Source organism: Paenibacillus sp. NPDC056933, from assembly GCF_042674385.1.
In the GTDB taxonomy this organism is placed as follows: Bacteria; Bacillota; Bacilli; order Paenibacillales; family Paenibacillaceae; genus Paenibacillus.
In genome coordinates, this window is sequence record NZ_JBHUQN010000001.1 from 1,279,441 (window position 1) to 1,740,813 (window position 461,373).

The 461,373-nt window shown below is 46.9% G+C and carries 404 protein-coding genes, 2 tRNA genes, 1 other RNA gene, 4 pseudogenes and 1 riboswitch (2 of these 412 cut by a window edge); of the genes and pseudogenes, 325 read left to right on the top strand and 86 right to left on the bottom strand.

Annotated features, from left to right (window positions below; all coding sequences use genetic code 11):
• The 3 genes and pseudogenes from ACFTRD_RS05885 to ACFTRD_RS05895 form a co-directional block, all read right to left on the bottom strand.
• Positions 1-478, bottom strand: a pseudogene (locus ACFTRD_RS05885) (MDR/zinc-dependent alcohol dehydrogenase-like family protein) (its annotated part extends 255 nt beyond the left edge of the window); the annotation flags it as partial.
• Positions 479-500: 22 nt separating this feature from the next.
• The gene (locus ACFTRD_RS05890) at positions 501-1,664 is read right to left on the bottom strand and encodes an oxalate decarboxylase family bicupin (RefSeq protein WP_379378129.1); all 1,164 of its coding nucleotides are present in this window, start codon (positions 1,662-1,664) and stop codon (positions 501-503) included.
• Between the two features lie 110 nt (positions 1,665-1,774).
• Positions 1,775-2,644 carry an SDR family NAD(P)-dependent oxidoreductase gene (locus tag ACFTRD_RS05895; RefSeq protein WP_379378130.1) on the bottom strand — a complete coding sequence of 290 codons (870 nt, stop codon included), beginning with the start codon at positions 2,642-2,644 and terminating at the stop codon, positions 1,775-1,777.
• A gap of 205 nt (positions 2,645-2,849) precedes the next feature.
• Here ACFTRD_RS05895 and ACFTRD_RS05900 point away from each other — a divergent pair, with 205 nt between their 5' ends.
• Complete coding sequence (locus ACFTRD_RS05900) at positions 2,850-3,287, top strand: MerR family transcriptional regulator (protein WP_379378131.1); 438 nt, start codon at positions 2,850-2,852, stop codon at positions 3,285-3,287.
• 64 nt (positions 3,288-3,351) lie between these two features.
• Here the strand turns inward: ACFTRD_RS05900 and ACFTRD_RS05905 are convergent, their stop codons facing one another.
• Complete coding sequence (locus ACFTRD_RS05905; protein ID WP_379378132.1) at positions 3,352-4,284, bottom strand: AraC family transcriptional regulator; 933 nt, start codon at positions 4,282-4,284, stop codon at positions 3,352-3,354.
• A 166-nt stretch (positions 4,285-4,450) separates the two neighbouring features.
• Here ACFTRD_RS05905 and ACFTRD_RS05910 point away from each other — a divergent pair, with 166 nt between their 5' ends.
• The 5 genes from ACFTRD_RS05910 to ACFTRD_RS05930 all read left to right on the top strand — a co-directional run bounded on the left by ACFTRD_RS05910 (position 4,451) and on the right by ACFTRD_RS05930 (position 9,139).
• Positions 4,451-4,726 (top strand): Atu4866 domain-containing protein, encoded by a 276-nt coding sequence (locus ACFTRD_RS05910; RefSeq protein ID WP_192265861.1) that lies wholly within the window; start codon positions 4,451-4,453, stop codon positions 4,724-4,726.
• A 25-nt stretch (positions 4,727-4,751) separates the two neighbouring features.
• The gene (locus ACFTRD_RS05915; protein WP_379378133.1) at positions 4,752-5,489 is read left to right on the top strand and encodes an SDR family oxidoreductase; all 738 of its coding nucleotides are present in this window, start codon (positions 4,752-4,754) and stop codon (positions 5,487-5,489) included.
• A 147-nt stretch (positions 5,490-5,636) separates the two neighbouring features.
• On the top strand, positions 5,637-6,539 hold the full coding sequence (locus tag ACFTRD_RS05920) for a LysR family transcriptional regulator (protein WP_062322223.1): 903 nt from the start codon (positions 5,637-5,639) through the stop codon (positions 6,537-6,539).
• 49 nt (positions 6,540-6,588) lie between these two features.
• On the top strand, positions 6,589-7,332 hold the full coding sequence (locus ACFTRD_RS05925; protein ID WP_379378134.1) for a spermidine synthase: 744 nt from the start codon (positions 6,589-6,591) through the stop codon (positions 7,330-7,332).
• Between the two features lie 190 nt (positions 7,333-7,522).
• Positions 7,523-9,139 carry a sensor domain-containing diguanylate cyclase gene (locus tag ACFTRD_RS05930; protein ID WP_379378135.1) on the top strand — a complete coding sequence of 539 codons (1,617 nt, stop codon included), beginning with the start codon at positions 7,523-7,525 and terminating at the stop codon, positions 9,137-9,139.
• A gap of 80 nt (positions 9,140-9,219) precedes the next feature.
• On the opposite strand, the gene ACFTRD_RS05935 is transcribed toward ACFTRD_RS05930, so the two are convergent.
• From ACFTRD_RS05935 to ACFTRD_RS05950, 4 genes are all read right to left on the bottom strand, one after another.
• Positions 9,220-9,579, bottom strand: coding sequence for a winged helix-turn-helix transcriptional regulator (locus tag ACFTRD_RS05935; protein ID WP_379378136.1), 360 nt, complete (start codon positions 9,577-9,579; stop codon positions 9,220-9,222).
• 200 nt (positions 9,580-9,779) lie between these two features.
• The gene (locus ACFTRD_RS05940; RefSeq protein WP_379378137.1) at positions 9,780-10,175 is read right to left on the bottom strand and encodes a DoxX family protein; all 396 of its coding nucleotides are present in this window, start codon (positions 10,173-10,175) and stop codon (positions 9,780-9,782) included.
• A gap of 63 nt (positions 10,176-10,238) precedes the next feature.
• Entirely contained in the window at positions 10,239-11,231 is a 993-nt protein-coding gene (locus ACFTRD_RS05945) for a Gfo/Idh/MocA family protein (protein ID WP_379378138.1), read from the bottom strand.
• Between the two features lie 34 nt (positions 11,232-11,265).
• Complete coding sequence (locus tag ACFTRD_RS05950) at positions 11,266-12,450, bottom strand: adenosylhomocysteinase (RefSeq protein ID WP_192265870.1); 1,185 nt, start codon at positions 12,448-12,450, stop codon at positions 11,266-11,268.
• A 232-nt stretch (positions 12,451-12,682) separates the two neighbouring features.
• On the opposite strand from ACFTRD_RS05950, the gene ACFTRD_RS05955 reads away from it, so the two are divergent.
• Positions 12,683-12,766, top strand: a tRNA-Leu gene (locus ACFTRD_RS05955).
• Positions 12,767-13,021: 255 nt separating this feature from the next.
• Here ACFTRD_RS05955 and ACFTRD_RS05960 read toward each other — a convergent pair.
• Together ACFTRD_RS05960 and ACFTRD_RS05965 are read right to left on the bottom strand one after the other, a co-directional pair.
• Positions 13,022-13,333: a type 1 glutamine amidotransferase family protein gene (locus tag ACFTRD_RS05960; RefSeq protein WP_379378139.1), complete on the bottom strand. Its 312-nt coding sequence runs from the start codon at positions 13,331-13,333 to the stop codon at positions 13,022-13,024.
• Complete coding sequence (locus ACFTRD_RS05965; protein WP_379378140.1) at positions 13,294-13,794, bottom strand: type 1 glutamine amidotransferase family protein; 501 nt, start codon at positions 13,792-13,794, stop codon at positions 13,294-13,296. The genes ACFTRD_RS05960 and ACFTRD_RS05965 overlap by 40 nt, the downstream gene beginning before the upstream one ends.
• Positions 13,795-14,343: 549 nt before the next feature.
• Between ACFTRD_RS05965 and ACFTRD_RS05970 the strand changes: the two genes are divergently transcribed.
• Positions 14,344-15,186 (top strand): sialate O-acetylesterase, encoded by an 843-nt coding sequence (locus ACFTRD_RS05970; RefSeq protein ID WP_379378141.1) that lies wholly within the window; start codon positions 14,344-14,346, stop codon positions 15,184-15,186.
• Positions 15,183-15,722: a PadR family transcriptional regulator gene (locus ACFTRD_RS05975; protein WP_192265876.1), complete on the top strand. Its 540-nt coding sequence runs from the start codon at positions 15,183-15,185 to the stop codon at positions 15,720-15,722. The genes ACFTRD_RS05970 and ACFTRD_RS05975 overlap by 4 nt, the downstream gene beginning before the upstream one ends.
• Positions 15,723-15,832: 110 nt before the next feature.
• Here the strand turns inward: ACFTRD_RS05975 and ACFTRD_RS05980 are convergent, their stop codons facing one another.
• Complete coding sequence (locus ACFTRD_RS05980) at positions 15,833-16,039, bottom strand: hypothetical protein (RefSeq protein WP_192265878.1); 207 nt, start codon at positions 16,037-16,039, stop codon at positions 15,833-15,835.
• A gap of 157 nt (positions 16,040-16,196) precedes the next feature.
• Here ACFTRD_RS05980 and ACFTRD_RS05985 point away from each other — a divergent pair, with 157 nt between their 5' ends.
• The gene (locus ACFTRD_RS05985) at positions 16,197-17,351 is read left to right on the top strand and encodes a sn-glycerol-1-phosphate dehydrogenase (protein WP_379378142.1); all 1,155 of its coding nucleotides are present in this window, start codon (positions 16,197-16,199) and stop codon (positions 17,349-17,351) included.
• A gap of 379 nt (positions 17,352-17,730) precedes the next feature.
• Here the strand turns inward: ACFTRD_RS05985 and ACFTRD_RS05990 are convergent, their stop codons facing one another.
• On the bottom strand, positions 17,731-18,327 hold the full coding sequence (locus ACFTRD_RS05990; RefSeq protein ID WP_192265883.1) for a helix-turn-helix domain-containing protein: 597 nt from the start codon (positions 18,325-18,327) through the stop codon (positions 17,731-17,733).
• Positions 18,328-18,752: 425 nt separating this feature from the next.
• On the opposite strand from ACFTRD_RS05990, the pseudogene ACFTRD_RS05995 reads away from it, so the two are divergent.
• The 10 genes and pseudogenes from ACFTRD_RS05995 to ACFTRD_RS06040 all read left to right on the top strand — a co-directional run.
• Positions 18,753-19,157: pseudogene (locus ACFTRD_RS05995) on the top strand (phage holin family protein); the annotation flags it as partial.
• A 285-nt stretch (positions 19,158-19,442) separates the two neighbouring features.
• A complete protein-coding gene (locus ACFTRD_RS06000; protein WP_192265887.1) occupies positions 19,443-19,730 on the top strand; it encodes a Dabb family protein in 288 nt (95 codons plus the stop codon).
• A gap of 173 nt (positions 19,731-19,903) precedes the next feature.
• Positions 19,904-20,365 carry a DUF86 domain-containing protein gene (locus ACFTRD_RS06005; protein WP_192265889.1) on the top strand — a complete coding sequence of 154 codons (462 nt, stop codon included), beginning with the start codon at positions 19,904-19,906 and terminating at the stop codon, positions 20,363-20,365.
• Positions 20,366-20,376: 11 nt separating this feature from the next.
• Positions 20,377-21,282 (top strand): DUF4261 domain-containing protein, encoded by a 906-nt coding sequence (locus tag ACFTRD_RS06010; RefSeq protein WP_192265891.1) that lies wholly within the window; start codon positions 20,377-20,379, stop codon positions 21,280-21,282.
• A 187-nt stretch (positions 21,283-21,469) separates the two neighbouring features.
• Positions 21,470-21,856: a YtxH domain-containing protein gene (locus tag ACFTRD_RS06015; RefSeq protein ID WP_192265893.1), complete on the top strand. Its 387-nt coding sequence runs from the start codon at positions 21,470-21,472 to the stop codon at positions 21,854-21,856.
• 223 nt (positions 21,857-22,079) lie between these two features.
• Entirely contained in the window at positions 22,080-22,889 is an 810-nt protein-coding gene (gene racE / locus ACFTRD_RS06020; RefSeq protein WP_282189460.1) for a glutamate racemase, read from the top strand.
• Between the two features lie 223 nt (positions 22,890-23,112).
• Positions 23,113-24,327: a M14 family metallopeptidase gene (locus tag ACFTRD_RS06025; protein WP_379378143.1), complete on the top strand. Its 1,215-nt coding sequence runs from the start codon at positions 23,113-23,115 to the stop codon at positions 24,325-24,327.
• Between the two features lie 229 nt (positions 24,328-24,556).
• Positions 24,557-24,814: a hypothetical protein gene (locus ACFTRD_RS06030; RefSeq protein ID WP_062322197.1), complete on the top strand. Its 258-nt coding sequence runs from the start codon at positions 24,557-24,559 to the stop codon at positions 24,812-24,814.
• Between the two features lie 142 nt (positions 24,815-24,956).
• On the top strand, positions 24,957-25,259 hold the full coding sequence (locus ACFTRD_RS06035; RefSeq protein ID WP_192265894.1) for an iron-sulfur cluster assembly accessory protein: 303 nt from the start codon (positions 24,957-24,959) through the stop codon (positions 25,257-25,259).
• A gap of 20 nt (positions 25,260-25,279) precedes the next feature.
• A complete protein-coding gene (locus ACFTRD_RS06040) occupies positions 25,280-25,501 on the top strand; it encodes a YuzB family protein (protein ID WP_379378144.1) in 222 nt (73 codons plus the stop codon).
• A gap of 61 nt (positions 25,502-25,562) precedes the next feature.
• Here the strand turns inward: ACFTRD_RS06040 and ACFTRD_RS06045 are convergent, their stop codons facing one another.
• Positions 25,563-25,961 carry a hypothetical protein gene (locus tag ACFTRD_RS06045; RefSeq protein ID WP_379378145.1) on the bottom strand — a complete coding sequence of 133 codons (399 nt, stop codon included), beginning with the start codon at positions 25,959-25,961 and terminating at the stop codon, positions 25,563-25,565.
• 205 nt (positions 25,962-26,166) lie between these two features.
• On the opposite strand from ACFTRD_RS06045, the gene ACFTRD_RS06050 reads away from it, so the two are divergent.
• Together ACFTRD_RS06050 and ACFTRD_RS06055 are read left to right on the top strand one after the other, a co-directional pair.
• Positions 26,167-26,448: a hypothetical protein gene (locus ACFTRD_RS06050; protein ID WP_379378146.1), complete on the top strand. Its 282-nt coding sequence runs from the start codon at positions 26,167-26,169 to the stop codon at positions 26,446-26,448.
• A 173-nt stretch (positions 26,449-26,621) separates the two neighbouring features.
• Positions 26,622-27,452, top strand: coding sequence for an aldo/keto reductase (locus ACFTRD_RS06055; protein WP_379378147.1), 831 nt, complete (start codon positions 26,622-26,624; stop codon positions 27,450-27,452).
• 289 nt (positions 27,453-27,741) lie between these two features.
• On the opposite strand, the gene ACFTRD_RS06060 is transcribed toward ACFTRD_RS06055, so the two are convergent.
• Entirely contained in the window at positions 27,742-28,476 is a 735-nt protein-coding gene (locus ACFTRD_RS06060) for a DsbA family oxidoreductase (protein WP_379378148.1), read from the bottom strand.
• A gap of 253 nt (positions 28,477-28,729) precedes the next feature.
• On the opposite strand from ACFTRD_RS06060, the gene ACFTRD_RS06065 reads away from it, so the two are divergent.
• Positions 28,730-28,870: a hypothetical protein gene (locus tag ACFTRD_RS06065; RefSeq protein ID WP_379381199.1), complete on the top strand. Its 141-nt coding sequence runs from the start codon at positions 28,730-28,732 to the stop codon at positions 28,868-28,870.
• 524 nt (positions 28,871-29,394) lie between these two features.
• Here the strand turns inward: ACFTRD_RS06065 and ACFTRD_RS06070 are convergent.
• The 7 genes from ACFTRD_RS06070 to ACFTRD_RS06100 all read right to left on the bottom strand — a co-directional run bounded on the left by ACFTRD_RS06070 (position 29,395) and on the right by ACFTRD_RS06100 (position 37,802).
• Complete coding sequence (locus tag ACFTRD_RS06070; RefSeq protein ID WP_379378149.1) at positions 29,395-30,660, bottom strand: alpha/beta hydrolase; 1,266 nt, start codon at positions 30,658-30,660, stop codon at positions 29,395-29,397.
• A 115-nt stretch (positions 30,661-30,775) separates the two neighbouring features.
• Positions 30,776-31,423 carry a response regulator gene (locus ACFTRD_RS06075; protein WP_379378150.1) on the bottom strand — a complete coding sequence of 216 codons (648 nt, stop codon included), beginning with the start codon at positions 31,421-31,423 and terminating at the stop codon, positions 30,776-30,778.
• Positions 31,420-32,643, bottom strand: coding sequence for a sensor histidine kinase (locus ACFTRD_RS06080; protein WP_379378151.1), 1,224 nt, complete (start codon positions 32,641-32,643; stop codon positions 31,420-31,422). Before ACFTRD_RS06080 ends, ACFTRD_RS06075 begins: the two co-directional genes overlap by 4 nt.
• 985 nt (positions 32,644-33,628) lie before the next feature.
• Positions 33,629-33,847, bottom strand: coding sequence for a GNAT family N-acetyltransferase (locus ACFTRD_RS06085; RefSeq protein ID WP_379378152.1), 219 nt, complete (start codon positions 33,845-33,847; stop codon positions 33,629-33,631).
• Positions 33,848-33,900: 53 nt separating this feature from the next.
• A complete protein-coding gene (locus ACFTRD_RS06090) occupies positions 33,901-34,326 on the bottom strand; it encodes a cytidine deaminase (RefSeq protein ID WP_379381201.1) in 426 nt (141 codons plus the stop codon).
• Positions 34,327-34,414: 88 nt separating this feature from the next.
• Entirely contained in the window at positions 34,415-36,415 is a 2,001-nt protein-coding gene (locus ACFTRD_RS06095) for an LTA synthase family protein (protein ID WP_379378153.1), read from the bottom strand.
• A 235-nt stretch (positions 36,416-36,650) separates the two neighbouring features.
• Complete coding sequence (locus ACFTRD_RS06100) at positions 36,651-37,802, bottom strand: THUMP domain-containing class I SAM-dependent RNA methyltransferase (protein WP_379378154.1); 1,152 nt, start codon at positions 37,800-37,802, stop codon at positions 36,651-36,653.
• 240 nt (positions 37,803-38,042) lie between these two features.
• Here ACFTRD_RS06100 and ACFTRD_RS06105 point away from each other — a divergent pair, with 240 nt between their 5' ends.
• Entirely contained in the window at positions 38,043-38,675 is a 633-nt protein-coding gene (locus tag ACFTRD_RS06105; protein WP_379378155.1) for an O-methyltransferase, read from the top strand.
• A gap of 236 nt (positions 38,676-38,911) precedes the next feature.
• Here the strand turns inward: ACFTRD_RS06105 and ACFTRD_RS06110 are convergent, their stop codons facing one another.
• The gene (locus ACFTRD_RS06110; protein ID WP_379378156.1) at positions 38,912-40,123 is read right to left on the bottom strand and encodes an asparaginase; all 1,212 of its coding nucleotides are present in this window, start codon (positions 40,121-40,123) and stop codon (positions 38,912-38,914) included.
• 505 nt (positions 40,124-40,628) lie between these two features.
• Here ACFTRD_RS06110 and ACFTRD_RS06115 point away from each other — a divergent pair.
• Complete coding sequence (locus ACFTRD_RS06115) at positions 40,629-41,858, top strand: cytochrome P450 (RefSeq protein WP_379378157.1); 1,230 nt, start codon at positions 40,629-40,631, stop codon at positions 41,856-41,858.
• Positions 41,859-41,952: 94 nt separating this feature from the next.
• Here ACFTRD_RS06115 and ACFTRD_RS06120 read toward each other — a convergent pair whose 3' ends face one another.
• A complete protein-coding gene (locus ACFTRD_RS06120; RefSeq protein ID WP_379378158.1) occupies positions 41,953-43,164 on the bottom strand; it encodes an MFS transporter in 1,212 nt (403 codons plus the stop codon).
• 204 nt (positions 43,165-43,368) lie between these two features.
• Here ACFTRD_RS06120 and hemE point away from each other — a divergent pair, with 204 nt between their 5' ends.
• The 6 genes from hemE (at position 43,369) to ACFTRD_RS06150 (ending at position 49,917) form a co-directional block, all read left to right on the top strand.
• Complete coding sequence (gene hemE / locus ACFTRD_RS06125; protein WP_379378159.1) at positions 43,369-44,433, top strand: uroporphyrinogen decarboxylase; 1,065 nt, start codon at positions 43,369-43,371, stop codon at positions 44,431-44,433.
• Positions 44,426-45,376, top strand: coding sequence for a ferrochelatase (hemH, locus tag ACFTRD_RS06130; protein ID WP_379378160.1), 951 nt, complete (start codon positions 44,426-44,428; stop codon positions 45,374-45,376). The genes hemE and hemH overlap by 8 nt, the downstream gene beginning before the upstream one ends.
• The gene (gene hemY, locus ACFTRD_RS06135; RefSeq protein WP_379378161.1) at positions 45,376-46,800 is read left to right on the top strand and encodes a protoporphyrinogen oxidase; all 1,425 of its coding nucleotides are present in this window, start codon (positions 45,376-45,378) and stop codon (positions 46,798-46,800) included. Before hemH ends, hemY begins: the two co-directional genes overlap by 1 nt.
• A gap of 184 nt (positions 46,801-46,984) precedes the next feature.
• Positions 46,985-48,403: a CapA family protein gene (locus ACFTRD_RS06140; RefSeq protein ID WP_379378162.1), complete on the top strand. Its 1,419-nt coding sequence runs from the start codon at positions 46,985-46,987 to the stop codon at positions 48,401-48,403.
• A gap of 24 nt (positions 48,404-48,427) precedes the next feature.
• A complete protein-coding gene (locus tag ACFTRD_RS06145; protein ID WP_379378163.1) occupies positions 48,428-49,180 on the top strand; it encodes a glycerophosphodiester phosphodiesterase in 753 nt (250 codons plus the stop codon).
• A gap of 104 nt (positions 49,181-49,284) precedes the next feature.
• Entirely contained in the window at positions 49,285-49,917 is a 633-nt protein-coding gene (locus ACFTRD_RS06150) for a fumarylacetoacetate hydrolase family protein (protein ID WP_379378164.1), read from the top strand.
• 112 nt (positions 49,918-50,029) lie between these two features.
• Here the strand turns inward: ACFTRD_RS06150 and ACFTRD_RS06155 are convergent, their stop codons facing one another.
• The gene (locus tag ACFTRD_RS06155; RefSeq protein ID WP_379378165.1) at positions 50,030-50,437 is read right to left on the bottom strand and encodes a hypothetical protein; all 408 of its coding nucleotides are present in this window, start codon (positions 50,435-50,437) and stop codon (positions 50,030-50,032) included.
• Between the two features lie 321 nt (positions 50,438-50,758).
• Here ACFTRD_RS06155 and ACFTRD_RS06160 point away from each other — a divergent pair, with 321 nt between their 5' ends.
• From ACFTRD_RS06160 to ACFTRD_RS06195, 8 genes are all read left to right on the top strand, one after another.
• Positions 50,759-51,316, top strand: a complete 558-nt coding sequence (locus ACFTRD_RS06160; protein WP_379378166.1) for a MarR family winged helix-turn-helix transcriptional regulator — start codon at positions 50,759-50,761, stop codon at positions 51,314-51,316.
• Positions 51,317-51,363: 47 nt separating this feature from the next.
• Complete coding sequence (locus ACFTRD_RS06165) at positions 51,364-52,812, top strand: aryl-sulfate sulfotransferase (RefSeq protein WP_379378167.1); 1,449 nt, start codon at positions 51,364-51,366, stop codon at positions 52,810-52,812.
• 12 nt (positions 52,813-52,824) lie between these two features.
• Positions 52,825-53,880 carry an ABC transporter substrate-binding protein gene (locus ACFTRD_RS06170; RefSeq protein ID WP_379378168.1) on the top strand — a complete coding sequence of 352 codons (1,056 nt, stop codon included), beginning with the start codon at positions 52,825-52,827 and terminating at the stop codon, positions 53,878-53,880.
• A 27-nt stretch (positions 53,881-53,907) separates the two neighbouring features.
• On the top strand, positions 53,908-54,684 hold the full coding sequence (locus tag ACFTRD_RS06175) for an ABC transporter ATP-binding protein (protein ID WP_379378169.1): 777 nt from the start codon (positions 53,908-53,910) through the stop codon (positions 54,682-54,684).
• Between the two features lie 53 nt (positions 54,685-54,737).
• A complete protein-coding gene (locus tag ACFTRD_RS06180; RefSeq protein WP_379381203.1) occupies positions 54,738-55,475 on the top strand; it encodes an ABC transporter permease in 738 nt (245 codons plus the stop codon).
• 238 nt (positions 55,476-55,713) lie between these two features.
• Positions 55,714-56,523 carry a DUF92 domain-containing protein gene (locus ACFTRD_RS06185; RefSeq protein ID WP_379378170.1) on the top strand — a complete coding sequence of 270 codons (810 nt, stop codon included), beginning with the start codon at positions 55,714-55,716 and terminating at the stop codon, positions 56,521-56,523.
• 14 nt (positions 56,524-56,537) lie between these two features.
• On the top strand, positions 56,538-57,116 hold the full coding sequence (locus ACFTRD_RS06190) for a TetR/AcrR family transcriptional regulator (RefSeq protein WP_192265928.1): 579 nt from the start codon (positions 56,538-56,540) through the stop codon (positions 57,114-57,116).
• A 63-nt stretch (positions 57,117-57,179) separates the two neighbouring features.
• A complete protein-coding gene (locus ACFTRD_RS06195; RefSeq protein ID WP_379378171.1) occupies positions 57,180-59,117 on the top strand; it encodes an ABC-F family ATP-binding cassette domain-containing protein in 1,938 nt (645 codons plus the stop codon).
• A 386-nt stretch (positions 59,118-59,503) separates the two neighbouring features.
• Here the strand turns inward: ACFTRD_RS06195 and ACFTRD_RS06200 are convergent, their stop codons facing one another.
• From ACFTRD_RS06200 to ACFTRD_RS06220, 5 genes are all read right to left on the bottom strand, one after another.
• Positions 59,504-60,544 (bottom strand): M42 family metallopeptidase, encoded by a 1,041-nt coding sequence (locus ACFTRD_RS06200; protein ID WP_379378172.1) that lies wholly within the window; start codon positions 60,542-60,544, stop codon positions 59,504-59,506.
• Positions 60,545-60,664: 120 nt separating this feature from the next.
• Positions 60,665-61,048, bottom strand: a complete 384-nt coding sequence (locus ACFTRD_RS06205; protein WP_379378173.1) for a LapA family protein — start codon at positions 61,046-61,048, stop codon at positions 60,665-60,667.
• Between the two features lie 136 nt (positions 61,049-61,184).
• Positions 61,185-62,975 (bottom strand): oligoendopeptidase F, encoded by a 1,791-nt coding sequence (pepF, locus tag ACFTRD_RS06210; RefSeq protein WP_192265935.1) that lies wholly within the window; start codon positions 62,973-62,975, stop codon positions 61,185-61,187.
• Between the two features lie 200 nt (positions 62,976-63,175).
• Complete coding sequence (locus tag ACFTRD_RS06215; protein ID WP_062322137.1) at positions 63,176-63,361, bottom strand: hypothetical protein; 186 nt, start codon at positions 63,359-63,361, stop codon at positions 63,176-63,178.
• Positions 63,362-63,364: 3 nt separating this feature from the next.
• A complete protein-coding gene (locus ACFTRD_RS06220) occupies positions 63,365-63,598 on the bottom strand; it encodes a hypothetical protein (protein WP_017689395.1) in 234 nt (77 codons plus the stop codon).
• Between the two features lie 163 nt (positions 63,599-63,761).
• On the opposite strand from ACFTRD_RS06220, the gene ACFTRD_RS06225 reads away from it, so the two are divergent.
• Entirely contained in the window at positions 63,762-63,959 is a 198-nt protein-coding gene (locus ACFTRD_RS06225; RefSeq protein WP_017689394.1) for a cold shock domain-containing protein, read from the top strand.
• A 137-nt stretch (positions 63,960-64,096) separates the two neighbouring features.
• Here the strand turns inward: ACFTRD_RS06225 and ACFTRD_RS06230 are convergent, their stop codons facing one another.
• The 6 genes from ACFTRD_RS06230 to ACFTRD_RS06255 form a co-directional block, all read right to left on the bottom strand.
• Positions 64,097-65,266, bottom strand: a complete 1,170-nt coding sequence (locus ACFTRD_RS06230; protein WP_379378174.1) for an MFS transporter — start codon at positions 65,264-65,266, stop codon at positions 64,097-64,099.
• A gap of 35 nt (positions 65,267-65,301) precedes the next feature.
• On the bottom strand, positions 65,302-66,642 hold the full coding sequence (locus tag ACFTRD_RS06235; RefSeq protein WP_192265940.1) for a multi antimicrobial extrusion protein MatE: 1,341 nt from the start codon (positions 66,640-66,642) through the stop codon (positions 65,302-65,304).
• A gap of 213 nt (positions 66,643-66,855) precedes the next feature.
• Positions 66,856-68,349 carry an oligosaccharide flippase family protein gene (locus ACFTRD_RS06240; RefSeq protein ID WP_379378175.1) on the bottom strand — a complete coding sequence of 498 codons (1,494 nt, stop codon included), beginning with the start codon at positions 68,347-68,349 and terminating at the stop codon, positions 66,856-66,858.
• 80 nt (positions 68,350-68,429) lie between these two features.
• Positions 68,430-69,530 (bottom strand): amidase domain-containing protein, encoded by a 1,101-nt coding sequence (locus tag ACFTRD_RS06245; RefSeq protein WP_379378176.1) that lies wholly within the window; start codon positions 69,528-69,530, stop codon positions 68,430-68,432.
• Between the two features lie 20 nt (positions 69,531-69,550).
• Positions 69,551-70,165 (bottom strand): class F sortase, encoded by a 615-nt coding sequence (locus ACFTRD_RS06250; RefSeq protein ID WP_379378177.1) that lies wholly within the window; start codon positions 70,163-70,165, stop codon positions 69,551-69,553.
• A 76-nt stretch (positions 70,166-70,241) separates the two neighbouring features.
• The gene (locus tag ACFTRD_RS06255) at positions 70,242-70,514 is read right to left on the bottom strand and encodes a hypothetical protein (RefSeq protein WP_379378178.1); all 273 of its coding nucleotides are present in this window, start codon (positions 70,512-70,514) and stop codon (positions 70,242-70,244) included.
• A 302-nt stretch (positions 70,515-70,816) separates the two neighbouring features.
• On the opposite strand from ACFTRD_RS06255, the gene ACFTRD_RS06260 reads away from it, so the two are divergent.
• Together ACFTRD_RS06260 and pfkA are read left to right on the top strand one after the other, a co-directional pair.
• Entirely contained in the window at positions 70,817-71,896 is a 1,080-nt protein-coding gene (locus tag ACFTRD_RS06260) for a tetraprenyl-beta-curcumene synthase family protein (RefSeq protein WP_192265950.1), read from the top strand.
• Between the two features lie 54 nt (positions 71,897-71,950).
• Positions 71,951-72,922, top strand: coding sequence for a 6-phosphofructokinase (gene pfkA, locus ACFTRD_RS06265; protein WP_379378179.1), 972 nt, complete (start codon positions 71,951-71,953; stop codon positions 72,920-72,922).
• 80 nt (positions 72,923-73,002) lie between these two features.
• Here pfkA and ACFTRD_RS06270 read toward each other — a convergent pair whose 3' ends face one another.
• The 4 genes from ACFTRD_RS06270 to ACFTRD_RS06285 all read right to left on the bottom strand — a co-directional run bounded on the left by ACFTRD_RS06270 (position 73,003) and on the right by ACFTRD_RS06285 (position 77,101).
• The gene (locus ACFTRD_RS06270; protein WP_379381205.1) at positions 73,003-74,364 is read right to left on the bottom strand and encodes an MATE family efflux transporter; all 1,362 of its coding nucleotides are present in this window, start codon (positions 74,362-74,364) and stop codon (positions 73,003-73,005) included.
• Positions 74,365-74,581: 217 nt separating this feature from the next.
• Entirely contained in the window at positions 74,582-75,763 is a 1,182-nt protein-coding gene (locus ACFTRD_RS06275) for a putative glycoside hydrolase (protein ID WP_379378180.1), read from the bottom strand.
• Positions 75,764-75,924: 161 nt separating this feature from the next.
• Entirely contained in the window at positions 75,925-76,113 is a 189-nt protein-coding gene (locus ACFTRD_RS06280; RefSeq protein WP_029880762.1) for a hypothetical protein, read from the bottom strand.
• A 175-nt stretch (positions 76,114-76,288) separates the two neighbouring features.
• A complete protein-coding gene (locus ACFTRD_RS06285) occupies positions 76,289-77,101 on the bottom strand; it encodes a YitT family protein (protein ID WP_379381208.1) in 813 nt (270 codons plus the stop codon).
• A gap of 312 nt (positions 77,102-77,413) precedes the next feature.
• On the opposite strand from ACFTRD_RS06285, the gene cshA reads away from it, so the two are divergent.
• From cshA to ACFTRD_RS06305, 4 genes are all read left to right on the top strand, one after another.
• Positions 77,414-79,003, top strand: a complete 1,590-nt coding sequence (gene cshA / locus ACFTRD_RS06290; RefSeq protein WP_379378181.1) for a degradosome RNA helicase CshA — start codon at positions 77,414-77,416, stop codon at positions 79,001-79,003.
• A 184-nt stretch (positions 79,004-79,187) separates the two neighbouring features.
• A complete protein-coding gene (locus ACFTRD_RS06295) occupies positions 79,188-80,024 on the top strand; it encodes a YesL family protein (protein WP_379378182.1) in 837 nt (278 codons plus the stop codon).
• Between the two features lie 51 nt (positions 80,025-80,075).
• Positions 80,076-80,267, top strand: a non-coding RNA gene (gene ssrS, locus ACFTRD_RS06300) — 6S RNA.
• A gap of 185 nt (positions 80,268-80,452) precedes the next feature.
• The gene (locus ACFTRD_RS06305) at positions 80,453-80,845 is read left to right on the top strand and encodes a DUF1499 domain-containing protein (RefSeq protein ID WP_024629239.1); all 393 of its coding nucleotides are present in this window, start codon (positions 80,453-80,455) and stop codon (positions 80,843-80,845) included.
• 74 nt (positions 80,846-80,919) lie between these two features.
• Here ACFTRD_RS06305 and tpx read toward each other — a convergent pair whose 3' ends face one another.
• Positions 80,920-81,438, bottom strand: a complete 519-nt coding sequence (tpx, locus tag ACFTRD_RS06310) for a thiol peroxidase (protein WP_192265959.1) — start codon at positions 81,436-81,438, stop codon at positions 80,920-80,922.
• A 148-nt stretch (positions 81,439-81,586) separates the two neighbouring features.
• Here tpx and ACFTRD_RS06315 point away from each other — a divergent pair, with 148 nt between their 5' ends.
• Both ACFTRD_RS06315 and gltC read left to right on the top strand, forming a co-directional pair.
• Positions 81,587-82,213, top strand: coding sequence for a rhomboid family intramembrane serine protease (locus ACFTRD_RS06315; protein ID WP_379378183.1), 627 nt, complete (start codon positions 81,587-81,589; stop codon positions 82,211-82,213).
• A 75-nt stretch (positions 82,214-82,288) separates the two neighbouring features.
• A complete protein-coding gene (gltC, locus tag ACFTRD_RS06320; protein ID WP_379378184.1) occupies positions 82,289-83,200 on the top strand; it encodes a glutamate biosynthesis transcriptional regulator GltC in 912 nt (303 codons plus the stop codon).
• A 30-nt stretch (positions 83,201-83,230) separates the two neighbouring features.
• Here gltC and ACFTRD_RS06325 read toward each other — a convergent pair whose 3' ends face one another.
• Both ACFTRD_RS06325 and ACFTRD_RS06330 read right to left on the bottom strand, forming a co-directional pair.
• Entirely contained in the window at positions 83,231-83,911 is a 681-nt protein-coding gene (locus ACFTRD_RS06325; RefSeq protein WP_062322116.1) for a zinc metallopeptidase, read from the bottom strand.
• A 28-nt stretch (positions 83,912-83,939) separates the two neighbouring features.
• Entirely contained in the window at positions 83,940-84,368 is a 429-nt protein-coding gene (locus ACFTRD_RS06330; RefSeq protein WP_062322299.1) for a MerR family transcriptional regulator, read from the bottom strand.
• A gap of 350 nt (positions 84,369-84,718) precedes the next feature.
• On the opposite strand from ACFTRD_RS06330, the gene ACFTRD_RS06335 reads away from it, so the two are divergent.
• From ACFTRD_RS06335 to ACFTRD_RS06345, 3 genes are read left to right on the top strand one after another with little or no spacing between them, the layout of a single operon-like run.
• A complete protein-coding gene (locus ACFTRD_RS06335; protein ID WP_379378185.1) occupies positions 84,719-86,119 on the top strand; it encodes an ammonium transporter in 1,401 nt (466 codons plus the stop codon).
• A gap of 33 nt (positions 86,120-86,152) precedes the next feature.
• Positions 86,153-87,247, top strand: a complete 1,095-nt coding sequence (locus ACFTRD_RS06340; protein WP_379378186.1) for a DUF294 nucleotidyltransferase-like domain-containing protein — start codon at positions 86,153-86,155, stop codon at positions 87,245-87,247.
• Positions 87,244-87,981 carry an exonuclease domain-containing protein gene (locus ACFTRD_RS06345; RefSeq protein ID WP_379378187.1) on the top strand — a complete coding sequence of 246 codons (738 nt, stop codon included), beginning with the start codon at positions 87,244-87,246 and terminating at the stop codon, positions 87,979-87,981. Before ACFTRD_RS06340 ends, ACFTRD_RS06345 begins: the two co-directional genes overlap by 4 nt.
• Here ACFTRD_RS06345 and ACFTRD_RS06350 read toward each other — a convergent pair.
• Positions 87,967-88,455 carry a M67 family metallopeptidase gene (locus ACFTRD_RS06350; protein WP_379378188.1) on the bottom strand — a complete coding sequence of 163 codons (489 nt, stop codon included), beginning with the start codon at positions 88,453-88,455 and terminating at the stop codon, positions 87,967-87,969. The two genes, ACFTRD_RS06345 and ACFTRD_RS06350, sit on opposite strands and share 15 nt — an antisense overlap.
• Positions 88,456-88,750: 295 nt before the next feature.
• Here ACFTRD_RS06350 and ACFTRD_RS06355 point away from each other — a divergent pair, with 295 nt between their 5' ends.
• Positions 88,751-89,302, top strand: coding sequence for a TlpA family protein disulfide reductase (locus tag ACFTRD_RS06355; protein ID WP_379378189.1), 552 nt, complete (start codon positions 88,751-88,753; stop codon positions 89,300-89,302).
• A gap of 78 nt (positions 89,303-89,380) precedes the next feature.
• On the opposite strand, the gene cimA is transcribed toward ACFTRD_RS06355, so the two are convergent.
• A complete protein-coding gene (gene cimA, locus ACFTRD_RS06360) occupies positions 89,381-91,000 on the bottom strand; it encodes a citramalate synthase (protein ID WP_379378190.1) in 1,620 nt (539 codons plus the stop codon).
• 545 nt (positions 91,001-91,545) lie between these two features.
• Here cimA and ACFTRD_RS06365 point away from each other — a divergent pair.
• From ACFTRD_RS06365 to ACFTRD_RS06375, 3 genes are all read left to right on the top strand, one after another.
• Positions 91,546-92,850, top strand: coding sequence for a DNA polymerase IV (locus ACFTRD_RS06365; RefSeq protein ID WP_379378191.1), 1,305 nt, complete (start codon positions 91,546-91,548; stop codon positions 92,848-92,850).
• Positions 92,851-92,968: 118 nt separating this feature from the next.
• Positions 92,969-93,211 (top strand): ferredoxin, encoded by a 243-nt coding sequence (locus ACFTRD_RS06370; protein ID WP_062322102.1) that lies wholly within the window; start codon positions 92,969-92,971, stop codon positions 93,209-93,211.
• Positions 93,212-93,376: 165 nt separating this feature from the next.
• Positions 93,377-94,816, top strand: coding sequence for a L,D-transpeptidase family protein (locus tag ACFTRD_RS06375; protein WP_379378192.1), 1,440 nt, complete (start codon positions 93,377-93,379; stop codon positions 94,814-94,816).
• An 87-nt stretch (positions 94,817-94,903) separates the two neighbouring features.
• On the opposite strand, the gene ACFTRD_RS06380 is transcribed toward ACFTRD_RS06375, so the two are convergent.
• Positions 94,904-95,041, bottom strand: coding sequence for a hypothetical protein (locus ACFTRD_RS06380; protein WP_162842436.1), 138 nt, complete (start codon positions 95,039-95,041; stop codon positions 94,904-94,906).
• 282 nt (positions 95,042-95,323) lie between these two features.
• On the opposite strand from ACFTRD_RS06380, the gene ACFTRD_RS06385 reads away from it, so the two are divergent.
• The 3 genes from ACFTRD_RS06385 (at position 95,324) to ACFTRD_RS06395 (ending at position 97,852) form a co-directional block, all read left to right on the top strand.
• Complete coding sequence (locus ACFTRD_RS06385; RefSeq protein WP_192265970.1) at positions 95,324-96,421, top strand: quinone-dependent dihydroorotate dehydrogenase; 1,098 nt, start codon at positions 95,324-95,326, stop codon at positions 96,419-96,421.
• A 134-nt stretch (positions 96,422-96,555) separates the two neighbouring features.
• Positions 96,556-97,371 (top strand): GTP diphosphokinase, encoded by an 816-nt coding sequence (gene yjbM, locus ACFTRD_RS06390; RefSeq protein ID WP_192265972.1) that lies wholly within the window; start codon positions 96,556-96,558, stop codon positions 97,369-97,371.
• Complete coding sequence (locus ACFTRD_RS06395) at positions 97,358-97,852, top strand: DUF309 domain-containing protein (protein ID WP_379378193.1); 495 nt, start codon at positions 97,358-97,360, stop codon at positions 97,850-97,852. The genes yjbM and ACFTRD_RS06395 overlap by 14 nt, the downstream gene beginning before the upstream one ends.
• A gap of 209 nt (positions 97,853-98,061) precedes the next feature.
• Here the strand turns inward: ACFTRD_RS06395 and ACFTRD_RS06400 are convergent, their stop codons facing one another.
• Positions 98,062-98,610: a thioredoxin family protein gene (locus tag ACFTRD_RS06400; RefSeq protein WP_192265975.1), complete on the bottom strand. Its 549-nt coding sequence runs from the start codon at positions 98,608-98,610 to the stop codon at positions 98,062-98,064.
• Between the two features lie 221 nt (positions 98,611-98,831).
• Between ACFTRD_RS06400 and ACFTRD_RS06405 the strand changes: the two genes are divergently transcribed.
• From ACFTRD_RS06405 to ACFTRD_RS06430, 6 genes are all read left to right on the top strand, one after another.
• Positions 98,832-100,520, top strand: coding sequence for an RsmB/NOP family class I SAM-dependent RNA methyltransferase (locus tag ACFTRD_RS06405; protein WP_379378194.1), 1,689 nt, complete (start codon positions 98,832-98,834; stop codon positions 100,518-100,520).
• On the top strand, positions 100,517-101,263 hold the full coding sequence (locus ACFTRD_RS06410; protein WP_379378195.1) for a pseudouridine synthase: 747 nt from the start codon (positions 100,517-100,519) through the stop codon (positions 101,261-101,263). The genes ACFTRD_RS06405 and ACFTRD_RS06410 overlap by 4 nt, the downstream gene beginning before the upstream one ends.
• A gap of 497 nt (positions 101,264-101,760) precedes the next feature.
• The gene (locus ACFTRD_RS06415) at positions 101,761-102,567 is read left to right on the top strand and encodes a Cof-type HAD-IIB family hydrolase (RefSeq protein ID WP_379378196.1); all 807 of its coding nucleotides are present in this window, start codon (positions 101,761-101,763) and stop codon (positions 102,565-102,567) included.
• Between the two features lie 97 nt (positions 102,568-102,664).
• Positions 102,665-103,720: a hypothetical protein gene (locus ACFTRD_RS06420; RefSeq protein ID WP_379378197.1), complete on the top strand. Its 1,056-nt coding sequence runs from the start codon at positions 102,665-102,667 to the stop codon at positions 103,718-103,720.
• 103 nt (positions 103,721-103,823) lie between these two features.
• Positions 103,824-104,372: a GNAT family N-acetyltransferase gene (locus tag ACFTRD_RS06425; RefSeq protein WP_379378198.1), complete on the top strand. Its 549-nt coding sequence runs from the start codon at positions 103,824-103,826 to the stop codon at positions 104,370-104,372.
• A gap of 327 nt (positions 104,373-104,699) precedes the next feature.
• Complete coding sequence (locus ACFTRD_RS06430; protein WP_379378199.1) at positions 104,700-105,830, top strand: glycosyltransferase family 4 protein; 1,131 nt, start codon at positions 104,700-104,702, stop codon at positions 105,828-105,830.
• 92 nt (positions 105,831-105,922) lie between these two features.
• Here ACFTRD_RS06430 and ACFTRD_RS06435 read toward each other — a convergent pair whose 3' ends face one another.
• Positions 105,923-106,981 (bottom strand): YkvI family membrane protein, encoded by a 1,059-nt coding sequence (locus tag ACFTRD_RS06435; RefSeq protein WP_379378200.1) that lies wholly within the window; start codon positions 106,979-106,981, stop codon positions 105,923-105,925.
• A gap of 205 nt (positions 106,982-107,186) precedes the next feature.
• Between ACFTRD_RS06435 and ACFTRD_RS06440 the strand changes: the two genes are divergently transcribed.
• The 4 genes from ACFTRD_RS06440 to ACFTRD_RS06455 all read left to right on the top strand — a co-directional run bounded on the left by ACFTRD_RS06440 (position 107,187) and on the right by ACFTRD_RS06455 (position 108,982).
• A complete protein-coding gene (locus tag ACFTRD_RS06440; protein ID WP_379378201.1) occupies positions 107,187-107,768 on the top strand; it encodes a xanthine phosphoribosyltransferase in 582 nt (193 codons plus the stop codon).
• A gap of 97 nt (positions 107,769-107,865) precedes the next feature.
• Positions 107,866-108,195: a hypothetical protein gene (locus ACFTRD_RS06445; protein WP_024629266.1), complete on the top strand. Its 330-nt coding sequence runs from the start codon at positions 107,866-107,868 to the stop codon at positions 108,193-108,195.
• 121 nt (positions 108,196-108,316) lie between these two features.
• Positions 108,317-108,535 (top strand): hypothetical protein, encoded by a 219-nt coding sequence (locus tag ACFTRD_RS06450; protein ID WP_062322076.1) that lies wholly within the window; start codon positions 108,317-108,319, stop codon positions 108,533-108,535.
• 117 nt (positions 108,536-108,652) lie between these two features.
• On the top strand, positions 108,653-108,982 hold the full coding sequence (locus tag ACFTRD_RS06455; RefSeq protein ID WP_379378202.1) for a carboxymuconolactone decarboxylase family protein: 330 nt from the start codon (positions 108,653-108,655) through the stop codon (positions 108,980-108,982).
• Between the two features lie 108 nt (positions 108,983-109,090).
• On the opposite strand, the gene ACFTRD_RS06460 is transcribed toward ACFTRD_RS06455, so the two are convergent.
• Positions 109,091-109,555 (bottom strand): C40 family peptidase, encoded by a 465-nt coding sequence (locus ACFTRD_RS06460; protein ID WP_379378203.1) that lies wholly within the window; start codon positions 109,553-109,555, stop codon positions 109,091-109,093.
• A 5-nt stretch (positions 109,556-109,560) separates the two neighbouring features.
• Positions 109,561-109,692: riboswitch (cyclic di-AMP (ydaO/yuaA leader) on the bottom strand.
• A gap of 407 nt (positions 109,693-110,099) precedes the next feature.
• Between ACFTRD_RS06460 and pelA the strand changes: the two genes are divergently transcribed.
• From pelA to ACFTRD_RS06530, 14 genes are all read left to right on the top strand, one after another.
• The gene (pelA, locus tag ACFTRD_RS06465; RefSeq protein WP_379378204.1) at positions 110,100-111,059 is read left to right on the top strand and encodes a pectate lyase; all 960 of its coding nucleotides are present in this window, start codon (positions 110,100-110,102) and stop codon (positions 111,057-111,059) included.
• A gap of 266 nt (positions 111,060-111,325) precedes the next feature.
• Positions 111,326-111,409, top strand: a tRNA-Leu gene (locus tag ACFTRD_RS06470).
• A 329-nt stretch (positions 111,410-111,738) separates the two neighbouring features.
• Complete coding sequence (locus ACFTRD_RS06475; protein WP_379378205.1) at positions 111,739-115,665, top strand: X2-like carbohydrate binding domain-containing protein; 3,927 nt, start codon at positions 111,739-111,741, stop codon at positions 115,663-115,665.
• Between the two features lie 370 nt (positions 115,666-116,035).
• A complete protein-coding gene (locus ACFTRD_RS06480; RefSeq protein WP_379378206.1) occupies positions 116,036-118,246 on the top strand; it encodes a helix-turn-helix domain-containing protein in 2,211 nt (736 codons plus the stop codon).
• Between the two features lie 325 nt (positions 118,247-118,571).
• Positions 118,572-119,456, top strand: coding sequence for an ABC transporter permease (locus ACFTRD_RS06485; RefSeq protein WP_143805411.1), 885 nt, complete (start codon positions 118,572-118,574; stop codon positions 119,454-119,456).
• Positions 119,457-119,471: 15 nt separating this feature from the next.
• Entirely contained in the window at positions 119,472-120,371 is a 900-nt protein-coding gene (locus ACFTRD_RS06490; RefSeq protein ID WP_379378207.1) for a carbohydrate ABC transporter permease, read from the top strand.
• Between the two features lie 96 nt (positions 120,372-120,467).
• The gene (locus ACFTRD_RS06495; protein WP_379378208.1) at positions 120,468-122,111 is read left to right on the top strand and encodes an extracellular solute-binding protein; all 1,644 of its coding nucleotides are present in this window, start codon (positions 120,468-120,470) and stop codon (positions 122,109-122,111) included.
• 113 nt (positions 122,112-122,224) lie between these two features.
• The gene (locus ACFTRD_RS06500) at positions 122,225-123,988 is read left to right on the top strand and encodes a right-handed parallel beta-helix repeat-containing protein (protein WP_379378209.1); all 1,764 of its coding nucleotides are present in this window, start codon (positions 122,225-122,227) and stop codon (positions 123,986-123,988) included.
• Between the two features lie 30 nt (positions 123,989-124,018).
• A complete protein-coding gene (locus ACFTRD_RS06505) occupies positions 124,019-126,397 on the top strand; it encodes a glycoside hydrolase family 95 protein (protein WP_379378210.1) in 2,379 nt (792 codons plus the stop codon).
• Positions 126,398-126,526: 129 nt separating this feature from the next.
• The gene (locus ACFTRD_RS06510) at positions 126,527-128,584 is read left to right on the top strand and encodes an alpha-amylase family protein (protein ID WP_379378211.1); all 2,058 of its coding nucleotides are present in this window, start codon (positions 126,527-126,529) and stop codon (positions 128,582-128,584) included.
• Between the two features lie 129 nt (positions 128,585-128,713).
• Positions 128,714-131,044, top strand: coding sequence for a glycoside hydrolase family 95 protein (locus tag ACFTRD_RS06515; protein WP_379378212.1), 2,331 nt, complete (start codon positions 128,714-128,716; stop codon positions 131,042-131,044).
• Between the two features lie 100 nt (positions 131,045-131,144).
• On the top strand, positions 131,145-132,677 hold the full coding sequence (locus ACFTRD_RS06520) for a response regulator (protein WP_379378213.1): 1,533 nt from the start codon (positions 131,145-131,147) through the stop codon (positions 132,675-132,677).
• Positions 132,678-132,990: 313 nt separating this feature from the next.
• Complete coding sequence (locus ACFTRD_RS06525) at positions 132,991-137,526, top strand: S-layer homology domain-containing protein (RefSeq protein WP_379378214.1); 4,536 nt, start codon at positions 132,991-132,993, stop codon at positions 137,524-137,526.
• Between the two features lie 176 nt (positions 137,527-137,702).
• Positions 137,703-139,814: an alpha-galactosidase gene (locus ACFTRD_RS06530; RefSeq protein ID WP_379378215.1), complete on the top strand. Its 2,112-nt coding sequence runs from the start codon at positions 137,703-137,705 to the stop codon at positions 139,812-139,814.
• A gap of 66 nt (positions 139,815-139,880) precedes the next feature.
• On the opposite strand, the gene ACFTRD_RS06535 is transcribed toward ACFTRD_RS06530, so the two are convergent.
• Complete coding sequence (locus ACFTRD_RS06535; protein ID WP_379378216.1) at positions 139,881-141,638, bottom strand: cache domain-containing sensor histidine kinase; 1,758 nt, start codon at positions 141,636-141,638, stop codon at positions 139,881-139,883.
• Between the two features lie 224 nt (positions 141,639-141,862).
• Here ACFTRD_RS06535 and ACFTRD_RS06540 point away from each other — a divergent pair, with 224 nt between their 5' ends.
• The 3 genes from ACFTRD_RS06540 to ACFTRD_RS06550 all read left to right on the top strand — a co-directional run bounded on the left by ACFTRD_RS06540 (position 141,863) and on the right by ACFTRD_RS06550 (position 145,475).
• Positions 141,863-142,819, top strand: a complete 957-nt coding sequence (locus tag ACFTRD_RS06540; protein WP_379378217.1) for an ABC transporter permease — start codon at positions 141,863-141,865, stop codon at positions 142,817-142,819.
• A gap of 28 nt (positions 142,820-142,847) precedes the next feature.
• Positions 142,848-143,738 carry a carbohydrate ABC transporter permease gene (locus ACFTRD_RS06545; RefSeq protein ID WP_379378218.1) on the top strand — a complete coding sequence of 297 codons (891 nt, stop codon included), beginning with the start codon at positions 142,848-142,850 and terminating at the stop codon, positions 143,736-143,738.
• Positions 143,739-143,870: 132 nt separating this feature from the next.
• Positions 143,871-145,475, top strand: a complete 1,605-nt coding sequence (locus ACFTRD_RS06550) for an extracellular solute-binding protein (RefSeq protein ID WP_379378219.1) — start codon at positions 143,871-143,873, stop codon at positions 145,473-145,475.
• A gap of 82 nt (positions 145,476-145,557) precedes the next feature.
• Here the strand turns inward: ACFTRD_RS06550 and ACFTRD_RS06555 are convergent, their stop codons facing one another.
• Positions 145,558-147,996 carry a glycosyl hydrolase family 95 catalytic domain-containing protein gene (locus ACFTRD_RS06555; RefSeq protein WP_379378220.1) on the bottom strand — a complete coding sequence of 813 codons (2,439 nt, stop codon included), beginning with the start codon at positions 147,994-147,996 and terminating at the stop codon, positions 145,558-145,560.
• 209 nt (positions 147,997-148,205) lie between these two features.
• Here ACFTRD_RS06555 and ACFTRD_RS06560 point away from each other — a divergent pair, with 209 nt between their 5' ends.
• Both ACFTRD_RS06560 and ACFTRD_RS06565 read left to right on the top strand, forming a co-directional pair.
• Positions 148,206-149,093: an AraC family transcriptional regulator gene (locus ACFTRD_RS06560; protein WP_379378221.1), complete on the top strand. Its 888-nt coding sequence runs from the start codon at positions 148,206-148,208 to the stop codon at positions 149,091-149,093.
• 141 nt (positions 149,094-149,234) lie between these two features.
• Positions 149,235-150,074, top strand: a complete 840-nt coding sequence (locus tag ACFTRD_RS06565; RefSeq protein WP_379378222.1) for a divergent polysaccharide deacetylase family protein — start codon at positions 149,235-149,237, stop codon at positions 150,072-150,074.
• Here ACFTRD_RS06565 and ACFTRD_RS06570 read toward each other — a convergent pair.
• Entirely contained in the window at positions 150,049-150,807 is a 759-nt protein-coding gene (locus ACFTRD_RS06570; RefSeq protein WP_379378223.1) for an N-acetylmuramoyl-L-alanine amidase, read from the bottom strand. The genes ACFTRD_RS06565 and ACFTRD_RS06570 overlap by 26 nt on opposite strands.
• Positions 150,808-151,001: 194 nt before the next feature.
• Here ACFTRD_RS06570 and ACFTRD_RS06575 point away from each other — a divergent pair, with 194 nt between their 5' ends.
• On the top strand, positions 151,002-151,226 hold the full coding sequence (locus ACFTRD_RS06575; protein ID WP_379378224.1) for a YqzE family protein: 225 nt from the start codon (positions 151,002-151,004) through the stop codon (positions 151,224-151,226).
• A 95-nt stretch (positions 151,227-151,321) separates the two neighbouring features.
• Here the strand turns inward: ACFTRD_RS06575 and ACFTRD_RS06580 are convergent, their stop codons facing one another.
• From ACFTRD_RS06580 to ACFTRD_RS06590, 3 genes are all read right to left on the bottom strand, one after another.
• The gene (locus ACFTRD_RS06580) at positions 151,322-152,377 is read right to left on the bottom strand and encodes a hypothetical protein (RefSeq protein WP_379378225.1); all 1,056 of its coding nucleotides are present in this window, start codon (positions 152,375-152,377) and stop codon (positions 151,322-151,324) included.
• Between the two features lie 182 nt (positions 152,378-152,559).
• Positions 152,560-153,768, bottom strand: coding sequence for a YqhG family protein (locus ACFTRD_RS06585; protein WP_379378226.1), 1,209 nt, complete (start codon positions 153,766-153,768; stop codon positions 152,560-152,562).
• 2 nt (positions 153,769-153,770) lie between these two features.
• The gene (locus ACFTRD_RS06590; RefSeq protein ID WP_379378227.1) at positions 153,771-155,531 is read right to left on the bottom strand and encodes a DEAD/DEAH box helicase; all 1,761 of its coding nucleotides are present in this window, start codon (positions 155,529-155,531) and stop codon (positions 153,771-153,773) included.
• 816 nt (positions 155,532-156,347) lie between these two features.
• Between ACFTRD_RS06590 and ACFTRD_RS06595 the strand changes: the two are divergent.
• From ACFTRD_RS06595 to ACFTRD_RS06715, 25 genes and pseudogenes are all read left to right on the top strand, one after another.
• A pseudogene (locus ACFTRD_RS06595) lies at positions 156,348-156,667 on the top strand (GrpB family protein).
• 153 nt (positions 156,668-156,820) lie between these two features.
• Positions 156,821-157,624, top strand: a complete 804-nt coding sequence (locus ACFTRD_RS06600; protein WP_379378228.1) for an inositol monophosphatase family protein — start codon at positions 156,821-156,823, stop codon at positions 157,622-157,624.
• Between the two features lie 225 nt (positions 157,625-157,849).
• Positions 157,850-158,638 carry a DeoR/GlpR family DNA-binding transcription regulator gene (locus tag ACFTRD_RS06605; RefSeq protein WP_379378229.1) on the top strand — a complete coding sequence of 263 codons (789 nt, stop codon included), beginning with the start codon at positions 157,850-157,852 and terminating at the stop codon, positions 158,636-158,638.
• 185 nt (positions 158,639-158,823) lie between these two features.
• Positions 158,824-160,041: a pyridoxal phosphate-dependent aminotransferase gene (locus tag ACFTRD_RS06610; RefSeq protein ID WP_379378230.1), complete on the top strand. Its 1,218-nt coding sequence runs from the start codon at positions 158,824-158,826 to the stop codon at positions 160,039-160,041.
• Positions 160,042-160,129: 88 nt separating this feature from the next.
• On the top strand, positions 160,130-161,041 hold the full coding sequence (locus ACFTRD_RS06615) for a carbohydrate ABC transporter permease (RefSeq protein ID WP_379378231.1): 912 nt from the start codon (positions 160,130-160,132) through the stop codon (positions 161,039-161,041).
• Positions 161,038-161,877 (top strand): carbohydrate ABC transporter permease, encoded by an 840-nt coding sequence (locus ACFTRD_RS06620; protein WP_379378232.1) that lies wholly within the window; start codon positions 161,038-161,040, stop codon positions 161,875-161,877. Before ACFTRD_RS06615 ends, ACFTRD_RS06620 begins: the two co-directional genes overlap by 4 nt.
• A gap of 24 nt (positions 161,878-161,901) precedes the next feature.
• Positions 161,902-163,227, top strand: coding sequence for an ABC transporter substrate-binding protein (locus ACFTRD_RS06625; RefSeq protein WP_379378233.1), 1,326 nt, complete (start codon positions 161,902-161,904; stop codon positions 163,225-163,227).
• A gap of 50 nt (positions 163,228-163,277) precedes the next feature.
• On the top strand, positions 163,278-164,786 hold the full coding sequence (locus ACFTRD_RS06630) for an alkaline phosphatase family protein (protein WP_379378234.1): 1,509 nt from the start codon (positions 163,278-163,280) through the stop codon (positions 164,784-164,786).
• A 6-nt stretch (positions 164,787-164,792) separates the two neighbouring features.
• Positions 164,793-165,932 (top strand): M20 family metallopeptidase, encoded by a 1,140-nt coding sequence (locus tag ACFTRD_RS06635; RefSeq protein ID WP_379378235.1) that lies wholly within the window; start codon positions 164,793-164,795, stop codon positions 165,930-165,932.
• A gap of 57 nt (positions 165,933-165,989) precedes the next feature.
• Positions 165,990-166,748 carry an HpcH/HpaI aldolase family protein gene (locus ACFTRD_RS06640; RefSeq protein WP_379378236.1) on the top strand — a complete coding sequence of 253 codons (759 nt, stop codon included), beginning with the start codon at positions 165,990-165,992 and terminating at the stop codon, positions 166,746-166,748.
• Positions 166,735-167,055: a PhnD/SsuA/transferrin family substrate-binding protein gene (locus ACFTRD_RS06645; RefSeq protein WP_379378237.1), complete on the top strand. Its 321-nt coding sequence runs from the start codon at positions 166,735-166,737 to the stop codon at positions 167,053-167,055. The genes ACFTRD_RS06640 and ACFTRD_RS06645 overlap by 14 nt, the downstream gene beginning before the upstream one ends.
• A complete protein-coding gene (locus ACFTRD_RS06650; RefSeq protein WP_379378238.1) occupies positions 167,030-167,200 on the top strand; it encodes a hypothetical protein in 171 nt (56 codons plus the stop codon). The genes ACFTRD_RS06645 and ACFTRD_RS06650 overlap by 26 nt, the downstream gene beginning before the upstream one ends.
• Positions 167,197-168,012 (top strand): phosphonate ABC transporter, permease protein PhnE, encoded by an 816-nt coding sequence (phnE, locus tag ACFTRD_RS06655; protein WP_379378239.1) that lies wholly within the window; start codon positions 167,197-167,199, stop codon positions 168,010-168,012. The genes ACFTRD_RS06650 and phnE overlap by 4 nt, the downstream gene beginning before the upstream one ends.
• A 289-nt stretch (positions 168,013-168,301) precedes the next feature.
• Positions 168,302-169,432 carry an ROK family transcriptional regulator gene (locus ACFTRD_RS06660; RefSeq protein WP_379378240.1) on the top strand — a complete coding sequence of 377 codons (1,131 nt, stop codon included), beginning with the start codon at positions 168,302-168,304 and terminating at the stop codon, positions 169,430-169,432.
• Between the two features lie 12 nt (positions 169,433-169,444).
• Entirely contained in the window at positions 169,445-170,155 is a 711-nt protein-coding gene (locus ACFTRD_RS06665; protein WP_379378241.1) for a 6-phosphogluconolactonase, read from the top strand.
• 25 nt (positions 170,156-170,180) lie between these two features.
• Positions 170,181-171,092 carry an ROK family protein gene (locus ACFTRD_RS06670; protein ID WP_379378242.1) on the top strand — a complete coding sequence of 304 codons (912 nt, stop codon included), beginning with the start codon at positions 170,181-170,183 and terminating at the stop codon, positions 171,090-171,092.
• A 5-nt stretch (positions 171,093-171,097) separates the two neighbouring features.
• The gene (locus tag ACFTRD_RS06675; protein ID WP_379378243.1) at positions 171,098-172,483 is read left to right on the top strand and encodes a family 4 glycosyl hydrolase; all 1,386 of its coding nucleotides are present in this window, start codon (positions 171,098-171,100) and stop codon (positions 172,481-172,483) included.
• Between the two features lie 10 nt (positions 172,484-172,493).
• Positions 172,494-174,617, top strand: a complete 2,124-nt coding sequence (locus ACFTRD_RS06680; protein ID WP_379378244.1) for a glycoside hydrolase family 3 N-terminal domain-containing protein — start codon at positions 172,494-172,496, stop codon at positions 174,615-174,617.
• Between the two features lie 192 nt (positions 174,618-174,809).
• Complete coding sequence (locus ACFTRD_RS06685) at positions 174,810-175,721, top strand: ABC transporter permease (protein ID WP_379378245.1); 912 nt, start codon at positions 174,810-174,812, stop codon at positions 175,719-175,721.
• Between the two features lie 15 nt (positions 175,722-175,736).
• The gene (locus ACFTRD_RS06690) at positions 175,737-176,609 is read left to right on the top strand and encodes a carbohydrate ABC transporter permease (RefSeq protein ID WP_379378246.1); all 873 of its coding nucleotides are present in this window, start codon (positions 175,737-175,739) and stop codon (positions 176,607-176,609) included.
• Positions 176,609-178,255: a type 2 periplasmic-binding domain-containing protein gene (locus ACFTRD_RS06695; RefSeq protein WP_379378247.1), complete on the top strand. Its 1,647-nt coding sequence runs from the start codon at positions 176,609-176,611 to the stop codon at positions 178,253-178,255. The genes ACFTRD_RS06690 and ACFTRD_RS06695 overlap by 1 nt, the downstream gene beginning before the upstream one ends.
• Positions 178,256-178,567: 312 nt before the next feature.
• Positions 178,568-180,103, top strand: coding sequence for a spore germination protein (locus tag ACFTRD_RS06700; protein ID WP_379378248.1), 1,536 nt, complete (start codon positions 178,568-178,570; stop codon positions 180,101-180,103).
• Positions 180,104-180,109: 6 nt separating this feature from the next.
• Complete coding sequence (locus ACFTRD_RS06705) at positions 180,110-181,294, top strand: Ger(x)C family spore germination protein (RefSeq protein ID WP_379378249.1); 1,185 nt, start codon at positions 180,110-180,112, stop codon at positions 181,292-181,294.
• A gap of 18 nt (positions 181,295-181,312) precedes the next feature.
• Positions 181,313-181,531 carry a hypothetical protein gene (locus tag ACFTRD_RS06710; RefSeq protein ID WP_379378250.1) on the top strand — a complete coding sequence of 73 codons (219 nt, stop codon included), beginning with the start codon at positions 181,313-181,315 and terminating at the stop codon, positions 181,529-181,531.
• 18 nt (positions 181,532-181,549) lie between these two features.
• Positions 181,550-182,638 (top strand): GerAB/ArcD/ProY family transporter, encoded by a 1,089-nt coding sequence (locus ACFTRD_RS06715; RefSeq protein WP_379378251.1) that lies wholly within the window; start codon positions 181,550-181,552, stop codon positions 182,636-182,638.
• Here the strand turns inward: ACFTRD_RS06715 and ACFTRD_RS06720 are convergent.
• Together ACFTRD_RS06720 and ACFTRD_RS06725 are read right to left on the bottom strand one after the other, a co-directional pair.
• Complete coding sequence (locus ACFTRD_RS06720) at positions 182,601-183,443, bottom strand: acyl-CoA dehydrogenase family protein (RefSeq protein WP_379378252.1); 843 nt, start codon at positions 183,441-183,443, stop codon at positions 182,601-182,603. The genes ACFTRD_RS06715 and ACFTRD_RS06720 overlap by 38 nt on opposite strands.
• 244 nt (positions 183,444-183,687) lie before the next feature.
• Positions 183,688-183,948, bottom strand: a pseudogene (locus ACFTRD_RS06725) (CatA-like O-acetyltransferase); the annotation flags it as partial.
• Positions 183,949-184,104: 156 nt separating this feature from the next.
• Here ACFTRD_RS06725 and ACFTRD_RS06730 point away from each other — a divergent pair.
• From ACFTRD_RS06730 to ACFTRD_RS06765, 8 genes are all read left to right on the top strand, one after another.
• A complete protein-coding gene (locus tag ACFTRD_RS06730; protein WP_379378253.1) occupies positions 184,105-184,665 on the top strand; it encodes a flavin reductase family protein in 561 nt (186 codons plus the stop codon).
• 505 nt (positions 184,666-185,170) lie between these two features.
• Positions 185,171-187,270, top strand: a complete 2,100-nt coding sequence (locus ACFTRD_RS06735; protein WP_379378254.1) for an acyltransferase family protein — start codon at positions 185,171-185,173, stop codon at positions 187,268-187,270.
• A 191-nt stretch (positions 187,271-187,461) separates the two neighbouring features.
• Complete coding sequence (locus ACFTRD_RS06740) at positions 187,462-188,778, top strand: extracellular solute-binding protein (RefSeq protein ID WP_379378255.1); 1,317 nt, start codon at positions 187,462-187,464, stop codon at positions 188,776-188,778.
• A 162-nt stretch (positions 188,779-188,940) separates the two neighbouring features.
• The gene (locus ACFTRD_RS06745; RefSeq protein WP_062322023.1) at positions 188,941-189,819 is read left to right on the top strand and encodes a carbohydrate ABC transporter permease; all 879 of its coding nucleotides are present in this window, start codon (positions 188,941-188,943) and stop codon (positions 189,817-189,819) included.
• A 39-nt stretch (positions 189,820-189,858) separates the two neighbouring features.
• A complete protein-coding gene (locus tag ACFTRD_RS06750) occupies positions 189,859-190,713 on the top strand; it encodes a carbohydrate ABC transporter permease (RefSeq protein ID WP_379381210.1) in 855 nt (284 codons plus the stop codon).
• Between the two features lie 30 nt (positions 190,714-190,743).
• Entirely contained in the window at positions 190,744-192,549 is a 1,806-nt protein-coding gene (locus ACFTRD_RS06755; RefSeq protein WP_379378256.1) for a cache domain-containing sensor histidine kinase, read from the top strand.
• Positions 192,546-194,123 carry a helix-turn-helix domain-containing protein gene (locus tag ACFTRD_RS06760; RefSeq protein WP_379378257.1) on the top strand — a complete coding sequence of 526 codons (1,578 nt, stop codon included), beginning with the start codon at positions 192,546-192,548 and terminating at the stop codon, positions 194,121-194,123. Before ACFTRD_RS06755 ends, ACFTRD_RS06760 begins: the two co-directional genes overlap by 4 nt.
• An 86-nt stretch (positions 194,124-194,209) precedes the next feature.
• Positions 194,210-196,786: a beta-mannosidase gene (locus tag ACFTRD_RS06765; RefSeq protein ID WP_379378258.1), complete on the top strand. Its 2,577-nt coding sequence runs from the start codon at positions 194,210-194,212 to the stop codon at positions 196,784-196,786.
• A 114-nt stretch (positions 196,787-196,900) separates the two neighbouring features.
• On the opposite strand, the gene ACFTRD_RS06770 is transcribed toward ACFTRD_RS06765, so the two are convergent.
• A complete protein-coding gene (locus ACFTRD_RS06770; protein WP_379378260.1) occupies positions 196,901-198,007 on the bottom strand; it encodes an FAD-dependent monooxygenase in 1,107 nt (368 codons plus the stop codon).
• Between the two features lie 253 nt (positions 198,008-198,260).
• The gene (locus ACFTRD_RS06775; protein WP_379378262.1) at positions 198,261-198,785 is read right to left on the bottom strand and encodes an NAD(P)H-dependent oxidoreductase; all 525 of its coding nucleotides are present in this window, start codon (positions 198,783-198,785) and stop codon (positions 198,261-198,263) included.
• A 189-nt stretch (positions 198,786-198,974) separates the two neighbouring features.
• Between ACFTRD_RS06775 and ACFTRD_RS06780 the strand changes: the two genes are divergently transcribed.
• Positions 198,975-199,457, top strand: a complete 483-nt coding sequence (locus ACFTRD_RS06780) for a MarR family winged helix-turn-helix transcriptional regulator (RefSeq protein ID WP_192266095.1) — start codon at positions 198,975-198,977, stop codon at positions 199,455-199,457.
• 84 nt (positions 199,458-199,541) lie between these two features.
• On the opposite strand, the gene ACFTRD_RS06785 is transcribed toward ACFTRD_RS06780, so the two are convergent.
• Positions 199,542-199,841 carry a hypothetical protein gene (locus ACFTRD_RS06785; protein WP_192266097.1) on the bottom strand — a complete coding sequence of 100 codons (300 nt, stop codon included), beginning with the start codon at positions 199,839-199,841 and terminating at the stop codon, positions 199,542-199,544.
• A 219-nt stretch (positions 199,842-200,060) separates the two neighbouring features.
• Here ACFTRD_RS06785 and ACFTRD_RS06790 point away from each other — a divergent pair, with 219 nt between their 5' ends.
• From ACFTRD_RS06790 to ACFTRD_RS06800, 3 genes are all read left to right on the top strand, one after another.
• Positions 200,061-202,085 (top strand): Na+/H+ antiporter, encoded by a 2,025-nt coding sequence (locus tag ACFTRD_RS06790; protein ID WP_379378265.1) that lies wholly within the window; start codon positions 200,061-200,063, stop codon positions 202,083-202,085.
• Positions 202,086-202,224: 139 nt separating this feature from the next.
• Positions 202,225-203,163, top strand: a complete 939-nt coding sequence (locus ACFTRD_RS06795) for an aldo/keto reductase (RefSeq protein ID WP_379378267.1) — start codon at positions 202,225-202,227, stop codon at positions 203,161-203,163.
• Between the two features lie 67 nt (positions 203,164-203,230).
• On the top strand, positions 203,231-204,007 hold the full coding sequence (locus ACFTRD_RS06800; protein WP_379378269.1) for a polysaccharide deacetylase family protein: 777 nt from the start codon (positions 203,231-203,233) through the stop codon (positions 204,005-204,007).
• A 98-nt stretch (positions 204,008-204,105) separates the two neighbouring features.
• Here ACFTRD_RS06800 and ACFTRD_RS06805 read toward each other — a convergent pair whose 3' ends face one another.
• The gene (locus ACFTRD_RS06805) at positions 204,106-205,656 is read right to left on the bottom strand and encodes a DHA2 family efflux MFS transporter permease subunit (RefSeq protein ID WP_379378271.1); all 1,551 of its coding nucleotides are present in this window, start codon (positions 205,654-205,656) and stop codon (positions 204,106-204,108) included.
• 8 nt (positions 205,657-205,664) lie between these two features.
• The gene (locus ACFTRD_RS06810; protein WP_379378275.1) at positions 205,665-206,300 is read right to left on the bottom strand and encodes a biotin/lipoyl-containing protein; all 636 of its coding nucleotides are present in this window, start codon (positions 206,298-206,300) and stop codon (positions 205,665-205,667) included.
• A 197-nt stretch (positions 206,301-206,497) separates the two neighbouring features.
• On the opposite strand from ACFTRD_RS06810, the gene ACFTRD_RS06815 reads away from it, so the two are divergent.
• From ACFTRD_RS06815 to ACFTRD_RS06825, 3 genes are all read left to right on the top strand, one after another.
• Positions 206,498-206,968, top strand: coding sequence for a hypothetical protein (locus ACFTRD_RS06815; RefSeq protein ID WP_379378276.1), 471 nt, complete (start codon positions 206,498-206,500; stop codon positions 206,966-206,968).
• Positions 206,969-207,094: 126 nt separating this feature from the next.
• Positions 207,095-207,301 (top strand): YwbE family protein, encoded by a 207-nt coding sequence (locus tag ACFTRD_RS06820; RefSeq protein ID WP_062321983.1) that lies wholly within the window; start codon positions 207,095-207,097, stop codon positions 207,299-207,301.
• Positions 207,302-207,322: 21 nt separating this feature from the next.
• Positions 207,323-207,913, top strand: a complete 591-nt coding sequence (locus tag ACFTRD_RS06825) for a DUF4269 domain-containing protein (RefSeq protein WP_379378279.1) — start codon at positions 207,323-207,325, stop codon at positions 207,911-207,913.
• A gap of 14 nt (positions 207,914-207,927) precedes the next feature.
• Here ACFTRD_RS06825 and ACFTRD_RS06830 read toward each other — a convergent pair whose 3' ends face one another.
• Positions 207,928-209,367, bottom strand: a complete 1,440-nt coding sequence (locus tag ACFTRD_RS06830; protein WP_379378281.1) for a hypothetical protein — start codon at positions 209,365-209,367, stop codon at positions 207,928-207,930.
• A gap of 420 nt (positions 209,368-209,787) precedes the next feature.
• On the opposite strand from ACFTRD_RS06830, the gene ACFTRD_RS06835 reads away from it, so the two are divergent.
• The 20 genes from ACFTRD_RS06835 (at position 209,788) to ACFTRD_RS06930 (ending at position 239,182) form a co-directional block, all read left to right on the top strand.
• On the top strand, positions 209,788-211,605 hold the full coding sequence (locus ACFTRD_RS06835; protein ID WP_379378283.1) for a sensor histidine kinase: 1,818 nt from the start codon (positions 209,788-209,790) through the stop codon (positions 211,603-211,605).
• On the top strand, positions 211,580-213,199 hold the full coding sequence (locus ACFTRD_RS06840; RefSeq protein ID WP_379378285.1) for a response regulator transcription factor: 1,620 nt from the start codon (positions 211,580-211,582) through the stop codon (positions 213,197-213,199). The genes ACFTRD_RS06835 and ACFTRD_RS06840 overlap by 26 nt, the downstream gene beginning before the upstream one ends.
• 174 nt (positions 213,200-213,373) lie before the next feature.
• Complete coding sequence (locus tag ACFTRD_RS06845) at positions 213,374-214,369, top strand: ABC transporter permease (protein ID WP_379378287.1); 996 nt, start codon at positions 213,374-213,376, stop codon at positions 214,367-214,369.
• Between the two features lie 17 nt (positions 214,370-214,386).
• Positions 214,387-215,295 carry a carbohydrate ABC transporter permease gene (locus ACFTRD_RS06850; protein WP_379378289.1) on the top strand — a complete coding sequence of 303 codons (909 nt, stop codon included), beginning with the start codon at positions 214,387-214,389 and terminating at the stop codon, positions 215,293-215,295.
• Between the two features lie 190 nt (positions 215,296-215,485).
• Positions 215,486-217,003: an ABC transporter substrate-binding protein gene (locus ACFTRD_RS06855; protein WP_379381212.1), complete on the top strand. Its 1,518-nt coding sequence runs from the start codon at positions 215,486-215,488 to the stop codon at positions 217,001-217,003.
• A 120-nt stretch (positions 217,004-217,123) separates the two neighbouring features.
• Complete coding sequence (locus ACFTRD_RS06860; RefSeq protein ID WP_192266120.1) at positions 217,124-217,822, top strand: hypothetical protein; 699 nt, start codon at positions 217,124-217,126, stop codon at positions 217,820-217,822.
• A 326-nt stretch (positions 217,823-218,148) separates the two neighbouring features.
• Positions 218,149-219,906, top strand: coding sequence for a sensor histidine kinase (locus tag ACFTRD_RS06865; RefSeq protein ID WP_379378292.1), 1,758 nt, complete (start codon positions 218,149-218,151; stop codon positions 219,904-219,906).
• Positions 219,907-220,026: 120 nt separating this feature from the next.
• A complete protein-coding gene (locus ACFTRD_RS06870; protein ID WP_379378294.1) occupies positions 220,027-221,652 on the top strand; it encodes a response regulator in 1,626 nt (541 codons plus the stop codon).
• A gap of 124 nt (positions 221,653-221,776) precedes the next feature.
• Positions 221,777-223,468, top strand: a complete 1,692-nt coding sequence (locus ACFTRD_RS06875; protein ID WP_379378296.1) for a type 2 periplasmic-binding domain-containing protein — start codon at positions 221,777-221,779, stop codon at positions 223,466-223,468.
• A 246-nt stretch (positions 223,469-223,714) separates the two neighbouring features.
• Positions 223,715-224,605 carry an ABC transporter permease gene (locus tag ACFTRD_RS06880; protein WP_192266129.1) on the top strand — a complete coding sequence of 297 codons (891 nt, stop codon included), beginning with the start codon at positions 223,715-223,717 and terminating at the stop codon, positions 224,603-224,605.
• Between the two features lie 30 nt (positions 224,606-224,635).
• Positions 224,636-225,514, top strand: a complete 879-nt coding sequence (locus ACFTRD_RS06885; RefSeq protein ID WP_192266131.1) for a carbohydrate ABC transporter permease — start codon at positions 224,636-224,638, stop codon at positions 225,512-225,514.
• A gap of 34 nt (positions 225,515-225,548) precedes the next feature.
• Entirely contained in the window at positions 225,549-226,658 is a 1,110-nt protein-coding gene (locus ACFTRD_RS06890; RefSeq protein ID WP_379378299.1) for a glycoside hydrolase family 53 protein, read from the top strand.
• 35 nt (positions 226,659-226,693) lie between these two features.
• A complete protein-coding gene (locus ACFTRD_RS06895; protein ID WP_379378301.1) occupies positions 226,694-228,766 on the top strand; it encodes a beta-galactosidase in 2,073 nt (690 codons plus the stop codon).
• 214 nt (positions 228,767-228,980) lie between these two features.
• A complete protein-coding gene (locus ACFTRD_RS06900) occupies positions 228,981-230,420 on the top strand; it encodes an NAD-dependent malic enzyme (protein WP_192266133.1) in 1,440 nt (479 codons plus the stop codon).
• 1 nt (position 230,421) lies between these two features.
• Entirely contained in the window at positions 230,422-231,147 is a 726-nt protein-coding gene (locus ACFTRD_RS06905; protein WP_379378303.1) for an HD domain-containing protein, read from the top strand.
• A gap of 253 nt (positions 231,148-231,400) precedes the next feature.
• The gene (locus ACFTRD_RS06910; protein ID WP_379378305.1) at positions 231,401-232,468 is read left to right on the top strand and encodes an FUSC family protein; all 1,068 of its coding nucleotides are present in this window, start codon (positions 231,401-231,403) and stop codon (positions 232,466-232,468) included.
• A 146-nt stretch (positions 232,469-232,614) separates the two neighbouring features.
• Positions 232,615-233,076 carry a pyridoxamine 5'-phosphate oxidase family protein gene (locus ACFTRD_RS06915; RefSeq protein WP_379378307.1) on the top strand — a complete coding sequence of 154 codons (462 nt, stop codon included), beginning with the start codon at positions 232,615-232,617 and terminating at the stop codon, positions 233,074-233,076.
• Positions 233,077-233,358: 282 nt separating this feature from the next.
• Positions 233,359-235,734: an RNA polymerase recycling motor HelD gene (helD, locus tag ACFTRD_RS06920; protein ID WP_379378309.1), complete on the top strand. Its 2,376-nt coding sequence runs from the start codon at positions 233,359-233,361 to the stop codon at positions 235,732-235,734.
• Positions 235,735-236,008: 274 nt separating this feature from the next.
• Positions 236,009-237,865 carry an adenine deaminase gene (locus ACFTRD_RS06925; protein WP_379378311.1) on the top strand — a complete coding sequence of 619 codons (1,857 nt, stop codon included), beginning with the start codon at positions 236,009-236,011 and terminating at the stop codon, positions 237,863-237,865.
• A 396-nt stretch (positions 237,866-238,261) separates the two neighbouring features.
• Positions 238,262-239,182 (top strand): hypothetical protein, encoded by a 921-nt coding sequence (locus ACFTRD_RS06930; protein WP_379378313.1) that lies wholly within the window; start codon positions 238,262-238,264, stop codon positions 239,180-239,182.
• A gap of 176 nt (positions 239,183-239,358) precedes the next feature.
• Here ACFTRD_RS06930 and ACFTRD_RS06935 read toward each other — a convergent pair whose 3' ends face one another.
• The gene (locus ACFTRD_RS06935; RefSeq protein WP_379378315.1) at positions 239,359-240,273 is read right to left on the bottom strand and encodes an AraC family transcriptional regulator; all 915 of its coding nucleotides are present in this window, start codon (positions 240,271-240,273) and stop codon (positions 239,359-239,361) included.
• A 172-nt stretch (positions 240,274-240,445) separates the two neighbouring features.
• Here ACFTRD_RS06935 and yicI point away from each other — a divergent pair, with 172 nt between their 5' ends.
• From yicI to bcbE, 4 genes are all read left to right on the top strand, one after another.
• Positions 240,446-242,764 carry an alpha-xylosidase gene (yicI, locus tag ACFTRD_RS06940; protein ID WP_379378317.1) on the top strand — a complete coding sequence of 773 codons (2,319 nt, stop codon included), beginning with the start codon at positions 240,446-240,448 and terminating at the stop codon, positions 242,762-242,764.
• 141 nt (positions 242,765-242,905) lie between these two features.
• Entirely contained in the window at positions 242,906-243,916 is a 1,011-nt protein-coding gene (locus tag ACFTRD_RS06945; protein ID WP_379378319.1) for a phosphotransferase family protein, read from the top strand.
• Between the two features lie 18 nt (positions 243,917-243,934).
• Entirely contained in the window at positions 243,935-246,844 is a 2,910-nt protein-coding gene (locus tag ACFTRD_RS06950) for a glycoside hydrolase family 3 C-terminal domain-containing protein (RefSeq protein WP_379378321.1), read from the top strand.
• A 184-nt stretch (positions 246,845-247,028) separates the two neighbouring features.
• Positions 247,029-248,330, top strand: a complete 1,302-nt coding sequence (gene bcbE, locus ACFTRD_RS06955; protein WP_379378323.1) for a bacillibactin exporter BcbE — start codon at positions 247,029-247,031, stop codon at positions 248,328-248,330.
• A gap of 79 nt (positions 248,331-248,409) precedes the next feature.
• On the opposite strand, the gene ACFTRD_RS06960 is transcribed toward bcbE, so the two are convergent.
• Together ACFTRD_RS06960 and ACFTRD_RS06965 are read right to left on the bottom strand one after the other, a co-directional pair.
• On the bottom strand, positions 248,410-249,744 hold the full coding sequence (locus ACFTRD_RS06960; protein ID WP_379378325.1) for an MFS transporter: 1,335 nt from the start codon (positions 249,742-249,744) through the stop codon (positions 248,410-248,412).
• Positions 249,745-249,776: 32 nt separating this feature from the next.
• Complete coding sequence (locus tag ACFTRD_RS06965; RefSeq protein ID WP_062322280.1) at positions 249,777-250,199, bottom strand: MarR family winged helix-turn-helix transcriptional regulator; 423 nt, start codon at positions 250,197-250,199, stop codon at positions 249,777-249,779.
• A gap of 240 nt (positions 250,200-250,439) precedes the next feature.
• Between ACFTRD_RS06965 and ACFTRD_RS06970 the strand changes: the two genes are divergently transcribed.
• Positions 250,440-250,910, top strand: coding sequence for an RbsD/FucU family protein (locus tag ACFTRD_RS06970; protein ID WP_379378327.1), 471 nt, complete (start codon positions 250,440-250,442; stop codon positions 250,908-250,910).
• Between the two features lie 7 nt (positions 250,911-250,917).
• On the opposite strand, the gene ACFTRD_RS06975 is transcribed toward ACFTRD_RS06970, so the two are convergent.
• Genes ACFTRD_RS06975 through ACFTRD_RS06990 form a run of 4 tightly spaced genes read right to left on the bottom strand, consistent with a single transcriptional unit; the run spans position 250,918 to position 254,902 of the window.
• Positions 250,918-252,036: a GerAB/ArcD/ProY family transporter gene (locus ACFTRD_RS06975; RefSeq protein WP_379378329.1), complete on the bottom strand. Its 1,119-nt coding sequence runs from the start codon at positions 252,034-252,036 to the stop codon at positions 250,918-250,920.
• A gap of 15 nt (positions 252,037-252,051) precedes the next feature.
• Positions 252,052-252,258, bottom strand: coding sequence for a hypothetical protein (locus tag ACFTRD_RS06980; protein WP_192266164.1), 207 nt, complete (start codon positions 252,256-252,258; stop codon positions 252,052-252,054).
• Positions 252,259-252,305: 47 nt separating this feature from the next.
• On the bottom strand, positions 252,306-253,457 hold the full coding sequence (locus ACFTRD_RS06985) for a Ger(x)C family spore germination protein (RefSeq protein ID WP_379378331.1): 1,152 nt from the start codon (positions 253,455-253,457) through the stop codon (positions 252,306-252,308).
• Entirely contained in the window at positions 253,457-254,902 is a 1,446-nt protein-coding gene (locus ACFTRD_RS06990) for a spore germination protein (RefSeq protein ID WP_379378333.1), read from the bottom strand. Before ACFTRD_RS06990 ends, ACFTRD_RS06985 begins: the two co-directional genes overlap by 1 nt.
• 211 nt (positions 254,903-255,113) lie before the next feature.
• Between ACFTRD_RS06990 and ACFTRD_RS06995 the strand changes: the two genes are divergently transcribed.
• Together ACFTRD_RS06995 and ACFTRD_RS07000 are read left to right on the top strand one after the other, a co-directional pair.
• The gene (locus tag ACFTRD_RS06995; protein ID WP_379378335.1) at positions 255,114-255,611 is read left to right on the top strand and encodes a GNAT family N-acetyltransferase; all 498 of its coding nucleotides are present in this window, start codon (positions 255,114-255,116) and stop codon (positions 255,609-255,611) included.
• A gap of 49 nt (positions 255,612-255,660) precedes the next feature.
• Positions 255,661-256,281 (top strand): TraX family protein, encoded by a 621-nt coding sequence (locus ACFTRD_RS07000; RefSeq protein ID WP_379378337.1) that lies wholly within the window; start codon positions 255,661-255,663, stop codon positions 256,279-256,281.
• Between the two features lie 101 nt (positions 256,282-256,382).
• Here the strand turns inward: ACFTRD_RS07000 and ACFTRD_RS07005 are convergent, their stop codons facing one another.
• Both ACFTRD_RS07005 and ACFTRD_RS07010 read right to left on the bottom strand, forming a co-directional pair.
• On the bottom strand, positions 256,383-260,090 hold the full coding sequence (locus tag ACFTRD_RS07005; RefSeq protein ID WP_379378339.1) for a non-ribosomal peptide synthetase family protein: 3,708 nt from the start codon (positions 260,088-260,090) through the stop codon (positions 256,383-256,385).
• Between the two features lie 45 nt (positions 260,091-260,135).
• Positions 260,136-261,878: a methyl-accepting chemotaxis protein gene (locus ACFTRD_RS07010; protein WP_379381214.1), complete on the bottom strand. Its 1,743-nt coding sequence runs from the start codon at positions 261,876-261,878 to the stop codon at positions 260,136-260,138.
• Positions 261,879-262,497: 619 nt separating this feature from the next.
• Between ACFTRD_RS07010 and rpiA the strand changes: the two genes are divergently transcribed.
• The 13 genes from rpiA (at position 262,498) to ACFTRD_RS07075 (ending at position 276,725) form a co-directional block, all read left to right on the top strand.
• On the top strand, positions 262,498-263,169 hold the full coding sequence (gene rpiA / locus ACFTRD_RS07015) for a ribose-5-phosphate isomerase RpiA (RefSeq protein WP_379378342.1): 672 nt from the start codon (positions 262,498-262,500) through the stop codon (positions 263,167-263,169).
• Positions 263,170-263,193: 24 nt separating this feature from the next.
• Positions 263,194-263,793, top strand: coding sequence for a GNAT family N-acetyltransferase (locus ACFTRD_RS07020; protein WP_379378344.1), 600 nt, complete (start codon positions 263,194-263,196; stop codon positions 263,791-263,793).
• A gap of 15 nt (positions 263,794-263,808) precedes the next feature.
• On the top strand, positions 263,809-264,270 hold the full coding sequence (locus ACFTRD_RS07025; RefSeq protein WP_062321916.1) for a MarR family winged helix-turn-helix transcriptional regulator: 462 nt from the start codon (positions 263,809-263,811) through the stop codon (positions 264,268-264,270).
• A gap of 257 nt (positions 264,271-264,527) precedes the next feature.
• Positions 264,528-265,616, top strand: a complete 1,089-nt coding sequence (locus ACFTRD_RS07030; protein WP_379378347.1) for a cobalamin B12-binding domain-containing protein — start codon at positions 264,528-264,530, stop codon at positions 265,614-265,616.
• 13 nt (positions 265,617-265,629) lie between these two features.
• Positions 265,630-267,348: an ATP-binding protein gene (locus ACFTRD_RS07035; RefSeq protein ID WP_379378349.1), complete on the top strand. Its 1,719-nt coding sequence runs from the start codon at positions 265,630-265,632 to the stop codon at positions 267,346-267,348.
• 176 nt (positions 267,349-267,524) lie between these two features.
• Positions 267,525-268,490 (top strand): alpha/beta hydrolase, encoded by a 966-nt coding sequence (locus tag ACFTRD_RS07040; protein WP_379378351.1) that lies wholly within the window; start codon positions 267,525-267,527, stop codon positions 268,488-268,490.
• A 64-nt stretch (positions 268,491-268,554) separates the two neighbouring features.
• The gene (locus ACFTRD_RS07045) at positions 268,555-269,268 is read left to right on the top strand and encodes a class I SAM-dependent methyltransferase (protein WP_379378353.1); all 714 of its coding nucleotides are present in this window, start codon (positions 268,555-268,557) and stop codon (positions 269,266-269,268) included.
• A gap of 121 nt (positions 269,269-269,389) precedes the next feature.
• Entirely contained in the window at positions 269,390-270,376 is a 987-nt protein-coding gene (locus ACFTRD_RS07050) for an N-acetylglucosamine kinase (protein ID WP_379378355.1), read from the top strand.
• Between the two features lie 64 nt (positions 270,377-270,440).
• Complete coding sequence (locus tag ACFTRD_RS07055) at positions 270,441-270,878, top strand: GNAT family N-acetyltransferase (protein WP_379378357.1); 438 nt, start codon at positions 270,441-270,443, stop codon at positions 270,876-270,878.
• A gap of 217 nt (positions 270,879-271,095) precedes the next feature.
• Positions 271,096-271,554, top strand: a complete 459-nt coding sequence (locus ACFTRD_RS07060; RefSeq protein WP_192266194.1) for a MarR family winged helix-turn-helix transcriptional regulator — start codon at positions 271,096-271,098, stop codon at positions 271,552-271,554.
• The gene (locus ACFTRD_RS07065) at positions 271,551-274,718 is read left to right on the top strand and encodes an MMPL family transporter (RefSeq protein WP_379378360.1); all 3,168 of its coding nucleotides are present in this window, start codon (positions 271,551-271,553) and stop codon (positions 274,716-274,718) included. Before ACFTRD_RS07060 ends, ACFTRD_RS07065 begins: the two co-directional genes overlap by 4 nt.
• Before the next feature lie 195 nt (positions 274,719-274,913).
• Positions 274,914-275,540: an SGNH/GDSL hydrolase family protein gene (locus tag ACFTRD_RS07070; RefSeq protein WP_379378361.1), complete on the top strand. Its 627-nt coding sequence runs from the start codon at positions 274,914-274,916 to the stop codon at positions 275,538-275,540.
• 129 nt (positions 275,541-275,669) lie between these two features.
• Positions 275,670-276,725: a phosphotransferase gene (locus ACFTRD_RS07075; protein ID WP_379378363.1), complete on the top strand. Its 1,056-nt coding sequence runs from the start codon at positions 275,670-275,672 to the stop codon at positions 276,723-276,725.
• Between the two features lie 183 nt (positions 276,726-276,908).
• On the opposite strand, the gene ACFTRD_RS07080 is transcribed toward ACFTRD_RS07075, so the two are convergent.
• The 3 genes from ACFTRD_RS07080 to ACFTRD_RS07090 all read right to left on the bottom strand — a co-directional run bounded on the left by ACFTRD_RS07080 (position 276,909) and on the right by ACFTRD_RS07090 (position 280,611).
• The gene (locus ACFTRD_RS07080) at positions 276,909-277,586 is read right to left on the bottom strand and encodes a tetratricopeptide repeat protein (RefSeq protein ID WP_379378365.1); all 678 of its coding nucleotides are present in this window, start codon (positions 277,584-277,586) and stop codon (positions 276,909-276,911) included.
• Between the two features lie 17 nt (positions 277,587-277,603).
• Positions 277,604-279,592, bottom strand: a complete 1,989-nt coding sequence (locus ACFTRD_RS07085; RefSeq protein WP_379378367.1) for a GTP-binding protein — start codon at positions 279,590-279,592, stop codon at positions 277,604-277,606.
• A gap of 137 nt (positions 279,593-279,729) precedes the next feature.
• Positions 279,730-280,611, bottom strand: a complete 882-nt coding sequence (locus ACFTRD_RS07090) for a helix-turn-helix domain-containing protein (RefSeq protein WP_379378369.1) — start codon at positions 280,609-280,611, stop codon at positions 279,730-279,732.
• A gap of 202 nt (positions 280,612-280,813) precedes the next feature.
• On the opposite strand from ACFTRD_RS07090, the gene ACFTRD_RS07095 reads away from it, so the two are divergent.
• Together ACFTRD_RS07095 and ACFTRD_RS07100 are read left to right on the top strand one after the other, a co-directional pair.
• Positions 280,814-282,328, top strand: a complete 1,515-nt coding sequence (locus ACFTRD_RS07095; protein WP_379378371.1) for a tagaturonate reductase — start codon at positions 280,814-280,816, stop codon at positions 282,326-282,328.
• Positions 282,328-283,842, top strand: a complete 1,515-nt coding sequence (locus ACFTRD_RS07100; protein WP_379378373.1) for a UxaA family hydrolase — start codon at positions 282,328-282,330, stop codon at positions 283,840-283,842. The genes ACFTRD_RS07095 and ACFTRD_RS07100 overlap by 1 nt, the downstream gene beginning before the upstream one ends.
• Positions 283,843-283,968: 126 nt before the next feature.
• On the opposite strand, the gene ACFTRD_RS07105 is transcribed toward ACFTRD_RS07100, so the two are convergent.
• From ACFTRD_RS07105 to ACFTRD_RS07115, 3 genes are all read right to left on the bottom strand, one after another.
• Positions 283,969-284,649 (bottom strand): AlkZ-related protein, encoded by a 681-nt coding sequence (locus ACFTRD_RS07105; protein WP_379378375.1) that lies wholly within the window; start codon positions 284,647-284,649, stop codon positions 283,969-283,971.
• Positions 284,650-284,669: 20 nt separating this feature from the next.
• Complete coding sequence (locus ACFTRD_RS07110) at positions 284,670-285,641, bottom strand: helix-turn-helix transcriptional regulator (RefSeq protein ID WP_379378377.1); 972 nt, start codon at positions 285,639-285,641, stop codon at positions 284,670-284,672.
• 409 nt (positions 285,642-286,050) lie between these two features.
• The gene (locus ACFTRD_RS07115) at positions 286,051-288,078 is read right to left on the bottom strand and encodes a beta-galactosidase (RefSeq protein WP_379378379.1); all 2,028 of its coding nucleotides are present in this window, start codon (positions 288,076-288,078) and stop codon (positions 286,051-286,053) included.
• 132 nt (positions 288,079-288,210) lie between these two features.
• Between ACFTRD_RS07115 and ACFTRD_RS07120 the strand changes: the two genes are divergently transcribed.
• The 15 genes from ACFTRD_RS07120 to coaD all read left to right on the top strand — a co-directional run bounded on the left by ACFTRD_RS07120 (position 288,211) and on the right by coaD (position 308,080).
• Positions 288,211-289,044, top strand: coding sequence for an AraC family transcriptional regulator (locus tag ACFTRD_RS07120; protein ID WP_379378381.1), 834 nt, complete (start codon positions 288,211-288,213; stop codon positions 289,042-289,044).
• A gap of 203 nt (positions 289,045-289,247) precedes the next feature.
• Entirely contained in the window at positions 289,248-290,036 is a 789-nt protein-coding gene (locus tag ACFTRD_RS07125) for an alpha/beta hydrolase (RefSeq protein ID WP_379378383.1), read from the top strand.
• A 98-nt stretch (positions 290,037-290,134) separates the two neighbouring features.
• Entirely contained in the window at positions 290,135-290,797 is a 663-nt protein-coding gene (locus tag ACFTRD_RS07130) for an SGNH/GDSL hydrolase family protein (RefSeq protein WP_379378385.1), read from the top strand.
• A 14-nt stretch (positions 290,798-290,811) separates the two neighbouring features.
• Entirely contained in the window at positions 290,812-291,708 is an 897-nt protein-coding gene (locus tag ACFTRD_RS07135) for an SMP-30/gluconolactonase/LRE family protein (protein ID WP_379378387.1), read from the top strand.
• Between the two features lie 378 nt (positions 291,709-292,086).
• A complete protein-coding gene (locus ACFTRD_RS07140) occupies positions 292,087-295,167 on the top strand; it encodes a X2-like carbohydrate binding domain-containing protein (RefSeq protein ID WP_379378389.1) in 3,081 nt (1,026 codons plus the stop codon).
• Positions 295,168-295,569: 402 nt separating this feature from the next.
• Positions 295,570-297,117 (top strand): response regulator, encoded by a 1,548-nt coding sequence (locus ACFTRD_RS07145; protein ID WP_379378391.1) that lies wholly within the window; start codon positions 295,570-295,572, stop codon positions 297,115-297,117.
• 18 nt (positions 297,118-297,135) lie between these two features.
• Positions 297,136-298,905, top strand: a complete 1,770-nt coding sequence (locus ACFTRD_RS07150) for a cache domain-containing sensor histidine kinase (RefSeq protein ID WP_379378393.1) — start codon at positions 297,136-297,138, stop codon at positions 298,903-298,905.
• Between the two features lie 361 nt (positions 298,906-299,266).
• On the top strand, positions 299,267-300,559 hold the full coding sequence (locus ACFTRD_RS07155; protein ID WP_379381216.1) for an ABC transporter substrate-binding protein: 1,293 nt from the start codon (positions 299,267-299,269) through the stop codon (positions 300,557-300,559).
• Positions 300,560-300,691: 132 nt separating this feature from the next.
• A complete protein-coding gene (locus tag ACFTRD_RS07160; RefSeq protein ID WP_111619183.1) occupies positions 300,692-301,591 on the top strand; it encodes a carbohydrate ABC transporter permease in 900 nt (299 codons plus the stop codon).
• Positions 301,584-302,414, top strand: a complete 831-nt coding sequence (locus ACFTRD_RS07165; RefSeq protein ID WP_247902118.1) for a carbohydrate ABC transporter permease — start codon at positions 301,584-301,586, stop codon at positions 302,412-302,414. The genes ACFTRD_RS07160 and ACFTRD_RS07165 overlap by 8 nt, the downstream gene beginning before the upstream one ends.
• Positions 302,415-302,589: 175 nt before the next feature.
• Complete coding sequence (lacZ, locus tag ACFTRD_RS07170) at positions 302,590-305,652, top strand: beta-galactosidase, LacZ type (RefSeq protein ID WP_379378396.1); 3,063 nt, start codon at positions 302,590-302,592, stop codon at positions 305,650-305,652.
• Positions 305,653-305,791: 139 nt separating this feature from the next.
• Positions 305,792-306,097 (top strand): hypothetical protein, encoded by a 306-nt coding sequence (locus ACFTRD_RS07175; RefSeq protein ID WP_053783757.1) that lies wholly within the window; start codon positions 305,792-305,794, stop codon positions 306,095-306,097.
• 101 nt (positions 306,098-306,198) lie between these two features.
• Positions 306,199-306,489 carry a hypothetical protein gene (locus ACFTRD_RS07180; RefSeq protein WP_379378399.1) on the top strand — a complete coding sequence of 97 codons (291 nt, stop codon included), beginning with the start codon at positions 306,199-306,201 and terminating at the stop codon, positions 306,487-306,489.
• 471 nt (positions 306,490-306,960) lie between these two features.
• Complete coding sequence (gene rsmD, locus ACFTRD_RS07185) at positions 306,961-307,572, top strand: 16S rRNA (guanine(966)-N(2))-methyltransferase RsmD (protein WP_379378401.1); 612 nt, start codon at positions 306,961-306,963, stop codon at positions 307,570-307,572.
• A 1-nt stretch (position 307,573) separates the two neighbouring features.
• Positions 307,574-308,080 carry a pantetheine-phosphate adenylyltransferase gene (coaD, locus tag ACFTRD_RS07190; RefSeq protein ID WP_379381218.1) on the top strand — a complete coding sequence of 169 codons (507 nt, stop codon included), beginning with the start codon at positions 307,574-307,576 and terminating at the stop codon, positions 308,078-308,080.
• On the opposite strand, the gene ACFTRD_RS07195 is transcribed toward coaD, so the two are convergent.
• On the bottom strand, positions 308,058-309,374 hold the full coding sequence (locus ACFTRD_RS07195) for a nucleoside recognition domain-containing protein (protein WP_379378403.1): 1,317 nt from the start codon (positions 309,372-309,374) through the stop codon (positions 308,058-308,060). The two genes, coaD and ACFTRD_RS07195, sit on opposite strands and share 23 nt — an antisense overlap.
• A gap of 207 nt (positions 309,375-309,581) precedes the next feature.
• Between ACFTRD_RS07195 and ACFTRD_RS07200 the strand changes: the two genes are divergently transcribed.
• Entirely contained in the window at positions 309,582-310,622 is a 1,041-nt protein-coding gene (locus ACFTRD_RS07200; protein WP_379378405.1) for a SepM family pheromone-processing serine protease, read from the top strand.
• Between the two features lie 334 nt (positions 310,623-310,956).
• Here ACFTRD_RS07200 and ACFTRD_RS07205 read toward each other — a convergent pair whose 3' ends face one another.
• Positions 310,957-312,189, bottom strand: coding sequence for a nucleotidyltransferase (locus ACFTRD_RS07205; RefSeq protein ID WP_379378407.1), 1,233 nt, complete (start codon positions 312,187-312,189; stop codon positions 310,957-310,959).
• A gap of 338 nt (positions 312,190-312,527) precedes the next feature.
• The gene (hmpA, locus tag ACFTRD_RS07210; RefSeq protein WP_379378409.1) at positions 312,528-313,763 is read right to left on the bottom strand and encodes an NO-inducible flavohemoprotein; all 1,236 of its coding nucleotides are present in this window, start codon (positions 313,761-313,763) and stop codon (positions 312,528-312,530) included.
• 449 nt (positions 313,764-314,212) lie between these two features.
• Between hmpA and ACFTRD_RS07215 the strand changes: the two genes are divergently transcribed.
• The 19 genes from ACFTRD_RS07215 (at position 314,213) to trmD (ending at position 332,044) form a co-directional block, all read left to right on the top strand.
• Positions 314,213-314,719 carry a YceD family protein gene (locus ACFTRD_RS07215; RefSeq protein WP_379378411.1) on the top strand — a complete coding sequence of 169 codons (507 nt, stop codon included), beginning with the start codon at positions 314,213-314,215 and terminating at the stop codon, positions 314,717-314,719.
• Between the two features lie 65 nt (positions 314,720-314,784).
• Positions 314,785-314,958: a 50S ribosomal protein L32 gene (gene rpmF, locus ACFTRD_RS07220; protein ID WP_017689233.1), complete on the top strand. Its 174-nt coding sequence runs from the start codon at positions 314,785-314,787 to the stop codon at positions 314,956-314,958.
• Positions 314,959-315,406: 448 nt separating this feature from the next.
• The gene (gene fapR, locus ACFTRD_RS07225) at positions 315,407-315,955 is read left to right on the top strand and encodes a transcription factor FapR (protein ID WP_267132530.1); all 549 of its coding nucleotides are present in this window, start codon (positions 315,407-315,409) and stop codon (positions 315,953-315,955) included.
• Positions 315,952-316,947 carry a phosphate acyltransferase PlsX gene (plsX, locus tag ACFTRD_RS07230; RefSeq protein ID WP_192266235.1) on the top strand — a complete coding sequence of 332 codons (996 nt, stop codon included), beginning with the start codon at positions 315,952-315,954 and terminating at the stop codon, positions 316,945-316,947. The genes fapR and plsX overlap by 4 nt, the downstream gene beginning before the upstream one ends.
• Positions 316,948-316,955: 8 nt before the next feature.
• Entirely contained in the window at positions 316,956-317,945 is a 990-nt protein-coding gene (locus ACFTRD_RS07235) for a beta-ketoacyl-ACP synthase III (RefSeq protein WP_192266236.1), read from the top strand.
• Between the two features lie 27 nt (positions 317,946-317,972).
• The gene (fabD, locus tag ACFTRD_RS07240) at positions 317,973-318,905 is read left to right on the top strand and encodes an ACP S-malonyltransferase (RefSeq protein WP_379378415.1); all 933 of its coding nucleotides are present in this window, start codon (positions 317,973-317,975) and stop codon (positions 318,903-318,905) included.
• A gap of 37 nt (positions 318,906-318,942) precedes the next feature.
• Positions 318,943-319,692, top strand: coding sequence for a 3-oxoacyl-[acyl-carrier-protein] reductase (gene fabG / locus ACFTRD_RS07245; RefSeq protein ID WP_192266238.1), 750 nt, complete (start codon positions 318,943-318,945; stop codon positions 319,690-319,692).
• Positions 319,693-319,844: 152 nt separating this feature from the next.
• Positions 319,845-320,078: an acyl carrier protein gene (gene acpP, locus ACFTRD_RS07250; RefSeq protein WP_024630176.1), complete on the top strand. Its 234-nt coding sequence runs from the start codon at positions 319,845-319,847 to the stop codon at positions 320,076-320,078.
• Positions 320,079-320,258: 180 nt separating this feature from the next.
• A complete protein-coding gene (gene fabF, locus ACFTRD_RS07255; RefSeq protein ID WP_379378418.1) occupies positions 320,259-321,497 on the top strand; it encodes a beta-ketoacyl-ACP synthase II in 1,239 nt (412 codons plus the stop codon).
• Positions 321,498-321,510: 13 nt separating this feature from the next.
• Positions 321,511-322,209, top strand: a complete 699-nt coding sequence (rnc, locus tag ACFTRD_RS07260) for a ribonuclease III (protein ID WP_192266239.1) — start codon at positions 321,511-321,513, stop codon at positions 322,207-322,209.
• A 190-nt stretch (positions 322,210-322,399) separates the two neighbouring features.
• Complete coding sequence (gene smc, locus ACFTRD_RS07265) at positions 322,400-325,969, top strand: chromosome segregation protein SMC (protein ID WP_379378421.1); 3,570 nt, start codon at positions 322,400-322,402, stop codon at positions 325,967-325,969.
• A 74-nt stretch (positions 325,970-326,043) separates the two neighbouring features.
• The gene (gene ftsY, locus ACFTRD_RS07270; protein WP_379378423.1) at positions 326,044-327,057 is read left to right on the top strand and encodes a signal recognition particle-docking protein FtsY; all 1,014 of its coding nucleotides are present in this window, start codon (positions 326,044-326,046) and stop codon (positions 327,055-327,057) included.
• 134 nt (positions 327,058-327,191) lie between these two features.
• Positions 327,192-327,839, top strand: coding sequence for a PAQR family membrane homeostasis protein TrhA (trhA, locus tag ACFTRD_RS07275; protein WP_053783770.1), 648 nt, complete (start codon positions 327,192-327,194; stop codon positions 327,837-327,839).
• Positions 327,840-328,102: 263 nt separating this feature from the next.
• Entirely contained in the window at positions 328,103-328,453 is a 351-nt protein-coding gene (locus ACFTRD_RS07280; RefSeq protein ID WP_192266244.1) for a putative DNA-binding protein, read from the top strand.
• A 65-nt stretch (positions 328,454-328,518) separates the two neighbouring features.
• On the top strand, positions 328,519-329,895 hold the full coding sequence (gene ffh / locus ACFTRD_RS07285; RefSeq protein ID WP_024630183.1) for a signal recognition particle protein: 1,377 nt from the start codon (positions 328,519-328,521) through the stop codon (positions 329,893-329,895).
• Positions 329,896-329,949: 54 nt separating this feature from the next.
• Entirely contained in the window at positions 329,950-330,222 is a 273-nt protein-coding gene (gene rpsP, locus ACFTRD_RS07290; RefSeq protein ID WP_024630184.1) for a 30S ribosomal protein S16, read from the top strand.
• Positions 330,223-330,245: 23 nt separating this feature from the next.
• Positions 330,246-330,476: a KH domain-containing protein gene (locus ACFTRD_RS07295; RefSeq protein WP_024630185.1), complete on the top strand. Its 231-nt coding sequence runs from the start codon at positions 330,246-330,248 to the stop codon at positions 330,474-330,476.
• Positions 330,477-330,762: 286 nt separating this feature from the next.
• The gene (gene rimM / locus ACFTRD_RS07300; protein ID WP_192266246.1) at positions 330,763-331,275 is read left to right on the top strand and encodes a ribosome maturation factor RimM; all 513 of its coding nucleotides are present in this window, start codon (positions 330,763-330,765) and stop codon (positions 331,273-331,275) included.
• 1 nt (position 331,276) lies between these two features.
• Positions 331,277-332,044 carry a tRNA (guanosine(37)-N1)-methyltransferase TrmD gene (gene trmD, locus ACFTRD_RS07305; RefSeq protein ID WP_379378427.1) on the top strand — a complete coding sequence of 256 codons (768 nt, stop codon included), beginning with the start codon at positions 331,277-331,279 and terminating at the stop codon, positions 332,042-332,044.
• A 402-nt stretch (positions 332,045-332,446) separates the two neighbouring features.
• Here the strand turns inward: trmD and ACFTRD_RS07310 are convergent, their stop codons facing one another.
• On the bottom strand, positions 332,447-333,412 hold the full coding sequence (locus ACFTRD_RS07310) for a polysaccharide deacetylase family protein (RefSeq protein ID WP_379378429.1): 966 nt from the start codon (positions 333,410-333,412) through the stop codon (positions 332,447-332,449).
• Between the two features lie 490 nt (positions 333,413-333,902).
• Between ACFTRD_RS07310 and rplS the strand changes: the two genes are divergently transcribed.
• From rplS to ACFTRD_RS07360, 10 genes are all read left to right on the top strand, one after another.
• Complete coding sequence (rplS, locus tag ACFTRD_RS07315; RefSeq protein ID WP_024630190.1) at positions 333,903-334,244, top strand: 50S ribosomal protein L19; 342 nt, start codon at positions 333,903-333,905, stop codon at positions 334,242-334,244.
• 256 nt (positions 334,245-334,500) lie between these two features.
• The gene (lepB, locus tag ACFTRD_RS07320; protein ID WP_379378431.1) at positions 334,501-335,121 is read left to right on the top strand and encodes a signal peptidase I; all 621 of its coding nucleotides are present in this window, start codon (positions 334,501-334,503) and stop codon (positions 335,119-335,121) included.
• 180 nt (positions 335,122-335,301) lie between these two features.
• Positions 335,302-336,165, top strand: coding sequence for a ribosome biogenesis GTPase YlqF (gene ylqF / locus ACFTRD_RS07325; RefSeq protein ID WP_379378434.1), 864 nt, complete (start codon positions 335,302-335,304; stop codon positions 336,163-336,165).
• A 427-nt stretch (positions 336,166-336,592) separates the two neighbouring features.
• Positions 336,593-337,264: a ribonuclease HII gene (locus tag ACFTRD_RS07330; RefSeq protein WP_379381221.1), complete on the top strand. Its 672-nt coding sequence runs from the start codon at positions 336,593-336,595 to the stop codon at positions 337,262-337,264.
• Positions 337,265-337,286: 22 nt separating this feature from the next.
• Entirely contained in the window at positions 337,287-339,338 is a 2,052-nt protein-coding gene (locus ACFTRD_RS07335) for a TrbL/VirB6 family protein (protein WP_379378436.1), read from the top strand.
• Positions 339,335-339,643, top strand: coding sequence for an EscU/YscU/HrcU family type III secretion system export apparatus switch protein (locus ACFTRD_RS07340; RefSeq protein WP_064639081.1), 309 nt, complete (start codon positions 339,335-339,337; stop codon positions 339,641-339,643). The genes ACFTRD_RS07335 and ACFTRD_RS07340 overlap by 4 nt, the downstream gene beginning before the upstream one ends.
• Complete coding sequence (locus ACFTRD_RS07345; protein ID WP_379378438.1) at positions 339,637-339,933, top strand: YraN family protein; 297 nt, start codon at positions 339,637-339,639, stop codon at positions 339,931-339,933. Before ACFTRD_RS07340 ends, ACFTRD_RS07345 begins: the two co-directional genes overlap by 7 nt.
• A 599-nt stretch (positions 339,934-340,532) precedes the next feature.
• Positions 340,533-340,694, top strand: coding sequence for a paeninodin family lasso peptide (locus ACFTRD_RS07350; protein ID WP_379378440.1), 162 nt, complete (start codon positions 340,533-340,535; stop codon positions 340,692-340,694).
• Between the two features lie 141 nt (positions 340,695-340,835).
• Positions 340,836-341,984: a carboxypeptidase-like regulatory domain-containing protein gene (locus ACFTRD_RS07355; protein WP_379378442.1), complete on the top strand. Its 1,149-nt coding sequence runs from the start codon at positions 340,836-340,838 to the stop codon at positions 341,982-341,984.
• A gap of 272 nt (positions 341,985-342,256) precedes the next feature.
• On the top strand, positions 342,257-342,808 hold the full coding sequence (locus tag ACFTRD_RS07360) for a nitroreductase family protein (protein WP_192266266.1): 552 nt from the start codon (positions 342,257-342,259) through the stop codon (positions 342,806-342,808).
• Between the two features lie 221 nt (positions 342,809-343,029).
• Here ACFTRD_RS07360 and ACFTRD_RS07365 read toward each other — a convergent pair whose 3' ends face one another.
• A complete protein-coding gene (locus ACFTRD_RS07365) occupies positions 343,030-344,634 on the bottom strand; it encodes a YifB family Mg chelatase-like AAA ATPase (protein WP_379378444.1) in 1,605 nt (534 codons plus the stop codon).
• A gap of 437 nt (positions 344,635-345,071) precedes the next feature.
• On the opposite strand from ACFTRD_RS07365, the gene ACFTRD_RS07370 reads away from it, so the two are divergent.
• The 103 genes from ACFTRD_RS07370 (at position 345,072) to ACFTRD_RS07880 (ending at position 452,232) form a co-directional block, all read left to right on the top strand.
• Positions 345,072-345,527: a MarR family winged helix-turn-helix transcriptional regulator gene (locus tag ACFTRD_RS07370; protein ID WP_192266270.1), complete on the top strand. Its 456-nt coding sequence runs from the start codon at positions 345,072-345,074 to the stop codon at positions 345,525-345,527.
• 246 nt (positions 345,528-345,773) lie between these two features.
• The gene (gene sucC / locus ACFTRD_RS07375; RefSeq protein WP_379378446.1) at positions 345,774-346,934 is read left to right on the top strand and encodes an ADP-forming succinate--CoA ligase subunit beta; all 1,161 of its coding nucleotides are present in this window, start codon (positions 345,774-345,776) and stop codon (positions 346,932-346,934) included.
• Between the two features lie 79 nt (positions 346,935-347,013).
• Positions 347,014-347,943, top strand: a complete 930-nt coding sequence (gene sucD, locus ACFTRD_RS07380; protein ID WP_076289497.1) for a succinate--CoA ligase subunit alpha — start codon at positions 347,014-347,016, stop codon at positions 347,941-347,943.
• Positions 347,944-348,187: 244 nt separating this feature from the next.
• A complete protein-coding gene (gene dprA, locus ACFTRD_RS07385; RefSeq protein WP_379378449.1) occupies positions 348,188-349,318 on the top strand; it encodes a DNA-processing protein DprA in 1,131 nt (376 codons plus the stop codon).
• A gap of 119 nt (positions 349,319-349,437) precedes the next feature.
• On the top strand, positions 349,438-351,528 hold the full coding sequence (topA, locus tag ACFTRD_RS07390; protein WP_192266274.1) for a type I DNA topoisomerase: 2,091 nt from the start codon (positions 349,438-349,440) through the stop codon (positions 351,526-351,528).
• A gap of 32 nt (positions 351,529-351,560) precedes the next feature.
• On the top strand, positions 351,561-352,895 hold the full coding sequence (gene trmFO / locus ACFTRD_RS07395; protein WP_379378451.1) for an FADH(2)-oxidizing methylenetetrahydrofolate--tRNA-(uracil(54)-C(5))-methyltransferase TrmFO: 1,335 nt from the start codon (positions 351,561-351,563) through the stop codon (positions 352,893-352,895).
• Positions 352,896-352,921: 26 nt separating this feature from the next.
• Positions 352,922-353,464, top strand: a complete 543-nt coding sequence (gene hslV, locus ACFTRD_RS07400) for an ATP-dependent protease subunit HslV (protein ID WP_062326042.1) — start codon at positions 352,922-352,924, stop codon at positions 353,462-353,464.
• Positions 353,465-353,603: 139 nt separating this feature from the next.
• Entirely contained in the window at positions 353,604-355,004 is a 1,401-nt protein-coding gene (gene hslU / locus ACFTRD_RS07405; RefSeq protein WP_379378454.1) for an ATP-dependent protease ATPase subunit HslU, read from the top strand.
• 984 nt (positions 355,005-355,988) lie between these two features.
• Positions 355,989-356,396 carry a flagellar basal body rod protein FlgB gene (gene flgB, locus ACFTRD_RS07410; RefSeq protein ID WP_192266280.1) on the top strand — a complete coding sequence of 136 codons (408 nt, stop codon included), beginning with the start codon at positions 355,989-355,991 and terminating at the stop codon, positions 356,394-356,396.
• 5 nt (positions 356,397-356,401) lie between these two features.
• A complete protein-coding gene (flgC, locus tag ACFTRD_RS07415; protein ID WP_379378456.1) occupies positions 356,402-356,854 on the top strand; it encodes a flagellar basal body rod protein FlgC in 453 nt (150 codons plus the stop codon).
• 59 nt (positions 356,855-356,913) lie between these two features.
• A complete protein-coding gene (gene fliE, locus ACFTRD_RS07420; protein WP_192266283.1) occupies positions 356,914-357,225 on the top strand; it encodes a flagellar hook-basal body complex protein FliE in 312 nt (103 codons plus the stop codon).
• A 138-nt stretch (positions 357,226-357,363) separates the two neighbouring features.
• Positions 357,364-358,947 (top strand): flagellar basal-body MS-ring/collar protein FliF, encoded by a 1,584-nt coding sequence (gene fliF / locus ACFTRD_RS07425; RefSeq protein WP_379378459.1) that lies wholly within the window; start codon positions 357,364-357,366, stop codon positions 358,945-358,947.
• An 11-nt stretch (positions 358,948-358,958) separates the two neighbouring features.
• Positions 358,959-359,975 carry a flagellar motor switch protein FliG gene (fliG, locus tag ACFTRD_RS07430; protein WP_062326048.1) on the top strand — a complete coding sequence of 339 codons (1,017 nt, stop codon included), beginning with the start codon at positions 358,959-358,961 and terminating at the stop codon, positions 359,973-359,975.
• Positions 359,968-360,828: a FliH/SctL family protein gene (locus tag ACFTRD_RS07435; protein ID WP_379378461.1), complete on the top strand. Its 861-nt coding sequence runs from the start codon at positions 359,968-359,970 to the stop codon at positions 360,826-360,828. Before fliG ends, ACFTRD_RS07435 begins: the two co-directional genes overlap by 8 nt.
• Positions 360,815-362,134 carry a flagellar protein export ATPase FliI gene (fliI, locus tag ACFTRD_RS07440; protein WP_192266286.1) on the top strand — a complete coding sequence of 440 codons (1,320 nt, stop codon included), beginning with the start codon at positions 360,815-360,817 and terminating at the stop codon, positions 362,132-362,134. Before ACFTRD_RS07435 ends, fliI begins: the two co-directional genes overlap by 14 nt.
• A gap of 11 nt (positions 362,135-362,145) precedes the next feature.
• Positions 362,146-362,598, top strand: coding sequence for a flagellar export protein FliJ (gene fliJ / locus ACFTRD_RS07445; protein WP_192266287.1), 453 nt, complete (start codon positions 362,146-362,148; stop codon positions 362,596-362,598).
• Between the two features lie 42 nt (positions 362,599-362,640).
• A complete protein-coding gene (locus ACFTRD_RS07450; protein WP_192266288.1) occupies positions 362,641-363,579 on the top strand; it encodes a MotE family protein in 939 nt (312 codons plus the stop codon).
• Positions 363,580-363,620: 41 nt separating this feature from the next.
• Complete coding sequence (locus ACFTRD_RS07455) at positions 363,621-365,003, top strand: flagellar hook-length control protein FliK (RefSeq protein WP_379378464.1); 1,383 nt, start codon at positions 363,621-363,623, stop codon at positions 365,001-365,003.
• Positions 365,004-365,023: 20 nt separating this feature from the next.
• Positions 365,024-365,581 (top strand): flagellar hook capping FlgD N-terminal domain-containing protein, encoded by a 558-nt coding sequence (locus tag ACFTRD_RS07460; protein ID WP_379378466.1) that lies wholly within the window; start codon positions 365,024-365,026, stop codon positions 365,579-365,581.
• On the top strand, positions 365,578-365,961 hold the full coding sequence (locus ACFTRD_RS07465; RefSeq protein WP_192266293.1) for a TIGR02530 family flagellar biosynthesis protein: 384 nt from the start codon (positions 365,578-365,580) through the stop codon (positions 365,959-365,961). The genes ACFTRD_RS07460 and ACFTRD_RS07465 overlap by 4 nt, the downstream gene beginning before the upstream one ends.
• An 81-nt stretch (positions 365,962-366,042) precedes the next feature.
• On the top strand, positions 366,043-366,861 hold the full coding sequence (gene flgG, locus ACFTRD_RS07470; RefSeq protein ID WP_192266295.1) for a flagellar basal body rod protein FlgG: 819 nt from the start codon (positions 366,043-366,045) through the stop codon (positions 366,859-366,861).
• Between the two features lie 66 nt (positions 366,862-366,927).
• A complete protein-coding gene (locus tag ACFTRD_RS07475; protein WP_056700597.1) occupies positions 366,928-367,149 on the top strand; it encodes a flagellar FlbD family protein in 222 nt (73 codons plus the stop codon).
• A complete protein-coding gene (locus ACFTRD_RS07480; RefSeq protein WP_379378469.1) occupies positions 367,149-367,610 on the top strand; it encodes a flagellar basal body-associated FliL family protein in 462 nt (153 codons plus the stop codon). The genes ACFTRD_RS07475 and ACFTRD_RS07480 overlap by 1 nt, the downstream gene beginning before the upstream one ends.
• A 39-nt stretch (positions 367,611-367,649) precedes the next feature.
• Positions 367,650-368,648 (top strand): flagellar motor switch protein FliM, encoded by a 999-nt coding sequence (gene fliM / locus ACFTRD_RS07485; RefSeq protein WP_379378471.1) that lies wholly within the window; start codon positions 367,650-367,652, stop codon positions 368,646-368,648.
• Complete coding sequence (fliY, locus tag ACFTRD_RS07490; protein ID WP_379378473.1) at positions 368,638-369,912, top strand: flagellar motor switch phosphatase FliY; 1,275 nt, start codon at positions 368,638-368,640, stop codon at positions 369,910-369,912. The genes fliM and fliY overlap by 11 nt, the downstream gene beginning before the upstream one ends.
• Before the next feature lie 28 nt (positions 369,913-369,940).
• Positions 369,941-370,306 (top strand): response regulator, encoded by a 366-nt coding sequence (locus ACFTRD_RS07495; RefSeq protein ID WP_017689175.1) that lies wholly within the window; start codon positions 369,941-369,943, stop codon positions 370,304-370,306.
• An 11-nt stretch (positions 370,307-370,317) separates the two neighbouring features.
• On the top strand, positions 370,318-370,854 hold the full coding sequence (locus tag ACFTRD_RS07500; RefSeq protein ID WP_192273372.1) for a flagellar biosynthetic protein FliO: 537 nt from the start codon (positions 370,318-370,320) through the stop codon (positions 370,852-370,854).
• On the top strand, positions 370,851-371,606 hold the full coding sequence (fliP, locus tag ACFTRD_RS07505) for a flagellar type III secretion system pore protein FliP (RefSeq protein WP_192266304.1): 756 nt from the start codon (positions 370,851-370,853) through the stop codon (positions 371,604-371,606). The genes ACFTRD_RS07500 and fliP overlap by 4 nt, the downstream gene beginning before the upstream one ends.
• A 25-nt stretch (positions 371,607-371,631) precedes the next feature.
• Positions 371,632-371,901, top strand: a complete 270-nt coding sequence (gene fliQ / locus ACFTRD_RS07510) for a flagellar biosynthesis protein FliQ (protein ID WP_024630226.1) — start codon at positions 371,632-371,634, stop codon at positions 371,899-371,901.
• Between the two features lie 10 nt (positions 371,902-371,911).
• Positions 371,912-372,700, top strand: a complete 789-nt coding sequence (gene fliR, locus ACFTRD_RS07515) for a flagellar biosynthetic protein FliR (protein ID WP_379378477.1) — start codon at positions 371,912-371,914, stop codon at positions 372,698-372,700.
• A 23-nt stretch (positions 372,701-372,723) separates the two neighbouring features.
• The gene (gene flhB / locus ACFTRD_RS07520; protein ID WP_192266308.1) at positions 372,724-373,806 is read left to right on the top strand and encodes a flagellar biosynthesis protein FlhB; all 1,083 of its coding nucleotides are present in this window, start codon (positions 372,724-372,726) and stop codon (positions 373,804-373,806) included.
• 25 nt (positions 373,807-373,831) lie between these two features.
• Positions 373,832-375,865: a flagellar biosynthesis protein FlhA gene (gene flhA, locus ACFTRD_RS07525; RefSeq protein ID WP_379378479.1), complete on the top strand. Its 2,034-nt coding sequence runs from the start codon at positions 373,832-373,834 to the stop codon at positions 375,863-375,865.
• The gene (gene flhF / locus ACFTRD_RS07530; RefSeq protein ID WP_379378481.1) at positions 375,862-377,208 is read left to right on the top strand and encodes a flagellar biosynthesis GTPase FlhF; all 1,347 of its coding nucleotides are present in this window, start codon (positions 375,862-375,864) and stop codon (positions 377,206-377,208) included. The genes flhA and flhF overlap by 4 nt, the downstream gene beginning before the upstream one ends.
• Positions 377,205-378,092 carry a MinD/ParA family protein gene (locus ACFTRD_RS07535; protein ID WP_192266314.1) on the top strand — a complete coding sequence of 296 codons (888 nt, stop codon included), beginning with the start codon at positions 377,205-377,207 and terminating at the stop codon, positions 378,090-378,092. Before flhF ends, ACFTRD_RS07535 begins: the two co-directional genes overlap by 4 nt.
• A gap of 33 nt (positions 378,093-378,125) precedes the next feature.
• Entirely contained in the window at positions 378,126-379,565 is a 1,440-nt protein-coding gene (locus tag ACFTRD_RS07540) for a chemotaxis protein CheB (RefSeq protein ID WP_379378484.1), read from the top strand.
• A gap of 33 nt (positions 379,566-379,598) precedes the next feature.
• The gene (locus ACFTRD_RS07545; protein WP_379378486.1) at positions 379,599-381,674 is read left to right on the top strand and encodes a chemotaxis protein CheW; all 2,076 of its coding nucleotides are present in this window, start codon (positions 379,599-379,601) and stop codon (positions 381,672-381,674) included.
• Positions 381,675-381,716: 42 nt separating this feature from the next.
• Positions 381,717-382,178 (top strand): chemotaxis protein CheW, encoded by a 462-nt coding sequence (locus ACFTRD_RS07550; protein ID WP_192266321.1) that lies wholly within the window; start codon positions 381,717-381,719, stop codon positions 382,176-382,178.
• A gap of 37 nt (positions 382,179-382,215) precedes the next feature.
• Positions 382,216-382,809: a chemotaxis protein CheC gene (locus tag ACFTRD_RS07555; RefSeq protein ID WP_157284312.1), complete on the top strand. Its 594-nt coding sequence runs from the start codon at positions 382,216-382,218 to the stop codon at positions 382,807-382,809.
• Positions 382,802-383,299: a chemotaxis protein CheD gene (locus tag ACFTRD_RS07560; RefSeq protein WP_192266323.1), complete on the top strand. Its 498-nt coding sequence runs from the start codon at positions 382,802-382,804 to the stop codon at positions 383,297-383,299. Before ACFTRD_RS07555 ends, ACFTRD_RS07560 begins: the two co-directional genes overlap by 8 nt.
• 4 nt (positions 383,300-383,303) lie before the next feature.
• Positions 383,304-383,747, top strand: coding sequence for a hypothetical protein (locus tag ACFTRD_RS07565; protein WP_192266325.1), 444 nt, complete (start codon positions 383,304-383,306; stop codon positions 383,745-383,747).
• A gap of 15 nt (positions 383,748-383,762) precedes the next feature.
• Positions 383,763-384,551, top strand: a complete 789-nt coding sequence (locus ACFTRD_RS07570; RefSeq protein WP_192266328.1) for a FliA/WhiG family RNA polymerase sigma factor — start codon at positions 383,763-383,765, stop codon at positions 384,549-384,551.
• A gap of 67 nt (positions 384,552-384,618) precedes the next feature.
• The gene (locus ACFTRD_RS07575) at positions 384,619-386,025 is read left to right on the top strand and encodes a flagellar assembly protein A (RefSeq protein WP_379378489.1); all 1,407 of its coding nucleotides are present in this window, start codon (positions 384,619-384,621) and stop codon (positions 386,023-386,025) included.
• A gap of 52 nt (positions 386,026-386,077) precedes the next feature.
• Positions 386,078-386,392: a hypothetical protein gene (locus tag ACFTRD_RS07580; RefSeq protein ID WP_192266332.1), complete on the top strand. Its 315-nt coding sequence runs from the start codon at positions 386,078-386,080 to the stop codon at positions 386,390-386,392.
• Between the two features lie 64 nt (positions 386,393-386,456).
• A complete protein-coding gene (locus tag ACFTRD_RS07585) occupies positions 386,457-387,029 on the top strand; it encodes a hypothetical protein (protein ID WP_379378491.1) in 573 nt (190 codons plus the stop codon).
• A 3-nt stretch (positions 387,030-387,032) separates the two neighbouring features.
• A complete protein-coding gene (locus ACFTRD_RS07590; RefSeq protein ID WP_379378493.1) occupies positions 387,033-387,662 on the top strand; it encodes a hypothetical protein in 630 nt (209 codons plus the stop codon).
• 275 nt (positions 387,663-387,937) lie between these two features.
• Positions 387,938-388,636: a 30S ribosomal protein S2 gene (gene rpsB / locus ACFTRD_RS07595; RefSeq protein WP_047842496.1), complete on the top strand. Its 699-nt coding sequence runs from the start codon at positions 387,938-387,940 to the stop codon at positions 388,634-388,636.
• 118 nt (positions 388,637-388,754) lie between these two features.
• Positions 388,755-389,405, top strand: a complete 651-nt coding sequence (tsf, locus tag ACFTRD_RS07600; protein ID WP_062326078.1) for a translation elongation factor Ts — start codon at positions 388,755-388,757, stop codon at positions 389,403-389,405.
• Between the two features lie 229 nt (positions 389,406-389,634).
• Positions 389,635-390,363 carry a UMP kinase gene (pyrH, locus tag ACFTRD_RS07605; protein ID WP_024630245.1) on the top strand — a complete coding sequence of 243 codons (729 nt, stop codon included), beginning with the start codon at positions 389,635-389,637 and terminating at the stop codon, positions 390,361-390,363.
• A complete protein-coding gene (frr, locus tag ACFTRD_RS07610; protein WP_192266339.1) occupies positions 390,363-390,917 on the top strand; it encodes a ribosome recycling factor in 555 nt (184 codons plus the stop codon). Before pyrH ends, frr begins: the two co-directional genes overlap by 1 nt.
• Positions 390,918-391,005: 88 nt before the next feature.
• Complete coding sequence (locus ACFTRD_RS07615; RefSeq protein WP_192266341.1) at positions 391,006-391,773, top strand: undecaprenyl pyrophosphate synthase; 768 nt, start codon at positions 391,006-391,008, stop codon at positions 391,771-391,773.
• Between the two features lie 16 nt (positions 391,774-391,789).
• Complete coding sequence (locus ACFTRD_RS07620; protein ID WP_379378497.1) at positions 391,790-392,584, top strand: phosphatidate cytidylyltransferase; 795 nt, start codon at positions 391,790-391,792, stop codon at positions 392,582-392,584.
• 67 nt (positions 392,585-392,651) lie between these two features.
• The gene (locus ACFTRD_RS07625; protein WP_379378499.1) at positions 392,652-393,791 is read left to right on the top strand and encodes a 1-deoxy-D-xylulose-5-phosphate reductoisomerase; all 1,140 of its coding nucleotides are present in this window, start codon (positions 392,652-392,654) and stop codon (positions 393,789-393,791) included.
• A gap of 113 nt (positions 393,792-393,904) precedes the next feature.
• Positions 393,905-395,176, top strand: a complete 1,272-nt coding sequence (gene rseP / locus ACFTRD_RS07630) for an RIP metalloprotease RseP (RefSeq protein ID WP_379378501.1) — start codon at positions 393,905-393,907, stop codon at positions 395,174-395,176.
• A gap of 62 nt (positions 395,177-395,238) precedes the next feature.
• Positions 395,239-396,693, top strand: coding sequence for a proline--tRNA ligase (gene proS, locus ACFTRD_RS07635; RefSeq protein WP_379378503.1), 1,455 nt, complete (start codon positions 395,239-395,241; stop codon positions 396,691-396,693).
• A gap of 153 nt (positions 396,694-396,846) precedes the next feature.
• Positions 396,847-401,166 carry a PolC-type DNA polymerase III gene (locus ACFTRD_RS07640; protein ID WP_379378505.1) on the top strand — a complete coding sequence of 1,440 codons (4,320 nt, stop codon included), beginning with the start codon at positions 396,847-396,849 and terminating at the stop codon, positions 401,164-401,166.
• A gap of 258 nt (positions 401,167-401,424) precedes the next feature.
• Entirely contained in the window at positions 401,425-401,886 is a 462-nt protein-coding gene (gene rimP, locus ACFTRD_RS07645; RefSeq protein WP_062326086.1) for a ribosome maturation factor RimP, read from the top strand.
• 123 nt (positions 401,887-402,009) lie between these two features.
• Positions 402,010-403,107, top strand: a complete 1,098-nt coding sequence (gene nusA / locus ACFTRD_RS07650; RefSeq protein ID WP_062326087.1) for a transcription termination factor NusA — start codon at positions 402,010-402,012, stop codon at positions 403,105-403,107.
• A gap of 25 nt (positions 403,108-403,132) precedes the next feature.
• Positions 403,133-403,441 carry an RNase P modulator RnpM gene (gene rnpM / locus ACFTRD_RS07655; RefSeq protein ID WP_379378508.1) on the top strand — a complete coding sequence of 103 codons (309 nt, stop codon included), beginning with the start codon at positions 403,133-403,135 and terminating at the stop codon, positions 403,439-403,441.
• Positions 403,431-403,760, top strand: a complete 330-nt coding sequence (locus tag ACFTRD_RS07660; protein ID WP_379378510.1) for a L7Ae/L30e/S12e/Gadd45 family ribosomal protein — start codon at positions 403,431-403,433, stop codon at positions 403,758-403,760. Before rnpM ends, ACFTRD_RS07660 begins: the two co-directional genes overlap by 11 nt.
• Positions 403,753-406,335 carry a translation initiation factor IF-2 gene (infB, locus tag ACFTRD_RS07665; RefSeq protein WP_379378512.1) on the top strand — a complete coding sequence of 861 codons (2,583 nt, stop codon included), beginning with the start codon at positions 403,753-403,755 and terminating at the stop codon, positions 406,333-406,335. Before ACFTRD_RS07660 ends, infB begins: the two co-directional genes overlap by 8 nt.
• 25 nt (positions 406,336-406,360) lie before the next feature.
• Positions 406,361-406,720 carry a 30S ribosome-binding factor RbfA gene (rbfA, locus tag ACFTRD_RS07670; protein WP_079346932.1) on the top strand — a complete coding sequence of 120 codons (360 nt, stop codon included), beginning with the start codon at positions 406,361-406,363 and terminating at the stop codon, positions 406,718-406,720.
• 19 nt (positions 406,721-406,739) lie between these two features.
• Positions 406,740-407,717 carry a DHH family phosphoesterase gene (locus ACFTRD_RS07675; protein WP_379378515.1) on the top strand — a complete coding sequence of 326 codons (978 nt, stop codon included), beginning with the start codon at positions 406,740-406,742 and terminating at the stop codon, positions 407,715-407,717.
• On the top strand, positions 407,711-408,634 hold the full coding sequence (gene truB / locus ACFTRD_RS07680) for a tRNA pseudouridine(55) synthase TruB (protein WP_379378516.1): 924 nt from the start codon (positions 407,711-407,713) through the stop codon (positions 408,632-408,634). Before ACFTRD_RS07675 ends, truB begins: the two co-directional genes overlap by 7 nt.
• Positions 408,635-408,702: 68 nt before the next feature.
• The gene (locus tag ACFTRD_RS07685; protein WP_379378518.1) at positions 408,703-409,641 is read left to right on the top strand and encodes a bifunctional riboflavin kinase/FAD synthetase; all 939 of its coding nucleotides are present in this window, start codon (positions 408,703-408,705) and stop codon (positions 409,639-409,641) included.
• Positions 409,642-409,800: 159 nt separating this feature from the next.
• Complete coding sequence (gene rpsO, locus ACFTRD_RS07690) at positions 409,801-410,070, top strand: 30S ribosomal protein S15 (protein WP_056700672.1); 270 nt, start codon at positions 409,801-409,803, stop codon at positions 410,068-410,070.
• 255 nt (positions 410,071-410,325) lie between these two features.
• Positions 410,326-412,428 carry a polyribonucleotide nucleotidyltransferase gene (pnp, locus tag ACFTRD_RS07695; protein WP_379378521.1) on the top strand — a complete coding sequence of 701 codons (2,103 nt, stop codon included), beginning with the start codon at positions 410,326-410,328 and terminating at the stop codon, positions 412,426-412,428.
• Between the two features lie 222 nt (positions 412,429-412,650).
• The gene (locus ACFTRD_RS07700) at positions 412,651-413,646 is read left to right on the top strand and encodes a polysaccharide deacetylase family protein (RefSeq protein ID WP_379378523.1); all 996 of its coding nucleotides are present in this window, start codon (positions 412,651-412,653) and stop codon (positions 413,644-413,646) included.
• Between the two features lie 98 nt (positions 413,647-413,744).
• Positions 413,745-415,028, top strand: a complete 1,284-nt coding sequence (locus ACFTRD_RS07705; RefSeq protein ID WP_379378525.1) for a M16 family metallopeptidase — start codon at positions 413,745-413,747, stop codon at positions 415,026-415,028.
• Complete coding sequence (gene dut, locus ACFTRD_RS07710; RefSeq protein ID WP_192266371.1) at positions 414,988-415,434, top strand: dUTP diphosphatase; 447 nt, start codon at positions 414,988-414,990, stop codon at positions 415,432-415,434. The genes ACFTRD_RS07705 and dut overlap by 41 nt, the downstream gene beginning before the upstream one ends.
• 231 nt (positions 415,435-415,665) lie before the next feature.
• Positions 415,666-416,565 (top strand): dipicolinate synthase subunit DpsA, encoded by a 900-nt coding sequence (gene dpsA / locus ACFTRD_RS07715; protein WP_379378527.1) that lies wholly within the window; start codon positions 415,666-415,668, stop codon positions 416,563-416,565.
• Complete coding sequence (locus ACFTRD_RS07720) at positions 416,562-417,158, top strand: dipicolinate synthase subunit B (protein ID WP_192266375.1); 597 nt, start codon at positions 416,562-416,564, stop codon at positions 417,156-417,158. The genes dpsA and ACFTRD_RS07720 overlap by 4 nt, the downstream gene beginning before the upstream one ends.
• A gap of 418 nt (positions 417,159-417,576) precedes the next feature.
• The gene (gene dapG / locus ACFTRD_RS07725) at positions 417,577-418,794 is read left to right on the top strand and encodes an aspartate kinase (protein WP_379378530.1); all 1,218 of its coding nucleotides are present in this window, start codon (positions 417,577-417,579) and stop codon (positions 418,792-418,794) included.
• Between the two features lie 47 nt (positions 418,795-418,841).
• Positions 418,842-419,717, top strand: a complete 876-nt coding sequence (gene dapA / locus ACFTRD_RS07730; protein WP_192266380.1) for a 4-hydroxy-tetrahydrodipicolinate synthase — start codon at positions 418,842-418,844, stop codon at positions 419,715-419,717.
• A gap of 476 nt (positions 419,718-420,193) precedes the next feature.
• Positions 420,194-421,873: a ribonuclease J gene (locus ACFTRD_RS07735; protein ID WP_379378532.1), complete on the top strand. Its 1,680-nt coding sequence runs from the start codon at positions 420,194-420,196 to the stop codon at positions 421,871-421,873.
• Positions 421,874-422,097: 224 nt separating this feature from the next.
• On the top strand, positions 422,098-422,859 hold the full coding sequence (locus ACFTRD_RS07740; RefSeq protein ID WP_379381224.1) for a ClpP family protease: 762 nt from the start codon (positions 422,098-422,100) through the stop codon (positions 422,857-422,859).
• Positions 422,856-423,086 (top strand): YlzJ-like family protein, encoded by a 231-nt coding sequence (locus ACFTRD_RS07745; RefSeq protein WP_379378534.1) that lies wholly within the window; start codon positions 422,856-422,858, stop codon positions 423,084-423,086. The genes ACFTRD_RS07740 and ACFTRD_RS07745 overlap by 4 nt, the downstream gene beginning before the upstream one ends.
• Positions 423,087-423,176: 90 nt before the next feature.
• Positions 423,177-425,912: an FtsK/SpoIIIE family DNA translocase gene (locus tag ACFTRD_RS07750; protein ID WP_379378536.1), complete on the top strand. Its 2,736-nt coding sequence runs from the start codon at positions 423,177-423,179 to the stop codon at positions 425,910-425,912.
• Positions 425,913-426,100: 188 nt separating this feature from the next.
• A complete protein-coding gene (sleB, locus tag ACFTRD_RS07755) occupies positions 426,101-426,931 on the top strand; it encodes a spore cortex-lytic enzyme (protein WP_379378538.1) in 831 nt (276 codons plus the stop codon).
• 128 nt (positions 426,932-427,059) lie between these two features.
• Positions 427,060-428,343, top strand: coding sequence for an EF-P 5-aminopentanol modification-associated protein YfmF (gene yfmF / locus ACFTRD_RS07760; protein ID WP_379378540.1), 1,284 nt, complete (start codon positions 427,060-427,062; stop codon positions 428,341-428,343).
• Positions 428,344-428,346: 3 nt separating this feature from the next.
• A complete protein-coding gene (yfmH, locus tag ACFTRD_RS07765; RefSeq protein WP_379378542.1) occupies positions 428,347-429,627 on the top strand; it encodes an EF-P 5-aminopentanol modification-associated protein YfmH in 1,281 nt (426 codons plus the stop codon).
• 1 nt (position 429,628) lies between these two features.
• Complete coding sequence (gene ymfI / locus ACFTRD_RS07770) at positions 429,629-430,399, top strand: elongation factor P 5-aminopentanone reductase (protein ID WP_379378544.1); 771 nt, start codon at positions 429,629-429,631, stop codon at positions 430,397-430,399.
• 174 nt (positions 430,400-430,573) lie between these two features.
• Entirely contained in the window at positions 430,574-430,837 is a 264-nt protein-coding gene (locus tag ACFTRD_RS07775) for a DUF3243 domain-containing protein (protein WP_379378546.1), read from the top strand.
• A gap of 197 nt (positions 430,838-431,034) precedes the next feature.
• Entirely contained in the window at positions 431,035-431,802 is a 768-nt protein-coding gene (locus tag ACFTRD_RS07780; protein ID WP_247902207.1) for a DUF3388 domain-containing protein, read from the top strand.
• A 66-nt stretch (positions 431,803-431,868) separates the two neighbouring features.
• The gene (locus tag ACFTRD_RS07785; RefSeq protein ID WP_379378549.1) at positions 431,869-432,942 is read left to right on the top strand and encodes a RodZ domain-containing protein; all 1,074 of its coding nucleotides are present in this window, start codon (positions 431,869-431,871) and stop codon (positions 432,940-432,942) included.
• Positions 432,943-433,015: 73 nt separating this feature from the next.
• On the top strand, positions 433,016-433,180 hold the full coding sequence (locus tag ACFTRD_RS07790; RefSeq protein WP_379378551.1) for a hypothetical protein: 165 nt from the start codon (positions 433,016-433,018) through the stop codon (positions 433,178-433,180).
• A 153-nt stretch (positions 433,181-433,333) separates the two neighbouring features.
• Positions 433,334-433,825: a YajQ family cyclic di-GMP-binding protein gene (locus ACFTRD_RS07795; RefSeq protein WP_253433904.1), complete on the top strand. Its 492-nt coding sequence runs from the start codon at positions 433,334-433,336 to the stop codon at positions 433,823-433,825.
• Between the two features lie 323 nt (positions 433,826-434,148).
• Positions 434,149-434,736, top strand: a complete 588-nt coding sequence (gene pgsA / locus ACFTRD_RS07800) for a CDP-diacylglycerol--glycerol-3-phosphate 3-phosphatidyltransferase (RefSeq protein WP_379378554.1) — start codon at positions 434,149-434,151, stop codon at positions 434,734-434,736.
• A gap of 107 nt (positions 434,737-434,843) precedes the next feature.
• On the top strand, positions 434,844-436,100 hold the full coding sequence (locus ACFTRD_RS07805; RefSeq protein ID WP_379378556.1) for a competence/damage-inducible protein A: 1,257 nt from the start codon (positions 434,844-434,846) through the stop codon (positions 436,098-436,100).
• A 236-nt stretch (positions 436,101-436,336) separates the two neighbouring features.
• Positions 436,337-437,401 carry a recombinase RecA gene (gene recA / locus ACFTRD_RS07810; protein WP_062326113.1) on the top strand — a complete coding sequence of 355 codons (1,065 nt, stop codon included), beginning with the start codon at positions 436,337-436,339 and terminating at the stop codon, positions 437,399-437,401.
• A 324-nt stretch (positions 437,402-437,725) separates the two neighbouring features.
• On the top strand, positions 437,726-438,463 hold the full coding sequence (locus ACFTRD_RS07815) for a regulatory protein RecX (RefSeq protein ID WP_379378558.1): 738 nt from the start codon (positions 437,726-437,728) through the stop codon (positions 438,461-438,463).
• A 310-nt stretch (positions 438,464-438,773) separates the two neighbouring features.
• Positions 438,774-440,315 (top strand): ribonuclease Y, encoded by a 1,542-nt coding sequence (gene rny / locus ACFTRD_RS07820; protein WP_062326115.1) that lies wholly within the window; start codon positions 438,774-438,776, stop codon positions 440,313-440,315.
• Positions 440,316-440,484: 169 nt separating this feature from the next.
• Positions 440,485-441,279, top strand: coding sequence for a TIGR00282 family metallophosphoesterase (locus ACFTRD_RS07825; RefSeq protein ID WP_024630289.1), 795 nt, complete (start codon positions 440,485-440,487; stop codon positions 441,277-441,279).
• A gap of 117 nt (positions 441,280-441,396) precedes the next feature.
• Positions 441,397-441,657 carry a stage V sporulation protein S gene (locus ACFTRD_RS07830; protein WP_019005392.1) on the top strand — a complete coding sequence of 87 codons (261 nt, stop codon included), beginning with the start codon at positions 441,397-441,399 and terminating at the stop codon, positions 441,655-441,657.
• A gap of 94 nt (positions 441,658-441,751) precedes the next feature.
• A complete protein-coding gene (locus tag ACFTRD_RS07835; RefSeq protein WP_379378561.1) occupies positions 441,752-442,738 on the top strand; it encodes a dipeptidase in 987 nt (328 codons plus the stop codon).
• Positions 442,739-442,963: 225 nt separating this feature from the next.
• Entirely contained in the window at positions 442,964-443,536 is a 573-nt protein-coding gene (gene pduL / locus ACFTRD_RS07840; RefSeq protein WP_062326117.1) for a phosphate propanoyltransferase, read from the top strand.
• 309 nt (positions 443,537-443,845) lie between these two features.
• Entirely contained in the window at positions 443,846-445,402 is a 1,557-nt protein-coding gene (gene miaB, locus ACFTRD_RS07845; protein ID WP_379378564.1) for a tRNA (N6-isopentenyl adenosine(37)-C2)-methylthiotransferase MiaB, read from the top strand.
• Between the two features lie 253 nt (positions 445,403-445,655).
• Complete coding sequence (locus ACFTRD_RS07850; protein ID WP_379378566.1) at positions 445,656-446,120, top strand: YlbF/YmcA family competence regulator; 465 nt, start codon at positions 445,656-445,658, stop codon at positions 446,118-446,120.
• 413 nt (positions 446,121-446,533) lie between these two features.
• The gene (locus ACFTRD_RS07855; RefSeq protein ID WP_379378568.1) at positions 446,534-446,959 is read left to right on the top strand and encodes a PaaI family thioesterase; all 426 of its coding nucleotides are present in this window, start codon (positions 446,534-446,536) and stop codon (positions 446,957-446,959) included.
• A 58-nt stretch (positions 446,960-447,017) separates the two neighbouring features.
• Positions 447,018-447,821 carry an NUDIX hydrolase gene (locus tag ACFTRD_RS07860; protein WP_192266401.1) on the top strand — a complete coding sequence of 268 codons (804 nt, stop codon included), beginning with the start codon at positions 447,018-447,020 and terminating at the stop codon, positions 447,819-447,821.
• A 63-nt stretch (positions 447,822-447,884) separates the two neighbouring features.
• Positions 447,885-448,454 carry a cysteine hydrolase family protein gene (locus ACFTRD_RS07865; protein ID WP_379378571.1) on the top strand — a complete coding sequence of 190 codons (570 nt, stop codon included), beginning with the start codon at positions 447,885-447,887 and terminating at the stop codon, positions 448,452-448,454.
• Positions 448,455-448,648: 194 nt separating this feature from the next.
• Positions 448,649-450,103 (top strand): nicotinate phosphoribosyltransferase, encoded by a 1,455-nt coding sequence (locus ACFTRD_RS07870; RefSeq protein ID WP_192266406.1) that lies wholly within the window; start codon positions 448,649-448,651, stop codon positions 450,101-450,103.
• Positions 450,104-450,583: 480 nt separating this feature from the next.
• Positions 450,584-451,603: an acrylyl-CoA reductase family protein gene (locus ACFTRD_RS07875; RefSeq protein WP_379378574.1), complete on the top strand. Its 1,020-nt coding sequence runs from the start codon at positions 450,584-450,586 to the stop codon at positions 451,601-451,603.
• A gap of 74 nt (positions 451,604-451,677) precedes the next feature.
• The gene (locus ACFTRD_RS07880) at positions 451,678-452,232 is read left to right on the top strand and encodes a hypothetical protein (RefSeq protein ID WP_379378576.1); all 555 of its coding nucleotides are present in this window, start codon (positions 451,678-451,680) and stop codon (positions 452,230-452,232) included.
• Positions 452,233-452,273: 41 nt separating this feature from the next.
• Here ACFTRD_RS07880 and ACFTRD_RS07885 read toward each other — a convergent pair whose 3' ends face one another.
• Complete coding sequence (locus tag ACFTRD_RS07885; RefSeq protein WP_379378578.1) at positions 452,274-452,792, bottom strand: MogA/MoaB family molybdenum cofactor biosynthesis protein; 519 nt, start codon at positions 452,790-452,792, stop codon at positions 452,274-452,276.
• Between the two features lie 169 nt (positions 452,793-452,961).
• On the opposite strand from ACFTRD_RS07885, the gene ACFTRD_RS07890 reads away from it, so the two are divergent.
• The 7 genes from ACFTRD_RS07890 to ACFTRD_RS07920 all read left to right on the top strand — a co-directional run bounded on the left by ACFTRD_RS07890 (position 452,962) and on the right by ACFTRD_RS07920 (position 459,949).
• On the top strand, positions 452,962-454,101 hold the full coding sequence (locus ACFTRD_RS07890; RefSeq protein ID WP_379381226.1) for a CobW family GTP-binding protein: 1,140 nt from the start codon (positions 452,962-452,964) through the stop codon (positions 454,099-454,101).
• 68 nt (positions 454,102-454,169) lie between these two features.
• Positions 454,170-454,505: a four-helix bundle copper-binding protein gene (locus ACFTRD_RS07895; protein ID WP_192266416.1), complete on the top strand. Its 336-nt coding sequence runs from the start codon at positions 454,170-454,172 to the stop codon at positions 454,503-454,505.
• Positions 454,506-455,140: 635 nt separating this feature from the next.
• On the top strand, positions 455,141-456,871 hold the full coding sequence (argS, locus tag ACFTRD_RS07900; RefSeq protein WP_379378581.1) for an arginine--tRNA ligase: 1,731 nt from the start codon (positions 455,141-455,143) through the stop codon (positions 456,869-456,871).
• 4 nt (positions 456,872-456,875) lie between these two features.
• Positions 456,876-457,940: an ATP-binding cassette domain-containing protein gene (locus ACFTRD_RS07905; RefSeq protein ID WP_379378583.1), complete on the top strand. Its 1,065-nt coding sequence runs from the start codon at positions 456,876-456,878 to the stop codon at positions 457,938-457,940.
• Positions 457,937-458,647, top strand: coding sequence for a hypothetical protein (locus ACFTRD_RS07910; RefSeq protein ID WP_379378585.1), 711 nt, complete (start codon positions 457,937-457,939; stop codon positions 458,645-458,647). The genes ACFTRD_RS07905 and ACFTRD_RS07910 overlap by 4 nt, the downstream gene beginning before the upstream one ends.
• Positions 458,648-458,750: 103 nt before the next feature.
• Entirely contained in the window at positions 458,751-459,302 is a 552-nt protein-coding gene (locus ACFTRD_RS07915; RefSeq protein WP_379378587.1) for a hypothetical protein, read from the top strand.
• Entirely contained in the window at positions 459,302-459,949 is a 648-nt protein-coding gene (locus tag ACFTRD_RS07920) for a YdcF family protein (protein ID WP_379381228.1), read from the top strand. Before ACFTRD_RS07915 ends, ACFTRD_RS07920 begins: the two co-directional genes overlap by 1 nt.
• A 46-nt stretch (positions 459,950-459,995) precedes the next feature.
• Here ACFTRD_RS07920 and ACFTRD_RS07925 read toward each other — a convergent pair whose 3' ends face one another.
• The 3 genes in view from ACFTRD_RS07925 to ACFTRD_RS07935 are tightly spaced (at most 25 nt apart) and all read right to left on the bottom strand, a layout consistent with a single transcriptional unit that may run on beyond the window.
• On the bottom strand, positions 459,996-460,169 hold the full coding sequence (locus ACFTRD_RS07925; RefSeq protein ID WP_379378589.1) for a hypothetical protein: 174 nt from the start codon (positions 460,167-460,169) through the stop codon (positions 459,996-459,998).
• Between the two features lie 25 nt (positions 460,170-460,194).
• Positions 460,195-460,977, bottom strand: coding sequence for a DUF4097 family beta strand repeat-containing protein (locus ACFTRD_RS07930; RefSeq protein WP_379378591.1), 783 nt, complete (start codon positions 460,975-460,977; stop codon positions 460,195-460,197).
• Positions 460,978-460,982: 5 nt separating this feature from the next.
• A protein-coding gene (locus ACFTRD_RS07935; protein ID WP_379378593.1) for a TetR/AcrR family transcriptional regulator crosses the window boundary here: on the bottom strand, positions 460,983-461,373 show its 3' portion. Its footprint extends 296 nt past the window's final position; 391 of the gene's 687 nt are visible here — the last part of the coding sequence; the start codon falls outside the window, past its right edge; the stop codon is at positions 460,983-460,985.

Here is a 461,373-nt window from a genome sequence, read left to right on the forward strand (position 1 = left end):
CATCGTTCCGAATTTACGTACAGCCTTGATACCGATTTCGATTGCACTAAACAGAGTTATTCATTCGTTTGGCTTTCTCCAGTCGATACGGAAGACGATCTACTGCAATGACCCGTTTGGCTCCTTTCAATCAGGCAAATTTCTGTGCCATAAGCCCGATGGGGCCACTTCCCAGCACGGTTACGGTATCTCCTGGCTTCATCCCGGCATTCTCAACACTCCAGTAAGCGGTAGGAAGAACATCGCACAGGAACAATAGGGCTTCATCCTCCAGCTCACATGATTCGGGGATAACAAACGGCATGAAATTCCCATAAGGAACACGCAAAAATTCAGCCTGACCACCTGGATAATTGCCATAACGTTCTGTAAAGCCGAAATAACCGCCAGTATGAATCTCCGGATTGCGGTTCGAGTTATCGCACTGGCTTTCCATCTCGTGATTGCAATAAAAGCACTCTCCGCAGGAGATGTTAAAGGCAACACCGAGGTGCATACGATTAAACGACAGGCCATTTTTCTTTACGCAATGCATGAAGCAGTTCGGGAGAAGCATTCAGATTCTCGCGCACCAGTGCTTCCGGGGTTAATGCCATCCATTGATTTAGAGAAATATCTTCAAAGCGGTCACTTCTGAAAATTTCCAAAAACCATAATGTGTCTGTGCCTGTATTCTCAATATAATGCCCCATGGCTACAGGTACGTATCCAACATCTCCCGCCCGATAGTCGAAAGTGCGCGCAATGCCGTTCCCTCCAAAAACCGTCATTCGTCCTTGACCAGTCAAATAGTATTGCCACTCATCCGCATGGGGATGCCAGTGCAGCTCACGCATGCCTCCAGGTTTAATTTCCACCAGGGCTGCGGCAACCGTTGTAGAGATCGGGAAGTTGGTGGAGTCCACAATGCGCACACTTCCTCCTGGTGTAATGGTCGGTTTCTGGGCTAGTAGTCGATGCTTGAAGGAGAGAGGCACCGTACCGTAGGGGGACTGGACTTCCTGACTTGCAAGGGAACCAGGGACTTGATCCTGAAAAATGTAAACCTGTTCCGTTGGCATGGATTGGAATGCAGATTCGGGTATGCCAAAATTGACTGAAAGTACTTCCGGTGGTGTATGAGCGAACCAATCGGAAATGGACAACGTATTCAGATCGGAGAAAGACCCGTCATCAAATACAAGCAAGAACTCACATCCATCGGCAAGTCCCTGAATGGAATGGGGCAAACCTTTGGGGAAGAACCACAGATCACCCGGTCCTACATCTGCAATAAAATTGCGACCCTGCTGATCTACGGACGTAATACGTGCCGTACCCCAGATCATATACGCCCATTCGGATTGCTGATGCCAGTGCAGTTCACGCACGCCTCCTGGTGTAAGGCTCATATTCACCCCAGCAAGTGTTGTGGCGATGGGCAGATCCCGTACTGTGATTTCGCGGGACCAACCTCCATGGTTCAACTGCATATGTGTATCGGAAAAAGACATTCTCAGGTTGGGTAATAACCCGTTGTCGGTTACTGGAGGTACCAGCATATCTGGATTTTGTAAATCTCTCATCACGTCACGAGGTCCGAGATCGGGTCCGCCAGCACCGTCTTTTCGGATCGGTTGGGGAATAATTAACGGTTTGCCATTATTGGTGTTTTCATTTTTCATATGTAGACTCCTCCAATTCATCACTTCATCCTATAACTGAAGTCGATATAGAGAAGATTATGAACCAGAGCCTGACCATTATGAGGGACAGGAAAGACAAACGTGATCCTTCACAATGGGGCGACCTTGGAGTCAAGTTGCAAAAACTGCTGCTCATAGATCTCATGTACTCTGCGCAGAATGGCGGGTCCTTGCTCCGTAAACCGAAGTTTGTTTGCTTTATTTTTAATCAGAAACGTACCGGATTTAAAACGGGTTTGGGAAAACGCGGCTTTGTAAAGCAGAGAAGCCCCGTGACTTGGAGGCGGGAAGAACATTCTCATGACCGGCTTTATATAAAACGGCAGTCCAGATTGTTTATTGCCTCGGAGTGTGTTATTGCCCCCGGGATCCACACTCAGCAGCCGAATTCCTTCAGCTCCAGGGCCAGAAGCAACTTCGTATGTCCATAAGGAGAGTGCGAGCTTCGAAGTGGCATAAGGACCGAACAGCTTTTTGAACTTGGCTGGGTGTTCCAAGATGTCCAGGTTAAACTGTTTGACCATATTCAACGCGCTCGTGGACGTGTTAATAACCGTTTTGAGGGTACCATTATGGAGAAGATCCTGTAGTTCCATATAAATGATATACGGCACCACAGTCTGTAATTCAAAGTGCATCTCATGCCCCTGATCCGACCACTGAAGATTGTAACCGCTGCCTCCGGCGTTATTAAATAATACATCGATGGCATCTGTTTCGGCCTTAATCTGATTCAAGGCTTTTCTCAGACTGTCATACTGGGTAAGATTAGCCTGGACCCAGCGGAGTTGACCGGAGCGCAGAGCGTTCTGAATACCATTATCCTCCTCTGGAAAAGCGGAACGGTTAAGACCGATGACTTGCCACCCTTCGGCTAACAAGGTGCGGGTTAGTTCAAGGCCAATTCCCGAGGTTGAACCTGTAATTAATGCTGTACGAAGTGTATGATTTGAATGCATATAAATACCTCCTGGGTGAATGGATTGACAGAACCAATCTGTCTAATGCGCTCATTCTATAATTTGGAGTCGACTCCAAGTCAAGCGTACTGATGACGTAAATTTTATTTTTTAGTAAGAGGAGTATTTAAACCCATGACAATCTTGACTTGGAGCTGACTCCAAGTTGTAAGATAGAGTTCAATGAAAGCGGAGGAGGTCGACGATGATGAATGATACTGAGGTGTTCTCCATTAAAGAGACGTCAGAACAGGCCGGTCTATCGGAAGATACCATTCGTTATTATGAGAAGATTGGACTTCTCCCCCGGGCTGAACGCAAGGCCAATCGCCATCGAGTATACCGACCGGAGGATATCCAGACGATGAAGCTCATTACGTGTCTGAAAAAAACAGGCATGTCTCTGGATGAGATGAAGCCTTATCTGCAGATGTCGATGGATTCCGACCTGGATGATTTCCCGGATGAGCGTGAAATGCTGATCAATCATCGGAAGAAGATCGAAGCACAGATCGCATCTTTGCAACAGATTGTCGATTTTATCGATGAGAAGATGGAGAAACGAAGTATGTTCCCGGATGAATGTCCGATAATCGAAGAGAACCAGATGTCTGTTTTTGAAAAAAAGAACATGTTCTCCTGATCATTAGAGGAATGAGTTGAACTGAATAACCCACGTCCATATGACGTGGGTTATTCGCTTCTAATCAGCATTCGATATGGAGTGTATGGCGAAGTCGTTTGATGTCACTTTTTGGGGGGAGACCATACATACGAGCATATTCCCGGCTGAATTGGGAGGGACTCTCATAGCCAACCTGGAATGCCGCATCGGCTGCATCGGTTGACCCTGCAAGCAGCAATCGCCTTGCTTCCTGCAATCGAATCTGTTTTTGATATTGCAATGGGCTCATCGCCGTAACAGCTTTGAAATGATGATGTAATGAGGAAGTGCTCATGTTAATCATGTCAGCGAGCTGCTGAATACGAAGTGGGTGGGCATAATCTGATTGAATCACTTCAATGACCTGTGCGATGTGCTGAGCGTGACTGTTCTGAACGGCAAACTGCCGGATGGAATGTCCGTGTTCATCCTGAATCATGCGATAGAGGATCTCGCGAATCATGAGCGGAGCAAGAACAGGGATATCTTCTGGTGTATCCAGGAGTCGAACCAATCGGATGACGGCTTCAAGAAGAGGCAGCTTGGTTGAACTTACAAACAATCCCCTTCGCGTGGAAGGTTCAGGTTTGATATGTGTGGAAGGAAGATTTTGAATCAGATCGAAAATCTGCCCTGAATTAAAATCAAGTCGCAGACATAGATAGGGCCGCTCTGCTGTTGCTTGAACAACCTGCCCTGAAATAGGCAAGTTTATGGAAGCAACTAAATATTGGGAAGGGTCATAGGTATAGCTCTCCTGTCCAAGAGTAACCAGCTTGGACCCCTGGGCAACAATGCAAAGTGCGGGTTCATGCACGGCATGAATGGGCTGGGAAACCTGGGAAGCACGAATAAATGCAAGCGAAGGAATCGCTGTGGGATAGGACCCCTCTTCGGGGGTAAAACGCTCGATCAACCGGGCCAATTCCTGCTGCTGCTGAATAATGGTTAGGTCCGGTTCCATTTTTGAAAGCATGGATACAAGATCCTCCTTTCATCGTACTGGTGTAACCATTTTAGAATGTGTTGGACAAATAGGCAAGAATACTGTGGGATTCTTCTATCGTATAGAGACAGATCCCCTACATAATGAGGGTAAGCCATTGAATCATATGGACAACAGAAAGGAGCTTGGTGGATATATGGAACGGAATATAACAGATGGCAGACAAGGGGGGCAGCACCCTTATGTAGGAATGTGGGTGACGAAGGATGGGTACATCAGGCATGAGCTTCTCCCTGACGGTCGATATGATGAAGCGCGAGGGAAAAGGCAAAGTGCATATCAAGGTCACTATGTAGTCGATGGAGACCATATTGAATATGTGGATGATACGGGCTTTACAGCAGATGGTGATTTTAAGGACGGCGTTCTGTACCATGCAGGCATGGTGTTGCACAGAGTGAATACACGTTAAAAAAACAAGAGGGAGCGAATTTAACATGTCTAACGTAAAAGGAAAAGTGGTTATGATTACCGGCGCAAGCAGCGGAATTGGGGAGGCAACGGCCCGTGTGTTAGCAGAGCAGGGTGCACATGTTGTCATTGGCGCAAGACGTCTGGAGCGTCTGGAAGCACTGGCGACTGCTATTCGTTCGGAGGGTGGTTCGGTCGAGTATCAATCGCTTGATGTTACAGAACTGGAAGAGATGAAAGCGATCGTGGAGTTAGCGCTTACTCGTTTTGGACGTCTGGACGTTATTTTAAATAATGCCGGAGTTATGCCGCTTTCTCCCCTAGAGTCATTAAAAGTGGATGAGTGGAACCGGATGATTGATGTTAACATTCGTGGTGTTCTGCACGGTATTGCAGCTGGGTTACCAGTCATGAAAAAGCAGGGGTTCGGTCAGTTTATTAATATCGCCTCAATTGGAGCTTACGCTGTGTCACCCACCGCAGCGGTATATTGTGCAACAAAATACGCAGTCCGTGCGATCTCGGAGGGTCTGCGGCAGGAAGTAGGCGGTGACATCCGTGTAACCCTCGTATCTCCTGGTGTGACTGAATCGGAACTGGCCGAATCCATCACTGATGATGAAGCACGCGAGCTAATGAAAGATTATCGAAGCATATCCATCCCGGCTTCTGCTATTGCCCAAAGTATCTTGTATGCCATCAGCCAGCCAGCCGAGGTGGATGTAAATGAAATCGTAGTGCGACCGACGGCAAGCATGGCTTAGATCGGGGTAATAGACTTAAATGATGTTCCCAACCATTTATTCGGGTTGGGTTTCTTTTTGTATTCTGAAATGGAACTCGCCCAGGTTGCAATATGGTATAGTAATGATCAAAGTAGTGTAGTGTACCAGAGAGAGGGGAATCATGCTTTGACGCTGCAACAGTTAAAATATGTGATTGAGGTCGCCACCCGTGGCTCGATGAATGAGGCAGCCAAACGGCTGTTTATTTCTCAGCCCAGTCTGTCGAATGCCATCCGGGACCTGGAGCAGGAACTGCGTATTACTATTTTTGAGCGTACGAATAAAGGAATTACATTGTCCAAGGAAGGCGTCGAATTTCTGAGTTATGCGCGTCAGGTGGTGGAACAGGCGGAATTGCTGGAGAACCGTTACTTGAATGCGAAGCCGTCCCCACAGCATTTCTCCGTCTCCACACAGCACTATGCTTTTGCCGTGAATGCCTTTGTGAAGCTTGTGCAGCAATATGGACAGGATGAGTATGAATTGGCCTTGCGGGAAACGAAGACGTATGAGATTATCCAGGATGTAAAAAGTCTGCGCAGTGAAATCGGCATTCTTTATCTGAACGAATTTAATGCCAAGGTTATTAATAAGCTGCTCAAGGATGCGGGTCTGGTGTTTAACAGTTTGTTTATCGCCAAGCCGCATATCTTCATTAGTGTGCAAAATCCGCTCGCGAAGCAGGAGTCGGTTGCCATTGAACAGCTTCAGGATTATCCGTACCTCTCCTTTGACCAGGGAGAATATAACTCCTTTCATTTTTCCGAGGAGATTCTCAGCACACTTTCTCATCCCAAAAGCATACAGGTTAATGACCGGGCAACGCTGTTTAATCTGCTGATCGGTTTGAACGGATATACCATCTCCACAGGTGTGCTTAGTGCTGACCTGAATGGGAACGAGATTATCCCTGTCCCGCTGGAGTGTGAGGAGTCCATTAATGTCGGCTGGATCAGCCATAAAAATGCTTCGCTTTCCAATCTGGGCATGGAGTATATTGAGGCCCTGCAAGAGGCCATTCAATCATAAATGGATCAAATATATCATTTTGCGTAAAAGTACGAAGGGAGAACAGTTATTGCGAGTTTTATACCGAAATAAAAGTGAGCAGCATGAATTGACGATATATGACACATCCAGGCTTTATGGGGAAAAGGGCCGATTTCGCGTACTGGAGTTCTCAAACGCAGCTGTTCAGGGAGCAATGGATCTGGACGAACCCTCCCGCATGGTGCTGGAGTATCCGAGAGCGATGGTTCACCTGATGGAACGAAATCATCCCGATTACGAATCGGTTTTTGTGATAGGACACGGCATTGGAACTTTATCGACTTACCTGTCTAACCGTCAATTAAAAGTCGCCGAACTCGATGCGGAAGTCGTTGAGCTGAGCCGAACTTTTTTTGGATATAGTGGAGGTGAGGTACTGATTGGTGACGGTCGTGAACGATTGCAGCTGGAAGCCCTTGGATCATACGATTATATAATTGTGGATGCTTTTACGGCTACGGGCACACCTTCACAGTTTACATCCAGTACCTTTTTTGCGATGGTGAAAGAAAGGCTGCGGGCTGGTGGAGCGGTACTGTTAAATGTATTCGGGCGTGCGGGCAACGACAGACTTGTGAATGCAATTCACACCACGTTACAGGAGCAATTCACGTACACACGTTCATTCGCTCTGCCCACCGCAACCGAAGCTGTGGATGAGGTTCAGAATCGTATCCTTGTCGGGAGTGACAGACCAGTTTTAGCTCAAACGCGTCATATGGCAGGTTTTGTAGAACAGCAGCCTGAAGCTGGGTATGTTATTGTGGATTAGTTGAAACGGATGTTAAAAAGCGATTCTGATACCAGTCTAAAAAAGTACCATTTCATGTGAGTAATTGTCATCAAATCGTCAATCTTCCGATTTATTTTTCTTAACTTCATAAACTATTTATTTTTTCTTAACAAATTTCGTATAAAATAGAAGGAATATGCCTTGTCATGAAAAACCGGGGGAAGCAATAATGATCGCAGAGAATAAAACATCCAGAGTAAGAAGAAAAGTAAGGGAGATCAAAAAAATCAGCCTTACCGCTCTGTTGAGTGGATTGGTCACCATTGCCGTTTTGATGACATTGACCATCATGTTTATTTCATCTTATACATCCCAGAAGCAATCGCTGATTGATAAAACGCTCTCACTTAATTATTCGAGTGCAGTGCAGGTGAGCCAAACGCTGGATTCGTTGTTTCAATCCATGCAGGGTAGTTTGAAATATTCTGCCGACTATTTTCGTGATATGGACTATTCAGACACCAATAAACTGGGCTCCACACTGAATTTGATTCGTAACAGCAGTAATTATTTCAATGCAGTTACTCTGGTCGATGCATCAGGAATCATTCGAGGCTCTTCGCCTTATTCGGAGAAAAGTCTGGGTCAGCCTATAACTTCCGATGCAGCCAAAAAAGCGTTTCAATCCAGAGAATCCTACATCTCCGAAGCGTACCGCGGACCTTATTCGAAACGAAGAATCGTTTTTGTGAGTGAACCGATCTTCAGTCAATCTGGTGAATTTAAAGGTTTGGTTAGCGGGGGAATCTATCTACAGGAAAACAACGTCTTGAATCTGTCATTTGGCAGTCAGTTGAAGACGAGTAATGGTTCTTATTTTTTCATTGTGGATGCCAAGGGAACACTGTTATTTCACCCAGACACGCAACGAATCGGTGAAAATATATCCAAAAACAAGGTTGTGCAGAAGTTGCTAAACGACCAGACGGGGAAGGAACAATATAAAAATCTGGCTGGTGTGGATTCACTTGCAGGTTATTACAAGGTGCCGACAACAGATTGGGGAGTTGTCGTTGTATCTCCCGCGCAGATCGTATACGATCAGTTGAATCAACATATTCGCATGCTGCTGCTGTACACCTCTGTCCCGTTTATCATCCTGACGCTTATTGTCATCCGCGTAGCGCGGAAGCTGGCCAGTCCGTTTGTTTACCTTGCGGATTTGGTTAACCAGGTGAATCAGGGCAAAGTGGACCTGCCGGTAATGAAGCCGCATTGGAACAGGGAAGCTGACTTGTTGACGCGCACCGTGCTGAGTGCTTTGGCCAACTTTCGAAGGCAAACAGACCAGCTTACCTATGACGCCAGAACGGATGTATTGACCGGAATGACCAATCGAAGAACGTTTGAAGAAGTCATTGAGCAATGGATTGAAGAAGAAGTTCCTTTTTCCATCGTGGTGCTGGATATTGACCGTTTCAAATCCATAAACGATACGTATGGGCATCACGCAGGCGATCAGGTTCTGAAGCATATCGCGAACATTATCAAGTTGTCGGTTCGTACGCAGGATATATGCTCCCGATTTGGCGGCGAGGAATTTGTCGTGTTATTGAGACATACTGAATCCAAAAAAGCGTATCAGATTGCCGAGCATATCCGTGTATCCGTAGAGGAAAGCGTACTGCCCATTGATCGTTCCGTAACCATCTCAGCAGGTGTTGCCGAGTATCCGTTGCATTCTACAACTGCGACAGAGTTGTTTCATTTGGCGGATAATGCGTTATACCAAGCAAAGGAAGAAGGGCGCAATCGTACCGTTACGATTCAAACTGTTATGAAATAAAGAGGTTTACGTGTCTTCTATATGAAATAAAAAGAAGCTAATCCCGTCTGAGGAAGGGATTAGCTTCTTTGGTCTTTTGTTCAGACCTCTTGTGATCTGGCCAACACCTCATTGGTATACTGTTCTCCCCAGTCACGCATGCTGTAGATAATGGGACGCAGGGTTTCGCCAAATGGGGTAAGAGAGTATTCCACTTTAGGCGGAACCTGAGGATATATTTCCCTGTGTACAATTCCGCTGCTCTCCAGCTCTCTTAGTTGGAGAGTAAGCATTCGCTGGGTGATGTCAGGGAATAATTTTCTGAGCTCATTAAATCTTAATGAACCAGAGAACAAGTGATATAGAATGGCGCCTTTCCATTTGCCTCCGATGACACTAAGGGTTACTTCTACGGAACAGCCATAAGGCGCGGGACATGCGTCGGTCGAAATCTTTTTCAATATAGGTGCACCTCCAGTCGTGGTGGTTAGTCATGGTATCGAATAGAATACTACATTCCATAAATGTACGTATGGTTATCTACGAGCATATCACTTCTCATGCAGATTATAAACCCCTATACACCGAGGTGATGTTAAGAACAAAGAACCCCGGTTTCATTTTCCGAAACGTCGAGGTTCTGATGACTGAAATAGTTTAGTTATATCAAGGCGTCCAAGGAGTATGCTCCTGCACCAGCAAGTGCAACACCGATTAATGATCCGAGCATAACCAGATTGTATTCAAATCCACCGTTCATATTCCAAAGTCCCTTATCTGCATGGACTTTTGCTATAGCAACGAGCAACAAGATGACGAGCAAAATGGCCCCAACAATAGTCCATAGACCTACCCCAAAAAGAAATCCGCCGATTAATTCGATAAGCCCCCCGCTGACGGCCATAACTCGTGCAGGCTTCAGACCCATCGCTCCAAAAAATTCGGCTGTTCCTGATAACCCCTCTCCGCCAAACCAGCCAAACAGTTTCTTGCATGCATGACCCATCATTATGAAACCAATAACAAGTCGAATGATAAGTAATCCGGTGTCCAGCATTGTGTTATTTCCTCTTCTCTGGATTATATAAATGGTGGAACCTATATTGTATTCGTAGTTGCGTCAGATCAGTGAAGCTAGGATGGTATCACATAACGCCATGGTTCCGATATTATCCTTGCCGCTGGAATGTGGAACAGACTTGTTCTTGCAGCATTCCATGAAATGAGCCATCTCGCCTACGAAACCACGCAGATAAAGGTCTCGATAAGCGCCTGACATGGGTGAACCGGAAGGGGTATACACCGTGTCTCGTTCCTCAAGAGATTTCCAAGGGAGGCTATTCCCTGTACGAGAATGATGAATTGTAAGTGTATTAATCTCATCCGCAGACGCAAATCCGTCGTCAAAGGTGACCAGTACACTTTCGCTTTCCCGTGACCATGCGCTCATACCAGCAAAGTACGCACTGCCAACCACACCCTGCTCGAATTTCAGGGAAATGCTCTGGTTAATATGTTCTCCGTTCTTAACCGTAGTGCCTGTGACCTGCACGGCTTCCCCAAATAGAAAGCGCATCAGATCGACCATATGAATGGCAGCAAGCTTCATGAATTGTTCCTCATCTTTGCAGAACGGTGTGCTGTCTACAGCGAATTTCATTTGGAAAGAACGTACTTTACCCATTGATCCGCCCTCAATCAGTTCCTTGAGCTTCATGTAGACTGGAGCATAACGTTTCATGAATCCAACCATGACGAACACACCTGCCTTCTCGGCAGCTTCGGCTACAGCAGCAGCTTCATCAGCATTCCATCCGAGAGGTTTATCTACATATACATTTTTGCCAGCCTGAATACATTCAAGGACAAGGGCTGTCTGGTCTTGTGGTTGCGCCACAACAACGATGCCATCACAGTCTTCATTCTGCAACATCCGTTGTGCATTGTCATACGCTTTTCCTTTGCTGCCAAAACGCGTGAGGGCTGCTTCGGATCGCTCAATACTGCGAGTAGTGATGGCCTGAATTTCTGCTCCGGCTTCAACAGCAGACGGGTATATATTCGTGGATGCATGGAATCCAGCACCGATAAAACATAGTTTGACTTGACTCAAGAGGATCTCTCCCTTTATTCATAATTAGCAGAAATTAGATGGTGTAGCTCAAATGCTTCAGCATCTGTCCGGCTATAGTGTTGTTAACGGTTTGAGGAACCGGCTGAGGCCCAAGTACGAGATGTTGACGTTGCTGCACCAGATAGAGCAGGGAAGCCGCTTGCAGGGACAAGCCCAGATCCATCGTTTCAACGGGGTTGCCGCTGCCGCCAGCCAGGTTCAGCATCTCGCCCTGGGTAAGCAGCATAAGTCGACGTCCGTTAGATAGTGTGAACTGTTCGATGTCCGCTGTCAGTTGTTCCGTATGTTTCGCATCCTGGCGGAGATGTTCCAAATCCATTTCCCATGAGAAATGTCCGGCATTGGCGAGAATCGTTCCATCATTCATTTGGTTAAAATGTTCCTTTAAAATGGCATTGGGACGTCCGGTGACGGTAATGAATACTTGGGCAAATGCGAATGTATCCTCCAATCGTGCCACTCTGAACCCATCCAGAGCCGCTTCCAGGCCCGCGATCGGATCAGCTTCAACAACGACGACCTGGCTGCCCAGATTACGCAAATATCTGGCAATGCCTCGTCCGCAGGTTCCATAACCAACGATGACGAAGCGCCGGGTAGGCAAAATCAGGTTCGTGGTACGCATGAAGCCTTCAATAATGGTCTGTCCGACACCGTGTTCATTTTCCATGATTCGTTTGAGTGGACTGTCATTAATGACAATGATCGGAAAAGGAATATTCTCTCCTGTCTCTTCACGCAGCAGATTGGCCCCCGTCGTCGTTTCCTCCGTACCCCCAATCAGAGAGTTATTGTCATAATGTTGGATGAGGGTGCGCGCCAGATCAGCTCCATTATCCATGAGCAGATGGGGGTGGTGCTGGAGTACACTATGGATATTTTGCAGGTGCTGATTGCGCCTGTCTGCACGTTGGCCATAAACGATGATGCCTTCTTCTTGCAGGGCTGCAGCGACGGTGTCTTTCGTTGTGCCAGGGCTGCCAGTCAATACAACCTTGGCTCCACCGGCCTGAAGTGTTCGGCATAGAACAGCAGTTTTGGGCTCTACATGAATACAGATACCGATGGTTAAACCAGCAAAAGGCAACTCTTTGGCAAACTGGGATTTTAATTCGCCAAGCAGGGGCATATGCAATTCGGTCCAGTGAATGCTTCGTTTTCCTTGTTCAATACTCTCGTGTGTTGAGTTGAGAATCATACAAAACTCCCTTTCTGTGCAAGGTAGAGCGTATCCCGAAGGACGCTTGGTCAGCTTCTTATCTACCATAGGGAGTTTAAATGCGCTAAAAAAGGACATATGTCCTTTTTGTTTAAAGTTACAAAAAAATAGTTGCAATCATATTTTAGAGCATGTATACTCTTAATTACGGTAAAACTAGCAATTGCTTGACCGAAATGCTTTTCATCCATGATGAGAAGATACATATCATGCGGTCGTGGCGGAATTGGCAGACGCGCACGGTTCAGGTCCGTGTGGGCTAACCCCCGTGGAGGTTCGAGTCCTCTCGACCGCATCACTTTTATAAAGAAGCTCTTGAATTGTCCTCGTGACGGTTCAGGAGCTTCTTTTATTTTGAGATTTACAAGGTGTTCTACAACATAATTCCAAGGAGATAGCGATAACACTTATTGGAATGAGCATTAAAAGCAACAGCGGCCTGGCTAGGTCTTTCGCATCCAGGTCCTTTGCTGTTGCTTATATGGGATTGTTCTTTCACTTTTCGATATTGTTTATTGAAATGGCAGAGGGTTGCTTTTTTTTCAGTAGCCTATGGATTCGTATTAAAGTCGACTGGCACAATGCCTTCAGCTTTCCACACTGTGCCTCTCTTCTCATACTCAAACAACTTTTCTACGGAATTCGCGACTTGGGGTCCTAATTCACGGTCGACCAAATACAAGGCCACGTCAAGTCCCGAAGTCACGCCTCCCCCGCTCACGAAACGAGGACTATCTTCAACGACTCTTGCCTCAATCGGAATTGCACCGAGAGCTCCTAACGCAGCCATGCCCATATGATTGGTAACAGCATGTCTATCTTTTAATAAACCTTCATTGCAGGCAGTAATGTACCTCCACATACGGTAGCCACAGTAATTTCCTTATTGTTAAAAGCTTGTTTTAACATATCCGGTAAGCCTGTCTTCATGGCTTGCCTTAATATATCCGGAATGGCATCTTCCGAATCTCCAGCGGGCTTGCCCGAAGCGCCAGGGACCAAAATAATTCCCGGGCGCTTCGGGTCTAATACGGTTTGCGCTTCGAGTGCAGGTCCGTTCAGACCACTCGGTACAGAACGTTTGCCTTCTGCGGATACCAATTCTACAGTAATTGCTCCTTTGGAGTACATTCCGGCAGCAGCGAATACTTCGTATGGCGCTAAAGCGTCCATTAAATCGAAACCATCGAATAATACGATTTGAACATGCGTACTTTTGTCTTTGAATGTATCATTACTTTCTTTTATTTTCGCACTTGCTGCAGGAGCAACTAGACAAAGAACCAGTGCAAAAGGCATAAGCAATCCCCATATTTTTTTCATCTTTATCCCTGTTCCTTTCGTATAGCTTAAGGCAAAAAACGGAATTGAATCCGTTTGCTTTAAGCGATTTTTTGGAGTTCTTTTTTTAGCAGTCCCGGCGCCATGACGTTAGCAGATCTTTAAGCCTGTGTCATCCTCCTTCATCCGTTTTTGCGTAGAACGACCCCTCACTCAACTTATTTGCCGTCCGTGTCCGCAAGAAGGATCATAACAAACGTGTATCTCAAACGACGTTGTAAAAAAGTCACAAAACAATAAATAATTCATCACAAATCAGGGGGACCGTTCGTTTCTTGAGGAAAGATGATAATCTGCATCGGCATTTTTTGCGGCCATTACTTTATTTCATTAAAAAAACAGCTTTAGGCACGTGGTCGGACCCGTGTCAATTCTGGGGGAGAGTTTATTTGTTTGCTATAGTACGTTTTTTAATATGTTTGTTAGATGGAATGGGGCGCTCTAATGTAGTTGACCATAGTCTAATTAGACTATATAATATTTTTTAGTCTAATTAGACCATAACAGTAATGTAAAGGAATGAAGACTAGAATGATAAAGTCATTTTTAATGTTGGGTCAGTCTAATATGGCCGGCCGTGGATTATTGCAGGATGTCGATCCTATCTATAATGAAAAAATAAAAATGCTGCGCAATGGACAGTGGCAGATGATGACAGAGCCAATTAATTACGACCGTCCGGTTTCCGGTGTGAGCCTGGCGGCATCCTTTGCCGATGCCTGGTCGAAAGCGAATCCTGAGGAAGAAATTGGTTTGATTCCTTGTGCGGAAGGCGGTAGTTCTTTGGATGACTGGCATCCGGAACGTATTCTGTTTCAGCATGCGTTATCCGAAGCCCGCTTCGCCCTGCGGTCCAGTCAAATCTGCGGAATCCTTTGGCACCAGGGTGAGAGTGACAGTTATCGTTCGCTGCATGAAACCTATTACGAGAAATTAACCCATATTATCGAGACCCTAAGAAACGAATTGCATCTTCATGAGGTGCCGTTGATCATTGGCGGACTTGGTGATTTCCTTGGGAAGACCGGTTTTGGACAGCAAGCGACAGAGTATCGACAGGTCAATGAACAATTGCAGCACTTCGCTAACGAACAGCACAATTGTTATTTTGTCACAGCGGCAGATTTGACGGCGAATCCGGATGGCATTCATATAGACGCGGTATCGCAACGTAAATTCGGCTACCGTTATTTCGAGGCTTTTTCGAAAAGATGTCATATCATGAAACCCATCCCTGGGGAGAAGCAGTCACTGAATGTGGAGCGCGAGTATTCGAAAACAGAACAGATTTACCTTCATAGCATGGATTTGGCTTCGGGTAAAATCACGTACGCAGAATTCGAGGCGCAAATGGCGAAGGTGATGCAGCCTTGATCCCTTTGCTCATTCTTGGACTGCTCATCCAAAACCCCGGCGCTCACGGCTATGAGCTGCTGTCCTTAATGGAAAAACGCCATTATAAATACATTGTAAACTTCACCAAAGGCTCGTTTTATTACAATCTGCAGCAGCTCGAAGAAAAGGGGTGGATAGAACAGATTCAGCAGAATCCTTTAACCGGTGGACGCGAAATTCGGAACTTTAAAATCACCGAATCGGGAATGGCTGAATTCGAAGAATTAATGGTCAAATACGGCACCAAATCGGAATATGTGAACCTGCAATTTTATGGGGCGCTGCTTTTTGCCGATGAATACGACAAAAACAAATTGCAGGAACTGATTCAATCACAGATAGACCAGACGAAAACCCGAATCGCCCTCCTTGATGAGTACCTGTCTGACACACAAGAACTTCCAGGGGCAATCAATTACTACCGCCGCATGAACGAAAATTCCCGTTCCCATCACTTGGTTAACTTAGCGTGGTTTGAACAATTGAGAGCGGATATAGAAGGACATAATGCATAATAAAAAACAGCTAATAGGATACCATCTCAAGCTTTTGAAAGTGTATGCCAACCCCCGTGGTTGTTCGGGAACTCTTGAGTGCAACGAAAAAAAGGCTCGCGAAATTGCTCTTAAGGCAAATCGCGAGCTTTTTTGTTTGGTTTATTGAATATGAAATGCTGCACACATAGGCCTGCAATCGCTCCGACAATACCAAAAAGCCCAACACTGGCCATGACTTCATTTGCCTGAAAGCGGAATAAAAAAGCGATGCCGCTCCCCAATGTCGTTCCTGCGAGAAATCCGAGAGAGATCCCTGTTTCTTTGGCTAATTTCATAGGTTCACCTGCTTCGAAATGTGAGTTTAGGATTTGCAAATGTTTGAAACAGGAGGTAAAGTGTGATCAGGAAAAAACTCACAGTTTCCTTCCTTTTTTCATTTTGTGGTTTTATCCGTATTATTATGCATGACATTCTTAAGGGAGGTTGAGGCGAATGAATATGAACGAGCGAATTGCCGCATGGAACGAAGAAGCTCAGAAATGTACTTGTGGGCATGAACACCGTTTGGTGCAAATGCGGGTGTATTTGGAGCATGGGGCGATTCAGCGGTTATCTGGCTATTTGTCGGAGCAAGGGTACAGACATGTGACCGTTGTATATGATAGAAATACGGGTCCGGCAGCGGGTTACGAAGTGGTAAAGAACATTCGGGAAGCAGGCGTTCATGTGGATGAGATATGCATGCCAGGGAACAAAGCGGGGGACGTTATTGCTGATGAGGCGGCAATTGTGCAAGTCTTGCTTGGTGTAAAACAGGAAAGCCAGGCCATTATTGCTGCGGGTTCAGGAACCATTCATGATCTGGTGCGATTCGTTTGCTCCAAAATGAACAAGCCGTTTCTGTCTGTACCCACAGCGGCTTCGGTCGACGGATTTACTTCGGCAGGTGCACCTCTTATTGTAAGCAGCGTCAAGCAGACGATCCAGGCGGTACCACCTGAAGCCATTTTTGCCGATATTAATATATTGGAGCAAGCCCCCCAAGAAATGAATGCAGCCGGATTTGGAGACATGCTTGGCAAATATACATCACTGGCAGACTGGATGGTTTCCAGGGATCTTGGCGGCGAACCGTTCTGCCCCGTTGCTTATCGCATGACGGAAGAAGCGTTGAGGAACTGTGTCGATCATGTGCAGGAGATCGCCGAAGGACGGGCTGACGGGGTGACTGAATTGATGGATGCGCTGATCGTTTCAGGCATTTCCATGCTCATTATTGATCATTCTCGTCCTGCATCCGGTGGTGAACATCATCTCTCCCATCGATGGGAGATGGATCTGATGGAAGCGGGTCACCGACCCGTTCTGCATGGTGCCAAGGTGGGCGTGGCCTGTTCCCTGCTTACCGTAAAATACAAAGATCTTGCACAAAAATCCGATGAGCCGGCTTTCCGCATTTACAATTATCTGCCGGATGCATCTCAGCTTACAGCATGGCTAGGACGCGTAGGAGGCCCTACTACAACAGAACAACTAGGTGTAACCGCAGAGATGGTTGAGCATGCTTGGACCACAGCACATTTGCTTCGCGATCGGTATACAGGATTGAAATACATCAATGAGGTTCTTCATGCGGGTTTAAAATAAAGTTAAAATCATAGGGACGAATTCCATGTTACGCTCTTTGTTGTACGTACAAATTATGGGTGGTTCTGTATCATGTATAAGACAAGTTTAGTTTGTTCGGAGAGCTGGGTTTATGATGCGAGATTCTAAGTAGCATATCGTGACGAATGGTCAATCTCTTGTTATACAAGGCATTCAATGGATTAGGGCAATCGTTGTACAAGCTGAAATAGAGGATCGTTTTCAGCCTTTTCCTTTTGGGGAAGAGGTTTTTCTCGTTTGCAGGCAGAGTATTTAAACAACTTGTTCGTACAAATATCTCATAAAGATGAAGCATGTTAGAAAGGCTCTGTCTTTCCCTTGGGAATGGACAGAGCCTTTTGGTTGTTCGCTCATGTAGTTAGTTATTGTGACGATCTTTCAAGATGACATCTGCGAACAAAATAGTTTTCGGGATGCGGAAAAATTGTTCCGCTTGTTCCTGAAACGTTGCGGAAGGCAGCGTTCCCTGATGCAGCCATTTGCGGAAAGTGCCGGGGTGAACCCCGATCCAGTGGCTGACATCTGTCACCGACAAATCATGGACCATACACAAGCCTGTCAGAATACGGTTGCTAACCGGAGAACGGGTCACCGTACGCTTCATGAAACGGGAAGGCTCGGGCTGACAAATGACCGGGCTTTGACGAACCACTTCTTCATTGAAAAGAATGTGGCGCGGGTAGCCAAGCAGTTGACATGCCTTGTCCAAATTGGTACTGCCGGGTATCCGTCCTTCATACACCCACGCACTGACACTGCGTGAAGAGATGGATAGGTCTTCGGCGAGCTGGGACAACTTGATATCATTGGCCATCAGCACGGCTAGAAGAACACGGTTACGGATTTGACAGCGTGTCGGCTTTCGGAATCGTTTGACACGGACGCCTTTCCCCAAATATTTACGGTTGATCAGAGACCACGCCTGGATGGAATGTTGTTCTGGTTGATTAGGCATATTTCCTCCGATTTTTTTAACCAAATACTACAATAAGTACGGGGGTACTTTCAAGTGCCGGGTGTACCTGATTCAAACAAGCTGGTGCGCGAATCCGCTGCAAAGGAGGAGTTATGAACTAGACTAAACGAAATTCACATCCTAGTATATTCCTAGATTACAATGATTCACTAAATTTAAGGGATCAAATAGATGATGAACAAAAATAAATTAAGTCTAATTACCTATGAATAGGACTATAGTACTTTTCTGCAATTTTTGTTGATATGATGCGGTTTATTTCCCTGTTTTACCCATAAAAAATTCATTTTTGTTAATGGGATAATATTACAATATGCACAAATCTGAAATTAGAAATCCGCGAGTTCAGTCTGATATATGTCCTGTCAAAATCTCTTACTATTGCATAACTTGTATGGAGACAAATGAGAGAAGAGGTGAGTAACGTGAATCCATCGGTAAGTACCTTTGCTGCCATTTCAGGGGCAATCATGACATTTGCTTTTGGTGGATGGGATCAGTTGCTTAGCCTGCTGGCGGTTGCAATGGCTGTGGATTACATTACGGGTCTCGCGGCAGCAGTAAGATCGGGGGACGGATTGAATAGTAATATCGGATTTTGGGGGCTTGCGCGCAAAGGTCTGATGCTGACAGTTATTCTGCTTGCCCACCGAATTGACATGCTGATGGGGACTGACATTATCAAAGGGGGAGCCATCTATTTCTATCTTGTGAATGAGCTTATATCCATTACCGAAAATTATGCCCGCATCGGGCTTCCGTTGCCAAACAAGCTCAGACAGGCTATAGCAGTGCTTAAGAAACAGGAAGATTTATCTGATCGGGAATGGCCCCAACCACAGCCGGATGCGGAGAATAAGAAGTCGGAAGAACAACCGGCCGGTGCGGATAAGAAAAAGCAGTCAGACCCGACTGAACAGGGGAATGACAAGCTTCAGTAGAAACCCGGGGCGAATAAAAGTAGCTCTAATTAAATTGTCGTTGAAGAGAACGTTTCCAAGTATCCTTTCGTAATAGAGGACGTTATGATATATTTTGGATACACGAAAATTCATTCCTACCAATTAATTATACTTAAATGAGGTGCTTGTCTAATGATTAAACATATTGTGCTGTTTAAAATGAAAGATCGTTCGCCTGAAAGTATTGAAGCGGCTGCCAATGTTCTTCGCAATCTGCAAGGGAAAATTGATGTTCTTATTTCGCTTGAAGTGGGTGTGGACGTGCTTCGTTCGGAGAGATCCTTCGACATTTCACTTACGGCGGAATTTGCATCTCTGGAGGATCTCCAGGCATACCAGGTGCATCCACTACATCAGGAAGTGATCCAATATATGAACCAAGTCAGAGAGCAGTCGATTGCGGTGGACTACGAAATCTAATCTGTTACTCATTTTATTTTGGTTAAAGGGGACTGTGCATGAGCGATTTAAGAGACGTTATGGAATTTTTATATATTTTTATCGTGTTTCTGATCGCTTGTCCTGTGATATTATTTTGGCTTAAGCGAAGAGGAAAACGGAACCGATAATTCAGTGAACGGGACGTGAACAGATTGTATTATGTAAACAGGGAACAAATTGCACGCCGGCTTGCTGCCATTCCGGATGTGGCCGAGGGCCTTCGTAGCGTGTCAAAAACCTGGGATGGCAGTCTCATGCTGGGTATGGTTCAGGAACGTTGTCTTCATCTGGCCATCGAGATTGTTACCGATGTGGGGAGTTACCTCATAGACGGCTTCATCATGCGTGATGCGAGCAGTTATGACGACATTATACAGATTAACCATGAAGAGAAGGTTTTTGATGATGCAACCTATGAGGTGCTTAGTCGCCTCGTATTGTTGCGCAAGCCGCTGGTACAGGACTATTACAACTGGGAACGTGCTGAACTGCACCCGCTGAGCAGTGACTTGTCAGACGTGCTTGAACGTTTTTCCGAACAGGTCAGTACCTATGTGGAAAAAGAACTCGGGCCATTCCAAACTGCACAGGCCGAGGGACAGAGCAAGGAATGAGGGGAAACAGCATGACGAGCGAATGGAAAGAAGATAGAGAAGGAAAACAAGAAACGAATGACACACCTTCCGGATTTCATCCGGTATATATGATTGAACTTTTATTTCAGGAACGTCCCGAAGTAGACCGTGCACGTTTGCAGGAGGCACTGAATCGTCATACCGGACAAGTCCGGCTTGACGTGAAACAAGGAAATGCAGAGCATACTCCTGAGATGCTGGTTTTCTACCATTTGAACCATAAAGTCTCTTTTCAGGAAGGTGACATTCCCGCACAGACTTGTATGCTTCCGGTTACTGAAATTGCAGATCGTGCCCGTTTTGGAGGGGCTTTGCAGCAAGCCTGGCATTGGCCAGAAGCAGGACAAGCTATGAAAACGATCCAATATTCCATCCGGCTTCATGATATGTTCACGGCTGCCATGCCACGCAAACAGCGGCTTGAATTGTTCCAAAAGACGATTCAGGCGGTCATGGAAGTGTTGCCTTGTGAGGCGTTGTATTGGTATGGCAGTGACAAATTGGTTGAACCGGAAGCCTATATGCAGTCACAGGAACGTGAAGAACATCTCTATGCTGCGATGAATGTGCGTATGTACCAGGCGGGAGGCACTGAGGAACAGCGTCAGCTTGTTATGGACACGGTTGGTCTGTCAGCGCTGGGTGTGCCTGATGTTCAGTGTCATTTCATTGGGCTTGATCCAGATACGGTAGCCCAGACATTATTGGGTGCGGCATATTACATATTTGATCAGGGGGATGTTCTGCAGGACGGACAGACGCTGGGATCTTCCGGCGGACGTCGTTGGCGTTGTGAGCATCAAGCGGCACTGATTGCACCAGGACGATATGTGATTGATCTGGACCCGGGAGAAGAACATACCGCTGCTCCTCTTGAGCCAGCCCGGCAAACCTAGGGTTATTATGCTGTCGTCAGAAGGTGCGGATAAGGAGCCTAGAATTTTTTTTGCTACCCGGAGTGTCAGGTCAAGCCCTTGCTGCTTATACTGCATCAACAGAGTAGGCATTCGCCCGGATTGACGAGCAACAGAGTGTGTTGCTTGGTTAATCGGTACTTCATTAAGGTAAAGGGAGAGATGTGACGTGAAGGATTCAAACAAAAGTTTGTTGTGGGGCGCATTAATCGGTTCAGTTGTAGGTTCGGTGACAGCTCTGTTGCTGGCGCCAAAATCCGGACGTGAGTTGCGTCAGGACATTTCGGAAGGTGCACGCCAGGTGAGTGAGAAAGGTCAGGAACTGGCCAGCAAGGTGGGCGAACAAAGCTCACAGATCGTATCCAAAGTAAAAGAGACGGCAGATGTGGTCATCCAGGATATCCAATCCTGGCGCAATTGCGCTGAAGGGAAAGAAGTGCGCGTATCTGCAGTCATCAGTGATACCGATTCTTCCATTAATTCAGATGCATCGAATGAGTCGGGTATTGAAGTTGTCGCAAAGCTTCCTGTGGATGATTCCAAAGATAACATCTAAAGCAAAGCTTGAAGCGAGCAGGCTTTCCTCCATCTGGGAGGGGAGCCTGCTTTGTTGTGTGTGGTAGCGTGAAACTGCTTGCAAGGCATTTTTGTTTGAACCCTGTGATGAAATCGGGTAAGATGTAGGTACCTTTTTGCCGGAAAGTTCATACGGTAGGAAGAAAGCTCTGGAAACCAATCGTTATCAGAACCAATTCAATAAAGAAGGAAGCGGTGTGTTCGTGCAGCAAGCAATCGCTATATTAGACTCCGGTGTAGGGGGATTAACTGTCGCAAAGGAAGTCATGCGTCAACTCCCGCGGGAAAAGATCATCTATTTTGGAGATACTGCCCGGACACCGTACGGACCCCGTTCGTCCGAACAAGTTAAACAATTTACGGAACAAATCGTTGATTTCTTGATCCAGTTCAATCCGAAGGTTATTGTTATCGCCTGTAATACGGCTACTGCAGCAGCGCTCGACTATATTCGAGCCAAGGTGAATGTGCCTGTCATCGGTGTTATTCATCCAGGAGCGCGAGCAGCCATCACAGCCACACGCACAGGACGAATCGGTGTCATTGGCACCGTGGGAACGATTGGAAGTGGTGCGTATACGTCTGCACTCAAACAGTTGTCTCCCTATATTGATGTGGTCAGTCAGGCTTGTCCGGCACTTGTGCCGTTGGTGGAGCAAGGCGAATTCCGTTCCGAGCAAACGACAAGTACGGTGGAGCAATCTTTAGGCCAGATAAAACAGCAGCCGATTGATTGTCTCATTCTGGGTTGTACGCACTATCCTTTTCTCATGGATACCATTCAGGAGGTTATGGGACAGGAAGTGAAGCTGATCAGTTCGGCAGATGAAACGGCGAGGGAGATCAGCACGATTTTGTATGATAAACGAAAATTGGCCAGTGGGGATGAGACACCAGTTCATCAGTTTTTTTGCACAGGGGACCCACGCATGTTCCAGAATATTACTCGCCAATGGTTGGGAGAGCAAATCTCCAAGACGCCAGTTGTATGGCAGGTTACGAAATTATCATAGCTTCATCCTTAAATTCATTTTTTTTGGTGAGCCCGGAACTGTTAGCGTTCCGGGATTTTTTGATATCTCAGAACGTACAGGCTGCGGAGTTATGCTGGAATAATTCGCGCGATTCGTGTCACATGACGGACAACCCGATCCGCATACATATTATATACAATAAGTGCACACGTAAGAAAAGGACAGGAGATTACACCGTTTCCTACAGGGAAAGGAGAAGAACATGGAACTGCAATGGATTATTGTTCATCAGGGAGATACCTTGTCGCGTATTGCGGCAGCACACCATATGACCAAGGAGTTACTGGCTGCTCTCAACCCGGAAGCCGCGTCCCAGCCCTATTTGTTGTCAGGACAAATGCTGCGTATTACACCGGGAACCGGGCGCAGGTATGCAGTGCAGCCTGGGGAGAAGGCAGCCAGGATTGCATTGCGTTTTGGGCTGAGTGAAAAAGAATTGCGCGAAGCCAACCCTGAAATTGCGAACGTTTCGGACTGGTGCGGGCGATGTATTCATATTCCGGACTCCAATGGAAAAACTATTGTGAACATGCAAGGAGAGTATGGTTACCGTGAAATGTGCCGTGATATCCATCTGCTGGAAAAGAATTATTCTTTTATTGCTACAGGTTCGATTGGCACCAGTGTCATGGGTAAGGCATTGCCTTATTTGCGTATGGGCCAAGGTCCCCGACATATTCATGTCAACGCTTCGGTCCATGCCAATGAGTGGCTGACGACGGCAGTGCTGATGCGATTCGTTGAACAGTATGCGATAGCATATAGCACCCATACGCCATGGCATCGATTTCAGACAGAGCGTTGGATGCAAGAAACAACGTTGTGGGCAGTCCCCATGGTCAATCCGGATGGGGTTGAGCTGGTTCAGGAGGGTGTGGTTAACGAGCATCCCCATGCAGAGAAGTTGCTGGAATGGAATAGCGGGCGCTCTCATTTTACCCATTGGAAGGCCAATATACGCGGGGTAGACCTGAACGATCAGTTTCCGGCGCATTGGGAGGAAGAAGCGGCAAGAAGAGGGATAACATCACCAGGGCCAAGAGACTATGCAGGAACAGCCCCATTATCCGAACCGGAGGCGTTGGCTCTTGCACAGTGGACTGAACAGCACAACTTTGACGCTGTCGTTTCACTGCATAGTCAGGGACAGGAGATCTATTGGAACTACCGAGATTTGGAGCCCAAGGAGAGTGCGCCACTGTCTCGCAGGTTGGCAAGGGCGTCGGGGTACAAGGCAGTCAAGCTTGGGGGCAGTGATGCCGGATACAAGGATTGGTTTATACAGAAATTTCGAAAGCCGGGCTTCACGGTAGAAGTTGGGTTAGGCGTTAATCCACTCCCCGTTGAACAGTTCGATGACATCTGTGTGGAAGTCGGTATGCTGCTGGCTGAGTTGTTATCAGACGGTGAACAATAACCGCAGTCTTTAGTATATTGTTGATCTGTGTTTTTACATGATCTGGATGAGTAGAGATGAAACTTAATGCTGGTCCACTCGTATAACAGGAACGGGCGCTGTTACCGGCGTTCGTTTTTTGATCTGTACTTTGCAGCAGAGGTTCTTGATCACTCTGAATCGGGTAATGATGGGTATGAATAACGTTTATTGATCCATTACGGTGCATTTATAATACGGAGGGGTTCATATGAAGTGGAGAAGACTGCTGTCGTTCAAACGATGGACACAAGTATTCAAACGGCTGCCCCGTCTGTTGCGGGCTCCGCAAATCCCTTTGGGAGAAAAGCTGCTGTTCATCATCCCGGCGCTGCTTTACTGGGTGCTGCCTGACGTGATGCCGTTTATGCCTATAGATGATATTGGTGTGACGTTGTTGCTGATGAACTGGTTTGTGAGTCGTGCGGAGCGCAAGTATCCGGTGCTTACAGCGGGTGCGTCGTCTTGATCTGATGTAAAATGGGTGGTTTTAACATCGATTTTGCATCAATGTTATTGCGAAGCGCAGTAACTTTCTTTACAATAGATGCTGGAGTTTAGAAATGCTGAAATTGTTGGAACCAGCAATTACGATATAGGAGATGAATGGAATGAACTGCAAAATTACACGTAATGCCGCGAAAGTATTGAAGCTTGAGTTGGACAAGCCTGAGAACGAAGGTAAAAAACTGCGCGTTGTAATCACGCATGCACACGGTGATCATGCTCACTACGGACTCGATATCGATACACCTAAAGAAAATGATACGGTTGTATCTACCGATAAAGAGATTGACGTCATTCTTGAAAATGACCAGCCTTTGCTGGATGGCGTGAAAATTGATTACCTTTACTTCCCTGAAGAAGGATTCGTTATTACGAACCCATCCAAAGGCAACAACGGCGACCACTAAGGGAGCGAAGAGGGGAACTCATGGCTAACGATATCCGTGTATGCGAAAAATGTAATCATATCAGACTAAAATCGATTGTAGCCAAGTTGGAGAAAATGGCTCCGGATACGGAGATCAAGATTGGTTGCAAATCCTATTGCGGTCCTTGTGCAAAGCGTGCTTTTGTCTTCATCAACGGTCGGTATATCAGTGCTCCGTCGGAAGAAGAAGTGCTTGAAAAAGTCGCGAAATTCGTGAAGTAGGAAAAGGGAAAAGAGAGGCCATGGCCTCTCTTTTTTAGTTGTGGTTGGTAATGGCACAGGATTAAAAGGTGAAGCCCGGCATCATTTCAATAATTTCGAAGGTATGCTCTTGAAACACAATGGCAATGACCGTATCGCTTTTTTTCAAAAAATGAACATGCCCCATACGCTCTTCTTCCACCTCAACCCATCCGGCTTCGGATAACTTCTCAAAATAATCGGATGGTACATATAATCCCTGTTCTCCTCCGATATGTTTCAATTCATATGTAATGCCTGTTTTAAAGTTTGGATTGTCTGAATATGCCTTTAGGCTCATCTGCTTTGCATTCACGGGAACCGGGATCTCCTCATTAATGGAGGAGCTTGTATATCCCGTTATTTCATACGTCGCAGGTGTACAGCCGCTGCTAAATAGCAATAAAGGTAAAAGAATGGAAAGAATCAAATAGTTCTTCATACACATATCTCCTTGTGAAAAAGGTACTTATCAAATAAACGCAGTTAGACCGCAAAAGGTTATACACATCATTCATATTCATCTTTAAATTTTACATAGGAATATCAGAATAATCCGTCATTGTTTTAGCAAAAGAAGAATAAGGATGGCTGTCGTCAACCATCCTAAAGGGGTAACAGGAACATGATCCCAAGGAGGAATACTCATGCCGAAGCGTTATGATTCCAGTTTGCAAGCCGATACAACCGTATCCCAGGCGCAGAATGCAGTGAACAAACTTCATTTTGCCGTTTCTCAGGCAATGTCACATCCAACAGATCAAACCATTGAACAGGCAGAACGCCGTTTGGCGCATACCGAGCAGGCCATGCGTCAAGCCGAACGTTCGCTTGGAGGTCAGGGCGTTGAGTTGGCAGAAGAGATGTTCATTGAGGAGAAGAGAAGATTGAACTCGATCCAGAGTCAGAATGGGCAAGGGGATCAATAGGTGTTCCTGTCACATCGAACCCGCAGAGCAGCAGTGCTTTGCGGGTTATTCTTGTCTTTTTTGAACTAGTCCAGTGAAGTGGGTCCGCCCATATGGAATGTCATGTACCGCTTGAATTTCTGTGAGAAGGTTAATAGACCATAAGCAGGCAAATTTCACACAGGAGGTACAGAATGACAAAACATATTTCGGATTGTACGATTCTGAACAACGGCGTGACGATGCCGTGGCTGGGATTTGGAACCTATCGGGCAAAGGGCAAAGAAGTACAGCAAGCGGTGGAGACAGCATTGGAAGTTGGGTACAGGAGTATTGATACCGCTTCGATTTACGGAAATGAAGAAGAAGTTGGGCAAGCCATTGCGAGCAGTGGTATTGCCCGTAATGAACTGTTTGTGACTACCAAGCTGTGGAATGAGGATCAAGGGTTTGATTCGACCTTGAGAGCATTTGAGGCCAGTCAGAAGGCGCTTGGATTGAATGTGATTGATCTATACTTAATTCACTGGCCTGGCAGAGACCAGTATAAGGAGACGTGGAGAGCATTTGAACGTCTATATAGTGAAGGGAGCGTACGTGCCATTGGTGTAAGTAATTTTGAAGTACACCATCTGCGCGATATCATAGATGAAGGTGGAACGGTACCTGCGGTAAATCAGGTGGAACTGCATCCGGGTCTGATTCAACAGGAGCTGCAGGATTTCTGCGGGGAGCAGGGCATTCAGTTGGAGGCATGGAGCCCCATTATGAGAGGTAAACTGAACAAGGAATCGACTTTGAAAAGTCTGGCTCAGAAATACGGAAAAACGCCGGCACAGGTTATTCTGCGCTGGGATATCCAGAACCAGATTGTGACGATTCCAAAGTCGGTTACACCAGAGCGGATTCGGGAGAATGCAGACATTTTTGATTTTGAATTGACCCCGGATGAGCTGAAATTGATTGATGCGCTGGATTCGGATAAACGGACGGGACCGCATCCGGATCAGCTGTTCTGGGATTGAGCGTGCAGCTGTTCCGGTGACGGATCGTTCTTCGTGATATAAAATGAAAGCATAATCCTTTACACTAGGCCACTACGTGTGCAGAACAATCTTTCGATCGCCGTTATCCCCGGATTTTTGGAATTCCCTCTCTTCAAAGGGTAAAATCCAGTGATAAATGCGAACGCGCTGCTTCTCCAGATTTGTTCTGCCCTCTCCGTTATAGTGTAAATTATGAGTTCATCTTATGTGGATGGATTTAAAAAAGCAGCAGGATTAAGGGATAACCCTTGATCCTGCTGCTTTTGTGTTATTTGGATGAATCGGGTTGTGGAACCTCACAGCCGTCTTCGGTACATACTCCACTGCCATCTGCGTCAGTGGTGTTGGACTCCACCATGGTGAAAGGGGAGCGCTCGTCCCAAGCTTTCTGGATGGCATCAAGGAACACCTCATCCGGTTGAGCACCAGATACAGCGAACTTACGATCAAATACGAAGAACGGTACACCCTGGATACCTAACTGTGCGCCTTCTGCCTGATCGGCACGCACTTGGTCTGCGAATTGATTGCTTGACAACACTTCTGCTGCGGCATTGCGATCCAGACCCACTTCTTCAGCCAACTCGATCAGTACATCGGTATTGCCGACATGTTTGCCTTCTATGAAGATCGCTTGAAATAGCCGTTCGCTCAGCTCAAGCATTTTTCCTTGTGTTTCTGCCCAATGGGTGAGGCGGTGAGCAGAGAAGGAGTTGGTAGGAATCATCTCATCGATGTTGTATTCCAGTCCGGCCGTGCGAGCATTGGCATTCATCTGGGCATTCATGCCGCGTGCCTGCTCGACACTCATATTGTATTTGGCAGCCAGATATTCCGCGTTGGTTTTGCCGCTGTTCAGTTCAGCATTTGGATCGAGTTCAAAACTTTTAAACTGTAATTTCACATCATTGCGATGTGGGAATTGTGCCAATACATTCTCCAGACGACGTTTGCCAATATAACAGAAAGGACACATAAAGTCGGACCATATTTCAATATTCATCGATTAAAACCTCCATCATTTACAAACAAATGAAACCAGTACAGTTACAATTATATAGCGACTTTCCATCATTCGCAAGGTTGTGGTTATTACCAGCCTCCAAAAAAAGAAGTGCTGAAGCATTGCTCCGAATCACCATTGAAAGTAGCATATACGGAACGTCCTAAATAAAGTGGGACTTCTAACATATTCATATTTGGCATAGTCCATCCATCTATTTCTATAAATTTTTCTTCATAGTACTATAAAAGATATTACGGATGAAGCAACTGTTACTCGTGCAACTCTTTATTCCCATTTTATCGATAAGTATGATTTATTGGATGTCGTCATTAAAGAAACTGTAGTAGACAACACTATTAAAAGCTTAGATCATTTCGATAAAATTCACTAAAGAAACTTATGTAAACATTTTTCTTGCGTTAACTAATTTTCATGCAGAAACGATCAAAAATTCAAATTTAAACACCCAATGTAGAGGGAGCTATGAATCATTCAGCACAATAGTTAAACAAAAAATGAAAATAGATCTGGAAAACTTATTTTATTCTCTACTATTAAAACAACAGTCTATTCTTGATTCCGAAGCTTTAAAGGTGGGGGCAGTCCTATTAAGTTCTGGCATTTACGCAGCATCAGAAGATTGGATAAATAATGGGTCTTCTTCGGCAGAACAATATATTGAAAAAGCCTTGCCGTTTATAGTGACCGAAATAGATAATCTAAACAGCTCAACTTTGGCACCTTGAAAAATAGTCTAAATCCTCTAATCCAATAAGAGGAATAGAATTGAAAGTAATTTCTTCTGACGTATGTTAACTCTTAGTCATAGAATATTGCTTACCGAAAAAAGGAGCCACCTCTGTAGGTGACTCTTTTTTCTAACATCTATCCAATGCAACTGTTGCTGTATTATTGTTATCTGTGAGGCTTCTTAATCATTTCTACGCCGTCAAAGGAAAGGCTTTCAATCTCCGTTTCCTTTTTCAACATATATTTATCAAAAAACGCCTTTGTATACGAGGTAATAATGTTGCGCTGTTCCATCGCATCCCGGGTTCCTCTGGATGCTTTATCCGTAGTAGTAAACAAGGAATCAGAGAAGTCACCATGAGTCACATTATCAATTATGGCAAAGTAGGTGTCTTCGCTGTTGGATTCAAGAAGGAATGCATTCGTATTATAGGCAAGCACGGTGCTGAGTTGCATAAAGGGTTTCTTAAGGTCGCTATCCAGAGCACCTAGCATATTGCCGTCAAGATTTACAGCACCGACAAACCGATCATCGTCACGGCTAACAATTGCCGCTGTTGTTCCTCCAAAAGAATGTCCGAACACACCCATACCAATTTCAAGCTGCAATCTGCCTTTAAACATGGATTCAATATCACCTGTATTCATTTTGTACAGATTATCTGCGACATAACTAATATCCTCTCTTTGTAAAACGGCATATTTTGCAAACTTCACTGCTTCAGGCGCCGAAGTCAATTTGCGAGAAATCTTTATTGCTTCTTCTTCCTCGAGCTTCTCTGTTACAATTTGAGGCGGAGTTAGGGCGGCCGCTTCCATTCCGTATTTCGTTAAATCGTCCATAAACTCCTCTGACATACCAACAGTTCGTCCATCCTTGAGTTTGTACACACCACTTTCGGCATGGCCGATCGATACTACAATATAGCCGGCGCTTGCCAGGTCTTGAGAGAACAAAGTGCCTTGCTGTGGGTAAGCGCCTGCGCCATGAACAAAGAATAAAACCGGATATTGTTTCTCCTTTTCAGACAAGGCCAGATCGTCGTAAGACCATGTCTTAAAATTGGAGTCAAAAAGCTGCTCATCCCCCGCTGTACCCCCTAGCCTAACCAGAAGCTTATCTCTCAGTGAATGAAACTCAGGAAATGCATATTCTGCCGTTGACTTGCCTTCACTGCTGTCGGACGGATAGAAAAAAAACGCCGTCAGTTCCCTTTCTGAATTATCTGATGCTTTGTACTTGAAGTCCATCTGTGTACGCCCAACCGTATAACTTCCGATCGGTTTCGGAAATTCATTCTGTGCGGAAGTTTCGCTATTTTCCGATTTCGGAATTTCCTCCTGTATGGAAGTTCCGCTATTTTTGCCGCAGGCGGAGAGCGTGGTCAGTGCGATAACAATTGCCAGAATCGTAGTCAGTCGTTTTTTCATTATTTTTCCTCCAATTTTTATTCATGCATTCATCATAAATGGAGGAGGAAAATAAAAAATCGTACAAAAGGGCAAGCCCCAAAGGTACGATCGGGCAAATCTATAAAATGTTCGATCATAAATGCAGGATTCCACGCTCTGCCGCGACAGCGACGGCCTGCGACCTCGAATCTACACCCAATTTATTGTATATACTAGTTAAATGAGTCTTTACTGTACGTTCGGATATTCCCATATCGAAGCCGATCTCTTTACTTCGAGATCCACGGGCAATCGCTTGAAGCACGATCAGCTCTTTTTCTGTAAGAGATGTCTTTGCCGAGGATGACTCTTTCGCCTTTCCTAACATCTTGTTAGCAAATACTTTCTCGGTGATCTCCGGAAGTAGCAACGTTTCCCCCCTCAGCGCTGCATCAATTGAGCGAAATATCATCTCCCTTCCCGTGTCCTTAAGCAAATACCCTTTGGCACCTAACACCAGTCCGCGGATCATCATTTCATCCTCATTATAGGTAGTCAAAATAATGACAGGAATATCGAGTCCTTTGGCTTTGATCGCTGTCATGGTGTCTAATCCGCCCATTACAGGCATGTTTAAATCCAATAGGATAATGTCCGGTTTGTATGCGTCCAGCAGTCGGATCGCTTCCATCCCGTTGGATGCTTCTGCGACTACCGCGTACCTTTGATTGGTTTCCAGGATCAGCTTAAGCCCCTCACGAACGACTAGGTGGTCATCCACGATCAGAATCCTAATTGTCATAAATTGATGTCCTCCTGTTGTAATGGAATGCGAACAGAAACTTTGGTTCCTTGCTTTCCGCTTTCAATTTCCATATCCCCTCCAATAATTCTGGCTCGTTCATATAAGCCGATTAAACCATAGCTACCAGATTGTTTCTCGATCAGCTTGGTATCGAACCCTATTCCGTTATCCGTAATTCTTAGCTCGATTACGTTTTCGTGTGCTGCAAGCACAATTTCTACATTCGTAGCATTAGCATATTTTGCTGTATTGGCCAAGCATTCTCGTATGATATGTAAGCTATGTTCGAAGATCAACTTCGGTACCATCGAATGGGGGATCAATAATTGAGTAGAAATACGAATCCCTGTCATATGTGAGAAATGTTCAGCCTCATCCTGTACCGCTTTAGTAATATCTATGACCTCTGCAGAATACGAACGCAAGTCTTCAATTGCGCTTCTCGCCTCTGAAAGCGTGCGCTTTGCTTGGTCTTTCGACAGCTGAACAATCTCGTGGGCACGATTGATATTATCGCTCTCTATATGTGCATCCACGGCATCAAGCTGCATGATGAGACCTGCCAGCCCTTGAGCCAAGGTATCATGTAAATCACGGGCCATCCGTTGACGTTCGTTCGCAATGGTTAGATCCTCCACTTTCCTGTGCGCTCGTTCCAATTCAACTAAGAAAGACTGGGTCCGCAATTTAGCACGAACTTGTTTATAGAACAAAGAAGCATAACCGGTCACGAAAAACATGACGAAGAAGAGAGAGGGCAATGTTGATGGCAAATCCTCGGTCGTCCCGCGCCAAACCAGTGAAACAGAAAACAAAGTACAATACAAGGTATAAACCAAAAGCACCTTCATCCGTTGAGAGTATACGCCAATACTTTGGCCTGCCAAAGCCGTCAGTAGACTTACAAAGATGAGAGAATGAGCATTAGGAATGAATAGTGCAGCCCCCCAGACGATACATCCTTGCGTCACAAAATAAATCCAGGGCCGTTTATCGACAACGGACCCGGCATACCAATGCAGCAAAATGTGGATCAAAATGAGACCTGTAAAAATATTGAATTCGAACCATGTGGGAATCATAGGAAGCTGGAAGAACAATGCAGAAAAATAAACCAGAATGACCCAGATTAAAGCAGGCAGACGAGACTCCCGCAGAACATTTTGGATATCAGTTCGGGAGCTTTTATACGGTTTGTTTTTCGAATAATCACTCATTGATGATTACCTCTATCAATGACCCTCTCCAATTGAACTTGAACCGTGTCTCTAGTTACAGTCATAATTAGAATACCAAGCAACAAGTAATGACAAAAATGAAGCGAGAATATGCTCCAGTCCATGAGAGCAATAATTTTCTTCATTCTTGCTCCTATATAGCGAGAATCATTTGAGTATGACTGTTCCGAATACACAAAAATATCTTTTCACTCCTCAACAAGCTTTATATGTTATCACTATCTAAAAACAAATCTTAGATTATTTCGAAAGAGAAATACCAGCACTAACCTATAAAAAGGCTTTTGCTGAGGTCTTGCCTGCCCAACCATGATCAGTATTTTAATAATGCATAAACCAAGAAGAGAAGAACTTAACTCTATTCTCGATATTTATTCTTTTATCTAACTTAGGTATAGAGGAGTAAAGTATGCAGAGGATATTTAAATGATCTCCTCTGCACATCCCTCCACATCGTGTAGAGAGGAGCCAAGATAATATTGACTATCGATCGGATCATATTCTTTTTTTTAAAACAACTATCTCATCTAAGATCCATATTTCGCATCATGAGCACTTGCTCAACATTTGTTGTGAAACCTAATTTTATCAATAGATCGTTCAATAGTTGATTGGATTTACGCAGGTTAGCTGTCGCTCGTCTGCAAACATAGTCTAATGGGGCGAACAGTTCACTGAGAGCAAGTTATAAATCTCCTCTGTATCTTCCCGCCCAGGAAGGACCTCACATTAATAGAGCGAAATGGTTACCAATTTACCCTCTTGATCAATTGTACGCTTAACAATGCATAGCATACAGGCTCGCTATCTTGTCTAATGATTACAGATTCACCCTCCCTCATGCTAGGCCATTGTGTCTGCCAATCAGATAAGCCTCGATAGAAGCCTAGCGCATATACATCACGGGGCAATCCTTTGGTGATAGAAGAGGGATGCACAACAGATCCCTTCAGTAATTGGGGATCTATGGTACCCATATGTTGTAAAACATTAATCGATCCGTAATTTCATAGCCCACATACTGATATAGCTTTATCGCATTCTCATTCTGGGCGAGTGCTTCAAGTATCGCAATCTCCACGCCATGTTCTCGGCACAACTCTAGACTTCTTAACATGAGCACTCTGCCAATGCCCTGCCCTCTAAATGCAGGCGCAATACCTGTCCCGCCGTTCCATGCCACTTTCTTTCCGTCTACGCAACGGAGTGCAGCCTCAACACTTATAGTTTAACTTCTTACTTATCCCGGTATGCCTTGGTCCAATGGTAAGGCTGAATTTCGTCCAATCTCTTGTAAATTAAAGTCCCGTCAGGATCGTATACGGCAGCCTTCACGTCTTCTCCCCAGAAAAATAATCGCTCCTGGCACACACCACAAGGGGTGAGAACCTTGAATTCCGTGTGCTCATCGTCGCGTGCCACACAGATCGAGTGGGTGACCCGCTCGTTTAATTTGTGGGCTTCCAAATAGGCTCCTGTTTCCATACATAGATGGGTGGCGTCATTAATCACTTCTGGAGCTACGCTGATTAACAGCGAACCGGCTTCGGTATAAACGGCAGCTGCGCCGCCCCAGCCTTGGGGATAGCGATGTTTGACAAAGTTAGCAGCTTCTTCGAACAGTTTTTGTTCAATATTGAATGGATCTGTATGTGATGTCATGGTCATGCATTAGCTCCATTTCATTGTAGTCTTTAATTATCTTTTGAAAATAGGAATATACAGCCTTGTCCGTGCCGCTCACTATCTGTCAGGAAGCAGGTTTAGACGCTTGCTCCTCGCGAAAACGTGAGATCAGGTCAAATGTATTGACCGTATCGGACACATGCAATCGATTGGTTGCCTCCTCATGACCGGATCGGCAAGCATTAATATCCGTTTTGGCACGTGTTGACAGATCATAACAGGAGCCCCTTTCATACAGGTAATCATCCGAAGGGATATAGAACACGGAGCCATCCGTGAATGCACCACTGCGCAATACCACCATGCGTGAGGAACCGTTGTACACATCGTTGCCCATATGGTAGTAGGTTTGATCTGATATACCGAGCAGATGCAGCACGGAAGGTGTGATATCCAGCTGTCCAGCAGGCTCGTCAATCGTTCCAGCTGCGGCTCCGTCGGGCAGATGCACCAGCAAAGGCACCTCGTTCATGATTTGCTCCATATCCAGATCGTTCAGCGAGCGTCCGAGAAATTTCTCGTATTGGGGCTGTTCCTTAATGGAATTATCGTGGTCTCCGTAGAACATAAAGATTGTTTTGTCCCATAATCCCCGATTTTTCAGGTCTTCCACCATGCTGCCGAGAGCAGAATCCACGTAATGAACGGATTGCAGATAGTTTCCGAACATCGTTCCTTTGAATTGCCCGACATCCAGCTGCTGTTTATCTTGGGGTAACGCGTATGGATGATGACTGCTAAGTGTAATCAGGAATGAATAGAACGGCGCTGTAACCTCACTGCTCATTTTCTCAACCGATTGGCGGAAAAAGGACTCATCCGACAGGGACCAGCCAAGCGGGTCATCCTGTTCAAAATCATTTTTACTGTAAAACTTGTCATACTTCATATTCTGATACATCGTATAGCGATTCCAAAATCCGCTCTCATAGGCATGAAATACATTCGTACTATAACCATTATCCTTCAAGATCGAAGGCAGGGAATCGTAACTGTGGTCTGCGTAACGGACAAACGCGGATCCAACCGACAGTGGATGCAATGAAATATTGGCTCCAAAGTCAGCATCCGATGTTCGCCCCTGACCTGTCTGGTGATAAAAGTGACTGTAGTACTGGCTTTCCTTCATCAGCTCGTTAAAATGAGGCGTAATTTCCTGACCGCCAATGCTCTGACCAATCATAAAATTCATGAAGGCCTCACCTTGGACGATGATCACATTGCTGTCTTTATACTTGCCAAACATCGCATCCTTCAGTGGCTCAGCCTGTTGTCTGCTCGCAAAATAAGCTTCCGCCTGTTCCAGATCGCCAGGATCGACCTCTGGTCCGGAGCCTAACTGGTCTTTGGCATAGTTGTACAGATCATAGCCATGAAAAGCAAGAAGCCCGGTAACGTTGTACATGGACACGTTCCACCAGTTGTTATCGAACAAGCCTTTTGCCCAGGTTTTACTATAAAAATAAATTGGACCTACCGCGAGCCCCAGACCTAATACCAAGGCGATGCTGCCTGCGGTGAGTCGACGATGCATGCTTGTTTTGCCGGAGTGTGACGAGTGAGAGTTCAATTCACTCGTATATGCACTGTAACGTCCACTACGGCGGTGACGTTTACTGAACAGCAGAATAGCTGCATAGGGGATGATCACAAGCCAATCGACAAAGAACAACAGATCGCTGGCATAGATGAGTGTAGCAATGCTTTCCCCCAACGCGTCGACCTGTCTGGCTTGCATCAACACTGGAATCGTTAGAAAATCCTGAAAGTAGCGATAATAAACCATATCGGCATAAATCAGTGCAGTGAGCAGCAGATTGAGCATAACAAGTGATAGGATCATCCCTCGACGAGGCAGCCACCAGGTCCAGAAGGACAGAATCAGCAGCGAGCCGATGGCGATCACTTTGTCCAGAAGCCCCATTGTGATGTTGTAAGCGTGCAGATTGTGATGGAGCCACATTAATTTAAGGAGCATGAGTACAAGGAAAATAAGATATAACGTAAGTGGATGATTCAGAAGCCCGCGCGGCGTAAGGCTGCGTGTTGGCTTATTGACAAGCATATGTCTCCCCCCAGGTGATTGGTTTTGTTAACGGAATGTAAAATAGGGCTTCATTCATTATAGCGCGGTGTCATGGCTTTTCAACTATGCCCAAGGGAGAAAAACCCATGCGGAAGAAGCATCATCAGCAGCCGCTCGCGGTCCGGAAAAGATCAATCATATGACTCCCGGAACATATACCCAAAAAAAGCGCCCCAGCCGTGAAAGGCCGGGGCACTCTAGTTGTACAACGTTATTATTGTTGTGGTGATTGATTCCGTGGAGGCAGTGGGCCCAGATACTGATAGTATTGGGTCTCGATTCGTCCATTGAACAGCTTGCGGCGCTTGTCTGCCTTGCGGCCGAAAGCATCTTCGAAGGATTTGGTCGAGGTGATGGCAAAAAAGGACCATGTCGGCATTTCAAGGTAACTGCGTCCTAATGAACGGATCAGCTTCTGAACTTCTTTCTCTTCGCTCAAGCGTTCACCGTATGGCGGATTGGTAATGATTACACCATATTCACCCTGTGGTCTGGCACGATGAGCAGGCAGTACACTTACTTCAATATCTTTGGCGAAACCGGCACTTTTAATTGCTGCCTGTGCTACCTCAATGGCTTCCGGATCGATGTCGCTGCCTGAAATCTGTAATGGGATATCATCGCGCACAGCATCAAATGCTTCTTCACGCGCTTGTTCCCATAATTCTTCTGGAATGACAGCCCAGTTCTCTGAGTTGAAGGTCCGACGAAGTCCGGGTGCAATGTTCCAGCCGATCATGGCGGCTTCGATCAGCATTGTGCCTGATCCGCAGCATGGATCATAGAAGGGGCGGGATACATTCCAGCGACTGAGCTGAATAAGAGCCGCTGCAAGTGTTTCTTTGAGCGGAGCTTCGGTGACGAGTTTACGGTAACCCCGTTTGTGCAGACCTGGTCCGGTCGTATCCAAAGTAAGCAGGGCGCGATCGTTCAGCAAAATGACTTCAATCACATAACGAGACCCATCTTCGGGGAACCACTCGGTGTGGTGAGTCAGCTTCAGTTTCTCTACGATCGCTTTTTTCACGATTCCCTGTGATGCGGGCACGCTGCTTAGCTGGGATTTGTGGGAGCGACCTTCAACCGGAAATTCGCCATCAGCTGGAATCCATTCCTCCCAAGGTAATGCTTTGGTACCTTCAAACAATTCATCGAAAGTTGTCGCCGGGAATTCACCCATTTTGACCAATACGCGATCGGAACTTCTCAGCCACAGATTACACCGGCAAATATCAATATAATCTCCAGTGAAGAAAACCCGGCCATTGTCGATCGTAACATCCTCATACCCCAGCTGCTTCAGTTCCCGGGCGACAACAGCCTCGAGTCCCATCGCCGAGGTCGCAATCAGTTGCAATTGAGCCATGTGATTCATTTCAACTCCATTTCAAGCGGGAGTAGGGATGTCCTTCTCTCCGCTGTATAGTGACGGTGCGGCCTTGCCGCTTTCCGTGAAAAAACTTACAATGAGAAATGCGGTGAGCTTATGCATTCACCTTTAGAGGCGATGCAGCAGTCAACCGCCTGTGTTTGACAACAAACATTTATTATAGAACATTGGCATCCATATGGAAAGCAGTCCAAGTGTCCAAGGAGGATTTTAGCGGTGAATCTGACCCCTGACGAATATGTAAATCAATTATTTCAAGAGGATGATCTCTTGTTGAAGGTAAAAGAAGCCATCCGATCGAATGGAATGCCGGAAGTTTCGGTTGCAGCGGCCTATGGCCGTTTGCTTACTTTTCTTGCAAAGACATCCAAAGCGGAAGCGGTACTCGAAATCGGCGTGCTGGGCGGATACAGCGGTATCTGTCTTGCTCGCGGTTTGAGTGAAGGGGGGACCCTGACTTCGCTGGAATTGAAAGAGGAATACGCAGCGATGGCTCGCGGTCATCTGGAGGAAGGAGGCTTCGGGGACAAGGTCGAATATCGAATTGGCCCCGCAGCGGACAGTCTGGAACAATTGGCCCAGGAAGGACGCACCTTCGATTTCTTCTTCATCGATGCAGACAAGGAAAATTACCCCGTTTATCTCGATTATGCCATTAAGCTCGCGCGGCCCGGGGCGGTCATCGTGGGAGATAACTGTTTCCTGCGTGGCCGTACGCTGAATCCGGACAAGCAGGGGCCGGCAGTCCTCGCAGTTCGACGTTTCAACGAGCAGATGGCAAGTGACCCAAGGCTCGTTACAACGATGCTGCCGGACTATGATGGTCTGGCTCTGGCCTGGGTGAAGTAAGAATATCAGCTCACAAGGCAAAAGCTCTGATGAACCGGCATTAAAGAGGCTTGTCCATCTCTGCCATCGATCCAATGAAATGAACGGTATATAAATGAAACGATGCCCATGTTGCATCCTGGATCTTGCATGCAGGAGATTGAAAGGCATCAGACAAAAATAAGAGACGACCAGACCCTGGGTACGAGGGGATGTCGTCTCTTATTTTTTGCAAGATATAAAGTGATTAGTCCTTCTTAAACTTCCGGCGTTCCGTAAGTCTCAAACCATTTTTTGATTGTATCAAAATCATCACTGAAGGACAGTCCAAGCATCAACAAAATGCGTGCTTGCTGAGGGCTGAGGTTGTCCCCCGCAATAACGCCCTTTCCTCCACCATAGACACTGCCTGAACCTGTCCGAGTGGTAGTTACGAAGATCACGCCGTCCTCCACGGCTTTGGTTCGTGCTTGTCCCATCGCTCTGGAGATCCCGCCTGCTCCGGTACCGGAGGTGACGATTCCCTTGGCGCCGCCTTTCACAAATCCTTCAATGGCTTCGCCTCCAGCTTCCTGATAGGAGATGGCTATTTCCACTTTGGCGAGATCTGCTTTTGAGATTTTGCTCAGATCAAATGCCGGTTTCGCTGTACCTTCAGGCTTCAAGGCGCGTGCAGGGGCGCGATAAATTCGAATGTTCTCTTCATCAATATATCCTACTGCACCGAGCATTGGTGTTTCGAACGTATCCGTACGATAATCATTCGTTTTGGTCACGCCGCGTGCCAGTTGAATGGTATCGTTCAACATCAGCACTGTGCCAAATGATGTGGTACGACCACTGCCTGCGAGTTTAATGGCATTGTACAGATTGGCTTGTGCATCCGAGCCGATAACTGTCCAAGGGCGCATGGACCCAGTGATGACAACGGGTTTATCACTTTGTACTGTCATGTCAAGGAAGTAGGCGATCTCCTCCATGGTATCTGTACCGGTAGTGACCACAACGCTGTCATATTGAGCCAGCGCCTTGTCTACGGTTTGGGACAAATCATAGAGATCAGCCATGGTATAAGAGCCTGAACCTGAATTTCCGAATTGGAGTGTGCTAACATCTGCAATCTTCTGTTTGTCCGGTAAGGCGTCAACCATTTCTCCAATCGGAAGTGTACCTGCCTTATAGTTCTGGAAGCTGGTCGCATCCTCGGATTGACCTGCGATCGTACCGCCTGTTCCAATGACCAGAACATTAGGCAGGGCGGATTGTTTGAACGATGCCGATATGGCAGGGACGGTCGTATTGCGAGCCGGGGTGGATGATGCAGTCTGAACTGCACTGGTTGTACCGCTCACTTCTACCGTAGCAGCCTGAGCTGCATAGGTTCCGATTGGGGACAGGGAGATGGTCAGGGCTGTCAACGCGGCTGTGCTCCATACAGCCCAAGGACGAAGATGTGGAGTTTTTTTCATGAATAGCACTCTCCTTCAGGTTAGTTTCGTGTGATGTTTTTTGAGGATGATATGTATTGAATTCAAATTGATTGTATTTCATGTTAATTAATATGACAATAGTGTATATAGGTAGGGTAAACGGTTACATTGATAGATATATAGAGTATACCTTGTATTTATGAGGTTTTATGGATGAAAATAAGGAGTTGTGAAAGAGGGCGAGGAATATAAAATCATGATATTTGGATTTTTACGTCATATTTTATAACATATGAGGCTTTTGTCCTGATAGAGTATAGATAGATTTTGGGGAAAAGTGTTGCAGGACAATCAATAGCAGAATTGATCTTGTCACAACGGATATTAGAAGTGCAAGTTAGCAAGTTTTGACGATTTTTGTAATACGTTCTAGGAAAAGAGGCTCAATTATTGCCAAAAATTTGTATGCTCATCGCGTTGAGTCTATAATATATGGTGATTTCAATATGTAAATAAATATATATTAATGATTGGAGGAGAAACGATGAACCGAGCACCCAGAAAGTATGCCAATTACATTCCGATCCGGGAACTGGAGGCGGTGGAGCAACAATTATTTCCCTTCCCGGTGTACGCTGAACTTCGTGACAACACTCCAGTCCGCTATGACAACCATCGAGAATGCTGGGATGTTTTCCGTTATGAAGACGTGCAATATGTGTTGAAAAACCCAAAACTGTTCTCTTCCGAACGTGATCGCGCAAACGCCAGCATGCTTACTACAGATCCGCCGAAGCACAAGCAATTACGGGATCTGGTTAATCAGGCGTTCACGCCTAAAGCGATCGAAGCGTTAGCTCCGCGTATTCAGGAAATCGCCGATGAGTTACTTGCTCCGCATCTGTCAGAAGGTCGTATGCGGCTAATCGATGATCTCGCCACACCACTTCCGGTTATCGTGATCGCCGAATTGATTGGAGTCCCTGCTGCCGATCGCCAGAAATTTAAAGACTGGTCTGATGCACTCGTGAAAGGCGCGCGGGATGACAGTGATGAAGCTTTCCAGGAATTGATGGAAGAAAAGAAGCGGAATCAACAGGAGCTGGCGAGCTACTTCACGGCCATTATGGAAGAAAGAAGTCAGCAGCCCAAGGATGATCTGATCTCTTTGCTGCTTGCTGCAGAGATTGAAGGGGAGAAGCTTACCTCAGAGGAAGTGATCGGATTCTGCATCTTGTTACTTGCTGCCGGTAATGAAACCACTACCAATCTGATTACCAATGCCGTCCGGGTTCTGTCAGAGCAACCCGAGCTTCAGCAGCAGCTGAGAGATCACCCCGAACTCATTCCGTCAGTGGTAGAGGAAACGTTGCGTTACTATCCGCCAATTGTGGCTATTGGGCGTATTGCCAAAGAAAACGTAGAATTGAACGGACAAACGATTCAGCCGGGAGAACAGGTGATTTCCTGGGTAGGATCGGCCAACCGGGACAGCGCTCAATTCGATCAGGCAGAGAAGTTTGTGCCTGACCGCAAACCGAACAGACATATGGGTTTTGGTTTTGGAATTCACTTTTGTCTCGGTGCGCCGCTTGCACGGCTCGAGGCGAGGGTTGTACTTCAGACCATGCTTCGGCAAATGAAAGACATTCAGCTTTTGCCGGAAACGGTTTTGCAGCCAATTCAAAGTGCTTTTGTATTTGGCGTTAAAGAATATCCGATTCAATTCACGAGTTTAATTCACAAGCCATCTGACACAATGAATCAATGTTAAGGTTTGAACAAATGAATGCCAAAAGCCGCTTTCATGCCTGATAGGCGCTGAAAGCGGCTTTTTCATAAGAACAAATATCATTTGAATCCAAGCGTCATAATTCTCTAATCAGAGGGGGCTTTTTATACAGCTTGAGCCTCACCCACACCATATTGAGCAGCAACAGCCCACCAGAGACGATGAACAGTCCTTCGATGCCGATGAACCCGGCCATAAAGCCTCCGATGACGGCTCCAAGCATGTTACCCAACGCGAGTGTGCTCGTATTGAAGCTGAATGCCCGGCTAATCATGCTATCTGGCGTATAGGATCGAATAAGCGCATTGACACTCGGAAGCAGGCCGCCCATGAACACACCCATCATGAAACGGACGATAATGAGCTGCCATACCGTCTGCACGAATGCTTGAGGGATAATCATGAGGCCTGTTCCTATAAGGGAGAACGTAAGTACCTTGTGTGAACCTATCCTGTCACTGAGCTTCCCGAGAATCGGGGACATGGCCATGTTGGATAATCCCGTGACTGCACCCACCAATCCTGCCCAGAAGGCCACATTGACGTCAGAACCATGTAATTTTTGCACATATAGCGGGAGGAGTGACATCGGGCTGATCATGGCAAATTGCAGCAGGAATGTTACAGCGAACAACGCAGGCAATTGCGATGACTTGTTCAGCTCCTTCAGACCGGACAATACGGATTGTTCCGGCAGTTTGGCTGCTTCCTTACGGTCAAACTTCTCTCTAACCAGGAACATGGCGAGCATGGAAGCTGCGAAAATCAGTCCGCCTGTAATATAAAAGATAGGCCGGAAGCCGACCGCATCAGCGAGTAAGCCGCCAATCAATGGACCGAGAATCGTACCTGCAACCTGACCGGACTGGCTGATCCCCATGGCAAACCCCATACGATCTTTCGGTGTTGTGCCTGATATTAAGGCTACGGCTGCCGGGTTGAACCCGGAAATTGTACCGTTGAGCAGGCGTAATAAAAGAAGCTGCCATGGGCTCTGTGCAAAACCCATCAGGGCGATAACAATCGCCATTCCGAATCCGGAACGCAGCAACATAATTTTTCGACCGTATTTGTCAGACAATTTGCCCCACAAGGGCTGGAACAAAAATGAGGTGAGGAAGTTGGCAGCAAATATAAATCCCGCCCAAATGCCAATCTCGTGCTCACCGACCACGCCCAGATCCTTGGCAAGATAAAGGGACAAAAATGGGGTGATCATGGTCATGCCCGAGTTGACCAGAAATTGTCCAAACCAAAGCACAATGAGGTTTACTTTCCACGTTTTCAAAGTGCTTTCACTTCCTTTCCGATCGTTTCTGCAACGTTTGAAAAAAACACGATTCTTTCATTATAACATAATTGGCATATGGATGAGGGGATGTAAGGAATGTCATAGTATTGTCATTGGAACAGAACGACACGTGGTTGTTACCGCTCTTCAAAAAGGGCATAATGTTAATTATGAGTCCAAAAACTATTGGAGGCTTCTTACATGAGCTATAATGATCGTCTGATTCAAGCCAGTTTCAAACAGCAGGTAGACCGTGTACCTGTGTGGTACATGCGTCAGGCTGGGCGTTATGATCCCGAATATCGCAAGATTAAGGAAAAGTATTCTTTGCTCGAAATTTGCCGTCAACCTGAGCTAGCAGCTGAAGTTACACTCATGCCGGTACGTAAACTCGGTGTGGATGCGGCTATTTTGTATTCCGATATTATGAATCCGGTTGCTTCCATCGGTATCGATTTTGATATTGTTAAAAATATTGGACCTGTTATAGACAATCCAATCCGCACAGCGGCCGATGTGGATCGTTTGCGTCCGATTGATGTTGAAGGTGATCTTTCACACATACTGGAGACCATTCGAATTCTGGACAAGGAACTGGATGTACCGCTGATTACGTTTGCTGGTGCTCCTTTCACCATCGCCAGCTATTTGATAGAAGGCCGACCATCCAAAGGGTACATACGGACCAAAACGATGATGTACAGCGAACCGGAAGTGTGGCATAAGTTGATGCAAAAACTGGGCGATATGGTGATTACATATGTCCGTGCACACATTGCGAACGGCGGCAAGGCATTTCAACTGTTCGACAGCTGGGTAGGTGCGCTTTCGCCAAACGACTTTAGAGCGTATGTGTTGCCGACGATTACTCGTATCTTTACCGAATTATCGGATTTGAATGTACCGAAAATTTATTTTCCGGGTGTGGCTTCTGGTGAATTGCTGCCAACCCTTCATGATCTTCAAGCTGATGTGATTGGGCTCGATTGGAGAGTGTCGATCTCCGAGGGACGCAGACGATTGGGTGGGAAATTTGCCGTGCAAGGCAATCTGGATCCATATGTGCTGACTGCGCCGATGGATCTGATCAAGCAGCAGGCCAAAGTGATAATTGACGAAGGCATCAGGGAGCCGGGTTATATTTTTAATCTGGGGCATGGGTTATTTCCTGAAGCGTCCCTGGATAAATTGAGAGAACTTACGGCGTATATTCATGAATATTCTGCTGAAGCTTTGAAGACTGGGGTGACGGTTACTAATGACTGATACAGTAGGTGTACTGGTGATGTCGTATGGCACACCTGAGAACATGGAAAGTATTGAAGCGTACTACACACATATCCGGAGAGGCCGTCCGCCTGAGCCGGAACAACTGAAAGAACTGACTGACCGTTATGAGGCGATCGTTGGGGGTGTATTCCCTCTACGGGAAAACACGGATAATCAGGTTAAGGCTCTTCAGGAGACGTTAAACAGGGATGAACGTTCCAATGAGGTTGAATTCCGTTGTTATCAAGGGCTGAAGCATGCGTATCCGTTCATTGAGGATGGCGTGGAACAGATGGCGAAGGATGGAATTCAGACCGCAATAGGTATCGTGCTTGCACCGCATTTCTCCACAATGAGTGTAGGCAGCTACATCAAGCGTGCTCGCGAGAAAGCGGAAGAAATGGGTATTCAGATGTCCTTCATTGAGAGTTACCATTTGCATCCAAAATTGATTCAGGCTTTATCCACTCGTGTCAGTGCCAAATTGGATGAGTTCGAGGAAGCGGGAGCCAAACGCGGGGATGTACGAGTACTTTTCAGTGCACACAGTCTGCCAGCGCGAATTGTGGATATCGGTGATCCATATCCGCAGCAACTGCTGGAGACGTCGGAAGTTATTGCTTCCCGTCTAGGGATTACGAACTGGCAATTCACTTGGCAAAGTGCGGGGCGGACAGCGGAGCCATGGCTGGGTCCCGATATTCTGGACACGCTTCAGGATCTTGCTCGTGAACAGGTGGAAGATGTGCTTGTAGCACCGATTGGATTCGTATCGGATCATCTGGAAGTGCTCTATGATCTGGATATTGAAGCCAAAGCGATTGCCAAAGAGATCGACATGCGCCTCATGCGTATCGATTCTCTCAATAGCGATCCTCTTTACATGGAAACGTTAAGTGATGTCATCATTGGCCAATGGCAGCAAGGAACGGATGTATAATGGAAGACCCTAAACGTCGTGTTGTTGTTGTCGGCGGAGGTCTGACCGGCCTGAGCGCGGCATTTTATATTCGGAAGCACTACCGTGAAGCGGGGATTGAACCCGTAATTACCCTGGTTGAGAAAAGTTCTTCCATGGGTGGCATGATTGAGACGCTGCATCGGGATGGATTTGTTATTGAGAAAGGACCGGATTCTTTCCTTGCCCGCAAAACGGCGATGATTGACTTGGCTAAAGAGCTGGAAATGGATCATGAACTGGTCAGTCAGAATCCCGAATCCAAAAAAACATACATCATGCAGCGTGGCAAGTTACATCCCATGCCAGCAGGACTCGTTCTTGGTATTCCGACAGAGTTGAGACCGTTTCTGAGAAGCGGCCTTGTATCTCCGGCAGGCAAGCTGCGAGCATTAATGGATTTTGTCATTCCTCCACGTCGTACAACGGAGGATGAATCGCTTGGCTACATGATTGAACGCCGTCTTGGAGCGGAAGTGCTGGAAAACTTGACTGAGCCGTTGCTTGCGGGTATCTATGCAGGTGATATGCGCCGATTGAGTCTTCAGGCAACCTTTCCACAATTCGGGGAAGTGGAGCGGGATTACGGCAGTTTGATTCGAGGGATGATGACAGGCCGTAAACCGGCGGAGACCCATACGGGAACGAAGAGAAGTGCTTTTCTGAACTTCCGTCAAGGATTGCAGAGCCTGGTTCACGCGCTTGTTCATGAATTGCAGGATGTGGATCAACGACTGAATACTTCGGTGCAATCGCTGGAGGTCCTGTCTGGAGATCAGGCCAGATACAACATTCAACTGAATAACGGAGAGCAGCTTGAGGCGGATGATGTCGTCATTACGGTGCCTACGTATGTTGCATCCGAACTGCTGCAACCCCATGTGGACACAGCGGCTCTGGATGCAATCAATTACGTATCGGTAGCGAATGTGGTGCTTGCTTTTGAGAAAAAGGATATCGAACACGTATTTGACGGATCAGGTTTCCTCGTTCCGCGCAAGGAAGGCCGCAATATTACGGCATGTACCTGGACATCAACCAAATGGCTGCATACCAGCCCGGATGACAAGGTGCTGCTGCGTTGCTATGTTGGCCGTTCGGGAGACGAACAAAATGTGGAGCTCCCGGATGATGTACTGACGGATCTGGTGCTTAAGGACTTGCGTGAAACGATGGGCGTAGAGGCAGTTCCGATCTTCTCGGAAATCACCCGGCTTCGCAAATCGATGCCGCAATATCCGGTAGGTCATCTGCAGCACATTGCAGCACTCCGGGAGGAACTGGGCAGCAAATTGCCGGGTGTATATATTGCTGGCGCTGGTTATGAGGGTGTTGGGTTGCCTGACTGTATTAGACAGGCGAAGGACATGTCGGTTCAAGCGACACAACGGATTATTGCACAATAATGAAGTACATGGCTGTCTCGATCGTAGAGTTTTTCTACAGGATAGACGGCCTTTTTTCCACCATAAAGCATAAAATCGGGAAGAAGTCGTACTCTTCAATACTTGCAGTTCAAAGGAATCATGGAAATCCAGAATATGCCTGATATAATATGATGAGGATTGCCGTGAAGAAGAGGAGTTGCCTATGTATCCCCCAAGATCAAAACGAAGTGTGCAGAAGAAAAAAGAAAAACGCATTCGCAAACGCCGGATATGGATCATTAATCTGGTATTGATTGCAGCCATTGGACTCGTCGGTATCTATTATGCAGTGGGCATGCAGGAACAGCAGACGGACCCGGCGGACCAAGAAACGGTTATGAGTCAGGAGCCCGTGAATGAAGATGATTCCAAAGGCGGAGACCAGCTTCACTCCCCTGACCCGAATTCGGAGCCAGACCATACTTCCGATGAAGATTCGAGCGGTTCTAATGAACAGCCAACCGGAAATTCCGATGATGAGTCGGATGTGAACACACCGGATGCAACAGGTTCTGAGACTACAGGGAAAACGGATTCAGGAACGAAAAAACCGGTAGAAAATGCGACTTCTTCCAGTACAAAGGAAAACGACGGTGCCGAAGCAGGGGCAACGAAACCATCGAAACCATCGGATTCTGCAAAAGGTGTAACCATTAACTTTGTTGGGGATATCCAATTTTCGGGCAAAGTGGCTGAATTGTTGGATAAGAAAGGGTATGAGTATCCCTTCGAGAAGCTTGGCAGCCTGTTCAAGGACGATGATCTCACGATCGGTAACCTTGAAACGCCTGTAACCTTTGGCGGGACGGATGCAGCTGATAAAACCTATGTGTATAAATCTTCGCCCAAAGCGCTCGCAGCGATGGCTTCAGCGGGTTTTGATGCTGTAAATCTGGCCAACAATCATATCCTGGATCAGGGCGTTGAAGGTCTGGTCGATACACTGGCGTATCTCAAGGAATACGGGATTGCACATACGGGTGCGGGAATGAACCAGGATGAGGCTTATGCACCTGCCTATCTGGAGCGCAAAGGCATGAAGATTGCATTGCTAGGCTTCAGTCGGGTAGTGCCGAAAGCAAGCTGGAAAGCGAATGGAAATCGGGCAGGTGTTGCGGAAGCTTACGATTCCACAGGTGCGGTCAAGGCGATTCAGGATGCCCGTCAAAAGGCTGACCTCGTCATTGTTGTTGCACACTGGGGAGAGGAACGGGTCAGCACGCCGAATAATGACCAGACCCGACTGGCTCATGAATTTGTAGATGCCGGGGCCGATTTGGTCGTTGGCGGGCATCCCCATGTTCTGCAAGGTGTGGAGTATTACAAGGGCAAGTGGATTGCATATAGTACAGGCAACTTTATTTTCTCAAAATCAACGACAGAGGAAACGTGGAAGACTGCGGTATTTCAGGCGAACTGCAGTAAGGATGCCAAATGCAGCATGAAGGTTATTCCGTATGAGGCTGGACTAGGTCAAGCGGTTCCGATGCTGGATGAAGCCAACAAACTGTTGCTGGAGCAGATGACGCAGCTCTCTCCAGGTATTCGTTTTGATGCGAATGGAGTTGCGTCGCCAAGTTAAGAACTATTTTGAGGAGGGGATGAAATGAACAACCTTTGTGTAGCACACCGCGGATTTTCGTCCATTGCACCAGAAAATACGATGGCTGCATTTTTGCTTGCTATGGAACAGCCTGAAGTTCAGTGGATGGAGCTGGATGTACAGTTATCACGTGATGGTGTTCCGGTGGTTATTCATGACTTTACTTTTGATCGGACTACCAATGGAAAAGGACTCGTTCGGGAGACAGACTGGTCAGATATACAGCAGCTGGATGCGGGATCTTGGAAAGGAAAAGCCTATAAAGGCGAGCGAGTTCCCGCTCTTAGCGAAGTGTTGGATCGTTGCTGTGGCAAAGTTCGCTTGAATATTGAACTGAAAACGCAAGGAAACATGTACCCTGGTCTGCCGGCAGCGGTTATTCATGAAGTAAGGAAGAGACATATGCAGCATGACGTGGTAATCACTTCGTTTGAACCTGCGGCTCTGGTTGAAGTTAAGAAACTGGCCCCGGAATTCAAAACAGGGTTGATTATTGATGCACGGCCAGGTGATCTGGCAGCAGTGCTGCGACAAATGAATTGCAGTTTTCTTTCGATTGGATACACAAATGTAGACAAATCGCTGATGCGGGAAATGCGTAATGAGGGTATTCAGGTGATGGCCTGGACCGTTGATGACAAAACTATTATGAAGCGGCTTGCGGCCATTGACCCGGAGCTGATGTTATGTACGAACCGGCCTGATGTATGGGAACAGGCTTTTCAGGAAACGAGCAGCCGATTTTTCCGGCCGTAACTCCAATTTTTTTGCATACCAGAAATATGATATGTACTTATATAATAAGAAAATGACGATGCTCCATATACGCTAATGAATCCGATAAAGGTGGTCGTAAATTGATGCTGACAAACATTCGCAATGTATACTGTGTAGGACGAAATTATAAACTTCATGCAGAAGAATTGGGCAACGCCATTCCGGATGAACCGATGATCTTTATGAAGCCTTCTCATGCAGTTGTGCCTTTGAACGGTGAAATGCTTCAATTGCCTGCTACAAAGGGCGAAGTTCATTATGAGGCTGAACTGGTCGTTCAAATCGGCCGAGGTTATGAGCCGGGTATGGCTGTGGATGAATTGGTTGATGCGTATGCGTTCGGCATTGATTTTACATTACGTGATGTACAGACGGTTATCAAGAAAAAGGGCCATCCGTGGACAGCAGCCAAAGGGTTCAAGAACTCGGCTCCGGTTACTGCATTCCAGGCATTTCCGGGGGCTCAGGCACTTCTTGAGAAAGACTTTACACTCACCAAGAATGGTGCCGAAGTCCAACGGGGGAACATTCGTAACATGATCTTCAGCCTTCAGGACATTGTGGATTATGTAGGTTATCATTACGGTCTGGGCCCTGGAGATGTTATCTTCACAGGGACACCAGAAGGCGTAGGACCAACAACAGCAGGAGATGTGCTCGAATTGGCTTGGGGCGGCGAATCCCTAAGTAAATGCACCATTGGGGCAGCACAATAAGCATTATACATGCAACCAACTTACAGTAAATATGAAATCGGCGAAGGGGCGTATGTACGCTCCGTTTTGCTATGTCGTCTTTTCAGCCAAATGACATGCCGGTGTGTGCAGCTTACACCAAGCTGTAGGCTGCATTGGCGCTCTCCGTTACCAACTCTTCCAGTTCAGCGGTCTGTACCGCGTGTTGCTCCGGGCTGATACTTCCACTTGCGAGACGCTGGTCCAATTGCTCTCTAAGTTGCCTTACCTGTAGAGAGATGACCTCATTGATATCCCCACCATTCTCCTCCGCAATCATTCTCAATGATTTTCCAACGTACAGATCCTGAACCAAATCGTCTTCTGACGCTTGATTAAGAGCACTTAATAATTCGTCTCCACTTCCGTCCTTGGTATCTAAATTAACGATGGACCATTTAGCCAGAGGTATGGGAGAGATGGCCGATTTACCCCAGGCTGTCCCAGCGAAAGACATGGTGACAATCATCGTTCCTACGATCATTACGCGTTTCATGTTCATTTGTGCATCCTCATTTCATATGTCGTTCTGAGAATAGTGTAACCGGGAAAGCTGAAGTGAAACTTAAAACCGGATAAGTAATTCCAATCCTCATTGGCATGGTCGGTAAAATAATATTTTAATCCACACTTGACAGGTTGGGTTAGTAGGTTATATGATGAACTCAATTATTTTAACACTCATTAAATGAACAGTGAAATAAATTGAACTGAAGCGAGCTGATTGGACCACCAAAGGCTCCCGGGACTACTCCACTATGGAATGTCCTCGGGAGCCTTTTTTTCGTATGGTTATGACGTTTCAGACGACAAGGAGGAAGGAATGAGCGATAGAGACTGGGAAGCGCTGGAGAAGACAGATTGGTTATTTCGCAAAATGGTTAGACGATTCGTAAAAGAGCGAGATCGAATATCCGTGGAAGGCATAAGCCTGCCCGGTATGCTCATTCTGCACAAAATCATTCGTGAAGGGGAACAGCGTTTGGGAGATTTGGCTGAACAACTGGATTTCACTTCAGGTGCCATCACAGCCTTAACCGACAAGCTGGAGAAAAAGGGACTTACAATCCGCAGACGCAAGGAAGATGATCGACGGACCGTTTTGCTGGACATTACTGCCAGTGGGCGGGAGATGTATGCTCGGAACAGCAATATCGGTGCCCGATGTATCACGCTTCTGTTTGAGGGTTTTTCGACGGAGGAGCTGGAGCAGCAAAGCCAATTCTATGTGCGGGTACTAGCGAATCTGGAGGGCTTCTCGGATACCCTGCTGGAATTGGCAGAGAACAACGGGATGCAGGAACACGATCCGTCCACCAAAAGTGACCCTGAACAGAAGCAGAGGGAAAATACCGGGAAGAGTAATTATCTCAGTTATTAACGTTTGATCAGATAGTGAAACCAAACAATCCAAGGGAGAGATGATCAATGGGGCATTCAACAATATATCCAACCGGGGCAACCGTATATAACCCGGATAAGGCTTGGGGCGGTTATACCGTCTATCAGGCAGGCGAGGAAGGTGTTGTACTAATTGATATGAATGGTAAAGAGGTCCACCTGTGGAAAGGGCTGCTGGGCTTTCCGGCCAAAGTGTTCCCTGGCGGCTTTGTATTGGGCAGCACGGGTCGAAGAGATCCGAAGTTCGGTATCCAGGACAATGTCGACTTGGTTCAAGTGGATTGGGAAGGCAATATTGTATGGAAGTACAACAGCTACGAACACATTGAAGATCCGGGATATGACCCGCTATGGTACGCCCGCCAGCATCACGATTTCCAGCGGGAGGGCAATCCGGTCGGGTATTACGCTCCTGGGCTTGCACCGAAGACACAGGGCGGGAAGACTCTGATCCTCGCGCATAAAAATGTGAGCAATCCGTCCATTTCGGATAAGCCTTTGCTTGATGATGCGATTATAGAAGTTGACTGGGAGGGAAATGTATTATGGGAATGGCTGCCGAACGAGCACTTTGAGGAACTGGGATTCGATGAGGCAGCCCGTAATGTTCTGTTCCGTGACCCGAACACACGCTCATTTGGACATCTCGGTGGTGGGGTGGGCGACTGGCTACATATTAATTCAGCTTCTTATGTGGGTCCAAACCATTTCTATGAAAATGGAGACGAGCGGTTCCATCCCGATAATGTGATCTGGGATGCCAGAGAAGCGAATATTATCGCAATTACCGACAGACAGAGCGGTAAAATTGTATGGAAATTGGGGCCCGATTATTCTTTGCCTGAAGTGAAGCATATCGACACCATTATTGGACAGCATCATGCACATATCATTCCTCAAGGTCTGCCTGGAGAGGGGAATCTGCTGGTATTCGACAATGGAGGTTGGGCTGGTTACGGCCTTCCCAACCCAGCTTCTCCCTATGGATTGAAACATGCGGTGCGCGATCACTCGCGTGTGCTTGAGATTAATCCGGTGACCTTGGAAATGGTATGGCAGTATACATCGGCGGAAGCAGGCTTCTCTGTCCCCACCGATTCCTATAAGTTTTACAGCCCATACATCAGTTCGGCCCAGCGCCTGCCTAACGGAAACACGCTGATTACCGAGGGCTCCAATGGCAGATTGTTCGAAGTTACATCGGAGCATGAGCTGGTTTGGGAGTATGTCTCCCCTTATAAGGACGTACGGAATACCAATATGGTCTATCGTTCGTATCGCGTGCCTTATCACTGGGTGCCGCAGCTGGAGAAACCGCAGGAGGTTGCCATTGAAGCCATTGATGTCTCTACCTACAGGGTGCCGGGAGCGGCTCCCAAAGGCTCTGTATCCGTTGTGACCGTCGAGGTAACACTGCCGTTTGTTGAAGGTGCTGCCTGTGTAGCCACGTCAGATGAAGGCAAGCAGGGCAGCTAAGAGCGAGGAACAATGAATAGAACGAATGGGGTGCATATTGTGAGAAAACCAGCCATCCTAAATGGTGCATTATTAACGCTCTTATCCATGATATTGATATTATCGGGTTGCTCTTCCAACGGAACGGTATCCGAAGCAAAAGGCGCCACCGGCAAAGATGCCAAAAACGTAAAAATTCGGATTGCAGATACAAGTACCAACCCAATGTTCAGGATCGCTATCGCCAAAGGTTTTTTTGAAAGCCGTGGTATTGATGCAGAAAGTATTACGTTCGGCTCACCGGCTGAAGGTGTAAATGCGTTATTTATCAAGCAGGTGGATATTGCCTATGGGGCTGATTTTCCTGTATTGAACGCGTTGGCCAAAGGAGAATATTCTGTCATTGCATCCGCAGGTCAGGCGACGGATGAAGCAGCAGCTGCCTGGAAGCTGTATGCCAAGAACGAAATTCAGAGCGGAGCAGATTTGAAAGGCAAGAAAGTGAGCTTCATCCGAGGCACATTTATCCCCTATCTGTGGGATGAATATCTGAAAGATCAGGGATTGGTGCTGAGTGATGTGACCCAGGTTGGTCAGGGCGCTTTTGATGAGTCCTACATCGCACTGAAACAGGGGGAGTTGGACGCCACCTGGGTGATCGGGTCTGCTTTGACCGATAAATTCGATACGCTTGAAGGGGTGCATCAGCTGACCGATATGTCCCAGACGCCTGTACGCCTTGGTATGGGGGTTGTTGCAAGCAATGAATTCATTCAGGCGAACCCGGAAACGGTGAGTGCGTTCCTTGCAGGGCTGGATGAGGCTTCCGCGTATGCTCAGGCGCATCCTGAAGAGGTTGCAGACTTAATGTATAAGGAAACCAAACAGCCCAAGGAGGCCACTTTGAAGGATCTGCCCATCAATCCATGGGAGGTCGGATTCACACAGGCGGCCTATGACAGCTTGGCAGGGCAGAAGAAGTATATGGTAGAGAACGGAATCATTGAACAGGATTTTGATCTGGATAGCAAGCTCAATCTGGGACCCCTTAAGCAGGTGCTTCCGGATAAAGTGACTTACATGCAATAACTTTCCCAAAGGAATGGAGGAATCTTTATGTCCTTACCCGCAGATCAGCATACCATTCGTATTGAGCAGCTTCGAAAAACGTACAATGCCCCAAGCCGTGGGGATGTGCACTATATTATCAAGGATGTCGATCTGGTCATCAAGGGAGGAGAATTCTTTGTTCTCCTTGGTCCCAGCGGCTGCGGCAAATCCACACTTCTGAATATGATAGCAGGTTTTATTTCAAAGTCGGGTGGACAGCTTAAGGTGGATAACAAGGAGATTGAAAGGCCAGGCAGGGATCGGGCAATGGTATTCCAGCAGGCAGACTCTTCTCTCTTCCCGTGGCTCACCGTCAGGGAGAATGTTGAATTTGGGCTTCGGATGTCCAACATGCCGAAGTCTCAGCGGCGTACGATTTCAGACCGGTATATCCAGCTTGTTGGACTGGGTGGTCATGAGGCCAAGTTTCCGAAGGAACTGTCGGGTGGTATGAAGCAGCGGGTTCAATTGGCCCGGGTACTCGCGAATGATTCGGCTATTTTGCTTATGGATGAACCATTCGGTGCGCTGGATGCCATGACCAGGCGGACGATGCAAAAAGAGCTGGTGAACATTTGGCAGGAAACCCACAAGACCGTTATTTTTGTCACCCATGATATTCAGGAAGCATTGCTTCTGGGCGAGCGGATCGGGATTATGTCGGTAGGGCCATCTTCCAATATAACGGATCTGTACCATAATACGCTGCCTTACCCTAGGAATATTGCTTCATCGGAGTTCAATAGCCTGTACAATCAAATTCAAAGCCACTTTGAAGAATAACTGAGGTGATTTGCAAGATGCGATGGTTGGAGAAAAAATGGGTGTCCATCCCGATGCTGTGGGTAACGGTTATTCTGATCTGGCAGCTCGGCGCCATTCTCTATGGACCTGATGTAATCCCAGGTCCTTGGGATACGGTCCAGGGAGCTCGAGAATTGATTGCTGACGGTACGCTGATGCAGTATATTGGAATCAGCTTCACTCGTGTGCTAGCGGGATGGGTACTCGGAAGCGTAATCGCCATTCCGATAGGACTCATCATCGGCAAGGTGCATATGATTCGGTTGTTCGTTGAACCTTTCCTTAATTTTATCCGTTTTATCCCGCCGATTGCGTTTATTACTTTATTTCTGGTCTGGTTCGGCATTGGAGAACAGTCGAAGATTGCCCTTATCATGTATGCAACATTCTTCATTGTTGTGCTGAACACACTAACAGGTGTGCTCTCCATTGAAGAAGACAAAATCCGTTCGGCCCGCAGTATGGGGGCAAACGAATGGCAGATTTTGCTGCATGTGATTGTTCCGGCGACGACCCCTTATATTTTCACCGGTGTGCGATTGGCAATGGGTACGTCCTATATGGCCATTATCGGTGCAGAGATGATTGCTTCGAATGAAGGGGTAGGTTATCTGATTTGGAATTCCCGCTTATTCTTTCGGACGGATTGGATTTTTGTCGGCCTGATTTCTCTGGGCTTTATGGGATTTCTCACTGATCGGCTGTTTAACTGGTTTGGTCGCAGAGTGCTCCATCGTTATGCTGTAATTAGTAGTGCAAAACGGGTCTGAACGGGAGAGTAACCATGATAAATACCTGGGGTCATGCAGTAAAATGCGTGCCTGATTAATCCTAATTTGACGATTCAATTTAAACTTGATTTGGCAGCTTTTCACGTTGCCGAATCAGGTTTTTTGTTTGCTGAATTCAGGGGTTTCGGCATTGGGATCAAACCGTGGTATAATTAAAATTCAAAAATACAATAAAACGTCATGTGGGCCATTTATACTGCCACATGGAGGAGAACTTATGGACTGGATGATTGGCGCCGTATGCGCTTTTATTGTGGCGGGTGCTGCCTATGCGAAGAAGTCGCTAACTCTGTCTGGCTGTCTGGCAGCGATCTTAATGGGAACCATATATTACGGAGCGGGCAACCTGTTCTGGTTTGGAACACTGCTGTTGTTTTTCATTACCTCAACGCTGTTCTCCAAATTTCGCAAGGATCGCAAGCAGGAGCTTGAGAAATCGTATGCCAAGACAGGCAATCGTGATGCTGGACAAGTCATGGCTAACGGTGGAATCGGCATGTTTCTTGTTCTGGGGAACTGGATTCTTCCACACCCCGCCTGGATGTATGCTTTTATTGGTGTCATGGCTACCGTTACATCAGATACATGGGCGACCGAGTGGGGGAGTCTCAGCCGCAAGCCGCCACGCTCTGTCGTGACGTGGAAGGTACTGACTCCAGGTACTTCTGGAGGAGTTTCTCTGCTTGGAACACTGGCTGCTGCAATAGGCGGAGCTTTGATAGGCGCGGGTGCGTTCTTCTTTTCCTGGATTGCCGGGATCGGAGGTCTCGGTCTGCTCAGCTGGACGTGTGTCGGTCTTGTGGGCGGATTGGCTGGAGCTTTTGCCGATTCTTATCTGGGAGCAACGGTTCAGTATATGTATCGTTGCACGGTGTGCGGGCGCGAGGTTGAGGTAAGCGAACATTGTGGACATCCAACGGTCCGTTCACGTGGCTGGACATGGATGAGTAATGACTTGGTGAACGTTCTCAGTTCGGTTATCGGTGGATGTTTGGCAATCGGTCTGGGGATCATTTTGGCGTTGTAGGGAGGGAGTGCATTTTGAGCACTGTGCACGGAGACAAATCGGAGGCTATTTTGGATGCGGCTTACGGTATTTTCGGTTCAAAAGGATTCTATGAAACGAAAATGTCCGATATTGCAGATGAAGCGGGCATCGCAAAAGGCACTATTTATTTATATTTTAAAAGCAAGGAACAATTATTTATCGCGGTTTCCATGCGGGACTGCAACAGTTTTATCAGCAGGCTTGACTATGCTCTGAAATCACATGAGAATACAGGAGATAAACTTGCTGCGATTGCCAAGACTCATCTTACGTATTATTACGAGCGTCGCAATCATACCAAGCTGTTTTTTATGGCCCCGAATAACGATCCGGATCTGATGAAATTTATGAAAGCATTTATGAACGAATATATGAGCATGGTGTGTGCGGTACTGCAAAGTGCAAATGTACCTGAGCCTGTGCTCTTGGCGGAAGCTTACATCGGAATTCTCGACCGGCTGAAGATGGATATCATGCTGAATCCGGAGTTTAACGAGGAAGATCTGAACAAACGAATTGCTTTTGCAGCAGCTCTGTTTCTGGACGGATGCCGTTCCTTTTTGCAAGTATAACCTGAATTTAGCAAGTGAAGCTTGATATTGAATTTCATTTTACAGAGAAGTAGGTAACGAGCAATGAACATAATGACGGTAGAGCAAGTTGCGAAAAGTTATGGTGAGAAAATATTGTTTAAAGATGCCTCATTCGGCATGGGCGACCAGGACAAGATTGGTGTCGTTGGAGTCAACGGAACCGGGAAGTCCACATTTTTGCGCGTCATTGCAGGCATGGAGCCACCGGATGAAGGGCAGATCTCGATTGGGAATGATGTACGTATACAGTTCCTGGCACAGAATCCGCAGTTTAACCCGGATAATACCGTACTGCAACAAGTTTTCGAGGGCGACAGCCTGGAGATGAAAACGGTACGTGAATATACGGAAACGATGGAGCTATTAGAGCTCAATCCTTCCGATCCTGCTTTGCAAGAGCGTTTGTTGCGTTTGAATCAGCAGATGGAGCAGCTTCAGGTTTGGCAGATGGAAAGTGAAGCGAAAAGCATTCTGTCCAAATTGGGCATCCGTCAATTCGATGCCTTGATGGGCACGTTGTCTGGTGGACAACGTAAACGTGTGGCGCTTGCCTCTGCGCTGATTCATCCTTGCGAGCTGCTCATTCTGGATGAGCCTACGAACCATATCGATAATGATTCCGTGGTTTGGCTGGAACAATATTTGCAAAAACGGCGCGGCGCCCTGCTCATGATTACGCATGATCGTTATTTCCTGGATCGTGTAGCGAATGTGATGCTGGAGCTGGATCATGGCCGTTTATTCCGATATGAGGCCAACTATACCCGCTTTCTGGAATTGAAGGCTGAGCGGGAGGAACGTGAATCCGCATCGGAACAAAAGCGGCAAAACCTGCTGCGTACAGAGCTTGCATGGATTCGTCGCGGTGCCAAAGCGCGGACAACGAAGCAAAAGGCGAGAATTGATCGCTTCGAACAGTTGAAAGACCAACAGGGACCCAATCGCTCAGGCTCATTGGAAGTATCCGTCGGTTCCACTCGTTTGGGCAAAAAAATACTGGAGATCGAACATCTGTCCAAATCGGCGGATGGTCGTAAACTGATTGAAGATCTGAGTTACATTGCGGTACCTGGTGACCGCGTAGGCATCGTTGGTCCAAATGGCAGTGGTAAATCGACCTTGCTGCAGATGATCTCCGGGAAGCTTGAACCGGATTCAGGTGAGGTAGTTGTAGGTCCTACGGTTAACCTGGGTTACTTCACACAGGAACACCAGGAGATGAATGAATCTTTGCGGGTCATTGAATACATCAAGGAAGTGGCCGAGAATGTGAAAACGGCTGACGGTTCTCTCATTACGGCAGCACAAATGCTGGAACGTTTCCTTTTCACCCCTGCGTCACAGTGGACACCTATCTCCCGTCTGTCTGGTGGAGAGAAGCGTCGTCTGTATCTGCTGCGCGTATTGATGGCAGCGCCCAATGTGCTGCTGCTGGATGAGCCGACGAATGACTTGGACATCCAGACACTCGCTGTGCTCGAAGATTACCTGGATGATTTTCCGGGTGTGGTATTTGTCGTATCCCATGACCGCTACTTCCTCGACCGGACCGTGGATAAAGTGCTGTCTTTTGAAGGCGACGGTGTTGTACGCGTGCATGTTGGCGACTACAGCGAGTACGCGGAATGGATGCTGAAGAATGCACCAGGATCTTCTGCGGAGAATGATGCGGGTGGGGCAGCGACCAAGGCGAAGCCAGCTGCGGAGGAAAGCAAGCCTGCTGTATCAGCAGCCAAGCCGAAGCTGAAGTTCAGCTTCAAGGAACAGCGTGAATATGATCAGATCGATGAGAATATTGAGAAGGCCGAAGCCAATCTCGCCCGAATTAACAAAGAGATGGAAGAATCATTCAGCGATTCTGCCCGTCTGCAGGAGTTAATGGCAGAACAGGCTGAGGCAGAGAGCCATCTGGAGGAACTGATGGAACGCTGGACCGTTTTGAATGAGCTCGCTGAACAGATTGAGAAAAGCAAGTCTTAACATATCCCAATGAATCGTCCTCTCTTCAAAAAGTGACTTGTAGTTGCTTTTTGGGAGTAGGGCTATTTTTTTGTGATGAAGTAAAGACGTATCGTTCGAAAGACGCTGCATGTATTGAAAAATGAAATGCGTGAACACAAGGCACAGTTAGAGCTGTTGGAACGTAGGTATCGTGAATATGTTGAACGAGCGGATTGAGATATTTCAAAGAAAAAGGACACTTTCAGCGCACCGAAACGATGCTGCCAGAAGTGTCCTTTTTTTACTTGATAGTGATTAACTACACATGATTATAGTCGGCATACCGAACAAGATCGTCATTACTACGTGAATCATTCATTCAAACGATGTATTGCCACATCACTTCAGTTGACCGCATTCAAAATTTACTTGGTCGTAATATAAGCGGCAAGCAGTCTCGCTGTATTCAAGACGGCATCTTTATGCGTACGTTCCATGGAATGGGAAGCATGAACTCCTGGACCAATCAACGCTGCACGGATGTTATTTCCTCCACGCAATGCAGCGCTGCCATCGGAACCGTATTGGGGATAAATATCAACCACATAGTCAAGGTTCGCTTGTTTGGCTAGTTCAATCAAACGGGTCGTCATGTCATAATCATATGGGCCGGATGAATCTTTGGCACAGATGGAGACATCCGTTTCTTTACAGCTGAGGTCATCACCCATAGCGCCCATGTCTACAGCGATCAATTCGCTGATTTCTGCAGGAATATAAGACGCGCCGTGTCCAACTTCTTCGTAGTTCGAAATGAGCAGCGAAACGTTATGTAGCGGTTTCCAGCCTTCCCGATGTGCAGATTCCAGAATACCGAACAGGGCAGCTACACTAGCCTTATCATCGAGATGACGCGATTTGATATATCCGCTAGGCGTAATGACCGCACGCGCATCGAAGGAAATAAAGTCCCCGACAGAGATACCCAGTTCCAGAACATCTTCCTTGGATGAAACTACTTCATCAATGCGAACTTCCATATGGTTCTCGCTTCGCTCAAACGTACGTGCATCCGGGTAGACGTGTACAGACGGATGAAGGGAGAGAATGGTGCCTGTATAGGTCTTTCCATCACGTGTATGAATGATGCAATACTCATTCTCAATACTGTTCATCGTAAATCCACCAACAGAAGTCAGCTTTAATGTACCGTAAGACGTAATGGAACGCACCATGGCTCCCAGCGTGTCCACATGTGCGCTGAGTCCGATTGTTCTGGATGAATCCTGTCCGGGCAAAGTGAGTATAACTCCGCCTTTGTTGTTCAATTCACAAGTGATATTCAGTGATTCGGCTTCCTTGCGGATCATCTCGATAATATGGTGGGTATAACCGCTCGGGCTGGGAGTATCCAGTAATTTTTTTAGAAAAGACAGGACATAAGATTCATCAATGATAAAATTCATGCTGAAATTTCCTCCTCGTTTATATGGGTATGTAAAAAGGTGCTCAAAAAAAAGAATAAAGCCTGCCTAGCGGAATGCACAAGTTCCATTCCTGATTGCCAGCAGGCTGCCTCTGATGTGTTACAACGTACCTTTCGGGTTACCTTTGCGTTGACTCTGAATGGAGTCTGGCTCTGCAGAAACACTATCCGATTCGGTGGTTCCGAACGAATCCTTCGTTTTAAAAGAGTCCAGCGAAGCGCTGTTTGTTGTGGAGCTTTCCAATTCGGATACACGTAATTTCAATTGCTTGTTCTCGCGTTGCAGACGATATTGGCGGAAGATGCCATAAGACCCTACAATGATTCCCCCGATTAAGGTACAGCCCAGAATCAGCAGGATCAGTGGGATTTGAACCGTATTGAACAGCAGGTTAACTTGTACGGAATCGACATTAATAACGGCAAAGATTCCCGTAAGCAATGCAAAAACAAGACCCGCAATGAGTGCCCATTGCATTTTCATGGTGGTGCCTCCTTGTTGAACAATTCAGGACTATGTATGCAGTTACCCTAATTCAAAGGCCTTGCATCTTGCTTGATTATAAAATCCCTTGCCCGTTGGGGCAAGGGATTCAGGTCACATGGACGAAAAAGTAACCTTATTTGGTTAATTGCTCCATTTGTTCGATCAGTTCCTTGAATACACTCATCGCTTCGCGAATTGGCTCTGGCGTCGACATATCCACTCCTGCTTTTTTCAGAATATTGATGGAGTAGTCACTGCCACCGCTCTTGAGGAATCCAAGATAACGGTCCACAGCAGGTTGTCCTTCTTCCAGAATTTGCTTGGAGAAACTGGTCGCTGCCGAGAAGCCAGTCGCATATTTGTACACGTAGAAGCTGTTATAGAAGTGGGGGATACGTGCCCATTCCATCTCGATGTCTTTGTCTACAACCATGCTGTCCCCATGGTATTTGACATTAAGGTCATAATAAATTTCGGAAAGCAGCTGTGGTGTCAGGGCCTCGCCTTGTTCAGCACGCTCATGAATGATTTTTTCGAATTCTGCAAACATGGTTTGACGGAATACGGTTGTACGGAACTGATCTGCATAATATGTGAGCAGGTACAGTTTTTCCTTAGGATCAGTTGATTTGTTGAGCAGATAATCCATCAGCAAAGCTTCATTGGTTGTGGATGCGACTTCTGCCAGGAAAATGGTGTACTGTGCATCACGATACGGAAGCGTAGTGTCCGAATAGTGGGAATGCAGAGCGTGACCCATTTCATGAGCCAGCGTAAACATGCTATTCAGGTTGTCTTTGTGATTCAGCAGGACGTAAGGGTGCGTGCCATAGGCACCCCAGCTGTATGCGCCTGAACGTTTATTTTCATTTTCGTATACATCAATCCAGCGGTCATCATAACCTGCTTGCAGTGCATCTGCATAATCCTTGCCAAGCGGTTTCAAACCATCTTTAACGGTTTGTTTCGCTTCTTCGTAGGTGATATCCATTTTGTACTCATCCACCAGCGGGGCAAAAAGGTCATACATATGCAATTGGTCTACACCGAGCAATTTTTTGCGCAAGTCCATATAACGGTGCAGCAGCGGTAGGCTCTCATGAATGGTATCGACAAGATTGGTATAGACATCCTTTGGAATGTTATCACCGTAGAGAGACATTTCCATGACAGAAGGGTATTTCCGAACATTGGCATAGAACATGTTTTTGGTTACATTGGCGTTCAGGGATGCAGCAATGGTGTTCTTCTGTTTGGCATACGTCTCGTATACCGCCTTGAAGGCACGTTCACGGACTTCACGATTCGGATTTTCAAGAAATTGAATATAGCTGCCATGGGTGAGCTCAACCTCTTTACCCGTTTCATCCTTGATTTTGGGGAATTTGAGATCAGCATTGTTCAACATGCTAAAGATGGTCTGTGGCGCCTGGGACAGATTGCCCACCTGTGCAAGCAGCGCTTCTTCCGCCTGGCTCAGTACATGCGCCTTTTCCCGCTTCATCTCTTCCAGTGTGAATTTATAGGCAGAGAGTTTCTCGTTAGAAATAAGAGCGTCCAACTGGTCATCGGGAAGGGAAAGGATCTCAGGTGTGACATAGGAAAGGGCTTCACCGACCCGCACACTTAATTTTTGTGCTTTTTGGGACAGATTTTGATATGTAGGATTCGCTGTGTCTTCATCTTGATGCATCCTTGCGTACACAAAGAGGCGTTCGGTTTTGAGGCTGATCTCATCTTCGAGTTCGAAGCAGCTCTTAAGGGCCTCAGGTTTGTTTAATTTACCTTGAAATTCGGAGGCTTTCTTGGTCAAAGACGATACTTCTTCATATTCCTGATCCCAAGCTTTCTGATCAGCAAACAAATCTTCCAATTTCCAGGTTTGTTCAGTTGGTACCTCGGAACGTTTCAATAATTGACTCATGGGAATCCTCCTTTGATGAAGTGATGAGTATATAGACGAAGCTGCCTTCGTCCCACTCGCTTGTGCGGAAAGGGACGAAGGAATCAGACTAAGTACCAGCAAAATGAACAGCGATTTTCGGTATTTCAAAGGTCCTCCTCCTCACTATACGAATAATCCCGTATAGTATGACCGGAGAAGCATTGAAATATTTGACGAAGCTAGGCTCCCATGTTGTAAAGGAAGTAAACAATCAGGAAGAAAGCAAAACAAATCAGAAGGGTGGCGGTCAGAGCCATGCCCCGTCTCAGACGATCAGGGATGGAGTTGCGCCCCAAAATTAATGCAATTCCCAAGCAGAAAGCGAGAATGATGAAGATGACGACATTACTTGAATCAAGCTGCATCGATCAGACCCCTTTGAAGGCAGCCATCAGTTGACGCCATTCATCCTCACGGTTCTCAAAGTCAGCTTTCGGGAAGCGACGTTCAGCCCAGTGCATCAATGCAGGTCGGCTGAGGAAGGTATGGCATTCCTCGCCCCATTCTTCGGAAATTTCACGAAGCACAAGATATTTGCCTTGTACTTCAACGGTCATCATATTCCACTTGTCTGTTTTGTATATTTCATGTTTTTTTATCATAGGTAGTCTCCAAACTAACGGTTTTGGTAAAATGATACCGTACCCTACGATTCAAAGCAAATTTTTTCGGCTTTTAATGAAAAGATAAATTGCAAATTGGAAATTCATACAGTATAATGAGGGTATTCGCCATAGATGGCGATATTTTTAGGAGGTTGTTCATTTGAAAGGTACAGTTAAATGGTTTAACGCAGAAAAAGGCTATGGCTTTATTTCAGTTGAAGGCGGCGAGGACGTATTCGTACATTTCTCCGCAATCCAAGGCGACGGCTTTAAAACATTGGAAGAAGGTCAAGCGGTAGAATTCGAAATCACTGATGGAAACCGTGGTCCTCAAGCAGCTAACGTAAACAAATTGTAAGAATATTTCCGGTCAAACGGATTTCTTATAAATGATTGGCTTTCAGCTGAATATAAGAACCCAAGCACAGTCCCCACATGGGAGGCTGTGCTTTTTTTGATTGCATCAGTTCCAGGTTAATTTGTTTTTTCAATCGACTAATTTCGATTCATCATGCCAGGCCAGAGCTTCATTGAAAATCCGACAAGGGCAGCAAGACAGAAGGACATCGCAGTGAGATAAAACGTTTGTCTGCCTGCGTATTCGAGCAGCAATCCTCCCAGTGTTCCGCCCAGCAGACCAGAAACGCTGGACCATACAATGGTGAATAAGGCCATTCCGGTAGCGCGGTAGTCATCCGGAACTAAGCGGGTGATATAGCGAACTGCAGTGACGTAGAAAATGCCGAATGTCACGCTGTGCATCGTTTGAATGGCAACAACGGCAGCAGGCGTATCCGAGATGGACATCAACAATAATCGAATCGTATACATGAGGGCGGCGATAGCGAGTAAGGGAAGTTCCTTGTAGCGATTGCCGTATTTGCTGAGCAGCAAAAATACCGGGATTTCACTTACGGATGAAATTAGAAGTGACCAGCCGATCAGTCCTTCACTGGCCCCCAACTCCTTAAGCGTTAGGGTAAGAAAGGCCTCGTTCATCCGATGCCCCAATGCAAGCAAAAAGACGCAGCCAAAAAAGGTGAGCACATCCCTGCGCTTCAAAATCGCCCATAACCCCGAAAGGTCCATTTTACTACTACTGTTCGAAGGTTGCTCTTTTAACTGAAGGCTGATCAGCAGTGTCGTTGCAGCTAAGCCAATGCAGACCCACATGGTCCATCCCGGACCAAAAGAGCCAAGAAAATAACCGATGCTTAATGCAAAGAAAGCATATCCGATGGAGCCGAAAACCCGAATGGAAGTAAAGTTGCGGCCATACTTGTTCGCTGTAGTGATCGCCATCGTATCGGATAGTGGATACACCGGATAGTAGAAAAAGTAAAACAGGGTCACCAGCACAAAAACCTGACCAAACGTTGTCGCATTGGCGAGCATCACCCCAGTTATCAGTTGCCCGGCAAGCAGGATAATCATGACTTTGCGTACGGTTTTGTATCGGTCGCTGGCCATGCTCCAGAACATATTAGAAAATACGGAAACGAGAGGACCAATTCCGTACAGGTAACCGATCTCGGCCCGGCTGAATCCCAGATGACTAAAATAAAGCTGGAAATACGATACTACCAGTACGGTGGAACCGAAGATGGTGAACATGAGTGCCCGCAGCCAGGTTTGATCCGGCCGGGCGGTGTGACTTGATTTCATGATGAAAGACTCCATTCCTTGATAACGTTTAATTTTTATCCTTTAAGGGAAGATGATTTCCCGGATGAGGGTACAGACATCGTAGGCTCCTTCTGTGTGCGCCGGATGACAAGCCAGACAATGACAAGCTCGGCGAGCAGGCCGAGAGACTGAGCCACCGCACCGATCATACCATTCCACGCCGGGAAAATGCTGACCAAAATAAGCAAAACGATAACAGTACAGATCGCATTGGCGGTCTGGGAACGAAACATCGTTTTGGTCTGTCCGCGCAGCAGAATCAGGCCGTTGCTGAAGTCAAGAAAAGGTGAAATCAGCGGAAACAATACAAAAGCACGCAGTGTCCACAAGCTTTGCTGTAGCAGATTACCCTGAACGCTCATTACATTTTCAAGAACCCACGGACCAAGTGGGGTGTAGGCAATGGATACGGTCATCGCAAAGGGTACAAACCCCGTTATTAGTGCAAACTTCTTCACGAGTTTGGCATCAATCAGATAGAAATTCAGTACGATCTGGTGGATGTATGTAAAAAAGCTTAGCATCAGCTGCATCAGGCTGCTTGCCACGGCGAATGACGAAATGGCCAGAGCAATCCCGGTTGTCTTGCCAAGGACGATATTAATGACGGGTCCGATGAACAAAGCGACAAAACTGGATAATAGCAGGGGCTTATAAAAGCGGAAAACGTCTCCCTTATGTTCAACAGGATGATCCTCGAGTTTGGCTGGCATCTTGCGCTTGATACTGTTTCCTTCGAGAAAGCTGACCAATGCCTCAATCATCATGCCGGCAGCAAAGATGATAGCGCCTACACGTCCACTGTCAATACTGTCAGTATATATGAAATACAGGGACAGGCCGTACATGCCGGCAAGTCGGAATAACATGCCGATGGTCAGCCATTTGGTCCGATTATTCGTTATAATGATGCCTTGGTAAATGTTGCGAATAACCGAAAAAATACTGACGTACATCAGAATCTCGTAAACGTCGATTACTTTGGATAACAGATCAGGGCTTACACCAAACAAATATTTGAAAACACCTGTACCAACTGGAGAGTAAACGATGAGAAAACCGATCAGCAGCACACAGGCTAGAAATATTTTGGTCACAAATGTGAGGGCTTGAAAGGAAAGACGGTCCCGGACCAGCGCCGAACAGGTCTGACGCAGCAGGGTGGAGGGGCGTTCCGTGAGTGTCAGCAGGCTACCAGCGATGGCATAACTGGCGATTACCGTCTCCGGATGAGCGGAACGTGCGAGCGTGCTGTTAATGATAACGTGAGAAATGGTGACGAGAGAGGCGGAAATGCCAAGCGGCACAAAAAAAGAAAATAACCGTCTCCACGAAAGTGATTCACTTGACGACATGTCAACGACTCCTTTGATGGACGAAATAAGATGCCCGCCAGCAACTGAATGCCGACGGGTCCGCGAGCGATCCGATTCTTTTGGAAGAATAAAAACATTATATTCTTGAAGGGATATGATGTAAATAGATGGGGGTGCGTGGTTTGCGAGTGAAGTGGCTGTTCAGCCTGATTTTCTGCAAGCGTTTTCCGAACGGAGACGAAGAAATGCATGTCAGCTTCTGAAGCGATAGTGGATCATCAGATAGACTCCATTCAACAAGAAAAATAGCAACATGTTTGGAAGAATGGAATAGTTTCCCCAGTTCACAGGCAGGATGATCCAATCTCCCAATCCAATTACAAGGGCCGAGATCGCTGCTATGACCAGAGTATGAACAGCCAGACTGCCCATGTGAATTTCTTTTAGCACGTTTCTCAACCCAATCAGATTGCCAGCCATGATGGTTAATTCCATCAGCAATACACCGGCAACGGCACCCATAAGATGAAATCCATCAAGAGGGATCAGATAATAATGGGAGAGGGTAGCCACCGTGATGCCGATTGTTGTTCCGATCAAACTGACTTTTTTGTTCTCCTGTGCCCACAATATACTGGTAGATACCTCACGGATACCAACAAGCAGAGGAATGAGGCTCAAACAGCGAATCAGCTCAGCGGTTTGTGTAGAATTAAAAAAGAGTTGTGACAGGCCCCGATTGTATATCCACAAAAAGGAGCTAGAGATGATCCCTGAAATCCACACCAATTCCATAGCTTTACGGCTGTTCTTCACAAAATAAACAAAACGCTGCTCTTGCCAGGCGAGAACAAGTTTCATGGTCAAGGTATGTGAGATGGCCGCGGTTACAGTAGTGGGCATGTACACAACGAGCAAGGCCATCCCCGTAAGCAGACCGTACATTGCTGTGGCTTGTGTGGAGGTATATCCTGCGGTTTGCAATCTTAACGGGATAATGATCGCATCAAGCATATCGGAAAAAGGAATCAGCAGTCGGGTGACAGATATGACCAATGAGCTCTTGATGAGCCAAAGGCCGTCCGAAGCCCCTGTAGGAGTCAAAGGTTGTATTCCATTTTTTTGCCCGACATGACGCAAAAAAAGGAGCAGTACCACAAATGCAGCAATTCCGCCGAGTGCCGTCCCAATCAAACTTCTTCCCACAGCAAACATTACACCCTTAGGCAGCCACAACCAGGTAACGCCCAGCATAATCCCGATACGAACAGCCTGTTCCATCAGCTCCGAGACAGCAATGACACCATAGTGCTCAAGACCCTGCAAATATCCCCGAAGTAAGTTTAACAGGGGTACGACAAATATGGCCAGGGACAGGGAGCGTATAAACGGCTCCAGAACAGGATTCCCCAGCCACCTGGAAATGCTTGAAGAGTATGCGAGTGTAAGCAAACAGAGCGTTCCGCCAATGAACACCAGCAAGACGGACAAACGCTTGAACCAGATCCAGCCAAGTGCTGGCTGCCTGGCCGTGTACATGGCCAGGGAGGTGGGAAGCCCTCCCGTAATCAGCATGAGCATGAAACCGAAATAAGAATAGGCAATCTGGAACAAACCTATTCCTTCCGGCCCCGCCATGCGGGTAAGTATAATACGTCCAATCAGACCCATCGCTTTGACCAGGGAGACAGCACCAATACGGATGCCTGTCTGCTTCAGACCAGGAGGGATGTTCATCCAGTTCATCCACTTCACTCCATCCAACACGAACATCTTGTCCATGATCTATATGATCCAAAGGAGTCAAGTATGTGCGTTTCGGGTGATCAGTCCTGAATATGGATGAGGATATAGGTCGTCTTATTGTCCCAACCCAGATCAAAAGGTGCCTGAAATCGGTCAGCTGTATGGGAATTGACGAGAGGATAACCGCGCTGATCAAATCCGGTAACAATAGAAAAATGATCCACATCATTATTCATAACATGGGCGATAAGGTCCCCAGCCTCTAACTCTCCTATGGCTCCATACGGGTGTGTGGCTGTTTTTGCGACCAGCTTCGAAAAGGAATCCTTCGCGATTGTTTTGCCATACCCGGAGTACAGCAGGAAGTTTTTGAGTGCATCCGTCTGTACCCACGTCCTGGTGCCGCCTTTGGGAAAATGGTATCTCCATGGCCCTCTCATGGGAAGTCTTCCGCCTTCCGTCGGGTCACCGAGAGCTTGTGAAGCAAAATTGGTACAGTCGCCGCCCAGATTATTATAGTTTTTATATTTGGCATTGTACCGGACCTTGTCGTTGGTTCCCCCGGCCATCCCGGCATATTTGTTTGCATAGGCTACCGCTTGCTTTCTTTTATATCTCTTGCCGTCCTTCAGTTCAGGACGATGGGGCGGCGAGAGGGGAAGTCCCTCCGAAATGCGATGAGGATTCTCTTCAAGCGGATCAAGATACCATTCCTTCCAAACGATCCACTGGCCATTAACTTTTTTCAGGGTGGCGGCGTGCCATGTTCCGAGTCCGAACGAATGGGGTTCGGAGAGTTGATCTTTATAGGCGTATGTGATTTGCTGCGAATGACCTAATGAAACGGTAGCCGTTTGGTCCCTGATAAGGATTCGGGAAATATGGATTTTGGAATTACTATCGATAATTTTCATATTACGGTGTTCAGCCCATGCATGGAGATATGTTTTACGATTGACTTCCATTGTGTAGGCGTGACGGCTCAAAGTGGACTTCAGATCATAATAGCGATCCATATCATGTTGCTGTTCTGCTAAGTACTTCGATCTCTGCAAAAAAATATCTTCCAGATTTGTTTTGATCTCTTGTTCCGTTATTGTGGAAGAAGCCTCTACAGGTCTCGAATGAGGTATCTCCAGAAACAAACAGCAAACCAGGAGCATCGTTATCCATTTATACATTGTTTTCTCCTCTTTACATGTTATTCAACCAATCGGGTGAACACGATCAGGCGTTTTTCGTGTTCCTTTTTTTTACGATCGTACTTTCCTGTACATGTAATCAGGTTTAATTGCTTTTCCGGGGTATCGCCGAATATTTTATCCAAAGGTGCTTGTTCTGTGTAATAGGATTGAACCTGTATTACCTCGTATTTGAGATAATGGTTATCCTGGTCAAACAGCAAAACAAAAGAACCTGGCTTCAGATGCTTAAGCGGGTAGAAAATGGCTGGCCCTGTGTAGTTATCCACATGACCGGCAACAATGGCATTTCCTTTTTCTCCTGGCAAAATTCCATCCACATATAATCCTGCGACTTCACTGGACTTGGGTACTTGCAGATGTCCATCCTCTGATAGATGAATGGGCGTAATTGAAGTGCTCAAATGTACCGAAGGAATACACAAACGAACAGGTTTCTTCATAATTCTTACATTTTGAAGCCCAGTTTTGGACTCCATCGGAGTACCGAGAACAGCTTGTGGAGCTGTTGTTTCAAAAGCGAAATGATTCGCAGTGCTCCCCATAGGAGACAGAATCAGGGAAACAATCATAAGGTAAATTACAATAGCGGATAATGGGAGGTTGTTTTTCATCCAATTCTCATCCTTAATGATTTAATAGAAAGACAAGAGAAAAGAAAAAGCTCTTCTTTTCTCTTGTTGCTTTTTTTTACTCGCTTACTCCGCCATATCCTGTTTTGGGAAGAGCTTTTGGTTTAACGCTTTTTGCATGGATTTTGTGCTCTTTTTTGGCGGATTCTTGATGCAGCTTGTGTTCTTTGCCTTTATGCGATTTGGTGTGCATTTTGTGCTCTGCTTTGTGTTCTGCTTTGTGTGTGGATTTCTCCATTTTGTGCATCGGTTCAGTTGCAGCGGATGCAGAAGCACCGGAAACAGCCAGCATCAGGCAAGCAGATAGTGAAACAATGGTTGCTTTATTCATACTTGAATTCCTCCCTGTGGGTAATTTGCATTGCAGAATATAATATCTCCAAGCCTTACATGATTATTGATTGTATTTTTTGCCAGCGATTGTGATGGTTGCCAATGATGTAGTGCATTTTGATAAGTTGAGTTACAAGTGACGCCAATGGTTGGGATTATTTTGCAGAAAGTGGTCAGCAGATGTGATTTTATGTGCGGATTATGAGGTAGATCATTTGTACAATTAAGGGGATCATATTATAATGAGATTGGTTAAAAATCGCTCTAATACGTATTCAACCAAGTGGAGGCACATTTATTTTGAGCCAATCAAATCGAAATCGTCATCAATATCCGCGTGGACCGCTGGCATTGATGAGAGGGGTGTATAAGTACACCATTCCGGAAACGCGAAAGGAACTGAATGGATGGCGTGCCCAGGCCGAGAAAATTCCGAATGAGGAATTGCGTAATCAGGCACTTGCCAGTCTCCGGGACAAGCAATTCCACTGTGAAGGTGGAACCGTATACGCTTTACCTGATTTGCCGAACAGGCACATTCTGATTCCGCTGATCGTTTCATATCAGACTATTAGTGATTATTTGGACAATCTTTGTGATCGCAGTACATCGATGGACCCGAATGATTTTCGGCTTCTCCATCAATCCATGCTTGATGCGGTAGATCCCGAGGCAACTCCTGTCAATTATTATGCGCTCCGTGAGGAGCAGGATGACGGTGGATACCTGCGGAATCTGGTGACTACATGTCAGGAACTGACTCGTCAGCTGCCTGGCTATGCATCCGCCAAGCCTCAAATTCAGGATCTGGCAGGCCTATACACGGACCTGCAGGTATATAAGCACATCAAGCCGGAACTGAGGGAAACGGCATTGCTCGAATGGTGGTCGGAGCATCGCCACCGTACACCTCAGTTCCGCTGGAACGAATTTGCTGCCGCTACGGGCTCTACGCTGGGCGTATTCATGCTGTTTCTGGCTGCAAGTGACGGTCATCTGACGGAAGAAGAGGCGGCTTCAATCCATACTGCCTATTTTCCTCATGTATGTGCATTGCACATTATGCTCGATTACTTAATTGATCAGGATGAGGATCGGATCGGGGGAGATCTCAACTTCTGCAATTATTATGAGAATGTAGAGACAATGCTGGACCGAATTGCTTTTATTGTGGAAATGGCCCGCAGTGATGTGCAGAAGATTCCGGGAAGTTCGTTCCACCGAATGATTATTGAGGGATTGCTTGCCATTTACCTGTCTGATCCCAAAGTCAGCGAACAGCAGGAAGTTCGCGTCGTTTCCAAGCGTCTGATGAAAAATAGTCCGATGACACGAGTATTTTTCTTTATCTTCAGCCGCTGGATCCGAAAGCATATGTAAGTCAGGCATATTGTGGTGGGGGCCTGAAGTGAAACTAGAGGAGGAAGAAACATCATGACAGCAGTAAAGAAAATCGCAGTTTTAACGAGCGGTGGTGATTCGCAGGGGATGAACGCGGCTGTTCGTGCGGTTGTTCGCAGCGGACTGTTTCACGGTCTCGAAGTATACGGTGTTCAACGTGGCTACCAGGGTCTTTTGAATAACGATATTTTCCCAATGGATCTCCGGAGTGTAGGGGATATCATCCAGCGTGGGGGAACGGTTCTGCAGTCTGCGCGCTGCAAAGAGTTCTATACCGCTGAAGGTCAGCAAAAAGGCGCAGACATTCTGCGTGCACGCGGCATTGATGGTCTCGTTGTTATTGGTGGAGACGGTTCATACAATGGCGCCAACAAACTGAGCAAGCTGGGCATTAACACGATGGGCCTTCCAGGAACAATTGATAATGACGTTTCTTTCACCGATTACACCATCGGATTCGATACGGCAGTAAGCGTAGTGGTAGATGCGGTTAACAAATTGCGCGATACGATGTCTTCACACGAACGTTCTTCCATTGTTGAAGTTATGGGTCGTCACTGCGGCGATATTGCATTGCATGCAGGGCTTGCATCGGGTGCAGAGACCATTCTTGTACCGGAAGTTCCGTTTGACATGGACGAAGTGGCTGACCGTATGAAAGCCAACTTTGCACATGGTAAACGTCACAGTATCGTCATCGTTGCTGAGGGTGTGGGCAAAGGTGAAGATGTAGCAAAAGAACTGATGGAGCGTTGTCCTACGTATGAGCCGCGAGTAACTGTACTCGGTCACATTCAGCGTGGTGGAACGCCAACTCCGTTTGACCGTAACCTCGCCAGCCGTCTGGGAGACTTCGCCGTTCGCAGTCTGATTGCGGGTGAGACGGACAAAGGTTGCGGTATTATCAAAGGTGAACTGACCTTGACCGATATCGATAAAGTGGTTAACACGAAAAAAGACTTCGATATGGAGACTTACCAGCTTGCACAGCGTTTGTCCCAATAATCAAGTCATCACCAAAAATTCATATCAAAAGAGCACAGTCCCGTTTTATCGTGGGCTGTGCTCTTTTTGTTATATTTCCATTATTTATTTTCAGCCAAACGTACCGATGCTTGTTGCTGCACAAGGAACAATCTCCAGAGAAGTGCCGTTGCTCCAACAGCCAGACCGGAGATTAAGCCCACCCAGTACCCAAAGGCTCCAAGTGAGGTATACGTGGCTGTGACATATCCAACCGGCAATCCGATGATCCAATACGCGACAAACGTGATGATCAGGGCTGGATTCACGTCTTTATAACCCCGAAGTGCACCCTGCGTCGGGGTAGCAATCGCATCAGAGATTTGGAAGAAGATGGCGTATATCAGGAAGTGTTGGGTCAAAGCAATAACCTCGCGATCATTGGAATACACCCCCGCAATTTGTTCCCCGAATACCAGTAATACCACAGCTGTCAACAGAGAGAGCCCGATGGCACCTCCGATGCCCAGGAGACTGTATTGTCTAGCGTCTCTCACACGGCCTGCACCGGCCTCATAGCCCACAAGAATCGTGAGGGCCATACATATACTCACCGGCAGCATATACAGCGTAGAGGCGAAATTCAGGGCCGACTGGTGGGCTGCAATCGTAATGGTGTCGAACCGGCTCATTAATAATGTGACTGCTGCAAAGATGGAGGTTTCAAAAAAAGTAGCGAAACCGATAGGGACACCGATCTTGAGCAGCTCTTTCCATTTGCTCAATGAAATTTTGGGCATTTGCCGAAAGATTCCATACTTGGAAAAGGGCTCAACCCGGTGTACAAAAAAGAGGCTGATGAGAAAAATAAGCCAATATGTACTTGCTGTAGCCACACCTGCTCCGACACCTCCCAGTTGGGGAAAGCCCCAGCGTCCAAAGATGAGCAAATAGTTCAGGAAGATGTTTACTGGCAACGAGACCAAAGTGATCATCATGGTGATCCGCGTCTGTCCCAATGCATCCATAAAGCTGCGAAGCACCGTGTAGCCGAAGAGTGGAATAACCCCAAAAGCCAGTGCACAAAGGAAATAGAAAGCGACTTGGCCAACCCGTGGCTCCAGCGGCATGCCGTTCAGAATGGGTTTGAGCAGCATAGTTCCTGCTGCAAGGACGACGATACCTACCGCAACACCGAGGTATAACGCCTGTACAACGCTGCTACCAATCTTGTCGTTGCGCTTCGAACCAAGCAGATGGGAGACAACAGGGGTGATTCCGATCAGAATACCACTAAGGCCTGTCTGCACCGGCATCCACAGACTTGTGCCAATGGCCACACCCGCGAGATCAGCAGGGGAGAATTTGCCTGACATATTGGTATCGAAAAATGACATCGCTGAGAGCGCGATTTGTGTGGTGAAAATGGGTAGAAATATAATCAGGAATTGTTTTACTTTCTGAGAAAAGCTTGTGGTAGTCATGTTCACTGGCGGTGCCTCGCTATTCTTTAAGAGTTATCACTAAACTGTCATATACGGACAGCTATTTATTGTAGTGGATTTTGCCCGATTTGAATAGGGAAGGATCATGTAGTGCGGAAGTTTAAATGGAGAGCAATGAGGCCTGAGGGCCATATTAAAAACCTCGTTCCGTCTCAGACGGAACGAGGTCGTTGGATGAAATGAGAAGAAGAGTGCATTATTTATAGTTTACATCTGGCGTATATCGATTGGAGGCATTCCAGAGCAAATACTCATCCACATCCATGTCTTTCATTGCACGAATTTGGTCCTCCACCTGTTTTTTGCCGTATTTGATATAATGTCCGCTACCCAGCCAACTTGCGGTAAAGTCCTGAATCCACGGGCGAATAACGGGTTTGAGTTCCTTGGTTGGGTCCAGTTTCTTGTGCGTGTCTTCCATCGAGCCTTTAATCGTGGTGTACGGATCTTTATCAGGGTCTTTCACACCATACCAGCCGGTGGAGTAATGACTTGGATAAACCATCGGCGAGATGACATCCACGTTTTCGGATATTTTAACAAAATCCTGTCCAATGCCTTCCGCTGCGGGCACAGAGGCTGCATAGCCGAAGATATCGACTGAGACCCGAACACCAAGCGGAGCAAGTTCTTTACGTGCATACTGTACGAATTCGGCTACGATATCCACTCGGGACTTGTCGGATTTGATGTACTTCAGTTTGTCTGCACGCGTTTCGAAACCTTCCGGGAACCGAACATAATCGAACTGGATTTCCTTGAATCCCAGTTTGGCGGCTTCCTTGGCAATCTCTATATTGTAATCCCAGACTTCCTTGCTGTAGGGATTAACGAAGCTGTCTCCCTTTCCGTTGGCCCATATGGAACCGTCCTTATTGCGGAAAGAGAGCTCCGGATTTTTCTTGGCCAAAATCGTATCCTTGAAGACGACAACACGGGCAATCGGGTAAACCTCATGTTTTTTCAGACGTTTCATCAACGCATTAATATCGCGAATAAAGGGTTGGGATTTGCCCATCTGCTGCAGGGTTTTGTTTTCCGTAGGGAAGGTTATGTATCCGAGATCGTCCTTAATATCAATGACCATGGAATTGAGTTCTGTATCATCCATCAGATCAAGCAATTGTGTCATACGGGCACCACCCGCGCTGTAGGCCGTTACATAAATGCCTTTGACAACAGGTGCGTCGGGTTGTGGGTCAATTTTGGCAGGCGGGTTATCTGCATCAATAACGACCTGATCTTTTTGAGATTGAATGATGGCGGTGGTAAAACTGTTTGTTATTGATTGAAGGGGTTGAGTCCCTTGATCGACTGTAACGGGTACAGTACTAAAGCTTCCCCAGGCCATAGCCAGTAAAGCCCATAACATGTTCATTCATTTTCACTCCCTTATGTGCATTCCATGTTTGAATTATACAATAAAGCCTCTGGGCTTTTAACCATATTCATCAAGTAATGAAACACACATGGAAAAAATGAAAACCGCTTCCTGTTGAGGATAACCTCACAAGAAGCGGCGTGACCAATCGGAAAAAATTATTGAATGTAAATCTCATTTTGATGCTCACAAATACTGTACTGAATGATTTCCATTGCGTCTCCCTGTTCAAGGATGCCCAGCCCATCCCGGAGAACGATCAGTGAGTCGAGCTCATTCGGTTTTAAGAAAGGGAGCATTTCCGGGCACCATCTGTTGACGATTTCAAACAGTTTTACCGTTTCCATATCCACAATAATCACCCTTTCCTACTCGAATTCCAAAATGGTAAGTCATTCGGCGCGAATCGGAAAAGCACATGGTTCTGTGAAATTGAAGGGCACATCCTGCTATACAACATATTTAGGAGCCGTACACCGTTATTATACCACAATGTTTTGAATTGTTAACCGTACATCTGTCTCAACTTCTGCGGAAAGAGCCCATAACACCAACCGTTTCCACAATGTTAACAAAGGCGTTCGGATCTGTTTCCTTGATAATACGTTTGATTTCAACAAGCTCGTAGCGAGTAGTCACTGTCATTAACATGTCCTTTTCGATGTCGGTGTATGCCCCTTGGGTTTTGATTTTGGTAACCCCGCGAGGGCGAATAAGCAATTTTTTTAACATCGCTTCCGTTTCATTCGTAATGATGTACAGTGTTACTTTGACATGGCTGATATGGATCAGATCCAGTACTTTGCCCGTGATGTAGATCGACACCATGGAAGCAAGCGCAATGTTCCAGTTGTTATTCAGATAACCTGCCAGCATGATAATCGAACCATTCATCCCGGCCATCACCGTACCAATCGGGAAGTCGCGATGACGAGTGAAAATGGAACCAACGATGTCGAGTCCGCCCGTTGAGCCACCGACTCTGAAGGATATTCCGGTTCCCAATCCTACAAGCACACCTCCGAAAACGCAGCTTAGAAGGGGGTCTGTAGCCACAACAAAAACAGGCAGAAGCGCAATGAACCAGGAAGTGGCTGCTACCGAGAGAATACTTAATGTAATGAAGCGTCGTCCAAGAATAAACCAACCTGCAACGAGCAGGGGAATGTTAAGAACAAAATACATTATACTAAGATTCAATTTAGTGAAATAACCCAAAAGCATGGAAATACCGGATACCCCGCCGCTAAGAAGCTGATGGGGAACCAAAAACCAATTGAAGCCGCAAGCAATAGCTGCAGCACCCAATACAATCACTGAAAAGTGCCAAATCATTTTGGGCAATTTAATCACCTCATTTATATTTAAAACCAGATTGCTGGTAATCTTGATTTGTTTTGTGATATAATGATTTGTGGATATTCTTGAGTAGGAAACTTTTTCCAAATGGAACGATAAAATTTGAAATGTTTCAAACGCATGTATGTAGTTTTAGTCTTATGTTGGGGACCCATTCACGAATTATGACGGTTTATGAAAATAATTCGACCTGATGGGATAACCTATAAATATTAACGCTACTTAAGAATACAGACAACAAAGTGGATTGTCCACCATGTCCACCATATAGAAGGAGTATGAATAATTTTGACAAATTTAAATTTCACAGACTTCAATCTTGAACCACTGGTGCTTCAAGCGATCACCGAACTTGGTTTTGAAGAGGCAACTCCGATTCAATCCAAATCAATCCCTCTTGCTCTTGAAGGCAGAGACTTGATCGGTCAAGCTCAAACAGGTACTGGTAAAACTGCTGCATTTGGTATTCCATTGATCAGCAAAATCTCCAAAAGCGATGAAAAAATCCGCGCCCTCATTATGGCACCTACGCGTGAACTTGCGATCCAAGTTGCCGAAGAAATCGAAAAACTTACCCGCTTCAAAGGTTTGCGTTCCCTGCCTATTTACGGAGGACAAGATATCGTTCGTCAAATCCGTGCTCTGAAAAGAAAACCACAGATCATCATTGGTACACCAGGACGTCTTCTGGACCATATCAACCGTAAAACAATCAAACTTGATGATGTACAAACTGTTGTATTGGATGAAGCAGATGAAATGCTCGACATGGGTTTCATGGAGGATATTCAATCCATCCTGAAACAAGTTCCGGACGAGCGTCAAACCATGCTGTTCTCAGCTACAATGCCTCCTAACATTCAAAAATTGGCTCAACAATTTTTGAACAACCCTGAGCACGTATCCGTAATCCCTAAACAAGTTAGTGCACCTTTGATTGACCAAGCTTATATCGAAGTGCCTGAGCGTCAAAAATTCGAAGCACTCAGCCGTTTGCTTGATATGGAATCCCCTGAACTGGCGATTGTATTCGGACGTACCAAACGTCGTGTTGACGAGTTGGCTGAAGCGCTGCAAAAACGTGGTTACTCGGCTGACGGACTCCATGGTGACTTGTCTCAAAACCAACGTGACACTGTAATGCGTAAGTTCCGTGACGGCAGCATTGATGTTCTCGTTGCAACAGACGTAGCTGCACGTGGTCTCGACGTATCCGGCGTAACTCACGTTGTGAACTTTGACCTTCCACAAGATCCGGAGAGCTATGTTCACCGTATCGGTCGTACAGGTCGTGCAGGTAAAGAGGGTGCTGCATGGTCTTTCGTTACACCGCGTGAGATCGACCATCTGCACTTTATCGAGCGTGTAACACGTCATCGTATTCCACGTAAACCACTGCCAACAATGGCGGAAGCAGTTGAAGGCAAACAACGCTTGACAGCTGAGCGTCTGCTCGAAATCGTACAATCTGGTGAACTGAACGAATACAAAGGTATCGCGATTCAAATGCTTGAACAATATGATTCTGTTCAACTCTTGTCGGCTGCACTGAAGCTCCTGACGGGCGATAAAAAAGATGCTCAAGTTGATCTGACTCCTGAAGATCCGATCCGTGCGAAGCGTCGCAAACCGGATGTTCGCTCTGGCGGACGTAAACCATCGGGTTACAGCGGAAACCGCAGCAGCGGTAGCGGCGGCGGTGGTTACAACCGTGATCGCAACAGCAGTGGCGGCGGACGTGGTGGCTACAACCGTGATCGTAACAGCAGCAGCGGCAGTGGAAGTGGAAGCAGAGAAGGTGGTTACAACCGTGACCGCAAACCGCGTCCAAGTAACACTGAAGGACGTCGTCCTGCCAAAGATTCTTCTTTCGAATAATATACAAGATTGAATTGGGAAAATGGGGCGGGTGACCGCTCCATTTTTTTATATGCGTATTAACGCATGGAAAGGTTCGGTTTGATCTCTTTTCGGGAAGGGCTGGCTTTTCCTATCTATAATAAGGTATATTAATATTATTAGACTTCAGGTTAGACGCAAGGCTGCGGAGGAGGAGAAATGTTTGGAATTTAAAGGAGCTATGGGTGGGATCTACCGGCTTACAGAGTGGATTACGAGACTGGCCGCAACCAATCTGTTGTGGGCTATTTGTTCGTCTCCGTTCTTGTTTTTCTTGATTATGAAGCTGCTCGTGATGCAGCAGAACCTCGCCAACGAATCACTGCAAATGAACTGGGCTATAGCCATTGTGGCACCGCTTACACTATTCCCGGCCACATCGGCCTTATTTACGGTTGTGCGTAAATGGAATATGGGTGATACGGACGTACCAATCTTCCGTACTTTTTTTGTAGGCTACAAAGAGAATTACAAACAAAGTTTAATTGGGGGCATTTTCTACACCCTGCTGTTCGCCATCATGTATCTGGATTATACAGTCTACATGACACAATTCCGTAATATGCAGCTGGTTGGAATTATTATGCTAGTACTGCTGCTGTTGCTATTTGTCTCGCTCTTTAATTTTTTCTCAATGGTTGTTCATTATCATATGTCCATCGGATTGATTATCAAAAATGCGGTTCTGTTGACGCTGATCAGACCATTCCGTGTATTCTCCACATTGCTGGGAAGCGGGCTGTTGTTCTACATTGGTTTTCGTTATCCGGTCTTGTTCATTTTCTTCATTATTAGTATCATTGCCTGGTTCGCTTTCTTCAACTTCTATGCAACGTTCAACAAGATGCAGGAACAGATGGAGAAGATGCAACTGAAGAAGGAAGAAGAGGAAGCTGCAAAAGCTGCAGAACAGGCGGATGGCTCAGTTGAGACGATTGAAGCTGTTGAACAAGCTGAACCGAAATCATCTGACGAAAAACACGATAATCTTCACAAATAAAACATGAACGGGCACCATTTACTTTTTACACAGTTAGGGATATAATAATTGTACATCCTGCGATGTACGTTTCGGTTATTCGTTGTTTTGAACCAATGATGATGTCTTCGGGAGATCAATACAGAATGTTGCTGAAACGCCCTGTCTATATGACATGGGGACTTCAAAAAACATTTTTGCGGCCACCCACCTGCTAAGCAGGTTCATAAGACAATGTAGCCGGACGGCATAGGCGGGTTCCTTTTTTATCATGTACAGCACCCTGACTTTTCCTCTAATCCAGGAATGTTGGGGTGCTTTTTAGTTGGATTTTTTGTTGAGTTGACTGTATTTTTGTTAAAAGTGCTGCATACCCTTTTGTTACTACAAGAACAATGTTACACTAGACTACATAAATGGAACGGTTACATTCAAAAGGAGGAAGGGTCTTGACCTTAAAGAGAACGCTCGTCGGTATCATCCGCAGCATGGAGGGAACCAGCGATCGAGCCAAGGATCCCAAATTAAAAACGCGATATTATAACTTATCCAAAGACAGAGCCTGGGAAGAAGTGTCTTCGACACTAAAAAAAATTCCGGGTTATAAAGTGTTGCATGAAGTACCTTCTGTAGGAGAGGTTATACTGGAGAAGCGGACTACCTTTGGACGGACGATGGATATTACGGTTTCTATTATATCGGTAAGTCCTGTACGTAGTGCGGTCGATATGTATTCGGCTTCACGTGGTTCACTCGGAGACCTGGGTTCCAATTATCGCACGATCATGAACTTGTTCTCCGTACTGGATAAGAAGCTGAGTAAGTATAAGTCCAATGATTGAAATAGATGGCTGCATAACAAAAAGCGAGAGAAGGTGAGCCTTCCTCGCTTTTGTTCTGAACGTAGGGTTACCTTCTACAGCAAAGCTTTGACAGCAGCAATGGCTTGTTCGAAGTTAGGGGAGTCTGTCATTTCAGGCAGATATTCCACGTATGTAATTCGATCTTCGGTATCAAGCACAAAGATGGAGCGCATGTCCAATTGGAATTCTTTGATCAGAACACCATAGTCTTCACCGAATGAACGTGTTTTGTAATCGGAAAGGGTTACAACGCGATCGACTCCAGCTGCTCCGCACCAACGTGCTTGTGCAAATGGAAGGTCAACGCTGACTGTCAATACGACAACATTGTCACCAAGGTCGCCAGCTTCAACATTGAAGCGACGGGTTTGGGCATCGCATACGCCTGTGTCCAATGAAGGAACAACGCTGATTAATTTGATTTTACCTGCGAAGTCTTTCAGTGATGCATCTTCAACCAGATTTTTACTCAATGTAAAATCGGGTGCTTGATCGCCCACTTTCAACTCGGGTCCGATCAATGTAATAGGGTTGCCTTTAAATGTGGCTGCGCCTGTACGTTCTTGTGCCATAATAATGTTCCTCCTTATAAGTTGGTGATCCGTGCCAAAATCCATTATAATCTTTTATGAAAGGCATTGTCCAATTCGGGCGAAGGATCATTAGAGTGGATCGGACTGATAGGCCGATCTGAACAGGGTGGAGTGAAAGCAGAAACGTATGATATTTATAAGGTATGAGAACTGGAAAAGTTATTTGAAATTTTTCCCTTTGACGTCGATTCTTTTAATTGCCAATGTTGTTATGTTTATCGTGTTAAGTTTTAATGGTGGTTCGACAAACAGTATGACCTTGCTTAAATTTGGGGCACTTACAAATCACGAGTTATTCGCAGGAGAATGGTGGCGTTACATTACGTCCATGTTTTTGCACGCTGGCTTCAGTCATTTGTTATTTAACAGCTTTGCGCTCATTGTATTTGCACCCCCGATGGAACGATTGCTTGGAACAGTTAGATATGGAGTGCTGTACCTGGGTGGAGGCGTTCTGGGAAACATTTTGGCTGTAGCATGGTATAACTCAGGGGGAGTGCCTACCATTTCCGTTGGTGCTTCAGGAGCAATTTATGCGATATATGGCGCATTTCTGTATGTAGCCTTGTTCCAGCGGACGATGATGGATGAGGCGTCGCGTAAAACATTGTACACATTGCTCGTATTCGGAATTATTTTTTCGTTTGCCATGTCGGGCATCAACTGGATGGCTCATTTGGGCGGATTGTTAGGTGGTTTCTTCATTTATGGACTTCTCATCCGGTTATGGAAACCTCGAAGCTTTAAGCGGTAGCAGGAATGGTCTGAAGACGGAATATGCAGCAATCAAGGATAAGTAGGGTATAGCAGATTGGAGAGATCAGGGGCAGTGGAATTAAGACAGTTGCATTACTTTTTGAAAGTGGCTCAGAAGGAGCATGTTACGCAGGCGGCGGAGGAATTGCACGTGGCGCAGTCTGCGGTGAGTCGTCAGATTCATCAGCTGGAGGAAGAACTGGGAGTGGACCTCTTTATGCAAAAAGGGAGAAATCTGCAGTTGACCGCAGTGGGGCAGCTCTTTTGTAAACGAATCGAAGGTATATTGAAAGATCTGGACAAGGCAGTTGGGGAAGTTCATGAGTTCCTCGATCCGGAACATGGTGAAATCCGTATCGGTTTTCCTCACAGTCTTGGTATTCACTTGATTCCTTCGGTTGTAGCAGCGTTCCGTCAGCGTTATCCTAACGTGAAATTCAGATTCAAGCAAGGCATGTACCCGACGCTCATTCGTGATGTGTTATCGGCTGAAGTGGACTTGGCGTTTATATCTCCGTTTCCGGAAAAGCACGACCAGGTGGGTGGTGACATTGTCCTCACGGAAGAACTGCATGCAATCCTTCCTCCGAATCATCCATTGGCCGGTGAAGAGAGTATTGCGCTGGAACAACTTAAAGATGATAAGTTTGTTTTATTCAGTAAAGGCTACTCTCTGCGTCCGATTGTTTGGCATGCGTGTCTCGAAGCTGGGTTTACGCCTAAGATTGCTTTTGAGGGTGAAGAAACGGATACTATTCGCGGATTGGTTGCGGCTGGCATGGGTGTGAGTTTACTGCCGGAAATGGCACTTTTCCAGACAAATCCGCTGCAACCGGCGCATGTGGCCATTTCTCATCCAAAAGTGACACGTACGATTGGGTTAATCCACCGTGCGGACGATAAGCTCCCGCTTGTTGCGCAGTCGTTTCGTTCATTCTTGCTTAATTATTTTGGTTTACAGCAAAACAATACCCCATCCGAGTAACGGTGGGGTATTGTTTTTGTTTGTTTTCAGTTAGTCACGACTATTGAAAATTCCGATGTAACGAATCAGTTCCAGTAACGAGATTAATGCTGCGGCAACATAGGTCAATGCTGCGGCATTGAGCACTTTGGCGACGCCTCTCTCTTCTTCATTCCGGATATAACCTTCCGATACCATAATTTCTCTTGCGCGGTTACTTGCATTGAACTCAACCGGCAACGTAATGAGTTGGAATGCAACGGTTACGGAGAAGAAAATGATACCAATACCGACCAGGTTCATTGCATTAAAGATAAATCCGGCAATGAGCAAGAAAGGAGCGAGCCCGGAAGCGAAGTTAACAATCGGGAAAATCCGGTGACGCAGTGCCAACATTGGATAACTTTCCTTGTGCTGGATTGCATGGCCAACTTCGTGGCACGCAACCGAGACGGCGGAAATTGAGTTTTCATAATATACAGGTTCAGATAACCTCACAACCCGATTAATCGGATCATAGTGATCGGAGAGAGCTCCGCGCACGGGTTCAATGGGAACATCATGCAATCCATTGGAGTCGAGCATGTGACGGGCTGCATCGTAACCGGTCATTCCATTCAGGTTTTTGACATCAGACCAACGGTTGAATGTACTTTTAACGCGAAATTGCGCCCATAAAGAGAGCAAAAAGGCGATAATGATCAAAACGAACATACCGTTATTAAAACTCATATTCATACCTCCGCTTTCTGATAATAAGCTACATCATGGTGTTCTCAAGCAAGATTTTCAGTGCTTCCATCGTACCGGCGCTCTTGGTAAGGAGTCCTGCCATCATTTTACGTGCTTGTACAGGTTTCATCTCGCCAAGCAGCGGTTTGAGTTCGTTCACTTCGCGCTCAAGCTGTTGTACATGAAGCTCTAATGTTGTCAGCTTGCTGGCAACCTGTTCTTCTGTACTCACCAGACTCCACTTCTCAAGAGAATGTTTAATCTCGTCGAGACTATATTTCTCTTGTTTCATCTGTACAATACGTTCAAGCCTGGTTAAAGTTTCATTACTATAGAGACGATAGTTTTTTTGTGTACGCTCTTCAGGGGCAATAAGTCCAAGCTTCGTATAATAATCAATCGTCCGCTCGCTCACACCTGCGGTTTTGGCAAGTTCGCCAATCCGAAACAGCTTCATATCCCCAATGGTATTCACCTCGCTTGCAAGTTCAAATGTAGGGAATTGCAGATTTTATCTGCGGTTGTGCACCTTCTGCCCAATTTCTAACTAATAGTAATGATACATGATTTTTAACCGTACAGTCAAACGTTATGCTTTGGTGAGTTGTATACAGCATTTCTATATCTATGTACTCATTCCATATGATTATGTACTTATGTGCAAGAAAAAGACGCATGACTTTATTCCCAGAAATATTTTTCAGTTTTGATGAAAATACTCTTGTCAACTTTCCTGTCTTCTGCTTATAATGACATTAAGAGTTTCACGATATGTGAAGAAACTTAACATAAGAGGGAGTGGGGTATATGAGAAAGAAATGGATGGTGTCGGTGTTAATAATGCTTACGTTACTGGCTTTCCCAGTCAGCGCATTTGCAGCTGCGGAGGGGCCGACTAATATCGAACTCCAAAGCGGTCTGAACTCAGCTTTTACGTTTCTGGCTGTAGTGCTGGTTTTCCTGATGCAAGGGGGATTTGCTTTACTTGAAGCAGGTTCGACTCGTATGAAAAATGCAGGACATATTGCAGGTAAAACGATCCTGACATTGGGGATTTCGGTTATTGCCTTCTGGGCTTTGGGCTTCGGTCTTGGCTTCGGTAATGGTAACAGTTTCTTCGGAACAACCGGATTCTTCCTGAGTGGTGACGGAATGGCTGCTTCCTTCGAATCATTGGCCTTCTCGGATGTCCCACTCACGATCAAATTTGTATTCCATCTCGCCTTTGCAGCGGTATCTCTGGCGATTGCCTGCGGTGGTATGGCAGAACGTGCAAAGATGAGTGTATATATTGTGTTCGGTACGCTATATACCATTATAATGTATCCGGTTGTTGCTCACTGGGTATGGGGCGGCGGCTGGTTGGCTGAACTGGGCATGCAAGACTTTGCAGGTTCGACGGTTGTCCACTTGACAGGTGCGACTGCAGCCTTGGTAGCTACCATTCTGTTGAAACCGCGTATCGGTAAATATAACAAGGATGGTAAACCTAACATCATTCCAGGTCACAACCAAGTTTATTCCGTACTGGGTGTAATCATCCTCTGGATCGGTTGGTTCGGCTTCAACCCAGGTAGTACATTGTCTGCGATGGGAGACGGATTCTTCGGTTATGTCGCATTGACTACAAATGTGGCTGCAGCTGCTGGTGGTGTTGCTGCACTGTTGATTTCATGGGCTGTATTGGGTAAATCCGATATCCCTAGCATGCTGAATGGTGTGCTTGCGGCACTCGTTGCCATTACAGGTGCTTGTGCTTTCGTTGAACCATGGGCAGCTCTGGTCATTGGTGCTCTGGCAGGTGTTATCACATTCTTCACAGCTCAATTCTTTGAGCGTAAAGGAATCGACGATCCAATCTATGCTTTCTCTGTACACGGTATTGCAGGTATGTGGGGAGCGATCTCCACAGGTTTGTTCGCAACACCGGAACTTGCTGAGAATGCAGGCGTAGGTCAAGCGGGCCTGTTCTACGGAGGCGGTTTCCACCAACTGGGCGTTCAGCTTCTGGGTCTGGCAGGCGCATTTGCCTTCGTACTGGTCATGTCCTTCATTATTCTCGGTGGTATGAAAGCTATCATGGGAATCCGTGTTACGGAAGAAGAGGAAACGATGGGTCTGGATTTAAGTGAGCATGGTACTTACGGGTACCCTGAACAAATGAAAAATGGTGAAACGAAATCCAATAGCGGTACGTTCAGCTCCTAAGAGGAATGATTGCTGAATCATGCTTCAAGGAGGTTGGACATGATGGAACCCATCCCGTATATAAATCAATCCTGGACCTATCAGGGAATAGATGGTGCGGCATCTACTCAAGAACTGCGGCAGGCGCGTGTGAACTTGCAGAATGAGCTTCAGGAATGGTTGTCCGCTTCCTTGTCGCCGATGGAATGGTACCAGACGGTAAATGAATTGCATGACCGGATTGCCCGGCGAGCAGTAGAGTTATGCATCCAGGGGATGGTAGAGGAAGGCCTAGGCCGGCCTCCCGTCCCCTATGCCTTTATCGTTTTTGGCAGTTCTGGCAGGGAAGAAGCGACATTATGGAGCGATCAGGACAATGGCATGATTATTAGTGATATCCCACATGAGGGAAAAGAACCCTATTTTGCCGAACTCGGACTTCGAATGACCGATACGCTTGAGGAACTCGGTTATGCCAAATGTGAAGGCAAGGTGATGTGTTCTGAGTCACTGTGGAGGAAAACGCTGCAAGCATGGAAACAACAACTGAAAGAGTGGGGCTCGGATCTGTCATGGGAGCCGGTTCGGAATCTGATTATTGCTTCTGACATGCGTTTTGTTGCAGGAGAAGAAGATTTGGCACACGAATGGATTACAGCTTTTTATGAAGGATTCAGATCCGTTCCTGAACTTTCGGATGCTGTGCTGCGCAATACTGTTAAACATAAGGCGACGCTGAACATCCTTGGAAGAGTGGTGACTGAGCGATTCGGTGAGCATGCAGGCGGATTTGATGTCAAATATGGCTTGTATATCCCGCTGGTGAACAGTGCGCGTTTTCTGGCATTGCAGCATGGGATCAAAGAAACCTCTACGCTTAAACGAATCCAGAGGTTGGTTTCACTCGAAGCCGTGCCGTTGACTTTACTGGATGCTACACAGCGTGCATTTATGACAGCTTTGAAGCTGCGATGCAGTACACCGGTTGTGATCAAGAAAGGGTTGCAGCAGAGCGGTGGTTTCCTGAATGAGAAACAATTGAAGGAAAAACAGATGCTTTATGAACTCCGGAATACGTTAGGGTTGGTGCGGCGAGTGCATCGTGCGCTGCAAAGACAACTTCGTTTTGCAGAAAGGAGACGTCCATGAGAGAGCCGGCAAGGGGCAATACAGGATTCTGGAATTCGCTGCGCCAGGGAGGGGTTCCTTCCGCCATCGCTTCCATAATGGGAGCCCCTACGGCGCAACATATGGCGTTTATCCGTTCGATGATGAGAGAACAACGCAGACCCGAGGTGCTGCACACACCCTTGAATGAATTGAATGCCGTCGTATTTGATTTGGAAACGACAGGTTTCTCTCCCCAACATGGGGATGAGATCCTTTCCTTTGGAGCGGTGCGGATCAGTGGCGGTGTTGTGCTGGAGAAAGAGCAATTCTATACGTTGGTTCAGTCCAAGGCTGTCGTTCCGGAACACATTACCGAACTAACGGGAATTACACAGCAAATGACACTGGAAGCGCCCTCGTTACTGGAAGGTTTGCATGATTTCATGTCTTTTGTAGGTGGGAGTGTGCTGGTGGCTCATGCAAGTGCGCATGACCGGGCCTTTCTGAATGCGGCTTTATGGCGGACGTCCAAAGTAAGGCTTACGCATCGGCTCATCGATACGATGATGCTGGCACGTTGGCTCGAACCGAGCAGACCGGGGTATGGTCTGGATGAGTTGCTGGAATCCAGAGGCATACCAATCTATGGAAGGCACCATGCCTTGGAAGATGCAAAGATGACGGCACAGTTATGGTCCTGTTATCTGGAGGACATGACTCGTAAAAATGTAAATACATTGGGGGATCTGTATACCCAGTTAAGTCACGCATAGCTGAACGGGATGTAGGTTGTATGCTGCGATTGGTTTCGATTCACTGGATCGATCGTTACCTGTGTGAATCTGATAACCGTTCAGCATCATCTGTGGTTGTGTTTCAGGTGTAAGCTTGGGTGAACCTATAAGATATGCCTGAAGTAATCCGGCGAACATCGGAAGACTACGCAGATCTTCGATGGAAGGTACGGGAGCGGTACGGGGGTGGGAATGAAAGAGTCCGATAAGCTGCGGCTCATTGAATACACACCGAATCCATTCTGCATCTTCCAGTGAGAAATGGTGCAGCGGGTCAGGCGCTACGTTACGAATGGGCTGAAACCGACTGATTCGTATGCCGCCCGCTGCAGCTTCACCCAGCACAACCCCGCAGGCTTCCATTGGCAGTGAAGCGAACATATGCTTAGACATCTCTTGCTCTACGGAGTGGGGGATGTAGAGGCGGTTCTGCTGCCCGTGAAGTGCTGCCATTTGTATTCACCCCTCTCTCTTTGGCTCCTGCTTCGGCAGGAGTCCTTTTTTTTGATAATAACAGGAAATTAGGATACACTCCAAACCAATGTGGTGTTCCTGATACTGGAGTTGCAGCTTGCTTATAAACGCAGTATGGCTTCTTTGTGGTACGCCGATAGAGTTTTCCCATTTTATTTTGTTCCAGATTGTAAAATTTTAAGGGAAAGGGGTACAATATGAAAGGAGGGATTGAACATTTCGCATGTACGAGCGTGAGTCTCCATATGCTGATCATACAAAAGGGTGGCTGGTCATGAAACGAAACATATACATACTGCTGGGTGTTGTACTGCTTGTTGGCATTGCAATGGCTCAAAATGCAGATAACGGCATTGCAGCCGTGTTTAAGCAAGAAGAACCGATGCCCACAGAGACCGGACCCAAAGCTGGACTATTGGCACCGGCATTTTCATTGAGGGCAATGGATGGCAAAACCTATACGGCAGGTGGCGCTAAAGAAAAGGCCATATTCGTCAGTTTTTGGGCTTCCTGGTGTGAACCGTGCAAGCAGGAAGCACCTGCGCTCAACACATTGGCAGCAAAATACAAGGATAAACTGGATCTTTACGGTGTAAATGTAACGAAGTACGATAAAATCAGGGACGCCAAAGCTTTTGTGGATGAATACAAACTGACGTTCCCTATTTTATTGGATGAGGACGGAACAGCGTATGCCAAGTATAACGGTATAGCTTTTCCGACAAATGTATTGATTGATTCCAGAGGTGTCGTTCAGGAAATCATTCTTGGGATTTTACCTGAGGAGGAGCTTGAGCGCAAAATCAAGGATTTAATTGCGGATTAACCAAATGAGACCCAAAAGCGCCTGTCTCCGAATGTTTTTTGGAGACAGGCGCTTTTTTTATTTTCCGGGAAATATGCATTAGTGGTTGCTTAGTCCGTGAGCAGGAACATGGACTACACCAGGCTCGTCCTGCAATTTTTCCTGAAGAAGGGCATAACGGAAACTGTGTACAAGGGCTTCCCAGCTCGCTTCAATAACGTTCTCGGATACGCCGACCGTATTCCACGTATTCTCCGTGTTTTTGGACTCGATTAGTACACGTACTTTCGCGGCGGTAGCATCCTTTTCATCCAACACACGTACTTTGTAGTCAGAGAGATGCATATTGGCAAGTGAAGGGAAGTATTGCACAAGCGCTTTACGAAGTGCATTATCCAAAGCGTTGACCGGACCATTACCTTCAGCTGCTGTATATGCGCTTGTTCCACCAACGTTAAGTTTTACAAAAGCTTCCGAAACAACAGACTTGCCAGCCGCTTTTTCAACAAGCATTTTGAACGATTCAAAGGTAAACAATTCTTTCATGTCACCGTTGGCTTCACGAATCAACAATTCAAGGGAGGCGTCCGCTCCTTCAAACTGATAACCCTGATGTTCCAAATCTTTGATTTTCTCAATAATCTGACGTGAGTTGGCACTGCTCGGATCGAATTCGAGACCCAGTTCCTGTGCTTTGGACACAATGTTGCTCTGTCCCGCCAGTTCGGAGACGAGTACACGCTGCTTGTTACCAACAAGCTCAGGTACGATATGCTCGTAAGTTCTGGAATCACGCAAAATGGCAGAGACGTGAATGCCGCCCTTGTGGGCAAAAGCTGCGTTGCCCACATAAGGCTGATTGATTGGCATGTTTACGTTGGCAATCTCACTGACATAACGGGCAACATTCGTGAGCTGTCTCATCGAATCCTCAGACACGCATTCATACCCAAGTTTCAGTTGCAAATTAGGGATAATGGAAGCCAGATTGGCATTGCCACATCTCTCTCCATAACCGTTCATTGTACCTTGAACCTGTCTGGCCCCGGCTTGTACTGCGCTTAAAGTATTGGCGACAGCAAGCTCGCAGTCATTATGTGTATGAATACCTAATTGAGCCTGGGGCAGACGTTCCGCGACTGTGGATACGATCTCATGAACTTCATGTGGCATCGTTCCACCGTTCGTATCACACATGACAAGCCAGTCCGCTCCGGCTTCATGGGCTTTGGTTAATACGGCTTGTGCGTATTCCGGGTTGTGCTTGAATCCGTCGAAGAAATGCTCTGCATCAAAGATTACTTCCATGCCGTTTTGTTTGAGATAGGCAATGGAGTCGTAGATCATGGACAGGTTTTCTTCCAAAGTGGTTTGCAAAGCTGTGTGTACATGGAAATCCCATGATTTCCCAACGAGAGTTGCTGCCTGCGCACCAGATTCAATCATGCGTTTCAAGTTGGCGTCTTCACTCGCGCTGCTGCCTTTGCGACGTGTACTGCCAAAAGCGACAATTTTGGCGTTCAGGTTTAATTCCTTGACTCTTTTGAAAAACTCAATGTCCTTGGTGTTACTGCCTGGAATCCCGCCTTCAATATAATGAACACCGAGGTCATCGAGCTTCTTGGCAATTTTGAGCTTGTCATCTGCCGATAAGCTGACTCCCTCCCCTTGTGTGCCGTCACGTAAAGTTGTATCGAAGATGGAGATGGCCTTTGACATGAAGATCCTCCTTTAAGATGAAGCGCTTTTTTGGAAAGTTAGTTGGTGTGTTTGAAAAAACGATTGAACATGTTGGTGACGAATCCTTCGATTCTGTAACGCTACACTGTATTAAATTCAAAGTGTAGATTTGTCCTAAAATCGTGAATTTGTATAATGAATTATTATAGCACCATTATGGCCAAATGCTACATCGAATTCACTGCTGCGTGTAACAAATGCTGGATCATGGATTGAATTCCGATATAAACGGGGCTGTGTAATATGTTATGCTTCATCTATATGTATCTATTCCGGGCCTGAATGAGAGTTTGCATCATTCCTTTGAAAATGGGGGGAGAGAATGAGCTTTGTGTGGGAGAATATAATTATTTCGTTCATTTTGATCGCCATTTTCGTCATTGCTATATGGGCTGTTATTCGATTGATTGTTAAATCTCTCCGAAAATAAGGGAGTGTGCATGATTTTTACATAAGGGATTTTGATATAATAGATAAAAGAGTACGTTTTAAGGGATAGTGTATACGAAAGGACGGTGGTGGACATGTCTTCAGACCAAACGCATAACAACATCAATGTAGATCGATATTATCCTGCCGCCGGACGAGTGATTTTGCATGTCGATATGAATGCTTTTTATTGCTCTGTACATGAAGCCGAGGAACCGGAATTATATAGAGGAAAAGCGACGGCGGTTGCTGGCAGCAGTGAAGTGCGCAAAGGTGTCATTGTCACTTGTTCGTACACGGCTCGAAGCAGGGGCATATCCACAGGCATGGTTGTTCATCAAGCGTTGAAGAAGTGTCCTGACTTAATTGTGATTCGTCCGGATTTTCATCTGTATCGAAAGTATTCGAGAGAATTCATGAAAATAGCCTACAGTTATACGCCGCTGCTCGAAGCGACCTCCATCGATGAATGTTACCTCGATATTACAGGCTCCAGACAGTTCGGTACGCCGCTGGAAATTGCGGAGAGTATTCAGAACAGAATCCGGGACGAACTGGGGTTGCCTTGTTCCATCGGAATTGCACCCAATAAGCTGCTGGCCAAGATGGCCTCTGATTTAAAGAAACCGAACGGCATTTCGATTTTGCGGATGAGAGATGTGCCAGAGATTTTGTGGAAGAGACCTTGTAACGAGATGTTCGGAATTGGCAAGAAGACAGCCGAAAAGCTGAAGAAGCTGGGGATTGAAACGATCGGGCAATTGGCCAAATCAGACGAGCGGATGTTAACGGATGTATTTGGAATCAATGGCTCCTGGCTGAAAAATTCAGCTAATGGCATTAATCATTCGGAAGTTCAGGCTGAACGTGAAGCGAACAAATCGATTGGACATACAACCACACTGCCTGCGGACATATCTGAAATGCATGATGTACACCGGGTCTTGCTGAATATAAGTGACCAGGTTGCCAGACGACTGCGCAAGCACGAAATGCTCAGTCAGGGCATTCAGATTACGATTCGTACACCAGATATGAAGACGATTACCAGATCACGGATGCTGGAAGTGCCTACCGAAGATGCGTCGATTATATATCGGGAAGCCTGTGCTTTGTTTGCAAAGCATTGGGGCGGGGGCAAGCCGGTTCGTATGCTGGGCGTTACCCTGCAAACCCTAATTCCACGCGAGGAATCGGCGGTACAGCTTGATCTGTTCGAATATGAACAGAAACCCAAAAAGGAAAATCTGATTCGTATTATGGATCAGTTGCGAGACAAATTTGGTGAGAATGCAGTCGTTACAGCTGGTATGCTGGGGGATGATCCTTCCGTGTTACTTCGCAATCACAAAGTTCGGGGGACCTCTCTGCAAAAAGATAATTTGCAAAGTCTCGATTAAATAGGGCATAATGAAGTCTTGAGGTTGTAAAATAATTTGTAATAACTTTTACTTTGTATTAATATGTTCCTAGATAAAAATACTGTGCGTTCTTGAATAATAGGAGGAGAGATTGGTAATGAGTAAATATACTTGGGTTGAAAAGGATACATGTATTGCGTGCGGAGCTTGCGGAGCTACGGCACCTGACATTTATGACTATGATGATGAAGGTTTGGCAGAAGTGATTTTCGATGGGGATGCCAACCAAGGGATCAAAGCAATTCCAGACGACTTGTTCGACGATATGCAGGATGCTTGCGACGGCTGCCCTACAGACTCCATTAAAGTAGCGGATGAACCTTTCAACAAAGAAGGCTAATTCCTTTTATATGAAAAGCACATTCTTCTGTCATTGCGGCAGCGGGATGTGCTTTTTTGTCGAATGTTGTGGGATTGATCCGGGTACTCAAGTCCTATGGATTTCTTGTCTTCATTTGCCGATATATAGAGAAACGGAAAAAAAGGCGAAATGATGGAGGATCGGATGCAAAATACTCATCTAAGAACATATGTAAAGAAACATCCCGATAATAAAATGGCATGGTATTTGCTTGGTAAGGAGTATTTGGGTGAAGGACAGGAGGCCAAGGCGAACTATTGTTTTCAGCAGGCGGGTGAAGTCTACGAGGCTTTCGAGCGAAGCAAGGCACCGGCAGATATATGGGTAGATTATCAGGAAAAGCTAGTCGAGATGGCGGAGCAAAAGGAGAAGAAACACCGTGTTCGCAAAATGTGGCTGACCCTCTTGATGCTGCTTGTCCTCGCAGGGTTACCGCCTGCCGATGCTCCGGGTTTCAACCGTGATGCAGCGGATGCTCTGGCTTCGGCGTTGGAATCTACGGATGAAGCCACGGAGAACGGATCAGGAAATAGCGGGGGAGATTCGACTCCTGTTACGGATTCCAATGTGTTTACTGCGGGTTCATTTGGTAGAGGTGACCAGGGCGAAGCAGCACTTGCAGCAGCGTGGTCTGGCTCGGGTTCGAACGTGCAGACATCGGCAGTGCTCGAAATGCAAGTCGCGGGTAACTGGTCATTATGGAAGCGTAATATGCCTGTAAAATACATCGTTCAGACAAACCACAGTGGTAAATTAACTGCACAGAGTTATGATGCCAAGCAGTGTAACTGTGAACCACCGACCCTATCACCGGAGATCAAGCGACTGGCATATGTATGGACAGCCAAACAGGAATCAGCGGCAGCTCTGTCGAGTGCAATCATTACATATAAAAAACAAAAAGGAACCTGGCCCAAAAGCGTAGGGCAGCTTGCACAGCCGTTTCCAAACAATATTCTGGGAGAGACTGCTCCAGGCATGACCCAGATGTTTCCGACACTATTAGCGATGCATCAACAAGAGGGGAAGGGAAAAGGGGAAAATACAGCTGCTGGAACAACAGGTGTGAATTCAGACCCGCCGTCAGGAAAAAATGCTGCGTTTATGGATACTTTAGGCGGACAGCCTTTTTTGGAAGATCGGCTTGAGATTATCGTCGACAAGAGCGAACATAAACTTGCGCTGATTAGTGGCAACACCATTATTCGGAATTACGAGGTGGGGCTTGGTGGAGATCGTACTCCAGAGGGCTCATTTGTGATTTCAGACAAGGTTGTGAATCCAAATGGTCGTTCCAATGGCGAGTTTGGGAGTAGAGGGATGCAGCTCTCTGATACGAACTATGCCATCCATGGGACCAACGAGCCGAACAGTATTGGGCTGGATGAATCCCTTGGATGTGTGAGAATGAGTACTGAAGATGTGGAAGAACTGTTTGCTCTCGCTCCTCAGGGAACTCCGGTACGCATCGGTAAAGATCTGCTGCCAGAAACAACGCTTGTTCCGGAAGCGAAGGATCGCTACCGGAATACACTTGTTCCCAAGCAAAATAATCCGAATAAAACGTATCACTGGTTGAATTAGACGGAAAAGAAGTGATCCGGGCCAAAGAAACGTTAAAATCTCATGCTGGGTGTGGGTATGTAGATGCAGGGCAGTAGGTTGGACTCTTTACAGATTGGCGATAATAATAAGTGCGCCAATAATAATAATCAGTCCACCAACACTGGCTGCCGTCCATATAATGGCTTTCCGATTGACCTCATCTTTCTTTTGCTGCAATGTAGGTGGTTTGCGTTTGGGAGCCATGGGCTGTTCCTCCTTCAGGAAATAGGGCTAATATCGAAGTAGCCATGCTCCCATTGTAAAGAATTCAACTCGTCATTTCCAGTAGGCGGGTTGATTTCTTGTGAGCATTTTGCATCATTCGATTTTTGTTGCTTGTAGGGGTATGCAAAATGCTTCTGTCTATGCTCAAACTACTTTCCTTTTGAAGAAGAAACGGATAGACTTGTGTATAGAGTGTTTTTTTACATATGAAAAGACGGAAAGCAGTTTTTTAGCGTACCGGAACAGAACGGAGTGATTGATTTGTTATACAGAAGTCTTGCTAAACCCTTGTTGTTCAAAATGGACCCTGAGCAGGCCCATCATTTAATTATCGGCGGCTTAAGCGGAATGGGGAGCATCCGCCCGGTTCCTTCCGGGTTACGTGTCATGTATGGCGTGCGTGAAACCTCCGATCTGGCTGTGGACATGTTTGGATGCCACTTTCCTACTCCTGTAGGACTTGCTGCCGGTTTGGACAAAAACGGACAGGCTGTAACGGGCTTTTCTTCCATCGGGTTTGGCTTTATGGAAGTGGGCACAGTCACACCGCTTGCACAGCCAGGCAACGACCAGCCGCGGTTATTTCGTTTGCCTCCCGATGAGGCTTTGGTGAATCGGATGGGCTTCAATAACCTCGGAGCCGAAGCGATGGCGGGTGAATTGGCAAGCCTCAAGGAGCGCCGAATTCCAGTGGCCGTGAATATAGGTAAGAACAAGGCGACACCGAATGAAGAAGCGCATTTGGATTATGCAAAATGTATTCGGGCCCTATATGATTATGCGGACCTGTTCGTGGTGAATATCAGTTCACCAAATACACCGGATTTGCGTAATCTGCAACATGGGAATGAATTAAAGGAATTGCTTGCTGCTGTCATGAATGAGATGGAGACGCAGCGTAAAAGAGCGGGTGGCCCAGTTAAATCGGTATTGGTCAAAATTGCACCGGATGTCAACGATCAAGAGCTTGAATATATGGTAAGTACCATCGCGGATAGTGGTGTTGCCGGCATCATCGCAACCAACACAACGATTAGCCGTGAGGGTCTGTCCCATCAACATGCCAAGGAAACGGGGGGACTAAGTGGCAAGCCGCTGCGTGACCGTTCCACGGAGATCATTCGCCAAATCTATCGTCATACTGAAGGCAAACTGCCGATCATCGGTTCAGGTGGTATTTTCACAAGCGAAGATGCCTACGAAAAGATTAAAGCGGGAGCAAGCCTGGTGGAAATATATACAGCATTGATCTATGAAGGTCCTGAAGTGAACCGACGCATTCATGCCGGACTGCGTGAATTGCTGCGCAAAGACGGTTACAGCCATATTACGGAAGCTGTCGGTGCAGAGCATCGTTAAGCATGGTTTCAGAGTTACCCGGATTGAAAATAGAAGCGTGGAAGAGGGTAATATCGCACGGGACTCTTCCCCCCGTCTAACATCATGTATAATGGATAGGAACAGGGGAAGCTATAGAGACAGGAGGCATGAGCATGGACGGTAGAGACTGGGGTACATTTTTACTTCCTTATGAACAAGCGGTAGAGGAATTGAAAGTCAAGTTTAAAACGATGCGGGCAGAGCTTAAGAAAAGGGAAGAATACGCCCCGATCGAGTTCGTTACCGGTCGTGTCAAAAAAATATCCAGTATTCTGGAGAAATCCAGACGCCTGAATGTGCCGCTTGATCAGGTAGAAACGGGTATTGAGGATATTGCAGGTATCCGCATTATGTGCCAGTTTGTGGATGACATTCGTCGGGTAGCCGAGTATATACGCGGGCGCAAGGATTTGACGGTATTAATCGAGAAGGATTATATCACCAACTTCAAAGAGAGCGGCTACCGCAGTTTTCATATGATTATTGAGTATCCTGTTCAGACGGCACTTGGACAGAAGAACGTGCTGGCCGAGATACAAATTCGGACGCTGGCGATGAACTTCTGGGCCACAATTGAGCACTCCCTGAGTTACAAGTTCCGGGAGAGCCTGCCGGATGACATGCGGGCAAGACTGAAAAAGACGGCAGAGGCCGCTTTTGTACTCGACAATGAGATGTCGGCCATCCGTCTGCAAATTCTGGAGGCACAGAAGGCCTTCGAGGATGATTCCAACATTGTGTCAAGAACACTGAACATCATACATCAATTGTATTTCTATCATCTTGTGAACGAAGCGATTGAAGCACAGAAACGTTTCAATGATTGCTGGGAGCGTCATGATATGGAAGGCCTGAAAGACCTGCTGGATGATGTGAAAGCACTTCTGAATGCGGCCAGAAAGGGCGAAAACCCCGATGAGCCGCTATGAGCCGCTGTATATTGACTATCTGATCTATTTTAATCGCGATCAGGACTATTTTGAGTGCCATGAGGTTCTGGAAGAACTATGGCTTGAACGGGATCGGGATTCGATGTACAAAGGGCTATTGCAGATTGCAGTGGGGCTGTACCATTTCAGAAATGCTAATCTTCGCGGAGGACGCATGATGTTACAGAGTTCGGTAGATCTGTTAAAGTCATATCCGGAAACTTCGCGAGGCATTGCTCTTAGACCGTTAGTGCAGGAAGTACAGGAGTTGGTTCATGGACTTTCGGGTCCTGAGCCACAGAAATTCCCTTACAGAGACCTGTACATTCAGATTGAGGATGAGGAACTGGTACAGAAGGTTCGAGAACGAGCTCTTGAACTGAAGCCCAATATTCCCCAACGTCGAAGTCCTACACGTGGACGAATCTATGAAGAGAAGATGAAGGCATTACAGCAGGAACAGAACATGCAGAGCGAGTAAGCATATAATGGAAAGTCATCATCCACTTCATCATTAACATATGTCAGACATATAATCTATAAAAAAACACCCCGACTGTTCCTATAGAGGAGCGTCGGGGTGTTCGATATTAAATGACATCAATACGTTTTGGAATGATTCCAGAGCTTGTCCATGCAAGGGCAATATGATTCCTGAGGGTCCATCGCATCCACGATGGGGTAAAACGATTAGCTTGCCGACGGAGTGGTACTGCCTTTATATTTCTCGAAAAATTGCTTGTAGTCATCCAGTGTATAACCGTTGTCACTGCCATTTTCCTGCAGCCCGCCAACCATGCGATCTTTCTCTACACCATCCTGATAGTATACCAGAGTCGGTGTGTATTCAATGTTATAGTCTGACCAACCGGAATCAAATTCGCGCAGATTGAACTGAGGCAGTTGAATACCTTCCTCATCGACCAGCGGCATCAGCTGAGGTGTTGTTGCACGGCAGTGTGAGCAATCGGAGGCAAAGAAATATACAAAGAAGCTGTCTTTGTTATCAATTCTGGCTTTTAGATCATCAGGCAAAATAATTTGTTGGTAGTTCGGATCGTCCAGCAGTTCGCGGGTTGCGGGATTAAGCTTGGAAGCGGCGATACCATAAGCATTCCCCACAGCGTCCATTTGTTTCTTGGATTGCTGATTCACCAGGACAAGTGCTGCAATCAATACGACGAAAATACCCAGGAAAATAAGGATTGCAGCGCTTTTCTTTTTCTTCTTGGATTTCATTAAGACATCCCCCATCGATCATATCGAAATATAGTTTGGCAAAAACACAGGATGGGATAATATGCATAAACACCCGTATTTTTGCACATCCATCAATCTACTTGCCATTATACTACATTACACGCTGTAGTGGAATATGTAATGAATCAATAGGAAAGCCATGCCTGGATATGATAACATAGAACTATATGCAATTTTAACAAGACAGGATGAGTGCAATTATGGCTGTACAGCTGCCTTCGATATTTGCCGAGCGAATGAAAAGCTTGTTAGGCGATGAATTTGAACAATTTATGAAATCTTATGAGCAGTCGCCACATGCGGGACTGAGAGTGAATACGTTGAAAATATCAATGGAACAATTCGGAGAAATGGCTCCATTCGATATGAGACCCATTCCGTGGTGCGGAACGGGTTTTTATGTGCCTCACGGAGTTAAGCCAGGTTTACATCCTTATTATCATGCGGGTTTGTATTATATTCAGGAACCCAGTGCCATGGCCCCGGTTGAATTATTGGATGTGCAGCCCGGGGAACGTGTGCTTGATCTGTGCGCAGCTCCTGGCGGGAAAACAACCCAGATCGCAGCCAAGCTTCAGGGGAAAGGTGTACTCGTTACGAATGATATCCATGCGGAACGTACGAAAGCCCTCGCCAAAAACGTGGAATTGTATGGGGTACGCAATGCTGTTGTATTGAATGAATCCCCGGAACGGATTGCGAATGCATTTCCTCATTATTTTGACAAAATCTTAATCGATGCGCCTTGCTCGGGTGAGGGCATGTTCCGCAAAGATGAGGACATGGTGAAATCCTGGGAACATCATTCTGTTGAAAAATGTGTGCTCATGCAGCGCGATATTCTGGAGACTGCCGCCAGGTTACTGGCTCATGGGGGAACAATTGTATATTCCACATGTACGTTTGCACCGGAGGAAAATGAAGCGATGATCGCGGAATTTCTGAACATCAATCCAGACTTCATAGTAAAAGACATCCCGGAAAGTGCCGGATTTGCCCCAGGGAGACCCGAATGGGTCCGTCAGATGCTGCCCGAGACAGTACAGAAGACAGAATCCGTCCTGGACCAGACTCGTGGAACTGCAAGGTTGTGGCCTCACCTGTTGGAGGGAGAAGGGCATTATGTTGCTATATTGAAGCATCGTGTTGAATCTCTCAGAGAAGATAACGGAGGTCAAGAAGAAAGCAGGGCGTTACAGACTGGACAGGCAGCAGATGGGGACGTTATCAATTCGATTGAATCGGTAGATCAATCCATCCGTGCATCTGCACCAATCAGTAAAGAAGAGCGTAAAAGGGAACGTCTCATGAGAACCGAATCCAGAGAACGTAATGACAGACATGCCCGCAGTGGTAAGGCACAGGGAAAACAGGGCAAAGAAAACGAACGTGGTGGCCGCAAAAACGAACGGAGTCAGGCACGAGGAGCCGATCAATCAAGTTTCGATCCAGGAGCAGTGTACACGTCATTTTTACGAGATAATCTGGAGATGGAGACTGCTGGAGAAACGGTCTTTTACGGCGATCGGGTGTATCAATCTTCTGTGGGTGCTGCCCGCCTGGAAGGGCTTAAGGTGATACGTCCAGGGTGGTTTATGGGGACCTTGAAAAATGGACGATTTGTCCCATCTCACCCGCTGGCATGCGCTTTGAATGCAGCGGAGGCTCTGCGATCCGTAAATCTGTCTTCGACTGACGGCGAAGCAGTGAGATATCTCAAAGGCGAGACGTTGAACATCGAAGAAGCCCGCGTTAAACGCAACACGGGTACAGCCGCCAAAGGCTATGTCCTGGTATGTGTGGATGGTTTCGCTGCGGGCTGGGGGAAATGGCTGGATGGTGTATTGAAAAATGAATATCCGGCAGGCTGGAGGTGGACATCGGTATGAGTGGAAAAGGCAAGTCAACGCTCCGTCTGGATAAAATATTGAGTCATATGGGTGTGGGATCACGAAGTGAACTCAAAAAGATGGTGAAGCAGGGCAGAATTTATGTGGATGGGAAGCCGGTAAAAGATAGCGGCGTGCAGGTCAATCCCGATGTAAACGTAATTGAAGCGGACGGTGAGCGGGTTGTTTATCGGGAGATGATCTACCTGATGCTGCATAAACCGCCTGGCGTGGTGTCCGCAACTGAAGATAACCGGGATAAAACGGTGATTGATCTGCTGCGCAAAGAGGATCGTGTCTTCAATCCGTTCCCTGTGGGACGACTTGATAAGGATACGGAGGGCTTGCTTATTCTAACCAATGACGGCCCACTTGCTCATGATCTGTTATCTCCGCGTAAACATGTGCCCAAGACATATGAAGCCCGTGTACTGGGGAATGTTGATGAGGAAGATATTGAACGATTCAAAGCCGGCATTCAGCTGGATGATGGGTATGAGACGTTGCCTGCGGAGCTGACTGTACTTCATCGTGAGGAGACCGAAGAGGGCGTGCTCTCTTCCATTTCACTAATCATTCATGAGGGCAAGTTCCACCAGGTAAAAAGAATGTTCCAGGCCGTTGGCAAACGTGTGGTTTATTTGAAACGTGTAGCCATGGGTGAACTAAAGCTGGATGCTGATTTGAATATCGGCAGCTATCGCGAGTTAACCGCAGACGAGTTAAATCTTCTGCGGAAATAACAGCTCCCGCCCTTCGCGAAGCGGAGCAGGGAGCCGGGCAGGGGGCGAAGCCCTGCCCTCGGCGCCAGAGGCGCAAGAGCTCCCGTCCTTCGCGAAGCGGAGCAGGGAGTCGGGCAGGGGGCGAAGCCCTGCCCTCGGCGCCAAAGGCGCACCAGCTCCCGTCCTTCGCGAAGCGAAGCAGGGAGCCGGGCAGGGGGCGAAGCCCTGCCCTCGGCGCCAAAGGCGCACCAGCTCCCGTCCTTCGCGAAGCGAAGCAGGGAGCCTGGGCAGTGGGCCAAGCCCTGCCCGCAAGGGTCCCGCTTAAGCTTGGGCGGGACCGCCGCTGTCAAGCTGAGGACCTGGCAACCAAGCGCTCCCACACCGACCGTCACATAGCAAGATCCCACCAGCCGCCGGTTAACGAGGCGGGAGTCCAGAGGGCAGAGTCCTCTGGGGCCCTCCCTCGGAAGGGAGGGTTTGGGTGGGTGCGACTCTTTTACAGATAAGGAATGAAGATAATGACAATCAAATTAATCGCACTGGATGTAGATGGAACGTTGCTTAATGATCATCATGAACTCACCGAAATGACGCAAGAGACTTTAATGCGTGCTTCCCGGCAGGGAGCAGAGATTGTCCTGTGTTCAGGCAGAGGCCCGGCGAATACAATTCCGTTTATGGAGCAGATGGGACTTGACGGATATGTCATTACACATAATGGGGCAGTAACTGCACAGGTGCAGACTCGTGAAGTAGTACACCATTTTGCGATGGATGGACAAGGACTTGAGCCTTTCATCTCTTATTGCCGAACGCAGGGCGTGCATTTCGATATTAACACGGCGTTTGGCCTCTATGTGGATCAGCCGGAAGGATTGGAGCTGCAGGTGCGCGAGATGTATCAGAACTTTATGGCAGAGCCGCTGAAGCTCCCACAATGGGCGGATATGACAGAGCCGCTTGCCAAATTCACGGCGTTTGGACCCATCGAGCAGATGAATGCGGTGCAACAGGAGTGGTCAACCTGGAACCTGCCTTATTATATGACGCGCAGCGGTGACTTTTTCATTGATCTGATGCACCCCGAGGCTTCCAAAGGTGCAGCGCTAAAAAGACTGGCTGAGGCAAAGGGAATCCTTCCTTCCGAGATTATGGCAGTGGGTAATTATTACAATGACATCACCATGTTAACTTTTGCAGGTAAAGGGGTAGCCATGGATAATTCCCCGGAGGAAGTCAAAGCTGCTGCGGATGAAGTTACGCTTTCGAACAATGACCACGGTGTGGCACATGCTATTCAAAAATATGTGTTATCCGTCCAATGATAGCATTCTTAAATCTGAAAAGATGTTGTACCTTATAAACTCTCGCTCTCAAGGGTAACCTAACAGAATAACGTTAGGAACTGAGGGGGGCAGGTACATGAAACTGAAAATAGAGCTGATTCCTGATCTTCGAACATCAGGTGGCGAAGTGCAGGATATTATGGTGGATGGTCAATATGCGGGTTCGCTCCTGCTTGTGTTCAGGGAAGGAGATCGGGTGTCCGGTAGTCTTCAGATGGAACAAGATTCGCTACCTGACGAGACAGAACATGTGATTGTAGAGCAGGTACACAAATATATTCGCTCTCTCGCGGATGCGGTAAGTGCTGCAGAATATGAGGTGCTCGTAAGCTGCGGTACATTATATTCTGTGTTACAGAAGCCAGATACCCACACAGATGGGCTAAATGAGTCGACGCATTCGGAAGACTTGTATTACAACGATCGAGAGAATGATCGGTTTGATTCAAGTGAAGTACATGTGTTACCCGGTTCACAAGCCGAATCATTTATATATGAAGACCCGGGACATATGTTGGAGATGGAGATGGTAAGTGCCGGACGAAGCATATCCACCTATCTATTCAATGACGCTAGTGGACAAGAACTCGCCGAAGCATCTTTGAAACAATATGGTGCCGATGTGCAGGGCGAGATACACTGGTACGATGAACCTTCGGAGAGTTATCAGGATGCAGCGGCAGAGCTGCTGATCCGAGAACTGGATGAAGAAACTATCGATACAATTACGATTCGCATGTGGCATCAAGGGTATGAGCTGGACTCCGTGGAATGGGTGCACCGGGATTTTGCAGATGACTTTGAGGTGCAGGAGGACGGAGATCTCGATGAGATTGAAGCAGCTGAAGAAGCTTGTTATGTGATGTTAGCACGCAAAGATCGGGAGTTCCGGGTGTATGAACTGTTTCTTCAAGAACGCGGAGGGTTACCTGTCGGTACGGCAACGATTGACACCTCTAGTCCGGATTTGTCAGGCTATATGGAGTATCAGGTTCCTGGTACAAGCGCTCAGCGGAAGAGTCTGGTGGAAGTTCTGATGCGCGAGCTTGACAAAGAGCTTGAATTTGATACTTTACATCTTACGATGTTATATCGAAATGAAATTATTGATGAAGCGAAGATTGATGGGTAAGAGGCAGCAGCCTCTTGCCTTTTTTGTTTACGTTTTGACGAAAAAGTCATTTCCCGGTATAGTACCATTAGTTTAAGAGAGACCTGGGAAGTGGAGGAGAATTATGAAGCATTCATTCAGGATCCGTACAGATTACATTAATGATGAATTTAAAGCTTTACAGGCTCAGCCGGAAGACACGGAAGAGGTAAGGTCTTTGCTCATGGAAACCGCCGAATGGCTGCGGAGTCAAGGGTCTTCCCAATGGAACGCGTTGTTAAAAGGTGAGGATTCCCATAATACGGCAGAGGCAATTCTGCGTGGAGACGTATTTGTATTTAAGAAGAGTTCTGACATAGCTGGCATGGTCATTTTGATGAGTCAGCCCAGTGCGTGGGATGCACATCTGTGGGGAAGCAAAGCGCATCCCGGGGATGGTGCACTTTATTTGCACCGATTAGCGATTCGCAGGAAGTATGCTCAAGGTGGATTGGGACGTGCGATTTTGCAATGGTCCAGCAGCGGCATCCAATTCGAGGATAAATACATCGTTCGATTGGATTGTGGAGCAGACAATGCCACATTGAATGCTTTTTACGCCCGCAATGGCTATACCTTCGTCGCGGAGGTAGGCGGTTTCAGTACATATGAAAAAGCAGTCAACCCTGGTTAGCTGGTTAACGATTGTTCCCGCTTCTTAGTCAAGCTTCACTCGAATATGCTGTATATACGACTCAAGGATTGCAGGCTGCAAGCTTCAATCTCTGAGCGGTGTAATGTCCAAGCTGCCAGACTAGATACCTGCGTTTGTTGACCTACGATTGGACCCAGGAAAAAGATAAACGCATAGTAAAAAAGGGAGTCGGGGAATGATCAGGCGGATGGGTCACCTCCAACGAATTATAGATGTTCAAGCCTCCATATGTCATAATATATAGGAGAGACTTATCATCATTGAAGATGTACTGAAAGACTTATGCAAGAAAGGGGGAAACTAACGGTGAGATTGCTGCAGGCGCTTTTCTTTCCTCCGGAGCAGCCCGGAGGTGTATCCTCTATGATTCCTTATATGCAAGAGAGGTTTACAACCCCGAGGTGGGAGATGGATCTGTTCTCGTTGCCGAAGCGAATTCGTAACAAGGGCAGAGAAGATATCCAGTTCGAGACGTTCGATTGGACACAGTATCAGGACAGTTCTGTCGTGCAAAAATATATGCAAACCTACCGGGATTATTTGTGGTGGACCAAGCTGCGTATTCAGAAGCCTTACGATCTGATTCATGCCCATCACCCTATAGCCGGACTTGCGATGAAGAACGTTTTCCCGGATGTTCCCCTCATTCAAACGATCCACTCCAGTTATGAGCGAGAGCTGATTCTGAATGGACGCATTGAGCCGGACGGACCGGAGCATCAATTCCTGTTGGCCATCTATGGTGAACTGGAGCATCAGGCAGAGCGTCTGTTGACCGTGTCGGATTCTTTCCGTCGTTATCTGGTACCTTATGTGCAGCATCCCGATGTCATCGGTGTAATACCCAATGGATTTGATGAGAAACGGTTTAAGCCGATTCCTCATGACAATGCTATTCCACAACTGGTCACTGTATGTCGGCTGGTTCCGGCGAAAGGGCTGGATATTCTGTTCAAAGCCTGTGCCGAGCTGAAAGCTCGGGGACATGATTACGTGCTTCATATTATCGGAGATGGACCGATACGTCCAGATTTGGAAGAGTTGGCCCAGCGGCTGGGCATTTATAATGAAACTATTTTTTACGGATACACGCTTCACCCTGAGGAATTCATGCCTTTCTTTGATATCTTCGTTCTTCCTTCGCGGGCAGAGGCGTTTGGGTCCGTTTTTGCTGAAGCGGCTCTTAGCTGTCTCGCCCTTGTAGGTACAGATGTTGGCGGTATCCCTGAGCAGATCGAGAATGGCAGTAATGGCTTGCTGGTCCCCTCAGAAGATCCGTCTGCATTGGCAGAAGCGCTGGAGAAGGTTATGCTTGACCCGGCGTACCGTTATGAGCTGGCCCGCTCGGCATGTGAGAAGGCCAAGACTCATTATTCTTTGGGCAGATCGGTCAATGAACTAAAAAAAATATATTTGCAATTTCCGAGCCAGGGCTAAGCGCTGGGGTGGGAAAGAAAGAAGCCGCTGTGCGAACAGCGGCTTTTGATATATTTAGGAAAAATTCCTTCCGTATCATCAGGATGTGTTATTTACAGGTTTTTGTTGCGTCCGCGAAAGCTCCCCCATCGATCCATTATCAATTTTGCCCCCCAGATCAGTGCCAAACTTCCGAAAATGGGGTAAAGGATAGAGAGCAGGGAACTGAAACCAAACTGGCTGAGCGAATAACATAACAGCATGATGGCCAGTGTGATTATTTTGGGATGTACTTCGACATGCTGTCTGAGTTGGAGGGTCATTCCATAAATGTCGGCTACAAACGTACTGAAGATTTCCATGAAAATCAGAGATACATACACAGATTGCACTACCCATCCAAGCTGAAAGGCAATACTGCCCATTGGAATCTCAAACTGCATGATACCAGGCATCTGTGCCGACATGGCGAAGTGGGCGGCCATCAGCATGAATCCTACCCCTATTCCGCCCAGAACACCGCCCCATTTCAGTACCTTCCGGCTGCGAATCTGATTCCCTACCGGAACGAGTACAGCCTGAGCAAGTGCCAGGTTGAATGAACTATACAACAGGGGAGATAACCAGACCTGGATTGGATGGCTGTCAGTGGTTAACGTAATAAATCGGTCTGCGCCGGGATGATGTATGGTGCTTGTAATCATAAGCAGGGAGAGCAGCAGCATCATCGGTACCACGATGCTGTTCATTTGCAGAATGGCCTGGATACCCCGTCCAAGCAGCAGATATGTACCGACAAGCGTTACAATCAGACCGGTCTGGTAATGCATACCCAGATGTTCTACAAAGACCGAACCGGCTCCAGCCAGCATGACACTGTTTACTCCAATGAGAACCAGGAGGGTAACCCACGTAATCCATTTTCCTGCTTTCTGACCGAACAAATGCTTGTTGAGATCTTCATAAGAACGTGAGCCTGTATCGTGAGCAATCAGCATCATTTTCGTACCTAACCAGACAAATAGCATGGTGGATAAGCCGATGGTCATGGTGGCCCATTTGCCATACTGGGTAAAAAACTGCAATATCTCCTGACCTGTAGCGAAGCCGGCCCCTACGACCGTTCCAATGTATGTAAATGCGATCTGCAGCACCCGAAATGCCTGTTTCATGCGCTTCCCCTCTCAGGCCCCTGAATAGTTTGGACATGCGGGTGCCATGGTACAAGGTATGCTTGACCCATCAAAGTCATGACAATCGATGTGCATCTTTGGGGGCATTTGCATGCTCCAGACAAGGGGATAGTCAATTTCGCTTGAACTGATAGCCAGATATATGATACTTTTACGTCATAGGATAGGCTTGGGAGGTCAAATTATGGAAGTATTGAAACAACGAATTTTACAAGAAGGTGTAGTCATCTCGGATCAGGTGCTTAAGCTGGATGGTCTGCTAAATCATCAGATTGATCCTGAATTGACAATGGAGATGGGGCGTGAGTTTGCTGCTCGTTTCCGAGAAAGTGGTGTAACCCGGGTCCTTACAGTGGAGTCTTCCGGGATTCCGGTCGCCTTTGCTGCTGCGTATGAGCTGGGTGTTCCGCTCGTATTTGCCCGTCGCAAAAAAACACTTTTGGCTGACCCCGACGCCTACTGTGAAAGAGTGCCTTCCTTTACCAAAGGAATCGTAACGGATATCATGGTATCCCGTGAATACATTCATGAGAATGACCGTATTTTGTTCATTGACGATATCATTGCCAATGGAGATGCCGCTCGTGGTGTCATCAAAATTATTGAACGTTCGGGTGCGGAACTGGTTGGATTTGGTGTCGTGGTCGAGAAATGTTTTCAGGCCGGAGCACGTACCATTCGAGAACAGGGCATCCCGGTTGAAGCGTTGGTACGCATTCGTTCACTGAATGACGGTACCGTGCAATTTGATGATAATGAAATGTGACATTTTAAAGGAATAGGGCCTAATTTTTGAACAATGCCTTTGCATGACTGCCGATTTCATTTATAATGGGGTTATGTTAGGGAGAGGAGGCAACACCATGGGGAACCAACCGGCAACAGAACAATTTTTTATTGATAAGCTGGCGGAATCGAAAGTTCATTTTGAACGTGCCCTGGATTGTAAACATACGGAATTCGATGACCTTTATCCCTATATGATTGAACATCCTCAATTTTTCTGGTACAAACGCTACGTTGCCTGGTCAGAATTGCTGACGATTGTAGGCTTGTGCGAAGAGTTGTCCTTCTCTTGGAAAGAACAATTTACACCGCATCAAGTGGAGTACCTTGAAGAACGTGTGATGTCCGCCAAAGTGCTTGATTTTTGGTTCGAGAAGAACGACAGCAAAGAGCACGCGCAGCGGTAACTTTCAGTCGGGACATACTTTCGAATGACATGACAGTCCAATACAGTCACGTGAGACCTAAATGACTTTTCATTTAGGTCTCTTTTTGTAAATAATTTTTTGGAAAGTAGGCGCCGGGAATATGATCAGTGATGCAGAATTGGATGCACTGCGTTTATCGGGTGAAAAAGTAAGAGTGGTACGAGACGAGATTCAGTCGAATGATGTGACGGGCATTGTCGTAGCCTGGGACGGGGAGCAGGTGCTCATTCGCCGTCAGAATCGTCGTGTGGTCAAACTCGACCGGAATTATCGGTATCAATTGTTCAGCGAACCACGCAAGAGTCTGCTCGAAGAATAGGACATGCCTTTTTAGGTTCATTTACCATGGATGATTTGGCATAATTGCACCTCTCGGGAGAGAAGATAGGTACAGTGAGAGCTTGTAACATATCAGCCGAGAGGATGTGCGGTAATCTTGACACTAATGAATGATAAGGTTCATGCCTATAAGGACCAGATTGGAGAATTAAGCGACGTGCTGCCTTCCGTGGTGAAGTCTTATCATGAGTTCACAGGAGAATGCTTTCAGGCAGGAGTGATGGATGCCAAGACCAAACAGCTGATTGCACTGGGCATCGGATTGTTCGCCAACAATGAGGTGTGTACGTTTTACCATGTGGAAGAGGCCCGTGCCAAAGGAGCGACCGACCAGGAGATTATGGAGACGGTTGCTGTAGCTGGAGCCGTAGGCGGCGGTCATGCGCTGTCACAGGGTGCGATGAGAGTCCAGAAGGCCTTGCATTAAAAAAGATGTATTGCAGCCTGATTATAACATCATGCCTGTGCATTTGTAGAAAATCAATGTAGACAAAGAAAAGGCTCCGGTTATTACCGAAGCCTTTTCGTGTTCAACTTATATTTTGCCAAGCATCTTATTATACATAAACTGCCCTGTTACCCGGCGTGCTGTTACAAAACGATCGTGGAAGTAAGGGTTGGATAATTGGGTGATGCTGACACCCTTGCTGCTTGAAGCGTGAGCGAACTGTCCGCCACCGATATATACACCCGTATGTGAAATGCCATTGCCCATCGTATTAAAGAATACCAGATCACCTGTACGCAGATTTGCTTTGGATACCGGAGTTCCGGCCTTAGCTTGTTGCTGGGAAGTGCGTGGTAATTCAATGCTATATTTGTTGAAAATATATCTCATAAATCCAGAGCAATCAAATCCAGCCATTGTCGTGCCGCCCCATTTGTAAGGTATGCCAGTCATGTTGTTAACGACGGTGTTAATACTGCTTGCCTCTGTGCTTGCTGCACCGGATGTAAATAGAACTGCTGCTCCAAAAATGGAGATAATAAGTTTTTTCAAAATCAATGTTCTCCCTTCGATGCCTACGGAGTTAGCTAAGGGTTCGGTAGAAGGTTCCCTATATTTCCTATGTATAAGAATAATTCACCCAAAATGGTTCCCCCGTTTTCAAACATGAAACTCGGCAAATGAATAATTAAGTTTTTGTAACCTTTTGAAACTATATTGCATAAATACGAAAATGTCAAACCGGTTTTAATCACTTCTTAGCACCTCAATGTTAACGGAATTCCAGCTTTCCATGTAGAAAAAACTCGGAAGTGCGTATCTAACCGATGACAAAAAAGTAACAACTGTTTCAAATGGATAGAAATTGGACAATGAATTGCTTTTTCGCAAGGGTTTGGATGACACTAACAGGAATCAAAGTAGTTGTTACATGTTGTTGCGAATATTGACATAATTCATTGTTTTGCATAGAATGGTTTTATCCAATCCACATATTGGATAAAAAGAAAAAGTTTGATCTTATAATCAAATATAAGGAGGGCAGGATCAGGGAAACAGTTTGCATAAAATGAAGCGGGAGAGGTGTTCTAATCTGATGTTTAAATCAAAAGTAAGGTTTGCATCCTTTGTTATGGCTTGTACAATGGTTCTGTCTGTTATTGGAATAGTATATCAGCCAATTGCGAAGGTATCTGCTGCAGACGCCTCGGGAACGACAGCGAGTATTGCTGATATCTTGAAAAATCAGCGTGCTGACGGAGGATGGAAGAAAGATTATAAGGAAACAAGCGGCGAGTGGGCGAAATCCACGATTGATAACAAAGCTACATACTCAGAAATCAGAAGATTAGCAAAGGAATTTAAGAAGACTAATGACCCGCGGTATTCGGCTGTTGCCATCAAAGGAATCAACTTTCTACTAAACATGCAATATTCCAATGGCGGATGGCCGCAAGTATACCAGAGCTCAGGTTATCACAAGCACATCACCTTCAACGATGATGCCATGATTAATGTCATGTACATGCTGGATGAAGTAGGTGCACGCCAAGGTGACTTCTCATTCATCGACAGCACTCTTGCGGATCGCAGTAAAAAATCAGTTGCCAAAGGAGTAGACGCTATTCTGAATACACAGGTTGTCGCTAATGGCAAACTGACTGCATGGGGACAGCAGCATGATTCCAGTTCCCTTAAACCTGCAGGAGCAAGAATTTACGAAGTGCCTTCTCTCAGTGCTGGAGAGAGCAGTACGATTGTGAAGTTTTTGAAAACAAGACCGTCGAACTCAAAAATTACAGCTTCAATCAAAGCGGCAGAAACCTGGTTCAACAAGGTGAAAATCACAGGGTACAAATATGTTAGAGAAAACGGGGATAGCCAAATCGTTGCTGATTCAAGCGCAGCACCAATTTGGGCTCGCTTTTACGAAATTGGAACAGATAAACCGATCTTCGTAGGACGTGATGGGGTTGTGAAATACAAGCTCAGCGAAATCGATAAGGAAAGAAGAGGCGGATATGCCTGGTACGGCAACTGGCCTTCCAAGATATAGTTCTTTCACGCTTTTCATCAATTTCAATCAGAACAATAAAATAAACAATAACAATAATTTGACTCATACTTAATATCCAAACAAAACCAAGGGTAATACAGCGCTTGTTAACTGTGTTGGCCTTGGTTTTTTGTTTTACATGAAATGATGGAAGAATACAGCTTTAAACATAGAATGGGAAAATTATTTTTTTGTTGACACAAATTATTCCACATGATATATTACTTCTTGTCGCCGCGATATAATATCTCGGAGATATGATATACGCGGTCGTGGCGGAATTGGCAGACGCGCACGGTTCAGGTCCGTGTGGGCTTACCCCCGTGGAGGTTCGAGTCCTCTCGACCGCATCATATGTAATACGTAAAAGGTTCCTCGAAGGGCATTGATGCCACTCGAGGAACCTTTTTATTTGTTTACGGATTTTAATAGGTGTTCGTCCTAATGCATCTCATTTCATTCTTTCAACTTGAAAAGAGAAGAAGTTTTCCTTTGTTTATTTATCCAGTAATGCAAAGATGTTCGTTCTACGACGATTTGCCCCTTCAATTCAGGTTATTTGTACGTAAAATACCGAATTGTACCTATTCTGTGAATCATGCATCCACTATTCTTTTCTCGTATGGAAGCGCTATCAACCATGATTTGAATGACCAAATTCAGAGGGGGTAGGGATAATTTGAAACGAATCGGAAAAAGGATGGCAATGTGTTTTATGGTATTCATGATTGCGGCAGTGCAGTTCGGGATGATGGGGACGAAAGGTAATGTGGCACAAGCAGCAGATAAAAGTCTCGCCCAAAAGCCGTATATGGGCTGGAGCAGCTACAGCATGCAGGTGTATGACGGGGCGGGTAACTGGACATCGGCCGAGAGCATTAAGAAGCAATCAGATGCCATGCGTGAGAAGCTGCAGGCCCATGGATATGAATACATTAATATTGATGCTGGCTGGAACGGTGACGAGGATGAATATGGCCGTCCTATTCCGAGTACTGTTCTTTATCCGAACGGATTTCAGGAGGTCATCGATTATGTCCATAATAATGGGCAGAAGATCGGGATCTATCTGATCCCGGGATTATCAATCACCGCCTATAACAAAAATCTTGAGGTTTATGGGACGGGTGGAGCATGTCGTATGCAGGATATCGCGGTAAAGCCGCTCGTTGTTATGGATGCTTGGGATTCGTACACGTACAAAATCGATTTTACGAACCCATGCGCACAGAAATACATCGATTCCATTGCCGATCTTCTGGGGGAGTGGGGCATTAACTTTGTCAAATTCGACAGTGTAACTCCGGGATCGGGAATCAATAACCTGAGTCGGGATGCACGCGGTGATGTGGAGGCATGGTCCAAAGCCCTGGACAGAAATAACATCTGGTTTGAGCTTTCCTGGGCGCTCGACCATAATTACGTGGATTTCTGGAAAAAGTATGCGAACGGTTGGAGAATCGACTGGGATGTTGAAGCCTACGACAGCAGTAAGGGCTTAACGGAATGGTCGAGCATTTCACGTTTATTCCCCATCGCGGCCATCTGGTGGCGCGATGCAGGTCCAGGGGGCTGGAACGACTTTGATTCCCTGAATGTCGGGAATGGCTCGATGGATGGTCTGACCAGGGACGAGCGGAAGACCGCTACCACGTTCTGGGCAATCTCTTCAGCACCGCTTTATACAGGTAATGATCTGACCAGATTGGACAGCTATGGACTGGAGCTGCTTACGAATGATGAAGTCATTGCGGTCAATCAGGCCGGACGTCCAGCCCATCCGGTTTCCATGGACACCAAACAGCAGGTATGGTATGCCAATAACGGAGATGGTACATACAGCGTAGCTCTGTTCAATCTGGGCAACCGGAGTGCAGAGGTGAACGTGAAATGGAGCGATCTTGGCCTCGAAGGTCCGGCTTTGGTCCGAGACCTTTGGAGCCATTCCGAATTGGGAACTTTTAATACGGAATTTAGTGGCGGCGTGTTGGAACCCCATGCTTCCCGAATGCTTAAAGTAACTGCCGTGAGCGGCACATCGGCCGTTAATGATGATGACACGGGCATGCGTTACAGTGGGGATTGGAAGCGTAACGGGGGCAAGGAGCAAATCGATGGCAGACAGGATCTAAGCATCGCCATTGCGGATTCCTCGACCACAGACTCTGCGAATACGCAGCAAGGAGTTGACTTGGAAGCAGAAGTGGACCCAATCACGAATGTAGAAAATGTTGCAAATGCGGTTTCAATGGATGCTGCTGCCGTTACCGATGTGGTTTACATTAATGATGATGACAGCCATATTCAATACAAGGGTTCGTGGAGTCCAAACACCGGAAGAAGTTTCGGGGATTACAAAGAAGATGTTCATTTTACTGAAAAGGACGGCGATTATTTTGAATATACCTTTACAGGAACAGGTATTGACCTGCTGACGGAGAAGGATCAAGGACTGGGAGACATGATTGTCACACTCGACAATGGAACGCCTGAAACGGTAAACGCTTATACCAGTGGTGAACGAGAAGTCCAACAGGTGCTGTATAGTGCAGCCGAACTGGAAAGTGGTTCGCATACCTTGAAGGTGGTCAAAGAATCGGGCCAATATATGCTGCTGGATGCGCTTAGAGTAACAACGGAAATTCCTTCAGGAGGGCAGAACAGTACCATTAGTCCAGCTTCTGCTGACTTTGACAAGGCAACAGAACAACAGAAGGATATTGCTGTTACGCTGTCATTGAACGGAAATACACTGATCAGAATTGAAAATGATGGGGTGCAGCTCAGTGAAGACGACTATACGGTGGTCGATGACAAACTGACCATCAAGAAAGAATATCTCACCCAACTGCCTATAGGGGCAAATGACTTGACCGTCAATTTCAGCGCTGGTGATCCGCAGACTCTTAGAGTTAGGGTCAGTGATACAACGGGCATTCGTTATGAACTGATCAATAACGACGATCCGGCAATGAAATACAATGGATCATGGTCCCGCAGCACTGGAAGAGGCATGGGCGACTATAAGGATGATGTACAATATACCGAGACAAATGGTGATTCCTTTGAGTATACCTTCCGAGGTACAGGGATCCAGTTGTTCACGGAGGTAGACCAGTCACAGGGGGATATGGATATCTATGTGGATGGTCAGTTCAAGGAAACGGTCAGTGCGTATCGCAACGGACGGTTGGCACAACAGAATTTGTACAGCATCTCGGGCCTGCCGGATGGGCAGCACACGCTGAAGGCCGTCAAGAAATCGGGTAGATTCATGCTGCTAGATATGCTCAAGGTTGAACTCCCGAATATGATTAATCCGGTGAATGCGAGCTTTGACAAATTAACTTCCGCTCAGGCTGATATTGATGTAACGCTGCTGAAACAGGTGGAAAGCTTCAAGGGTATTAACAACGGCTCTAATGAATTGATTCGGGGCACTGATTATACTGTTAATGGAGATCACGTTACACTGAGCAAAACGTACCTTGCTGCCCAGCCTGTGGGAACATTGAATCTCAGTTTTGCCTTTGGCGGGGATTACCTCAATGACGTACATTCTACGACGGTGAATGGGGACTTCTTCGAATATACATTCAAGGGCACCGGAATAAGCTTGAATACACCTACTGGACCGGAGCAGGGGGAAGTGGATATTTATGTCGACGGCCAGCTGAAGCAAACCGTGAACGCATACAATTCAAGCCGGCAAATGATGCAGGAGATTTACAGCACCACTGGACTGGCCAACGGTCAGCATACACTTAAAGCTGTCAAGAAATCCGGTGATCTCATGCTGGCTGATCAACTGAAATTTACTGTCCCTATCGGAAACAGTGAACCAACAAATCCGCAGAACCCAGGTGGGCCATCCAATCCAGGCGGACCATCGAATTCAGGCGGGCCATCGACTCCAGTCGTCCAGCCTACAGACACTTCTGTACCATCGCCGACTCCGGAATCCGGCACACCAGATGGGGGAACAGGAACTGACAATGGTCAGAATATTCAGTATAAGGCGTATATTCAAGGCTATCCGGGAGGATTGTTCAAGCCGGATAACAAGCTTACCCGTGCAGAGATGGCAACCATCCTCGCATTGATCTCTGAGAAAGAAGCCACTGGACCGATGGTTGAGTTCAGTGATGTTCAGTCCGGATATTGGGGAGCTGATGCCATTGCCAAGGTAGGCAAAATGGGGTTGATGAAAGGTTACAAAGACGGCACATTTAAGCCGAATCAGCCATTGACTCGTGCGGAAATGGCCAGTCTTATGGCCCTTCTTGGTCCGAATTCCGGAACTCCAGGCCATGGATTTTCTGATATCAGCAGTCATTGGGCCAAAGAAGCCATTTTGAAAGCGCAGAGTGCAGGCATCATGAAAGGCTACAGGGATGGAACCTTTAGACCAAACGCTATACTGACAAGAGCAGAAGCAGTTGCTGCCATCAACCGAGTTTTAGGGAGAACGCCGCTCACTGACGTTTCACAGCCACAGTGGAAAGATGTTCCTTCCACGCATTGGGCCTTCGGTGATATCGAAGGGGCTTCGGTGGATCAGGTCGCAAAGTCCCTGATAGATGGGGAAGACCAGAAGAAAAAATGATGTGAAACAGGATTAGGGGCCATTTCGGCCCCTTTTTTCTGAATGATAAGAAGTTATGGGAAAGGGAGCTTGTTGTACAAAAAATACACTATTGGAGACTCACATTACTCCAAACCAAAGAACTTCGGAAATGTTAAAAAAAGCAATGATACTCTTCTTTTTATCGTTGCCTTTTATTCATTCCCGAATGAAACACGATTGAAGAATGAGATAAAACAATTGACTAACTCGGAAAATATTATTATCTTTGATAACGCTACCAATACCTCAAGGAGGGGGAGGAGGGTTACCCATTAAATATTCCAGTGTTTTTCGTAAATTTTTAATTTCCTACGTAATCATTTTGGTGATACCCAGCATTGGCGGTTATATGTCTTATCTGACTTCAATTTCCGTGACACAATCCATCTCCATTGAGAACAGCGTTACCCAACTGCAGAAAAGCCAGGAAATATTGGAGCGCCGCATGGCGGAAGTGGAGGGCTTCACCCGACAGCTTGCGGTCAATCAGGAATTGAACGTTCTTATGAATGAAAGGGACGACGAAACCAACGTATATGGAATATGGAGAACCATGGAGAATGTGTTGACCTTTGGCCAGACTAATGATTTTCTACAAAATTATTATATTTATCTTGCGAATTACAATCTAATTTTGACCCCGGGTTCATCTTACAGACCGAATCACTATTACACTGATTTTCGTTATAACGATCTTTCGTTGGAAGAATGGATGAAGGACGTATTGGGGAAGACCCACCGGAGTGAGATTAAACCGCTTAGTTCCTATGTGAGTAGGGGGAAGCAGATTTCGGTAATCACATATATGCAGTCATTGCCTCTGGACAGCTTCCATGATACTTCACCGGCTGTCGCCGTTGTAATCATTGACGAGAAAATGATTCTAAGTCTGTTGTCCAGCCTGAATGAACGATACGGTGGCTGGGTTCATATCAGCGATGCGGAGGGCAATACCATTGCTCTGCAAGGGAGCTCCGAGCCCGAGATGGTAAAAATGGCCTCGGACTCTCATTTTGACCCAAGTAGAGTCAGCCAGTTTTATGGGGATGATCTTGTGATCACTACAAGATCTGATAAGAACGGATGGGTATACCAAGCGGGCATTCCCCGTCATGTCTTGATGGAGAATGCAAACAGGATCAAGGGGATGACGATGCTGATCACGGGTGGCACACTGCTCATCGGACTCATTGTTGGACTTGTGCTGGCTTATCGCAACAGCGTTCCAATCAATCGACTGTTAAGTGTAATGAAAGAACAGTTTGGGAAGGATGATTCGGCTCCCAAAAATGAATTTGACTTTTTGAGTGGAAATATCGCCGATATGCTTACCAAGAACAAGCTGCTCGAATCCGAATTAAATCGCCAGCTCCCTTTGGTCAGGGATGCTTTCCTGAAGCGGTTGATCTCCGGCGAATTCAAATCACGTGATGAGGTCCTTTCCGCCGCCGAACAGGCAGATATTAGTTTGTATCAAGGCACGGGATATGCAGGGATTATCCAGATTAAAGGTTATGCCAGTATGGACAGCGTTGAGATCCTGAATGAACTGAACGCCTCTCGACTGCTATTGAAACAGGCTTTGGCTGAACTGGGTGTAGACGTGCTGATGACGGATATGGGCTCGGATAAAGTGGTCACCCTGTTCTTTTCCAAGGAAACCGACTCTGAAATGGATCGTGAAAAGGAAGATATCACGCATATCATGGAGAACTTGGCACAGTATGTGTTCAATGAATACAGGATCACCATCCAGTCAGGATTCGGAAATCTTTTTACATCGTTGACGGAGGTCAGTCTTTCCTTTGATCAGGCCAATCAGGCGCTGGAGTATGCAGTCTACATGAACAAAAAAGGCATGATGTGGAACAACGAAGCCCAAACCGAAAACACAACGTATTATTATCCGCTGGATTCGGAGCAGCGACTGATTGGCACGATTCGTGCAGGAGAACTTGAAGAGGCCAAACGGATTGTCGATGCAATCATTGTGCAGAATATGGAGCAGCGGGAATTGTCCATGGAAATGAAGCATCAACTCGTTGGAGAGATGAAGGGGACTTTTCTCAAGTTGCTGGATCAAAAGGCATTTACGGAATATGCCTCAATCGAGAATGTCAAACGGCGAGTCATTGATATTGGTTCCTCGGAGCCGCTTGAATCGATAAAGGCCGAGTTTTATGAAATCATGGAAGAACTGTGCGCACTGATTGCGAACAAAAAGAAAGATGCCCATATTCAAATCATTAAACAGATCAAGGAATACACTGCACAGATGTATTCAGATACAGAGCTGACCCTGTATCGGGTGGCAGAGCATGTGGAGCGGCCCGAAAAGTACATTTCCCAATTATTCAAAGAGTTTACGGGTGTCAATTTCTCTGACCACCTCATCAAAGTCCGAATGGATCAAGCAGTGATTCTGCTAAAAGAGAGTAATTATACGGTGGACGAGATTGCATCACGGGTAGGCTACAACAGTTCTCACTCCTTTAGACGGGCTTTCAAACGATTGAATGGCATTTCGCCCAGCGTATTTAGACAATCCGTTGATGATTAAATTTATTCAGGGCCTTAGGCTGTGTTGTCCGCGTGCTGGACAATGCGGTCTTTTTTTGCGAATACGCCTCCGTAATGGAAAAATGCCCGTCGTTCTGCGGATCTGTGCCCCCAAAAACGGGATAACTGTACGTTTAACGGCGCAGGTGTACCTGTTTATGGGACAATCAAATCGACTATGATCAGATTCAAGAAAGCGCTATCATAATTTACGCACCACAGACAGCTGGTCAGGGGGGATTGTTCTGGAGAAGGAAATCGTATTGAATCACAAGACATCAACACAGCTGAAGGGACCTGGTTTTCTGACCAATGCCCGCAAAAGAATGATGAAACACTGGCAGTTACATCTGCTGGTGATTCCGCCCTTGCTATTTTTTCTCATCTTCAAGTATTATCCGATGATCAATGCGGTCCTTGCCTTTAAGGACTATAACGTCATCAAGGGAATATGGGGAAGTGATTGGGTTGGTTTTCAAAACTTTCGTCTGTTCTTTGAGAACCCATTATTCTGGACCCTGGTGAAGAACACCATTCTGCTTAGCGGTTATTTAGTGTTGGCCGGATTTCCGATTCCGATTGTGCTCGCACTCATGATTAACGAGGTACGTGGAGCCAAGTTTAAGAAGTTCGTGCAGCTCGTATCTTTTGCACCCTACTTCATCTCAACGGTCGTAATGGTGTCCATGATTATGTTGTTTCTGGCACCGCGGCTTGGATTTGTGAACATCGCCATGAATTTCTTTGGGCTGGATTCCGTGAATTTTCTGGGTGAGCCGGGTATGTTCCGCTCGATCTACGTCTGGTCCGACATTTGGCAGACTGCGGGCTACAGTGCGGTTATTTATTTGGCAGCACTTGCCGGAATCGACCCCACATTGTACGAAGCGGCCAAAGTCGATGGAGCCTCGCGTTTTCAAAAAATCCGTCACGTGGATCTACCAGGGCTGGTGCCAACCATTGTCATCATTTTGATCCTGAATGTCGGAAATGTCATGGCGATTGGCTTTGAGAAAGTCTACTTGCTACAGAATCCGCTCAATCTGGCTAATTCTGAAATCATTGCTACTTATGTCTACCGAGTGGGCCTGTTGAATGCCAACTATAGCTTTGCAACTGCGGTAGGGCTGTTCAACTCACTGATCAATCTGGTCTTACTGGTTACGGTGAATGGTTTGGCGAAGAGAGTTACGAAGAATAGCATTTGGTAAGAAAGGAGTTCACCTATGGCTGCAACCGTTCAAACAAAAATTAAAGAGTCCGCCGTGGACAAAACGTTTCTGATTACGATCTATATTTTGCTCAGTATCGTGGCGCTGGTGGTCATTTACCCACTGATATTTATCGTCAGCAGCTCAATCAGCAGCCCGGCAGCAGTAACTTCCGGTCGAGTATGGCTCTGGCCCGTAGATATTTCCTTCAACGGCTACAAGACATTATTTAATACACCTGAGATTCTAATCGGCTACGGTAACTCCATTTTCTATACGGTCGCTGGTACCCTGATCAGTGTAGCGCTGACCATCATGATTGCCTATCCGTTGTCACGCAAAACCTTTTTCGGCAGGAACACCCTGATGATGGTCATTACCTTCACCATGATTTTCAGTGGTGGGCTGATTCCAACCTATATGGTGGTAAAGCAGCTTCATCTGATAGACACCCGTTGGGCGTTACTGATCCCGAATGCAATCTGGGTATGGCAGGTTATTATTGCTCGCTCGTTCTTTCAATCTTCGATTCCAGGCGAACTTCTGGAAGCCAGTGAAATCGATGGCTGCAGCGATATGCGGTTTATCTGGAGCGTTGTACTCCCGTTATCGAAGCCGATCATCGCCGTGCTGGTTCTCATGTATGCAGTGGGACAGTGGAATGCGTACTTTGATGCGCTGATCTATCTCAAATCGGCAGACTTGTTCCCGCTGCAACTCATCTTGCGCAGTATCATCATTCAAAACAACGGTTCGGGTGCCATGGACGTGGTGAAAATGGTGGAAAGACAGCAGCTTACCGAACTGTTAAAATACTCGTTAATTGTGGTCGCCACGTTGCCCGTACTCGTCATTTATCCATTTGTACAGCGTTATTTTGTACAGGGGATGCTGGTCGGTTCCGTCAAGGGTTGAACCTTAGATTCGGTGTATGGAGAAAGAAAATATAGAGCGTTCATACGCAAGGTACCATCGTCTCAACTGGTAAACTACTAAAGGGAGTGATCAGATTTGAAGAAAAGTATGGTAACGTTATTGATGCTGATAGTGGCATTCACAGTTGTCATGAGCGGGTGTTCCAATGGCAACTCATCTACTGCACAACCGGGGAGCACGGAAGAGGGCGGCAAGGTGAATATCAGCGTGTTTGCGGTTCAGGACTCTAGCATTGATATTCCGACCAATAAATTCACTGCATTTGTGGAAGACAAATTCAATATCAAATTCAATTGGGAGATCAACCCATCGGATGGGGCCAAGGAAAAGCGTCAAATCTCGCTGGCAAGCGGCGACTACCCTGATGCCTATCTGCTTACCCATTATATAGATCAATTCTCTCAGGCAGATCTACTGAAGTACGGTAAGCAGGGTGTGCTTGTTCCTTTGAACGACCTCATTGATCAATATGCGCCTAACATCAAAGCAGCCATGGAGAAGAATCCTAATTTGAAAACGCTTAATACAGCGCCTGATGGCAATATCTATGGACTGGTTGCTTATACGGAATGTTTCCACTGCTCCTACCCGAGCAAGATGTGGATGAATACCGATTGGCTGAAAAAGCTGAATCTGGAAATGCCAAAGACCACGGAAGAGTTCAAAAATGTGCTGCAAGCTTTCAAAACACAGGACCCGAACGGAAACGGCAAAGCAGATGAGGTACCGCTGAGTGGTTCCATAGAGGAGTTCGGCGTACGGATTATTCCGTTCCTGATGAATGCATTTGTCTATGATGATGACAGAAACTACCTGCAAATGGAAAATGGGAAAGTTCAATCTGCGGCAATTACACCGGAATGGAAAGAAGGATTGACTTATATCAAGTCCCTCTTTGATGCAGGTCTGATTGACCCTGGCGCATTCACACAAAACGCTGAAGCTTTCAAAAAAATCGGTGAAAATGCTGATGCTGAAATTCTGGGTGCTGGTGCAGCTATGCATCCCGCGATCTTCGTAAATATTGATGAAGGTAATACTCGTTCGGCGCACTATAATCCGCTGCCACCGATTTCTGGACCACAGGGTGTGTCCTTTGCGACGCATGATGCGGGCGGTGTATCTCCAGGAGCGAAATTTGTAATCACGAACAAGGCAAGTGAAGAAGCGCAGATTGCCCTGATCAAAATGGTTGACTACATGTTCACTCCAGAAGGCCAAACGAACGGTGCGAGCGGTATGAAAGGGATTGACTGGACTGACCCGGTGGAAGGTGATGTCGCATTGGGTAAAGACGTTAAACCTGTAGTGAAACAAATCCCTATGGCTGAAGGGGAGGCACCGCGCAATGCAGGTTGGAGTGGTATGGCTCACTTCTATATGCCAAAAGAATATCGTGATACCTTCGTTCAGGGCACAGATATTTATGCATCCAATGGTTATGAGCGCAGATTATATGACGCATCGCTGTTGTATGAAGGGCACGAGCCCAAAGAGCTGTTCCCGATCTGGTCCGTCTGGATTGATCCGAATGAAATTGATGAAGCAAGTTTACTGCAAACCAACATCAGAAATTACATTGAGCAAAATGAACTGCAATTCATTACAGGCAACAAGGACTTGAATAAGGACTGGGATGCTTATGTAAAAGGCTTGCAGAACCTGAAGCTTGATCGTTATCTGGAAATTTTGCAAAAAGCATATGACACAAGCAAGTAATGAACAGGGATATCAGAATCAGGTGCCTATGATGTACCGGCACCTGATTTTCCTTGTATTTAGGCAAAAGAGAAGTATGATGATGGAGTATATGTGATGATAGAAGATAAGCAATGGGTGTGTTACATACCAAGAAGGGTGGGATCAACATTCCTGAGACTGAACAAGAACTTATCACGAATTCCACAACGATAAGGCTGACGGATTATGGCGCTGTACCGGACTCTGAGTTGGACACCCAGTCAGCCATGGCTCGTGCAATTCAGGCGGCGGCTGAAATCCCTGGTCCGGTGGTACTGGACTGTGCGAGAGGCAAGTATCATTTCTACCCGGAGGAGGCGATTCGGGCTCCTTATTATATCTCCAATACTACGAGTGAAGAAGAGAACCCGGACGTAACCAAGACCATTGCCATTTTGCTGAAAGGGATGAATGATGTAACACTGGAGGGCAACGGCTCCCTGTTTATTTTCCATGGCAAACAGACCCTGTTTCTGCTGGACCATTGCGTGAATGTAGAGATTCGCAACCTGCGTACGGACTATCACCAACCAACGGTGACCGAGATGACGATTATCTCCAGCGGAAAGCATTATTTCGATGCGCGGGTTCACCCCGATTCCCGTTATCAGATTCGAGACAACAAGCTAACCTGGCTCGGTGAAGGCTGGAGTTTTGCCAAAGGTCCCATGCAAACCTATGATCCATTGCGGAATACAACCTGGCGAATCGACAATTGGTTGGAATTGGCCCAATCTGTGGAAGAGCTTGAGCCCATGACCATCCGTTTACATTTTGATTTCCAGCCTAATGTGGTTCCTGGTCATGTATTGCAAAATCGGGATGGCATTCGTGATCAAGTCGGGGCTTTTATGACCGAATGCTCGAATATTGCGTGGAGTGATGTGAGTCTGCATTTCCTGCACGGACTGGGTGTCGTAGGTCAGTTCAGCACAAATCTGACCTTTTCACGGATGAATCTGGCTCCCCGGGTTGAAACGGGACGCACCGTTGCCGGCTTTGCGGATTTTCTGCACATATCCAGCTGCCGAGGCAAGGTGACAGTAAGGGATAGCCGTTTTTCCGGTTCGCATGATGATCCTGTCAATGTCCATGGTACCTATTTACGAATTATAGAACAGCCGGCAGCGGATTGCGTGAAGGTTCGATTCATGCATGCCCAGACGTATGGTTTTCCGGCGTTTTATCCTGGTGATGAGATCGAATTTGTCCGTTCCGGCTCGTTGACGTCATATGCCTCCAACAACGTGGCTGCCGTTGAGCGTTTAAATTCTCGTGAACTTTTGTTAACCCTTGCTCGTCCGGTGCCAGAAGGTATTGGCAGTCATGATGTCATTGAGAACGTAACCTGGACGCCTGAAGTGGAAATTGCAAATAATCATTTTGCCCGGGTGCCCACACGAGGCATACTCGTAACGACTCGTCGCAAAGTGCTGATTACCGGGAATACGTTTGAACGTATGTCCATGAATGCCATTTTGATTGCGGTCGATGCCGAGTCCTGGTATGAGTCCGGAAGGGTGGAAGATGTGACGATCAGCGATAACCATTTTATTGAATGTGGCAGCAGGGAGCATCCCGTGATCTTCATATCCCCGGAGAATGTGGAGGTAGATGAAAACGCTCCCGTCCACCAGCAGGTCGTTATCCTGAATAACCGTTTCGAAACTTGTAGTGATGTCCAGATTCTAAGCGCCAAGTCCACCCGTGGGTTGGTTTTCAAGTCGAATAAAATCTTGTCCACCAGAGAGACAGGAAAGTTATCCTGCTACGAAGAAGCATTTTATGTAAGCGCATGCAGCAAGGTTGACCTTGCCGATAACACGTTTACTGATGTTCCAAATGGAATTGACTAGCAAATGAGAAAATTTTGAGGGAGAGTGCACATGAAACTTCAATATGACAAACCTGCACATGTATGGACCGAAGGGCTTCCTATTGGTAATGGTCGTCTGGGCGGCATGATCTTTGGCGGGGTGGAGCAGGAGAAAATCAGCTTGAATGAGGATACGTTATGGTCCGGTTATCCGAAGGACGGCAACAATTCTGGCGCAAAGGACGCCCTGCCAAAGATCCGCAAGCTTTTACAAGAAGAACGTTATACGGAAGCGGACACGCTGACCAGAGAAATGATGGGGCCATACACCCAATCGTACCTGCCTTTCGGGGATTTACTCCTGCGCTTTGAGCATGGGGACATCTATCAATCCTATAAGCGGACGCTGGATGTAGAAAATGCAGTGCACAGCCTTGAATATCAGATTGGTCATGTGATATATACCCGCGAAATGTTTGCTTCGCATCCGGATCAGGTACTTGTGCTGCAGCTGACTGCAAGTGTGGAAGGGGCGTTGAATGTACATGCCACGCTGGATAGCCCGCTTCGACATATGACTAGCGTTAAGGAAGACCGTTTTGTTCTGGCAGGTACGGCTCCCGAGCATGTCGATCCCAGCTACTTTGCAAGCGACGAACCGATCCGATACGGTGACCCTGAAAATAACAAGGCGATGGTATTTGAAGGACAGCTAGCTGTGGAGACAGAGGGCGGACAGGTAACGATAGATGGCAGAGGAATTCACGTGTTGGGTGCGACGACGGCAACCTTTTATTTTAGTGCAGCTACTAGCTTTAATGGTTTGGATGCCATTCCGGGAATCGAGGGAAAAGATGCTTCCTTCATGGCAAGTTCATTTCTGAATGAGGCGGTAGGCAAGCCTTACGCCAGCTTGCGTGACTCGCACATTGCGGATTACCGTCTGCTGTTCGATCGGGTGAAGCTTCAGCTTGGGAATTCACTAGCGCCAGAGGAGATGTCCACTGAACAGCGGATTACGACCTATGGTGCGGAAGATCCGGGGCTTGTGGAGCTGCTCTTTCATTATGGGCGCTACTTGCTGATCGCAAGCTCCCGTCCCGGAACGCAGGCTGCGAATCTCCAGGGCATATGGAATGCGGTAACTCGTCCTCCCTGGAGCAGCAATTATACGTTGAACATCAACACCGAAATGAACTATTGGCCGGCAGAAATATGCAATCTGGCCGAATGTCATGAGCCTTTACTGGACATGATCAGCAATCTGGCGAAGAAAGGCGCTGAAACAGCACAGGTCAATTATGGCACCCGCGGCTGGACCGCGCATCATAACACGGATATCTGGGGACAGACGGCTCCGGTGGGCAACTTCGGAGATGGTGATCCGAGCTGGGCCTTCTGGCCAATGGGAGGCATTTGGCTGACCCAGCATTTATGGGAGCATTATGCTTTCAGCGGAGACGAGAAGTACTTGCGCAATTCCGCTTATCCTGTGATGAAGGAAGCTGCCCTGTTCGCGCTGGATTGGCTCATCGAAGATGGCAGCGGTAGCCTTGTGACTTCACCTTCCACTTCACCGGAGCATAAATTCCGGACAGCAGAAGGCGTAGCAGCGGTCAGTCCGGGTTCAACCATGGATATCTCATTAATCTGGGAGTTGTTCACCAACTGTATTGAAGCCTCGGAGATCCTTGGAACAGATCCGGACTTTAGAAAAGAGTTGGAGACCATCCGTGAATGTTTACTGCCACTGCAAATCGGCAAATATGGCCAATTGCAGGAGTGGTCGAAGGACTTTGAGGATGAGGATATCTATCATCGGCATACCTCGCATCTGGTAGGGGTTTATCCGGGTCGACAGCTTTCGGACGAGGAGACACCAGAGTTGTTTGGCGCTGCCAGAACCTCGCTTGAGCGACGGGGAGATGAAAGCACGGGCTGGAGTCTCGGATGGCGAGTTGCGCTCTGGAGCCGTTTCAGAGATGGCAACCGTTCCCTACATTTGCTCTCCAACATGCTCCGTTTGGTCAGAGATGGAGCGTCGGAGCAATACAACCATGGCGGCGTATATCCGAATCTTCTGGGTGCACATCCTCCGTTTCAGATTGACGGCAACTTCGCCGCCTCTGCCGGGATTGCCGAGATGCTGCTTCAATCTCACCGTCCCTATTTGGAACTGCTTCCCGCACTGCCGGATGCGTGGCAGCAGGGCAGCGTTTCCGGCCTGCGTGCCCGAGGCGGCTTTGAAGTCAGCATCCGGTGGGACAATGGACAACTTGCTGAAGCGCACATCACTTCACTCCTGGGCCGGGACTGCACGCTTAGAGTTGAAGAAGGCCCGGTTAAAGTTACCCTTGACGGCAACGTGATCGAGATAGAAAATACCGACTTAAACCTCATAAGTTTCCCTACCTCTGCAGGACGTACCTACAAGGTTAAGTTGAGTTAAATCGCGTTATGGATCGGAAGATCGTTGCATGGAAAATGCTCTACTCGGTCTTTATAATGAGGGCAGACTTGGGCAGGAGAGACACGACCAGCTCCGCTCAGGGCACAGCATGCAACAATAAGGAGGCATATGATGCTAACTAGCGATACAGCCGTACAGGTACAGCAGCAGAATGGTAATCTTGTAAGCGTTACAAACGGGCGCGTAAACCTGGAGATCAATCTTGAAAATGGTGAAGTGTCATGCATCGGCAATCAATCTTCCTATGTGAAGGGCATTCGTAGTGCTTTTCGCTGGCAGGGTCGGGAGTACGGTACGGATCATTATCAGAACCATGAGCTGACAGAGCAGGAAGAGATTGTCCGAGAAGGTTTTGGAAAAGGCATCCGCTTGGTCGTTCTGCATAAAGCCTCGTTGCTGCCGCAACTGGAGCAGCATTTCTATATGTATGAATCCTCACCGTTTGTACTGGTGCAGACCTCTATAGTCGGTGATGAAGAGCTTAAGGCGAATCGCATGGCTGTCATCCAATCCAAAACCATATCCCTCGGCGGAAAATCCGGCCAGGATGAACCGAGCATTCTGCGTGTACCGTTTGACAACGACAAATGGGTGAGATATACGGTGGTCAAGCCGCCGCTTGATGTGGAGAGCTACGAGGCGACAGCCTTGTTCGCGCCCGATAGCCGCCGGGGAATTGTGATGGGTTCCCTTACGCATAAGGTATGGAAAACAGGGATTCGTATGCAAAGCGAAAAAAGCGGACAGATTGAGGGACTTGATCTGTACGGCGGTGCCGTGAGTGAATTGACGCGCGATTCGCAGCCTCACGGTTATGTGAAGGGAAAAAGAGTGGAATCACCCCTGGTTTTCATCGGGTTCTATGAAGACTACCGTGAAGGCCTCGAAGCCTACGGTCAGGCCAATATCTGGATCGAACCTCAGTTACCGTGGGAGGGCGGTGTCCCGATCGGGTGGAACAGCTGGTCAGCAGCCATGAGCGACCTGGACTATGATCTGTATACGGCGACCAGCAATTTTCTCAAAAATGAAGTGCAGCCGCTTGGATTCCAGAATGAGGATACTCTATACATCAATTTTGATGCGTTCTGGGACAATTTTACGCCGGAAGAAATGAAGAGTGCGCTGGACTTGGTACGGCAAAATGGACATAGAGCGGGAACGTACTGGACACCGTTTGCCTTCTGGGGAGGACCTGATCAGTTCGGTCAGCCAGTGGAAGGAACGAATGGGAAATACACCTATGCAGATATTCTGCTGCGTGACAGTGAGGGCGAGATCCTGCCGGATGTAGATGGTGGTCTGGCTATTGACCCGACACATCCCGCAAACCTGCAAAGGATCGACTGGTTCACGGACAAATTCATCTCGGAAGGTTTTGAATATATCAAACTGGATTTCTTGGCGCATGGCTCGCTGGAAGGACAGCACCACAATCCGGATATTACCACAGGGATCGCGGCCTATCACTATGGCATGTCTTATTTGCAGCATAAGCTCTCTCCAGAAGTAATCGGTCGGCCGTTATTCATTAATCTGTCCATCGCTCCATTATTTCCATATGCTTTTGCCCACAGCCGCCGTATTTCCTGTGATGTCTTCGGTACACTTGCGGATACGGAATATCTGCTGAACTCATTAACACACGGTTGGTGGATGAGCAATACGCTCTATCGTTACAATGATCCGGATCATTCCGTGTTATACAAGAGCTTCAATCAGGAAGCTACCGGGTGGCATGAAGGTCGCAGTCGTCTGACCGCTTCAGTTATTGCCGGTACGGTGCTTCTGCTCGGGGATGACTTCCGTAAAGAGGAAGCTGCCGAACGAGCAAGAGAATGGCTTGGTAACAAGGAGATTTTGAACGTCGCCCGTATGGGGAGAACCTTCCGTCCAGTCGAAGGTGATCTGGGGAAGCAGTCGTCTGACGTATTTGTTCTTGAATCGCCGGAAGAGAAAAGCTTCTATCTCGCCGTCTTCAACTTTGATGCTGCACAAGCTGCGGTGAAGTCGATCTCGCTGGAACGAGCCGGGCTGAATGCCAAGACTGTATACGGCTTGCAGGATCTGTGGGAAAGTTCGTATGGGGAGACGTCTGGAGAGCTTACAGTCTCGCTGGAACCGGCGGAGTCCAAAATCTTCAGATTGACCGTTAAGGAGAACTGATCTCTGAGGCAAATGGATAAACCCGAGCCGTGATCGGCTTCAGAATAAATTCAAAGTCAAACGCGCGCTTTTGTATCTTACAGATCGCGCGTTTGTCTATTTTTGAATATATAGGATGGAGGGCATGATATGAATGATTTTACTTTGTGGTATTCAACCCCTGCTGCGGATTGGTCTCAAGGCCTGCCGCTGGGCAATGGAAGAATAGGGGCAGTTGTTATGGCGTCTTCGCATCGTGAGGTGTGGAGTATGAGCGAGGTCACCTACTGGTCAGGCCAGATTGACCCGGAGCACCTTTCCGGAGGAGGAAAGGCTGCACTAGAAGAGATGCGTGGTTATTTCTTCGCCGGCGATTATGATAGAGGAGATCGTCTTGCCAAACAGCATTTACAGCCGAAAAAGGGTAATTTCGGCACTAATCTTGGATTATGTGAGGTCGTTATTGATTTTGAGAAGAAGAGTACAGGCACTGATCAGGGCGGAAGCTTCCAACGTGAGCTGGATCTGACTCATGCGTTGGCCGGGGCATTCTGGAAAGATGAAGACATCACGATTCTTCGTGAGGTCTTCGCTTCTCACGCTGATGATATAGTCGCATCCAGAGTTTGGAGCGAAGCTCCGGGTGGAGTATCCTTTACGCTCGGTTTGGAGAGGGGAACTGAGTCATTCAAGGTTGCAGTCTTAGATGACAACACGCTCGAATTTCAAGGTCAGGCGACGGAAAATGTACACAGTGATGGGACATGCGGCGTACGGGCCAAGGGTTTAGTGAAGGTGGTTGTATCCGGGGGAGCCATTACCAGTGGAGATGGTCGATTGATCGTGACCGGAGCGGATGAGGCATGGATTTATTTTAGTGTAAGTACGGATTATCGTCGTACAGATCAGGAGTGGGAAACAGAGAGCGAGTCTACGCTGTTGAAGGCTTTAGACAAGGGATATGTCTTGCTGAGAGAAGATCATATCTGCGATTACAGCGAGCAATATGACAAGGTAGATATACAGTTGGGGAGCGAAGGGAAATCCGGTCTGGCAACAGATCAGCGTATTCGATTGCTGGAACAGGGTGGTGGAGATGAAGACCCACAATTGTTTGCATTGTTTCTCCAGTATGGAAGGTATCTGACTATTGCGGGTTCTCGTGAGAACTCTCCGTTGCCACTCCACCTCCAGGGAATCTGGAATGACGGTGAAGCGTGCCGGATGGGCTGGAGCTGTGATTATCACCTTGATGTGAATACTCAGATGAATTATTACCCCACAGAGATTGTGAATTTGGGAGAGAGCCATCTTCCGCTGCTTCGCTACGTTGAAGATTTGGCACAGGCCGGCAGAGAAACGGCACGTAATGTATATGGATGCGACGGATGGGTCGCTCATGTATTCTCCAATGTATGGGGCTTTACGTTACCTGGATGGGAGACCTCATGGGGACTGAACGTTACAGGCGGATTATGGCTGGCTACACACCTGATTGAACATTATGAGTACAGTCAGGATCGTGTTTTTCTTGAGAAAGTGGCCTATCCTGTACTTAGAGAATCTGCAGCCTTCTATTTGGACTACATGTGTGAGCATCCTCGGAACGGATGGTTGGTGACCGGTCCTTCGAATTCGCCGGAAAATCATTTCTATCCCGGTAATTCGAAAGATGGGGCACATCAGCTGTCCATGGGACCGACAATGGACCAGATGTTGGTGCGCCGTCTCTTTGAATTTTGTCTTCATTCAGTTGAACTTTTGAACAAAGACGATGAACTGGGACGCAAGCTGGAAGAAGCCATCAGCAAGCTGCCACCTGTGCAGATCGGTAAAAAAGGCCAGTTGCAGGAGTGGCTGGAGGATTATGAGGAAGTGCAGCCGGAGCATCGGCATTTGTCTCATCTCTATGCGCTCTATCCGGACAATCAGATTACACCTGACCGTACACCGGAACTCAGTGCGGCAGCACGAGTAACGCTGGAGAACCGCATGGTCCAGGAAGAGCTGGAGGATGTTGAGTTTACTGCTGCCTTGTTTGGACTGGGTTTTGCGAGATTACATGATGGGGAGACAGCTTATAAACACCTCTCACACTTGATCGGCGGCCTGTGCTTCGATAATTTGTTTACCTATTCCAAATCGGGCATTGCTGGAGCAGAGAGCAATATCTTTGTCATTGATGGAAATTTCGGCGGTACAGCTGTCGTATCGGAGATGCTGCTGCAAAGTTATGCGGGCGAGATTCACCTCCTTCCAGCGCTGCCAAGGGCATGGAGCACAGGGGCTATCTCCGGTCTTCGGGCTAAAGGGAATGCCGAGGTTGACATCGTCTGGGACGATGGAAAGCTGACATCTACGACCATTCACACTTTCTCGCCGGGAACATTCACCATTTGTTGGGGCAAACAAAGAAGGATTCTTCATACTGAAGCAGGCGAAAGTTACTATTTCAATAGCGAGCTGGAGTTGGTAAAATAACGATCTATACTTGAAAATAACTTTCATTTATATGGAACATGGCCCCATGGAGGGAAAAACATATAATAGAGACATAAAGAGACAAAGGGAGGGGACGTTGATGTATAGTATTTTCTTGGTAGACGATGAGGAACTTGGACTTGAGATGATGAGGGATTATATCCGCTGGGAAGAAATGGGCATCTACATCATGGGAACTGCGAGTAACGGCAGGGAGGCTTTGGAGAAGATTGAGGCCACCCAGCCTGATATTGTTCTTACCGATGTTCAGATGCCGATAATGAACGGTATTGACCTGGCGAGAAAAATACATGAGAGCTACGACTCAATCCAGGTGATGTTTCTGACCGGACACGATGAATTTCAATATGTAAAATCGGCTATCAACGTAGGGGCCGTGGGTTATATGCTAAAACCGTTGGATTTAAACGAAATTGAAAGCGTTATCACCAAAGTTAAACAGCGTTGTGACGAAGTTGCAATGAAGAATCGTTCCATGGAGGCGGCCAAAGCCAATATTCTGAAGGAGTTATCTTACGAAAAAAATGCGGATCGTGCTATTGATCTCGCGTTTGGTTTCAGCCGTCTAACTCGTCAGCCGGAAACCACCCGATATGCAATGGCCTTGTTCAGTATTGATCCCAAGGAGGCCGAAGGGGAGCAGCAAAGTCTGGAGGATTGTACAGGTCGGCTGGTGTCTTTTCTTGACCATTTCTTCAAGGCGAAGAACCTGAAAGTGACCTTTGTGGATTACAAGGAAGGGGAGACTGGTGTATTTATGGAGGCAACCCAGCAGCCGGGACATTATGCGTGGGAAGACTTGGGCGAGGCTATCCGAAGTGTCCTGGATTTTACGGTGACGACAGCTGTAGGCGGACAAGAGACGGAGTTATCCAATATTCATTGTCTGTATGAACAGACGCGAATCATTTTGAACGAGCGTTTCTATGAAGGTACAGGTACGATTATTCATGCAGAGACTGTTTCGAATCAGTTTTATACGGAACATATGCCGCCTTTTGAACAAAAGGAGTGGTTTGAGGCCATTAACCGACTGGATTTTGAATGGGCTGCACAGAAGCTGCACGGATATATTGAGGGATTGGCAACATTGCGAGTCAAGAAAAAAATCATCTGCGACTGGTCGATAGATCTCGTGAATGAGCTGCTGGAGCAGCTTCATAAGCCTGTCCCCGAGCGGGCGGAGCTGTATCATTCCATCTATAATGCGCTGACTCTGCATGAGATTGAAGATCTGATCCTCAGCACTGCCGGAGACGCCGTGAGTATGTTGGGTGAGCGGTTTATGGACAAAAATGCAAAGCTGATTCACAAGGTCCGCACGCTCATCGACCAGAATTATAATCAGCCGATTACCATCAACAGCCTGTCCGATCAGGTCTATTTGTCTCCGAACTATTTGAGATCCATTTTTAAGGACAAAACAGGGGTGACCATCCACGATTATCTGACACGCATCAGACTGGATAAAGCCAGGGAGCTGCTGGCAGACGGCTCGCTCAAGATTCACGATATTGCGCAGAGCGTCGGCTATGAGAGCACGTCTTATTTTATTTCTCTATTTCTTAAGACGCAGGGTGTTACACCCAATGAATACAGGAAAAGTATATGACGATACAGGCCGTCTGATAACGAGAACAAGACTCTAATTTTCCCAGAACGTTGCAACGTGACTTGAAGAGGTTCCTCCTTGGGACAGCCCATGAATTTGATTTGCAAATGAAAGAGGCTTTCCTGTATGAATAGTAACATTGTGGTATGGAACATCCCCCTCCTCCTTTTTACAATTAGGCATATAGGAAAGGAAGGAGGAGAGAGGGGATTTGGCAGTTCTTTATGAAAGCGATTACACGTAAGAGCTGTGAACCACTGCAGGAATAGGCACGAGGAGACCTAACTCAATCAAAAGAAGATGGAGGCATGTTATGTTGGGACGGATTATGAAAAAAGGATTGGTGTTTTTTATCATTATTTGTTTGGTAATAGGCGGGGGCCAGTTCGCCCGAATAGCTCACGCCGATGATATGAATACCTATGAAGCTGAGGCCGAGGGGAATATTTTGCTTGGTAACGCGACAATCTCTGATAGCCCAACGGCTTCAGGCGGCAAGAAGGTCGGAGGCATGTACCAAGGCAGTTCCTTGCAATTTAACAATGTTACTGTAAGTGAGACAGGAAATTATAAGATTTCCGTTTACTACATTTCAGGTGATTCGCGGCCATTCAATATTAGTGCGAATGGCGGGGAGAAGCAATTTGAAGAACCGCCCAAGACAGTTGACTGGGATACGGTGGGAATGGTTGATGTGACCCTTCCGTTGAACGCTGGTGCCAACACCATCCTGATCGATGACAACAACTGGTATTCTCCCGACATCGACAAGATCGTGATCCGAGGTTTGGATAGTGGTCATCCGGGAGAAGGAGACGGAGACGACTGGAAGAAAAATCTGCATGGTGCAATCATTGAGGCAGAAGCAGCCGACAATATTTTGAAAGGCAATGCCAAGGTGGTAGACAGCAGCATTAGTTCAGGCGGGAAAAAAGTAACGGATCTGAACAAGAACAGTTCACTGCAATTTGCGAATGTCACCGTACCGGCAGAGGGTACATATTTGATCCGAATATCTTATATTTCCGGTGACCAGCGACCTGTCTATATGCAGGTGAACAATGGAACGGATGAGATGATTGATCTGCCCAAAACGGCAAGCTGGAATACGGTAGGTACGTATGATGCAGAAGCTACCCTTCATAAAGGTGTTAATACCATCACATTCTCGGATCATGACTGGTATTCCCCTGATTTTGACCGAATTGAAGTGATCCCGTATACGATTAGCTATGAAGCCGAAGATTCGGGAAATACGCTGACTGGTGAAGCACGTGTAACGGACAGTCCCAATGCTTCCGGCGGCAAGAAGGTCGGTTATCTGAATGGCGGTAGCTCCTTGACGTTCAATAAAATTATAGCCCCGATGACAGGTGATTACCGCATTACGTTAGCTTATTTTTCCGGTGATCCGCGGAGTTTCTATGTCCATGCAAATCGTGGGGAAGAGCAGTTTCATGACCTGCCCAAAACCCCGGATTGGGATACGGTAGGTACGTATGATCTTACACTCCCCTTAACTCAAGGCGAGAATACGATTACTTTTTCAGACAACAATGGCTATTCTCCCGATCTGGACCGGATTATCGTAGAGCCTGCGATAGAGACAGAACCCGAAAATCCGGGTGAAGGAGATGACGATCTGGGAACACCGGGTGATTCGCAACGTTACGGGAATATCACGGTAACCGATTATACCTATGGACTCCTGGTATCAAACGGACAATATGAAGTGTCTTATAACACCCAAACCGGATTTGCCGGTTACAGCTGGGCAGACGGGCAGAAGATGCGGGGCATCTTCAGCAGCATTAAACTTGGAGAGAGCCTTGTGGAAACCAAAGGTTATGAGAGTCATGTAAGCGGTGGAGCACCGGTGGAAATTCAGGATGGATTCGGCAAAGGCGTGGAGCTGACTTTTGTTCATACTTCCACTGGCAAACCAACCCTGAAGCAAGTCTATCGGTTTTATGAAGATCAATCGTATTTCCTCAACCGTCTGGATGCCTTCAGTGATACAGAGATTCAGAGCAATTACATGTCACCCATTACCGTGAAAAATACGGGCGGTGTAGATATCGGCGTCAGCTCGGATAATCGAGTACTTACGGTGCCTTTTGACAATGATGCCTGGATTCGCTACAAATCTCAAACGATGAATCGGGCGGATACCAGCTACGAGATGACGACGGTATTCAATAACTCGACTCGTAACGGTCTGGTGATCGGTTCAGTAACCCATGACACCTGGAAGACAGGTATTGACTGGAAAGGCTCAGCTAATCGGTTGAATGAATTTGCTGTATATGGTGGTGCAGCCAGTGACGTTACCCGCGATACTCAGCCACATGGCAGTCTGACCGGTACTGAAATATCCTCACCCATGATTATGGTAGGCGGTTTCAGTGATTACCGTACAGGACTTGAAGAATACGGTAAAGCCAATGCGATCATCACGCCTCCCCTAGCGTTAAATCCAGAGCTGCCACAAGGTGTACCTGTTGGCTGGAATAGCTGGGGGGCTTATGATAGCGGGCTGTCGTATCAGAACGTAGTGGATGTGTCTAATTATTTCAAGAACAGCCTGGCGAAGTTCAATAATAACGGCAATGTATTCATTAATATGGATTCCTACTGGGATAATCTGAGTGATGCAGAGCTTGCCCAAGCTGTATCTGTAATTAAGGACAATGGTCAGCATGCAGGCATCTATTGGGGACCGTTTGTATATTGGGGCAACGATATGAGCCAAAAAGTGGATGGTACCAATGGGCAATATACGTATGGTGATATTGTACTCAAGGATGGTGCAGGGAAACCTCTGCCTACACTGGATGGAGCATATGCACTGGATGTGACACATCCGGGGAGTCAAATGCGGATGAATTATTTTCTGGATAAGTTTAAGGAGCTTGGATTTACTTTCATCAAACTGGATTTCCTAACCCATGGCTCGCTGGAAGGCCAACACTATGACACTAATGTGACGACAGGGATCCAGGCATACAATGAAGGAATGCATTACGTCGAAGAACGATTGGACGGAAAAATGTTTATTAGTGCGTCCATTGCACCGATCTTTCCGAGCCAATATGCTCACAGCAGACGGATCTCCTGTGACACCTACGGCAAAATCAATGAAACGGAGTATATGCTCAATTCATTGACCTATGGCTTCTGGCAAAATGGAACGATCTATTCCTATACAGACCCTGATCATTTGGCATTAAGTAGAGCATCAAGCATGGAGGAAGCCCGTAGCCGGGTAAATTCCGGCGTGATTGCCGGTACGGTAATGCTGGATTCCGATGATGTGAACGATCCGAAGGCACAGGAATACATGACGGCATTGTACAATAATACGGATGTTCTTCAGGTGGTGCTGAAAGGGAAAGTATTCAAACCGCTTGAAGGAAATACAAACGCCAACGCCGCAGATACGTTTGTTCTGAAGGATGGCAATGATTATTACCTTGCCGTATTTAATTACAACGCCAATAGTTCAGCGAATAAGACGATTGATCTGGGCCGCGCCGGATTGAATGATTCTACATCCTACACATTAAAAGACTTATGGACAGGTGAATCTTCGTCAACCACGGGGTCATGGTCCATCTCGCTGGGACCGGCTGAATCGAAGTTGGTTAAATTGACCGAAAAAGCAGTCACCCCGGAAAATCCAGGCAACCCAAGCAACCCAAGCACTCCTGGCAACCCAGGCACTCCTGGCAACAATGGCAATAACAACAATAATATTAGCGGAAACTCCGGCAGCACGGTTGCTGAAGGGAACGATACAGCAACACTGGTCATCACAGCGGATACTCAGGAAGTACAACTGTCATCGGCTGTATTACGCCAGCTCGGCAACCATACACTGGAAGTGAAATCAGGCAAGCTAACCCTGCAAATCCCTGCGAGTTTGTTCCAGCAGCTATTGAGCAAGCTGCCAGCAGGGCAACAGGAAGAAAGTACAATATCCCTGAAAATGGTTTCGCTTGATAGCAAGGCCAAGGAGGTCGTTGCTGCAGTGGAATCATCTTCCCGGGCAAACGTTGCCCTTAAGGGAGAGATCTATGAATTTAGCCTTTCGGCAACAACCAAATCAGGTTCAACCGAAACACTCTCTGCATTTGATCACCCAATTACGCTGAGTCTGGCAGCAGCGGAAGACTTCGACGCGAAGCAGGGAGGGATTTATTATATTAACGAAAATGGAAAACTGAAATTTCTCAAATCGGATTACGCGAGTGGTGTACTAACGACCAAAGTCAGCCACTTCAGCAAGTATGCCGTGCTGGAACTAGATCGGACTTTTACCGACGTTCCGGCCAATCATTGGGCCGGCTCTGTAATCAAGGAGTTAGCGTCCAAGCTGTTTGTCGATGGCACAAACGAGAATCAATTTGACCCAGGACGTGCAGTCACCCGCGCCGAGTTCGCCGCCATGCTTGTTCATTCCCTGGGACTGACCGTAGCAGGGGAAGTGCACTTTACAGATGTGGCGGCAGATGCCTGGTACGCGGAACCCGTCTCGATCGCGACCCAAGCCGGTATTGTAAGCGGTAGAAGCGCAGCCAGTTTCGAGCCGGACGCCCAGATTACCCGGGAGGAAATCACGGTGATGCTGATGAAGGCATATGAGTTGAATGTTGGCAAAGTGCCTGTTGGTTCTACAGACACTATCTTTACCGATATGAATCGGGTTTCCTCATGGGCAACTGCTTCGGTAATGGATGCAGCCCGATTGGGACTGGTTCAAGGCCAAAGACAGGGACAGTTTGTGCCTAAAGGGATCGCTTCCCGGGCAGAAGCGGCTCAGGTCATTTATAACCTGATTTTGAAGTGAGGCCTAAGGCTGCGGGTTACATTGCAGCCTTATTTTCATACCTTTGAAATGACAGATGATTTCCCCTACGGATTGTAAGATTGCGATATGGCTAATTCGCCGCCCGCTTCCTACAATAATATGTATGTTCACAACACACAGCATATAGGTAACGGGAACCTGGAAGGATGATAAACATGACGATTCAATATAATGAACAACAACGTATATTTGCATTACAGACACGGAATTCTTCCTATATTTTTGGAATTAATGAGAGAGATCAGCTGCAGCATCTGTATTGGGGAGATTCGGTGAGTATCGAGGACAGCGCCCCGTTGCTCCGTCTGCAATCCCATAGCTCTTTTGACGCGGAAGTGGAAGGAGAAGTGGAGGAGTACAGCTTCTGGGGAGGCGCATCTTATACGGAGCCATCTTTGAAGGTTCGTATGCCTGATGGGGTTCGTGATCTCCGGGTACGGTACGACCATCACGAAATTACTGAAAAGGATGGCAGACAGACGCTGATTATCACGTTGAAGGATCAGGTGTATGCACTTGAAACGCAGTTGGTATATCGGGTTATCCCGGAGTATGATCTGGTGGAGCGTTACGCCAATATCGTAAATACGGGTCAGGAGGTCATCGTGCTGGAGAGCATGCAATCTGCGGCGTGGACACTGCCATATCTTCAGGATTACCGCCTGACCCATGTTACGGGTAAGTGGTCGGGTGAATTCCAGCTCCGAAACACAAGTTTGACTGAGGGAAAAAAAGTGCTTGAATCGAGAAGAGGTTTTACCGACGGCCATGCCAATCCATGGTTTGCCATAGATGACGGCCTTTCGACCGAAACAGACGGCGGAATATGGTTTGGTGCTCTCGCCTGGAGCGGTAATTGGAAGATTGTTGCAGAGAAGACGCCGTTCACACATGTTCGGGTAACGGGCGGAATTAATGATTTTGACAGTGAATGGCTGCTGGGTGCGGGTGAAACGTTCGAGACGCCTGTCTTTGTCGGGGGTTTCAGCCCTGAGGGCTTTGGCGGCATGAGCCACCGCTTGCATCAGTATCAATATGATTACATACTGCCGCGCAGTGAAATTGGGAAAGTGCTGTATAACTCCTGGGAAGCAACTTACTTCGATGTGAACGCACAGGACCAAATGGCGCTTGCCGAGCGGGCAGCCAAGATGGGTGTGGAGCTCTTCGTCGTGGATGACGGCTGGTTCGGGCAGCGGCATTCTGACCGTGCTGGGTTGGGCGACTGGAACGTGAACATGGAGAAGTTCCCGAACGGTCTTGTTGAGCTGATTGACCGGGTTCACGGACTGGGGATGGAATTCGGCATATGGGTCGAGCCGGAGTCGGTCAACCCGGATAGTGATCTCTACAGAGCACATCCAGACTGGGTATATCATTTTGAGACCCGGGAACGTACGGAGCTTCGAAATCAGCTGCTGCTGAACATTTCCAAACCGGAGGTTAAGCAATACATTATCGATTTTATGACCGAACTGCTTGGCAACCATAAGATTAAGTTCATTAAATGGGACATGAATCGGACCATTACGGAGCCGGGCATGAAGGGTCACCCCATTAACCGCCAGAAAGAAGTATGGGTAAGGCATGTTCAGAGTCTCTATGATATCTGGGCACAGCTGCGAGCCAAGTTCCCGGATGTGGAGTTTGAAACTTGCGCAGGAGGCGGCTCGCGGATTGATCTGGGCATCTTCCGTTATGCCGACCAGTCCTGGCCGAGTGACAATACGGATGCGTTCGACCGTCTGAGCATTCAGGAAGGCTTCTCGTATACATACGCACCACGTATGATGACCTGTTGGGTAACCGAGTCGCCTACAGGAATGAACGGCCGAAACGTCTCTCTGAAGTATCGTTTCCACAGTGCAATGATGGGCACGCTTGGTATTGGTTCCAATCTGAACGAGTGGAGTGATGAGTGGATTGAGCAGTCCGGGGAATTCGTCGATCAGTACAAAGCCATTCGCCACCTGGTGCAATTCGGCAGACAATTCCGCCTGACTGCGCTTCGTCATAAGGGAGTTACCGCTGTCCAGTACTGCGATGCAGCCGGAAGTGACCATGTGCTGTTCGCCTTTCTTCACTCGCAGAAGCTGGGTGAACCGTTGCCAAGACTCCGTTTGGCAGGTCTTCAGGCTGACAAGACCTATCTCATTGAAGAGTTGGGGTTATCGGTCAGTGGGCGTGCGCTAATGAACATCGGGGTGGAGTTGCCTCTACGCGGCGATTTCGACAGCCTGGTGTATCGCATCCGTGAGCAAGTATAACGTTCTGGAAGAACTGTTTAAAAGGAGTGCTTTGCAAGCCAATAGTGGCTGCATTGCACTCCTTTTTTATTGAATCTCTTTTTGTGGCAGACGGATTTGGACCGTGGTTCCCATGCCTAGTTTGCTAAACACTTTGACACCGTAGTATTCACCAAATTTCAGCTTAATTCGTCGATCCACATTTGAAATGCCATAGCCTCGTCCTTCTTTCTCTTCAAACAAAGACTGAAGCGTCTCACGCCGCATGCCCATTCCGTCATCTATAACAGACAGGATGATACTATTACTCTCAATGATGCCCTTGATATTGATATTTAGGGGCCGATCCTGATTCCAAAGAGCGTGAATCACTGCATTCTCCACAAAAGGCTGTAACGCAAGCTTCACGGTCGAGTAGGGCAGGATCGACTGATCTATCGTATAGATGATGTTCAGCTTGCCCTTAAATCGAATAAGTTGAATAGCATTATAGCTCTGCGTTAGCTTCAACTCCTCATTGATGGTCAGAATACTCTTTCCTTTATTTAGGGAGATCCGATAAAACTTGGCCAGATGAAGGACCATATCCTGAATCTGAGGATCCTGATGCTTGACGGCCAGAGAGGAGATCGAGCCGAGTGTGTTATACAGAAAATGAGGATTGATCTGAGCTTGAAGCAGATCAAGCTCGGCTTCCTTACCCTGTAGCTCTTTCTGGTAGACTTCGGTAACCAGACTTTTCAACCGGGTTGTCATCTGCTCAAATGCAAAGTGAAGCTGTCCTATCTCATCACTGCCCATTTGCTCCTCATGGGCAGGGTTGAAATCTCCCCGTTCAATGCGGCGAATCATTCGTATTAACGTCCTGATGCGTTTGCTGAACAGCGAAGCGGTAATATAGATGAGCAACAGCGCCACGCCGATGAAGCCCAGTGAAATTTTGATAATAAGCTGAGAGAGCGATTTGGCATCCTTGATAATACTGTCATACGGGAAGATGGATACCGTTTTCCAGCCATTTTTGAGCGTGTTATAAACGGCTAGAGCCTTCACGCCTTGATACGTTGTATCAAATCTTCCTGAAGCCGTATCGTCAAAATTTTGATGAAGAAGTTCGGGCAGGCTTGTATTAATTAACTGTTTGTCGGCGGAGGACAGAATCATACCTTTGTCATTTATGATGAAAATATCTTTGCCGCCTGCTTCCTTTTCCATTAAGGAATAGATGACAGACTCGGAGATTTGAAAGACCAGCATCCCATAAGGATACTGATTACTATTGTTGTTCAGCAGTCGTGCAAGCGTAAACATGGCAGGACCGTTCTCTGTCTGCGGCGATGAGAGATGAATGATGTTTCCATAGGATTGTTGCAGCTTGTGGAACAGCTCCGTGTTATGAACTTCGGGTGTAATCGGCCGGATATAATAATTGTCTTTGGGCAGCGATGGATTGTCCGAATAAATGAAGGCGCTATCAAAATCAGGGTAGGCAGCCATCACGGTGTCGATACGATTGCCAATATAATTATAGACGTCCAGATACGATGGATCATCCTGATACTCGTTTGTCAGGTAATTGGCAAGTCGGTTATCCAAATAAATGGAGGCGGAAATATGTTCGTAGCTGTCCAGTTTGTTCTCCAGATTTTTAGTGATTTGAGCGGTTGAGTTCGTCATGTTGATATAGATCTGCTCGGTGAGTTTGATTTTGGTAAGTTCATAGGAAAAGTAAACCAACAGCATCATTGGAATGATGGTGACCAGAACAAATACCATAAACAGTTTGGAACGAAAGCTCAGATTAACAAAAGGCATATATAAGTATTTTCTATAAAATTGGCGCATCAGGAAGCCCTCTCTTGACTGAATATTCGTTGCACAGTTCATCATAGCAGAGTGAATATGGAAATCCAATCCTCTCTTTTACGCAGAAACATCTTTAAAAAGCGGTATCTTTCGGAGAATTCGACTATGGCGGGCAATCAGCGTCAAATTTATGATGAATAGGAGAGAAGTTGAATCCAGATATGGCCGACCATGCTGCTGTATAGAAAAAGGGAGGGTATTTAATGCATAAGGTAAGCGCTATCAAAACAGTCAGGAGCAATAATCTGATAAGCAGACTAAAAGAGCAAAAATGGTTATTCGTGCTTATGCTTCCTGCCTTCATTGCGACATTGCTATTTTCCTATGGTCCGATGTTTGGACTATATATGGCGTTTACGAATTATCAGCCGGGTGGGGGATCATTTTTTCACCAGTTCTTCCATGCCGAATTTGTAGGTTTCCAGTGGTTTGAGTATTTCTTTACTACAGGGGATTTCTATCGGGTTATGCGAAATACGCTTGCGACGAGCTTGCTGACATTGTTCTTTGGATTTCCTGCGCCGATCATTCTCGCGCTTGTACTAAATGAAGCAAGACAGGGATTTTTCAAACGTTTTGTACAGACGGTTTCCTATCTGCCGCATTTTATCTCATGGGTTATCGCAGCCAACATTGTAATTACGCTGCTGGCTTCGGATGGAATGCTTAACAATATTCTGGTTATGCTGGGCATGGTCAAGGAACCTGTCGCATTTTTGCAGAACGGGCCTCTATTCTGGTGGATTATCGCCCTGTCGAACATGTGGAAAGAGATGGGTTTTAGCGCCATAATGTATCTCGCTGCAATCGCCTCCATTAATCCGGAGCTCTACGAAGCGGCCAGGGTGGACGGAGCCAGCCGATTTAGGCAAATGTGGCATATTACGCTGCCATCCATGCGCCCTACCATTGTCATATTGGCTATTCTCGCGGTCGGAGGCATTTTGAATGCGGGATTTGAACAGCAATACCTGCTGCAAAATAATACGGTGCTTGAATACTCCGAAGTGATTGATATTTATGCTTACAAATACGGACTGCAGAACAGCATGTTCTCTTACGGGGCTGCCGTGGGAATGTTCAAATCCGTTGTTGCCTTTATTCTTGTCCTCATCGTGAACCGGATTTCCAGAAAAGTGAACGATCAGGCGTTGTTCTAACTACAAAAGACAGAGGGGAGCGCTTGTGATGATTCTGAACAGATTCGGGGATCGCATTTTCAAACTCATTGTGTATTTCATTCTTATTCTTGTTCTACTGGTTACATTTCTTCCGTTTTGGAATATACTCGTTCTTTCATTGAACAGCGCGGAGGATACAGTACGAGGCGGCGTCTACCTGTGGCCCAGAGACCTGACCCTGGACAGCTATCAGCAGATTTTGAAGGATAGCGAGATTTTGAACGGGCTGTGGGTAACCGTCAAGCGGACTCTGATTGGTGCACCGCTGTCGGTTCTGGTCATTACGATGCTTGCGTATCCGCTAAGTCGGCGGAATCTGATTGGACGCAAAGGATGGAACCTGTACTTTATCTTTACCATGTATTTCAGTGGTGGACTCATTCCATTCTACATGGTGCTTAAGGCACTGAACATGATCGATACATTCTCGGTGTTCATTTTGCCAAGTTTGATGAATGTCTTCTATATGATTATTGTCCGTACCTTTATGGAGCAGCTGCCCCATGAGATTGAAGAATCGGCGAGGGTGGACGGGGCTAACGATCTGACGATTTTCTTCCGAATTGTGATGCCGCTGACAACACCTGTGCTTGCAACAGTGGGCCTCTTTCAAGCCATTGGACATTGGAATGCCTGGTTTGATTCCTATGCGTTCACCTACAGCTCGGACCTGAAAACCCTTCAAGCCGTGCTTGTCAAAATATTGAATCAATTTCAGACCGGCGGCATGATTTCACAAACGCAAATGCTGGCCAACTCGGCCAAGCGGAATGCCGTTTCAAGCGATACCATTCGAATGGCTGCTACCATGGTAGCGACCTTACCGATCGTTATGGTGTACCCGTTCCTGCAAAAATACTTTGTTAAAGGCATGACTTTGGGAGCGGTGAAGAGTTAATCTGTTTCATGATCCGGTTGCAGGGTAGGCTTGTCCGGTGGCCTCTCCTGAAAGGGGGTGGGCAAAGATCGTTTTGGAAATGCTCAATCTAGCACTGCAGGAATTTATTCATTGGGAGGAATTAGGGTGTCAATGACAAAGACAAAAAAATGGATGACCATGGGGATTACGGCTGCATTAGTCGTTGGTTTGCTGGCGGGCTGCTCCTCCAATGATGGGGAGAACAATACAGCAGGTAAAGACGGGGAACAAGGGCCGATTACGCTGACCTGGTTTGATGGCAATACCAAAGGAGAACCTTTTACCGATGCGGTTGCCCAGGAAATTACCAAAAAGACGGGCATAGAGATTTCCATCCAGCAGCCAACGGGTAATCCAACAGAAAAACTGAGCCTGATGCTGGCGAGTGGTGACTATCCCGATGTGGTGGTCATGAGCCGGGGAGATGCTTCCCTTGATAAGTACATTTCAAGCGGCGCATTCATTCCACTGGATGAGTTGATTGAGAAATATGGTTCTGATTTGAAAGAAATGTACGGCGAAACGTTGACCAAAACACGTTATACAGACGGCAAGAACTACTATCTGGCAAACTGGTACGGTCTCGACAGTGATCCGGTCTTCGGTATGCTGATGAGGCAGAGCCTGCTGGAAGAGTTTCTTCCAGACAAGGCAGATGGTTCAAAGCCACTCACAACGGACGAGTTTGAGACACTCCTGAAAAATTTCAAAGAAAAATACAACACGATTGATGGCAAAGAGTCCATTCCGATGACGATGAATGGTGAGAACATGGGCGCGAATCTGGGGACATTTAAAGGCATGTGGGGCTTAAAAACGTATTATGACAACAATGGACGTCTGCAATATGATGTCAAGGACCCCAAATATCGTGAAATGCTGTTATACATGAACCGATTATATAGAGAAGGTTTGATTGAGAAGGAATTTGCTATTAGTAAAACGCAAACATGGATTCAAAAGCTGACGACTGGCGCGGTATTCGCTACCCCAGGTGCATATTGGGACCCAGGTAACGGTAATGCGGCCCTGAAGAAGGATGGCGGAGAGAAGAATCAGTTATTTGCATATAAAGTTGTTGCTCCAGGTGTAGATCCGGCTCAAACGACATTTGGTCCAAGAAGTTCGCTTGGATGGGATGCGATCGCTATTACCAAAAATAACAAGCACCCGGAAGAGACAATGAAGCTCTTTAATTATCTGGCGAGTGATGAAGGACAGCATTTGCTGCTGTGGGGTAAGGAAGGCGAACAGTATACCATGGTAGATGGCAAGCGCCAACCGGACCCTGCGTTCCTGCAAAGCTTCAAGGATAACTGGGATGACACGGTGAAGAAAAGCGGCGTTCGCAAATGGTTATGGTTTATCAAAAATGGCCTTGACCCGAATGGACAGCCGTATGATATGGCGGTCAAATTCCAGCGCAGTGAAGTGGATGAACTGGCCATTAAGAGTCTTGGCGATTCCGTATGGGATACAGCGCAGTATGATAACCTGAATCCGGATGGGGGAACACCTCAAGCACTGACGGCCCAGAAGGTGAAGGATATTATGGATCAGAGCATTACGAGAGCTATTATTGCTCCAAGTGAAGTTGAGGCCAATTCCGTATTCGACAAGATGCTGGAGGATATGAAAAAGGCTGGCGATGAGAAAGTGGAGGATATTATTAACGAGAAATATGCTCAGCGTATGGAACTGTGGTCCTCCAAGTAAGTGGAAAGCAACTTATAAATAAGAGTGTCCCGGGTGATTGCCCGGGGCGCTTTTTATTTATGGATGCATTTTACCATATGAGCTAAACCGTTGCTTTAACAATGGCGATGATATCCCCTACTACTGTAGAGATCTTGCCAACCTGACCAGACAGCATATATTGCTCGCCAGAAGAAACTGTGCATAATGCCCCTTCTGCCCAAGGGATATAGAAGGATAGGGAGGTACCGGCTTCACTCTCAATCTCGATCCACTTGGTTTCTCCATCCGTAAAAATCGCACTGACGAGGAAGCCTCCCACAGCACGGAGCGTATGGAATTCTGCCTTCTGTTCGTTCGGCCAGTTGGGGAAGAAGCGCAGGTTACCATTATAACTTTGAAGAAGGCATTCATTGATAACGGAAGGCAGGGAAAAATTTTCGAACCAGATGCCCATACGGGACATGAAATCGAAGTTCTCCGTGTCAGCATAGCGACCACCGCTCATTAGGACCCGATCTGTGCAAGTGCCGTTTGATAGCAGACAATACTGTATTTGACGCTTGAAGCGTTCCAAATCCAACACGCCAAGCCGGGCTCCGACAAAATGATAGAATACCAGTTCATTGCCGCCTTCGTTGCAGTGATTAAGGTAGGAGTTCACTGCGGTCTGGTATTCCTCTTCTGGCGAATGAAGCCCGTGATCTTCACCTGGAAATACCGTCGTAACAGGAATGGGGACGTTATACACCACATCAGGATCCTCACCTTCCACCGACACAAAGACTGGACCGTTGCGGGATTCGGCTGTGGGATAAGAAGGGAAATGGCTCAAAATCTCTTTTACTTTCTCTAGCAGATCCTGCTCGGATTCCATCCTTTCAAGGACAACGCAAGCCTGGGTGAACGCATTGAACAGAAATCGCGTCAGTGTCAGGTCAATCAGGCAGTCCTTGTTCTTGGCAAAGCCAGGTGTAATCTCATATAACTCCGGCACCACCGTCGGAAAAATGTGATAATTGTCATCTCCCCAGCGCTCACCCTGTGCTTCTGGACGGTTCATGTAATCGACCATGAACAGCACTGCTTCTTTCATGGGTTGAAATGCACGATTACGCAGAAACGTCTCGTCCATGGAATAGAGATAGTGCCACCATAAACTTTGCACCGTCCATGGCGTCTCGCAGATTTCCCATCCCCAATGCGGAACAGGGTAGGGCATCATGGACATCTCAACAGGATAGGCGGAGTGTGGAAAATAAGCTCCGCTCAGTCCGTAATACTCTCGCGCCCACGCCCGGCTGACGGGAAGTACATGATCAACCATATCCACGTAAGGAAGATGTTTGTCGAGATGGTTGCTGGAGAATGCAACCCAGAATGGCTGCTGCGTGTTGTAATTCATGTGGTAATCGCCATGCCAGTCTGCACCGATGGTCCGGTAGCTCCAGTTGGCGAAAAGTCCAGGGCAGGTAATACCTGCTCTCACGGCACAATTAAAAAAATACAGATTGTGATACCAGATACGCTCCAGAAATTCATCCTCCAGTGCGACCGAGGAGCGGCTCCAATAGTCACGCCACATTGCATTCGACTCTTCCCTAGCTTGATTAAAGCATGATAGATCTGGCGGGAGGGCCCCATCATCAAGTTCGCTGTAAAGACCTTCCCACAGCTCTACGCAAGCCAAAAAGCCGTGTTCATCTGTTCCCGGAGGATCGAGGTTGACTTGTGAATCCAGCGTATGGATGGGCTGTTCTTCGTTCTTACCTATACCAGATACGCTTACAGCAAGCCGGAAAGCTTTATCTTTCACCTGAGTTATGTAAGGTACAGACGGGTGTTCCGCATGCGGCAAAATTTGTGTAAATGACTGTCCGCCCGTAACTTTGTGGGTAATAACTTCTGCGTGCGGGAATTCAGGTGGTGTCTCGGGATCTGGAATCAGCTTGATCTCCTCGAATAAGGGAACCAGAGCACCTGTTGCAGCATCACTTACTTTCATCCAGACTCGTTCATGTGATCCTTCCACAAAGAGCTCGAATATGGCAGGTTTGCCCTCTATCAAGAGATCAATCATGCAAAGGCCATTGGCAATATCAATGGTATGGCCGATGACTTCGGCCTTCCGTCGATCATATCGCAGCAGCAGTGATCCGCAGGGTATGGGCTTGGGATAAGCTTTACTGTAATTTTGGCCGGCCAGCTCACAATATTGTTTGTACCATGGATGATCCGTTAATTGCACCAAATCAGCTGGCAGAGCAGCCAATCTTTCATAGACCTCTTGGAAAGTCAGTAGCTCGTCTTTGTGATCTTCAGCGAGACGAATATCCCAGACATTGTTATGTCCAAAATGGAGCATTACGGCATCCGGGCGGGTTGTTACGACAATACCCAGTCCTCCGTTGCCCAATAGTGCGCCTTCAAAAAAATCCGGCGCAGGACCAGTGAAGGAAACGGGATGCTGCTTGGCACGTTCATAGCCTCTGTTCTTATTTATCTCGTGTCTTCTCTTCATTTGCTTATCATTCTTCTGCATAAATTGTCCTCCTCGTGAAGTATGCGATGTACAGTTATTACTGTATTGGAACAGCAGTTTGCTGTATTTAGCAAGACGTCCACGATTTGCACGATAGTCAGATCAATTGGTGCTCTGCTGAGATGTACCTCTAGTCCCGAATTGTACCTTTCGACAATGGAGATGAATGGGTAACATCGAGAGAAACGGAGTCGGAAAGGAAATTTCCAATGAATTTTGCTTCCTTGCATCCCTATGTATATCTGGCGACACGATACCCATTTGTAAAAGGACAGTCGAGTTCTCAGCGAATTTGCTATACCAGCTCTATTTACTTGATCAGCGAAGGGTACGGGATATTGACTACAAATGGTCAGAGCAGCAGGCTTGGTCCGGGTTCGCTGGTCTATATCGCAGCAGGGCAACTGCATGAGTGGGTAGCTGATCTGAAGAACCCAATGGTACACCTATGTTGTTATTTCGATTGGCACTATGTGGAGAGGGGAACGGATTTCAATACAGTTTGTCCGATTTGTTATCCCCCGCAGGTGCTGCAGCAAGCTTTTGTGGGCTCATCTTTTCCTTACGCGCTGAGGGAAATTTCAAAGGTGGAATCATTGCGGATTTGGCAGGATCTCTTCCGGGATTTTTATAAGAGTGAGGCGTTCATCAATGAACAAACATTTATGCGCAGTTTGACGATTCAACGTAATTTCCAGACATTCATCGACTATTTTTTGAACTGTTGCATGCTGAGGGAGGATTTCATTCCAGATCAGCGAATAAGCCAAATGTTGCACATGATTGAGCAGGATTTGTTGCATGAAGCCCCCAAACCGCTGAAGGTCTATTACCAAAAGCTGAATATGAGCCGTGGTCATTTTTTTGAACTATTTAGAAAATCTACCGGATATTCTCCCATCCAATATATGAACCGATTCCGCATAGGACTGGCTAAGGACGATCTGCTGCACACGATGCTAAGTATTACACAAATAGCGGAAAAATATCACTTTAGCTCCGTTCATTACTTCTCCAGGCTGTTTCATCGACTAACGGGTCAAACCCCGCGTCAATATCGCTTGAGTGCTTGTGCTAGTCCAATACTGCAATCTTAAGTTTTTCATTGGAATGAACAGGCTTTTTTGGTCTACATATTCCCCCTTCATTGTTCAAATAATGATGGAACAGAACAAAGGAGGGAACGACGGATGAATAAGGCCGGGCGAAAAGGGTGGTCATGCTCTTGGAGAATGAAGATGTCATTGGTGTTAGTCGGCTCGATATTAATAGTCAATGGGGGAAACCTGCCTTCCAGTAGTGCGGATTCGCAACATGTACCACATCAGGTTTCTTCACATACTTCCGGAGACAAATCACAGCATAAACGAATGGCGATCATTATTGATGATGTTGGGAATAACATGAAAGGCACGGCAGAAATTTTGGCGACTCCTGTGAAGCTAACGGTGGCTGTAATGCCTTTTTTGCAAACGACAAAGAAAGACGCGATCGCAGCACATGAAAAAGGGATGGATGTGATTGTCCACATGCCCATGGAGCCCAAAAAAGGAAGGCCTGAATGGTTGGGTCCAGGTGCGATCACATCCAATCTGACGGACGAAGAAGTCCGTGACCGTGTGGAGAAAGCCATTGATGATGTCCCATATGCGATTGGCATGAACAATCATATGGGATCCAAAATTACGTCCGACAAACGCATCATGTCTATTGTATTGGACGTTTGTCAAGAGCGTGGATTGTTTTTTGTCGATAGCCGGACGAACTTTCGCTCCGTGGTGGGCGAATTGGCAGTGACTAAAGGCATGCCTCCAGTCGGGAATGACATTTTTTTGGATGATCATAATTCCAAACAGCATATTCGTAAACAGATGGATCTTGCGGCTCAGCGTGCTCTTGACAAAGATGTATGTGTCGTTATCGGGCATGTTGGACATTCCGGAATGAACACATCAGCCGTAGTTCATGAATCCGTCTCCCGGCTCAAAGGTCAGATTGAGTTCGTCGGTATTGGCGATCTGGTTCGTGATGTGTGGCATTGGAAGCCTGAGCTTAAACTGCCGACAGATAATAAATAATGCCGCTTGCTATGGCCTGTGCGATCCGTTTCTGTTCTTTCGGATCGCTAATCATGGCACGATCACGGTCATTACTTAGAAATCCGGTTTCGACGATTACAGCCGGTTGCTTTACATGATTCAACAGATAAAAGGGTTTACCCCATGCTACATTATGTTTGGTCTCGTACAATTGATTAAGTTGACTCTGAATGGAGTCTGCGAGCAGATAGCTGCGTCCCTCGTTCTGATGTAAAACGACCGGACCTCGGGAGGTCGACCGTGGGCTCCAGTTGGCATGGATGCTGACAACGATATCGGTGCTTATCTCTTCGCTGAGGCTTTTGCGTTGAGCCAAATCCCTGAGGTGACGTGAGCGGCTGTTCAGCCAGCGATTTTCGTCACTAAGTGCATAATCGCCGAATCGGTTAATAATGACTGCATAACCCTTGCTGCGAAGCAGGAGGTACACCTTTTGGCTAATAGCAAGATTGATGTCTTTCTCCAGAACACCATGGTCCGTTGTTCCACCGTCAATGCCGCCGTGTCCCACATCCAACAGGATAACAGGTGCTGCAAACGCATGGTGGGAGGAGCGATAGGCATCCCCATCCGTTACCGGCAGCATGGATGGGCTTATGGTTGATTGTTTTGATTGGAGTGAAGCGAATTGCTCCGTGGCGACGTGAGAAGTCAGGGGGACGCAACTAATACTGATTAGCAATGCCATCGATGCGGCCAGCAGCTTATACATGAGAATACACGCTCCTTCTTGAAATAGGCTTCTATAAGCAATAGAGACCGGATGGGTACCTTTGGCATTAGACTGTGCATTCTTTCATTTTTCATACTCTTTGCAGCAAAAAAATGTTTATCTCGGATCTCTTCTGCACACAATAGGGGTAACACATAAGCCCCGGCTTTACCGGAGCTACGGGAGGCAAGATTATGGCCAAAAGTGACGAGTTGGTGAAATACATTACAGAGCGAGTCGTTCATTATATCGACACACCCAAAGATGAACGTAAAGGCCGCACCAAGATCAAAGAGCCTTGGACGATGAAGTGGTTCGGAATGATTCCTTTTGCCGTATCCCTATGGGTTGGGAAAAAGGAAAAAGCAATGAATTCGCCGGAAAACAGGGAGAAACCAAGTTCTTCGGGTAAAAGATAATTATGGATCAGCTTTATATCTGATCTCAACGTAAAAGACGCATTCCTAGGAAACCAGAGGAAGGCGTCTTATTTGTTTTGCACATCAGCCACTTCTTAACTGGGATGTTTAGGATTAAAGGCGTAGAAATGCCCATCCCGTATTAAGGTCTGCAGAGGAACAAATCGTCTTACCGAAGTATGACCACCAATAGCTACATATTGTAATAACGCTGTTCCACGGTCATTACGCCAGATCTGATACCCGCTGACAGGGAGAGGGCCTCCATAGAAAACATTTTGATGATTTGCAGAGAAAACAATCGCTTTATAATCTTTCCATTGCTCATTCAACGACTTAACTCCAGTAATTGATACAGCCTTGGATGTGATCCATAACAGGTTATCTGCAGGATTGAACATGGGCTGCAGATACATGGAATCTACAGATCGCAGTGAGCCTTGAGGTGAGACTGACGGGATGACAGTTGTTTGTCCAGACATCGTGGTCATTGAATGAGGGCGTTTCGTGTTCTGTGAGTCCACATCGAGTTCTTTCAGAACACCTTCTGGCAAGGTATCGCCGTTGGTTGCGTCAATATAGATTGCAGCAGCATGGGGTCTATCCACTTTCCAATAAGCGAGCAGGGGAGGAGCGTAACACCATTGCAGCTCCCCTCCTTCTGTACTAAGCTCTTGCAGGGTCAATTGATGTCTATCCAAAACTTGATTCAACAAGGAACTGCTGTAAGGCCGTTGTCCTCCCTGACCATACTCACTGAGCTGTAACTGCCCCTGGTCGTTCTCTGAAATAATCATATAACCAACGGGGGACCCTTCAACATCAGCGTAAACAAGCCAACTGCGCGTGCCGGGACCGAGGGGGTAAAAGTTCAATTCGGCCTGTTTCCAACGTTTCCCGGTCGCTTCAGACCCAAGAATGAGCGCTTGTTCGTGTGCAAACTGTTGAACCGTATCTGGGGCCATTATATCTGAATGAAGCACAGCCGTACTTTGGGCAATGGTTAAGGGTTGCATCGATTCAGATGCATCTTGAATACCAGCACCTTCAGCTTGCAGTAAGGGGAGCAGGGTGATTACACACAGAAGGCACACAGCAATACCTGTAATTCGTCGTATTACGTTCCACGCAGGGTGGAAGGGTTGTTTCATGCGAACACCACCTCTTCTGGAGTACATATCATGACGAATTGGAGCTGTATTCGTTACATGATCGTTTCTAGTTTCATTCTAGAGGACAAGCTGTGCAAAGGTTGCTGCAACCTGTCGGGCTGCCACTCATGAATAAACACTACTTTTGCCGTCATTTGCGGGAAAAGTAGTGTCCTCGTCGTCTATCTCAAATGAAACATGCCGCTGCTAATGGCGGTCACCTTCACTTTAGGCTCATATTGCCAAATCATCTCGGTACGGCGCGTCTCGTATTGAAGCTTCATGGCCTCACGGTCCATCACCGCTTGTCTGGCTTTATCCTGTTCAGGGTCCGTTTCCGGTTCTGCCTGAACAGCAGATTCAGCTGCGAGTTCGACATCGGATCCGATCATCACGCCAGTAGGTTCAATTGGCTGTAAATGTACATTCTGGTTTCGAGAGGGCTTGGAGCGAGCAGGCTGAATAGGGGTAGATGGTCCCGCCTGATCCTTACCAGAGGCATTCACCTCTCTACTGGAATCAGAGAGCGTATCTACGTCGACCTCAGGAGTGTCTTCTCTAAGAACTGCTTCATAGTAGGTATCCACAACAGCGAGTTCCAGATCAAGCCGCTCTTTAGCCTTCTCAGCCCAGCTATAATCGAGTTCCAATAAGCGGTTCGTCAAATGAAATTCCAGAGCAGCCCCGGCATCGGCTAGCGATACTTTGGCGGTCTGTACGTGCATATTCTCTGCAAGTCTTGGACTGAGGTCACGTTTGTTCAGCTTGGAGCCGAATTTCTCGACAATCTCCCCTGTGCGAAGGGAGATTCCAATAAAATGCAGTTCCTCCCGCTTTAAATCACAGGCAAACTCCACTTTGAAACAGACACCAAGCCATGGTTCATATACAGCTGGTGCGGTAGCGCGCAATTGCCGTTTGGCAGCCTGTTCGAACAGATTTACATATTCGCCACCTTCACGGGCTGCATTGAAGATCTGTTGTAACCTGCGGCTGCCATATACCACATCCTCTTTCAAAATCCGTCCTGGCCCTAGTTGAGGGAGAGAAGGGACAATGCCGAAGTACCTGCCGAGAATCGTATCTTTTGGCGCTTCGGCGCCGGGATTTGTACCTGCTGGTGGAGCAGATTGTGCAGTCTTTGCTTCAGCAGCTTCCAGGGCTTGCTGATGGGCGTCCGGATCAAATACAAACGTAAAGGACATTGTCTCCGCAGGTGCTCCGGTTCGCTCGACAAATCCCCAATAATACGGACGGTTGGTTAACGCCTTGTCGGCTTCTGGTGAAAGTTTAACGGTTACATGGGCAGGAGATCGCTCCATGATCTGACAATCGAGTGTTTCCAGGTAAGTGAGCACGTAAGCTTGCACTTCATGGGGCGACATGGTCATGATCAGAGACCTCCTTTGCGAAGATCAACCCCGGTCACGACCGGAGCCTGACTTGCAACTTCACGCTGAATGGAGTTCAGCGATTGTCCAAGTGAATCCATTTTACGGCGTATATCCTCTTCGTTTTGTGACTCAAGCATAATTTTGTACAAACTTTTCTCAATGGATTCCTTCTTCTCCAGCCGTTCCAGAATGACATCCAGTCCACCAATGACCATCTCAAACATATTGATCTTTTCATGCAGCAGATTCAGAATGTGTTCTTCAATGGTACCCGTCGTCGATAGGTTGTAGATATTGACGTCATTTTGCTGTCCCAATCGGTGTACGCGGCCGATCCGCTGCTCTACACGCATGGGATTCCAAGGCAGGTCGAAGTTGATCATGTGATGGCAAAATTGCAGGTTGATGCCCTCACCGCCCGCTTCGGTTGCAATCATTGCCTGCACGCGGCCCCGGAAGAGATCCATCATCCAGTCTTTTTTACCCCGATTCATGCCGCCCCGATACGGAACAGCGGTCAGGCCGTTGTTGCGAAAATAATTAAGCAAGTACTCCTGCGTGGCACGATATTCGGTAAAAATAATAACCTTCTCATTCATGTCACGAACGAGTTCCATCGTTTTCTCGGCCTTGGTATTCTCCTTAATCGCTTTAATATGTGCAACCAGTTCCCATATCTTGTCCCTAAGCGGGGAGTCCAGTGGAAGTTTCTTCGACAGATTGACCAGTGTTACAAATACGGCATCCCGGCTGCTGCATACTTCTCGCTGTAACGTCACCAGGGAAAGCATGCTGCTCAGGTTGCCGCCCGCTTCCTGATACTGATCTTTCACAAAGGAAGTTACACCATCGTATAGGGCCTGTTCTTCGGCCGATAGCTGCAAATTTACATTGGACACGTTCCGTTTGGTGAATTGAACAGGCCCTTCGCCGCGGCGGTTGCGGATCATGACTTTGGATAACTCATCCTTGAGTTGTTCCTGATTTTTAGGAATACGTTTGTCCACTACAAAATTGGCCGCAAAATCACCTTGACGACCAAGCTGTCCCGGCTTGAGCAGGTTAATGAGATTAAACAGCTCGCTCATGTCATTCTGTACCGGCGTAGCCGTGAGCAAAAGGCAGTATTTTTTTCGCAATTTCAGCATGAATTGATAGTTGGTCGTTTTTTTATTTTTGAGCTTATGAGCCTCGTCGATAATAATCATGTCGTAATCCGTATTCAGCAGCATATCTTTATGCGGGTCACGCTTCGCTGTATCCATGGAGGCAACCACGATTTCATTTTGCCAGGAATAGGCTTTTTTCTGTGCAATCGCAGGGATACCAAATTTGGAATTCAGTTCCCGGACCCATTGCAGTACAAGGGACGCAGGCACGAGAATCAGAACTTTGGATACGAGTCCACGGACCATATATTCTTTCAGAATCAGGCCAGCTTCAATTGTTTTACCTAGTCCAACCTCATCGGCTAAAATGGCACGGCCTGACATTTCAAATAATACTTTGCGTGCCGTATCCAGCTGGTGTGGAAGCGGGGTGAGACCCTGTAAATGCTTCAGGCACTGGATTTCATCAAAGTTGGGAATCAAATTCGTCTCTTCCGCTTGAATGGCAAGTTGAAAGAGTCTGTAATCGCCCCATGGGCCGCCTTTATCGAGTCTGGACTCCAGTTGGGTCAGCCAACTGCGGTCGAATTCAAGTGGAACGGGTAATTCTGCTGCAGGTTGATTGAGATGATGCGGGCTTTTCCGGTTCATGATGCTTCCTCCCCTGCCATACGTGATGACGTTTTATTCGTAGGTTATAGTATGGACGAATGAGAGGAAGTTCATAACCATGGTCGGAATTCGACGTGGTGATGCCAAGATGCCAAAAAAGTTCACAGATTTCGTATGAGGGCGTGTGATGGAAAAGCCATGTGGAGAGCAGTGCCCAGGAGAACGAGGCTAGTACAAGTGAAGAACAGAATCGGATGGAAAGCGGGCATCACACCGTAGGGACTTTGGATCAACATCCGAAGGGTAACGGGAGTGAGGATGTGAGAACCTTTGCCGAGTCCAGGAATTTATGTCCTTCCTGTGGTTCTGCATCCCTGATTAATGTGGAAGGATGCAAAACATGCAGCAATTGTGGATACAGCAAATGCAGTTGAAATGGATTGATATTTGAGCATTGTTTCGTTAGCGATGATTATGTTTGTTTCACTTTAGTTAAGAAAATCGAATAAATGTATTCTATGTATATTTGTACACCTGGGTGAGGATCGAAAGGTCCTCACCTTACTTTTGTATTACTATAATTGCTACAATCTCTCAAGAAGTACTGAAGGAGGTTTTAACTAAATGTTGTTACTTCATCCTCAGCCATATCCTGATGAAAGTATAATAGGATATCGTATAAGACTTATCTGGAAAAACAAGATTTTACCTCATATGATAAGAAAGGGGTAGGTCGAATACAATCTCGAGTTTCCGTAATTACTGGATGTATCAATCAAAACGTAGCTCCACTGAGCATGGTAATATTAATTGGGACAGTACATGCTAAGTAAGTTAAAAGTTGGGAGGTTGATTATGAGAAAAGTTGAAGTAACGCCATACAACAAGCAATGGACTTGGGTGTATGAGGAAGAAGCAAACAAACGGAGACATATCTTCGGCGAACAATTGGTCGCTATTCACCACATCGGCAGCACGTCTGTCCCGGGATTAGAAGCAAAGCCAGTCATCGACATCATGCCTGTCGGATATGAAACAAAGGGCGAGAACGGAATAACGGGACGGTGGTTCAAGAATATGGGCAATTGAAACAACAATTGGCCGAGCAGTTTCCGTACAATATCGAATCGTATATCAACGGGAAAAAATACCTTGTATTGAAAATCGAAAGATAAGCGATGGAATGGAAGGCTTCAAGAACCACAAAGTAACGGAGTAACCCTATGATTATGCTAACGGACTACGATAATGGAGAGATTTGTAATCGTCGCAGTAAAAATCTTGTACGTGATATGTAGACCATCAGAACTTAACCGGGAGGTATATAAATGTCTAAACAATACCTTAACGTTCTCAAAGAATGTGTCATCGAGACAGGAAAAAATAGTTTGCGGCACTTGGAAGGACATATTGATGCAGGTTCGAAAGCATCGCATAAAGAATTAGTTACATTCGTAGACCGCCAAAATGAGCAAATGGTAGTACAACGAATAAAGAAAGACTTTCCTCATCACAAAATTATGGGTGAGGAAAGTTATACAGGGGAAGTTTTTGAGCCGAATGACTTCATTTGGATTGTTGATCCCATCGACGGGACAACTAACTATGTGCATCAGAAACAATGTTTTGCGATCTCAATCGCTTTATACCAGAATGGACGAGGGATTTGTGGGGCCGTTTATAATCCTTCTGATGATGAACTCTTTTGGGCAGAGAAAGGTTCAGGTGCCTATCTGAACAATAAACGACTTTTGATGAATTCTTCATCAGTGGCATTAGGCAATTCATTAATTTCTACGTACATTCGATATGATCAGAATGAAAAGAAACTTGGATTTGAAAGTTTTGTACAACATATAGCCAATGAGTCAAGAGGAATACGCATGATTGGATGCGGCTCTCTGGAATTGGCTTACGTGGCTTGCGGACGATTCAATGCGTATTTTAGTTCTCTTCAGAAACCGTGGGATTTTGCGGCAGGTAAATTGTTAGTCGAAGAAGCTGGCGGTAAAATTACTTGTTTGAACGGAGATCAGATTAATATACATCTGTCAGGTAGTAGTATTCTTGCTGCCAGTATGGAACTTCATCAGGAAATTTTAGATATTTCTAAGAGAATCTTATACACATAACATTTAGTATATATATCGATCATAATCTTATCCACTTTATAAAGGTTTGTGCACTAAAGGAGAACAATAGTTGAATGAATGAAACGGGAGTTCTTTTTGATATGTGGTTTTTATATTGTAAATGACCAAAAACAAAGTTAAACATGTCATTTCCCCATGGATTCTTTGGTGTGATTCAGTTAAGATAAATGCAATAGAATGACATACAGAGTATGGAGGGTAAGCATGCATTCTTCCTATAGCGAAGTGGAGAAAAGAAGGAAAGAGATATTGAAGGAACTAGAGGAGCGCGACAAAGTCTATGTAAAAGAGCTTGCCGAAAAATTCGGCGTGACAACCGAGACAATTCGGCGAGATCTGGACAAATTGGAGAGTCTGAACAAACTAAAAAAAATATTTGGCGGAGCGATCAAAACGAGCCATCAAAAGCTGGAATGGATATATAACGATCGAGAGTCGATCAATCTGGAGGTTAAAAGAAAACTGGCTGTCGAGGCCGCAAATTGGGTGGAGGACAATGATATTATATTCCTACAGGCAGGAAGCACTGTTGCCCAAATGCCGCCATTCTTAAGAGACAAAAAGGAGCTTACGGTGGTCAGCAATTCCGTTCCGATCATATTTGAATTCGCTCAATATAAGCGAAATGGCGAATTTGACGGGAGAGTGATTCAGATCGGCGGAGAGCTTCAAGTTTCTTCCATGGGGATGGGAGGGGTACTCGCTCAAGACATGTTAAGGGACATTACCGTAAACAAAGCTTTTTTTTCCTGCGGAGGCTTTACGCCTGAAAATATCAGTACGTTTCAAAGCGAGAGCGCGCAAATGACGAAAAGCCTGCTCACTCAAAGCCAAAAGAAAGTGCTGGTAGCGGATGCTTCTAAAATGGGCGTCAAGCATCTGTATAAAGTATCTTCCCTGCTTGAAGTGGACATGATTATTACGGATACGGACTTGCCAGAAGAATGGAAACCACACACCGATTTGTCCTCACTAAAATGGATTTCTATTTAAATTCAAGAAAGTTGCTATAAAAACAACACCTCGTTTGGAAACAAATGATGTGTTGTTTTTATTTTGGTTTATATTGGTTTTTTATAAAATTTACAATACTTATATGTTGTTTTTACGCCTATATTACATTTGGGTGTTAAGATTTCATTGTAGAAACCACATGAAACGAAAGGGGAAGTCAACCATTGAATTATCAACTGAGTCATCGTGCCCGCACGCTAAATCCTTATATCGGAGCGGAATTAAGAGATAAAGTCGAAGCACTTCGCCGATCAGGCCGAAAGCTTATCGCGCTTAACGTGGGCGAACCGGATTTTCCCACACCGATCCATATCGCTCATGCAGGTATAGAAGCGATTATCAAAGGCATAACGAAGTATACCCCCGTGCAGGGGACACATGATGTTCGGCAGGCTGTTTGCGACAAACTGAAGAGAGACAACGATCTTAGTTATAGCCCAGAGGAGGTGGTCATCACCACTGGAGCCAAACAAGCCGTGGCGAATGCGTTGCTCTCGATTTGCAACGAGGGCGACGAAGTTCTTTTACCGATTCCCTGCTGGGGGAGTTACCCGGAAATGATCGTATACGCAGGGGCGGTTCCTGTGTTTGTTGAAACCGAACCGGAACAAGACTTTGGGCTAAACGTGGAGCGACTTGGCAGTAAAGTAACTTCCAGGACGCGGGCTATTTTGCTGACAAATCCCAACAATCCGACCGGAACAGTGCTTAATCGAGAAACGTTGTATGCCATCGGCATGATCGCTGTTCGTCATGATCTTTACATTATTGCAGATGAAATCTATGAATATCTGAATTATGGCGAGAAAGTTCCCTCGATCGCGGCTTTGAGCGAGGAGATTAAAGCGCGGACGATTACGATTAACGGGTTATCCAAGGCGTATGCCATGACGGGCTGGCGAATCGGTTACGCCTGCGGCCCATTGCCTGTGATTCGCGCCATGACGGTCATCCAAAGCTACACCACCTCCAATCCAAGCTCGATCGGTCAATATGCGGCGATTGCGGCGCTCAAAGATGAGGGGGATTCGGTTCAGGAAATGACAAAATCCTTTGATGAACGAAGACAGTATCTGATTCGTGAAATTCGATCGATTGAAGGATTGGCATGTCCCGATGCAAGAGGTGCTTTTTACTTGATGGTGGATGTGTCCTGTTACTTTGGTTCAGTTTATGAGGAGGGGACGATTGCTGATAGCAAGGACTTTGCCGAATATTTGCTGCATCAAGTAGGTGTCGTCGTAACGCCGGGGGACATGTTTCAGGCTCCCCAATTTATTCGGCTTTCCTATGCTACATCCCTGGCACAATTGCAGGAGGCTGTTGCCCTGATCAGGGGGGCATTGTCTCTATTGAAAATGAGAACGGAGAATCTGAAATGATTCCTAGTATGATTCAAATTTGTAAGCCATCAATCGATGCAAGGGAGTGCATATGGATAAACATCTGGTTTGGGAAAGGAAGAGGGGTTTGAGCGGGCAAACGGTGAAAAACAAAACAAGCATAGCCAAATGGGCGTACACGAATTTAACTGCTTATGTATTGGTTTTTCCAGCCATTATTCTTCTTGTTGTATTTCATCTGTATCCGATGGGTATGACATTTTTTCTGAGCCTGACAGACTGGAATCTGATTACCCCTGATTTTAATTGGATTTTCGCAGGCAATTATTCACGGATGTTTACCTCGTCCGAATTTTGGAGTGTCGTTGGAAACACGTTTATATTTGGAATCTTCTCCGTTGGGTTTACGGTTTTGCTGGCTACTGTACTGGCTGTTGTACTGGACGAAAAACTGCGAGGAGTCAGGTTGTTTCGGTCGGTCGTATTTTTGCCCTACATTACGCCTATGGCGGCTATAGGAACTCTATGGGTATGGATGTACAACCAGAATTTTGGTCTGATCAACTGGGTGCTAGATTTCTTCTCTATTCCTCCCGCTCCCTGGCTGGCAAAGCCGGGGTGGGCCATGGCTGCGCTAATCATTACGAAAGTCTGGAAGGTAGTCGGCTACTACATGGTGATTCTGCTGGCCGGCAAGCAAAATATAGCGGACTCCCTGTATGAAGCGGCCAAGATGGATGGAGCGGGAAGGCTGCAGTTGTTTACCCGGATTACGCTGCCGCTGCTCTCTCCGTATATCTTCTTTGTACTGATCGTCGCGTTAATTGGCGCTTTTGAAGATTTCGATCTGCTGTTTACGATGACCCGTGGAGGGCCGGCAGAAAGCACAAATATGATCATTTATTACATTTACCAGCATGCCTTTGAATTTTTTGATATCGGTTATGCTTCCGCAGCCTCATCGGTGCTTTTTGTTATCCTTATGCTCATCACATTTATCCAGATGAAAGTCTCCAAAAGGTGGGTGCACTATCAATGAGATTGAAGCAATTTGCATTTAGATGGTTCGGATTCGCCCTTTTGAGTCTTTTTTCAATCGTTATATTATTTCCTTTTATATGGATGCTGAGCAGTTCATTAAAGAGTGCCGATCAAGTGTACGTGTTTCCTCCTACGTTGATCCCGGAAGTGTTCCGCTGGGAAAACTACGTGGAAATATGGAAAATGGCTCCGCTGGCCCGGTATCTATTCAATAGCCTATTTACAGCAAGCGCCACGATCATGGTGCAACTGCTGTTGATCATTCCGGCTTCTTATGCTTTTGCCAGGCTGCGTTTTAAGGGGAGCGGTTTTCTTTTTCTCTTGGTTCTCGCTACCATGATGATTCCGGACCAAGTTACGTTTATCCCTAATTTTTTGACGATCAAACAACTCGGTTGGGTGGATACGTATATGGGTTTGATCGCGCCATTCACCGTAAAAGCCTTTGGCATATTTATGCTGAGGCAAGCCTTTATGCAAGTGCCGAAAGAGCTTGAGGAAGCCGCCATTCTCGATGGCTGCGGACACACCAGAATCATGCGCCATCTCATGATGCCTTTATCGGGAGCAGCTGTTGTGACGTATATTTTGTTGTCCTTTATCTGGAATTACAATGAATTGTTTTGGCCGCTCATTGTGACCAATAATGAAAATTTGCGGACCGTTCAGTTAGGACTATCGCGATTTATGGAAGAAGGCGGCGGAGGGAGCGGAGGAACGCAGTGGAATCTGGTCATGGCCGCTGCTGCAGTTATTATCGCTCCATTAGCCGTATTATTCATTTCCATGCAGAAGTTTATTGTAAAAGGCGTGGCCACTACGGGTTTAAAGTAAGGATCAGCCATTATTACAAACGAGGTGAAACCATTGAAACGTAAATTCATTAAAAGTGTTATCATGGCGTCAAGTTTGGTTATGTTGCTTGCAGGTTGCGGGCAAGAAGCTTCGTCTTCCACTACATCACAGCAAAATAACAAGCAGGGAAATCCGGTGGAAATTGAGTTTTGGTACGGCAATAGCGGCGTGATCGGGGAAACTACCAAAGATCTGGTCGAACAATTTAATCAATCGCAAGATGAAGTGAAGGTCAATGCGGTGTTCCAGGAAAGTACGAATAATATCGGCAAGAAATTATTGACGGCAATTGTGGGCAATGCTGTACCGGATGTTGTTCAGTTAAACGCCAGATTCTGGCCGGCCTTTGCTTACAATAAAGCATTGCTGCCGCTTGACCCTTATATTCAAAATGATCCGGAGTTTAACTACAGCGATTTTGTGGACAGCTTTGTAGACAACACTTTAATCGAAGGAAAGACATACACCATTCCCTTCAACCGGAGTACACCGATCTTGTATTACAACAAAGATATCGTGAAGGAGATCGGGCTTGATCTGGAGCACCCGGTAACCACTTGGGATGAAATGATGGCCGCCGCGAAGAAAGCGACCGTCGTCAAGGATGGGAAGACAGAACGATTCGGCTATGCGTCATTGCTGCCGCCCCTCTACTACTACTCGTTAATGTGGTCCAATGGCGGAGATATTCTTAGCCCGGATCAAAAGGATGTTGTGATCGACCAAGCGCCGGCGATTCAAGGTCTGGAAATGTACCGGAAAATGATATATGACGATAAAACCATGATGCAACCTCTCGGCGGGAATAGAGACGGCGATCAGGAAATGATCAATTTTCAAAACGGCAAGGTAGCTTTCTTGCTGGCCTCGACAGGAGACCTGAACCAGATCCAAAACAATGTCAAGTTTGAACTTGGCGTCGATTTTGTGCCAAAGTTTAAAGAATATGCCGTTCCTTCGACTTCCGGGGGGAATCTCGCTATTGTGGCGAAGGCACCGAAGGAAAAGCAAGATGCGGCCTGGAAGTTCATCAAGTTCCTTACCGATAAGCAGCAAACCATTTATTTTGCCCAGCATACCGGATATATGCCGATTCGAAAATCTGCCATTGAAGCGCCTGAAATGGTGAAGTTTTATGAAGAAAATCCGTTCTTCAAAACCACTGTCGACCAACTTCCCTACGGTAGGGGAATCCCGGTTGTGCCTGACTTCGAAAAGATTGAGACTGAAATTCAAAATGCGCTCGGAAAAACCTATGCCGAAAATGTTCCGGCCCAAGAATCAATGAAGGAAGCCGCCGATAAGATACGTGAGCTGTTGAAGAAATAGAGTGTAGCTAAAAAACGAATGACAATTTGATAGAAAAGGACTGAGAAACCATGGGGAAAACGGCTGAGAAGAAAAGTCCTTCGGGACGGCGGGTACTTATTATCGGAACGGACGGATTAAGGCCCGATCAGGTTAATGCCGACACGATGCCTACGTATTTCCAGTTAATGAAAAGCGGCACGTTGTTCAAATCTTTTTATTCGGCATATCCATCGCTGACACGGGTGTGCATGGCCTCATTAACGACTGGATCCTATCCAGGGCAGCATGGTTTGATGGGCAATCTCATGTACTCGCCTCGTTTTTCGGAAGACGGGCTGCTGCAGACAGGTGACCATCGGGAAATATTGCAATTCCAGCAGCGAACAGGGGAAGAGCTGCTCTTGCGTCCAACGCTCGGGGACAGATTGGCCCAAGCGAACTTGCGCTTGACGGTTTCGGGCGGAAGTTCGCCCGGAGCTTCATTGCTCTGGAATTTTAATCATCCGCAGCATGTCATGAATCCGTCTACCGACTATGGTCTTCCCGAGCTTAGCGAAATGCATGCTGAGCGAGGCCCGGCCGCTGACGAAACCGATGTCTCGATCCGGAAGAAAGAACGCACTTTATGGGCCGTTCGCACGCTCATTGAACAGCAATTGCCTGATGAACAGAATACCGTTATGGTGCTGTGGCTTCCCGAACCGGATGAAACGCAACATTATTGCGGCATCGGTTCGCAAGAGGCTAAACAAGCCCTAAGGCTAGTGGATCAATGTTTGTCAGAGATTTTGGAGGCTGTCTCGCAACTTGGCCTCGAGGATGAATTGGATATCATGCTCATCAGCGATCACGGACATTCGACAGCGAACATGGTTGGTAGTCTGGAGCATTATGTGAATCAAGCCCGGAAAGAATTGAATAGAGAACTGAATTTTATCGCAGTGGACGCTTTCATTTATGGGGACGAGAATCAAGTCGAGGAATTGCAGGCGTTCGCTGACTGGTTATCCGCTGGGCCTTGGTGCGGTATGCTATTGGCGAGAGAACCGCTTCATCAGCAACTGAACAATGCTCTGCCTTTGAGTGCGGTGATCGGAAACATTACTCACGAGAGAGCCCCTCTGTTGGCGGTTGTTCCAGCGTGGACCGATGAAATAAATCAGGATGGCATTCAAGGCGTTGTTCATTATTTAAACTCCAAGACGGAGAATAAAGCCTACCATGGCTCTATCCGGAATGAGGATATGCGACCGTTTTGCATGGGAATCGGCACAAGCTTTAAAAAAGGTCATGTGACGGACATTCCGGCAGGCATTATTGACATTGCGCCAACGGCCTTACACCTGGTTGGAGTTACGGGTGAAAGCGGCTTTACAGGAAGGGTTTTATTTGAAGGTCTGAAAGGTTGCGAAGAGCAGGCAGTTCAGCACGATGCTGTGAAGTATGAAGAATTATATGCTGATTCCGAACGAGTAAAAGGAATTCAGATCGCTAATGTGAATGGATCGACATATCTCACCGATTGTTTTTGTGAAAATACAAGTAACGCTCTTGCGAAAGCCGCAAAGAAAGGATGAGATACGATGCCGACAAATTTTGGGGATAACAAGGAAGCGGAATTGCTCGACCTGATTGAGCAGCTTGTCAATATCGATAGCGGAACGTTTTATAAAGCGGGTGTGGATCAGGTGGGGAATATGCTGGCCTCTGCTTATCAGGCGCTTGGATTTCATGTTTCAGTCGATCGGCAATCCGAGCGGGGGGATCATTTGGTCATTGCTCATCCTGAGGAGCAGCACCCGGACATCTTGATTGTTGGACATATGGACACGGTATTTCCTGTGGGCACCGCACAAAGTCGGCCATTTTCGCGTGATGAATCTTTTGCTTACGGACCCGGCATATACGATATGAAGGCCAGCTTGGTCATGACGCTGTTTGCGATAAAATCATTGATCGAACAAGGCGACGAGAGCTTCAAGCGGGTCAAAATCATTCTGAATTCGGATGAAGAGCATGGTTCGATTTATTCCAGGGAATTGATTGAGCGGGAAGCGGCAAGTGTTAAGTATGCGTTGATCGTTGAACCGAGCGATATGACCGGGAGGCTTATAACCGGACGGCGCGGCGGGGGTAAATTCGAATTGCATGTAACCGGTAAGGCGGCGCATTCCGGGGAAGAACCAGAAAAGGGACGAAGCGCCATTGGTGAACTTGCGCATAAAATTATTCAACTTCATGCGCTGACTGATCCAGGTGCAGGCGTACATGTCAATGTCGGGGTGATTAGCGGCGGAACGACGCCCAACACAATTGCTGCCCAGGCCAAGGCTTCAATTGATGTACGAATGGAGACATTGGAACAGGCTATGGAGTTGGAGCGCAAAATCAGAGATATTTGCGGGGCGGCAACGACTGAAGGAACAACGTTAGTCTTGAAAGGCAGTATTACAAGACCGCCGATGATCAAAACTGCGAAATCTGAGCATTTATTGAAAATCGTGCAAGAAGAAGCGCTGCAGCTGGGAGAGTCGTTAACGGATATGAAAATAGGTTCAGGATCGGACGGCAACCTGACTTCGGCAGTAGGGGTAGCTACGATTGATGCGCTAGGTCCGCTTGGCGGTAACGCGCATACTGCTGAGGAGTTTTTGGATATCGAAAGCTTGTTGCCGAGAACAAGGCTGCTGGCTAATTTGATTAAACGATTAAGTCGTGAATAAATAATTAACTTGCATGGGATTAAATAAAAATACCAATGTTTTAAAGGGGATATTACATTGCGAAATAAGATGAAGCAAAAACTTTTAGCAGGTAAAGCTGCTTTAGGGGTCTCCATTATGATCCCTTCTGTCCAGCTTGTAGAAATGGCCGGGAAACTAGGGTACGATTGGGTGCTGATTGATTGCGAGCATGGTTCCATCACCTTGGAAACCGTTGAATACATGGTCATGGCAGCCGAAGCAAGCAACATTACACCGATCATTAGACCGCAAAAAAACGATCCGGAACTGATCGGGCAATACATGGATCGTGGTGTGATGGGGATACAAGCGCCCCATGTCAGCTCTGCGGCAGAGGCTCAGGAAATCATAAATGCTGTAAAATACCATCCGATCGGCAACAGAAGCTTGGCCGTGGGAACACGCTCTGCCAATTACGGATTCGGGATTTCGTTAACCGAATATGCCGAACAGGCTAATCAAGATCTGTTGGTCTGCGTCCAAATTGAGGACAAGGATGCTGTGGATAACCTTTATTCTATCGCAAAAGTTGAAGGAATTGACGTGTTGTTTATAGGTCCGTCCGACCTTTCTCAATCTCTTGGACATCCCGGAAATGCCGGGCATCCTGTGGTACAAAAGGTTATGGATGATGCTTTCTCAAAAATCATGGAATCAGGTATGGTGGCGGGTACGGCAGGGAATCTTGAAATAACGCCGAGACGTCTGGAGCAAGGGGTTCAATATTACTATACGCATTTAACGACGCTGCTGGCTTATTCATCCTCCGTATTCTTAGGGAATGCCAAGGATTGAATTTTCAAGCTACACACTTATTCCCGCCGAAGACAGTGAAAATGTTGAATCCAAAATGGAGCCTTTGAAAAATTATCTTTCCAAGAAGCTCGGCATGGGAGTTGAAATCTTTGTGGCCAATGATTATACAGTGGATGCTGGCGCTACTTCCGATACCGAATATAAAACAATGATGGAGAAAAACCTGCTCCCGGATGTAGATATTATTCATGAATCCGCCCCCATTCCTACCTCTCCGGTAGCGGTACGAAAAGATCTGGACAGAGGAAGAGAAATTAACCATGATTATTACCTTGCATCAGATTGACCTGGCTCCAAAATACAGCAAAAGAATTCTTGGTTTGAATTCCGGGAAAATAGTGGCGGATTATCGCTCCGATCAGGTCAATGCTTCTGATTTGTACCGACTTTACGAGAACAATCAGGAATCAGGTGAAGGAGCACAGACATGATGGATGATCAGAAAAATAGCATGAATGCCAGGGTTGGCCGGGAGTCTTTTGACGTCAAAAAAAATTTCCCGAAATTGTTATCAACCATTGTTGCTCTTGTTGTATTAGGCTGGAGTGCTCAGCAGGTTAATTTTAGTATTTCAGATCTGATCAAAGGGTTCCCCAACATATGGGATTTTATCTCCAGATCCTTTCCTCCTGATTTTACACATTTGGGCAAATATTCATTATCCGTTCTTGAGACCGTTCAAATGGCACTTGTGGGTACTGTACTTGCCGTCATCATTGCCATTCCGCTTGGAATAGGTGCCGCCCAAAATATCAGTCCACATCCTGTGATTTACTCTATTTGCCGCACGATTCTTAACACGCTCCGATCGATTTCGGAAATGATTGTGGCGTTAATTTTTGTAACTGCAGTTGGTTTGGGACCATTTCCCGGTGTACTGGCACTTGCTATCCATTCTGCAGGAATGCTCGGTAAATTTTATGCTGAAGCTATCGAAAATACGGATAAAGGCCAGATCGAAGCCCTGGAAGCGTCAGGTGCCAATCGTTGGCAGGTTATCCGCTATGCCATCTGGCCACAAATTTTACCGGAGTTTATAACCGTAAACCTCTATCGCTGGGAAATCAATGTAAGGTCAGCAACCGTACTGGGACTGGTCGGAGCCGGAGGGGTAGGATATGAGCTGACCAGTACTCTCCGTCTTTTCCGGTACCAGGAATCACTGACCATTGTGATCTTAATCTTGGCCACAGTCATGATTTTGGATAAATTGTGCGCAAAAATTCGTCAGCGTATTATATAGGAGAACAACACTTACAAATGAATATTCATTGTGAAGCCATGTAAGCAAAAAATATTGTTGTTTCACGGGAATATTGGGGATAAATGTTCAGTCTACTACTCAAGCTACCATCACAGCTGCGGATCGGGTTCGATACTTGCTCTGCTCACTTGTTCTTCGGCGAAAGTTATTGACACAGAGCCCAATATGTATATAATCATTCGTAAGGGTCAGATACGGCCTTTATATTTTTCTCTAATTATTAAATAACATTAATTAATTATCTTGAATAAAGGGAAGGAGTGACAGGATGAAGTCGTTTTTGCCAAATGACATTAAGGATGAGAATAGAAAGATCATCTTTGATATTGTGATGCAGAATCCGGAATTGGCGAAGGTCGAAATCGCCGAGAAGACGGCGATGAGCTTTGTAACCGTAAGTAAGATCATCAATTTCTTTGAAGAGATCGGATTGTTGACCGCTACTGGAGAAAGTCGGGAAGGCTCTGGCGGCTTGGGAAGAAAAAGAACGGTATACCGATTTAATGAGAACAGCTATGTAACCGTTGGAATTCAAATCATAGGCAACAGAATCACTGCTCTACTTATCAATCTATACAGCAAAATTATCGATTCGTACTCCATCGAGACGGATATTCCGTTTTATAGCGATCAGTTTATCTCGATTTTTGAAGACATGATTTCGGGGATGAAGAATGTAGCCAAGAAAACGAATAGCGTCGTCCTAGGCATCGGAATCGGGGTCGATGGGGCGATAAACACCAGGAAGAAAACGATCAGAATGCGGGTTCAGGACAACAAGGAGCAGGATTACAATTATGAGCTGATCATCGAGAATCTGATTAACCGGGTTGAATTGCCTATTTTCCTTGAAAACGATGTAAACGCTTCTACAGTGGCTGAATTCCGAAATCTGGAGAACTCCGGGGAAATGCTGTCTGATCTGGTCCATATCGCTGTGGGGGACGGGATCGGCGGCGGTCTGATTATCAATAAGGAGCTGCACCGAGGATTCAATGCAAGCGCGGGTGAACTGGAATATATGTGCTTCGACCCGGAGTACAGAAGAACGCCGTCCTCCGTCGGCTGGCTCGAGAGCAAGCTGGGGATTCAGCATTTGTTGAGCAGCTATGATCTTGGCTCCGAATCAGACATTGCAGCGTGCGCAGATTATGTAGGCAAGCATCTTGCTCTGGCGATAGTTAATATCATCAGCATGCTGGACATCGAACAGATTATTATTAGCGGCAAGACGGCAGCGCTGTTCCCGGAACGGATTCTTGAGAGAACAAGGTACTTTGTCGGACAATATGTCGAGTGGACTCCAACGATAACTTACAGTAATTCGCAGCATTCAGCGGCTGTCGGAGCTGCCGTACTCTCGCTTCAGCATGAAATGATAAAAGTAATTTCCGGATAGGAAGTGAACGTGATGATTAAAATTTTTGAGACCGAAGAGGAAGTTGCAGATGCCATTGCCAGAGCGATGAAAGAGCATTTGGCAGATGAGCATCCAGTGTTCTGCTTGGCGTCAGGAAGCACACCGCAGAAAAGTTACATGAAATTTGCCGAAGACGACGAGATTCATGCAAGGGTTCAGCAGCTTAAAATTGTCAGCCTGGACGAGTGGGTCGGAATAAGCAGAGAGTCTGAGGGAAGCTGCTATCAAATGCTGAATCAGGATTTATTCTCGCTTGTCCATTTGGAAGCCTGGCAGATCGAATTCTTTGATGGGACTGCGCCGGATTTGGAGCAGGAATGTCAGAGAATCGACCACTTTATTGATCAGCATCCCATAACGTTCAGTTTGATGGGGGTTGGAATGAATGGCCATATTGGCTTGAATGAGCCAGGCTGTCCGTTGCTGGATCACAGCAGTGTCGTAGATTTATCGGAGACGACCAGAACCGTGGCCCAGAAATATTTCAATCAGCCTGCGGCATTGGACAAAGGAATCACCTTGGGTCTAAGTCAGGTGGCGGGCAGCAAGCGGGTGATTGTAGCGATGACCGGTGAACGCAAAGCCGGGATCGTCAAAGAAATATTTACAAATCCGGAAGCAAAGCTGCCTGCTCAGGAGCTGCTCGGTTACGAACATATTGATTTCTTCCTGGATTCGGAGGCAGCGAAATATATTAAATAGCGATAAAAACTGAGGAGTACACATTATGAGTAACAGTGTCATTGGAGTGGATATTGGAGGAACGAACATACGAGTCGGGTTAGTGAATGAGCAGTTGGAATTGGTTCAAAAAGAGACGGCATTAACTAGCGAGTTCCAAAGTGCTGATGAAGTTTTCAACTACGTCAAGCGAGTAATCGAGAAAGTGGATCATCACAAGACGGCGGACAAGATCGGGATTGCCTTGCCTGTTCCTTGGAAGGAGCGAACCGAGATTATATGCGATGCGACCAACATTCCCTGCCTGGAAGGGGTTCATACCGATTTTATAAAGCGCTTTTTTCCCGGTTATGAAGTTCATTTCGAGAATGATGTGAATGTCGTGACCCTGCTGGAATCAAAGCATGGCGCATCCCGGGCATATGATCAATCGATCTATATTACGGTCAGTACGGGGATTGGCAGCGGAATCGTTCTGAACAACGAGTTGCTCCACGGAGCGCATGGTTATGCCGGAGAGATTGGCAGCATGGTTATATCGGATAACGGCAAGAGCCATTCGCCATTACATCCCGGCACGCTCGAAGCTCTGTGCAGCGGCAGAGCCCTGGAGAAGGAGAGCCAACATCTCTACGGCAGCGAGGCTACGGCGAATGTATTGTTCGAGAAATACAGGCAGCATGACGAGAAGGCGGCAGGTGTCGTGAATACCTGGGTCGAGTATTTCTCCAATGCGGTTGCTTCATTAATGCAGACGATCGATCCGGATATATTTGTCATTGGAGGAGCGGTCATTCACAACAACCAATGGTTGATCGATAAAATTGTTGAAAGCGCTAAAACCAAAGTGTTTGAGCATTTAAGCGACAAAGTCAAGGTAGTTTTGCCTAAATTCGGCCCAGATGCAGGAGTGATTGGGGCAGGGTACATGGCGTTAAAAAACAATAAAGGAGCATGAACAATATGAAGAAAATGAAAGTTGCGTTAATTGGAGCCGGCAGTGTGTCCTTTGCTTTGGGGGCACTTCAGGATATGGTGCTGTCCGAGCGTTTGAAAACTCAGGCCCAGCTGGAGATCGCACTGATGGACATTGAAGAAGAGAATGTGGCAAGAACCTATAAATATGCGACAGATATGTTTACCGCCTTCTCGCATCCGGCGAACATTTGGCAGACGACCAACCTGGAAGCAGCTCTGCAGGAGGCTGATTTCGTCATCGTGGCGATTGAGGTAAATCGCTACTTCTATTGGTCGCAGGATTTCCATATTCCTCGCCGCTTTGGCAGCAAGCAAATTTACGGTGAGAACGGCGGTCCTGGCTCGATGTTCCATACACTGCGAAACCTGGGTCCGATGCTGGAAATCGCCCGGACGATGGAACGTGTCTGCCCGGACGCCTGGTTCATTAACTATACGAATCCTGAAGCGAAATTGGTTGAGGCTATCTCGAAACTTACCTCGATCAAAGTCGTCGGTCTATGCCATGGACTGGATATGGGGATCGAGCAGCTGTCCCAATTCCTGGAGATGGATATCGCAGATATCGGAATGGAAGGCGGTGGCTTGAACCACTTCGGTTTCTTCACCAAGATCTGGAACAAGAAGACGGAAGAGGATCTGTATCCGTTATTTGATGAGAAGGAGCGGAAGGCCAACCGTCTGGCGCAATTCGAACATGTCGCGCTATCCAGAACGATGTACCGCACTTATGGATATTACCCTTATCCAGGCACCAACCATGTGGGTGAATATATCTCTTATGCAGAGGATTTCTATGCTGGTTTGTCCTTGCAATACCGTTACGATCCAATTCGCGAGAAGTTATGGGAGAAGGATTCCAGAACCCCTGAATTCGTATACAGTGCAAGCGGCAACAATCTGGATCAAGGCTTGTTCTCGAAGGTTCAGACGCAGGAGCTATGGGTGGAAGAGGCCTATATTTTCGATAAGTCGAAGGTTTGCCGCAGCAATGAATATGCAGTTCCGATCATTGAGGCGATTTTCTTCGATGATGAGATTGAACTGAACGCAGTCAATTTGCCGAACCACGGTGCAATCAAGGGACTTCCTGACGATATGGTTGTTGAGACCCAGGCGATCGTTAACGGCAGAGGAATTACGCTGAAGCCGATGACGGTAGAACTGCCGACGGCGATTATTGGAACGATTCATATTCAGGGTACGATCCATAAATTGTTGCTCGAGGCTTTTGTGGAGCAATCGAAGACGAAGCTGCTGCAGGCGATCCTGTTGGATCCTCAGTCCCCCACTTATTACCAGGCCTGTGCAATGATCGACGAGATGTGCAAATTGCAGCAAGATATTTTACCTAAGCTGGAATGGAAATAAAGGGGTTTATATGGACAACAAGAAAATCACCGAACTGCTTCAGGAGATGACACTCGCCGAGAAGATTGGACAGCTCTCTCAGACGACCGGGGAACATTACGTCGGCAAAATCGATAGCGAAATGGTTGAGACCGGCCCAGACTTCCCGGGCCATATGCTTGAGGGAGATACGCTATATACGATGGGAAGTATTATCGGCGTGTCGAGCGCCAAGTATACGAATCTGATTCAAAGTGAATATTTGCAGAAGTCACGGCTCAAGATCCCGTTGCTGTTCATGCACGATGCGATACATGGATACAGAACGATTTTTCCGATACCACTAGGGCTTTCCTGTACCTGGGATGAGGGAATCGTGCAGCAGGCAGCGGCGGATACCGCTTCGGAATTGCGCGCTGCGGGCATACATGTGAATTTCTCTCCGATGGTCGACCTTGTGCGCGACTCCAGATGGGGAAGAGTAATGGAATCCTTTGGCGAGGATCATCTGCTGTCAGGCCATCTTGGCCGGGCGATGATCAGAGGCTACCAGAAAGTCGAGAACGGAGAGATTGCCGAATCGGGAGTAGCAGCCTGCATGAAGCATTTTGCCGCGTATGGAGCTGGCATTGGTGGGAAGGACTACAACGCTGTCGATATGTCCTGGAGAGAATTCTACGCCTATTATGGCAAGCCTTATGAAATAGCTCTTCAAGAGAAGCCGAAATTTGTGATGAGTTCATTCAACACGTTCAACGGGGTTCCTGTAACTGCGAGTGAGCAGATGATGAAGGAAATCCTAAGAGGAGCCTATCAATTTGACGATATTGTAATATCAGATTGGGGGGCAGTCGCCGAACTGCAGAATCACCGCGTTGCCGGCAATGGCAGGGAAGCTGCTGAATTGGCTTTAAAAGCGGGCATTGATATTGAAATGGTCTCAACTTTGTATCTTGAGCATTATGAACAGATTCTAGAAGAAAATCCAGGGCTGCTCCAGGATATAGATACGGCCGTTCTGAAAATTTTGCAGCTTAAAAATGAAATGGGTTTATTTGAAAATCCTTATGTGGACGAAGCTCGTGAGGATGAAGTCATTCTGAATCCTCGCTTTCTGGAGCATACTAAGGACGCCGCCAAGAGAAGCTGTGTGCTGCTGAAAAATGAACAAATGCTGCCTATACGCAAAGAATACAAAAAGATCATCATCGTCGGCCCTTTTGCCGGTAGCAATCAATTGCTGGGCAATTGGCCGTGCAAAGGAAGCTTTGATGACGTAGTTACTTTAGCGGAAGGGATGAAGTGGGCGGATGATTCTCTCGATCTGCAAGTCTATGAATCCCTGAAGGACTGCCCTCAAGCTGAGCTGGAGCTATGCGATTATATTGTCGTAGCGGTTGGGGAGGACTGGAAATTAAGCGGTGAAGGGCATAGCAGTGTGAATATCGAACTGGAGGCCAGCCAGCAGCAGCTGATCCGTGAAGTCAAGCAGACGAACAAACCGTATGCATGCGTCTTTTTCTCGGGCCGGCCACTCGCGCTGCAGAACATTATTGATGATATCCCTGCGCTCTTATGGTGTTGGTATCCGGGTACACAGGCCGGCAGTGCGATTGCTGAGCTGATTACAGGCCAAGCTACTCCGTCTGGTAAACTGACGATGTCGTTCCCGCGTTATCCGGCGCAAGCGCCGATCTATTACAATGAATACAGCACGGGCCGTCCGGCAAATGAATCAAGCTACAGCAGCAGATATCAGGACTGTGAGATCGGGCCTCTGTTCCCGTTCGGGCACGGGCTGACCTATAGCGGTGCACAGTATTCTGACTTTACAATTTCACGTAATCATCTGACAGCCGATCAGGAATTGACGATCTCTTTCCAGGTGAGCAACCCAAGCGGGTATAACTATTCTGAAATCGCCATCCTGTACATTGAAGATCTTGTCTCCAAGGAGGTACGTCCTGTGCGCGAGATGAAGAAGTATCAAGTCGTGGACGTACCAAAGCATCAGACCGTTACCGTACAGATGACTCTGGCCTCGGATGATCTTCTATATTTGGATACCAGCCTGCAGCAAACGGTTGAACCAGGAAAATTCAATATTTATATCAATGATCTTGACCATCCCGTGTTCACCATAGAATATCAATAAAATCTCGTGAATCCCATTTATCCGAAATGATCACTAGGCCCGCTCAATTATTTAATTAAATTAATTAATTGTGTAAAATTTATCCACCCACAAGTTCATAATTTTTGAGGGGGCCTAGCAGATTTTGGAATACGCTTACATGATTCAGAAAGAACTGACAATGCTGTACCTGAAGAGTAAGGAGGTATACGGATGAAATCCAAATTTAAACAACAATTTCTATCCCAGTGGGAGCTTCAAGTGATGGTCTGGCCGAGCATTATATTGATGATTGTGTTCTCTTTTGTCCCGATGCTCGGATTGATCATCGCCTTTCAGGATTATTCTCCGTTATCCGGTTTTACGGGCTCGGAATTTGTAGGATTGGATAATTTCAAAGCCTTTTTGGGGGACAAAGATTTCTACAATGTGCTGACGAACACTCTAGGCATCAGCCTAATGAAGTTATTGATCGGTTTTCCGCTGGAGATCGTCCTGGCTATATTGATCAATGAACTCAGATTAGTATTCTTCAAGAAGTTTACGCAGACCATATCTTATTTACCGCACTTCCTGTCATGGGTTATTCTTGGCGGCATGATTACATCCTGGCTTGGTTCGTCGGGACTGGTGAACAGCTTCCTGCTGTCGACGCATCTCATATCTGAACCGCTCTCCTTCCTGTCAAATGCGAATGCTTATTGGTGGATCGCGACGTTGTCCGATATTTGGAAAGAGGTTGGCTGGGGAACGATTCTCTATCTCGCTGCCATAACGGGAATTGATCCATCGTTGTATGAGGCGGCGAAGGTCGACGGGGCGAAAATCTTGAAGAGAATTTGGTATATCACGATTCCCAGTATCAAAAATATTATCGTGTTGATGTTTTTGCTGCGTGTAGGCTCTATCCTGGGAGCGAATCTGGATCAGACTCTCGTCCTGCAAAATTCTTCGAACATGCTGCGCAGTGAAGTCATCGATTCTTATGTTTATCATTTAGGTCTGGCGCAAGGGGACTTCTCATTTGCGACTGCGGTCGGAATCTTCTCGTCCGTCGTATCGGTCACACTGTTGCTGGTAGCCAATTTCTTAACCAAGAAGCTTAGCGATAGTACAATTTTTTAGAAGGGAGGGAGCTGTATGGGGCTGGATAGAGGCGAGAAAATATTTAACGTTTTTAACGTGTTATTCATGCTGTTTTTTATTGCCATCATCGTATTACCCTTGATCAATATCATCGCCCTCTCGTTCAATGACGGGTATGACGCGATGAAAGGGGGCATTTATCTATTCCCGAGAGAATTTACGCTGGTAAACTATGAAACCATATTGAAGGATACGACCATTTACAGAGCGTTTGGAGTTACGATAGCCAAAACTGTAATCGGTGTCATCGGGCACTTGGTCATTACAGGGGCCGCAGCCTATGCTCTGAGCAAGTCTTATTTGCTGGGAAGGAAGATATTCATCCGTATGGGCGTCATCACGATGTTCTTCTACGGCGGAATGATTCCGTCATTTCTGGTGGCCAAGTCGCTAGGTCTGACGAACAGCTTCTGGGTGTACATTATCCCCGTGCTATTCAGCTTTTACGACATGATCATATTAATGAACTTCTTCAGGAGCTTGCCGGAATCGATTGAAGAATCAGCCAAGATTGACGGGGCCAGTGTATTTCAGGTGTTCTTCAAAATTATTGTCCCGCTTTCTTTCCCGGTGCTGGCGACGATCGCTTTGTTTCACGGGGTATACCAGTGGAATGATTTCTTCGTGGCTAAGCTGTATGTAACGGATAAGTCGCTGTATCCGATTCAATATTATTTATATCAGCTGTTAACGAGCGCAGGCGCTGCGAACTCTGCCAAAGCGGGAGTGTATATTTCCAAGGCATTTACGACTCAATCTTTACAGCAGGCTACGATGATCGTTACGACCCTACCTATTATGCTGATTTACCCTTTCCTTCAGAAGTACTTTATTAGCGGCATGCTGGTCGGAGGAGTTAAAGAATAATGATAAAAGCGAGGGAGAATGTTATGAAGAAATCGATCACCCTTCTGACTCTGGTTGCATTAGCAGTGTCGTTGACAGCCTGTGGCGGCAAGAAGACAAGTGAAAATTTGCCGGACTCGAAGATTGAAGTGACCAAAGATACACCGAGCTGGAAGAACGACAAGGCAAAGGCTGACCTTGACTGGTACATTAATTTCGATTGGTTTGCTCAAGTCTGGGGCAATGATGTGTCTTCCAAATATATTACGGAGGATACCGGAGTAAACATCACTTACTTGGGCGGCAGCGACGACAAGCTGAACACGATGATGGCCTCCGGAGATCTGCCGGACATCATTACTATGGATGGAAGCAACCCATTTGTTAAAGATGCCGAAAAATTTGCGATTCCGCTGGATGTGCTGGCCGAGAAGTATGACCCCTATTTCATGGAAAAAGCGGCCAAGCCGGAAACGCTCAAGTTCTTCACCAGGGACGACGGCCATATTTACGGGTATCCTAACTTCTCGAATACGAAATCGGATTATGAGAAAGGCGGCATCTATGCCAATCAGGGATTTCTGGTGCGGAAGGATATTTATGAACAGCTCGGCAAGCCTGATATGACCACGCCGGAAGGATTTATTTCGGCATTGGAAGCTGCGCAGAAGCTGGGCGTGAAGGATGAACTGGGAAAAACGATTATTCCGATCGGGGTGACTCCTTTTACGGGAGATAGCTCTGAGAAGAACGGGGTATTCAATAGAACGCTGGCCGATTTTATCGGAGTCCCTATGTTGACGCAAGACGGCAAATATTATGACCGTTATACAGATGCAGATTTTCAGAAATGGCTTAAAGTGTTCGTCGATGCCCGGCAGAAGGGGCTGGCAGACCGGGACATGACTACGATGACCAAAGATGACAAGGATGCACGGCTAACGAATGGCAGCTACTTCGCCTATTTCGCTGCGGACCTGAACAGTGAGACGGATACGATGACCGTTTGGGCGAATGAGCACCCTGGCAAGGAGTACATTGTCGTTAACGGGCCAACTTCTACGACAGGCAAGAAAACCGCATTGCCGGGCACTTCCATTGAAGGCTGGACACAGACCTTTATTACCAAGGATGCCAAGGATCCGCAAAAGGCGATGGAGCTCCTGACTTATCTGGTTAGTGAGGAGGGCAACAATGTCATGAACTTTGGCCGTGAGGGCGAAACCTACACCATCAAGGACGGAAATCCTGTCTTGAATGCAGATCTGTTGGAGTTCAAGCAGACCGACCCTGCCGGCTTCGAGAAGAAGGTCGGCTTGACCACTCATCTGTGGCTGCAGGATAGTGCTCTGCTTTCTAGGCAAATGGGAATTTCGCAGTTCCCGAAGGCTTTGCAGCAGGCTAAGCAATGGACTCAGGATTACGTGGTGCCGCAATTCGAATTAGCGAGTCTGGATGTATATTTATCTAAAGAATCTTCCAGAAATAAAGAGAAGATCGATCAGAACTGGTCGCAGACGATCGCCAAGATCCTGGATGCCAAATCGGAGAGCGAAGTCGATCAGGCGATGAATGACTTTGTCCAATACCGCAAGGATAATGGCTACGATAAATTGGTGGAAGAAAGAAATAATCAAATCGCAGCCAATAAGAAGAAGCTGGAGTAAGCTTAAGATTACAAGAAGAGGACTCTCCTATCCGAGAGTCCTTTGCTAATAGGCATATTCTTGATATGCAGCCAATTGCGCTGTTTTGTTCAAGGCCGTCTCGTCATAGAAGGCGCAGCGGATCAGCACGTGCTCATGAACAACCCCCGCCGACCAAATTTCAGGTCGTAGGTGGTTGTTATTTTGTTTCTGGTATATCGAGCAGAGTGGCTGGCGAAAGATGGGATAATATATCACCCATACGGTTAGAATAACGGTACTTTAACAAAGGTGAACTACTATAACCAGTATTGGCGATAGGAGGAGGTGAGGATGCAGACACGTTCTACTTCGAATGGCAACATCGAATTTAAAGATCGCACTGCTCTGGTTACTGAGTTAGATCTCAATATAAAGGCTCTCAAAGGAGTATTAGGTGAAGCCGATGACGTTTCGTTTCGCTCGTTTTTGATCGGCGGAACGATCAGGGCCGAACTCGTCAATATTCCTAGCATGTCGAATAGGCAGGAGATCGACAATAACGTCTTGAAGCCTCTCATGCAATCTGGGGATGTATTAAGCAACGATTTGAAATCTGTCAAAATGCGCCTCCTACCCGTCATGTCTGCCGATGAGGCTGCGACTGTTGAGGAATGTGCAGGGCAATTGATCAAAGGATATCCCGCACTCCTTGTTGACGGTTGTACCGGGGCTTTACTTTTAGGACTCGTTCAATGGGACAAGCGCGGTGTAGAAGAGCCTCAGACTGAAACATCGTTGCGGGGGCCGCGCGAAGGCTTCACCGAATCGATCACGACCAATCTCTCGCAGTTACGACGGAGAATCCAGAGTGTGAAGCTGCAAGTAAAATCGCACAGCATTGGCAGCTATACGGGGACTGAAGTCTGCATTGCTTATATTGACGGCTTGGCTAAACCTTCCTTATTACATGAGGTACGAAGTAGGCTCGAGCGTATCGATATTGACAGTGTATTAGAGACTGGGTACATAGAAGAGCTGACAGAAGACAACCCATACTCGCCGTTTCCACAGCACCAATTTACGGAACGAGTTGATGTTGTTACAGCGAGCTTGCTCGAAGGCCGCATCGCTCTCTTGGTCGATGGCACGCCGGATGTGCTTATCGTTCCCGCGACGCTGGCAACGCTTCTGCAGGCTGCAGACGATTATTACAACCGGGCAGTATACTCCAGCTTTTTACGGTTTTTGCGGTACTGGACGCTTTTATTATCCATGATACTTCCGGCAGTGTACGTCGCGATATTAAATTTTCATCATGAAATGGTGCCAGGTAAGTTGTTGGTAAGCATTGCCTCAGCGCGTGAGGAAATCCCGTTCCCGACTTTCGTAGAAGTTATAATGATGCAACTCGCGTTCGAGGTGCTGCGTGAAGCCGGGCTCCGTCTTCCGCGGCAAATCGGTTCAGCTGTTACGATCGTCGGTGCGCTAGTCGTAGGAGAAGCCGCTGTGTCGGCCGGGCTCGTGTCGGCACCAATCGTCATTATTATTGCGTTCACGGGCATTGCGGGGTTTACGGCTCCCCATTATTCTCTGGAGTTCGCCATTCGTCTATTGAGACTGCCACTTATCATACTTGGGGGGACGCTGGGCTTGCTCGGTGTGTCGTTTGGCCTTATCGCCATTGCGACTCATCTGTGTATGCTTCGCTCTTACGGTGTCCCCTTCTTGTCTCCTTTCGCGCCTTTTGTGCCAAATGAAATGAAGGATACCATGATTCGAGCTCCTCGATGGAAAATGTCAAGGCGTCCCGGTTTTACGAGTTTGAAGAACCGCCATCGACTTGCTCGAGGGCAGAAGCCGGGCTCAGACAAAGGAGGTGGGAACTGACGGATTATGGAGAGAAGATTATCAATCATCTGGACGAATGCTTGTAAGAGTGTATTACTCATAATGGCAACAACCGTTTTACTGTTTTCGACGGGCTGCTGGGATCGAAAGGAAGTTAATGATCTGGCGATTGTAAGGACTGCTGGTTTGGACCTAAAGAACAATGGGGAGATTGAATTGTCACTGGAGATTGTGATTCCTAAGGAGGGAGGGGGAAAAACACAACAGGGCATGAGCAACTCTAAAAGTAGCGGTTCGACTTTGACTTGGTCCGCTTCAGGAGCAACTGCGGCGGATGCTGCTTCTGAGCTGCAGATTAAGCTGTCCCGCACTGTTTATTGGGGGCAGCTTGAAATATTGGTCGTCGGAGAGGCGTTGTCTCGCAGCCAGCTTAGGGAACAATTGGATTATCTTGTCCGCGACAGCAATGTTCGTCTGCGGGTTCAGCCATTCGTCTGCAAGGGGACAGCACGCGATTTTCTCGCTTCCGCCCCCCCGCTCGAAAAGACTAAAGCGGATTTTCTAGGTGGTGAATCCGAGCAGCTCTTTCGTAGACCCATAACACTTAATAACCTTGTACAGAATCTCGGAAATATCTCAAATGAGGCATTTTTACCTTACGTCGATACTACGCAAGACGGCGAGGAAAGCGTCCCCTATGTGAAAGGTTATGCTGCCTTTTCTAGTTACCGTATGGCCGGATTGATTCAAGGAGAGTCCTACTCTGGGGCTAAATGGATATTGGAACAAGTGAGCGGCGACGTTGAGACGGTGAAGCTGGAGAGGCCCTCTTCTCCGCTCATTTCACTTGGAGTCCTTTCTTCCAGCACCCGGATCGATCCTAAACTTGTGGGAGAAATACCGCGTATGGACATTGTGATTGAAGCCGAAGTGAGCCTCATGCAAAATACGACTCGCTTTAAAACAACTGATTCGAAATTTATTCGCAATGTCGAAGAGGCGGCGGTCGACAAAATCCGCCAAAAGGCGGAGACAACTATCAAGCAAGCCCAAAAGATGAGGGCTGACATTTTCGGCTTCGGCGAAGAGATCGAACGCCACAATCCACGGAAATGGAAACATATCCAAGACCAATGGGAGCGAATTTATCCTTCGATACAAGCCAACGTGCAGGTTAAGGTGAGAATCCGTCAAATTGGGATGAACAGTGTGCCCGTCGGCAAATCCTGAAAAGAGGTGTGGAGGCAAGTGACTTGGGTGAAGGTGGCGGGAACAACCTTTGCAACCGCCTTGATGGTTTGGGCCGAATGGCGTTGTCTGGGAAACAAGCAAAAAAGAGAGCGGGTGTCGTTGATCGCCGTCACAGGTGTTGCATGGCTCATGGCTGTGCTCGTACTTCTATTTCCCAATATGCCAGGACCGATCGATATGTTTAACAGTATATTTAAGCGGTTGACTTCGGGTTGAAGTGAGGAGCGTTTTCTGATGATAGAGAAAGGTAAGATTTCCGCGGCGCAGCTAGGTCTTCTTTTTTATTCGGTAATGGCCTACGACGGAATCCTGTATATTCCGAAAATAACGGGAAAGGAAGCCGGGCACGATTTGTGGTTATCACCGATTTGGGCTCATCTGCTCGGTTTGCTATTTGTACTAGCGATGCTCCGGCTCAGCAGCATGTTTCCGAAGGAAACCATAATCCAGTATAGCGAGCGGCTGCTTGGAAATTGGCCGGGCAAAGCCGTGGGGCTTGTAGTCATACTATACGGTATTAATCTGACGTCTGTTGTATTGAGAGAATTTGGCGACTTTATTTCGGCCGTCTTTTTACGAAAAACACCACCTTTTATCGCCATTGGGGGGATTGTCTTACTTGTAACCTACGCCGTTAGAGGAGGTCTGGAGGTTTTAGGACGGCTAGCACAACTGTTCCTGCCGCTAACTTTCTTGGTGTTCGGACTGCTGATCATCTTGTCAATTCCGGAATGGGAAGTAAATAATATCTTGCCAATTATGGGCAACGGGATCGTTCCTTCCCTTAAGGGGGCCATTACTCCTTTGAGTTGGTTCGCCGGATATATAATGCTCGGACTTTATTTTCCGTTCGTATCGAACCAGAGAAAAACGACAGCGTATGCCATATTAACCTGGTTTGGGATTATGGTTACATTGTCTGTCTCTGGACTCATATCCATTTTTCTCTTTGGCAAGCATGTCAGCACATTGAATTATCCATTTATTGAGGTCGTTCGATATATAGGGTTCGGTAAATTTATCCAGCATGTCGACGCTCTACTGCTGATCGTTTGGCTCCCCGGCACGTTCATTCAGTTAACCTCCTATCTGTACACGGCATCGTTGGGGGCGAGTCAGTTGCTTGGACTCACACAATATCGCCAGCTTGTGTTACCAATAGGCTTGATTACACTGGTGATGAGTATGTGGCGAACTTCCGGCATTGACAAATTCGAAACATATTTGGGAACAAGCCAAGTAATATTTGATTTCTTCTACATCGCTCTTGGCCTTCTCCTTTTCATCACGGCATGGATTCGAAAGCGTGTAAAGCGGCCGTAGTGAACGATTGTTGATTTGTCAGCGCATGATTGGAGCCGCCTCTAATGTCTCGGAAGATTTGAGACAAGCGATTGGAATCGGCAATGACACTCCCTCCGCTCTCTGCCATTAGCAGGTCTACGGCTTCCCAGCACAACATGGCTGCATAGGTCATATCCGTCTGAAGCTGTGCAATTTCCTTTAAACTGAATTGTTCTGCATTTTGCACGTGACGCTCCAAATTGCCAATCGTTCGACTGATATGAAGATGAGCGGACTCGACCTTCATAGTCGCAAGTCCTACTTTACTCTGAATATGGCCAACAGCCGCTTGAGAAGTATGGATGGTCATTGTAATTCCCTTTTGAGGCGCTTTTTCAACAAAATACTCGACAGCCCCTCTGGCAAGTCCGAGAATCGCGCTGATGCCAGTTGTTATGCTGGTGATTAGCTGTACATAAGGCCTATATCTATCACGCCCATTTAATTCTACAGGCAAAGAACCCACTTGTTTCATGTCCTGGGTGACGACATAATTTTCTGGAATAACGCCATTTATTATTTTTAAACTATTACTTGCGGACCCTTTTAAACTCATCGTATACCAATCGTCTACAATTGTGACTTCACTCATTGGGACAACGGCCAACATCATTCCCAAATTCTTGCTTTGTTGTATGGACTCTCTGTCGTTCAATTTTAACAAAGCATGGGTTGCATGTTTAGAACCCGAACCGAAACCCCAAAATCCTTCCTCTACCAAATAACCTCCGTCTATTTGTTTCACTACCGCTTTGCGTGCTTGCAAGACAGAACAAAAACGCACTTCCTCTTCCTGGTTGAAGATTGAACCTAGTAACTTCGTTTTTAATACCTGAACTTTGGGTATCTGGTGGGGCCCAGAGGGTTTTACTACTAAGCTCCAACAGTTTGAAACTACCGTTATGCTAATCGACTAAACTGAAAGATCAAAGGCATTCCGAGACTTCAAAATGAAGTCAGGAATGTCTTTTTGTGAACGTACTAATATGACAGGATATCAAATAAGGTTATCTTTAACACTTTTCTATCTAACACCATTCATGACAGCGATCAGCCAGTGACTGTAACTCATTAAACATTACGCCGGCATGGTAGCCGTCGCACACGGCGTGGTGTAATTGGACGGATAAGGGAAGCCATATTTTATTGTCCTGCTGTACATATCTTCCCATAGTGAAAATGGGTAACAAATAGGCACCCTCATTGTAAATATTCAGATTAAATCCCGTAAAGTTCACCCAGGGAATACTGGAAACAGGGAAGGTATTCGGTGGTTCATTGGATTTGGCGACATATTCACATGATCACTACCGTGGTCAACACACACAGGGAATTTCGCACCTGTTTGGATGCCGGAGGCATTAGCATGAAAAAACCTTTTTCAACCTGTTCCTTTACTGTATAATTATGGATGCGACTAAACGAAAAATGGAGAGGTGGATCCAATGCGGAAACCGATAGATGAACCGTTATTTTATTCGTATCCTGGAATGGTGGCGGTGGTCACATCCCGTCATGAGGGGGTGCAAAATGTAATGGCCTCAGGCTGGCATACCTATATTGGCTCGTCTCCCGGGATATACGGCATATCGCTGCGAAAGGAAACGTATTCTTACCATTTGATAGAGCAGAGTAGGGCATTTGGGGTCCATTTTCTACCGGGTCATCGATCCGAGTGGATACAGGCAGCAGGTACATTCAGTGGAAGAGATACGGATAAATTTTCAAAGTTCGGCATTATATATGAGGATGGGATCAAGGTAGATGTACCCATACTGACCGATGCTTACTTTGCTTATGAGTGCAAGGTGATCGATATCACAACGTACGGAGATCATGAATGGATCGCGGGCGAAGTGATGCAGCGGTATCAGGACCCGGAGTACTTTCTGGACAATGGGATGGTGAACTTGGATAAACTGCAAATTCCCATGTACGTGGGACGCTCCTCTTATCGGATACTCGATGGCAGTTCAGAAGAGAAAATTCATCCATTTTACCTCTAGAGTCCTAGGCACCAAGAAGCAATTATGAGCAAAACTTTCAATCCCACAAGAGATAGGTTTATAATGGTTATTGGCTGCGGAGCAAGTCGGCAGCCTTTTGCTATTGGTTCACGCACACATTTCTGATCCAAAGAGTTCTGCTTATAAAACAAAATCAGGCTAGGTAATATTAGCCATTCCATGAAAAATGCTGTATTTCACGACCAAATTAGAGTATGATTTTACAGCTGTATATGCTTGGCAGGAAAGGTTACATCGGTTCATGTGATTGTAACTATTATTGTAATTTGTGAAGATTCTTTCGGGCGTATAATGCTAAACGGGAGATCTAGAAAATATAAAGAACATCGTAAACAACAATATGTTTTAGAAATACGTCTTCTTTATGTTGTAAATGAATGATGGAAGGTGCAATACGTATGTCAATGACAACCAGAACCACAAGGAGTTATCAAGCGCCCCGGACACCAATGATGTCTACTTACCGTAACAAGGAGGGGCATGCATGTCACAATCATTGAAAAGCAAGCGGCATATGAACGGACTGGATGGCTTGCGAGCCATCGCTGTGCTTGCAGTAATAGGGTATCATTTGAATTTAAGTTTTATCCCGGGCGGTCTGCTCGGTGTAGGCATTTTCTTTGTTCTCTCAGGTTATTTGATCACAGACATCCTTTTGACACAATGGCAGGAGCAAGGCCGGATATCGCTGGGTGATTTCTGGATTCGAAGAGTTAGGCGCCTGTTACCCGGGATGCTCACCATGACTGCAGCGGTAATGATCTGGCTGTTATGCACGGACCCTTCCCGGCTCGCTGCCCTGCGCGGTGACATTGTCTCGGGCGTATTATACATAAGTAATTGGTGGTACATCTTTCATCACGTTTCCTATTTCGAAAGTTTCGGCCCGCCTTCACCCTACGGACATTTCTGGTCGCTGGCGGTGGAAGAACAATTCTATATCGTATGGCCTCTTCTACTGGTTGCGGCGATTCTCTTGTTCAAAAGAAAGGGATGGCTGGTCGTTTTTATTGTCGTGGCAGCCGAATTGTCAGCAGGTGCAATGGCCATCATGTATAATCCGGATCTGGACCCGAGCCGTGTTTATTATGGAACAGACACAAGAGCATTTGCTCTCCTGGCAGGTGCTGCACTGGCCGTGGTATGGCCGAGTCGCAAGCTGTCGTCGTCCCTTGCCAGCATCCATCGGAACGTTCTGGACCTATCAGGGGTAGCTGCGCTGGCTCTGTTAATCTATATGATGCTGAATAGCAGTGAGTATGATCCTTCATTATATCAAGGAGGAATGGTGCTTCAGGCGATAGCGACGACAATGCTCGTAGCTGTATTGGCTCATCCTTCATCCTTTCTTGCGCGATTCATTGGCGCTAAGCCAATGCGCTGGATCGGGGAACGGTCTTATGGACTATACTTGTGGCACTATCCTGTCATTATTCTAACAAGTCCAGCGGTAGACACCGGCGGAGCACATCCTGTTCGAATGGTTTTGCAGGTTGCAGCAACGGTTGCGCTTGCCTCCTTGTCACTTAGATATATTGAAAATCCAATTCGTTATAACGGATTCCGTGCTTCCTGGTCCCGTTTATGGGGAAGAGGAAAAGCAACGGGTATCCGTAATGTATGGTGGAAGCGCGCCGGATTACTGATGAGCATTCTGCTGATGTCATTTACCGTGTCACAGATGATGATCACTTCTGCGGCGAACTCCGATTCCCATTCGGTATCGATGTCTACCGCCCTGAATGGAGACCATTCCGTTGTGGAGGAAAGAGGGCAGGATGTTCTCCCGGCAGCAGTGAATACGCCGGTTTCCCGCAACAAACCTGAACCGCAGAAAGACGATATACCTGTGGAGAATGCTGGAGACTCATCAGGCAAAGGGGAGCAGCAACCAACGAAGCCCGATAAAACTCCAGAGCCAGAAGAACCGAAATCAGGCGAGGAGAAAGGGACCGCCCCTGACGATTCGAACAACACAGTGGGTCAAGTCAAAGGTAACAACGATCAACGTGATCCAACTGATAATTCGGATGGGAGCGGTAACCAACAACCCGAAGATCCTGTCAATACGTCTGAATCGTCCAAAGACGAAGGGGAAACAGCCCCTCCAGCCAAAGATGGCAAGGTTCATTATACAGTCATTGGAGACTCGGTTATTCTGGACGCGAAACCTTATCTCGAACAAAATATATCGGGAGTTTATGTGGACGGTCACATCGGACGTCAGATGTGGGAGGCTGCCGATGTTCTGAATGGCCTGGAGAGAAACAACCAATTGGGCAGCAGGGTTGTACTGGAGCTGGGAACGAATGGTTCATTTAATTCGAAAAGCCTGAATTCCGTACTGGATAATTTACAGGATGAAAAACACGTGTATCTGGTTACCGTACGGGTACCTCGTCCGTGGGAAAGAGCAGTCAATAAAGCGTTGAATGAAGCATCTTCCGACTACAGTAACGTTTCACTGATTGATTGGCACAGTGCAAGCGAGGGACATGACGAATATTTTGAAAAAGATGGTGTACATCTAACCACGGAAGGTTCGGAAGCTTTTGCAGCACTCGTGAAAGAAAGTTTGAAATAATTCAGCACTTATCTATTCATTTATCGGGGAGCTCTCATCGTGAGGGCTCTTTTTATATGGAAGTAAAGATGGCTTAATCAACTAAGGTATCCGATATTTTTCACCCCTGCATCCGTGGATCGTCACCTTACAGAATGTTAGCGTTACCATTTACAATAAGTGTAATCAAATCACCAAGGGGGATTCAAGTGATGTTGAAAAAATGGCTTTCAGGAATAATGGCTATGGCGTTGTTTTCCATCGTTCTGGCTGGTTGCGGCGGCGGTGACAGCTCAGAAGGTAGCGGCAGCAAGGATAAAGTAACCGTCACACTCTGGCACAATTGGACCGGGCAGGATGCCAAAGCGGTAGCGATGCGTAAAATTATTGATGACTTCCGTGCGTCACATCCGGATATCGAGGTAGTGGATGAAGGTCTGCCTACAGATGGCCTCAAAACCAGACTTCGGACCGTGGCGGCGGCTAATGAAATGCCGGATTTGTTTGTTATGTGGCCGGATGCGATGACCAAGGAATTTGTAAAAGGGGATCTGCTGCAGCCGATCAATGCCGAGTTGGACGCAAAGCCGGAGTGGAAGGACAATTTTATACCTAACGCGCTGGACGGATATACCGTGGACGGGAATATCTACTCTGTGCCGATGAATCTGGCACCAAGTTCCTTCATCTATTACAACGAGGGGCTGTTCAAACAGTATAACGTGAAAGTGCCTGAGACATGGGCCGAGCTGGAACAGGCGATTGCTACGTTCAATGAAAACAAGGTCATACCAATGGCGCTGGGCAACAAGGCGAATTGGGTAGCTCAATCGACCATCTTCAGTACGCTGGCTGATCGGATTACGGGTACAGACTGGTTTCTGAAAGCAGCGACACAGGATGGCGCGAGCTTCACCGATCCGCAGTTTGTTGAAGCGCTGAACAAAATGCAGGAACTTGGCAACAGTAAGGCATTCCAGGACGGATTCAACAGTATCGACGAGACTCAAATGATGCAGCTGTACTTCCAGGGCAAAGCGGCCATGGTCATGAACGGTGGGTGGGCGCTGGCGAACCTGGTGAATAACGCACCTGAAGATGTGTTGAAAAACACGCACATTACAATTCTTCCCCCACTGGATGGAGGTCAGGGTGAGCCGAGAACAACATCCGGTGTTGTAGGAACCGGGCTGGGTGTGAGCAAAAAGCTGGAAGGCGCCCAAAAGGATGCAGCCATGGAACTGTTCTACGCCTTGGCAGGACCTGATGGTCAGAAGGCCACACTGGACAGCAGTACGCTGGTCAGTTACAAGATCGATCTGGACAAATCCAAGGCACATCCATTGTTCGTTGAATTGTACGATCTGATGCAGGAAGTGAAAATTAATCCGGTTTACGATTCCAAGCTGGGATCGGCAACGGTTGAAGTCATTAATAACGGATTGCAGGAGCTGCTCATGGGCGGGAAAGCCGAAGATATTGCGGCTAAAATTCAGGCTGCTCAGGCGAATGCGGTTGGTAATGAATAATCGATAGATAGGTCATGGATTGAATCATGAAAGTAAGTAGACCAATGACTATGATCGATGAGGATTGGTCTGTTTGTGCCCCTTCCCGGCAGGGGAGGGGTTTTCATTTACAAGGATGGAGTGCACAGGTTGGAAAGGCATATATGAAGGGAAGTGAGCGAAATGAACGCACTGCGCAGTCGGCGTTTTATTATGCTGGGGCTTGCTCCGGCAGTCATTATTTATGCGTTGTTTGTATTTGTGCCAGTTGTGTGGTCAGCGTATTATGGCTTCTTCAACTGGTCCGGTATCGGAGAATCGAAATATATTGGTCTGGATAACTATGTGGAAATATGGCATGATCCCGTATTTTGGCGGGCACTGAAAAATAACGTTATTTTTGTTCTGGCGTCGGTATTTGGACAAATTCCGTTGGCGCTGATGCTCGCGGTCATTTTACACAAAAGCAATCCATTACAGCGCTTCCTGCGCTCAGCCGTATTTCTGCCGATGGTATTGTCCACGGTCGTCATTGGCATGATCTGGCAATATATCTATCATCCGCAGATCGGGATACTGAACTTCCTGCTGGACGCACTCGGGCTGGAGAGTTGGAAGCTGCAATGGCTGTCCGATGACAAAATCGCGATTTTCTCGCTGGTGCCGCCGCTGCTCTGGAGCTTTGTCGGCTTGTATCTGATTATCTTCATCTCGGCACTGCAAAACATTCCAGGCGAGATTCATGATGCCGCCAAGATTGACGGTGCATCGGGACTTCGCAAGCTGGTATCCATTTCTTTGCCCATGATTTGGGGAACGGTTCAGGTGGCAATCATTCTGTGCATCTCGGGCAGTCTGAAGTCCTTCGACCTGGTGTACATCATGACCAAAGGTGGACCGGCTCATGCAACGGAGCTGCTTGCTACGTATATGTATAATTCAACCTTTACAACGTACCGTTATGGCTTCGGTAGTGCCATCTCAACGACCATCGTGCTGATTTCCCTGCTGCTTATTGGAACAAGCCAGTGGGTAACCAGTCGCAAACGAAAAGAGAACTAAAGGAGAGGGGGAACTTTAATGAATGTGACACCGGTATCAATGCCATCGCCTGGACGTACGACAGGTTACTCGGCTCACCGCTTGCGCAGCGGAATTGTTTGGACGCTGCTGACGGTCTATGGTATTTTAACATTGTATCCGTTTTACTGGCTCGTGATCAGTGCGTTCAAGACGAATGAAGATTTCTACAGCAGGCCCTTTGGTCTCCCGGAGAAATGGAACTTCGAGAACTTCAGCAATGCTTGGGAAAGTTCCAAGTTGGGCACGGCATTTGGCAATTCACTGATTGTGTCCGTTGGTTCACTTATTTTGACGCTGTTTATTGCAGCACTTTCTTCATTTATATTGGCACGCTTCCAATTTCGCTGGAAAGGGCTGATCATGACCTTTTTTGTTGTGGGCATGCTGATTCCCATTCATAGTACGCTCGTTCCATTGTTCATTCTGATGAAACAGATGTCCCTGCTAAATACGTATTGGGCGCTGATCCTGCCGTATACGGCGTTTGCATTGCCAACCGCAATTTTTGTGCTTACTGCCTATTTGACAAGTGTACCGCGCGACATTGAAGAGGCTGCATTTATCGATGGAACAGGTCTTTGGGGATTGTTCACCCGCATCATGCTTCCGATGTCTGTTCCTGCCTTGTCAACGGTCACGATTCTGAGTTTCCTGCATGCGTGGAATGACTTTTCATTTGCACTCGTGTTTATTAACAAAACCGGATTGAAAACGTTACCGCTGGCTATTGCGAATTTTGCTGACGGTTATCAGACGGATTACGGATTGACGCTTGCTGCCATGACGCTGTCGGTGATTCCGACCATTATTCTGTACCTTGTATTCCAGGAACAGGTCATGAAAGGCATGACAGCAGGAGCTGTCAAAGGTTAAACGAACGCGCATCCAGAGGAGGGAAAAGGTTTGGGACGCTGGCTCACATCTTCGTTGCAGAGGAAGCTCTCGGTTGTTGTGACGGCTTCCATGATTGTGCCGCTGCTGGTGCTGGGTCTGTTCGCCTTCCTGATCTCTTCCCGCATCACAGAACAAAAAACCAAGCTGTCCGGCATGGATACGCTAAAGCAAGTAGAAGCGAATCTTCGTTACATGCTTCAGGACGCAGAGAACCTGTCGATTTTCCTGATCGGGGAACGGGATATCCAGCAGTATCTGAGCCGTAATGAGGACCATGAGCTGGACCGTGTCGATATCCTGGGTAGGATGACCAATCTGGCTGCCTCCAAAAAATATATTGCCAACATTGCAATCTATCCGGACCGTTTCGATGCAACACTGACTACGGCTACATGGTATGAATCATCCAATGTAGCTTATCCTCCTGCTCCACATGGAGATGCGGTCAAAGCGTGGACAGGTGTCTATCCGGTTCAGAATTATGCGGGTATCCAAAATGTAATCACATTGGTTCGTCCCATTCGCAGTATCCATGACTATCGGCCGATTGGATGGCTGGCGATCAGCCTGGATGAAAAGGCGATCTCCAAAGACTGGGCCGCGCTGGGGCTGGGTAGGGGAGAAGGGCGGCTTGAGCTGATTGGACCAACTGGAGAGATTTTGTCTTCCATGGATAAATCCCGTCTTGGAAAGTCACTGGATCAGATTGAACCGGGTGTACAGACGCTGATTCAGCAAGGGGGTAGCGGAACGACCACATATGGCAGCGGAGAGGATAAACGTACTTTGCTCTATTACCCGGAACAGCTGACAGGGTGGACGTTAACCGGAACAGTACCTTATGACCAATACAAGTCGGAAAATGGCTATATCCTTATTCTCACTGCGATTGCTGTTACCATGTCTGCTGCGATCAGTGCCGGGCTTGTCTGGTTTACCGTACGCCGTGTGACAAGACCGCTCCGGGTACTGACCCGACATCTGTCCCGGATCGATCCGGATCGGCCGCTGCCTTTGTTCCGGGCCGAAAGTGATGATGAGATTGGACGGCTAGGAGAGAGTTATAATCTGCTCGGCGCACATATCGAAAGCCTGAAGGAAGAGGTTATACGCGGGGAGGCTCGCAAGAAGGAAGCTGATCTTAGAGCCCTACAGGCGCAGATCAATCCTCATTTCCTGTATAACACCCTTTCGTCCATCCATTGGATTGCCTTGATGTCGGAAGAGAAAAAAATTGCAGATATGGTCGAGGGATTGAGTGATTTCCTGCGTATCAGTTTGAATCAGGGTAAGGAATACTGCCCAGTAGGACAAGAGATTGCCCATATTCGTCACTATGTCCGCGTGCAATCCATCCGTTTTCCCGACAAGTTCGCTGTGCATTATATTGTTGATCCGGCACTTGAACAGCGGATGATGCTGAAATTGCTGCTCCAACCGCTTGTAGAGAATGCGATGATTCATGGCATTCAACCGAAAGAAGGCATGGGAACGATTACGATTATGATCCGCCAGGACGAGGAACGGCTGAATGTGCTGGTGCTGGATGACGGTGCGGGCATGGAGGCGGACAGGCTGGATCAGATTAGACATAGTCTTGTGCCATCAGATGAGCAAGAGCAGCATCATTCAAACAACCTTTGGACGGAAAAAGAGCCAATGCAGCAAGTTTCTCAAGGTGGTTACGGACTCCGCAATGTGAACGAGAGACTACTGCTTCATTATGGAGCTGAGGCACAGCTTGAAGTGGACAGCCGGGTCGGTGGTGGAACCCGGATTTCATTTTCCATTCCAATCCTGGAGGAATCGCCATGAGATTACTGATTGTTGACGATGAAGTGATTATCCGCACAGGGCTCGCCAGTGTAATCGCCTGGCATGAACTGGGGATCGAGATTCTCCCGCCAGCAGCCTCGGCAGAAGAGGCGTTAACACGCATGGCTGATGAGAGGCCGCATATTCTTATGACGGATATTCGGATGACGGGCAGGACGGGGCTTGAACTGGCAGAGGAAGGGCTGAAGTTACTACCGGAACTAGAGGTTATTATTTTATCGGGATACGATGACTTCTCTTACGCTCAGCAGGCAATTCGGCAAGGTGTGACGGATTACCTGCTCAAGACGAGCAAGCCGGAGGAAATTATCAAGACAGTGCTCCAGGCCAAACAACGGATTACCGAACGATGGGCTGAAAAATCAAGAGAAGGACAGCTGCTTCGTGAGAACAGACAGCGTCTGTTCACTGAATGGATCATTAATGGAGACGTTGAATCCGGCCCATGTCCTGTATTTCTCCAACAGGGAATGAATGTACAATCGGATTGTTATTCTGGCAAAGAGCAGATACAGAGACAAGTTCTGATCTTGAAAGCGGCAGGCTGGAGTCGTTCATCGGCTGCATTACTCAACTTTGCCGTGCAAAATATGCTGGAAGATGTTCTGCCAGGTGCAATTGCTCACGTGCAGAAGAACCGAATCATCTGTGTAGTACAGTTACCGCTGAACAAGCAGGAATTCCAATTTACGCTGGGCATTGCATTAAACCGGATTGAGCAGCTGTTGAAATGTACACTGCGTGCAGCAGCAGGTTTACCCTGCTGGGAGATCGATCATCTGCATGAGAGCTACCGGACAGCTTCAATGGCGTACCGTTACCATGGGTTGCTCGAAGACAGGATATGGAAATATGAAGACGTCATGCACCGTAAAGGCGGCAAAACGGTTCTTCATCATGAGGAAGAAACCACCTTGGGGACCATATTACTGGATAACGACTCGATTATGCTCACCACATGGATACAAGAACTGATAGCTGAGCTGATGCTGGACCCGGAAGTTACACCAGAGTCCTTCGATGCCTGTTTGCATTCCGTGGTGAATGCTGGACAGCGTTGGCTGATTCGTACGATGCGTGCCATCGGTAGAGAAGATCTGGAACGGTTCGAACCGTGGATGCCAGACCCGGATGCAGTGGCTGGTGAGCTTCGGGACCTGCTATTTCATCATTTATATGGTCTGATGTATGCATACCATAGTCAAATGGGGCAGGGGCGGACTACGCATGTACAGAAGGCGATTGCTTATATGGAATCCGGCTTGGCACAGGATATTAGCCTGCAACATGTCGCAGGCCAGGTTCATCTGCATCCGGGACATCTCAGTGAGCTGTTTAAGAAAGAAACAGGTGTCACTTTTGGTGATTTTGTAACAGAGATGCGAATTCGGCGGGCGATGGACATGTTAGTGGTATCACCCGCGAAAGTAAGTGAAGTCGCTGCCATCAGCGGTTATGAGGACGTTAAGTATTTTAGCAGACTGTTCAAAAAACACACAGGCAAGACTCCGAGTGAATACCGTGAGGAGGCATTGTCGTACAAGCCTTCCTGAAGTTAAACGTGAACAAAATACGAATGAAGTCATGTTGTTATGCAAACGTTTTCGTTAACTAAAGGATCTGGGGAGCGAGGCAAAGGATGAAGATGAATAGTTCAAATCAGGAATTATCAGGACAGTGGAAGATTCAACATTTCGAGGTAGGAGAGAAGCGGGCCATGGATGTTGCAGCGGCTGCGCTGGATGATCGATTCTGGATCGGAGCAGAGGTGCCAGGGGATGTGCACTCCGCGCTGGTGGAACGCTGCATTATTGATCCGCCCTACTACGGGCACAACGATGCCAAGAGCCGTTGGATCGAACAGAAGGAATGGTGGTATCGCACCAGTTTCAATCTGGTGAAGGCTGGGGAGACGGAGGAGTCCTTCGAGTTGGTCTTCGACGGGCTGGATACGTTCGCCACCGTTTATGTAAACGGGCATGAAGTTGGGAAAACGGCCAATATGCTCATGTCCCACAATTTTGATGTCACGACACTCGTTCGTCATGGCTGGAATGTTATTGCTGTGAAGTTTGATCCCCTTTATCTGCATCACCAGGACAAGGAGACGTTCGATTGGTCTTCGTATACGAAGGAGCGGCCATGGTTGCGCAAAGCAGCGATGAATTTTGGCTGGGACTGGGGTCCGCGGATGGTTACCGTAGGAATCTGGGGCGGGGTTCGGCTGGAGAGACGAACGATCGCGAAACTGGAAAACGTATTTGCCCGTACTGAATCAGCCAGCAAACAGCAGGCGGTTGTCCATGTCACTGCTGACGTGAAGTCCGTATTGTCTTTCCGCAGCAGACAGAAGCGTGAAAAAGCTGTAGCGATGTCATGTGATATACGGTTACTGGATGCGGCTGGACAGGAAGTAGCACGGACTGCCGATGTTGTTGTGAAAGATGGTCTCGCAGATACAACACTGGAACTGGATTCACCGCAATTATGGTGGACGCATGACCTGGGTGAACCTTACTTGTACAGGCTGGAAGTTGCGTTATTTGCAGATGGGGTGGAAGTAGACCGCTACAAGGAGCCCTTTGGGGTACGCACCATTGAGCTGGCCCTTCATAATGAACAGGGTGAGGATGCCTTTACGTTTATCCTGAACGGAGTTCGTGTATATGCCAAAGGAGCTAACTGGATTCCGGCCGACCATTTGATTGGTGCAATCCCTGCCTCCCGGTATCGTGAACTTGTCGAGTTGGCCGTGGAAGGACATATGAATATGCTGCGTGTCTGGGCAGGAGGCATATATGAGAAGGATGTCTTCTACGATGAATGTGATCGGCAAGGCGTACTGGTATGGCAGGACTTTGCTTTTGCCAACGCCTTATTCCCGGACTTCAATCGTGACTTCATGAACAATGTACGGGATGAAGTTGAAAATAATGTCCTGCGCCTGCGCAACCGTGCTTCGCTTGCACTCTGGTGTGGCAATAACGAAATTGACTGGCTCTATGACATGAAGTCTGCCAGTGGAGATATCACCAGCCCCTTCTATGGGGAATTGATCTACCATGATCTGATCCCGGAAGTGTTGGAGCGTCTGGATTCGTCGCGTCCATACTGGCCGTCTTCACCGTTCGGAGACAGCAACGGCAATGATGCCAACGACCCGGATGTAGGTGACCGGCATAACTGGCAGGTATGGCATGGTTCGGTCTATCCGCGAAAACACGGCGAGCAGCCACTGCTGGATTACAGTATTCAAGGTGTGACATTCAAAAATTACAAAAAGGACAATGCCCTGTTTAGCAGTGAATTCGGCATGCATGCCTCGGCCAACCGGTACACGTTGGAGAAAAATATGCCCGCAGGACAGTTCTATTGGGGAAGCCCCGAAATGGCCTATCGGAATAAGGATACCAATCATCAGAAAGGCATTCTCCTGATGGAAGGATATACGGGTATTCCACAAAATATTGAAGAGTATATGAATTTTTCCATGCTGACACAGGCGGAAGGATTACGATATGGCATTGAGCATTTCCGGCGGATCAATCATCGCAATAGTGGAGCACTCGTGTGGCAGCTCAATGACAGCTGGCCGGGCACAAGTTGGTCCATGATTGACTATGAGCTGCTGCCGAAAGCCTCTTTTTATTACGGGAAAATATTCTTCCATCCCATTCTGTTGTCGTTGGAACATGAACCGGGTGAACCGCTTAGACTATGGGTTGTGAATGATACACGGGTGAATCTGAACGGGGAGCTTCAACTCAATGTCTATGAACTGAATGGGGAGAAAGTGTATTCCAGTTCGCATCATGTGGAGACAGGTGCACAATCCTCCGCTCGTATTGCAGAGCTGAGCGAAGCGGAAGTATTGGGAGGCAGACCAGCAGAAGAAGTGATGGTTGAATTGGTAGCTGAAGGTTTCACAGCACCACTCAATCGATATTTCTTACGTGATCCGAAGGATGTTAAGCTGCCTCAATCCCAGCTCAGTGTGCACGTGAACGAAGAAGAGCAGTCCGTATCGGTTACCGCCATTGGAGCAATTGCCAGGTTGGTGAAGCTCGAACTGCCCTATGGACGCGTTCGTTTCAGTGATAATTATTTCGATCTGCTCCCTGGGGAGAGCCGTACGGTACGGCTGTGTCATCCCGACAAGCTGTCTTTACCCATGACAGAGTTGCGGGTAAGTGCCATGAATGGTAGTGAAAGCTGATTCTGTTTCTGTTTCGTATTGGTTATCCCTCAATAAAAAGAAAACAGCCGATTGTTCCCAATAGGGAGTCATCGGCTGTTTGTTGGTAAACGCTGTACGTGAATACAAGCTCCGTTATTGAAAAGATTCGTACCGCTGCTGAAATGAAGACTCCATTTCGAGTTGTCGGGCCAACTGTTGTTTCACTTTTTCTCCACGGATGGCTTGCAGCTTCTGCAACCGTTCTGTGGACTTGAATTGGTCAACTGACATGGCAATAAGCAACTCGGAGAGCACATCAGCATCTTCCAGTGCTGCGTTTAGTCCAAATGCGCCCGTCGGAGTCATCGTATGTGCAGCATCGCCGATTAATACTACATTGTCCTGCGCCCACGATTCGGCGAAACTGCTCTCTACGGATAACAAAACAAAATCACTCCAGGTCCGGATATGTTCGGCAACCGAATCAGCGAGACAGGGGAAGGCTGCCACAAGTTTCTGCACAAACGGAGCGAAAGGCTGTTCGCGCAACTTGGTGAAGGCCCCTTGCGGTATGTTCCATCCAATCTGCACATATCCTCCGAATTGGGAGAATAACGCCAGCTGCTGACCATCCATGCTGGCCATTCGAACCGCGGGTTCCCAGCCTGCTGGAGCAGGAATTCGAGCCCATAACAGGTCGTACCCATGTTTACGGATATCGGAGGTTAGACCCGCTTGTCTGCGTACAGCTGAATATCTGCCATCTGCACCAACAATAACAGCTGCTTCAATGGAAGCAGGCCTTCCTTCCTGCCGAATGTTGATGCCAACCGTCTTGTCTGTTTTATCGCGCAACAATCCAGTCATAACGGTATTGAAAAGAATATGTTCGTTCTCCAGTGTCTGCGATTGTGACACAATGGCTTCCAGCAGATGATCCTGCGGTACATGAATGCCTACATGCGATTGCTGCTCATCTGGGGTAATCGTGTGGATAATCTGACCATTCTCCCAGTACTGAATTTGCTCCAGAGGCAGAACACCTCGCTTCGCAACCAAAGAATATAATCCGTACTTCTTCAATAAATCCTCACCATCCTGATTAAGAACTTCCCCGCGAAATGACTTGAGCAGATGCGGCTGGCGCTCGATCAGAATGGTCGATATTCCCTGCCGGTTCAGCAGAAATGAGAGCAGCGCTCCACCTGGCCCGGCTCCCACAATACAAACGTCAGTTTTCAAATGTGTGTTCTGATTCATGTGTAAAATTCCCTTGCAATATAATGGATTCGAAATCATATTACTTTATAATAACAAATTTATAAAAATCATTAAGTAACTAAAAGTAACTTTAATGACATACGTTATTATAAACAAACGAATTAACATATTGCAATAGATGGTTTTAAATCCTCCACTTAGAGAAAGTTCAAGCCTGCATATCCTCTTCTTTTGCAGAATGAGCGCAGGCTTGATATAAAGTGTGTTTTTGTCAAAAAGAATCGTTTGAATTCTAAGTGATCAGTCGGTTGGTTATACGGGCCACGCGCTCTCCCAGAGCTTTACCCAGGGCAGCACCCTGCTCACTCAGCAGATCATCACTATCAACAGGACAAGTCACACCAACACCATAATAGGAGCCATATAAAGCATTATCTGCAAGGTTACCGGGCAATCCAGTGATAATCATGCCCTGATGAAGCATGGGTGTCAGCAAATGAATCAGAGTTGATTCCAGTCCACCATGCTCTGTGGCGATGGTGCAGAATACTGCACCAACTTTGTCTACCAGCTTGCCTTCCGCCCAAAGGTAGCCTAATTTGTCGATCCACTTTTTCAAACCAGAGCTGATGGATCCAAAATGACCCGGACAACCCCAGATAATGGCGTCCATCTCCACCAGCTTGTAAATGTCGGCTTCTTCTGTGGAATGCAGATGAATGGTTGCGCCGTGTACACTGGCAGCGCCTGCCGCAATCGACTCGGCAAGTGCGCGGGTATGTCCGCCCTCACTATCGAAAACAATATAGATGTTCACTGCTTGATCCCTCCCTGAGTGGTTATCTGTTCATGCTATTAGATAGCTTGTCACATGAAACCCTAAAATAAGCATGAGCTTTACAGACAAGTAAAGGGTTTTGGGTAACAAGCGCATTTTTCACAAACAAAATAGTGCAAATATGTTACAATATAAGGTAGGTTATGACCAAAGGCAGGAGGAACGTTTATGAGCCCGGATACGGAGCGAAACTCTCAATTGGCAAATGTCGATCAATTGTTGGAGGCCTTCTTTAGATATAAAAATAAAGTATTGGATCAGCAGCAGAAGAATGAAACAAACTGCAAACTGAATCCGACGAAAAGTCATATATTGGGCATGATTTTACGTGAAGAACGGTGTATGGCTGTTGATGTGGCAAGACAACTCAGTTTATCTTCAGGAGCAACCACGATTGTGCTTAATCAACTGGAGAGCGAAGGGTTGATCCAGCGGGTGCGCAGTGAAGAGGATCGAAGAATTGTATGGCTGTCCTTAACGGAAGATGGGGAGAAGCTTGCAAAAACATTGATTAACAATCGCGGTCGGATGACGTGGGAGCTGTTGCAGGCGCTTACGGAGGAAGAACAGCTTCAGATGTTTGGCATGCTCAAAAAGATTGAGTTGAAGCTGCTGGAAAAAATGAAAGCATTGGAGCAAACACATCGTTAAATGATGTCATATTGGAGAGGCGCCAGCCTTTAAGATTTCATTCCCACTGAGGGACATGAACCTTGAAGGTTGGCGCTTTTTTAATCATAGATGGAATCGCTGAATATGCTCGGTCAGACCTTCCTGTATCAAAATTTCCTTCTGTTTCTCGCCAAGCAGATCAAAATGAGGAAAAGGCTGACGCCGATGAATGTAACGTGGGTTCAGCTCATGTTCCCTGCACCAGTCTTCAAGCCGTCTCAGATCAGCACAGCCTACTTTGGTCACACTGGTAATGCCGGGAAAACGGTTGTCAATCCAGAAATGAGTGAGATAGGCAAGCTCGCCGCGAGATACACGATCTTTCCACTCGGCTAACTCCTGCCGTTTAATTCCAAATGCCATAGACACCAAGTTCCTTTCCAAACGAGTATTGTCCTGAGCATATTGTAACATCTTATATACAGAAAGAATCAATCAGAAATCTTCAACGATTGCTGATATTCCTTATATCTTAATTGAGAATTTGATATGACAACATTTTTATAACCAACCTCGGTTTATGTTAAAATAAGGGTACACACATTGCATCTACCACTACATAAAGCGGAAGGGATTGTCATCATGGAACTGTTTATTGCCGTACTTGTTTTGTTGGTACTGATCGGTTTATCGAATATTTTGAACCGGTTCGTGCCATTTATCCCCGTTCCGCTGATTCAAATTGCACTTGGTGTGGCAATTGCACTGCTGCCTGCTGGTGTTCATTTGCCACTGAATCCGGAATTGTTTTTTGTCCTCTTTATCGCGCCATTGCTATACAACGATGGCAAACGAACGCCAAGACACGAGTTGTGGAATCTCCGGGCACCAATCCTGTTGCTGGCGCTCGGGCTTGTGTTTGTTACTGTAGTGGTGGCTGGGTACGCAATCCATTGGCTTATTCCAACCATTCCGCTGCCTGCAGCTTTTGCACTTGCGGCCATTCTGTCTCCAACAGACGCTGTAGCCGTTGGTGCCATGGCTGGTCGAGTTCATTTGCCCAAAAGCATACATAGGCTTCTGGAAGGCGAAGCATTAATGAACGATGCCTCCGGTCTGGTTGCGTTCAAATTTGCGATTGCCGCAACGGTTACGGGTGTATTTTCCCTGGCACAGGCGTCCTTCAGCTTCCTTCTTATCGCCATTGGCGGGTTGTTGATTGGTGCTTTGTTATCGTTCCTGCTGATCCGACTTGGCGTCTGGATTCGGCGTCTGGGTATGGAAGATGTCACCATTCATATGCTGCTGCAAATCTTGACGCCGTTCGTCATTTATCTGGTAAGTGAAGAGATCGGTGTTTCGGGTATCCTGGCTGTCGTTGCAGGCGGTATCATTCACGCGATAGAGCGTGACCGCACGGAATCGGTACAACTGAAGATGCAGGTGGTGTCTGCCAGCACCTGGTCTGTCATTTTATTTATTTTGAATGGATTGGTCTTTGTCATTCTGGGAGTACAGATACCCGATGTGCTGAGTACCATTTTTGAGAACGTTTCGTTTGATAACCTCCAAGTACTTGGCTATGTGGGCCTAATTTCAGTGTTGTTGTTGGTGCTTCGTTTTGTCTGGATCTATCTGTTCTGGAAAGGAAATGAAAATTCCGGTGGGGCGTTGTCGAGCGGGAGGCCCAGATTGAAAGAGATTACGATCATTACTCTTTCGGGTGTGAGAGGGGCTGTAACATTGGCGGGGGCCTTCTCCATTCCTTATGTTCTGCAAGACGGGTCTCCTTTTCCTGAAAGGGATCTGATCATTTTCCTGGCGGCAGGTGTGATTCTGTTCACTCTGATTGCTGCAAGTGTGTTTCTTCCTATTCTTGCAAAGAACGAAGAAAAAGCGGAAGAAGGCACACCTCTAACATCAGAGCGGAAAGCGCAAGACATTATGCTTAAGGCAGCCATTCATGCAGTCAAGTCGGAGATGAACGACGAGAACAAGGCAGCTGCACTTGCGGTCGTTTCCGATCTTTCGAAATACATCAGACAAGCTGCCGGTGAACTCACTGCTGGTAAGCGCAAAGACATTTTGAAACAGGAAACAGCCATTCTCCTTATTGGTACACGGGCAGAACGTAAGGAAATTGAGAAATTGATGGATGAAAATGTAATTGCGTCCGAAGCGGCGTTTAGATGCAACAGCTGGCTGGATCGCAAAGAAATGATGCTTGCGAATCGTACCAACACGCAGATGATGTTCTCACTTAGTGAAATCGGGCGAATGCTAGGACATGTGTTTACCAATCGGTCCCAGAAGCCAAATCAGCCATTCATGCTGGAGAATGCAGATCTCTTCCGTCAAGTGAAGCTCCGTACCTCTGAAGCGGCGATCAAGGCGATCCGTGCTCATATGAACGATAGTAACCGGATCGTAGCACTGTCGGTCATCTCCAAATATGAACGGGTTATTGCCAAATTACGAACCTGGAACCAGGGGAAAACCGAAGATCCATTTGATCAGGAGAAGTTGGAATTGCAAATGGTGGCGATTCAGGAACAGCGCAATACCATACAGCAGCTATACGAAAATGGTGAAATCAACCGGGATGTAGCCGCAAAGCTCCGTCGATTTATTAATGATGTGGAAGCCACTGCGCTAAAAAACACTTAATCCGATAAACCCGATATTTTAAATAAGCATAAGTCTTTGATATACTATTTAAGTTACCAAGAAAGTTGTGTAAGTTGGCTCTAGTGTTAATCTTAAGAAGTTCAACTTATAATAAGCTCATAAAAGGAGATGGATGAGAATGGCAGAACAACGTACTCGCTTGGGCAAAACCGATCTGATTGTTAACCCGATTGGGTTGGGGGCAAATGCAGTAGGAGGACATAACATCTATCCGAATATGCTGAACGATGAGACAGGTAAGGAAGTCGTTCGCACCGCTTTGAAGCAGGGTATGAACTTTGTGGATACTGCGTTCATTTATGGGCCTGAACATTCAGAACGATTAATTGGCGAAGTGCTGAAAGAAACAGGTCAGCGCCAAAACACCATCATTGCAACGAAAGCTGCACATAAATTTGTAGATGGGAACGTAGTGATTGATAATTCACCTGCTTTCCTCAGAACATCTGTAGATGAGGCATTGAAACGTCTACAGACAGATTATATCGATCTGTTCTACATTCATTTCCCGGATGAACATACACCTAAGGATGAGGCTGTAGGTGAGCTGAAACGTTTGAAGGACGAAGGTAAAATTCGTGCCATCGGCGTTTCCAATTTTTCCATAGATCAGTTGCGTGAGGCGAATCGTGATGGAGAGGTGGATGTACTGCAGTCTGAATACAATTTGTTCAAAAGAGAAGCGGAGAAAGAATTGCTGCCCTATACGGCAGAGCATAACATTTCTTTTGTGCCTTACTTCCCCCTGGCGGCAGGTCTGCTCGGCGGCAAGTATAACCGTGACACTACGTTTCAGGATGGACGTGCGAAGAACCCGCTGTTCACCGGGGAAGCCTTTATTCGGAATCTGGACAAGGTGGAGCAGCTGCGCAGCATTGCACAGTCCAAGGATGCAGAGGTCGCACATCTCGTTCTGGCCTGGTATCTGACCCAGCCGTCCATTGATGCGCTCATTCCGGGCGCCAAGAAACCGGAGCAGGTCATCAATAATCTCAAAACACTGGAAGTTGAGCTGACCGCTGAGGAAATTGCAGTCATGGATCAGATATTTCGTTAAATAGTTCTGGTGAATCGGGAAATGCTAACAGGGAGTTTACGTTTGAAGATAAAGAGAGGACATCAACATGAACCTGAAGGCAGCCCGATTCATCGGATTGTGCACCCTGATTATTTTGCTTGGAAGCCATTCTGCCTACGCCAAACCTGTGCAGAAGAATCGGCAGTATTACGAGGAACGGGGAGAGATTGTGTGGGAGGTCCCCACGCATGACAAACTCATTGCACTGACCTTTGATGATGGACCTGATCCGGTCCAGACCCCGCAGATTCTGGCTTTGCTCCAACAATATCAAGCCAAAGGCACTTTTTTTGTACTTGGCAAATGGGCGGAGAAGTTTCCTGAACTGATTCAGCAGGAGCAGCGAGAAGGGCATGAAATTGCCAATCATACGTATGGGCATATGTACGCGGTTCGATCGACCAGGGCGGATAAGTACAGCCGTGAAATGAACACAGCGGAGAAATCCATTGTGGAAGCGGGAGCGGAACGTCCCTTATTGTTCAGGCCACCAGGCGGCTATTATAATGACATGGTCATTCAGGTCGCGAAACAACACGGATATACCATTGTGCTGTGGTCCTGGCATCAGGACACGCGTGATTGGTCTTCTCCAGGCGTATCAGCTATCGTGAACAAAGTGCTGAAGAATGCCCGTAATGGGGATATTGTTTTGTTTCATGATAAGGTGGAAGGCAGATCCCAGACAGTTACTGCGCTTAAAACGATTCTGCCGAAACTTCAGGAACAGGGATATCGTTTTGTAACCGTATCGGAACTCCTGGCTGTGAAGGCGAGAGAAGCGGCAAAAGGTAACATGTCATCACCACCGAAGCGTCCATAATAAAATGAAAACCGCAGGTCTCCAGAGAGACTTGCGGTTTTTGTTATGCCGATTAGGTCCTACCTGGAGAGTAACTGATGCAAAGAGGAATTGCAGCGTTAGCGGTCTGGTTTGACTGGGCGAGGTCGGGAACGCGCACGCCGCAGAAACAGCGACAGAAACAGGCCAATGATCGAAATCCAGGTGGCTACAATGAACGCATCATTAATGCCTTCAATCGTTGACGTCTGAACAGCGATACCATAAAGCTGCTGTAATGCGAGACTGGAACCTTGTTCTGCCGGCATTCCAGTGGCGGCAGCCATCTGTGTGCCGAGCATGCCCACCTGCTCTGTCAGCGCTGCATTGGTTGTTGTCACGGTGTTGCTGTAATCTGCCAAATGAATGCCTGCGCGCGTTGCCATCACGGTGATCAGCAGGGCTGTCCCGATTGAACCTGCCACCTGCCTAACTGTATTGGACATGGCCGTGCCATGGCTGGTGAGATGAGGTGGTAACTGGTTCAGGCCCTCGGTCTGCACGGACATCATGAGCATGGACATGCCAAAGCTTCTGAATGTGTATAACATCATGATGTGACCATAGGGAGTCTCACCCGTCAGCTTGCTGAATTCATAGGTGGAAATGGCGGTAATGATCAAACCGACAATGGCAAGAGGGCGAGAGCCAATCCGGTCAAACAGGGCACCTGAGATGGGAGACATGACGCCCATTAGCAGTGCACCAGGCAGCAGCAGCAGCCCGGATTGCAGAGGAGAGAACCCCCTTATGTTTTGCAGATAAATCGGCAACAGCAGCATTCCGCCAAAGAGAGCCATGTTTATCGTTGCACTGACCAGTGTGGAGATGGTGAAAATATCGTATTTGAACACCCGGAATTCCAGCAAAGGATTTTTCATAGCTGTCTCTCTGAGGACAAAGAAAACGATAAAAAGCACACCGATAATTAATGTTAGCAGCACGGTCGCGCTGGTCCAGCCTTTATCTCCGGCAGAGCTGAATCCATAGAGCAGAAATCCGAAACCAATGGTGGAGAATAGTGCACCATAACTGTCAAATTTCGGCGAAGTCAGCTTGGACACATTTCTTAGCCAGATAAAGGCGAACAAGATATCGAGCAAGGCGAGCGGAATGACCATGTAGAACAGAATACGCCATGTGTAATGCTCCACAATCCAACCGGATAGGGTTGGACCAATGGCCGGAGCGAACATCATGGCAATACCCATCGTGCCCATGGCCGTTCCTCTTTTCTCTGGAGGAAACACGGTCAGAAATACGTTCATAACGAGAGGCATAATAATACCAGCTCCACTGGCCTGAACAATTCGTCCGATAAGCATCACTGTAAACCCCGGACTGATGGCACAGATCAGAGAACCGACGGTAAACAGCAGCATGGCTGTTACAAACAATCTGCGAGTCCCATAGGACTCGATCAAGTAGGCTGTAATCGGAATAAGTACACCGTTCACCAGCAAATAAGCCGTGGACAGCCACTGCACAGTCGTAGCCGAGACGTTAAAGTCGTTCATCAGATGCGGGATGGCTACATTGAGCAAAGTCTGGTTCAAAATGGCGATAAAAGCACCAAGCAGCAAGACAGCGATGGTTTTCCCAAGGGGCAGTTGATGATTTTGATTGTCCATCAGCAGCCTTAAATATGAACGCGCACAGTAGCGCTCATGCCGGGAACGACACCCAGTCCTTTATATCCTTCAATAGTAATGATGATCGGAATGACTTGAGTGACTTTGGTGTAATTCGCATTGGTATTCGAAGTTGGCAGCAGTGAGAAGGACGATGCAGTGGCAAGTCCGATCTGGTCCACTTTACCAGTCAATGTGGTGTCAGGAAAAGCATCGACATACACATCCACGATCTGACCCGTTTTAATCTTATCAATTGCGGTCTCTTCCACATTGGCCGTTACGTATAGGTTATTGAAATCATAAGCCCGTGCGAGGGGGGTTCCGGCAGATACGAGCGAATTTTCCACAGCAGTCTGCTGTACGATTGTGCCGTTAACCGGCATCGTTATAGGTGTTGATTTGCCAGCAGCGGAGATGGTCCCAAGGCTATCGCCTGCATTAAAGGATGTACCAACCTTGCCTTTCCACGATCGAAGCTCGCCGCTTACAGCGGAAGCTACCGAGATAGGCTGCCCGGTTACAAGGGCATTATCGGTTTTAACATAACTGGTGGATTGGTTGTAATAGTAGATCCCGGCAGCTCCGGCACCCAGAATCACCAGAATCACGATAATATTGATCAAAATGGCACGCGAATTCATGCAGATCATTCCTCCTCAATTCGTTTTCTTTAATCTCTCCGCAAATAGTAAACACAGTCTTCTGTTGATATTCCTGTTTGGAGCATTCCCGCTACTTTGCCGCTCTATACGAATGAAGAAGAAATATTATTCGCAGAATAGGGCACCAATATATTGAATAACGCTGCCTACAGGCGGACGATGAGGAGGATGCTCATATGTTGATTATTTTGGCGGTAATTGTTGTTATAGGAGTTGTATTTCTATTGATTTATAACTCCAGATCCTCCCGCAAGGCTGCAGAAGCACGAGCTTCCAAAATCGCTGAGGTTGATAAAGGGCCTGTCCTTCTGCATGAAGAAGATGAAGCACAGAAGAAGGATCGCAACCACGAATCGGCGAAACATACAGCACATTTGGAACATGGTGAGCACAGACAAGCGGAGGTTCACCCGACAGAAGAAACAATGGAAAAGATCCCCGCAGCTCAGAAAAAAGAAGCACGGGGGACAGATGGGGACCAAGCTTATCGTCAGGCGTTGCTTCATTTCCGTAAACCGACGGAAACGGGGGAGAAGCTACCTCTAACCGATACTAATGAGGTAGAGAAAAGTGCAGATGAAGTCTACCGATCCGTGCTGAGAGCAATGAAAAACAAGTCAGAAGGCACTTCATCCGACCGAAAATGACCGTCCTGCTCCATACCTGAACTTGAGTCGTGCCTTTCGTTTTGAATCCAAAACGTCTACAATAGATGAAGCTTTGTGATTCATTGCAGCATGATATGGAATACTCGGAAGAGGAGAGTGAGGCACATGAACGGTCAACAGAGAGTAAACATTAAACCGGGTCTTGAAGTGGACATCGTACTGAAGCAGGATCAACCTACAGGGAAGCTGACACGTGGCATTGTCAAGGATCTATTAACCAAATCCCCTACACATCCGCATGGTATCAAAGTGCGCTTGACCAGTGGACAGGTTGGACGTGTCAAACAAGTGATCACAGGAGTGTCGGAATGATCCGATTTCCCAGATCATGACATGATTACAACCGCGGATGTAATGGCACATCTGGCCTCGGGTAATGAGCGACAGCAAGACGCATACCACACCTTACAGGGGAGTGGATTGTTACAAAGGTTAGCTGCTCACCAGCCTTATCCGGCGGGTACGGTCCCGATTGATATCGATATCCCGGGAAGTGATCTTGATCTATTATGTGAGGCAGCGGATCTGGTGGCATTCGAAACTCTGGTGCACAGCGAGCTGGGCGGGATGCAGGGTTTTCAATGCAAACGTGGGGATGATCGTGCAGGCCAGCATCCTTATGTGACTTGTTGTGTGAAAGTTGGTAACTGGCCTGTGGAGATTTTCGCCCAAACGACGCCTGTAATCAGGCAGAATGCCTATGTGCATATGCTGGTGGAGTGGGAATTGTTACAGCTATGGGGTGCAGCTGGACATGATAAGATTCGCAAATTGAAACTGAAGGGATGGAAGACGGAGCCGGCTTTTGCTTTTGTGCTGGGTATCCAGGGAAATCCTTATGAAGAAATGCTGCGTTTAGCGACATGGAACCGGGATGAGCTTAGAAGCTGGGCCAGGTTGAATACATCTTTTCAGTTTGAATAGATTAGTGCAACACATCAAATCAGAAAAATGGCCACAATGGTAGTTACGGTTAATCCCAGCAGTACCGGTTTCAAATTGCGGCGTGCCAGTTCAAATGGACTGACCCCGCAGATGGCTGCCGCTGGAATCAAGGCCCATGGAATCAAGGTCCCACCGCCAACCCATATGGCGGCGACCTGACCCAGTGCCGTCAATACAGGTGCAGAATCAGCCGAACCTGCAAACATAGATGCAATGGAGCCGACCAGGGATATTCCCGAAAATCCCGAACCATCCATTCCCGTGATCGCACCGGTTACAGTCATCGTTATCGCGCCCACCGTATCATTCAGTGGCACCAACCCAGCCAGAGCAACCCCCAGATCGTTCACAATACCGTGTGACTCATTAGGCAGAGGATGGTTAAATAATTCTGTAATTGCAGCATCCCCCAGATAAAAGAAAGCAGCAATCGGAATGACTGGACCGAACACTTTGAACCCGAACTGAAATCCTTCTATTAAATAGTTTGTTGTTTCCTCAGGACCTGTATGACGATGCGCTGCAAGCGATACGATGATCAGAATGAGCACGGCCGTTCCACCGATTAGCGCTGTGGCATCACCGCCTTGTAGTTTTAACACGAACATCAGGATGACATCCACTGCGAATAAGAGCGGGATGATTAGAGCGAACGCCTCTTGCAGACGTCGAGGCATAGATTGACGTTGAACCTCCACTTCCCCGGGCAGGGGTGCAGATTCAGTAGCAAGGGCAGGAGGAGAGATCGTTGCTTGACCAGGCACAGGAACGTGCAGATGAACAGCGGAACCAGACTTCATCTCTTTGCGCAGCATCCAGAATGCTGTAAATGTAGACACTGCTCCCATAACAATGACCAACGGGATGCTTGCGGTCATCACAGAGGTTACGGGAATTCCAGCTGCATCGGCCGTAAGTTTGGGAGCCCCTTGGATAATATAATCTCCTGACAATGCGATTCCATGGCCGAACAGGTTCATGGCAATGGCGGCGCCAATAGGAGGAAGACCCACACGTACCGCTACAGGAAGAAGCACAGCTCCGATCAGGGCGACGGCGGGTGAAGGCCAGAAAAACAGGGATACGACCATCATGATCAGTCCAATTCCCCAATACGCGACCTGTGGAGAACGGATAAAACGGGTGAGTGGTGACACCATGACCTCATTAATTCCCGTCCGAATAAGCACTCGGCTCATCGCAACAATAATTGAAATGATAAAAATGGTACTGAGCAGTTCCTTGGTGGCATAGATAAAACTGCTGAAGATGCCGGCAACCGATCCGCTTAATGTTTCTGTCGCCAGAAGTCCAATGGTCATGATACCTGTGATACAAATGATAGTTGTATCTCTGCGCCGGACCATAACGGCAACAATCAGGATGATAAAAGCAAGGTATACATAATGCAATGGGACGAGTTGAATATTCATCGTACATGCCTCCCTCCCCCCTGGTATTGACTCCAAGGAGTTCTATATCGTATGCATGTCACCACCGGGCGTTCGTGGAGTAAGGGGACATGGCACAGCTTTTATTTTTTATGGTGAGGTTTCATCCATCAAGGGAGCAGGATTTTTTTTACAGAATGGAGAACTTATGTAGAACGTACGGCATTGAACTTAACTGAAAGCCAAAGAGAAGTCACCAGAATTGACAAAGAGAGGTCACGGTAACGCATAGACAGAGGCAGGCGACCATAATTACAATTAACATGCTGTAATACGGAAAAAGTTGGAAGTGATGCATGAGGGAATCAACCGAAAAGGAAGAGATGTGGTTATTACTGATAGCGGTTACAACAATAAGCTCTGAAGAATTTAATTCCATGTGGAACAAAAGGGCGGGAATTCATGAATTTTATCCGTTCACTGCGCTTTAAGTTTATTGTGGGTCTGACATTGATCATGCTGCCCTTGTTCTTGCTGCTCTATTACAATAACGTGTACGCCATGAAGGTGGTACGTGATCAAGTATCTCTCACCAATATGAACCATCTTGCCAAGAGTGTAGAACAGAATGAGCGTGTGCTGCAGGAGACCAATCGTTATTTATACAGTCTGGGAGAGAGAGACCCGGATATTATCTCTTTGTTTTTCCTCGAATACGGTAGCGGCGATTATATTATTGCGAAACAGCGTATTATGAACAAATTCATGACAGATATCGGTTTTTATAATCTGATTGACTCTTTTTTTCTATACGATGCGGTGAATGATGATCTGTTATTGGCGACCTCAGGCAATTATGATGTCAAAAAGTCGGTAGTGCAGGAGAGTATGCCTGTCCAGATGCAGCAACTCGAGGGAGATATTCAGAAGCCGGAATGGAGCATTGTTCATGGTGGAACATGGAATGCTCTTGTCAAAACAGTTCGGATTAATTCTCAGTTCTATGCGGGGGCACTCGTTGACATGAATGCGCTGAACCATCCAGAGCAGTTCACGGAATCCGGGGACCTGGGAGGGGCAGTCATTTTGGGAGCAGATGGCGGGGCTTTGTCTAATTCGGCGTTGAATCCGGCGCAGATTGAACTCGCTGCAGCCCATATTGCTGGGTTGAAGAATCCCTATCAGGTGATCTCTGAAGTGAATTCCAAAGGCAATGCACGTCAGTATCTGATGTTGGGCATTCCATCAGCCATGTCAGAGATGAATTATATCGTTCTGCTGCCAGAAGAGGACATGATGCGCAACCTGCCGTTCTTTCAGCGGATTATTCGCCTGCTCCCGATTGGGGCAGCTGTCATCCTGATCACTGCGTTGATCTTTCTTAGGCAGCTCCTGTTCCGCCCGATGAATGTGTTGATTCGCGGGATGAGAAGGGTCAGTCTGGGGGAACTTGATGTGAGACTGGAGACACCTTCTTCATCAGAACTGGAGTTTCTCACGCATAGCTTCAATCAGATGACAAGTGAGATCCGGCATCTGAAGATTGATGTGTATGAGGAGCAATTGCGAACCCGGGAAGCGGAGTTCAAACAATTACAGATGCAGATCAATCCGCACTTTTACCTGAATTCATTGAATATTATTCATAGTCTGGCTTCATTGAAGAACCATGGGCTGGTGCAGCAGATGGCTGGCCATCTGGCTGATTATTTCCGGTTCAGTCTGCGTGCTGGCAAACGTGTCATCCGATTGGATGAAGAATTGGAACATATCCGTCACTACCTGGAAATCCAAAAGCTGAGATTTCCGAACAAGCTAGATTTTACATTGGATATTGAGCCTGATCTTGGGCATTATGTGGTACCGCCCTTGACGATTCAGCCTTTTGTGGAAAATGCCATTATTCATGGTTTTCAGCGGCGTTCAGAACCATTTGTAATTCGAATAAGAGCTTGGAAATCGAAAACGTTATCTGAGTCTCCTTCAGACAGGGGTACTGAGGATTATTCCGTCCTCCACCTTTCCATTACGGATAACGGTGTTGGATTTGAACAAGACATACTGGAACGTCTGCAACTGGGGCAATACGCCGAAGATCCGGGTGGACAGCACATTGGAATCTGGAACGTGGCTTATCGACTGCTCGTGAAGTACGGCGAAAGTGCCGGATTGCAATTCATGAATGAGTCAGACGGGGGAGCAGCAGTCATGATTCATGTCCCTGCCCAGACGGAAGAGGAAGAAGGGGGAGCCTATGCGGAACCTATTGATCGTGGATGATGAAGTGTATGCCTTGCAGGCAATGGTCGAAGGGGTAGATTGGAGCCTGGCTGGAATTGACCAGGTATTCAGTGCTGGCGATGCTGAAGAGGCAAGAATGCTGTTAAAAGCCCAACCCATTGATATTATGATCTGTGATATTGAAATGCCGGGTGAAACGGGACTCGACCTGCAGAGCTGGGTATTGAAACATGATCCTGGCATACTGACCATCTTTCTGACGGGGCATGCCCTGTTCGATTATGCCCAGACGGCGATCAAGCTGAACAGCTTCGACTATGTGCTGAAGCCTGCTCCAGCGGATCAGTTGCTCAAGGTGGTGACACAGGCAATCGACAAAATCAAGGATGGAGAACAGCATTCACGCACCAATGAAGTATATGAGACCGTGTACAAACGTTGGCAAACCCACAAACCTCTCCTGACAGAGCGTTTCTGGAAAGATGCCGTCTCACAGCGTCTCACCCTAACCCCGCAAAAGTTGCAGGAACTGGCGGAGGTCTATGGAGCTGAGATTGATCCGCAAGCTCGTGTTCTGCCGATTGTCATATCGGTTGAGGAATGGGTGCGGGAATTCGACCTGCGGGATGAGGAGGTGTTGGAATATGCGCTTCGCAATGCGGCCAAGGAGATGCTGCTCGGCGACAAACCCGGCGAAGTCTTTCAGGACCATAGCGGATTAAATATTGTGCTGGCCTACGAACAGGATGGCATCAGTCCGACAGCAAGTGAAGTGGCAGAAGGATGCCAGAGCTATATCCGGGAGTGCGGCTCCTATTTCTACTGCCGATTATCCTGTTATGTCGGAGTCCCGGTAGCGATTACAGAATTGCAAGGCATGCTCTATGAGCTGATGGATATGGAGCGTCGCAATATTAACGAGCTTGAAGAGGTCTTCAATTATGACGTACAAGGCCGGGAACCGGAAGATCGCTTTTTGCCGATACCATGGTTTTCCGAGCTGTCCGTCCTGTTTGAAACCGGGAAGTTCGAAGACCTGCGCGAGCGTATTGATGAAATCTTTGAGTTACTGGCTGCCCAGGAGCGGCTGTCACCAGAAATTCTGCGCTTGTACTATCATGCGATGCTGCATGTGGTCTATCCACTGCTTCATCAAAAAAATGTGTCTGTACGCAGCCTGTATCCGGGCGAACGGGAGCCGGAAGAAAGTGTTGTGACACGTTCGTTGCCCCAGTTGAAGCATTGGACTTCAGACCTGATTAGTCGAGCCATCCCGGTATTGTATCCGGACGATCACAGTCCAATGACCATTGTGGACCAGCTGTGCATATACATTGAAAATCATATTGGCGAAGAGCTGATGCGTGAAGAACTTGCATCTTTTGCCGGATTTAACCCTGCATATCTGTCCCGCCTGTTTCGAAAAGAAAAGGGCATGTCGCTATCCGAATTCATTCTCCAGCGGAGAGTAGCCAAAGCAAAAACGTTATTGTCCCAATCAACCGTCAAGGTAACGGATATTGCAGGCAAGGTGGGGTATTACAACTACTCTCATTTTACGAAAATGTTCAAAAAATGCACGGGCATTACACCACAGGAGTTTCGCAAACAGTCCCGAACGGTACAGATTTGACGCAGCATGCTGCGTCTTTTGTTTTTTCGTGACCTAAAGTCATAATTTGATAAGTGAACAGGTCACCACAGCAGATAGTGGTCCTGAGCGCCTCGCCGTATACTTGAACCACAGGAGACACAGCGTTGTTTCATCCTGAGGATGAAATTCAAGAGGAGTGAGGGAGAACAAGTTATGAAGACACAACCCCAGGCGGGTAAGGGAGCACGTCTATCAGCTGTACAGGGCATACCGGATGTACCGGTTCGTAAACGAAAGTCTGTCCTGTACAATCTAGGTAAATTCAAGGTTTTGTATCTCATGTTTTTGCCAGGCATTCTGTTTCTGCTGGTGAACAACTATATGCCAATGTTCGGTGTTCTGATTGCGTTCAAAAATGTGAACTATGCCGACGGTATTTGGGGCAGCCCGTGGAGCGGTTGGGATAATTTCAAGTATTTGTTCTCCACGAGCGATGCTTGGGAGATCACACGCAACACGCTCGCATATAACACCGTATTTATTGCGCTGAATTTATTTGTAGGTGTAGGGCTTGCGATATTGTTGAATGAAGTGAAGAACAAGGCGATGTCCAAATTGTATCAGTCACTCATGCTGCTTCCGTATTTTCTGTCGATGATTGTAGTCAGCTATCTGGTGCTCGCGTTTCTCGGCAAGGATTCGGGCTTCATGAACTCAACGATTCTTCAGCTCTTTGGCGGACAGCCCATTGACTGGTATTCAGAGCCCAAGTATTGGCCGTACATTTTGCCGCTGGTGAACACATGGAAGAATATCGGTTACTATGCCGTCATTTATCTGGCAGCAGTGGTAGGTATCGATGAGGAATATTATGAAGCGGCTGTTCTGGATGGTGCGAGCAAGTGGCATCAGATTCGCTTTATTACCGTTCCGTTTCTTGTGCCGCTGATCGTGATTATGACACTGCTGCAGATCGGTCGTATTTTCTATGCGGACTTCAGTCTGTTCTACCAGGTTCCACTGGAATCGGGAGCTTTATTCCCGGTCACGAACGTTCTGGATACGTATGTGTACCGCACATTCCTCATCGGGGGCGATATCGGGATGTCCTCTGCAGCTGGGCTTTATCAGGCTGTTGTCGGATTTGTGCTAGTTCTCGTATCCAATACCATCGTCAGGAGAATGGACAAAGATAATGCATTATTTTGAGAGGAGGCAAGCCAGCTGTGAAATCACGTGATCCATTAGCCGTGTCGCGGCGTTCCGCGTCCATCATTCACGGTATGTTTTTATTCTACGCCATTGCCTGCATCGTGCCGATCCTGCTTGTCTTCGCCATCTCATTCTCGGACGAGACGACGGTTATTGCGAACGGGTATAAGCTGATTCCGGAGAAGTTTAGTCTGACTGCCTATGAATTTCTGTTCAAGGACATGGATCAGATCATCCATTCCTATGGCATTTCCATTATTGTAACCGTGATAGGTACGATAACGAGTGTAGCGCTGACTGCATTGTATGCGTACCCGCTTTCCCGGAGGGATTTGCCTTATCGCGGGTGGTTCGCCTTTTTCATCTTTTTCACCATGTTGTTCAATGGCGGGCTGGTCCCTTGGTATCTTGTCTATGTGAACGTGCTGGATTTGAAAAACTCTATTCTCGCACTAATCATGCCTCTGCTGCTTTCACCGTTCTTCGTGCTGGTGATGCGTACGTTCTTCGCCAATTCCATTCCGGTTTCGATTCTCGAATCGGCACGAATTGATGGTGCAGGTGAATTGAGAACGTTTACACGAATCGTGCTTCCGCTCTCCCTCCCGGTGATGGCGACCGTTGCGCTGTTCAGCACATTGAATTACTGGAATGACTGGTATCTTAGCATGATTTTTATATCTGATAACCGGACGATCAGCCTTCAGTACCTTATGTACCGAACGCTGCTCGATATTCAATATTTAACATCCAACTCCAATGTCTCTTCACAGATTTCATCACAGGGCGGATTGTTGAATCTGCCGAATAAAACACTGCAAATGGCGATGGCTGTTGTCGGTATTGGTCCAATTGTACTGGCATATCCGTTCTTCCAGCGGTATTTCATCAAGGGCCTCACGGTAGGCGCAGTGAAGGGGTAACTCCGGCCGGTTAGCGGAGAGAGCAACGGATAACGAAGATGGACCTGAGAGGGCATATACAAAAAACAGCGAGATCAGACACGCCGGAGGGACGGCAAGGGAACGGACTTTTGCAGATGGGGTAACATTGCGAATTGGGGCAATCGGTTGCAGGGTCCAACATATGACGGGAGGGGTTCAATTGGTTAAAATGTTAAAGGTATGGCCACGTATGGGAGCAGCAGTTATGGCGCTGAGCCTGGTGCTGGCAGGATGCTCAACGGACAAAGGTGGAACCACACCGGCAGCCGAGGGCGGCGGTGCAGCAGAGAGCGGGGGCAAGCCCTATGAAGTGACGCTGTATTATCCGGGCACACCACAGAAAGATGTGGCTCTGGTCGAAGCCGAGATCAACAAAAAGATGGAGCCAAAGATTGGAGCTACCCTCAAGATCAATGCAATCGATTGGGGGCAGTGGGATAACAAGCTGAATCTCATGATCTCTTCAGGTGAAAAATCGGACATTATTTTCACGGCGGCATGGCAGAATTACACCGTCAATGTAGCGAAAGGGGCTTTCTTGCCGCTCAATGAGCTGCTTGACAAGTATGGGCAGGATATCAAGAAAAATCTTGACCCAGCCTTTTTGGAAGGTTCGCAGGTGGATGGCGTAAACTATGGTGTTCCTACCAACAAGGAATTGGCAGCAACACGTGGCGTACTCGTACGCCAAGATCTGGCTGACAAATACAAGCTTGATCTGACCGCAGTGAAAACGTGGGCTGACCTGGAGCCGCTGCTCAAAACAATTAAGGAAAATGAACCTGGTATTACTCCGTTTTATATGTCCAATACCAATGGTAACGGACTGCTGGAAAACCTGGACTGGGATTATCTCGGCGATGCATCCGTTCCTGGTGTAATCTCCAAAACAGCAGGTACCACCAAGGTACTGAACGAAGTGGAGACTCCTGAATTCAAGGAAGCAGCTGAACTGGCGCGCAAGTGGTATCAGGCTGGATACATCAACAGTGATGCGGCAACTTCCAATGTTTTCCCAAAAGATCAGGCGAAGGCAGGCAAGGCTTTTCTCTGGACCGACGGCATGAAGCCGGGTAAAGATAAGGAAGAAGAAGGGTACGTTGGATATCCACTGACCCAGATTGAGATGACACAGCCTACGATTACAACCGGTGATGCTTCGGGTGCCATGCTGGCCATTTCCCGTTCCTCCGAGCAGCCGGAGAAAGCAATGCAGGTCATTAACCTGCTGCATTCCGACAAAGAGATCAACAACCTGCTCAATTTCGGAATCGAAGGTACACATTATGTGAAAAAAGATGGCGAAGAAAACATTATTACTCTCCCGCAAGGAGTAGACGCCAACAGTCGCACATACAACCCGGGCGCACAATGGCAGCTGGGCAATCAGTTCCTGAACTACCTCTGGGATAATGAAGATCCGCAGAAATGGGAAAAGTTCAAGGAGTTTAATGCCAAAGGCGTCAAGTCGCCTGCACTGGGCTTTACCTTCAACAGCCAATCCGTCAAAAACGAAATTGCCGCGGTAAATAACGTGAACAAACAGTTCAAACCGGGCATGACCTCGGGCGCAGTTGATCCAAACGAGATGATCCCGAAATATCTGGAGAAGCTGAAAGCCGCAGGTATTGATAAAATTATTGCCGCCAAACAAGAGCAGCTCGACGCATTCCTGTCCAAGAAATAGTTTAGCGTCAAAATCCAAGACGTTTTCGGTTTATACCGGGAGCGTCTTTTTTTATTTGGATTGTAACCCATAATAAGGAAAAATATGATATAATCAGGTGGCTGATTAGGGGGTGATCATGTGTCGAGAACCAGACTTGTGTTCTCTGTGATGTTTTTGATGTTTGGAATCATTTTTACGTTTAAGCATCACCTCGGCTTCTCTGTGGGGGACACGATGTTGTCTGCTATCGGGTTGTCGCCTTATACCACATCCTATGCAAGTGGTGTGCATATCACGTTATTTCTGGGAATGGGCATATTGGCGTGCAGCTACTATGTTACCCGTCAAGAAATGATGCCATTTTATCCGTCTCTGGCGAAACGGCTCTGGTTGATCGTACTTGTTATTGTCCTCAGTTATTCCTACATGACGGATAAATTGATGTATGTAGCCAAATGGGGAGCTTCCGGGATCAATGGTGTTTCCTATGTCCAAAATAACAGCTCCTGTACCTATGATGTATTGGATAATGGGATCACACGGGTAAACTGTGACCTGACACTCAAGAATTACAGCAGAGAACCTGTAGCAGCAGTGCTATTACCTGATTTGGCCCGCAGTTACAAATTCAAGGATGATCCGCTGTACGAATCCCTGAATTCTGTCCGGCTAACGCCTGTAAACGTAGAGATTGAACCATATGGAACGTTTAAGGGTCAACTGGCGTTTTCCGGTTTGGCAGAAAGCCCGCTGCAAGTGAAAGGAAAACTCATCGATATTGTACTGGATGTCGCTGTTGATGGAGAGAATACCGTGTTTGATTACGATATTCCATAAAGCTTGGTAAGCAAAACAGAATGAATACATAAGAAGAATGTTATGAAGTAGATCCATATTAACGAGTCAAAAGATGAGGAAGGAGCTGGCGGTAGCCGGCTCTTTTTTGCGTGGAAGTTGCAATTAGTGCAGAAAAGTTGGTTTTGTCACCTTTATGCATGTACATGATAACGCTTACGATATATAGAGAATTGATTCACAATGGATTAAGTTATGAACGCGGGTGAGCTGTGATGTGGACTCTTTCAGAAAAAACAGTTTATGTTTAACGCCTTCATCGTTAAAATTAGATTCACTGACTAATGAAGGCAAAGTGAGGTAAGAAGATGTCATACCGGACGAATCTATTTTCGAAAATGGTCATTTTAATTCTGATTATGCTGGTTCCAGTCGTACTGCTGTACTGGTATTCGAACCATAAAACAACAGCCGTTTTGCGAGATGAACTCAATCGTTCCAACAGCAACCAGCTGGAGTTTTTTCAAAATCAAGTCAATACGCACATCGAGCTGTTATCTTCATGGCCAAATCTGCTCATTCATGACCCTGATATTGCGAGCTTCAGACGGATTTACGCTGACAGTAAATATTTCGATCTGGATACGATCAATCTCGTGAAACGGATTCAGAACAAGCTAAGTATTCAGGAAAGTTCATCGAATTGGACAACGAAGTTATACCTCTACTCCCCATCACTGGGCAGAGTCATCTCTGAAAGAGATGCCCGCACCTACGATGAACAGGCACTGCGAGGCAACATATCATCCGGGTGGAATGTTCGCAAGATTCAGGACGGCGATGATGAGCGATTTATATTCAGCTGGATTACCGTATCCCCATATGGCATCAGTGATCCGGCAGCCAATGCCGAAACCGTAATCAAGCTGGAGTTCGACAGTGACAACATTCGTGATATGTTGGATAAATTTAAGGACGATGGACGCCATGATCCCTTCTATTATCGTGAAGAGTCAGGCGTTATTTATAACCGCACTTCGGATCGTGGTCTGACAGGTCAGCTGATGGACAACCTGGCGATCGACAAGCTTAAGGATGTGGACAACCGTACAGTAGTCATTGACGGCGAGCCCTACATGGTTAATACGGTAAAGTCCAGCACAACAGGCTGGTATCTGGTGGATTACATGCCATTATCCGCAATTCTGAAGCCAATCCATCAATCTAATATACTGTTTTATTCAGCCATGATCTGTCTGTTTTTGATGAGCTTTGGCGTAGCATACCTGTTGTATGTCCAGGTCCAGGTGCCTGTCAAACAGCTGATTCGGGGATTCCAACGATTGAAGCAAGAGGATTATTCAGTCCGAATCACACCCAAAGGACGGAATGAATTCAGCTTTTTGTCCGAACGGTTCAATTCCATGGTCGAGCAGATTCAACAGTTGTTTCAACATGTGTATCTGGAGCAGATTCATGTACGTGAAGCCCGACTGAAGCAGTTGCAATCACAGATTAATCCTCACTTTTTCTATAATTGTTTCTCATTCATTACGAGCATGGCGAAGCTGAAGCGTGTCGATGCCGTCGTTGCCATGTCTCATAATCTGTCCCGATACTATCGGTATACGACGAGGCAGGAGCGTGATGTGGTGCCGCTCACAGAGGAGATTGAGTTCGTGACTTGTTATCTGGAGATTCAGCAGATGCGCATGGACCGGATACATTTCAAGATTGACTTATCGGAAGAACTTCTGAGGCAGGAGGTGCCTCCGCTAATCATACAACCATTAGTAGAGAATGCGGTTATTCATGGTATTGAAGCAGATGCCGAGGCGGGGGAAATTCGGATTTCGGGAGAACAAAGAGAAGGCTTGATGATTCTTACTGTCGATGACGATGGACAAGGTATGGATGCACAGGCCCGCCAGTTGCTGCTTCACAAACTCACAGGCAGCATGGATCAGGAGATGGGCTGCGGTCTGTGGAACGTCAATCAGCGTCTACAGCTCAGGTATGGGGAACAGGCGGGACTTCGTGTTACGGAATCACCTCTTGGGGGGCTGCGTGTTACCTTGTTGTGGCCCGCAGACGCCGAGAAGACTCTTCCGGAATACGAAGAATAGAGACGTTGGGTAGAGATGACAAGAAAATGGCAAGAAGATGACAAGAAGAAAAGATCATAACACCATAACACCATAACACCATAACACCTTTGTATAACTTAACAGATGGGAGTGACTAGCTTGATCGATATATTGCTTGTAGATGACGAAACGTATGTGACAGAAAGTCTGGAATTGACCATTCCCTGGGGAGAACTCGGGGTTACAACGGTTTTGCGTGCGGCCTCTGGGAAGGAAGCACTGCAGATCATGGAGGAGAATGCTGTAGACCTCGTCGTTACCGATATTCGAATGCCGGGTATGTCCGGACTGGAGCTGATTGAAGAGGTAAGCAGCCGATGGCCGCACATCCGCTGCATCCTGTTGACCGGACACAGTGATTTTCAATATGCCAAGAAAGCGATTCAGCTGCAGGCTGCCGATTATATTCTCAAACCAGTGAACGATGAGGAATTCATGGCTTCGGTCTCCGCTGCCATCACGTCCCTTCGGGATGAATGGGATGAATTTGATAAATACCATCGGCTGCTGTACAGCCGCAAGTCGGATTATAAAATTTTGCGGGAAAATCTGATGCACGATCTGTTACTGGGCCGCGAGATTACTGCTCGTGCATTGGGTGAACAGCTGGAAAAGTACGAGATTGCGCTTCAGCCGGACCAGCCAACAATCATGATGCTTATTCGTCTAACAGGTCGGTTCTCGGCAATGGATCAGCAATCGCTGGATTTGATGGAGTTTGCCGTTGGCAATATCGCTGAAGAGGTGTTTGGTCCCCAGTACAATGTGTGGTTTGGACGAGGTCCACATGAGTGTCTGGTCATGATGATACAGAAAGAGGACTGGACGGAGCCAGACTTAACGAATGTGGAAGAACTGAAGCAGCCCGTTGGGACTTTTCGCGAGCATGTTATTCGATACTTGCAAGGCGATCTGTCCATGGTGGTTACAGCGCCGTTTCCCTATGCTGATCTGACGACCGCTTATCGTAAAGGTTTGGGATCATTGGTACTGTCCGGGCCAGAGGAAAATACGATCAAATACATGGATAATGAGCTATCCAGACGTCTGGAGAATGATGTGGCACAACAAGTGCTTGAAGAGCTGTATAAGCCACCGGTGCTGCCTCAGTTGCTTGAAACCAAACAGTGGGAGGCTGCGGCACGAAAGCTGAATGCCGTTTTTGATGCAGCGGACCGCGCATGTCTCTCCAGAGAACATGTATATGAGATGTATTTGTCTGTAACGAATGCATTTATGTATATCGCGCATAAGCAGGGACATCTCGTACATGAGATTGATCATGCGGGATTCGACCTGCTGCTGGCGCATCAGCTGATCCAATCACCTGACAAGCTGCGCCGCTGGGCGACGGAGATGCTTGCCAAGTTGCAGGAAGAGCTGTCAGATCAGGAAGGTGTACAGAGTCGCAGGCACGTCATCAAGCAGGTTCAGGAGATGGTAACCCGAGATACTGGGCAAGATCTGTCGGTAAAGATGATCGCGGACAAGGTGTATCTGCATCCCGTGTATCTGTCCAAGATTTACAAAGCCGAAACAGGTGAGGGACTGGGCGATTATATGATTCGTATGCGGATGGAGCGTGCATTGTATTTGCTCAAAAACACAAACAAAAAAATATACGAGATTACCAGTGAGCTGGGGTACCAAAATCCGCAATATTTCAGCAAAATGTTCAAAAAGCATTATGGAATGACACCGAATGAATATCGGGATCAGGCATAATTTTAACATCATTCTCGTATATAGGTTGCCAAAGGTGCAGAAATCTTGTTTTCGTGACATAGGCTGAAAGACCCGGTAGGCCTATAATGAAAGGGTAACCAAAATGATTAAGGGGGAACAACTAATGAGAGCGAAATCTACAAAAAAGAGATGGCTGCCGCTCCTCGCTACGACAACGTGTCTTGCTGTCATCCTTACTGCATGTGGAGGAGGCAACAGTGGCGGTGAGAACGCGGGTTCGAGCACATCAGCCGTTGAAAACGAATACAAAGAAAAATATGATCCGGCAGTAACCATTACAACAGCATGGGGAATCGACCCTGAGCTAAAATTCAAAAATGGCGAATCCATGGAAAATAACGTGGCAACCAAGTGGGCCAAAGACAAATTCGGAATTGACATCAAATCCTTGTGGTCTGTAACAGATACGAATAGTGCATTTGCAACCAAGCTTCGTCTTGCAATGTCTTCTGGACAAGAGATGCCAGATATTGTCACAGTCGGACAGCCGGATAATTTAGTCGCTCAAGATTTAATCGACTCCGGCATGTATCAGGAGGTAGGACCACTATTCGACAAATACGCCTCGGATACATGGAAAAAAGCAATGGAGCAAGATCCGAATGTATGGAACCAGTACAGCCGGGATGGCAAAAGAATGGGTATTCCTGTACTGGACTATGCATACAACAATGACTACCTGCTATGGATCCGTCAAGATTGGCTGGACAAGCTGAACATGAAAGCGCCAAAAACCATTGACGAGCTGGAAACCGTAATGGAAGCGTTCAAAAATAAAAATCCGGATGGATTGGCTCCAGACAAGGTCACCCCGCTTAGCGTCGGTTTCAAAACATCCATGAACACATGGATGGGAGATCCATCCTGGATCTTTGGTGCATACGGCACCTTACCGCAACAATGGAATGTAGGAGCAGATGGTAAGCTGGAGTATGGCTCAATTAATCCAGGCATGAAACAAGGTTTGACCAAAATAAGCGAATGGCTCAAAAAAGGATATATTCCGCAGGAAGCAGCGTTGTGGGATGAGAACAAAACAGCAGAACCGGCAGTTGCGGGTACAGCAGGTATTATCCCAGGACCATACTGGATGAGTGGATGGCCGCTGAAGGATACGGTGAAAAATGCCCCAGGTGCAGTTTGGAAACCAATTGAGATCCCAAGTGGTCCTGATGGTAAAGCAATGCGTCATGGTACACAATTTGTCAATGGTGTTACTTTGATTAAGAAAGATATGGAACATCCAGAAGCATTCTTTACGTATCAAAACTATCTGTTTGATAATTACGCAGATCCGAAACCAGGCAGTGAATATGATAACGGTCTGTTTGCAGGCTATGACTACCAATTGGATTCAAATGGAAAACAAATGCCGATTGAAGAAATTGATGGTGGGTATGTCAACGTAGTACGTTATTTGCTCGTGCGTGATGGCGCCCGTATTCCGGACGCACAGATGAAAGCCTTGATGAATCTGGCCAATGGAAAAGAGCCTGAAACCAAGCTCGAAAAAGATGTTGCCGTGAACTATGGTAAAGAGACACCAGCCGCAGCGAAAGTGCTGCTGAGTCAGGAAGAAATCTCTTACAAAAACATGTTCACAGGTCCTACAACACAAACGATGAAATCGAAGCTGGACTATTTGAACAAAATTGAGAATCAGGCCTTTAATGAAATTATTTATGGCAAAAATCCGGTAGATTCGTTTGATACATTTGTACAAACGTGGAAATCGGGTGGCGGTGATCAAATCACACAAGAGGTTAACGCATGGTATGACGGTGTGAAAAAATAAGTTTCAGGGGCGTGCAGACAGTACAAGTCTGCGCGCTTTTTTTGTCGTTATAAGAACATATTTTTCTTGTAAGAGGACGGACCAGCAGAGGATGAATGATTAAAAATACAGCGAGTCCAAAGTGGTTGCTTTTGTGCCATTTATATTGCTTTTATGTGCTGTTTGACCTATGCAAACGGTTGATATAATCGCAGTATAAGCCACTCAGGGAGTACTTGAGTAGGAAGAATTACAGGGGGAGCAATCATGAGAACTTTGAAACGAACTTGGCCATTCCACGTAATGCTGCTGCCAGCCATCATCTTTCTGATCATATTCAGTTATATTCCCATGGGCGGCATTGTCATGGCATTTCAAAACTATAAGCCTTGGCTTGGCATAAACGGCTCGGAATGGGTCGGGCTGGATAACTTCCGATTTTTGTTTGAACGCGAGGACAGCCTGCAGGTCATTTGGAATACACTGATCATTGCAGTACTTAAACTGATATTTAATTTATTTGTACCCTTTGTTTTTGCCATTTTGTTAAATGAAGTTCGCAAAATGGCTGTACAACGAACCATCCAGACATTGGTCTACTTGCCCCACTTCTTATCCTGGGTTATCCTGGGCGGGATTTTGATCGATCTGCTTTCGACGGGAGGCTTGGTGAACAGGGTGCTAGGGAGCTTCGGACTCGGGCCGTACTTTTTCCTTGGTGATAACAGCTGGTTCCGTTCGACGGTTATTCTGACGGATGTGTGGAAGGAATTTGGCTATAACATGATTGTGTTTCTGGCTGCTCTTGCCGGGATTAATCCTGCGCTCTACGAAGCAGCAGAAATTGACGGAGCTGGACGGTGGAAACAAACGCTGCACATCACGATTCCTTCACTTGTGCCGATGCTGATGGTGGTTGGAACACTGGCGCTCGGTAATGTACTCAATGCCGGATTTGACCAGATTTTCAATCTGTACAATCCGCTCGTTTATCAAACGGGTGACATCATTGATACATTCGTATATCGTTCAGCCATGCAAAATGGTGAGATGGGCTTCGCCACTGCGATCGGATTGTTCAAGTCAGTGATCAGCATGATTTTGATTCTTGTATCCTACAGCTTAGCCAAAAAATACGCCGGATACCGCATATTCTAATCGAATGAACAAAAGAAAGAAGGGACCACGATGTATCACAAATCATTGCCTTATCGCGTGTTTAATATAGTCAATACCTGCTTTCTGATTCTGGTTGCCATCATGTGTATCGTACCGATGATTCATGTCCTGGCCGTATCCTTCAGCACGAAGGCAGCCGCCGATGCCAATCTGGTTAATCTCTGGCCTGTCGGCTTCTCGCTTGAAGCCTACAAAAAAACGATGAATAATCCAATCTTCCTGAACTCGCTTTGGATCTCCCTGCTTCGTACCGTCATTGGTACGGCGATTACCTTGCTGATTACCTTTTTGGCGGCGTACCCGTTGTCGAAAGAAAATAGTGAATTTAAAGGAAGAACGATATATTCATGGATTTTCGTTTTTAGTATGATCTTTAATGGGGGACTGGTTCCGTTCTATATGGTTATTCAGAAGATCGGCCTGATGGATTCCTTCTGGGTGCTGGTACTCCCGGGGGCAGTCAACACCTTCCTGGTCATTCTGATGCTGAACTTCTTCCGCGGTATTCCAAAAGAGCTGGAGGAAGCAGCCCTGATGGATGGAGCCAACCATTTCAGAACACTGTTCACGATCTTCCTGCCCATTTCCATGCCGTCCATTGCAACGATCGCATTGTTCAGTATGGTGTTCCACTGGAATTCCTGGTTCGACGGTCTGCTATACATGAATAACGCCAAGGATTATCCGCTGGCTACATTTATGCAAACGGTCATTATCGGACGGGATATGAGCAGTATGAGCATGAATCCCAAAGAAATGGAGGCTCTCTCGCAAACTACGGTAAGAGCAGCTCAGATTTTCATCGGAAGTGCACCGATTCTGATTGTGTATCCATTCCTGCAGCGCTTCTTTGTTAAAGGTATGACTTTGGGCTCAGTTAAAGGCTGAGCCTGCATCTAACATTGAATTGGAGGTTGATAAAGTGAGCCATTTAAAAGAAGAGGCATTCATTCTCGGAATGGATGTGTCGTTTATGGACGAAATCGAGCAGCATGGCGGGTGTTATCGTGATGAGCATGGGCAGCAGGAAGACTTGCTGACCCTTCTCAAGATGGGAGACGCCAACGCCATTCGTTTGCGTATCTGGAATGACCCTGCAGGTGGATTCTGTAATCTGGAGCGAACGGTAGCAGTTGCCAAGCGGATCAAGGAGCATGGACTGCATTTCTTGCTGGATTTCCATTATTCCGATCGCTGGGCTGACCCTGCGAATCAATGGAAGCCGAAGGCCTGGGAGAAACTGTCTTATGAGGACTTGCAACGTGAGGTGTGTAACTACACGGCAGACGTGCTGAGAACGCTCAAAGACCATGATGCCCTGCCGGATATGGTACAAGTAGGGAATGAAATCACGCCGGGCATGTTGTGGGATGAAGGGCGAGTCAGCGGAGAAGAGCATGATACGGATGAACAGTGGGAGCGTTTTGCTGGCCTTGTGAAGTATGGTATCGCTGCAGTTAAATCCGTTGATTCGGAAATCAAGATCATGATTCATATTGACCGTGGCGGCGATAATGCAGAGAGCCGCAAGTTCTATGATCGCTTTGAAGCGCTTGGGGTGGAGTTTGATATCATTGGACTCTCGTATTATCCTTGGTGGCATGGAACACTGGACGCATTGCGGGACAATCTGCACGACTTGGCTGAACGGTACGGCAAACCGATCAATGTTGTTGAAACGGCTTATCCTTGGACGCTGGAGCAGCCTGATGGTCACGAGTGGATTCTGAATCAGGAAGAATTGCTTTTGCCAGGTTATCCGGCAAGTGTAGAAGGGCAGACACGTTACCTGAAGGATCTGCTGCAAATTATCCGTGAAGTTCCCGGCGGTCTGGGTGCCGGATTCTACTACTGGGAGCCTGCATGGATTCCGAGCAAGGAAGAGTGGTCCGTTGGCCATCCGAATAACTGGGGGAACCTGACGATGTTTGACTTCAAGGGCCATAAGTTGCAATCGTTTTCAGCGCTCAAGGCCGGGCAGGAAAATGACAAGGAATTGGATGAGCAGCCGAATGTTGCATTGATCAAATAGATAAATCAAATTGAGATGAATAAGGAGTTGTCAGCATGACATACAAATATCCACCCGTAAGTTCGAAAGTGCCGCGCATGTTACATGGCGCAGACTATAATCCGGAGCAATGGCTCCGCTATCCTGAAGTGCTTGAAGAAGATATTCGATTGATGAAGCTTGCCAAATGTAACGTGATGTCTATTGGTATCTTTTCCTGGGTATCGCTTGAACCGGAGGAAGGCGTGTACACGTTTGAATGGCTGGATCAAGTACTGGATCGTTTTGCTGCCAATGGAATCTATGCATTCCTGGCTACCCCAAGCGGTGCAAGACCTGCCTGGATGTCTGCCAAGTATCCTGAAGTGCTCCGTGTAGGAGCCAATCGGGTTCGCAACCTGCATGGCTTCCGTCATAACCATTGTTATACATCTCCGGTATACCGAGAAAAGGTTACAGCAATCAATACAAAACTTGCAGAACGTTACTCGGACCATCCCGCAGTAATTGGCTGGCACATTTCCAATGAGTTCGGCGGGGATTGCCACTGTGATTATTGCCAGGACGCTTTTCGCGGCTGGGTGAAAAACAAATACGGCACACTGGACGAGCTGAATCATTCCTGGTGGACGACATTCTGGAGCCATACCGTAACGGACTGGAGTCAAGTGGAGTCACCTGCTCCACACGGAGAGACACAGGTCCATGCGATGAATTTGGACTGGCGCCGATTTGTAACGGATCAGACCGCTGATTTTATCGTACATGAAACGAAACCTCTAAAGGCCAAGAATCCAGATCTGCCTGTGACGACAAACCTGATGGAGTTTTATGAAGGATTAAACTATTGGAAGTTTGCTGATATTCTGGACTTCCTCTCCTGGGACAGCTACCCAACATGGCATGATGCAGACGAAGAAGATAAGCTGGCATCCCGAATTGCTATGATGCACGATATCGTTCGTTCAATTAAAGGTGGAAAGCCCTTCTTGTTAATGGAGAGTACACCAAGTTCAACAAACTGGCAGGAGGTTAGCAAGCTGAAAAAACCTGGCATGCATCTGCTTTCTTCTCTCCAGGCGGTGGCACACGGTTCCGATAGTGTACAATACTTCCAATGGAGAAAAAGCCGGGGGTCCAGTGAGAAACTCCATGGCGCTGTGGTAGATCATGTAGGTACAGAACATACGCGAGTGTTCCAGGATGTAACCGACGTAGGAACGGCCCTTGAAGGCATGGAAGCCATTGTGGGGACAGCGGTTCCGGCAGAGGTTGCCATCATCTTCGATTGGGAGAATCGTTGGGCCGTTAATGATTCACAAGGTCCGCGCAATATCGGGGTGAAATATGAGCAAACGGTTGAAGCCCATTACGAAGCGTTCTGGAAAAAGGGAGTTGCGGTTGACGTTATTGATATGGATGCTGACCTGTCCAAATACAAGCTGCTGGTCGCGCCTATGCTCTATCTGATGCGTGAAGGGGTCGGGGAGCGTATTGAACGATTCGTTGAAAATGGCGGTACATTCGTAGCCACGTATTGGTCAGGCATCGTTAATGAGAATGATCTGTGTTTCCTGGGCGGTTTCCCAGGACCACTCCGCAAAACGCTCGGAATCTGGTCAGAAGAAATCGACGGATTGCATGATCGGGATCTGAATGGGGTGATCCCTGTGAAAGGCAACGCGCTTCAGCTGAATGCCGAGTATGATGCAATCGAATTATGCGACCTGATTCATCTGGAAGGGGCAGAAGCCTTGGCAACGTATCGCTCAGACTTCTATGCAGGCCGACCAGCGTTAACGGTTAACCGTCTGGGATCAGGGAAAGCATATTATATAGCAACACGTACCAAAGCACCGTTTTACGATGATTTCTATGGCAGTCTAATCGCTGACCTGGGCATAGAACGTGCGCTTGAAACGCAGCTTCCTGCCGGAGTTACGGCACACATCCGTACAGACGGAACATCCGATTATGTTTTTGTGCAGAACTACACACCAGAGACGAAGAAAGTTCAATTGGACGAGCAGTCCTACAGTGATCTGTTGAGCGGTGATGGTGTGGAGGGCAGCCTGGATTTGCAACCGTATGACATCCAAGTACTGCGCAGAGCGTCTGAGCGAAAATAAAAAAATATATGTTATAGATTAAGCAGAATGAATTCAGTCCGCGTACAGAAGGGTCACCCTTAACGTCTCGATTAGACGAAGAGGATGGTCCTTTTTGTATTATTAGATCAAGTTGAGTACTTTTTCTGGGCAAGATAAAGGATAAACGTGTCCGCGCAGCGAAGACAAACAGGTAACATTGTAACTCATGACTTTCAGTCTGGGAGGAATTGGAATGAATCAAAGGAATCTAGACGGCAACAGCTTCATTATTCGACTGGAAATGACAACAAAGGATATCAAATTTGGTGAAGTGGCTTCGGCCATCTCGGAAGCTGGCGGGGATATCATTGCCATCGACGTGATTTCGACCAATCAGGATGTAAGTGTGCGCGACTTGACTGTCGCCGTAACAGATGCACAAGATAACAGCAAAATTATAGAAGGGGTGCGCCAGCTCAAAGGTGTATCCATTATTAACGTATCGGATCGGACGTTCCTGCTTCATTTGGGCGGCAAGATCGAAGTTACTCCGAAGGTCCCGATTCATAACCGGGAAGATCTGTCACGCGTATATACACCGGATGTAGCCCGGGTATGCTCGGCCATTTCAGAAGAGCCTGGAAAAGCATTTTCGCTGACAATCAAACGGAATACGGTTGCTGTAGTATCGGATGGCAGCGCTGTGCTTGGACTCGGCAACATTGGACCACGTGCCGCAATGCCAGTCATGGAAGGTAAAGCGATGTTGTTCAAACAGTTTGCAGGAGTAGATGCTTTCCCAATCTGCCTGGATACACAGGATACCGAGGAAATCATTCGAACTGTGAAAGCGATCTCACCAGCTTTTGGCGGGATTAATCTGGAGGATATCTCGTCTCCGCGTTGCTTCGAAATTGAGCGTCGCCTGAATGAGGAGTTGGATATTCCGGTATTTCATGATGACCAGCATGGTACGGCGGTTGTACTGTATGCAGGTCTGATTAACGCGCTTAAGCTGGTAGGGAAATCCATTACGGATGTGAAAATCGTTGTCTGTGGCATTGGTGCAGCAGGTGTGGCTTGCAGTAATATTCTGCTGTCTGCAGGAGCGAACCGGGTGGTTGGTGTCGATCGTGACGGGGCGTTAGTAAGGACGAATTCCTATGATAATGAAGTATGGACCGACTATGCCGCTCGTACCAATCCGGAGCTGGAGACAGGCTCACTCCGTGACGTGATTCGCGGAGCAGATGTCTTCATTGGTCTGTCCCGTGGCAATCTGTTAACTCGGGAAGATGTGCAAACCATGGCAGCCGACCCCATTGTTTTCGCCATGGCGAATCCGGTACCGGAGATTATGCCGTCCGTAGTGGAGGACATTGTGGCTGTCATGGCGACAGGTCGCTCCGATTATCCGAATCAGATCAATAACGTACTGTGTTTTCCGGGGATGTTCAGAGCGGTTCTGGACTGCCGTGCAAGTGAAATTAATGAGGAAATGAAGCTGGCTGCAGCCCAGGCAATTGCTTCGGCCATTTCGGATGAAGAACGTACCCGGTATTACATTATCCCGAGTGTGTTTAACGATAAAATTGTCAAATCGATGCGCAATCGCGTGATTGAAGCAGCTGTCAAGACGGGTGTGGCACGGCGTATACCGCGTGAACAAGCCCGCGAAGGCGGGGAAGTGTAAGATGCAAGAGAAATCCCCTCAACATCCGAACCAAAGTGCGCAACAATCGGGTCATGAGGATCATGTTGATGGAACATTAACAGGAGAGGTCATTCTTCGCGCGGCTCGCGCTTTTGTTCAGGGAGATACAGACGCACATACGGATGGTCATGACTGGCCTCATATTGAACGGGTCACCACACTTGCAGTGGAACTCGCACATCGTATGGGCGCCGATCCTTTCATCTGTGAACTGGCTGCATTACTGCATGATGTGCCAGATGAGAAGCTGAACGAAAGTCTGGAAGTAGGGATGGCGAAGCTGAATGCGTGGCTGGATAGCCAACCACTTGATGCAGATACACGGGAAGCTGTGGTAAACATCATCAGCACCATCTCCTTTGCAGGAGGACAGCGTCCTGCCGTTTCATCGCTGGAAGCCCAAGTGGTACAGGATGCGGACCGTCTGGATGCGCTGGGTGCTATCGGTATTGCGCGTACGTTTGCTTTTGCCGGCGCGAGAGGTCGTGAGATGTATGATCCCGCCCTTCCGCCACGAGAGCAGATGACGCGGGAGGAATACCGGAATGGACGCAGTACTACGATCAATCACTTTTACGAAAAGCTGTTTAAGCTAAAAGATCTGATGAACACGTCCTATGGCAAGGAACTGGCAGAGCAGCGTCATGATTTTATGGTGCAGTTCGTGGAGCAGTTCAAGCGTGAATGGGAAGGAAGGTTTTCATAACCTTCGCAGATTGAGTTAAACATACAATACCCCCTACTTCCGAGAGTGGAGTGTGGGGTGTTGTTTTGTGTACATAGAAGTAGTAGGAAATGGAATTCAACTCATCAACAGGATATAGGGCATGGTAACCCCTAGCCTTCCATGATACAATAAATCGTTCTCCTGAATTGATTCGGGCAAAAAAAGAAATATGGGGTAATAATGATAATGATCAAACGAACGAAATCAGTACTGAAGAGGAGGAGGGGTCACCATGTCATTTGGTGCACGTGTACTTAAGACGGGAATCGCGGTCACGCTGGCCCTGTACCTTAGCAGCATGTTCTTGAACCCGCAATCTCCTGTTCCCGCCGCAATCGCGGCCATCTTTGCCATGCAGCCATCCATCTACCGATCCTGGAAGTATTTCCTGGATCAGCTGCAAACGACTACACTTGGTGCAATTGTCGCCTTGCTGGGAGGCATGGTGCTGTCCAATGAGCCCATCGCCGTCGGGTTGATTATTGTACTGGTTATAATGATTTGTCTTAAATTGAATATGGGCGAGACAGTTGGTCTGACACTGGTAACCGTTGTATCCATTATGGAAGCGTCGGGTGATTGGCATTTTGCATTGAATCGTTTCCTGCTGACGCTTGTTGGCATTGTATCTGCGTTTCTTATTAATATTACGGTATTTCCACCTAAGCCAAAGATTCAGTTCGTGAAACAGATTCAGAGTGTGTTCAGTGGCATGTCACTGCTGCTGCGCACATCCATCTCGGATGAGATCAAGGAAGTCGTATTCCGGGATGAGAAAAATAATTTGGGTGGTTCGATTAAATCCTTATCCGATAAGTATAACTTGTTTGAGGAAGAGCAGAAGAAGATGAAACGTTCCAAATTCAGCGAGACCCGGCAGATGGTCGTATACAAACAGATGCTGCTGAGTCTGCAAAAAGGATTCGATGTGCTGGATTCGGTAGAACGCCATTATTTCCAGGCACAGCGAACACCCGAAATGGATCAATTCTTTGATACACATCTGGAGCTTGTTATCAAATTCCATGAACATGCGCTGCTCAAATTCGAGGATAAGCTGAAACCGAACGGAGAAGAAGCGGCACAGTTCATTTTGGATAATGATCGTTTTATGGAGCAGGCCATTTCCCAGTTTGATATCGATCAGGAGGGGATGTTGAGACTGTCCATCGTAGCCGCTGCGATCTATGATTATGGCTATCAGCTGGAACGATTAAACCGGCTTGCCGAACATGTGCATAGTGCCAGTGAAGACAAGGAGTCACAGGATAAAATTCTGAATTGGCTTAGATGGCCGTAAACATCGCAGTACAGATTGCAGTGATGAGGGATCATCATATACAATGGAAGCACAACTAGCCCGGACAGTGTGTCCGGGTTGTTTTGTATACATAGTGGAATGACTGTAACGAAAATACGAATCTAAATGAACTGAGGGATATAGAAATGAATGTACCAAAGCTTGACGCTGAATGGATAGAGTGGCTGAGTGGTGATCATCTGGAGCAGAAACAGCACGAAGCGATGCAATTGTTAACGGTGTCCGAAGATGCTTGGCCCCATCAGGCAATGATCAGCATGGGCGAAGTGATTGCCCTCAGTCCAACTCGGCTTAGACTGGCTCTATGGCAAGGAACTCAGACAAGTATGAATATGAGCCGAACAGGCAAGGCTACCTTGATTGCAGTTCATGAGCAAAGTCTGCTGCATATCCGTCTGGAAGTGAGTGCGTTATCTCAGATTGGGGAATCTATGTATCCAAGAGATCGTTTTGAAGCTCAAGTGGTGAATGTACGTGTGGATCAAGCACCATATGCAGAGATTACTTCAGGCATAACATTTCAATTAAAGGATGAGTCTGAAGCGGTGACGCGCTGGAAGGAAACCATCGAAGAATTACGGAAATAAAGGGTGTCTAACAATAGCAAGGTCGTTCTTGGGTAATAATAGAAGAAACATAAACATCAGAGAGACAAGTCAGTTAAAAGAATAAATAAAAACAACAAAAAACGCCTCCGCTTGCAACGGGACGCAGTCACTGGTACAATAAAAAATGGTTTTCAGAAAATTAGAACTAATTAACATAAAATTAAAATGTTTACTTTCTAATTAATTATACCATAGCCTTTTCGGGCTTGTCAAATGGGCTTTTTGAGGAAACAATCCGGGGAAAGAGGGGCGTATTAACATATGAGTACAGACCAGCAATGGAGCGAGGAGCAGCAGCGGGTCAACATTGTAACCGAACAGATTGAACGGAAAATCGACATCCTGGAAAAAGAGGTCGGTTCCTTCCGGGACGAAGTTGTAGGCATGAGAAAAGACTTCTGGGACGAAGTCACCATGAACTTCAGCGAAGCGGATGACGTGGGTGAGACCTCCACCAGCATGCGGCAGCAATCACAGGTTCTGTCTGACCGGGAGCGTAGTCATCTAAATACGGCAGCAGCACTGGACAAAATGAAACGGCTGCATCATTCACCTTATTTTGGACGCATTGATTTTAAGGAAGATGGCTATCCACATGCTGAACGCATTTATCTGGGGATTGCATCGTTGCTGGATGAGAAAGAGGAATCCTTCCTTGTATATGACTGGCGGGCACCCATATCGAACCTGTATTATGATGGTGCGCCAGGTCCGGTTACGTATCATACACCAAGTGGAGAGATTAACGGCGATATTGAGATGAAGCGGCAGTTTGTCATTCGGGATGGACGTATCCGCTTTATGTTTGACACTGGAGTTACGATTGGGGATGAGCTGTTGCAGGCCGTCCTCAGCCGAACCTCGGATGCACAGATGAAAAGCATTGTGGCAACAATCCAAAAGGAGCAAAACCGAATTATCCGTAATGATCGGACTCGCATGTTGATCGTACAGGGAGCTGCGGGCAGCGGTAAAACATCCGCTGCACTACAGCGTGTGGCGTATCTCCTCTATAAATACCGCGAGCATCTGCAAGCGGATCAGATGGTCCTTTTTTCGCCCAACCCGATGTTCAACAGTTATGTTTCCACCGTTCTGCCTGAACTTGGTGAGGAAAATATGTTGCAAACGACGTTCCAGGAGTATTTGGAACGCCGTCTGGGACGTGAATATCAGCTGGAAGATCCATTCATTCAACTTGAATACGTGCTCACCGGAACAGAAGATCCTCAGTACGAAGCGCGTATGTCCGGTATTCGATTCAAATCATCTGACTCCTTCCTCAAGGTCATTACACGATACAAGGACAGCATGCTGACGGAAGGCATGAAGTTTAAGCCTGTTCGATTCCAAGGGCGGGCTGTTGTTACGGCAGAGGCCATGGCCGAGAAATTTTACAGTTTTGAGTCATCCGTTAAGCTGGTGAATCGTCTGGAAATACTACGAGACTGGATGCTCAAAGAGTTATCTGCGTTCGGTAAAGGGGAATTGGAGGCTCCTTGGGTAGATCAACAACTGGATCTGATGGAGCCCGAGGATCTGCAACGGGCCTATCAACGCTTGAAGCGAAAGCAAAAAGGGAAGTCGGATACGTTCGACGATTTCCAGCAGGAAAGAGAAATACTCGCCCGTATGGTTGTGAGTGATCGGCTCAAGCCATTGCGCAAATGGATCAAATCCTTGCGTTTTGTCGATGTTCGTCAGCTGTACGCGCATCTATTCAACGATCGGGCTCAAATGATTCGCCTATTGGGGGAGGAAGCGTTACCTCCATACTGGGAAGAGATTGGGGACATGACTCTTCGCAGGATGAAAGCACAGGAGCTGGCGTATGAGGATATCACACCTTATTTGTATTTGCGTGAGTTGCTGCTCGGGTTCCATATTAACTCCAATATCCGTCATGTGATCATTGATGAGGCTCAGGATTACTCTGCATTTCAACTGGCCTTTATGAAAAGGTTATTCCCCAGAGCTAAAATGACGGCACTCGGAGATTTCAATCAGGCTATCTATGCCCATTCCTCGGTATTGCGTGGAACGGGACCGCTGACTAACCTCTATGGACCGGAAAATACAGAAGTAATTGAACTGACGAGAAGTTATCGTTCAACAAAGGAGATCGTGGAGTTTACCCGCGGCATGGTGCCTGGTGGTGACGAGATCGTTCCTTTTAACCGGAGCGGGGAAAAGCCGAAAGTGTTAGTGTCTTCCAATGAACAGGAGCATTTGGAAGTTATTACAGCCGATCTCCGTCACCTGATTCAGGAAGGGTACGAATCGGTTGCAGTCATCTGCAAGACGGCGGAAGAGAGCAAGGACGTACATGAGGCGTTAAGCAAAGTACTGCCTGCGACGCCGAAGTTAATCAAAAAAACAACACTGGCCTTTGAACGTGGTGTGCATATCATCCCTGCTTATCTGGCCAAAGGTGTGGAGTTTGATGCTGTGCTGATCTATGATGGCTCTGCAGAACAATACGCCAAGGAGCATGAACGCAAGCTGTTCTACACCGCTTGTACTCGAGCCATGCATTTGCTGCACGTGTACTGCCTGGGTAAACCAAGTCCGTTCATTACATCCCAGTCCGAAGAATTATATGACATGGGTAAAGTATCTGCGGCCCAAGCCGATTAACTTTATCTTTCACGTTCGTGAAGAAGGCTTCCGTTCGATGGGACGGAAGTCTTTCTGTGTATTGCGGAATACGATGTGGGGAATAAGAAACTCCATAAGGTTAGACGGCTTCTGATATAAGATCAGATGGATTAGGTTTCATGGATAAAAAATGATCCATCATTTGTGTTGATGCACAATAGGTGTGAATTATCTTTACACATTGAGTCTGGACTCATATAATCGTAACAATCTATTTTTTTTGGATCGTTTATTTCATGAAGGAGGCAGCAACATGAACACACCATCTTTTGAACGCCCGTTAATGGCGGATTGTGTACCGGATCTGGTAGCAACAGCACGGGGAGACTTGCCTGCAACATTGGTCATTCGGGGCGGAACGCTGGTTAATGTAATTTCGGGAGAGATTTTACCAGGGATGTCCATAGCGGTACAGGGAGCCCGGATTGCATATGTAGGCAAAGATGTAAGCCATGCGATCGGAGAACATACACGCATCATTGAGGCTGAAGGCAAATACATTGCGCCCGGATTGCTGGATGGGCACTGTCACATTGAAAGTACTCAAATGAAAGTAACCGAGTTTGCAAGAGCCGTTCTGCCTTCCGGTACAACCGGTGGTTTCTTTGACCCGCATGAGATTTCCAATGTGCTTGGACTGAAAGGCCTGCGGTTAATGCTGGATGAAGCACGTACGACCCCAATGGCTGCTTATATGCAGGTGGCTTCCTGTGTTCCTTCCTCACATCCGGGACTGGAGACAACAGGTGCGTATATTGGACCGGAAGAAGTGGCGGAAGCCCTATCCTGGGGGCCGGATATGATTGGTCTTGGCGAAGTGATGAACTTCCCAGGGGTTGTTTATGGCGACGAGACGATGATTGGTGAGATTCAGGCAACGCTGCGAGCAGGCAAGGTGGCAGATGGTCACTTCACCTGGGCAGCGGATGACTGGCGTCTGCCAGCCTATGCAGCAAGTGGCGTTACAGGGGATCATGAATGTGTTACGAAGGAAGATGTGGTGGAACGTCTGCGGCTTGGCATGTATGCCAAAATGCGTCAGGGCTCTGCATGGCATGATGTTGCGGAAACGATCAAAGCCTGCACAGAGCTTGGTCTGGATACACGCCGCATGATGCTGGTGACCGATGATCGAAGTTCCGAGTCATTGCTCAAGGAAGGTCATATGGATTTTGTAGTTCGATTGGCTATTTCGCAAGGGGTGAAGCCGGTCACGGCTTTCCAGATGGCAACCATCAATACGGCTGAACGCTTCGGCGTAGCCCGTGACGTAGGTGCCGTGATCCCCGGGAATATCGCCGACATCATTTTGCTCGATGGACGTTTGGCGGATGTCCGGGTAGGCATGACGATTGCCGCGGGGCATGTTGTGGCAGAGAACGGCAAAATGACAGCGGTATGGGATGGCTTCATCTATCCGGAAGAGGCGCTGAACACAGTGAAACTGGAGGCAAATATCCAGCCGAAGGACATGGAGTTGTCCGCGCCGATTACCGAAGGTATGATTGGAGCGAAAGTCATTCATGTGACGGAGAATCATGTGGATACGAAGGAAAAGCATGTGAATGTCGCGGTAGAACATGGTAATGTCGTCATTCCGGCTTCTGGTGAAATCTGCAAAATCGCGGTGCTGGAGCGCCATAAACAAACGGGAAATCATGCTGTTGCGCTTGTAGGAGGCATTGGTTTTACATGTCCTGCGGCCATTGCCATGACCGTTGCTCATGACAGCCACAATCTGCTCATTATCGGTAATGATGATGCATTGATGGCTGAGGCAGGTAACCGGGTCATTAAAATGCAAGGCGGCGTAGCCGTTGTGACTACCTCCGGTGTGACCGAATTCCCATTGCGAATTGCGGGCTTGATGTCAACAGAATCTTTTGAAAAGGTGGCAGTCCAATCTGCTGCTGTCAGTGAAGCATTGCAGTCTGCTGGCTGTACGTTAAATAACGCCTTCATGACGCTGTCCCTGCTGGCGCTAGTTGTGATTCCGGAACTGCGTTTGTCCGATAAAGGTCTTGTACGCATTTCGGCAGAAGGCATTGAGCTGGTATCTCTGTTTGATGAAATGGTGGAGAATACACCGGCTGCACCACCCGGGAACTAACGAATAACGAATAAACCACATCCGTTTGTCCTTGAAGTGGGAAGGAAAATGAAGGTCGTCTTAGGGCGGCCTTTTTTTGCGTTTAGATGGAAAGCGCTTACTAGGTCTTCGGTCGTTTGTGGTTCATATGTAATGAATGACTCAAGATAGGTGTAAATAAAGCTAAATTTATAATATTTTCTATAAATGAGTCTTAAGAACTATAAATACAGAAGTGTGTATACCCGAAATAATGTTATATGATTCTTTCGTCGTGAGTCTTAGAGATGATGTTGCATATAGAAGCAATGTAAATAGTCGTACTTCGAATCAGTGCTTTTGAATGAATATAAAACGACAGATTTCCATCGGGATTTGCACGTCAGAGCTGCATAACATCAAAGGGAGTGTATAAATATGAAAAGTAAAAGGGGTCAATATTTAGTTTTGTTCATAAGTTGTTTCATGCTGTTAACGAGCCATACCTACACTTGCAAGGCCACTGCACTGGGTTCAGTTGACAGTTATGAAACCATCCATGGAACGGTACAGGGATCGGTGAGAGCAACCTGGTTATGGGACACCATGCAGATTCAAAGTAACCCTCAGCTCGTTCTGAAGTTTGCGACTGTGAACAAAATCAATACGATCTACCTACAAATGAATCGGGATGTGAAGCTTCCGTACTATACGGATTTCATTCGTATGGCCAGAGAGAAAAATATAGCCGTGGACGTCATGGATGGCAGACCTGCCTGGGGATTGACCGAGAGCCGGCAGCAAATTGCCGATTTTCTGGACTGGGTTGAAGCATATCAAAATCAAGTAGAGCCCGATGAGAAATTTGCAGGCATTCATCTGGACATTGAACCTCATGTTCATCCAGAGTGGAAAACGAATCAGGCCAGTGTGATTACACAGTGGCAGGGGAACGTTCAATATATAGTTGATCGGGCCGCTCGGATGAAAATGCCTGTAGCCGCAGACCTGCCCTTCTGGCTTGATGGTTACAAGATTCCGGGTTCAACGATGAATGTAAGCAGCTGGATGATCCGCAAGTTCGATTCAATCACCATTATGGCGTATCGGGATACGGCTGCGGCTATCTATAAAGTAGCGAAGGATGAGCTTGAGGAAGCGGCACTTCTGGGCAAAACGGTATCCATTGCCGTGGAGACCAAGCAGAGCAAGGAAGGCGACTTTATCACCTTTTATGAAGAAGGTACAGCGTATATGGAAGCACAGCTCCAATTGGTTGAGAAAATGGCGAGTACACATTCGTCGTTTAACGGCTTTTCGGTCCATGAGTACAGCTCATGGGAGCTATTAAAGAAATAAATTCCATCCATCCATCAGAAAGAAAAAGGTGCTTATAGCCGAACTGAAGTGCGACCTGTCAAGTGAACAAGTCGCACTTCAAACGAGCTGTGGCACCTTTTGTTTATAAGATCCACAAGTGGAAAGCAGTGAACGATCGCGGCTACAGCGTTCAGGAAACTTCATAAAGTTTACGACTAGATCAGCGCAGGTTCCATCTCCACTTTCTCATAAAACATTTTGCGATATTGGGATGGGGTCGTATTCTTGTGTTTCTTGAACGTTGTAATGAAGTAGCTTAAATGCTCGAAGCCGACGTCCATGGCAATATCCACAATTTTGTGGTCGGTGTTCTCAAGCTGATAACAGGCCTGCTGAACACGATAATAGTTGATATAGTCGACCGGGCTTTTCTGCACCATTTGTTTGAAAAAGCGGCAAAAGTGTCCTTCGCTCATATTGGCTTCATCCGCCAGTTCTTTCAACTTGAGTGGTTCGGGATAACGCTTGTGAATATAGCTTAACACTGATTTCAGGCGTTCCACTTTATCATGGCTGCCTGCCGAAACAGTTCCTTTAAGTGGGGCAGGTCTCATATGTTCAAACAATTGTGCAAAGATAAGATAGAGGTAAGCCTTCGTTGTCATCTCACAGGTGGCCGTCCCGGTGGCATGATCAGCGAAAATTCGTTTTAAATGATGAAGAATCTCTTGTCCCCACGCTTCATCGGCACGGATATGGTAAGGAGGAAGAACCGTTTTGTGTACAAGCGGGCCCACGAATTTCTCCTGTACAGCATCGAATGTCCGACTGCCTAACAGCTCCGGGTTAAATACAATGGACGAAAAAACGCAGGGGACATCACCCTTTAGATAGCCTGCATGAATCTCACCCCGATTGATAAATATGGCTTCGCCCGCCTGAACCTCTACCGTATTCATATCGATTTGAAAAACAGCACTGCCCTGAGTCACCATGGTGAACTCCATCTCATCATGCCAGTGGCAATCCAGAATGCTGTCGCCATTCAACTGCTGAATATCCGGGTACACACTGACGGGATACATGGCATTGCCGTGAATCCGGTTTTCCCGTAATCGTTCACGTTCCATAGGAGATTCTCCTTTTGCATCATTATTAATGTAAACGTTCCCATAGATTGGTGATGTTTATAAGGAAACGGATAAGAAATATCAAAATCGTGATATATTTGGTCAAAATATGAGAAGAAATTCGTTATTAATGTCAATATTATTATAGTATAACCGAAGGGGGAAAGAAAACATGAAATTTACTGATGGATTCTGGATGACTCGTGAAGGGTACCACATTCAAAACCCGACTGACATTCGTGATATTGTGCAAAAAGAGGATTCTTTGACCGTATATGCGGCAACTAAATATATTCGTACCAAAGGCGATACGCTGAACGGTACATTGCTTAAAGCAACGTACAGCTCACCAATGCCTAACGTTATTCGTGTAACTTTGAATCACCATAAAGGCGGAGTGAAAAAAGGGCCTGTATTTGAGCTTAATACGCAAGATGCGAACGTTGACATCTCCAAAAATGAACAAGGTGCTGTTTTGAAAAGCGGCAATCTGGAAGTTCAAATCGACAAAACAAACGGTTGGGACGTCAGCTTCCTGTATGGAGGAAAACGGATTACAGGTAGTGGTCAAAGAGCGGCTGGCTACATTACAGGTCCGAGTAAGGAAGCGTACTTCCGCGAGCAGCTTGATCTCGGCATTGGTGAATACGTTTACGGACTTGGTGAGCGCTTCACACCGTTTGTTAAGAATGGTCAAGTGGTTGATACTTGGAATGAGGACGGCGGTACAAGCAGCGAGCAGTCATATAAAAACATTCCTTTCTATTTGTCCAATAAAGGATATGGCGTATTTGTAAACCATCCTGAACGCGTATCGTATGAGATTGCATCTGAGAATGTATCTAAAGTGCAGTTCAGCGTAGAAGGCGAGACGTTGGAATACTTCATTATCGGCGGTGACAATCCAAAGGATGTACTTGATAATTATACGAAATTAACAGGTAAACCAGCGCTCCCACCGGCATGGACGTTTGGTCTGTGGCTGACAACATCATTCACAACGGATTATGATGAAGCAACGGTTAACCATTTCGTAGATGGTATGGCTGAACGTGATCTTCCGCTGTCTGTATTCCATTTTGACTGTTTCTGGATGAAGGAATACCAATGGTCTGATTTCGTATGGGATGAAGCGATGTTCCCTGATCCGGAAGGCATGCTTGCACGTCTGAAAGAAAAAGGTCTTAAAATTTGTGCCTGGATCAATCCTTATATCGCAGAAAAATCCTATTTGTTCGATGAAGGTATGGAGAACGGTTATCTGGTAAAAACAGCGGATGGCAGCGTATGGCAATGGGATATGTGGCAGGCAGGTATGGCTCTGGTTGATTTCACGAATCCGGATGCTGTGAATTGGTATAAGAGTAAGCTGGAAGTTCTGCTTGATCAAGGTGTTGATTCATTCAAGACCGACTTCGGTGAACGAATTCCGACAGATGTTGTGTACTTTGATGGCTCTGATCCGGTTAAAATGCACAACTATTATACACAGCTCTATAACAAAGCTGTTTTTGAATTGCTCGAAGATAAGATTGGCAAAAACGAAGCTGCCCTGTTTGCACGTTCTGCAACAGCAGGGGGTCAACAGTTCCCGGTTCACTGGGGCGGAGACTGCTCTTCTACGTATGAATCCATGGCTGAATCACTTCGAGGCGGCCTCTCGCTTGGACTTTCCGGTTTCGGATTCTGGAGCCATGATATCAGCGGCTTTGAAAGTACAGCGACCCCCGACGTATACAAACGTTGGGTACAATTCGGACTTTTATCTTCTCACAGCCGCTTACACGGAAGTACTTCGTATCGTGTGCCTTGGCTGTTTGACGAGGAATCCGTGGACGTTGTTCGTGACTTTACCAAACTCAAAATCAGCCTGATGCCGTACCTTTACAATTCTGCGGTGGAGTCGACGGTAAAAGGTATTCCGATGATGCGTGCGATGCTGCTGGATTTCCCAGAGGATCCAACAACCTACAACCTGGATACTCAATACATGTTTGGTGATTCAATCTTGGTAGCTCCGATCTTCAACAAGGAGGGTGATGTTCGTTATTACCTGCCTGAAGGAACATGGACCAACTACCTGACAGGTGCGAAAGTTGAAGGTGGACGCTGGATTAGCGAAAACCATGATTTCAAAACACTGCCAATGATGATCAAACCCAACAGTCTGATTGCGGTCGGTGCTGTGGATAGCAAACCGGATTATGACTTTGCGGATAATGTGTCGCTTCACTTGTTCGAACTGGCTGACGGCAACTCCGCTCAAGCGGTGGTTGTAAACCAAAGTGCTGAGCAGGAGCTGGTTGTTAACGTATCCCGTAACGGCTCTGTTCTGGAAGTTCGTGCTGAAGGTGCAGGCAAACCATGGAATGTCGTGCTGCGTGGGATCGAGAGTATATCCGGCGTAGAGGGCGGTTCTCAAGCGTCTGGTGCAAATGGTGTTGTCGTTACGGCAGCAGCAGGTACAAGCTCGCTTACCATTCAACTGTAATATGTATTGATGACAGAAGGGCGGTGCCGGAAGGTGCCGTCTGTTTGTTTACTGTCGAGCCATAGAAAATATGGTTTTAGCAATTGAATGGTAGTATCATGTAAATTGCTAGTGACAGATAAAGATAGGGGATTAAATAAAATGATCACAATGAATTCAGGGTTACATCAAACCATTACAGCAGAGATGCTGCACCATCTGGTGGAGAAAAATTTTGGAACCGCTACCATCGTGAAGAATTTTGCTCTTCTGCATGGTGGACTTTTTAATACAACGTACCGGATTCAGCTTGAACATGCATCAGTTGCGGATGTGATTTTGCGTTTGGCCCCAGAGCGGGTAGTAATGCCGTCCGGTTCTGCGAGCGATCCGTTATTTTCATTTGAACGTACGATGATGGCGGCCGAACCTGTTGTTTATGACTACTACCATAAGGTCGGCATTCCCGCTCCAAACATTATTGCCTGTGATGACAGTGGATCGATCATTCCGAGAACGTACATGTTTATGGAGTTTATCCCCAGTAAGCAGCTGGATCATCCATCGATTTCGGAAGCAGATAAAGAGCGATTATATCATCAGCTCGGCGCTTATACCGCTGTCATGCATCAGATTGAGGGTACATCGTTTGGCTGGCCGCAGGGCGATGGGACGATTAAAGGCTCGAATCATTGGTCCGAGGTGCTGCACTCTTTTGCAGAAGAGACGGCCCTCAAAGCGTCACAAGCCGGGTATATGCCAGGTGTGGGGCAAGAGATTGCAGACATGTTCATTAAAAATAAGGATTTATTTGATCAGGTGGCTGTTCCGGTTCTTGTGCATAATGATCTGTGGGAAGCTAACGTGCTTGTACATGAGGAAAACGGGGAGCTAAACATTGCCGCCCTTATTGACGGGGATCGTTCCATGTTTGCTGACAGGGAGTTTGAAGCCATTTTATCGACAGAATCAGCTGCTTTTCATGAAGGCTATGGTCACCCACAGGATATGTCTGATGAGGGACAGGCTCGCCGACTTGCTTATCGGATACTTTCCTCTTACTTTAATGCGTATGTCCATGAGCATCAGGTGGATCAGCCGGAGGCAGGACAGAAGTATTGCGAACGTACACGGAATCTATTGGAACAATGGAAGCAACTCAAACTTAACTAATGCGTAGGAGGGTTTAGCATGAAGGAGTATGTTCAATTTCCAATGTGGGACGCAACATTGTCCTTGGAAGAACGACTGGATGACTTGATCGCGCGTCTGACAACCGAGGAGAAGATTCGATTAATTCCTACTCGTGAAGCCGCTGTGCCCCGATTGGGAATCCCCGGCTACAACGTTGGAGGTGAGGCGGCTCACGGGGTTGCCTGGATCGGCGAGGCTACCGTGTTTCCGCAACCTCTCGGTTTGTCGAGCACCTGGAATACGAGGCTCATGCGTGAGATTGGCTCCGTCATCGGAGATGAAGCCAGAGCATACCACCATCGTGCACCTGAACGCCATGGCTTGACTTTATGGGCACCAACCGTCGATCTGGAACGTGATCCGCGTTGGGGCAGAACGGAAGAAGGTTATGGTGAAGACCCCGTACTGACGGGTGAAATGTCGGCAGCGCTTGTGAAAGGCATGCAGGGTAATCACTCTTTCTATCTGAAAATGGTAGCGACGCTGAAGCACTTTTTTGCCAACAATAATGAGAAGGATCGGTTAAATTGCTCATCCAGCATCGATCCGCGCAACTTGCGTGAATATTATTTAAAAGCATTTGAGACGCCATTCGTAGAAGGCGGTGCCTTGTCGATGATGACGGCATACAATTCCATCAACGGCACACCAGCCATTGAAAGCCCATATGTGAATGATGTGGTCAAGGGTGAGTGGGCCATGCTTGGATTTATCGTCTGTGACGGGGGTGACTTGTCCCAGACGGTCAATTATCACGGTTATCATGCCTCGCATGCGGAATCGGCGGCAGGCGCTATAAAGGCAGGCGTGGACTGTTTGACGGACGAGGTTGATTTAGTCGTATCTGCCTTGGAAGAGGCGCTTGAGCGGAACTTGCTGGAGGTCGAGGATCTTGATCGGGCCATTCGTAATATTTTTGGCGTGCGGATGCGGCTTGGCCAACTGGATCAGACGGGTCTTAATCCGTACGCTTCGATAACGGAGTCTGTATTGTGTGCACCTGAACATGGAAAGTTAAGCTATAGAGCGGCTGCCGAGTCTATCGTTTTACTCAAAAACGAGGGTCTGCTTCCACTCCATGCAGAAACGTTGCAAAAAGTTAGTGTGATTGGCCCCCTTGCGGATGTGGTCTATACCGATTGGTACAGCGGCACGCTGCCTTATCGTGTTACCGCTCTTGAAGGACTGCGCAAGCAGCTTGCCGGAGCAGAAGTATCTTTTGTAGATGGGAATGATCGCATAAGCCTGAGGACAGGCGATGGAAAGGTAATCACGCTTGGTGCTGAAGGAAAGCTTGTTGCCGCACCGGAAGGCAGTGCAGAGACAGCCGAGTTCATCCATCAGGATTGGGGCTGGGGAAGTCACACGCTTCGCAGTGTGAGGAATAATCGCTATGTTTCGTTAACCGAACAGGGCATTTATCAGGCGAATGCACCGGAGATTGGTGGCTGGTTCGTCAAGGAAGTGATACAGATTAATTCACTAGCGGATGGAAACAGTACGCTGCGTTCATGGAATGGGGTTCCGTTGGAGTTGAATGAACAGCAGGGGCAACGGGTGCTTTCTCCAATGACGGAACAAACAGATGAGGACTTGAGGGCATCTGGAAATCCAAATGCGATAGAAGGAATGCAGGAACCTGCTGTGTTCAAGCTGGATGTGATTGCTAACGGAATAGAGCAGGCGAGAGAAGCTGCACAGAACAGCGACGTCTCTGTCGTTGTTGTCGGTAATAGTCCGTATATTAACGGTAAAGAGGAAATCGATCGCCCTAGTCTGCTGCTTCCGCCTGATCAGGTTCGGCTGGTGAAGGAAGTCTGCAATGTGAACCCTAATACGGTGGTTGTCATTGTGGGCAGTTATCCATTTGTACTGCAAGAGTTGAAAGATGTGGCTCCGGCAATTGTATACCTGACACATGCAGGGCAGGAATTAGGAAATGCGGTTGCCGATGTTCTGCTTGGAAATTATGCTCCTGCTGGCAGATTAAACATGACCTGGTATGAGGATGAATCGCAGCTTCCTGACATCATGGATTATGATATCATTCTTAACGGTACAACTTATATGTATCATGAAGGCCCTGTTCTGTTTCCCTTTGGTCATGGGTTGACCTATTCAGAATTTGAGTATAAATCGATCCAAGTGGATCGGGGACAGGGAGCTTCTGGAGAAGATGTGCTGAAGATTGAGGTACAGGTCGAGAACAAAGGGCCTTATGACAGTGATGAAGTGGTTCAACTGTATGGACACGCGCGAACTTCCAGGGTGAAACGCCCGCAAAGACAGTTGATCGGCTTTCGGCGGATTCATGTTGCCTCTGGCGCTGCAGAGAAGCTCTCTTTCGAAATTCCTATGGAGAAGCTTGCTCTGTGGGATGTCACTCGTGACAGATTTTGCCTTGAAACAGCTTCCTGGTCAATCATGGTTGGTCGTTCCTCATCAGATATCTGTCAGACAGCCGAAATTCACATCGAAGGGGAAATCATTCCTGCACGTGCGCTGAATCTGCCTACTTATGCGGAAAATTACGATGCATATGCAGGTATTCTTCTGGATGAATGTCTGGAAGGGCGTTCAGCTGTCCGCGCAATTGCTTCAGGTGAACCGTTATATCGCGAAGGTCAAGCCTCGTGGATTTCATTTCACGATAATGCGTTCCGACAAGCCCGTGCGTTTGAGGGCAGGGTCGCTGCTTTTGGAAAAGCCGGTACTCTTGAGATTCGAGCTGGAGGTCCGGAAGGGCCGTTGCTGGGGACCTGTGTCGTTCCGGGGCCTGGGACTGTAAATGGAAATGATCCCGAATGGAAAACAGTACGCTGTAACCTGGAGACGGAACATGAGATAGATCAGTTGTGCATGGTGTTTAAGGGCGGCGCAGCCCTCCAACAATTTGTGTTACATTAAGCGTCTATTCTCCAACTTCATGAAAGCATAGCGCAAAAAGGCTGTTCGGACACCGAATTCGGTGTCCGAACAGCCTTTTTGCGTTGTGATTCGAAGTGATGTTTTTTACATATCCCGTATATTCAACTGCAGAACAACCCACAATAACGTTGTAGTTTTCTGAATCTGTAAAGGTGGTTGAGGTATGAACGACAAAAAGTGGGACCTCGTCGCACTTGCTTCCATCCCGGTAATCATGACGCTGGGCAATTCCATGCTGATTCCCATCCTTCCGCAAATTGAACGTGAATTGAAAGTTTCCTCATTCAAAGTCAGCATGCTAATTACGGTTTATGCGGTCGTCGCAATCCTGCTTATTCCACTTGCAGGGTATCTGTCGGATCGTTTTGGCAGGAAAGCCGTCATTATTCCGAGCCTGATCATTGCAGCAGCTGGAGGCGCGGTAGCAGGAGGAGCAGCCTGGATGCTGAATGGAAATGCTGCATACTGGATCATTCTCTCCGGCAGGCTTTTGCAAGGGATTGGGGCAGCGGGGGCCTTTCCGATTGTCATTCCACTGGTAGGAGACATGTTCGATGATGAAAACGAGGTGAGTAAAAGCCTTGGGATCATTGAAACCTCGAATACTTTCGGTAAAGTATTAAGCCCCATTTTAGGTGCAGCACTGGCTATGTGGCTTTGGTATTTGCCTTTTATGGCCATTCCGGTACTCTGTGTGCTGTCATTGGTCCTGGTTATTTTTCTGGTGAAAACACCTAAGAAAGATGAGGAACCGCCAAGCTTTCCTGAGTTTATTGCTTCCATTCGCAGTGTATTGAAAGAAAAGGGACGCTGGCTGTATGCCATTTTTGCAATCGGCGGTATTTGCATGTTTGTGCTTTTTGGTGTGCTCTTTTATCTATCGGAGACCTTGGAGTCGGAGTTCAAATTAAAAGGCGTACTCAAAGGTCTCGTGCTTGCCATTCCGTTGGCAGCCTTGTGTCTGTCGTCTTATCTTGCCGGGAAATGGATTGGGAAGAACAAGACAAGAATGAAATGGCTTGGGTTTATCGGACTTGCTGTTTTGACTGTGTCTCTTGGCGTAATCGGGCTTTTCGACAACATATATGTGGTCGTTGGTTTGTTCACCCTTGGAGGTGCAGGCATAGGGGCCATATTGCCCTGTTTGGATGCCCTGGTTACTGAAGGTGTGGATAAGGAACAGCGCGGGACCATTACGGCCTTGTTTAGCAGCATGCGTTTTATTGGCGTGTCTCTTGGTCCACCAATCGTCTCATTATTGATCGGATCCCACCACTTTCTTCTATTTGGTATTCTTGCCGCGTCCGGAGCGGTAGGAGGGTTGCTTACATTGCTGGCAGTCAAACCGGATCAGGGGAATGAACCCACCTCAGGTACCGGACAGAAAAAGCATGAACGTAATCATGATGATGTCAAACAGCCTAGCAAATATGTACAGGGGCGGAGAAAGAAAAGTCCATTCTGAATATGAGACATAAAAAATGCGTCTACACTGGAGTCTAATTCCCTCACAGTGTAGACGCGTTCCCATGGAAATCGTCATTTTATTTGGATTCGTTATTTTTCCGTTCCGTTGGTAGGCCGTCTTCGGTTACCGTTTCGTTCTTCTCATGTTGTCCCGTATTCTGCGCTTCTATATGTGTATGAGAGAGAAGCGGATGAACAGGCACACTGAACCCTCCGCTTCGTTTCCCCTGAATCAGGTAAATCAGCAGAAAAATAATCATAAATATAACAGAATAACGGTACATATCCGTATAACTGGTCATGGAAGCGATCGCACCAAGCAAAAGGGCACCCGTAGCAATCCCAAGATCCAGCGTGTTTAGAAACATACCGTTCGCCATACCGCGCTGTGAAGGAGAAACAATCTGAATCATCCACGTTTGCAGTGAGGACTGCATGGAGCCATATCCGATTCCGTATATAAATGCAGCAACAAACACAATGGACATGGAAGTGGCATAGGAAAGAATGATCAGTCCGACAGCGATGAATATTGCCCCGGGAATCAGTAAGGCTTTGGGGCCTTTACTGTCATAGATACGTCCTGCAAAGGGTCTGACCAGCAATACAGCAAGAGCGTTAAATAAAAAGAACAACGCAGGGTTAGCCAGATTGGCTTCCTTGCCATAGAGGACGATAAATCCAACCAATCCACCATAAGTGATGGACAGCAAACCATTCAGAATACTTGGCAGAATCAGCTTGCGATTAAAAGGGGTCTTTGCCTTAACGCCAGACACCGCAGCTGTTCCAGCTGGTGATGTCTGCATCACGTCAGCTTTGTTGCTGACAGCTTTCTTGCGTGTCAGTGAATAGCTGAGCGGATAGATGACCGCTATAACCCCTGCGGTACATAACATAAGGGTTACAAACCCGGCTCCTTGTAATACCGTGACCCCAATAATGGGACCCATGGACATCGCTAGGCTTGTAGACAGGCCGAAATAGCCCATACCTTCACCCATGCGTTTTACGGGCACAATATCCGATGCCATCGTCGGGAAGGCCGTGCTGCTCATGCCGAACCCGATCCCGAATACCATGCGCAGCAATAACAGGACAGCAATACCTGCTGCAAAGTAATATCCAAGTGTAGCGAGCAAGGCAACGGTCAGGCCAATATAGATCATGGCATTACGAAGACCCTTCTCTAATGCTTTCGCGGAGTAGAGTCGGGCAGCAATGGCGCTGAGGGCAAAAAGACACGTGAAGAGGCTGACTTCAAAGGCATTGGCGTGAAAACGGTCCTGCACATAGGAAGGCAGTGGAGATACAATCATATGAAGCTGCAGAAAGAGTAAAAAGTTGCATAACATAAGCAAAATAAAATCGGTTGTCCATAGATTGACTTGTGTTGAGTCAGAGTTTTTCATAATTTTGTTCATTCCCCCTGGTGTAAAATTCGTTACAGGTTGCTGTTCATGAGGGAAAGAGTATGTTTAAATGCTTCCATCTGGTCTTCGGGAATACCTTCAGTAAGATTTTTATTCATTTCTCTTTCGAGCGGAACCAGCTGATCAAGCAATGTTTTTCCTTCTTCGGTCAAATAGAGCAAATACGCTCTCCGGTCCTGTTCGCTGGTACGGCGATCAACCCAGCCTTTCTTTTCCAACAGGTCAATAATCCGTGCAGTAGTGGGCTGGTCTTTATAGACGCGCGTGGCAACTTCCTTCTGATTCACCCCTTCGCCTTTACCGATATTAAACAGAACAGAAAATTGCTCTGTCGTAATATCATAGGGTTTGAATCGAATAGCGAGCAAAGCCGAAGCTTTGCGGTGTGTCATGCCCAGCATAAATCCAATGGATTGGTCGAGCGAATAGTCCATCCCCATGTAAATCCTCTCTTTCTTTCAGCAAATTACTCTCAATGCATTTAATTGTTATAACAACTATATGCCAAACAACTATTTTTGTCAAAGCAGAGCTGAACTTGTTTTATGCAAAGCTTTGGAAATGCTGATAAAATAGAAATGCCACTGTATGCAATAATGTAGGATACATGTTGGTGAGGTTACGAAGATGAATCTGCTCCAGCTGATCATGGAGCCGACCAAGGAGAGTTGTGTATGCTGAAGAACATTCCCGCAATAATACCTCCGGAACTGCTGAAACTGATGTCTGAAATGGGGCATGGAGATGAGATGGTATTGGCCGATGGCAACTTCCCTGCAGCCAGTCATGCCCAGCGACTGATTCGCTGTGATGGGTTGGGTACCGTGGAATTGCTGGATGCCATTCTAACATTGTATCCACTGGATACCTATGCTGAGCGGCCGGCAGCCGTAATGCAGGTTGTCAAGGGTGATCAGGTGGTACCCATCATCTGGGAAGATTACCGCAAGTTGATTCTTGACCATGAAGGGATCGCGGACCCCTTTGATCACGAAGAGCGTTTCGCGTTTTATGAAAGGGCTTCCCGAGCTTATGCAATCATCGCAACCGGTGAACGTGCGCAGTATGCCAATCTGATTTTGAAAAAAGGGGTCATTTTCCCGGAAACGGACTCTCCGCAAGCACAAAAGGCTGAATTGTACTAAATGCAAGTCACGGCGAGGGAGTGGCAGACGCTTTGCTCGCCTTTTTGTTTTTTCCAAAACGCATCCAGTATATAACAACATAGAATATAGGCATACATTCGATAAGCACGCCATATGCAGCAATGGCATAAGAACGAATAGCCATTTCATAGGCAGCCGCATCTTTTGCATATTGAAGTACAAAAGAGGCGGCCGTTCCTGCAAGCAGATAGACGACTGTTTTATTCTGACGGACCCCTGTTAGTTTGGCGAGGCAAACGGAGGCTACGTACAGCAGAAATGAACTGCGGGTAAACATCGTTGTAGACCAGATGGCAATCAGAAAAGGATCGAAATTATCCAGAAAATCGCCATAACGGGCAAAACGTATCATCTCCAGCAGCGGATAACGAAGACTACTGGCTTCATACGGTCCAAAACTCATCAAGGTAAACATCCAGAACACGATAATAAATATCACAAGCGTTAAGCCTGCGAATAACATACTTCTCAAAAGTGGACGTCTGAAAGCAACAGCGGGGGCGAGGAACAGAAACATCATCCATTCAGAAAACCAGGGCATGGTTGAAAACGAGCCTGTGATAATTTCTCCCAGATCATGATGAGTTAACATGGCGAGCAGAACATCCGGATTCCCCCCGCCCGTTACCGCAGGCATGATAATAGTGGACGTGAAGATTTGAACCAGAAATATGCCCTCTGACAAATAGACGATCGTAATCAAACCTGAGCGTGCCGAAAGACTGATACATAAAACGGTTATGGTTGCTGTTATCCAGATGGGTGTCTCGGGCAAGTACATGGATTGCAAAAAAACGATGAAATTCTCCACATCAATGGATATCAAATACAGGCACAGCAACACAATGAGACTGAGGAACAACTTGTGAATGACCTTGCCTACAATTTCTTCCCCAAAATCAATCCAGGGCCGATCCGGATGCACAGCCCCCAGTCTGTAAGTGAAAAACAGAAGAATCAGACTGATGGCGAACCCGCCAAGCGTGGATAACCATCCCTGATAACCGCTCATTTTGAACAATCGCTGGAGCAAAAACGCAATAGGTGCGGAATATAGAAAGACAAACATAAAGCGGTAGGCCTGTCCGGCAGATAGTTTGATCATGGCGTACTCCTTTCATTAGCCCAAAAGGCGGTCTGCCCAGCCGAAGAGCAGCCTGATGATATCATTGGGATTAGGCCATCCCGGTACTGAGACCGCGAGGGTATTCCATACCAGAAATATCGCCAGCAGAATGAAATAAGCCCGTTTCATCCCCTTTTTGCTGGACTTGATCAGGGGCCACTCCAATATGTACAGCACGGCAAACAAAACAACAGCTACCATTCTGTTTTCCTCCTAAGTGGCCTTGCACTTGTCCTTCTCTGTTCTTATCAGAAGCTGGACTCCGAACCTACGAACTGGATGTTGATTTTGGTATTAACCTGAAACTGCAATTCGTTTTTGACATACTCATTCCAAACGGGCCGCAGCTGTTCCCAGATTCGTGGATATGCCCACTCCAGTCGATAACCGAGCATCAGAATATCGGCTTCTTTGCGTTGGCCCTTTCTTATCGCCTGTGTTAGATAGGCACTCACTTTTTCATTTGCCTTCTTTTCAATCGTTCGAACACCCACAATGTCTTTGACCTTGAGGAGGGGAATCACGGAATTTATCTCTGCCTTTCCGAGTAGAGTAATGTCAAAAAAAGGACGTCCGTTGACAAGCCTGACCTTGATTTTGGAATTCAAATTGTAGACTGTCATGCTCGCTTTTTCTTTGTTGGTTTCCACGGAGACGGCTACGGTATCCAATTTGCGATTGGCCCAGGCAACGCTCCTCGTTTCCTCAGCCGGAATAGAATCGACCATTTTCATCTGTTTAAAAAGAGCAGCCCCTACCTGACTGGTCCATTTTTTGCGAGCGTTATTCTCACTTTCCATCGCAGTTACTCTGCTTTGCAGCAAGGGGGCCGCAAAGCCCTGGTTCATTTTATCAGCGGTAAGTACACTGATTACTTGCGTTTTTAGCATATTTTCCTCGGTTGCAAATTCTCTTAGAACATCACTTGGTGTTTCTTCAAAAACGGGAGTTAGATCAGCTATATCTCTGGCTCTGCCCTTGGCAACCATGATGTAACTGCTCAGATGGAACAAAGGTTCACGTGAGATCCATTCCATCGTATCTTGAATTCCCTCTCTGGCGTATGCTTCGCCGAATACCACGACACGTGTGTGTCCCCAGGAAAGCTTTCGTGTGAGATCCGTTTGGATTTTCTCCATAGCATCAGCTATAGTGTATGCTGTTGCCGAAACGAGCGCATATGGATTTTTTCCAGATCCGCCCGTACCTTCCGGTGAAATTCGATTGGGAAGTGGCATGCTTAGAGAAAGATCGATTTCACCCGGTTTCTCTCCTTTATCCACATACATGGCGGTTATAAAAGATCGTTCATTAATTTCGACTTTGGACCAGCAGCCACTGCACATTAAAACGCACATCAACACGACAATCAGTTTGAGGGGCATCACTCCATATTTCATCAGGTTTTTTGCCTCTTCTCATCCGTATCTACGTAGGCTGCCGGCCGCTTTTTCATCAGAAACCAGGGCACTCGAACGATGGTATCCTTGATATCACGCAGTACGAGAGGGGCGAAAGGCTGCATGTAGGGAACGCCAAATGAGCGAAGACTGACCATATACCAATAGATCAGATAGATCGAGATCACCATGCCGAAGAGACCCAGGGTGCCACCCATAAAGAGCACCGGAAAACGAAGCAGCCTGAAGGCCAGCCCCAGCTCGAAGTGCGGGATGATGAAAGCGGCGACACCTGTGATGGAAACAACGATAACGAGCGGTGCTGATACGATTCCAGCCTGTACGGCTGCTTGTCCAATAACAATCCCGCCAATAATGGATACCGTCTGACCGAGCGGCTTCGGAATACGTATTCCTGCTTCGCGCAGACCTTCAAAGGTCACTTCCATAATGAGCGCTTCAATCAGAGCGGGAAAAGGGATATTTTCTCTCGCAGATGCGATGGTGATCAGCAGGTTGGTTGGAATGATCTCCGGATGAAATGTAGTTACGGCGACATAAAAGGATGGCAGCAGAAAGGCTATAAAGGCAAACAGCAGGCGGATAATTCGGATAAAGGACGCAGAATGAAATCGTTGATAGTAATCTTCCGATGACTGCATCAACGAGAAAAAAGTAACCGGAATGAGCAGGGAGAAGGGGGTTCCGTCCTGCATGACCCCAATCCGCCCTTCAACCAGTGCTGCGGCAACTGTATCGGGTCTCTCCGTATATTGATATTGTGGAAAAGGAGAGAGCGGATGGTCCTCAAGAAATTCAGACAAATAACTCACACCCAAACTGCTATCCATATCAATATTACCGAGACTTTCCAATACGTTTTCCAGAATATCCGCTTTGCATAACCCTTGAATATATACAACGAATACCTCGGTCTTCGTATATTTTCCGATGGTGAATTTGATCATCTTCAGATCGGGATGTTTGATTTTGTGCCGAAGCAGTGACATATTTACATGAATATCTTCAATGAAGGCTTCCTGAGGGCCGACAACCACGACTTCATTGGTGGATTCGGGCACCGAACGCCTTTGATAATTTTGAAGAGCAAAATGAATCATGCCCGAAATACCTTCGATATATAAGGCCGCATTACCTGACACGAGATCATCCGCTATAGCTTCTGCTGATTCCGAGTGATGGCTGTTGAGCGTGAAAAATGATCCGGTCATGACACGAGTGATGAAGAGGGGATCCATTTCATTTCGTGAGGCCTCCTCAAGCAGCGGTTTGATGATGGCTTCTCGCATTGTAGGAGTATCCACGATAGACTGAATATAGATGAGTTCACAGTGAAAGGGTCCAACTTGAAAAGGCTGATAGATCATGTCGGCAACACCCAATAGACGAGCTTTAACCTGTTCATAGATATGATCTGTTTCCATTTCAGTTCCTCCTCCCTATGCTATAATGCTAAGCCGGCGACCTGACTATAGTGTGCGACGCTTCCAATGAAATATACTTTTAAGTTTGGATTATCGAAATATATTACAAACTTTGATGCAGATCATGAATGGGGAGATGATTAGCTGTGCTTTAAAATAAAAGGGTGGAATGAAACAATAAAAGATTTTATATTTCGAAGGAGCTGAGAAGATGGCTTATCGGATCAGACGGGCTGAGCTTGGCGATATTAACGAAGTGGCGCAGTTGTTCAATGAATACAGAATGTTTTACGATCAATCTACAGATCGGAAGGGGGCTAATGAATTTATTAGAGCGCGAATGTTGCGAAAGGAATCCGTAATTTTGATTGCAGAATCCGAAGTGAATACAGACGATGGAGATGAGAGCAGCTTCGAGGACAAGCCTTTGTCCAGTGGATTCGCGGGATTTGTGCAGTTGTATCCCAGCTTTAGCTCGGTGTCGATGAGGCCCATTTGGGTGCTGAATGATCTGTATGTACATTCGGAGCATCGCCAGCGTGGAATTGCGCGAAAACTGTTGCAAGCCGCAAGGCAATGCGGGCAAGAGAGTGGGGCCGTTCGAATAATGCTCTCAACTGCGATAAGCAACAAGAAGGCTCAGGCATTATATGAGTCGGAGGGCTATACGCTGGACACCGGATTCATGTATTATGAACTTCAAGTATAGAAACGTATGGAGAACCCAAAGTCAGGGTAAGCGGAGGGATTAGCACAAAATGATGCAGTGGATCGCCATGATCACCATGTTGATTGATCATATAGGAGCCGTTTTTTATCCGGAGGTAGGAGAACTGCGAATCATTGGTCGGATTGCATTTCCAATCTATGCTTTTGCCATTTACATCGGTTATAAACATACTCGCAACGTAAAAACATACATATGGCGTTTGTTCTGGATGGCCATGATCTCCCAATTGCCGTTTATGGCGGCTTTTAATCATTTCTCGTTGAATGTGGTCTGGACCTTGTGGTCGGCACTGCTTATATTGCTCGTTCTCGATAAGCTGCCAGCCCGTATATTGGGAATCCCGATTGTAGTCGGGGCAGGATTGGTGATGGAGATCACCCATATGGATTATGGGATGTATGGTCTGCTCCTTGTATTGTTGTTCCGTTACTTCAAGGGACCAGTACTGGTGATGGCCCACCTGCTCTTAAATATACTGTATATTTTTCTGCACAGCAGCTCCGTTCAGATGTACAGTGTAGTCGCTACCGCAGGAATCGCAATTGCCCAGTATTATAACGCAGGGTTCCGTCTGAAAGGACCCCGCTGGATTTGGCGTTATTTTTATCCTGCTCATCTGGTTGTCATTGCGTTGATCCGCTGGATTTAAGAAGTCTTCATGAAGAAAGAAACCACCTCATCCGTCATCACTGACATTGAGGTGGTTTCTTTGTATTTACATGGATGCAACATGCATTCACTTTATTGGTCTTACTCTATCACTGGAGAAGTGCCCGAATGCGGTCGGACGGCTTTAGGGAAATAGCCAATCTCGATGGCATGCTCCAGCATTTTTGAGATGAACCGATCATCCGTTTTGGCGCAAGAGATTCCGGCTGGTTCCACATAGGCAGTTGTTACAGGAGAGGCATAGACGTATGCAGAATCCTTGGCACCGTCTCCTTCAAGCTGGGCGATCGCCAGTTGAAGCGCCTCAGGGTCCTTGCTGACACTGCCATCGAACAGCCAGTTGGTGTACTCTGCAAATGGCAGGGTCTCCACTTCATAACCGGCCCGGTTCACAGAACGGATCAGATCGTCATAGCTGATAGGCTCCGGATTACAGATATGGAATACTCGTCCAGCCGTATCCTGACGTAAAGCCAGATGTGCAATTGCCTGACTCGCATAATCAATAGGTGTAAAATCAACCATCCAGTCGGCTGCTGGAGCCTTGCCCAGCAATAACATCGCTTTAATCATACGATAAAAGGCGTTGCTATCAATGTTGGATTGGAAACGTCCCGTTTCAGAATGACAGGTCAGATTACCTGCACGATAGATACTTACAGGTACACCTTCTTCAGCAGCAATCATAAGCACTTTCTCAGCTTCAAGCTTGCTGTCCGAGTACAGGTTGTCCACGTGCAGATCCGCAGGGAATCGGTCATATTGCAATGAGGACTCCCACTGTCCACTGAGTGCAAGATCTTCCGGTATCCCCATTGTGGATACATGGTGGAAGGAGGCACCCGGTTTGTGGCGAACGAGTTTAAGTAATGCGATGGTTCCATCTACATTGGTTTTGGCGAATTGCGCTGCATCCCCGAAATGTCGTACATCAGCAGCACAATGAATGACCCGGTCTATTCTTTCTTGCACGTAAGTCGTCTGCTCCGCTGAAAGATCAAGATTCGGCTGTTCCAGATCGCCTTCGATGATCTCGACGCGGGATCCGAGGAGAGGCAGCACTTCTGGTCCAAAGTAACCTTCCATTACGCTGCTCAGTCGTTCCATGGCAGAGCTTCCGTCTGCAGGGCGGCGAACAAGAGTATAGATACGTGTATTCGAAGTTAGAATCAGCTGTTGCAGCACATGGGATCCGAGATATCCGGTAGCCCCGGTCAGGAGCACATGCTCGGGATTCAGAATTTCCGGATATCCAATCTGAGATGAAAGCTCTACAGGATGTTCCGATAATTGGGTAATCACCCCGTCATTTACTGGTGAGTGAGTCGTTTCCTCTGCAGCGTGAGCCAGCGTCTCCACACGCTGTGCCAAGGCACGAATCGTCTTCTCGGCAAAAAAGTCGGCAATTTTCAGCTGCGGATAATGCGGCTTCAGAATGACCAGCACATGGATGACTCGAAGTGAATCGCCCCCAATGGCGAAGAAGCTGTCCTCCACACCAAAGTCATCATGCTGAAGAATTTCTTTCCAGGCTTCCAGGATAATCGCTTCGGTTTCCGTCTCCGGCAGCACCCGATCAGGCCGATCTTCATGACGCTCTACATGGGGGAGGGACACCATCGCTTTGCGATTGATTTTTCCTGTTGGTGCAATCGGCATTTCATCCAGCTGACATATCCATTTAGGTACAAAATAGGATGGGAGCTTCGCGGTTAGCTCGGCTTTGATGTCCGCAACGGAAAGTGTACTGCCATCTTTGGATGTAAAGTACCCTACAAGCATGTTTTGACCATCGGATTCCTTCTTGGGAATTACGGCGACATCCTGAACCTGATCCAGACGGGCAAAATGATCTTCGATCTCCCCGATCTCAATCCGGTGACCGCGAATCTTTAACTGTGAGTCGCTGCGGCCGACATATTCCAGCAATCCGTTATCAAGCATTTTGGCTATATCGCCGGACTTATAGATTTTCTCATCGATGGCAAACGGATTATCAATGAACGCCTGTGCTGTGCGCTCCGGCTGGTTCAGATAACCTTTGGCGAGTGCTGGTGTTGAGATATATACCTCGCCCGGCACACCTACCGGGCAGAGTTGCTGTTCTTCATTGACGATATACACTTTATAATTATGAATCGGTCTGCCAATTGGAATATTAACGACACTGTCCGGAACTTGCTCGCTAATTCGGTGAGTCGCTGTTGCTACCGTACATTCCGTAGGACCATATACATTGACGATATCAATCTGATTGCCGAATTTGCGCTGGAAGGCACGAACCTGCTCTCCATAGAGAGCTTCTCCAGCCACGGTGATGATTTTGACTTTGGCCAGCTTGTGGAAACCTTCGTCCGACAGGAAGGAAGCAAGCTGGTTGAAAAAGATGGTAGGCAGTATCGTAATAATCGTTGTGCCTGTTCGTTCAATTGCACTCGCAAACTCTTCAACGGATACACGTTCTTCCGCCGATAACAGGTACAGCTCTGCTCCGTAGAACAAGGCGCCAATCGTATCCCACACCGATGCATCAAAGCTATATGTAGCAAACTGGGTTAATACGTCACCTGCTTTAATATCGCAATCCCGTTGCACGACACTACCGAGATTGGTAACACCCCGATGGGCAATAAGTGCACCTTTGGGCTTACCGGTAGATCCTGAGGTATAGATGATATACGCCAAGTCATCTGGCTGAATATCCAGATTGGGGTTGCTTGCTGCAAATCCGGCCAGGCGTCCGTCCACGGCCAGAATTTGGCGAACCGTAGTAATACCTGAGAATAACCGTGCGGCTTCAGGTAAAGAGGACTCCTTGGTCAGGACAAATGATGAAGCTGTATCTTCGACAATATAACTGTTTCGTTCTTGTGGATGCTCAGGATCGACAGGAACATACACGCCGCCAGCCTTGAGAATACCGAGCAAAGAAATAATCGTTTCCAGGCTCCGCTCCATAAAGATGCTGACAAATTCCCCTTTTTGCAATCCGTTTGATAACAGCACACGGGCAACCTGATTGGCACGTTCGTTCAACTCTCTATACGTGTAACGACCGGTTGGGGAAGTAATTGCCGGTGATTCAGGATATTCGGCTGCTGTTGCTTCAAACCAGCCATGAATCGTCTGATGCTCTGGTTCGAGAACGGTGGTGTCATTCATTTCTCTGTATAACAACCGGTCTGAAGTGGACAAAATGTCCACTGTACCGATTGCTTTATTTTGATCTCGCAACAGGGCGAGAAGAAGAGTCCGATAATACTCCGCATATCTTGTGACCGTGGATTCATTCAGAAGTGAACTGTCGTAGAACAGATCCAGAATGAGCGTATCCTGATCATCACGAATGTTCCAGTTTAGCACTTGAGGAGCCTGAGGCAGCTGTACACGGTTAAACATGAACAGGGTTTCCGGAATTTCTTTGGTTTGATGCAAATTATGGAGCTGGAGATGATCTGAAATCTGACGCATCAGCTCACTGAAAGTTAACTTGCCCTGAATCTGCACCAACACATGGGAAGCAGCCTGATCTGGAGCTAGTGTGCCAATGGCGATTTCCTGTTCACCTGATAAACGGAACAATAATGCTGCATACGCAGACAATAACGCAGGGTAAACGTCTTCTGATCCATATTTCTGATGAAGTTCCCGACTTAGCGACGTTTCTAGTGGAATATGAGCGGACTCATAAGAGAAGCTTTGTTGACGGCGCCCATAATCCAGTGGAATCTGAAGAACCGGCAGGCCAGATTCCATGGTATGGGAAGACGATGATTGATTTTCGACCACTTCAGTTGTTCCTCCTTGGTTCAAACCGTTCAAATGTGGATTGAATTATAATTTACTTACATTAAAATGAGAAATCAGTTCTTGCAGTTCCTCAGACATGGTGTTTAGACGAGTAGAGGAATCAACAAGTGTAATCAGAGAAGCTTTTTGCTCATCAACAGATGAAGAGATCCGCTCACTGTTGTCAGCTGTCTTGCTCACACTGGCAGACAAGTCATCCGCTGTTGCGGTCATTTCTTCTGTACCTGCAGAGATTTCTTCTGTGGCGCTGGATACTTCCTGTATCTGATTGGATACTTTCTTGGCTGCTTCCAGAATCTCTTCGAACAATTGACCGGTCTGATGGGCTACACTAAGTCCCGTATCTACTTCGGAGGTACCTTGTTCCATTGCACGAACGGCCTGTCTAATTTCAGCCTGAATCTCCTGAATCAGTACAGCCACCTGGCTTGTGGATTGTTCGGACTGCTCAGCCAGTTTACGTACTTCACCAGCTACGACTGCGAATCCTCTGCCTTCCTCACCAACACGTGCTGCTTCGATGGATGCGTTTAGTGCAAGCAAATTGGTCTGGCTGGAAATGCCTGAGATGATATTCAGAATATCGCCAATTTCCTGGGAGCGGCTCTCCAGAACCTGAATGGCAGAAGCGGTGTTTTTAACAGATTCCGTAATCAGATTCATCTGCTCGGATACCTGACGGACAACAGTGTTTCCTTGTTGTGAACGGCGTTCCATTTCATAGGCTTCGTCTGCTACACTCGCCGAGCTGCTGGCAATAGTCTGAATGACGACAGCCATCTCGGACATCGCACGGGCACTGTCCCGGGTGGCCTGTTCCTGTGCACGAATGTTGGACGTAATTTGAGAAACGTTGTTATTGATGGAATCCGCATTCTCGCTGTTTCTTTCAGAGACTTCATATAGTTCCTTGGCAGACTCGTTAACTTCTTGTGAAGTGATTTGCACTTTGACGATAGTGTCGTTGATCTTCCGCACCATTAAATTGAACTTTTCATTCACAATTCCAAGATCGTCTTTGCCGGTAGGGATTTTGACATTCAAATTACCCCGACTTACGTCATCAATTCCTTTCATCAGGTGACGGATAGGGGAAAGTGTGTTTTTGACAACAAGATATTGGATAATCAGGAACAACAGCAGGAATGCTACCAGGATGATAATTCCGTTCTTGAGCAATTTGTTCAATCCGGCTGGTACCGCTGATGCATCTGCATCGATGGCAAAATAGGAGTAAATCTTGCCGTTGCTATCCTTGATCGGATACGCAATGGTTGTCCAGGTTCCGAAATCATCGGAATAAAATGTAGTGAATGTCGGGCGATCGGTGTTCATCATTTCTTTCAACGCGTTCGCTACAACGACGGGCTGTTCATACATGTCGCCGATATTTACATTCTCGCTTTGAAAAGCCTCCTTCAGATTGGTCGGCATGGCGACAAGGGAAGTTAACCGCTTATTGTCTCCGCCAAGTTCGACACCAAAGATGTAGGCTTGTGCAATGTTGGGATAATATTGTTGCATTTCATCAAAATAAGCACGTAATTTTGTTTGTACTTTTCCGTCATAGTTACCTTCTGCAATTGCTGCTTGTACTTCGGTAGAGTCGATACCCTCCGCCCACTTTTTGGTGATTTGTTCCACTTGTCCATGCAGCTGATCTACAAGAATCGTTTTTTGAAAGTAGTAGCTGCTGGCAATGAGTGCCACACCGATGATGATGATGTTCGTAAATGAGAGTAACAGATTTTTAGAAAAAAATGACATACTTTTCCAACTTAATGATTTCACTACAGTCCACTCCTGATCTTCTTTGGTTTAGAAACATCTATTGGTGCTCTCGTGTAACAATTTAAATCATGTTGCGATCCCCTCCAAAGGTGTAATCTGCGACCATGGTCTTGGGTTGGTAGTCGCTATGTAGAGATATTTTTACCTAGATACCCATAGGTGTCTAATAATTAAAACACATCTATACTTAATATGTCGTATGAAATGTCGTTAAATTGAATAGTTTCATTAAAACTTTTTTAATATTTTACGTATTTATGGACATATGAAGTAATACATAGGTATTTAGAACTGTTTATTTAGAATAATTCCCATTTTTTAGTTTCATTCTGTATTCTATATCATGGTGGGTTAAATTTCATCCTTAAACATTAAAAAAGAACGTAATTAACATGGGGCTTAGGGGATGTGGTTTAATTTGGAATTTAATCTAACCAAGATCATACATAAACAAAATCTTTGAGCGATGGAAAGCAGAGAACTCGGCCAAGTTTTCCAAGGGGCTAAGGGAGGCATGGATATACATCGGAAGCGGTTTTATCTATAATAATTACAGTATGCATTTCCTAAATCATGAGCAGGCGGGGGTTTATAGATGAATCTTAAACAGATAGCAGCTGAGCGCGCGGCAGAATACGTTGAAGATGGAATGAAGGTTGGATTGGGAACAGGGTCAACGGCGTATTATGCCATATGCCGAATCGGCGAGCGGGTACGCGAAGGGTTGAGCATTCAGGCTGTAGCCACTTCGGAAGCATCGGACAAGCTCGCTAGAGAGTGGGGGATTCCTATTGTTCCATTCGACCAGATCGGGCGTCTGGATCTGACCATTGACGGTGCAGATGAAGTTGACCCCGAGTTCAACCTGATTAAAGGTGGCGGCGGGGCCCTTTTGCGGGAGAAAATTGTGGCAGCAAACAGCGACAAACTGATTATTGTGGCTGACGGCAGCAAGGCGGTACAAAAACTGGGCCAATTCCCGCTTCCGGTTGAAGTAGTTCCATTTGCATCAGAGTGGACTTTCCAGGCGCTTGAGAATCTCGGATGCCGCCCGGAATGGCGTATGAACGGGGATCGACGTTATCTTACGGATAACGGCAACCTCATTGCGGATTGCCGCATGGAAGTCATAGATCATCCTGCGGAACTTAATGTTCAATTAAATATGCTTCCGGGTGTTGTCGATAATGGACTGTTTATTCACATGGCGGACATTGTCATTCTTGCGAAAGAAGATGGCAGCATCGATGAGCGTCATCATTCCTGAACGGAAAAGGAGGTCGTTGCATAGATGAGTGAAAACCCGTTAATTGACGGCGAACTTGTCCTCCGGAGTGTAGAGAAAGAGGATTTGTCTGAACTCTATGAATTGATCTACAGTGAAGTTGAACCGGAATGGAAGCAATGGGATGCGCCTTATTACGCCCTTGAGCACGAGAGCTACGAAGATTTTAAACACGGCATGCTTAACCGACTGGAAGCGACTCAGGGCCCTTCCGAGCCGTCTTCTATTCGAATTATTGAGCTGAATGGTCAAATGGTTGGCACAATCAGCTATTATTGGGAACATCGCCCATCCATGTGGCTGGAAATGGGGATTGTGCTATATCGTTCAGCCCAATGGGGACACGGGATCGGCACACGAGTTCTTCAAATGTGGTCCAGTCACTTATTTGAGCAACTGCCACTGGCCCGGGTTGGTTTGACGACATGGTCAGGTAATGAACGAATGATGCGTTCAGCTTCGAAGGCTGGATTACAGGTAGAAGGGCGCATGCGCAGATGCCGCATCGTGAACGGCAAGCATTATGATTCGATTCGTATGGGAATGCTGCGCGAAGAGTGGGAGCAGATGCGATCTTCAGACGCAGATCGAAATGTAAACAACTGATGGAGGATTATCGAAATGCCGAACAAGGAGGACAATCGGGAACTGTCTTTACAATTATTTGTGGTTCTCGCCCGCGCTTACAATTCCGTAACATCCAGGTCCAACCGGGATATCCAGAGTCATGGTCTAAATACGACTGAATTTGGCGTACTTGATTTGTTATATCATAAAGGACCGCAGGCCTTGCAAAAGATCGGTGAAAAAGTGTTAATGTCCAGCGGGAATATCACGTATGTCGTGGACAAGTTGCAGAATAAAAACTTGCTCTTTCGCCGGGCATCCAAGGAAGACCGGCGTGTTATATACGCTGAATTGACGGAGGAAGGAAGACATTTATTTACACAAATCTTTCCTCAGCACCATCAGGTGATTATTGATGCAGTGGATGGGCTGGAACCATCCGAAAAAGCAGATGCGATTCGCTTATTAAAGAAGCTTGGACTCGCTGCTGAGGGGAAAACTGACTTGCGCAAATAGTGCGGGTCAGTTTTTTATTTGTCGAAAAAACGAGCGAAGACCTTGCTAAATCACTTGCAGGACCATTCAAATTATAGGAGAATGTTGTAAATCATCACTGGACTGATTTTAGGCTCATTCATAGTTTCATGTATAATTAACATATAAGTTGTATCCGAATGATATCCCGAACAGCAGCTGGCCGACCTCAATCATGGTTATGACAGTACAAGGGATGTACAGATTGAGAGAGACGGTGGCAGGAGGAGGGATGATAGATGACTCATCAAGAAGCCGGAGAATACTTATTGAAGCAGGCAGAGGTCTTGGCTGACAAAATAACTGAGAAGCAGTATGCTTTGCAGCCGGATCTCATGAAACGCTTTGGCGAATATGGACGAATGCGTACCAAGCAGGATTCTTTATATAGTTTGAATTATCTGGCGGAGAGTGTGCTTGTAAAGAGTCCGAATCTGTTTACCCACTATATTTCCTGGCTAAAAGTCCTTTTGGCGGGTTATAACGTGTCAACCGAGGATCTGGCAATTAATCTTAAACTGATCAAACAGACCGTGGAAGAAGAAATCGACAATCCATCTAAAGGGCTTGTGCTTGATTATTTGGACACGGGCATCTTCAGAATGGAACAAACCGAGACATTACCCAGCTATATTAACGACGCTATGCCCTATGGTGTGGCAGCGAAATCGTATCTTCGAGCATTGCTGGACAGCGACCGGAAAGAGGCAGCACGTATTATTGAAGCACAATTGGAAGACGGGGCCGCCATTCGTGATATGTATCGATACATTTTTCAGCCTGTTCAGTATGAAATTGGCCGATTGTGGCAGCACAACCGCATCAGTGTGGGACAGGAGCATTTTTGTACTGCTGCGACCCAGGCGATTATGTCGCGCTTATATCCTCGTTGGTTGACGGATGCCGGTCAGGAGAAAAAGATGGTGGCAGCGTGTGTAGGCAGCGAGCAACATGAGATTGGACTACGCATGCTCACAGATGTGTTCGAGATGGAAGGGTGGGACACCTACTATCTGGGGGCTAATGTTCCCAATGGGAGCATAGTTGAAGCGATTGAGCGCCATCGAGGTGATGTGGTTGCGATTTCAGTTACCATGACGTATCACCTTCATCTTGCAAAAGAACTTATCCAATTCATTCGTAATCATCCTGCAACGGTACATGTGAAAATTATGGTAGGGGGTTACCCCTTTAATATTGATCAGGTGTTATGGAGAACGATTGGGGCAGACGGGTATGCTCCAGGAGCGGATGAAGCTGTTGAAGTAGCAGAGCATCTGTTGACACAGCCATCAACCGTACACGCTATGGGCATGATTCGCGATTAGGAGAGATGATGTGATGTCTAATGAACACGGCGAGCACGGCGAGATAGAATCATTGCGTAGAACGATTGAACAGTTATCCGATCAGATCATCCGCAGCAAGGAGCAGGAAGAGCGAATTCTGGGCCAGTTCTCAGAGATGAATAATGAATTGGTTACTCTGCAGCGCTTGCTTTCCAAAAATAATGCCAGTCTTGAAGCGGCAAGAAGTGAAGCGGTGGCAGCAGGTGAGTCCAAAAGTTCGTTCATTGCAGTCATCAGTCACGATTTTCGGACTCCGCTGAACGGTATTCTGGGCATGGCGGAGTTGCTGCAGATGTCTCCTCTGACGGATGAACAGCAAAAATCGGTTTCTGTTATTCAGGAGGCCGCCAGAATGCTTCTTAAACTGATTCAAGACCTTCTGGACCTCTCCAAACTGGAGGCGGGACAGATGCGACTTGAGATAGCTGAAGTGAACCTGGAATCCATATTCAACACTATTCTTCGTATGCTAGAACCGAAAGTGAGAAAGAACGGAAATCAATTGTCGCTCGATTATGATTCCCGCATCTGTACTGTACTTGAAGGTGATTCTACCCGCATTACTCAGGTTTTGATGAATCTGATTCAGAATGCAAACAAGTTTACGACTGAAGGAGCTGTACGGATCCGGGTAGCCCTCGTCAAAGAGTGTGAGGCCTCCCAGCATATAAGATTTGAGATTGAAGACACAGGCATTGGTATTGCTGAAGAGGATCAGAAAACGTTATTCCAACCCTACACGCAGACGGAGCGAGGGCGCTCCAAGGAGTATGAGGGAACTGGCCTTGGATTGTCGATTTGCCGTTCGCTGGTTACCTTAATGAATGGGCAAATCGGTGTGCTAAGTCAGGAAGGGCAGGGTTCTACGTTCTGGTTCGAGATTCCGCTTGGCAAGACGGAGCATAGTAAAGCAAGTTCAGGAGATGACGAGAACCACTCTCAGAAGAGTCAGGATCAGACTGAAAACCCTATTCCTGTGTCCATCCTGCTTGCAGACGATAACGTCATTAATAGGCAAGTGGTGCTGATGCAACTCAAAAAGCTCGGCATTACCCAAGTGGATTCTGTTTCAAACGGGGAAGAAGCTGTCGCTGCTTTCCTCAGCAAAAAGTATAGCCTGATTCTGATGGATAATATGATGCCGATGATGGATGGGCTGGAGGCGACACGCAAAATCAGGGCGATGGAACAGGATGAAATGCGTCATCCCATTCCGGTAATCGCCATGACAGGAAATGTGATGGATGGAGAGAAGGACAAATGTCTTGCAGCTGGAATGAATGATTTTATTGGCAAACCCTTTACGCTGGAAACGCTGAACAACATGATTCAGAAGTGGATACATTCGTCCGAGTCCGAAGAGGTACTGAATATGACTATCGTGAGAGAGATTGCGGAGTTAAGCAGTGAGGGTGATCCAACCCTGCTTGGCATGTTGCTGAATATGTACCGCGACGAAACACCGGGCAAAATCGAAGTACTGCGGCGACATATCGTGTCTGGCAATCACGTAGCTGCAGCGAAGTCTGCTCATGATCTGAAATCTGGGAGCCTAAGCCTTGGCATTGAATATCTATCCACGTTGTTTGCCAAAATCGAGCAATTCGCCAAGGAGGGACAGTCCATGAAGGCAGAGCCATTACTGGATGCGTTGTTACCTGCATATAAGGAAGCCTGTTCTGCATTGGAGGATGTGAATAACAACAGATAAAATGATAGGTTCCATTTAGGAGAATAGGCGAGGATCGGAATTATTTTATATATAGTAGTCAGGCATATATGGGTGTGCAGTCTTACGTAGCATTAGGATTGCAGCCCTTTTGCGCTTTATGGGATATATACATATATGTTTCACGTGGAAGCTTGACTGAAAGAGAGGGAATATTCATGTTCGTATATGGTTTTGCGATTCTAGTGCTAATTGTTCTTGCTATACTAGGGTTAGGTGGGCTTTACTTCTTCAAAACAGCCATTCGGCGTGCTCCAAAATCATTTCTCGTTGATAATCCTAATCTTATGCCCGAACCAGATAACGAGATCATTAGTAGTGCTTCTGATCTGGCGTGGCTTGACGAGCAGCAAACAGAAGCGGTTCGCATTGAATCGCATGATGGCTTAAAGTTACACGGAACTTGGCTTTCGGTAAAAGGCGGATCACAACGTCGCACGGTTATTCTGGCGCATGGTTATTCCGGAAAAGGTCGGGAAATGGCGGGCTTTGCTCGCTTTTATGCGGAAAAACAGGGCTTTAACGTGCTGATGCCGGATGATCGCGGTCATGGACAAAGCGAAGGCGACATCATCGGATTTGGCTGGCTGGACCGTAAAGATTATGTTCAATGGATTCAATGGGTTCTCGGCAAGGTCGGGCTCGAGACGCAGATCATTCTGCACGGAATTTCAATGGGAGGAGCAACCGTACTGATGACAGGAGGCGAAGCTCTGCCGCATCAGGTGAGGGCCATCGTGTCTGATTGTGCTTATACCTCAGTGAAGGAGGAGCTGACTTTCCAGCTCAAACAGTTATACAAACTGCCCGCATTTCCGTTTATTCCTGTTACCAGCCTCATCTCCAGATGGAAGGCGGGCTATTTCTTCGGAGAGGCTTCAGCGCTAAATCAGCTTGCCAACGTTCATGTTCCGGTTCTATTCATTCATGGTGAGGCGGATACGTTTGTACCGACTGAAATGGTGTACAGGCTATATGAGGCTTGTCCAACGGAAAAGGAACTGCTGACCATTCCCCGTGCAGGGCATGGAACTGCGTTTCAAGTGGATCGTACCCGATACGAGGAGGTACTTGAATCCTTTTTGAAAAAGAACCTGTCGTATTCTGATTCTGTAATGACCTGATTCCAGTGGTGCATTGTGGGTATTAAATAGAAGGTGTGATTGGAAAGAGAATGGAGGTGCCTTTATGGGAAATGAACAATTTGAGGCTGCAAGGAAAGCAGAGGCGGGTTACCATTCCAACTTCTATCAGAATAATGAATTATTCGCGTCCGGTACCTGGATGTCGAGGCCCATGCCTATGGTTATGGACATGCTGGAGCGTCTGCTTGCCCACAAGACGGAGCTGCGTGTTCTGGATTTGGGATGCGGTGTAGGCAGACATACGATTCCGATTGCACAGTGTCTCGGGCAAACGAACAGTGAAGTCATCGGCGTGGATTTGCTGGACGAAGCTGTAGATGGACTTCGCAAATATGCGAAAGAATATCAGGTTGATCATATTGTGCAAGTAGAGAAAGCGGATGTTGAGCATTACGCTGTCAAGCCGGATCATTTTGATTATATTGCTGCTTGCTCTTGCCTGGAACATGTTTCAAATAAACAAGCCTTGGTAGAAGCTATTGAACGATTACAAGTGGGAACCCGTACAGGCGGCATTCATTGTATCACGATGAGTACGAGTGTAGAGGAGAAGGAAATCAACACAGGCCGGGAGATTGAACCATTGATTGAATTGAATCTGCCCACTGCTGAGGCTATCGCATTGCTGGAGAATGCTTATAGGGATTGGAATATTCTGCTTCAGGAACATGTGACACAGACGATTGAAGAGGAAAAATATGATGAACCGACCCAGTTCCGTTGTGAACTGCTTCGTTTCGCTGCACAGAAGCAATAGCAGCTCTGCCGGGATCAAGTAGCGAGGTCCCGGCAGATGTATTACTCGGTAGCTCAATAGGAACATCATGAGAAGCACATGGGACACGGGAAATCACCACACCAGAACATGGGGGAAAAGAATGAGTACATATGTGATTGGGATGGATGGCGGGGGAAGCCATACACGTGTGGCTTTGGCCGACGAGAACGGTAAGATTTTATCGTACGTGCAAAAGGGTGGTTGCAACCGCTATCATGATGCCAATGCAGAACGGCATGTGTTGGACGGTATTACTGAAGCCATTCGCGGAGCGGGGCTAGAAGTGGAACAGATTGCCTCCATTCAGGCGGGGATGGCAGGTCTGGATCGGCCTGAAGATACGCTCTGGGCCGAAGCATTGCTGGCCCAAACAGGGATCTCTGGCCGGATCAGCGCGGTAAATGATACCCATATCGCACATACGGCGGCTTTTGGTGGTGAGCCGGGCATTGTAGCCATTGGAGGCACAGGTTCTCTGATTCTGGGTAAAACGGGACAGGGAACGTGGCTTCGAAATGATCAGTTCGGGCACTATGCACCGACAGCAGCACGATTTTTGGCATATGACACGGTGCATTCCATCCTTGCAGGACGTTATGAGCTACAGGATCAACTCTTAATCGAGCGTGTATTAATGTATTGGAATGTAACTTCCATTCCAGAGCTTGCTGCGCTCGGCGTAGCGGGTTTTGCTGAAAATAGACAAGCCATCAATCGGAAATTTGGTCAAATGGCTCCCTTGGTGACCGAAGCAGCCGCGCTGAATATTCCTCTTGCGGTCAGAGTATGTGAATCGGCAGCGGATACGGCTGTTGTGGGTATTCTTATGATTGCGTCCTGTTTTGATGATCAACAGGTGTCCATGACACTCACTGGAAGTTGTTTAAGTACACCTTATATGGTGGAGGCTGTTCGAAAGGGGCTGGATGCAGCCTATACACAAGGAGGGCAAAAAATTCATTACATAACCAGCAATCTGCCGGCAGTCGGCGGTGCACTGCTGGACGCATATCATTTGGCAGAAATCCAGGTGCCTGAAGGTATCACGTCTGAACTCCAATCGGAGCTGAAACTGCATACGACTTGAACTTTTAAAGTCTAACGACTACAATACGATAACGGCATCAAGCAAGTTAATAGGAGGAATCAGGGTGTTAATTGATTTAAAATCACGCATACAGGAGCCGGAAGTGCAGGAGTTGTTGTCCTACTCGGTCTTTCCGGACCCGGATCAGTTGAATCGTGCGTTACAACAGTATGTTGATAAGGACGAGCTGCATTTGGAAGGTTATGAAGACGAAGGCCAGCTGATCGGTCTGATTGGATATGAGCGTACAGGAACCAGTGAGATTACCATTCATCACATCGCAGTCCTGCCGGAGAACCGGTTCAAAAATTATGGTCGGGGCATGATTTCACAGCTGCTGGCAAACTATAATCCCGACAGACTGATCGCAGAAACCGATGTGGAAGCGGTGGAGTTTTATCGTAATACGGGATTCGTGGTCTATAGTTTGGGCGAGTTGTATCCGGGTGTGGAACGATTCCGCTGTGTGTTGGAAAAAGACGAGCAGCAAGACGAAGAATAGTTTTGATGCTGTCTACTACTGTGCAACGCAAATAGAGCATAACTATAACAGGATGTGGGATTTGGCGAAACAGCTGAGTCGGACGTCCTGTTTTTTTGTCATTTACTTAAAATAATTAGGAAAAACGTATTGCTTTGCAATATAGTTTCATTATAGAATAGTTTCATTGAAGAATAGTTCGATGAGTGAACTATATATCGGGGAAGGAGAATGAAAGATGAACACACCGGATGCCAAAAGCTTGGTTAATCGCTATTTGGATGCCTCTTTTCTCGTAACCAAACGGTTTGATACCCAGATACGTGAACGCATGGGGCAAACCATTACCACCGATCAGTTCTGTGCACTTCGTATGATCGAAGAGAAACCGTCCTGTACGCCCTCTGATCTGGCAGAGCTTCTGTGTGTAGGCAAGAGCAGCATTACTGCGTTGGTCAACAAGCTGGTGGATCGGGATCTGGTCCATCGGGCCGGGGATGAGCGCGACCGCAGAGTTGTGTATTTAACCCTGACGGATAACGGACGGAAAGTATACAGGGAAACGGAACAGGAAATACAGCAGCTTCTGGAGCCGTATCTGGTTCATTTCAAACCGGAAGAGGTTCACAATTTCATTGAATCCTTTGAGAAGCTTGCAGCTTTGCTAACGCAAGAAGGAGGACAGGAGAACGAATGAGAACGATTTTGAAAGCGCGATGGTGGTTGATGGGGCTATGGGTCGTTGTGGCTGCCGTATTGATGTTCACTGCTCCTAACATGAGTGAACTGATTCGTGAAAAGGGACAGTTTTCAGTTCCTGACGGGTACTCATCCACACAGGCAGCGGCCATTCTGGACGAAGCTGCAGCACAAAAGGGAGAGCAGCAGGGCAGCCAGCTGGCTCTTGTATTTTATAATCCGGATGGTTTGGGTACCGATGGAAAAGAAGAGGCAGAGAAGGCGGTTAAGAAGCTGGAGACCGAAAAAGAGAAACTGGGCATTCTGTCCATACTGGAACCATTCTCTCAGCCTGAATTGTCAGATAAAATGATTTCTGCCGATGGCAAGACGATCTTAACGTCGCTTTCCATCGATCAGGGAGACCGAACAGTCAAGGAAATGCGAGAAGACCTTAATGAAGCATTAAAATCGGTCAATGTGGAGCATTACATAACCGGTAAAGGCTTGATTGATGAGGATACGGTGGAAAGCTCCCAAGAAGGACTCAAAAAATCGGAGTACATTACCGTTGTATTTATTTTACTCATCCTGTTCCTTGTATTCCGCTCATTCGTAGCTCCATTTGTTCCGCTGCTTACGGTGGGGATCAGCTACATTGTTTCACAGCAGATTGTCGCGTTCCTTGTGGACGGACTAGACTTCCCTATATCGACGTTTACGCAGATCTTTATGGTGGCCGTCATGTTCGGGATTGGTACGGACTACTGCATCCTGTTGATTAGCAGGTTCAAGGAAGAATTGGCTCATCATGAAAATACGTGGGATGCCATCATTGCTACGTACCGCACAGCAGGCAAAACGGTATTCTTCTCCGCACTCGCCGTGCTGGTTGGATTCATTGCCATTGGTTTTGCACAGTTTATGCTTTATCGTTCCGCGGTAGCGGTTGCTGTCGGTATTGCCGTGATGATGCTGGCATTAGTCACGATTGTTCCATTTTTTATGGCCGTGCTGGGCAAAAGGCTGTTCTGGCCATCCAAAGGATCGTTGGAGCATGCCGAGAGCAAGATTTATGGTGCAGCCGGCCGTTTCTCTCTAAAACGTCCATGGGCAGCTCTGCTCATCGTTGCAGCGGTATGTGTGCCATTGCTGGCGACTTACGATGGCAAACTGTCGTTTAACAGTCTCGATGAAATTGGTGATAAATATGATTCGGTCAAAGCATTCAATATCATTTCGGACAGCTTCGGTCCGGGTGAATCCTTGCCGGGTCAGGTCGTAATCCAGAATGATGAAGCAATGGACAACGCCAAGTATATGGCGCTCGCCGAGAAGATCAGCCGGGAAGTGGAGAAGGTGCCAGGCATCTCTGGTGTCCGCAGCATGACACGTCCAACCGGTGATGAGATCAAAGATTTTGAAGTGACACAGCAAGTGGGGACATTGTCTGATGGATTGGGCGAGGGTAAAACGGGTCTGGATAAAATCCGTGATGGTCTGAGCGAGGCCAGCAGTCAGTTAAGCAAAAATGAACCACAGCTTAAAGAAGCAGCTGATGGGGCAGGAGAACTGTCGAAGGGTACGTCCCAGTTGCAGTCGGGTATTACACAGTTGTCTGAAGGACTTCAGCAGATTGAAAAAGGAATTCGTGACGGCTCCTCGGGTGCTGGTGATCTGAAAGCAGGTCTTCAAAAAGCTAAAACGAGTGCAGATCAACTTGCGCAGGCGAACAATCAGTTGCTTCAAGCTTACCGTCAAGCAGGAGCAGGTGTAGCTGCGCTCGGTGATGGTGTCGGTGAACTGCAACAACAGCTTACAGGTGTATCTACAGCGTTGAAAAGCCTGAACGAATCGTTTAAAGCGCTTGAGGAGCGTTATCCTGAGTTGCTGCAAGACGCTGATTATCAGCGGGTTAAAGGTACACTTGGTGAGACGGGTACTGGCACGGCACAGCTTGCTCAAGGTTTGGGGCAAATTCAGACCAAGCTCAGTGAAGCCGCAGCTGGAATTAATCAGGCTAATGAAGGCTTTGCCTCTGCAGCATCCGGACAGAAGGCACTTGCCGATGGTCTGGGCCAGATTGTAACAGGAATCGGTCAGCTGCAATCCGGTCTCAAACAGGCCGCTGACGGTCAGGGTAAAGTGATTAGCGAAATCCCTTCAATCCAGAACGGACTTGGCCAGCTCCAGGGTGGTCAGGAGAAAATTCAGCAAGGCTTCTCGGATCTGAGTGGTCAATTGACTCAATTGACGGATGGTCTTAATCAGAGTGTTGATGGAATTGAGCAGGTTTCCGGTGGTCTCGATTCAGCGCAGGATTACCTGACACAATTGCAAAACTCTCCTGATTCCGATCTGGCTGGCTGGTATGTTCCAGCAGAAGCTCTGAACAATAAGGACTTCAAGCAGGTATTCGATACGTATCTGTCCAAAGATCGGAAAACGATGACGATTGACGTTATTTTTGCCGAGAATCCATATGGGACCGAAGCGATTGATCGTGTCCCGGATATCGAAGCTGCTGTACATCGTGCGGTACAGGGAAGTGCACTTGAAAAAGCGGACATTGCGATTGGCGGAGTGACCAGTACGTTTGCAGATTTGCAGGAAATCTCAAACAATGACTATACACGGACAGTCATGCTGATGCTTGCAGGTACGTTTATTATTCTGGTCCTGCTGCTGCGTTCAGTGATTATGCCGCTGTATCTGATCATCTCATTGTTGCTGGCTTATTTCACATCCATGGCTCTGACTGAAGCCATCTTTGTGAATATACTTGGGTTCTCGGGCATCAGCTGGGTAACACCGTTCTTCGGTTTTGTCATGCTGATTGCACTTGGCGTGGATTACAGCATCTTCCTGATGGACCGTTTCAATGAGAACAAAGGCATGAGAGTACAGGATGCCATGCTATATGCCATGAAAAACATGGGTACGGTAATCCTGTCCGCTGCCGTGATTCTAAGCGGTACATTTGCCGCGATGTATCCATCGGGAGTTCTTTCGATGATGCAAATTGCAACGGTTGTACTTAGTGGACTGATCTTGTATTCTCTGTTGTTCCTGCCATTCTTCGTTCCTGTAATGGTGAAAATGTTCGGCCGTGCCAACTGGTGGCCATTCCCAAACAAAGAACAGACGGATTCTGTTGAATCGGATCGCCATTTAGGCATGTAATGATATGAACTATGAACAGCCCCGCTGGTATTTCGGCGGGGTTTTCTATATGGTTTGGTGCAAGTGAATGTTGATCAGACAAATAAATGTGTATGCCTACGGACACCATCCCGCGCCTTGTCTCCGTTCCTCTCATACGATATATAGGAATTGTATATGTGTAATTTACAACACACAGCAGAGAGGGGCGGCGGGATGGTATATCGATACGTGGCTATAGGAGATTCATTAACGGTAGGTACAGGAGCGCTGCTGGGCACCGGCTTTGTTCCTTTATATCGGAGAATGGCTGAAATGAATGTGCGTTCGTTTGTATCCATGGACAATCTGGGAGTGAATGGACTGACCTCAGGGGAAATGCTGCACATGATATCCGGCAATCCAAGAGTACGGCAATCGCTGCGTGAAGCGGATATTGTTACGTTGTCGATCGGCGGGAATGATCTGATTCGTACATTCAAAGCCAGTGGAGGGATTCCGAATGCGAGCAAAATGACACAGGTGCTGGGCGATACCCGCAGTAATGTATCCCAGATCATGAAGCATATCCGGCAGTTGAAAGGAAGCCATGTATATATGATTCGTACGATTGGGTTGTACAACCCGTACCCGCAAGCGGCGGAAGCGGCTTATTGGGTGAGGCAGTATAATTCTTTTCTGAATGCTGCGGGATCGGGGAATTATGCCTGTGCCCAGGTGTACGACCGATTTGAGGGACGTGAACGGGAACTGTTATTCTGGGACAGGGTTCATCCCAATGCAAGAGGATATCGAGTGATTGCCGAGCAGCTGAATCGTACAGGATACCATCCATTTGCCTGATCCGTGCGGAGTTGGGGGGTAAAGCGTAGAGTAAATCAACTTGGATACCGTACTGGACCGAAAGAGACACTTCCGTTAAGATGGGGACATACAGAGGTTGCATTTCGTGAGATAAAGGAGTTATTTTTGGTGCCCAACATTGATTCAGGTTCCTTAAATGAGATAGAACAACAGCTAATAGCCAATGTTTTATCCATGTATGGCTTCACGTCCAGCTGGAATGCTCAGCGCGGAAAGGGAGGCATGAATAATTCTACCTTTATGGTAGAGATTGACCAAGAATGTTATGTGCTTAGGCAGTATGAAACGCATAATGATCGATTGAAAATTGCTTTTGAACATGGGGTGCTGTCAGCGTTGTCGTGTTCAGGCTTTGAGCTTGAGGTGCCGACACCCGTTAACCTTCCTGACCCAAAGGATCAAACGTTTCTGGCAGTGCAGGATTGCCTCACGAACCGTACCAAAATAGTGGCGTTATTCCGTTATCGTGAGGGACATAACCCGGTCTGGAATACACCGGATCAGCTGAATGGGTTGGGCAAGGCGGCGGGCACGCTGTCCTCCGCTATGAAACACCTCCCCTTATCGCTTGAACCCGTCTATCCGCCGTACTATCGGATTCAGGAGGCCTACCCACTTTGTTCACCAGAGAAACTGTTACAAATATGTACATCACCCCCGGGTACGCTGTCGGCATGTGCGGAAGACTTGCAGCAGTTGAAGGATGTGCTGCCGGACTTGTTTGATGCGCTCCGAGGGATGGAAACTCTGCCGCATCAACTGGTGCATGGGGATCTGAATGCATCGAATGTGTTAGCAGATTCGCAGGGACACATATGTGCTATTTTGGATTTTGAATTTGCTACATGGGATCTGCGGGTGATGGAGCTGGCGGTTCCCATGTCCGACCTTCTGACGATGGACAAGGAGCAGGCATGGATGTGGGCAGCTCTGGAGGGCCTGATTCAAGGGTTCAGACTACGGGTTAGCTTGGAACCAGAAGAGCTGAGCGTGATTCCGGAGCTGATTCTGCTTCGAAGTCTGGATGTGGTGATGCATTTTATCAGCCGAATGTTTGAAGGTACAGATGAGCCAGAAGTGGCTGTACAGCAGATCAGGAAGTTGAGAGAACGGGTAGACTGGATGAAGAGCAATGAGGAACGGCTGCGTGGGCTGCTGATCTGATCGGGCCTGTGAAGTGAAATTGATAAGTATTGAATGGATTTTCAATGTGCAAAAAAGTGCACTGGTTTTTGCCCTAAGGCAAAGTCAGTGCACTTTTATTTTAATGAGATCGTTTTTCATGAATGGTTGTTGATATTTACTTTACATCATATGTAACTGTTAAATCACGAGAATACAGTCGCTTTAGAGTCCACGTTTGCGGAACCAGCTGCGTACAGCCCAGCGACGTTCCTGGCGCTTCTTATATTTTGGCAAGGAGCGATATACGTTCAATGATTGTTCATAGGCTTGTTTTGCATCAGCAGTACGTCCTAGGGAACGGTACACCGAACCTAGCAGATAGTACGCTTCACTGGATGAGGAATGAATCTCCTGAAATTGCTGAACGTAAGCCAGAGATTTGTCCCGGTCAGTTTCCTTGAATGCACCTGCAAGTGTCAGATAAGGCCGTCCATATTTCACCCTTGGATTAATATCCAGTGCCTGCAAAATATGACGCTCACCTTCTTCCGTATGACCCAGATGAAGTTCAGTTGTGCCCAGCGCCTCCCAGTATTCGGCTGATTGCTCGTAAGGACGCTCCAGTTCAATCAGCAGTGCATGAGCTTCGCTATAACGTTTGCGTTCAATCAACAGGCGTGCCAGATCCAGCTTGGAAGAGACTTCATTCGGACTCATGGCAAGCTGTTGCCGGAGCCGTGAGATGTTACGCATACGCTTAAGGGGCTTCATGAAGCTTGGCATCACCCCAACATAGCGACGATCCAGGAAATATAGAATAATGAGGAAAATAAGGACAGCCACGATTGGATTGCCTACAATCCGCCACAGCAGGCCAAAGATTAGAAATTTAATCAGCACGACAGAGTCAACTCCATTTATGATGTAATCGCATTTCGAACGCTTAAAATATATTTGGATTGGTCCAGCGGGTTAACTCCTATGCGTTTCCGCGTACGGGTCACATCCGAAGGACAATCCTGGTACCCTGCAAAAGAAGTGGTCAGCACCCCGCGTCCGCTTGTCTCTGAACGCAGTTTCACCGGATAATCCATGGAGGTTGCCAGAGGCATGCGTCCTTCAACGATGCATCGTCCCCCTCCGATGATCGGCGCTTCAAAGGTTGCCCGCATATGTACCAGATCACTGAGTGCTTTCCCACCATAATCTTCGGGGACCGTTAAACGGAAATTCAGAATGGGTTCCAGCAGGGTTGTGCCTGTGCTTGCCAACCCTTCCATGATCCCCATCGGCGTGGCCACAACGAAATCCAGGGGGTGGGTGTGCCAGACATGATGCTCCCCTTCGATTAACGTGATGCGCAGGTCAGTCACTTCCCATCCCAACAGACCCTGAGACAGCGCTTCGGGAATGCGGCGCTCCACTTCATTCTGATAACGAAGCAGGAGGTGATCCGTTCGAACCGTGGATGAGTAGATCAGGCCACTCCCACGTGGCAAAGGCTCAATACTGAATCGAAGAATGGCCCAGCAGGGCTTGGGCATCGTATACGCGATGAATCCTTCCCCCGAAGAACGAGGCGTTTCCTTATAGATGACGGATGGCGGGTCGAATTCGACATCCAGTCCGAAACGGCTCATCAGCAGGCTGGACAGAATCTCAAGCTGAATGGTTCCCATCACTTTGAGATGCAGTTCTCTTTCTTCAGGCAACCATTGCAGGTCGAGCAGAGGATCTTCATCCGTCAACTCCTGCAATGCCGCTACAAGGTCAGGGTAACGGGTTGTGTCTTTACCATGGACCTGAACAGTCAATAAGGGAACAGCCATCTGTGGTATAGGAGGCACACCCTCGGGGCTGCCAATAATGTCACCAACATGTGTGTCACTTAGTCCATACAGGGCAGCGATTTGTCCGGCATATACGGCACCCGTATCGGCCCATTTCCGGCCATCCATTCGACGGATCTGTGTTACCTTCTCTTCCAGCTTCCGAGTGGAGTTATAGATCGTATCCCGATTATGCACGCTTCCACCATACATGCGTACATAGGCGGTACGGCCCATCGTTTTATCCCGTTCAATTTTGAATACAACCCCGGATACTGAAGCATCTTGAGGCTGCGCAGGTGCAGGAAGAAATTCAATGATGGCATCCAGTAGTTCAGTTACGCCAATTCCTCTGCCAGAAGCACCATAACAAATGGGGAACATTTCACCAAGATGCACATGTTTGCGAAACGTTTCTCCCAGCAGATGAGCAGGAGGCAATTCACCATTAATGTAGGATTCCATTAGATCTTCGTTGAGCTCGGCAAGTAATTCAAAAAGGCCAGGTACAGATGAAGGAGAGTCGGTTGGCAGCTTTTGGCGCTCGTTCCATAGAGAGTCAATACCCGTGAATACATCTTCGTTCATACGGCATGTTTGGACTTCACATACAAGGGGAGAGAGGCTGGAGCGGATCTGTTCAATAACCGTTTCAGCAGAAGCACCAACCCGATCCATTTTGTTAATATAGATTAGGGTAGGAATTCCAAGGGAACGGAGAGCATGCCAGATGGTCTCGCTCTGGGATTGCACGCCTTCCACGGCGGACACAATTAGGATGGCTCCGTCCATTACACGCAGGGATCGCTCGACTTCCGAGATGAAATCGATATGACCCGGGGTGTCAATGAGATCAATAATCGTATCTTTCCAGATCAAAGAGGTCATAGCGGCTTGTACGGAAATGCCTCGTTCCTTTTCAATATCCAGAGAGTCCGTTGCTGTTGTTCCGTCATCTACTCGACCTGGACTGCGGACGACACCGCTATGAAATAACATATGCTCCGTCGTGGTTGTTTTTCCTGCATCGACGTGAGCGAAGATGCCGATATTTCTTCGATTCATTTCGTTTAACATGGGATGTAAGGCTCCTCTGGCAGCAGAAACGCATCGTTTCCGACATTGTAGTTCAGTATTATATCATACCACACGAAGTGTATGGAAGAATATGTTACACTTAGACGAATATCTACATTTCAGGATGTCATGATAGTTCAATATTGATCCTGCCTTTTCATGGTTTTACGATAAGCAGCAGGTGTGGTTCCTGTCAGTTTCTTAAATTGCCGATAAAAATGGGGCAGGCTCTCGAAGCCGCAGGCATCGGCAACAACGGCCATGGTCTCATCGCTTTGAAGCAGATGTTCTTTCGCCATAATGACCCGGCGGGCCAATGCAAAATCAGTTAGTGTCATACCCGTATACCTTTTGAACGCACGGCTGAAATGAGCAGGGGATACCGCTGCTTGCCGTGCCAGCTCTGGCAAGGAAAAGCCCTTGCGCAGCTCTTCATCAATATGAGTCAGCGTAGAGGAGAGCCAACCTGGCCCAGGGACACTCCTGCCAGGGCTAGCCGGACCAGCTGACTCCAGCCGCTCCAGAAAAATAAGCAGCAGCTGCAATCGCAGCAGAGCTGCGTGGGCACTCAAGTGATGTTCCAACTTGAATTCTGCATGGATGTCTTCAATAAGTTTAGCAACCTGGGCTTGTTCCTTACCCTCCAGATGTCTCTTGTACACTCTGCGTTTGCGGCAGCGTTCAAACAGCGATAGCATGGCTGACGCACTGCCCCCCGCTGTAGATGCCAGTAATCCTGGACTGAAGAACAAGGCAGAGGATGTCACCGGATTTCCGGCATCTGGCAATGCGCGATGTACCGTGCTGCCCGGAATAATAAACAAATCACCCTCCTGCATATCTTCAAGCCCGGTATCAATGAAAATGGTGCCCTGCCCCCGATATACATAAATAATTTCATGCCAGTCATGAAGATGATCCGGCAATTCGTTCTGAGGGGACTTGGTATCTGCATACACCAGACGAAAGGGAATGCCCGAGTCCGCCTGAATGGTCGTACGAACGGGTGAACGTTCCATTCGATCTCCTTTCAAAACAGTGGTCACAGAAAAGATGGATATATCTGGTCATGAAAGAGTACATTTACCGCAATATAAGCAATTAAATTCCCTTTTATTGATGATACAATGAATTTAAAGCGTTTTCAATGGAAGTATAGCGGCTGCGCAGCTTGTAGCCAGGCATCTGATAATGACAAATAAAACGATGAGGTGAGTGTTCATGTCGGCGAGCACGAAAAGACCAAGGCTGAAGCTAAATCTGCTCGGAAGTGACAGTCAGCGCAGATGCAAAGAAGTGATGGATCGCCCCATAAAGGTACTGCAGATTGGCGAAGGCAACTTTTTGCGCGGGTTTGCAGACTGGATGCTTCATGAAAGTGCCAGACAAGGCAAGTTCCATGGCAGTATTGCTGTGACGCAGCCTCGGCCAGGCGGAAAGACAAAGCTGGAACAGATTCGTGACCAGGACGGGTTATATACGATGATTACCCGAGGTCTTTCCGAGGGAAAAGCGGTGGAACGTACAGAAATAATCTCGATTTTTTCAAAGTGTATTAATCCGTACGAAGAATGGCAGGATTTTCTGAAGCTTGCGGAACTGCCTTCCCTGGAGTTTGTCATCTCCAATACAACCGAGTCCGGATTGAAATACACGTATACAACGTACGTCCAAGGTGAACCGGTACAATCGTTTCCGGGTAAACTGACCGTTTTCCTACATCAGCGTTATTTGCGATTTGATGGGGACCCGTCCAGGGGATTGGTTCACCTGCCGTGTGAATTGCTCGAAAGTAATGGGGATGTACTGCGCAGCTGCGTCTTGCGGCATAGTGAGGATTTCGGTTATTCGGAGGGCTTCCGTTCATGGATTGAGAACCATAACCTGTTCCTGAACAATCTGGTCGACCGGATTGTCACGGGTGCGCCGACCACGGAAGAAGCCGATGCCCTGACGAATCGCTGGGGATACGAGGATCAGCTGATCAATACGGCAGAGCCATATCATTTCTGGGCCATCCAGGCAGATGAGGCACTGGACAAAAAACTTCCCCTGAAACAGTCGGGACTCAACGTACACTGGGTCAAGGATCTGAAACCTTTCCAGCTGCGCAAGGTTCGTATTCTGAATGGGGCGCATACCCTCATGTCATCGCTCGGTATTCTGCATGGCAAGCAGCATGTGAGAGAGACAATGGAAGACCCGCAGTTTGGCTCGTGGATTAGGGAAGCGGTTCATCAGGAGATCGTGCCTGCCCTGGATATGCCGGACCTTGATCTGGATCAGTACGCAGAAGAAGTGTTTGAACGTTTCCTCAATCCGTATATTGATCACAAGCTGCAGGATATTGCATTAAATACAGTAGGAAAGTTCAAGGTTCGTGTGCTGCCAACACTTCTGGCCTATGAACAAAATCAGGGGAACTGGCCTGCACGGCTTGTAAAGGGATTTGCAGGATTGTTGTGTCTTTATCGTCCGGTGAACACGCCAGACGGTTATAGGGGACAGCGACTGAACGGTGAGTCCGTCCTGCTCCGGGATGATGTGGATGTATTGGCTGCACTCGCCAAGCATTGGGATAGTTATGATCCTTTGAAGAGAGATAAGCAGCAATTAGACCAGAGCGTAGCTGCCGTTTTGTCTGATGTATCGATCTGGGGAGAGAATCTGGATGATCGAGAGGGGCTTCGCGAAGCACTCGTTCACGAAATTGGTTTACTGGAAGGTGAGAGTTGATGAACACAACACGTACAATCAATGACTGGATTGCGATTCAACCGCAGGATGATGTCATTATTGCCCTTCGGGATTATGTAAAAGGGGAAAGCATTACGCTGCCAGACGGTACTACTTTTACACTAAAGGATGATGTGCCCAAAGGCCATAAAATAGCTGTGCATACCCTCGCACCGGGTGAGGACGTGATGAAATACGGTTTTTCCATTGGTATTGCCAAAGAGCAGATTGAGCAGGGGAGCTGGATTCACAGTCATAACCTCAAGACAGGACTTCACGGGTTACTTGAATATCAGTATCAGCCGGGAGAACCTGTTCAGACGGACATGCCACCGGAACACCTGCGCTCTTTTGATGGATATCTGCGTCCTAATGGTGAAGCAGGTATCCGTAATGAAATCTGGATTGTAAATACGGTCGGCTGCATTAATAAAGTATGTGAAGCATTGGCTCGCATGGGGCAGTCCCAGTTCGGGAGCAGGATCGATGGCGTGTACCATTTCCCGCACCCGTTCGGTTGCTCGCAGCTGGGGGATGACCTTAAGTATACGCAACAGGTGCTGGCTTCCTTGGTGGAACACCCGAATGCCGGCGGTGTGCTGGTTATTGGACTGGGATGTGAAAATAATCAGGTAGATCAGTTCCGCGAATGTATCGCACCCGAGTATCGGGGGAAAGTTCGTTTTCTCAAAGCGCAGGAAACAGATGATGAGCTTGAAGAAGGTATGCGCCTAATGGAAGAGCTGGTGGAGCTTGCTGAACATGAAGAGCGTCAACCGCTACCACTGAGCAAGCTCAAAATTGGATTGAAGTGTGGTGGTTCGGACGGTCTGTCGGGTATTACGGCGAATCCGCTCGTTGGTTCCGTTGCAGATATGCTGGTTGCTGCGGGTGGAACTGCGATATTGACTGAAGTTCCCGAGATGTTCGGTGCTGAGACCATTCTGATGAATCGGGCGGCTAATGAGCAGGTATTTGATGATTTGGTAGACCTGGTCAATGGGTTTAAACAATACTTCGTGAACCACGGTCAGAATATATATGAGAACCCTTCCCCTGGAAACAAAGCGGGGGGAATTACAACGCTGGAGGAAAAGTCATTGGGATGTACGCAAAAGGGAGGACGTTCTTCCGTAGTTGATGTTCTCCGTTATGGCAAACGTGTCACGCAAACCGGTCTGAACATTGTGGAAGCCCCGGGCAACGATCTGGTGTCTGTTACGGCACTGTCTGCTGCAGGTGCACACATTGTGCTCTTTACGACAGGTCGCGGGACGCCGTTTGGAGGCCCGGTTCCTACTGTCAAGATCGCGACTCAATCGGAGCTAGCGAATCGGAAAAAGCACTGGATTGATTTTAACGCAGGTCAACTGCTCGAAGGTCGGTCGATGGAAGATGTCAAGGTACAGCTGTTCAGCCAATTGATTGATATTGCTTCAGGCCGGGCGCATACGCTCAGCGAGCAGCATGGATTTCGTGAGATCGCGATTTTCAAGGATGGGGTCATTCTGTAAGTAAGATTCGTTGTTACCTTCATTATCTGTCTTATGCACTATATAATGCACTATAAACGTTCTTTCCAGCATAAATCCCGGTGTCCTTTGCGACTGCCGGGATTTTGCTGTATACATGCATGCTATTCAATTCGTTGCAAAGGCTTTTTGGATTTTAGCCAATGCTGCAGCAGAAGCGTGTTTCTCCAATTGATGCAGCAGGAGTTCGCTCGCTTCTGCGACGCTACCCTCGAACGGCTCAATGCCCTGACGTTTCATCCAGTGCCCTGAGGTCTCATAAGCGGAGCTGTTCCAGGCAACCTTGCCTTCAGCAAGGCCTTCTTTCTCCTTGGTTCCACAGATCACAATGGCGCTAATACGCTGGAGGTCCAGCAACCCCTGATCAAACGTTTTTTTATCTTCTTTCGCCCCAAAACCTGCCTGTGAGCGCAACGCCCGACCATCAATCCCCTCTTGTTCCTCAATTATTTCGTACAATTTGAAGGCTTCTCGAGAGATCAACCCTGCATCATATTGTTCTTCCATGACTCTGGGATCCGCTAGCAGCCGGTGCACCCATGGGTAATATTCGCGAGAAACGAGAATGGCTTTCTTTTTGACAAATTTGCCATAGGCAGCGACACCTTCTTCGGCAAGTCGGGAACGCCACAACCAGGGATCAAGATCATTGTCCTGGTGCCAGTTCTCTTTAGGGGTTATGGAGGACAATGAAGGGTATTCAGGGAACAAGGGGGCCAGTGGAAGCAGTCCCACAGCCTGTATACGCTGTACAGCTTCTTCATAAGTTACGATGGGTTCGTTTATCATGGACTTTGGCAATCCTCCTTTTAGTGTGTACTGCAACGATTATGGTTGGAAGCCAGATACATCTGACTTACTTCTTCGGCATGCTGGCGAATCTCGTAGCGTAGAGCCTCGGGTTCAAGCACTTCTGCTTCACGTCCCAAGCGGTAAAAAAATTGTATGGCCCAAGCCCATTCACCAGGAGGACAGAGGAAAGATAATTCCCAGACGTCCGGGGCAATCTCGGTCAGCAGTTCACCAATATGCTTGTCCTGTTCTGCCTCGATCATTCCGCTGTAACTCAAACGTGCTGTAACACGCGTTGGGGAGCGCTCGGGAGCGCTCGGTTTGCTGCGCTGTCGTTCAGCTTGTTCCGCCAGCGTTTGTGATTCGGGAAGACCAACCGGCTTGACGTCCAGAATGCGGTCAGCCCTGAACAGGCGCTGTTCACCATGCTCCTTCGAATACGCTTCGCAATACCAGAAGCCGGCAGAAGCATAGATTCGAACAGGACAGATCGTAAGCCAGCGCTGACGGGAAGCAGAGCGGTATAACATACGCAACCACCCCTGATCCGGGATACAAGCCAGAAGCGGTTCCAGATGATGGAGGATATAATTCCGCTCGGGAACATCATGTTTCAGTTGCTTAAGCATGGGATCCATTCTTGCTTTGACATCATCCGGGATAAGGCTTTTGATTTTGTCCATTAATGTCCAGCGCTTCTCTTGAAAAGGGGTGTCTGCATAATGGCTTATGCCTTCAAGAGCAAAGATGAGAGTAGCTGCTTCAACCGGATCCAATTGCAGTGGGGGCAGTACATACCCATCCATAAGTCTGAAGCCGCCTCCGGGACCGGAGATGGCAATGATCGGTACATTCATCTCGGAGAGAGATTGGATATCCCGCAGGATGGTACGGCGGGAAACCTCAAATTTTCCTGCAAGGGAATGTGCCGTTTCGTGACCATGCTGCAATGCCATAACGATGGCGGCAAGCCGATTTGTTCTATTCATGTCAGCCACTCCGTTTCGAGGGTGCGCCGCCGGAGAGGATGCTGGAGTACAACTCCCATTGTAGCAGGGGATAAGTGACATCTTGGTTGTCACCAATTTTCGCAGCATATTATTTTATTCAATGCTGCATCTGCTTATTTGGAGATTGCTTCCTTGTTCCCGGCGGGGCGTCGTTAAATTGTGTGTCTGGTCCAATTCGCTTCGCTTCGCGGTATTTCCTTCTATCAGGGGACCTCACAAATAATGACAAAAACCCGTTTCCGGTCTAGACGGATACGGGAAGTAGCAGATTGAAAGAGGTATAAACCTCGAATAGTTAAAATTTTAACTATTTAGACTCATTTGAGCCGGAAATAGGGTTTAATGCGATGTACATGGTAACATGTTGTATCATCAGATTCTTAAAAAATTATTTCATTTCGAGCAGTTGCACACCGCGGCCTTTAATCTCGATCCTACCTGAAAGGGTCTGATCCGTGAGCAAATCATGAGCCTCAGCATTACCCAGATCATAGGACTGAGTGGTGGCGTTGTGATTCATGACAAACAGGTACTGTTGTCCATCCTTGGTACGAGCAGTCACCTCAACACCTTCTGGCGTTTCCAGAAGAGAATCCATATTTTTGGCTGCAGCCAGCTGTTCCAGCAAATCGTCCAGGAAACGATCTTCCGGATCGGAAGCTACATACCAGGCTTCACCTTGACCAAAGGTGTTACGCGTAACCACAGGCATGCCTTTGTAGAAGTCGTCTCCATACTCGGCGATGACTTCAGCACCTTCACTGTGTAACAGATCGCACAACATGCCGCAACCATATTCTCCTTGAAGATTACCATAGGCTTCTTTCAGGACAATACGGTTTTTTTGCTCAGGCAGCAGGGCATCAATTTCTTCAACCCAGATACCGAGCAGCTTGCGAAGCTCACCCGGGTAACCACCGGTAGTCACAATGTCGCTCTCATTAACAATGCCACTGAAGAAGGTTGTCAGGAATGTTCCACCCGCTTCAACGAATGTCTCCAGTTTGGTCGCAAAGCCTGGTTTAACCATGTAGAGCACCGGAGCGAGCACGATGTCGTATTTACTGATATCCGTATCCACACTTACAATGTCCACCTGAATGTTGCGACGGAAGAAGGCAGCGTAGTATTTGTGAATCTGGTCCACATAGTTCAGCGCAACGGTAGGTCCGCTGGATTTCTCGATTGCCCACCAGTTGTCCCAGTCAAACACAATCGCTACTTTGGCTTCAACAACAGCATCCAGCGTTTTATCGCCAAGCAGCTGCAATTCCTTGCCCAGCTCCGCAACTTCACGGAATACTCGTGTATTCTCATGTCCGACATGTTCAATGACTGCCCCGTGATATTTCTCGCAAGCGCCGACAGAACGGCGGAGCTGGAAGAACATGATCGTATCCGCGCCATGGGCGACGGACTGGTAACTCCACAGACGCATGACGCCGGGACGTTTCAAAGAATTATATGGCTGCCAGTTCTGCTGGCTTGGAGTCTGCTCCATGAGCATGAACGGCTGACCGTCTTTCAGTCCACGCATCAGATCATGCGCCATCGCCGTGAAGCTTACCGGAGTCGCAAGACCCGGATAGCTGTCCCAGGAGACGATATCCATGTATTTGGCCCACTTGAAATAGTCCAGCTGTTTGAAGAACCCCATCAAATTGGTAGTAACGACCGAATCCGGGATATGTTTCTTGATCGCATCATATTCCAGACGGTAACAGTCGAGCATGCTGTCCGAGTTGAAACGGGAGTAGTCAAGCGAAATGCCCTGTAACGTGGAATTGTTGTTTCCCCAGTGCTCGCTCAGGTTACTCGGCAGTACAATCTCATCCCAATCGTAGAATGTATGGCCCCAGAAATTGGTGTTCCATGCTTTGTTAAGCTGATCCAAGGTCTGATACCGTTCTTTCAGGTACACGCGGAACGCTTTCTCACAGTTATCACAGTAGCAGTCGCCGCCATATTCGTTGGAGATATGCCATACAAGAACAGCGGGATGGTCCTTATAAAGTTCCGCCAGTTTATCTGCAATCCTTTCGGAGTATTTGCGGTAAGTTGGGCTGTTTGGACAAGAATTATGCCGTCCACCGAATTTGCGTTTGCGTCCATCCGCATCGACACGCAGTACATCCGGGTATTTCTTTGCCATCCATGCTGGATGGGCAGCAGTACTCGTCGCAAGGCAGATGTATACACCGCTTTCATACAGACTATTGATGAGTTGGTCCAGACCTTCAAAATTATAAGTGACTTCATCAGGTTGAATCAGTGCCCATGAAAATACGTTAATTGTCGCAATATCAATCCCTGCCAATTTGAACATGCGCAGGTCTTCAAGATGGGTCTCGTGATCCCATTGTTCAGGGTTATAATCGCCCCCGTAGAACATTTTGGGTAACTTGCTACTAATCAAATGTGTTCACCTCTTGTATAAGAATAATTCTATACTATATGATGAATATGACTTTTAAAATATAAGAAAAGTAATGAAGTATATAAGAATATGGAACTGTAATATTGTTTTTGTTCAAAGGAGAGAATCCCTATGCTTATCTCACCCGATCATCGGCGCTATTTTATGACCCCCCGGGATCAGCCGCTTCCGCTCTACATTGAAAGTATAGGATACAACGGCAATCAGGAGAATGTGTTCAGACCTGCCGGATATCCTTGTTATCACTGGCTTCAGACCGTGAAGGGAGCCGGAGAGTTCAAATTTGCAGGTTCAACAGCAGTTCTCGGAGAGTCATCAGGCATTTTACTGCCGCCTAATGAGCCGCACGAGTATGTACGCTCGCAAGGTAAGTGGGAGACACTTTACATTACATTTGGAGGCTCCCAGTGCCCTGCCATCGCAGAGTCACTTGGTTTGGGAGAGGCAGCCCTTCACCAGTGGGATCCAGAAAGCCCGCTTGAATACTATGGCAGGGAAGTACTGGGTTCCATCAGCAGTGACCAGGATTTATCCGGCTTGGAAGCGTCAGCGGACATGTACCGATTTCTGATTTTGCTTAAAAAACATGGCATGACAGGCAGTCGTTCTTCGATCTCCCATGCCGTGGAACGGCTGGCTCCGTTAATTTCATTTATGAATGAACACTATGCCGATCCAGATATCGGTCTGGAGCAGATGGCCGCCATCCCAGACATTACGCCCCGACATCTGAATACTCTTTTTAAACAATCCTTTGGCATGACCGCCTACAGTTATTTCCTTCTCCTCCGTATTCGCAAATCGAAAGAATGGATGACTGGAGACAGCAAGCTGACCGTCAAGGAAACGGCTGCAAAGGTTGGTTTTCGGGATGCAAGTCATTTCGTCGCTACATTTCGACGGATTGAGGGTGTAACCCCTGAGCAGTATCGAAGATTATATTAATCGTTCAGAAGTAACAAATATGCTAAAAAACACTGTTCAAGCATGAAGGTTCCGTGTAACCTGTACCAAATTGAACAAAAAGTGATACCAGGAAGGTATTGATGCACAAGGGTGCTTCCCGTTATGATGGTATCGATTCCTTAGATTGGAAAGTGACTATACGGATGAACGTATCCGTTCTATTTTAGAGAGGATGATCAAATTTGACACCAACCATACCATTGTGGAACCATGCTGCACCTTATGCAGCCCAAGGTCATGAGGACGAGATGCCTCATCTGATTCCATTTATTCAACCCGGTTCCGAGAGCGCTGTCATTGTGTGCCCAGGCGGGGGCTACGGATTTTTGGCAGATCATGAAGGGGCTCCAATTGCTGAATTGCTGAATCGGGCGGGGATCAGCGCATTTGTGCTGAAATATCGTGTGGCTCCGCACCAACATCCTGCACCTATGGCAGATGGTCAGCGAGCGATCCGTTATGTACGGGCTCATGCCGAGGAATTCGGGATACTGCCTTCCAAAATTGCTGTGCTTGGTTTCTCGGCAGGTGGACATCTTACTGCCACGCTGGGCACCTTGTATGACGAGGGTCAACCAGACCATGAAGATCCTATTGAACGGGAGAGTTCGCGCCCGGATCGGGTTATTCTCTGTTATCCGGTGATTACGATGGAATCCTATGGACATGCCGGTTCTCGTGAGAATCTGTTGGGGGCGAACGTGTCTGCCGAGCAGATTAAGGCCTTCAGTGCAGAGCAACAGGTGAAAGCCGATGCTCCTGAAGCATTTATCTGGCATACGAGTGACGATCAGGCAGTACCTGTGGAGAATAGTTTGCGTTATGCGCTCGCACTGGGTGCGCAAGGCATTCCCTATGATTTGCATGTATTCGAGAAAGGTTCACACGGTCTGGGATTGGCAAAGGATAACGAAGCTGTTCGGGCCTGGTCTGACCTGTGCCTGACCTGGCTTAAGAATCAAGGATGGTAACACCCAGCTGGCTGTAATCTTTCTGTGCTTGAATATGAAATATGAATTACGTAATCCCATATATTTTAACGCTTGATAGAGCGAAGGAGAAAACGACAATGAAATTGCAAAAAAATGACAAGCTGCTCTTTATCGGAGATTCAATCACAGATTGCGGCCGTGTACATCCTGTTGGTGAAGGTAGTTCTGGCCTGGGGCATGGCTATGTGGCGCAAGTGTATGCCTTACTGCGTTCCATCTACCCGGAATTGATGTTACGGATTCAAAATGTGGGTATTGGTGGTAATACCATTCGTGATTTGAAGCAGCGCTGGGACCGTGATGTGCTTGATCTCAAACCGGACTGGCTAACCATCATGATCGGGATCAATGATGTATGGCGTCAATTTGACAATCCGTTGTCCACAGATTCACAGGTTTTCCTGGAAGAGTACGAGTCCACTTTGCGTGATCTGGTTGCTTCGGTTCGTCCTGGACTAAAAGGGCTTGTTCTGATGAGTCCTTATTATCTGGAAGCCAATCCGGAAGATCCGATGCGGGCTACGATGGATATCTACGGTGAAGCTGTTCGCAGAGTAGCCGCTGAATTTGATGCCATTTTCGTGGATACCCAGGCTGCGTTTAATCCATTCTGGGATCATTTCTATACGTCTGTGCTGACTTATGACCGCGTTCATCCTGATGCTACAGGCCACATGATTCTGTCCAAAGCGTTTCTGGATGCCGTTGGGTTTGAATGGTCAGGCGGCGTCAAATCTTAAAAGGATGTGATGGAATGAGCAACTTGAACATTGCAGTACATACCCCGGCACTGCTGGGCGAAGGTCCAAGCTGGGATGCTGAATACAATCGATTATTATGGGTGGATATTGAAAGTTACAAGGTCCATGTATATGTTCCGGCCACAGGAGAGGATCGCACTTATGATGTTGGTGAGCATGTAGGGGCGGTTGTGCCATACCAGGGTGATAAGGTCATCGTTGCGTTGCGAAGTGGCTTCCATACCTTTAACCTGTTAACGGGAGAACTGAACCCCATTGAAGATCCGGAGAAGGGCAAGGACAACAACCGTTTTAATGATGGGAAGTGTGACGCTCTTGGACGCTTCTGGGCAGGTACGATGAGTATGAACGGTGAGAGCAAAGCGGGGGCATTTTATTGCCTGGAAGAAGGGCAGCCTGTTCGCACGATGTTTAGGGATGTGTCCACGTCCAATGGCTTGGGCTGGAGTCCGGATCAACAGAAAATGTATTATATTGATACGCCGACAAGGTCCATTGACCGTTTTGATTTTGATCTGGCTGCTGGAGATATTACGAATAGGACAAGTGTAATTGCTATACCGGAGGAGTTCGGCTTTCCGGATGGAATGACCGTAGACAGTGAGGGGATGTTATGGGTTGCTCATTGGGGCGGAGGAAGGGTCACTCGCTGGAACCCGCATACAGCAGAGTTACTGCAACAGATCGAGGTACCCGCAGACCAAGTGACTTCCTGCTGTTTCGGAGGACCTGATCTGGAGGACTTATATATTACGACTGCCCGAATTGGCATTAAGGAAGAGCGGCTGGCGGAGACGCCGGATGCGGGTTCTCTGTTTGTAATCAGGCCGGGTGTGAAAGGGCAGAAAACGTACGCGTTTGGCGATGTAACGAAAGCGGACAGCAAGTAAACTTCTGTCAGGGCCAATCACGCTGGCTTTTCAGGAAAGAGTACTCTTTTTTAATATAACATGACACAAAGGATGCTGTTGATGACGGCATCCTTTGTTGTGTTGTCGTTCGATAAGGGGAAACTTCAAAAAAATGTGCAGGAGTGAAATTCAGGCAGAAGGTGTTTCTTAATTGCCATCGAATGTTATTTATTGAAAGAATTATCCAGATGATGACGGTTAGCGAATATTTATGAAAGCGTTTTAGTTAGCGGAGAGGAGGTGGTGCTGGCTGCCTTGACCGATGCATTAAATGTCTGAGACTGCACTCATCAGCATGATGACACAGCAGGGGTAGGTCGGATGCGAAGAACATATTGAAGAGGAGGCTAAGTAACTATGAAAACGTTTTTGGGGAAATTGCGTATCATGAGCATGACAGTTGCCGTTGCAGCTGTTTCACTGGGAATACTCGCCGGGACAACAGATGCAGCACCAAGCGATTCATACCAGTGGAAAAATGTCGTGACCGGAGGTGGAGGCGGATTTGTACCGGGTATCATTTTCAATGAATCTGAAAAAGATCTAATTTATGCCCGAACGGATATCGGGGGAGCATATCGCTGGAATCCGGTGAACGAGAGTTGGATCCCGCTCACCGATTTTGTCGGTTGGGATGACTGGAACAAAAACGGTGTTGATGCGCTGGCAACACATCCGGTTGATCCGAATCGGGTGTATATGGCTGTTGGCACGTACACGAATTCATGGGACAAAAACAACGGCTCCATCCTGCGTTCTACAGACCGTGGTGATACTTGGCAGACAACGACTCTTCCGTTCAAAGTGGGCGGCAACATGCCTGGGCGTTCCTTGGGAGAACGCCTGACCGTTGATCCAAACAAAAACAGCATTTTGTATTTTGGTGCACGTAGTGGCAATGGACTCTGGAAAAGTACGGATTACGGGGTAACCTGGAACAAAGTAACGAGCTTCCCGAATCCCGGAACGTACGTGGAGGACCCGTCTTCCGAGTATACGAGTGACATCGTAGGCCTCTCTTGGATCACTTTTGACAAATCAACAGGCTCCGCTGGACAGGCAACACAGACCATCTATGTCGGGGTAGCTGACAAAAATCAAAGTATATACCGCAGTACGAATGGAGGAGCCACTTGGTCTGCTGTCGCTGGACAGCCTACAGGTTATTTGCCGCATCACGGGGAGCTGGATGCCGATGGCAGTCTATATATCTCGTACAGCGATGGTGCAGGCCCTTATGATGGGGAGAAGGGAGCGCTGTGGAAATTAAATACAACTACAGGAGTATGGACTGACATTAGTCCGGTGCCAAGCAGCAACTCGGACAATTATTTTGGATATGGTGGACTGGCCGTAGATGCTCAGCATCCCGGTACACTAATGGTTGCAACCCTCAACTCCTGGTGGCCTGATGCAAATCTCTTCCGCAGTACGGATGGTGGAGCTACCTGGACCCGCATCTGGGAATTCGAAGGATATCCAAACCGCAAAATGCGCTATACACAGGATATTTCGGCCGCTCCTTGGCTGACATTCGGGACGAATCCTGCACCACCTGAAGTGTCTCCGAAACTGGGATGGATGATTGGTGATCTGGAGATCGATCCGTTTGATTCCGACCGTATGATGTATGGGACGGGTGCGACCATCTACGGAACGAATAATCTTACAGATTGGGATGACGACAACAAAATCAATATTTCAGTGATGGCCAAAGGAGTTGAGGAGATCGCTGTCCTGGATCTGATCAGCCCGCCAAGTGGGGCTCATTTGTTAAGTGGAGTAGGGGATGTCTCCGGATTCCGTCATAATGATCTGGATCAGGCACCAGCTGCGATGTTTACCAGCCCCAACTACTCTTCTACGGAAAGTCTGGATTTTGCAGAGTTAAGTCCGAATACGATGGTTCGCGTAGGGAAAGCAGACTACACGGCTGATCCGAATGCAAAATCCATTGGTTTATCCAGCGACGGAGGTACAACATGGTATAAAGCCAATGCAGAGCCTGCAGGCACTTCCGGAGGAGGAACCGTAGCTATCTCTGCAAATGGTAACCGACTTGTATGGAGCACGTCAGACAAGGGGGTGCATTATTCCACTGGCGGCAACTCATGGACGGCGAGTTCAGGTATACCCGCACAGGCAAAAGTGATCTCCGACCGGGTGAACCCGAACAAATTCTATGGATTTGCTGCTGGTAAAGTCTATGTGAGTACCAATGGGGGTGTCTCCTTCACTGCATCTGCGGCTACCGGGCTTCCGGCAGAAGGCAATGCGGATCTGGATGCTGTTCCGGGTAAGGAAGGCGAGCTTTGGTTTGCAGGTGGCAGTGAAGATGAAGGGCCATATGGTCTGTGGCATTCCACTGATTCGGGAGCGAGCTTTACCAAGCTGGTCAATGTAGAGGAAGCAGACAGCATCGGTTTTGGCAAGGCGGCACCTGGACAGAACGTGGTTGCACTGTATACGATTGCACAGATTGACGGAACGCGCGGATTTTTCCGTTCCGATGACGGTGGAGCGAATTGGGTACGGATTAATGATGATCAGCATCAATATGCACGCGTGACCACCATTACAGGTGATCCACGTTTGTATGGAAGGGTATATCTGGGTACGAATGGGCGGGGCATTTTATATGCTGACCGTATTGGCGGAAACAATGGCGGTGGAGAAGGAGGCACAAATCCGGTAACCAGTTCGACGATTACACCAGTGACTGCGGAGTTTGACAAGAACACAGGCAACCAGTCCAATATTCCTGTAACGTTGACCCTGAACGGCAACACGCTTAGTGCTATACGTAATGGTAATTCGATGCTGGTTTCAGGTATGGACTACACACTATCGGGTAATCAGGTGGTATTGAGCAAAACGTACCTGGCATCTTTGCCCAAAGGAAGCACAGCGTTAACATTCCATTTCAGTGCAGGCAATGATGCCATCCTGAATCTGACCATCCAGGACACCACAGCTGTGCCAGAGGGCACCATTCGGATTGAGATGTTTAACGGAACGACTGCGGCAACGGGGAACTCCATCAATCCCAAGATCAAGTTAACGAATACAGGAACTACGACTCTCGATCTTTCGGACATTAAAATTCGTTACTACTATACGATTAATGGCACTCAGGCTCAGAACTTTTTCTGTGACTGGGCAACGGCTGGGAATGAAAATGTTACAGGTACGTTTAGTGCGCTGTCGACCCCGGTAACCGGAGCGGATCATATGCTGGAGATCGGATTCAAATCTTCAGCCGGTTCACTGGCAGCGGGGCAAAGTACTGAAATTCAGGCCCGTTTTTCCAAAAGCGACTGGACCAACTATACTCAGACGGATGACTATTCATTTGCTGCAACTCAAACAGCCTATGCCGACTGGACCAAAGTAACAGGATATATCGCCGGAAGTCTTCAATGGGGGATCGAACCGTAGACTTAAACTTGAAATGAAATTTTGTGTGAATCTAAATGTATATCGATAAAAAGTCCCGGCTTGCCGAAATGATTCGTGGCGGGCCGGGGTTTCTTATTTTGTCGAAATATAGTGTACACTAAGGAGAGTTTCCATCAGTATTTTGCTCAATTCGAATCATCTTGCTTCCGGGTACAAGATATAGACGAATAGATGCATTTCGATCTATATCTTGCTGATTGAAAGACGCTCTTTAGATTTGTGCAAAATGCTTACCATTGATTAAACGTTGGTTTTGAGATATAAAAAAGAGTACAAAACTTTAAAATTAATGTAACCGTTAACACGGGGAGGCCATTCTATCCGATATATTATGGTATTACCTGTACAGACATAGAGGATTAGATAAGGGGGTCAAGGGTCATGAACCGGTTGTGCAAGGTGCTGATTGTTGACGATGAGTTTCTTGTAAGACAAGGCATTAAGCACCATATGAATTGGGAATCCCAAGGTTTTCAGATTGTGGGTGAAGCTTCCAATGGAGAAGAAGGACTTGAACAGGTGCGTTTGTTACAGCCGGATATTGTCATTACAGATATCGTGATGCCTGTGATGGATGGGGAAACCTTTGTCCGGACGTTAAAAGCCAGTTATCCGCAGATTGAGGTTATCGTACTTAGCAGTTTCAGTGAATTCGAATATGTACGTTCAACGCTCCAGAACGGAGCAGCAGACTATATATTAAAACCGAAACTGGATACCAATGAATTATTACAAGTGCTTCAGCGTACTGCTGGCAAAATTCCCGAATTACAGTTTGAGCCTTCTCATGATGGTTGGAGATTAGGCCAACTGATGGAAAAGATGCTGTCCGGCTTTACGTTGGATGCAGGTAACGAAATGGATATGATTAGAGAGACGTTTCCTCACCAGTGCTTCCGCTTACTTGTATATATGTCGAAGGACATGCGAGCACATGTACACAAGCTGGATAACGAGCAACTGGAGTCCAGGATACGAAGCCAGCTTCCTGACGTGGAGTGCGCAATCGTTCCGGCCGAAGGCACGTCAAGCGTGGTGCTCCTTAATGTAGAGCCTGCGAAGGATGAATGGATGGTACAGCGGATCAAGGAGTTGGCCAGTGAGAATAAGGAGGCGCAGGACGGATCTTGCTGGGTGCTAAGTGATAGCTTTTCTTCATTTGAAGAGATGGGAGACGTATATCGAACACGTCTGATCAAGCTGATGGAGTATGGCTTTTATTATGAGGACCGGTCTATTCTGGTTTATGGCGAACTTCCACCTCTCCATCCTGCAGGGTATCAGTTCAATGTGAATATGTTTTTGCAGCATGTGAAGCGAAATCGGACAGAAGCGGCAAGAGAATATTTGCAAGAGCATGCGCTTACGTTGGGACGGGATTATATTGCAGATGTGTTTGAAATTAAGTCGTTTCTGGGCAATCTCATCTTTAATGTAACCATTACTCTGGCAGATATGGATGTGCAGTCTGCTGCGCTGGAAGAGAGCAAATATGCCTATTTCAAACATGTGGATGGCGCCTCCAGTCTAACAGAAGCAATGAATGTGCTGGATCAGTTCATGGCTGAGGTACAGGGGTGCATGACTGGAGAAGGTGGACGACGAAGTGATCCGAATATGAAAATGCTGCTGGAATATATGCATGAGCACTTTGATCAGCCGCTCGGGCTAGCGGAAGTAGCCAAGCATTTTCATTTCAATCCATCGTACTTGTCCAGTTACTTCTCCTCTCACAAAAAAGAGGGCTTTAATGAATATTTGAACAAAATAAGGATTGAAAAGGCAGAGGAACTTCTGAGATCGGATCATGTTACGATCTCTGAAATCAGCAGCATGGTGGGCTATTCAGACCATAGCTATTTCTGCAAGGTGTTCAAAAAATTTACCGGACTGTCTCCAAGCCGATACCGGCGCAAGTTCTGGGCATGAAGTCAGAAGGGCAAAACGATGAAGAAATGGATGAATGCGTTATCCCGTCTTGGATTGTTTCCAAAATTGTTTCTGGTTATGGTGATCAGCATTGTTCTCGTGTCGGTACTTATCCTGTGGACAACCATTCACATGTCGACCCGACTGTTTACCGAGACGTTCAGCATTACCAATTCCAAAGTGCTGAACCAGATCAAAACGAATTTTGAATCCTTTAATGATGCTATTGCAGCGGTAGCCAACAATGTAAGCCAGAGCGGCTCGATCCGCGGCTTTTTGTCCGAAGGTGAGGGCGATTCACTTACAATGGCGAAGTCCTACTATCATATGCGGGAGGCGATGGATCGAATTCAGACCATCACAGAATCGTATGAGGTGGGCATCACGATAAGTGGCATCAACGGACGCACGTATTCAACCGATCGTTCTCACTTGAGCATGTCGGTAGACGAGCTGAAACAGATGCCTATTACGATGGAGGCGACCAAGCTGCCCAGCCGATTGATTTTCGACGATTATCGTCTCGACGAGGGCTCGGGTTCAGAACAGATGATATCCGCGACCAAAGCGCTGACCAATCGAAGCGAGGGCAGTATGTATGGCATGTTATACGTCACGATGAGAGAGCGTATGTTCCGTCAGTTCTATAGTAGCTTTACAAGCAGGGGCAATGATGTGGTCATCCTGAACGAAAACGGGGAGATTGTTTCCTCCAATCGGGAAGATTGGATCGGGACTCAGCAATTGCAACTGCTATCGTATGCGAGACAAATGAGCAATGATAACAGTAAAGGGGTTAACGCACATGTAATGGAGCAAGATAGCGTTGTTCTGTCGGAATACTTACCCATTTATCGCTTCTATATCGTCAATGTGGTCGATAAGGAGCAGGCGATGGGACAACTGCTGGATATGAAGACCATTGCCCTGATCTGTGCGGCTATCGTTGCAGGAGCACTTGTGCTGGTGTTTCTTATTACGAATCAGATTACCAAGTCGCTCCGCAGGCTGGTGAAACAGATGTCCAATATTACGGAAAGTGATCTGGATAATTATATTCCGGTCAGTGGCAGCTATGAGAGCCGACAACTGAGTCATGCTTATAATTACATGCTGGACGAACTGCATGATTATGTGGATCAACTGGTGATGACTCAACGTGAGCAACGAAATGCGGAGCTTGCTGCTTTGCAGAGCCAGATTAATCCTCATTTTCTATACAATACACTCGCTTCGGTTAAGGTGCTGGTACAGCAAGGCAATAAGGATCGTGCAGCCGAGACCATCAACGCATTGATCTCGCTCCTGCAAAATACGATTAGTGACGTAAGTGAGACGGTCACGGTGGAGCAGGAAGTGGAGAATTTAAAAAATTATGTGTTCATTAATCACGTCAGGTACGGCGGACGGATCAAGGCAGCTTTTTATATATCCCCGGATTGTACCCTTTATCATGTGCCCAAGCTGGTGATTCAGCCCTTTATCGAGAATGCGTTCTTCCATGCCTTTATCAAGAAGGATACAGGAACGATTCATGTGATGGTGTCCAGAGCAGGTGAATCACTGATCTGTGAGATTATGGACAATGGCGACGGGATTGAGGGCTTCTCCATGGGAGAGTCGCTGCCCAATCCGAAGAACAATCGACAGCTGTTTAGTGGAATCGGTATACGTAATGTTCACGACCGAATTCAACTGCTCTATGGTACGCCATACGGTGTTACGATCATGAGCACGCCTGGCGAGGGAACCAGAGTGACGGTGACGCTCCCTTTAATCACTCAATAATGGCACAACGAGCTGCGAATCTGTATTGACCGCTCCGAAAGAGTCTTCCGAACGCTGCATTGTAGCAGAATAGGAGGGCTCTTTTTAATGCAAAATAATATCCATTGGATGAAGCAAAAAGGATCATTGGTAAACATTTTAGATGGAAAAAGTACAAATTCAAAAGAAATTACCATAATCCAAAATTAATGCAAGCGGTTTCTGTAAAGGTTTTCATTGTGGCAATAAGATGACAAATCGGCACAAAATTATTACTAACGAATGACGATTTGGGAATGATAAGATGATTACATCGAAAGCAACCGCTTTCAGAAAACGTAAACAAATTACACACAAAGAGGTTGAAGGGGAGTTGAATGATTTGAAAAAAATGTGGGTATTGATGCTCGCTACTGTCCTGTTGTTGTCCGCATGTTCATCCGGCGGTGGAGGCAAAACGGCTAGCGGTGGTGACGAAAAAACAAACGAGATCACAATTTGGGCTTGGGACAAAGCATTTAACGTTGCTGCACTTGAAACAGCAAAAGAAGCATATCAGAAACAAAATCCCGATCTGAAAATCAACATCATTGAGAATGCTCAAGATGCTATTATTCAGAAGCTGAACACAGGCCTGAACTCTGGAACAAGCAGCGGTCTTCCTAACATCGTTCTGATTGAGGACTATCGTTCACAAAGCTTCCTGAGTGCATATCCTGATGCATTCAAAGATTTGTCTTCCACGATTAAAGCTTCCGATTTTGCAGATTACAAAATTGGACCAACATCCTATGAGGGCAAACAATATGGAGTTCCATTTGACTCCGGCGTAGCAGGTTTGTACTACAGAACGGACTTGCTGGAACAAGCGGGCTACAAGGCTGCTGACTTGCAAGACATCACTTGGGATGATTACATCCAAATCGGTAAAGACGTAAAAGCAAAAACAGGTAAAGAGCTGTTGTCTCTTGACCCGAATGATCTTGGAATCATTCGCATGATGATCCAGACTGCAGGCAAATGGTACACTGCAGAAGATGGCAAGACACCTGACATCAGCAGCAACCCTGCATTGAAAGAAGCTTTCGAAACGTACAAAAAAATGATGGATGCCAACATTGTTAAATTGCACTCTGACTGGAGTCAATTTGTTGCCAACGCCAATAACGGTAGCGTAGCAACAATTCCTACAGGTAACTGGTTCTCACCATCTGTACGTCAAGAAGCTTCCCAATCCGGTAAATGGGCTGTAGCTCCAATGCCAAAAATGGCTGGCCAACCAAACTCTGTACACGCATCCAACCTGGGTGGTAGCTCCTGGTATGTTATGAATAACGTTCCTGGTGCAGATCAAGCAGCTGACTTCCTGGCAAAAACATTTGGTTCTGACAAACAACTGTATCAAGACTTGTTGACGAACATTGGTGCTATTGGTACGTACAAACCGGCTGTAGATGGTGATGCATACAACAAGGCAGATGAGTTCTTCGGCGGTCAAAAAATCTATAGTGATTTTGCAACATGGACCAAAGAAATTCCGAATGTAAACTACGGTAGTAACACATATGCAATTGAAGACATTCTGGTTGTTGAAATGCAAGCGTACCTGAACGGTAAAGCAATTGATGACGTTCTAGCCGATGCACAAAAACAAGCTGAAGCACAATTAAACTAAGATACCCAAGGTAACTTATAGAACCCTAGGTAACATCGGAGCCGTCTCCCTTGTCTGGCGCAAGCTGAACCGGACAAGGCGAGAGGCTCTGTAGGTTCTACCCATGTTCCATGGAGAGAGAGGAGCCATACTGTGAAAGCCATAAATACAGGAGACAGTCTCCAAAAGAAAAATAATTTGACTGGATGGGCTTTTGTTTTGCTGGCTGTTGTCGGAATTGTAGCCTTCTACTTCTATCCGATGATTCAAGCGCTGCTCCTATCATTCAAGTCTGGCAAAGGTGCCAACCTTGAATTTTCGGGCCTTGCGAACTACAAGAGATTGTTGGTTGACACAACGTTCCGTACAGCATTATCAAATACGTTCATTTACTTGATCATTCAAGTACCTGTAATGATTATTCTCGGTTTGTTCATTTCCGTATTGCTAAATGACAGCACACTGCGTTTCCGCAGCTTTTTCCGTACAGCCATTTTCTTGCCTTGCGTTACTTCACTCGTAGCTTACTCGGTTGTATTCAAATATTTGTTTGCACCGGATGGTATGGTGAACCAGGCGTTATTGGGCTTGCACATCATCGGCACTCCAATTCAATGGATCACGGACCCGTTCTGGGCTAAAATTACGATCATAATCGCCGTCACTTGGCGTTGGACCGGATATAACATGATTTTCTATCTGTCATCTCTGCAAAATATCGATCAATCGATCTATGAAGCAGCCAGAATTGACGGAGCCAATGCATTCACCCAATTTTTCAAAATTACCGTACCTTTGCTCAAACCGATCATCCTATTCACATCCATTACATCAACTATCGGTACCTTGCAGATCTTTGATGAGATTATGAACATTACCAAAGGTGGTCCGGGTAACGCGACCATGTCCATTTCGCAATATATCTACAACCTTTCGTTCAAATATTCACCGGACTTCGGATATGCGGCAACCGTTTCTTACTCCATCGTAATTTTGATCATAATATTGTCCATCATCCAGTTTAAAGTGGCAGGTGATAATAAAAATGGCTAAAGCTAAAGCAAAACGGATTTTCACTTACGTCTTCCTATCCATCGTCGCCTTTGTATCCATTTTTCCATTTTTCTGGATGCTGGTCAGCTCTACAAATGCATCTGTCGATGTTACCAAAGGTAGATTGCTGCCAGGTTCGGCTTTCCTTGATAACTTCAACAAATTGATTGACTCGACCAATCTGGTGCAGGCTCTGGGGAACTCAGCTATTATCTCCGTTGTCTCAACGGTTCTGGCTCTGCTGATTGGTTCGATGGCAGGTTATGGCTTTGAGGTATATCGTACGAAATCTCGTGATGTTGTGTTCAACATCTTGTTGTTATCCATGATGATTCCGTTTGCAGCAATTATGGTGCCTCTGTACCGTATGTTTGCAACGATCTCAAGTGTTACACCGGTCATCGGGATCAACACCATGGCATCCGTCATTTTACCAACCATTACGACAGCGTTTCTGATTTTCTTCTTCCGTCAGAACACCAAAATGTTCCCTAAAGATCTGCTGGAAGCTGGACGTATTGATGGACTGAGCGAGCTGGGGATCTTCCTGAAGATTTACATGCCAACGATGAAAACAACATACGCAGCAGCAGCGATTATCACATTCATGAGCAGCTGGAACAACTATCTGTGGCCGCTGATTGTATTGCAAACGCCTGACCAACAAACGATTCCGCTGCTGATCTCGAATCTCGGTTCGGGATACGCTCCAGATTATGGCGTAATTATGACAGCGATCGTTATTGCCACGCTGCCAACAGCCATTGTCTTTTTCATCATGCAGAAACATTTTGTCGCTGGAATGGTTGGTTCTGTGAAATAATGGAATAGCATAAAGCCGTCTGATTGGACGTAGATGCAAAAATGAGAGAAGAGGGCGCCAGAAATGGCGTTCCTCTGTCTTTCTGTTTGTTTATGTTTGTTTTTGAAAAAGGAAAATAAGAATCTGTACTGAATAAGTAATAAACATATTTGTTTCAAGAGGGAGAGAGAGCCGAATGAAAGCAACACAAGCAGATATTAACTGGCTGGGCGATGTAAGCGTTTTTGAAGTAAACCGTCTTAACGCATATTCGGATCATCGTTATTACCGTACCATGGAAGAAGCACAGGCATCCGGTGAAATGGCGATGCGCTACAACCTTAACGGAACGTGGAAATTCAATTATGCTATTCGTCCGGATTGCCGCCCCGAAGCTTTTTACAAGCGGGATTTCTCCAGTGACGGTTGGGATGATATTGAAGTACCGGGGCATATTCAGCTTCAGGGTTACGGTCAGATCCAATATGTAAATACGCAATACCCTTGGGATGGCTTAAACGATCTGCGTCCACCTGCATTGCCGCAGGACCAAAACCCGGTAGGCAGTTATATTCGCACATTCCATTTGCCAACTGGATGGGAGAACAACCCTGTATATATTTCGTTTCAAGGCGTGGAGTCTGCATTCTATGTATGGCTTAACGGACAGTTTGTCGGATATGGGGAAGACAGCTTTACACCATCCGATTTTGATCTGACGCCATTCCTGCAGGATGGAGAGAATAAACTGGCTGTGGAAGTGTATCAACGCAGCACAGGCAGCTGGTTGGAAGATCAGGACTTCTGGCGATTCTCCGGCATTTTCAGAGATGTGTATCTGTATACTGTGCCGGCTGCGCATATTCGCGATGTGCGGGTTGTGACGGATCTGGACAAGTCTTATACCAATGGTACGTTAAACGTGGATCTTAAGCTTGAAGGGAAAGCAGCTGCCGGAGCGAAAGTGGAGGCTGAATTGCGGGATGCAGAAGGCAATACGGTGAAAACATTTGGCGGAGTTGAAGTTACCAATGGTCTGGTGAGTCTTCGTGAGGAGATTGGCAAAGTAAACCTGTGGAGCGCGGAGATTCCTTACCTGTATCGTCTGTACATTAAAGTATATGATGCAGCAGGCGAGCTGTTGGAGGTTGTACCTCAGGCCGTTGGCTTCCGTACATTTGAAATGATCGACAAAGTGATGCATATCAACGGTAAACGGATTGTGTTCAAAGGGGTAAACCGTCACGAATTCAATCCGCGCCTCGGACGCGCTGTAACCAAGGAAGACATGCTTTGGGATGTTCGTACCATTAAACAAAACAATATGAACGCTGTTCGTACATCTCACTATCCGAACCAAAGCCTGTGGTATGAACTGTGTGATGAATATGGATTATATGTGATTGATGAAATGAACCTGGAGACACATGGATCGTGGCAGAAGCTCGGCGCAGTTGAGCCTTCGTGGGTTATTCCTGGTGATCGTCCAGAGTGGCATGATATCGTTATGGATCGCGCGGTGTCGATGGTAGAGCGGGATAAGAACCATCCGTCCATTCTGATCTGGTCTTGCGGTAACGAGTCTCATGGTGGTGAAGTGATCTATAAAGTGTCTCAGTACTTTAAAACAGCAGATCCGACCCGTCTCGTTCACTATGAAGGTGTCTTCCATGACCGTCGTTTCAACGATACGAGTGACATGGAGTCTCGCATGTATGCCAAACCGGCGGACATTGAGGAATTTTTGAACGCAAATCCGGATAAACCTTATATCAGTTGTGAATACATGCATGCTATGGGTAACTCCATTGGCGGTATGCATAAGTATACGGAACTTGAAGATAAATATCCGATGTACCAAGGCGGCTTCATTTGGGACTATATCGATCAGGCTATCTTCAAAAAAGATCGTTACGGCAAAGAGTTCCTTGCTTATGGCGGAGATTTCGGTGATCGTCCTTCGGACTATTCGTTCTGTGGAGACGGCATTGTGCACGCAGACCGCAAAGTGTCTGCCAAGATGCAGGAAGTGAAATTCCTGTATCAAAACATCAAGCTGTTCCCGGATCGGGAAGGTGTGAAAATCGTTAACGATAATTTGTTTGCGGACACGTCTGAATTCGAACTGGTTTACAGCCTGGAGCGTGAAGGTCACGAAGTGCTGCGTGGAACACTGGATGTAAACGTGAGCCCGCAAAGCGAGACTTTTGTAAACCTTCCACTTCATGCAGAAACTCTGACTGATGGTGAGTATGCAGTAAATACCGCGTTCGTTTTAAAAACGGCAACACTGTGGGCGGAAAAAGCGGAGGAAGTTGCCTTTGGACAATTTATATTCGCTCAGGACAAGTTGTCTGCTCAATCAGGCGAAACTGCGGTATTGGATCTGAACCTCTCAAATGAGATTCAGGTCGTTGAAGGGGACGTGAATATCGGTGTACGGGTAGGCCAAACCCATGCCCTGTTCTCCAAGGCATTCGGAACATTGGTATCCCTGAAGTTTTCTGGTCGTGAAACGATTGCAACGCCGCCTGCACCGCTGTTCTGGCGTGCAACAACCGATAATGACAAAGGTACTGCCATGGGTTTCGAGCTTGGTGCCTGGTATGCTGCAAGTCTGCTGCCTAGATGTGTGGGTTGGAAAGCGGAACAGAACCCGGATCAATATCGGATCGAATTCACGTACAAGCTCAATATTTCGGCAGATGTACAAGTAAAAGTGACTTATACCGTTCGTGCTGATGGAAGTGTACATGTGCAAAATCGTTATAAAGGAGCGGCAGGCCTGCCGGATCTTCCGATCCACGCTCTTTCCTTCAAGACTTCACCGGACTTCGAAAATGTGGAATGGCTCGCGATGGGACCGGAGGAAAACTATGCGGACCGGGCATTTGGCGCACGCCTGGGCATCCATGGCAGCAAGGTAGTGGATACCGTAGCTCCATACCTTGTACCACAGGAGTCTGGCAACCGTACGGGGGTGCGTTGGGCCAAATTGACCGATAATGCAGGGCGCGGCTTCAAAATTGAAGCATCAGCATCACCGGTCGAGCTGAATGTGTCACCATATACAGCATTTGAGCTGGAGAATGCACAACATGCGTATGAGTTGCCACCTGTGCATTATACGGTCGTAACTGTATCTGGCAAGCAAATGGGCGTGGGCGGCGACGACAGCTGGGGTGCACCGGTTCATCCGGAATACCGTATCGCCTCAGATGGCGAACTTCAATATGAATTCGTTATTCGTACACTTTAATAGCGTTGTATAAGATGTAGCTAAAGGACAGAGGTCTCCGCAAGTGGGGCCTCTGTTTTTGTGTATCAGATGTGACCTGTGAAACCGTTACCGTACCTGCCTCGTACAGTACTGGACATGGGATAAGGAGGGGCTTATTTTGAGTAGAAAAGCGAAAACGGGTGTATGGGTAACGCTGCTGGTCATATTGGGCATTATTGTGGGCTGTTTCATCTGGTATTTCAACACGGCTTCAGGTGAACGTGCGCTCAAAACGATGAGATCCAACAACTCCGGCGGTCTGGAACGTGTGGTTAAGGTATACAGTGATTCGGGAGAATTGATTCATACCTATGAAGGTAAAATTGATTTGCAGGATACGGAGTATGGGAATAAAGTACTTTTTGATCTGGATGGTAAACGGATTGTGATCTATAACGCGACAGTGATCAGTGAAGAGAAGTAAATGAGGACGGTGTGGAGAGTTTAGCCAGTAGAATACCAAAGACACTCTTTCGCTCATATGGTAAAATTAAGAAATTGAGTTTGAGTGAAGGAGGAGAAATCTTGGACAATGTTGCTTTAATCGTATTCTTTGCCATTATCGGAATGGCTGTTTTCTATAGTTTGGTTGCCTATTTCCTGATTAGGATGATTTCCAAAAAGGCATTCAACCGAAATTTGGACGGATTTCAGATTACTCAGATCATAATCTTGATGGCGATTGTCTTTATTGTTATTCAATCGATCAGATACCAGTCATGGAATATGGCCTTTCCTGCATTGGGATTATTGATTCCGCTGTTGAGTTTGAATGTATCCATGCGTAGGAGGCGGGAATCCAATAAGGTAGATTAAGGGCGAAACGTGGTTCTAATGCTTCCCATTGTGCAGATCTGGATTAGCTATGAGAGGGACTGTGCCATGATACTGGATAAATCAACTGACACCTCAGGGTTAACACAGGGAAGCCAACATGGATGAATATGGGGAGTAGGGTTGACTGAGGGCTACGGCTTCATAATGGGTCAGTTTGGTTATAGTACATAATATTGGATAACAAAAAGAAGCCCTCTTTCGAGAGCTTCTTTTTCATGGGAGAGGAGAAACCGGACGAAGAGCTTATGGGGAAACGTAAGTCTTCTCCGCGGTTGTCTACGACACTTGTGATGTCGATAATTACAGGATGGCCGGAATGTTTCCTTTTTATACATATTGCGTCAACAATTTTCTTTAGCGAAAGCAGACAGACTATTTTTCAAACTGAACCCGATTGTGGTAGGATAGCTGTATCAATAAACTTACATAGAGAGAAAAGGTGACTCATCAGTGAGAGTGGTATCTGGGAGTGCGAAAGGCAGACCGCTGAAGGCTGTTCCTGGCACAGGAACGCGGCCGACCACCGACAAGGTGAAGGAAGCGTTGTTTAGTATGATTGGCCCTTATTTTGAGGGGGGTACAGCATTGGATCTGTTTGCAGGCAGTGGTGGTCTCGGTATTGAGGCACTGAGCCGCGGCATGGACAAGGCTGTTTTTGTTGATTTGGAATCGAAGAGCATTGAAGTGATCCGTGCAAATCTGAAGGCAACCAAGCTGGAAGATCAGGCGGCCATATACCGGAACGATGCCGGTCGTGCATTAAAGGCGCTCTCCAAGCGAAGCACCCAATTTAACCTGGTATTTCTGGACCCGCCCTATCGTATGAAAAATGGAGATGAGTTTATGCTTACAATGCACGAACTGGAGCTGCTTGAACCGGAAGCGACCATCGTGCTTGAATATGAATCCAAATATAGTTACCCTGAGCAATTCGGCCCGTTTGAACAAACGCGCAAGGCATTGTATGGGGAGACAGCTGTATCCATCTATCATTATGCACCTGCTGCAACAACAGAAGATGGAGAATCTAGCACAGCGGAAAAGGAGGCTCCTCATGAGTGAAATGATACATCGTCAGGAACGAATTGCCGTATATCCAGGAAGTTTTGATCCCGTAACCATGGGCCATCTAGACATTATTGCGAGAGCGTCGAAGCAGTTTGATCGTGTCATCGTGGCGGTATTGAATAATATGAGCAAAAATCCATTGTTTACGGTGGAAGAACGCAAGAGTCTCATTAGAGAAGTCACAAGTCATTTGCCTAATGTGGAAGTGGACAGCTTCCGTGATCTGACGGCAAATTATGTGAGGCAAAAAGAAGCCCAGGTCATTGTCCGCGGCATTCGCTCGGTGACTGATTTTGAATATGAACTGCAGCTGGCTTCGACCAACAGCAAGTTGAACCCGGATGCGGAAACGATTTTTATGATGACCAATCCCAAATATTCTTATTTGAGCTCAAGCATCGTTAAGGAGATTGCTCACTACCACGGGGATGTCACCGATCTGGTTTCGCCTGAAGTTGAAGCGGCGCTACGTCAGAAAATTAGCGAGAAAACCGGCGGTTGAACCAGAAGGTCAGCCCCGATAGGCTAACCATGACGGCGAGCAGTAATGCCAGACCGATGCAGGCAGCTGGAAAGCCGCTCCAGACGGATTCGATGATGTCGGAGGTGTTCATGCCAACCAAGGATTGCTTGGTTAGGAATGGTGACAAACCATTGCCTGTATTGGTCTGAAAAGTGGCCCAGACCTCAGAACTGTAACGGCTGAATGGCAGCCACAGCAGCAAGCTGGTGAAAAAGGCAATCATCGCATGAAGCAGGCGTATTCCTGCAAAGTAGAACATGGATGTTGATGCAAGCCCGGCTGCTTTCAGTACAGCGGAGACTTGCAGATGAGAGCTTAGACCGCCCCAGCCGAGGATGGCTGCAAGTAAAGATAGGATGAGCAAAGGGCTCAACTGGCTTTGGCTCAGGTGATAGGCTCCCAGATGGAGCTCCAGCAGAGCAGGCCAGAGAGCGACTGAAGTGCCGGGTGTGATATAGAGTGTGAGCAGCCGAATGAATACAGCAAACACAATCATATATCCCCCGGTCATCATTAAGGTTTGTACAGCTTGGGAGACGGTGTCACCAAGCAGTTTGCCGAACCCTCGTCCATCCCGTTCCTGTGCCTCGCGTGCTGCAAGCATCATTTGCGACCACAGACTACGCCGTTTGAATGAAGCAGCTTGGTGTGCAGAATCAGGCGTCTTTGGATCAGAGACAATCTCATTGTGTTTCGATTCAGCGGATGAAGAGACGATACGGGTACTTTTGGACTTCGCAGGCAGAATACGTACCCCGATCATGTTGGCGATCCAGCCACTTACCCAGTGAACCCCAAGAAGGAAGTATCCGGCAGCAGGCTGGTGGAGAAAAGCAGCACCAATGACAAGTATAATCATCAGTGGATTGGCGAAATGAGCTGTTGATGCCACAATACCCGCCTGTTTGGCGGTAATTTGTCGATCCTGCAGCAAGCGAGATGCGGTATCAGCCCCTGCCGGGAAACCGCCGCACATGCCGACCACAATAGCGAGTCCGGCTTTGCCGGGCAGACGGAACCACCGCTGCATCAATGGCCCAAGTAAGACGCCGAGCGCGTGAGTGAAGCCGAATGCAGTCAGCATTTGGGATAACATCAGGAATGGAAGCATGGCAGGAAAGATAATTTTCCACCAAATATCCAGACCCTGAATGGAGGCATCAAATGCTTCTTTTGGCGATACAACTACTGCAACGACCAGCAATAAAGCACCGGTACTCAGAACTACCGTTCGTAATGGTCCAGAGCCTGTAACTTCGCTCTGCATTGTCATGGTTTCACCTCATATGGATAGCCGCAATACAACACTCGGCTTCGGATTAGTTTGTGGACGGCCGAATGACGTCCGGAAACGGTTCGGCCTTGACCGGATAGACTACTGTAAACAGCGGCCTATCCGGCCTGTACCATTGTATGCGGGAGCAGGGGAGTGTTAGACTTATAATAATGGAAAGATACACAAAGAACGGGGGCTCATGCAATGAATCGGATTCGGAAATCAGGCGGATTCAGAGCTTCGATCTTTGTGATCGTGCTGGCTCTGGTCGTCTATGTTGCGGTGTATATGCCAACGCCATATATTATTTATATGCCTGGCAGCGCCGACGAAGTAAAACCCATGGTCACCGTTAAGGATGGCGATAAGGAAGAACGTGGCGTATTTATGATGACGACAGTGTCGGCAACATATGCCAATGTGTTTTTGCTAGGAACTTCCTTGTTTGATCGAAATGCCCAAGTGGATAAAAAAGAAGATCGGCTGCGCGGTAAAAGCGAAGCGGAATATTCTGCCGAACAGGTCTGGTTCATGAGTGATTCGCAATCCTCCGCAATGGAGGCGGCTTATGAGCAGGCGGGAGTGAAATACTCCATTGTTCCTGAGCATATTTTTGTATTTGGGTTGTCTGATGATCCAAAACCCAAGGGAGATATTGAGCCCGGAGATATTATTTTGGGTGTAGACGGAACCGCAACCCCGGACAATACAGTGCTCTCTGAGCAGTTAAAGAACAAAAAGGTCGGAGATACGGTTGAGATGCAACTGGAGCGAGGCGGAGAAACCATCAGCCGGGACGTTCAACTTATTGAAGTGAAAGACAGCAAAACAGGTGAAACTCGTCCGGCGTTGGGTGTCATGATCGGAGCGGTTCAGAAGGTCAAAGCGGATGATCCGAATAAACAGATATCCTTCACGGATACTCAGGTAGGTGGTCCATCAGCCGGACTGATGTTCACATTGGAGATTTATAACCAGCTGACCCCTGGAGATCTGACGAAAGGTCACCGGATTGCTGGCACAGGCACCATTACCAAAGAAGGAGTGGTTGGTGCGATCGGTGGCGTTGTACACAAGATTGTCGCAGCAGACCGAAAAGAAGCGGAGTTTTTCTTTGTGCCAAAGGACAATTATAAGGAAGCCGAGGCAAAGGCTGAGCAGATCGGGACTAAAATGAAACTTATTCCTGTCAGTACGGTGGATGATGCGCTGGCTTATCTAAAAACCTTATCTGTCAAATCATAAAATGATTATTCTCCCTAAAAAAGAGACGTATAAGAGAGTGCAGGATGACCAAATAAAAAGTAAGAGAATGATGTGAAATCCCCCTATTGCGATTATGCCTAATTGCAATAGGGGGATTTGGGTTATATGGTCTAATGTTAATGCATACCGCTTCAAACAACGTCGTTTGACCACCTCGATTATCAGTCAGTACAACCAACGGTGTGGATTGCCATCCATCCCAGGCACCAATGATGGAACAGAGCAAAGACTTGACAGTTATTCGACATAACAACATGGAGACTTCGAAGTCGTTTGGTGGTTCATTCAGTTATGGATATGACTGAATGAACACCTAGAGTCGCACAGGTGGCTCATAGTAGTCACTATACATCAATCGCATATCGGTGTGCTCACAGGCAAGTGCATATGCTGCCTGAGCTTGTACGTCCAACTCCAGCTGGTTATGGACAAAGGTCGATGGTTTCAGCAGGACAGGTAGAGAAGCCGTCTTTTTCATATGTTTCAAGATGCCCTGTCCCTGTGCATTAAACCCAAGTACCCGGAGATATCCAGGCCCTTCGCCAAGCTTCTCGGGTGAACACTCCACCTTGGTATGATTCAGCAGCAAGTGGGTGAGCATACGCTGCAGCTTCGTGCGTGTATACCGTTTGGTCTTAAGCGCGCTCAGCAGCGCCTCGACTGAAGGGTTAGGGAGCTGAGCGAGCGTGCGGGTCAGCCGATGTTCGAGCCCTTCCGTGACCTCGGCGATCTGCGCCAGCTCGGAGGCACGGCGGGTCGCCGCGATGTGTAACAGCGGCTGCGCAAAGCGCTCCCAGTGCACGGGAGCGCGCCTTTCCTGCCATTCGCGCTGCAGAATGGCAAGGGTTGCCGCCGGCACGTATGGTGCGGCGGCTTTGGGCCCGTCCGCCATCAGCAGGCGGCGGACGGCAGTTGCACTGGCGATCGCCCCCGGCCCGGGCGTCGCCTCATGATACGCGGCACCGGTACGCGCCGCCGTAAAAGGCTGGATCGCGCTGCCGAGTCGTTCCAGCGCGATCAGGTAGTGCAGCCCAAGCGAATTGTTGGGCTGCCCCAGCAGTGCAGCGGCGTCGCCTGCATCGACGCCGCCAGGCGCCAGCGCTGCTGCCGCTCCTGCGTACGCGGCGGGGTAGCTGGCGCCTTCCCGCAGGCTGCGCGCGATATCCTCGCGCAGCCCTGCCGGCTCCACAGCCAGCACGCGCGCAATGCGCTGCAGGCTGTCCAGGTTGCCGGACTCGCTGCCGAAGCAGAGCGAGTCCACAACGCCGGTGTGGTGCAGCAGTGACACCGCACCAAAGGCGAACCACTCGGCCGGTTGTACAGCATAGGCAACCGGCAATTCAAGCACTAGATCGGCGCCTGCGTGCAGCGCCATCTCAGTGCGGGCCCTTTTGCCCACAATGGCGGGTTCGCCGCGCTGGAGAAAAGGGCCGCTCATTACGGCCACAACAGTGTCAGCGCCGCTGAGTCGTCTGGCTTCACTCAAATGATAGACATGCCCGTTGTGTAAGGGATTATATTCAACGATGACGCCAACGACTTTCATATTAGAGCGCACTCCTTTCGAGCATAAGGGGGATGTTATGTATAGCATGTTAAATATATGGGCCAAATGATGGCAGGCTGAGTTATCATTTAATGTAGAACGTGTTCTGTGACATTTTAAAAAACGTAACTCAGTTCCATCATAGGGGATGTGCTAGCATTTGATCAAATCATGTTGCCGTGAAGACAAGAGAAAAAGACGCGAATCTTACATCTAAGATGTTAGAACGCGCCTTCGAGGCAATGAAAGTTTATAATTGAAATCATTTTACAGCTGTTTTGGGAGAAGTGCCCACCCAATTAAAACGAATATAAATTGCCTTATTATTCACTGGCTGCTTACACATTCTCCGGCGAAGGGGCCAGACTTGTTTTGGGTCCAAAGAACTCATAATGCATGTCGTCGGGTGCAACGCCAATAGCTAGGAGTGCTGTATAAACTGCTCGCATGAATGAAACCGGTCCGCACAGATAATAGGTGGCATCCTGTTCCCCGACCATCTGGCGAAGCCAGTCTGCATCCATATAACCCTCCTTGTGAAAATACGCATTCTCACGGTCAGAGGCAGTAGGCTGTGTATAACAATAGTAAGCCTGGAGCCCTTCGTGGCTCTCTGCCAGGTTGTTCACATGTTCACGGAATGCATGGGTTCTTCCATTTGCAGTTGCATGTAAAAATGTGATACTCCGTTTATCTCCAAGGTTAACAAGAGTGTTCAACATGCCGATCATGGGGGTAAGTCCGACACCTCCACTAAGGAGCACAACAGGGCGCTGGTCTTCCGAGTTCAGGACAAAGTCGCCAGCTGGGGCGGATAGCTCCACAACGCTACCCTCAGTAATGTGTTCGTGGAGATAGGTGGAGATGACCCCGTCAGGACGCTCCATCACAGCACATTCACGTTTAACGGAAATACGGTAATAAGGTTTACCTGGCGCATCCGAAAGGCTATACTGACGAATCTGGGTAAAAGCATGCCCCTCTGGGTGCAGTCTGATACTGATGTAATGTCCTGGTTCATAGCTGGCAATGGGCAAACCATCCTCCGGAACGAAATAAAAGGAAGTGATGTATTCGCTCTCCTTCACTTTCTTTGCAACCTTGAAGGAACGGAATCCTTTCCAGCCTCCACGCTGGTTCTCTGACTCCGTATACATTTCCTGTTCGATACCGATAAAGGCATCCGCGATCACATTGTAGGCTTCACTCCAAGCCGTTATTATGTCATCGGTGGCTGCATCTCCAAGTACATCTTTGATGGCTTGAAGCAGATAAGTGCCAACAATTGCGTATTGCTCAGGGACAATACCGAGGCTCCGATGTTTATGTGCAACTTGTCTTACGGCAGGCAGGATAGAGCCCAGATTATCGATATGCTGGGCGGCAGTGTATACCATGTTGGCTAAGGCGGCTTGTTGTCGTCCCTGTTTCTGGTTTGCGTGATTAAAAATATTCAGGAGCTCCGGATGATGACTGAACATCGTTTCATAGAAATGGCGTGTGATGGCTTCGCCGTGGACTTCAAGGACGGGTACCGTTGATTTGATTACTTTAATCGTGTTAAGACTTAACATGGATATTCCCTCCTGATAGTAAATGTTGTAGTTGGATAAATCGTGGTAGAAGCTTATCGTGCGTCGTTTTATAGCAAGTATAGATAGGGCATATGGGGGTACGTGTGATATAGATCACACAAATCATTAACGAATTGTGACCGGGCTTGCGAAAAAATGCATGACTTGTAGTTTATCCGCTCATAAGCCTATAATGGACCAGAGATCGTGTTCGGCTCCGGATCATCATTTTTAAAAAAGGGTGTAAAGTTAAAAGTGTTGACAAACGTCTTGAAAAATCGGTATAATGATTTTTGTTTGTTAAGTCAATTTCATAATACTTTTTGCGATGAAACGTCAGAATACATACAGTCAGGAATATGATGAGTCACAGTCAAGCTTGATCTGTATAACTGTCGTAATGCGTTTGACTTGAATTATGAAATTGGTTTCGTTTGGAGTGATGGAAAATGTTAATGCCATTTCGCAAAGTGGCTACCAGTGACCGTCCCCTACAGTTCAAGGAACAGTGGGATATCAAGGAACTGGTTTCTAACCGACAGGATATCACAGCCGTTACCCCGCTGTCTGCGGATTTATCTGCAGAACACAGAGAGGGCGACGTTGTGGATGTTCATGGCAAACTGACAGTAGGAGTGGACATGTTATGCTCCCGGTGTCTTAAGCCAATTAATGAACATTTTCATATTGATTTTCATGAGCAATTCAAGCAGGGGAAACAGCCAGAGGATTTGCCTGAAGACGATGATACTTTCTACGTGGATGGAGAGAGCGTTGATCTGAAAGGTTATGCCGAGGAAGCTTTTCTGCTGGATCTTCCGTTTATACCGCTATGCAGCGATACATGCAAAGGGTTATGCCCCAAGTGTGGCCATGAGCTGAACGAAGGTGACTGCGGTTGTGATAACCAAGTTATCGATCCGCGGCTTGCAGGGCTCAAGGATTTTTTTAAATGAGCATGAGTGAAAATCGAACGTAACAACTACCTGCAAAGGTTGATTTTGATAAGGAGGTGGGAATAATGGCAGTACCTCAACGGAGAACGTCCAAGACGCGTCGCGACAAACGTCGCACTCACTTTAAATTGGCTGTACCGGGCATGGTGAAATGTGAACAATGTGGCGAACTTAAACTTAGTCACCACGTGTGCAAAGTGTGCGGAACGTACAAAGCAAGAGAGATCATCTCTCAATAATAGCTAGACATCAAGTAGCACTTCATTTCGATGAGGTGCTACTTTTTTTGGGTTATAGAGTTGAAAAGTGTTCGCAAGTTGCTCGTTGTCTCTTCTTGGAGAAATCCCGGCAGAAGATTTTTAATGTTCATCCGTCTTGCGATAGGATATGTTAAGTGCGTTGAAGCCAGGCTTTACGAAACAGGATTGTTTTTGCTCAGCCAGCCTTTCTTTTTGACAAGGGATGAGATATACTATAGTTTAGTACCAGGTTCTAAGATTTGACGTTACATATACTTGAACCATAATCCGTGTGAGAACGACCCTGCTTAGGAACAGGGATGCAGTTATAGAAGCAACGAAGAAGAATGTTGAACTGACCGGATGGGCGGTTCCGTAAACGATACAGCGGGGGGTGTCAGGCATCGAACGTGTACCGAAGAGGCAGAGGCAGCAGCAGTTAACCAAAATGATCGAAGACAACCCGTTTGTGACGGACCAGGAACTTACACGCCAGTTAAAGGTGAGTATTCAGACGATCCGTCTCGACAGGCTTGAGCTTGGGATTCCCGAGCTGCGGGAGCGGATGAAACTGATGGCGGAGCGTTCCTACGATCAGGTGCGCTCCTTGCCCCTGCATGAGATTATCGGAGATATTGTAGACTTACAGCTGGACAAGAGCGGGATTTCCTTGTTTGAGATTAAGGAAGAGCACGTATTTTCGAGAACAGGCATCGCTCGGGGACATTATGTTTTTGCACAAGCCAACTCGCTAGCTGTTGCCGTTATCAATGATGAGATTGCTTTGACAGCTTCCGCAGACATTCGTTTTGTTCGTTCGGTTCATTTGGCAGAGAAATGTATTGCGAAGGCTTATGTGAGATCGATCTCCGGCCAAAAGGGCAAAGCAAAAGTGGAAGTTTTCACGTATGTGGGTGAAGAAATGGTGTTTCAAGGCAACTTTGTAATCTACCGTTCAGGTGGAGAAGACAGCGTAGAAGGAGGTCATTTGGGATGAAAATCGTCATTGATGCCATGGGAGGCGATAACGCACCTGTGGCAACAGTAGAAGGTGCGATCGCCGCGGCTACGGAATGGGCGGATACACAGATCGTCCTGGTCGGCGATGAAGCCAAGCTGGAACCTCTTCTGAGTCAGTCAGGTGCCAAACCTGCTAATCTGACTATTCGGCATGCTTCCGAAGTGATCGGTTCGGATGATGAACCGGTGAAGGCGGTCCGTCGCAAGAAGGATGCCTCCATGGTGGTTGCGGGTCGGATGCTGAAGGAAGGCGAAGCAGATGCCATGATCTCTGCGGGCAATACCGGAGCGCTGATGACAGCCGGGTTGCTTGTGGTAGGTCGTATGGAAGGCATTGAGCGCCCGGCACTTGCGCCCATGATTCCGACGATCGATGATGTGGGTGTACTGGCACTTGATCTCGGCGCGAATATGGATGCGAAACCGGAACACCTTGCACAGTATGGTCTGATGGGCAGCTTATATCGGCAAAAAGTGCAGGGAATTGCGTCGCCAAGAGTTGGCCTGCTTAATGTGGGAACGGAGCCGGGTAAGGGGAATGAGTTGACCAAACATGCATACCCTTTGCTGGAGCAGCTTCCGATTCGTTTTGTAGGTAACGTAGAGGCCCGTGACGTACTTACAGGCGCGTGTGATGTGCTTGTATGTGATGGATTTGCCGGTAATATATTGCTGAAATCGCTCGAGGGCACAGCAGGGGCCATTTTTGCCCTGCTTAAGGAACAATTCTCATCGTCGCTCAAAAGTAAACTGGCTGCCGCGGTGCTCATGCCTGAGCTGCGTGGTTTGAAACGGAAACTGGATTATACCGAGCATGGTGGTGCACCGCTCCTCGGTTTGAGCAGACTTGTGGTGAAGAGTCATGGATCAGCTGATGGCAATGCCATCAAAAACGCTGTGCGCCAGGCACGGATTGCAGTACAGAACCAGCTGGTGGAGAGCATATCTAAGGAAATTAGCGGGAAGTGAGTGACGACATGAATAATTTACGCCCGGTAGGGGTTATCGGTACAGGTAAATATGTACCTGAGAAAATTTTGACAAACAGCGATTTGGAGAAAATGGTCGATACGAATGATGAGTGGATTGTCAGTCGTACAGGAATCAAGGAGCGTCATATTGCTGCACCGGAACAGGCAACTTCGGATCTGGCATACGAGGCGGCGATCAAAGCACTTGAATCTGCTGGTATGACTGGCAGTGATCTCGATTTGATTATTGTAGCAACCATCACACCGGATTCTTCATTCCCTTCTACAGCTTGTATATTGCAAGATAAGCTTGGTGCCAAGGGCGCTGCGGCATTTGACTTGTCTGCTGCCTGCTCCGGATTTGTATACGGTCTTGCCACAGCAACGAGTTTCATCCAAAGCGGTATGTACAACAATGCGCTTGTTATTGGTGCGGATTGTTTGTCTCGCATTACGGACTATACGGATCGTAACACCTGTGTACTGTTTGGCGATGGCGCAGGGGCGGTCGTTGTTGGAGAGGTGCCGGAAGGACGTGGATTCAAGTCGTTCGATCTTGGAGCCGAGGGGGCAGGTGGCAGCCTGCTTCAAATGGAAGGCGGAGGTTCCCGTCTGCCTGCATCCGCAGAGACGGTTGAGAATAAAAAGCATTACATTTACATGAATGGCCGTGAAGTGTTTAAATTTGCGGTACGGGTGATGGGTACAGCGACAATTGAAGTGCTTCGCAAGGCAGGTCTGGAACGTACGGACGTGGATCTGTTTGTTCCTCACCAAGCCAATATCCGGATTATCCAATCTGCAATGCAGCGACTCGAACTTCCTGAAGAGAAAGTTGTAGTCAACGTGGATAAATACGCCAACACATCCGCGGCTTCCATTCCGCTTGCTCTGGTAGAAGCTGCTGAAGAAGGCCGTATGAAAGCCGGAGATACCGTGCTTATGGTTGGTTTCGGCGGCGGATTGACGTGGGGCGCATCGGTACTCGTGTGGTAAACTAGACAGCTGGGAGAGATGAATGGGATGGGTAAAATAGCATTTGTATTTCCCGGACAGGGATCACAGACTGTGGGAATGGCCAAGGATGCGTATGAGTCTGTGCCTGCGGCAACAGAGATTTTTCGCACAGCCGATGAAACGCTGGGTTTCTCGCTGAGTAATCTTGTTTTTGAGGGACCAGAGACCGAGTTGAAACAGACATCGAATACACAACCGGCTCTGCTGACAGCAAGTATTGCATTGCTTGAGGCTTTTAAAGAAAAAGGAATTCAGCCTGATTATACGGCCGGACATAGTCTCGGTGAATACAGTGCACTGGTCGCGGCGGACGTTCTATCGTTTGCGGATGCGGTAAGCCTTGTACGGGCACGTGGTCAATATATGGAACAGGCTGTGCCTGGTGGACAGGGTGCGATGGCTGCTGTTCTGGGTGCGGATCGGGAAGCGCTGGGGGTGCTTTGCCGGGACGTATCTGAAAGTGGCCATGTCGTTGAACTTGCGAATATAAACTGCCCGGGACAAATCGTAATTTCCGGTGTGAAGGAAGGGGTAGCTGCTGTCGCTGAACGGGTCAAAGAAGCGGGCGGCAAACGTGCCATTACACTTGAAGTGAGCGGTCCGTTCCATTCTTCCTTAATGAAGGACGCAGCCGAGAAGCTGGCCGAGAAACTGAAAACTGTTTCGTTCTCATCCGGTACAGTCCCTGTAGTCGCGAATGTGACTGCTAGACCAGTGGAGGATGGTAAGGTTCAAGATTTGTTGACGGCACAGGTCTATTCTCCGGTTTTATGGGAAGACAGTGTGACATGGCTTATTGAGCAAGGTGTGGATACATTTATTGAGATTGGATCTGGCAGTGTATTGACCGGGTTGATTAAAAAAACAGATAAAACCGTTAAACTATACAATGTAAACAGTCTTGAGACGCTCGATGCAACGGCAGCTGCACTAATTTGATTAACCATGATTAGATTTGGGGAAAGGAGGAATGATTATGTCTAAACCACTGCAAGGTAAGAACGCGCTCGTTACTGGCGCATCCCGTGGCATTGGGCGCAGTATTGCACTGGCTTTGGCCGAGGCTGGCGCCAATGTGGCTGTGAACTATGCAGGCAGTCAAGCGGCAGCTGAGGAAGTTGCAGAAGCGATTCGTGCCAAAGGTGTTGAAGCGATTACGATTCAAGCGAATGTAGGCCTGATGGACGAAGCTGAACAAATGGTCAAAGCCACGATTGAAGCGTGGGGCAATGTGGATATCCTTGTCAACAATGCTGGGATTACCCGTGATAACCTGATCATGCGTATGAAAGAAGAGGAATTCGATCAGGTGATTGAAACCAATCTTAAAGGGGTGTTTAACTGCCTTAAGGCGGTTACACGTCCGATGATGAAGCAACGGTCAGGAAGAATTATCAATATCTCCTCGGTTGTGGGCGTACTCGGAAATGCTGGACAAGCCAACTATGTTGCTGCCAAGGCAGGGGTCATTGGTTTGACGAAGGCATCTGCACGTGAGCTAGCTTCCCGCGGCATCACAGTCAACTGCGTTGCACCGGGATTTATTGAGACCGATATGACCAAGGAGTTGTCTCAGGAGTTGGTAGATGGCATGCTGAGTGGTATTCCGTTGTCCCGTCTGGGCCAGCCGGATGAAATTGCCGGTGTTGTCTCGTTCCTGGCTTCAGAAGCTTCATCTTATATGACAGGGCAGACACTGCATGTTGATGGTGGCATGTACATGTAATTTCTTCCCGGACTTGAACAATAGTCGGGGAACAGGCGCTGGACGATCCGAAATGCCGGAAAAAGGCCGGGTTCCCCGGCCGGGAGCCGCATATGTCTTCTATGGCATTTTGCCTGCGATTCTCGTATAATACCAAGGAGGAGGTGAACCGGATGTCCGATGTATTGGAGCGTGTAAAACGCATCGTCGTCGACCGCTTGGGCGCAGACGAAGCTGAAGTTACACTTGAAGCATCTTTCAAAGAAGATTTGGGTGCTGATTCTTTGGATGTAGTGGAATTGGTCATGGAATTGGAAGATGAATTCGATTTGGAAATCTCTGATGAAGATGCAGAAAAAATCACGACCGTAGGTGAAGTTGTAAACTACATACAATCTCATACCTAAAGTCAATTCAGTCCCGCACCTGTTTTCGAACAGGCGGGACTTCTCATCATTCATTGGTTTTTCTCATTCCGCAAGCGGGTACCGGTCAACGGATCTTCGGATCATGCTTGGCTAGACGTCTGCTTGCGGATATTCCCACAAAATACTTGCGTAATGCAGTCGATATAGAGGTGAGTCGGTTTGAAACAAAGAGTTGTAATTACCGGAATGGGCGTAATGACATCGCTCGGAAAAGATTTGGAAACGTTCTGGGGCAGTTTAATGGCAGGCAAGTCCGGAATCTCTCAGATTGAGGCGTTTGATGTAAGTGAATACACCACTCAAATTGCAGCCGAGATCAAGGATTTCAACCCCGAAGAGTATATGGATCGCAAAGATGCACGTAAAATGGACCGTTTTGTTCAATTCGCTGTAGCAGCTGGCTTCAAAGCCGTTGAAGACAGTGGTCTGAAAATTGACGAGAACATTGAGGCAGAGCGTTTCGGTGTGTCGATCGGATCGGGTATCGGTGGATTGGGTACTTGGGAAGACCAACATAATGCCTTGTTGCAAAAGGGTCCTAAACGCGTAAGCCCATTTTTCATTCCGATGATGATCTCCAACATGGCTTCTGGCCAAATGTCGATTTCTCTTGGGGCGAAAGGACCTAATATCAACGTGGTAACCGCGTGTGCTACAGGAACACACTCCATTGGAGACTCCTTCAAGCTGATTGCAAACGGAGATGCGGACGCGATGATCTGTGGTGGTGCAGAAGCGACCATCAGACCAACCGGTCTGGCTGGGTTCTGTGCAATGCGTGCCATGTCTACACGTAATGATGATCCGGCTAAGTCGAGCCGTCCTTTTGATACAGAACGTGACGGGTTTGTTATGGGCGAAGGCGCGGGAGTTCTGATCCTTGAATCCCTTGAACATGCTCAAAAACGTGGTGCCCGTATTTATGGTGAAGTAATTGGTTACGGTCTCACTGGCGATGCACATCACATGACAGAGCCTGATCCGGACGGAGCAGCTCGTTGCATGAAGATGGCTCTGCGTAATGCGGGTATCGAACCAGAAGAAGTGGATTATATCAATGCACACGGAACATCAACACCTGTAGGTGACAGATCCGAAACGCTTGCGATCAAAAAAGCGTTTGGCGATCATGCGTACAAGCTTGCGGTGAGTTCAACCAAATCCATGACAGGTCATATGCTTGGTGCTGCGGGTGGCGTGGAAGCCGTAATCTGCGGATTGTCGCTGACCCATCAGACGCTTGCTCCAACAATCAACCTGGAAAATCAGGACCCGGAATGTGATTTGGATTATGTTCCAAACGTTCCGCGTCAAACTAAAGTTAATATTGCCATGTCCAATTCATTTGGGTTCGGCGGTCACAATGCCACCATTATTCTCAAAAAATTTGAAGCATAAGGGGCTAGTTCGTTTGAGTGAAGATCTGAAGCAGTTACAACACAAACTTCAAATCAAATTTGACAACAGGCAGCTTTTAAAACAAGCGTTTACCCATGCTTCATATGTAAACGAACACCGATTCAGTCAGCATCAGGATAACGAACGCCTGGAGTTTCTGGGCGATGCGGTGCTGGAACTGACTGTATCGGAATACTTGTATCATTTGTATCCTAATCGCCCGGAAGGTGAATTAACTAAGCTGCGGGCATCCATTGTCTGTGAGCCTTCCCTCGTCAAATTTGCTGAAGCATTGGGTTTTGGACAGTATGTACTTCTTGGTAAAGGTGAGGAACTGACGGGAGGACGAACAAGGCCGGCTCTTCTGGCGGACGTGTTTGAATCTTTCATCGGTGCATTATATCTGGATCAGGGATTGGCGCCTGTCCGGGCATTTCTGGATCAGCATGTATTTCCGTTGATCGTTCTGGGCAGCAAGTTGCAAATGAGCGATTTCAAAACGGAATTGCAGGAACTCACTCAGCACCACAATATGGGAGCGCTGGAATACCGTATCGTTGAGGAACGGGGCCCTGCCCATGAACGGGAGTTTGTCTCCGAGGTCCATATGGGTCAAGAACGGCTTGGCAGAGGTACAGGACGTTCCAAAAAGGAAGCCGAACAACAGGCTGCATCCGCAGCACTGGATCGACTGAAACTTCCGGAAGCCTGAGCTTTACCGTAAGGCGCATAGACAAACGAAGAGCAAAGAGCAGCCCGCGGGTCCGCCTGGCGGAATTTATCGGCCGGACTGCTTTTTGCTCTTTTTTTTGTAAGGAGGTTCAGGAGCTGTTTTTCCTGATCGATAACTAGGCGCTGAATGCAACACTTGAAATTTGCAAGAGGAGGTGACGGGAGACCCTATGTTTTTGAAACGGATTGAACTGGGTGGATTCAAGTCATTCGCCGACAAAACGGAAATGGAATTCGTTCGTGGCATAACCGCGGTTGTAGGACCGAACGGAAGTGGGAAAAGTAACATTTCAGACGGCATACGCTGGGTGCTTGGGGAACAAAGCGCCAAATCATTGCGTGGCGGCAAGATGGAAGATATCATTTTTGCCGGTAGTGATGCACGCAAGGCTGTTAATTATGGTGAAGTTTCGCTGACGCTGGATAACGAAGATCATGCGCTTGCTTTGGATTTTGGAGAAGTAACGGTGACGCGTCGTGTACATCGCAGTGGAGACAGTGAGTATTTTATCAACAAGCAGTCGTGTCGTTTGAAGGATATTACGGAATTGTTCATGGATACCGGGATCGGCAAGGAAGCTTACTCGATTATTGGGCAGGGACGAATCGAAGAGATTCTGAGTACCCGTTCAGAGGATCGCAGGGGGATCTTTGAAGAGGCATCAGGTATTGTTAAATATAAATCTCGCAAACGGGATGCTACCCGTAAACTGGATGAGACAGAACAGAATTTATTGCGTATTCATGACCTGGTCACCGAGTTGGAAGACCAGATTGGTCCGTTAAAGGAACAATCGGAGAAAGCCATCCACTACAAGGAATTGCGTGGGCAGCTGAAATCACAGGAAATCTCCATGTATGTGTATCAGATCGAACAGATTCATGCATCCTGGAGCAAAGCCAATCAAAGGCTTGAATCTTTAAAACAGGAAGAAGTCGGCTTGGCCGCCATCGTGTCTACTCATGATGCAAAGCTGGAAAGTGACCGGAATGCACTGCGTACGCTGGAAATGGAGACAGAACAGCTGCAATCGGCCTTATTGCAATTCAGTGAAGCAACAGAGAAGAGCGAAGGGCTTGGGGAACTGCTCAGGGAGCGTTCGCGCCATCTGCAGACAAACCAGGAACAGCTGAAAGTGACGCTTGCAGCAAGTGAAGAGAGACATCGGGAACGTGAAGCTGAGTTACTTGCATTACGCGAGAAGTTTGCCAACCTTGAGCTTGAACTAAGTGACGTAAGAAACCGCTTATCCGAAGAAGAGGCCAAACTTATCGGTGTCACTGGTGGCATTAGCCAACAGCAGGAGGAAAGTCTTAAGGGCAATTTGCTGGAACTGATGAATCAGATGGCTCAGACACGAAATGAAATTCGTTACGCAGACCAACAGAAAGAAACGCTGGAACGGCGAATGAATAGAGCGACCGAGGAGTCCGGCAAGTGGGAAGGCCAGAAGGAAACGCTGGAAGCCCGCAAATCGGAGATTGAGAAAAAAGTCGTTCGCTTGGGCAAGGAAATCAGTGATCTGCGCGGTGGATATATTACGGAAAGTGAACGTCTCCAATCGTTGCAGAAGCTGCTCGAAGAAAGCCGGGGAACTGTCCGTAAATGGGAGCAGAAGCGTGAGGCCCAAGTCTCCCGGCGCGATACAATGAAAGAAATGCAGGATGATTTTGACGGTTTCATGCTGGGTGTCAAAGAAGTTCTTAAGGCTTCACGCAAAGGTACACTGAACGGGGTTCATGGAGCTGTTGCAGAGCTCGTTAAAGTGCCTGAGAAGATCGAACTTGCGGTAGAAACAGCGATGGGCGCTTCCCTGCAGCATGTCGTCATGGAAAATGAATCGGTTTCCAGACAGGCGATCGCTTTTCTGAAACAACGCCAATTGGGCAGAGCTACGTTCCTCCCGCTGGATGTTATTCGTGCACGTACCATTGGTGCGGGTGAACGTTCGATGATCGAAGGCATGGATGGTTTTGTGGGAATTGGTGCGGATCTCGTACAATACGAATCCCGTTATGCTGCGATCATTGGAAGCCTGCTCGGAAATGTCATTATTGCGGAAAAGCTGGAGGATGCCAATAAAATCGCGGCTCGCTGCCAATATCGTTTCCGGGTGGTAACCCTGGAAGGCGATGTGGTTAACGCGGGTGGTTCAATGACTGGTGGTAGCCAGCATAAAAAAAATGTGAGTTTGCTCAGTCGAAAACGGCAGCTGGACCAGCTCGATCAAGATATTATGGACACTGAAAATCAGATTGTAAAACTGCATCGAAGTGTGGATGATGTAAAAACTCAACTGGAGCAGTGTCAGGATAAACTGGACGAACTGCGCCAGTCTGGAGACGACACCCGGAATGCAGAACAGCAGGCTTCAATGGAAATGAAGCAGGTTGAGCATGAGCTGCGTCACGTGCTGGAACAGGTTGCGGTAGCCGGGCAGGAAAAGAGCGGGTTTACCGAAGAAATCAAAGAGATGGATACAGCCCGCGAGGTCGCTGTGAAGAAGCTGGAGCAGCTTGAGGAAGAAGAGAAGGCGACTCATCGTGCCATTCATGCCGCAGAATTCGCGCGTAAAGCGAATGAATCTGCGAAGGAGGAATTGCAGACCCAGCTCACCGAACTGAAAGTGCGAGAGGGGAAACTGGATCAGGAGCGATTCTCCAATGAGGAGCAATTGCGGCGTCTGGAGCGTGAAGTGGATTCACTGGTGAAGGATTTACGTCAAAATCGCACGCTGCTTGCCTCCATGGAAGCCGATCTGAAGAAAACAGAGACTGAGAGTGTCAAACAGATTGAGGATCTTAACCAATACAAGCTGAAAAAAGCGGAATCTGCACAGGAGCTGGACTTCAAGCGTGCTGCCCGAAGCGAGCTGTCGAAGAAGCTTGAACTTGCCGAGAGTGAAACGAAGGAACAGCGCACACAGCTCAAAGCTGTGGAGGAGCAGATGCGCCAGACGGAGATTTCCGTCAACAGACTTGACGTTGAGTTAGAGAATATTTTGCGCAAGCTGATGGATGAGTATGAACTTGGCTATGAACTTGCCAAAGAGCGTTATCCTGTGCCGGAAGATGTGGAAAGCACACAGGCAGAGGTGCAGAAGCTGAAGCGAAGTATAACTGCTCTAGGTGATGTCAATCTGGGAGCGATTGAGGAATTCCAGCGGGTTAATGAGCGGTATGAATTCCTCAGTACGCAGAAGAACGATCTTGTTGAAGCGAAAACAACGTTGTATCAGGTCATTCGGGAAATGGAAGACGAGATGGCCAAGCGATTCAAGATGACATTTGATGCGATTCGTCGGGAGTTCGGCACGGTGTTTACCAAGCTGTTTGGCGGGGGACGCGCGGATCTGGTTTTAATGGATCCTGAGCGTCTGCTGGAAACGGGAATTGATATCGTCGCCCAGCCACCAGGCAAGAAACTGCAAAATTTGCAGCTCTTATCCGGTGGAGAACGAGCGTTGACTGCGATGGCATTGTTATTCGCCATTCTGCATGTGAAGCCTGTACCGTTCTGCGTACTGGATGAAGTCGAAGCGGCGCTGGATGAAGCCAATGTGGTGCGTTTTGCCCAGTATTTGCGTGAGTTCTCGGAACAGACGCAATTCATCGTCGTTACACACCGCAAAGGCACAATGGAAGAAGCCGATGTGTTATATGGCGTCACAATGGAAGAGGGCGGAGTATCCAAGCTCGTTTCGGTTAAACTGGAAGATGAGGAAGCTGTCATTGCCTAATCTTTGAGTGATTGTCACACATGAACTCATCTAATATCATTTAAACCAAGAAATGTACACGATGGAGGGGCTTTATGAGTTTTTTTAAAAAGCTGAGAGACAGCATTGCAAGCAAAACGGAGTCGGTCACCAAACAGTTCAAGGATGGATTGGAAAAGACACGTAAAGGGCTTGTGGAGAAGGTATCGGACCTCGTTATCCGTCGCAAAAAAATCGACGAAGAATTCTATGAGGAATTGGAAGAGATTCTGATTGGAGCCGACGTAGGTGTCAATACGGTCATGAAACTAATTGAAGACCTGCGTGATGAAGTCAAAAAACGCAAAATCGAGGATGCGGCCGAACTACAGCCTGTATTGTCCGAAAAACTGACGGATCTGCTCCGCGGCGAGCAGAACAACGAACTGAAAATGAATCCGGATGGGATCACGGTCATTTTGTTTGTCGGTGTTAATGGTGTTGGTAAAACAACAACAATTGGTAAGCTGGCCCATCGCTTCAAGCAGCAGGGCAAAAAGGTCATCATGGCAGCAGGCGATACGTTCCGTGCCGGAGCGATTGAGCAACTCGAAGTATGGGGGCAGCGTGCCGGCGTAGAAGTTATCAAGCAACAATCAGGCTCTGACCCTGCCGCTGTAATGTATGATGCGGTCCAGGCTGCGAAGCAACGGGGTGCGGATGTATTGCTCTGTGATACAGCGGGCCGTTTGCAGAATAAATCCAATCTGATGGATGAACTCAACAAAATCTATCGTGTTATCCAGCGTGAAATTCCTGAAGCTCCACATGAAGTACTGATGGTACTGGATGCAACAACAGGCCAAAATGCCTTGAATCAGGCTAAACTTTTCGGTGAGAAAAGTGGCGTGACTGGCCTCGTACTGACGAAACTGGATGGAACGGCCAAGGGGGGGATCGTTGTTGCGATCCGTCAGGAGCTGGACTTGCCAGTGAAGCTCGTGGGACTAGGTGAGAAAATCGATGATTTACAGCAATTTGATTCAGAGCAATTCGTGCACGCTTTGTTTGCGGGATTGATCCAGGAACAGCCAGAGCAAAGCACAGATGAAGAGAAATCCAATTCGTAGTCGTTAAATAAATCAATATGGTTGACCGTATTGCCACTGATATACGTGATAAGTGTCACGTGTTATATCAGTGGCAATACGTGTATAATGAAATAAAAGAGGCAATTCCAATAGGGTTAGAAAGGACGGTTGAAATGGCCAATACCTATACCTATTCCCGCCGTGAAGAAGTCGCCAATGCGGTGACACATGGTATCGGCGCTGCGCTCAGTGTAGCTGCACTGGTGCTATTGATTGTATTTTCCAGTATGAAAGGCACAGCCTGGCATGTGGTCAGTTTCACGATCTACGGGATCACGATGCTGCTGCTTTATACAAGCTCAACACTCGTGCATGCATGGAAAGATGGCAAAGTAAAAGATTTATTTGAAATTTTTGACCATTCTTCGATTTATTTGTTTATTGCGGGATCATACACTCCGCTTTTGTTTATTGCTGTTCGCGGCACGCTCGGCTGGAGCTTGTTCGGTGTGATCTGGGCAATTGCATTATTCGGCGTGATCTTTAAGGCGTTTTTTACGAAAAAGTTTCTATTCATGTCCACGATTTTCTATATTGCGATGGGCTGGCTCATCATTATTGCCTGGCAACCGCTTGTGGCTGCCATTCCTACAGGCGGAATCGTGCTGCTGGTTGCTGGAGGACTGATGTATACGCTGGGTACACTTTTTTATGTGTGGCGTGGTTTTCCGTACCACCATGCGATCTGGCATCTCTTCGTGCTGGCAGGCAGTATTCTTCATTTCTTTATGGTATTAATATACCTGACTCCTCTTCGCTAGGGGCGTGGTAGGGAATGTGAAACGAATCGGCTCCACCCGTGGAGACTCATTCGTTTTTTTGTTCTATATAAAGGCACAAAACAGGGTATATCTTGTTGTAGAGAACTGCTGAACATCAGCCATGTGGAAACGAAATAGGCTTGCCAAATGAGTGTTTTTATTGTGACAAGTATTTTTGCTTGACAACCTGATTTGTTTTAGGTATTATTAGGAGCGTTGCAAGAGTGTAAAGTGTTTTTCCTTGACGAAGGGAGTGCCCCGATATGAGTCAAGAAAACCGGCTTGAGAAGACAAACCGGATTAACTTGCTGTTTGCTTTCTATGAATTGTTACTTACCGAGAAACAGCAGACTTTTTTAAAGTATTACTTTCATGATGATTTCTCGCTGGGCGAGATTGCAGCCGAGTTCGAGATCAGCCGCCAGGCGGTATATGAGCACATCAAGCGTGCCGAACAAATGCTGGAAAATTACGAAAGCAAGCTTGGCTTGCTGGAGAAGCATGAACGGCGCAATCGTAATCTTGAGGATTTGCAAAATGCATTGGAGCGCGCAGGTGTTTCCATTGATAACAACCAACAAATAAACGATATTGTTCATCAGCTCAGAGAATAGTTCATAAGAGCGGAACGAAACGTATCGGTCCTGAAAACAGTATTACAGCTTAAGGAGGTGGGATCATGGCATTTGAAGGATTAACGACCCGATTGCAGAATGTGTTCAGCAAGCTGCGCGGCAAAGGCAAGGTGTCTGATGAAGATGTTGCCGAAGCGATGCGCGAGGTACGTCTGGCATTGCTCGAAGCGGATGTAAACTTCAAAGTGGTCAAGGAATTCATCGCCAAGGTGAAAGAGAAGGCTGTTGGCAAAGAAGTGATGGAGAGCTTCACGCCAGGGATGGTCATTATTGACATCGTAAACAAGGAACTGACGGATTTGATGGGTGGAAGCCAGTCGAAGCTGGCCAAAGCCAACAAACCGCCTACGGTACTGATGATGGTTGGTTTGCAGGGTGCGGGTAAGACGACCACATCCGGTAAATTGGCCAAGATGCTGCAAAAGCAAAATAGCAGACCGTTACTTGTTGCAGGAGATATTTATCGTCCAGCAGCAATCAAGCAGCTGCAAGTCCTCGGCGAGCAGATCAAAGCGCCAGTATTTACACTGGGAGACCAGACAAGCCCTGTAGAGATCGCACGTCAGGGTCTGCAGCACGCCAAGGATAATGGTAATGACTATGTCATTATCGATACTGCAGGACGTCTGCATGTCGATGAAGAACTGATGGAAGAACTTCGTCAGATTCACAGCGTAGTGAACCCGGATGAAGTATTGCTTGTCGTGGACAGCATGACAGGTCAGGATGCGGTTAATGTGGCGGAACACTTTAATCAGCAGCTTGATCTGACCGGAGTAGTTCTGACCAAACTGGATGGAGATACGCGTGGCGGTGCCGCGCTTTCAGTTAAAGCAGTTACCGGTTGCCCAATCAAGTTTGCCTCCCTTGGAGAGAAACTGGACGCACTTGAGCCTTTCCATCCAGAACGTATGGCTTCTCGTATTCTGGGTATGGGTGACATGCTCTCTCTGATTGAGAAAGCACAGTCCAACATTGATACCGAAAAAGCCAAGGAAATGGAACGTAAGATGCGTAATGCAGAATTCACGTTCGAAGATTTCCTGGAGCAGATGGATCAAGTGAAGAAGCTGGGACCAATCGATCAGATCATGGATATGATTCCTGGAATGGGCAAAATGAAACAAGCCAAGGATCTGAAGGTTGATGATAAACAGATGGGCCGGATCGAAGCGATCGTGTACTCCATGACGACGGAGGAGAAACGTAACCCGGATATGATTAACCATAGCCGCCGGAAACGGATTGCTACAGGTAGTGGAACATCCCTGGCCGAAGTGAATCGTCTGATCAAGCAATTTGATGAGATGCGCCGCATGATGAAACAGTTCTCGGATATGATGGGACCTAAAGGCGGCAAAAACAAAGCGATGAAGCAGCTTAAGGGTCTGGGCAAAGGAATGAAATTTCCTTTCCGTTGATTCCAATTGCAGCTGAACGATATACAGATTTCATTGAAGGAGGTGAATTTTCAAATGGCAGTTCGTATTCGTCTGAAACGTATGGGTGCTCACAAAGCTCCTTTCTACCGCGTAGTGGTATCGGATTCCCGTTCCCCACGTGACGGTCGTTTTATCGAGGAGATCGGTTACTACAACCCGGTTGAACAACCGGCTGTTGTTAAGATCGATGAAGATAAAGCATTGCAATGGCTTCAAAACGGTGCGCAAGCATCCGACACTGTCCGCAACTTGCTGAGCAAAGCGGGCGTGATGAAGAAGTTCCACGAGTCTAAATTGACTAAATAAGGTGCTGATTCGGAGGGTCATCTATGGAAGAATTAGTAAGCATAATTGCTAAGGCTTTGGTCGATCATCCGGAAGATGTGGCGGTTCGGACGGTTGAGAAAGATCGGCTTGTCGTATATGAGTTAACCGTTCACCCTGACGATGTCGGGAAAGTGATTGGTAAACAGGGACGAATCGCAAAGTCTCTTCGTACGGTCGTCACATCAGCAGCAGTTAAGATGGATAAACGGGTAACCGTCGATATCATATCTTAAAGATATACGAAAGGGGGTTAGGATGCATGTCCTAGCCCCTTTTCGTGCATGCTGAAACTATTAATGAAATAACCGTTAATAAAAATTATTTTAGGATTACACAATAACGGAGAGGACAGAACGAATCTGAAGAAGCGCCAGCGCTCACCTTTACCACTGGATTTCTATCCTTTGATAAGGAAGATCAAAGAAATCTGGGGGTAACAGTGATCGGAAGATTGTTCTGACCGCGTAGTGTTGCTGTGTAATATAAGCTTAATTTTATAGAAGGTTGTAGGAGGAACTTATGGCAGAGTTTATGAATGTAGGTAAAATCGTCAATACACACGGCATTCGTGGTGAGTTGAGAATTATGCCTTTAACCGATTTTCCGGAAGTGCGGTTCGCTAAAGATGCAGAACTTTTTCTTTTTACACCAGATAATCATCCCGTATTGGTTAATGTGGAATCTGCACGATTGCATAAAAATATGTACATTCTTCGTCTGAAGGAATACGGAAATATCAATGAAGTGGAAAAGTTCAAGGGTGGCATGGCCAAGGTGTTGAAAGAAAATTTGGCTGAGCTGGAGGAAGGTGAATACTACTTCCATCAAATCATTGGGTGTTCTGTGATCACCGAAGAGGGTGAAACACTGGGAACGATCTCTGAAATCTTGACTCCAGGTGCCAATGACGTATGGGTTGTCAAAACGCCAGCAGGTAAAGAAGTTCTGATTCCGGTTATCGATGATGTCGTGCTTGATGTAGATATCGAGCAGCAGCAGGTCAAGATTCACTTGATGGAAGGGCTGCTTTAACATGAAAGTGGATGTATTAACCCTGTTCCCCGAAATGTTTGACGGCGTATTTGGAACCAGCATTTTGGGTAAAGCCCAAACCAAGGGGCTTGTAACCCTGGGAGCAACAAACTTTCGAAATTATGCGACCAATAAACACAATACAGTGGACGATGCACCTTACGGCGGTGGGGGAGGCATGGTGTTAAAGCCAGATCCTATCTTTGCTGCTGTCGAGGATGTATTGGAGCAACGTGGCGAAGCCGCGGCAACGATGAAACCGCCACGTATTATTCTCATGTGCCCACAAGGGGAGACGTTCACACAGGCAAAAGCAGAAGAACTTGTTCAGGAGGATCATCTGATTTTCATATGCGGACATTATGAGGGCTATGATGAGCGTATCCGTGAGTTTCTCGTGACGGACGAATTGTCGATTGGTGATTACGTGCTAACTGGTGGTGAGCTGCCTGCAATGGTAGCGATTGACAGCATCGTACGTCTTATCCCGGGGGTGCTTGGTAATGAAACGAGCGCAGTTACGGATTCATTCAGTACCGGATTGCTCGAATACCCTCACTACACACGTCCTCCTGAATTCAGAGGGATGAAGGTGCCGGATATGCTGTTATCTGGACATCACCTGAATATTGAGGCGTGGCGCAGGGAGCAGTCCTTGCTTCGGACGCTGGAACGCAGACCGGATATGCTGGAGACAGCAGACTTGACGGATAAAGAGCGAATTTGGATAAACAAAATTCGTTCCGATCGTGAAAATAGTGTAGAGTAACTTTTTTATGGTATAAACATTAAGTATAATTATTCGAAAGATTGAAGGCCAGCCTGGTATAACTAGGTTGGTCTTTTGGTTATGGGAAATAGAAAGAACTGAATCGTAACCATACTTAAGTCATTGATGATGAAGCGAGGGCTGATGAAGGAGTAAGACGGTTCTATATCCATGATCCCTTGAAAATCGACTTGAATTCCTAGAATGGGTGAGGTCATAAGCCATATCAGGCTTGAGAGGGTGGTAGTACAGAAAGATGGAAGTAGGATCATCGTAATGTTCATGATCAGGCGTGCTGGGTTAGCCGCCAGAAACCCGTTAGAGTCCAGCTTTACCCGAAAAGGCTGCATAGCTCGACTCTATCAAGGGTAGGGAGGTTTTAAGCTGCGTTAATGATCAGAGTTAATGACTAATTTCTACCACAGGCAGTGTATCCTGTTGGTCTGGTTCAGGATGAAGCAATGCTGCCAGATCTGTTCCAGTGGTAACGGTTAGTCGGGGCAGCTTCATGGGATTATCCCCTGGTCGTACAAATCCGGATCGAACGGAAAAGGCCATGCGATACCCATTTTGCTGCAGCTGGTAGATCATCTGTGTGCTGGTATAGCCGAAAGGATAGGCTAGATATGGTGTATCAATACCGATGTCCTTCATCAGCTTGATGTCGTCATTCAGCAGACTTGTATCAAGTCCCACAGGCACGTTGTCACCGCAACGCATAAATCCTTTATGGTGCAGATTATAAGTATGGCTGTTAAACTCAAAGACATCCTTAGCCGCCTGCATCTCCTGCTTGGAAATAAATGATTTTTTGGCGGGATCAAAGTCCGAGGGTTGATCCTGAATTTTGCTGCCAATGACAAACAGAGAAGCATGGAAATTATACTTCTTGAGAACAGGGTAGGCTAACGTATAATTGTTCTGGTATCCATCATCAAAGGTGATGACAATAGATTTTCGGGGCAATGGGATCTGTCCGTTGACGTATTGCTCAAGCTGCTCCAACGTAATTGTGTGATAACCTTCTTCATGCAGATACTTCATGTTTTCTTCAAAGTCTTCCAGGTTAATGATGGATTTGTTGCCTGTTTCACGATTGTTCACTTTGGGCTCTATGTAATGATACATCAGTACAGGAACTTCGGTTGCTGTGCCTTGTTTAATCTGAAAGGTGGTCAAATCCAGTACAGGTTTGCTGGAATAGTCGGAGTGAGACATTAGAAACGCCTTACGCTTTACCATGTCCCAGGACGTACATGCTTTGTGGGATATGGCATTGGTAGGGTGAGTCACGGCGTATGCGTACATTGTAACGGTGCAAGTCAGTAAAGCGAGTGTGGCAAGAATGATTTTTTTCCAGCGTTTCATAGGTTAACGGGTTCTCCTTTTACAGTGTTATCTCTTCTTTATTTATTCGAAACATAAGTGCATAATCCAGCACGTAATCCAACAAGCTATATCATAGACGATCTTCCATAACATAAAGTTACAGAATTTTCCCATTTAAAGAGTTGACTTATTAAAAACTGCTGATCATGGTAATCCCATAAGAATAGGACACAACATATACGGTGCAAAAGTTGCAAAGATGTTTTTAATGAGAGTAATGAGTTTAGAATGAAAAATATATAGTGATGGTGGTAGCAAGCCATTTCATAGATCACAGCACGGGTGTAAATGAAATTAAAGATTTGTGACTGGTTCATAAGCAATATGTTTATTTATTCTTGTGTTTTGTTATGGTGCGTGATACAATAAGTCTGTTATGTGGAATACGGCGGTCCTCTATGGATAATGAAGGAGACAAGGTGTTCTCTGGAAGAAGTATGAACGCCTGTACGGAAGGAGGGAGTCATAGATGAATATCGTTCAAGCGATTACACAAGAACAACTTCGTAAAGATATTCCGAGTTTTCGTCCTGGTGACACTTTGAAAGTGCACGTTAAGGTAATCGAGGGAACTCGTGAGCGTATCCAATTGTTCGAAGGTGTTGTGATTAAACGCCGTGGTGGTGGAATCAGTGAGACTTTTACAGTTCGTAAAATTTCTTACGGTGTAGGTGTGGAAAGAGCTTTCCCGCTTCATTCCCCTAAAATCGATAGAATCGAAGTGGCTCGCCGTGGTAAAGTGCGTCGTGCGAAGCTTTATTATCTTCGTGAACTACGCGGTAAAGCAGCGAGAATTAAAGAAATTCGTTAATATAACGGATACCGGGGAGGGCTTGGAGACAAGCCCTTTTCGTTTTTGTCCGGGAAAAGTTGAACCGGAGGTGCACTTCCGAGTAAAATGGTATGGCGGCACACGCTCGAATAGTCCGGGAGGCTTGTGAAATCAGTTATTGAAGGGCATTTGAATTGTGGATTAAATGTACTGGTAATGCTTGCATGTAAGATTACATAACTGATGATGTGTAAAAACTGCTATAACATGTACTGTGAAGAGAGGAAGATCATTAATGGAACAGGAAGTTCAACAGGACCAGGGCAATGCTGCCGAAGAGAAAGGCAGTAGATCCAAAAAAGCCAAAAATGAAGTTTTCGAATGGCTCAAAGCCATCGTAATCGCACTAGTACTTGTCATTTTGATTCGGTGGTTGCTGTTCAAACCGTTTGTTGTGGACGGACCTTCCATGCAGCCGAATTTTCATACAGGTGAACGTGTGATCGTCAATGAGATTTTGTATGATATCAGGGAACCACAACGCGGAGAAGTTATCGTATTCCACGTGCCATCTGAAGGTCGTGATTTCATTAAACGTGTCATTGCTGTCGCTGGCGATACCGTTGAGGTTCAGGACGATACAGTTCTCGTCAATGGTAAAAAAGTCGATGAGACATACATTCAGGGAGCAATCGATGCTGCAGAAGCGAATGGCGGAACCTATAACGTGAAGGACTTCCCGAATGAACAATTCCCGGATGGGAAAGTACCGGAGGGTCATGTTTTTGTCATGGGCGATAATCGTCCGAACAGTACAGATAGCCGCATGATTGGTTATGTGTCGCTGACGGATATTGTAGGTCGTGCAGATGTGATTTTCTGGCCGATCGGCGATATCAAGTGGATTAACCATTAATATGAATGCAGGATATATAAGCAAAATATAAAATGTGCACTATAAAGGTGAGGGCAGAGCCAATCTGATCATGTAGAGCGGAGAGCACTTGTAATAAAGTGGCTTCCAACGGACAGACTTGCCTTAATGTCGATTTTATGGTCCAGCTTGTATATTAACAAATAATGAGGTGAAGACAAGGTGACGATTCAATGGTTTCCAGGTCATATGACCCGAGCCAGACGCCAGATTCAGGATAAGTTAAAGCTGATTGACGTGGTCATCGAACTGCTGGATGCCCGTCTGCCTGTCTCCAGCCGCAACCCGATGATTGATGAGATTTTGCAGGGAAAACCCCGGATGATTCTGTTGAATAAATCAGACTTGGCGGATGCGAAAGTGACGCAAGAATGGATTGAATATTTCAAAAAAGAAGGAATCACTGCTTTTCCTGTAGATGCTTCGACTGGCACCAATGTGAAAGACATTCCAATACAAGCCAAGCTTCTTCTTAAAGAAAAAATTGACCGTCAACTGGCTAAAGGGATTAACCCTAGAGCAGTTCGCGGGCTGATTGTTGGTATCCCCAACGTGGGTAAATCCACACTTATTAACCGACTTGCCGGACGGAATATTGCGGCAACGGGGGATCGTCCCGGTGTTACAAAAGGACAACAGTGGATCAAGGTTGGTAAGGAAATGGAATTGTTGGATACCCCGGGTATTCTTTGGCCGAAATTCGAGGATCAAAACGTAGGGTATCGTCTAGCGGTAACAGGTGCGATTAAGGAAGAGATTCTAAATGCAGAGGATATCGCCTTTTTCGGTATTAGTTATCTGATGCGTTACTACTGGGATTCCCTGGAAGAGAGATATGGACTTCAGGAGTTCTCCAAGGATGCGGATGATTCAGACAGTGTCATTGCGATCATGGAACAAGTGGGTCGCATACGTGGTTGCGTTGTGAGTGGCGGGCGTATCGATTTGGAAAAAGCGTCGCGAGCTTTTCTGCGTGAACTGCGTGCAGGTAAAATGGGACGTTTCTCTATGGAAGCCCCTTATTAAATATAAAGCAATTGCCGAAAGAAGCGGCCGTTACCGGATTACCGGGAGCGGTCGCTTTTTAGCGTGCTGGTTTTATGGATCGGAGAATGTACGTAAACTGGAAGTGGCTTCTAGAAAATTGTACTTTGTGGGATTGTCTTGCGCCGTATATCTGGGACTCGTAAATCATGCTATGATGATTGATGAAGTTTTAGCCTGCTCAATGCTGAATATCTTCAATTTAAACCATCAGATACCGATAAAATAATAACTCACCTTTGTATTATCTATATGATCAAAGCAGTTTATTTCTAGTGTAGTTGAATTTGGTAGAACAAACATCGGGAATTTACGTCTATATAATACAACGATATAAAAGTATGTTAAAGCAAGATTGGGCAGAGGAGATGACACTGTAATGAATGAAATAAATGAGTTAACCGAATTGATGCAACTGGATGCCTTGGTTGAACCGAAAAAGAAGAAAAAGGAATCGGTGGAGCCTAAAGATCTACTCATCTATGAGCGTGAGTATTGGGAAAGTGGATTTGAACGTATTGCGGGAATTGATGAGGTGGGACGGGGATGTTTATTCGGGGATGTCGTAGCGGCAGCCGTTGTTTTGCCTCCTGATCTGGTTCTTGAAGGGGTCAATGATTCCAAAAAGCTAACGGAGAAAAAGCGGGACGCATTGTATGACATCATCATGGAAAAAGCGTTGTCCGTTGGGATCGGTTATGCGGACGCAGAGACGATCGATCAACTGAATATTAAACAGGCTGCACGAGTTGCTATGAAACGAGCGGTGGAAGCACTGGAAGGCGTTCCAGACTATTTGTTGGTGGATGCCGAAAAGATAGATGTGAATATTCCGCAGTTGTCCATTATTAAAGGGGATGCCAATAGTCAATCCATTGCGGCAGCATCCATTATTGCAAAGGTTACCCGGGACAGACTTTGCAAGGAGGATTGGGATACGTTATATCCGGAATATGGGTTATCGATACATAAGGGATATGCAACGAAATTTCACCGTGAACAAATTATGGCTCTTGGTGCTACACCCATGCATCGCCGGAGTTTTCTCGGTAATCTGCTCGGAGAGCACACTTTATTTTAATTAGAGGTTACATGAAGGGAGGGTGAAGAGTTTGAACATAAGTTCCATGATTCGGGGGTTGCTGGGGGATAGTAAACCGGGAAATGCCAAGCCACTGGAGTTAAAGGAAGGTCAGGTTGTGCGGGGGTGTGTGGTTAGTGTATCGGATGATGGAGCAGATGCGGTTCTTCAGATTCAGGGTGTACAGGTACGTGCAAAACTGGAAACCCCGCTTCGACCAGGCGAAACGACATTACTTCAGGTACAGCCTCCAGGTGAGAATGGCGTAACGGTAATGAAACCGCTGACGGGTACATTAGCCGAACTGCCACAGGCGTCTTTGAACAATTTGCTTCAGGAGGTTGGTTTGCCAGATACCAAGGGGAATCGGGATCTGCTGTTAGCCATGCAGCGAAGTGGATTACCCTTAACCAAGGATAATGTAGCCATGGTTCAAAATATGATGACCGCCAAACCTGCGCAGGTTCCTGTTGAAGAATGGGTGCAGGCGACAGGTATTGCTTTTCAGCGTGGTTTACCGGTTACAGCGGAAACAGTAAAGGGGTTGCATCAGGCTGTATTCGGTCCTCCGCTGCATCAGTTGTTGAAGGGCTTGGCTGAACAGCTTGAATCCATGTTGGCCCAAACTACGGGTAAACCGGCAGTAAGTGGAGAACAGGCAGCCACGGTGAAACCATCCGTAATGGGTGGATTGCCTGTACCTTTAAGCGGAGAACAGACGAGTGAAACGTTAGCTGCTTCAGGCGGAGGGCGAGTGAAAGGAGGAACGTCTGGCTTGGTCGGGCAGCTCGTATCTGGGTCGTCCGCAGGTGCTGCTCCATTGGCTGATGGATCAAAGGATACAGCTGGTGGTGCAGTGAAACGCGATGGGCAGACAGGTGCAGGACATGCTGAGACTGCCGGGCTTAAGGCTGGGGCCAGTAATATTGAAACTGCTGGCAAGATAGGGGCAGGTATTCCTGCGGGAACCGGAATACCTGGCGAGAGCCCGCGTACAGCTGACGCGGGCGTTGCTGGAAGCCGCCCGGGCATGCCGGGGGCGGCTTTGGATGCTGCGGCTGGCCGAGTGGTTACGGGCCAGCCTGAGGGGGGCGCGGCCGGACGAACCGACGGCCGCGTCGAAACGCCTGCTGCTGCAGGGCCTCCCGCAGCAGGGCAGGCGGCGCCGGCAGCTCCATCGGCAGCGCAGCTGGCGCCCAAGCTGCTGGCGCTGCTGGACGCGCTGCGCAGCGCGTTCACAGCCGCACCGGCACAGCACGGTGCGGCGACACAGGCCGCCCCTGCATCGCAGCAGGGCGGCCAGGCGGCTGCGGCTGCCGGAGGCGTGCCGCAGTCTTTGCCAGCCGGCGCGGATGCGCTGCCGGCTGGCGGTAGTGCCGCAGCTCCCGCAGGTGCTGCGGCGGCGCCTGTCACCCACGAGGGGGACCCGTGGGTGGGGCGCGTGCTGAAGCTGCTCGGTGCGGAGCACGAGCAGCAGGCAGTGCACGGCGCGGCTGCGCAGGCGCGCGTGGGGGATGTTGCGAGTCCGGGAACCACGGACACGCTCAAGGGCTTGCTGCTGCAGCTTGCCAGCAGCGATGGTGCACCGGCGGCGCTTAAGGATGCCGCCGGCCAGGCCGTGCAATTTCTGACAGGTCAGCAATTGTTGCTGACAACCGACCGCAGTGCCACCTTTGCTCAGATGCACTGGTTTATCCCGATTACGGGACCCGATGGGGAAGAGACGGCTTCCGTCCAGATTCAGTCTCGCCGGGGACAACGTGGTGAGCTGGATGCATCCAACTGTCGCTTGTGGTTTGATCTGGATATGAAAAGTCTCGGTCCAACACTAGTGGATGTGCATGTGGTGAATAATATCGTCAGTCTGCGCGTGTTGAATGACCGCGAAGGAATGGGACCGCTCCTGGAGAGTGGGCGTGAAGAAATCCATCAAGCGCTGGACAAGTTGGGCTATCAGTTGCTGACCTTCAAGGCGGAACCCTGGCCTGTTGGCCAGGAACCGGGAGCTGAACGGAAAATGACTGCCTCGGACTACAGTCCTGAACGTTATAAAGGGGTGGACATGCGGGTATGAAAGAGGATTCGCAACCGGACCTGATCTCCAAAAAGGCCGTTGCATTAAAATATGTACCTGGTGAGAGCGAAGCGCCGGTTGTCGTAGCCAAAGGCCGCGGTAAAGTGGCAGAAGCTATTCTGGATAAAGCCAAAGAAAATGGTGTGCCTGTCCAGGAAGATGCTGCACTTGTCGAAGTATTATCCAAGCTGGATTTGGATGAACAGATTCCGTCAGAGTTATATCAGCTGGTGGCTGAGGTGTTAACCTATATCTATCGTGCTGACCGTTTGGCTTCTGGACGAGAGGAAGATGAATCATGGTAGAACAGAGACCGGATTCAGGGCCCATTCTAAAACTGACGCGTCAGCAAAAGGGGCGATTGGGTGAAGAGGCTGCCTGTCACTGGCTACGGGAGCATGGATATCAAATTATCCGGCAAAACTGGCGTTGCCGAAGCGGAGAGATTGATATTGTTGCTTCCTGTGAAGGCTTGATCATTTTTATTGAAGTCCGAAGTAGAAGCGGAACTGGAAAGTATGGTACACCCCAGGAGTCGGTAGATATCGTAAAATGCAGCAGGTTCGTGCAACTGCATCTGTATATTTGCAAATGACAGGAGAGACAAATCATCAGATCCGTTTCGATGTGATCGCCGTCATGCTGGATAAAGAGGGCGGAATCGTCTCGGTTGATCATATTATTAATGCATTTTAATTTCTCTCCCGACGAAGCAATTGAACTACGTTGACCCACAAGAAGGATACTTGTTATAAGTACCCCTGGATGTGGGTCATTTTTATTTTAAGGAGAATATCAAAAGACATAAAAGGAAATGGTTTTGACTAATTATTTCAAAGATACATTTTGTATCAAATTCGGTGAAAGGTAATTATCTCAATCTTTTTTATTTACTTATCCTAGCCATTTGTTCATGAATTTCATCCAGGTAAGCCTTCTCTGTCAAAGAAATTAACGGATTAGTTTTTACTGCAAGTGATCAAATCTGCTAAACAGTAACTTGTCACTGAAGGTCTATATTTTCTGAATTAGTTGGTCCCTTCCAAAGGTGCAACCCGCTTGCAAAAGATTTTTTTGAGGATCGATATATGTATTTAAGATGGAAAGAAACCGAAGTGCTGAAAATAAATAGATACAAAATGTATCCAAATATAATAAAATGATGAAAGAAAAAACGATGAAGAGGTGTGAACTATGAAAGAAATTCAATGTGCTGCGCTACAGAAAGAGAAACAGGTGTGGGTGACCCCTATAATCGAAATGCTGGATGTTAGCCAAACGATGAACGGTGGCGAAGGAATCTGGCAATACGTATGGGGTGGGGAGTTTTGGAAACTTGAAATGGTAGCCAGTTAGAATGAGACATGGGTGTATTTGATGACAGCGGCTTAACTCTTAACCAATCTACCTAGTTGAGGTGAACTATTGAATATGAAGAAAACAGGGCAATGGATGATTCGTTTGTGTGTGATTTTTTTAGTTTCAGGGATAATCGGAATGATGCATTCTGGAACTAGCTATGCTGATCCGAAAGATACCTCTGTGAAAGAAACGGTGAATCAACTTGCTCAAGGGGTTCGTATTACTGGTAAGGTTACCGATTCACATGGTTTTGCTGTAAAAGATGTAAGTGTACATATCATGCAGCAACCCGCCGGGACATCAACCCAAACGGTAAAGACTGATTCCAAAGGAGAGTTTCGGTTTGAAACGACAATAAGTGCGAGCACAGACTTTTCCATTAAAGCCATTGCCAAAGGTTACTTGTTGGAAACAGGCATGAATTCTGGTTATGTCACTTTGGAACCTGGGGATACAAAAGTAGTGAATTTAGTACTCTTTGAGCCAGCGACCATTGTAGGTACAGTGACTGACCAATCAGGCAAACCAATTGTGGGTGCGATTGTAAAAGCGACAACGGTAAGCCAAACCGTAAAAACAGACAAGAATGGCAACTACGCCATCACGGGCATTAACGCATATCACACCACAAATATCGATGTTGAAGTCAATGCGAATGACTATGTTCCTTACACGAAATATGTGACAGTATACTATGGAACTACGGATAAATTGAATTTCTATCTGCAAGAGGCTGCAGCGGTAAACGGCGTGGTGATCGATGAGGGTGGAAAGGGGATTATTGGTGCCAAAGTGACAATCAATGGTTTCCAGACAACAACAGACAAGCAGGGTAAGTATACCATGAAACAGCAGCTTCCTGGATTAATCACAATTTCTGTTGAAGCGGATGGTTATATCAAGCAAACGATTAGAGTGACTTTAGTCAAAGGACCTAAAAATACATTTGATTTTATTCTCAAGAGCAATACGGACAAAACTCCACCTGTAACCAAATATGCGTTAGTCCCCCTGACAGAGATATCCAACGGGAAGCCATACATTAATGGATTTAATTTTAAGTTAAAGGCAGAGGACGAAGTTAACGGATCTGGCTTGAAAATGATCCAGTACAGAATCAACGGCGGGCAATGGATCACGTTTACCGAACCGATAAAGATTTATGCTCCTGATGTCAAAACCGTGGAGTATTTCAGTACCGATGTCGCAGGCAACCAGGAAAAGATAAACATCATGGATTTTGTGAATGGGAAATTCGAAGGAGCAGGACCTTATCGGTACTGATTTATTGTTAAAAAATAATGAAGGAAGGCGACGCTGACTCTATGAATCCCTTTGTTGGGCAGGAGTCGTAGTCGTCTTTTTACATCCAATTTACCCAGTACGAATTTAATGTCGTCAGCAACCCTTTGAATCCTTTGAACCGATCAGTGTATAATCAAGATTGATAATCCAGTTTGGTTTGCATCATTTGATTTTTCATAAATGAGTCGATTCACATCGCAGGCTCTAGCTGCGGTCACGGATAATCTTTTTATAACCTGGGAGGCATGGTCATGAGTAAATCTACACAAACGGGTAATGCCGTAAGAGAGGCCATTCAAAATCGTCGTACCGTCAAAAAGTTTAAAAAAGAAGCCGTTCCTACACAACAAATTATTGATTTGCTGGACACGGCCGTATGGGCACCCAATCACAAATTGCGTGAGCCGTGGCGGTTTTTGTTGTTTAGCGGACACGGACTGAACAAGTTGGCAGACGCGATTGATGCAGAGATGGGTGAGGATAACAAGTTCTCGGCGAATATCAAGCAGGTTCCTACCGTTATGCTTGTAGTGATGGAAGAAGATCCGCGCCAAAATATTTGGGATGAAGATTTTGCAGCAGTTAGTGCACTGGTACAGAACTTCCTGCTCGCGGCATGGAGTGAAGATATCGGTACGTTCTGGGTAACCAAGCCTTTCTTGTATGCACCGAAATTCCGTAAATCTCTGGGCATTCAGGCTGGGGAAAAAATTATAGGGATGGTTTACATGGGGTATCCAGATGTAATTCCTTCTGCCAAAGAGCGTACACCAGCCAAGGATAAGCTGACCATATTTGAATAATTAGTATTTTCTTTGCGTTATACATCCCAACATGATGCTTTACGAAAAGCCTCTGCAAGTATCCCTCTTTATACAGAGGAGAGATACTTGGCAGGGGTATTTGACTTGTTCGGGTATGGAAAATTGCGAACGCTCTCTACGCATAGCCACTTGAACGTGAAATATTGCTGAAGGTTTCGAGCAATATCCTCCTTTGGGCCGTCCATCAACGGGGCTGATTCTCAAAATAAATTCAAATCCAACTGTCGATATTGTATTGCTTCAGCCACGTGTGCTGTCAAAATTTCTCCCTCATGATCCAGATCGGCAATGGTCTGGGCCATCTTGATGATTCGATCATGCGCACGCATGCTCAGATTTAACGCTTGCAGCGTCTGTTGAAGCAGGTTATCAGCTTCTTCCGGAAGACGGATGGTTCGACGCAACAGGGTTCCTGATAGCTGGCTATTCCAGCGAACTGAACTTTTCGCATATCGAGCAGCCTGAATTCGATGCGCATGAATAACTTTGATCTGCATTTCTGAAGATGAAAGCGAAGCTCCAGACTTGCGCCACTCACCTGGGGGAGGCACTTCAACCTGAAGGTCGATGCGATCCAGCAGGGGTCCCGAAATTTTGGCACGGTAGGCGGCAACACGGGCAGGACTGCATATACAGCGTTGCTCTTCCGATTGGGCAGACAAATAGCCACAGGGGCAGGGGTTCATCGAGCATGCGAGCATAAACTGCGCAGGGAAAGTGAACGCTGCTCTCGCGCGGCTAATCGTAACTTTCCGATCTTCCAACGGTTGTCTCAATACTTCAAGAACTTGCCGCTGGAACTCGGGCAGCTCATCCAGAAACAATATGCCTCGGTGAGCAAGACTTACTTCACCCGGCTTAGGGATACCGCCACCACCAATTAGACCTGATGTGGATATCGTATGGTGTGGAGAGCGAAAAGGTCTGTCTGCGATGAGACCATGAGAGGTTTCCTTGAGCTTGCCTGCGGCACTTAGCACTTTGGTCACTTCCAGGGCTTCGTCTTCGGACAAAGGAGGAAGAATCGTAGGCAGCCTTTTAATTAACATGGTTTTCCCTGTTCCTGGCGGTCCGACGAGCAAAATATTGTGCATGCCTGCTGCGGCAATCATAAGTGCACGCTTCACATGGTGCTGTCCCAAGACATCACTATAATCATCATCCAGAAATGAAGTGTGTTTCGAGCGGTCGCGGTTATTCAAATCTTCGTAATCTGGAACGCGAACAGAAAGGTGGGCGTAGTCTTTTAAAACAATAGACCCAGCAATTTGAACCGTTCCGTTCGTGCTCTTTGCAGCTGCTACGCTCTCTGGAACGATATCTTGTAAATGACGAATGCCATATACCTGAATGCCCCGAATTAGTGAAGCCTCTTCCAGATTATCGGCGGGCAGAAGAACAGAGGTAAAGCCTTGCCGTTTCGCCAAATCTACCATGGACAAAATACCAGGAACGGATCTCACTGAACCGTCCAATGCCAACTCACCCACCACCAATGTCCGTTCCTGCACAGGAAGTACCAGCTGGCCACTTGTTGTAAGTAATCCAATTGCAATAGCAAGATCAAAAGAAGAGCCTTCCTTGCGCAGATCAGCAGGGGCCAGGTTAATCGTAATTCGCTGTAACGGGTACTGATAGCCACAGTTTTTGATAGCTGCACGAACACGTTCAACCGCTTCACGAATGGCCGAATCCGGTAACCCGATAATGGACGTCTGGGGTAATCCATTCGACAAATCTGTTTCCACTTCAATTAGAACTCCGTCAATTCCATACAAACAGGCACTATGCAGTTTTCCATACATAATAAAAAGAAACACCTCATTCCGTTCTTGGCGCGCAAAATACGGCCAGTTTACGAATTAAGGTGCTTCCTCATCTTCTAACAAGCATTGTATATAAAAGGAATCAGGGCGTCAACCCGTCCTCGTCATAGCTGCTATGTACCTCTCCCTGATCCCTGAATTGTTTAAAGATTACCTTATTAAGTGTAGTTTCTCGTGGAATTAGACATGGTTCTGTTCTGATTTTTAATATCGGACTATTATATTTTACAAAACTTAATTTAACACTATTAAATCGAAAAGTAAAATAATTTGTGCTCAATTATTCTGTTTTTTTTTTAATTTGTGATAAGATAGATGAAGAGTTCCTAATAATACGCATAATGTCTAGCGACAAAACAGGGGTGAAGACCTTTTTATTAGGAATTGAATGTACAATAGGTAGGTGAGACAATCATATGCAGACTGACAGTTTGAAGCTGGATAACCAATTATGCTTTGCCATATACGCTTGTTCACGTGAAATTACGAAGATGTACCAGCCCTATCTTGAGGTGCTCGGCGTAACGTATTCGCAGTATCTGGTCTTAATGGTGTTGTGGGAACGTGAAGAATGTACGGTTAAGGAAATCGGAGAAGCGCTATATCTCGATTCGGGAACGTTAACGCCACTTCTGAAACGTTTGCAGTCAGCAGGGCATATTCATCGTGAACGTTCAGCCCAGGATGAACGAAAAGTATTGATTACTCTCACTGAATCCGGGCGGGAACTACGTAATAAAGCCTTATCCATACCTGCATCGATTCAGGGAGATGCGTGCCTGAACAGTGCAGAGTTTGAGTCTTTACTGGGCCAGTTTAAGGGCCTTTTGAAAAAGGTCCATGAGACCAATACCAAAGAATCCAGAAAATAAATGGGTATAGCATTATAAACAAAAAACCTTGGCTATTTAGCTGAGGTTTTTCCATTTATATCCAAGCATTCACATTATGGGATCATACTCATATCAAAATACTGTCTATTAACCATTACTTTTTTAAGGAAAGCGTTTTAAAAACGTGTTACAATGAATTGGGTTTAAGTGAAAATAGTCAACATTTGTCTTTTGTTAGTCTACCAACCCGCCTTGTTGCAGTCATGTTGATAGGAGGATTCGAGAATGAATATCCATGAATATCAAGGAAAAGAAGTACTGAAACAGTATGGAGTCACCGTTCCAAATGGAAAGGTTGCTTATACAGTCGATGAAGCGGTTGCGGCCGCAGAGGCACTGGGCAGTCCGGTGACTGTAGTCAAAGCGCAAATTCATGCGGGAGGCCGGGGTAAAGCCGGCGGCGTGAAAGTCGCGAAAAGTACTGAGGAAGTTCGTGCTTACGCATCCGAAATTTTGGGAAAAGTACTGGTGACACACCAGACTGGACCAGAAGGTAAAGAAGTGAAGCGCCTTCTGATTGAAGAAGGATGCGATATCCGCAAAGAGTACTATGTGGGTGTTGTAGTGGACCGTGCCACAGGCCGTGTTGTTATGATGGCTTCCGAAGAAGGCGGCACCGAGATCGAAGAAGTAGCAGAAGCTACACCAGAGAAAATCTTTAAGGAAATTATTGACCCTGCAATTGGATTGCAAGTGTTCCAAGCGCGTAAACTGGCTTACAGCATTCGTATTCCGAATGAACTCGTGAACAAAGCAGTTAAGTTTATGCTTGCATTGTACACTGCATTCGTGGAGAAAGATTGCTCCATTGCCGAAATCAATCCGCTCGTTGTTACCGGAGATGGAAACGTTATCGCTCTGGATGCCAAATTGAACTTTGATTCCAACGCCTTGTTCCGTCACAAAGACATTCTGGAACTGCGCGACCTGGATGAAGAAGACGAAAAAGAAATCGAAGCTTCCAAATACGACCTCAGCTACATAGCACTTGATGGCAACATCGGCTGTATGGTCAATGGTGCGGGACTTGCGATGGCGACGATGGATATCATCAAATACTATGGCGGCGACCCGGCCAACTTCCTTGATGTTGGGGGCGGTGCTACAACAGAGAAAGTGACTGAAGCTTTCAAAATCATTTTGTCTGACGCCAAAGTAGCGGGTATCTTCGTTAACATTTTTGGCGGCATTATGCGCTGTGATGTCATTGCCAATGGTGTTGTTGAAGCCGCGAAGCAGCTTGGCCTGACTAAACCGCTGGTTGTTCGTCTTGAAGGAACTAACGTGGAGCTTGGTAAACGTATTTTGGGTGAATCCGGCCTAAATATCGTTCCTGCTGATTCCATGGCCGATGGTGCACAGAAAATTGTTGCCCTCGTAAAATAAGTTCATTCCTGGGCAAATTGCTGCCTTAGTTCCGGAGCTGTCCGGCACTTGAAAAATAACCGTAAGGATGTGAAGCAACGTGAGTATTTTGATTGATAAAAATACAAAAGTCATTACGCAAGGCATTACGGGTTCAACGGGAATGTTCCACACGAAGGGCGCATTGGACTACGGAACCCAGATGGTAGGCGGCGTAACACCGGGTAAAGGCGGAACCAATGTTGATATTACGCTGGAAGATGGCAAAGTTGTCAGTCTTCCGGTGTTCAATACGGTACAGGAAGCGAAGGAAGCTACTGGCGCAACAGCGAGCGTCATCTACGTTCCCCCGGCATTTGCAGCGGATTCCATCATGGAAGCTGTTGACGCAGAGCTGGATCTCGTGATCTGTATCACCGAAGGTATTCCGGTACTTGATATGGTCAAGGTTGACCGTTTCATGGAAGGCAAAGATACCGTTCTGATCGGACCCAACTGTCCGGGCGTTATTACACCAGGTGAATGCAAAATCGGCATCATGCCGGGTTATATTCATATGCCTGGTCACGTTGGCGTGGTTTCCCGTAGTGGAACGCTCACGTATGAAGCTGTTCATCAATTGTCTGCACGTGGAATTGGACAATCATCTGCTGTTGGAATCGGGGGCGACCCGGTTAAAGGCTCCGAGTTCATTGATATCCTGAAACGGTTCAATGAAGATCCGCAGACGCATGCTGTCATCATGATCGGTGAAATCGGCGGTACAGCTGAAGAGGATGCTGCAGAGTGGGTACGTGAAAACATGACCAAACCAGTGGTTGGCTTTATCGGTGGTGTTACCGCGCCTCCAGGTAAACGCATGGGTCATGCGGGTGCAATTATCTCAGGTGGTAAAGGTACTGCCAAAGAAAAAATTGCGAAACTTGAATCTTGCGGAATTAAAGTTGCTCCAACGCCGGCCGAAATGGGCTCAACGCTTGTGAGTGTACTTGAAGAACGCGGAATTCTGAATTTGTGCACGACACATTAATTCTTTCCCGTTATAATAGAAGAAACGGTTCAGAGAGCTAAACTGTCTGGGAACCGACTATTGTTGATACGGAAAAGGTAAGCAACCTTTTGTCCATAACAGGGCGAAGGGTTGCTTTTTTGCGTTTTTTTACAGGTGGTAAATGAGAAGAAAGGTCCTCCTGCAAAGTAAACGCTTGCATTCTGTTGTCACTTACCACACAATATGAGGGAAGATTTTCTTCCCGCTTCGGGAGGTTATTGATATGGAAGAAAGATGGATTTTGATTGGTTTACATGAAACGGAAGGCGTTGGTAAGAAAACAATCTCCAAGTTGCTATCAGGAAATCATCAACTGGCTGACCTATTGAGTTATGAAGAAGGGGACTGGACTGCTGCGGGTCTGCGTAAGGATCAGGCAGTGCGTTTAGCGAAGCAGTTCAATGCTGACTGGATTGAACAGAGACAAGCGTGTTTGTACAAACAAGGCATTGAGGTTATTACTTATCTAGATCATGACTATCCTATATTAATGAAGGAAACCGTTCAACCACCTTGGGTAATGTACGGTCGCGGCGACCTGAATTTGTTGCACAGCCAATCAATTGCAATGGTAGGGACCCGCATGCCTACTGTGTACGGACGTAAAATTGGTGAAAAACTGGCGGAGCAATTTTGCCATGCTGGGCTGACGGTTGTGAGTGGACTCGCCAGAGGAATAGATAGCGTGTGTCATGATGCTGCGCTGCGTGCCAATGGCAAAACCATTGCGGTATTTGGGACAGGAATTGACAATATTTATCCTCCCGAAAATACAAGTCTCGCAGAACGGATTGCCGATACGGGTCTGCTATTGTCGGAATATCCACCAGGTACACGTGCCCGTCAGGGCTTATTTCCTGAACGTAATCGGATCATCGCGGGTCTAACCCTGGGTACATTGGTTGTTGAGGCCGACATTCGAAGCGGCTCATTGATTACTGCGGATGCCGCTCTTGAAGCGGGAAGAGATGTGTTTGCAGTCCCAGGACCCATAACATCTCCCAAGAGTCGAGGTTCACACAACCTGATTCGTCAGGGAGCGAAATTGGTAACTTGCGCCACGGATTTATTAGAAGAGTATCGATTGGACTTGCCAAATACGGAACAACTTCCTTACAATAGAGGACGTTCGACGCATAGCAGTGAAACTTCCAAACAGGGAATATTTCCAGTGGTAAAACTATCTTCAGATGAACGATGTGTTATTAATTTACTGGAGCAGGAGGAGCATTCCCTGGATCAACTTGTTGAACAGCTTCATTGGGATTTTGGACATTTGCATTCAGTTCTGTTATCTTTAATCATAAAAAAGCAGATTAGCCAATTACCTGGAACCAAATACGCGAGGGTATGACAGTGCTGCACTCAAGGTAGCATGTGAAAATAGATTATTAGCGGAAGTTAATCCTGCTGCTAAGTGATGGATGAAACAAAAAACAAGCAGCAGTTTCATGACTGAGAGGAGATGAACCTATGGCGGATGCACTCGTAATCGTGGAGTCGCCCTCAAAGGCGAAGACGATCGGCAAATATTTAGGCAGCAAGTTCATCGTAAAAGCTTCGATGGGACATGTGCGCGATTTGCCAAAGAGTCAGATCGGCGTTGAGGTGGAGAATGATTTTAATCCGAAATATATTACGATCCGCGGCAAAGGTTCTATTTTAAAAGAACTGAAGGATGCACGAAAGAAAGTGAAAAAAGTGTATCTCGCAGCTGACCCGGATCGCGAAGGCGAGGCTATTGCATGGCATTTGGCTCATGCGCTTGAACTGGATGACACAGCAGATTGCCGGGTTGTATTTAATGAAATTACGAAACAGGCCGTCAAGGATGCTTTCAAAACACCGCGCAAGATTAATATGGATCTGGTAAACGCGCAGCAGGCGAGACGTATTCTCGATCGGCTTGTAGGCTATAAAATAAGTCCATTATTATGGAAGAAAGTCAAAAAAGGTTTGTCTGCTGGTCGTGTTCAGTCTGTAGCCGTCAAAATCATTTTGGATCGTGAAAATGAAATTAATGATTTTGAACCAGAAGAGTACTGGAGCATTACAGCCAAACTGACAGCAGACGGAAATCCGTTTGAAGCCAAGTTCCATCAATTGAACGGTACCAAAACTGAACTTGGCAGTGAAGCCGAAGTACAGGCCATTTTGAAACAGATCGAGGGCGCTTCGTTTACCGTCAAGGAAGTTAAAGAAAAAGAACGTAGCCGTAACCCTTCTGCTCCGTTCACCACGAGTTCTTTACAGCAGGAAGCCGCACGTAAATTGAATTTTAGAGCTTCCAAGACGATGTCCGTTGCCCAACAACTGTATGAAGGGGTAGACCTCGGAAAAGAAGGCACAGTGGGTCTCATTACGTATATGCGTACGGACTCCACACGGATTGCAGCATCAGCACAGGAAGAAGCCAAGGAATACATTATAGGCAAGTATGGTGAGCCGTTTGCTCCGGAGACACCTAGAAACTATTCCAAAAAGGCAGCGAATGCTCAGGATGCGCATGAAGCGATTCGTCCAACTTCCATTTTGCGTGATCCGGATTCGATTAAATCGTTTATGAGTCGTGATCAGTTCAGACTGTATAAACTGGTTTGGGAACGTTTTATAGCAAGTCAGATGTCATCTGCGGTGCTGGATACTCTCTCTGTGGACATTGCTGCAGGAGATACAATTTTCCGAGCTGCGGGCTCCAAAGTTCGTTTTCAGGGTTTCATGAAGGTGTATGTGGAAGGTAATGATGACGGAACAACGGAAGAAGATCGCCTGCTGCCTCCTCTGAAAAGTGGAGACGTGCTGGAGAATCGGGAGATTGAGCCGAAACAGCACTTTACGCAGCCGCCACCACGTTACACGGAAGCAAGACTTGTTCGTACTCTGGAGGAATTGGGTATAGGGCGTCCAAGTACATATGCGCCTACGCTGGAGACCATTCAAAAGCGCGGATATGTTGCCATTGAAGAGAAAAAATTTATGCCAACCGAACTGGGTGAGCTGGTCATCGAGCAGATGGAAGAGTTTTTCCCGGAAATCCTGAATGTGGAGTTCACCGCAAACATGGAAGGTGACCTTGACCATGTGGAGGAAGGTTCTGAGGATTGGGTTAAAGTACTCGCAGAATTCTACGAATCCTTTGAGAAACGGCTTGAGTTTGCGGAAGAAGAAATGAAAGAAATTGAGATAGAAGATGAAGTTTCGGATGAAATATGTGAGAAGTGCGGCAAACCGCTCGTTTATAAACTGGGTCGTTTTGGAAAGTTTCTCGCGTGCTCCGGATTTCCGGATTGTCGGAATACCAAACCCATTATCAAGGACATCGGCGTAACTTGTCCGAAGTGTAAAGAAGGTCATGTGGTTGAACGCCGCAGTAAAAAGGGACGTATTTTCTACGGTTGCGACAAGTATCCTGAATGTGATTTTGTATCATGGGATAAACCTTCAGCGAAACCATGTCCAAGCTGCGGATCGCTAATGATCGAGAAACGAAACAAACAGGGAACACGATTGCAGTGTACTTCATGTGATCATCAGGAGCCGGTGGAAGAACCGGAAGAAGAATGAACGGATTAGCATAATGGGGGTAAACGATTTCGATGAATGAACAACAAGTAACAGTTATTGGTGCCGGGCTCGCAGGAACAGAAGCAGCCTGGCAGATTGCAAGTCGCGGCGTGCGTGTAAAATTATATGAGATGAGACCGGTTGTCAAAACGCCGGCTCACCATACGGATAAATTCGCTGAACTGGTATGCAGCAACTCGCTTCGTGCCAATGGTTTGACGAATGCAGTGGGCGTATTAAAAGAAGAAATGAGAATGCTTAATTCTCTGGTCTTGGGTGCGGCAGATCGTCATGCCGTTCCGGCAGGAGGAGCACTTGCTGTTGACCGGGACGGATTCTCAGGGGAGATTACATCCACCCTTCATCAGCATCCACTCATTGAAGTGGTCAATGAAGAGCTGACTTCTCTTCCGGAAGACGGTATCGTTGTTGTAGCAACAGGTCCATTGACTTCTCCGGCATTGTCGGAGCAAATTAAGGCACTTATGGGTGAGGAATACTTCTACTTCTATGATGCAGCTGCACCGATTATCGAAAAAGATTCTATTGATATGAATAAAGTTTATCTTGCTTCACGTTATGACAAGGGCGAAGCAGCATACCTGAACTGTCCGATGACAGAAGAGGAATTCGATGTGTTCTATGAAGCATTGATTACGGCTGAAGTTGCTCAATTGAAAGAATTTGAGAAAGAAATTTACTTTGAAGGCTGTATGCCGATTGAAGTCATGATGAAGCGTGGCAAACAAACGGCTCTGTTTGGTCCGATGAAACCTGTAGGTCTCGTTAATCCACATACCGGAGAACTTCCGCATGCTGTTGTGCAGCTTAGACAGGATAATGCTGCTGGAACGCTGTACAATCTGGTAGGATTCCAGACACATCTGAAATGGGGAGAACAAAAGCGTGTATTTTCTCTGATCCCTGGACTTGAAAACGCGGAATTCGTTCGTTATGGCGTAATGCACCGTAATACATTTATTAATTCTCCCAAACTTCTCCGTCCAACGTATCAGTTCAAAGAGCGTCCAAACCTATTCTTTGCAGGTCAGATGACTGGTGTAGAAGGTTACGTAGAATCTGCGGCATCCGGTTTAATCGCTGGCATGAATGCAGCCAAAGCAGCACTGGGTCAGGAATTGGTGGTATTGCCAGTGGAGACGACGCTGGGGAGTATGGCGCAGTACATTACAACAGCTGATTTCAAACACTTCCAGCCCATGAATGCAAACTTTGGATTGCTGCCGAAGCTGGAAATCAAAATACGTAACAAAAAAGAAAAAAATGAAGCACTTGCCAAGCGTGCACTGGATGGCATTGCCCGTTTTGCTGCAGGAGAAGGTCTAACCGTTCCGGAACGCGTATAAATTATTCGTGGGAGGAGTCTGATAACATGGATATGTCATTTCATGCTACAACAATCTGTGCAGTTCGTCATAATGGCAAGGCAGCGATTGCCGGAGATGGTCAGGTGACCATGGGGCAAAGTGTTGTGATGAAAAATACAGCTAAAAAGGTAAGACGTCTCTATCGTGGTCAGGTTGTAGCTGGTTTTGCTGGTTCCGTAGCGGATGCGATTACCTTGTTTGAGAAATTTGAAGGCAAACTGGAGGAGCACCATGGTAATCTGCAGCGTGCTGCTGTAGAACTTGCCAAGGACTGGCGCCAGGATCGGATTTTGCGCAAACTGGAGGCACTTCTGATTGTAATGGATAAAACGGGAATGTTGCTCATTTCTGGTGGGGGCGAAATTATTGAGCCCGATGATGACGTTATCGCGATTGGATCAGGAGGAAACTTTGCCTTATCCGCTGCACGTGCGTTAAAACGTCATGCGGTGAATCTGGAAGCGAAAGACATCGCTCGTGAATCACTTCAGATTGCCTCTGAGTTATGCGTCTACACCAACAATAATATTATTGTTGAAGAGTTGTAAGCAAAAGCAATCTCCCGTAATGGGGCCTGAGATTCCTTCAGCTCCAGTTCATTCGTGGAGATTCTTTGTCCTTGTAGGTAAGCCTTTATAAAGTGGTATCTCTAAAACAAAGTTCGCATATTGGTAGGAGGGAAGCTATATGCATACTCAAGCGTTAACGCCCAGACAAATCGTTGCAGAGCTTGATAAATACATTGTAGGTCAAAAACAGGCTAAAAAATCGGTAGCAGTTGCCCTTCGCAATCGTTACCGCCGCAGCCTTTTGCCTGAACATACCCAAGATGATATTGTACCTAAAAATATCCTGATGATTGGACCTACTGGTGTTGGTAAAACAGAGATTGCACGCCGCCTGGCCAAGTTGGTTGGAGCTCCATTCGTAAAAGTAGAGGCTACGAAGTTCACAGAAGTGGGTTATGTTGGCCGTGACGTGGAATCGATGATTCGTGATTTGATTGAAACATCGCTGCGGATGGTCAAGCTGGAACGTACAGAAAAGGTCAAGGACAAAGCGGAAGAGGCTGCCAATGAACGGATCGTACATATTTTGGTCCCTTCACAATCCAAATCCAAAAATCAACGGAATCCGTTTGAAATGATTTTTGGAAATAATGGCAACACTACGCCAGAAACCGATGAGCAAGAACCGGATACGGGAGTAGCTGAGCGGCGGCGCAAAATCAGATTCGACCTGTTATCTGGCAAGTTGGAAGATGACGTGATCGAAATTGATGTGGAAGATACGACGCCAAACATGATGGACATGTTCGCCGGTCAAGGAAATGACCAGATGGGGATGAACATGCAGGAGATGTTTGGCAGTTTATTGCCTCGTCGTACCAAAAAACGCAAACTGGCGATTAAGGAAGCTCGCAAGGTATTGATCCAGGAAGAAGCTGGCAAGTTGATCGATATGGATGATGTTACGCAGGAGTCCATCCACCGGGCGGAACAGACAGGTATCATATTCATTGATGAAATTGATAAAGTAGCCAGTCAGGGACGCGGTAGTGGCCCCGATGTATCACGGGAAGGGGTTCAACGTGACATTCTGCCTATCGTAGAAGGCTCTACGGTAATGACGAAGTATGGTCCTGTTAAAACGGATTACATCCTGTTTATGGCAGCCGGTGCTTTTCATGTAGCAAAACCCTCGGATCTCATTCCAGAGCTCCAGGGGCGTTTCCCAATCCGTGTAGAACTGAACAGCCTGACGCTTGATGAATTTGTTTCGATCCTCACGGAACCTAAAAATGCTTTAACCAAGCAGTATGTGGATTTGCTGCGTACTGAGAATATTGAGATTGAATTCTCGGATGATGCTATTCGTGAGATTGCCAAGCTCGCTGAGTCAGTGAACCAGAATACCGAAAATATCGGTGCACGTCGCCTGCATACTATTCTGGAGAAGCTTCTTGAGGATTTATCCTTTGAGGCACCAGAGCTAACGCTGGAGCGCATGGTAATCACTCCGGAATATGTACGTGAGAAATTGAATGATATTGCGCTCGATCGGGATCTAAGTCAATATATTTTGTAACTAACGATTATTGTTCTATTGAAGGCAACGTTGAAGTGTGAAGAACGGTATACAACGGATAGATGAAGATTTTGCAATTACACAGGTAAGGATATTTGATCCTCATTTTTGTGGAATTGGCTTCATCCATTCAATGTATACCGTTTATTTTTGCTGTGATCTAATATAATTCTGCCATATAACCGATAAAAGAGTTGGAGTCGGCATGAGAGATGAGATGATCTAGGACTTGCGCCGTATATATAGTCTTTTTAAAACAGAAGGTATCCAAGACAAGGGATATTTGAACATTCTAAAAATTCCAATAAAAGGATTTTTATTTTCCAAGTCTGGTCATCGGTTTAATCAGCAAGGAGAGAGAAACTTGCATAAATGCGCAAAATGAATGAAAGCGAATTATGGGGACGACAAAATTTTTTTGTGTTTTTAAAATCAACTTACAAAGTTATAAATGTTAAGAAAGTGTTGCTTATAATTGGTGGATACTAGTAATATAAGATACGTTTTTTGTCAATTATTAAATTAACAGTATGGAATAATAATAAATTATTTTAGTTCGAAACCTTATTCTTACGGTAAAAATTTCTAACAGGAACCAACATAGAAATTCTGGAATCTTCAACGAACCACCGATTAAACACGCAATATGCATCAGAAACAGGCTTGATAAATTTTAAGAATGTTTTAGCAAATATTAGAGCAGTGTAAGCTTCCATTTGTTTTGGGCCTCAACATTTACGAAAAAATTCATAATTTGCAGAAAATACACAAAAAGCCCCGTCTTTCTGAAAAGATAGGGCTTTTTTCTTATTGTAATATATCCCAATCTCGAAGAAACTTATGTTATACGACAACATCAGAGTTAATTCTACTTAAGTCCTAGAAAAACGTGTAAAAGCGAATGTTTTTGTCGAAAAAGCATAAGCAACTTGAAGGAAAAAGGTTGAATCTTTTTCCATAATTTCTAAGGAGAGGAGGGAAAATATGAATCTTTTGAATGATATTAGTTTCCAAAGGTTACAAGGTGCACTCGATGCCTCCAACATCAGACAACGAACGATTGCTGACAACATCGCGAATGCCGACACCCCGTATTTCAAGCGTTCGGACGTTTCTTTCGAAGAAATACTACAGGATCAAATGAATGGAGATATGCCTGCTCTTAAAGGGAAAGTAACGGATTCAAGGCATTTTGTCATAGGTCCTTCCTCTTCCGTACCGACACCTGTAGTCAATATGGATCAGTCGACTTCCATGAATAACAACCAGAATAACGTCGATGTAGACAAGGAAATGAGTCTTCTGGCCGAGAACCAGTTGCGTTACAACGCTTATATCCAGCAAGTGAATGAACAGATCAAAATGATGCGTGTTGGAGTCGAAGGGAGATAGCTTAGGTGAACATCAGTAACAGTTTTAATATCAGTGCATCGGCTCTGACAGCTCAGCGCTTGCGAATGGACGTTATATCTTCCAACATTGCCAATGCAGAGACGACACGCGCGAGCGTATCCAATGGTGAAGCAGTCCCTTATAAGCGAAAGATGGTCGTACTTGAACCAAATAAGACTTCGTTCAACACCTTGCTGCAAAATCAGATGAGAAATAATAGTTCCGGTGATGGGGTTAGAGTAACAGAGATTCGTGAAGATCAATCGCCTTTGAAACCTGTCTATGATCCTTCTCATCCGGATGCCAACGCTGAGGGGTATGTGTACATGCCTAACGTGGACATTGCAAAAGAGATGGTAGATATGATCTCGGCATCACGTTCATATGAGGCAAACGTCACAGCCTTAAATTCAACCAAGGCCATGATATCGAAAGCACTGGAGATTGGAAGGGCGTAGTTAACAGTTTAAGGATGGTCCATAAAACCGAAGTACAGAGATGAATGGGAGGGACATTAATGATTCAGAACAACATGTTTAACACACAGGCGATTCAACCGCTTCAGATGCAAAGTACGGCACAAAGCAAGCCATCCACACCAGCCGAAACCATTCAGAGCTTCGGTACATACCTACAGAATGCGCTCGGGTCTGTAGCTGCACAGGAGTCCCAAGCGCATGAAATGTCAAACCAATTCATGCTCGGAAAAGTGAACGTTGATCAGGTGATGATCGCATCAGAACAGGCTCTGCTGAGTCTTCAACTTACGTCTCAAGTCCGAAACAAAGTGGTCGAAGCATATCAAGAGATTATGCGTACGCAATTATAAAAACGGCATACTTGCGCTTCGACAACAGCGCTGATCATTACAACAAGCAGCTGCATGCTGCTCCTGACTTTAATCTTTTAGAACCTATAGTGATTAAAAACAGGACAGACTAAGCTAAGTTTCGGATGGGGTGACAGAGTGAATGAGAGAATTGCCCAGTACAGGGACAAGGTATCCCAGTATTGGAATAGTTTTAGCAAAAAGCAAAAAGTATTATTTATTTCAACCTTTCTGTTTTTAATTTTGGCGGCAGTCGTACTGACCATGCAATTGTCCAAGACAGAATATGAAGTTGCGTTTACGGATTTGAATGCAAGTGATTCTGCAGGCGTCATTAATTACCTGGATTCATCAAGTATTCCGTACAAATTAAGTGCAGATGGCAAGACCATATCAGTACCAAGCACGGATGTTGCGATTGCAAAAGTGAACATCGGGTCCCAAGGGATTATTCAGAATGGTTCATTAGGATATAAGTCATTCGAGGAATCATCATCACCAATTGGTATGACGGACAAAGAGTTTGATGTGAAGTATAACAACGCATTGAACGGAGAAGTGGAGCAATTGCTTCAACGGATGCAAGGTATACAAGATGCAAAAGTACTGGTCAATATGCCCAAAGATAATATCTTTGCTGGTTTGGAAGAACAGGATAAAGCGTCAGCATCGGTGGCTCTCCAATTTAAACCCGGTTATCACCCAAATCAGGCAGCGGTAGATGGCTACTTTAATTTGGTTAAAACCGCTATTCCGAATCTACCTATTGAGAATATCACGATCACCAACACGGATGAAGCGGAACTGATTCCAACAGCACGTGGTGGTAGTGGTGGATTATCTACTGAAGTACAGGAAAACATGGCTTTGCAGAAAAAATTTGAAAATGATGTTCGGAATAACGTGAAACAATTTCTTTCCCAGATTGTAGGTGAGGATAAAGTCAACGTTCTTGTGGCTTCCAAGCTGAACTTTGATAAAGAAACTCGGAAAGAAAATCTGGTTACACCCGTCGATGTAGACAATATGAAAGGCATCGAAATCAGTGTGCAGGAGATTCAAAAAAGTTACACGGGAGCCAGTAATCCAACAGGCGGTGTTGCTGGTACCGGCCAACAGGACGTTCCGGGTTATCCATCATCAGATACATCAGGCAATGCGAACTCGGAAGAATCATCAAGCACCATCAATTATGAGGTTAACCGAATCGCAAAGGATATTATCTCCAGTCCATATACTGTAAAAGACTTAACCATTAATGTCGCGGTTGAACCACCTGCTGGACAAACCGAATTGGCACAACCGGTCAAGGATGCTATTGAGAATATACTGGTCAATATCGTTCGGGCTTCGTTGGCCGACTCTGGCACTGTAATAAGTGACGCTGATTTGACCAAAAAAGTTTCTGTATTATCACAGGGCTTCCAGACTCCTGCGACAGCAAATACAGGCTTCCAGCTTTCTACAGGAATGATGTGGGGTGCAGGCGCACTGGTGGCAGCTTTGATTGCTGCGGTTGTTATTTTGTTAGTACGTCGTCGCCGCAAACAGAACGAAATAGAGGAAGAGGAGATTCCTCTACCAGTAGCAACAGAGTTTCCGTCCATTACGTTGGACAGTGTAACGAACGAAAGTCAAGTGCGCAAACAATTGGAGAGTTTGGCCAAGAAAAAGCCAGACGAATTCGTCAATCTGCTGCGTACATGGCTGGCTGACGAATAGAGGTGAACGCATTGGCGAAGGCAAGCAGTCAGGGGCTGACTGGAAGACAAAAAGCAGCAATTTTGCTGATTACATTAGGTCCGGAGGTATCCGCACAAATCTTCAAACATCTGCGTGATGAGGAGATCGAACAACTAACGTTGGAGATTGCCAATGTTCGCAAAGTGGATGCTTCCGAAAAAGATATGATTATGGCTGAGTTTCACCAGATCTGTCTTGCACAGGAATACATTTCTCAGGGCGGTATTACTTACGCAAGAGAGATTTTGGAAAAAGCACTCGGATCGCAAAAAGCACTTGAAGTTATTAACCGTTTGACGGCTACGCTGCAAGTTAGACCATTTGACTTTGCACGCAAAGCGGATCCAAATCAAATTTTGAACTTCATTCAAAACGAAAGTCCTCAAACGATTGCACTCGTACTATCGTACTTGCAATTTGAGCAGGCAGCAGCCATCTTGTCTTCGTTGCCACAAGAGAAGCAGGCGGACGTAGCACGCAGGGTTGCTGTGATGGACAGCACTTCTCCGGAAGTAATATCTCAAGTGGAGCGCGTACTGGAACAGAAGTTATCATCCACTGTGACGCAGGACTACACGAATGCGGGTGGTATCGAATCAATCGTTCAGATCTTGAATGGAGTCGACCGGGGTACGGAGCGTACCATTCTCGACTCGCTGGAAATTCAGGATCCGGAACTTGCAGAAGAAATCAAGAAACGCATGTTTGTATTCGAGGATATCGTCAATGTGGATGATCGTTCAATTCAGCGCATTATCCGGGATATCGACAACGGAGATTTGCAATTGGCGCTCAAAGTGGCAAGCGAAGAAGTACGGGATGCCGTATTCCGGAATATGTCGAAACGGATGTCAGAAACGTTCAAGGAAGAAATGGAATTCATGGGACCTGTGCGGTTGCGTGATGTTGAGGAAGCTCAAACTCGTATCGTAGGAACGATCCGTAGATTGGAAGAAGCTGGTGAGATCATTATCGCTCGCGGTGGAGGAGATGATATCATTGTCTAATTTGATTAAATCTTTCCAGTATGTACCGGTCGATGACCGCAAACGACTCGAAAATCATCATCATTATGGTGGATCAGAGTCTGAATCGGAATTAAACGGTGAACGTGCTGAAGGTTCCGAAGCTGAGGTGCTGCAGGCACGCGTAGACGAGGAAACACAACGTCTTACTGCGGAGATGCTGGAGGATGCCAAGGAGTTTGCAGAAAAGCAGGTACGTGAAGCTTCGGAGGAAGCGGAGCGAATGCTTCAAGAAGCCCGTGAACAAATCGATACCTGGTGGCAGGAGCAGCGTCAGCAGGACGAACATCTGACTGAAGCGCTTCGTTCACAAGGCTTTCAACAGGGTTTTGAAGAAGGCAAAGTACAGGCTGAACTGGATCTCCAGGTGCAGATCGAAGAGATGATGAAGGAAGCCCGTGAGGTACTTGAGGAAGCATACGTAGCTAAAGATCAGATAATTCAGGAAGCAGAGCCTTTCCTTGTGGAGCTTGCCTGCGGTATTGCTGAGAAAGTAATAGATAAACAACTGTCTGTTGAACCGGAGCATACGCTAGAGCTGATTCGTCAGAACTTGTTACGCAAACGGGAGCAGGGCATGATCACATTATGTGTGGCGCCTGATCAATTTGCTTTTGTTCAAGGCGCGCGTGAGGAGTTGGCTCTGGCGATTGACTCCCAAGCAGAATTGCAAATTCTGCCTGATGCTACGGTAAAAGACAAAGGATGTGTTATACGCTCTTCATTTGGAAGCGTAGATGCGAGAATCGATACACAGCTTTCTGAAATCAAAAAAGAACTGGTCCGCATAGCACTTGAGGATGAGGAGCGAAAAAATCAACATGAAGGTTCTTAGCTCACAACGTTATATGGAACATCTGCGGCAGTTTGATCCCGTTCGCATTAACGGCAAAGTTACTCAGGTCATTGGTCTTATGGTTGAGTCTGAAGGTCCGGATGCGAGTATTGGCGATGTATGTTATATCTATCCAGGCAAGTCCGCCAAGCCGCTTCAGGCAGAGGTCGTTGGATTTCGGGATAACAAAGTGCTGCTTATGCCACTCGGTGAACTTCAATCCATTGGTCCTGGATGTGATGTGGTCGGAACCGGGAAACCGCTTGGGGTTCAGGTTGGATCAGAATTGCTCGGTAAGGTATTAGATGGATTGGGGAAACCTTTGGACGGATCATTGTTGCCATCTAGAATGCCAATGTACTCTACGTCCAATACGCCAGTAAATCCGATGGACCGACCTCGGGTACTCGAAACGATGGGTGTGGGTGTGAGAGCCATTGACGGTCTCTTAACGGTTGGCAAGGGACAGCGGGTCGGAATCTTTGCCGGATCGGGTGTGGGTAAAAGCACGCTGATGGGTATGATTGCCCGCAATACAGCAGCTGATGTCAACGTAATTGCTTTGGTTGGCGAGCGGGGACGTGAGGTTCGTGATTTTATTGAGCGGGATTTGGGCCCGGAAGGGCTGGAACGATCCGTCGTTATTGTTGCTACGTCCGATCAGCCTGCATTGATTCGAATCAAGGGTGCGGTCATCGCAACCACAATTGCGGAGTATTTCAGAGACAGAGGCATGAATGTGATGTTGATGATGGACTCCGTTACCCGCTACGCCATGGCTCAAAGGGAAGTGGGACTTGCCGTTGGAGAACCCCCTGCGATGAGAGGGTATACACCTTCTGTGTTTGCAAGTTTGCCCAAGTTGCTTGAGCGAGCAGGGACTGGGCCTACAGGTTCGATTACAGCTTTTTACACGGTCCTGGTGGATGGGGATGATATGAACGAACCCATCGCGGATGCGGTGAGGGGGATACTGGATGGTCATATTGTACTAAATCGGTCCATTGCGAATAAAGGTCATTTTCCTGCCATTGATGTACTTGCCAGCATTAGTCGTGTAATGAAGGATATCGCTCCTGAAGAGCAGTTGGAAGCTGTTAATAATATGAAGAGACTAATGGCTGTATACAAAGAATCAGAGGATTTAATTAACATCGGGGCCTACCAAAGAGGTTCCAATGCAGCCATCGATGAGTCCATAGACCAGATTGATAGCATTTGGAACTTTACAAGACAGAAAGTCGATGAAAAAGTAACGCTAAGTGAGGTACAGGAACGTTTGATTCTTGAATTTGCAAGGAGATGAAAGGGTAAACGATGAAATTTCGATATCATTTCCAGAAGGTTGTTGACCTGAAAAGCAATGAAAAAACGCAAGCGGAGTGGATGTTATCCACAGCAATCGGAAAACTGCAGACTGAGGAAGAGCATCTTTTACAACTTATGAATGATAAAAGGAAACTGATTGATGTCATTCAATCCGCTACGGAAAGCAAGGCTTCCGTATCCAGTATTCAGGAGATGCAGCGGTATGTCCATCATCTTGATGAGTGCATATTACGAAAAAACAGTGATGTTCGACATGCTCAGGTCAATGTGCAGCGGAATCAGACGTTTCTGAACGGAAAAATGATGGATGAAAAAGTGTGGGTTGGAGCGAGAGACAAGGCCAAAATCAAATTTCAGCAGGAGATGCTCCTCCGGGAACAGAACGATCTGGACGAGATGGCTACTGTACGCTTCGCTGCCAAAGCCGGACGCGCGAATTGATGTGAGCGGGCGCGAAGTTGTCTCGTGAAGGAGGAAAGAACCATGGCTGTTAAAGACACGGATTTGGAAAAAGAGTCGAGCGGCGGTTGGGAAAAGTTTTTGATGATTTCAATCCCCATTGTATTTACTGTGGTACTGCTGGGTGTACTGCTCACTCTATTTAATGTAGATATTCGCAATAATTTGCTTGAAGTAGCTAACAAAGTTCCTGTCGTGAAGAACTGGCTACCTGATCCTGTTTTAGACCCAGAGAAAGAGAAACTGGAGAAAAGTGAGCAGCAGGTCGAAAGTGCAGAAGCAACAATAGAAAAGCTGAAAGCACAAGTAAGTGCCAAGGAAACAGAGCTCAAAGAAGCGAAAAATGCAACGACGACTGAGGCAAAAAAAGCAACCGATCTGCAAAAAAAATTGGATGATGCCGAAAAAGTGGCTGAAACCGCTGCGTCGGCAACACCGGAGACTGAATCAGATTATCAGAAACAGATCAAAGATTTGGCTAAGATGTATGCGGACATGAGTCCCAGCAAGGCCGCACCGATTTTGCAAAATATGACGAATGAAGAGATGGTACTGCTCTTGAGTGCGATGCAATCCGCAGCGCGGACCAAGGTGCTGGAGAAAATGGATCCGAAAACAGCGGCTGATGTCACGATGATGATGAAGGATGCAAAACCATCCGGTGATCTGGCTTTGGATGCCATACAATCTCGATTAAAGAAAGAGACTGCAACAACATCAACGGCGTCTACGACCAACTCCAAAAATTTGGATAAAAATCAGCTTAGTCAAACGTTTGCTTCTATGTCGGCCTCGAGTGGCGCCAAGCTGCTGTTAGAGACTTATAAATTAAGTCCTGACAAAACCTTGACCATCCTGAATTCTGTGGACGATGCGACACGTTCTCAATTGCTTGAAAACATGTCGACAGAAAATTCGGTCGAAACTGCGAAAATTTTAAACAAATTAATGGGTAACAAGTAAGATTTGTGCTTCTGTTCACTATGGAGAGGAGGTGAAAACAAATGTCGATTGTATATCAAATGACATCTACGTCATCTGCCAAGACAACAGGTGCAGCTCAGACAGCAGGAACGGGGTCCAAAGGTGCAGTTGCTGGGACGAGTGGTGATTTTCTACAAACTCTGGCACAGTCTTTGAGTGGAGGTACAACAGAGGATAACAGCTCGGCTGCTTCAGGGAGTTTAACAGCGAATCCACTTATGTTTACATTTGCAACGAGTGATGATGGCGAACAAACGTCGATCACCGAAATCCTGAGTTCGCTATTCGCAGATTTGGATTCGCTTGACAAAGCTTTGGAGAATGATCCTTCACTACTAGAGGATTTACAAAGTCTGATTCAGCAGATGTACGCTCAATTAAATGCTAATTCAGGCACTCAAGCTGAAGGTTCAGATGAGTCCACAACTGAAACGGGAAGTGCGGCATCAGCAATTGATCTAGCAGAGCATCCCGCAGCAGTGCGTTTTGTATTACAGGACGTGCTTACACAGTTGATTGCTGGTATGAACGAGCCGAATAGTGCAGTTGTCAAAAATGCGCCAGAATTCAAGCACCTGCTTCAATCTCTTCAAAGTCAGCTGCAAGATGCTGGTATTGACACCAGTCTTACTAAAGGTTGGACAGAGCTCAAATCTATTCTGGACACCTTAGGGGCAGCTAAGGATCAGGCTGTTCAAGTCGCTCCAACAAATTCCGTTCAATCGTCCAAGCAAGACTCGGTGGTACCGCAAGTTCTTGTTGCGACGGCTTCAAATGCTGGGACTAAAGGTACTGTTGAATCGGACGTAACAGCTTCTTCAAAGGAAGTTGGGGAAATGGACCATTCAAGCATCATCACAGCAGGTGAGTTGTCCTTGCGTTCATCAGGTACAGCAGCAGGTAAACCGGCTGAACCTGTAATGCAAGCATCTCAATTTGCAAAAGAGATGACACAGTTTGTCGTGAACAAATTGGATATCGTGCAGCAAAAAGGATTTTCGGAGGCGACCATCTCACTTCGTCCGGAACATCTGGGTAAGCTGGATGTGCAGATTACTTTGCAAAATGGACAATTGGTTGCACGTTTTATGACAGAACATTCGATGGCGAAAGACATGCTGGAACAGCAGATGATGCAGCTGCGTAGCTCGCTTCAGGCTCAGGGCATTCAAGTGGAACGGCTTGAGGTTACTCAGAACAGTTCACTAGGTTCACAGATGTATCAAGATGGTGGACGCCAGCCAGGAAGTAACTCACAGCAGCAACGTCGTTCACGTGAACGTGAAGAACAATCGGATGACGCTGTAAGTACAGCAAGTCTTCAGGAAGAATTACGCAACTGGCGCAGCGAGCATGAAGACGGAACTGACCTTCAAAGAGACACGTTTACCGCAGAAGCTTAAATCAGAAATGAGGTGAAAATATGGCTAATGAAGCTATTTCAACGAATAATACCTGGCCCAACTATTCGGCAGCGAATAAAGCCACAACAAGTGCTGCAACAAAGGAACTGGGCAAGGATCAGTTTCTGAAAATATTGATTACTCAGCTCCAGAATCAGGACCCTATGCAACCAATGGAAGATAAGGAATTTATCGCTCAGATGGCCCAGTTCAGTTCGGTAGAACAACTGGTGAATATCTCGACTCAGCTTAAGACTTTGAATCAGTCTCTTGGAGCAGTATCTGGCATGATTGGCCGAGAGATCAGTTGGCTTTCTTCTAATAAAGAGGATAACGGAACCCTCCGTCAGGGTATTGTGGATTCCATCGTTGTAAGAGACGGTGTACAGTACGCGAAAGTTGGCAAGGACGAGATCAAGTTGGATGAAATTATTCAGGTAACCAATCCAGCACAGGCTGAAGGAAATGAACCGCCTGTTCAGAACGTCGCAGATGGAGCTGAAGCTGAAGCAAACCAGGACCAGGGCAATCAACCGGAATCCTCAGCACAGCCTGAAGACAATGGAAACATATTATGAGTGATCGGATAACCGTAGGCCAGCTGTATACAGGTCCGATTACTCCCAATTTGCTTAATCGCTCTAAAACGGGAGACACATCCAATGGTCCTGAACGACCTTTTGCCCAGGTACTGGAAGACAATCTTCTGAAATTGAGTAATCATGCTGCCAAAAGATTGGAACAGCGTGGTATTGAACTCAAGACTGAGCAGATGCAGCAAATCGGAACTGCCCTGGATAAGGCCGCTGCCAAAGGAGCCAAGGAATCCTTGATTCTGATGCAGGATATGGCCTTTATCGTGAATGTCAAAAATCGCACTGTCGTCACAGCCATGGATAGTGAGAGCATGAAGAACAATGTATTCACTCAGATTGATAGTGCTGTAATCATTTCTTGACCGGCTGGCCCTTCTCGGGAGCCGGAATGCCGCTGACCGACTGATGCGGCAACCAAATTAAGGCTGGGAGGCTTTTTATAAATGTTGAAATCAATGTACTCAGGCGTTTCCGGGATGCGGGGTTTTCAAACAAAACTCGATGTAATAGGTAATAATATTGCGAACGTAAATACGGTTGGATTCAAGGGAAGTCGTGTCATGTTCAAAGATATTATGAGCCAAACGACAGCAGGGGTAACTGCTCCGACGGATACTCCAACCGGTGGTGTGAACGCAAAGCAAATCGGTTTGGGTGTATCTGTAGGTTCTATTGACACGTTGCATCTTGCTGGAAGTCCTATGACAACAAACAATCCAACAGATTTGCGTATTAATGGAGATGGTTTTTTCCTGGTACGATTGAGCGAAGATCAGGAAGTTCCCTACCTTACTCGCGCCGGTGATTTCCACGTTGATGCGGCTCGCAACCTTCTGACTTCAGACGGTCTGTTTGTAATGGACAGCGGTGGTGGCAACATTACCATTCCTGATGATGTTGTTTCATTCACGATTGGTCAGGACGGAACAATCAACCAGACTATGGCTGACGGAACGATCGAGCCAGGTCCACAGATTGGGATCGGTAAAGTAGTCAATCCGGAAGGACTTGAAAAAATCGGGGGCAACCTGTATCGCATGACTGCAAATGCCAATCCGGATGGTGCACTTGAACCTTTGACAGCCAATAGTGCAGAAGATGGAACAGGTTCAATTATTGCAGGACAACTTGAAATGTCCAATGTGGATCTGACTGGTGAATTTACAGAAATGATCGTAGCTCAGCGTGGATTCCAGGCGAACTCACGGATCATTACAACATCCGATGAAGTGCTTCAGGAAGTAGTTAACCTGAAACGTTAATAACTGATTTGTAATATTGAATGCGTGGGGGAGCCTGCTCCTCCACTCTGATCGAGGGGGCTTAGCATGATTTCGGTTACGCGGTTAAATGGTTCTCCCATGTGGTTAAATGCGCTGATGGTTGAGATTGTAGAAGAAACACCGGACACGTATATTACTCTGGTAACCGGAAAGAGACTCATTGTGCTTGAAAAAGCGGATGAAGTCATTTCCAAAATTAAAGAATACAACCGTGAAATCGGGGTTCAGGCAGCCACTATCAAAGTGCAGCAAACGGAGGAGTCCTGATGAAAAAGATGTTGCCATGGCTTGCAACTAGCTTGTTAGCTATAACACTCATTGTGGTGGTTGTGTTTGTATTTATGCAAGGACAGAATGGGAATAAGGTTGATACACATACGGCAGCCGCTGCTGAAGAGAAGAAAATGACTGCAGATGAGATTGTTGAAGTTTCCTCAGAGCTTGGTGAAATCAAAACCAACTTGGCTGATATAGACCATGTTGTCGTTGTAAGTTTTTCTTTCAAATTGTCTGACAAAAAGGCTAAAGAAGATTTTGAGAAAATTAAGGAAATCACGGTGAAACCTATTATCATTCAGACTTTTGCGGATACCAAAACTGATGAGCTCGCTACAGCGAAAGGTCGCATTCAATTTAATAAAAATTTGACCGAGCTTATTAATGAAGCATTGCCAGAAGGTAAGCTTGCCAGCACTAGTTTTTCTGCTTTTGTGATGGCGCCGATGTAATGAACAGGACACGCTGTAAATCTGTAAGGGGGTGAGAACATGGTGGATGTATTATCACAAAATGAGATTGACGCCCTATTAGCAGCCCTTTCCTCTGGTGAGATGGATGCTGAGGAATTGAAGAAGGAAGAAACTCAGAAGAAAATTAGATCGTACGATTTTAAGCGGGCAGTTCGATTTTCCAAAGATCATATTCGAAGCTTGACCCGTATTCACGAAAACTTTGCACGCTTTCTCACCACTTATTTTTCAGCCCAACTGCGGACGTTCGTTCAGATCAATGTCGTTCAGGTTGAACAGTTGCCTTATGACGAGTTTATCCGCTCTATTCCGAAGATGACGATATTGAACATATTTGAGGCGGAGCCATTACAGGGACGGATGGTGATGGAGGTTCATCCCAACGTGGGGTACGCAATGCTGGACCGCCTGTTGGGCGGAACGGGGAATGCACCAACAAAGATCGCATCGATGACGGAAATAGAGACGACGATTATGGAGCGGATTTTCAGCCGAGCGTTTGAGAGTTTGCAGGAAGCATGGAAGACAGTGTTGGATATTTCTCCAAGGATGGAAGCGCTGGAGACCAATCCGCAATTTATGCAGATTGTATCACCCAATGAGACCATTGCTCTGATCTCGCTGAGTACCAAAATCGGTGACACCACAGGCATGATCAATTTGTGTATCCCGCATGTCGTTCTTGAACCTATTATGTCCCGCTTGTCGACTCATCAGTGGTTTGTTTCGGAGAAAAAGACAAGAGCTCCAGAAGAGTACGATGCTCTCCGAGAACGAGTGAACAAAGCCAAACTGCCTGTCGTTGCGGAATTGGGAGAATCCAGAATATCGATTGCTGAATTTCTGGGTCTGTCTGTTGGCGATGTTATCACGTTGAACAAACCGGTTGATGAGGGGTTGTCCATTAAAGTGGGCGATAGGCTGAAGTATATGGGGAGCCCGGGAACGATTAAAGATCGTGTGGCTGTGCAAATAGACGAGATTGTCACCGAAGGAGTTGAAGAATTTGACGAGTAAGGATTATTTATCCCAGGAAGAAATCGATGCTTTGCTCCGGCAATCGGAATCGATGAATAGTACAGAACCAGCAGAGAAAACGGTTGATGATTTTTTGACTGAGCTGGAACAGGATGCTTTGGGTGAGATTGGTAACATTACATTTGGTAGCGCAGCGACAGCTTTGTCCACGCTATTGGGCCTAAAAGTAGATATTACAACCCCTAAGGTTTCCATCATCAGCCGGACACAGTTTGAAGAAGCGTTTCCCAAGCCTCATGTTGCAGTTCATGTGAATTATGTGGATGGATTTGAAGGGATTAACTCTCTAGTAATCAAGAAGCGCGATGCTCAAGTCATAGCCGATCTGATGCTTGGTGGAGAAGGAAACCCAGTCGATGAAGAACTGAACGAAATCCATATTAGTGCAGTACAGGAAGCAATGAACCAGATGATGGGTTCTTCTGCTACATCGATGTCCACGATCTTTAACCGTTTTGTGAATATCTCTCCCCCGGGAATTGATATTCTCAACATGGAAAGTGGTGAGGGGGTCAGTAACCTTCCAGATGATGAGACGCTGATCCAAGTATCATTCCGTCTATTGATTGGTGATCTGATAGATTCCAATCTGATGCAGCTCCTTCCAGTGCATTTTGCCAAAGAGATGGTAGAGATGTTGATCGGGGGCGCTCAGGAGTCTACAGCGAATGCACCAGTTGTGTCAACACCTGAGCCAGCACCTGTAGCACCAACACCACAACCATCGGTTGCACATGAGCAACCTTCGGTTCAGCAGCAGATGCCGCCACAACCTTCACAGCCGCCAGCTCAGGACTATAACGGATATGGCCAGGCTCCGATGGGAATGCCTCAAGGGATGCCGCCACAACAGCCTTATGGCATGCCTCCGCAGCAACCTTATGGTGTACCACAGCATTACGGCGGTGTACCGAATAGGAATGTAAACGTACAACCGGTTCAGTTCGCCAATTTACAAAATGGGGCGTTCGGTCAGGTGGACGAAAACAATTTGAATTTATTGATGGACATTCCCCTTAAAGTCACCGTAGAATTAGGGAGGACCCAGAAGCAAATTAAGGATATTTTAGAACTGTCACAAGGTTCAATTGTCGAACTGGACAAACTGGCTGGTGAACCTGTCGATATTTTGGTAAATAACAAGTTGATTGCCAAAGGTGAGGTTGTCGTAATCGACGAAAACTTTGGTGTTAGAGTTATAGATATCGTAAGCCAATGGGACCGAATTCAGAAATTACAATAAGCACAATTTAGGGAGGACTTGAATCAAGATGGCAAACCGAATTTTAGTCGTGGACGACGCTGCATTTATGAGAATGATGATCCGGGACATTTTGTCCAAAAACGGATACGAGGTCGTTGGCGAAGCACAGGATGGATCACAAGCAATTGAGAAGTTTAAGGAGCTTCGTCCTGATCTGATTACAATGGATATTACCATGCCTGAGATGGATGGTATTGCAGCACTGAAAGAAATTAAAAAAATTGATGCTAACGCTAAAGTGATTATGTGCTCTGCAATGGGCCAACAAGCGATGGTTATTGATGCAATCCAGGCCGGAGCTAAAGATTTCATCGTGAAGCCGTTCCAATCTGACCGGGTTATCGAAGCAATCAGCAAAACGCTGGGCGTTTAAGAGACATGATGATGGCTCAGGATAAGATTCCAGAAGGTGTGGACACGGGAGTCAATTATTATTTTCAGCTTGTATGGGTGATTGTTGTCCTGGCCGTCATTCTGGTTCTTATAGTCTATCTGATTCGTTTTCTAAACAAACGGAATCAGCGATGGTTCCGGAACGGCACAATTCGCATTCTGGGTGGGGTCGGACTGGGACCAAACAAGTCGCTGCAAATTATAGAAATTGGCGGTAGCGTTTATCTACTCGGTGTGGGCGATGACATACAGCTGGTGGATAAGGTTTCGGATCTTGAAGAGGCACAGCGAATCATTGATTCATTTGAACGGGATGCGTCAGCACAACAGGGGAGTCTTTCGCCTCTCATTGCAAAGTTGGCAGCTCGCTTGCGCAAAGATGAACCGCCCCGGGAAATGGAACTTGAGGATACAACCTCTTTTCACGAACTGTTTGAATCCAAGCTTCGGCAGATGCCTAACCGTAAAGAGAAGATGGAGAAGGTCCTGGAAGAAGACAATACTACAGATCGGTCGAGGGATTCATGAAGAAAAAGATTTGGTTAGCGTGTTTTTTCATAGGACTCATCAGTCTGGCATCCGTTACTGGTGCCTTTGCCGAACCGATTCCGAATATTGATATTCAAATTGGAAACGGGGATGGGGGCACACCAAGTACGAGCTCACTATCCATTATCCTATTGATCACGGTACTTAGTATAGCGCCAGCTTTGCTGGTACTGATGACCAGTTTTACCCGGATTGTTATCGTTCTCGGTTTTGTGCGGACATCCTTGGGTACGCAGCAAATGCCACCCAATCAGGTCCTGGTCGGATTGGCACTTTTTCTAACACTTTTTATCATGTCGCCAACATTGTCCTCCATTAATCAAGTAGCGCTTCAGCCCTACCTTAAAGGAGACATCACACAAACCGAAGCGTTGGAAAAAGCAGCAGATCCCATGAAGAAGTTTATGTTCTCACATACTAGGGAGAAAGACCTACTTCTTTTTATGAAGTACAATCAAACCGAAAAGCCTAGCACGTACCAGGATATTCCTATCACTGTGATGGTACCGGCATATGCAATCAGTGAGTTGAAGACAGCATTTCAGATGGGATTCATGATTTTTATTCCATTTCTGGTTATAGACATTGTGGTCGCGAGTACACTCATGGCTATGGGGATGATGATGCTTCCGCCAGTCATGATCTCATTACCTTTCAAAATACTACTATTTGTGCTTGTCGATGGCTGGTATCTGGTAGTGAAGTCACTGTTGCTGAGTTTTAACACTTGAGCCGGAATATTAAAGGAGGACGGTCATGACTTCGGAGTTTATTATCGGTCTGGCCGGGAAAGCAGTGTATACTTCACTGTTGGCCAGCGCACCCATGCTTATTCTAGCTCTGGTTGTAGGACTCATAATCAGTGTGTTTCAGGCAACAACTCAAATTCAGGAGCAAACACTGGCCTTTGTACCTAAAATCATTGCCGTTCTTCTGGCAGTACTGTTGTTTGGGCCCTGGATATTGAATATACTGGTCGATTTCACGTATAACATTCTCGATAATTTATACAGATACATAGGGTAGGCTTTTGCAGATGGAGACATTATTGCAAAGTTTTCCTGTCGCTCTGCTTATGTTTTGTCGAATAGCATCATTTTTTGTAACTGCGCCTGTCTTCTCGGCTCGGAATGTGCCGAATTCTCTTAAAGTCGGTTTATCGGCATTTGTAACATTGACTGTCTATATGGTCTATGGCATAAACCAGGTCGTTCCTACAGATCTGAGCTATATCCTGCTGATCATCCGGGAAATATTAATCGGTTTGCTGCTCGGATTTGTAGCCTATCTGATAATGACCGCAGTTCAGACAGCCGGAACATTTATTGATCTTCAGATTGGTTTTGGTATGGCCAATGTATATGATCCGATGACTGGTGCCTCTGCACCGCTTACAGGTAACTTCAAATATGCTTTTGCTGTGCTGCTCTTTCTGACAATGAACGGACATCATTATCTGCTTGATGCCATTGTATACAGTTATCGCTGGATTCCGTTGTCGAATGCATTTTTTCTGCGATTGGCAGATGGGAGTATTGCTGAATTTTTGGTGCATACATTGGGTGAATCTTTTATGTTGGCTTTTCAGATGTCTGCACCGATTGTAGTTGCCTTATTTTTGACGGATGTGGGATTGGGATTCTTGGCGAAGACAGCTCCACAATTCAATGTCTTTGCCGTTGGAATGCCGCTTAAGGTACTTGTTGGGCTTGCTATTTTGCTTTTGCTGGTTCCCAGTTTCGCCTTTGTGTTTAGTCAATTGTTCGAAGTGATGTTCAGATCCATGGAAAAATTGCTTGGGACCATTGGACAAAGGCCGGGCTGAGTGAAACGGAGGACAAGATTCAAATGAAATATCAACTCGACCTCCAGATGTTCGCAGGGGAAAAGACAGAGAAGGCTACACCGAAAAAGAGACAGGATACGCGAAAAAAAGGACAGGTTGTCAAAAGTATGGAGCTGTCCGGTGCATCCATTCTGCTATTCACATTTTTGATTATGATGATGTTCAGTGACTTTTATAAAGAACGAATGGTTCGACTGTTTACAGATATCTTCATTAATCGGCTGAGTATGGAGGTCACCGGGGAGAACGTTGTGGCACTAATGATGCGTTATGGCATCGAAGTGATGCTGTTGTTAGCTCCTGTTTTGCTCGGTGCGGCACTTGTTGCATTAATCGTCAATTACATGCAGGTTGGCTTTCTGCTTGTGGGAGAGGGTTTGAAGCCGAAACTGGAAAAGTTGGATCCGATCAAAGGATTTAAAAACATTTTTTCTCTTCGCTCGTTGGTGGAGTTTGCTAAATCCATCATGAAAATGTCGATTATTGGATACCTCGTTTATAGCACAATTCGAGGAGCGCAATCTGATATTGCAGCTCTGTCTCATTTTTCACTGGATGCCATTTTGCACTTTGCAGCTTCGCTGACATTGAATTTGGGCATCAAGATCGCGGTGGCTCTGTTAGTGCTTGCTGTACTTGATTATATGTATCAGAAGTACGATTACGAGAAAAACATCCGTATGTCCAAGCAAGACATCAAGGACGAATACAAAAAAATGGAAGGTGACCCGCTGATTAAAGGCAAGATCAGGGAGCGTCAGCGTCGTATGGCTGTTCAGCGGATGATGCAGGAAGTTCCCAAAGCGGATGTAATCATTACGAACCCGACACACTTTGCCGTTGCGCTTAAGTATGAAGGGTCCGAGATGGAAGCTCCGCAGATTATAGCCAAAGGTCAGGATTATGTTGCCTTGCGTATTAAGGAAATTGCCAAAGAGCACGGTGTCATTACGATGGAAAACAAGCCGCTGGCACGGGCATTGTTCCAGAGAGCCGAGATTGGCGACGCCATACCGGCTGATTTGTTTCAAGCGGTAGCTGAAGTGCTGGCTTATGTATATAAATTAAAGGGCAGAACGAAATAACAAGGGATCGGAGGCCGTACATTCATTGAAAACAAAAGATATTGCTGTCCTTGCGGGTATCATCGGCATAGTGTTGATGATGATTCTCCCGATCCCAACCTGGTTGTTGGACATGCTGCTCGTCATCAATATTTCACTTGCACTGATGATACTGCTTGTTGCAATGAACAGCAAAGAAGCATTGCAATTTTCCATCTTTCCTGCATTGTTGTTGATTACGACGTTGTTTCGATTAGCACTCAACATATCGACAACGAAACTGATTCTGGGACAAGGAGAAGCAGGATCGGTTGTAGCCACCTTTGGTAGTTGGATCGCCGGCGGACAGATTGCAATCGGATTTATCGTGTTCCTGATTCTCGTCGTTGTTCAATTTATCGTTATCACGAAGGGCTCGGAGCGTGTAGCTGAAGTAGCCGCACGATTTACCCTTGATGCGATGCCTGGTAAACAGATGAGTATCGACGCCGATTTGAATGCTGGTCTGATTAATGAGCAGCAGGCGCGTGAACGTCGTTCCAAAATTGAACGTGAAGCAGACTTTTACGGAGCCATGGATGGTGCGAGTAAGTTTGTAAAAGGAGACGCTATAGCGAGTATCATTATTCTCCTAATCAATCTGGTTGGCGGCTTTATTATCGGAATGACAGTTCATGGTCTTGCTTTTGCCGATGCGCTGTCCACTTATTCCGTGTTAACCATCGGGGATGGACTGGTAAGTCAGATTCCTGCACTCCTCATATCTACAGCAGCAGGTCTTATTGTAACAAGAGCATCATCGGAAGGGAATTTGGCTGACGATATTACGGGGCAGTTGTTTACATACCCGATGCTCCTTTATATTGTAGCTTTTGTAATAGCAATGCTTGGATTTTTTACACCGATCCATGTCATTACAACGTTGCCCCTTGCAGGTGTACTGGCCTTTTCTGGGTGGAGGATGCAGAACAACCTGAATCAGAAGCAAGTGGCAGAGGAACAGATGGAAGAGGAGCAGCAGATTGAGGAAGTGAGAAGTCCGGAGAGCGTAATTAATCTGTTACAGGTTGACCCTATTGAGTTTGAATTTGGTTATGGTTTAATTCCTCTGGCTGACAATCAGCAGGGCGGAGACTTATTGGATCGGATCATTATGATCCGCAGACAGTGCGCTCTTGAACTGGGGTTAGTTGTCCCAGTTATCCGAATTCGGGATAACATCCAATTAAGACCGAATGAATATGTCATCAAAATCAAGGGTAATGTTGTTGGCGGCGGGGAACTGTTGTTAAATCATTATCTGGCTATGAGCCCAGGATATGAAGAAGAATCAGTTACAGGGATCGAAACGACAGAGCCAGCTTTTGGACTTCCTGCCTTATGGATTGATGAGGTAACCAAAGATAGAGCTGAACTTGCAGGATATACGGTCGTAGATCCGCCTTCCGTAGTAGCAACACATCTGACTGAATTGATTAAGAAGCATGCGCATGAGTTACTTGGCAGACAAGAAACCAAAGCACTTGTGGATAATCTCAGAGAGAATTATGCGGCGCTTGTGGATGAACTGATCCCTTCTGTTCTGTCCATCGGTGATATACAGAAAGTGTTGGCCAAGCTGTTGCGTGAGAAAGTCTCCATTCGTGATATGGTTACTATCTTTGAGACATTGGCTGACTACGGAACGTATACCAAGGACCCGGATGTACTGACGGAATACGTGAGACAATCCCTGTCTCGTCAGATTACCCAGCAGTTCTCCCAAAAAGGTGAGACACTTAGAGTGATTACTGTTGGACCAGGGCTGGAGAAGAAGATTGCTGAGAGTGTGCAGCAATCTGATCAAGGAAGTTATCTTGCACTGGACCCAGCTTCAACGCAAAGTGTATATCAAAAATTGACCGAACAGGTCAACCGACTGATTCAGTCGGGCCAACAGCCTGTTGTATTAACTTCTCCAACCATTCGTATGTATCTGCGTCAGGTGATTGAACGTACCATGCAGGATATACCAGTGCTTTCCTATAGTGAGTTGGAACCGAATGTTGAAATCCAAAGTGTCGGGGTGGTGAACTTATGAGAGTAAAACAATACGTTGTTGAGACCATGCCCGAAGCTATGCTTCAAATTCGCAAAGACCTGGGAAGTGATGCCGTCATTCTGTCCACCAAGGAAATTAAGGTGGGCGGTATGTTGGGAATGTTCCGCAAAAAAAGGATTGAAGTTGTCGCTGCAGTGGACAAGGAAGAAAAGAAACAACCAACGAAGCAAGTGCAAAACCAATTTACTCCGGTCCCTCGCGCTTTTGTTCCTGAAGCCTATCGACAAACGGCTCGTTCGTTTGTCGCTGCTTCTGACGAATCGGTTGAAAATATCGCTGATAAAAAAGTGCAAGAGGAACCTAAGGATGCCTCAGCCGTGTCTGAATTAAGTAGAATCAGTTCAGACACGAGCAACGGTATTTCTTCTTCGAGCTTCGAGCATAAACCGCGACCGCAAGGGGCGGATTTTTCGGGTTCATCTGCCGCGGGGCAGCAAGGGACCAATTCGCAACAAGAGCAGCTGATGTCCGAACTACAGGACCTCAAATTGATGATGACCAAGCTATCCAGGCAAGGCGATACCACTGACCAATTACCCGAAGAGTTTCATGTGCTGAGACAACGGTTGACAGAACAGGACGTATGGACAGAAGTGTGGGAATCCTGGTTTGATGCTGTCCAGATGCAATTCTCTGAAAAAGGGTTAAACGAAGTAGAAGCATATCAAGCATTTCAGCGCGAAATATCACATTTTTTGGAACAACGGATTGAGGCAGGCATTATGCCGACCACACGTATTGTGTATGTTGCAGGTCCTACCGGGGTGGGTAAAACAACAACCATTGCCAAGCTGGCTGCTGAACAGATGTTCAACAAGCAGCGCAAGGTGGGGTTTATAACCTCAGATACGTATCGTATATCTGCGGTAGAACAACTTAGAACCTACGCATCCATCTTAAATGTACCGCTTGAGGTCGTACAATCCCCTGGGGACACACAACGTGCAATTTCCCGGCTTCAGGAATGTGATCTGATCTTCATGGATACCGCCGGAAGAAACTACAGGAACGAATTACTTGTTTCAGAATTGCAAAGCCTGCTTGCTCCTGTTGAAAACAGTGAAACCTTTTTGGTCTTGAGCATGACCTCCAAAAGTGCCGATATGATTCAAATTACGGAACATTTCAGCAAGTATGGACTGGACAAGGTGATTTTCACGAAGATGGATGAGACAGGAAGTTGTGGTCCGATGTTTAACTTATTACATCGTTTTCCACTCAAGCTTGCTTATGTGGCTAATGGACAAAATGTGCCGGATGATCTTCTTAAGCCTGACGCAGAATCATTGACCAGACAGTTACTGGGAGAATATGCACAATGAAGGACCAGGCAGCCTCACTCAGAAATATGGTCTCTATGCCTAACGCAGCGAATGAGATGCAACGTGATCAACGCTCTTCCAAAATCATAACCGTTGCCAGTGGAAAGGGCGGGGTTGGTAAATCCAATTTCACACTGAATTTTGCACTGACTTTGCAGGCGCTGGGGCAAAAGGTACTCGTATTTGATGCGGATATAGGGATGGCTAATATCGATGTTCTTATGGGAACTTCTTCTTCCTATAATCTGTACCATTTGTTATACCGACAGAAATCCATACAGGAAATCATACAACTTGGTGCAAGTGGGTTGCCCTATATCGCCGGGGGTTCGGGGATGAAAGAATTGTTCTCATTGTCAGATCGTGATCTGGAATTCTTCGCGGAACAAGTAGAAGAGATTGCCCAGGAGATGGATTATGTCATTTTTGACACGGGAGCCGGACTTTCCAGAGAAAACATGAAATTTATCGGTGCAGCCGATGAGTGCCTGATCATAACCACACCTGAACCGACTTCAATAACCGATGCTTATGCTTTAGTCAAAGTTATGCATGGCCAGGAGAATGCTACACCCTTTCGGATGATCGTTAACCGGGTTGAAGACCAGCAGGAGGCGGAACGGGTTGCGGATAAAATAGCTGGAGTGGCAAAAAGGTTCTTGCAGACCGATATCCCGCTACTTGGATATATTTCTGAAGATGCTCAGGTTGTAAAGGCAGTCAAAAGGCAAGTGCCATATAGTCTGGCCTATCCGAATGCCAAAGCGTCCAAGGATATAGAGAAACTCGCACTTCGCTATTTGGCTGCACCTTCTACTACGGGATCCGGAACCTTAACAGGAATCAGAGGGTTTATGAAAAAGTGGCTAAAACGAACAACATGATTTCTGAATAAAGGAAGCAGGGGTGGAAACAACATGGCGGTGTATCAAGTATTGGTTGTCGATGATTCCGCTTTTATGCGTAAAATCGTTTCAGATTTAATTGAAGCGGATTCGGAGTTTAAAGTTACGGCAACAGCATCAAACGGCAGGGAAGCGATTCAAAAAGTAATAGATTTGAAGCCTGATATCATCACAATGGACGTAGAAATGCCAGAAATGAACGGGTTGGACGCCTTAAAATCGATCATGAAACAGTCTTTCGTTCCGGTAATTATGCTTTCGGGTATCAATGAACAGGGCATGAAAGAGACGATCATGGCACTTGAGGCTGGTGCATTTGACTTCATTCGTAAGCCATCGATTGTGCATGATCAGGATATTGCACAAGTAGGTAAAGCTCTGGTGGAACGGATGCGGGCGGCTATGGATGAAATCAAGCGAAAAGCTGAGCGTGAAGCATCCCTGAAGAAGCGGGATGAATCGCAAAGTAACTTGATGCATCCGTCTAAAGGAATACAGGCAGAGATACCAGCATCAGACCGACAAATGAATAGGAAAAAAACGATAGAACCGGGTCTGCCGAGCACACGACTTGGGAATGGCAAAACAGAACCTTTGCCAGCTAGAACGAAGCAGATGAGTCCACCTCCGACGAACCAGAGTGCGGGACGTCCGGATAAGAAGCTGGAACCCTTGCGAAATGCAAAACGAGCAGCGGATACTAAAGCAGAGAAACTAGAAAAGCCAAGCAAGCCTGTGCAACTTCCCAAAGAAAAAAGTTTTCCCAATATATCAAGATTGGCAGAACATGAGACAGCCGCAACTTCTTCGTTACCATCCAAAGAGATTGCCAAAGCAAGTCCGTCTCATAAGGGAGCAGGAGGAACGGATGGATCATTTAACAAACTTGTGGCCATTGGTTGTTCAACTGGGGGGCCAAGAGCGCTCAAGACTTTGCTGGAGCAACTACCAGGTGATTTACCGGCGCCGGTCATTATTGTTCAGCATATGCCGCCCAATTTTACCCGATCGCTAGCGCAACGACTGAATACGTTCAGTGAATTGCACGTCGTAGAGGCAGAGGAAGGCATGGTTCTCCGAAAAGGAACGGCCTACATTGCCCCTGGTGGTTTTCATATCAAAGTCAGTAAAACAGCAGATGGTAGGTTTACCGTAAAGCTGACGGAAGAAGAACCGGTAAATGGACACAGGCCTTCGGTGGATACAATGTTTGAGTCACTGTTGCCGTATACATCATTGCAGAGACATCTGGTTTTACTGACAGGTATGGGCAGTGATGGTGCTCGTATGATGAAAAAATTGTATGAAGCAGGTGTTACATCTACCTTTGCCGAGAATGAAGAAACTTGTGTCGTGTATGGTATGCCGCGCTCTGCTGTGGAATTGCAATGCGTGCGCAATCTTCTGCCACTGCAGGAGATTGCGCCGAAACTTGTTCAAGCTGTCAAATAAACGGAGTGTAACTTATGGAGGAGGTGCCTCACAATGGACATGAATCAGTATTTATCTATGTTTATTGATGAGTCTAATGATCATCTGCAGTCCCTTAACGAAAATATGCTTCAACTCGAAGGCAATCCGGAGGATCTGGGAATTGTTCAGGTCATTTTCCGTTCAGCTCATACGTTGAAAGGTATGGCTGCTACAATGGGCTTTGAGGATCTGGCATCACTGACACACAAAATGGAAAATGTACTGGATTTAGTACGTAACGAAAAGTTGAAAATGCAGGATTTCATATTTGATACCCTGTTCAAGAGTTTGGATGCTTTGGAAACAATGGTTCAGGATATTACTGGAGGTGGAGAGGGTAAAGCGGATGTCTCCTCCATCGTTGCTTCGCTCCAAGCCATTGAGAATGGTGAATGGACAGGGGGGAACGCTCCAGCAGCAGCAGATGCAAACCAATCACCAAACACATCAACCCCAAGCGCGGTTGAATTGGACGAGTTCCAGTACTCCGTATTGGATCAATCCATAGCTGAAGGCCACCGTGTGCTCTATATTGAGGTTCTTGTCAGCGAGCAGAGCCAATTAAAGGGTGTACGTGCATATATGGTCTTTGATCTGTTAGAACGATCAGGAGAAGTGGTCAAATCGTTCCCAACAGTTCAGGATATTGAGCAAGAGAAGTTCGAGCGCAGTTTTTCGTTGTATTACATAACGACCAAAGAGGCGCAGGAACTTGAAAAAGGTATTATGAGCATCTCTGAAATTGAAAGTGCCAAAGTCATTCAACTGGATCAAGAAACTCTACAGCAGATGACTAATCAGGTCGCTGCAGCAGTTGAAGTAGCAGATGCACCTGTTCCTGCACCAGAAGCTGTATCACTGAATACGAAAGATTCATCAAAAGATGAAGCAAAGCCGGTAGCTTCCAAACCAGCGCCACCTAAACAAGCAGCGGCACCTTCACGCACCATTCGCGTGGATATTGAACGTCTGGATGTACTGATGAACTTGTTCAGCGAACTATTAATCGATCGTTCCCGTCTGGAGCAATTGGCCAGTGAGACAGGCAACAATGATTTATCGGATACGGTAGCTCATCTGAGTAGAGTCAGTACGGATTTGCAAAATATTGTACTGAAATTGCGGATGGTTCCCGTGGATACAGTATTCAACCGTTTCCCGCGCATGATTCGTGATCTGGCCAAAACACTCGATAAAAAGATTGATCTGGTAATTACAGGTGCCGAAACGGAACTTGATCGCACCGTTATTGATGAGATTGGTGATCCACTGGTTCATTTACTTCGTAACGCCGTTGACCATGGTGTGGAATCGATCGCTGAGCGCGTGGCAGCAGGCAAACCGGAGATGGGAACAGTTAACCTTCGTGCCTTCCATAGCGGAAACCATGTATTTATTGAGATTGAAGATGACGGTAAAGGAATTTATCGGGACAATCTTTTGAAGACAGCCGTCAAGCGTGGAGTCGTAACGGAAGAACAAGGTGCCAAGATGAGCGACGATGAAGTAAACCAGTTGTTGTTCGCACCAGGATTCAGTACTGCAGACAAAATCTCGGATATCTCTGGCCGTGGAGTAGGCTTGGATGTTGTAAAATCCAAAATTACATCCCTTGGTGGTAATGTAACCATTCATTCGACACCAGGTAAGGGTACCAACTTCTCGGTTCAGCTTCCATTGACGCTGTCCATTATTGCTGCGATGCTTGTTCGTCTTGGATCTGAAAAATACGCTGTTCCGTTGTCCTCCATTGTGGAGACAGCTATTGTTCAGCGACAACAAGTGCGCAACATTCATGGAAACAAAATGATTACATTCCGTGAATCACTAATTCCATACTTGTCCTTGAGTGAAGTTTTTGGAGTGCCTGATTTCAATGATGCAGATGAGCAAGAAACCGAAATTGTCGTGATTCGCAAAGGTGAACGTCTTGCAGCTGTTGCAGTGGAAGAATTTATCGGGCAAAGTGAGATCGTGCTTAAATCAATGGGTACTTATCTTCCTTCCATTGAGGGGATTTCTGGAGCAACCATTCTAGGAGATGGACAAGTCGCTCTGATTCTTGATCCTAATGCATTTATTAAATAAGCATGCAAGCTAAGACTTACATTTAATAGGGAGGTTTTTTACATGGAAGAAGAGTTGAAAGTCATTGTCTTTAAATTAGGTTCCGAAGAGTATGGTATTGAGGTAGACAAGGTTCAGACCATTGAACGCATGATGCCCATTACCCGTGTTCCCAAAACCCTTTCCTTTGTAAAAGGAGTTATTAATTTACGTGGTGTGGTTATACCTGTAATTGATTTGCGTGGTCGCTTCTCTTTGCCAGAATCAGAATACACGGATCAAACTCGTATCGTCATTGTAGGTGTAGATGATATGCAAGTTGGCTTTATCGTTGACTCTGCCAATGATGTTATTGACATCAAGCGTGATGCTATTGATACCCCCCCTGAAGTGGTTGGTGGAGTTAAAGCAAGATACCTGCGTGGGGTTGCTAAGCTGGAGGATTCACGCTTGTTGATTATGCTGAACCTGCACGAAGTATTAAATAAAAGCGAGATTGTTCAGCTGGAAAGCATTGAGGGCTAACACCGTGGAACTGTTCAACCGATTTGAGGGATTCCAAATGGATGTGCTCAAAGAGGTCGGTAACATTGGGGCAGGCAACGCCGCAACGGCGTTGTCTCAGCTTCTCAATAGACCGATTGATATGGGTGTACCAACAGTACAAATGCTCCCTTTTGAAGAAGTGGCTGAAACAGTCGGTGGAGATGAACGCATCGTTGTTACTGTATTTCTTCGTGTAGAAGGCGAAGCACCAGGTAATCTGTTCTTTATGATGACACCCGAGGCTGCCAGAATGCTGCTGAACCGTCTTGCTGGTTTTGATCTGAAGGAAGGCCTCACCTTCACCGATATGGAACAATCAGCTTTATCTGAAATCGGGAATATTTTGGCGGGATCGTACCTTTCTTCATTGGCTGATTTCACGAAGTTATCCATGTATCCGACCGTTCCTGGACTTGCGATCGATATGGCAGGTGCTATTCTCAGTTATGGTTTGCTGCAGTTTGGGGAAATGGGCGACGATGCATTATTGATTGACACTTCTTTCTTTGAAGGCGAAGATCAGGTAGAGGGTCAATTTTTCCTGATTCCGGATCCGCCGTCATTTGCAAAGATATTTGAATCTTTAGGGGTGCCACTAAATCATGATTGAGGACAAAAGCGTCGTTAAAGTCGGTATGGCGGATTTGAACATTGCTCATCTTCCCGGCGTAATCCGTACGACTGGCTTAGGCTCTTGTGTAGGATTAACAATGTATGATCCGCACTTAAAGCTTGCCGGAATGGCGCATGTGATGCTCCCCACTTCAGAGATTGCCCGGGAAGGGAATTTGAACAAAGCCAAATATGCAGATACAGCATTGCCGGAATTGTTACAAAGAATGATACAACTGGGTGCATCTCGTTCACGTATTGTGTCTAAAATGGCTGGAGGTTCTCAGATGTTTGCCTTCTCGGGGGCAGGGGACACGATGCGTATCGGACCAAGGAATGCGGACTCTTGTCGGGAATGGTTAGGAAAGCTGGGAATTCCTCTTCTTGCCGAAGATACGGGTGGGAATTATGGAAGAACCATTGAAATGGACTGTGAAACTGGACTTTTGACTATTCGAAGTGTCCAAATGGGTGTAAAGGAACTATAAGACGATGATAGGAAACTACCGCATTAATCTTGGAGCAGGCATAGTCGGATTTATTCTGACTTTTTTTGTAGCATACAGCAGCAATGTGTTGACGACCAGTTTAATTCGCGGGTTAATCGGCTTTGTAGCCTGGTTTGTCCTTGCTTATGGTTTACGCTGGGGACTGGGATTGCTGCTGAACCCTTCATCAGAGGGGAATGGATATGGTTATGATTCACCGGGCGCTCAAGAACTAAGAGGTTCACAGGTGGACATCAAACTCGAAGACGATGGACAAGAGCTGAACGACTTGCTCAAGAGTGGACAGAACGCCTCCTCTGGGGATACGCTTCCACCATCTGAGACGAAAGCTCCAACGGGATTCGCCCCTTTGGATCCGCCTAAACTTGTCCGGACCAAAGATCCGGAGGAGTTGGCGCAGGCCGTTCGTCACCTGACAGACAAATAAGGAGGGTGAAAGCAATTGAACGAGCGTAAAGCTTCACATTTGAACCACGCCGATTTGTGGGAAAAGTGGAAAGAACATGGAGATCTTGAAGCCAAGAAAAGTTTGATCGAAAAGTATTTGCATATTGTAAATTATGTTTCCGGGCGTTTAGCTGTTGGTCTGCCAAAAAATGTTCCCAAAGATGATCTTGAGAGCAACGGAGTTATGGGCTTGATTGATGCTCTGGAGAAATTTGATTATGAACGCGGTTTGCAATTTGAAACGTATGCATCCTGGAGGGTACGTGGGGCAATTCTTGATGGCTTGCGTCAGGGAGACTGGGTGCCTCGTTCCGTGCGGGAGAAAGCAAAACGGATTGAAGATGCGTATCAGCAGTTGGAGCAGACCTATTTACGCTCCGTTAGTGACGAAGAAATGAGTCAGTATCTGGACGTATCCACAAAAGATTTTCAACATATGCTTCAGGAAGTAGCTGTCATGTCACTTTGTTCCCTGGAAGACCCGATCCGCGAAGAAGAGTCTGAAACCCGACTCTCATTAATGATCGATGAGAAAGCCAAAAATCCGGATCATAAAGTGAATGAATTTTATTTGAAGGAAGCTTTAGTGCAGGGACTTGATAAATTGACAGTCAAAGAGCGAACAGTAGTTTCTCTTTTATATTATGAGGATCTGTCTCTAAGTGAAATCGCCGAGGTTATGTCCCTATCTCCGTCACGTATTTCTCAATTGCACTCGAAGGCGATCTTGCGGTTACGTGGAACGCTGGATAAACAGAAAGACTTACTTATGCGTAAAGATTAATAGATGAATAGAGAGCTTTAATATACGGATTTTGGGGAGTGGAAAGTCTAAAGGAGGAAGAAATGCATTGACACAACAAACTGTTTTGGAACAGTGTTTGAGCATTGTTTTATCAGATGATAAAAGTACGGCCTACCTTGAATTTTCCAAACAGGAAGAAGATTTTACCTGCACACTGGATGAGCTCGAACAATATATAGGGAGCCAGGGGATTAAGTATGGTGTGTTGCGCGATGCAATGCTCGCTTTTGTAAGTCATCCAGAAGCATATGTAAAGGCTCAGTACAAAATTGCCGAAGGGATTAAACCAGTGCAGGGAACGGATGGATTTATCAAGGTACTGGTAGGTATGGATGACAATGAACGGCGGCCTTTGGAAGCGGAAGATGGAAAAGTCGACTACAAAGAAGTAACCCGCTTAAACAATGTTCGGTCAGGTCAGATTATTGCGGAACGGATTCCTCCAATAGATGGTACGGTGGGCAGGGCTGTCACAGGAGAAGAGATTCCATTTCGGCCTGGGAAAGAAGCCCGCTTCAAGGTTGGGAAAAATGTTGTAGTTGATCCTGAAGGATCTGCAATGTACGCCGCTCTGGATGGATTGGTGACCAAGACAGATGGCAACAAATTGAATGTCTTTCCTGTATATGAAATCAATGGCGATGTCGATTATAACATTGGCAACATTGATTTTGTGGGTACGGTTGTCATACGTGGTAATGTGCTTACCGGATTTAAGATAAAAGCAGCGGGCGATATCCGTGTAGTCGGCGGTGTCGAGGGAGCGGAGCTGGAAGCAGGTGGCTCTGTCGAAATTTCCGGCGGCATTATTGGCTATAACAAAGGGTTAGTACAAGCCGGACATAACGTGAAATGTACCTTTATACAAGAGGGCAATGTCGATGCCTCTGAAAATGTTATCGTCTCCCAAAGCATCATGCATTCCACTATTCGTGCAGGAAATGCAGTGATTTGTGAAGGTACAAAAGGACTTATCGTCGGCGGGTCGATTCAGGCTGGCGAAAACGTCTCAGCACGCGTTGTCGGCAACAGCATGTCTACTGTGACTTCCATTGAAGTAGGAGTATTGCCAAAACTCCGTAATGAGCTGACCGACTTGCGCAAGGAAGTCAGGGAGCAAATGGATGCCTTGGATAAAACGAAGAAAGCATTGACATTGCTGGATCAGTTAGCTGCAGCAGGGCAATTGAGTCCGGACAAAATGTCTATGCGCATCAAGCTGAGTGCTACACAAAAGTCTGCGCTTCGTCTTAGTGAGGAGACGAAAACACGTATCTTTGAAATCGAGAAGGTACTTGAAGATACAAGTAGGGCTCGTGTTGATATTCATAAGATGATTTATGGTGGCTCTAAAATAGTTATCGGCAGATACACCAAATTTATTAAAGATCCGGTAAGTCGAATATCTTTTTATTATCATGATGGGGATATAACGATGGTCCCGTTCATTTAAGTACAGCATTCAAGCACATGAAGAAATCCATCCGATACCGTGAGGTGAGCGTATGAGTTTCAAAGCGGTTGAGTTGCAGATTGCCGTACCTAGAACAAGTGAGGCAGGGCGTTATCAGAGTGAAACCCAGCAGAGACCGGTTACGGACCAGAGCTTGCTTGCGGAACAAACAGCCAAAGAAGCAAATGAGGCAAGGCAGCGAAGCGAGGCGCTGGATGAAACAGCACACACTAATGTACGCGATGGTCAATCCAAAAACAAAGAGCAGCAGAACGGCTCCAATGAGGCTGAATCTGCTTTAGTGCAGGAGACTATCAAACCTGCCGAACATCCATACAAAGGAAAACATATTGATCTGTCGTTGTAATGGATGAATTGTGACTGACATGAAATCTTGAGCACGACGGCTGCATTAAAGGAGAGAACCCAATTTGTCACCATGGATCATTATTGTCATATTAGGAGCCTGCGCAATTGCATATGCACTTATCATGCCCAAGAAAGACAAGGTGCAGGAGCCTGGGCATCACCTGGTGCAAGAGATGGAGTCCACGCTTGAGCATTATATGGCTGAGATAGAAAACGACAATGATGCGCTCATCCAGCGTGTTGCTGAAATGAAGGGCGAAGCCGCTGCAGCAGATCAGCGAATGCAAACTCAGCTTCAGGAATTACAGCAGAGATTGGCTGAACTGGAAAACAGAAAAATGATAGAAGCGGAAGTGCATGCCAATGCCGCTTCGATTCACAATTCAAGCGGGTTGCAAGCCCGAGCGCTTCTAGATAGTGTAAGATTTGAGTCTGCACCAGAGGTTTCAGAAGCAAATTTGCAGGTTGTTGAGCCAGAGTCTCCCCCTGTACGTGACTCTATTAAGGAACGTTATGCAGAGCTGTTTAATTTATACGCCGAAGGTAAATCTGTGGATTCCATTGCCAAGCAGACAGGCATACAACGTGGGGAAGTGCAGCTGATCTTACAGCTGGCAGAACGGGAGGAGAGCTAACAGATGGACAAACGCTCTCTATGGATTGGACTTGGAAGTGGCATGATTGTCGGGGCAGTGCTGCTACAGCTTGCAACGGTGGGGCAGAATGCGTTGTCTGAGAGCAATCTCGATCCGGAGGAAGTCACAGCCAATCTGACGAAGGAACAGCTTGAAATGGCTGCGAAGAGTATGGATATGAAGTTGGTAGGTACAGAAGATGAGCTGTATACCGAAACAGAGTGGGTAGAGAAGAAAAAGCAGGAAAGCAGCGAACCGCAGGGGAAAACGGCAACACCACCCGAGGCGGCAAAGTCGGCTGAGAAACCAGAGCAACCGGAGAAGCCGCAGCAACCTGCCGCTAACGAAGATGACGCACAGAGCAAAGTTAGTCAGCCAAAGACAACGGAACCGTCGACACCAAGCAGTCCTCAATTGGAAAAAGTGTCCTTCAAAGTCCGTCCAGGCAATAGTCTAGCCATAGTGGCAGGGAACTTGGAGAAAGCCGGTATTGTTGATAACGCTGAGGCTTTTATAAAGGCAGGCAGGGCAGAGCGAATTAACACTAAAATACAAGTCGGCACATATGCGTTGGAAAAGGGTGAAAGCTTCCAATCGATTATCGCCAAGATTACAAAAGAACCGTCAAGCTGAGTGCGCTCAGGCAGGACGGTTTTTTATATCGTTCGCGACAAGCCCTGCGGGTCTTCAAGGAACATGGATGTAGTCCTTACAGTTAACTTTCAGGTGCATGGTATTTTAGTTTGAAAGATTGTTGCATCAGGCATTCACTTATGATATATTAGATAACGGTGTTAAAACACACGCATGTGCTAATTTTGTTGAGGGTGCTTTCCTGATGGAGAGTCTTGGCGAAAAATGATGCCGGCGGAGGACACAATAAAAACCATATTAGGAGGTGTGTGAAGATGGCAGTAATCTCCATGAAGCAGCTTCTTGAAGCTGGGGTACACTTCGGTCACCAAACTCGTCGTTGGAACCCAAAAATGGATCGTTATATCTTCACTGAAAGAAACGGAATTTATATCATTGACTTGCAAAAGACAGTGAAAAAAGTCGAAGAGGCTTACAACTTCGTTAAAGGAATCGCAGGAGAGAATGGTACAATTCTTTTCGTGGGTACGAAAAAACAAGCTCAAGATTCCGTTAAAGAAGAAGCTGAACGCGCTGGTCAATTCTACATTAACCAACGTTGGCTCGGCGGTACCCTGACTAACTTCCAAACAATTCAAAAACGTATCGATCGTTTGAAACAATTGGAAGCTTGGGAAGAAGACGGTACATTCGCTGTATTGCCTAAAAAAGAAGTAATCTTGCTTCGCAAAGAGAAAGATCGTCTGGAGAAATTCCTCGGCGGTATTAAAAATATGAAAGGCCTGCCAAGCGCCCTCTTCATTATCGATCCACGCAAAGAGCGTATCGCTGTTGCTGAAGCTCGCAAATTGGGTATCCCAATTGTAGGTATCGTTGATACCAACTGCGATCCGGACGAGATCGATTATGTTATCCCGGGTAATGACGACGCGATCCGCGCTGTTAAATTGCTGACAGGTAAAATGGCTGACGCTGTAATCGAAGCTAACCAAGGCGAAGAAACTTCCGCTTAATAGATTCGAACATAACGAATGAAATTAAATGAAAAGGGTGGTTGGTAGGTGGATAACCTCTCACTGCCCTTTTTTTAGAGTGTACGTACAATTACTTATTTTTTGGAGGGAATTAATAATGGCAGTTAATGCGAGTGCAGTAAAAGAACTCCGTGAAAAAACGGGCGCAGGTATGCTCGATTGCAAAAAAGCATTGGAAGAAGCAAACGGTGACATCACGAAAGCAGCTGAACTGCTGCGTGAAAAAGGTCTGTCAGCAGCAGCTAGCAAAGCTGGCCGTGCAGCAACTGAAGGCGTTGTAGAATCTTACATCCACGCAGGTGGACGTATCGGTGTATTGGTAGAAGTGAACTGCGAAACTGACTTCGTAGGTAAAACAGACCAATTCAAAGATTTCGTTAAGGACATCGCTATGCAAATCGCAGCAGCGAGCCCGAAATTTGTTACTCGTGAAGAAGTTCCTACAGAAGAGCTGGAAAAAGAGAAAGAAATCTTGAAAGCTCAAGCTTTGAACGAAGGCAAACCAGAAAAAATCGTTGAGAAAATGGTTGAAGGCCGTATCGGTAAATATTACGAAGAATTCTGCCTGTTGGAGCAAACCTTTGTTAAAGATCCTGACAAAACAATCTCCCAACTGTTGAACGAAAAAATCAGCCAAATCGGTGAAAATATCTCCATCCGTCGTTTCGTTCGTTATGAACTGGGTGAAGGTCTTGAGAAAAAAGTAGACAACTTCGTAGAAGAAGTTATGTCCCAAGTAAACAAATAAGACGGTTTTCAAACCGGCAAGCAGGAATGATTTTCGAAGATATAAGAATGATGAAACTTCGAAGCGCTACTCCCTTATATCCCAGGAAAACATTGCCTTACCGGATGAACGTTTTTCCTAAAAGAGCGGAACACACCTGTGTTCCTTTCTTTTTAAGCAGGAGGCCATGCGCGAGAAGTTTTGTTGGTTGAACGCCGAAGGTGTTCAATTCAAAGTGGAGGGTGAACAATTGGAACAGCCAGTATTTAAACGTGTTGTCTTGAAAGTCAGCGGAGAGTCTCTTTCCGGTCAAAACGGCTACGGTATTGATGCAGAGACGATCTCGTCGATTGCCCAGCAGGTAAAAGAAGTGGTTGAACTTGGTGTACAGGTTGCTATCGTATGTGGCGGGGGAAACATTTGGCGCGGAATTGCTGGTAGCGAAAACGGCATCGATAGAGCAACTGCGGATTATATGGGCATGCTGGCGACGGTAATGAACTCGCTCGCACTGCAAGATGCACTGGAACAGATCGAAGTGCCTACACGCGTACAGACATCAATTGCCATGCAACAAATCGCAGAGCCTTATATTCGTCGTAGAGCTATTCGTCATCTGGAGAAAGGCCGGGTCGTTATTTTTGCAGCAGGTACAGGTAACCCGTTCTTCTCCACCGATACAACAGCAGCACTGCGCGCAGCAGAGATCGAAGCAGAAGTCATTTTGATGGCCAAAAATAAAGTCGATGGTGTATACTCAGCAGATCCGTTTAAAGACAGCACCGCTGTCAAGTTTGATCAGTTGACTTACATGGATATACTTAACAAAGATCTTGGTGTAATGGACTCAACGGCGTCCTCGCTTTGTAAGGACAACAACATTCCGTTGATCGTATTTGCCATTACGGAACAAGGTAACATCAAACGTGTTGTTCTTGGTGAACGCATCGGGACAATCGTTAAAGGGAGTGTAGATTAATGCCACAAGCGGTTAAAAAACATGCCGAAGAACGTATGGATAAAGCAATTCAAGCGTTACGACGTGATCTTGCCACTTTGCGTGCAGGTCGTGCAACTCCGGCTCTTCTCGACCGGATTCAAGTGGAGTATTACGGTGCAATGACTCCGCTCAACCAATTGGCTAATATCAGTACACCGGATTCCCGGACATTGATGATCCAGCCGTGGGATAAATCCTCCATGGGGGACATTGAGCGTGCAATTATGAAATCCGATCTTGGCCTAACGCCAGCGAACGACGGAACTATGATTCGTCTGTCCATTCCAGCACTTACGGAAGAACGCAGACAAGAACTTGTGAAGTTGACGAAAAAGTTCGGTGAAGAAGGTAAAGTAGCGATTCGTAATATTCGCCGTGATGCGAATGATGATATCAAAAAAATGGAGAAGTCAGACATTTCCGAGGATGAGTCCCGGAGACATCAGGATGATATCCAAAAATCGACTGACAAGTATATTGCTGAAGTCGACAAGGTACTCGCTGCCAAAGAAAAAGAAATTATGGAAGTGTAAGACAAGCGCAGCCCCTCCAATACGGTGGGGTTTTGTCTCTTTTTCAAGCTTCAGGTGAAGAAACTTCAGGGATTTTGGAGGAACAGGAATGATCAAACGGGTTCGGTCGTGGTGGAATGGGGCTGACAAGCAGGAAACGCTGACTATATCCGAGGATAATATCCCGCAGCACGTCGCCATCATCATGGACGGCAATGGACGATGGGCCAAACGTTTGGGCCTCCCACGAATAGCTGGTCACCAGAATGGGATGAAGGCGGTCAAACGTGCGACCATCGCGGCGGATGAACTGGGCATCAAATATCTGACGATGTACGCTTTTTCAACAGAAAACTGGACACGTCCAAAAGAAGAAGTGGATTTTCTGATGCGACTTCCGCAAGAATTTCTGGCGATAGAGCTGGATGAACTTATAGAAAAAAATGTACGTATTCGCATGATGGGGCAAGAAGAGCATTTGCCTTCTCATACCATTAATGCCTTGCGTGAAGCAATCCGTCTAACGGAACATAACACAGGGCTTGTTTTGAATTTTGCAATGAATTATGGAAGTCGCCACGAAATGACAGACTGTGTCAAACAGATCGCTCTGCAGGTAAAGTCGGGGAACTTATCGGCAGAGGACATTACACCTGAGCTCATTGACAGACATATGTTGACTGCCAATATGCCTGATCCGGATTTGCTGATTCGGACGAGTGGAGAGTTAAGGCTGAGTAATTTCATGCTTTGGCAGCTTGCATACAGCGAATTATGGTTTACGGATATATACTGGCCCGAATTTGGCAAAAAGCATCTGCTTGAAGCAGTAGCCGAATATCAGCGCAGAACAAGGCGTTACGGCGGTTTGAAATAGATGGAGGATGAAGCCGTTGAAACAGCGATTAACGACAGGAATCATAGCAGGTGTGTTGTTTTTGGGTTTTTGCATGCTGGGCGGACCCTGGTACCACGGCCTGGTATTGCTTATGGCTCTCATCGGTTATTATGAATTTGTAAAAATGACCGGGGTACAGCCTTTTTCGGGTGTAGCCCTGATCGGATATGCTGGCATTTTTGCGATTGTGTTTCCTTGGGAAATGGTATGGGAAGCAAGGCCTTTAACGATGTTCCAGATCGGCTGGCTTGTGATGCTTTTATTGATGACGGCCTCTGTAGTCACTAAAAATAAAATTCCTGTAAATACAGTAGCTATGCTGTTTCTGGGAGTATTGTATATAGGAATCGGTTTTTATTACATTGCAGAATCCAGACATTTGCATCACGGATTGTTCTGGACGTTTCTGTTATTGGGTTCCATATGGGCAAGCGATGCGGGTGCCTACTTTGTAGGGAAACTTATCGGGAAAAACAAGTTGTGGCCCTCAATCAGTCCGAACAAAACAGTGGAGGGTGCAATAGGTGGCATTGTCATCGCGATTGTGACTTCTGTTGTTTTTGCATGGGTGTCAGACGGCTTGTTGACTTGGCAAAGGGCAATATGGATTGGTCTAGCATGCGCCGTGGTGGGACAGATGGGAGATCTGATTCAATCTGCTTACAAGCGTGTGTACAACATCAAGGATTCCGGTAACCTGCTCCCGGGGCATGGTGGCATTCTGGATCGGTGCGACAGCTGGATCGTTGTTTTTCCATTCGTACATATACTAATGCTTCTGCCCTATTAAAGATAATTGCAAGCCAATGTCGAGTGATTTGTCACAGGCATTCGGATAAATAAAGATGAGGTGCAGCATGAAAAAAATTTCGATTCTCGGGTCAACCGGTTCCATTGGAACCCAGACACTGGATGTAGTCGATATGCATCCTGAACGCTTCCAAGTAGAAGGATTGGCTGCTGGTAGCAATATAGATCTGCTGATTGAGCAAGCGAAGCTCTACAAGCCCAAAAAGGTGTCCGTTGGCTCGAAAGAGTTGGCAGAGACGGTAGCTCCGCACTTGCCTGCTGGAACGCAACTTTTTTATGGCAAAGAAGGACTGGTGGAAGTTGCTGCTGGAACGGATGCAGATACAGTTGTTACTGCTGTAATGGGGAGTATCGGGCTTGAATCGACCTTGGCTGCAATTGATGCGGGCAAACAGATCGGGTTGGCTAACAAGGAAACGCTGATTACAGCGGGACATATTGTAACGGCGAGAGCCAATGCAAAAGGAGTTCCCATTTTACCGGTAGATAGTGAGCACTCGGCTATTTTTCAATGTTTAAATGGAGAACCGCGTGAACGCTTGATGGGCATTACGCTTACAGCCTCTGGTGGATCATTTCGTGATCTGACTCGCGAGCAGTTAAAGGAAGTTACGGTGGAAGACGCACTCAAACATCCCAACTGGTCCATGGGCTCCAAAATCACGATTGATTCAGCAACGATGGTGAACAAAGGTCTCGAAGTCATTGAAGCGCACTGGCTGTTCGGTCTTTCTTATGATCAGATTAATGTACTGCTTCATCCGGAAAGTATTATTCATTCCTACGTGGAGTTCAAGGATACGAGTATTATTGCGCAGCTTGGCAATCCGGACATGCGTGTTCCCATCCAGTATGCATTGACCTATCCAGACCGCTTGCCATCTCCTGCCCAGCGTCTGTCTTTGGCACAAGCAGGCAAATTACATTTCAGTGAAATGGATATGGAGCGGTTCCCTTGTTTAAGAATGGCATACGAGTGTGGTAAAATGGGTGGGACCGCGACAACAGCTTTTAATGCAGCCAACGAGGTTGCCGTAGCCCGTTTCTTGCGTAAAGAGATTTCATTCCTTAAAATAGAGGATATTATTGCTTCTGTGCTGGAAGTACACCGCAATGTAGACGAGCCTGATTTGGCTGAAATTGCAAGATGTGATCAGGAAAGTCGTCAACTTGCGTCTCGTCTGTAATCTCTTTTTTCGAAACAAAATGGAAGAAGTGATTCTCTTGTGCGGCATCAGAGAATAATGATAATCTAAAGGGACAGACTGCGGTTCGTGCCGTGAAGGAGGATGGATAGGGATTGGAAACCATACAAGTGGTATTTCTAACGGTGCTCATGTTCTTTGTCATCGTGACGGTTCATGAATGGGGGCATTATTATTTTGCCAAGCGCGCCGGTATTCTTGTACGGGAATTTGCGATCGGTTTTGGTCCCAAATTATTCTCATATAAAAGAAACGAGACCCAGTTCACACTGCGCTTGCTGCCATTTGGCGGATATGCACGTATGGCAGGGGAAGATCCGGAGCTGGTAGAGATTCAGGAAGGTCAGACTATTGCCGTAAGATCGGCTGATGACCAAGTGAAAATGATCTACCTTGATCAGTTGGATAACCGTAAAAATGTAATTCGTGGTGAAGTGATCTCCATCGATATGGAGAATGCATTAAAACTGCAACTTGATGTGGATGGCGAAGTTCAGCAGTATCGGATACATCCGCAAGCCATGCTGGTAAGTCGTGGCAAGCAAACCCAGATCGCACCGAAAGATCGCCAATTTGGCAGTAAAACGGTGGGTCAACGGGCAATGGCCATTTTTGCTGGACCACTCATGAATTTTATCTTGGCATTTGTATTGTTTGCGGTCTATACCCAAATGGCTGGAGTTCCGGTTGAAAATCCGAAAAATCTGGAAATTGGTGAAGTGCTCGAAGGTGGAGCTGCCTACCAGGCGAACCTGCAAAAGGGAGATATCATTGAAACCATTAATGGTACTGCTATTGGTACAGATTCGCAAAAAATGGTGAAGATGATTGCCGATTCCAAAGACAAGCCAATGGAATGGACATTGCGTCGGGGGAATGAAACGTTTAATATAACGATCACCCCTCGTGCTGTAGAAGGTCAAGAGGGTGGTAAGGTCGGAATTGTACCTACATTGCCAACCCGGTCTGTTGGATTTGTGGAAACCTTTAAGGTTTCGGGAATTGCGATGGTCGATACCACCAAAGTGATCTTTGAAGGCTTTAAACATCTGATTAATCAGTTCAACATGGATGACATAGGTGGCCCGGTTCGTACATTTGAGGTCACAGGCCAAATCGCGAAGCAGGGGATTGAACAGTTGACAAGATGGGCAGCAATCTTGAGCCTGTATCTTGGTATTTTCAACCTGTTACCGATTCCGGCGCTGGATGGTAGCCGTCTTGTATTCCTTGGTATTGAAGGACTGCGGGGCAGACCGGTTGATCCGAACCGGGAAGGCATGGTCCATTTTGTCGGATTCGCCATGCTGTTTGTACTGATGCTGGCTGTAACATACAATGATATACTACGTTTGATTAACGGATAATTATGGTTTGACTACGCTCTGATAGTTCAGAGATAGTCGTTATGGGAGGACGCTGGAGTCTTATGTCAAAGGAAAATGATAAACAGTTCGTGACTGAAATTACACCTCAGGGTGAAGATTTCTCACGCTGGTACATTGATGTTATTAAAAAAGCTGATCTCATGGACTATTCACCCGTGCGCGGATGTATTGTTTTCAAACCAGACGGCTTCGAAATTTGGGAGCATATCAAAGATGAGATGGACCGCCGTTTCCGTGAAACGGGTCATCGTAATGCCTACTTCCCAATGTTCATTCCCGAGAGCTTTTTTCAAAAAGAAAAAGAGCATGTGGAAGGATTCAATCCTGAATTGCCTTGGGTAACAGAAGCGGGCGGTGAGAAGCTGGAAGAGCGTCTGGCGATTCGTCCAACTTCGGAAACCATCATTGGTCACATGTACTCCAAGTGGATTCAGTCCTATCGTGACTTGCCGGTGCTTATCAACCAGTGGGCTAACGTGGTACGCTGGGAGAAGAGAACCTTGCCATTCCTTCGTACGAGTGAGTTCCTGTGGCAAGAGGGGCATACGGCGCATGAGACAGAGGAAGAAGCACGTGAAGAGACGATGAAAATGCTGGAAATCTACCGCGAAGTGGTGGAAGAATATCTGGCGATTCCCGTCATTACAGGTCAGAAAACAAAATCAGAGAAATTTGCGGGTGCTGTAGATACTTTCTCCATCGAAGCGATGATGAAGGACGGACGTGCAGTTCAGGCCGGAACTTCTCATTATATGGGTACGAATTTTGCAAAAGCATTTGAGATCCAGTATCTTAGCCGCAACAACGTGTTGGAACTGGCTCACACCACTTCATGGGGAACAAGCACGCGTCTGATCGGTGCGTTAATCATGGTTCACGGAGATGACCGTGGTCTTGTGCTTCCTCCTAAAGTTGCACCAACACAAGTGGTTATGATTCCGATTGGCCCGCCAAAAACACGTGATGCTGTTGTAGGCCGTGCGGATGAATTGTTCGGTGAACTGAAACAAGCAGGAATTCGTGTGAAAATGGATGATCGCAGTGATGTTCGCCCAGGCTGGAAATTCAACGAATACGAGATGCGAGGTGTTCCGATCCGTCTCGAAATCGGTCCGCGTGATATGGAAAACGGTGTATGTGTACTCGTTTCCCGGATCACAGGAGAGAAGAAAGTCATAGAACAAGCCAATCTGGTGGAAGAAATCCAGGCGATGCTCACTCAAGTGCAGGCGGATATGCTGCAACGGGCTCGCACCTTTATGTCGGACAACTTCTATTCGGTGGATACACTGGATGAGATGAAAGAACTGATGGAAAATAAACGCGGGTTCACACTGGCTGGATGGTGCGGTTCAGAAACTTGCGAAGATAAAGTAAGAGAAGTAACAGGTGCAACAAGCCGGAACATTCCGTTCCAGCCTGCGGAAGAAAAGCATACGTGCCTGGCTTGTGGTGAACAGGCGAAACACACGGTAGTGTTTGCAAGAGCGTACTAAGTCAGGAAGACTTGACTAACAGCACTTATTCACCGTAAGACGTAAGGAATGGAGAGCTTCTGTCGGATAAAATGAGTCGGTGCGGGTTCGGATCGGGGACATTTTTGAATGCAGAGGCTTTTTCTTTTTTAAGGGGGTACAAGGAGGAACACGATGAGTGGATTCGAGGAGAAGAGAAAACGGTTTGAGTTGTTGATGAAACAGACGGAGCTTCCGGCTGGCCTAGTCGAGCCCTACTTTTTGGATGGATGGATTGAACGGGTGGAGACAAGTCGCAGCAACCGTGACTGGACGATTGTAATTGCAAAGGATACCTTGGTTCCTGCTCCCATCTATCGCACATTTTGCCTGCACATCCAGGAGAAGATGAATCATATTTCCAAGATTACGTTTGGTTTTAAATATAGTGAGCAGGTCGAGATTAGTGATATTGTCAGCGAGTATTGGAACTTGTTCCTTGAATGGGTTACCCGGGAGATCCCGTCCGTTAACGGTTGGATGAACCGTACGAAGTTTGAATGTGAGGCGGATCTGCTTCAATTGACCATGAGTGATACCATGTCGCTGGAGCTTGCGAAGAAGAAGCAGATCGATCTGGCTATAACCGCCTTTTATGATAAGTATTTTCAACTGCCCTTGCGCGTCAAAATGCTGGTTGGTGAGGTTGGAAGTAACAAAGAGGCGATGGAGCAATTCCAGCTCAAGAAGCGGGAAGAAGAGCTTCAAGTCATCGAACAGATGATGAGTGAAGTAGACTCGGAAATGCCTGAAGAGGAAGAACAGGGCGATGTTCGCTTACAGATGGGATATGAGATCAAGGAACCACCTGTACCCATGCAGGAAATTCAGGATGAAGAGAAAAAAGTTACATTACAGGGTACGGTATTTGGTCTGGATCGCAAGGAATTGCGGAACGGGAATACCTTGTTTACTTTCTATCTGACGGATTTCACGGATTCCATGCAAATGAAGATGTTTGCCAAAACGAAAGAGGATGTCAAAATCCTAAGCCTGTTGGCCAACGGTAAATGGGTGAAAGTTCGTGGCCGTGTAGAGTATGATCGGTTCATGCAAATCCCGGAACTCGCCATGATTCCGTCGGATTTGGTGGAAGTAAAAGCACCACCATCCCGCAAGGATAATGCAGCTGAGAAACGGGTTGAGTTCCATCTGCACTCCACCATGAGCACTATGGATGCCGTAACTTCGATCGACAAATATGTAAAGACTGCAGCAGAATGGGGACACAAAGCTATCGCGGTAAGTGATCATGGCGGTGTGCAGGTGTATCCAGAGGCGTCCAAAGCGGCCAAGAAAAACGGAATTAAAATGATCTACGGCCTTGAGGCCAATGTGGTGAACGATTCGGTTGCTGTTGTTATGGCACCGCAGCCGTTGGAACTTAAGTCGGCGACATACATCGTCTTTGATATCGAGACCACAGGTCTGTCTGTGACCCAGAACAAGATTATCGAGATTGCGGCAGTGAAGATGGAAGACGGTAAAGAGGTAGACCGTTTTGCTACGTTTGTGAATCCGCATGAGCGCATTCCATATAACATTCAGCAGTTGACTAACATTAATGATGAGATGGTGAAGGATGCACCTGAGCTGGAACCGGTTATCCGTGATTTTGTACAGTTTGCCGGAGATGGCGTATTGGTTGCGCATAATGCGCGATTCGATATGGGATTTATTCAGGCGTCGCTAAAACAGCTTGGTATGCCTGAGCTTCCAAATCCTGTCCTTGATACGTTGGAACTGGCGCGGTTGTTATATCCAAAAATGAAGAACCACCGTCTGAATACGCTGGCGGATAAATATAAAGTAGCACTGGAAAGTCATCACCGGGCGATTGACGATACGATCGCGCTCGCAGGCATACTGAATGGATTGGTTAATGATGCTGCCCAGCTGAAAGGTTTGACCATGCTGGATCGGCTGAACGATTACGTCGGCGTTGATCTCTCGAATACGCGTCCGTTCCATTGCGGAATCTATGCTTTGAACGATGTCGGCAAAAAGAATCTCTATAAACTGGTATCACTTTCTCATACGGAGCATTTCAAACGAGTGCCTTGTATTCCAAAATCGAAGCTGATCAATTTGCGAGAAGGTCTCATTATTTTATCCGGTTGTGAAAAAGGTGAATTTTTCGAGGCTGTGCTCAACAAATCACTTGAAGAGGCGGAAGAGATAGCTCATTTCTATGACATTCTGGAGATCCAGCCTCTGACGATGTATATGCATTTGGTGGACAAAGGGCTGGTGGCTACACCTGAAGAGTTGAAGCTCGCTGTTCGTAAAGTCGTCGACATTGGTGAAAAATTGGGGAAACCGGTCATAGCCACAGGGAACGTGCATTATCTGGAGCCGCGCGACAAGCTATATCGGGATATCACCATTCACGGAATTACAGGATTCAGCCCGCTTAAAGATCAACGCAAACCGGATGCTCACCTAAGAACGACGGATGAAATGCTGGAAGAGTTCCAGTACCTGGGCCAAGAGAAAGCCTACGAAGTTGTCGTTACGAATACGGTGGAATTGGCTGATCGATTTGAAGAAATTAAACTGTTCCCGGACAAGCTGTTTACCCCGATTCTGGAAGGCGCGGACGATGAAATCCGTAATACCTGCTATAATACCGCCAAGTCGATTTATGGTGAAGAACTGCCGGAAGTCATTGTGGCACGACTCGAGAAAGAATTGAAGCCAATTATCAAATACGGTTTTTCTGCCAACTATCTGATCTCGGAACGTTTGGTTAAAAAATCGAATCAGGATGGCTATCTTGTCGGCTCCCGGGGTTCAGTAGGTTCGTCTGTAGTTGCTACTTTCCTGGGTATTTCCGAAGTTAACCCGTTGCCAGCACACTATATTTGTGTGAATCCGGAGTGCAAGCACAGTGAATGGTTCCTGGACGGCAGTGTGCCGAGTGGATTTGACCTTCCTGAGAAAGAATGTCCTGATTGTGGAGGCCGATTAAAAGGCGAAGGACAAGATATTCCGTTTGAGACCTTCCTTGGTTTTAAAGGGGACAAGGTTCCCGATATTGACTTGAATTTCTCGGGTGATTATCAGCCGCATGCCCATAACTACACGAAGGTGCTTTTCAGTGAAAAGAGTGTATTCCGTGCGGGGACGATTGGTACGGTCGCTGAGAAAACGGCGTTTGGTTTTGCCAAGAAATATGAGGAAGAACATCATAAGAAATGGCGCGGGGCTGAGCTGAACCGTCTGGCTTCGGGTTGTACCGGGGTTAAACGTAGTACAGGACAGCATCCCGGTGGTATTGTCGTTGTGCCGGATTATATTGAAGTGGAAGATGTAACACCTGTACAGTTCCCGGCTGATGACGTAAACGCGGAGTGGAAGACAACACATTTTGACTATCACGCCTTCGAAGAGAACTTGCTGAAACTCGATATTTTGGGTCACGATGATCCAACCATGATGCGGATGCTTCAGGATTTGACGGGTGTCGATCCAACCACCATTCCGATGAATGATCCTAAAGTCATGAGTATGTTCAACTCGACGGAGGCGCTGGGGGTTACGCCAGAGCAGATTCGTTCGCCAGTTGCCACTTTTGGTGTACCGGAGATGGGGACGAAATTCGTACGTCAGATGCTAGTTGAATCCCAGCCTTCATCTTTTGCCGATCTACTCCAGATCTCCGGTTTGTCTCACGGTACGGGGGTATGGCTCGGTAATGCACAAGATTTAATCAAAAATGGAACATGTAACATCAAAACGGTGATTGGTTGCCGGGATGATATCATGTTGTTCCTGATTTATAAGGCCGGTATGGACGCCAGTCTTGCCTTTAAAATTACGGAGAGTGTGCGTAAGGGTCGTGGTTTGCCGCAAGAATGGATTGATGAGATGAAAAATTGCAAGGTGCCGCAATGGTACATTGATTCCTGTCTGAAAATCCAGTACATGTTTCCGAAGGCCCACGCGGCCGCTTATGTTATCTCGGCAGTACGCACAGCGTACTTTAAGCTGTACCACCCGATTGAATATTATGCGACATATTTCACAGTCCGTGCGGATGAGTTCGACATTGAACTGGTATGTCAGGGATATGAGCCCATCTATCGGAAGATCGTAGAGATTGAGCAATTAGGTTTCCAGGCACCACCAAAAGAAAAAAATATGCTGCCTGTTCTTGAGATGGCTCTGGAAATGGCAGCACGCGGCTTCTCGCTCAAGCCGATTGATCTGTATCGTTCGGAAGCGACCAAGTTTATTGTTGATGGAAATTCACTGATTCCTCCTTTTTCAGCATTGGGAGGAATCGGAGATAATGCTGCACGTAATATCGCAGCGGCAAGGGAGCATGGCGAATTCCTGTCGATCGAAGATTTCCAACAGAAGTCCAAAGCGAGTAAAACGATTGTGGAGCTGTTAACAGGCATGGGATGCTTCCGTGGTTTGCCGGAAAGCAATCAATTATCACTGTTCTAAAATGGCAATTGGAGCATCCAGTCAAGGTTTGTCATCTGAATACGTAAATTTTTCTTCATTAGTGGTTAAAATAGCAGAGTGATCGCTTACTTGTCACTATTACCAGACTATGTTATAATTTTTGAAGTGAACGAGATAGTACGAATTTCTAAAGAGTGGGGAAACCCACTCTTTAGTCTTTGGTATACAAGAATCTTGGGTAATGAAGAATTTGCCAGTCATTTTTGCTGGTGTAACCTAAGTTGGAGGTTATCGGTTTTGAGCACAACGAACATTAAATCTACCGTGGAAGAAATGATCCAACCCTACTTGAATGAACAAGGCTTCGAGCTGGTTGACATCGAATACGTCAAAGAAGGCAGCAACTGGTTTTTACGGGTGTATGTCGACAAAGAGGGTGGCATCGACATCGATGATTGCGTCTTGATCAGCGAAAAGCTGAGTGCCAAGCTGGATGAGAACGATCCGATTCCGACCATCTATTTCCTTGAAGTGTCTTCTCCCGGTGCAGAGCGTCCACTGAAAAAACCGGAGGATGTTGCCAAATCCGTAGGCAAAAACGTATTTGTTACAACCTACGAGCCGGTAAATGGAATAAAGGAATTTGAAGGCAAGCTGCTTTCTTTTGATGACGGGGAACTTGTGATCGAAGCAGGCAAGAAACAGCATGCCATTCTTTATGACAAGGTAGCGAGTGCGCGCCTGGCCATACTGTTTTAAGTGCCTTGTTCACTTTATTAATGAAAAAGACACATCTCACGATAACGGCAAGGTGCTCATGAGTTCAGAGCCTTTCGCCGTTTTACGTATGAGATGCCATGTTTGAAAGGGGGATCAACATTCATGAGTATGGATTTTATTGAAGCAATGAATGAATTGGAGCGGGAAAAAGGGATCAGCAAGGATGTGCTGTTTGAAGCGATCGAGGCGGCATTAATCTCCAGCTACAAGCGTAATTTCAACACCGCCCAGAATGTGCGTGTTGATATGAACCGTAATACGGGAGTGATTCGTGTATATGCCCGTAAATTGATCGTGGAAGAAGTCCTGGATTCACGTACCGAAATTTCATTGCCTGCTGCACGGGAAATCAACCCACACTTCCAGCTGGAAGATATTGCGGAGATTGAAGTTACGCCGCGTGATTTCGGACGTATCGCAGCACAAACTGCCAAACAGGTAGTTACCCAGCGGATTCGTGAAGCCGAACGCGGCCTGATCTACAACGCTTTCGTAGATAAGGAAGAAGACATCGTTACGGGAGTGGTGCAGCGTCAGGATTTGCGCAATATCTACATCGATCTGGGCAAAATCGAAGCGGCTTTGCCGCTGACCGAATTGATGCCGAACGAGAAGTTTGTTCATGGTGACCGCATTAAGGCGTACATCACCAAGGTCGAGAATACGACCAAAGGGCCGCAAATCATTTTGTCCCGTACTCATCCGGGCTTGTTGAAACGTCTCTTTGAACTGGAAGTACCAGAGATTTTTGACGGTGTAGTTGAGATTCGCTCCGTCGCACGTGAAGCGGGTTTCCGCTCCAAGATTGCCGTTCATTCCCGCAATGAGGAAGTCGATCCGGTTGGATCGTGTGTAGGTCCGAAGGGCATGCGCGTGCAGACCATTGTGGGTGAGCTGCGCGGTGAAAAAATTGACATCGTTCGTTTTTCCGACCAGGTAGACGAATATGTGGCTAATGCACTTAGTCCTTCCAAAGTGTTGGAAGTTCAAGTATTCGAGGAAGAAAAGATGGCTCGGGTTATTGTTCCCGACTATCAGCTGTCCCTCGCCATTGGGATCAAAGGCCAAAATGCCCGATTGGCAGCCAAATTGACCGGCTGGAAAATCGACATTAAGAGCGAGAGCCAGGCGGAACAGGAATTCGGCAGAGAGAAAGATTCTTCTTCGGAAATGCATCAAGATTCCGTCTCCGTCGACTAAAGTAAAGCACGGGGGGCGCTAACGTATGAAAACAAAAAAAGTGCCGTTACGCAAATGTGTGGCGTGTCAGGAAATGATGCCCAAAAAGCAGCTGATCCGTATCGTTAAAACGCCAGAAGATGAAGTGCTGATCGATTTGTCTGGCAAAAAATCCGGACGTGGCGCTTATTTATGCGGCAAAGAGTCCTGTTTTAAACTTTCACTCAAAAACCGGTCCCTGGATCGAGCGCTAAAGGGCAAGGTTTCACCGGAAATTTACGAGCAATTGGCAGCTGATTTCGTCGTAGTAGAGGATGAATTCATAGCCGCACAGGAGGGAGAACATGATGAATGATAAAACGCTGTCTTATCTGGGACTCTCCATGCGTGCAGGCAAACTTGTAACAGGTGAAGAAATTGTGCTTAAAGCGATCCGTTCTTCCGAAGCTAAAATGGTTATTGTTGCGGGTGACGCCTCGGCCAATACACAAAAGAAATTTCGCGACAAATGCGGGACATATAAAGTTCCACTGGTGATCGGATTTGACCGGGATAGTCTAGGTTCAAGTATCGGTAAAGAAACGCGGGTTGTTCTTGCAGTAACGGATCGAGGGTTTGCAAAAATGATCTCCAAGCAAGTCGGTATAATGTCGGAGGTGGAGTATATTGAGTAAACAGGAAAACAAGGATAAATTGCGGGTTTATGAATATGCGAAGTCCCTTAATATGAGTAGTAAAGAAATTATAACCATTCTTAAAAAGCTGGATATTCCCGTAAACAATCATATGAGTGTCATGGAGAATGGTTCAGTCGGTAAGGTGGAACAATTTTTTAAAGATATAAAATCTACTGCCGCTTCCAAACAAAGCAACGAAGCAAAATCCGTTGCTACTTCGTCAGTGCGCAGTGACAAAACAGTGGACAGCAACAAACCGGCCGGCGGAGTGAACACGCCGAAAAGCAACAACACATCCGGTAGTCCCGTACAAACAAAAATACAACAGGAAAAGCAGGTAGGTATGAACAATAGACCAAATTCCAACAATAACAACGGCTCCCAAAGACCTAGCGGCCAAGACAGCCGCAACAGAACAAACTCTTCCCAAGGCTCAAGCCAAGGAGGACAATCCAGTAATCGTCCAAGACCAGCTCAAGGTGGACAAAGCAGTACAGCATCTCGTCCGCAAAGTACGGGTCAGCGTCCAGCGAACAGCGGTGGCGGACAAACAAGAAGCGCAGGCCCGAACAGCGGTGGAAATACTGGCACTGGCGGCAACCGTACTGGTGGCCAAGGACAGAGCTCGGGACAAGGCCAACGCAGAGGCGGCCAAGGTAATTCCGGCAATAACAACAACAGTGGCAACCGTTCGAACAGCGGTGGCGGTGGACGTCGTTATGACGACAACCGTGGCGGCAACTTCCGCGGTAATCGTGGTGGTAAGAACAATCGCAACAGAAATCAACAACAGTACCAACAACGTGAGAAAATTGATAACACACCTAAGAAAATCATCGTACGTGGTGACATGACGGTTGGTGAAACAGCGAAGCTGCTTCATAAAGATGCTTCCGAAGTAATCAAAAAACTCATCGCAATGGGTGTTATGGCAACGATTAACCAAGAGCTTGATATCGAAACCATTCTGCTGCTTGCTGGAGAATTCGGTGTTGAGGTCGAAGTGAAAATTGTCCTTGAAGATGACCGCTTCGAAACACTGGAAGAGAATGATGATCCTGCTGACTTGCAAGCTCGTCCACCGGTAGTTACGATCATGGGTCACGTTGACCATGGTAAAACAACATTGCTTGATGCGATTCGTTCAACGAATGTAACGGGCGGAGAAGCAGGCGGTATTACACAGCATATCGGTGCTTATCAAGTTGAAATTAACAATAAAAAGATCACGTTCCTGGACACACCGGGTCACGAAGCATTTACCGCTATGCGTGCACGTGGAGCACAGGTTACGGATATTACAATTATTGTTGTAGCGGCAGATGACGGTGTTATGCCACAAACCGTTGAGGCGATTAACCATGCCAAAGCAGCGGGGCTGCCAATTATCGTAGCTGTCAACAAAATCGACAAGCCGGGTGCAGATCCGGATAAAGTAAAACAGGAATTGACAAACTATGAACTCGTTCCCGAAGAGTGGGGTGGAGATACCATTTTTGTTAACGTTTCGGCGAAGCAAAGAATGGGTCTGGAAGGTCTGCTTGAAATGATTCTGCTCGTTGCAGAAGTGAACGAGTACAAAGCGAACCCGGACAAACGTGCCCGTGGTACAGTGATCGAAGCCGAGCTGGATAAAGGACGTGGCCCAGTTGCCCGTATTCTCGTACAGCACGGTACACTGAAAGTCGGAGATGCTTTTGTTGCAGGTAACTGCTTCGGTCGCGTACGTGCGATGGTGAACGACAAAGGTCGCCGTTTAAAAGAAGCTGGACCTTCAACACCTGTGGAAATTACGGGTCTGACTGAGGTTCCAGGGGCGGGAGATCCGTTTATGGTGTTTGAAGATGAGCGTAAAGCGCGTTCCATCGCAGACAAACGTGCCATCACACAACGTGAATCCGATCTGGGTACAAACACACGTGTGACACTGGATGATCTGTTCCAACACATCAAAGACGGTGAAATCAAAGACCTGAACGTAATCATCAAAGGTGATGTACAAGGTTCGGTTGAAGCATTGAAAGGTTCCCTTGCGAAGATTGAAGTTGAAGGTGTACGCGTGAAAATCATTCATAGCGGCGCTGGTGCAATTACCGAGTCCGACATCATTTTGGCTGCCGCATCCAATGCCATCGTGATTGGCTTCAACGTTCGTCCTGATAATCAGGCGAAAGCGACTGCAGATCAAGAGCAAGTAGACATTCGTCTTCATCGCGTTATCTACAGTGTTATCGAAGAAATTGAACAAGCAATGAAAGGCATGCTTGATCCGATTTACAAAGAAAAAGTAATCGGTCATGCTGAAGTTCGGAGCACGTTCTCCATCAGTAAAGTCGGTACCATTGCTGGATGTATGGTTACTTCGGGTAAAATTACGCGTTCCGCAGAAGCGCGCCTGATTCGTGATGGCATCGTCCTTTACGAAGGCAAGCTGGATTCCCTGAAACGCTACAAAGATGATGCCAAAGAAGTAGCCCAAGGCTACGAGTGTGGTATCACGCTGGATAAATACAATGATCTCAAAGAGGGCGACGTTATTGAAGCCTTCATTATGGAGACCGTACAACGATAAGCAAGGAAGCATGAGGTGAACAACAATGGCTAAGGTTCGTACAGGTAGAGTGAGTGAGCAGATCAAGAAAGAACTAAGTCTGCTCATCCAATCTGAACTGAAAGATCCTCGTATCGGTTTTATTACCGTAACGGGAGTCGAAGTAACAGGCGACTTGTCGCAAGCCAAGGTTTATCTGAGTGTCTTCGGTGAACAGGAACAAAAGGATAACTCGCTAAAAGCGTTGGCAAAAGCAAATGGATTTTTGCGTACCGAACTGGGCAAGCGTATCCGTTTTCGTCATGTTCCCGAGTTGATATTCAAGATCGATGAATCCATCGCTTATGGCAGTCGGATTGAGAAGCTGCTTGGCGATATCGGTACCGACAAGAACGAATCCGAGTAACAGAATAAAGGAGACGGCAATGCACACTTATGAACAGGCGCTTCAGGACGGAAAGCAATTTCTGCTGGAGCATGATGATTACCTGGTCGTGTCGCATGTACAGCCGGACGGTGACGCAGTCAGCTCGACGGTAACGGTGGGCTGGCTGCTGTCATGTCTGGGCAAGACATTCACGATGATTAATGAAGGTGAAATTCCACAACGCATGCATTTTTTGTGGGAAGCTGGCAAGATCGTGAACATGACCGAACAACCACCGGAGCGGAAATATAAAGCGATAATCTGTGTGGATTGTGCAGACTTTTCCAGAGTAGGTCTGACTCGTCGTTATTTCGAAGAAGATGCTGTCATTTTAAATATTGATCATCATCCGACTAATGACGCGTATGGCACAGTAAACATCATTAAGCCAGACGCTGCAGCAACGGCCGAAATTCTGTTTGATTTCCTCAACCTTTTCCCAGTGAAATGGAACAAGGATGTGGCTACAGCAGTCTATACGGGATTGTTAACAGACACAGGTGGATTCCGCTATGCTAATACGAGTCCTAATGTGATGACCACCGCATCCAAATTACTTGAACATGGTGTAGATGGACCTTATCTCGCACAGATTTTGCTTGAACAGGTCACACTTCCCCAAGTCCGTATATTGAATCAGGCACTCTCAAGTCTGCAAATGACTGACGATGGCAAGATTGCTTGGGTAGTCATTACACCAGAAGACATGATCGCTTGTGGTGCGGCCAATGAAGATCTTGAAGGGGTAGTCAATTATCCGCGTAACATTCAAGGTGTGGAAGTGGGCATCTTTTTTAAAGTGATCAATAACAATGCGGTGAAAGTATCTCTTCGGTCAGCTGGCAAGGTTGATGTTGCCTCGCTTGCACAGACATTTGGTGGAGGCGGGCATGTCCTCGCAGCCGGATATCGTGCAGAAGGTAAACTGCAAGACATCGTAGCACAAGTGCTGAAGCAGGTGAATGCTCAATGGTAAAACCATTCGAAGGCGTACTTCCGGTATATAAACCGGCAGGATTTACATCACATGATGTCGTTGCCAAAATGCGTCGTATTCTCAAAATGAAACGTATTGGTCATACAGGCACATTGGACCCGCAAGTTACTGGTGTACTTCCGCTCTGCCTTGGACGGGCAACACGTGTGGTGGAGTACATGCAGGAACTCCCCAAGGAATATCTGGCAACGCTGCGACTGGGTCTATCCACAGATACGGAAGATATGACGGGTGAGGTTATTGAGCGGTCGGAGACGGCTGTTGAGGTGACACGGGAGCAGGTTCAGCAGGTGCTGGAGCAATTCCTGGGCACCATCTCACAGGTTCCGCCTATGTATTCTGCAGTCAAAGTAGACGGGAAACGTCTCTACGAGCTTGCTCGTGAAGGCAAAACGGTAGAGCGCAAGAGTCGTGAAGTTACGATCTATGAGCTGGAATTAACAGGTATCGAGAAGCAAGGCGACACTACGGATATATCGTTCCGTGCTTTGTGTTCCAAAGGGACATATATTCGAACATTATGTGTAGATATCGGTAGAAGATTGGGATATCCGTCCACGATGCTACAATTGGAGAGAACGATATCGGCGGGGATTTCTGCTGATCGCTGTCTTCACTTTGAAGAAGTGGAACAACGTATGATCGATGGAACGTTATCTGAGGTTTTGATACCAGTGGATGAAGCCATCGCTTCGATTCCGGCACATACGGTTGGGGCTGATCAGACTAAGGGAGCGCTTCAGGGCCAGAAATTGTCGGCTCGTTTGCTCGAACCGCCTGCCGAGCAACCTGGTCTACTGCGCTTATATGCTCAGGACGGAACATTCCTGGGAATATTTGAGCGGGATGACTTGAAAGCAACGGTGAGAGCTGTTAAAGTCTTTTTGCCGGAATAAAGAGGTCCCGGGTTTGAGTGGTGTTGGTGCTCAGCTTGGCCTATCAAGTGAAATGCAGGTGAATGATTGTGAAAACCGTAATGCTAACCTATCCGCAGACGTTGCATTCGGCTGATCTGAGCACACGACCTCAAGTGCTCGCGATTGGTCAATTTGACGGGCTGCATCTCGGACATGCGAGTGTCATTTTGTCAGCTGTCCGCATTGCACGCGAAACAGGCATGCAGTCAGCGGTGATGACCTTTCATCCTCATCCGAAGGAAGTTATGCGCAAAGGGGATTACGAGGGTTATTTGACTCCCTTGAGAGATAAAGAAGACATCCTTGCAGGAATGGGTGTAGACGTACTTTATGTGGTGGAATTCAATAAGGAGTTCTCTAAATTGACTCCGCAGCAATTTGTACATGATCTGTTGCTTCCGCTTCAGACTCGAACCGCAGTAGTCGGTTTTGACTTCCGCTTCGGTCACAAGGGAGCAGGAGATGAACAGCTTCTTCGCACATTGGGAGAAGGCGAAATGACAGTAGAGACCGTTCCCCCATTCCTGTTAAATGGTGAAAAGGTGAGCAGTTCTCTCATTCGTGGTTTATTGAAGCGTGGGGAGATGGACGAAGCCAGTCAGTGGCTTGGAAGACCGTACAGTATCAGAGGAACTGTTATTCACGGTGAGAAACGTGGACGGACCATTGGTTTTCCAACCGCCAATCTTGAACTCACAGATCATTACGTAACGCCAGCAAAAGGCGTTTACGCTGTAAGGGTTCAATATGGGGAACAGGAGCTGCGTGGGGTCATGAATCTTGGTGTAAAGCCTACCTTTCACGAAAACGGGATGAAACCTACGTTTGAGGTGCACTTGCTTGATTTTGATGGACAGATATATGATGAGGAATTAAAGGTTGAGCTCGTTCACTATATTCGTGCAGAACGGAAATTTGACTCGATTGATGCATTGATCAGCCAGATTCGTGAAGATGCTTTAACTGCAGCTCGCCTGTTATCTTGAGGCTCAGGATAAAATACAGGTTTACATTTACTTTATCCGGGCAATTATGATATAATGTACTACGTTGTCGTTTGAGACAACACATAACCTTGGCTTGGTTGCTTGCTCTCACCGGCGGTGACGAGGCTAATGGCGATTATAATGAAGGAGGTGAATAGGATGGCATTGACTCAAGAACGTAAACAACAACTGATCGACGAGCACAAAACTCATGAGTCCGATACTGGATCACCTGAGGTGCAAGTTGCTATCCTTACGGAAAACATCAGAAGTTTGACAGACCACTTGCGTACGCATAAGAAAGATCACCACTCACGTCGTGGACTTTTGAAAATGGTAGGTCAACGTCGTAAGCTTTTGGCTTACGTGAAAAACAAAGATGTTAAACGTTACAGCGCACTGATCGAAAAACTCGGATTGCGTCGTTAATTATGTACATGTTTTCAAAATCAACCTGGCTGTTATCCGTCGTTCTTTTGTCTAAAAGGACAAGCGGAGCTTACAGCCGGGTTGTTTTGTAGATGAACATGTTGCCATATATTTGTAGATGATAGCTCCGCAAGGAGCTTTTGTTTTGCGAGTTAGCATGTTGCAAGATACATAGCTAATGAATGCTGGACAAGCAGGAAATACTGTGAAAATGCAGAATCCATTGTGTTAGGAACGAAAAAAAGGAGGGATTTCATGGAACAGCGTGTTGAAATGCAGCTTGGTGGAAGAACGCTTACGTTTGAAACAGGGCGTTTGGCCAAGCAGGCCAATGCTGCCGTTAAGGTAACATATGGGGATACCGTTGTATTGTGTACCGTAACTGCATCGAGTGAGCCCAAAGATCTGGACTTTTTCCCATTAACGGTAAACTATGAAGAAAGATTGTACGCCGTAGGTAAAATCCCAGGTGGATTTATCAAACGTGAAGGCAGACCAAGCGAGAAGGCAATTCTTTCGAGCCGTCTGACCGACCGTCCGATTCGTCCATTGTTCCCAGAAGGTTTCCGGAATGATGTACAAGTTCTGAATATCGTTATGAGTGTGGATCAGGACTGCGAACCGCAAATTGCTGCCATGATCGGTACATCGGCTGCACTGAGCATTTCGGATGTTCCTTTTAGCGGACCGATTGGTGGCGTTAAGGTTGGACGTATTGATGGCCAGTTCATCATTAACCCAACAATTGCACAGCTTGAAGTTAGTGAGATTGAGCTGGTGGTTGCAGGAACCAAGGATGCCATCATGATGGTTGAAGCGGAAGCGAACGAAGTGCCGGAAGAAGTGATGCTCGAAGCCATTATGTTCGGACATGACGAGATCAAAAACATTGTTGCTGTAATTGAACAACTCGTACAAGTTGCCGGCAAAGAAAAAATGGCTGTGAAACTGCATGCCGTGAATGCTGAAGTCAACAGCAGTGTACGCGAATTCGCGAGCGCTCGTCTGGTTGAGGCAGTTAAAATTGCTGAGAAGCATGCTCGTCAGGATGCCATTGATGCTGTGAATGACGAAACGGTTGCTCATTTCGAAGAGAAGTATATTGAGACTCCTGAACTGCTCAAAGACGTGAAGGAAGTCTTGCACGATATCGTCAAAGAAGAAGTACGTCGTCTTATTACGCACGACAAAGTTCGTCCCGATGGACGTGGACTCGCTGAGATCCGTCCAATTGAATGTGATACATCCCTGCTGCCACGTACTCACGGTTCTGGTCTGTTCACTCGTGGTCAAACACAGGCCCTCAGCGTTTGTACACTTGGAGCACTGGGTGATGTTCAAATTTTGGACGGAATCAGTTTGGAAGAAACCAAACGTTTCATGCATCATTACAACTTCCCGCCGTTTAGCGTAGGTGAAGCTCGTCCACTGCGTGCGCCAGGCCGTCGCGAAATCGGTCACGGTGCTTTGGGTGAGCGTGCGCTTTCCAAAGTTATTCCTTCCGAAACGGACTTCCCATACACGATTCGTCTGGTATCTGAAGTGCTGGAATCCAACGGTTCCACGTCCCAGGCAAGTATCTGTGCAAGCACGCTGGCAATGATGGATGCAGGTGTACCGATCAAAGCTCCAGTAGCAGGTGTAGCTATGGGTCTGATCAAAGATGGAGATCATGTATCCATTCTGAGTGACATTCAAGGGATGGAAGATCATCTGGGTGATATGGACTTCAAAGTTGCAGGAACACCTGATGGTGTAACCGCTATTCAGATGGACATCAAAATTGATGGTATTGATCGTCAAATCTTGTCCGAAGCTCTGGCTCAAGCCAAAGAAGGTCGTATGCACATCTTGGGCAAAATGACCGAAGTGATGAAAACTCCACGTGAGCAGTTGTCACAATACGCACCTAAAATTACAACGATGCATATCAATCCGGACAAAATCCGTGATGTTATCGGTGCGGGTGGTAAAATTATCAATAAAATCATCGAGGAAACCGGTGTTAAAATTGATATTGAGCAGGATGGACGTGTCTTTATCGCTTCTTCCAACCAGGAAATGAATGATAAAGCTAAATCGATCATCGAAGGCATCGTGCGTGAAGTACTGGTCGGCGAGATTTATGTAGGTAAAGTAAAACGTGTTGAGAAGTTTGGTGCTTTCGTTGAAGTACTGCCGAACAAAGAAGGTCTGGTACACATTTCACAATTGTCCACTGAACGTGTTGCCAAAGTGGAAGATGTAGTCGCCATTGGTGATTCCATTACGGTAAAAGTAACGGAAATCGATCCACAAGGCCGTATCAACTTGTCCCGTAAAGCCGTATTGACTGCCGAAGCTCCGGCTCAATCCTAGGCTCCATATTACAGTTTTTTTGAAAAGCTATATTGAATGAAGAGACAGAATGTGAATTTCTGGCTCTTTTTTTAACGTTTAAATATCCAGGTTAATTTGCTGGTCTATCCCTTAAAGCCTCAAATTCAGTTTTGAAGATACTTCACATGGACAGCTTGTTTTATTCATATTCTTGCCCTTGTCCTCATATGATGGGGACAAAGACGGCGGGAGGATGGAGCTGTGGGAAACCAATCCAAAAAACTGGCGGCTGTTCTTGTGGGTGTGGCAGCAGTCATACTGGTGGGACAAGTGGGCAGTGTACGTACATACATTACGGAAATCCGTGATGGGCCAGGCACGCAAAATGCATTTGATATGTTCAAAGAGGCAACCGGAGAAGAACAGCTATTGTCAGCGATCCGGGATAAAGCGGCCGAAACGAAAATCGCTCCGGTAAATGCCAGAGTAGATCGGGTCTGGAAAGCGATACCCGGGTATAACGGAATAGAGATTGATGTGGAAGCCACGTATCGCAAAGCGCTTGGTGGGACGTTGAATACCAAGATAGCGTATGTTTATCGGCAGACTGAACCTGAGATCCAGCTCAAAGATCTGGGTGCACATCCCATTTACCGGGGAAATGCCGAAAAGCCAATGGTCTCTTTTATGATTAATGTAGCCTGGGGTAATGAGTATATTATCCCGATGCTAGATACGCTGGATGCTGAAAAGGTCAAAGCAACGTTTTTTCTGGATGGAAGCTGGTTAAGCAAAAACGAGGAACTGGCCAAGGAAATCCAAAAGCGCGGACATGAGTTATCAAATCATGCTTACTCCCATCCGAACATGAGTCGGTTGAGTACAGAGCGGGCCAAGCTGGAGATCAGTAAAACCCAGGACTTGCTCAAAGAAAAGTTGGGAGTTGAAAATCACTGGTTTGCTCCACCTTCCGGCGATTTTAACCAGCAAACAGTAGATATAGCTTCCCGCATGGGGCTGCAAACCGTGCTGTGGACACTGGATACGGTTGATTGGCGCAAACCGAGTTCTGAATCGGTTGTAGTGAAAATTGCCAAAAATGTGGAGGCCGGTACATTAATTCTGATGCATCCAACGGCTGCTTCCTCTGGAGCCCTAAAAGGAATGATTGATTCTATACGCGCCAAGGGTTTGATGCTGGGAACAGTAAGTGAAACCCTGTCATCCGAGCGTGTAAAGGCTTCAGCGGTTGAGTAACCGATGTTTTTTTGTTAATATCAAACAGTTGGAACCAAATGTCGATTTCAATTTCGTTTTGAGATCAGGGCAATTATAGAGATGTAGGAGGGCCAACCGTGAAAAAAATTCAGCTGGGCAATGGCCTCAGAGTTGTCATGGAACAGATTCCGACCTGTCGTTCCGTGTCATTCGGTATATGGGTCAAGACAGGTTCTCGTAATGAGCAGCCTGCAAGCAATGGGGTGTCACATTTTATTGAACATATGCTGTTCAAGGGAACGGATCGTTACGATGCCAAGGCGATTGCGGAGCAGTTCGATGCGATCGGTGGTAACGTAAACGCGTTCACTTCGAAAGAATACACATGTTATTACGCCAAAGTATTGGATGAACATCTGCCAATAGCTGTTGATGTATTATCCGATATGTTTTTCCGCTCCAAAATGGATGATGGTGAACTGATCAAGGAGAAAAACGTCATTCTGGAAGAAATATCAATGTATGAAGATACGCCGGATGACATGGTCCATGATCTTATGGCCTTGGCCGCCTATGGTGAGCATCCGCTCGCTTATCCGATTCTGGGTACTGAAGAGCGTCTCAAGGCGATGGATTCAAGCCATCTGCGTGCATATATGAAGGAGCACTATACGATTGAAAACACGGTTATTAGTATTGCAGGTAACATTGATGACAGTGTGATCGATTTGATGGAAAAGCATTTTGGTGCGTTTGATGTTAACGGTGTGACTGAGAAAGTCACGATGCCTGCATTCCAGAGCGGGCAGCTCTTCCATAAGAAGAAAACGGAACAGAATCACATCTGTATCTCGTTCCCGGGCTGTAAGATTGGAGATCCGCTCCAGTTCGCCATGGTTGTGTTGAATAACGCCATTGGTGGAGGAATGAGCTCCAGGCTGTTCCAGGAAATTCGGGAAAAACGTGGTTTGGCTTACTCTGTTTATTCTTATCATAGTTCACATGCGGATAGCGGACTCTTCACTATATACGCAGGTACAGCGCCTAAACAGACGAAGGAAGTACTGGACTTGACCAAAGAGGTTCTGCACGACCTGGCGGTAAACGGACTGTCTGAGGATGAGCTGCGCAAAGGTAAAGAACAGCTGAAAGGCAGTCTGATCCTCAGTTTGGAAAGCACGGGCAGCCGGATGAATCGCCTGGGCAAAAACGAGCTGATGCTGGGCAGACATCATACGCTGGACGAAATGATTGCGAAAATTGAAGAAGTGACGATGGACGATGTCGATGCTGTGCTGGACCTAATGTTTGCCGAGCCGTTTGCGCTCGCCATGGTCGGTGCTTCAGATCGTACGATCGCTGGATTAAGAAGGGATGATTTTGTTGCATTACGTTCAAATTCAAAAGTTACCGGGCAATGAGGATATCAAGTTGCCTCAAAAAATGTCAGAGCTCGCCTCCGGCTTTGATGTGGTTGCGGCAATTCAGGAAGAGGTTGTATTGCAGCCGGGACAGCGTACGTTGATTCCTACCGGACTCGCAATGGCTATGCCAGCTGGACTGGAGGCACAGGTTCGCCCTCGCAGCGGTCTGGCTTTCAAGCATGGGATTACATGTCTGAACACACCAGGTACCATTGATGCCGATTATCGTGGTGAGGTTAAGGTTCTGTTGATCAATCTGGGTCAGGAGCCGTTTACGATTGTGCGTGGAGAGCGCATCGCCCAAATCGTATTTCAAACTGTTCCGGCAGTCGAATTAACAGAGGTAAGTGAGCTATCGGAAACTGTGCGTGGAGAAGGTGGGTTTGGTCATACTGGTAAATAACGGGTTCCATTTCCGTAGCAAGCTGTGTTAGCATCCTCTGTAATAGAAGGTTTAATCATTTAATTACTGAGTATGTTCTCCAAGAGTCGTCCCCATGGGACGGCTCTTTTTTACATTTCAGGAGGAGGAACATCAAAATTTCAAAAGATGAAGGATAATCAAATTGTTTCACCCCCTTGTAGGCCACTGCATACGATAAGGCATACATGTGGTGAAAGGAGTGACGTCCCGATGCTGACCGGTGTCCGGATTATAGTCATGGGCGGAGATGCGCGGCAGCTTGAAGTCATTCAAAAATGCGCAGAGCTGGATGCTACGGTAAGTGTGGTGGGTTTCGACAAGTTGCAGCGCTCCATTCCGGGTATCGAACATCAGGAATTGGAGGATGAAGTGTTCGCCTCGACAGATGTATTGGTGCTCCCCGTGGTTGGGTGTGACGATCAGGGGAAAGTGAGTACATCGTTCAGTGATACACCGATCTTTTTAAAAAAAGAACATGTTGCAGCATTGCCGGAACATTGTACGGTGTTCACTGGCATGGCGAAGCCGTTTTTACGCGATCTTTGCAAGGAAAATGGTCTAAGGCTTGTTGAAGTACTTGATCGTGATGATATCGCACTTTACAACTCCATTCCGACAGCTGAGGGGGCTATAGCCATGGCTATTCGGGAGACGGACTTCACGATCCACGGTTCGGAATGCATTGTGCTTGGCTTGGGTCGAACAGGGTTTACAATGGCCAAAACGCTCCAGGGACTTGGGGCAAATGTACGGGTAGGAATCAGGCGCGATGAGGATGCTGCGCGTGCTGCCATCATGGGCTGGAAGCCTTTCATGACAACGGATTTGGCCGCTCAAACCGGGGAAGTTGACTTGCTTTTTAATACAATACCGACTATGATAATCACAGCACAAATCCTGTCCAGAATGCCGCAAAAAGCAGTGATAATCGACCTCGCATCCGCTCCTGGCGGCTGTGATTTCAGGTATGCCGAAAAACGCGGTATCAAAGCGCTGCTTGCACCTGGCCTTCCCGGCATTGTTGCTCCCAAAACGGCTGGCGGCATTATTGCCGACGCGTTAATCCGTTTGCTTTTGGAAGAACAAAACGCACGGGAGGTTGAACAATGAACTGGCAGGGAAAAACGGTAGGTTATGCAATTACAGGTTCGCATTGTACGTTTGAAGAGGTTATGCCGGTGATTAGTCGATTTGTGGCTGAAGGTGCCAATGTCGTCCCGATTATTTCTAATTCGGTTCTGACTACGGATACACGCTTCGGGACTGCGCAAAATTGGCAAAAACAGTTGAAAGATATAACGGGGAATGATATCATTTCTACAATTGTTGAGGCAGAGCCGTTAGGACCTTCCAAGCTGCTCGATGTGCTCGTTATCGCTCCATGCACAGGCAACACGACGAGCAAGCTGGCTAACGCGATGACCGACAGTCCTGTTCTAATGGCAGCCAAAGCACAGATGCGTAATCAGCGTCCGTTGGTGCTCGCCATTTCTACAAATGACGGTCTGGGGTTGAATGCTGCGAATATTGCCAAACTGCTGGTGGCCAAATATTTGTATTTTGTGCCGTTTGGGCAGGATGATCCGGTAAAAAAACCAAACTCGTTAGTCGCTAAAATGGAGTTGATTCCCGAGGCATGCTGGAGTGCGCTTGAAGGAAAGCAGTTGCAGCCAATGATTGTGCAGCGTTTTACACAGGCTTGATATTTTTGAGCTTTGTCAATTATCAGGTTGTATGTTCAGATAAGGTACTGCAATAGCTTAGAATAGGATAACGGTTACGCGCTTGAAGAATGAATATGGTTGGAGAGACAAAGAAAATCATGGGGACGATATGCTGGGATAAACAGCTTACCTGTGTCCGTGTTCCTTTCATTAAAGGACACTCCTGCTTGCAACGAAAGGCCTGGCAAGCGGGACGTGTGGATGGGGGAACGTGTGCGTCGTGATCTCGATAACAACCGCGGTCTTTATTGGGATTGTTCGGTACAGTCTTCAAAAGGAGCGGCATGAAATGCCGTATACATTGCTGAAATTATCGCATCGGAACGCTCCCTAGGTAATCCATTTGTTGATTTAACCTGTGTCCAGTCTTCTTGCGTACACAAATGGAGGAATAAAGATGCGCATCATGGTACAGAAATTTGGAGGCACGTCTCTCTCTACCGTTCAGGCGAGAGAGCATGTGCTCCGTCATGTTAAACGTGAACTTGAAGCAGGATTAAGTCTGGTCGTCGTTGTGTCAGCGATGGGTCGCCGCGGTGAGCCATATGCGACCGATACGTTGCTGGACTGGACTGCACAGAACGGAAATGCACTATCTGCACGGGAAAGGGATTTACTGCTGTGCTGCGGTGAAATTATATCTGCAACGACTTTGAGCAGTTTGCTCGAACATGAAGGCATTCCAACTACAGTGCTGACCGGTGCACAAGCGGGTTTTGTGACGGACGACAATTTCGGGAATGCCCGAATATTGGATGTCCGTCCTATTCGTGTGCTGGAACAGCTGCAGAACGGGCGTGTAGTCATTGTTACAGGGTTCCAGGGTCAGACCGAGAACGGTGACTTTACGACGCTTGGTCGTGGGGGAAGTGATACGTCAGCGACAGCTCTTGGTGCAGCATTACACGCTGAAATGGTGGACATATACACGGATGTGAATGGGATATTAACGGCAGATCCACGCATCGTGGAGGATGCTCGTCCGCTGACTGTTGTGAGTTATGCCGAGATATGCAACATGGCCCATCAAGGGGCCAAGGTTATTCATCCCCGTGCTGTCGAGATTGCGATGCAATCCCAGATTCCAGTGCGTGTAAGGTCTACCTTCGATGAAAGTGAAGGGACGTTGGTCACGCATCCAGAAGGATTCCAGGATGTGCAGACAGGCATTGTTGATCGATATGTAACCGGAATCGCCTATGTAAGTAATGTTACGCAAATAACGGTGGAAGTGCCGGGTGGCGCAGATCGGTTGCAGCTGAAAGTGTTCAAAACGATGGCTGAAAATTCGATTAGCGTGGATTTTATAAATGTTACCCCCTCGGGAGTTGTTTATACCGTTTTCGACAGTGATTCCGAGAAAGCCATACAAGTATTGCAGGAGATTGGTCTCAAACCGCAAAGTCTTTCCGGCTGTGCCAAGGTTTCCGTCATCGGTGGAGGCATCAACGGAGTGCCAGGTATTATGGCACGGATCGTGGAATCCTTGACACTGGCGGACATCCAGATCCTGCAATCTGCAGATTCCAATACAACGATTTGGGTACTTGTAAAAAAAGAAGATATGGTTCAAGCTCTGAGGGCGCTTCACGCCTCTTTCGAACTTCATTTGTAGCAAGTTGAAGTCAGCGGAGCCGGACCTGTTTTGAAGGAGGAATCGAATTGGACTTTGGAAGATTGATTACAGCAATGGTCACTCCGTTCAACGAGCAAGGGGGGATTCATTGGGAGGCAACTGCACGTCTGATTGACTATCTGATTGTAGATCAAAAGTCTGAGACACTTGTTGTTTCTGGAACAACAGGAGAATCTCCCACGCTTAGTGACAAAGAAAAAGTAGAACTATTCGAATTCGCAGTGAAACATGCGGCGGGACGTTGCAAAATTATTGCCGGAACAGGCAGCAATAATACCGCTCACTCTATCCATCTGACTCAGGACGCTGAACGTGCTGGTGTAGATGGCGTTTTGCTGGTTGTTCCTTATTACAACAAACCAAGCCAAGAAGGAATGTTCAGACATTTTGAAGCAATTGCGAGTGCGACGAAATTGCCGGTTATGTTGTATAACGTTCCTGGGCGTACGGCAGCAAGTCTTTCGGCTGCAACAACGCTCCGTTTGGCACAGATTCCTAACATTGTAGCTACAAAGGAATGTGTATCGTTGGAGCAAGTCACACAGATTTCGGCAGGTGCACCGGAACATTTCAGGGTGTATTCCGGTGACGATGCTTCTGGTTTGCCTGCTATTGCAGTTGGTGCTTATGGTATCGTTAGCGTTGCAAGCCATGTCGTAGGCGCTGAGATGAAACAAATGATCGATGCCTTTTTCAATGGTATGCCTGTACAGGCATCTCAGATACATCAGCAGCTTTTTCCGGTATTCAAAGGTCTGTTCGAGTGTCCGCAGCCTCTGCCGAACCCTGTAGCGGTAAAATATGCTCTTACATTGCGTGGACTGGACGTAGGATCTGTGCGCTTACCACTGATCCCCCCAACAGAGGAGGAGCAAACGTTTATTCGCGGCTTGTTTAGCTAATAACATACGAATATGGAATTGTATTGTTAACTTTTATAAACCCATAGAAATTGCAGAAGAATCGCTCCTCGACTAAGAGGATGCGATTCTTTTTTTAACGGTGGTTGTAAGGTTTCTTTTCACAACAGACAGGGAAACGTACAGGTTAACGAGAGAGTGACTTGTTTTTTTTGTTTTTAATCATGTATAATGATGTCAAGTGACTGGGTGCGGTATTTTTTTGAAATTGAAAGCGACATCGTTTCTTGGTGTGGCTTTATGGTGAAAAAGGAAGGAACGGCTAAGAAGGATCATTTCAAATCCAACTAGTTGGAAAAGGGGAATAACTTCGAAGAACTTCTTCCAAATATCGTGAATAAAGGTGCTCTTTTGCATTCATCCCTATATACGGGCATGGGTGTAATGGACTGCTTTTCTTAACTTACAATAAAATAATAAGGTACGACGTCCAACTACCATAGGAGGTTTAGATTCATTTGTCTAAGAAAAATAATAACGATAAACTGATGATTTTTGCTTTGGGCGGCGTAGGCGAGATTGGTAAAAATATGTACGTCATCCAATACGCTAACGACATTGTAGTCGTAGATGCTGGTCTTAAATTCCCGGAAGAAGATATGCTTGGAATCGACATTGTCATTCCTGACATTTCTTACTTGACTGAAAACCGTGACAAAGTAAGAGGAATTATTTTGACTCACGGACATGAGGATCATATTGGTGGTTTGCCATATGTTCTCAAACACCTGAATGTTCCCGTTTACGGAACAAGACTTACGCTCGGACTTGTAGAGAACAAGCTGAAAGAAGCCAATTTGCTGGGTGAAACAAAACGCATCCTGATTGATGCGGATTCCGAGATCCAACTTGGCTCTGTATTAAAAGCAACGTTCTTCGCTACTAACCATAGTATTCCGGATTCCGTCGGCGTATGTGTCGAAACACCAGAAGGAGCAGTTGTTCATACAGGTGACTTCAAATTTGACCACACTCCAGTCAATGGTCAGTATGCAGATCTCCAGCGTATGGCCCAGATCGGAACGAATGGCGTACTCGCTCTCTTGTCCGATAGTACCAACGCAGAGAAACCTGGATTTACGCCTTCGGAGAAAAATGTGGGTATCGTTCTGGAAGATATTTTCCGTAAAGCAAGCCAACGTGTCGTTGTAGCAACGTTTGCTTCCAACGTACACCGGATTCAACAGGTTATCAATGCAGCTGAAGTGACTGGACGTAAAGTCGCAGTTATTGGGCGCAGTATGGTAAATGTGGTGGGTATTGCTTCTGAACTGGGTTACCTTGAGATTCCAGACGGTATGATCATTGAGCCGGAAGAAGTAGGCAAAATGGCTGCTGACCGTGTAGTAATTCTCTGCACAGGTAGCCAAGGCGAGCCGATGTCAGCATTGACACGTATGGCTCGTTCCACTCATCGTAAGGTAGATATTCTGCCAGGTGATACAGTAATTATCGCTGCAACTCCAGTTCCAGGTAATGAAAAATATGTAGGCCGTACGATTGACGAACTGTTCCGTTTGGGTGCCAACGTGCACTACAGCGGTGCAAACAGTGGCGTTCACGTATCCGGTCACGGTAGCCAGGAAGAGCTGAAACTGATGCTTAACCTGATGAAACCGAAATACTTCCTGCCGATTCACGGTGAATTCCGTATGCAGCGCCGCCACGCGGTATTGGCTGAATCTGTAGGTGTTGATCCGGACAACATTTTCATTACGGATATCGGTGAAGTGGTTGAGATTCAAGGCGGAGCAGCACGCAAGGCAGGTAAAGTTACTGCAGGTAACGTGTTGATCGACGGCTTGGGTGTAGGCGATGTAGGTAACATCGTATTGCGTGACCGTAAATTGTTGTCACAGGATGGTATTCTGGTTGTCGTGGTAACACTGAGCAAACAGGATGGCAAAATTGTTTCCGGCCCGGACATTATCTCTCGTGGATTTGTCTATGTACGTGAATCGGAAGGTCTGCTTGATGAAGCTAATCGCATCGTCAGCAGTACATTGCAGAAGTTGATGAGTGAGAACGTTAACGAATGGGCTTCACTCAAAACCAATGTTAAAGATGCACTCGGACGCTTCTTGTATGAGCAAACTCGTCGCAGACCGATGATTTTGCCAATCATTATGGAAGTTTAAAATATAACAACAAAACATATATTCAGGCACACAGTCGCCCCTTCTCTACGAGTAATATTGGACGGTTCCTCGTAGAGAAGGGGCTTTTTTTGCTGTTTTCCGGCCTGAAACCAGATTCTGGAGAAATTGATGGTCATCGGGTATAAGGCAGCTGGAACATTCCCCATACTAAGGAAATACATTAAACGTTTCTGGAAAAGGGGATAAATGGAATGAATGAACACATGAATAACAAGCAGACATCAAAATCGAATCAGCCAGAGGTAGAAGTACCAGACGTGCCTGTTCAGGAAGAAAAAGCCATGTCTCCGGTGACAGAGGCGATCCAGCAATTTGGACAGACACAATCTCCAGCAGGAGAATCCAACATCTTCTGTATGACCATTATTGGTCAGGTGGAAGGGCATTTAATTTTACCTCCACAAAATAAAACGACAAAGTACGAACACATCATCCCACAACTGGTTGCAGCTGAGCAGAACCAGCGCATTGAAGGCATTCTGATTATTTTAAACACAGTGGGAGGAGATGTGGAGGCTGGTTTGGCTATTGCCGAAATGATTGCTTCGCTAAGTAAACCGACAGTTACAGTCGTTATTGGGGGCGGGCATAGCATCGGGGTTCCGATTGCGGTTGCCTCTACCTATTCTCTGATCGCGGGGAGTGCAACCATGACCATTCATCCGATTCGTATGAACGGACTTGTGATCGGTGTGCCTCAAACATTTGAGTACATGGAGAAGATGCAGGAACGGGTAGTGAGATTTGTGACTTCACACTCGAATATCTCTGAAGAAATGTTCAAGGAACTGATGTTTAAGACAGGTGAGCTCAACCGGGATATCGGAACAGCTGTGGGGAGTGCTGATGCAGTCAAATACGGATTGATGGATGCTGTAGGCGGGATCGGCCAGGCCATCGCCCAGTTGAATCAGCTCATAGGAGACAAAAGGCAGACGCTGCAGGCAGGGGGTTATACCCAATGACACTTTATACGGTGATGCCACCTGAACAATTATGGTCAGGGATGTGGAAAGAGGCAGAGGATACCAAAGAGATCAAGGTAAACGGATTATTGATGCAGGTCAGACCTGTAAATGAAAATGAAGCTGTCATTGTACGTTTGCTCGATTGCCCACTGGAAGCCTATCTGAATCCTGCAAATATGCCTGGTACTACAGTTCCTCTTTCGGGTAACTCGGGGCCAACATAACGTGACGAAATAAGACAAATTGATCAGGAAAAGAACATATGTACGGATTATATTTGTATGGTATAATATTCTTCTGGGGGTGACCTGATTTTGGCCAGAAGAAAAAAGAGGAAAAAAAAGGGCGCAGCATTTAGCGGCGTTTTAAAATATGAAATATACGGGATTGTGCTAATTACCTTTGCTGTTATTGCTTTGTCGGGTGAAGCAACCGTGGGACGTTCGCTTTCCAAGATGTTTGGCTTGATGCTAGGCAAGTTCTATTTTGCGATTCCGCTTATAGGAATCTACTATGGTCTAATGGTGATGATTCATCGTAAATGGCCAAGCGGTTGGACAACGCGGAAGACAGGACTCGTATTGCTGGTGTTTGCCTTAACCATGATGAGTACTGTCTCTGCCATGCACCAGAAGCTTGTTCCGGTCGGAGCGCTTGAGCCTGGTGCCGTAATTACGCAGATACATAATGATATGCAAACCGAGTTGCTCACGCCTGCTGCGCCAGGAGAACGGGATTCCATGCTCAATAAGGACATCAGCGGCGGTTATATTGGAGCAGGACAGTTTGCCTTGTTCCTTTGGCTGTTTGGCAGCTTGGGGGCAAGGTTGATTATGATCGTCATGTTCATTATCAGTTTCATGCTGATTACCAATCTTTCTTATGTCGATCTGATTCGCATCTTCCGAACCAAGGTATGGGATGCTGGGAGTGCCATGTACAAGAAGCTGGAGTCGAGACCGGCAGCGCGGGCTGTATCTAGTTCTGCGGGCAAGAAGAACGGAAACGCACGTAAGGTGGTACCTGTTCCGGTGGATGATGACGAAGATGATTACGAGGACATGCAAGATCAGCAACTGCCGAAACGAAAAGCACCGATTTTTTTTCAACTCTTTGGAAAATGGGGTTCTGATCGGGAACGGACGAAGAATGAGCGTGGATTGGATGAGGATGATTCTTTGGACACGGAACATATCGTCTACCGTGCCGAGCAGGAAAACTCTGCAGATTCATGGCATGATGAGCCGATCATCACATCCGATGCAGCGGCTCCCGCAGCAGTTCCTGTGCAATCAAGACCCAATTCAGCTCCAATTATTCGTGATTTCTTTGAACACGTTAGAGCGGAGGATGCGAGCAAAGAGGATGATTTGGACGATGCTTATCCTTTCCCGGATGATCTGACGGATAACATGCATGGAGACAAGCCTCCAATCCAGATTTCAGATGAACTGTTGGATACCAGTGAGTGGCCCGGAGCGCCAGGTACCGGATCAGATGTGATGGATACTGTTGATGGTAATTTGGATGGACAATCCAACCTAAGCGATGCCGCTCAAGGAATGGATGCTTCGGATGTGCTTGGGCAGGAAGTGCAGCCTGTTAAGCCACCGCCACCACCTCCGAAACCTTATAAGCTTCCGTCGTTCCGTCTGCTCTCCAAGCCGAACAATGGAGGCAAGGGAGGGGACCAGAAGGACTATATGCAGACTGCACGCAAGCTGGAAGCGACGCTCGAAAGCTTCGGTGTTCGCGCCAAAGTGCTTGAAGTGGTTAGAGGTCCCGCGGTTACACGTTATGAGATTCAACCCGATATTGGTGTTAAGGTCAGCAGAATTGTAAGTCTGACAGACGATATTGCATTAGCCTTGGCGGCAAAAGATATCCGAATGGAAGCACCAATCCCTGGTAAATCCGCTATCGGTATTGAGGTGCCGAATGGAGAGGTATCCGTTGTAACGATGCGGGAAGTGATGGAGACAGCCACATTCCAGGATGCGGAGTCCAAAGTAACCATTGCATTTGGACGAGATATCTCTGGTCAGACGATTATCGGTAATTTGGCTCGTATGCCCCATTTGCTGGTAGCTGGTGCTACGGGTTCAGGTAAATCAGTTTGTATCAACGGTATTATTACCAGTATCCTTTACAAAGCGAAGCCGGATGAAGTGAAGTTCCTGATGGTCGATCCCAAAATGGTCGAACTTAACGTATATAACGGTATTCCTCATCTGATGGCACCTGTCGTAACCGATCCCAAAAGAGCTTCATTGGCTCTCAAAAAGATCGTTGTTGAGATGGAGAAAAGGTATGAGTTGTTCTCCAAATCAGGCACTCGTAATGTAGAGGGTTACAACAACCTGATGAAAGACAACCCGGCGGCAGTTCTGCCGTATATTGTTGTTATCGTGGACGAGCTGGCTGATCTTATGATGGTCGCTGCGGGTGATGTGGAAGACGCCATCGCACGTTTGGCCCAAATGGCGCGTGCAGCAGGCATCCATCTGATCATTGCCACACAGCGCCCTTCTGTCGACGTTATTACTGGTGTAATCAAAGCCAATATTCCGTCCCGGATTGCCTTCGGTGTATCGTCACAGGTCGATTCTCGAACCATTCTGGATATGGGCGGGGCCGAGAAACTGTTGGGTCGTGGAGATATGTTGTTCATGCCAATGGGGGCTTCGAAGCCTGTTCGTGTTCAGGGAGCTTTCATGAGTGATGAGGAAGTTGAAAATATTGTGAATTATGTGCGTGGACAAGGTGAAGCACAGTATGACGAATCCATTGTGCCTGAGGTGGATGATTCCATTCAGGCGGCAGATGAAGTACAGGATGAGTTATATGAACAGGCGGTGCAGATTATTTTGGAGGCAAAACAAGCTTCGGTCTCTCTGCTGCAACGTCGAATGCGAGTCGGTTATACGCGGGCAGCGCGTCTAATTGACTCTATGGAAGCCCGAGGCGTGATTGGTCCTTACGAAGGCAGTAAACCAAGGGAGGTACTGGTCTCCTTGGAGCAGTACCAGCAGAACAAAATCAGCTCATAATACACGTGTATATGCATACGATTGAGGCCCTCAACCATATTGGTTGGGGGCTTTTTGCATACCAGAGGACTGAAGTTTTGCCATGATGTCCAATGATCGGATGATTTGGTGCATAGGAACGAAGTGTGCTTGTCATAATAACCTTAGCGATTCTGTTAATCCCACAAGAGAAAGGTAGAGCACAGTCGATGCGAAAAATGAACATATGGCTTTTCACTGCTATTTTGCTGATGTCCGCATTGGGAATTCGTTATTTGCTTCCTGGGAATACAGCAACTGAAAGTCCGACCCAGAATACACCGCAGGTTGAAGAGAAGTCCCTGCCCACCTTCAGTACCAACGCCGTGAAATACGGAAGTTATGGTCAGGATGTATATGAGCTGCAAGGGCGGCTGAAGTATTTGGGATTTTACAATGGTAAAATCGATAGCAATTTTGGCAGCAGTACACTGAAATCGGTAAAATGGTTTCAATCTGAATTTGGCATGAAGGCTGATGGAGTAGTTGGAGCCAAAACGAAGCTGAAACTATACAATGCCTCCAAACAATGGTCTCCAACAGAAACACCGCTGCACAAAGATCAAGGTTCGGGAGATCGTGGTGGCAACAATAATACTGCGGACAAAGAGCAAGACAATATGGGTTCAGCGAATTCCATGGGGTTGTCTGAGAACGAGATCAAAATTATGGCCAATGCCGTATATGGGGAGTCACGCGGAGAACCGTTTGAAGGCCAGGTGGCGGTTGCCGCAGTTATTCTGAATCGCGTTAAATCACCAAGTTTCCCGAATACCCCATCAGGTGTTATCTTCCAGCCGGGTGCATTTACAGCTGTTGCAGATGGTCAGATCTATCTGGAGCCGAATGCACAGGCCAAAAAAGCAGTTGAACAGGCAATAAATGGTTGGGACCCATCCGGTGGATGCCTCTATTATTTTAATCCAAAGACTGCAACATCCAAATGGATCTGGACACGTCCTCAGGTGAAAACAATCGGGCAGCATATATTCTGTATGTGATGATCTTGGAAGCAACCAGAAGGAGTGACTTCGGTTGCTTCTTGCCTTTTGATTGGGTTAAAATGGTTGTTACGTTTAAGCTTCACCATTATTGCAAGACAAATGACGCCGTAAAGGGGTTTTGACTTTTGAATACAGCAGCAGAATTTGAACGAGGCAGCCGAAAAGAGTTCCGTATACATGTTCTTCCTACGAAACGCTTCAAGACATTTGCGATATCACTTTACGCAGGAGTTCCCCTTCAGGAAGATACGGTTACCAAAGTAGCCTTAACACCTTTTGTACTTCGACGCGGGACCGAATCGTATCCGGAAACAACACAATTTCGAGAACAATTGGAGCATTTGTATGGGGCGGGTTTTGGTTTTGATGTCTATAAACGCGGTGATTATCAGATCGTACAGTTCCGTATGGATACCATCAATGATTCCTTTGTTGGCGGGGACGAGCAATTGTTGGATCGCTCCTTTGCCTTTTTGGGAGAAGTGCTTACACGTCCTGCACAGGAGGATGGACATTTCCGCACGTCTTATGTACAAGCTGAGCGGGAAACTGTCCGCAAAAAGCTTGAATCCGTCGTAAATGATAAAATGCGCTATGCAGCTGAACGCAGTATTGAGGAAATGTGCAAAAACGAACCTTATCGTTTGCACCCATTGGGTGAGCGCAAGGATTTACCAGGTATTGATCCAGATACATTGACAGCTTCGTATCAGGAATGGTTACAGCAGGCTAGCATGGACTTGTATGTGGTGGGCGACACCACACTGGAAGAGGTAGAGAATCTGGTTCAACGCTATTTTAATGTGGATCGTGCTTCTGCTGCAGATTATCAGACCCAGAAGGCCGTTCGTGGGGACAAAGAAGTGGAAACGGTCGTAGAACGTTTGAATGTTAACCAGGGCAAGCTCAATATGGGATTGCGTACGTCGATCACTTATGGCGACCCGCAGTATGCGGCTGCATTAATGTATAACGGTATTCTTGGGGGCTATCCTCATTCAAAGCTGTTTGTTAATGTTCGTGAGAAAGAAAGTCTGGCGTATTACGCATCTTCTCGTTATGACGGACACAAGGGGATCGCAACCATTCAATCCGGCATTGAAATCCCCAATTACGTAAAAGCCGTCACGATCATTAAGCAGCAGCTGGATGAAATGAAAAATGGCACAATTAGTGACCTGGAGATGTCCCAGACCAAAGCGATGATTCGTAATTTGCTTAAGGAAATGCAGGATTCTGCATTTGAGATGATCGCTTATGATTTCAACCGCCAGTTATCTGGCAAAGAGCGGACGGCCGAAGAATTGCTGGCTCAAGTAGAACAAATCAGCAAAGAAAATGTTCGTGAGGCGGCAGAACAATTCCGTCTGGATACGATTTATTTCTTGCGTGACGAGAAGGAGGAATAATCGGTGGAGAGCATAAAATACGATCGTTTGCAGGAAACGCTGTATTACGAAGTGATGGATAACGGGCTGCATGTTTATATTTTGCCAAAACCGGGATTTCAGAAGACATATGCCACGTTTGCAACCAAATACGGCTCAGTCGACAATCATTTTCGGGTCGAAGGACAGGAAGAAGTAAAGGTTCCGGACGGAATTGCGCATTTTTTGGAACACAAAATGTTTGAAGAACCGACAGGTGATATTTTTGCTACGTTTGCTTCTCATGGTGCATCTGCCAACGCATTCACCAGTTTTGACCAGACCGTTTATTTGTTTTCAGCAACGGAATTTGTGAATGAAAATATACAAACATTAGTTGATTTTGTGCAAAATCCGTACTTCACCGATCAGAATGTGGAAAAGGAAAAAGGGATCATTGCACAGGAAATTAACATGTATGCTGATAATCCGGATTGGCGTGTTTATTTTGGTCTGATCGAAGCGATGTATCAGAAACATCCGGTGCACATTGATATCGCGGGAACCGTTGAGTCCATTGGCACCATTACCAAAGAAACGTTGTATTCGTGCTATAACTCTTTTTATCATCCAAGCAACATGCTTCTGTTCGTCGTGGGTGGAGTAGATCCGCAGGAAGTAGTGGATATGGTTCGTTCGAACCAGGCGAAGAAAAATTACGAGCCTCAGGGGCAAATCGAGCGGATATTTGAACCGGAACCCGAGCAAGTGGGAGAAGCCAGACGTGAAGCAAAGTTGGCGGTTTCCCTTCCCAAATGTCTGTTTGGTTTCAAAGAAACGGATGTGGGACTTACGGGAGAAGACCTGTTACGCCGGGATATAACAACCAAGCTGATGATGGATTTGCTGTTTGGTTCCAGCACCCCGTTGTTTCAAAAATTGTATGATGAAGATCTGATTTCGGACAGCTTTGGACATGAGTATAATAGTTCGCCTCAATATGCTTTTTCTGCAATTGGCGGGGACACCAAAGACCCGGATCAATTGCTTGCCCGCATCCGAGAAGAAGTGGATGCTATGGTCGAAAAAGGATTTGATGCAGCTGACTTTGAACGCGCGCGCAAAAAGAAAATAGGTGGATACTTGCGTATGCTCAATTCTCCGGAAAACATTGCGCATGAATTCACACGTCAACAATTCCGTGGTAGTGATTTTTTCAACATGCTCCCGTTGTATGAGTCGCTTACACTGGAAGAAGTAAATCGCAGATTGAAAGAGCATATTCGCTGGGATCAGCTGGCAGTATCGCTTGTCGTGAGTCCTTGATATGGAGAGGGAAACAGGACAATTGAAGCCCATTGGGGAAATGACAGTACTTGTAACGGGCGCGAGCGGAGGCATTGGAGCTGCCATTGCAGAGCGCTTTGCCAAGGTAGGCATGAACATAGTCATTCACTATATGAAATCGCATGAAGCAGCCAATGAGGCAGCGAGAAGGTGCATGGAGCAAGGTAGCGGTAAAGTGATGACGGTATCGGCGGATCTGCGCAGTCGGGAACAAATTGAACGTATGCGTGAGAAGCTCGAATCACATGGACTGATGCCGGATATTCTTGTAAACAATGCGGGAATTTCACATTATGGATTGCTGTCTGATGTTACGGAAGAAATCTGGGATGAAGTAATGGCGATCAACCTGAAAGGCACGTTCATGTGTACGCAGGAAATGATGAAGCATATGATCTCCCAAAAATACGGTCGAATCATTAACGTTTCATCTATCTGGGGACTGTCTGGTGCCTCTTGTGAAGTGTTGTATTCCACAACCAAGGGCGGGGTAAATGCATTCACCAAAGCTTTAGCCAAAGAGCTGGCTCCATCTGGTGTAACGGTTAATGCCGTTGCTCCAGGTGCAGTTCAGACCTCCATGTTGAATCATTTGGACCAAAGTGAACTGAAAATGCTGGAAGAGGAAATTCCGGCGGGCAGACTAGCACAGCCTGACGAAATATCTTCACTGGTGTACTTTCTTGCACTGCCTGAGTCCGGGTACATTAATGGCCAGATCATAAGCCCGAATGGTGGTTGGCTTACTTAATAAAATTTGGTGCGAATTCATTTTGTGCTTATCTCCGTCAAATCGATCCTGCTGAATTTGCTGGTCAAAGCTAATCTTCAATTACTTCAAAATTGCTCGTATATAAACGGTCCCGAAAGCACATATTACAACTGTTGATTTTAAATCTCATGCGTCAGCTAAGGAGGATTTATCATGTCAACAGAAAAAACAGTGCTCTCAAGTTTTGACACATGGAAGAAGTTTTTGGGTGACCGCGTGATGCAAGCAGAGAAGATGGGGATGAGTGAAGAAACCATCAACAAACTTGCATACGAAATCGGTGACTTCCTGGATGAGAAAGTCGATCCGGCGAACCATTCCAACCGGGCATTGAAAGAATTATGGGATGTCGGCGATGCAGATGAGCGTCGTACGATTGCGTGCCTGATGGTCAAATTGGCCAAACAAAACGCATAAGAGTTCAGATGGAAAGCTCCCGCAAGGGGGCTTTTCTCTAATGATTACAAACGGATTACAGAGCTGTTCTTGTAATTCATTTTCATTTTATATATCATTAACGTGACCCATTTTTAGAAGATGTCTCAGATTGACGTCCAGTGGATGCGTTCTGTTGCTGTCGAATAATGTGGAATAATGCTTTACGGGGTGTTGAAATGGAATCTAAACAATGGTACATGGAATATAAAATACATAAGAACAGACCCGGTCTGTTAGGGGATATTGCTTCTATGCTGGGGATGCTTGAAGTGAATATATTGACCATTAACGGCGTGGAGGGCAAAACCCGGGGCATGCTGCTGGAATCGGATGATGATGAGAAGATTCGTCTGCTGGGTGAAATGCTTGGCAAGGTGAACAGCATAACCGTGTCTGCTTTGCGTCAACCCAAATTGGTAGATATTTTGGCTGTTCGTCATGGTCGCTATATTGACCGTGATTCGGACGACCGCAAGACGTTCCGTTTTACAAGGGACGAACTTGGGTTACTAGTGGACTTTTTGGGTGAAGTATTTAAAAGGGAAGGCAATCAGGTTATCGGATTGCGGGGAATGCCGCGTGTAGGCAAAACGGAGTCGATTATTGCGGGTAGCGTATGTGCAATGAAACGCTGGACGTTTGTTTCTTCTACACTGCTTCGTCAGACCATCCGGAGCCAAATGTCAGAGGACGAATTGAATCCAAACAATGTGTTTATCATTGACGGAATTGTCAGTACCATCCGTTCAAGTGAACGGCACTATAATCTGTTGCAGGATATTATGACGATGCCTAGCACCAAAGTCATTGAACATCCGGACATTTTTGTCCAGGAATCCGAATATGATTTTAACGATTTTGACATTATTATTGAACTTCGAAACAATCCAAATGAAGAAATTATTTATGATACGTTTACGGGTAGCTACACCGATGAACTGTAACGCTCCGTACGGAATCATGAAATAGATAAGCAACAACTTAAGAGATAAACATAAGGAGGAGATGGCATGTCTGAACTGGGTCAGCAGTTAAGGGAGGCCCGGCTGCAAAAAGGGATGAGTCTTGACGATGTACAGGAAATGACTAAAATTCGCAAGAGGTATTTGGAGGCCATAGAAGCAGGAGACTACAAAGTGCTGCCTGGCAGCTTCTATGTGCGTGCTTTCATCAAAACCTATGCGGAAACGGTAGGACTGAATCCTGATGAGCTGCTGGAGGGACATAAAAAAGATGTACCTGCAGAAGAAACGGAAGCAACAATGGAACCGGTTATTCAGAAGCGTTCAAGTCGGCCGGTTGAACGCAGTAACCGTTGGATGTCGGTTGCGCTAATGTGGACATTTCCAGTTTTAATTCTTGTGCTGTTGTATGTGTATGTAGTGATGAACAAGGATGCTTCGGATCCACAGGGACTGGATCAAACCAAGATTACAGACAGCCAGCAGCAGCCTCAGGACAAACCGGATAAGCCTGCAGATAATGGCCAAGCTACTAATCCTCCAGCTGATGAATCAGGCAGCGGTCAAACCAATGAAGGTCAGGCTGGCGGTAACGGTGGCGGAACTACAGAAGGACAGACAGATGGGCAAAAGGATGGAGGAACGGGCGGACAGACGGACGGGGCAACGCCGGATAGTAACGAAGTGAACCCAACTGATAACCCGTCATCTGCTGTAACAGTCGCTGAAGACGGAAAATCAGGCAATATTACGAACTTTAAAGTGAACGGCAGTGCGGGTAAGCCTGTAACGGTTACGATTAAAGCAACAGGAAATAGCTGGCTGGAAGTATATAAAGGCGAAAACTCTAGCGGAGAGAAGTTGGAGTATGGCAATACCGCTGACGGTGACAGCTATACGTTTGAATTGGACAGTACAGGAATGTACATTAAGTCCGGTTACGCTGCAGCGACCACCATTGAGGTTGGTGGTCAGGTCGTAACAGATGGTAAGGCGACGAACCGAATCCGTTTAAAACTTGGGGATGACACAGGAAGTACTGCTACTTCCACTGGACTTGAAGGCAATACTAGTAATAGCACAGAAGGAGCAACCGACGGCTCCACCACTGGCGGCGAATAACCAAGTCGACTGCGGGAGACAATAATTTTGTCTTAACTTGCAGTCAACTTTTGGTGAAGTGAGGTGGATGGCTGTGACAGTCAGCTGGATCGTAACAGGTTTAGGGATTATTGTCAGCCTCCTGGGTTATTACTTAACCCCAACTGCCTGGGGTTATGGGATTTTGGGCTTTGGGCTTGCGCATATCCTTCTGGGTGTGCTCGATATGTTTAGACAGCCCAATCGCAGCCGTTATTAGAAAGGCAGCTGTATGAAGAGCATTTTTGGCAACCACTTGGAGTGGCGCCAAAAATGCTTTTTTATTTTGAAATACTTCGTAAAATTAGACTTTTGCTTGACGTATCCTCTATAATGTTACAGAACATACGATTAACTGAAAGGGTGACTGGTTTTGAGTTCAGAAAATTCATTTGATATCGTGTCCAAAATGGACTTGCAGGAATTGACAAATGCCGTTACACAAACGGAAAAGGAAATTGGCACGCGTTATGACTTCAAGGGCAGCAAGAGCAGTCTGAAACTGGATAAGGATGCGTTAACGATCGTATCTGATGATGAGACCAAACTCAAGGCTGTCATTGACGTACTGCAATCCAAAATGGCTAAGCGGGGTTTACCTTTGAAAAACATTGATTATGCCAAAGTAGAGCCGGCTTCTTCAGGTACAGTCCGCCAGCGTTTGAATTTCAAGCAGGGGATTGATCAGGATATCGCCAAAAAAATCAATATTCTGATTCGCGACTCCAAGTTGAAAGTAAAAAGTCAGATTCAGGGAGACCAGCTCCGGGTAACAGGTAAAAGTAAAAATGATTTGCAAGCAGTCATGCAGCTGTTAAATGGGGCGAATCTGCCACTGGATTTGCAATATACAAATTTCAAGTAATATGGGTTATTACAGCCATGCTTGTTTTTTGACACTGCAATTGGCGTATATTATACTAAGTGTGCATTGCTGGCAGATAAGCATCAAAGCCCAGTCATCATCGTTTGCTGACTTTGTGAAAAGCAGTACATCTTCTGGAAGTCACCGGAACGTTTTAAACGGGTTTTGCGTTTGAGCGGTTGACTTTATTTTTTGCGTTTTTACATAGTGAGAGCACTGTAGTGCTGATTGACAGCGAAAAACTGTAAATTCATGTTCCGGATGATGAATACGGGATTAAGATGAATGTTTGGAGTATTGGAGGATAAGAGGGAGGGCGTCTTGTGAATTTACCCAACCGGATTACGCTTGCACGAATTTGCTTAATCCCTTTTTTAATGGTGTTCCTGCTCGTTGATTTTCCGTTTTATCCAGAACCGTTGCAATTGGGAAGCTTCTCGCTTCCATATAATCAATTGATTGCTGCTGTTATTTTTATCATTGCAGCTAGCACAGATGGAATTGATGGGTATCTGGCTCGGAAAAATAATATGGTCACCAACCTGGGAAAATTGCTTGATCCGCTGGCTGACAAGTTGTTGGTTACGGCGGTGCTGATTTCACTTGTAGAAATGGGCAAGCTGGATTCCTGGATTGCTGTCGTAATTATAAGTCGTGAGTTTGCGGTTACCGGATTGCGTCAGATTGCACTATTGGATGGGTCGGTTGTCGCAGCAAGTGCCTGGGGCAAGTTGAAGACTGTCGTGCAAATTGTAGCTATTGTGCTGCTATTACTGAATAATTTCCCGTTCTCATTCACGGGTGTTCACGTAGACATTATCGCCGTTTGGGCTGCAGCGATTATTACCATCTGGTCAGGCATTGATTACTTTATCAAAAACAAAAATTTGCTGCATATATCAAAAGCGTAACTGTTTGAGGTAAAAAGGGGTAATCATGAAGGAATCATTTGCACAAAGGGCAATAGGAAACCATCCTATTGCCCTTTGATCACTCACCATGTACAGGAGGATGTTGAATGAAGGCAGAAATCATTGCAGTTGGCACAGAGCTGCTGCTTGGACAAATTGTGAATACCAATGCCAGATATCTATCCCGTGAGTTGGCTGCGATCGGGATTGATGTATATTTCCAAACGGTGGTTGGTGATAATCTGAATCGACTTAGTGAAGCCATTCGCATCGCTCAAGGACGTGCAGACGTCATTTTATTTTCCGGGGGCATCGGTCCTACACAGGATGATCTGACCAAGGATGCAATCGCGGAGGTTTTGAATCGGAAGCTGCATATAGATCGAATGGCCATGGACAAAATTGAGAGCTTCTTCCGAGACCGCAATGTGGACATGACAGAAAATAATCGTCGTCAGGCGATTGTAATAGAGGGCGGGACCCCACTGGCAAACGAAACAGGTCTTGCAGCAGGAAATGCGATATCTGACAATGGCAAACATTATGTGGTAATGCCTGGTCCACCAAAAGAGCTCATTCCCATGTTCGAACAGGAAGTCAAACCATGGTTGTTCCAGCATGTACTTACAAAAGAAATGCCGATCTATTCGAAAATGTTGAAGTTTGCAGGGATTGGCGAATCAGCATTGGAAGACCGACTCCTTGATCTTATAGATGCACAGACAGACCCTACGATTGCCCCCTATGCAAGTGAGGGAGAAGTTACAGTACGGGTATCGACCAAGGCTCCGAGTGAAAATGAGGCCAAGCTGAAGCTGGATGCCATGGAAGTTCAGATTCGGGAACGATTGCCAGAACATCTCTACGCGAACGAGGATGTGCCTATAGAGTACACTATTGTAACGATGATGTCTGATATGGGTTTGTCTCTTAGCGCGGCGGAGAGCTGCACAGGAGGGCTTGTCATGCAGAGCCTGACTTCCATTCCTGGCAGTGCATCCATGCTTAAGGGCGGAATTGTTTGTTATTCCAATGAGATCAAGGAAAAGCTGCTCAATGTGCCGCATGACTATCTGGAAGGTGAAGATGCACCTGGTGCAGTAAGCCCGGAAGTTGCCAAAGTGCTTGCAGAGCAGATCCGCATGATCGGCGATGCAGATTTCGGTCTGTCTGTTACAGGTGTCGCTGGGCCTGGTTATTCGGAACGGAAACCGCCAGGACTTGTTTTTATTGCGTTGGCTGAACGTGGAAAAGAAACAGAAATTCATGAACTGCGCATTAATGGAAATCGGGAGACGGTTCGCATCCGTTCAGCAAAAGCGATTCTCTACCGTTTGTGGCGTAAACTTGTGGAAATGGACTAAGCACCTCGGATTGCATTTGCAAGTGGAAGCAAGTATACTTAAAAAAGACGGAAGAACCGTAGAATCAGGCTTTAGAGCCTTGTTTACGGTTCTTTTTTCTGTTTAATGGAAAGTTTCCCTGAGGAAGAGGCGCCTCGGCCTTCACAAAAAAAACGAATGTATGTTCGAAAAAAAGCTTGGCAAACGTGTAAAAACAAGGTATCATTATCTTATAAACAGTAAAGGGTGTGAGCTTATTGTCAGACCGTCGTGCCGCGCTTGATATGGCGCTCCGTCAAATAGAGAAGCAATTTGGTAAAGGATCCATCATGAAACTGGGTGAGTCGACTCATATGAATGTGGAAATCATACCCAGCGGTTCCTTGGCTTTGGATATTGCATTAGGAACAGGCGGCTTGCCTAAAGGCCGTATTGTTGAAATATATGGACCGGAATCCTCTGGTAAAACAACTGTAGCATTGCATGCGATTGCTGAAGTACAACGAGTGGGTGGACAAGCTGCATTTATTGATGCCGAGCATGCTCTTGACCCACAATATGCAAGTAAGCTTGGGGTTAACATTGATGAATTGCTTCTGTCTCAGCCAGATACGGGTGAGCAAGGGCTTGAAATTGCAGAAGCTCTTGTACGTAGTGGCGCTGTGGATATTGTCGTTATTGACTCTGTGGCTGCACTGGTACCAAAAGCAGAAATCGAAGGCGAAATGGGTGATTCCCATGTCGGTTTGCAAGCGCGTTTGATGTCTCAGGCACTACGTAAGCTGTCTGGTGCAATCAGCAAATCCAAAACAATTGCAATCTTTATCAACCAACTTCGTGAAAAAGTCGGTGTAATGTTTGGTAACCCAGAGACGACACCTGGTGGCCGTGCTCTGAAATTTTATTCCACGGTACGTCTGGATGTACGTCGTATTGAGAGTATCAAATCTGGAAATGACATGATTGGTAACCGTACACGTATTAAAGTCGTGAAAAACAAAGTAGCACCTCCGTTTAAACAAGCGGAAGTAGATATCATGTACGGTGAAGGCATTTCCAGAGAAGGCAGTATCATTGACATTGGTACAGAGCTGGATATCGTTAACAAAAGTGGTGCATGGTATTCTTACGAAGGCGAGCGTTTAGGCCAAGGCCGTGAGAACGCGAAGCAGTTCATGAAAGAGCATAAAGAGATTGCTGAAATCATTGAACAAAAAATTCGTGAAGCCAGCAACCTGACAACTGCTGTTCCTGCGCCAACGACTGAAGATCAACAAAAAGAAGCGGCAGAAGAACAAGAATTATTTGAAATTAACGAGTAACCCTCTGGCCTCCGAAGCTTGTTTAATTGAGCCTGGCTTGATTTAGATGCTAAGGTGACTGGGTGTGTACTCGCGCGTCGAACAGCCTCTGTCCGAATGGACAGGGGCTGTTGGCACGCTTATTGTTAGTGAAAGGCCGGACACTGTTTCCGGCCTTTTATATTAGCCGGATGTCATTTGTGGTTACGTTAAGCGTGCTTTAGTGACGCTGCGTTGTCTCAAGGAAGATGTGCTATGTTTATTTGAAGAAATCTTTTGTTTTGCTGTGTGCTTTGAGACAGATCATGCAGTTCAGTACAAAACGATGTGGAAGGGGAGAACTGAATGGATCAACATGATGAGGATTTATATGAAGAAGCAGAGCTTGAGGGAATCTCACAATTCCCGGATAACGAAGAACTTACCATCACACGGGTTGAACGTACAAAGAGCAGGGAAGCTCGTTACCGAATTACTTTTGGTTTATACTCAATCACGGTTCTTGAAGATGTGATGATTAAATATCGGATGACCCGAGGCAATACGTTTATGAAGAAGGACTTGGAAGATATCATTGTAGCTGACGAGCGACAACGGACGTATGTGCAGTCTTTGCGATATCTGGAGCATAAACCACGCACGCGCCACGAATTAAGTCAGAAGCTTCGTCAGAAAGAGTTTGCTGCACCCTTGATTGAAGAGGCACTGGACCGGCTTGAGAGGGAGGATTTGGTTGATGATGAACAGTTCGCGAAGGAATGGACCAGACAGCGTATGGAGGGCCAGCGGAAGGGAAAACTGTGGATAAGGCAAGAGCTGCGTCAGAAGGGCATTGCCAATGAGCTTATTGCGGAAGCGCTGGAAGGTATAAGTGCGGATACGGAATTTGAGACGGCTTTAACCGCCGGACGCAAAAAGTGGAATCAGGTCAAAGGAGACATCAAGGAAAAGAAACGTAAAACGCTTCCCTTCTTGATGCGGCGGGGTTTTTCCATGGATATGGTGCGCCGGGTCGTGAATTGTATAATTGAAGAAGACGAGGCGGGGGACCCCGAAGAAGACGAAGCGTTGTTATGGGATTAGCAGAGAGGACTCACTATACTGCATTCTCTTGACAATTTCTTTCGTCAAATACTAAAATGGACATGAGTCTGTAAGAAATGGACAACCCTTTTTCCTTCCAAAAAAGCGGTTTCTGTTTTTTAAGATTTAAACCATTCATGATTATGGGTTCGCTGGAAACGGTGAATAGTACATGGAAGCATGTACATGTGAAATGAAAATCGGCGGGGGATCGCCGTGAGTATTCGTTATTCCCAAACATATGTAAGGCTTGAAAACAACAAATTGACCCAAGGAGTGCCTTGGAGGAACCAACGAGGAGGTGAACAGTATGGACATCGTAATCACGATCGTTCTCGTTGTGGCCGCGCTCGTTATTGGGTTCGGAGTAGGGTATTTTATTCGCAAATCTCTTGCAGAGGCTAAAATCTCCAGTGCGGAACAAGCTGCCGTGCAAATCGTGGAGAACGCGAAGAAAGAGGCAGAGGCACTGAAGAAAGAAACGGTGCTGGAAGCGAAGGACGAGATTCATCGCATTCGCGCCGAAGCTGAAAAAGACACTCGTGAACGTCGGAACGAAATTCAACGACAAGAAAGACGATTGTTGCAAAAAGAAGAGTCGCTGGATAAAAAATTGGAATCACTCGAACGTAAAGAAGAGCAAGTGGCTAACAAAGAGAAACGAATTGATGAGACACAGCAGCAGATCGAGATGATCTACAAAAACCAGGTGACGGAGCTGGAGCGCATATCCAACCTCACCATGGAAGACGCACGCAGTATCATACTGTCCAACGTAGAACAGGAAGTTCGTCATGAGACGGCTCAAATGATCAAGGACATTGAACAGCAAGCGAAGGAAGAAGCGGACAAAAAGTCCCGCGAAATTATTACTCTCGCCATCCAACGCTGTGCGGCTGATCACGTGGCGGAGACAACGGTATCCGTTGTTACTTTGCCAAATGAAGAAATGAAAGGCCGGATTATCGGTCGTGAAGGACGTAACATCCGTGCGCTTGAAACCCTTACCGGGATTGACCTCATTATCGATGATACGCCAGAAGCTGTTATTCTGTCGGGCTTTGACCCGATTCGCCGTGAAATCGCCCGTACTGCCCTCGAAAAACTGGTGGCTGATGGACGTATTCACCCGGCACGGATTGAAGAGATGGTGGAGAAATCCCGCAAAGAAGTGGACGAGCGTATCCGTGAATACGGTGAGCAAGCTACCTTTGAAGTGGGCGTGCATGGTCTGCATCCGGACTTGATTAAAATTCTCGGCCGGTTGAAGTTCCGTACAAGCTATGGTCAAAACGTCTTGAAACATTCGATGGAAGTCGCTTATCTGGCTGGATTGATGGCTGGCGAACTCGGAGAAGACGTAACCCTGGCAAGACGTGCAGGTCTATTGCATGACATCGGTAAAGCGCTGGATCACGAAGTGGAAGGATCACACGTCGAAATCGGCGTGGAACTGGCGAAGAAATACAAAGAACATCCGGTTGTAATCAACAGTATCGCGTCCCATCACGGGGATTGCGAAGCGACTTCGGTTATTGCGATGTTGGTCGGCGCAGCAGATGCGCTCTCCGCAGCAAGACCAGGCGCACGCCGCGAAACGCTGGAAACGTATATCAAACGACTGGAGAAGCTGGAAGAGATTTCGGAATCGTTCGAAGGTGTCGAGAAATCGTACGCCATTCAGGCCGGACGCGAAGTTCGCGTTATGGTACAGCCTGAGAAAATCGACGATGCTGAAGCCTTCCGCCTCGCACGTGACATCACGAAGATGATCGAGAACGAACTCGATTATCCGGGTCACATCAAGGTCACCGTCATCCGGGAAACCCGTGCGGTTGAATACGCAAAATAGAGCATTTACGAAAAAGTGGCCGCAACAGTGGGCCACTTTTCCTGTTGATAGCCTGTTATAAGGCATTTTCATAATAAAATTGGTGAGCATGAGATTGAGATAGAGGTCCTGCGAAGTTTCGGATGCTTTGAAGAAGGCTGCGCTTGGTAGGGATTAAGGAGGCAGTAAAATGAAAGTTTTGTTTATTGGTGATATTGTGGGGAATGTGGGGCGTAAGGCATTGAAGGAAAACCTTCCCTACCTCAAAACGAAGTATAAGCCACATGTAGTCATTGTGAATGGAGAAAATGCAGCAGCAGGACGGGGAATTACTGGCGCAATAGCGAATGAATTTTTCAATTGGGGTGTGCATGGCATCACCCTTGGTAACCATACCTGGGACAATAAGGACATATTTGATTTTATAGATGATGAACCACGCATGATTCGTCCTGCGAACTTCCCTCCAGGAACACCAGGGCGCGGGTACACGGTAGTCAAAGGTGAAGGCAAGGAGCTGGCGATTGTCAATCTGCAAGGGCGGACGTTTCTGCCTGCTCTGGATTGTCCATTCCGCGTTGCCGATGAAATTGTGGATGAACTGCGTCAAGACCACAAATGCATTCTGGTCGATATGCATGCTGAAGCAACGTCAGAAAAGATTGCCATGGGCTGGCATCTGGATGGACGTGCTTCGCTGGTCGTAGGTACACATACACATGTGCAGAGCAATGATGATCGTATTTTGCCAGGAGGGACAGCTTATTTAACCGATGCGGGTATGGTGGGGCCGCGTGACGGCATATTGGGCATGGAGCGTGAAGCGGTGCTGCGCAAATTTTACACTCAGCTTCCGGTACGATTTGTTGTTGATGATGGCAAATGGCATTTCCACGGTGTATTTGTGGAGATTGATGAAGCCACAGGCGCTGCAACACGCATTGAAAAAATTCGTCTGATGGAGGACGAGTGGCGCATGGAATAGGGGTATTGTCCCATTTTGCAGGGAAACCCCTCTAAAAAGAAGGAATTTTTTTGCCTCCCGCGAATAACATCTAGTAAGTGGAAACAAACATTCAACATTCCCAGGGAGGTACTTACCATGGAAGTATTAAAAGTTTCAGCAAAGTCCAATCCCAATTCCGTAGCCGGCGCTCTTGCAGGTGTTCTTCGTGAACGTGGAAATGCTGAACTGCAGGCAATTGGAGCGGGAGCACTGAACCAAGCCATTAAAGCGGTAGCGATAGCCCGGGGATTTGTAGCACCAAGCGGAGTTGACTTGATTTGTATTCCAGCTTTTACAGACATTGTGATCGACGGTGAGGACCGAACGGCCATTAAGCTGATTGTGGAGCCCAGATAATACATGCACTTATGCATTGAGCCTGTTTACGAAGTAGACAGGTTTTTTTGCGTTTTATTTATCTCTAACCTAACGTGTAGAAGGAGAGATTGTGATGCACAACTGGCGAGTAGCCGATTTTCATTGTGATGCCTTGAGTAAAATGCTGATGGACCCTGCTCTTTCATTTGGAAATGCTTCTCAGCTGGATGTAAATCTGGAGCGCATGAGACAAGGCGGCGTTGGTTTACAGGCCTTTGCGATCTATTTGCCCGAAGTGCTGGGGAGAGGCAAGTTTGAACATGTGATGGGCCAGTTGGACATCTACCGCAAGCGAGTTCAGATAAACAAAGATCGCTCTGAGGGCATACATACACTATTATGGCGGGAACAGCTTACACAGGTGGGACAAATGGACAAATCATGGGGACTGCTTACATTGGAAGGTGTCGATGGACTGGAGGGCAACCTCTTTTATCTCGAACTGTGCTATCAGATGGGGGTACGGATCGTAGGGCTTACGTGGAACTATGCCAATTGGGCAGCAGATGGTGTACTCGAAAAGCGCGGGGCGGGACTGACGGAAAAAGGCAGAGAACTGGTTCACCTGTGTAACCAAATCGGCATGCTGCTGGATGTATCACATCTGACTGAAAAAGGGTTCTGGGAACTTGCTGACCTTAGTGAACGTCCTTTTATCGCTTCGCATTCCAACAGTTATGCCATATGCCCGCATGTGCGCAATCTGAAAGATGATCAGATTCGTGCCATTATTGCCCGGGAAGGGCGAATTGGTCTGACGTTTGTACCCTGGTTCGTGAAACAGGAAGGCGAAGTTCATATTGAAGATCTGTTGCCTCATATTGAGCGGATATGTTCTCTGGGTGGGGGGCATCATTTGATGATGGGATCTGATTTTGACGGAATATCTACGTATATCCATGAGCTTGAACATACCGGGCAGTATCCAAAGCTGATAAATACGCTCCTCAAACACTACGATGAATCACTGGTTCGCGGTTGGATGTGGGGCAATGCGATGAGTTATTTAGGAGAAAACCTGCCGGAGAACGATATGAAAACAGAAAATGTAAAATCATAAAAATCTTGATTTCCTGAAGAGACGCCTGAAGTAAACAGGATGGAAACAGAACTCGACCATGTTCAGATGGAATTACCAAATGTAGGGGATACATGATTGAAAAATAAGTGTATTTCATGAATTTTCAGCAGTTCGTTTTCATTTCACTTCAAAAAGGGGTATAATACCATAGGATTGTTAAGAGCCTGGCTACAGGCCATAGATAAACAAGGAGTGAAATTCACAATGAGCAAAACAGTATCTGTGGGCGTATCTGCCCGTCACATTCATGTATCTCAAGAGCACGTTGAAATTTTGTTTGGCAAAGGCTACGAATTGACTGAGTTTAAACCTCTGTCCCAACCAGGACAATATGCTGCTAACGAAACCGTAGCGGTTATTGGTTCGAAAGGACAGTTTGATAAAGTGCGTATTCTTGGACCTGTTCGTCCGGAAACACAACTGGAAATTTCGATGACAGACTCTTTCGCCATTGGTGTTAAGGCACCTGTACGTGAATCCGGAAGCATCGAAGGCACTCCAGGTATCACAATTAAAGGACCTGCTGGTGAAGTTACGATTGATAAAGGTGTTATCGTTGCTGCCCGTCACATCCATTTCCATACGTCCGATGCTGCCAAATGGGGCATTGAGGACAAACAAATGCTGAAAGTTCGCCTGGGTGGAGATCGTGGTCTGGTTCTGGAAAATGTACTGGCTCGTGTATCGGATTCCTTTGCACTGGACATGCATATTGATACAGATGAAGCTAATGCAGCAGGCGCTCGTAACGGCGATACTGCAGAAATTATCGACTAATTACATGAAACAATCATCAGCCGTGATCCTGACGGCCTGAATGAACCTATAAACCTGAGTAGATCCTCAGCGTCGATTACAGTCGATCTGATGGTAAGCTCAGGTTTTGTGTATTTCAGGATGTTTAGCAGACCTGCTTCAGATTTCGGGATAGGCGAAGGGGCAGCGGCTTTGGATGTGGAACTACAGCCCAATTCATGTTATAATTTGCTGTAATGCTCTTTTGATGTATAAAGCGTGCAAATCACGTGAAACAAGATGAAATAACGAAATTTTATTAATAGAGGCTGTAAGGAGTGACCGAAGGAAATGGCTAAAGACTCAAAAAAGGATTACTCCCAATATTTTGATTTCTCCGATGCCAAAGTAATTTCGCAAGATGAATTCAGCAAAAAGATAAGAATCCGGGGCCGGGAGATTAATATCAAGTCGGAACCCAATCATCGTCAGGAGAAACAACGGGGCAAGGAAGACGTCCAGGTGCTATACGAAACGGCTGTACCTGATGAACTGAAAAATGTGGGTAAAGGCAAACACTATATCGTATACACGTATGGATGCCAGATGAACGAGCATGATTCGGAGACCATCAAAGGACTGCTTGAATCGATGGGATATCAGGCTACCGAGGATCGCAAAGAAGCAGATATCATTCTGTTAAACACGTGTGCGATTCGGGAAAATGCGGAAGATAAAGTGTTTGGTGAGCTCGGTCATCTGAAAACTTTGAAAACCGAGCGTCCAGGCTTGTTACTGGGTGTATGTGGCTGTATGTCACAGGAAGAAGGTGTCGTGAATCGGATTATGCAGAAGCATGGCTTTGTGGATATGATTTTTGGTACACACAACGTGCATCGGCTGCCACATCTGATTCAGGAAGCGCTGTTCAGTAAAGAAATGGTTGTTGAGGTATGGTCCAAGGAAGGCGACATCATTGAGAACCTGCCGAAAAAACGTGAGGGCATGCGCGGCTGGGTGAACATTATGTATGGTTGCGACAAGTTCTGTACATATTGCATCGTTCCGTTCACCAGGGGAAAAGAGCGCAGTCGTCGTCCAGAGGACGTCATTGCTGAAGTTCGTGATCTAGCCAGACAAGGTTTTAAGGAAATTACATTGCTCGGTCAGAATGTGAATGCCTATGGCAAAGACTTCACGGATCTGAAGTACACCTTCGGTGACCTGATGGATGAAATTCGCAAAATCGATATTCCGCGGGTCCGCTTTACAACGAGTCATCCACGTGACTTCGATGATCATCTGATTGAGGTGCTTGCGAAGGGCGGGAACCTGGTGGAACATATCCATCTGCCAGTGCAGTCCGGTAGCACGGAAGTGCTAAAACGTATGAGCCGCAAGTACAGTCGGGAACACTATTTGAAGCTCGCTGACAAAATTAAAACGGCAATCCCCGATGTCGTGTTAACCACTGATATTATCGTTGGTTTCCCGGGGGAGACGGAAGAACAGTTTGAAGATACGCTGTCACTTGTCAAGGAAGTCGGCTACGACTTTGCCTATACATTCATCTATTCTCCGCGTGAAGGCACCCCTGCTGCGGTGATGGAGGATAACGTGCCGATGGACGTGAAGAAAGAACGTTTGAAACGCTTAAACGAGACGATTAACGCATACAGTCATAGCAGCAATGAAAAGCAGCGCGGCAAGGTCGTTGAAGTGCTTGTCGAAGGCGAAAGCAAACGGAATTCCAATGTTCTGGCAGGACGTACACGCAGCAACAAGCTGGTACACTTTGAAGGACCTAAAGAATTGATCGGTACTTTTGTACATGTGGAAATCACCGATCCAATGACTTTCTATATTCGGGGCAATCTGCTCTCAGAGCCAGTAGCCGCCAATCAGTAATACACAAACTTAATAAGATGAATGCCTTTTTGCACTTAGCGGGTTACGGCCTAGCGCAGCGAAGGTGACGGAATCAATTCTGCAGAAGCGAAGCGTTCGCCTTTGTCTCCTAATTTTAACCACAGACAATTACAATCAGAAAAATTTGGAGACAACAGCGATCGAAAGAACGATCCGTAACCGCAGCGGTCACTCAAGCAGTCAACTAAGCTTAGTGCAACATCGAGTATTTCATCTTATATCATCTCATAGAATGGAGCGATTTCGAGTGGCGCAGGAAGAAGTGCAATACAACCATTATGGAATGCCTACCTACGATACGCGCAATCTGGTCATACGCGACGACATTATGGGAAAAGCCAAAGAATTGGCTGAGATGCTTGGAACGAGTGAGGAAGTGAAACAGTTCCAACAGGCGGAATCCAAAATTCGTGATCATGAACGCATCCAGCAATTAATTGCAACGATCAAGAAAAAGCAAAAAGAGATCGTTGCTTTTGAAAGCTTCAAAAATGCAGAGATGGTCAGCAAAATTGAACAGGAAATTGAGGATCTGCAGGACGAGCTGGACAGCATTCCACTGGTTACGGAATTCCAGCAAAGTCAAAGTGATATCAATTATTTGCTCCAGCTTGTGATCTCTGTAATTCGGGATACTGTCTCCGAGAAAGTGAACGTGGAGGCAGGTACGGATTCACCTCCGACCAGCTGCGGGTAAAAACGGAAGGGTGCGGACGCAGTCCGCGCCTTTTTTGCTCATCTCCGAAAGGTTAAGCTTCGGAGTTTTACCTATCTGGTAAAGAAAACATCGGTCCTATGCATACTGATTTTTAATCACGCCTATAAGCGTTTTTCGTACCTTGTATTTACCATACGTAGCTTCATCAATCAGGAAATTGCCCCCAAACTAGGAGGATACGCTCGTATGGCAAGCTCCACATTGTGGGGTTATTTTGTGTGGTGGTCTGTTCATCACAACTTTACTGGATAAGACCTGGTCCGTAAGAGCAGGCTTAATATAATAACGAGGCACTTTAGATCATCTACGAAAAGAACCAATGCTGGGAAAATCATCATCAACAACATACATCATGGCTTTATACTTAAAGTGCACTAAAGGGGAAATCAATAATGAGTATCTTGGACAAAATGGTTGCAGAAGGAAACGGGAGATTTTGGGGTTTTCTCGGTTGTCGTTTTATTAAAGGCAACGGAAAAGAAGTACAGATCGCACTGACAGCGGAGGAACACCACACCAATTCCATGGGGATTATTCACGGCGGTGTGCTAACCTCCCTGATGGATCAGGCGATGGGTATGGTGGCTACAGCGGCAATGGAAGTAGACAGTTGTGTGACGACCAATCTGAATGTACATTTTCTCGCACCCATGAAGCAAGGGGAGTTAATCGTGACGTCAACGATCTTGCATCAAGCTGGGCGTAGTGTAACGGCACAATCCGAGGTGCGTGATGCATCTGGCACGCTGGGGTGCATGGCAACAGCTACCTTCCGTATAGTGCGAGTAAAAACGCAAAGCACAGAATCCCAAGGTTGACAAAAGATATTATTCTGTCATAATGAAAATATCAAAATGAGAATAGTCGGTGGTGCCCATGAGCGAAAACTACGAACAATTCAATGCTGAAAGCGATGAGCAGGCAGCACGTGCCTATAGTTCCAAGAAATATCGTACGCCCGATGGTGTTCCCGCGGATATCGTCATGTTCACCTTGACCAAGCGGGAGCGCAAGACGGTAACCAAGACACTCCCCATCCGGGAGTTGAAGGTGATGCTGATCAAACGCAAAGGGTGGCCTTTTGCAGGAAGATGGGCGTTGCCAGGTGGTTTTTGTCAGGAAAATGAATCCATCTATGGTGCTGCAAAGCGCGAATTGATGGAGGAGACAGGTGTCGACGGTGGGCATCTGGAGTATTTAAATGTATATAGTCAACCTGGGCGTGACCCCAGAGGATGGATTATCTCACATGCATTTTTTGCACTTGTAGAAGAGTGGATGTTGGAACACCGTCAGGCGGCAGATGATGCTGAGGATGTTGGATTGTTTACGATTCAGGAAGCCTTGCAAGAGCTCGAGCTTGCCTTTGATCACCGCACGATTATAGAAGATGCGTACCAGCGTATTCAGCAGCAAATGCTGGAAACGACAATTGCACGACAATTCCTGCCTCGTGATTTTACACTAAGCGAGTTATACCAAGTGATTCAGAGTGTAGTACCTGACTTCGAAGAACCGAACTTTATTCGGAAGATCACTTCGACCCGCAGCCGCAAAGGCATTGTAGAAGAGGTTCGGGATGAGGAGGGCAATCTGTTAAGCTCCAATCAGTACTCACAGCGTCCGGCTCAGCTTTATCGTTTCACGGAGCTGGTCCCTCGTCTATCCATCTATACGTAATGCGCAAGCGGAACATAACGGATTGAATCAGTATCAACCTATTCTCATAAGGGAGTGTGGACGATGAAAGCACTGATTGTAATTGATTTTACACGTGATTTTGTGACAGGTTCGTTGCCAGTAGGCCAGCCTGCTGTGGAGATTGAAGAGACGATTGCAGCAATAACGGAAGCTTATTGCAATAACAAGCATGAAGTTATTATGGCTGTGGATTTGCATGAAGAGAGTGATCCTTATCACCCGGAAACTGCCCTTTTTCCGCCACATAATATCAGGGATTCTGAAGGAAGACAGCTATACGGCCGTCTGGCTCAGGTCATGGAAGAACGGGAAGCGCAAATTCGCTGGATGGATAAAACAAGATACAGCGCATTCTGCGGCACAGATCTGGAGCTGCGGCTCCGTGAACGTGGAATAACAGACATTGCACTGATCGGAGTATGTACGGATATTTGCGTACTGCATACAGCAGTGGATGCTTATAATAAAGGTTTTCATATTACGGTATATGAAGATGCTGTAGCGAGCTTCAATCAAGCAGGCCATGAGTGGGCACTAGGTCACTTTCGTTCCAGTCTTGGAGCTCAGGTAATCAAAGCGAGCGATACCGTTCTCACAGGCTTGAACCTGTAAACGAACCAGTGATCACATCCTGCTCAATGGAGTGTTATGTTTGCTGGGGAATATGGTGAATAGGAATAAACCGGAGACTTATGCAATGGTATGTTTACCAGAATAATGAATCATGAGCGATGAGTCTCCACATGTTGACCCGTGTCTGCAGGCTTGATCTGCGGCACAAGCGGAAGTCAGAGAGGATGAGACAAATGCAGACGACTAGCCTGGCTTTACATACAGATAAATATCAAATCAATATGATGTACGCCCACTGGGTGAATGGAACTCATAAGCGGAAAGCAGTATTTGAAGCTTATTTCCGCAAGCTTCCTTTTGGCAACGGATATGCCGTATTTGCCGGTTTGGAGCGGATTGTGAATTACATCAGCCAGCTTCGTTTCACGATGGAGGACATCAAATATTTATCCAAACAAGAGGAAAATTACGATCCGGTCTTTCTCGAAGAGTTGCTCCAGTTTTCATTTCAGGGGACAATTCACTCCATGAAGGAAGGGGCAGTTGTTTTTCCTGACGAACCGCTTATTCGGGTAGAAGGCTCCATTATGGAGACGCAACTGGTGGAGACGGCGATACTTAACTTCATGAATTATCAGACGTTAATTGCCACGAAAGCATCGCGAATCAAACAGGTGGCGAGTCAGGACACTTTACTCGAATTCGGAACAAGACGGGCGCAGGAAGCGGATGCGGCCATTTGGGGCGCACGTGCCTCGTATGTGGCAGGATTCCATGCAACGTCCAATATGCTGGCTGGAGAGCGATTTGGGATTCCGACAGCAGGGACACATGCCCATTCTTGGGTGCAGAGCTTTATGAGTGAGCAAGAGGCGTTTGACGTCTATGCCAAAGTGCTGCCCGATCAAGTGACACTATTGGTGGATACGTTTGATACATTGAACAGTGGTGTCCCCCATGCTATCAAAACGGCCAAGAAGCTGGAAAGCCAAGGCAAAAAGATGAACGCCATTCGATTGGATAGCGGGGACCTTGCATATCTATCCATTCAAGCCCGGCAGATGCTGGACGATGCCGGACTGGACTACGTCAAGATCGTAGCTTCCAACGACCTCGATGAAAATACGATTTTCAACCTTAAGGCGCAAGGTGCTCGCATCGATATATGGGGAGTGGGTACACAGCTAATTACCGCTTCCGACCAACCCTCTTTGGGTGGCGTGTACAAGTTGGTGGAGCGCGAAGTGGACGGTGTCATGCTGCCTACGATCAAAATTTCGGCCAATCCCGAAAAAGTGTCCACACCAGGTAAAAAAGAAGTCTTCCGGATTATTGATCCGAAACATGGCAAGGCGATTGCAGATTACATCTGTTATCCAGGAGAAGAGCAGCCGCTACAGGGCGGGCCGCTCAAGCTGTTCAACCCGCTACACCCATATCTGAAGAAGACGGTAACCCGCTACGAAGCAGTGAACATGCTTGAACCGATCTTTGTGAACGGGCGTAAAGTGTATGAACTGCCTACCCTGGATGAGATTCGCAGTTATCATCTTGAGCAAATGGATCTGTTTTGGCCGGAATACCTGCGTAAACTCAACCCTGAGATTTACCGTGTAAATATCAGCCCTGCGGCGTGGAATATGAAGCAGAAGCTCATTGCTGAACATGTGCAATCTGCCGAAGATTAATGAAATAAAAGGGGCATAACCGGGAAGCAAACATCTCGTGTTATGCCTTTTTGTTCTTTCCTCTTTGCTGTCATATGTTGTCCAGGACAACCGACAGTGTGTGAAACATCATGGACAGATCGCCTGAGCAACGCGGTATACTGAATCTTTAACAGCTGTGGATCAGAGAGGTATGAAACCAATTATTTCTCGGGAAAGCGCAGGAGACGCCAAATCCCGCATCTTTCCGAGTTTCTTTTTCGACATGATCCATTACGGATACTGTTTCAATTGCACATTGCCCGGGGATGAAAGTAAGAGGAGATACAAGCATGCAGGGTTGATCCTCTGGCAGGTCCACTCATTTATTTAATGACTAGCCGGAGAGAATGAGCCTGACTGGATGCCAAATGCATTACTTATGAAATGTTAAGATGATAAACGAACACTCATCGGATAAATTTAAATAACATGTAACTTATAATAAGGAGAGGATATCGGATGGAAAATACGTTTCCTGCCTATGTCGTGCGTAAAGAAGAACAGGGTGGCGTGAAGGCCGCCATGGAGCAGCTAAAGAAAGAGGATTTGCCTAACGGTGACGTAACCGTACAGGTTCATTATTCAAGTGTGAATTATAAAGACGGACTCGCCACCCTAGAAAAGGGCGGTGTAGTACGGGAGTATCCCATCGTACCAGGGATCGACCTTGCAGGAATTGTAGAGGAATCCGTGAGTGGGCGATTTGCACCGGGGGATCGAGTGATCAGCACAGGCTTCGAGCCAGGCGTATCTCATTTTGGCGGGTATAGCCAATATGCTCGTCTGCGCAGCGAATGGCTTGTCCCTCTGCCACATGGACTTAGTGAGAAGGAAGCGATGGCGATCGGAACCGCAGGATTCACGGCTGCCCTCTCGGTAGATGCTTTGCTTCGGGCTGGCGTGACTCCGGAAATGGGCAGCATTTTGGTTACAGGAGCAACCGGAGGGGTAGGCAGTATGGCGGTAGCTATTCTGGCGAAGCTGGGTTTTGAAGTAACGGCAAGTACAGGCAAAAAGGATCAACAGGAGCAGCTGCTTCGAGATTTGGGCGCCTCAGATGTCATTTCACGCGAAGAAGCGGATGCGCCTGCCAAGGGGCCGATGGGCAAACAGCTCTGGGCAGGTGTTATTGATCCAGCAGCAGGTCCGGCACTGGGCGAACGTCTGAAACAGATCCAATACGGAGGTGCTGTCGCCGTATCAGGCTTAACCGGAGGAGCTGCGTTCGAGTCCACCGTATTTCCGTTTATTTTGCGGGGGATTCAATTGATTGGGATTGATTCTGTCTATTGTCGGATGGAACGGCGGGAACGGATATGGCAGTTGCTTGGGGGGGAATGGAAGCCGGATCGGGCATTGCAGCTCGGAATTCAGGAAATTTCATGGGCGCAACTACCTCAGACACTGGAAACGATCCTCAAGGGAGGTGCCGTAGGTCGTACAGTCGTCAACACGATGTCTGAAGGGCCTGCCGAATAAGATTCTTTTCTCCTAGACATGCTAACTCTACCTGAGAGCGTCACAGTGCATGTGGCGAGAAAGGAAGGAAGAGTATGCGTGTTGACGGAAAAGGATTGCATCTTAGATTTGGACGTATGAAGTCTGTGATGGTCAGTATGATCATGGCGTTGTGTGTATTATCCCTAGTGGCTTGTTCAGCATCATCTGTTGATCAGGAGCGGAAAATATATACGCGACAAGCGACGGATGAAGGCATGGTTCGGGCAAAGAGCCAGGGCCACGGGTTAAACGGTCCACTGATTCAGGAGTTGGATGGCGATTTTGCTGCAAAAGGCATCAAGTTGATGAACAATATGTCTGCTGATGATGGTGAGGGCGGAATCTCTTATATGTACTTGTTGAATGGAAGTGGCAGACATATTGTCAAAGTCCACATTTTCAGCGATGATCGCACACGAGTAGCCCGGATGAACGAAATGTATGGTAATGATGGCGATCAGGCTGTGATGGAAAATGGACTTGGCAAAACAACGATTCGCAGTAAAGCATACGTATCACTGGTTTATACGGCTTCAGGTGGAGAGAAGGATGACTATGAAGAGGACGTCATGCAAGTATTCCAGCATGTACTTAAGCAATTGAAGTAACGGTCTCGCCTAAAATAAAGCCGAAAAACCCGTCTGATCTTTCAGACGGGTTTATATATTTCACGCATAACATGCCTCAGCTCTGGCAAAATGAGCTTTTCCATGGCCAATTTGACAGCACCCTTGGAGCCTGGCATGGAGAATACGGCTGTACGCCCGATTGTTCCGGCTACCGCCCGGCTAAGAATGGCAGCAGAACCGATATCCTCGGTATAACTGAGGAAGCGGAAGATTTCCCCAAAGCCCGGCAGCTCCTTGTCGAGCAGAGAGGATACTGCTTCATATGTCGTATCACGGGGTGCGATTCCGGTCCCTCCGCTGAGCAGCACGGCTTCGATATCGTCACGAACCGCTGCATCCTGCAGGATGCTTCGAATGGTTTCGGTCTCATCCGGTGTAATGATATATTCGACAATCTGATATCCTGATTCTGTCAGCAACTTGTGCATGAGTTGTCCACTTGTATCGGTGTCCTTGGTGCGGGTATCCGATACGGTTACAACCATGCAGGATACCGTGTCAGGGGCTTCCTGACGATGTTGCTCCACTGAATTGGTCATAACATTCCTCCTCCAATCAACATGTCCTCATAGCATAGATCATTCAGTAGAATGAGGCAATGACTGTAGAGGAGAGAAGGTCAGGATTGCGCAACGAATGCAGGATAGTGTACACTCGCTAGGATAGATATAGACTCGTTTTATTGGACAAACAGAGAGGTGAACCATGATGAGTGAATTAAAAGTAAATGAATCATCCATCCCTGTATATATTTTGTCAGGCTTTCTGGGGAGCGGCAAAACGACACTGCTTGTTCAACTGATTGAACATTGGCAACAACAAGGTCTCCGGCCCGCAGTGGTCATGAATGAATTGGGTGAAGTTAATTTGGATGGTCAGATTGTGGATGCTTCCGTGCCAATGACAGAAATGTTAGGAGGGTGCATCTGCTGTACCGTGCGAGGTGACTTGGGGCTGCAGCTAGCTGATCTCGTACAGGAGGAATCGCCTGATGTCATTATCATCGAAGCAACGGGAGCAGCAAACCCGATGGAGATTCTGGATGCAGTAACGGAAACATCACTTTATATGCGACTTGAACTGAAAAGCCTGATTACCGTGGTGGATGCCGCACATCTGTCAGGGCTGTACCAGGAGCAGAAGGGACAGACCTTCAAGCTGATGCAGGAACAGATTCGCTGTGCGTCTGTACTTCTCCTGAACAAAACGGACCGGGTGAATGAGCAGCAGTTGGCAGATCTGAGGGACCTGTTGGCACGCTGGAATGGTTTCGCTCCCGTAATGCCTACGGTGAAGTGTGAAGTCGACATGGACGTGCTGCTTCATAGCGGAGACAATGCCCATGCCTATCAATCTGTTGAAGAAACAAGTAAACACGCGGAGAAGCAACATCACGTGCATGCCGAAGCCTGTACTGAGCATGGATGCAGCCATGTTCATGAACATGATGAGCATATGGAGCATGATTCCGGAGCGCATCAACATTCTCAGGGGAATATCGATGGTCACCCTCATGATCACGACCATAATCATAATCATGCCGATCCCCATGCTTCACATGAACATGTTATGGTGTACACGCACTATTTCACCCAGCCGGTGAACAGTGAGGCATTTGAACGTTTAATATCTGAATTACCAAGAGACGTGTACCGGGCAAAAGGGATTTTATCCTTTAGCGACACGTCCAGTCGGTTCTGGTTCCAATATGCTTACCGGGAATCGGATTATATGAAGATCACGCCTCAGGGGGATGTGCCTAACGTAGCTGTGTTTATAGGTGAGCATTTCGATCAGTCGGTCATTCGCGACCAATTGCTGGAATTAGAAGCGATAAATGAGGCTTAAATGATTCAAGGTTCCTCCAGACAGGGTATTAAGAAGCATAGCAAACTTAGTCTGGGAGGTAACTTTAAATGACACAACAACAATATCAACAATGTATCGATGCTTGCCTGGAGTGTATGAATGCTTGCAACGTATGTTACATATCGAGTCTGAAGGAATATGATCTGGCGATGTTGCGTGATTGCATTCGTTTGGATCGGGAATGTGCCGAAATCTGTAGTTTTGCTGCTCAAGCCATGACGCGTGGAAGTGATTTCATCGCCGAAATTTGCGAACTGTGTGTGAAAGCATGTGAAGCTTGTGCTGCTGAGTGTGGCAAACATCAACATGATCACTGCCAGGCTTGCGCAGAAGCTTGCCGCAAATGTGCAGAGGCTTGCCGTATGATGGCCGCAGTAGCGTAAATATAACTCCATTGGATTGAAAATAAAAAGCCTGGGTAATGTGCATGATGCTGATAGGCTGGTCCCCTCACAGGAGACAACGAAAGAAGACATCCGATAAGATGTACTCCAACGTTGTCTGCTGGAGGGGATTTTTTTATGGATACGGCATAGCAATGTTCTTCGCCATCAGGTGATGAGAACCTCTATCGTTAGCAGGTGTTCCATTGGCAAATGCATGTAACAGGTTGCCAAAGCTGAGCGTGATCTGTATAATGATGGCAATGAATTGAAACGATGAATATCCGTGATCGGGAGAGTAGCCAGAATCCATGTATGACAGCGAGCCGGGGCAGGTGGAAGCCGGTATGACATGATCTGAGTGAAGCGCACCCGTGAGATGGTTGTCCGAAGGCATGCGTACATCTGTGAAAAGGTGCAGAGAGCATGGACTGTAGGGCAATCCGGCATGCGGCCGTTACTCGCACCGAGCGGAACAGGCTGGACTGTACATGGAATGTACAATCGTAACTTGTTCACTTAGAGTGGTACCGCGGGAACTGTGAAGATCAGCTCTCGTCTCTGATATAGAGACGAGGGCTTTTTTGTTTTTTTTATAGCATAGCTAAATACGATAATGACGAGGAGTGTTTAAGATGTTGATGAAGCAGGCAGCAGCACATATAGCTCCCCTAACTGGGCTGGAGCAAGAAGAGGTATTGAATTTATTGGAGGTCCCGCCACAGGCTGAAATGGGGGACTCGGCGTTTCCCTGTTTTATTCTGGCCAAGTCATTAAAGAAAGCACCTGCGGCCATAGCGGCTGATATCGCTTCTGGATTGCAGGCAAAAGGGCTGAACGCTTCACCAGCAGGGCCTTATGTGAATATACGTTTCAACCGGGAAGATCTGGCACCAAAGATGCTGCAAGAGCTGGAGCATAAAGAATTTGGGAAGCTGCAACTGGGTGCAGGTTCACGTGTCGTGATCGACATGTCGTCGCCTAATATTGCCAAGCCATTCGGAATCGGTCATCTGCGCTCCACCGTGATTGGGGCAGCGTTATATCGGTTATATAACGAGGCAGGCTATACTTCGGTCAGCGTGAATCATCTGGGCGATTGGGGAACACAGTTCGGCAAACAGATTGCAGCCTACAAGCGTTGGGGCAATGATGAAGCGCTACAAGCTGAGCCGATTCGGACATCATTGGAACTGTATGTGCGATTTCACGATGAGGCTGAGAATGATCCATCTCTGGAGATGGAGGCACGAGATTGGTTCCGCAAGCTGGAGCAAGGGGATGAAGAGGCGCAGCGGTTATGGGCCTTTTTTGTAGAAGTGAGTATGAAAGAATTCGACCGGATGTATGAGCGTCTGAATGTACAGTTTGACCATACGTTGGGTGAGAGCTTTTATAATGACAAGATGGGTGCGGTCGTTGAAGAACTGAAATCCAAAGGATTGCTCGAAGAGAGTGAAGGGGCATTGGTGGTACGTTTGGAGGAGGAGAATATGCCGCCTTGCCTGATTATCAAAAAGGATGGAACAACCATCTACCCGACGCGGGATTTGGCAACAGCGGTGTATCGTCATGATGTGATGAAGGCGGATAAAATGCTGTACGTGGTCGGGGGTGAGCAGAAGCTCCATTTCCGTCAGGTATTTGCGGTATTATCCCGGATGGGGTACGCGTGGTCTGAGATTTGTGAACATATCCCGTTTGGCTTGATGCGTTTTGAGGGACGGAAGATGTCCACCCGTCGGGGTAAAGTCGTCTTCTTGCAGGAGGTACTGGATGAGGCGGTTGCTCGGGCGTTACAGATTATTCAGGAGAAAAATCCGAACCTGCCAAATCCGCAAGAGGTTGCAGAAGCGGTTGGTGTAGGTGCGATTGTATTCGGTGATCTGCGCAATAACCGGTTGAACGATGTCGATTTCTCGCTCGAAGATGCGGTGAGCTTTGAAGGGGAGACAGGACCTTATGTGCAATATACACATGCCCGGCTTAACAGTGTGCTCGCAAAGGCAGCAGAGGTGGAACATGTGGAAAATGAAAACCATCTGGAACAGGCTAACAACACAAATGGTAGAGCCAACACAGAGAATAAGCCAGTCATCGTCGGTGACACTTCATGGGCATTGCTGAAACTGCTGGCGGACTATCCGCAGCATCTGGAAAAAGCAATTCTTCGCAACGAGCCTTCGGTGATTGCCAAATATGCGATCGATGTTGCCCAAGCATTCAACCGCTTCTATCATGCAGAACGGATTTCGGACGCGCCAGCTGACGTGAAACCCTTCCGGGTGGCGTTAACAGAGCGTACAGCGGAGCGTCTGGCCTACAGCCTATATTTACTAGGGGTCCAGGCTCCTGAGCGGATGTGATTCCATGGGATGGAGGGCAAGGTCAAGAGCAAGAGTAAGTCGATTCTTCGATAAAGCAGGAAAAGCAGCAGCAGACTCAAACGGACGAATCATATCGCTTCAAGGGGTGAGCAAACGACTTGGGGATGTGCAGGTACTGAATGATATTGATATGGAGATTGCACAGGGAGAGTGCATCGTCCTGGTGGGCAGAAATGGTTCAGGCAAAAGCACATTGTTGCGTGTGCTGGCGGGCATGTTACTGCCTGACTCAGGCTCCCTGCGCAAGCCCAGGCATGGTCGGATTAAGTATGCATTGGATGGACTGTCACGCTTGCCCTTCACATCAAGAGAGTACCTGTGTCAGATGGGACGCATTCGTGGTATGCGTCCTGAAATATCGGGTCAACGGATTAGTGAACTGAGCGAGCTGTTGTTCCTGGGTAAGGCGATTGATCAGAAACTGCCACAGTTATCCAAGGGTACATTGCAGAAAGTAAATTTGATTCAGGCTTTATTGCCTGGACCCGGTGGGTTATTGCTGCTTGATGAACCATTGTCCGGTCTGGACGTTCCGGCGCAGAAAGCAATCGTAGCTTTGCTCAGACAGTGGAAAAAGGAAGGAAGCCAGATCGTTACAGCTTGCCATGAGCCATTGCTGATTGAACTTCTCGCGGATCAGGTCATCGTATTACACAAGGGGACAGTGCTTCGTCGCTGGAATAAGGAAGATTTGCAGCAAGCCGGAGAGCCAGCTGTGAGCATCCAAAGTGTGATAGAAGGACGGGAACAGTCCGTTATTGATGCGCTACTTGTTGAACACCAAGGAGTCATTGCATGCCATCGCAGCGTAGTTCATCAGGATTATGGACGACGCGAAGTATGGGATTGGAGGGTGTCACGCAGTTCGGCAGATCGGGTCATTGGAAAGATTCTGGCTGTGGGCGGTTCCATCCTTTCCGTGCATCCGGAAGAAAGCCGATTAAATATGGAAGGATTGATGGAGGGAAGGCATCCCGGTGAATCAGCTCATAGGGACAGAACCGACCAAGATTCCTGCCTGTCTCCTGAAGGAGGCGACCTCCAATGATCCACTTGACTCGTTATTTGTTAAAACATTACATACGTTCACAGAAATATGTTGCGCCGGTTATCTTTTATATTATTACGATGCTGCTCATCTATTCCTACAAACCTAATCCGGTTGCGGACAGTTACAGCGTTACGGCCATGCTGCTCTTTTTTGGCGCGGCTTGGCTAGGTTTAACGGTAATGAATACGGAACCTGCGGGGCAGTATCAATTGCTCGTTATCCATGCAGGAAGCAAACGCAAGGTTGCCTTTGCACACTTGATCTGTGCGTTAATCATGCAATTCGGTCTGACTGCAATTACCGTGTTATACCCGATTGTTACGGGCATGTTTGGAAGGCTGCCGAGTGCTGGGGAGTGGAGCATGGCTTGGGCCGGACACCTGGCGTTGTCGCTGCTGGGTCTGGGGCTCAGTGTTTTCTTTCAAAAATCATACATTTCCATGCTGAGTCGCAGTATGCCCCTGTTCATTGTTGTATTGTTATTATCGTTAGTACAAGGTTCATTAAGCGAACGTTTGCCCGAATCCGTGCAATGGCTTGTCAAGATTCTGCCTCCAGCATTTTATCTGGTTCGTGAGATGATGTTATTTGAAGCATCGAAGATGGGGGCTGTTGTTTCGACAACGGTGTGGGCTGTACTCTATGCCACAGTTCTACTCATCATTCATATATGGTTATCTGGAAGAAGGGACTTACGGAGCTAGAGGTCATTATTGTCCATAACTTGAATGTTGGTCTGCGTTTCGGTACCATAGAGGGACGTTGGAATCCGAAAGTATGGTACGGAGATAAAGGGGGCGCTCGCTTATGCAAAATACAGACATGCAGCATGGTGACATGCTGGACAGCGAACACTCCAGGGAATTGTTTGCCTATTACGGCTTGGCTGTATATTATGGACAGGCGCTTGAACAGCAACTGGTCAATCTGATTTTATTAATGAAAATGTCTCAGGGTAAGGCTGTGTCCGAAGAAGATCTGGAAGATCTATACGAACGGAAGATGAGCAGTTCACTTGGGCAACTCATTCATGAGGTGCGTCATCATTTTACCTTTTCCGAAGAAGAGACTCGTCAGTTGAATGAATTATGGAAGCAGCGTAACGGTATTGTACATCACTATTTCAAGGAACGAATTCATGAGACATTCAGTCCTGAAGGGCGATCACGAATGATCAAGGAACTGGAAGATTTCAAAGACCGTGCACAGGAACTGGAGATTAGTCTCCAGCAGTACACAGGTGCCTGGATTGCGGAGCTGGGGTTGGATGCCGAATCCGCGGCAGCGTTACAGACACTCGAACGTATGCATGCAGAGAGTATGCACGCCCGGGCACTGGAAGAGGATGAATCCTTGTGATGGAAAGCAAGTCCCGAATACGTAAAATAAAAAGAAGACACTGGTTGGTAATCTCCATTGCATCGCTCGTGTTGATTGGGCTCATATGGACTATAACTACGGCGTTGCTCATCTGGGCTTACAGTGACGAAGAATCCCCGAGACAGAGTGATGCAGCCATTATACTCGGTGCAGCCGTAGAAGGGGATAACCCTTCACCCGTATTTCGTGAACGTATTGAGCATGGCATTATATTATATCGGCAGGGAACGGTAAGCCATCTGATCTTTACTGGTGGTATAGGCAGTGCAGGAGAGCGTGCCGAAGCTGAAGTTGGACGAGATTACGCAGTCGCACATGGCGTTGATCCGGCAGATATCCAATTGGAGTTGGAATCCAGAATTACAGAGGAGAATCTGGTGAATTCAATTAGCGTCGGAGGACAGTCTGGGTTTCATACCTACACGATTGTAAGTGATCCGTTACATATGAAACGGGCGATGAAACTAGCTAACGGACTCGGTATGGATGCTGTTCCGTCCCCCACACGAACGACGGCATACAAGACCTGGCGCAGCCAATTTCCTTTTCTGGCAAGAGAAACGATATTATATATGGGATATATGGTCAAAGGATGGATAGACAATCCGCAGCAGCACGACAAGTGACTGGACTGCGCGATTGTCTTTTTTTGAGCATGTTAACCCTGCGTTACTATGTTCCGGGATAATTAATCGCTGCACTAACCAATGCAGCCACCCCAAAACCGATGAACCACCAAGGCCAGCGCCGATGATTGTTTTTACACATACCGATGAACAAACTGATGATCCCCGCAAGTAATACCCCGGTAGCCAAGCTGCTGCCAACGATCCAGCCGATGCTCATATGTTGACCTCCTCGATGTGGAATGTTAAGAAGAGCTACCTATGGTGAGCTTCCCGCCTCTGACCTCTGCTTGAAATGGATAAGTACCGTTACGATACGTATGTTGATTATGATTGGATTGAAGTGGGAGATCACTCCTGAGTCGGCCCCCAGCCTGCTTGAAGTCTAACTTGAATCCATCATTTTCTGGTGGGATGCGCACTTCAACGCTACACCCTGTCGAGCGACTATCCAGAGATTGAAGCATCGTTGAGGAGTTTATGCTAAGTTGGCCACCTGTCACTCTGGATTGAATATGGGAGAACTGACCGGATAACTGGATAGGTGAAGAAGTGGCTTTTAGTTGGATATGGTTTGCACAAAGGTCTGTTGCTGTAACCCGACTGCCAACAGCTTGTAAACGGATATTCTGGCCATAGCCAGATAAGGTGAGATTGCCGGATGTACAGTGACAATCCCAGTGTTCGGAAGAAACGTTATCCACAACAAAGCGGGAACCCACCCCGTTGATCGACAGTCTTTGCAATATCGTAGGCGGCAGTACAATGTGGAGCGATGTGCGATGGAAGTTTATACCCAGGGGAAAAGCTTGTTTTCGTCCATCGATGAGATGTAATAAACCTTTACTAACCTTAGCTTCAAAACATCGAGTTCTTGGGAAACGAGCGAAGCCCCGTTGAGTAACATGGATAACCGCTTCTGTACCCTGGCTAATATGTACTTCGCCTTGCATCCATTCCATAGAAAGAGCATGAATGGAGTCTTCAGATAACCATTCTTTGCAAATCATATGTCCATTAGGTTTCAAAACAGCTATCCCTCGTTTCTGTCATCGTCATGATCATCCATCTTAGGATAAGCGCCCATCGCAGCATGTTGTTCAAGAATACGTTCAATGAGCGGTTCGCTCACAATATCGGCGCCGAGCATGTTCATCAACCGCTGTAAAAAATAAAGACGCTGCTTCGTTTCGCTGGGATTGCGGCTGAACAGTGTGGGATTAATCCATATGTTGACCAGCATCATGAATACTTCTGCACAAGCTTCGGGATCTTCAGTATGGATAGACCCATCTGCAATGCCTTCTCGCAAAATCGTTGTAATCACCGGAGCATCTATTCGCACGGCCTGTTGAATACCGCGTACAATAAATACCGGATTTTTGATCTGGGTCCGAAGTACGCGATCCAGGGAATGAGCCTGC

Bases quoted from the DNA above. Each gene is read 5' to 3' on its own strand.
- ACFTRD_RS07340 (WP_064639081.1), top strand. From the start codon at position 339,335: ATGAAAGAGGATTCGCAACCGGACCTGATCTCCAAAAAGGCCGTTGCA.
- bcbE (WP_379378323.1), top strand. From the start codon at position 247,029: ATGAACGACAAAAAGTGGGACCTCGTCGCACTTGCTTCCATCCCGGTA.
- pepF (WP_192265935.1), bottom strand. From the start codon at position 62,975: ATGAGTCAATTATTGAAACGTTCCGAGGTACCAACTGAACAAACCTGG.
- ACFTRD_RS07740 (WP_379381224.1), top strand. From the start codon at position 422,098: ATGAATAACAAGCAGACATCAAAATCGAATCAGCCAGAGGTAGAAGTA.
- rimM (WP_192266246.1), top strand. From the start codon at position 330,763: ATGGCAGAGTTTATGAATGTAGGTAAAATCGTCAATACACACGGCATT.
- ACFTRD_RS07010 (WP_379381214.1), bottom strand. From the start codon at position 261,878: ATGTCATTTTTTTCTAAAAATCTGTTACTCTCATTTACGAACATCATC.
- ACFTRD_RS06415 (WP_379378196.1), top strand. From the start codon at position 101,761: ATGACAATCAAATTAATCGCACTGGATGTAGATGGAACGTTGCTTAAT.
- ACFTRD_RS07165 (WP_247902118.1), top strand. From the start codon at position 301,584: ATGGCTAAAGCTAAAGCAAAACGGATTTTCACTTACGTCTTCCTATCC.
- rny (WP_062326115.1), top strand. From the start codon at position 438,774: ATGGACATCGTAATCACGATCGTTCTCGTTGTGGCCGCGCTCGTTATT.
- pduL (WP_062326117.1), top strand. From the start codon at position 442,964: ATGAGCAAAACAGTATCTGTGGGCGTATCTGCCCGTCACATTCATGTA.
- ACFTRD_RS06570 (WP_379378223.1), bottom strand. From the start codon at position 150,807: ATGTATAAGCTGCTGGCCGCATCGATGGCATTGCTAATCAGTATTAGT.
- ACFTRD_RS05990 (WP_192265883.1), bottom strand. From the start codon at position 18,327: ATGCCTAATCAACCAGAACAACATTCCATCCAGGCGTGGTCTCTGATC.
- ACFTRD_RS06930 (WP_379378313.1), top strand. From the start codon at position 238,262: ATGAAAAGTAAAAGGGGTCAATATTTAGTTTTGTTCATAAGTTGTTTC.
- ACFTRD_RS06485 (WP_143805411.1), top strand. From the start codon at position 118,572: ATGATGAAACACTGGCAGTTACATCTGCTGGTGATTCCGCCCTTGCTA.
- ACFTRD_RS06180 (WP_379381203.1), top strand. From the start codon at position 54,738: ATGCTGTGGGTAACGGTTATTCTGATCTGGCAGCTCGGCGCCATTCTC.
- ACFTRD_RS06450 (WP_062322076.1), top strand. From the start codon at position 108,317: ATGATCAGTGATGCAGAATTGGATGCACTGCGTTTATCGGGTGAAAAA.
- ACFTRD_RS06505 (WP_379378210.1), top strand. From the start codon at position 124,019: ATGAAACTTCAATATGACAAACCTGCACATGTATGGACCGAAGGGCTT.
- ACFTRD_RS06795 (WP_379378267.1), top strand. From the start codon at position 202,225: ATGGCAGAACAACGTACTCGCTTGGGCAAAACCGATCTGATTGTTAAC.
- ACFTRD_RS06790 (WP_379378265.1), top strand. From the start codon at position 200,061: ATGGAACTGTTTATTGCCGTACTTGTTTTGTTGGTACTGATCGGTTTA.
- flhF (WP_379378481.1), top strand. From the start codon at position 375,862: ATGAGAGTAAAACAATACGTTGTTGAGACCATGCCCGAAGCTATGCTT.
- ACFTRD_RS05950 (WP_192265870.1), bottom strand. From the start codon at position 12,450: ATGATTCTCAACTCAACACACGAGAGTATTGAACAAGGAAAACGAAGC.
- fliQ (WP_024630226.1), top strand. From the start codon at position 371,632: ATGACTTCGGAGTTTATTATCGGTCTGGCCGGGAAAGCAGTGTATACT.
- ACFTRD_RS06155 (WP_379378165.1), bottom strand. From the start codon at position 50,437: ATGAACATGAAACGCGTAATGATCGTAGGAACGATGATTGTCACCATG.
- ACFTRD_RS06765 (WP_379378258.1), top strand. From the start codon at position 194,210: ATGAAGATGAATAGTTCAAATCAGGAATTATCAGGACAGTGGAAGATT.
- ACFTRD_RS06840 (WP_379378285.1), top strand. From the start codon at position 211,580: ATGCGGAACCTATTGATCGTGGATGATGAAGTGTATGCCTTGCAGGCA.
- ACFTRD_RS06010 (WP_192265891.1), top strand. From the start codon at position 20,377: ATGACGAGCGAATGGAAAGAAGATAGAGAAGGAAAACAAGAAACGAAT.
- ACFTRD_RS06335 (WP_379378185.1), top strand. From the start codon at position 84,719: ATGAGAAAGAAATGGATGGTGTCGGTGTTAATAATGCTTACGTTACTG.
- ACFTRD_RS06405 (WP_379378194.1), top strand. From the start codon at position 98,832: ATGGCTGTACAGCTGCCTTCGATATTTGCCGAGCGAATGAAAAGCTTG.
- ACFTRD_RS07235 (WP_192266236.1), top strand. From the start codon at position 316,956: ATGAATAATTTACGCCCGGTAGGGGTTATCGGTACAGGTAAATATGTA.
- ACFTRD_RS06680 (WP_379378244.1), top strand. From the start codon at position 172,494: ATGGACAACAAGAAAATCACCGAACTGCTTCAGGAGATGACACTCGCC.
- fabG (WP_192266238.1), top strand. From the start codon at position 318,943: ATGTCTAAACCACTGCAAGGTAAGAACGCGCTCGTTACTGGCGCATCC.
- ACFTRD_RS06985 (WP_379378331.1), bottom strand. From the start codon at position 253,457: ATGAAATATGGAGTGATGCCCCTCAAACTGATTGTCGTGTTGATGTGC.
- ACFTRD_RS07085 (WP_379378367.1), bottom strand. From the start codon at position 279,592: ATGTTAAACGAAATGAATCGAAGAAATATCGGCATCTTCGCTCACGTC.
- ACFTRD_RS06140 (WP_379378162.1), top strand. From the start codon at position 46,985: ATGTATCCCCCAAGATCAAAACGAAGTGTGCAGAAGAAAAAAGAAAAA.
- ACFTRD_RS05940 (WP_379378137.1), bottom strand. From the start codon at position 10,175: ATGCTGGACACCGGATTACTTATCATTCGACTTGTTATTGGTTTCATA.
- ACFTRD_RS07720 (WP_192266375.1), top strand. From the start codon at position 416,562: ATGAACTGGCAGGGAAAAACGGTAGGTTATGCAATTACAGGTTCGCAT.
- ACFTRD_RS07145 (WP_379378391.1), top strand. From the start codon at position 295,570: ATGAACCGGTTGTGCAAGGTGCTGATTGTTGACGATGAGTTTCTTGTA.
- ACFTRD_RS06630 (WP_379378234.1), top strand. From the start codon at position 163,278: ATGGGGAAAACGGCTGAGAAGAAAAGTCCTTCGGGACGGCGGGTACTT.
- ACFTRD_RS07365 (WP_379378444.1), bottom strand. From the start codon at position 344,634: ATGTATGGAAAACTGCATAGTGCCTGTTTGTATGGAATTGACGGAGTT.
- ACFTRD_RS07590 (WP_379378493.1), top strand. From the start codon at position 387,033: ATGGACAAACGCTCTCTATGGATTGGACTTGGAAGTGGCATGATTGTC.
- rnpM (WP_379378508.1), top strand. From the start codon at position 403,133: ATGAAAACAAAAAAAGTGCCGTTACGCAAATGTGTGGCGTGTCAGGAA.
- ACFTRD_RS07895 (WP_192266416.1), top strand. From the start codon at position 454,170: ATGACACAACAACAATATCAACAATGTATCGATGCTTGCCTGGAGTGT.
- ACFTRD_RS07745 (WP_379378534.1), top strand. From the start codon at position 422,856: ATGACACTTTATACGGTGATGCCACCTGAACAATTATGGTCAGGGATG.
- ACFTRD_RS05895 (WP_379378130.1), bottom strand. From the start codon at position 2,644: ATGCATTCAAATCATACACTTCGTACAGCATTAATTACAGGTTCAACC.
- ACFTRD_RS07035 (WP_379378349.1), top strand. From the start codon at position 265,630: ATGTCTAATGAACACGGCGAGCACGGCGAGATAGAATCATTGCGTAGA.
- ACFTRD_RS06375 (WP_379378192.1), top strand. From the start codon at position 93,377: ATGCAAAATACTCATCTAAGAACATATGTAAAGAAACATCCCGATAAT.
- ACFTRD_RS07070 (WP_379378361.1), top strand. From the start codon at position 274,914: ATGGTATATCGATACGTGGCTATAGGAGATTCATTAACGGTAGGTACA.
- ACFTRD_RS06590 (WP_379378227.1), bottom strand. From the start codon at position 155,531: ATGAACCGGAAAAGCCCGCATCATCTCAATCAACCTGCAGCAGAATTA.
- ACFTRD_RS06960 (WP_379378325.1), bottom strand. From the start codon at position 249,744: ATGAAAAACTCTGACTCAACACAAGTCAATCTATGGACAACCGATTTT.
- ACFTRD_RS07915 (WP_379378587.1), top strand. From the start codon at position 458,751: ATGCAAAATACAGACATGCAGCATGGTGACATGCTGGACAGCGAACAC.
- ACFTRD_RS06350 (WP_379378188.1), bottom strand. From the start codon at position 88,455: ATGGCAGCACTTCACGGGCAGCAGAACCGCCTCTACATCCCCCACTCC.
- ACFTRD_RS06145 (WP_379378163.1), top strand. From the start codon at position 48,428: ATGAACAACCTTTGTGTAGCACACCGCGGATTTTCGTCCATTGCACCA.
- ACFTRD_RS06070 (WP_379378149.1), bottom strand. From the start codon at position 30,660: ATGAAAAAACGACTGACTACGATTCTGGCAATTGTTATCGCACTGACC.
- cimA (WP_379378190.1), bottom strand. From the start codon at position 91,000: ATGTCAAAGGCCATCTCCATCTTCGATACAACTTTACGTGACGGCACA.
- ACFTRD_RS06670 (WP_379378242.1), top strand. From the start codon at position 170,181: ATGAGTAACAGTGTCATTGGAGTGGATATTGGAGGAACGAACATACGA.
- dapG (WP_379378530.1), top strand. From the start codon at position 417,577: ATGCGCATCATGGTACAGAAATTTGGAGGCACGTCTCTCTCTACCGTT.
- ACFTRD_RS06365 (WP_379378191.1), top strand. From the start codon at position 91,546: ATGTCTTCAGACCAAACGCATAACAACATCAATGTAGATCGATATTAT.
- ACFTRD_RS05890 (WP_379378129.1), bottom strand. From the start codon at position 1,664: ATGAAAAATGAAAACACCAATAATGGCAAACCGTTAATTATTCCCCAA.
- ACFTRD_RS06445 (WP_024629266.1), top strand. From the start codon at position 107,866: ATGGGGAACCAACCGGCAACAGAACAATTTTTTATTGATAAGCTGGCG.
- fliP (WP_192266304.1), top strand. From the start codon at position 370,851: ATGAAGAAAAAGATTTGGTTAGCGTGTTTTTTCATAGGACTCATCAGT.
- nusA (WP_062326087.1), top strand. From the start codon at position 402,010: ATGAGTATGGATTTTATTGAAGCAATGAATGAATTGGAGCGGGAAAAA.
- hmpA (WP_379378409.1), bottom strand. From the start codon at position 313,763: ATGTTAAGTCTTAACACGATTAAAGTAATCAAATCAACGGTACCCGTC.
- ACFTRD_RS07880 (WP_379378576.1), top strand. From the start codon at position 451,678: ATGCGTGTTGACGGAAAAGGATTGCATCTTAGATTTGGACGTATGAAG.
- ACFTRD_RS07280 (WP_192266244.1), top strand. From the start codon at position 328,103: ATGAGTCAAGAAAACCGGCTTGAGAAGACAAACCGGATTAACTTGCTG.
- ACFTRD_RS07865 (WP_379378571.1), top strand. From the start codon at position 447,885: ATGAAAGCACTGATTGTAATTGATTTTACACGTGATTTTGTGACAGGT.
- ACFTRD_RS07360 (WP_192266266.1), top strand. From the start codon at position 342,257: ATGAGTAAATCTACACAAACGGGTAATGCCGTAAGAGAGGCCATTCAA.
- ACFTRD_RS07345 (WP_379378438.1), top strand. From the start codon at position 339,637: ATGGTAGAACAGAGACCGGATTCAGGGCCCATTCTAAAACTGACGCGT.
- ACFTRD_RS06685 (WP_379378245.1), top strand. From the start codon at position 174,810: ATGAAATCCAAATTTAAACAACAATTTCTATCCCAGTGGGAGCTTCAA.
- ACFTRD_RS06695 (WP_379378247.1), top strand. From the start codon at position 176,609: ATGATAAAAGCGAGGGAGAATGTTATGAAGAAATCGATCACCCTTCTG.
- ACFTRD_RS06215 (WP_062322137.1), bottom strand. From the start codon at position 63,361: ATGCAGCTTGATTCAAGTAATGTCGTCATCTTCATCATTCTCGCTTTC.
- lepB (WP_379378431.1), top strand. From the start codon at position 334,501: ATGGAACAGGAAGTTCAACAGGACCAGGGCAATGCTGCCGAAGAGAAA.
- ACFTRD_RS06980 (WP_192266164.1), bottom strand. From the start codon at position 252,258: ATGGTAGCTGTTGTTTTGTTTGCCGTGCTGTACATATTGGAGTGGCCC.
- ACFTRD_RS07805 (WP_379378556.1), top strand. From the start codon at position 434,844: ATGAAGGCAGAAATCATTGCAGTTGGCACAGAGCTGCTGCTTGGACAA.
- ACFTRD_RS05930 (WP_379378135.1), top strand. From the start codon at position 7,523: ATGATCGCAGAGAATAAAACATCCAGAGTAAGAAGAAAAGTAAGGGAG.
- ACFTRD_RS07560 (WP_192266323.1), top strand. From the start codon at position 382,802: ATGATTGAGGACAAAAGCGTCGTTAAAGTCGGTATGGCGGATTTGAAC.
- ACFTRD_RS06750 (WP_379381210.1), top strand. From the start codon at position 189,859: ATGCCATCGCCTGGACGTACGACAGGTTACTCGGCTCACCGCTTGCGC.
- ACFTRD_RS06250 (WP_379378177.1), bottom strand. From the start codon at position 70,165: ATGAAAAACAACCTCCCATTATCCGCTATTGTAATTTACCTTATGATT.
- ACFTRD_RS07065 (WP_379378360.1), top strand. From the start codon at position 271,551: ATGAGAACGATTTTGAAAGCGCGATGGTGGTTGATGGGGCTATGGGTC.
- ACFTRD_RS07815 (WP_379378558.1), top strand. From the start codon at position 437,726: ATGGATCAACATGATGAGGATTTATATGAAGAAGCAGAGCTTGAGGGA.
- ACFTRD_RS06400 (WP_192265975.1), bottom strand. From the start codon at position 98,610: ATGAAATCCAAGAAGAAAAAGAAAAGCGCTGCAATCCTTATTTTCCTG.
- ACFTRD_RS06875 (WP_379378296.1), top strand. From the start codon at position 221,777: ATGAGAGCGAAATCTACAAAAAAGAGATGGCTGCCGCTCCTCGCTACG.
- ACFTRD_RS06275 (WP_379378180.1), bottom strand. From the start codon at position 75,763: ATGAACATGTTATGGGCTTTACTGGCTATGGCCTGGGGAAGCTTTAGT.
- ACFTRD_RS06240 (WP_379378175.1), bottom strand. From the start codon at position 68,349: ATGAACTGGATGAACATCCCTCCTGGTCTGAAGCAGACAGGCATCCGT.
- ACFTRD_RS06925 (WP_379378311.1), top strand. From the start codon at position 236,009: ATGAACACACCATCTTTTGAACGCCCGTTAATGGCGGATTGTGTACCG.
- ACFTRD_RS06530 (WP_379378215.1), top strand. From the start codon at position 137,703: ATGACGATTCAATATAATGAACAACAACGTATATTTGCATTACAGACA.
- tsf (WP_062326078.1), top strand. From the start codon at position 388,755: ATGGCAGTTAATGCGAGTGCAGTAAAAGAACTCCGTGAAAAAACGGGC.
- ACFTRD_RS07020 (WP_379378344.1), top strand. From the start codon at position 263,194: ATGAGTGAAAACCCGTTAATTGACGGCGAACTTGTCCTCCGGAGTGTA.
- ACFTRD_RS06815 (WP_379378276.1), top strand. From the start codon at position 206,498: ATGTTGATTATTTTGGCGGTAATTGTTGTTATAGGAGTTGTATTTCTA.
- ACFTRD_RS07640 (WP_379378505.1), top strand. From the start codon at position 396,847: ATGAGTGGATTCGAGGAGAAGAGAAAACGGTTTGAGTTGTTGATGAAA.
- ACFTRD_RS07830 (WP_019005392.1), top strand. From the start codon at position 441,397: ATGGAAGTATTAAAAGTTTCAGCAAAGTCCAATCCCAATTCCGTAGCC.
- hemH (WP_379378160.1), top strand. From the start codon at position 44,426: ATGACTGATACAGTAGGTGTACTGGTGATGTCGTATGGCACACCTGAG.
- ACFTRD_RS06205 (WP_379378173.1), bottom strand. From the start codon at position 61,048: ATGAAAATGCAATGGGCACTCATTGCGGGTCTTGTTTTTGCATTGCTT.
- ACFTRD_RS07330 (WP_379381221.1), top strand. From the start codon at position 336,593: ATGCAACTGGATGCCTTGGTTGAACCGAAAAAGAAGAAAAAGGAATCG.
- ACFTRD_RS06175 (WP_379378169.1), top strand. From the start codon at position 53,908: ATGTCCTTACCCGCAGATCAGCATACCATTCGTATTGAGCAGCTTCGA.
- ACFTRD_RS06740 (WP_379378255.1), top strand. From the start codon at position 187,462: ATGTTGAAAAAATGGCTTTCAGGAATAATGGCTATGGCGTTGTTTTCC.
- hslV (WP_062326042.1), top strand. From the start codon at position 352,922: ATGGATATGTCATTTCATGCTACAACAATCTGTGCAGTTCGTCATAAT.
- ACFTRD_RS06560 (WP_379378221.1), top strand. From the start codon at position 148,206: ATGAATTTTGCTTCCTTGCATCCCTATGTATATCTGGCGACACGATAC.
- ACFTRD_RS06090 (WP_379381201.1), bottom strand. From the start codon at position 34,326: ATGACATCACATACAGATCCATTCAATATTGAACAAAAACTGTTCGAA.
- ACFTRD_RS07205 (WP_379378407.1), bottom strand. From the start codon at position 312,189: ATGAAAGTCGTTGGCGTCATCGTTGAATATAATCCCTTACACAACGGG.
- ACFTRD_RS05960 (WP_379378139.1), bottom strand. From the start codon at position 13,333: ATGTGGAGGTACATTACTGCCTGCAATGAAGGTTTATTAAAAGATAGA.
- trmFO (WP_379378451.1), top strand. From the start codon at position 351,561: ATGAATGAACAACAAGTAACAGTTATTGGTGCCGGGCTCGCAGGAACA.
- ACFTRD_RS07545 (WP_379378486.1), top strand. From the start codon at position 379,599: ATGGACATGAATCAGTATTTATCTATGTTTATTGATGAGTCTAATGAT.
- ACFTRD_RS06440 (WP_379378201.1), top strand. From the start codon at position 107,187: ATGGAAGTATTGAAACAACGAATTTTACAAGAAGGTGTAGTCATCTCG.
- ACFTRD_RS06540 (WP_379378217.1), top strand. From the start codon at position 141,863: ATGCATAAGGTAAGCGCTATCAAAACAGTCAGGAGCAATAATCTGATA.
- ACFTRD_RS07060 (WP_192266194.1), top strand. From the start codon at position 271,096: ATGAACACACCGGATGCCAAAAGCTTGGTTAATCGCTATTTGGATGCC.
- ACFTRD_RS06480 (WP_379378206.1), top strand. From the start codon at position 116,036: ATGTCTTATCTGACTTCAATTTCCGTGACACAATCCATCTCCATTGAG.
- ACFTRD_RS06990 (WP_379378333.1), bottom strand. From the start codon at position 254,902: ATGGAAACAGATCATATCTATGAACAGGTTAAAGCTCGTCTATTGGGT.
- ACFTRD_RS07215 (WP_379378411.1), top strand. From the start codon at position 314,213: ATGTTAATGCCATTTCGCAAAGTGGCTACCAGTGACCGTCCCCTACAG.
- pelA (WP_379378204.1), top strand. From the start codon at position 110,100: ATGTTTAAATCAAAAGTAAGGTTTGCATCCTTTGTTATGGCTTGTACA.
- ACFTRD_RS06370 (WP_062322102.1), top strand. From the start codon at position 92,969: ATGAGTAAATATACTTGGGTTGAAAAGGATACATGTATTGCGTGCGGA.
- ACFTRD_RS07135 (WP_379378387.1), top strand. From the start codon at position 290,812: ATGAGCAACTTGAACATTGCAGTACATACCCCGGCACTGCTGGGCGAA.
- ACFTRD_RS06410 (WP_379378195.1), top strand. From the start codon at position 100,517: ATGAGTGGAAAAGGCAAGTCAACGCTCCGTCTGGATAAAATATTGAGT.
- rplS (WP_024630190.1), top strand. From the start codon at position 333,903: ATGAATATCGTTCAAGCGATTACACAAGAACAACTTCGTAAAGATATT.
- ACFTRD_RS06620 (WP_379378232.1), top strand. From the start codon at position 161,038: ATGAGATTGAAGCAATTTGCATTTAGATGGTTCGGATTCGCCCTTTTG.
- ACFTRD_RS07615 (WP_192266341.1), top strand. From the start codon at position 391,006: ATGATCAAACGGGTTCGGTCGTGGTGGAATGGGGCTGACAAGCAGGAA.
- ACFTRD_RS06045 (WP_379378145.1), bottom strand. From the start codon at position 25,961: ATGAAGAACTATTTGATTCTTTCCATTCTTTTACCTTTATTGCTATTT.
- ACFTRD_RS07905 (WP_379378583.1), top strand. From the start codon at position 456,876: ATGGGATGGAGGGCAAGGTCAAGAGCAAGAGTAAGTCGATTCTTCGAT.
- ACFTRD_RS06080 (WP_379378151.1), bottom strand. From the start codon at position 32,643: ATGAGTGATTATTCGAAAAACAAACCGTATAAAAGCTCCCGAACTGAT.
- ACFTRD_RS06315 (WP_379378183.1), top strand. From the start codon at position 81,587: ATGATATTTATAAGGTATGAGAACTGGAAAAGTTATTTGAAATTTTTC.
- ACFTRD_RS06150 (WP_379378164.1), top strand. From the start codon at position 49,285: ATGCTGACAAACATTCGCAATGTATACTGTGTAGGACGAAATTATAAA.
- fliR (WP_379378477.1), top strand. From the start codon at position 371,912: ATGGAGACATTATTGCAAAGTTTTCCTGTCGCTCTGCTTATGTTTTGT.
- ACFTRD_RS06050 (WP_379378146.1), top strand. From the start codon at position 26,167: ATGCCGAAGCGTTATGATTCCAGTTTGCAAGCCGATACAACCGTATCC.
- ACFTRD_RS07825 (WP_024630289.1), top strand. From the start codon at position 440,485: ATGAAAGTTTTGTTTATTGGTGATATTGTGGGGAATGTGGGGCGTAAG.
- ACFTRD_RS06580 (WP_379378225.1), bottom strand. From the start codon at position 152,377: ATGAAACAACCCTTCCACCCTGCGTGGAACGTAATACGACGAATTACA.
- hemE (WP_379378159.1), top strand. From the start codon at position 43,369: ATGAGCTATAATGATCGTCTGATTCAAGCCAGTTTCAAACAGCAGGTA.
- ACFTRD_RS06665 (WP_379378241.1), top strand. From the start codon at position 169,445: ATGATTAAAATTTTTGAGACCGAAGAGGAAGTTGCAGATGCCATTGCC.
- plsX (WP_192266235.1), top strand. From the start codon at position 315,952: ATGAAAATCGTCATTGATGCCATGGGAGGCGATAACGCACCTGTGGCA.
- ACFTRD_RS05980 (WP_192265878.1), bottom strand. From the start codon at position 16,039: ATGAAATTAGCCAAAGAAACAGGGATCTCTCTCGGATTTCTCGCAGGA.
- rpmF (WP_017689233.1), top strand. From the start codon at position 314,785: ATGGCAGTACCTCAACGGAGAACGTCCAAGACGCGTCGCGACAAACGT.
- ACFTRD_RS07455 (WP_379378464.1), top strand. From the start codon at position 363,621: ATGTCGATTGTATATCAAATGACATCTACGTCATCTGCCAAGACAACA.
- hemY (WP_379378161.1), top strand. From the start codon at position 45,376: ATGGAAGACCCTAAACGTCGTGTTGTTGTTGTCGGCGGAGGTCTGACC.
- acpP (WP_024630176.1), top strand. From the start codon at position 319,845: ATGTCCGATGTATTGGAGCGTGTAAAACGCATCGTCGTCGACCGCTTG.
- ACFTRD_RS07885 (WP_379378578.1), bottom strand. From the start codon at position 452,792: ATGACCAATTCAGTGGAGCAACATCGTCAGGAAGCCCCTGACACGGTA.
- ACFTRD_RS06060 (WP_379378148.1), bottom strand. From the start codon at position 28,476: ATGAATATTGAAATATGGTCCGACTTTATGTGTCCTTTCTGTTATATT.
- ACFTRD_RS06810 (WP_379378275.1), bottom strand. From the start codon at position 206,300: ATGAATTCGCGTGCCATTTTGATCAATATTATCGTGATTCTGGTGATT.
- ACFTRD_RS07550 (WP_192266321.1), top strand. From the start codon at position 381,717: ATGGAAGAAGAGTTGAAAGTCATTGTCTTTAAATTAGGTTCCGAAGAG.
- ACFTRD_RS06170 (WP_379378168.1), top strand. From the start codon at position 52,825: ATGAATAGAACGAATGGGGTGCATATTGTGAGAAAACCAGCCATCCTA.
- ACFTRD_RS06675 (WP_379378243.1), top strand. From the start codon at position 171,098: ATGAAGAAAATGAAAGTTGCGTTAATTGGAGCCGGCAGTGTGTCCTTT.
- flhB (WP_192266308.1), top strand. From the start codon at position 372,724: ATGAAATATCAACTCGACCTCCAGATGTTCGCAGGGGAAAAGACAGAG.
- ACFTRD_RS06160 (WP_379378166.1), top strand. From the start codon at position 50,759: ATGAGCGATAGAGACTGGGAAGCGCTGGAGAAGACAGATTGGTTATTT.
- ACFTRD_RS06825 (WP_379378279.1), top strand. From the start codon at position 207,323: ATGATTACAACCGCGGATGTAATGGCACATCTGGCCTCGGGTAATGAG.
- ACFTRD_RS06945 (WP_379378319.1), top strand. From the start codon at position 242,906: ATGATCACAATGAATTCAGGGTTACATCAAACCATTACAGCAGAGATG.
- ACFTRD_RS06965 (WP_062322280.1), bottom strand. From the start codon at position 250,199: ATGGACTATTCGCTCGACCAATCCATTGGATTTATGCTGGGCATGACA.
- ACFTRD_RS06535 (WP_379378216.1), bottom strand. From the start codon at position 141,638: ATGCGCCAATTTTATAGAAAATACTTATATATGCCTTTTGTTAATCTG.
- ACFTRD_RS06735 (WP_379378254.1), top strand. From the start codon at position 185,171: ATGTCACAATCATTGAAAAGCAAGCGGCATATGAACGGACTGGATGGC.
- phnE (WP_379378239.1), top strand. From the start codon at position 167,197: ATGATGGATGATCAGAAAAATAGCATGAATGCCAGGGTTGGCCGGGAG.
- ACFTRD_RS05900 (WP_379378131.1), top strand. From the start codon at position 2,850: ATGATGAATGATACTGAGGTGTTCTCCATTAAAGAGACGTCAGAACAG.
- ACFTRD_RS06780 (WP_192266095.1), top strand. From the start codon at position 198,975: ATGAGCCCGGATACGGAGCGAAACTCTCAATTGGCAAATGTCGATCAA.
- ACFTRD_RS07105 (WP_379378375.1), bottom strand. From the start codon at position 284,649: ATGATAAACGAACCCATCGTAACTTATGAAGAAGCTGTACAGCGTATA.
- ACFTRD_RS07870 (WP_192266406.1), top strand. From the start codon at position 448,649: ATGCAGACGACTAGCCTGGCTTTACATACAGATAAATATCAAATCAAT.
- ACFTRD_RS06025 (WP_379378143.1), top strand. From the start codon at position 23,113: ATGGAACTGCAATGGATTATTGTTCATCAGGGAGATACCTTGTCGCGT.
- ACFTRD_RS06285 (WP_379381208.1), bottom strand. From the start codon at position 77,101: ATGATTTGGCACTTTTCAGTGATTGTATTGGGTGCTGCAGCTATTGCT.
- ACFTRD_RS06195 (WP_379378171.1), top strand. From the start codon at position 57,180: ATGAACATAATGACGGTAGAGCAAGTTGCGAAAAGTTATGGTGAGAAA.
- ACFTRD_RS07025 (WP_062321916.1), top strand. From the start codon at position 263,809: ATGCCGAACAAGGAGGACAATCGGGAACTGTCTTTACAATTATTTGTG.
- ACFTRD_RS06270 (WP_379381205.1), bottom strand. From the start codon at position 74,364: ATGACTACCACAAGCTTTTCTCAGAAAGTAAAACAATTCCTGATTATA.
- sucC (WP_379378446.1), top strand. From the start codon at position 345,774: ATGAATATCCATGAATATCAAGGAAAAGAAGTACTGAAACAGTATGGA.
- ACFTRD_RS06100 (WP_379378154.1), bottom strand. From the start codon at position 37,802: ATGGCTCAATTGCAACTGATTGCGACCTCGGCGATGGGACTCGAGGCT.
- ACFTRD_RS05985 (WP_379378142.1), top strand. From the start codon at position 16,197: ATGAATATGAACGAGCGAATTGCCGCATGGAACGAAGAAGCTCAGAAA.
- ACFTRD_RS06435 (WP_379378200.1), bottom strand. From the start codon at position 106,981: ATGAAACAGGCATTTCGGGTGCTGCAGATCGCATTTACATACATTGGA.
- ACFTRD_RS06895 (WP_379378301.1), top strand. From the start codon at position 226,694: ATGACATACAAATATCCACCCGTAAGTTCGAAAGTGCCGCGCATGTTA.
- ACFTRD_RS06700 (WP_379378248.1), top strand. From the start codon at position 178,568: ATGCAGACACGTTCTACTTCGAATGGCAACATCGAATTTAAAGATCGC.
- ACFTRD_RS07120 (WP_379378381.1), top strand. From the start codon at position 288,211: ATGCTTATCTCACCCGATCATCGGCGCTATTTTATGACCCCCCGGGAT.
- hslU (WP_379378454.1), top strand. From the start codon at position 353,604: ATGCATACTCAAGCGTTAACGCCCAGACAAATCGTTGCAGAGCTTGAT.
- ACFTRD_RS06420 (WP_379378197.1), top strand. From the start codon at position 102,665: ATGAAACTGAAAATAGAGCTGATTCCTGATCTTCGAACATCAGGTGGC.
- ACFTRD_RS07495 (WP_017689175.1), top strand. From the start codon at position 369,941: ATGGCAAACCGAATTTTAGTCGTGGACGACGCTGCATTTATGAGAATG.
- ACFTRD_RS05970 (WP_379378141.1), top strand. From the start codon at position 14,344: ATGATAAAGTCATTTTTAATGTTGGGTCAGTCTAATATGGCCGGCCGT.
- ACFTRD_RS06510 (WP_379378211.1), top strand. From the start codon at position 126,527: ATGATGCTAACTAGCGATACAGCCGTACAGGTACAGCAGCAGAATGGT.
- rpsP (WP_024630184.1), top strand. From the start codon at position 329,950: ATGGCAGTTCGTATTCGTCTGAAACGTATGGGTGCTCACAAAGCTCCT.
- ACFTRD_RS06550 (WP_379378219.1), top strand. From the start codon at position 143,871: ATGACAAAGACAAAAAAATGGATGACCATGGGGATTACGGCTGCATTA.
- ACFTRD_RS06845 (WP_379378287.1), top strand. From the start codon at position 213,374: ATGAAGACACAACCCCAGGCGGGTAAGGGAGCACGTCTATCAGCTGTA.
- trhA (WP_053783770.1), top strand. From the start codon at position 327,192: ATGGCCAATACCTATACCTATTCCCGCCGTGAAGAAGTCGCCAATGCG.
- ACFTRD_RS07580 (WP_192266332.1), top strand. From the start codon at position 386,078: ATGAGTTTCAAAGCGGTTGAGTTGCAGATTGCCGTACCTAGAACAAGT.
- ACFTRD_RS06280 (WP_029880762.1), bottom strand. From the start codon at position 76,113: ATGGAAACGGTAAAACTGTTTGAAATCGTCAACAGATGGTGCCCGGAA.
- ACFTRD_RS05910 (WP_192265861.1), top strand. From the start codon at position 4,451: ATGGAACGGAATATAACAGATGGCAGACAAGGGGGGCAGCACCCTTAT.
- pnp (WP_379378521.1), top strand. From the start codon at position 410,326: ATGGAACAGCGTGTTGAAATGCAGCTTGGTGGAAGAACGCTTACGTTT.
- ACFTRD_RS07110 (WP_379378377.1), bottom strand. From the start codon at position 285,641: ATGAATAGAACAAATCGGCTTGCCGCCATCGTTATGGCATTGCAGCAT.
- ACFTRD_RS07095 (WP_379378371.1), top strand. From the start codon at position 280,814: ATGTCGGCGAGCACGAAAAGACCAAGGCTGAAGCTAAATCTGCTCGGA.
- ACFTRD_RS06245 (WP_379378176.1), bottom strand. From the start codon at position 69,530: ATGTATAAATGGATAACGATGCTCCTGGTTTGCTGTTTGTTTCTGGAG.
- ACFTRD_RS06545 (WP_379378218.1), top strand. From the start codon at position 142,848: ATGATTCTGAACAGATTCGGGGATCGCATTTTCAAACTCATTGTGTAT.
- ACFTRD_RS05905 (WP_379378132.1), bottom strand. From the start codon at position 4,284: ATGCTTTCAAAAATGGAACCGGACCTAACCATTATTCAGCAGCAGCAG.
- miaB (WP_379378564.1), top strand. From the start codon at position 443,846: ATGGCTAAAGACTCAAAAAAGGATTACTCCCAATATTTTGATTTCTCC.
- ACFTRD_RS06690 (WP_379378246.1), top strand. From the start codon at position 175,737: ATGGGGCTGGATAGAGGCGAGAAAATATTTAACGTTTTTAACGTGTTA.
- ftsY (WP_379378423.1), top strand. From the start codon at position 326,044: ATGAGTTTTTTTAAAAAGCTGAGAGACAGCATTGCAAGCAAAACGGAG.
- ACFTRD_RS06950 (WP_379378321.1), top strand. From the start codon at position 243,935: ATGAAGGAGTATGTTCAATTTCCAATGTGGGACGCAACATTGTCCTTG.
- ACFTRD_RS06525 (WP_379378214.1), top strand. From the start codon at position 132,991: ATGTTGGGACGGATTATGAAAAAAGGATTGGTGTTTTTTATCATTATT.
- ACFTRD_RS07785 (WP_379378549.1), top strand. From the start codon at position 431,869: ATGTCTGAACTGGGTCAGCAGTTAAGGGAGGCCCGGCTGCAAAAAGGG.
- fliJ (WP_192266287.1), top strand. From the start codon at position 362,146: ATGAAATTTCGATATCATTTCCAGAAGGTTGTTGACCTGAAAAGCAAT.
- ACFTRD_RS06110 (WP_379378156.1), bottom strand. From the start codon at position 40,123: ATGAAAAAAACTCCACATCTTCGTCCTTGGGCTGTATGGAGCACAGCC.
- ACFTRD_RS06835 (WP_379378283.1), top strand. From the start codon at position 209,788: ATGAATTTTATCCGTTCACTGCGCTTTAAGTTTATTGTGGGTCTGACA.
- ACFTRD_RS06785 (WP_192266097.1), bottom strand. From the start codon at position 199,841: ATGGCATTTGGAATTAAACGGCAGGAGTTAGCCGAGTGGAAAGATCGT.
- ACFTRD_RS07565 (WP_192266325.1), top strand. From the start codon at position 383,304: ATGATAGGAAACTACCGCATTAATCTTGGAGCAGGCATAGTCGGATTT.
- ACFTRD_RS06905 (WP_379378303.1), top strand. From the start codon at position 230,422: ATGCAAGAGAAATCCCCTCAACATCCGAACCAAAGTGCGCAACAATCG.
- ACFTRD_RS06165 (WP_379378167.1), top strand. From the start codon at position 51,364: ATGGGGCATTCAACAATATATCCAACCGGGGCAACCGTATATAACCCG.
- ACFTRD_RS07195 (WP_379378403.1), bottom strand. From the start codon at position 309,374: ATGACAATGCAGAGCGAAGTTACAGGCTCTGGACCATTACGAACGGTA.
- fapR (WP_267132530.1), top strand. From the start codon at position 315,407: ATGATCGAAGACAACCCGTTTGTGACGGACCAGGAACTTACACGCCAG.
- pfkA (WP_379378179.1), top strand. From the start codon at position 71,951: ATGACAGCAGTAAAGAAAATCGCAGTTTTAACGAGCGGTGGTGATTCG.
- ACFTRD_RS07460 (WP_379378466.1), top strand. From the start codon at position 365,024: ATGGCTAATGAAGCTATTTCAACGAATAATACCTGGCCCAACTATTCG.
- ACFTRD_RS07030 (WP_379378347.1), top strand. From the start codon at position 264,528: ATGACTCATCAAGAAGCCGGAGAATACTTATTGAAGCAGGCAGAGGTC.
- ACFTRD_RS06230 (WP_379378174.1), bottom strand. From the start codon at position 65,266: ATGAAATCAAGTCACACCGCCCGGCCGGATCAAACCTGGCTGCGGGCA.
- ACFTRD_RS07625 (WP_379378499.1), top strand. From the start codon at position 392,652: ATGAAAAAAATTTCGATTCTCGGGTCAACCGGTTCCATTGGAACCCAG.
- ACFTRD_RS06035 (WP_192265894.1), top strand. From the start codon at position 24,957: ATGAACTGCAAAATTACACGTAATGCCGCGAAAGTATTGAAGCTTGAG.
- rpsB (WP_047842496.1), top strand. From the start codon at position 387,938: ATGGCAGTAATCTCCATGAAGCAGCTTCTTGAAGCTGGGGTACACTTC.
- frr (WP_192266339.1), top strand. From the start codon at position 390,363: ATGCCACAAGCGGTTAAAAAACATGCCGAAGAACGTATGGATAAAGCA.
- ACFTRD_RS07925 (WP_379378589.1), bottom strand. From the start codon at position 460,169: ATGAGCATCGGCTGGATCGTTGGCAGCAGCTTGGCTACCGGGGTATTA.
- ACFTRD_RS05965 (WP_379378140.1), bottom strand. From the start codon at position 13,794: ATGAAAAAAATATGGGGATTGCTTATGCCTTTTGCACTGGTTCTTTGT.
- ACFTRD_RS06235 (WP_192265940.1), bottom strand. From the start codon at position 66,642: ATGTCGTCAAGTGAATCACTTTCGTGGAGACGGTTATTTTCTTTTTTT.
- ACFTRD_RS06865 (WP_379378292.1), top strand. From the start codon at position 218,149: ATGTCATACCGGACGAATCTATTTTCGAAAATGGTCATTTTAATTCTG.
- ACFTRD_RS06770 (WP_379378260.1), bottom strand. From the start codon at position 198,007: ATGAATCAGAACACACATTTGAAAACTGACGTTTGTATTGTGGGAGCC.
- ACFTRD_RS07675 (WP_379378515.1), top strand. From the start codon at position 406,740: ATGCACACTTATGAACAGGCGCTTCAGGACGGAAAGCAATTTCTGCTG.
- ACFTRD_RS07475 (WP_056700597.1), top strand. From the start codon at position 366,928: ATGATTTCGGTTACGCGGTTAAATGGTTCTCCCATGTGGTTAAATGCG.
- ACFTRD_RS07480 (WP_379378469.1), top strand. From the start codon at position 367,149: ATGAAAAAGATGTTGCCATGGCTTGCAACTAGCTTGTTAGCTATAACA.
- ACFTRD_RS06910 (WP_379378305.1), top strand. From the start codon at position 231,401: ATGTCATTTGGTGCACGTGTACTTAAGACGGGAATCGCGGTCACGCTG.
- ACFTRD_RS06565 (WP_379378222.1), top strand. From the start codon at position 149,235: ATGTCATTGGTGTTAGTCGGCTCGATATTAATAGTCAATGGGGGAAAC.
- ACFTRD_RS07350 (WP_379378440.1), top strand. From the start codon at position 340,533: ATGAAAGAAATTCAATGTGCTGCGCTACAGAAAGAGAAACAGGTGTGG.
- ACFTRD_RS07140 (WP_379378389.1), top strand. From the start codon at position 292,087: ATGAAAACGTTTTTGGGGAAATTGCGTATCATGAGCATGACAGTTGCC.
- ACFTRD_RS06095 (WP_379378153.1), bottom strand. From the start codon at position 36,415: ATGCTTGTCAATAAGCCAACACGCAGCCTTACGCCGCGCGGGCTTCTG.
- ACFTRD_RS06345 (WP_379378187.1), top strand. From the start codon at position 87,244: ATGAGAGAGCCGGCAAGGGGCAATACAGGATTCTGGAATTCGCTGCGC.
- fabD (WP_379378415.1), top strand. From the start codon at position 317,973: ATGGGTAAAATAGCATTTGTATTTCCCGGACAGGGATCACAGACTGTG.
- ACFTRD_RS05915 (WP_379378133.1), top strand. From the start codon at position 4,752: ATGTCTAACGTAAAAGGAAAAGTGGTTATGATTACCGGCGCAAGCAGC.
- ACFTRD_RS06800 (WP_379378269.1), top strand. From the start codon at position 203,231: ATGAACCTGAAGGCAGCCCGATTCATCGGATTGTGCACCCTGATTATT.
- ACFTRD_RS07540 (WP_379378484.1), top strand. From the start codon at position 378,126: ATGGCGGTGTATCAAGTATTGGTTGTCGATGATTCCGCTTTTATGCGT.
- ACFTRD_RS07355 (WP_379378442.1), top strand. From the start codon at position 340,836: ATGATGCATTCTGGAACTAGCTATGCTGATCCGAAAGATACCTCTGTG.
- ACFTRD_RS07045 (WP_379378353.1), top strand. From the start codon at position 268,555: ATGGGAAATGAACAATTTGAGGCTGCAAGGAAAGCAGAGGCGGGTTAC.
- ACFTRD_RS06030 (WP_062322197.1), top strand. From the start codon at position 24,557: ATGAAGTGGAGAAGACTGCTGTCGTTCAAACGATGGACACAAGTATTC.
- ACFTRD_RS06600 (WP_379378228.1), top strand. From the start codon at position 156,821: ATGTCTAAACAATACCTTAACGTTCTCAAAGAATGTGTCATCGAGACA.
- ACFTRD_RS07450 (WP_192266288.1), top strand. From the start codon at position 362,641: ATGGCTGTTAAAGACACGGATTTGGAAAAAGAGTCGAGCGGCGGTTGG.
- ACFTRD_RS07835 (WP_379378561.1), top strand. From the start codon at position 441,752: ATGCACAACTGGCGAGTAGCCGATTTTCATTGTGATGCCTTGAGTAAA.
- ACFTRD_RS07875 (WP_379378574.1), top strand. From the start codon at position 450,584: ATGGAAAATACGTTTCCTGCCTATGTCGTGCGTAAAGAAGAACAGGGT.
- ACFTRD_RS07500 (WP_192273372.1), top strand. From the start codon at position 370,318: ATGGCTCAGGATAAGATTCCAGAAGGTGTGGACACGGGAGTCAATTAT.
- ACFTRD_RS06115 (WP_379378157.1), top strand. From the start codon at position 40,629: ATGAACCGAGCACCCAGAAAGTATGCCAATTACATTCCGATCCGGGAA.
- ACFTRD_RS06425 (WP_379378198.1), top strand. From the start codon at position 103,824: ATGAAGCATTCATTCAGGATCCGTACAGATTACATTAATGATGAATTT.
- ACFTRD_RS06040 (WP_379378144.1), top strand. From the start codon at position 25,280: ATGGCTAACGATATCCGTGTATGCGAAAAATGTAATCATATCAGACTA.
- ACFTRD_RS07130 (WP_379378385.1), top strand. From the start codon at position 290,135: ATGAAATTGCAAAAAAATGACAAGCTGCTCTTTATCGGAGATTCAATC.
- ACFTRD_RS06805 (WP_379378271.1), bottom strand. From the start codon at position 205,656: ATGGACAATCAAAATCATCAACTGCCCCTTGGGAAAACCATCGCTGTC.
- ACFTRD_RS07100 (WP_379378373.1), top strand. From the start codon at position 282,328: ATGAACACAACACGTACAATCAATGACTGGATTGCGATTCAACCGCAG.
- ACFTRD_RS06705 (WP_379378249.1), top strand. From the start codon at position 180,110: ATGGAGAGAAGATTATCAATCATCTGGACGAATGCTTGTAAGAGTGTA.
- fliI (WP_192266286.1), top strand. From the start codon at position 360,815: ATGAAGGTTCTTAGCTCACAACGTTATATGGAACATCTGCGGCAGTTT.
- ACFTRD_RS06650 (WP_379378238.1), top strand. From the start codon at position 167,030: ATGATTATTACCTTGCATCAGATTGACCTGGCTCCAAAATACAGCAAA.
- ACFTRD_RS07855 (WP_379378568.1), top strand. From the start codon at position 446,534: ATGAGTATCTTGGACAAAATGGTTGCAGAAGGAAACGGGAGATTTTGG.
- ACFTRD_RS06325 (WP_062322116.1), bottom strand. From the start codon at position 83,911: ATGAGTTTTAATAACGGTATGTTCGTTTTGATCATTATCGCCTTTTTG.
- fliM (WP_379378471.1), top strand. From the start codon at position 367,650: ATGGTGGATGTATTATCACAAAATGAGATTGACGCCCTATTAGCAGCC.
- ACFTRD_RS06715 (WP_379378251.1), top strand. From the start codon at position 181,550: ATGATAGAGAAAGGTAAGATTTCCGCGGCGCAGCTAGGTCTTCTTTTT.
- ACFTRD_RS06380 (WP_162842436.1), bottom strand. From the start codon at position 95,041: ATGGCTCCCAAACGCAAACCACCTACATTGCAGCAAAAGAAAGATGAG.
- ACFTRD_RS06605 (WP_379378229.1), top strand. From the start codon at position 157,850: ATGCATTCTTCCTATAGCGAAGTGGAGAAAAGAAGGAAAGAGATATTG.
- truB (WP_379378516.1), top strand. From the start codon at position 407,711: ATGGTAAAACCATTCGAAGGCGTACTTCCGGTATATAAACCGGCAGGA.
- rpiA (WP_379378342.1), top strand. From the start codon at position 262,498: ATGAATCTTAAACAGATAGCAGCTGAGCGCGCGGCAGAATACGTTGAA.
- flgG (WP_192266295.1), top strand. From the start codon at position 366,043: ATGTTGAAATCAATGTACTCAGGCGTTTCCGGGATGCGGGGTTTTCAA.
- trmD (WP_379378427.1), top strand. From the start codon at position 331,277: ATGAAAGTGGATGTATTAACCCTGTTCCCCGAAATGTTTGACGGCGTA.
- ACFTRD_RS07200 (WP_379378405.1), top strand. From the start codon at position 309,582: ATGAATCGGATTCGGAAATCAGGCGGATTCAGAGCTTCGATCTTTGTG.
- ACFTRD_RS06970 (WP_379378327.1), top strand. From the start codon at position 250,440: ATGCTGAAGAACATTCCCGCAATAATACCTCCGGAACTGCTGAAACTG.
- tpx (WP_192265959.1), bottom strand. From the start codon at position 81,438: ATGGCACAAGAACGTACAGGCGCAGCCACATTTAAAGGCAACCCTATT.
- dprA (WP_379378449.1), top strand. From the start codon at position 348,188: ATGGAAGAAAGATGGATTTTGATTGGTTTACATGAAACGGAAGGCGTT.
- ACFTRD_RS07465 (WP_192266293.1), top strand. From the start codon at position 365,578: ATGAGTGATCGGATAACCGTAGGCCAGCTGTATACAGGTCCGATTACT.
- yjbM (WP_192265972.1), top strand. From the start codon at position 96,556: ATGGACGGTAGAGACTGGGGTACATTTTTACTTCCTTATGAACAAGCG.
- ACFTRD_RS06200 (WP_379378172.1), bottom strand. From the start codon at position 60,544: ATGAATTTTATCATTGATGAATCTTATGTCCTGTCTTTTCTAAAAAAA.
- rpsO (WP_056700672.1), top strand. From the start codon at position 409,801: ATGGCATTGACTCAAGAACGTAAACAACAACTGATCGACGAGCACAAA.
- ACFTRD_RS07860 (WP_192266401.1), top strand. From the start codon at position 447,018: ATGAGCGAAAACTACGAACAATTCAATGCTGAAAGCGATGAGCAGGCA.
- ACFTRD_RS07310 (WP_379378429.1), bottom strand. From the start codon at position 333,412: ATGAAACGCTGGAAAAAAATCATTCTTGCCACACTCGCTTTACTGACT.
- ACFTRD_RS07775 (WP_379378546.1), top strand. From the start codon at position 430,574: ATGTCAACAGAAAAAACAGTGCTCTCAAGTTTTGACACATGGAAGAAG.
- ACFTRD_RS06355 (WP_379378189.1), top strand. From the start codon at position 88,751: ATGAAACGAAACATATACATACTGCTGGGTGTTGTACTGCTTGTTGGC.
- ACFTRD_RS06760 (WP_379378257.1), top strand. From the start codon at position 192,546: ATGAGATTACTGATTGTTGACGATGAAGTGATTATCCGCACAGGGCTC.
- ACFTRD_RS07850 (WP_379378566.1), top strand. From the start codon at position 445,656: ATGGAGCGATTTCGAGTGGCGCAGGAAGAAGTGCAATACAACCATTAT.
- ACFTRD_RS07890 (WP_379381226.1), top strand. From the start codon at position 452,962: ATGAGTGAATTAAAAGTAAATGAATCATCCATCCCTGTATATATTTTG.
- proS (WP_379378503.1), top strand. From the start codon at position 395,239: ATGTCAAAGGAAAATGATAAACAGTTCGTGACTGAAATTACACCTCAG.
- ACFTRD_RS07370 (WP_192266270.1), top strand. From the start codon at position 345,072: ATGCAGACTGACAGTTTGAAGCTGGATAACCAATTATGCTTTGCCATA.
- ACFTRD_RS06745 (WP_062322023.1), top strand. From the start codon at position 188,941: ATGAACGCACTGCGCAGTCGGCGTTTTATTATGCTGGGGCTTGCTCCG.
- ACFTRD_RS06075 (WP_379378150.1), bottom strand. From the start codon at position 31,423: ATGACAATTAGGATTCTGATCGTGGATGACCACCTAGTCGTTCGTGAG.
- ACFTRD_RS06395 (WP_379378193.1), top strand. From the start codon at position 97,358: ATGAGCCGCTATGAGCCGCTGTATATTGACTATCTGATCTATTTTAAT.
- ACFTRD_RS07660 (WP_379378510.1), top strand. From the start codon at position 403,431: ATGATGAATGATAAAACGCTGTCTTATCTGGGACTCTCCATGCGTGCA.
- ACFTRD_RS06855 (WP_379381212.1), top strand. From the start codon at position 215,486: ATGTTAAAGGTATGGCCACGTATGGGAGCAGCAGTTATGGCGCTGAGC.
- dpsA (WP_379378527.1), top strand. From the start codon at position 415,666: ATGCTGACCGGTGTCCGGATTATAGTCATGGGCGGAGATGCGCGGCAG.
- lacZ (WP_379378396.1), top strand. From the start codon at position 302,590: ATGAAAGCAACACAAGCAGATATTAACTGGCTGGGCGATGTAAGCGTT.
- ACFTRD_RS07040 (WP_379378351.1), top strand. From the start codon at position 267,525: ATGTTCGTATATGGTTTTGCGATTCTAGTGCTAATTGTTCTTGCTATA.
- ACFTRD_RS07150 (WP_379378393.1), top strand. From the start codon at position 297,136: ATGAAGAAATGGATGAATGCGTTATCCCGTCTTGGATTGTTTCCAAAA.
- ACFTRD_RS06880 (WP_192266129.1), top strand. From the start codon at position 223,715: ATGAGAACTTTGAAACGAACTTGGCCATTCCACGTAATGCTGCTGCCA.
- flgB (WP_192266280.1), top strand. From the start codon at position 355,989: ATGAATCTTTTGAATGATATTAGTTTCCAAAGGTTACAAGGTGCACTC.
- ACFTRD_RS06645 (WP_379378237.1), top strand. From the start codon at position 166,735: ATGCCAAGGATTGAATTTTCAAGCTACACACTTATTCCCGCCGAAGAC.
- ACFTRD_RS06915 (WP_379378307.1), top strand. From the start codon at position 232,615: ATGAATGTACCAAAGCTTGACGCTGAATGGATAGAGTGGCTGAGTGGT.
- ACFTRD_RS06900 (WP_192266133.1), top strand. From the start codon at position 228,981: ATGAATCAAAGGAATCTAGACGGCAACAGCTTCATTATTCGACTGGAA.
- ACFTRD_RS07920 (WP_379381228.1), top strand. From the start codon at position 459,302: ATGGAAAGCAAGTCCCGAATACGTAAAATAAAAAGAAGACACTGGTTG.
- ACFTRD_RS06220 (WP_017689395.1), bottom strand. From the start codon at position 63,598: ATGATAAAAAAACATGAAATATACAAAACAGACAAGTGGAATATGATG.
- ACFTRD_RS06575 (WP_379378224.1), top strand. From the start codon at position 151,002: ATGGCCAAAAGTGACGAGTTGGTGAAATACATTACAGAGCGAGTCGTT.
- ACFTRD_RS06255 (WP_379378178.1), bottom strand. From the start codon at position 70,514: ATGAATAAAGCAACCATTGTTTCACTATCTGCTTGCCTGATGCTGGCT.
- helD (WP_379378309.1), top strand. From the start codon at position 233,359: ATGAGTACAGACCAGCAATGGAGCGAGGAGCAGCAGCGGGTCAACATT.
- ACFTRD_RS06820 (WP_062321983.1), top strand. From the start codon at position 207,095: ATGAACGGTCAACAGAGAGTAAACATTAAACCGGGTCTTGAAGTGGAC.
- ACFTRD_RS06000 (WP_192265887.1), top strand. From the start codon at position 19,443: ATGATTAAACATATTGTGCTGTTTAAAATGAAAGATCGTTCGCCTGAA.
- ACFTRD_RS07910 (WP_379378585.1), top strand. From the start codon at position 457,937: ATGATCCACTTGACTCGTTATTTGTTAAAACATTACATACGTTCACAG.
- ACFTRD_RS06730 (WP_379378253.1), top strand. From the start codon at position 184,105: ATGCGGAAACCGATAGATGAACCGTTATTTTATTCGTATCCTGGAATG.
- ACFTRD_RS06635 (WP_379378235.1), top strand. From the start codon at position 164,793: ATGCCGACAAATTTTGGGGATAACAAGGAAGCGGAATTGCTCGACCTG.
- smc (WP_379378421.1), top strand. From the start codon at position 322,400: ATGTTTTTGAAACGGATTGAACTGGGTGGATTCAAGTCATTCGCCGAC.
- ACFTRD_RS07295 (WP_024630185.1), top strand. From the start codon at position 330,246: ATGGAAGAATTAGTAAGCATAATTGCTAAGGCTTTGGTCGATCATCCG.
- ACFTRD_RS06885 (WP_192266131.1), top strand. From the start codon at position 224,636: ATGTATCACAAATCATTGCCTTATCGCGTGTTTAATATAGTCAATACC.
- fliE (WP_192266283.1), top strand. From the start codon at position 356,914: ATGATTCAGAACAACATGTTTAACACACAGGCGATTCAACCGCTTCAG.
- ffh (WP_024630183.1), top strand. From the start codon at position 328,519: ATGGCATTTGAAGGATTAACGACCCGATTGCAGAATGTGTTCAGCAAG.
- ACFTRD_RS06660 (WP_379378240.1), top strand. From the start codon at position 168,302: ATGAAGTCGTTTTTGCCAAATGACATTAAGGATGAGAATAGAAAGATC.
- ACFTRD_RS06995 (WP_379378335.1), top strand. From the start codon at position 255,114: ATGGCTTATCGGATCAGACGGGCTGAGCTTGGCGATATTAACGAAGTG.
- yicI (WP_379378317.1), top strand. From the start codon at position 240,446: ATGAAATTTACTGATGGATTCTGGATGACTCGTGAAGGGTACCACATT.
- ACFTRD_RS06555 (WP_379378220.1), bottom strand. From the start codon at position 147,996: ATGCAGAAGAATGATAAGCAAATGAAGAGAAGACACGAGATAAATAAG.
- rbfA (WP_079346932.1), top strand. From the start codon at position 406,361: ATGGCTAAGGTTCGTACAGGTAGAGTGAGTGAGCAGATCAAGAAAGAA.
- ACFTRD_RS06490 (WP_379378207.1), top strand. From the start codon at position 119,472: ATGGCTGCAACCGTTCAAACAAAAATTAAAGAGTCCGCCGTGGACAAA.
- ACFTRD_RS06055 (WP_379378147.1), top strand. From the start codon at position 26,622: ATGACAAAACATATTTCGGATTGTACGATTCTGAACAACGGCGTGACG.
- ymfI (WP_379378544.1), top strand. From the start codon at position 429,629: ATGGAGAGGGAAACAGGACAATTGAAGCCCATTGGGGAAATGACAGTA.
- ACFTRD_RS07555 (WP_157284312.1), top strand. From the start codon at position 382,216: ATGGATGTGCTCAAAGAGGTCGGTAACATTGGGGCAGGCAACGCCGCA.
- ACFTRD_RS06515 (WP_379378212.1), top strand. From the start codon at position 128,714: ATGAATGATTTTACTTTGTGGTATTCAACCCCTGCTGCGGATTGGTCT.
- sleB (WP_379378538.1), top strand. From the start codon at position 426,101: ATGCGAAAAATGAACATATGGCTTTTCACTGCTATTTTGCTGATGTCC.
- ACFTRD_RS06585 (WP_379378226.1), bottom strand. From the start codon at position 153,768: ATGACCATGTCGCCCCATGAAGTGCAAGCTTACGTGCTCACTTACCTG.
- coaD (WP_379381218.1), top strand. From the start codon at position 307,574: ATGATACATCGTCAGGAACGAATTGCCGTATATCCAGGAAGTTTTGAT.
- argS (WP_379378581.1), top strand. From the start codon at position 455,141: ATGTTGATGAAGCAGGCAGCAGCACATATAGCTCCCCTAACTGGGCTG.
- ACFTRD_RS06935 (WP_379378315.1), bottom strand. From the start codon at position 240,273: ATGGAACGTGAACGATTACGGGAAAACCGGATTCACGGCAATGCCATG.
- ACFTRD_RS07000 (WP_379378337.1), top strand. From the start codon at position 255,661: ATGATGCAGTGGATCGCCATGATCACCATGTTGATTGATCATATAGGA.
- ACFTRD_RS07780 (WP_247902207.1), top strand. From the start codon at position 431,035: ATGGAATCTAAACAATGGTACATGGAATATAAAATACATAAGAACAGA.
- ACFTRD_RS06520 (WP_379378213.1), top strand. From the start codon at position 131,145: ATGTATAGTATTTTCTTGGTAGACGATGAGGAACTTGGACTTGAGATG.
- ACFTRD_RS06330 (WP_062322299.1), bottom strand. From the start codon at position 84,368: ATGAAGCTGTTTCGGATTGGCGAACTTGCCAAAACCGCAGGTGTGAGC.
- ACFTRD_RS06975 (WP_379378329.1), bottom strand. From the start codon at position 252,036: ATGATCAAACTATCTGCCGGACAGGCCTACCGCTTTATGTTTGTCTTT.
- ACFTRD_RS07535 (WP_192266314.1), top strand. From the start codon at position 377,205: ATGAAGGACCAGGCAGCCTCACTCAGAAATATGGTCTCTATGCCTAAC.
- topA (WP_192266274.1), top strand. From the start codon at position 349,438: ATGGCGGATGCACTCGTAATCGTGGAGTCGCCCTCAAAGGCGAAGACG.
- ACFTRD_RS07090 (WP_379378369.1), bottom strand. From the start codon at position 280,611: ATGGAACGTTCACCCGTTCGTACGACCATTCAGGCGGACTCGGGCATT.
- ACFTRD_RS06830 (WP_379378281.1), bottom strand. From the start codon at position 209,367: ATGAATATTCAACTCGTCCCATTGCATTATGTATACCTTGCTTTTATC.
- ACFTRD_RS06185 (WP_379378170.1), top strand. From the start codon at position 55,714: ATGGACTGGATGATTGGCGCCGTATGCGCTTTTATTGTGGCGGGTGCT.
- ACFTRD_RS06500 (WP_379378209.1), top strand. From the start codon at position 122,225: ATGGGTGTGTTACATACCAAGAAGGGTGGGATCAACATTCCTGAGACT.
- ACFTRD_RS07050 (WP_379378355.1), top strand. From the start codon at position 269,390: ATGAGTACATATGTGATTGGGATGGATGGCGGGGGAAGCCATACACGT.